The organism is Streptomyces sp. NBC_01275, from assembly GCF_026340655.1.
Lineage (GTDB): Bacteria > Actinomycetota > Actinomycetes > Streptomycetales > Streptomycetaceae > Streptomyces.
Genome location: NZ_JAPEOZ010000001.1, coordinates 4,011,437 through 4,469,499, shown reverse-complemented (window position 1 = coordinate 4,469,499; position 458,063 = coordinate 4,011,437). Strand labels below are relative to the sequence as shown.

396 protein-coding genes, 3 tRNA genes, 10 pseudogenes and 1 riboswitch (2 of these 410 running past the window's edge) are annotated in these 458,063 nt (G+C 71.4%); of the genes and pseudogenes, 217 read left to right on the top strand and 192 right to left on the bottom strand.

Going from position 1 to position 458,063, the window contains the following annotated elements:
- The 4 genes from OG562_RS19560 to OG562_RS19545 form a co-directional block, all read left to right on the top strand.
- On the top strand, positions 1–497 hold the 3' portion of the coding sequence (locus OG562_RS19560) for a hypothetical protein (protein ID WP_266399504.1). The gene continues 400 nt to the left of window position 1, outside the view; 497 of the gene's 897 nt are visible here — the last part of the coding sequence; its start codon lies beyond the left edge, outside the window; it ends in the stop codon at positions 495–497.
- Positions 498–702: 205 nt separating this feature from the next.
- A complete protein-coding gene (locus OG562_RS19555; RefSeq protein ID WP_266399502.1) occupies positions 703–1,278 on the top strand; it encodes an FABP family protein in 576 nt (191 codons plus the stop codon).
- 63 nt (positions 1,279–1,341) lie between these two features.
- On the top strand, positions 1,342–1,779 hold the full coding sequence (locus OG562_RS19550) for a Fur family transcriptional regulator (RefSeq protein WP_266399500.1): 438 nt from the start codon (positions 1,342–1,344) through the stop codon (positions 1,777–1,779).
- 10 nt (positions 1,780–1,789) lie between these two features.
- Positions 1,790–2,755, top strand: a complete 966-nt coding sequence (locus tag OG562_RS19545) for a folate-binding protein YgfZ (protein ID WP_266399497.1) — start codon at positions 1,790–1,792, stop codon at positions 2,753–2,755.
- 16 nt (positions 2,756–2,771) lie between these two features.
- Here the strand turns inward: OG562_RS19545 and dtd are convergent, their stop codons facing one another.
- Positions 2,772–3,197 carry a D-aminoacyl-tRNA deacylase gene (gene dtd / locus OG562_RS19540; RefSeq protein WP_266399495.1) on the bottom strand — a complete coding sequence of 142 codons (426 nt, stop codon included), beginning with the start codon at positions 3,195–3,197 and terminating at the stop codon, positions 2,772–2,774.
- Positions 3,198–3,356: 159 nt separating this feature from the next.
- Between dtd and OG562_RS19535 the strand changes: the two genes are divergently transcribed.
- The 3 genes from OG562_RS19535 (at position 3,357) to OG562_RS19525 (ending at position 6,479) form a co-directional block, all read left to right on the top strand.
- Positions 3,357–3,881, top strand: a complete 525-nt coding sequence (locus OG562_RS19535) for an aerial mycelium formation protein (protein ID WP_266399493.1) — start codon at positions 3,357–3,359, stop codon at positions 3,879–3,881.
- A 98-nt stretch (positions 3,882–3,979) separates the two neighbouring features.
- Positions 3,980–5,224, top strand: coding sequence for a GNAT family N-acetyltransferase (locus OG562_RS19530; protein ID WP_266399490.1), 1,245 nt, complete (start codon positions 3,980–3,982; stop codon positions 5,222–5,224).
- Positions 5,225–5,567: 343 nt separating this feature from the next.
- Positions 5,568–6,479, top strand: a complete 912-nt coding sequence (locus OG562_RS19525; RefSeq protein WP_266399488.1) for a winged helix-turn-helix domain-containing protein — start codon at positions 5,568–5,570, stop codon at positions 6,477–6,479.
- Here the strand turns inward: OG562_RS19525 and OG562_RS19520 are convergent.
- On the bottom strand, positions 6,469–6,663 hold the full coding sequence (locus OG562_RS19520) for a hypothetical protein (protein ID WP_266399486.1): 195 nt from the start codon (positions 6,661–6,663) through the stop codon (positions 6,469–6,471). The two genes, OG562_RS19525 and OG562_RS19520, sit on opposite strands and share 11 nt — an antisense overlap.
- Positions 6,664–6,912: 249 nt before the next feature.
- Here OG562_RS19520 and OG562_RS19515 point away from each other — a divergent pair, with 249 nt between their 5' ends.
- Positions 6,913–7,794, top strand: a complete 882-nt coding sequence (locus OG562_RS19515) for a winged helix-turn-helix domain-containing protein (RefSeq protein WP_266409397.1) — start codon at positions 6,913–6,915, stop codon at positions 7,792–7,794.
- Positions 7,794–8,528, top strand: a complete 735-nt coding sequence (locus tag OG562_RS19510) for an HAD family hydrolase (protein WP_266399484.1) — start codon at positions 7,794–7,796, stop codon at positions 8,526–8,528. The genes OG562_RS19515 and OG562_RS19510 overlap by 1 nt, the downstream gene beginning before the upstream one ends.
- Positions 8,529–8,535: 7 nt before the next feature.
- Here OG562_RS19510 and OG562_RS19505 read toward each other — a convergent pair whose 3' ends face one another.
- Positions 8,536–8,718, bottom strand: coding sequence for a hypothetical protein (locus tag OG562_RS19505; protein WP_266399481.1), 183 nt, complete (start codon positions 8,716–8,718; stop codon positions 8,536–8,538).
- Between the two features lie 174 nt (positions 8,719–8,892).
- On the opposite strand from OG562_RS19505, the gene OG562_RS19500 reads away from it, so the two are divergent.
- From OG562_RS19500 to rox, 6 genes are all read left to right on the top strand, one after another.
- Entirely contained in the window at positions 8,893–9,777 is an 885-nt protein-coding gene (locus OG562_RS19500) for a winged helix-turn-helix domain-containing protein (protein ID WP_266399479.1), read from the top strand.
- Positions 9,778–10,093: 316 nt separating this feature from the next.
- Entirely contained in the window at positions 10,094–12,253 is a 2,160-nt protein-coding gene (locus OG562_RS19495; RefSeq protein WP_266409395.1) for a phosphotransferase family protein, read from the top strand.
- A gap of 131 nt (positions 12,254–12,384) precedes the next feature.
- Positions 12,385–13,014 carry a TetR/AcrR family transcriptional regulator gene (locus OG562_RS19490; RefSeq protein WP_266399478.1) on the top strand — a complete coding sequence of 210 codons (630 nt, stop codon included), beginning with the start codon at positions 12,385–12,387 and terminating at the stop codon, positions 13,012–13,014.
- 103 nt (positions 13,015–13,117) lie between these two features.
- Positions 13,118–15,238 (top strand): AAA family ATPase, encoded by a 2,121-nt coding sequence (locus OG562_RS19485; protein ID WP_266399475.1) that lies wholly within the window; start codon positions 13,118–13,120, stop codon positions 15,236–15,238.
- A gap of 32 nt (positions 15,239–15,270) precedes the next feature.
- Positions 15,271–15,732: an HAD domain-containing protein gene (locus OG562_RS19480; RefSeq protein ID WP_266399473.1), complete on the top strand. Its 462-nt coding sequence runs from the start codon at positions 15,271–15,273 to the stop codon at positions 15,730–15,732.
- A gap of 462 nt (positions 15,733–16,194) precedes the next feature.
- Complete coding sequence (gene rox / locus OG562_RS19475; RefSeq protein WP_266399470.1) at positions 16,195–17,679, top strand: rifampin monooxygenase; 1,485 nt, start codon at positions 16,195–16,197, stop codon at positions 17,677–17,679.
- On the opposite strand, the gene OG562_RS19470 is transcribed toward rox, so the two are convergent.
- Complete coding sequence (locus tag OG562_RS19470; RefSeq protein ID WP_266399467.1) at positions 17,669–18,193, bottom strand: ATP-binding protein; 525 nt, start codon at positions 18,191–18,193, stop codon at positions 17,669–17,671. The genes rox and OG562_RS19470 overlap by 11 nt on opposite strands.
- A gap of 170 nt (positions 18,194–18,363) precedes the next feature.
- On the opposite strand from OG562_RS19470, the gene OG562_RS19465 reads away from it, so the two are divergent.
- From OG562_RS19465 to OG562_RS19455, 3 genes are all read left to right on the top strand, one after another.
- Entirely contained in the window at positions 18,364–18,780 is a 417-nt protein-coding gene (locus OG562_RS19465; protein ID WP_266399464.1) for a helix-turn-helix domain-containing protein, read from the top strand.
- 146 nt (positions 18,781–18,926) lie between these two features.
- Positions 18,927–19,607 carry a hypothetical protein gene (locus tag OG562_RS19460; protein ID WP_266399462.1) on the top strand — a complete coding sequence of 227 codons (681 nt, stop codon included), beginning with the start codon at positions 18,927–18,929 and terminating at the stop codon, positions 19,605–19,607.
- A 168-nt stretch (positions 19,608–19,775) separates the two neighbouring features.
- Complete coding sequence (locus tag OG562_RS19455; RefSeq protein WP_266409393.1) at positions 19,776–20,114, top strand: DUF2516 family protein; 339 nt, start codon at positions 19,776–19,778, stop codon at positions 20,112–20,114.
- A gap of 130 nt (positions 20,115–20,244) precedes the next feature.
- On the opposite strand, the gene OG562_RS19450 is transcribed toward OG562_RS19455, so the two are convergent.
- From OG562_RS19450 to OG562_RS19440, 3 genes are all read right to left on the bottom strand, one after another.
- Positions 20,245–21,714, bottom strand: coding sequence for a PP2C family protein-serine/threonine phosphatase (locus OG562_RS19450; RefSeq protein WP_266399459.1), 1,470 nt, complete (start codon positions 21,712–21,714; stop codon positions 20,245–20,247).
- Between the two features lie 284 nt (positions 21,715–21,998).
- A complete protein-coding gene (locus tag OG562_RS19445; protein WP_266399458.1) occupies positions 21,999–23,111 on the bottom strand; it encodes a C40 family peptidase in 1,113 nt (370 codons plus the stop codon).
- Between the two features lie 216 nt (positions 23,112–23,327).
- Positions 23,328–24,140 (bottom strand): class I SAM-dependent methyltransferase, encoded by an 813-nt coding sequence (locus OG562_RS19440; protein ID WP_266399455.1) that lies wholly within the window; start codon positions 24,138–24,140, stop codon positions 23,328–23,330.
- Between the two features lie 291 nt (positions 24,141–24,431).
- On the opposite strand from OG562_RS19440, the gene mshA reads away from it, so the two are divergent.
- Both mshA and OG562_RS19430 read left to right on the top strand, forming a co-directional pair.
- Positions 24,432–25,769, top strand: a complete 1,338-nt coding sequence (gene mshA / locus OG562_RS19435; protein ID WP_266399452.1) for a D-inositol-3-phosphate glycosyltransferase — start codon at positions 24,432–24,434, stop codon at positions 25,767–25,769.
- Complete coding sequence (locus OG562_RS19430; protein ID WP_266399450.1) at positions 25,762–26,268, top strand: YbjN domain-containing protein; 507 nt, start codon at positions 25,762–25,764, stop codon at positions 26,266–26,268. Before mshA ends, OG562_RS19430 begins: the two co-directional genes overlap by 8 nt.
- Here OG562_RS19430 and OG562_RS19425 read toward each other — a convergent pair.
- Entirely contained in the window at positions 26,255–26,758 is a 504-nt protein-coding gene (locus OG562_RS19425) for a hypothetical protein (protein ID WP_266399448.1), read from the bottom strand. The genes OG562_RS19430 and OG562_RS19425 overlap by 14 nt on opposite strands.
- Before the next feature lie 10 nt (positions 26,759–26,768).
- Positions 26,769–27,602 (bottom strand): AraC family transcriptional regulator, encoded by an 834-nt coding sequence (locus OG562_RS19420; protein ID WP_266399447.1) that lies wholly within the window; start codon positions 27,600–27,602, stop codon positions 26,769–26,771.
- 49 nt (positions 27,603–27,651) lie between these two features.
- On the opposite strand from OG562_RS19420, the gene OG562_RS19415 reads away from it, so the two are divergent.
- Positions 27,652–28,098, top strand: a complete 447-nt coding sequence (locus OG562_RS19415) for a DUF2000 domain-containing protein (RefSeq protein WP_266399445.1) — start codon at positions 27,652–27,654, stop codon at positions 28,096–28,098.
- Between the two features lie 18 nt (positions 28,099–28,116).
- Here OG562_RS19415 and OG562_RS19410 read toward each other — a convergent pair whose 3' ends face one another.
- Positions 28,117–29,388, bottom strand: coding sequence for an MFS transporter (locus tag OG562_RS19410; RefSeq protein ID WP_266399444.1), 1,272 nt, complete (start codon positions 29,386–29,388; stop codon positions 28,117–28,119).
- A 174-nt stretch (positions 29,389–29,562) separates the two neighbouring features.
- Here OG562_RS19410 and OG562_RS19405 point away from each other — a divergent pair, with 174 nt between their 5' ends.
- Complete coding sequence (locus tag OG562_RS19405) at positions 29,563–30,324, top strand: phosphoglyceromutase (RefSeq protein WP_266399442.1); 762 nt, start codon at positions 29,563–29,565, stop codon at positions 30,322–30,324.
- Between the two features lie 89 nt (positions 30,325–30,413).
- On the opposite strand, the gene OG562_RS19400 is transcribed toward OG562_RS19405, so the two are convergent.
- The gene (locus OG562_RS19400) at positions 30,414–30,908 is read right to left on the bottom strand and encodes a DUF5959 family protein (protein ID WP_266399441.1); all 495 of its coding nucleotides are present in this window, start codon (positions 30,906–30,908) and stop codon (positions 30,414–30,416) included.
- A 267-nt stretch (positions 30,909–31,175) separates the two neighbouring features.
- On the opposite strand from OG562_RS19400, the gene OG562_RS19395 reads away from it, so the two are divergent.
- Positions 31,176–31,418 (top strand): hypothetical protein, encoded by a 243-nt coding sequence (locus tag OG562_RS19395; protein WP_266399440.1) that lies wholly within the window; start codon positions 31,176–31,178, stop codon positions 31,416–31,418.
- A 55-nt stretch (positions 31,419–31,473) separates the two neighbouring features.
- Here OG562_RS19395 and OG562_RS19390 read toward each other — a convergent pair.
- Positions 31,474–31,662, bottom strand: a pseudogene (locus OG562_RS19390) (transcriptional regulator); the annotation flags it as partial.
- A 147-nt stretch (positions 31,663–31,809) separates the two neighbouring features.
- Between OG562_RS19390 and OG562_RS19385 the strand changes: the two are divergent.
- Complete coding sequence (locus OG562_RS19385) at positions 31,810–32,391, top strand: DUF4232 domain-containing protein (protein WP_266399439.1); 582 nt, start codon at positions 31,810–31,812, stop codon at positions 32,389–32,391.
- Between the two features lie 119 nt (positions 32,392–32,510).
- On the opposite strand, the gene OG562_RS19380 is transcribed toward OG562_RS19385, so the two are convergent.
- The 3 genes from OG562_RS19380 to phoU all read right to left on the bottom strand — a co-directional run bounded on the left by OG562_RS19380 (position 32,511) and on the right by phoU (position 33,977).
- Positions 32,511–32,759, bottom strand: coding sequence for an SCO4226 family nickel-binding protein (locus tag OG562_RS19380; protein WP_266399436.1), 249 nt, complete (start codon positions 32,757–32,759; stop codon positions 32,511–32,513).
- A 186-nt stretch (positions 32,760–32,945) separates the two neighbouring features.
- A complete protein-coding gene (locus tag OG562_RS19375) occupies positions 32,946–33,104 on the bottom strand; it encodes a hypothetical protein (RefSeq protein ID WP_266399434.1) in 159 nt (52 codons plus the stop codon).
- A 165-nt stretch (positions 33,105–33,269) separates the two neighbouring features.
- On the bottom strand, positions 33,270–33,977 hold the full coding sequence (gene phoU, locus OG562_RS19370; protein ID WP_266399432.1) for a phosphate signaling complex protein PhoU: 708 nt from the start codon (positions 33,975–33,977) through the stop codon (positions 33,270–33,272).
- Positions 33,978–34,289: 312 nt separating this feature from the next.
- Here phoU and OG562_RS19365 point away from each other — a divergent pair, with 312 nt between their 5' ends.
- Positions 34,290–35,657 carry a cell wall metabolism sensor histidine kinase WalK gene (locus tag OG562_RS19365; RefSeq protein ID WP_266399429.1) on the top strand — a complete coding sequence of 456 codons (1,368 nt, stop codon included), beginning with the start codon at positions 34,290–34,292 and terminating at the stop codon, positions 35,655–35,657.
- Complete coding sequence (locus OG562_RS19360) at positions 35,654–36,334, top strand: response regulator transcription factor (RefSeq protein WP_015659563.1); 681 nt, start codon at positions 35,654–35,656, stop codon at positions 36,332–36,334. Before OG562_RS19365 ends, OG562_RS19360 begins: the two co-directional genes overlap by 4 nt.
- 160 nt (positions 36,335–36,494) lie before the next feature.
- Here OG562_RS19360 and OG562_RS19355 read toward each other — a convergent pair whose 3' ends face one another.
- Positions 36,495–37,175: a DUF461 domain-containing protein gene (locus tag OG562_RS19355; RefSeq protein WP_266399428.1), complete on the bottom strand. Its 681-nt coding sequence runs from the start codon at positions 37,173–37,175 to the stop codon at positions 36,495–36,497.
- A 688-nt stretch (positions 37,176–37,863) separates the two neighbouring features.
- Between OG562_RS19355 and OG562_RS19350 the strand changes: the two genes are divergently transcribed.
- The 6 genes from OG562_RS19350 (at position 37,864) to OG562_RS19325 (ending at position 44,342) form a co-directional block, all read left to right on the top strand.
- A complete protein-coding gene (locus OG562_RS19350; protein ID WP_003953493.1) occupies positions 37,864–38,346 on the top strand; it encodes a CarD family transcriptional regulator in 483 nt (160 codons plus the stop codon).
- A gap of 311 nt (positions 38,347–38,657) precedes the next feature.
- A complete protein-coding gene (gene ispD, locus OG562_RS19345; RefSeq protein WP_266399426.1) occupies positions 38,658–39,422 on the top strand; it encodes a 2-C-methyl-D-erythritol 4-phosphate cytidylyltransferase in 765 nt (254 codons plus the stop codon).
- Positions 39,412–39,915: a 2-C-methyl-D-erythritol 2,4-cyclodiphosphate synthase gene (gene ispF, locus OG562_RS19340; RefSeq protein WP_266399423.1), complete on the top strand. Its 504-nt coding sequence runs from the start codon at positions 39,412–39,414 to the stop codon at positions 39,913–39,915. The genes ispD and ispF overlap by 11 nt, the downstream gene beginning before the upstream one ends.
- A 134-nt stretch (positions 39,916–40,049) precedes the next feature.
- On the top strand, positions 40,050–41,450 hold the full coding sequence (cysS, locus tag OG562_RS19335) for a cysteine--tRNA ligase (protein ID WP_266399422.1): 1,401 nt from the start codon (positions 40,050–40,052) through the stop codon (positions 41,448–41,450).
- A gap of 123 nt (positions 41,451–41,573) precedes the next feature.
- The gene (gene rlmB, locus OG562_RS19330) at positions 41,574–42,515 is read left to right on the top strand and encodes a 23S rRNA (guanosine(2251)-2'-O)-methyltransferase RlmB (protein ID WP_266399421.1); all 942 of its coding nucleotides are present in this window, start codon (positions 41,574–41,576) and stop codon (positions 42,513–42,515) included.
- 150 nt (positions 42,516–42,665) lie between these two features.
- The gene (locus OG562_RS19325) at positions 42,666–44,342 is read left to right on the top strand and encodes a DoxX family membrane protein (RefSeq protein ID WP_266399419.1); all 1,677 of its coding nucleotides are present in this window, start codon (positions 42,666–42,668) and stop codon (positions 44,340–44,342) included.
- Between the two features lie 124 nt (positions 44,343–44,466).
- On the opposite strand, the gene OG562_RS19320 is transcribed toward OG562_RS19325, so the two are convergent.
- The 3 genes from OG562_RS19320 to OG562_RS19310 all read right to left on the bottom strand — a co-directional run bounded on the left by OG562_RS19320 (position 44,467) and on the right by OG562_RS19310 (position 47,121).
- Positions 44,467–45,198 carry a nucleotidyltransferase family protein gene (locus tag OG562_RS19320; protein WP_266399417.1) on the bottom strand — a complete coding sequence of 244 codons (732 nt, stop codon included), beginning with the start codon at positions 45,196–45,198 and terminating at the stop codon, positions 44,467–44,469.
- Between the two features lie 131 nt (positions 45,199–45,329).
- On the bottom strand, positions 45,330–45,800 hold the full coding sequence (locus OG562_RS19315; RefSeq protein ID WP_266399414.1) for a hypothetical protein: 471 nt from the start codon (positions 45,798–45,800) through the stop codon (positions 45,330–45,332).
- Positions 45,801–46,035: 235 nt separating this feature from the next.
- Positions 46,036–47,121, bottom strand: coding sequence for an ABC transporter ATP-binding protein (locus OG562_RS19310; protein WP_266399412.1), 1,086 nt, complete (start codon positions 47,119–47,121; stop codon positions 46,036–46,038).
- A gap of 265 nt (positions 47,122–47,386) precedes the next feature.
- Here OG562_RS19310 and OG562_RS19305 point away from each other — a divergent pair.
- The 3 genes from OG562_RS19305 to OG562_RS19295 all read left to right on the top strand — a co-directional run bounded on the left by OG562_RS19305 (position 47,387) and on the right by OG562_RS19295 (position 49,747).
- A tRNA-Thr gene (locus OG562_RS19305) sits at positions 47,387–47,459 on the top strand.
- Between the two features lie 221 nt (positions 47,460–47,680).
- Positions 47,681–48,346, top strand: coding sequence for a rhomboid-like protein (locus OG562_RS19300; RefSeq protein WP_266399411.1), 666 nt, complete (start codon positions 47,681–47,683; stop codon positions 48,344–48,346).
- Between the two features lie 9 nt (positions 48,347–48,355).
- On the top strand, positions 48,356–49,747 hold the full coding sequence (locus tag OG562_RS19295; RefSeq protein WP_266399410.1) for an FAD-binding oxidoreductase: 1,392 nt from the start codon (positions 48,356–48,358) through the stop codon (positions 49,745–49,747).
- A 33-nt stretch (positions 49,748–49,780) separates the two neighbouring features.
- Here OG562_RS19295 and OG562_RS19290 read toward each other — a convergent pair whose 3' ends face one another.
- Both OG562_RS19290 and OG562_RS19285 read right to left on the bottom strand, forming a co-directional pair.
- On the bottom strand, positions 49,781–51,334 hold the full coding sequence (locus OG562_RS19290; RefSeq protein ID WP_266399409.1) for an MFS transporter: 1,554 nt from the start codon (positions 51,332–51,334) through the stop codon (positions 49,781–49,783).
- Between the two features lie 56 nt (positions 51,335–51,390).
- A complete protein-coding gene (locus tag OG562_RS19285) occupies positions 51,391–52,362 on the bottom strand; it encodes a zinc-binding dehydrogenase (RefSeq protein ID WP_266399407.1) in 972 nt (323 codons plus the stop codon).
- Positions 52,363–52,511: 149 nt separating this feature from the next.
- On the opposite strand from OG562_RS19285, the gene OG562_RS19280 reads away from it, so the two are divergent.
- Positions 52,512–53,231: a pentapeptide repeat-containing protein gene (locus tag OG562_RS19280; protein WP_266399405.1), complete on the top strand. Its 720-nt coding sequence runs from the start codon at positions 52,512–52,514 to the stop codon at positions 53,229–53,231.
- Between the two features lie 31 nt (positions 53,232–53,262).
- Here OG562_RS19280 and OG562_RS19275 read toward each other — a convergent pair whose 3' ends face one another.
- A complete protein-coding gene (locus OG562_RS19275) occupies positions 53,263–53,763 on the bottom strand; it encodes a hypothetical protein (RefSeq protein WP_266409390.1) in 501 nt (166 codons plus the stop codon).
- A gap of 58 nt (positions 53,764–53,821) precedes the next feature.
- Between OG562_RS19275 and OG562_RS19270 the strand changes: the two genes are divergently transcribed.
- Entirely contained in the window at positions 53,822–55,285 is a 1,464-nt protein-coding gene (locus OG562_RS19270) for a M1 family metallopeptidase (protein WP_266399403.1), read from the top strand.
- 76 nt (positions 55,286–55,361) lie between these two features.
- Here the strand turns inward: OG562_RS19270 and OG562_RS19265 are convergent, their stop codons facing one another.
- Positions 55,362–56,354: a bifunctional GNAT family N-acetyltransferase/NUDIX hydrolase gene (locus OG562_RS19265; RefSeq protein WP_266399401.1), complete on the bottom strand. Its 993-nt coding sequence runs from the start codon at positions 56,352–56,354 to the stop codon at positions 55,362–55,364.
- Positions 56,355–57,162: 808 nt separating this feature from the next.
- On the opposite strand from OG562_RS19265, the gene OG562_RS19260 reads away from it, so the two are divergent.
- On the top strand, positions 57,163–58,083 hold the full coding sequence (locus OG562_RS19260; RefSeq protein ID WP_266399400.1) for a helix-turn-helix transcriptional regulator: 921 nt from the start codon (positions 57,163–57,165) through the stop codon (positions 58,081–58,083).
- A gap of 101 nt (positions 58,084–58,184) precedes the next feature.
- Here the strand turns inward: OG562_RS19260 and OG562_RS19255 are convergent, their stop codons facing one another.
- Entirely contained in the window at positions 58,185–58,760 is a 576-nt protein-coding gene (locus tag OG562_RS19255) for a TerD family protein (protein ID WP_266399397.1), read from the bottom strand.
- Positions 58,761–58,977: 217 nt separating this feature from the next.
- Between OG562_RS19255 and arfB the strand changes: the two genes are divergently transcribed.
- Complete coding sequence (arfB, locus tag OG562_RS19250; RefSeq protein WP_266399395.1) at positions 58,978–59,415, top strand: alternative ribosome rescue aminoacyl-tRNA hydrolase ArfB; 438 nt, start codon at positions 58,978–58,980, stop codon at positions 59,413–59,415.
- Positions 59,416–59,469: 54 nt separating this feature from the next.
- Here arfB and OG562_RS19245 read toward each other — a convergent pair whose 3' ends face one another.
- Complete coding sequence (locus tag OG562_RS19245) at positions 59,470–59,985, bottom strand: GNAT family N-acetyltransferase (RefSeq protein WP_266399394.1); 516 nt, start codon at positions 59,983–59,985, stop codon at positions 59,470–59,472.
- Between the two features lie 62 nt (positions 59,986–60,047).
- Positions 60,048–60,539, bottom strand: coding sequence for a flavin reductase family protein (locus tag OG562_RS19240; protein ID WP_266409388.1), 492 nt, complete (start codon positions 60,537–60,539; stop codon positions 60,048–60,050).
- A gap of 514 nt (positions 60,540–61,053) precedes the next feature.
- Here OG562_RS19240 and cdgB point away from each other — a divergent pair.
- Positions 61,054–62,760, top strand: coding sequence for a diguanylate cyclase CdgB (gene cdgB / locus OG562_RS19235; protein ID WP_266399391.1), 1,707 nt, complete (start codon positions 61,054–61,056; stop codon positions 62,758–62,760).
- A 147-nt stretch (positions 62,761–62,907) separates the two neighbouring features.
- A complete protein-coding gene (locus OG562_RS19230) occupies positions 62,908–63,870 on the top strand; it encodes a carbohydrate-binding protein (RefSeq protein WP_266399390.1) in 963 nt (320 codons plus the stop codon).
- A 9-nt stretch (positions 63,871–63,879) separates the two neighbouring features.
- Here the strand turns inward: OG562_RS19230 and OG562_RS19225 are convergent, their stop codons facing one another.
- From OG562_RS19225 to OG562_RS19215, 3 genes are all read right to left on the bottom strand, one after another.
- Positions 63,880–64,809, bottom strand: coding sequence for a 1-phosphofructokinase family hexose kinase (locus tag OG562_RS19225; protein ID WP_266399389.1), 930 nt, complete (start codon positions 64,807–64,809; stop codon positions 63,880–63,882).
- 122 nt (positions 64,810–64,931) lie between these two features.
- Positions 64,932–66,143: an N-acetylglucosamine-6-phosphate deacetylase gene (gene nagA / locus OG562_RS19220; RefSeq protein ID WP_266399386.1), complete on the bottom strand. Its 1,212-nt coding sequence runs from the start codon at positions 66,141–66,143 to the stop codon at positions 64,932–64,934.
- Complete coding sequence (locus OG562_RS19215; RefSeq protein WP_266399383.1) at positions 66,143–67,084, bottom strand: ROK family protein; 942 nt, start codon at positions 67,082–67,084, stop codon at positions 66,143–66,145. The genes nagA and OG562_RS19215 overlap by 1 nt, the downstream gene beginning before the upstream one ends.
- Before the next feature lie 289 nt (positions 67,085–67,373).
- Here OG562_RS19215 and OG562_RS19210 point away from each other — a divergent pair, with 289 nt between their 5' ends.
- The 3 genes from OG562_RS19210 to otsB all read left to right on the top strand — a co-directional run bounded on the left by OG562_RS19210 (position 67,374) and on the right by otsB (position 69,941).
- Positions 67,374–68,624: an ABC transporter substrate-binding protein gene (locus tag OG562_RS19210; RefSeq protein WP_266399380.1), complete on the top strand. Its 1,251-nt coding sequence runs from the start codon at positions 67,374–67,376 to the stop codon at positions 68,622–68,624.
- Positions 68,625–68,658: 34 nt separating this feature from the next.
- Positions 68,659–68,895: a DUF3263 domain-containing protein gene (locus OG562_RS19205; protein ID WP_266399377.1), complete on the top strand. Its 237-nt coding sequence runs from the start codon at positions 68,659–68,661 to the stop codon at positions 68,893–68,895.
- 173 nt (positions 68,896–69,068) lie between these two features.
- Positions 69,069–69,941 carry a trehalose-phosphatase gene (otsB, locus tag OG562_RS19200; RefSeq protein ID WP_266399375.1) on the top strand — a complete coding sequence of 291 codons (873 nt, stop codon included), beginning with the start codon at positions 69,069–69,071 and terminating at the stop codon, positions 69,939–69,941.
- On the opposite strand, the gene OG562_RS19195 is transcribed toward otsB, so the two are convergent.
- Positions 69,929–71,428, bottom strand: a complete 1,500-nt coding sequence (locus tag OG562_RS19195; RefSeq protein ID WP_266399374.1) for a trehalose-6-phosphate synthase — start codon at positions 71,426–71,428, stop codon at positions 69,929–69,931. The two genes, otsB and OG562_RS19195, sit on opposite strands and share 13 nt — an antisense overlap.
- A gap of 125 nt (positions 71,429–71,553) precedes the next feature.
- Positions 71,554–72,498, bottom strand: coding sequence for a glucosyl-3-phosphoglycerate synthase (locus OG562_RS19190; RefSeq protein WP_266399373.1), 945 nt, complete (start codon positions 72,496–72,498; stop codon positions 71,554–71,556).
- 169 nt (positions 72,499–72,667) lie between these two features.
- A riboswitch (SAM riboswitch) is annotated at positions 72,668–72,816 on the top strand.
- A 17-nt stretch (positions 72,817–72,833) separates the two neighbouring features.
- Here OG562_RS19190 and thrC point away from each other — a divergent pair.
- The 6 genes from thrC (at position 72,834) to OG562_RS19160 (ending at position 79,531) form a co-directional block, all read left to right on the top strand.
- Entirely contained in the window at positions 72,834–74,135 is a 1,302-nt protein-coding gene (thrC, locus tag OG562_RS19185; protein ID WP_266399371.1) for a threonine synthase, read from the top strand.
- Positions 74,132–74,407 carry a ubiquitin-like small modifier protein 1 gene (locus OG562_RS19180; protein WP_266399370.1) on the top strand — a complete coding sequence of 92 codons (276 nt, stop codon included), beginning with the start codon at positions 74,132–74,134 and terminating at the stop codon, positions 74,405–74,407. Before thrC ends, OG562_RS19180 begins: the two co-directional genes overlap by 4 nt.
- A gap of 452 nt (positions 74,408–74,859) precedes the next feature.
- Positions 74,860–75,066 carry a cold-shock protein gene (locus OG562_RS19175; RefSeq protein ID WP_007493268.1) on the top strand — a complete coding sequence of 69 codons (207 nt, stop codon included), beginning with the start codon at positions 74,860–74,862 and terminating at the stop codon, positions 75,064–75,066.
- Positions 75,067–75,545: 479 nt separating this feature from the next.
- Positions 75,546–77,168 carry a chaperonin GroEL gene (gene groL / locus OG562_RS19170; protein WP_266399369.1) on the top strand — a complete coding sequence of 541 codons (1,623 nt, stop codon included), beginning with the start codon at positions 75,546–75,548 and terminating at the stop codon, positions 77,166–77,168.
- A 292-nt stretch (positions 77,169–77,460) separates the two neighbouring features.
- Positions 77,461–78,609, top strand: a complete 1,149-nt coding sequence (locus tag OG562_RS19165; protein WP_266399368.1) for an NADH:flavin oxidoreductase — start codon at positions 77,461–77,463, stop codon at positions 78,607–78,609.
- A gap of 43 nt (positions 78,610–78,652) precedes the next feature.
- On the top strand, positions 78,653–79,531 hold the full coding sequence (locus OG562_RS19160; RefSeq protein ID WP_266399367.1) for a metallophosphoesterase: 879 nt from the start codon (positions 78,653–78,655) through the stop codon (positions 79,529–79,531).
- 87 nt (positions 79,532–79,618) lie between these two features.
- Here OG562_RS19160 and OG562_RS19155 read toward each other — a convergent pair whose 3' ends face one another.
- Positions 79,619–80,188 (bottom strand): hypothetical protein, encoded by a 570-nt coding sequence (locus tag OG562_RS19155; RefSeq protein WP_266399365.1) that lies wholly within the window; start codon positions 80,186–80,188, stop codon positions 79,619–79,621.
- Positions 80,189–80,440: 252 nt separating this feature from the next.
- Here OG562_RS19155 and OG562_RS19150 point away from each other — a divergent pair, with 252 nt between their 5' ends.
- Positions 80,441–81,946: a subtype B tannase gene (locus tag OG562_RS19150; RefSeq protein WP_266409387.1), complete on the top strand. Its 1,506-nt coding sequence runs from the start codon at positions 80,441–80,443 to the stop codon at positions 81,944–81,946.
- Positions 81,947–81,983: 37 nt separating this feature from the next.
- On the opposite strand, the gene OG562_RS19145 is transcribed toward OG562_RS19150, so the two are convergent.
- The 3 genes from OG562_RS19145 to OG562_RS19135 form a co-directional block, all read right to left on the bottom strand.
- Positions 81,984–83,450: a PTS transporter subunit EIIC gene (locus OG562_RS19145; RefSeq protein WP_266399363.1), complete on the bottom strand. Its 1,467-nt coding sequence runs from the start codon at positions 83,448–83,450 to the stop codon at positions 81,984–81,986.
- 16 nt (positions 83,451–83,466) lie between these two features.
- A complete protein-coding gene (gene murQ, locus OG562_RS19140) occupies positions 83,467–84,402 on the bottom strand; it encodes an N-acetylmuramic acid 6-phosphate etherase (RefSeq protein WP_266399360.1) in 936 nt (311 codons plus the stop codon).
- Between the two features lie 138 nt (positions 84,403–84,540).
- Entirely contained in the window at positions 84,541–85,455 is a 915-nt protein-coding gene (locus OG562_RS19135) for a MurR/RpiR family transcriptional regulator (RefSeq protein ID WP_266399357.1), read from the bottom strand.
- Positions 85,456–85,510: 55 nt separating this feature from the next.
- Here OG562_RS19135 and OG562_RS19130 point away from each other — a divergent pair, with 55 nt between their 5' ends.
- Positions 85,511–85,897: a hypothetical protein gene (locus tag OG562_RS19130; protein WP_266399354.1), complete on the top strand. Its 387-nt coding sequence runs from the start codon at positions 85,511–85,513 to the stop codon at positions 85,895–85,897.
- Positions 85,894–86,166 carry a DUF4031 domain-containing protein gene (locus tag OG562_RS19125; RefSeq protein WP_266399352.1) on the top strand — a complete coding sequence of 91 codons (273 nt, stop codon included), beginning with the start codon at positions 85,894–85,896 and terminating at the stop codon, positions 86,164–86,166. The genes OG562_RS19130 and OG562_RS19125 overlap by 4 nt, the downstream gene beginning before the upstream one ends.
- On the opposite strand, the gene OG562_RS19120 is transcribed toward OG562_RS19125, so the two are convergent.
- The 3 genes and pseudogenes from OG562_RS19120 to OG562_RS19110 form a co-directional block, all read right to left on the bottom strand.
- Positions 86,156–87,028: a hypothetical protein gene (locus OG562_RS19120; RefSeq protein ID WP_266399349.1), complete on the bottom strand. Its 873-nt coding sequence runs from the start codon at positions 87,026–87,028 to the stop codon at positions 86,156–86,158. The genes OG562_RS19125 and OG562_RS19120 overlap by 11 nt on opposite strands.
- A 129-nt stretch (positions 87,029–87,157) precedes the next feature.
- Positions 87,158–87,640, bottom strand: a pseudogene (locus OG562_RS19115) (GNAT family N-acetyltransferase); the annotation flags it as partial.
- Positions 87,641–87,663: 23 nt separating this feature from the next.
- Positions 87,664–88,365 (bottom strand): hypothetical protein, encoded by a 702-nt coding sequence (locus OG562_RS19110; RefSeq protein ID WP_266399346.1) that lies wholly within the window; start codon positions 88,363–88,365, stop codon positions 87,664–87,666.
- A 101-nt stretch (positions 88,366–88,466) separates the two neighbouring features.
- On the opposite strand from OG562_RS19110, the gene OG562_RS19105 reads away from it, so the two are divergent.
- Complete coding sequence (locus OG562_RS19105) at positions 88,467–89,159, top strand: copper homeostasis protein CutC (protein WP_266399343.1); 693 nt, start codon at positions 88,467–88,469, stop codon at positions 89,157–89,159.
- Between the two features lie 86 nt (positions 89,160–89,245).
- Here the strand turns inward: OG562_RS19105 and OG562_RS19100 are convergent, their stop codons facing one another.
- Positions 89,246–91,321 (bottom strand): ATP-binding domain-containing protein, encoded by a 2,076-nt coding sequence (locus OG562_RS19100; protein WP_266399340.1) that lies wholly within the window; start codon positions 91,319–91,321, stop codon positions 89,246–89,248.
- A 291-nt stretch (positions 91,322–91,612) separates the two neighbouring features.
- On the opposite strand from OG562_RS19100, the gene OG562_RS19095 reads away from it, so the two are divergent.
- Entirely contained in the window at positions 91,613–91,792 is a 180-nt protein-coding gene (locus OG562_RS19095) for a hypothetical protein (protein ID WP_266399337.1), read from the top strand.
- Positions 91,793–91,856: 64 nt separating this feature from the next.
- Here OG562_RS19095 and OG562_RS19090 read toward each other — a convergent pair whose 3' ends face one another.
- Positions 91,857–93,500 (bottom strand): DNA repair helicase XPB, encoded by a 1,644-nt coding sequence (locus OG562_RS19090; protein WP_266399335.1) that lies wholly within the window; start codon positions 93,498–93,500, stop codon positions 91,857–91,859.
- A gap of 279 nt (positions 93,501–93,779) precedes the next feature.
- On the opposite strand from OG562_RS19090, the gene OG562_RS19085 reads away from it, so the two are divergent.
- A complete protein-coding gene (locus OG562_RS19085) occupies positions 93,780–94,328 on the top strand; it encodes a hypothetical protein (RefSeq protein WP_266399332.1) in 549 nt (182 codons plus the stop codon).
- 82 nt (positions 94,329–94,410) lie between these two features.
- On the opposite strand, the gene OG562_RS19080 is transcribed toward OG562_RS19085, so the two are convergent.
- Positions 94,411–97,011, bottom strand: a complete 2,601-nt coding sequence (locus OG562_RS19080) for a helicase-associated domain-containing protein (RefSeq protein ID WP_266399330.1) — start codon at positions 97,009–97,011, stop codon at positions 94,411–94,413.
- A 93-nt stretch (positions 97,012–97,104) separates the two neighbouring features.
- Here OG562_RS19080 and OG562_RS19075 point away from each other — a divergent pair, with 93 nt between their 5' ends.
- Both OG562_RS19075 and OG562_RS19070 read left to right on the top strand, forming a co-directional pair.
- The gene (locus OG562_RS19075) at positions 97,105–98,181 is read left to right on the top strand and encodes a hypothetical protein (protein ID WP_266399327.1); all 1,077 of its coding nucleotides are present in this window, start codon (positions 97,105–97,107) and stop codon (positions 98,179–98,181) included.
- A 188-nt stretch (positions 98,182–98,369) separates the two neighbouring features.
- Positions 98,370–99,008 (top strand): HAD family hydrolase, encoded by a 639-nt coding sequence (locus OG562_RS19070; RefSeq protein WP_266399324.1) that lies wholly within the window; start codon positions 98,370–98,372, stop codon positions 99,006–99,008.
- Here OG562_RS19070 and OG562_RS19065 read toward each other — a convergent pair.
- A complete protein-coding gene (locus OG562_RS19065) occupies positions 98,984–99,235 on the bottom strand; it encodes a hypothetical protein (RefSeq protein ID WP_266399322.1) in 252 nt (83 codons plus the stop codon). The genes OG562_RS19070 and OG562_RS19065 overlap by 25 nt on opposite strands.
- A gap of 186 nt (positions 99,236–99,421) precedes the next feature.
- Between OG562_RS19065 and OG562_RS46025 the strand changes: the two genes are divergently transcribed.
- The gene (locus OG562_RS46025; protein WP_323187532.1) at positions 99,422–99,805 is read left to right on the top strand and encodes a cold-shock protein; all 384 of its coding nucleotides are present in this window, start codon (positions 99,422–99,424) and stop codon (positions 99,803–99,805) included.
- A 171-nt stretch (positions 99,806–99,976) separates the two neighbouring features.
- On the opposite strand, the gene OG562_RS19055 is transcribed toward OG562_RS46025, so the two are convergent.
- The 4 genes from OG562_RS19055 to OG562_RS19040 all read right to left on the bottom strand — a co-directional run bounded on the left by OG562_RS19055 (position 99,977) and on the right by OG562_RS19040 (position 103,780).
- Positions 99,977–100,927 carry a 1,4-dihydroxy-6-naphthoate synthase gene (locus OG562_RS19055; protein ID WP_266399319.1) on the bottom strand — a complete coding sequence of 317 codons (951 nt, stop codon included), beginning with the start codon at positions 100,925–100,927 and terminating at the stop codon, positions 99,977–99,979.
- Positions 100,914–101,684: a futalosine hydrolase gene (locus tag OG562_RS19050; RefSeq protein ID WP_266409385.1), complete on the bottom strand. Its 771-nt coding sequence runs from the start codon at positions 101,682–101,684 to the stop codon at positions 100,914–100,916. Before OG562_RS19050 ends, OG562_RS19055 begins: the two co-directional genes overlap by 14 nt.
- A complete protein-coding gene (locus OG562_RS19045) occupies positions 101,684–102,196 on the bottom strand; it encodes a DUF2771 domain-containing protein (protein ID WP_266399316.1) in 513 nt (170 codons plus the stop codon). Before OG562_RS19045 ends, OG562_RS19050 begins: the two co-directional genes overlap by 1 nt.
- A 141-nt stretch (positions 102,197–102,337) precedes the next feature.
- Positions 102,338–103,780: an MFS transporter gene (locus OG562_RS19040; protein ID WP_266399314.1), complete on the bottom strand. Its 1,443-nt coding sequence runs from the start codon at positions 103,778–103,780 to the stop codon at positions 102,338–102,340.
- Positions 103,781–104,116: 336 nt separating this feature from the next.
- On the opposite strand from OG562_RS19040, the gene OG562_RS19035 reads away from it, so the two are divergent.
- From OG562_RS19035 to OG562_RS19020, 4 genes are all read left to right on the top strand, one after another.
- On the top strand, positions 104,117–105,085 hold the full coding sequence (locus OG562_RS19035) for a DUF3027 domain-containing protein (RefSeq protein WP_266399311.1): 969 nt from the start codon (positions 104,117–104,119) through the stop codon (positions 105,083–105,085).
- Positions 105,086–105,430: 345 nt separating this feature from the next.
- The gene (locus OG562_RS19030; RefSeq protein WP_266399309.1) at positions 105,431–108,610 is read left to right on the top strand and encodes a sacsin N-terminal ATP-binding-like domain-containing protein; all 3,180 of its coding nucleotides are present in this window, start codon (positions 105,431–105,433) and stop codon (positions 108,608–108,610) included.
- A 196-nt stretch (positions 108,611–108,806) separates the two neighbouring features.
- On the top strand, positions 108,807–109,736 hold the full coding sequence (locus tag OG562_RS19025; protein WP_266399307.1) for a hypothetical protein: 930 nt from the start codon (positions 108,807–108,809) through the stop codon (positions 109,734–109,736).
- Between the two features lie 167 nt (positions 109,737–109,903).
- Complete coding sequence (locus OG562_RS19020; protein ID WP_266399304.1) at positions 109,904–110,701, top strand: hypothetical protein; 798 nt, start codon at positions 109,904–109,906, stop codon at positions 110,699–110,701.
- 22 nt (positions 110,702–110,723) lie between these two features.
- Here the strand turns inward: OG562_RS19020 and OG562_RS19015 are convergent, their stop codons facing one another.
- Together OG562_RS19015 and OG562_RS19010 are read right to left on the bottom strand one after the other, a co-directional pair.
- Entirely contained in the window at positions 110,724–113,090 is a 2,367-nt protein-coding gene (locus tag OG562_RS19015) for a cation-translocating P-type ATPase (protein WP_266399302.1), read from the bottom strand.
- 113 nt (positions 113,091–113,203) lie between these two features.
- On the bottom strand, positions 113,204–113,503 hold the full coding sequence (locus OG562_RS19010; protein ID WP_266399300.1) for a DUF2530 domain-containing protein: 300 nt from the start codon (positions 113,501–113,503) through the stop codon (positions 113,204–113,206).
- Positions 113,504–113,614: 111 nt separating this feature from the next.
- Between OG562_RS19010 and OG562_RS19005 the strand changes: the two genes are divergently transcribed.
- Positions 113,615–115,066, top strand: a complete 1,452-nt coding sequence (locus tag OG562_RS19005; protein ID WP_266399297.1) for an NCS2 family permease — start codon at positions 113,615–113,617, stop codon at positions 115,064–115,066.
- Positions 115,067–115,091: 25 nt separating this feature from the next.
- Here the strand turns inward: OG562_RS19005 and OG562_RS19000 are convergent, their stop codons facing one another.
- Positions 115,092–115,274 carry a ribbon-helix-helix protein, CopG family gene (locus OG562_RS19000; protein ID WP_266399294.1) on the bottom strand — a complete coding sequence of 61 codons (183 nt, stop codon included), beginning with the start codon at positions 115,272–115,274 and terminating at the stop codon, positions 115,092–115,094.
- A gap of 151 nt (positions 115,275–115,425) precedes the next feature.
- Here OG562_RS19000 and OG562_RS18995 point away from each other — a divergent pair, with 151 nt between their 5' ends.
- Together OG562_RS18995 and OG562_RS18990 are read left to right on the top strand one after the other, a co-directional pair.
- Positions 115,426–115,863, top strand: coding sequence for a MarR family winged helix-turn-helix transcriptional regulator (locus tag OG562_RS18995; RefSeq protein WP_266399291.1), 438 nt, complete (start codon positions 115,426–115,428; stop codon positions 115,861–115,863).
- A 25-nt stretch (positions 115,864–115,888) separates the two neighbouring features.
- On the top strand, positions 115,889–117,343 hold the full coding sequence (locus OG562_RS18990; protein WP_266399288.1) for an MFS transporter: 1,455 nt from the start codon (positions 115,889–115,891) through the stop codon (positions 117,341–117,343).
- A 152-nt stretch (positions 117,344–117,495) separates the two neighbouring features.
- Here OG562_RS18990 and OG562_RS18985 read toward each other — a convergent pair whose 3' ends face one another.
- A complete protein-coding gene (locus tag OG562_RS18985) occupies positions 117,496–118,017 on the bottom strand; it encodes a GNAT family N-acetyltransferase (protein WP_266399286.1) in 522 nt (173 codons plus the stop codon).
- 51 nt (positions 118,018–118,068) lie between these two features.
- On the opposite strand from OG562_RS18985, the gene thpR reads away from it, so the two are divergent.
- Entirely contained in the window at positions 118,069–118,641 is a 573-nt protein-coding gene (gene thpR / locus OG562_RS18980; protein WP_266399284.1) for an RNA 2',3'-cyclic phosphodiesterase, read from the top strand.
- Positions 118,642–118,771: 130 nt separating this feature from the next.
- Here thpR and OG562_RS18975 read toward each other — a convergent pair whose 3' ends face one another.
- From OG562_RS18975 to OG562_RS18965, 3 genes are all read right to left on the bottom strand, one after another.
- The gene (locus OG562_RS18975) at positions 118,772–119,773 is read right to left on the bottom strand and encodes an aldo/keto reductase (RefSeq protein WP_266399282.1); all 1,002 of its coding nucleotides are present in this window, start codon (positions 119,771–119,773) and stop codon (positions 118,772–118,774) included.
- Between the two features lie 56 nt (positions 119,774–119,829).
- On the bottom strand, positions 119,830–120,417 hold the full coding sequence (locus OG562_RS18970; RefSeq protein ID WP_266399279.1) for a Uma2 family endonuclease: 588 nt from the start codon (positions 120,415–120,417) through the stop codon (positions 119,830–119,832).
- 102 nt (positions 120,418–120,519) lie between these two features.
- The gene (locus tag OG562_RS18965; RefSeq protein WP_266399276.1) at positions 120,520–121,203 is read right to left on the bottom strand and encodes an SGNH/GDSL hydrolase family protein; all 684 of its coding nucleotides are present in this window, start codon (positions 121,201–121,203) and stop codon (positions 120,520–120,522) included.
- Positions 121,204–121,314: 111 nt separating this feature from the next.
- On the opposite strand from OG562_RS18965, the gene OG562_RS18960 reads away from it, so the two are divergent.
- A complete protein-coding gene (locus tag OG562_RS18960; protein ID WP_266399273.1) occupies positions 121,315–122,373 on the top strand; it encodes a WD40 repeat domain-containing protein in 1,059 nt (352 codons plus the stop codon).
- 95 nt (positions 122,374–122,468) lie between these two features.
- Entirely contained in the window at positions 122,469–124,052 is a 1,584-nt protein-coding gene (locus OG562_RS18955) for a cellulase family glycosylhydrolase (protein ID WP_266399271.1), read from the top strand.
- A 543-nt stretch (positions 124,053–124,595) separates the two neighbouring features.
- Here OG562_RS18955 and OG562_RS18950 read toward each other — a convergent pair.
- Complete coding sequence (locus OG562_RS18950; protein ID WP_266399268.1) at positions 124,596–125,327, bottom strand: hypothetical protein; 732 nt, start codon at positions 125,325–125,327, stop codon at positions 124,596–124,598.
- Positions 125,328–125,684: 357 nt separating this feature from the next.
- Here OG562_RS18950 and OG562_RS18945 point away from each other — a divergent pair, with 357 nt between their 5' ends.
- Together OG562_RS18945 and OG562_RS18940 are read left to right on the top strand one after the other, a co-directional pair.
- A complete protein-coding gene (locus tag OG562_RS18945) occupies positions 125,685–126,233 on the top strand; it encodes a DUF1062 domain-containing protein (RefSeq protein WP_266399265.1) in 549 nt (182 codons plus the stop codon).
- Positions 126,234–126,340: 107 nt separating this feature from the next.
- Entirely contained in the window at positions 126,341–127,297 is a 957-nt protein-coding gene (locus OG562_RS18940) for a discoidin domain-containing protein (RefSeq protein ID WP_266399262.1), read from the top strand.
- Here the strand turns inward: OG562_RS18940 and serC are convergent.
- The gene (gene serC / locus OG562_RS18935; protein WP_266399259.1) at positions 127,276–128,394 is read right to left on the bottom strand and encodes a phosphoserine transaminase; all 1,119 of its coding nucleotides are present in this window, start codon (positions 128,392–128,394) and stop codon (positions 127,276–127,278) included. The two genes, OG562_RS18940 and serC, sit on opposite strands and share 22 nt — an antisense overlap.
- Before the next feature lie 170 nt (positions 128,395–128,564).
- Between serC and OG562_RS18930 the strand changes: the two genes are divergently transcribed.
- From OG562_RS18930 to OG562_RS18910, 5 genes are all read left to right on the top strand, one after another.
- Positions 128,565–131,663 carry an FAD-binding and (Fe-S)-binding domain-containing protein gene (locus OG562_RS18930; protein WP_266399256.1) on the top strand — a complete coding sequence of 1,033 codons (3,099 nt, stop codon included), beginning with the start codon at positions 128,565–128,567 and terminating at the stop codon, positions 131,661–131,663.
- Positions 131,664–131,684: 21 nt separating this feature from the next.
- Positions 131,685–132,809, top strand: a complete 1,125-nt coding sequence (locus OG562_RS18925; RefSeq protein WP_266399253.1) for a peptidoglycan bridge formation glycyltransferase FemA/FemB family protein — start codon at positions 131,685–131,687, stop codon at positions 132,807–132,809.
- A 177-nt stretch (positions 132,810–132,986) separates the two neighbouring features.
- Positions 132,987–133,109 carry a hypothetical protein gene (locus OG562_RS18920; RefSeq protein WP_266399250.1) on the top strand — a complete coding sequence of 41 codons (123 nt, stop codon included), beginning with the start codon at positions 132,987–132,989 and terminating at the stop codon, positions 133,107–133,109.
- A 142-nt stretch (positions 133,110–133,251) separates the two neighbouring features.
- Positions 133,252–135,390 carry an ABC transporter ATP-binding protein gene (locus OG562_RS18915; protein WP_266399247.1) on the top strand — a complete coding sequence of 713 codons (2,139 nt, stop codon included), beginning with the start codon at positions 133,252–133,254 and terminating at the stop codon, positions 135,388–135,390.
- 109 nt (positions 135,391–135,499) lie between these two features.
- Positions 135,500–136,435, top strand: coding sequence for a DMT family transporter (locus OG562_RS18910; protein ID WP_266399244.1), 936 nt, complete (start codon positions 135,500–135,502; stop codon positions 136,433–136,435).
- A gap of 18 nt (positions 136,436–136,453) precedes the next feature.
- Here OG562_RS18910 and OG562_RS18905 read toward each other — a convergent pair whose 3' ends face one another.
- Positions 136,454–137,164, bottom strand: coding sequence for a PH domain-containing protein (locus tag OG562_RS18905; protein WP_266399241.1), 711 nt, complete (start codon positions 137,162–137,164; stop codon positions 136,454–136,456).
- A gap of 59 nt (positions 137,165–137,223) precedes the next feature.
- On the opposite strand from OG562_RS18905, the gene OG562_RS18900 reads away from it, so the two are divergent.
- The 10 genes from OG562_RS18900 (at position 137,224) to OG562_RS18855 (ending at position 148,734) form a co-directional block, all read left to right on the top strand.
- Entirely contained in the window at positions 137,224–137,667 is a 444-nt protein-coding gene (locus OG562_RS18900) for a hypothetical protein (protein ID WP_266399238.1), read from the top strand.
- 143 nt (positions 137,668–137,810) lie between these two features.
- Positions 137,811–138,620 (top strand): TIGR03084 family metal-binding protein, encoded by an 810-nt coding sequence (locus OG562_RS18895; protein WP_266399235.1) that lies wholly within the window; start codon positions 137,811–137,813, stop codon positions 138,618–138,620.
- Positions 138,617–140,374, top strand: coding sequence for an acyclic terpene utilization AtuA family protein (locus OG562_RS18890; RefSeq protein WP_266399232.1), 1,758 nt, complete (start codon positions 138,617–138,619; stop codon positions 140,372–140,374). The genes OG562_RS18895 and OG562_RS18890 overlap by 4 nt, the downstream gene beginning before the upstream one ends.
- Positions 140,371–141,969 carry an acyl-CoA carboxylase subunit beta gene (locus tag OG562_RS18885; RefSeq protein ID WP_266399230.1) on the top strand — a complete coding sequence of 533 codons (1,599 nt, stop codon included), beginning with the start codon at positions 140,371–140,373 and terminating at the stop codon, positions 141,967–141,969. Before OG562_RS18890 ends, OG562_RS18885 begins: the two co-directional genes overlap by 4 nt.
- A gap of 5 nt (positions 141,970–141,974) precedes the next feature.
- On the top strand, positions 141,975–143,825 hold the full coding sequence (locus OG562_RS18880; RefSeq protein ID WP_266399227.1) for a biotin carboxylase N-terminal domain-containing protein: 1,851 nt from the start codon (positions 141,975–141,977) through the stop codon (positions 143,823–143,825).
- An 81-nt stretch (positions 143,826–143,906) separates the two neighbouring features.
- Entirely contained in the window at positions 143,907–145,061 is a 1,155-nt protein-coding gene (locus tag OG562_RS18875) for an acyl-CoA dehydrogenase family protein (protein ID WP_266399225.1), read from the top strand.
- Positions 145,062–145,081: 20 nt separating this feature from the next.
- A complete protein-coding gene (locus tag OG562_RS18870) occupies positions 145,082–146,662 on the top strand; it encodes a 4-coumarate--CoA ligase family protein (RefSeq protein ID WP_266399222.1) in 1,581 nt (526 codons plus the stop codon).
- Positions 146,659–147,423, top strand: coding sequence for an enoyl-CoA hydratase family protein (locus tag OG562_RS18865; RefSeq protein WP_266399219.1), 765 nt, complete (start codon positions 146,659–146,661; stop codon positions 147,421–147,423). The genes OG562_RS18870 and OG562_RS18865 overlap by 4 nt, the downstream gene beginning before the upstream one ends.
- Entirely contained in the window at positions 147,411–148,025 is a 615-nt protein-coding gene (locus OG562_RS18860; protein ID WP_266399216.1) for a TetR/AcrR family transcriptional regulator, read from the top strand. Before OG562_RS18865 ends, OG562_RS18860 begins: the two co-directional genes overlap by 13 nt.
- Before the next feature lie 148 nt (positions 148,026–148,173).
- A complete protein-coding gene (locus OG562_RS18855; protein WP_266399213.1) occupies positions 148,174–148,734 on the top strand; it encodes a hypothetical protein in 561 nt (186 codons plus the stop codon).
- 56 nt (positions 148,735–148,790) lie between these two features.
- On the opposite strand, the gene pdxH is transcribed toward OG562_RS18855, so the two are convergent.
- Positions 148,791–149,471 carry a pyridoxamine 5'-phosphate oxidase gene (pdxH, locus tag OG562_RS18850; RefSeq protein WP_266399210.1) on the bottom strand — a complete coding sequence of 227 codons (681 nt, stop codon included), beginning with the start codon at positions 149,469–149,471 and terminating at the stop codon, positions 148,791–148,793.
- 257 nt (positions 149,472–149,728) lie between these two features.
- Between pdxH and OG562_RS18845 the strand changes: the two genes are divergently transcribed.
- Positions 149,729–150,829, top strand: coding sequence for a citrate synthase 2 (locus OG562_RS18845; protein WP_266399207.1), 1,101 nt, complete (start codon positions 149,729–149,731; stop codon positions 150,827–150,829).
- A gap of 89 nt (positions 150,830–150,918) precedes the next feature.
- Here OG562_RS18845 and OG562_RS18840 read toward each other — a convergent pair whose 3' ends face one another.
- Entirely contained in the window at positions 150,919–151,941 is a 1,023-nt protein-coding gene (locus tag OG562_RS18840) for an isopenicillin N synthase family oxygenase (RefSeq protein WP_266399205.1), read from the bottom strand.
- A gap of 595 nt (positions 151,942–152,536) precedes the next feature.
- On the opposite strand from OG562_RS18840, the gene OG562_RS18835 reads away from it, so the two are divergent.
- Both OG562_RS18835 and OG562_RS18830 read left to right on the top strand, forming a co-directional pair.
- Entirely contained in the window at positions 152,537–152,998 is a 462-nt protein-coding gene (locus tag OG562_RS18835) for a GNAT family N-acetyltransferase (protein ID WP_266399203.1), read from the top strand.
- 103 nt (positions 152,999–153,101) lie between these two features.
- Positions 153,102–154,607: a PAS domain-containing protein gene (locus OG562_RS18830; protein ID WP_266399201.1), complete on the top strand. Its 1,506-nt coding sequence runs from the start codon at positions 153,102–153,104 to the stop codon at positions 154,605–154,607.
- 49 nt (positions 154,608–154,656) lie between these two features.
- On the opposite strand, the gene OG562_RS18825 is transcribed toward OG562_RS18830, so the two are convergent.
- Positions 154,657–155,412, bottom strand: a complete 756-nt coding sequence (locus OG562_RS18825; RefSeq protein WP_266399199.1) for an SIS domain-containing protein — start codon at positions 155,410–155,412, stop codon at positions 154,657–154,659.
- A gap of 421 nt (positions 155,413–155,833) precedes the next feature.
- Here OG562_RS18825 and OG562_RS18820 point away from each other — a divergent pair, with 421 nt between their 5' ends.
- Both OG562_RS18820 and OG562_RS18815 read left to right on the top strand, forming a co-directional pair.
- Positions 155,834–156,526 carry a metal-dependent transcriptional regulator gene (locus OG562_RS18820; protein ID WP_020130217.1) on the top strand — a complete coding sequence of 231 codons (693 nt, stop codon included), beginning with the start codon at positions 155,834–155,836 and terminating at the stop codon, positions 156,524–156,526.
- A 592-nt stretch (positions 156,527–157,118) separates the two neighbouring features.
- Entirely contained in the window at positions 157,119–158,087 is a 969-nt protein-coding gene (locus tag OG562_RS18815) for an alpha/beta fold hydrolase (RefSeq protein WP_266399192.1), read from the top strand.
- A 51-nt stretch (positions 158,088–158,138) separates the two neighbouring features.
- Here OG562_RS18815 and OG562_RS18810 read toward each other — a convergent pair.
- The 3 genes and pseudogenes from OG562_RS18810 to OG562_RS18800 form a co-directional block, all read right to left on the bottom strand.
- Positions 158,139–159,744: pseudogene (locus tag OG562_RS18810) on the bottom strand (transporter).
- Positions 159,741–160,508 carry an ABC transporter ATP-binding protein gene (locus OG562_RS18805; protein WP_266399189.1) on the bottom strand — a complete coding sequence of 256 codons (768 nt, stop codon included), beginning with the start codon at positions 160,506–160,508 and terminating at the stop codon, positions 159,741–159,743. Before OG562_RS18805 ends, OG562_RS18810 begins: the two are co-directional and overlap by 4 nt.
- A gap of 143 nt (positions 160,509–160,651) precedes the next feature.
- Positions 160,652–161,314: a bifunctional DNA primase/polymerase gene (locus tag OG562_RS18800; RefSeq protein ID WP_266399186.1), complete on the bottom strand. Its 663-nt coding sequence runs from the start codon at positions 161,312–161,314 to the stop codon at positions 160,652–160,654.
- Positions 161,315–161,645: 331 nt separating this feature from the next.
- On the opposite strand from OG562_RS18800, the gene OG562_RS18795 reads away from it, so the two are divergent.
- Together OG562_RS18795 and OG562_RS18790 are read left to right on the top strand one after the other, a co-directional pair.
- On the top strand, positions 161,646–163,031 hold the full coding sequence (locus tag OG562_RS18795) for a transcriptional regulator (RefSeq protein ID WP_266399184.1): 1,386 nt from the start codon (positions 161,646–161,648) through the stop codon (positions 163,029–163,031).
- Between the two features lie 234 nt (positions 163,032–163,265).
- Positions 163,266–164,957 (top strand): hypothetical protein, encoded by a 1,692-nt coding sequence (locus tag OG562_RS18790; RefSeq protein WP_266399182.1) that lies wholly within the window; start codon positions 163,266–163,268, stop codon positions 164,955–164,957.
- Between the two features lie 67 nt (positions 164,958–165,024).
- On the opposite strand, the gene OG562_RS18785 is transcribed toward OG562_RS18790, so the two are convergent.
- The gene (locus tag OG562_RS18785; protein WP_266399178.1) at positions 165,025–166,368 is read right to left on the bottom strand and encodes an ABC transporter substrate-binding protein; all 1,344 of its coding nucleotides are present in this window, start codon (positions 166,366–166,368) and stop codon (positions 165,025–165,027) included.
- Between the two features lie 118 nt (positions 166,369–166,486).
- Between OG562_RS18785 and OG562_RS18780 the strand changes: the two genes are divergently transcribed.
- Positions 166,487–166,987, top strand: a complete 501-nt coding sequence (locus tag OG562_RS18780; protein ID WP_266399176.1) for a hypothetical protein — start codon at positions 166,487–166,489, stop codon at positions 166,985–166,987.
- An 82-nt stretch (positions 166,988–167,069) separates the two neighbouring features.
- Positions 167,070–167,972, top strand: a complete 903-nt coding sequence (gene purU, locus OG562_RS18775; RefSeq protein WP_266399173.1) for a formyltetrahydrofolate deformylase — start codon at positions 167,070–167,072, stop codon at positions 167,970–167,972.
- Positions 167,973–168,000: 28 nt separating this feature from the next.
- On the opposite strand, the gene OG562_RS18770 is transcribed toward purU, so the two are convergent.
- Both OG562_RS18770 and OG562_RS18765 read right to left on the bottom strand, forming a co-directional pair.
- Positions 168,001–169,467 carry a zf-HC2 domain-containing protein gene (locus OG562_RS18770; protein WP_266399171.1) on the bottom strand — a complete coding sequence of 489 codons (1,467 nt, stop codon included), beginning with the start codon at positions 169,465–169,467 and terminating at the stop codon, positions 168,001–168,003.
- Positions 169,464–170,045, bottom strand: coding sequence for a sigma-70 family RNA polymerase sigma factor (locus tag OG562_RS18765; protein WP_266399168.1), 582 nt, complete (start codon positions 170,043–170,045; stop codon positions 169,464–169,466). Before OG562_RS18765 ends, OG562_RS18770 begins: the two co-directional genes overlap by 4 nt.
- A 352-nt stretch (positions 170,046–170,397) precedes the next feature.
- Between OG562_RS18765 and OG562_RS18760 the strand changes: the two genes are divergently transcribed.
- Both OG562_RS18760 and OG562_RS18755 read left to right on the top strand, forming a co-directional pair.
- On the top strand, positions 170,398–170,778 hold the full coding sequence (locus OG562_RS18760) for an STAS domain-containing protein (protein WP_266399166.1): 381 nt from the start codon (positions 170,398–170,400) through the stop codon (positions 170,776–170,778).
- A gap of 227 nt (positions 170,779–171,005) precedes the next feature.
- Positions 171,006–171,518: an EF-hand domain-containing protein gene (locus OG562_RS18755; protein ID WP_266399164.1), complete on the top strand. Its 513-nt coding sequence runs from the start codon at positions 171,006–171,008 to the stop codon at positions 171,516–171,518.
- 34 nt (positions 171,519–171,552) lie between these two features.
- Here OG562_RS18755 and OG562_RS18750 read toward each other — a convergent pair whose 3' ends face one another.
- The gene (locus OG562_RS18750; RefSeq protein ID WP_266399162.1) at positions 171,553–173,088 is read right to left on the bottom strand and encodes a class I adenylate-forming enzyme family protein; all 1,536 of its coding nucleotides are present in this window, start codon (positions 173,086–173,088) and stop codon (positions 171,553–171,555) included.
- A gap of 175 nt (positions 173,089–173,263) precedes the next feature.
- On the opposite strand from OG562_RS18750, the gene OG562_RS18745 reads away from it, so the two are divergent.
- The 4 genes from OG562_RS18745 (at position 173,264) to OG562_RS18730 (ending at position 177,792) form a co-directional block, all read left to right on the top strand.
- Entirely contained in the window at positions 173,264–174,466 is a 1,203-nt protein-coding gene (locus tag OG562_RS18745; RefSeq protein ID WP_266399160.1) for an amidohydrolase family protein, read from the top strand.
- A 16-nt stretch (positions 174,467–174,482) separates the two neighbouring features.
- On the top strand, positions 174,483–175,652 hold the full coding sequence (locus tag OG562_RS18740) for an acyl-CoA dehydrogenase family protein (protein ID WP_266399158.1): 1,170 nt from the start codon (positions 174,483–174,485) through the stop codon (positions 175,650–175,652).
- 9 nt (positions 175,653–175,661) lie between these two features.
- Complete coding sequence (locus OG562_RS18735) at positions 175,662–176,711, top strand: acyl-CoA dehydrogenase family protein (protein WP_266399156.1); 1,050 nt, start codon at positions 175,662–175,664, stop codon at positions 176,709–176,711.
- Between the two features lie 562 nt (positions 176,712–177,273).
- Positions 177,274–177,792 (top strand): ATP-binding protein, encoded by a 519-nt coding sequence (locus tag OG562_RS18730; RefSeq protein ID WP_266409384.1) that lies wholly within the window; start codon positions 177,274–177,276, stop codon positions 177,790–177,792.
- 485 nt (positions 177,793–178,277) lie between these two features.
- On the opposite strand, the gene OG562_RS18725 is transcribed toward OG562_RS18730, so the two are convergent.
- Positions 178,278–179,204 carry a cyclase family protein gene (locus OG562_RS18725; RefSeq protein ID WP_266399154.1) on the bottom strand — a complete coding sequence of 309 codons (927 nt, stop codon included), beginning with the start codon at positions 179,202–179,204 and terminating at the stop codon, positions 178,278–178,280.
- A gap of 86 nt (positions 179,205–179,290) precedes the next feature.
- On the opposite strand from OG562_RS18725, the gene OG562_RS18720 reads away from it, so the two are divergent.
- The 4 genes from OG562_RS18720 (at position 179,291) to OG562_RS18705 (ending at position 183,983) form a co-directional block, all read left to right on the top strand.
- Positions 179,291–180,205 (top strand): SDR family NAD(P)-dependent oxidoreductase, encoded by a 915-nt coding sequence (locus OG562_RS18720; RefSeq protein ID WP_266399152.1) that lies wholly within the window; start codon positions 179,291–179,293, stop codon positions 180,203–180,205.
- Positions 180,206–180,308: 103 nt separating this feature from the next.
- Positions 180,309–181,481: an acyl-CoA dehydrogenase family protein gene (locus OG562_RS18715; RefSeq protein WP_266399150.1), complete on the top strand. Its 1,173-nt coding sequence runs from the start codon at positions 180,309–180,311 to the stop codon at positions 181,479–181,481.
- Complete coding sequence (locus tag OG562_RS18710; protein ID WP_266399147.1) at positions 181,481–182,530, top strand: Zn-dependent alcohol dehydrogenase; 1,050 nt, start codon at positions 181,481–181,483, stop codon at positions 182,528–182,530. Before OG562_RS18715 ends, OG562_RS18710 begins: the two co-directional genes overlap by 1 nt.
- Before the next feature lie 175 nt (positions 182,531–182,705).
- Positions 182,706–183,983 carry an MFS transporter gene (locus tag OG562_RS18705; RefSeq protein WP_266399145.1) on the top strand — a complete coding sequence of 426 codons (1,278 nt, stop codon included), beginning with the start codon at positions 182,706–182,708 and terminating at the stop codon, positions 183,981–183,983.
- On the opposite strand, the gene OG562_RS18700 is transcribed toward OG562_RS18705, so the two are convergent.
- Positions 183,867–184,910, bottom strand: a complete 1,044-nt coding sequence (locus tag OG562_RS18700; RefSeq protein ID WP_266399144.1) for a GlxA family transcriptional regulator — start codon at positions 184,908–184,910, stop codon at positions 183,867–183,869. The two genes, OG562_RS18705 and OG562_RS18700, sit on opposite strands and share 117 nt — an antisense overlap.
- A 179-nt stretch (positions 184,911–185,089) precedes the next feature.
- On the opposite strand from OG562_RS18700, the gene OG562_RS18695 reads away from it, so the two are divergent.
- Entirely contained in the window at positions 185,090–186,379 is a 1,290-nt protein-coding gene (locus tag OG562_RS18695) for an MFS transporter (protein ID WP_266409382.1), read from the top strand.
- Positions 186,380–186,515: 136 nt separating this feature from the next.
- Here the strand turns inward: OG562_RS18695 and OG562_RS18690 are convergent, their stop codons facing one another.
- Both OG562_RS18690 and OG562_RS18685 read right to left on the bottom strand, forming a co-directional pair.
- The gene (locus tag OG562_RS18690; RefSeq protein ID WP_266399143.1) at positions 186,516–186,959 is read right to left on the bottom strand and encodes a hypothetical protein; all 444 of its coding nucleotides are present in this window, start codon (positions 186,957–186,959) and stop codon (positions 186,516–186,518) included.
- A 62-nt stretch (positions 186,960–187,021) separates the two neighbouring features.
- Positions 187,022–187,642 carry a flavin reductase family protein gene (locus tag OG562_RS18685; protein ID WP_266399141.1) on the bottom strand — a complete coding sequence of 207 codons (621 nt, stop codon included), beginning with the start codon at positions 187,640–187,642 and terminating at the stop codon, positions 187,022–187,024.
- Positions 187,643–187,746: 104 nt separating this feature from the next.
- On the opposite strand from OG562_RS18685, the gene OG562_RS18680 reads away from it, so the two are divergent.
- On the top strand, positions 187,747–188,691 hold the full coding sequence (locus tag OG562_RS18680; RefSeq protein WP_266399138.1) for a hypothetical protein: 945 nt from the start codon (positions 187,747–187,749) through the stop codon (positions 188,689–188,691).
- 3 nt (positions 188,692–188,694) lie between these two features.
- Here the strand turns inward: OG562_RS18680 and OG562_RS18675 are convergent, their stop codons facing one another.
- From OG562_RS18675 to OG562_RS18655, 5 genes are all read right to left on the bottom strand, one after another.
- Positions 188,695–189,528 (bottom strand): enoyl-CoA hydratase/isomerase family protein, encoded by an 834-nt coding sequence (locus OG562_RS18675; RefSeq protein WP_266399136.1) that lies wholly within the window; start codon positions 189,526–189,528, stop codon positions 188,695–188,697.
- 44 nt (positions 189,529–189,572) lie between these two features.
- The gene (locus OG562_RS18670; protein ID WP_266399134.1) at positions 189,573–191,798 is read right to left on the bottom strand and encodes an acetate--CoA ligase family protein; all 2,226 of its coding nucleotides are present in this window, start codon (positions 191,796–191,798) and stop codon (positions 189,573–189,575) included.
- A 148-nt stretch (positions 191,799–191,946) separates the two neighbouring features.
- Positions 191,947–193,452, bottom strand: coding sequence for an FAD-dependent oxidoreductase (locus tag OG562_RS18665; protein WP_266399131.1), 1,506 nt, complete (start codon positions 193,450–193,452; stop codon positions 191,947–191,949).
- A 253-nt stretch (positions 193,453–193,705) separates the two neighbouring features.
- Positions 193,706–194,947, bottom strand: coding sequence for an NAD(P)/FAD-dependent oxidoreductase (locus OG562_RS18660; RefSeq protein WP_266399130.1), 1,242 nt, complete (start codon positions 194,945–194,947; stop codon positions 193,706–193,708).
- A 262-nt stretch (positions 194,948–195,209) separates the two neighbouring features.
- Positions 195,210–196,871: a subtype B tannase gene (locus OG562_RS18655; protein ID WP_266399127.1), complete on the bottom strand. Its 1,662-nt coding sequence runs from the start codon at positions 196,869–196,871 to the stop codon at positions 195,210–195,212.
- Between the two features lie 250 nt (positions 196,872–197,121).
- Between OG562_RS18655 and OG562_RS18650 the strand changes: the two genes are divergently transcribed.
- Genes OG562_RS18650 through OG562_RS18635 form a run of 4 tightly spaced genes read left to right on the top strand, consistent with a single transcriptional unit; the run spans position 197,122 to position 199,491 of the window.
- The gene (locus OG562_RS18650; protein ID WP_266399125.1) at positions 197,122–197,571 is read left to right on the top strand and encodes a DoxX family membrane protein; all 450 of its coding nucleotides are present in this window, start codon (positions 197,122–197,124) and stop codon (positions 197,569–197,571) included.
- The gene (locus tag OG562_RS18645) at positions 197,568–197,969 is read left to right on the top strand and encodes a Zn-ribbon domain-containing OB-fold protein (RefSeq protein ID WP_266399123.1); all 402 of its coding nucleotides are present in this window, start codon (positions 197,568–197,570) and stop codon (positions 197,967–197,969) included. Before OG562_RS18650 ends, OG562_RS18645 begins: the two co-directional genes overlap by 4 nt.
- Before the next feature lie 49 nt (positions 197,970–198,018).
- On the top strand, positions 198,019–198,576 hold the full coding sequence (locus OG562_RS18640) for a GNAT family N-acetyltransferase (RefSeq protein ID WP_266399121.1): 558 nt from the start codon (positions 198,019–198,021) through the stop codon (positions 198,574–198,576).
- 51 nt (positions 198,577–198,627) lie between these two features.
- Positions 198,628–199,491, top strand: coding sequence for a GNAT family N-acetyltransferase (locus OG562_RS18635; protein WP_266399119.1), 864 nt, complete (start codon positions 198,628–198,630; stop codon positions 199,489–199,491).
- Positions 199,492–199,498: 7 nt separating this feature from the next.
- On the opposite strand, the gene OG562_RS18630 is transcribed toward OG562_RS18635, so the two are convergent.
- Entirely contained in the window at positions 199,499–199,693 is a 195-nt protein-coding gene (locus OG562_RS18630) for a hypothetical protein (RefSeq protein ID WP_266399117.1), read from the bottom strand.
- A gap of 10 nt (positions 199,694–199,703) precedes the next feature.
- Entirely contained in the window at positions 199,704–200,555 is an 852-nt protein-coding gene (locus OG562_RS18625) for a helix-turn-helix transcriptional regulator (RefSeq protein ID WP_266399116.1), read from the bottom strand.
- Positions 200,556–200,824: 269 nt separating this feature from the next.
- Between OG562_RS18625 and OG562_RS18620 the strand changes: the two genes are divergently transcribed.
- Positions 200,825–201,340 carry an ATP-binding protein gene (locus OG562_RS18620; protein ID WP_266399113.1) on the top strand — a complete coding sequence of 172 codons (516 nt, stop codon included), beginning with the start codon at positions 200,825–200,827 and terminating at the stop codon, positions 201,338–201,340.
- A 15-nt stretch (positions 201,341–201,355) separates the two neighbouring features.
- Here the strand turns inward: OG562_RS18620 and OG562_RS18615 are convergent, their stop codons facing one another.
- A complete protein-coding gene (locus OG562_RS18615) occupies positions 201,356–202,135 on the bottom strand; it encodes an aminoglycoside phosphotransferase family protein (protein WP_266399110.1) in 780 nt (259 codons plus the stop codon).
- Positions 202,136–202,184: 49 nt separating this feature from the next.
- Here OG562_RS18615 and OG562_RS18610 point away from each other — a divergent pair, with 49 nt between their 5' ends.
- Entirely contained in the window at positions 202,185–202,673 is a 489-nt protein-coding gene (locus OG562_RS18610) for a hypothetical protein (RefSeq protein ID WP_266399108.1), read from the top strand.
- Positions 202,674–202,675: 2 nt separating this feature from the next.
- Here the strand turns inward: OG562_RS18610 and OG562_RS18605 are convergent, their stop codons facing one another.
- Positions 202,676–203,611, bottom strand: coding sequence for an SDR family oxidoreductase (locus OG562_RS18605; protein WP_266399106.1), 936 nt, complete (start codon positions 203,609–203,611; stop codon positions 202,676–202,678).
- A 91-nt stretch (positions 203,612–203,702) separates the two neighbouring features.
- Here OG562_RS18605 and OG562_RS18600 point away from each other — a divergent pair, with 91 nt between their 5' ends.
- Positions 203,703–204,272, top strand: coding sequence for a TetR family transcriptional regulator (locus OG562_RS18600; protein WP_266399104.1), 570 nt, complete (start codon positions 203,703–203,705; stop codon positions 204,270–204,272).
- A gap of 6 nt (positions 204,273–204,278) precedes the next feature.
- On the opposite strand, the gene OG562_RS18595 is transcribed toward OG562_RS18600, so the two are convergent.
- From OG562_RS18595 to OG562_RS18585, 3 genes are all read right to left on the bottom strand, one after another.
- A complete protein-coding gene (locus OG562_RS18595) occupies positions 204,279–204,986 on the bottom strand; it encodes a pyridoxal 5'-phosphate synthase (RefSeq protein WP_266399102.1) in 708 nt (235 codons plus the stop codon).
- Between the two features lie 65 nt (positions 204,987–205,051).
- Positions 205,052–206,005, bottom strand: a complete 954-nt coding sequence (locus OG562_RS18590) for an expansin EXLX1 family cellulose-binding protein (protein WP_266399099.1) — start codon at positions 206,003–206,005, stop codon at positions 205,052–205,054.
- A gap of 234 nt (positions 206,006–206,239) precedes the next feature.
- Positions 206,240–207,424, bottom strand: coding sequence for an acetyl-CoA acetyltransferase (locus OG562_RS18585; protein ID WP_266399096.1), 1,185 nt, complete (start codon positions 207,422–207,424; stop codon positions 206,240–206,242).
- A gap of 228 nt (positions 207,425–207,652) precedes the next feature.
- On the opposite strand from OG562_RS18585, the gene OG562_RS18580 reads away from it, so the two are divergent.
- Genes OG562_RS18580 through OG562_RS18570 form a run of 3 tightly spaced genes read left to right on the top strand, consistent with a single transcriptional unit; the run spans position 207,653 to position 209,826 of the window.
- Complete coding sequence (locus OG562_RS18580; protein ID WP_266399093.1) at positions 207,653–208,855, top strand: acyl-CoA dehydrogenase family protein; 1,203 nt, start codon at positions 207,653–207,655, stop codon at positions 208,853–208,855.
- Positions 208,852–209,322, top strand: a complete 471-nt coding sequence (locus tag OG562_RS18575) for a nitroreductase/quinone reductase family protein (RefSeq protein WP_266399090.1) — start codon at positions 208,852–208,854, stop codon at positions 209,320–209,322. Before OG562_RS18580 ends, OG562_RS18575 begins: the two co-directional genes overlap by 4 nt.
- Positions 209,323–209,373: 51 nt before the next feature.
- Positions 209,374–209,826 carry an Lrp/AsnC family transcriptional regulator gene (locus OG562_RS18570; RefSeq protein WP_266399088.1) on the top strand — a complete coding sequence of 151 codons (453 nt, stop codon included), beginning with the start codon at positions 209,374–209,376 and terminating at the stop codon, positions 209,824–209,826.
- A 165-nt stretch (positions 209,827–209,991) separates the two neighbouring features.
- Here OG562_RS18570 and OG562_RS18565 read toward each other — a convergent pair whose 3' ends face one another.
- On the bottom strand, positions 209,992–210,627 hold the full coding sequence (locus OG562_RS18565) for a TetR family transcriptional regulator (protein WP_266409379.1): 636 nt from the start codon (positions 210,625–210,627) through the stop codon (positions 209,992–209,994).
- A 134-nt stretch (positions 210,628–210,761) separates the two neighbouring features.
- Here OG562_RS18565 and OG562_RS18560 point away from each other — a divergent pair, with 134 nt between their 5' ends.
- Entirely contained in the window at positions 210,762–211,508 is a 747-nt protein-coding gene (locus OG562_RS18560; RefSeq protein WP_266399085.1) for a VOC family protein, read from the top strand.
- A gap of 237 nt (positions 211,509–211,745) precedes the next feature.
- On the top strand, positions 211,746–214,130 hold the full coding sequence (locus OG562_RS18555; RefSeq protein ID WP_266399083.1) for a PQQ-binding-like beta-propeller repeat protein: 2,385 nt from the start codon (positions 211,746–211,748) through the stop codon (positions 214,128–214,130).
- A 290-nt stretch (positions 214,131–214,420) separates the two neighbouring features.
- Here the strand turns inward: OG562_RS18555 and OG562_RS18550 are convergent, their stop codons facing one another.
- Complete coding sequence (locus OG562_RS18550) at positions 214,421–214,642, bottom strand: hypothetical protein (protein ID WP_266399081.1); 222 nt, start codon at positions 214,640–214,642, stop codon at positions 214,421–214,423.
- Here OG562_RS18550 and OG562_RS18545 point away from each other — a divergent pair.
- Positions 214,620–214,865 carry a hypothetical protein gene (locus OG562_RS18545; RefSeq protein WP_266399079.1) on the top strand — a complete coding sequence of 82 codons (246 nt, stop codon included), beginning with the start codon at positions 214,620–214,622 and terminating at the stop codon, positions 214,863–214,865. The genes OG562_RS18550 and OG562_RS18545 overlap by 23 nt on opposite strands.
- Before the next feature lie 34 nt (positions 214,866–214,899).
- Here the strand turns inward: OG562_RS18545 and OG562_RS18540 are convergent, their stop codons facing one another.
- Genes OG562_RS18540 through OG562_RS18530 form a run of 3 tightly spaced genes read right to left on the bottom strand, consistent with a single transcriptional unit; the run spans position 214,900 to position 217,269 of the window.
- A complete protein-coding gene (locus tag OG562_RS18540; protein WP_266399076.1) occupies positions 214,900–215,670 on the bottom strand; it encodes an enoyl-CoA hydratase/isomerase family protein in 771 nt (256 codons plus the stop codon).
- Positions 215,667–216,083 carry a Zn-ribbon domain-containing OB-fold protein gene (locus tag OG562_RS18535; protein WP_266399073.1) on the bottom strand — a complete coding sequence of 139 codons (417 nt, stop codon included), beginning with the start codon at positions 216,081–216,083 and terminating at the stop codon, positions 215,667–215,669. Before OG562_RS18535 ends, OG562_RS18540 begins: the two co-directional genes overlap by 4 nt.
- Positions 216,084–216,087: 4 nt before the next feature.
- The gene (locus OG562_RS18530) at positions 216,088–217,269 is read right to left on the bottom strand and encodes a lipid-transfer protein (protein ID WP_266399071.1); all 1,182 of its coding nucleotides are present in this window, start codon (positions 217,267–217,269) and stop codon (positions 216,088–216,090) included.
- 146 nt (positions 217,270–217,415) lie between these two features.
- Here OG562_RS18530 and OG562_RS18525 point away from each other — a divergent pair, with 146 nt between their 5' ends.
- Entirely contained in the window at positions 217,416–219,095 is a 1,680-nt protein-coding gene (locus tag OG562_RS18525) for a FadD3 family acyl-CoA ligase (protein ID WP_323187658.1), read from the top strand.
- Positions 219,096–219,778: 683 nt separating this feature from the next.
- Here the strand turns inward: OG562_RS18525 and OG562_RS18520 are convergent.
- Positions 219,779–219,988, bottom strand: a complete 210-nt coding sequence (locus tag OG562_RS18520) for a hypothetical protein (RefSeq protein ID WP_266399070.1) — start codon at positions 219,986–219,988, stop codon at positions 219,779–219,781.
- A 204-nt stretch (positions 219,989–220,192) separates the two neighbouring features.
- Positions 220,193–223,177, bottom strand: coding sequence for a BTAD domain-containing putative transcriptional regulator (locus tag OG562_RS18515; protein WP_266399068.1), 2,985 nt, complete (start codon positions 223,175–223,177; stop codon positions 220,193–220,195).
- A gap of 354 nt (positions 223,178–223,531) precedes the next feature.
- Here OG562_RS18515 and OG562_RS18510 point away from each other — a divergent pair, with 354 nt between their 5' ends.
- The 3 genes from OG562_RS18510 (at position 223,532) to OG562_RS18500 (ending at position 226,511) form a co-directional block, all read left to right on the top strand.
- Entirely contained in the window at positions 223,532–224,779 is a 1,248-nt protein-coding gene (locus tag OG562_RS18510) for an amidohydrolase family protein (protein WP_266399065.1), read from the top strand.
- Positions 224,755–225,741: an LLM class F420-dependent oxidoreductase gene (locus tag OG562_RS18505; RefSeq protein ID WP_266399061.1), complete on the top strand. Its 987-nt coding sequence runs from the start codon at positions 224,755–224,757 to the stop codon at positions 225,739–225,741. Before OG562_RS18510 ends, OG562_RS18505 begins: the two co-directional genes overlap by 25 nt.
- Positions 225,742–225,842: 101 nt before the next feature.
- Positions 225,843–226,511: a response regulator transcription factor gene (locus tag OG562_RS18500; RefSeq protein WP_266399060.1), complete on the top strand. Its 669-nt coding sequence runs from the start codon at positions 225,843–225,845 to the stop codon at positions 226,509–226,511.
- Between the two features lie 31 nt (positions 226,512–226,542).
- Here the strand turns inward: OG562_RS18500 and OG562_RS18495 are convergent, their stop codons facing one another.
- Entirely contained in the window at positions 226,543–227,343 is an 801-nt protein-coding gene (locus OG562_RS18495; protein WP_266399057.1) for a hypothetical protein, read from the bottom strand.
- A 55-nt stretch (positions 227,344–227,398) separates the two neighbouring features.
- Entirely contained in the window at positions 227,399–228,133 is a 735-nt protein-coding gene (locus tag OG562_RS18490; RefSeq protein WP_266399054.1) for a hypothetical protein, read from the bottom strand.
- 197 nt (positions 228,134–228,330) lie between these two features.
- Between OG562_RS18490 and OG562_RS18485 the strand changes: the two genes are divergently transcribed.
- The 5 genes from OG562_RS18485 (at position 228,331) to OG562_RS18465 (ending at position 234,316) form a co-directional block, all read left to right on the top strand.
- A complete protein-coding gene (locus OG562_RS18485; protein WP_266399051.1) occupies positions 228,331–229,107 on the top strand; it encodes an SDR family NAD(P)-dependent oxidoreductase in 777 nt (258 codons plus the stop codon).
- Between the two features lie 107 nt (positions 229,108–229,214).
- Positions 229,215–230,333, top strand: coding sequence for an LLM class flavin-dependent oxidoreductase (locus OG562_RS18480; protein WP_323187531.1), 1,119 nt, complete (start codon positions 229,215–229,217; stop codon positions 230,331–230,333).
- A 5-nt stretch (positions 230,334–230,338) separates the two neighbouring features.
- Complete coding sequence (locus tag OG562_RS18475; RefSeq protein ID WP_266399045.1) at positions 230,339–232,069, top strand: amidohydrolase family protein; 1,731 nt, start codon at positions 230,339–230,341, stop codon at positions 232,067–232,069.
- Positions 232,066–233,568, top strand: coding sequence for an aldehyde dehydrogenase family protein (locus tag OG562_RS18470; RefSeq protein WP_266399044.1), 1,503 nt, complete (start codon positions 232,066–232,068; stop codon positions 233,566–233,568). The genes OG562_RS18475 and OG562_RS18470 overlap by 4 nt, the downstream gene beginning before the upstream one ends.
- Before the next feature lie 196 nt (positions 233,569–233,764).
- Positions 233,765–234,316: a DUF3455 domain-containing protein gene (locus OG562_RS18465; protein ID WP_266399042.1), complete on the top strand. Its 552-nt coding sequence runs from the start codon at positions 233,765–233,767 to the stop codon at positions 234,314–234,316.
- Positions 234,317–234,346: 30 nt separating this feature from the next.
- Here the strand turns inward: OG562_RS18465 and OG562_RS18460 are convergent, their stop codons facing one another.
- Positions 234,347–234,802, bottom strand: coding sequence for a nitroreductase/quinone reductase family protein (locus OG562_RS18460; RefSeq protein ID WP_266399039.1), 456 nt, complete (start codon positions 234,800–234,802; stop codon positions 234,347–234,349).
- 80 nt (positions 234,803–234,882) lie between these two features.
- On the opposite strand from OG562_RS18460, the gene OG562_RS18455 reads away from it, so the two are divergent.
- A complete protein-coding gene (locus OG562_RS18455) occupies positions 234,883–235,740 on the top strand; it encodes an endonuclease/exonuclease/phosphatase family protein (protein WP_266399036.1) in 858 nt (285 codons plus the stop codon).
- An 18-nt stretch (positions 235,741–235,758) separates the two neighbouring features.
- Here the strand turns inward: OG562_RS18455 and OG562_RS18450 are convergent, their stop codons facing one another.
- Together OG562_RS18450 and OG562_RS18445 are read right to left on the bottom strand one after the other, a co-directional pair.
- A complete protein-coding gene (locus tag OG562_RS18450) occupies positions 235,759–235,950 on the bottom strand; it encodes a DUF397 domain-containing protein (protein WP_266399034.1) in 192 nt (63 codons plus the stop codon).
- A gap of 28 nt (positions 235,951–235,978) precedes the next feature.
- On the bottom strand, positions 235,979–236,833 hold the full coding sequence (locus OG562_RS18445) for a helix-turn-helix transcriptional regulator (protein ID WP_266399033.1): 855 nt from the start codon (positions 236,831–236,833) through the stop codon (positions 235,979–235,981).
- Positions 236,834–237,025: 192 nt separating this feature from the next.
- Here OG562_RS18445 and OG562_RS18440 point away from each other — a divergent pair, with 192 nt between their 5' ends.
- The 5 genes from OG562_RS18440 to OG562_RS18420 all read left to right on the top strand — a co-directional run bounded on the left by OG562_RS18440 (position 237,026) and on the right by OG562_RS18420 (position 244,057).
- A complete protein-coding gene (locus tag OG562_RS18440) occupies positions 237,026–237,469 on the top strand; it encodes an ATP-binding protein (RefSeq protein WP_266399030.1) in 444 nt (147 codons plus the stop codon).
- Between the two features lie 571 nt (positions 237,470–238,040).
- Positions 238,041–238,502, top strand: coding sequence for a hypothetical protein (locus OG562_RS18435; protein ID WP_266399028.1), 462 nt, complete (start codon positions 238,041–238,043; stop codon positions 238,500–238,502).
- A 1,345-nt stretch (positions 238,503–239,847) separates the two neighbouring features.
- A complete protein-coding gene (locus OG562_RS18430) occupies positions 239,848–240,705 on the top strand; it encodes an LLM class F420-dependent oxidoreductase (RefSeq protein WP_266409375.1) in 858 nt (285 codons plus the stop codon).
- A gap of 101 nt (positions 240,706–240,806) precedes the next feature.
- On the top strand, positions 240,807–243,392 hold the full coding sequence (locus OG562_RS18425) for a bifunctional FO biosynthesis protein CofGH (protein WP_266399025.1): 2,586 nt from the start codon (positions 240,807–240,809) through the stop codon (positions 243,390–243,392).
- Between the two features lie 77 nt (positions 243,393–243,469).
- Positions 243,470–244,057, top strand: coding sequence for a L,D-transpeptidase (locus OG562_RS18420; protein ID WP_266399023.1), 588 nt, complete (start codon positions 243,470–243,472; stop codon positions 244,055–244,057).
- A gap of 78 nt (positions 244,058–244,135) precedes the next feature.
- Here OG562_RS18420 and OG562_RS18415 read toward each other — a convergent pair whose 3' ends face one another.
- Positions 244,136–244,657, bottom strand: a complete 522-nt coding sequence (locus OG562_RS18415) for a DUF2165 domain-containing protein (RefSeq protein ID WP_266399020.1) — start codon at positions 244,655–244,657, stop codon at positions 244,136–244,138.
- A gap of 108 nt (positions 244,658–244,765) precedes the next feature.
- Here OG562_RS18415 and OG562_RS18410 point away from each other — a divergent pair, with 108 nt between their 5' ends.
- Positions 244,766–245,890, top strand: a complete 1,125-nt coding sequence (locus OG562_RS18410) for an ADP-ribosylglycohydrolase family protein (protein ID WP_266409373.1) — start codon at positions 244,766–244,768, stop codon at positions 245,888–245,890.
- Here OG562_RS18410 and OG562_RS18405 read toward each other — a convergent pair.
- Positions 245,887–247,476, bottom strand: coding sequence for a sodium:solute symporter family protein (locus OG562_RS18405; protein WP_266399018.1), 1,590 nt, complete (start codon positions 247,474–247,476; stop codon positions 245,887–245,889). The two genes, OG562_RS18410 and OG562_RS18405, sit on opposite strands and share 4 nt — an antisense overlap.
- Before the next feature lie 139 nt (positions 247,477–247,615).
- Positions 247,616–248,404, bottom strand: a complete 789-nt coding sequence (locus tag OG562_RS18400) for an SDR family oxidoreductase (RefSeq protein ID WP_266399015.1) — start codon at positions 248,402–248,404, stop codon at positions 247,616–247,618.
- Positions 248,405–248,484: 80 nt separating this feature from the next.
- Here OG562_RS18400 and OG562_RS18395 point away from each other — a divergent pair, with 80 nt between their 5' ends.
- On the top strand, positions 248,485–249,327 hold the full coding sequence (locus OG562_RS18395) for a hypothetical protein (RefSeq protein WP_266399013.1): 843 nt from the start codon (positions 248,485–248,487) through the stop codon (positions 249,325–249,327).
- A gap of 27 nt (positions 249,328–249,354) precedes the next feature.
- On the opposite strand, the gene OG562_RS18390 is transcribed toward OG562_RS18395, so the two are convergent.
- Positions 249,355–251,268: an MFS transporter gene (locus tag OG562_RS18390; RefSeq protein ID WP_266399010.1), complete on the bottom strand. Its 1,914-nt coding sequence runs from the start codon at positions 251,266–251,268 to the stop codon at positions 249,355–249,357.
- Between the two features lie 185 nt (positions 251,269–251,453).
- Positions 251,454–253,925, bottom strand: coding sequence for a D-alanyl-D-alanine carboxypeptidase (locus tag OG562_RS18385; RefSeq protein ID WP_266399008.1), 2,472 nt, complete (start codon positions 253,923–253,925; stop codon positions 251,454–251,456).
- Positions 253,926–254,163: 238 nt separating this feature from the next.
- On the opposite strand from OG562_RS18385, the gene OG562_RS18380 reads away from it, so the two are divergent.
- The 4 genes from OG562_RS18380 (at position 254,164) to OG562_RS18365 (ending at position 257,165) form a co-directional block, all read left to right on the top strand.
- Positions 254,164–254,934, top strand: coding sequence for a GPP34 family phosphoprotein (locus OG562_RS18380; protein ID WP_266399006.1), 771 nt, complete (start codon positions 254,164–254,166; stop codon positions 254,932–254,934).
- Positions 254,935–255,291: 357 nt separating this feature from the next.
- Positions 255,292–256,149 carry a helix-turn-helix transcriptional regulator gene (locus OG562_RS18375; protein WP_266399004.1) on the top strand — a complete coding sequence of 286 codons (858 nt, stop codon included), beginning with the start codon at positions 255,292–255,294 and terminating at the stop codon, positions 256,147–256,149.
- A gap of 180 nt (positions 256,150–256,329) precedes the next feature.
- Positions 256,330–256,521 carry a DUF397 domain-containing protein gene (locus OG562_RS18370; protein WP_266409370.1) on the top strand — a complete coding sequence of 64 codons (192 nt, stop codon included), beginning with the start codon at positions 256,330–256,332 and terminating at the stop codon, positions 256,519–256,521.
- Positions 256,522–256,688: 167 nt separating this feature from the next.
- Positions 256,689–257,165, top strand: coding sequence for a carboxymuconolactone decarboxylase family protein (locus tag OG562_RS18365; protein ID WP_266399001.1), 477 nt, complete (start codon positions 256,689–256,691; stop codon positions 257,163–257,165).
- A gap of 44 nt (positions 257,166–257,209) precedes the next feature.
- On the opposite strand, the gene OG562_RS18360 is transcribed toward OG562_RS18365, so the two are convergent.
- The 3 genes from OG562_RS18360 to OG562_RS18350 all read right to left on the bottom strand — a co-directional run bounded on the left by OG562_RS18360 (position 257,210) and on the right by OG562_RS18350 (position 259,700).
- Positions 257,210–258,082, bottom strand: a complete 873-nt coding sequence (locus tag OG562_RS18360) for a MerR family transcriptional regulator (RefSeq protein WP_266398998.1) — start codon at positions 258,080–258,082, stop codon at positions 257,210–257,212.
- Between the two features lie 67 nt (positions 258,083–258,149).
- Positions 258,150–258,653: a glutathione peroxidase gene (locus OG562_RS18355; RefSeq protein ID WP_266398996.1), complete on the bottom strand. Its 504-nt coding sequence runs from the start codon at positions 258,651–258,653 to the stop codon at positions 258,150–258,152.
- A 9-nt stretch (positions 258,654–258,662) separates the two neighbouring features.
- A complete protein-coding gene (locus OG562_RS18350; protein WP_266398994.1) occupies positions 258,663–259,700 on the bottom strand; it encodes a helix-turn-helix transcriptional regulator in 1,038 nt (345 codons plus the stop codon).
- A gap of 94 nt (positions 259,701–259,794) precedes the next feature.
- On the opposite strand from OG562_RS18350, the gene OG562_RS18345 reads away from it, so the two are divergent.
- Entirely contained in the window at positions 259,795–261,054 is a 1,260-nt protein-coding gene (locus OG562_RS18345; RefSeq protein WP_266398992.1) for an MFS transporter, read from the top strand.
- On the opposite strand, the gene OG562_RS18340 is transcribed toward OG562_RS18345, so the two are convergent.
- Positions 260,975–261,880 (bottom strand): slipin family protein, encoded by a 906-nt coding sequence (locus OG562_RS18340; RefSeq protein WP_266398990.1) that lies wholly within the window; start codon positions 261,878–261,880, stop codon positions 260,975–260,977. The two genes, OG562_RS18345 and OG562_RS18340, sit on opposite strands and share 80 nt — an antisense overlap.
- Before the next feature lie 184 nt (positions 261,881–262,064).
- Between OG562_RS18340 and OG562_RS18335 the strand changes: the two genes are divergently transcribed.
- Positions 262,065–263,084: a hypothetical protein gene (locus OG562_RS18335; protein ID WP_266398988.1), complete on the top strand. Its 1,020-nt coding sequence runs from the start codon at positions 262,065–262,067 to the stop codon at positions 263,082–263,084.
- Between the two features lie 33 nt (positions 263,085–263,117).
- On the opposite strand, the gene OG562_RS18330 is transcribed toward OG562_RS18335, so the two are convergent.
- The 4 genes and pseudogenes from OG562_RS18330 to OG562_RS18315 form a co-directional block, all read right to left on the bottom strand.
- Positions 263,118–263,777: a polysaccharide deacetylase family protein gene (locus OG562_RS18330; RefSeq protein WP_266409369.1), complete on the bottom strand. Its 660-nt coding sequence runs from the start codon at positions 263,775–263,777 to the stop codon at positions 263,118–263,120.
- A pseudogene (locus OG562_RS18325) lies at positions 263,775–264,449 on the bottom strand (glycoside hydrolase family 11 protein); the annotation flags it as partial. The pseudogene OG562_RS18325 and the gene OG562_RS18330, both read right to left, overlap by 3 nt.
- 275 nt (positions 264,450–264,724) lie before the next feature.
- Positions 264,725–265,837 (bottom strand): CU044_5270 family protein, encoded by a 1,113-nt coding sequence (locus tag OG562_RS18320; protein ID WP_266398986.1) that lies wholly within the window; start codon positions 265,835–265,837, stop codon positions 264,725–264,727.
- Complete coding sequence (locus tag OG562_RS18315; protein ID WP_266398983.1) at positions 265,834–266,532, bottom strand: RNA polymerase sigma factor; 699 nt, start codon at positions 266,530–266,532, stop codon at positions 265,834–265,836. Before OG562_RS18315 ends, OG562_RS18320 begins: the two co-directional genes overlap by 4 nt.
- 272 nt (positions 266,533–266,804) lie before the next feature.
- Here OG562_RS18315 and OG562_RS18310 point away from each other — a divergent pair, with 272 nt between their 5' ends.
- The gene (locus tag OG562_RS18310; protein WP_266398980.1) at positions 266,805–268,280 is read left to right on the top strand and encodes an FAD-binding protein; all 1,476 of its coding nucleotides are present in this window, start codon (positions 266,805–266,807) and stop codon (positions 268,278–268,280) included.
- A gap of 106 nt (positions 268,281–268,386) precedes the next feature.
- Here the strand turns inward: OG562_RS18310 and OG562_RS18305 are convergent, their stop codons facing one another.
- A complete protein-coding gene (locus OG562_RS18305; RefSeq protein ID WP_266398977.1) occupies positions 268,387–269,859 on the bottom strand; it encodes an APC family permease in 1,473 nt (490 codons plus the stop codon).
- Positions 269,860–269,946: 87 nt separating this feature from the next.
- The gene (locus OG562_RS18300) at positions 269,947–270,627 is read right to left on the bottom strand and encodes a FadR/GntR family transcriptional regulator (protein WP_266398976.1); all 681 of its coding nucleotides are present in this window, start codon (positions 270,625–270,627) and stop codon (positions 269,947–269,949) included.
- A gap of 194 nt (positions 270,628–270,821) precedes the next feature.
- Here OG562_RS18300 and OG562_RS18295 point away from each other — a divergent pair, with 194 nt between their 5' ends.
- On the top strand, positions 270,822–272,294 hold the full coding sequence (locus OG562_RS18295; protein ID WP_266398974.1) for an amino acid permease: 1,473 nt from the start codon (positions 270,822–270,824) through the stop codon (positions 272,292–272,294).
- A gap of 59 nt (positions 272,295–272,353) precedes the next feature.
- On the opposite strand, the gene OG562_RS18290 is transcribed toward OG562_RS18295, so the two are convergent.
- Positions 272,354–272,491 carry a hypothetical protein gene (locus OG562_RS18290; RefSeq protein ID WP_266398971.1) on the bottom strand — a complete coding sequence of 46 codons (138 nt, stop codon included), beginning with the start codon at positions 272,489–272,491 and terminating at the stop codon, positions 272,354–272,356.
- Between the two features lie 60 nt (positions 272,492–272,551).
- Positions 272,552–273,244 (bottom strand): DUF4232 domain-containing protein, encoded by a 693-nt coding sequence (locus OG562_RS18285; protein ID WP_266398969.1) that lies wholly within the window; start codon positions 273,242–273,244, stop codon positions 272,552–272,554.
- 129 nt (positions 273,245–273,373) lie between these two features.
- On the opposite strand from OG562_RS18285, the gene OG562_RS18280 reads away from it, so the two are divergent.
- From OG562_RS18280 to OG562_RS18260, 5 genes are all read left to right on the top strand, one after another.
- Positions 273,374–275,230, top strand: a complete 1,857-nt coding sequence (locus OG562_RS18280) for an alkaline phosphatase (protein ID WP_266398966.1) — start codon at positions 273,374–273,376, stop codon at positions 275,228–275,230.
- Positions 275,231–275,246: 16 nt separating this feature from the next.
- Positions 275,247–276,902: a VCBS repeat-containing protein gene (locus tag OG562_RS18275; RefSeq protein WP_266398963.1), complete on the top strand. Its 1,656-nt coding sequence runs from the start codon at positions 275,247–275,249 to the stop codon at positions 276,900–276,902.
- A gap of 141 nt (positions 276,903–277,043) precedes the next feature.
- A complete protein-coding gene (locus tag OG562_RS18270; RefSeq protein ID WP_266398961.1) occupies positions 277,044–278,030 on the top strand; it encodes a helix-turn-helix transcriptional regulator in 987 nt (328 codons plus the stop codon).
- Between the two features lie 97 nt (positions 278,031–278,127).
- Positions 278,128–278,595, top strand: coding sequence for a hypothetical protein (locus OG562_RS18265; RefSeq protein WP_266398958.1), 468 nt, complete (start codon positions 278,128–278,130; stop codon positions 278,593–278,595).
- Positions 278,592–278,897: a transcriptional regulator gene (locus tag OG562_RS18260; protein ID WP_266398955.1), complete on the top strand. Its 306-nt coding sequence runs from the start codon at positions 278,592–278,594 to the stop codon at positions 278,895–278,897. The genes OG562_RS18265 and OG562_RS18260 overlap by 4 nt, the downstream gene beginning before the upstream one ends.
- Before the next feature lie 154 nt (positions 278,898–279,051).
- On the opposite strand, the gene OG562_RS18255 is transcribed toward OG562_RS18260, so the two are convergent.
- The 15 genes from OG562_RS18255 to OG562_RS18185 form a co-directional block, all read right to left on the bottom strand.
- Positions 279,052–281,763, bottom strand: a complete 2,712-nt coding sequence (locus tag OG562_RS18255) for a M16 family metallopeptidase (protein WP_266398952.1) — start codon at positions 281,761–281,763, stop codon at positions 279,052–279,054.
- A gap of 129 nt (positions 281,764–281,892) precedes the next feature.
- The gene (locus OG562_RS18250; protein ID WP_266398951.1) at positions 281,893–282,777 is read right to left on the bottom strand and encodes a hypothetical protein; all 885 of its coding nucleotides are present in this window, start codon (positions 282,775–282,777) and stop codon (positions 281,893–281,895) included.
- Positions 282,774–283,619 (bottom strand): flavoprotein, encoded by an 846-nt coding sequence (locus OG562_RS18245; RefSeq protein ID WP_266398949.1) that lies wholly within the window; start codon positions 283,617–283,619, stop codon positions 282,774–282,776. The genes OG562_RS18250 and OG562_RS18245 overlap by 4 nt, the downstream gene beginning before the upstream one ends.
- Complete coding sequence (locus tag OG562_RS18240) at positions 283,616–284,611, bottom strand: LLM class flavin-dependent oxidoreductase (RefSeq protein ID WP_266398945.1); 996 nt, start codon at positions 284,609–284,611, stop codon at positions 283,616–283,618. The genes OG562_RS18245 and OG562_RS18240 overlap by 4 nt, the downstream gene beginning before the upstream one ends.
- A gap of 80 nt (positions 284,612–284,691) precedes the next feature.
- The gene (locus tag OG562_RS18235; RefSeq protein WP_266398943.1) at positions 284,692–286,659 is read right to left on the bottom strand and encodes an ABC transporter ATP-binding protein; all 1,968 of its coding nucleotides are present in this window, start codon (positions 286,657–286,659) and stop codon (positions 284,692–284,694) included.
- A gap of 27 nt (positions 286,660–286,686) precedes the next feature.
- Positions 286,687–287,901 carry an ABC transporter permease gene (locus OG562_RS18230; protein WP_266398942.1) on the bottom strand — a complete coding sequence of 405 codons (1,215 nt, stop codon included), beginning with the start codon at positions 287,899–287,901 and terminating at the stop codon, positions 286,687–286,689.
- Positions 287,898–288,788 (bottom strand): ABC transporter ATP-binding protein, encoded by an 891-nt coding sequence (locus OG562_RS18225; RefSeq protein WP_266398941.1) that lies wholly within the window; start codon positions 288,786–288,788, stop codon positions 287,898–287,900. Before OG562_RS18225 ends, OG562_RS18230 begins: the two co-directional genes overlap by 4 nt.
- Positions 288,782–289,795 carry a methyltransferase gene (locus tag OG562_RS18220; RefSeq protein ID WP_266398938.1) on the bottom strand — a complete coding sequence of 338 codons (1,014 nt, stop codon included), beginning with the start codon at positions 289,793–289,795 and terminating at the stop codon, positions 288,782–288,784. Before OG562_RS18220 ends, OG562_RS18225 begins: the two co-directional genes overlap by 7 nt.
- Positions 289,796–289,994: 199 nt before the next feature.
- On the bottom strand, positions 289,995–290,177 hold the full coding sequence (locus tag OG562_RS18215) for an LxmA leader domain family RiPP (RefSeq protein ID WP_266398935.1): 183 nt from the start codon (positions 290,175–290,177) through the stop codon (positions 289,995–289,997).
- Between the two features lie 73 nt (positions 290,178–290,250).
- Positions 290,251–290,445, bottom strand: coding sequence for an LxmA leader domain family RiPP (locus OG562_RS18210; protein ID WP_266398932.1), 195 nt, complete (start codon positions 290,443–290,445; stop codon positions 290,251–290,253).
- Positions 290,446–290,542: 97 nt separating this feature from the next.
- Positions 290,543–290,725, bottom strand: coding sequence for an LxmA leader domain family RiPP (locus tag OG562_RS18205; RefSeq protein ID WP_239766125.1), 183 nt, complete (start codon positions 290,723–290,725; stop codon positions 290,543–290,545).
- Positions 290,726–290,786: 61 nt separating this feature from the next.
- Positions 290,787–290,981 carry an LxmA leader domain family RiPP gene (locus tag OG562_RS18200; protein WP_266398929.1) on the bottom strand — a complete coding sequence of 65 codons (195 nt, stop codon included), beginning with the start codon at positions 290,979–290,981 and terminating at the stop codon, positions 290,787–290,789.
- Positions 290,982–291,034: 53 nt separating this feature from the next.
- Positions 291,035–292,120, bottom strand: coding sequence for a T3SS effector HopA1 family protein (locus tag OG562_RS18195; protein ID WP_266398926.1), 1,086 nt, complete (start codon positions 292,118–292,120; stop codon positions 291,035–291,037).
- Positions 292,113–293,210 carry a class V lanthionine synthetase subunit LxmK gene (gene lxmK / locus OG562_RS18190; RefSeq protein ID WP_266398924.1) on the bottom strand — a complete coding sequence of 366 codons (1,098 nt, stop codon included), beginning with the start codon at positions 293,208–293,210 and terminating at the stop codon, positions 292,113–292,115. The genes OG562_RS18195 and lxmK overlap by 8 nt, the downstream gene beginning before the upstream one ends.
- Before the next feature lie 92 nt (positions 293,211–293,302).
- Positions 293,303–293,551 (bottom strand): hypothetical protein, encoded by a 249-nt coding sequence (locus tag OG562_RS18185; RefSeq protein ID WP_266398922.1) that lies wholly within the window; start codon positions 293,549–293,551, stop codon positions 293,303–293,305.
- Between the two features lie 859 nt (positions 293,552–294,410).
- On the opposite strand from OG562_RS18185, the gene OG562_RS18180 reads away from it, so the two are divergent.
- Together OG562_RS18180 and OG562_RS18175 are read left to right on the top strand one after the other, a co-directional pair.
- Entirely contained in the window at positions 294,411–294,581 is a 171-nt protein-coding gene (locus tag OG562_RS18180; RefSeq protein ID WP_266398920.1) for a hypothetical protein, read from the top strand.
- Between the two features lie 407 nt (positions 294,582–294,988).
- Positions 294,989–295,282, top strand: a complete 294-nt coding sequence (locus OG562_RS18175; protein WP_266398918.1) for a hypothetical protein — start codon at positions 294,989–294,991, stop codon at positions 295,280–295,282.
- 161 nt (positions 295,283–295,443) lie between these two features.
- Here OG562_RS18175 and OG562_RS18170 read toward each other — a convergent pair.
- The 4 genes and pseudogenes from OG562_RS18170 to OG562_RS18155 all read right to left on the bottom strand — a co-directional run bounded on the left by OG562_RS18170 (position 295,444) and on the right by OG562_RS18155 (position 301,551).
- A pseudogene (locus OG562_RS18170) lies at positions 295,444–297,804 on the bottom strand (arylsulfatase).
- Positions 297,805–298,033: 229 nt separating this feature from the next.
- Positions 298,034–299,470, bottom strand: a complete 1,437-nt coding sequence (locus OG562_RS18165) for a DUF2252 domain-containing protein (RefSeq protein ID WP_266398916.1) — start codon at positions 299,468–299,470, stop codon at positions 298,034–298,036.
- Positions 299,471–299,596: 126 nt separating this feature from the next.
- Positions 299,597–299,923 carry a carboxymuconolactone decarboxylase family protein gene (locus OG562_RS18160; RefSeq protein WP_266398914.1) on the bottom strand — a complete coding sequence of 109 codons (327 nt, stop codon included), beginning with the start codon at positions 299,921–299,923 and terminating at the stop codon, positions 299,597–299,599.
- Between the two features lie 209 nt (positions 299,924–300,132).
- Positions 300,133–301,551 carry a sodium:proton antiporter gene (locus OG562_RS18155; protein ID WP_266398913.1) on the bottom strand — a complete coding sequence of 473 codons (1,419 nt, stop codon included), beginning with the start codon at positions 301,549–301,551 and terminating at the stop codon, positions 300,133–300,135.
- A gap of 385 nt (positions 301,552–301,936) precedes the next feature.
- On the opposite strand from OG562_RS18155, the gene OG562_RS18150 reads away from it, so the two are divergent.
- The 5 genes from OG562_RS18150 to OG562_RS18130 all read left to right on the top strand — a co-directional run bounded on the left by OG562_RS18150 (position 301,937) and on the right by OG562_RS18130 (position 307,070).
- Positions 301,937–302,515: a hypothetical protein gene (locus OG562_RS18150; RefSeq protein WP_266398912.1), complete on the top strand. Its 579-nt coding sequence runs from the start codon at positions 301,937–301,939 to the stop codon at positions 302,513–302,515.
- Positions 302,512–303,093, top strand: a complete 582-nt coding sequence (locus OG562_RS18145) for a potassium channel family protein (RefSeq protein WP_266398911.1) — start codon at positions 302,512–302,514, stop codon at positions 303,091–303,093. The genes OG562_RS18150 and OG562_RS18145 overlap by 4 nt, the downstream gene beginning before the upstream one ends.
- A gap of 289 nt (positions 303,094–303,382) precedes the next feature.
- The gene (locus OG562_RS18140) at positions 303,383–304,720 is read left to right on the top strand and encodes a hypothetical protein (protein WP_266398908.1); all 1,338 of its coding nucleotides are present in this window, start codon (positions 303,383–303,385) and stop codon (positions 304,718–304,720) included.
- 116 nt (positions 304,721–304,836) lie between these two features.
- Complete coding sequence (locus tag OG562_RS18135) at positions 304,837–305,781, top strand: RNA polymerase sigma-70 factor (protein ID WP_266398905.1); 945 nt, start codon at positions 304,837–304,839, stop codon at positions 305,779–305,781.
- 92 nt (positions 305,782–305,873) lie between these two features.
- The gene (locus tag OG562_RS18130; RefSeq protein WP_266398902.1) at positions 305,874–307,070 is read left to right on the top strand and encodes an NAD(P)/FAD-dependent oxidoreductase; all 1,197 of its coding nucleotides are present in this window, start codon (positions 305,874–305,876) and stop codon (positions 307,068–307,070) included.
- A gap of 109 nt (positions 307,071–307,179) precedes the next feature.
- Here OG562_RS18130 and OG562_RS18125 read toward each other — a convergent pair whose 3' ends face one another.
- From OG562_RS18125 to OG562_RS18110, 4 genes are all read right to left on the bottom strand, one after another.
- Positions 307,180–308,214: a CU044_5270 family protein gene (locus tag OG562_RS18125; RefSeq protein ID WP_266398899.1), complete on the bottom strand. Its 1,035-nt coding sequence runs from the start codon at positions 308,212–308,214 to the stop codon at positions 307,180–307,182.
- Positions 308,211–308,816 (bottom strand): RNA polymerase sigma factor, encoded by a 606-nt coding sequence (locus OG562_RS18120; protein WP_266409366.1) that lies wholly within the window; start codon positions 308,814–308,816, stop codon positions 308,211–308,213. Before OG562_RS18120 ends, OG562_RS18125 begins: the two co-directional genes overlap by 4 nt.
- A 345-nt stretch (positions 308,817–309,161) precedes the next feature.
- Positions 309,162–309,539 carry a hypothetical protein gene (locus tag OG562_RS18115; protein ID WP_266398896.1) on the bottom strand — a complete coding sequence of 126 codons (378 nt, stop codon included), beginning with the start codon at positions 309,537–309,539 and terminating at the stop codon, positions 309,162–309,164.
- Between the two features lie 321 nt (positions 309,540–309,860).
- On the bottom strand, positions 309,861–310,472 hold the full coding sequence (locus tag OG562_RS18110; protein ID WP_266398893.1) for a DUF4232 domain-containing protein: 612 nt from the start codon (positions 310,470–310,472) through the stop codon (positions 309,861–309,863).
- 730 nt (positions 310,473–311,202) lie between these two features.
- Between OG562_RS18110 and OG562_RS18105 the strand changes: the two genes are divergently transcribed.
- The 5 genes and pseudogenes from OG562_RS18105 to OG562_RS18085 form a co-directional block, all read left to right on the top strand.
- Positions 311,203–312,627 (top strand): helix-turn-helix transcriptional regulator, encoded by a 1,425-nt coding sequence (locus tag OG562_RS18105; protein WP_266398890.1) that lies wholly within the window; start codon positions 311,203–311,205, stop codon positions 312,625–312,627.
- Between the two features lie 413 nt (positions 312,628–313,040).
- A complete protein-coding gene (locus tag OG562_RS18100; protein ID WP_266398887.1) occupies positions 313,041–313,439 on the top strand; it encodes a hypothetical protein in 399 nt (132 codons plus the stop codon).
- Entirely contained in the window at positions 313,436–315,259 is a 1,824-nt protein-coding gene (locus OG562_RS18095; RefSeq protein ID WP_266398883.1) for an FAD-dependent oxidoreductase, read from the top strand. The genes OG562_RS18100 and OG562_RS18095 overlap by 4 nt, the downstream gene beginning before the upstream one ends.
- 28 nt (positions 315,260–315,287) lie before the next feature.
- Positions 315,288–316,142 (top strand): hypothetical protein, encoded by an 855-nt coding sequence (locus OG562_RS18090; RefSeq protein WP_266398881.1) that lies wholly within the window; start codon positions 315,288–315,290, stop codon positions 316,140–316,142.
- A gap of 19 nt (positions 316,143–316,161) precedes the next feature.
- Positions 316,162–316,454, top strand: a pseudogene (locus tag OG562_RS18085) (IS5/IS1182 family transposase); the annotation flags it as partial.
- On the opposite strand, the gene OG562_RS18080 reads toward OG562_RS18085, so the two are convergent.
- From OG562_RS18080 to OG562_RS18065, 4 genes are all read right to left on the bottom strand, one after another.
- Positions 316,454–317,437 carry a CU044_5270 family protein gene (locus tag OG562_RS18080; RefSeq protein WP_266398878.1) on the bottom strand — a complete coding sequence of 328 codons (984 nt, stop codon included), beginning with the start codon at positions 317,435–317,437 and terminating at the stop codon, positions 316,454–316,456. The pseudogene OG562_RS18085 and the gene OG562_RS18080 sit on opposite strands and share 1 nt — an antisense overlap.
- On the bottom strand, positions 317,430–318,047 hold the full coding sequence (locus OG562_RS18075) for an RNA polymerase sigma factor (protein ID WP_266398875.1): 618 nt from the start codon (positions 318,045–318,047) through the stop codon (positions 317,430–317,432). Before OG562_RS18075 ends, OG562_RS18080 begins: the two co-directional genes overlap by 8 nt.
- Before the next feature lie 316 nt (positions 318,048–318,363).
- The gene (locus tag OG562_RS18070; RefSeq protein WP_266398873.1) at positions 318,364–318,810 is read right to left on the bottom strand and encodes a hypothetical protein; all 447 of its coding nucleotides are present in this window, start codon (positions 318,808–318,810) and stop codon (positions 318,364–318,366) included.
- Positions 318,807–319,031 (bottom strand): hypothetical protein, encoded by a 225-nt coding sequence (locus OG562_RS18065; protein ID WP_266398870.1) that lies wholly within the window; start codon positions 319,029–319,031, stop codon positions 318,807–318,809. Before OG562_RS18065 ends, OG562_RS18070 begins: the two co-directional genes overlap by 4 nt.
- A gap of 30 nt (positions 319,032–319,061) precedes the next feature.
- Between OG562_RS18065 and OG562_RS18060 the strand changes: the two genes are divergently transcribed.
- Entirely contained in the window at positions 319,062–319,754 is a 693-nt protein-coding gene (locus OG562_RS18060) for a hypothetical protein (RefSeq protein ID WP_266398867.1), read from the top strand.
- A gap of 407 nt (positions 319,755–320,161) precedes the next feature.
- Positions 320,162–320,695 (top strand): NUDIX hydrolase, encoded by a 534-nt coding sequence (locus tag OG562_RS18055; RefSeq protein ID WP_266398865.1) that lies wholly within the window; start codon positions 320,162–320,164, stop codon positions 320,693–320,695.
- Here OG562_RS18055 and OG562_RS18050 read toward each other — a convergent pair.
- Positions 320,673–322,013, bottom strand: a complete 1,341-nt coding sequence (locus OG562_RS18050) for a tetratricopeptide repeat protein (protein ID WP_266398862.1) — start codon at positions 322,011–322,013, stop codon at positions 320,673–320,675. The two genes, OG562_RS18055 and OG562_RS18050, sit on opposite strands and share 23 nt — an antisense overlap.
- A gap of 126 nt (positions 322,014–322,139) precedes the next feature.
- Between OG562_RS18050 and OG562_RS18045 the strand changes: the two genes are divergently transcribed.
- From OG562_RS18045 to OG562_RS18035, 3 genes and pseudogenes are all read left to right on the top strand, one after another.
- Entirely contained in the window at positions 322,140–322,370 is a 231-nt protein-coding gene (locus OG562_RS18045) for a hypothetical protein (RefSeq protein ID WP_266398860.1), read from the top strand.
- Positions 322,371–322,619: 249 nt separating this feature from the next.
- Positions 322,620–323,064 (top strand): annotated as a pseudogene (locus OG562_RS18040) (hypothetical protein).
- A 68-nt stretch (positions 323,065–323,132) separates the two neighbouring features.
- Positions 323,133–323,969, top strand: a complete 837-nt coding sequence (locus tag OG562_RS18035) for a protein kinase (RefSeq protein WP_266398858.1) — start codon at positions 323,133–323,135, stop codon at positions 323,967–323,969.
- Between the two features lie 741 nt (positions 323,970–324,710).
- Here OG562_RS18035 and OG562_RS18030 read toward each other — a convergent pair.
- The 3 genes and pseudogenes from OG562_RS18030 to OG562_RS18015 all read right to left on the bottom strand — a co-directional run bounded on the left by OG562_RS18030 (position 324,711) and on the right by OG562_RS18015 (position 326,117).
- Positions 324,711–324,786 (bottom strand) — tRNA-Arg (locus tag OG562_RS18030).
- 470 nt (positions 324,787–325,256) lie between these two features.
- Positions 325,257–325,855, bottom strand: a pseudogene (locus OG562_RS46020) (SDR family NAD(P)-dependent oxidoreductase).
- 58 nt (positions 325,856–325,913) lie between these two features.
- Positions 325,914–326,117: a hypothetical protein gene (locus OG562_RS18015; RefSeq protein ID WP_266398852.1), complete on the bottom strand. Its 204-nt coding sequence runs from the start codon at positions 326,115–326,117 to the stop codon at positions 325,914–325,916.
- Between the two features lie 117 nt (positions 326,118–326,234).
- Between OG562_RS18015 and OG562_RS18010 the strand changes: the two genes are divergently transcribed.
- Positions 326,235–327,164 carry a helix-turn-helix domain-containing protein gene (locus OG562_RS18010; RefSeq protein WP_266398850.1) on the top strand — a complete coding sequence of 310 codons (930 nt, stop codon included), beginning with the start codon at positions 326,235–326,237 and terminating at the stop codon, positions 327,162–327,164.
- Between the two features lie 327 nt (positions 327,165–327,491).
- Here OG562_RS18010 and OG562_RS18000 read toward each other — a convergent pair whose 3' ends face one another.
- The 13 genes from OG562_RS18000 to OG562_RS17940 form a co-directional block, all read right to left on the bottom strand.
- Complete coding sequence (locus OG562_RS18000) at positions 327,492–330,686, bottom strand: RICIN domain-containing protein (RefSeq protein ID WP_266398847.1); 3,195 nt, start codon at positions 330,684–330,686, stop codon at positions 327,492–327,494.
- A gap of 83 nt (positions 330,687–330,769) precedes the next feature.
- Entirely contained in the window at positions 330,770–332,536 is a 1,767-nt protein-coding gene (locus OG562_RS17995) for an amylo-alpha-1,6-glucosidase (protein ID WP_266398846.1), read from the bottom strand.
- 106 nt (positions 332,537–332,642) lie between these two features.
- Entirely contained in the window at positions 332,643–333,404 is a 762-nt protein-coding gene (locus OG562_RS17990; RefSeq protein ID WP_266409364.1) for a carbohydrate ABC transporter permease, read from the bottom strand.
- 80 nt (positions 333,405–333,484) lie between these two features.
- The gene (locus OG562_RS17985) at positions 333,485–334,468 is read right to left on the bottom strand and encodes a carbohydrate ABC transporter permease (protein WP_266398843.1); all 984 of its coding nucleotides are present in this window, start codon (positions 334,466–334,468) and stop codon (positions 333,485–333,487) included.
- Positions 334,469–334,487: 19 nt separating this feature from the next.
- Positions 334,488–335,732: an extracellular solute-binding protein gene (locus OG562_RS17980; protein ID WP_266398841.1), complete on the bottom strand. Its 1,245-nt coding sequence runs from the start codon at positions 335,730–335,732 to the stop codon at positions 334,488–334,490.
- A 312-nt stretch (positions 335,733–336,044) separates the two neighbouring features.
- Complete coding sequence (locus OG562_RS17975; RefSeq protein WP_266398839.1) at positions 336,045–337,100, bottom strand: LacI family DNA-binding transcriptional regulator; 1,056 nt, start codon at positions 337,098–337,100, stop codon at positions 336,045–336,047.
- Between the two features lie 563 nt (positions 337,101–337,663).
- Positions 337,664–338,491: a dimethylarginine dimethylaminohydrolase family protein gene (locus tag OG562_RS17970; RefSeq protein WP_266398836.1), complete on the bottom strand. Its 828-nt coding sequence runs from the start codon at positions 338,489–338,491 to the stop codon at positions 337,664–337,666.
- Positions 338,492–338,707: 216 nt separating this feature from the next.
- Positions 338,708–339,865, bottom strand: coding sequence for a cytochrome P450 (locus OG562_RS17965; protein ID WP_266398834.1), 1,158 nt, complete (start codon positions 339,863–339,865; stop codon positions 338,708–338,710).
- A gap of 688 nt (positions 339,866–340,553) precedes the next feature.
- Positions 340,554–340,799 carry an acyl carrier protein gene (locus tag OG562_RS17960; protein WP_266398833.1) on the bottom strand — a complete coding sequence of 82 codons (246 nt, stop codon included), beginning with the start codon at positions 340,797–340,799 and terminating at the stop codon, positions 340,554–340,556.
- Positions 340,796–341,497: a hypothetical protein gene (locus OG562_RS17955; RefSeq protein ID WP_266398831.1), complete on the bottom strand. Its 702-nt coding sequence runs from the start codon at positions 341,495–341,497 to the stop codon at positions 340,796–340,798. The genes OG562_RS17960 and OG562_RS17955 overlap by 4 nt, the downstream gene beginning before the upstream one ends.
- Before the next feature lie 161 nt (positions 341,498–341,658).
- Positions 341,659–342,012 carry a phosphopantetheine-binding protein gene (locus OG562_RS17950; RefSeq protein ID WP_266398828.1) on the bottom strand — a complete coding sequence of 118 codons (354 nt, stop codon included), beginning with the start codon at positions 342,010–342,012 and terminating at the stop codon, positions 341,659–341,661.
- The gene (locus OG562_RS17945) at positions 342,009–344,192 is read right to left on the bottom strand and encodes an AMP-binding protein (RefSeq protein ID WP_266398826.1); all 2,184 of its coding nucleotides are present in this window, start codon (positions 344,190–344,192) and stop codon (positions 342,009–342,011) included. The genes OG562_RS17950 and OG562_RS17945 overlap by 4 nt, the downstream gene beginning before the upstream one ends.
- A gap of 14 nt (positions 344,193–344,206) precedes the next feature.
- Positions 344,207–345,484, bottom strand: a complete 1,278-nt coding sequence (locus OG562_RS17940; protein WP_266398824.1) for a lysine N(6)-hydroxylase/L-ornithine N(5)-oxygenase family protein — start codon at positions 345,482–345,484, stop codon at positions 344,207–344,209.
- A 312-nt stretch (positions 345,485–345,796) separates the two neighbouring features.
- On the opposite strand from OG562_RS17940, the gene OG562_RS17935 reads away from it, so the two are divergent.
- Positions 345,797–346,795 (top strand): ketoacyl-ACP synthase III family protein, encoded by a 999-nt coding sequence (locus tag OG562_RS17935; protein WP_266398821.1) that lies wholly within the window; start codon positions 345,797–345,799, stop codon positions 346,793–346,795.
- 78 nt (positions 346,796–346,873) lie between these two features.
- Here OG562_RS17935 and OG562_RS17930 read toward each other — a convergent pair whose 3' ends face one another.
- The 4 genes from OG562_RS17930 to OG562_RS17915 form a co-directional block, all read right to left on the bottom strand.
- Complete coding sequence (locus tag OG562_RS17930) at positions 346,874–347,632, bottom strand: thioesterase II family protein (RefSeq protein WP_266398820.1); 759 nt, start codon at positions 347,630–347,632, stop codon at positions 346,874–346,876.
- An 18-nt stretch (positions 347,633–347,650) separates the two neighbouring features.
- On the bottom strand, positions 347,651–348,949 hold the full coding sequence (locus OG562_RS17925) for an MFS transporter (RefSeq protein ID WP_266398818.1): 1,299 nt from the start codon (positions 348,947–348,949) through the stop codon (positions 347,651–347,653).
- A 142-nt stretch (positions 348,950–349,091) separates the two neighbouring features.
- Positions 349,092–350,342: a diaminobutyrate--2-oxoglutarate transaminase gene (ectB, locus tag OG562_RS17920; RefSeq protein ID WP_266398815.1), complete on the bottom strand. Its 1,251-nt coding sequence runs from the start codon at positions 350,340–350,342 to the stop codon at positions 349,092–349,094.
- A gap of 50 nt (positions 350,343–350,392) precedes the next feature.
- Complete coding sequence (locus OG562_RS17915) at positions 350,393–351,292, bottom strand: cupin-like domain-containing protein (protein WP_266398813.1); 900 nt, start codon at positions 351,290–351,292, stop codon at positions 350,393–350,395.
- 520 nt (positions 351,293–351,812) lie between these two features.
- On the opposite strand from OG562_RS17915, the gene OG562_RS46015 reads away from it, so the two are divergent.
- From OG562_RS46015 to OG562_RS17870, 9 genes are all read left to right on the top strand, one after another.
- Entirely contained in the window at positions 351,813–352,190 is a 378-nt protein-coding gene (locus tag OG562_RS46015; RefSeq protein WP_323187529.1) for an MbtH family NRPS accessory protein, read from the top strand.
- Positions 352,191–352,278: 88 nt separating this feature from the next.
- A complete protein-coding gene (locus OG562_RS17905; protein ID WP_266398811.1) occupies positions 352,279–353,904 on the top strand; it encodes a DUF885 family protein in 1,626 nt (541 codons plus the stop codon).
- On the top strand, positions 353,901–354,746 hold the full coding sequence (locus tag OG562_RS17900) for an SUMF1/EgtB/PvdO family nonheme iron enzyme (RefSeq protein ID WP_266398808.1): 846 nt from the start codon (positions 353,901–353,903) through the stop codon (positions 354,744–354,746). Before OG562_RS17905 ends, OG562_RS17900 begins: the two co-directional genes overlap by 4 nt.
- A complete protein-coding gene (locus tag OG562_RS17895) occupies positions 354,730–355,731 on the top strand; it encodes a pyridoxal-phosphate dependent enzyme (RefSeq protein WP_266398806.1) in 1,002 nt (333 codons plus the stop codon). The genes OG562_RS17900 and OG562_RS17895 overlap by 17 nt, the downstream gene beginning before the upstream one ends.
- Positions 355,732–355,733: 2 nt before the next feature.
- Positions 355,734–356,918, top strand: a complete 1,185-nt coding sequence (locus tag OG562_RS17890; RefSeq protein WP_266398803.1) for a cytochrome P450 — start codon at positions 355,734–355,736, stop codon at positions 356,916–356,918.
- Positions 356,915–363,310 carry a non-ribosomal peptide synthetase gene (locus OG562_RS17885; RefSeq protein WP_266398800.1) on the top strand — a complete coding sequence of 2,132 codons (6,396 nt, stop codon included), beginning with the start codon at positions 356,915–356,917 and terminating at the stop codon, positions 363,308–363,310. The genes OG562_RS17890 and OG562_RS17885 overlap by 4 nt, the downstream gene beginning before the upstream one ends.
- Positions 363,310–366,681 (top strand): amino acid adenylation domain-containing protein, encoded by a 3,372-nt coding sequence (locus tag OG562_RS17880; protein WP_266398798.1) that lies wholly within the window; start codon positions 363,310–363,312, stop codon positions 366,679–366,681. Before OG562_RS17885 ends, OG562_RS17880 begins: the two co-directional genes overlap by 1 nt.
- On the top strand, positions 366,678–373,058 hold the full coding sequence (locus OG562_RS17875) for a non-ribosomal peptide synthetase (protein WP_266398796.1): 6,381 nt from the start codon (positions 366,678–366,680) through the stop codon (positions 373,056–373,058). Before OG562_RS17880 ends, OG562_RS17875 begins: the two co-directional genes overlap by 4 nt.
- Positions 373,055–375,364: a penicillin acylase family protein gene (locus tag OG562_RS17870; RefSeq protein ID WP_266398795.1), complete on the top strand. Its 2,310-nt coding sequence runs from the start codon at positions 373,055–373,057 to the stop codon at positions 375,362–375,364. Before OG562_RS17875 ends, OG562_RS17870 begins: the two co-directional genes overlap by 4 nt.
- A gap of 52 nt (positions 375,365–375,416) precedes the next feature.
- Here the strand turns inward: OG562_RS17870 and OG562_RS17865 are convergent, their stop codons facing one another.
- A complete protein-coding gene (locus OG562_RS17865) occupies positions 375,417–376,202 on the bottom strand; it encodes a thioesterase II family protein (RefSeq protein WP_266398793.1) in 786 nt (261 codons plus the stop codon).
- A gap of 202 nt (positions 376,203–376,404) precedes the next feature.
- On the opposite strand from OG562_RS17865, the gene OG562_RS17860 reads away from it, so the two are divergent.
- From OG562_RS17860 to OG562_RS17825, 8 genes are all read left to right on the top strand, one after another.
- Positions 376,405–377,427 (top strand): ornithine cyclodeaminase, encoded by a 1,023-nt coding sequence (locus tag OG562_RS17860; protein WP_266398790.1) that lies wholly within the window; start codon positions 376,405–376,407, stop codon positions 377,425–377,427.
- Positions 377,428–377,788: 361 nt separating this feature from the next.
- Positions 377,789–379,504, top strand: a complete 1,716-nt coding sequence (locus OG562_RS17855) for a DUF885 domain-containing protein (RefSeq protein ID WP_266398788.1) — start codon at positions 377,789–377,791, stop codon at positions 379,502–379,504.
- A gap of 190 nt (positions 379,505–379,694) precedes the next feature.
- Positions 379,695–380,993, top strand: coding sequence for a PLP-dependent aspartate aminotransferase family protein (locus OG562_RS17850; protein WP_266398785.1), 1,299 nt, complete (start codon positions 379,695–379,697; stop codon positions 380,991–380,993).
- Between the two features lie 76 nt (positions 380,994–381,069).
- Complete coding sequence (locus tag OG562_RS17845; RefSeq protein WP_266398782.1) at positions 381,070–381,930, top strand: hypothetical protein; 861 nt, start codon at positions 381,070–381,072, stop codon at positions 381,928–381,930.
- Positions 381,931–381,948: 18 nt separating this feature from the next.
- A complete protein-coding gene (locus tag OG562_RS17840; protein WP_266398781.1) occupies positions 381,949–383,262 on the top strand; it encodes a lysine N(6)-hydroxylase/L-ornithine N(5)-oxygenase family protein in 1,314 nt (437 codons plus the stop codon).
- Positions 383,259–383,420: a hypothetical protein gene (locus tag OG562_RS17835; protein WP_266398779.1), complete on the top strand. Its 162-nt coding sequence runs from the start codon at positions 383,259–383,261 to the stop codon at positions 383,418–383,420. The genes OG562_RS17840 and OG562_RS17835 overlap by 4 nt, the downstream gene beginning before the upstream one ends.
- The gene (locus OG562_RS17830; RefSeq protein ID WP_266398777.1) at positions 383,417–385,276 is read left to right on the top strand and encodes a non-ribosomal peptide synthetase; all 1,860 of its coding nucleotides are present in this window, start codon (positions 383,417–383,419) and stop codon (positions 385,274–385,276) included. Before OG562_RS17835 ends, OG562_RS17830 begins: the two co-directional genes overlap by 4 nt.
- Positions 385,269–385,883 carry a TOPRIM nucleotidyl transferase/hydrolase domain-containing protein gene (locus tag OG562_RS17825; protein ID WP_266398775.1) on the top strand — a complete coding sequence of 205 codons (615 nt, stop codon included), beginning with the start codon at positions 385,269–385,271 and terminating at the stop codon, positions 385,881–385,883. The genes OG562_RS17830 and OG562_RS17825 overlap by 8 nt, the downstream gene beginning before the upstream one ends.
- A gap of 184 nt (positions 385,884–386,067) precedes the next feature.
- Here the strand turns inward: OG562_RS17825 and OG562_RS17820 are convergent, their stop codons facing one another.
- From OG562_RS17820 to OG562_RS17780, 9 genes are all read right to left on the bottom strand, one after another.
- Positions 386,068–387,510, bottom strand: a complete 1,443-nt coding sequence (locus OG562_RS17820) for a sulfate adenylyltransferase subunit 1 (protein ID WP_266398772.1) — start codon at positions 387,508–387,510, stop codon at positions 386,068–386,070.
- A 2-nt stretch (positions 387,511–387,512) separates the two neighbouring features.
- The gene (gene cysD / locus OG562_RS17815) at positions 387,513–388,448 is read right to left on the bottom strand and encodes a sulfate adenylyltransferase subunit CysD (protein ID WP_266398768.1); all 936 of its coding nucleotides are present in this window, start codon (positions 388,446–388,448) and stop codon (positions 387,513–387,515) included.
- On the bottom strand, positions 388,445–389,074 hold the full coding sequence (gene cysC / locus OG562_RS17810; protein ID WP_266409361.1) for an adenylyl-sulfate kinase: 630 nt from the start codon (positions 389,072–389,074) through the stop codon (positions 388,445–388,447). Before cysC ends, cysD begins: the two co-directional genes overlap by 4 nt.
- 155 nt (positions 389,075–389,229) lie before the next feature.
- A complete protein-coding gene (gene dpgC / locus OG562_RS17805; RefSeq protein ID WP_266398766.1) occupies positions 389,230–390,513 on the bottom strand; it encodes a (3,5-dihydroxyphenyl)acetyl-CoA 1,2-dioxygenase DpgC in 1,284 nt (427 codons plus the stop codon).
- The gene (dpgB, locus tag OG562_RS17800; RefSeq protein WP_266398763.1) at positions 390,510–391,169 is read right to left on the bottom strand and encodes an enoyl-CoA-hydratase DpgB; all 660 of its coding nucleotides are present in this window, start codon (positions 391,167–391,169) and stop codon (positions 390,510–390,512) included. Before dpgB ends, dpgC begins: the two co-directional genes overlap by 4 nt.
- 14 nt (positions 391,170–391,183) lie before the next feature.
- Complete coding sequence (gene dpgA, locus OG562_RS17795) at positions 391,184–392,263, bottom strand: 3,5-dihydroxyphenylacetyl-CoA synthase DpgA (protein WP_266398760.1); 1,080 nt, start codon at positions 392,261–392,263, stop codon at positions 391,184–391,186.
- A 110-nt stretch (positions 392,264–392,373) separates the two neighbouring features.
- On the bottom strand, positions 392,374–393,657 hold the full coding sequence (locus tag OG562_RS17790; protein WP_266398757.1) for a PLP-dependent aminotransferase family protein: 1,284 nt from the start codon (positions 393,655–393,657) through the stop codon (positions 392,374–392,376).
- Between the two features lie 419 nt (positions 393,658–394,076).
- Positions 394,077–397,211, bottom strand: a complete 3,135-nt coding sequence (locus OG562_RS17785) for an amino acid adenylation domain-containing protein (RefSeq protein WP_266398754.1) — start codon at positions 397,209–397,211, stop codon at positions 394,077–394,079.
- A 429-nt stretch (positions 397,212–397,640) separates the two neighbouring features.
- A complete protein-coding gene (locus OG562_RS17780) occupies positions 397,641–398,621 on the bottom strand; it encodes a helix-turn-helix transcriptional regulator (protein WP_266398751.1) in 981 nt (326 codons plus the stop codon).
- A 699-nt stretch (positions 398,622–399,320) separates the two neighbouring features.
- On the opposite strand from OG562_RS17780, the gene OG562_RS17775 reads away from it, so the two are divergent.
- Both OG562_RS17775 and OG562_RS17770 read left to right on the top strand, forming a co-directional pair.
- The gene (locus OG562_RS17775) at positions 399,321–399,500 is read left to right on the top strand and encodes a hypothetical protein (RefSeq protein WP_266398749.1); all 180 of its coding nucleotides are present in this window, start codon (positions 399,321–399,323) and stop codon (positions 399,498–399,500) included.
- Positions 399,460–400,653 (top strand): ParB/RepB/Spo0J family partition protein, encoded by a 1,194-nt coding sequence (locus OG562_RS17770; protein ID WP_323187528.1) that lies wholly within the window; start codon positions 399,460–399,462, stop codon positions 400,651–400,653. The genes OG562_RS17775 and OG562_RS17770 overlap by 41 nt, the downstream gene beginning before the upstream one ends.
- Before the next feature lie 127 nt (positions 400,654–400,780).
- Here OG562_RS17770 and OG562_RS17765 read toward each other — a convergent pair whose 3' ends face one another.
- Together OG562_RS17765 and OG562_RS17760 are read right to left on the bottom strand one after the other, a co-directional pair.
- Positions 400,781–402,451 (bottom strand): helix-turn-helix domain-containing protein, encoded by a 1,671-nt coding sequence (locus OG562_RS17765; protein WP_266398746.1) that lies wholly within the window; start codon positions 402,449–402,451, stop codon positions 400,781–400,783.
- 31 nt (positions 402,452–402,482) lie between these two features.
- Positions 402,483–403,796, bottom strand: coding sequence for a M6 family metalloprotease domain-containing protein (locus OG562_RS17760; RefSeq protein ID WP_266398744.1), 1,314 nt, complete (start codon positions 403,794–403,796; stop codon positions 402,483–402,485).
- Between the two features lie 278 nt (positions 403,797–404,074).
- Between OG562_RS17760 and OG562_RS17755 the strand changes: the two genes are divergently transcribed.
- Both OG562_RS17755 and OG562_RS17750 read left to right on the top strand, forming a co-directional pair.
- Positions 404,075–404,719 carry a TetR/AcrR family transcriptional regulator gene (locus tag OG562_RS17755; RefSeq protein ID WP_266398741.1) on the top strand — a complete coding sequence of 215 codons (645 nt, stop codon included), beginning with the start codon at positions 404,075–404,077 and terminating at the stop codon, positions 404,717–404,719.
- Between the two features lie 162 nt (positions 404,720–404,881).
- Complete coding sequence (locus OG562_RS17750) at positions 404,882–406,450, top strand: MFS transporter (RefSeq protein ID WP_266398738.1); 1,569 nt, start codon at positions 404,882–404,884, stop codon at positions 406,448–406,450.
- 52 nt (positions 406,451–406,502) lie between these two features.
- On the opposite strand, the gene OG562_RS17745 is transcribed toward OG562_RS17750, so the two are convergent.
- Positions 406,503–407,012 carry a MarR family winged helix-turn-helix transcriptional regulator gene (locus OG562_RS17745; RefSeq protein ID WP_266398736.1) on the bottom strand — a complete coding sequence of 170 codons (510 nt, stop codon included), beginning with the start codon at positions 407,010–407,012 and terminating at the stop codon, positions 406,503–406,505.
- A gap of 156 nt (positions 407,013–407,168) precedes the next feature.
- On the opposite strand from OG562_RS17745, the gene OG562_RS17740 reads away from it, so the two are divergent.
- On the top strand, positions 407,169–407,978 hold the full coding sequence (locus tag OG562_RS17740) for a dioxygenase (RefSeq protein WP_266398734.1): 810 nt from the start codon (positions 407,169–407,171) through the stop codon (positions 407,976–407,978).
- Positions 407,979–408,076: 98 nt separating this feature from the next.
- On the opposite strand, the gene OG562_RS17735 is transcribed toward OG562_RS17740, so the two are convergent.
- A complete protein-coding gene (locus OG562_RS17735) occupies positions 408,077–408,595 on the bottom strand; it encodes a GNAT family N-acetyltransferase (protein WP_266398732.1) in 519 nt (172 codons plus the stop codon).
- A 171-nt stretch (positions 408,596–408,766) separates the two neighbouring features.
- Here OG562_RS17735 and OG562_RS17730 point away from each other — a divergent pair, with 171 nt between their 5' ends.
- Positions 408,767–409,765, top strand: coding sequence for an RNA polymerase sigma factor RpoD/SigA (locus OG562_RS17730; protein WP_266398730.1), 999 nt, complete (start codon positions 408,767–408,769; stop codon positions 409,763–409,765).
- Positions 409,766–410,403: 638 nt separating this feature from the next.
- Complete coding sequence (locus OG562_RS17725; RefSeq protein ID WP_266409356.1) at positions 410,404–411,105, top strand: TetR/AcrR family transcriptional regulator; 702 nt, start codon at positions 410,404–410,406, stop codon at positions 411,103–411,105.
- Positions 411,106–411,111: 6 nt separating this feature from the next.
- Here the strand turns inward: OG562_RS17725 and OG562_RS17720 are convergent, their stop codons facing one another.
- Complete coding sequence (locus OG562_RS17720) at positions 411,112–412,119, bottom strand: YafY family protein (protein WP_266409355.1); 1,008 nt, start codon at positions 412,117–412,119, stop codon at positions 411,112–411,114.
- 185 nt (positions 412,120–412,304) lie between these two features.
- On the opposite strand from OG562_RS17720, the gene OG562_RS17715 reads away from it, so the two are divergent.
- From OG562_RS17715 to OG562_RS17695, 5 genes are all read left to right on the top strand, one after another.
- Positions 412,305–413,753, top strand: a complete 1,449-nt coding sequence (locus OG562_RS17715; RefSeq protein WP_266409352.1) for an MFS transporter — start codon at positions 412,305–412,307, stop codon at positions 413,751–413,753.
- Positions 413,754–413,987: 234 nt separating this feature from the next.
- Entirely contained in the window at positions 413,988–414,749 is a 762-nt protein-coding gene (locus OG562_RS17710) for a DeoR/GlpR family DNA-binding transcription regulator (protein WP_266398729.1), read from the top strand.
- A gap of 44 nt (positions 414,750–414,793) precedes the next feature.
- Positions 414,794–415,741, top strand: coding sequence for a 1-phosphofructokinase (gene pfkB, locus OG562_RS17705; RefSeq protein WP_266409349.1), 948 nt, complete (start codon positions 414,794–414,796; stop codon positions 415,739–415,741).
- 121 nt (positions 415,742–415,862) lie between these two features.
- Positions 415,863–418,016 (top strand): fructose-specific PTS transporter subunit EIIC, encoded by a 2,154-nt coding sequence (locus OG562_RS17700; protein WP_266398727.1) that lies wholly within the window; start codon positions 415,863–415,865, stop codon positions 418,014–418,016.
- A gap of 90 nt (positions 418,017–418,106) precedes the next feature.
- Positions 418,107–418,340, top strand: a complete 234-nt coding sequence (locus tag OG562_RS17695) for a hypothetical protein (protein ID WP_266398725.1) — start codon at positions 418,107–418,109, stop codon at positions 418,338–418,340.
- A 75-nt stretch (positions 418,341–418,415) separates the two neighbouring features.
- On the opposite strand, the gene OG562_RS17690 is transcribed toward OG562_RS17695, so the two are convergent.
- The 5 genes and pseudogenes from OG562_RS17690 to OG562_RS17670 form a co-directional block, all read right to left on the bottom strand.
- Positions 418,416–419,162: a DUF6227 family protein gene (locus tag OG562_RS17690; protein WP_266398724.1), complete on the bottom strand. Its 747-nt coding sequence runs from the start codon at positions 419,160–419,162 to the stop codon at positions 418,416–418,418.
- Positions 419,163–419,405: 243 nt separating this feature from the next.
- Positions 419,406–420,626 carry an Ig-like domain-containing protein gene (locus OG562_RS17685; RefSeq protein ID WP_266398722.1) on the bottom strand — a complete coding sequence of 407 codons (1,221 nt, stop codon included), beginning with the start codon at positions 420,624–420,626 and terminating at the stop codon, positions 419,406–419,408.
- A 155-nt stretch (positions 420,627–420,781) separates the two neighbouring features.
- Positions 420,782–421,299 (bottom strand): annotated as a pseudogene (gene cpt / locus OG562_RS17680) (chloramphenicol phosphotransferase CPT).
- A 328-nt stretch (positions 421,300–421,627) separates the two neighbouring features.
- Positions 421,628–422,677, bottom strand: a complete 1,050-nt coding sequence (locus tag OG562_RS17675) for a P1 family peptidase (protein ID WP_266398720.1) — start codon at positions 422,675–422,677, stop codon at positions 421,628–421,630.
- 41 nt (positions 422,678–422,718) lie between these two features.
- The gene (locus OG562_RS17670; protein WP_266398718.1) at positions 422,719–423,927 is read right to left on the bottom strand and encodes a low temperature requirement protein A; all 1,209 of its coding nucleotides are present in this window, start codon (positions 423,925–423,927) and stop codon (positions 422,719–422,721) included.
- Positions 423,928–423,983: 56 nt separating this feature from the next.
- On the opposite strand from OG562_RS17670, the gene OG562_RS17665 reads away from it, so the two are divergent.
- Positions 423,984–424,196, top strand: a complete 213-nt coding sequence (locus OG562_RS17665) for a hypothetical protein (protein ID WP_266398716.1) — start codon at positions 423,984–423,986, stop codon at positions 424,194–424,196.
- A gap of 106 nt (positions 424,197–424,302) precedes the next feature.
- On the opposite strand, the gene mscL is transcribed toward OG562_RS17665, so the two are convergent.
- The 6 genes from mscL to OG562_RS17635 form a co-directional block, all read right to left on the bottom strand.
- Positions 424,303–424,782, bottom strand: a complete 480-nt coding sequence (gene mscL / locus OG562_RS17660) for a large conductance mechanosensitive channel protein MscL (RefSeq protein WP_266398713.1) — start codon at positions 424,780–424,782, stop codon at positions 424,303–424,305.
- Positions 424,783–424,920: 138 nt separating this feature from the next.
- Positions 424,921–425,487 carry a hypothetical protein gene (locus OG562_RS17655; protein ID WP_266409348.1) on the bottom strand — a complete coding sequence of 189 codons (567 nt, stop codon included), beginning with the start codon at positions 425,485–425,487 and terminating at the stop codon, positions 424,921–424,923.
- Between the two features lie 195 nt (positions 425,488–425,682).
- Complete coding sequence (locus OG562_RS17650; protein ID WP_266398710.1) at positions 425,683–426,516, bottom strand: S-methyl-5'-thioadenosine phosphorylase; 834 nt, start codon at positions 426,514–426,516, stop codon at positions 425,683–425,685.
- A gap of 119 nt (positions 426,517–426,635) precedes the next feature.
- Positions 426,636–426,965: an FmdB family zinc ribbon protein gene (locus tag OG562_RS17645; RefSeq protein ID WP_266398708.1), complete on the bottom strand. Its 330-nt coding sequence runs from the start codon at positions 426,963–426,965 to the stop codon at positions 426,636–426,638.
- A 68-nt stretch (positions 426,966–427,033) separates the two neighbouring features.
- A complete protein-coding gene (locus OG562_RS17640; RefSeq protein WP_266398707.1) occupies positions 427,034–428,290 on the bottom strand; it encodes an MFS transporter in 1,257 nt (418 codons plus the stop codon).
- A 275-nt stretch (positions 428,291–428,565) separates the two neighbouring features.
- Positions 428,566–430,119 carry a potassium/proton antiporter gene (locus OG562_RS17635; RefSeq protein ID WP_266398705.1) on the bottom strand — a complete coding sequence of 518 codons (1,554 nt, stop codon included), beginning with the start codon at positions 430,117–430,119 and terminating at the stop codon, positions 428,566–428,568.
- Positions 430,120–430,325: 206 nt separating this feature from the next.
- On the opposite strand from OG562_RS17635, the gene OG562_RS17630 reads away from it, so the two are divergent.
- The gene (locus OG562_RS17630) at positions 430,326–433,112 is read left to right on the top strand and encodes a penicillin acylase family protein (RefSeq protein ID WP_266398702.1); all 2,787 of its coding nucleotides are present in this window, start codon (positions 430,326–430,328) and stop codon (positions 433,110–433,112) included.
- Positions 433,113–433,229: 117 nt separating this feature from the next.
- On the opposite strand, the gene OG562_RS17625 is transcribed toward OG562_RS17630, so the two are convergent.
- A complete protein-coding gene (locus OG562_RS17625; RefSeq protein WP_266398700.1) occupies positions 433,230–433,805 on the bottom strand; it encodes a 5-formyltetrahydrofolate cyclo-ligase in 576 nt (191 codons plus the stop codon).
- A gap of 213 nt (positions 433,806–434,018) precedes the next feature.
- On the opposite strand from OG562_RS17625, the gene galU reads away from it, so the two are divergent.
- The 8 genes from galU to OG562_RS17585 all read left to right on the top strand — a co-directional run bounded on the left by galU (position 434,019) and on the right by OG562_RS17585 (position 441,111).
- Entirely contained in the window at positions 434,019–434,921 is a 903-nt protein-coding gene (gene galU, locus OG562_RS17620; protein WP_266398699.1) for a UTP--glucose-1-phosphate uridylyltransferase GalU, read from the top strand.
- 5 nt (positions 434,922–434,926) lie between these two features.
- The gene (glp, locus tag OG562_RS17615) at positions 434,927–436,249 is read left to right on the top strand and encodes a gephyrin-like molybdotransferase Glp (protein ID WP_266398697.1); all 1,323 of its coding nucleotides are present in this window, start codon (positions 434,927–434,929) and stop codon (positions 436,247–436,249) included.
- 131 nt (positions 436,250–436,380) lie between these two features.
- The gene (gene moaC / locus OG562_RS17610; RefSeq protein ID WP_266398695.1) at positions 436,381–436,878 is read left to right on the top strand and encodes a cyclic pyranopterin monophosphate synthase MoaC; all 498 of its coding nucleotides are present in this window, start codon (positions 436,381–436,383) and stop codon (positions 436,876–436,878) included.
- Positions 436,875–437,417 carry a molybdenum cofactor biosynthesis protein B gene (locus OG562_RS17605; RefSeq protein WP_266398693.1) on the top strand — a complete coding sequence of 181 codons (543 nt, stop codon included), beginning with the start codon at positions 436,875–436,877 and terminating at the stop codon, positions 437,415–437,417. Before moaC ends, OG562_RS17605 begins: the two co-directional genes overlap by 4 nt.
- Positions 437,418–437,443: 26 nt before the next feature.
- A complete protein-coding gene (locus OG562_RS17600) occupies positions 437,444–438,106 on the top strand; it encodes a GNAT family N-acetyltransferase (protein ID WP_266398690.1) in 663 nt (220 codons plus the stop codon).
- A 205-nt stretch (positions 438,107–438,311) separates the two neighbouring features.
- Positions 438,312–439,802, top strand: a complete 1,491-nt coding sequence (gene glpR / locus OG562_RS17595) for a gephyrin-like molybdotransferase receptor GlpR (protein ID WP_266398688.1) — start codon at positions 438,312–438,314, stop codon at positions 439,800–439,802.
- 94 nt (positions 439,803–439,896) lie between these two features.
- A tRNA-Ala gene (locus OG562_RS17590) sits at positions 439,897–439,970 on the top strand.
- Positions 439,971–440,643: 673 nt separating this feature from the next.
- Complete coding sequence (locus OG562_RS17585) at positions 440,644–441,111, top strand: DUF6083 domain-containing protein (protein WP_266398686.1); 468 nt, start codon at positions 440,644–440,646, stop codon at positions 441,109–441,111.
- 126 nt (positions 441,112–441,237) lie between these two features.
- Here OG562_RS17585 and OG562_RS17580 read toward each other — a convergent pair.
- The 3 genes and pseudogenes from OG562_RS17580 to OG562_RS17570 form a co-directional block, all read right to left on the bottom strand.
- A pseudogene (locus OG562_RS17580) lies at positions 441,238–441,777 on the bottom strand (helix-turn-helix transcriptional regulator); the annotation flags it as partial.
- A 164-nt stretch (positions 441,778–441,941) separates the two neighbouring features.
- The gene (locus OG562_RS17575) at positions 441,942–444,401 is read right to left on the bottom strand and encodes an ABC transporter permease (RefSeq protein ID WP_266398684.1); all 2,460 of its coding nucleotides are present in this window, start codon (positions 444,399–444,401) and stop codon (positions 441,942–441,944) included.
- Entirely contained in the window at positions 444,395–445,234 is an 840-nt protein-coding gene (locus OG562_RS17570; protein ID WP_266398682.1) for an ABC transporter ATP-binding protein, read from the bottom strand. Before OG562_RS17570 ends, OG562_RS17575 begins: the two co-directional genes overlap by 7 nt.
- 133 nt (positions 445,235–445,367) lie before the next feature.
- Between OG562_RS17570 and OG562_RS17565 the strand changes: the two genes are divergently transcribed.
- Complete coding sequence (locus tag OG562_RS17565; RefSeq protein WP_266398679.1) at positions 445,368–446,732, top strand: sensor histidine kinase; 1,365 nt, start codon at positions 445,368–445,370, stop codon at positions 446,730–446,732.
- A complete protein-coding gene (locus OG562_RS17560) occupies positions 446,723–447,370 on the top strand; it encodes a response regulator transcription factor (protein WP_323187657.1) in 648 nt (215 codons plus the stop codon). Before OG562_RS17565 ends, OG562_RS17560 begins: the two co-directional genes overlap by 10 nt.
- A 23-nt stretch (positions 447,371–447,393) precedes the next feature.
- On the opposite strand, the gene OG562_RS17555 is transcribed toward OG562_RS17560, so the two are convergent.
- A complete protein-coding gene (locus tag OG562_RS17555; RefSeq protein WP_266398675.1) occupies positions 447,394–447,888 on the bottom strand; it encodes a GNAT family N-acetyltransferase in 495 nt (164 codons plus the stop codon).
- 81 nt (positions 447,889–447,969) lie between these two features.
- Here OG562_RS17555 and OG562_RS17550 point away from each other — a divergent pair, with 81 nt between their 5' ends.
- The gene (locus OG562_RS17550) at positions 447,970–448,794 is read left to right on the top strand and encodes an exodeoxyribonuclease III (protein WP_266398672.1); all 825 of its coding nucleotides are present in this window, start codon (positions 447,970–447,972) and stop codon (positions 448,792–448,794) included.
- Between the two features lie 109 nt (positions 448,795–448,903).
- Here the strand turns inward: OG562_RS17550 and OG562_RS17545 are convergent, their stop codons facing one another.
- Complete coding sequence (locus tag OG562_RS17545; RefSeq protein WP_266398671.1) at positions 448,904–449,581, bottom strand: MerR family transcriptional regulator; 678 nt, start codon at positions 449,579–449,581, stop codon at positions 448,904–448,906.
- 129 nt (positions 449,582–449,710) lie between these two features.
- Between OG562_RS17545 and OG562_RS17540 the strand changes: the two genes are divergently transcribed.
- The 4 genes from OG562_RS17540 (at position 449,711) to OG562_RS17525 (ending at position 453,280) form a co-directional block, all read left to right on the top strand.
- Positions 449,711–451,237 (top strand): NAD(P)/FAD-dependent oxidoreductase, encoded by a 1,527-nt coding sequence (locus tag OG562_RS17540; protein WP_266398670.1) that lies wholly within the window; start codon positions 449,711–449,713, stop codon positions 451,235–451,237.
- Positions 451,234–452,115 (top strand): alpha/beta fold hydrolase, encoded by an 882-nt coding sequence (locus tag OG562_RS17535; protein ID WP_266398668.1) that lies wholly within the window; start codon positions 451,234–451,236, stop codon positions 452,113–452,115. The genes OG562_RS17540 and OG562_RS17535 overlap by 4 nt, the downstream gene beginning before the upstream one ends.
- On the top strand, positions 452,112–452,999 hold the full coding sequence (locus OG562_RS17530; RefSeq protein WP_266398666.1) for an SDR family oxidoreductase: 888 nt from the start codon (positions 452,112–452,114) through the stop codon (positions 452,997–452,999). Before OG562_RS17535 ends, OG562_RS17530 begins: the two co-directional genes overlap by 4 nt.
- Before the next feature lie 92 nt (positions 453,000–453,091).
- Positions 453,092–453,280, top strand: a complete 189-nt coding sequence (locus OG562_RS17525; RefSeq protein WP_266398664.1) for a hypothetical protein — start codon at positions 453,092–453,094, stop codon at positions 453,278–453,280.
- A 64-nt stretch (positions 453,281–453,344) separates the two neighbouring features.
- Here the strand turns inward: OG562_RS17525 and OG562_RS17520 are convergent, their stop codons facing one another.
- Positions 453,345–456,683 (bottom strand): S41 family peptidase, encoded by a 3,339-nt coding sequence (locus OG562_RS17520; RefSeq protein ID WP_266398662.1) that lies wholly within the window; start codon positions 456,681–456,683, stop codon positions 453,345–453,347.
- A 166-nt stretch (positions 456,684–456,849) separates the two neighbouring features.
- Here OG562_RS17520 and OG562_RS17515 point away from each other — a divergent pair, with 166 nt between their 5' ends.
- Complete coding sequence (locus OG562_RS17515) at positions 456,850–457,455, top strand: TetR/AcrR family transcriptional regulator (protein ID WP_266398660.1); 606 nt, start codon at positions 456,850–456,852, stop codon at positions 457,453–457,455.
- A 160-nt stretch (positions 457,456–457,615) separates the two neighbouring features.
- A protein-coding gene (locus OG562_RS17510) for an MMPL family transporter (protein ID WP_266398658.1) crosses the window boundary here: on the top strand, positions 457,616–458,063 show its beginning. Its footprint extends 1,832 nt past the window's final position; the window shows 448 of its 2,280 coding nt (coding positions 1–448); it begins with the start codon at positions 457,616–457,618; its stop codon lies off the right edge, out of view.

Below are 458,063 nucleotides of genomic sequence, written 5' to 3'. Positions count from 1 at the left end.
AGGGGGCGACGGACGACAAGGCGCTGCGGGGCACGGACGGCTGGCTGGCCACGAAGGACTTCCTCGCGGTGTTCGAGGCGGGCAAGGACCGGGACACGGCGGGGCAGTTGCTCACCGACTACGGCCTGCGGCATGTGGCCGCCCGTGGCTGGACCGCCGAGGACGGCACCCACACGGGCGTCTACCTGCTGCAGTTCGACACGGCGACGGTGACCGAGCGGCTCTTCGGGGAGTTCACCGGATACGCCTCGCCCGTGTTCGCCCTGCGCGGCGCCGCCGAGACGGAGTTCGACGCGACGTACCCGACCGCCGCCGACCCCGCCGGGATCACGCGCAACGCCTACGACGAGGTCAAGCCGTACGGCGCCGAGCAGGTCCGGCAGGCCTACCTGCGCGCCGGGGACGTCGTCGCCCTGATCGTGCAGTCCCGCAAGGGCACGGCAGCCGCCGTTCCCTTCCAGCAGACGGTGGCCCTGCAGAGCCAGCTCCTCGGCTGACCCGTAAGCTGGGGCCCGGCCCTGTCGTACGTGTGCCGAAGCCGTACGTGTACCGAACCACGCTCATCCGAGGAGCACCCCGTGGAGATCTTCTTCGAATCCCTGCTGGTCCTGGTCTGCGTCGGCGTTCTCGCCTTCGCCGGTCTGACCGTGAAGAAGCTGTACCAGGGCCAGCGCTGACCACCACGTCCAGGAACTGTCACTCATGATCGAGATCCCGTCCGACCTCCACAAGGACCTCGTCCCCCTCGCCTTTCTGCTGGGCACCTGGGCGGGCGCCGGCGTCCACGACTTCCCCGGCTCCGAGAAGTGCAACTTCGGGCAGGAGGTCACCTTCGCCCACGACGGCCGGGACTTCCTGGAGTACCGCTCCCACACCTGGGTCCTGGACGGCGACGGCAACAAGGTCCGTCCCCTGGAGACCGAGTCCGGCTTCTGGCGGATCGACGGCGCCCGCAAGGTCGAGGTGACGATGACGCGCGACGACGGCGTCATCGAGATCTGGTACGGCGAGCTGGCCGACAAGAAGCCGCAGATCGACCTGGTCACGGACGCGGTGGCCCGCACGGCCGCCTCCCGCCCCTACACCGGCGGCAAGCGTCTGTACGGCTACGTCAAGAGCGACCTCATGTGGGTCGGCGAGAAGCAGACCCCCGAGGTCGAGCTGCGCCCCTACATGTCGGCCCACCTGAAGAAGGTCGTCACCCCGGAGGACGTCCAGCGCTGGGCCAAGGCCCTGCCCGACGACATGCCGGACGACGGGATCGCTTTCTTCAAGTAAGACCCACATCGGATCACCCGGGACTACCGCCTGGGTAGCTGACGTAGTCCTAGACTCTTGGGTGTGGTGAGCACCGACTGGAAGAGCGACCTCAGGCAGCGCGGCTATCGACTGACGCCGCAGCGCCAGCTTGTCCTCGAAGCTGTGGACACCCTGGAGCACGCGACCCCCGACGACATCCTCGTGGAAGTGAGGAAGACGGCGTCGGGGGTCAACATTTCCACCGTCTACCGGACCCTGGAGCTCCTGGAGGAGCTCGAGCTGGTCAGCCATGCCCATCTGGGGCACGGTGCGCCGACGTACCATCTCGCCGACCGCCACCATCACATCCACCTCGTCTGCCGTGACTGCACGAACGTGATCGAGGCCGATGTCGAGGTGGCCGCCGAGTTCCGGGCCAAGCTGCGCGACACCTTCGGGTTCGAGACCGACATGAAGCACTTCGCGATCTTCGGTCGCTGCAAGGACTGCTCTCTCAAGTCTTCAACTACCGAGTCGTAGGCTTAGGCGTATGAAGAGCCCTCTGCTGTCCCTGCCCGGCGCCGTCCCCGCCGAGGGCGTGGACGAAGGCGTCGCCGCCCACTACGGCGACCTGTTCCGCGAACAGCGCGCCCTCGCCGACGGCACCGGTTTCGTCGACCTCTCGCACCGCGGGGTCGTCACCGTGACCGGCGAGGACCGGCTGAGCTGGCTGCACCTGCTGCTCACCCAGCACGTCAGCGACCTCCCCGCGGGCCAGGCCACCGAGGCGCTGATCCTCTCCGCCAACGGCCACATCGAACACGCGCTCTACCTCGTCGACGACGGCACGACGGTCTGGGCCCATGTCGAGCCCGACACCCAGGAGGCGCTGATCGCGTACCTGGAGTCGATGAAGTTCTTCTACCGGGTCGAGGTCGCCGACCGCACGGCCGACATCGCGCTCGTCCACCTGCCCGCCGGCTCGATCGCCGCGCCGCCGGCCGACGCGGTCGTGCGCGAGACGCCGTACGGCCGTGATCTCTTCCTCCCGCGCGCCGACCTGGAGTCGTTCGCCGAGCAGGCCGCCCCCGCGGCCGGTCTCCTCGCCTACGAGGCGCTGCGCGTCGAACACCACCTCCCGCGCGTCGGCTTCGAGACCGACCACCGCACGATCCCGCACGAGCTGGGCTGGATCGGCACCGCGGTCCACCTCCAGAAGGGCTGCTACCGCGGCCAGGAGACGGTCGCCCGGGTCCAGAACCTCGGCAAGCCCCCCCGCAGGCTCGTCTTCCTCCACCTGGACGGCAGCGAGGTACACCTGCCCCCCGCCGGCACCGAGCTCCGCGTCGCCGACGAGGCCCCCGACGGCCGTAAGATCGGCTTCATCACCACCTCCGTACGCCACCACGAACTCGGTCCCGTGGCCCTGGCGTTGGTGAAGCGGAACGTACCCCTGGACGCACCGCTGCTCGCCGACACGACGGCGGCGGCCCAGGAAGCGGTGGTAGAGCCCTAGCCAGTAGCCGCCGGGCTTACATCTCGATCAGCACGGTGAACGGGCCGTCGTTCGTCAGGGAGACGCGCATCTGCGCGCCGAAGCGGCCCGTCGCCACCGTCGCGCCCAAGGCGCGGAGCTGGGCGACGACCTCGTCGACGAGGGGCTCGGCGACGTCGCCGGGGGCGGCCGCGTTCCAGGTGGGGCGGCGGCCCTTGCGGGCGTCGCCGTAGAGCGTGAACTGGCTGACGACGAGGAGCGGGGCGTCGAGGTCGGAGCATGACTTCTCGTCGTGCAGCATGCGAACCGACCACAGTTTGCGGGCCAGTTGGGCGGCCTTCTCCTTGGTGTCCTCGTGGGTGACCCCGACCAGGACGCACAGGCCCTCGCCGGCGATCTCCCCGACCGTCTCCCCGTCCACGACGACGCTCGCGCCGTCCACTCTCTGCACCACTGCACGCATGCGGACCATGATGCCGGGCGCCGGCCACGGACTCGCCGGTGGCCCATTTTTGCTCCTTAACCCACCATCTGCGGCCGTTCGGGGGCACTCGGTCACATACGGGCCACTTAGGGTGGCACGATGCTTCCCACAGGCCGGTCGAGGGGACGGTAGACGCACATGAGCACACCGAGTACCGGGCGGGTCCTGCCCGTGGAACCGCCCGAGCCCGCCCTGGCCGGGCTGAGCCTGCCCGAGCTGCGCACCCTGCGCCAGGGCGCCCAGCGCGACGAGGCCGACCTCAGTTACGTACGACGGCTGCTCCAGGGCCGGATCGACATCCTGCGCGCGGAGCTCGCTCGGCGGGGCGTGACGGCCGGAGCGTCGGTCGTGGCCCGGCTCTCCGAGATCCTCACCGACGCCCCGGCCCGGCACCGCTCCTCCGCCCGCCACGTCACGCTGGGCACCCCGCACAGTGAGGAGTACCGCCGACTGGCCGCCGAGATGCTCGCCGAGGTCGAACTCTCCGACCTCGGCGCCCGCACCGACCCCGAACTCCATGAGGCGATGGCCCGCCTGATCCGCTACGAACAGCAGGTCTCCCGCCGCCGCCAAGGCCTCCAGCGCACCGCCGACGACTGCGGAGCGGAGATCACCCGGAGGTACCGGGAGGGGGAGGCACAGGTGGAGGACCTGCTCGTGTAGCTCCGGGCGGCGCAATTCGGCCCGTGGGGGAGGGAAGGGGCGGCGGGGACGGGAAAACCCCCGAGACACCCGCCCTCGCCCCGCCTACCGTGACCTCTATGTCCATAGACGTCCGCCGGATCACCGACACCGAGACCCCCGCCTGGATCCGCACCCTCGACACCGGGTTCCTCCGCGCCACCCCCCTCACGGAGGACACGCTCGCCGCCCGCCGTGCCCTCCTGGAAGGCGCCCGCGTCTCCGGCGCCTTCGAAGCCGGAAAGTGCGTGGCCACCTTCCGTTCCTTCCCCCAGCAGCTCACCGCGGTCGGCGGCGCGACCGTCCCCGCCGACGCGGTCTCGAGCGTGGCCGTGGCCCCCACCCACCGCCGCCGAGGCCTCCTCACCCGTCTGATGACCGAGGATCTGGCCGCAGCGAAGGACCGCGGGGACGTCGTCGCCACCCTCGTCGCCGCCGAGTACCGGATCTACGGCCGCTACGGCTTCGGCCCCGCCACCTGGACCACCGAGTGGACGATCGACGTCACGCGCGCGGGCCTGGACCCCCGCTGGTCCGGCCCCGAGGACGGCGGCCGCATCGACCTCGTGGACGCCGAGGAGGTCCGCAAGCTCGGCCCCGACCTGCACGAACGGCTGCGCCTTGCGCAACCCGGCGCGGTCAGCCGTACGGACCGCTGGTGGGAGGTGAACACCGGCGACCTGCGCCCGTACGGCGACTCCTGGACCGAGCCGTTCTACGCGGTGCACCGGTCGGCGGACGGCGAGGTCGAGGGGCTGGTCTCGTACGAGACGAACGACAACTGGACCGACGGCAAGCAGCCGCTGAACACCGCGTCGGTGAACTGGCTGATCTCCACGACCCCGGCCGCGGAGCGCGCCCTGTGGCGCTTCCTGTGCTCCATCGACTGGATCGCACGCGTGAAGACCGGCTACCGGGCCCCCGACGACCTGCTCCCGCTGCTTCTGCCGGACCCGCGGGCGGCGAGCGTCACCACCCAGGCGGACTGGCTGTGGCTGCGCGTCCTGGACGTCGTGGCGGCCCTGGAGGCGCGCACGTACGACGCGACGGGCGCCGTGGTCCTGGAGATCGTCGACCGGGCCGGCCTGGCCGGGGGCCGCTTCCTGCTGGACGCGGCGCCCGACGGCGCCTCCTGCACGCCGACGACCCGCGACGCCGACCTCACGCTGGACGTGGCAGATCTGGCGGCGCTGTGGCTGGGCGACGAGTCAGTGGCGCGGTTGGCGGCGCTGGGCCGGGTCCGGGAAGAACGAGCGGGCGCCGCCCGGGGGGCCGACGCCCTGCTGCGTACGTCCGGGCGGCCTTGGTGCCCGGACTTGTTCTGAGGCCCTGAAGCCCCGAGGTCTCCTTCCTGCTGCCGCTGTCGACGACGAGAGTGCCTTCGTTCATCCGTAGCTGTTCAGTGGTGCTTTTCGGTGGTGCTATTCAGTTGTCGGTGTGAAGTTGTGGCTGTGCGGGCGGTGTGAAGTTGTGACTGTGCCTCGGCGCCGACTGCTCGGGCTCCCGGCTCCCCTCCGGATGGGAACCCGACCGGCCAACCGTCTGAAAGTTTGACCATGTTGTTGAAGTTGGCAGCCAACTTCACTGTACTTATGTCCGCTTGGAAGCGTCCTATAACCATCTCTCTTTGAACTGCCCAAAGATGGCGGGAAGTTGTAGTGTTCGGTCGTGGAGCCGGAACATGCCTCCGTCAATGGGCGGAGGAGGGCGGAGCGGCCGCAGCGGTCGCATCGCGAGGTGGCCGACGAGCTGCGCACCCGGATCAGGACCGGAGTGCTGCGGCCCGGCCAGCGCATGCCCACCCAGGCCAAGCTGGCGGACGAGTTCGGCGTCGAGCGCGGCGCCGTACGCCAGGCCCTGCGGATCCTGCAGTCGGAGCACCTGCTCACCAACGTCTCCAAGGGAAGCCCCGCGACGGTCGCCGCGCACCCGGGCCCGGCCGGACCCCTGATGGGACCCGCGGCCACGCCCCAGCCCTCGATGGTGGGGCTCCCGCTGCGCATGACCGAGGCCTTCGCGGCGGAGCATGTCGAGGTCGACGCCCTGTGCCTGACCGCGGTCTCGCTGACGGCGGCGATCGGCGAGCCACTGCGCCAGATCCACGCGGGACAGCTGAAACCGGCCAAGATCGATGTGCGGGTGCTGCTGCCGTCCCGGAACATCGACCTGGCCTTCCCGACGCCGGTGGACGACTCGGCGGCCACCGGGCGGCTGCAACGCCACTGGCTGGCCCATCGCAACGCCCAGGGCCAGGTGCTGCGGCACAACCTGCTCACGCTGCGCTCCACGCACGGCATCGACGTGAACGTCACCTTCCGCGCGCTGCCCTTCACTCCGCCCGTCAAGCTGTATCTGCTCAACGGGACGGAGGCGCTGTTCGCCTACTACACCGTGTTGCGCAGCGAGCAGACGATCGACCAGGAGCATCTGGAGATGTACGACGCCGAGGGCACGCGGTCGGTGCTGTTCGCCTTCGAACAGGGCGCCGGGCCGCGTGACACGACGTTCGTGGAACAGTCCTGCGTGTGGTTCAACGCGCTCTGGGAGACGATCAGTTCGGAGCTGCTGCTCACGAGCTGACGGCGGGCCCGCTGACCAGGAGGGCGAGGATCACGGCACCGAGCGAGCTGATGGCCGGGTTTCTGGCTTTGATGCCGACGCTGAGCAGGAGCAGGCCGACGGCTCCGGCGGCGCCGTACTTCCACTGGATGGTCTGCTCGACGCCGACGACGATGACGGCGGAGAGGAGAGCGAGGACGGGCATGTTTCCCCCCTTCGGAGACGAACTTCAGAGATGCACTTCGGAGGCGGACTTGGGCGACGTACTGGGAGGCGGACTCGGGCGACGTACTGGGAGGCGGACTCGGGCGACGTACTGGGAGGCGGACGATTGGCCAACTTTCTACCAACTCGGATAAGTTGGTAACCAACCATGTCTATGTTGTCCCCACTTGGTGACAACCGCTAAACAACTTTCAAACAACTCCCGTTAGATGGATCGAAGTTGTAGCGTCTGGTCGTGACTCAGGAGAACGTGGCAGTGAACGGCAGCAGAAGGCTCTCGGCCCGGCAGATCGCCGATGTCCTGCGCGAACGCATCCGCGTGGGCGATCTGAAGGCGGGCGACCGGCTGCCCACACAGGCCGAGCTCGCCGACGAGTTCGGGGTGGAGCGCGGTGCCGTACGCCAGGCCCTGAGGGCGCTGCAGGACGACGGACTGCTCACCAACGTGTCCAAGGGCAGCCCGCCGAGGATCGCGGAACCGCCCGCGCCGGGTCACGGCGAGCCCCAGCCCACCATGGTGAGCCTGTCCCCCCGTCTGACCGCGGCCTTCTCCGCCACCCCCCACGTCCGCATCGACGCGGCCTGTCTCACCGCCGAGAGCCTGATCCCGGCCCTGGGCGAGCCCCTCCGCCTCATCCACGGGGGCAGCATCCGCCCCCAGAAGATCGACGTCCGCATCCTGCTGCCGTCCCGCGACATCGACCTCGCCTTCCCGGTCCCGGTCGACGGCCGCGGCGACGACGACCCGGTCCACCAGCGCTGGCTGGCCATGCGCAACGCCCAGGGCCACGTCCTGCGCCACAACCTCCAGACCCTGCGCTCCCACGGCATCGACGTCGACATCACCTTCCGCGCCCTGCCGTTCACCCCGCCGGTGAAGCTGTACCTCCTCAACGGCACGGAGGCCCTGATGGCGTACTACATGGTCACGCGCCGGGAGGAGGCGACCGACGCGGGGACGCTCGACATGTACGACGTGATGGGCACCGAGTCGCTCCTCTTCTCCTTCGAGAAAGCCACCGGCCAGCGCGACGCCGCGTTCGTGGAGGAATCCCAGAAGTGGTTCGACGCCCTCTGGGAAACCATCACGACGGACCTGACACTCTCCTAGTGACCTCTGATACGACGCAGACCGAACAGCAGACGGACCTACCGGATCTACAGGAGCTGATCACACGTGCGCGGGTCGTCCTCTGGGACTTCGACGGGCCGATCTGTCGGCTGTTCGCCGGGCACTCGGCGGAGAGCGTGGCCGACGGCCTGGTGGAGTGGCTCCAGGGGCGAGGCCTGCACGGCCTGTTGACGGAGTCCGAGCGCGAGTCCCTCGACCCGCACGTCGTGCTGCGCGCGGTGGACCGTCGGCACCCCGGCAGCGACCTGGTCGCGGAGCTGGAGGAACGTCTCACCCAGGAAGAGCTCAAGGCCACGTCCTCGGCGATGCCCACGGCCTACGCCGATCCCCTGATCCGCACCCTGACTGCGGTGGGCCTGCGCCTTGCGATCACCACGAACAACTCCCCCCGGGTGGTGACCCAGTATCTGGCGAGCCGAGGTCTCACCTCCTGCTTCACGCCCCACTTCTACGGCCGCACCCAGGACCTCCATCTCCTCAAGCCCGACCCGCACTGCCTCAACCGGGCCCTGCGCGCCATGGGCTCGGCCCCCGCCACCGCCCTGATGATCGGCGACACCCCCTCCGACTTCCTGGCCGCCCGCACCGCCGGCGTGCCGTTCCTGGGCTACGCGCGTAACGAGCACAAGGAGAAGCTGCTGAGGGGGGCGGGCGCCACGATGGTGGTGAACTCGCTGGAGCCGGTGCTGCGGGCGGTCAGACTCCAGGTCTGAGCTGCCCTCAGGCCTGTGTCATGAGGACCACCAGCGCGACGGCGGCGCCGACGGCCAGGCCGTTGTGCCGGGCTCGTACGCCCACCCCCAGCGTGAACAGCAGCATCAGACCCACCGCCCCGAGCCTGGTCTGCGCCGCCATCCCCGCGAAGAGCCCGAGGAACTCCCAGAGCGTCGATAACAGGAGCATGACCTTCCACCTCCCTACAGATATCAGTGAAGCTTGCAAATCCCGGTCCAATTGGACTGGTTGCCTTGAAGCTGGTGTGCCCTGTCTGTTTGATCCCTTAACCAACCGGGCATTGCGGCCTGCTACTTGACTGAAAGTGGTTTGCCCGCGACAGCGGAGCGGTACGGTCGGCGTGTGGGCGAACGGCAGAGCGGCGACGGCGGCGGCAGGGAATTCCAGCGAGTCGCCGACGAACTGCGCGCCCGGATGGCCGAAGGGGACTATCCCCTGCGCTCGTTCCTCCCGTCCCAGCGCGACCTCGCCGAGGAGCTCGGCGTCTCCCGGGACACCGTCCAGCGGGTGCTGCGCGAACTCGCCAACGAGGGGTGGATCGAGTCCCGTCAGGGCAGCGGATCCCGCGTGGTCAGGACGCCGCGGATCCCGACCCCGACGGCCGGGACCGGCCGCCCGCGCCGCTCGGTGACCCTCGGACCGCTGATCGGCGAGGCCTTCGAACGGCCCGAGGTCACCCTGGACGTCTACACGCTGACGTCCGAGTCCCTGGACGCGCACATGCGGCTCCAGGCCGAGCGCATCCACGCCGGCGTCGTCGCGCCCCAGCGCATCGCCCTGCGGCTGCTGCTGCCCCTCGAGGACCTGCCCATGCCCTATCCACGGGACAGGGACGACCAGTCCAATCCGCGTCCGGGAAACCGGCTGGGAGACCGCCTGCACGTCATCACGCGCCGGCACACGGCGTCGTTGCAAGCGCTGTTCAGGGACCTGCGGACCGAGGGGCTCGTCCCGTCCGCCGACCTCCAGATCCGGCACGCGCCGCTGGTCCCGGCCTTCAAGCTCTACCTCCTGAACGGCGCCGAGTCCCTGCTGGGCCCCTACGAGGTGGTCGAGCGGGACATCGAGCTGGAGTCCGGGGAGACGATCGCCGCCCTCGACGTGATGGGTCTCGGCGCGACCCTCACGCATCACGTCAGGGACGCCGACCCGAACTCGGTCGGCACCGTGTTCGTCGACAGCTGGCAGGCGTGGTTCGACTCGGTCTGGAATCGTCTCGCCCGATAAGGCGAGAGGCGTGCGCTAGCATCCCCAACCACGCGAGCAACCGCTCCCGTCCACACGTATGGGATGGCGAACAAGCCACCATCGAACGGCCAGACGCTGAACAGTGGCGAGCCACCCGTTGCGGCCACTCGGACGCCCCGCCGGCCGTGCGTCGCATCATCAGGCGTCTAGCGTGTCTGCCACTCATCAGGCGTCTAGCCTGCCTGCCATCTCGTCCAGCCATGTGAGTTCTTCGGAGCGGCAAGTGGTCGAACCCTTTGTTCCCCGTCACTGCCCTGGTGGGGAGCCGACCGCCGGCGATCAGCAGACCGCCGCGTTGCGGGCGTTCGTCAAAGAGGCGGAATCGGCGCAGCCGTCCAGCGGACACCACAACCGGAACTATGTGGTCCCCCTGACGGAGGACGTCGCGGCCGTGGTGAAGCGCGAGGCCGGCCCGGCGGGGGCCGTATCCCTGGAGGTCGGCACGCCGGTGACCGTACGCGTCCGGCGCGACGACGTCCTGTCCGTGGTGATCAGGACCTGGAGGGACGAGGCGGCGATCCTCAAGGCCGTCGGAGGCGTTCTGCCCGACGTACCCGTGTGTCTGGCCCGGCGGCCCGAATTCAGCGTCCTCAGCTTCGTGGAGGGCGTCACGCTCGCCAGCGTCTGCGGAAACGGTAAACCTGTCGACCCCCTGCTGGTGGAGGCGCTGGTCGGACTGCTGGCCCGGATGACTCAGGTGCGCCTGAGCGCGCTGCCCCCGCTGCCGGCCGGCTGGCCCGCCCACCGCACCGACAGCCAGGCCTTCCTCCGGAACCTGGCCCGGCTCGCCGACGAACAGATCCGAGAGCGCAACTGGACGGAGTTCGGCGGCCTGTTCAAGGCGCTGGGGATCCCCGAGGACGCCCTGCTCGCGCTGGCCGGGCGGGTCCCCGCGATGACCCGGCGGCCGTACAGCCTGCTCCACGGGGACCTGCACCGGGAGAACGTGATCATGACGTTCGGCGGAGAGCCGCCGCTGGTCTGCGTCGACTGGGAGCTGGCCACCTACGGGGATCCCCTGCACGACCTGGCGATCCATCTGGTGCGCATGCGGTACCCGTCCCACCAGGTTCCCGAGGTGGTCGACGCCTGGGTGGCGGCGATGCGGGAGGTGCGCCCCGCCGCGGTCACGGGCTACGGCAAGGACCTGCGCCACTACGTCGACTTCGAGCGCGCGCAGTCCGTGTACCCGGACGTCATACGGGCCGCTCGCTCGCTCGGGGAGTCGTTCACCCAGAAGCGCCTGGACGAGGCGACGGCGGAGGTGCGCAGGGCGCTGCTCGCGGCGGAGGAGCCCCTGCGGCTCAGGAACGTTCCGGCGGAGAAGGAGATCGGGCGGGCCCTCTTCCGCTGGTTGATGTCGCGCGGCGACATCAAAGGCCAGGACTGGATCGCGAAGGCCTGCGACTGGGAGCCGGACCTGCGGGTTCTCGAACAGCCCGGCTTCCCGGCGTCCTCCGTCCGGGACGCCCTGCTGGCGGAGGGAGGCGCGCCGGCGGACCGGGTGTTCAAGGGGACCGCGCACCTCAATACGGTGGTGTGGGTGCCGGGCGACCTCATGCCCGTGGTCGTACGGCGCATGCTGCCCAACGTGTGCCGCAGGGAGCCCAGTTACCTCAGCGAGCACGCCGTGCTGCGCGCGATCCAGGAGTCGGGGGCGAACGTGGCGGCCCCGCGGGTCCTCGCGCTGGGCCGCAGCTATCCGGACGACCCCTTCGCCATTCACACATACGTCGGGCCGCGTGTCGACGAGCCGCCCCGGCACCCGGTCGACGGGCTGCGCCCGCACGAGGCGGACGCACTCGTCGACCAGCTGTGCGAGCTGACGAAGGTGGACCACACCCTGGTCGACCCGAACGCCGGCGCCGTCGACTTCCACGAGTGGATGAAGGAGCAGCTCGTCGGGCTGGTGCAGAATCTGCCCAAGGAGCCGATGCAACTGGCCCGCACACTCGGGCTGCCCGACTCGCAGCGGCTGCGGGAGATCTTTTCGGAGCGCAAGGTGACCCGTCGTACCCCCGCGCTGCTGCACGGCGACCTCAACCCGTGGAACCTGGTGCGACGCGACGACGAGCTGGCGCTGACCATCATCGACTGGGAGATGGCCCAGGTCGGCGATCCCCTCTACGACCTGGTCCGGCACATGCATCTGACCCCGACCCGGCCGGAGATCAGGGAGCGCATGTTCCGCCGCTGGGAGCGCAGGCTGGCGCCGGCGTACACCAGCAACTGGTTCCTGGACTGGCACGTCTACCGGCGCCTGGAGATCGTCCGCTCCGCCTACGTCGACCTCGACCGCCTGGTGACCCGGGCGAGCCTCGACGCCCCCAACGTCCGCCGGGCCGTGGACTCCTACGGCAGCACCCTGTCGGCGGCCCTGGCCGCACTCGGCCTGCCCGCCCCGCGCACGGCGAACCCCTACCTGCCCCGGGCCCTGGCCCGGGAGAAGCCCTGAGGTCCGGGTAGCTCTGACGTCAGGGGAGTCCTGGGGTCCGGGGGGTCCTGAGGTCGGGTGGTTCTCACCTCGGGGGAGCGCTCGCCTCCTTCGGGAGGTCGGGGGCGGCCCGGGCTGCGTAGGCTCACGGCATGAGCGAGACGGGGTTGCGTGAGCGCAAGAGGCGGCGGATGTACCAGGACGTGTCGGACATCGCCGTACGGCTCTTCATCGAGCGGGGCTTCGACGCGGTGTCCGTCGCCGAGGTGGCCGCCGCGGCGGAGATCTCCAAGCCGACCCTGTTCCGGTACTTCCCGGCCAAGGAGGACCTCGTCCTGCACCGGCTCGCCGACCATGAGCGGGAGGCGGCGGAGGCGGTCGCCGCGGCGCGGGCCGAGGGAGTCGCGCCGCTCGCCGCCCTGCGCCGGAACTTCCTCGACGGCCTGGCCGCCTCCGACCCCGTCACCGGCGTCAACGACCACCCGGCTGTCCGCGCCTTCCACACCCTCGTCTACAGCACGCCCTCGCTGGTCGCCCGTCTCTTCGCCTACCTGGAACGCTCGGAGGCGGCGCTGGCGGACGCCCTCCTCGACAGCCTGCCGAACGCCCTGGAGGCCAGGCTGGCCGCAGGCCAGATCATCGCCGTCCGGCGGATCCTCGCCGAGGAGAACTGGCGGCGGATCGCGGAGGGGGAGCGGCTGGACGATGTACGGGAGGAGGCGGTGGCGGCGGCGGAGCGGGCGTTCGCGGCGCTGGGGGCGGGGCTTCCGGAGCTGGCCTAGGTCGGGAGCGGGGTGTTGTCCGGGTGACCGCGCGGTTGACGCCGTCGATGGTGTTACTTGGTTAAAGATGTGACTCGGTTACATTATTCGGTACCCTTGTCATATGACGGCACCCGACCTCACCCCCGAGGACGACCTCCACACCGTCCTCCGCCACGAACGCGCCCACCACGACACCTGCCGTGCCGCCCTCGCCGCCATGGTCGAGGGCGCCGACCTCCAGGTGGTCACCGGCGTGGACGTCTCCGCCTCCGGCGCCGGCGCCGAAGTCCTCGGGTACCGGCTGCGCAGCCAGGCCAAGGCTCTGCACGAACTGCCCGAGGGCCCCTTGTTCTTCGGCCGGCTGGACTTCGTCCGGGGAACGGGCGGCGCACACGACGGACTCGGCTACCACGTCGGCCGGCTCCGCATCAGCGAGCACCCCGCCGCGCCGCCCCTTGTCGTCGACTGGCGCGCCCCCGTCTCCCGCGCCTTCTACCAGGCGAGCGCCCGCGACCCCCAGGGCGTCGCCGTCCGCCGCCGCTTCGGCTGGGCACAGGGCAGCCGAGGGGACTCCGCCGACCTCACGGGCTTGGAGGACGAGCACCTGGACGGACTGGACGGACTGGACGGACTGGACGGACTGGACGGACTGGACGGGGGTGAGACTTCCGCTCCGGCGTCTGCGGTGACTGTTCCTCCCGGTGTCGGCGCCAGTGCCATCGTGACGCGAGAGATCGAACGCCCCAGAGTGGGCCCGATGCGGGACATCGCGGCGACGATCCAGCCCGAGCAGGACGACCTGGTCCGGGGCGAACTCGCCGAGTCGGTGTGCGTGCAGGGCGCGCCCGGCACCGGCAAGACCGCCGTGGGCCTGCACCGGGCCGCCTACCTCCTCTACACCCACCCCCGCCGCATCCAACGCGCCGGCCTGCTGATCCTCGGCCCCAACCGCACGTTCCTCTCCTACATCGCGGAGGTCCTGCCCGCCCTGGGCGAGACGGGCGTACGGCAGGCGACGCTGCACGACGAGATCGCCCGCCACCCGGTGACCGGAGCGGACCCCGACCGGACGGCCGCCGTCAAGCACGACGCCCGGATGGCGGAGGTGCTGCGCAGGGCGCTGTACGGACGGGTGCGGGTGACGCCCGACCGGGCCGAGGACCTCTGCCTCCCGGACGGTTCGTACCGCTGGCGGATCGCGGGCGATGCGCTGACCGAGCTGGTGCGCGGAGTGCTCGCCGAGGAGCCGCCGTACGAGATCGGGCGGGAGCGGGTGCGCAGCCGGATCGTCCGCCGGATCCAGCACCAGGCCGAACGGCGCAGCGGACCGCGCCCCGGTTCCTGGCTGCGCAGGATCGAACGGGCGCGGGCGGTGAGCGCGTGCGTGGAGGCGATGTGGCCGAGAACGACCCCGGAGGAGGTGCTGGCCGAACTCCTCACCGACGCGAAGTCGCTGACGCACGCGGCGGAAGGCCTGTTGAGCGCGGACGAACAACAGGCTCTGCACTGGCCGCGCCCGCCCCGCTCGCCGAAGTCCGCCCGCTGGTCGGCCGCCGACCTGGTCCTCCTCGACGAGATCGCCGGCCTCCTGGACCACCCCCAGGGGTACGGCCATGTCGTCGTCGACGAGGCGCAGGACCTCTCCCCGATGGAGTGCCGGGCCATCGCCCGCCGGGTCCCCTTCGGCTCGCTCACGGTCCTCGGCGACCTGGCCCAGGGGACCACTCCTTGGGCGGCGAGCTCCTGGCCGACGCTGATGACCCACCTGGGCAAGCCGGACGCGACGATCGTCTCCCTGACCACGGGCTTCCGCGTCCCGACCGAGATCCTCGCCCTCGCGGCCCGCGTCCTCGACCGCCTGGACGCCGACGTGCCCCGCCCCCGTTCCCTACGCCGGGACGGCTCCCTCCGGATCCGCCGAGCCGACGGCGACCTGCCGGCCGCGGTCGTCTCCGCCGTACGCGACGCACTCGTCCACGAGGGCTCGATCGGCGTCGTCGCGGCCGACGCCGACACCCCCCGCCTCCACCGGACCCTCACCGACTCCGGCCTCACCCCGTCCCCCCGGGTCACCGTCGTCCCCGCGACCCTGGCCAAGGGCCTGGAATACGACCACGTGGTCGCCGTAGAACCGACGGCCATCGCCGAATCCGACCCACGAGGCCTGAACCGCCTCTACGTCACCCTGACCCGCGCGGTCTCCCGACTGGAGGTGGTGCACGACCGGGAGTTGCCCTGGTGACCGCCGCCCGACCTGAGAGATCCTGTACGGCGATGCTGCTCTTCCTCGACATCGACGGCACGCTGATCCCGTTCGGAGGCACGGAGCCCTATCCGCTGCACGGAACGTCGCCCCACCCCCTGCTGCCCCGCCTCGACCCGGCCCTCGGCCCCCGCCTGCTCGCCCTGGGCTGCGAGCTGGTGTGGGCCACGACCTGGCTGGACGACGCGAACGCCCTCCTCGCGCCATGGCTCGGCCTGCCCCCGCTGCCGGTGGTGCACTGGCCGGACGAACCGGAGACCAGGGGCCTGCACTGGAAAACCCGCCCCCTCGTCACCTGGGCCGCCGCCCGCCCCTTCATCTGGCTCGACGACGAGATCACCCCGACCGACCACGCCTGGGTCGCCGCCCACCACCCCGCCCCGGCGCTCCTCCACCACGTCGACCCGCGTCGGGGCCTCACGGACGCGGATCTGGCGGCGGTGGCGGAGTGGATCGGGGACGGACAGCCGTAGATCCACGACCCTCAACAGATCCACGACCCTCAACAGATCCACGACCCTCAACAGATCCACGACCCTCAACAGATGCGCGACCTTCAAATTCGCGCCCATCGAGCGGTACATCCGGGCAGCGTCCGGGTGATCCGAAGGTCGGCGGTCACGGTCGCTCGCCTCGCGTGGAGATTCCGAATCTCGGTGGCGAATGCCTCCCGCGGCGAATGCCTCCCGCGACGGGGAAAGGAGGTTGCTCACTCCTTTCCACTCCCAACGTATAGCGCACAGGGGGGCTTGCGGCAAGGCCCGGGTGGGGGCGCAGAATCGTCGGTCGAGGCCAGAACCTGCGGGAATGGAAGGTTCGCGAAATACGCGTGGCGTTGTCGGTGTCGACGTATTGCGGGTGCGGCGCGGGCCGTCGGAAATGCGCGGAGCGACTGGCCGGAATCCAATCTCGATTCTCGTTGAATGGGTGTTTTGATGATTGACGTGATCGTGGTCGGCGGCGGACCGACCGGCCTGATGCTGGCCGGCGAGTTGCGGCTGCACGGCGTGCACGTGGTCGTGCTGGAGAAGTCGGCCGAGCCGACCGGGGAGTCCCGCGGGCAGGGTCTGCACGCGCGCAGCGTCGAGATCATGGACCAGCGCGGCCTGCTGGACCGGTTCCTCGCGGTCAGCGAGAAGTTCCAGGTCGGCGGTCTTTTCGGCGGCATCGTGAAGCCGTGGCCGGACGGGTTGGACACGGCTCACCCGTACGGCGTCGCCATCCCGCAGCCGGTCACCGAGCGGCTGCTCAACGAGCGTGTCCTCGAACTCGGCGCCGAGATCCGGCGCGGCTGCGAAGTGGTCGGGCTGAGCCAGTCCGACGACGGGGCCGACGACGGGGTGACCGTCGAGCTGGCGGACGGGACGCACCTGCGCTCGCGCTACCTCGTCGGGTGCGACGGCGGCCGCAGTACGGTGCGCAGGCTGCTCGGCGTCGGTTTCCCCGGCGAGCCCTCCAAGGTCGAGACGCTGCTGGGTGAGATGGAGGTGACCGAGGATCCGGCGACGATCGCAGCCGTAGTCGAGGAGGTCCGCAAGACCCAACTGCGGTTCGGAGTCGCTCCACCCGACGAGAGCGGAGTGTGCCGCGTCATCGTGCCCGCCGACGGCGTGGCCGAGGACCGTGCGACCGCGCCGACCCTGGAGGAGTTCAAGCAGCGGCTGCGGGCGGTCGCGGGCACCGACTTCGGCGTGCACTCGCCGCGCTGGCTGTCCCGGTTCGGCGACGCCACCCGGCAGGCCGAGCGCTACCGGGTCGGCCGGGTGCTGCTGGCCGGCGACGCGGCGCACATCCACCCGCCGGCCGGCGGGCAGGGCCTCAACCTCGGCGTGCAGGACGCGTTCAACCTCGGCTGGAAGCTGGCCGCCGCGGTCGACGGCTGGGCGCCGGAGGGGCTGCTGGACAGCTATCACGCCGAACGGCATCCGGTGGGCGCCCGCGTGCTGGTCAACACCCGTGCGGGGATCACGCTGCTGGGGACCGATCCGGGTGCGACCGCACTGCGGGAGCTGTTCTCGAAGCTGATGGACTTCGAGGAGGTGAACCGGTACGTCACCGGGATCATCACCGCGGTCGAGATCCGCTACGACTTCGGCGAGGGCCACGAACTGCTCGGCCGACGGCTGCGGGACGTGAAGCTGAAGCAGGGCCGCCTCTACGAGCTGATGCACGGCGGCCGCGGCCTGCTGCTCGACCAGACGGGCCGGCTTTCGGCGGCGGGCTGGGCGGACCGGGTCGACCACGTCGTCGACGTCGTCGACGCCGGGGAGGAACTCGACGCGCCCGCCGTGCTGCTGCGGCCGGACGGCCATGTGGCGTGGGTCGGCGAAGACCAGCAGGATCTGCTCGTCCACCTGCCCCAGTGGTTCGGCGCGGCCGTCGGCGAAGCCGACCGACGCGGGCAGAACCTCAACTCTTGACGGCCTCCGCGATCTGCAGGGCGGCCTGGGCGGGCGTGAGGTGTGTGGTGTCGACGACCTCGGCCTCGCCGTGCAGCCAGGTGCGGGCCGCCTCGGCGTAGGGCTCGAGGTATCGGAGACGGAACGGAGAGTCGGGGCCGAGAACAGTGTCCCCCGCGATGCGCCCGCGGAGGGTGTCCTGGTCGGCGTGGAGGACGAAGTGCCGTACCGGAATGGCGTGTTGGGCGAGGCCCGTGCTGATCTCGCGCCAGTACTCCTCGACCAGGACGGTCATGGGGATCACCAGAGTGCCGCCGGTGTAGTCGAGCACGCGGCGGGCGGTCTCGACTACGAGCGGCCGCCACGGCGGCCAGTGCTGGAAGTTGTCCGTCCGGGGCAGTCCCGGTGTGATGTCCATGAGCGTCTCGCCGACCTTCTCGGCGTCGAACACCCGTGAATCCGGGATCAGCTGCTGTACGAGCGGACTGGTCGTCGTCTTGCCCGCGCCGTGGGTGCCGTTGAGCCATACGATCATGGCACCTGACGCTAGCGCCGTGCGGGCCCCGGGGGCGGGCACAGCGGGAATCCGGTACGGCAGAGGACCGTGATCCGGTGCGGCCGGGGTTTCGCGGGCGGAAAGTGGCGCGACACACTTTTGCAAGCGGGTGCTTGCAATAGTTAGCAAGGGTGGTGCAAGGTGGAGGCATGGCATCGCTCAACGTCGGCAATCTCGGTGACTATCTGCGCGAGCAGCGGCGCAACGCCCAGCTCTCGTTGCGGCAGCTCGCCGATGCCGCCGGGGTGTCCAATCCGTATCTGAGTCAGATCGAGCGCGGGCTGCGCAAGCCGAGCGCGGAGGTGTTGCAGCAGGTCGCCAAGGCCCTGCGGATCTCCGCCGAGACGCTGTACGTGCGGGCCGGCATCCTCGACGCCGAGCGGGACCGGGACGAGGTCGAGACGCGCGCCGTCATCCTCGCCGATCCCACGCTGACCGAGCAGCAGAAGCAGGCGCTGCTCCAGATCTACGAGTCCTTCCGCAAGGAGAACGGATTCGACGGAGCGGACGCCCAAGCGGCGGACGCCCAGGTGAGCGGCGCCGATCCGCAGCAGACGGCCAGTTGACCGGACCAGGGGACCGGCCGCTCCGCTGCGGACCCGCACGACCCTCAGCCGAAGACGACGTACCTCACGACATGCACCAAGACATGCACCGAGACGTACAACACGACGACGTACACCACGTACGTGAATCCGGGAGGACCTACACCATGGCCATCACCGACGACCTGCGCAAGACCTTCAGCGACCCGACCCCGTTCTACTTCGCCGCAGGCACCGCCGACCTGGCCCTCCAGCAGGCGAAGAAGGTCCCGGGTCTGGTGGAGCAGCTGCGCACCGAGGCCCCGGCCCGTTTCGAGGCCGTCCGCAGCACCGACCCCAAGGCCGTGCAGGAGAAGGCCGCCGCCCGTGCCAAGGAGGCGAGCGCCAAGGCCAAGGAGGCTCAGGAGACCCTCCAGACCAAGGTCAGCGAGTTCATCGGCACCCTCGACGGGGACATCAAGAAGCTCGGCAGCACCCTCGACGCCGACCTGAAGAAGCTCGGCGAGTCCGCCCAGGACCTGGCGCTGCGCAGCGTCGGCGTCGCCGCCGAGTACGCCGTGAAGGCCCGCGAGACCTACGAGAAGGTCGCCGAGCACGGCGAGCAGGCCGTGAAGACCTGGCGCGGCGAGGCGGCCGAGGAGATCGAGGAGCTGGCCATCGCGGTCGAGCCCAAGACCGAGACGAAGGCCGAGCCCGCGGCCGAGCCGGTCGAGGTCAAGGACGAGCCGGCGCCCGCCGCGACCACGACCGACGCCTCGGCCGAGCCCGCTCCGGCCAAGAAGACCGCGGCCAAGAAGCCTCCGGTCCGCAAGGCCGCCGCGAAGAAGACGACGCCCCCGGCCAAGTGACAGACAGAGATATACATACGGTCACGGGCCGGGCACTCAGGCGGTGCCCGGCCCGTTGTACGGGTAGCGGAAGCGCGGTTGCGGGTACGGTGACCGCGTAGGAGTGACCGCGTAAGGACGAGCCGGTCGCGCCGAGTCGCGTCGAGTCGGGTGGTGGACGTAGTGCTGATGCAGGGGTTCTCGGGTTTCATGGCTTTGCTGAGCCTGGCCCTGATCGTTTTCAGCGGCTTCGCGCTGCTCGACGCCGCCGTGCGCCGCGAGGACGGCTATCGGGCGGCCGACAAGCAGACCAAGCCGTTCTGGATGATCGTCCTCGGGATCGCCTTCGTGGTGAACCTGATCTTCCCGATCCTGTCGTTCCTGCCGATCATCGGCCTGGTCGCGACCATCGTGTACATGGTCGACGTCCGACCGGCCCTGCGCTCCCTGCCGGGCGGCGGCCGCAGCCGCCGAGGCGGCGGCTCCAGCAGCGACGGCCCTTACGGCCCGTACAACGGCGGCCGGTAAGCCCCGTACGACCGTTACGGGATCTGTGGATCTACGGGATCCGTGAGATCTGCGGGATCTGCGGGATCCGTGAGATCTGCGGGATCTGCGGGATCTGCGGGATCTGCGGGATCTGCGGGATCTGCGGGATCTACGGGATCCGGTCCAGCAGGACCAGCGCCACGTCGTCCGCCAGCTCGCCCCCGTTGAGTGCGCGCACCTCGTTCACGGCGGCCCGCAGCAACTCCTCCCCGCTCAGCCCCTCGGAGAGCTGGCGGCGGATCATCTCCACCATGCCGTCCTGGCCCAGCCGTTCCCGGCCCTTGCCGATCCGGCCCTCGATGAGCCCGTCGGTGTACAGCATCAGGCTCCACTCCGCGCCCAGCTCGACCTGCATCCGCGGCCAGCGGGCGCCCGGCAGCAGGCCGAGGGCGGGGCCGTTGTTGTCGTACGGCAGCAGTCGCGCGGGCCGGTTGGGGCGGGCGATCAGCGGCGCCGGGTGGCCGGCCAGGCACAGGCCCGCGCGGCGGCCGTCGGGCGCGATGTCCACCGTGCACACCGTCGCGAAGATCTCGTCGTCGTCCCGCTCGTGCTCCAGCACCTGTTGGAGCGTGTTGAGCAGCTCATCCCCGCACAGCCCGGCCAGCGTCAGCGCCCGCCAGGCGATGCGCAGCTCCACGCCGAGCGCCGCCTCGTCCGGGCCGTGTCCGCAGACGTCGCCGATCATGGCGTGCACGGTGCCGTCGGGCGTGCGGACGGTGTCGTAGAAGTCGCCGCCGAGCAGCGCGCGCGAGCGGCCGGGGCGGTAGCGGGCGGCGAAGCGCAGCGGGGAGCCCTCCAGGAGGGGCGTGGGCAGCAGCCCGCGCTCCAGACGGGCGTTCTCCTGCACGCGCAGCTTGCCCTCGGCGAGCCGCCGCTCGGCCGTGTCGGAACGTTTCCTCTCCACCGCGTAGCGGATCGCCCGGCTCAGCAGCCGTCCGTCCAGCTCGTCCCGGAGGAGGTAGTCCTGGGCGCCCACCCGCACCGCCTCCGCCCCGCGTTCGGCGTCGCCGGACGCGGTGAGCGCGAGGACGGCGTGCCGGGGGGCGAGCTGGAGCACATGGCGCAGTACGGCCAGCTCGTCGTCGCCGGCGCGGCCGGGCGCGGGCAGCGCGAGGTCCAGCAGGATGCAGTGGACGTCGTCGGTGAGCAGCCGCTCGGCCTCGGTGAGGTTGCGGGCGGTGCGCACCCGGATCGGCTTGCCGTCCGAGTCCAGCAGGTCGGGGACGATCGGCGCGGCCGTGGGGTCGTCCTCGATCAGCAGCAGGGTGAGGGTGGTGTGGGTGGTGTGGGTCGTATGAGGGGCGGGGGTGGTGTGGGCGGTGCTCACGCCGGTGTGGACGCCGTCGGCGGGCGTGGCGTTGCTCGGGGCGGTCTGGACGGCCGGGGGCGTCGGGGCGGCCGGGGGCACCTGGGCGGCCGGCTCGACCGTCGCCTCGTCGCGAGCGGTCTCTTCCCTCAGGCGCTCGTCCTGCGTGCGCGGGGCTTCTTCCCTTGAGGGGCCGCCGACTGCGGGCGCGGCCTGCGCCTGACCACTTTCCGCGGCCGGGACCGGTCTCTGCCGCGGTATGGGTACGGGCATCGTCTTGGGTTCCTTCCCTCCCCCCGAGGGCACGGTGGGGCGAGGGACCTCGACCCACCGACCGGGACCATAGCGGCAGAAGGTCCCGCAACGGAATGGTGTGCGGCACGCCGCTTGATCTCTGGCCAGCGTCATATGCCGCGATCCGTACCGCAGTTGGGCAGTGCGGTACGGGTGCGGGGATGACGAACGTCACGTCCGCACGGGGTTTGGCGGCGGGGGGAGGTGCTCTGGGTCACATGGCGGGGGTCGCCCGCACCAACTCCAGCGGGCCGTACGGCCCCTCACGCGTCCGGCCGCACCACCCCGAGTATCGGCATCGTGCCCGCCCCCGCCAGCGTGACCGTCCGGCCGGGGCGCGGGGCGTGGATGATCGAGCCGTCGCCCACGTACAGCGCGACGTGGCTCGCGTCGTCGAAGTAGATGATCAGGTCGCCGGGGCGCATGTCCGCCACGGCGACGTGCGGGAGCTGCTTCCACTGCTCCTGGGAGGTGCGCGGCATCGCCTGGCCGGCGCTCTTCCAGGCCTCGGAGGTCAGACCGGAGCAGTCGAACGACCCCGGGCCCTCGGCGCCCCACTCGTACGGCTTGCCGATCTGCGCGGTGGCGTACTCGATGGCCTGCTTGCCCTGTACGGACGCCTTGCCCTTGATCTCGTCGAGGATGCCGGTGTCCAGCCAGGCGGTCTGCGCCTTCTGCGCGGCCTGCTCCTGGAGCTGGGCGAGGCGCTCCTTCTCCTTCTCCGCCAGCTGGGACTCGAGCTTCTCGGCCGCCGCGATCTGCTTCTCGATCTTCTTCTGCGCCGTCGCCTTCGCCTTGCGGTTGGTCTCCAGCTTCTGCCACTGGGCCGAGGCGTCCTGGGAGTACTGCTCCAAGTCCTCCTGGGTGCGGGTCAGCTCGCCGATCAGGCCCTTGGTCGCGCGGTGGCCCTGGAGCACCCGGCCCGCGCCGTCGAGGAACTCCGAGGGGTCGTCGCTCAGCATCAGCTGCGCCTCGTCCGGCAGGCCGCCCGTGCGGTACTGGGAGCGGGCCGCGGCGCCGGCGCGGTCCTTCAGCTCGTCCAGCTTCTGCTGGCCCTCGACGATCTTCTTCGCCAGTTCGACGAGCTCAGCGGACTGCTTCTTCGACGCCTCCTCGGCCGCGTTGTAGGCGTCGGTGGCGACCGCGGCGTCGTGATAGAGCGCGTCGAGCTTCTCGCGGACGGCTTCGAGGTCGGTGCTGGGCGCGGGGGTCAGATCGGGACTGGTCGTGGCCGACGAGGAGCTCGAGGAGGGTGAGGACGACGAGTTCGGTGTGGGGCCGGGGCTCGCGAACGCCGTGCCGGGCGCTCCCAACACGGTGACCGCGCAGACGACGGTCACCGCCGCCGCGATCAGGCTGCGCTTGCCCGAACCCATAACCCGCCCCCCAACTGATTTCCCGTCAGTAACTTACGGTGCCCGGGGGATCGTGCCACGTCACGGCCGAAAACGACAGAGGTCATGACAGAAGCACTGACACAGGCAGCCCTGCCCCCCGCCCCGCCCCGGCATGACGATCTCCCCGCCTGTGTGACGAACGACTCACAGAGATCGTTCCCGCCCACCGGGAGTGGACCAGCGCTCGACCGGCGTTCAGCCGCCGGGCGCCAACGCCCCCCACCGCACCGTCACTTCCCCCTGCCGCCACCGCACCGGCCCGTCCGTCACCGGCCAGTCGGCCGTGAGATCCCGTACCGACCGGATCCACCGCTGCCGCGCGCCGTACGACGCGTAGGGTGCGGCGGCCGCCCACGCGCGGTCGAAGTCGCGCAGGAAGGCGTGCACGGGTTCGCCCGGGACGTTGCGGTGGATGAGCGCCTTGGGCAGCCGTTCCGCCAGGTCGGACGGCCGTTCCAGGGATCCCAGCCGGGTTGCGAAGGTGACCGTGCGCGGCCCCTCCGGGCCGAGCGCGACCCACACGTGCCGTCGCCCGATCTCGTCGCAGGTCCCCTCGACGAGCAGTCCGCCCCGGGAGGCCCCGGTCGCCGGCGCGAGCCGCGCGCACAGCCGCTCCCAGACCGCGGCGACCTCGCCCTCGTCGTACTGCCGCAGCACGTTGGCGGCGCGGATGAGGTACGGCCGCTGGGGGAGCGGGATCTCGAAGCCGCCGTGCCGGAAGACGAGACCGTCGCGTTCGTACGGCTTCGCGGCGGCGACCCGGGCCGGTTCGATCTCGACGCCCACGACCCGCGCGCGTGGCGCGACGCGGCGCAGCCGCTGCAACAGCTCGACGGCCGTCCAGGGCGCGGCCCCGTACCCGAGGTCGACGGCCACGGGATCGACGGCGCGGCGCAGCTCGCCGCCGTGCACCGCGGCGATCCAGCGGTCCATGCGGCGCAGCCGGTTGGGGTTGGTCGTCCCGCGCGTGACCGTGCCCACGGGGCGGTTCGGGGCACGGGAGGTCATGCCTACGAGGGTAGGCGGTGCCGCGCATGTCCTACGGCGCGAGGCGCCGACGCCGCCGAACCTCCGGTGGCCGCGCATTTCCCGCCGACGGGACGTCTGTCGGGCCCATCGAGCCCCTGAACAACGCATCCCGGCCTCGAACGGTTGAGCGACCCCCGGTAACGCCTAGGCAAAAACCACTCCCCGCCGAAACCCGCCCGGAATGGGAATGCCGCCGTCCGGCGTTGCACCGGGACGGAGGGCGCCCCACACCCTCCGTCCGGCATGCCCGCAGGCAAGGAGGAAGGCCACGTGAGCCAGTACGTCAGCAGGCTCGGACGTCGCTCTTCGGCGGCGTCTCCGCGACTCAGGCTCCACCGTCGCCCCCGCCGCGTCGCGATGCTCTCCGTGCACACCTCACCGCTCCACCAGCCCGGCACCGGAGACGCCGGCGGCATGAACGTCTACATCGTGGAGCTCGCGCAGCGCCTCGCCGCGATCAACATCGAGGTCGAGATCTTCACGCGCGCGACCACGGCCGCCCTCCCCCCGACCGTCGAGCTCGCGCCCGGCGTCCTGGTCCGCCATGTCGACGCCGGCCCCTACGAGGGCCTCGCCAAGGAGGAGCTCCCGGCGCAGCTGTGCGCCTTCACGCACGGCGTGATGCAGGCCTGGGCCGGCCACCGCCCCGGCTACTACGACCTCGTGCACTCGCACTACTGGCTCTCCGGCCACGTCGGCTGGCTCGCCGCCCAGCGCTGGGGCGCGCCCCTCGTCCACGCCATGCACACCATGGCCAAGGTCAAGAACGCCAACCTGGCCGACGGAGACACCCCCGAACCCCCCGCCCGGGTCATCGGCGAGACCCAGATCGTCGTCGCCGCGGACCGCCTCATCGCCAACACGGCCGAGGAGGCCGAGGAACTCGTACGGCACTATCAGGCCGACCCCGGCAAGGTCGCCGTCGTCCACCCCGGCGTCAACCTCGACCGCTTCAGCCCGGCGGACGGCCGCGCCGCAGCCCGCGCCCGCCTCGACCTCCCGCAGGACGCACTGGTCCCCCTCTTCGCCGGCCGCATCCAGCCCCTGAAGGCGCCGGACGTCCTCCTGCGCGCCGTGGCCGTACTGCTCGACGAACGCCCCGAGCTGCGCTCCCGCATGGTGGTCCCGGTCGTCGGCGGCCCCAGCGGCAGCGGCCTCGCCAAGCCGGAGGGCCTGCAGAAGCTGGCCGCGCGGCTCGGCATCGCCGACGTCGTACGGTTCCGCCCGCCGGTCGGCCAGGACCAGCTCGCGGACTGGTTCCGCGCCGCGTCCGTCCTGGTCGTGCCCTCCTACAGCGAGTCCTTCGGCCTGGTCGCCATAGAGGCGCAGGCGGCGGGCACCCCGGTGCTCGCGGCCGCGGTCGGCGGCCTCCCGGTGGCCGTACGGGACGGCGAGACGGGCTTCCTGGTGCAGGGCCACGACCCGGCCGGCTACGCGCGCGTGCTCGCGGACTTCGCCGACCGCCCCGAACTCCCCGCCCGCATGGGCGCGGCCGCCGCCGCGCACGCCCAGTCCTTCGGCTGGGACACCGCGGCCGCCGCCACCGCCGACGTCTACACGGCCGCGGCCCAGTCCCACCGCCGTCACGTACGCTCGCAGCATGGGTGAGATCGAGCGGACCACGCAGGTCATGCAGGTCATCGAAGGCTTTCTGAACGACGCGCAGCCGGAGTGGGAGAGCCCCAGGCCCGGCTCCTACGTCGTCCAGCTCCCCGGCACCCGCAAGCTCAGGACGACGGTCTCCCTCCTCGTGGGCCGCCACTCCCTCTCCCTGAACGCCTTCGTCATCCGCCACCCCGACGAGAACGAACCCGGCGTCCACCGCTGGCTCCTGGAGCGCAACCTCAAGCTGTACGGCGTGAGTTACGCCGTGGACCCGCTCGGCGACGTCTACGTCACCGCCCGCCTCCCGCTGGCATCCGTCACCCCGGACGAGATCGACCGCCTCCTGGGCCAGGTCCTGGAGGCGGCCGACGGCGCTTTCAACACCCTTCTGGAACTGGGCTTCGCCTCCGCGATCCGCAAGGAGTACGCGTGGCGCGTCTCGCGCGGTGAGTCGACGCGCAACCTGGACGCGTTCGCCCACCTGACCCTCAGGAAGGAGTAGGGGCGGGCGCCGGGTCGAGCTGATCGGCGAAGGCCCGCAGGGCGTCGGCCAGTTCCTCCTTCGTGGGCAGCTTGTCCACCTTCGCGTCGAGCTCGTCGATACGTCGGCCGAGCTCGGCCAGGTCGGGCTGTGCGGTGGGCGTGGCGGTGGGCGTCTGGGTCGGGTCCGGGTCCTCGCCGCCGGTGGTGCCGCCGTCGACGGTGCTGCCCACGATGAGACCGCCACTGCTCCCGCCGTCGACGCTCCCGCCGTCACCCCCGGTGCTGCTCCCGCTGTCGCCTCCGGCGACGCCGCCGCTGTCGGCCGGCACCGGCGGGTCCGACTGGTCGGTGGTGGCCGCGATCGGCAGCGAGCGATCCTCGTCCGAACCGGCCGCGAGGGCGGCGCCCACGCTCAGGGCCACCAGGGTTGCCGCCCCCGCGACGGCAACCGAGAGCCGACGGACCCGCCCGACGCCGTGTGATCTGTGTGTTTCCTCTTTTTCCTCCATGGAGGGGACGCTAGCCGCCGCCGATCACCGGACGAAAACCTTCCGCCGATCTTCCTCTCCCTCCGTACCGCCCCGGCGTGACCCCCACCAACTTCCTGAAATGGCGCGTGAGATGGGACTGGTCGTAGAAGCCGGTCACCGCGGCCACCTCGCCGGGCGGCACCCCGTCGAGCAGCAGCCGTCGCGCCCGGTCGACCCGGCGGGACATCAGGTACTGGTGCGGTGCGATGCCGTACGCGCCGCTGAACGCCCGTACGAGATGCGCCGGATGGGCCTGCACGCGCGTGGCGGCCTCGGCGAGGGTGAGGCCCTCGACGACGTGCGCGTCGAGGAGTTCACGCAGCCGGCGCGCGAGGACGGGGTCGGGGCGCGGGACGGGTACGGGTGCGGTGCGCCGGAGATGGGTGCGCAGCCGCTCGCCGATGAACGTCAGCCTGCTCTCCGCCTCCAGCTCGTCCCCGGCCCGCGTGAGCGCGGTGTGCAGCCGGCCGACACGGTGGCGCAGCAGCGGGTCGCGCAGGTCGGGGCCGTCGACGGCGGGGCCGATGAGGTCGTGGGGCAGATGCGTGCCGTCCAGATACAGGACCCGCTTGCGGAAGCCGTCCGGGGTGGCGGGGGAGCCGTTGTGCGGGACGTGCGGCGGCAGCAGGGAGACCGTGTCGTGCGGGGTGCCGTGCTCATGCCGGTCGAGGTCGTACCGTACGGCCCCGGCGTCCACGATGAGCAGCGTCCACGCCTCGTGCACGTGCATCGGATAGGCGTACTCGGTGAAATGGGCGTGGAACACCTCGACCACGCCCGGGACCTGCGGGCGCCAGGCGGTGACTTCCTGCTCGGCGGCCATGCAAAGAACGTACAAGACGGTGTCGTACGACGGTCGGCAGTCTCGTCGTATGAACGCGAACGACGAAGCGAACGACGAACAGCCCCTCCGTTTCGACACGAAGATCGCCGTCCTGCTGCGCGAGGACCTGGAGACCTGGCAGCGCCTGAACGTCACCGCGTTCCTGGTCAGCGGCCTCGGCACGGTGGTCCCCGAGGTGGTCGGGGAGCCGTACGAGGACGCGGACGGCGTCCCCTACCTGCCCATGTTCCGCCAGCCGGTGCTGGTCTTCGAGGGCACGAAGGAGACGCTGATCGCCGCCCACGCGCGCGTGCTGTCCCGCGGCCTCCCGCGCGCGGTGTTCACCGGCGACCTCTTCGCCACCGGCAACGACCGCGACAACCGCGCGGCGGTCCGCGCCGTGCCGACCGCGGAGCTGGACCTGGTGGGGCTGGCGGTGCACGGCCCGCGCAACGCGGTCGACAAGGTGCTGAAGGGGGCGCGGATGCACCCGTAGCCACCACCGCGGCCGGTGTCAGGCGGCGCTGACCTCGGACTTCGCGGCGGTGGCGTCGGCCGTTCGGTCGGCGGGCGTGGGCTCCTCCGGCGGGATGCGCCGCATCAGCACCCCGTACCCGACGCCCGCCGCCGTCCCCACGACCGCGCACATGCCCCACAGCCACTCCGCGCCGAACCGGTCGATGACGAAGCCGGACATCAGCGGGGCGACGAGGGAGGCGACGGCCCACGACAGCGTGTACATGCCCTGGTAGCGGCCGCGCCCCTGGGCGGGGGAGAGGCGTACGACGAGCCCGGTCTGGGTCGGCGCGTTGACGATCTCGGCGAGCGTCCACACGCAGACGGTGAGCGCGAAGACGCCGACCGACCCGGCGAAGGCGGTGAGGCCGAAGCCGTACCCGGCGAGCACGGACGACACGACGAGCAGCCGCCGCGGATCCCGGTGTTCGATGAACCGCGTGACCGGGATCTGCAGCGCGACGATCAGCACGCCGTTGACGGCGATCGCCATGCCGTAGTCGGCCGGGGTGAACCCGGCCGCGCCCATCGCCACCGGCAGCGCCACGGACCCCTGCTGGAAGATGAGCGCGACGAGGAACGACAGTCCTACGACGCCCATGAACCGCCCGTCGCGCAGTACGGTCCCCAGCCCGACGGCGTCGCCGCCCTCGGCGTTCTTCTCCCCAGGGACCGGCCGGGACTCGGGCAGCTTGAGGAAGACCACGACCGCGCAGACGAGGGTCATGCCCGCCTCGATCAGGAACCCGGCGCGGTAGCTGACCTCGGCGATGAAGCCGGCGCCCATGGAGGAGACGGCGAAGCCGAGGTTGATGGCCCAGTAGTTGAGCGAGAAGGCGCGGACCCGGTCCTCGGGCCGCACGATGTCCGCCATCATCGCCTGCACGGCGGGCCGTGAGGCGTTGGAGGCCATGCCGACGAGGAAGGCGACGCCGGCGATGGCGACGGGGTCGGTCGTGAACCCCAGCAGCGCGACGGACAGAGCGGTGGAGGTCTGCGCGATCAGCAGCGTGGGCCGCCGCCCGAGCCGGTCCGCCATGACGCCCCCGCCGAGGGAGGAGACCACCCCGCCGAGCCCGTGGAGAGAGGCGACGAGACCGGCGTAGGAGGCGGAGTAGCCGCGGTCCAGGGTGAGGTAGAGGGCCATGAAGGTGGCGACGAAGGCCCCGAGCCGGTTGACGAGTGTGCTGGTCCACAGCCACCAGAACTCGCGGGGCAGCCCGGAGAGGGTCTCACGGGCGGCACGTCTCAGGACGGCGACGGACGACATGACGGATCCCCCGGGTTGAGCGGCGCAGGTAAGTGGCGCAGACGGTGATAGGAAGTTACGAGGGAGGTCGCCTCGGAGGCCACTCAATTAACAGATCCCGTCAACCGTCCGCTCGACAGTCCGCGGAGCGAGCGGGCGCACAACGGACCGGAGCGGTGGATTACGCTCATCCGCATGGCCGACGCACCGTACAAGCTGATCCTCCTCCGCCACGGCGAGAGCGAGTGGAACGCGAAGAACCTGTTCACCGGCTGGGTGGACGTCAACCTGAACGAGAAGGGCGAGAAGGAGGCAGTCCGCGGTGGCGAACTCCTGAAGGACGCCGACCTCCTCCCCGACGTGGTCCACACGTCCCTCCAGAAGCGCGCGATCCGCACGGCCCAACTGGCCCTCGAATCCGCCGACCGCCACTGGATTCCGGTCCACCGCTCCTGGCGCCTCAACGAGCGCCACTACGGCGCCCTCCAGGGCAAGGACAAGGCGCAGACCCTCGCGGAGTTCGGCGAGGAGCAGTTCATGCTCTGGCGCCGCTCCTACGACACGCCCCCGCCGGCCCTCGAGGACGGCACGGAGTTCTCCCAGTCGGACGACCCGCGCTACGCCTCCATCCCCCCGGAGCTGCGCCCCCGTACGGAGTGCCTGAAGGACGTCGTCGTCCGCATGCTCCCGTACTGGTACGACGGCATCGTCCCGGACCTCCTGTCCGGCCGCACGGTCCTGGTCGCCGCCCACGGCAACAGCCTCCGCGGCCTGGTCAAGCACCTGGACGGCATCTCCGACGAGGCGATCTCCGGCCTGAACATCCCGACGGGCATCCCCCTCGCCTACGAACTCGACGCCGACTTCAAGCCGCTGAACCCGGGCGGCACCTACCTCGACCCGGACGCGGCCGCGGCCGCCATCGAGGCGGTCAAGAACCAGGGCAAGAAGAAGTAACGCGACGCCAGCAAGCCCCCGACCTGCCGTTTCTTGACGGGGCGGGGGCTTTTTGGTGCGGCTGGGCCGCCAGGTGCTTGGCCGGGCCGTCAGGCGTCGCTATCCCGGCGCCACTCGTAGGCGCCGGGTGACGTCTCTACGACTTCGCGGGGGTAGACCTCGTGCACCCGGGCGAGCAGGTCGCGCTGCTTGCCGACCCAGTCCGTCGGAAGTGCGAACAGCGGGACGGTGACAGTGACTTCTGAGGCGGGTCCGTCGTGGGCCGACACCGACATCCGGTCGTGGCCGTCGGGCTTGAATTTCAACGACGGTGTCCGCCCCGAGGTGAGCCACATGGCGAATCGCCGGGTTTCCAGGGTCGCCAAGGTGTCCTCCCAGTCCTCCAGATCTTCGGGGAGGAGGGTCACCGAAAAGGCGGCGCTGAGGGACTCCGCCACGATGACGATCTCGCATTCGAGGAAGTCGTGGCCGAACAGGTTGCCGGGCTGTGAGCGCCCCAGAACGCGCACGGAGACGCTGTGCCCGCTGGTGCCCGGCCGGTCGGCCAGGTGGATCAAGTCGATGACGTCGTCCGTCGAGTCCATGGATTCTCTCCCCGATGACAAGGTGGACCCGTAGTGGTGACCGACCCCGCTCGTTACCTTGTCCCAGGTGTCGATCCCAGCCGCGAGCCCCTGCGTGGTTCACGGTCGTTCGGACGAGACCAGTAGCCGTTCGCCCGGCTCCGCGGCTGTATCCGCCGCAGGGTCAGGGCGAACTGCTCAGGTTCGCTCTCTGTCCGATGGGATCAGATGCGGGGCGCGGGCTCCGAGAATGCCGAGGACCTCCCTCGACGCCGGACCGTGGAGCTCTTGGAAGAAGGCCTCGTCGATCCGACCCTGCCGGGCCCAGATCCCGGCGAGCGACTCCGCGCAGAGCTGGGCGAGAACGGTTTCGAACCGTTCTCGCCGAAGGACCTTGAAGATTTCCTGTTCGACCCTGGCGCCCGAGTGGAACTCCAGATCCATGGCGGCGTCGAACTGGTCCGCTTCCGGAGCGTCGGGGTCGTTCAGGATGGCGATCAGCTGATCTGCGACGAGGGCGTCCGGCTGTGACGTCATCAACGAGGCTCACCCTTCCCAAGTGATTTCCGACTCCACGACGATGCTCTCATCCATGCTGCCGGTCCCGGCGTCCTGGTACCGCCCAGCCCTGAGGCCCCGGCATCGACAGCAGGTCGAGGCGTTCGGCGGCCTGGCCGCCCGGTTCTGCGGTGTAGATCATGATGCGCAGGTCGCTGCCCGCGACGCTGAGGACGTCGCAGTCGAGGGTGAGGGGGCCGACCTGGGGGCGGTCGATGGGCGTACCGCATTGTCACTGATCGGTCACAGTGCTTGTGGGAGGGAACCTCCTGCTCTGTCTGCTCTGTCTGTTTCGCCGAGTATCGAAGCGACCTTCAGGGCGACTTCGGAGCGACTTGAGAGCGACATCCAGGGGGACGGCAGCATGAAGTACGACATCGGGATCCGTGGTTCCGTGATGGCGATCGCCGCGGCTTCCGCCGCACTGGCGATGACCGGCTGCCAGCCGCCCGGCGCGAGCGGCGACACGGGGACGGGCCCCGGCGGGGCGTCCGGCAGCAGTACGGCGACCTGCCCGGCCGCCAGTCTGGACGTCTCCGCCCGGCAGGCCGCCAAGCGGCCCCCCGGTACCGGAACCGGCGCGGCCGTCGTCGAGTTCACCAACGTCTCCGGCACGGCGTGCGTCCTCAAGGGCCACCCGTCGGTCGCCGGGGCCGGCAACGGTTCCCCCGATCACAACTCGCCGCTGGTCGTGACGCCCACCGGGACGGCGTCGCCGGTGAAGGTGGCCCCGGGCGGCAAGGCATGGGTGAAGCTGACGTTCGTCCAGGTGCAGGGCGAGGCCGACGGGTACTGCGAATCCGGGGCGGATCCGGCGGTGTACCCCACGATGGTCGTAGGCCTGCCGGGGTCCGGAAAGCATCAAGTCGCCCTGGACGACGGAGTGTTCGCCGAGTGCGACAACAAGGTGACCGTCACGGCGGTGTCGGCGGTCAAGCCGGTCTGACCGGCTGCCCATGCCGATCCGACACCGGCGCCGACACCGCCGTCTCACACCGGCGTCTCACACCGGCACCGGCACCGGCGTCTCCCACCAGCGCCTCACACCGGCACCGAAACCGCTCCTCACACCGACAACGGCACCGGGTGGATCTCGGCCGCCTTGTGGCCGGTGCGTTCGTGGACGCGTTGGACCGCCTCGGCCGAGGGGCCCTCGGAGAGGCAGTAGACGGTGCCGGACTCCGGGTCCGCCCAGGCGCTCTCGAAGTGCACGCCCTCCTCGCCCTCGACCGCGAGGTCGGCCTGATGGGCCTGGTGGAGTTGTTCGGCGGTGATGCCCTGCATGTCGTGGTGGACGTCCATGAACCTGGCCACGGCAGCCCACCCCCTTCCCTGCTCGTCATTCGTGCCGGTGTGGGGTCGTTCCTCTTCCATGCTCAGCCCGCACGGCTCCCGCCGCTACCGGTCGCCCGACGATCACAAGAGGGCCCCGCTGCCGTACGACACCGGGGCCCACCCCGTCGTAACTCTTCGTAACGCTTCGTGACTCTTCGGCGTTCGTCAGCCGCACTGGCAGGGCGCGCCCGACTGACAGCCGCAGCCGCAGCCCGAGCCGCAGCCGCACGCGCCGATCAGCATCAGGTTCCTGATCTCGGCGGGCTGCTCGGTCGGGTGTTCCTGGGTCGGGTCGGAGGTGGGGACGCTGGGGGACTCGGCCATGGGTTCCTCCCGGAGGCGTAGGACCTGTGCCCATTGCATGCCCGCGCCGCTGGGCGCATCAACGGCGCACAGTGGCTTGCACGCGCCCCGGACGGGAGCCCGCGCGCGGTCGAGGCCCCCCGGCCCGGGCAGGCCCTCTCGGCCCGGGCAGGCCCCTTCGCCCGGTCAGGCCCCTTCGGCCCCGTTCGCCGGCGAGGGCTGGATGTCGGGCTGGATGTCCGGCTGCAGCTCGTCCGCGTGCTCGCCCGTCACCAGGAACACCACGCGCTTGGCGACCGCCACCGCGTGGTCGGCGAACCGCTCGTAGTAGCGGCCGAGGAGGGTGACGTCGACGGCCGTCTCGATGCCGTGCTTCCAGCGGTCGTCGATCAGGTGCTGGAAGAGCGTGCGGTGCAGGAGGTCCATCTCGTCGTCGTCCTGCTCCAGCTGGAGCGCCATGTCGACGTCCTTGGTGATGATGCACTCCGCCGCCTTCGCCATCAGGCGCTGCGCGAGCTGGCCCATCTCCAGGATCGTGGCGTGCAGGTCGTGCGGCACCGCGCGACCGGGGAACCGCAGTCGGGCCAGCTTCGCCACGTGCTGGGCGAGGTCGCCGGAGCGCTCCAGGTCGGCCGACATGCGCAGCGACGTGACGACGATCCGCAGGTCCGTCGCCACCGGCTGCTGGCGCGCCAGCAGCGCTATCGCCCTGGCCTCGAGGTCGTGCTGCAGCTCGTCGACCCGCTGGTCGGCCTCGATGACGCTCTCGGCCAGCTTCAGGTCGGAGTCGAGCATGGCGGTCGTGGCGCGTCCGATCGCCGACCCGACCAGCCGGGCCATCTCCACCAGGCTGTCGCCGATCGAGTCCAGTTCCTCGTGGTACGCGTCCCGCATCAGGATTCCCTCTCGTAACGTCGTACGTCTCGTTCGGCGTACGCATTCGTCGTGCGTCGTGCGTTATACGTCGTGTGTCGTGCTGTCGCTCTTCGCCTGTTCCGAGGGTCGGGAACCGGCCGCGGAACGGGTCAGAACCGGCCGTGAACCGGCGCTGCGAACCCCACGGTCCCACGGTCCGCCCCGTACGCGTCGATTTCCGTCACCCCAAATGAACCACCACTGGCTCCAAGGTGAACTCTGGGCGACGAGTGTTCGAGGTCGCACCTCGATGGCTGTAGCCAGGCCGGATCTCGTGCCTAACCTGGACGCATGGACGTGAACGCGGCGGTCGCCGCAGCGGCAGCGATCGCCGGTGTGCTCACCGGCGTCATCGCCATGCTGGCGTTCCGCTGGAGCGAACGCGACCAGAACCGACCCACCAGGACCTCCTTGCACACCGATCCCGTGCTCCCGCCCGGCGTGGACACCGTACTTTCCGTCCTCCGTTCCTCGGCCGTCGTCCTCGACGAAGCGGACGCCGTGGTCAAGGCCAGCTCCGCCGCGTACGCCCTCGGGCTGGTGCGCGGCGGCAAGCTCGCCGTCGAGCCGATGCTCCAGATGGCGCGGGACACCCGCCGTGACGGGGAGATACGCCAGGTCGAGCTCGACCTGCCCCGGCGCGGCACCGGCCGCGGCGAGGCGCTCGCCGTCTCCGCCAGAGTGGCCCCGCTGGGCTCCCGGCTGGTGCTCCTGCTCGTGGAGGACCTCACCGAGGCCCGCCGTATCGAGGCGGTACGGCGGGACTTCGTGGCGAACGTCAGCCATGAGCTGAAGACTCCGACCGGCGCGCTCTCCCTCCTCTCCGAGGCGGTCATGGGCGCGTCCGACGACCCGGAGGCGGTGGAACGCTTCGCCGGCCGGATGCAGATAGAGGCCACCCGGCTGACCAATCTCGTACAGGAGCTCATCGACCTGTCACGGGTCCAGAACGACGACCCGCTGGAGGACGCCGAACCGGTCGGCGTGGACGAGCTCGTCGCCGAGGCCGTCGACCGCTGTCGGCACCAGGCCGGCGCCAAGCAGATCACCATGGCCGCCGGCGGCACCGCCGACCTGCGCGTCTGGGGCAACCGCGGCCAGCTGGCCGCGGCCCTGGGCAACCTGGTCGAGAACGCGGTCAACTACTCGCCTGCCCGTACCCGCGTCGGCATCGCCGTCCACCGGGTGAACGCGCCGGGCGGGGATCTGATCGAGATCGCCGTGACCGACCAGGGCATCGGCATCTCGGACAAGGACAAGGAGCGCATCTTCGAGCGCTTCTACCGCGTCGACCCGGCCCGCTCCCGTGCCACCGGCGGCACGGGCCTCGGGCTGGCGATCGTCAAGCACGTGGCCGCCTCGCACGGCGGGGAGGTCACGGTGTGGAGCGCCGAGGGGCAGGGCTCCACGTTCACGCTGCGGCTGCCGGAGGCGGGCGCGGCCCGCGACCGCGACCGGGCGTACCAGCACCCCGATCTCGACGGTTACGACGACGATCCCGACGGTTACGACGACCCCGACGGCCTCGACGAAGAGGCCGTCGGGGCCGGCGGCGCCACCCACGCCGCGAACCGTGCCGCACACCATGCGGCACCGCACGCCTCATCCCCCGACCCGACCGCGTACCAGACGCTTTCCGCCCCGGAGGTCCTTCCGTGACCCGAGTGCTCGTCGTCGAGGACGAGGAGTCCTTCTCCGACGCCCTGTCGTACATGCTCCGCAAGGAGGGCTTCGAGGTCGCCGTGGCGACCACAGGGCCCGACGGGCTGGACGAGTTCGAGCGCAACGGCGCCGACCTCGTCCTCCTCGACCTGATGCTGCCGGGCCTGCCCGGCACGGAGGTGTGCCGCCAGCTGCGCGGCCGCTCCAACGTTCCCGTGATCATGGTGACCGCGAAGGACAGCGAGATCGACAAGGTCGTCGGCCTGGAGATAGGAGCCGACGACTACGTGACCAAGCCGTTCTCCTCGCGGGAGCTGGTGGCCCGCATCCGGGCCGTCCTGCGCCGCCGCGGGGAGCCGGAGGAGGTGACCCCGGCGGCCCTGGAGGCCGGCCCGGTCCGCATGGACGTGGACCGCCACGTCGTGACGGTCTCGGGCTCCAAGGTCGACCTCCCCCTCAAGGAGTTCGACCTCCTGGAGATGCTCCTGCGCAACGCGGGCCGCGTCCTGACCCGCATGCAGCTCATCGACCGGGTCTGGGGCGCCGACTACGTCGGCGACACCAAGACCCTCGACGTCCACGTCAAGCGCCTCCGCGCCAAGATCGAGCCGGACCCGGGGGCGCCGCGGTACCTGGTCACGGTGCGTGGCCTGGGGTACAAGTTCGAGCCGTAGAAAGCGGGCCTGGTGGCAGGTCGTCGGACGGAGTCCGGCGCAGCGCTCCGAAGCCCGCGCAGCGGTGCGAGGGGTGCGTCGAGAAGCCGGACGTATGCCGAAGGGCGGCACCCCCACGTGGGGGTGCCGCCCTTCGGCATACGTCCGGCGGACGAGTGCCTCACTGCCCGGCGGTCGCCGACTCCGACGCGCTCGCGGAGGCCGAGTCGGACGGGGAGGCCGATTCGCCCTCGCCGCCCGCCGCCGGGGACTCCGACGTGCCCGCGGACGGCGACTCGGAGGAGGCTCCCGAGGCGGACTCCGAGGCGGACTCCGAGGCGGTCGGGACGTCGCTCGGGCCCCACTTGGAGAAGTAGCTCTCGGCGGGGACGACGAAGGCGCGCAGGCTCACCGCGCCTGTGTCGCTGAAGGTGAAGGTGATCTTCTGGGCGTTGCCGTCCTGGACCGCCTCACGGCTGCTGGGCAGCATGGCGGCGGCGTTGTCCGCGCCGCCGATGACGACCGAGCCGCCGGCCGGGATGGTCAGCTTGCCCTTGCCCTTGGCGGGCTTGAGCTCGGCGGACTTGCCGGTGCCGTCGACGGTGATGGAGTCCAGCGTCTGGTCGGTGGTCCCGCTGTTGAAGACGGTCGCCGAGATCGCGGCGGGCCCGGTCGACTCCAGGTCGGGCTGGGTGATGACCACGACGTTCTGCAGCTTGATGTCGCCGACGCTGGTGGCGGCGTTGTCCGGCTTGATCTCCAGGGTCTGGGAGTCGTTGCCGGCGCCGCATGCGGCGAGCGAGGCGACCGAGATCGCGATGGCGGAGGCGGCGAGGGCGCCGCGTCGAAGGCTGCTGCTCACGGCGGCGGCTACTCCTTGAACGCACACGGACAGCTTTCCTTGTCGCAAAGCCGCCCTAAGGGTCTGTCAGCGGCCTTAGGTTACCGAGCCGTTCCCGCGCCACCGCACCCGACCCGCCTCTAGCGAGTTCCGGGCCTTCGCCGGGCCTTCGTCGAGCCTTCTCCGAGCCCTCGGCGGACCTTCGGCGACCTCTTCGTCGAGGCGCCGGACGCGCGGCCTCGGCACACCCGTCACGACGGCTGCGAGCGACCCGCGAGTCACATTAACTTCATTCTCTTAAGCGTCGGTGACGTAAGTGCTGGTGACGCCGGTCCGCGGATTTTCCGTGAAGGAATGCGCGGCCGTCCCGGAAATTGATCACGCCCCGACCGAACAGCCCGTGATCAATTCCGGAAACCGCTCGTATCCGGCCGCCGGCACCGAACGGAGTAGCGGAAGTCGCACGCTTGGAAGCGGACATATGGGGACGTTCGGCCACTCGGGCGAGGCTTCGGATGTGTGTAACGTACGCGTTTCACTCCCCTTGGACAGCCGCTCCGACCTGCGAATACCCGCCTCCGCGGGCCGCTCGAAGCACGTTCCTGTCGCTGTTGTCAAGCCCCGAGATATGCCCTGACCTGCGAAAACGCCATTCAGAACCCGCAGTTTCCGTGTTACCCTGGATAGCCACGGAAGGGGTACCTGTCACATGACGTTCAAGGTTGGCGACACCGTGGTCTATCCCCATCACGGGGCCGCGCTGATCGAGGCCATCGAAACTCGCCAGATCAAAGGCGTGGACAAGACCTACTTGGTGCTGAAGGTCGCCCAGGGTGACCTGACGGTACGTGTGCCAGCGGACAATGCGGAGTTCGTCGGCGTACGTGATGTGGTCGGTCAGGACGGGCTGGACCGGGTCTTCGAGGTGCTGCGCGCGCCGTACGCCGAGGAGCCCACGAACTGGTCGCGTCGTTACAAGGCAAATCTGGAGAAGCTCGCCTCCGGCGATGTCATCAAGGTCGCGGAAGTCGTGCGTGACCTGTGGCGTCGTGAGCGCGAGCGCGGACTCTCCGCCGGTGAGAAGCGCATGCTCGCCAAGGCCCGCCAGATTCTGGTGAGCGAGCTCGCGCTCGCGGAGAACACGAACGAGGACAAGGCCGAGGCTCTGCTCGACGAGGTTCTCGCGTCCTGACGCCGGCGAAAGCCAGCCTCAGCACATTGAAATGCCGCGGTGCCCGATGACGTATTTCCCGTCGCCGGGCGCTGCGGCATGTTCGCGCCCGGACACCTGTGCCGTCACATCTGCCGCCGGACACATCTGCCGCCGAAGGCCTGCTCCACCGCCGAAGGCCCGCCCGGTACCTGGCGTGCCCCGATACTTGACGTGCCGGGCCCGGGCTGCTGCCTCGACCGGTGTCACGGAAGGGTCCGGTCCTAGGCGTCGCGCCCGGCACGCTGTCTCCGTACCCACGTAGGCCGAGCACACAAACCTGACAGGAACCGATGTCTGACGATTCGCTTCCCGCGCCCGCTCCCTCGCCCGCGCCGGCCCGCACGGCCGCGGTGATCCCGGCCGCCGGCCGGGGCGTACGCCTCGGTCCGGGCGCCCCCAAGGCGCTACGCGCGCTGAGCGGCACGCCCATGCTCATCCACGCGGTGCGCGCCCTCGCCGCCTCCCGTGCCGTCTCCCTCGTGGTCGTCGTGGCCCCGCCGGACGGCGCCGCCGAGGTGAAGTCGCTGCTCGACGCGCACGCGCTGCCCGACCGCACCGACTTCCTGGTCGTCCCCGGCGGCGACTCCCGCCAGGAGTCCGTGAAGCTGGGCCTGGACGCGCTGCCGCCGGACTACGACATCGTGCTGGTGCACGACGCGGCCCGCCCGCTGGTCCCCGTGGACACGGTGGACGCGGTGATCGAGGCCGTACGCGACGGCGCCCCCGCCGTCGTCCCTGCCCTGCCGCTCGCCGACACCGTCAAGGAGGTCGAGCCCGCGGCCGTGCCCGGGGAGCCGGAGCCGGTCGTCGCCACGCCCGAGCGCGCTCGCCTGCGTGCCGTGCAGACCCCGCAGGGCTTCGACCGGGCGACCCTGCTCCGCGCCCACGAGACGGTCACGGAGAACGTCACCGACGACGCGAGCATGGTCGAGCAGCTCGGCCTGACGGTCGTGGTGGTCCCCGGCCACGAGGAGGCCTTCAAGGTCACCCGCCCGCTCGACCTGGTCCTCGCGGAGGCGGTCCTGGCCCGCAGGAGGCTCAACGATGGCTTCTGAGAGTTCCCCGGGGGCGCTCCTGCCCCAGGTCGGCATCGGCACCGACGTCCACGCCTTCGAGGAGGGCCGTGAGCTGTGGTGCGCGGGCCTGAAGTGGGAGGGCGAGGGCCCGGGTCTGGCCGGTCACTCCGACGCGGACGTCGTCGCCCACGCCGCCTGCAACGCGCTGTTCTCGGCGGCCGGCCTCGGCGACCTCGGTCAGCACTTCGGCACGGGCCGCCCCGAGTGGTCGGGCGCGTCCGGCGTCACGCTGCTGACCGAGGCGGCGCGGATCGTGCGCGAGGCCGGGTTCGTCATCGGCAACGTCGCCGTACAGGTCGTAGGACCCCGTCCGAAGATCGGCAAGCGCCGGGACGAGGCGCAGAAGCTTCTCTCGGAGGCGTGCGGAGCCCCCGTCTCGGTGTCGGGCGCGACGACGGACGGACTCGGCTTCCCGGGACGCGACGAGGGCCTGATGGCGGTGGCGACGGCGTTGGTCGTACGGACCGGCTGAGGCCGCGGGGCCCAGCCCTTCCCTTCACCGCCCTCACCATCGCCCTCACCCCGCCGAGTGCGAATGTCACGAATAAGCGCCCCTTGAGTTGGAAGGGTCGCGGGGCACTACCCCACGCCCACTACCCTGGAGTGGTGACCATTCGCCTGTACGACACCAACGCCCGGCAGATCCGTGACTTCGCCCCGCTCCAGCCGGGTTGTGTCTCGATCTACCTCTGTGGTGCCACCGTGCAGGCGGCCCCGCACATCGGGCACATCCGCTCGGGCCTGAACTTCGACATCATGCGCCGCTGGTTCGACCACCGCGGCTACGACGTCACGTTCATCCGCAACGTCACCGACATCGACGACAAGATCATCGCCAAGTCCCACGACCAGGGCCGCCCCTGGTGGTCCATCGGGTACGAGAACGAGCGCGCGTTCAACGACGGCTACCAGGCGCTCGGTTGCCTGCCGCCGACGTACGAGCCGCGGGCCACCGGGCATGTGCCCGAGATGATCGAGATGATGCGCGGGCTCATCGAGCGCGGTCACGCCTACGAGGCCGACGGCAACGTCTACTTCGACGTGCGCTCCTTCCCGGAGTACCTCCAGCTGTCCAACCAGGAGCTGGACAACCTGCTCCAGCCCTCGGGCGACGGCGAGACCGGCAAGCGCGACCAGCGCGACTTCGCCTTGTGGAAGTCCGTCAAGCCGGGCGAGCCGAGCTGGGAGACGCCGTGGGGACGCGGGCGTCCCGGCTGGCACCTGGAGTGCTCGGCCATGGCGCACAAGTACCTCGGCCCCGCCTTCGACATCCACGGCGGCGGCCTCGACCTGATCTTCCCGCACCATGAGAACGAGATCGCCCAGGCCAAGGCCTACGGCGACGAGTTCGCGCGGTACTGGGTGCACAACGCCTGGGTCACCATGAGCGGCGAGAAGATGTCCAAGTCGCTCGGCAACAGCGTCCTCGTCTCCGAGATGGTCAAGCAGTGGCGCCCCATCGTGCTGCGCTACTACCTCGGCACCCCGCACTACCGCTCGATGATCGAGTACAGCGAGGAGTCGCTGCGCGAGGCCGAGTCGGCGTTCGCGCGGATCGAGGGCTTCGTGCAGCGCGTGGTGGAGAAGGCCGGGGGAGTCGTCGAACCGGCCGCCGAGGTGCCGCCCGCCTTCGCCGAGGCGATGGACGACGACCTGGGCGTCCCGCAGGCGCTGGCCATCGTGCACACGACGGTACGCCAGGGGAACTCGGCCCTCGCCGCCGACGACAAGGAAGCCGCGGTGGCCCGCCTCGCCGAGGTCCGCGCCATGCTCGGCGTCCTGGGCCTGGACCCCCTCGACCCGCACTGGGCCGGGGAGAGCGACCGCGGCGAGGATCTGCACGGGGTCGTCGACAGTCTCGTACGCCTCGTCCTCGACCAGCGTGAGGCGGCGCGCGGCCGCAAGGACTGGGCCACCGCGGACGCCATCCGCGACCAGCTCAACCAGTCCGGTCTCGCCATCGAGGACGGCCCGCAGGGACCGCGCTGGAGCCTCGGTCCGCGCTGATCGGCTCCTGGTCGATCCCTTGATCGATTGTGCCGCCCGGCTCTCCGGGCGGCACACTGCATATACGTACGTTCCACAGCTCACGAAGAAGCTCACGAAAAAGCTCACGAAGACGGGTAGGTCATGGCAGCCAACAACCGCCGCATGTCCGGCAAGAAGGGCGCGCAGGTCGGCAGTGGCGGCCAGCGGCGCCGAGGCCTGGAGGGCAAGGGTCCGACCCCGCCCGCCGAGATGCGCAAGGGGCACAAGAAGAACCGCATCGCGGGCGCCAAGGCGAAGCAGGCCGTGCGCCGGCCCGCACCGCGCGGCCGGGGCGGCAAGGGCACGTCCGAGATGGTCGTCGGCCGCAACCCCGTCGTCGAGGCGCTGCGCGAGGGCGTGCCCGCGACGACGCTCTACGTCCAGCAGTTCATCGACAACGACGAGCGGGTGCGCGAGGCGCTCCAGCTGGTGGCCGAGCGCGGCGGGATCCACCTCATGGAGGCCCCCCGCCCCGAGCTGGACCGCATGACCAACGGCCTCAACCACCAGGGCCTGGTCCTCCAGGTCCCGCCGTACGAGTACGCGCACCCCGAGGACCTCGCGGCGGCCGCCTACGACGAGGGCCAGGACCCGCTGATCGTCGCCCTCGACGGCGTGACCGACCCGCGCAACCTGGGCGCCGTCGTCCGCTCCGTCTCCGCCTTCGGCGGCCACGGCGTCGTCGTCCCCGAGCGCCGCGCGGCCGGCATGACCGCCGGAGCCTGGAAGACCTCCGCCGGCACGGCCGCCCGCACCCCGGTGGCCCGCGCCACCAACCTCACCCGCGCTCTGGAGGCCTACAAGAAGGCCGGCATCGCGATCGTCGGCCTGGCCGCCGACGGCGAGGCCGAGGTCGGCACGCTGGCGGCGCTGGACGGCCCGGTCGTCATCGTCGTCGGCAGCGAGGGCAAGGGCCTGTCCCGCCTCGTCGGCGAGACCTGCGACCACCTGGTCCGCATCCCGATGCCCGGCGGCGCGGAATCTCTCAACGCCGGTGTGGCGGCGGGGATCGTGCTGTACGAGGCGGCGCGGCGGCGGGCCTGAGCGGGTGCCTCGGACGGGCGCCCGGGGGTTGGACGGGCGTCCGTAAGTTCACTCGAACGGGTTAATCCCGGCGGGTAGTGCAACCTTGACGGAGTCCGGACAGATCCCGGCGGGTCAAAGCAGTGTCCTAAACACACGTCACTCGGTTAGATGAGTGTGGACACCAGAACACCCCGCACACCCACGGGGGACCGCTCGTCGGGATTCGACGACGCTCCCGCGCTGAGCATGGTGAAGGTGCCGAGCGATCCGGCGCAGATCATCGTCACTCACGCGAGTTTCCGCGTGCAGCTGGGCGCATCGGCGCGGCGTAACCAATCCCTGCGGATCGCCCGGCATGTGAGCGCCATCGATGACACCGCGCGCATGCCCGTCGTCGGGGCGCCGGGCAGAGCGGGCGCCGGCGCCCGCCGTCGGCCCGTCGTCTGGAGCGGCAAGTCCGACCCCGACGACACCGGCGCACACCGCCTGCTGCAGGCCGTGCGGGCAGGCAGCGTCGGCCATGGCGAACCGCCCACGGCCGACGCCGGAGCCACCCAGGTCATCCCCCGCGTGGGCGACGGCGGCGGCAGCAACGGCGGGTACGGCAGCGGCTACGACGGCGGCTACGACGGGGACCTCGCCGCGCAGACCCTCGAGACCCCCGTCGTCGGCGCCCAGCGCGCACCCGCCGCCGGCGAGAACCGCCTCCTGCCGCACATGCGCACCGTCGGCAGCGCCTACGACGAACCGGGTTACGACGACGCCGAGTTCGAGGACTTCGAGGAGACCCGGCCGACGGACGGCGCCGGCCCGCGCGCCAGGCGGCACGCCGAAGACCCCGCCCGGCACGCCTACTTCCCCGGCCGCCGGATGAACCTCGGCGTCGTCCTGCTCCCGCTGCGCGTCTTCCTCGGCTTCATCTCCATCTACGCCGGCATGGGCAAGCTGTGCGACCCCGTCTACTTCGACGGCGGCAAGCGCGGCTCGATGGTGAAGTGGCTCAACACCCTGCACCCCTGGGAAGTCGCCGAGCCGCTGCGTCAGCTGGCCCTGCACCACCCCGTCGGCTCCGGGCTCGTCATCGCCTTCCTCCAGGTCGTCGTGGGCGTCCTCACGGTCCTGGGCTGCTGGCAGCGGGTCGCGGCCGTCGTCGGCGCGCTGCTGTCCGCCGCGCTCATCGTCACCGTCAGCTGGAAGACCGTCCCGGTCTACGAAACCCCCGACATCATCTACCTCGCCGCCTGGTCGCCGCTGATCATCGCCGGCGCCCCCGTCTACTCCGTCGACGGCCGGCTCGCCGCGGGCGCCTGGCGCCGGCTCGGCCCGCGCTCGGACCTCTGGGAGCTGCGCAGCTACGTCCTGCGCCGCGGCGCCCTGGTCACCGCGATCGTCGTCGGGCTCACCCTGCTGGTCGGCTCGCTGCTCGGCGGGGCCGTCCGCGACTCCGACCGCGTGGTCGTCCCCGGTCCCGGCGAGGCCCCGCGCAACGAGCTGCCCGGCTCGCCGCTTCCGCAGGCGTCCGGCAAGCACAAGGCCAGCCGCAAGCCCGCCGCGTCGACCTCGCCGACCCAGGACGCCACCTCGGCGGCGCCGACGGCCGGCACGGACAGCGCGCCGTCCGAGGCCCGGGACTCCGGCACCGCGACCACGGGCGCGCCCAGCCAGACCCAGGGCACCGGGGGCCAGGCCCCGCCCCAGCAGTCCACCCCGGTGGAGCAGGCGCCCAGCAGCACCGCGGGGCCCACGTCCGGTGGTTCGACCAGCTCCGGCGGCGGCACGGGCGGCTCGGACGGCGGCACGTCCTCCACGGGCGAGCCGGGGCTGGTGGGCGGGCTGCTGGGGTAACGCCCTGCGGCTGCCTGCTTCTACGGCGATGGGGTCCCGCTCGCTTGAGAGCGAGCGGGACCCCATCGCCGTAGGCCTTTGCCGTCAGTGGTTCTCAGCGGCTGTCAGCAGCTCTCAGCGGCTCTCAGCGCCCCAGCGCCGCCAGTTCCTTCGCCGCCTCCGTGAGGTCCTTCGCCGTGTCGATGGCCCGCCAGTACGCGCCCTGCGGGATCGGGAAGCCGGCCAGGCGGCGCTCGCGGGCGAGGTGCGGGAACGTCGTCCGCTCGTGGTCGCCGCGCGCGGGGAGCAGTCCGGCGAACGCCGGGGAGAAGACGTACACGCCCGCGTTGATCTCGTACGTCGTGGGCGGGGCCTCGATGAAGTCCGTGATGTGGCCGAAACCGTCCGTCTTCACCGCCCCCCACGGAATGCGCGGACGTGCCAGCGCGAGGGTGGCTATGGCGTCGCGCTCGGCGTGGAAGTCGGCCATCTCGCGCAGCGAGAAGCGGGTCCAGATGTCGCCGTTGGTGGCGTACCAGGGCCGGTCGGGGTGGGGGAGGCGGGCGGCGGCGTACTTCAGGCCGCCGCCGCGGCCCAGGGGCTCCGTCTCGACGACGGTGGTGACCTTCAGGGGCAGGTCGGCGGAGGCCAGCCAGTCCTGGAGGACCTCGGCGAGATGGCCGCAGGAGATCACGACGTCCGTCACGCCCTCCTCGGCGAGCCAGCCGAGCTGGTGGCCGATGATCGGCGTCCCCGTCCCGGGGATCTCGACCATCGGCTTGGGCCGGTCGTCGGTGTACGGGCGCAGCCGGGACCCCTGGCCACCGGCCAGGACGACGGCTTGCGTGGGGCGGGTCGCGGCGTGCGGATCGGTCATGCCCGCACTGTACGCGGCCGGTGTTTCGCCACGGTGCGGCTCCCCGGTGGAGCGTCTTCGATGGAACGTCCCCGGTGAAGACGGAGGCGAAGGGGACGGAGGCGAAGGAGACGGAGGAGCCGCACGGAGTCCTAGCTGTGCGCCGCCAGGACGCCCGAGGCGAAGGCGGTGTCGCAGACCGGGCGGGCGTAGGACTGGGCGCGCGAGGGGCCGTACGCGCGGACCGCGGCGCGGCCCAGGGCGCGGGCGATGGAGGCGCAGTGCTTCGCCAGCGACGGCTTGCCGTTCACCGCGGCCTGGAGGTGGGTCAGGGCGATGCCCGGATCCTTCTCCTGGAGCTCGGTGAGCAGCTGGTCGCGCAGGACGTCCTGCGGGGCCTTGGCGGCGGTGTGCGAGGACTGGTGCGCGGCGGAGACGTCGGAGGCGGTGAGCACCGAATCCGAGGGGTTCCCCGACCAGTTGACCCGGGTGACCGCGAGGGTCCCGGAGAGCACCATGACGACGGGCAGGACGAGGGCGAGCGAGCGGCCGATCCGGCGGGCTGGGCCGCCCTGGCCGCGGCGCGTGCGCTGGGTGGTGGAGTGGTTCGCGGAGTGCTTCACGCGTGAGAGGGTAGCGCGCGGTAATGAATTGGCGACATTTAGTCACCCGGACGGGGGATGAAGAGGTGCCGTTTTTTGGGTAGGGCGTTGACGGACGCCGAACGGACGCCGAACGGACGTCGAACGGATGTCGATTCGGCCGGAGCGAAATGCCTGATGCGTCTGGGTGTTTGAAGGCAACGAGAAGGGCCCCGCAGCGAGCTGCGGGGCCCTTCTCGTCAATCTGGGTGAATCGTCAGTCGGAGAGGCGCTCGCCCGTCGACGTCGAGAACACGTGGGTCTCGCCCGCGCGCGGGACGACGTTCAGCGTGCTGCCCTTCTCCGGGACGTCACGGCCGCCGACGCGGACCACGAGGTCCTTGGTCTCGCCGCCGACCTGGGCGGTGCCGTAGACGAAGGCGTCGGAGCCGAGCTCCTCGACCACGTTCACGACGACCGCGACGCCCTGGTCGGAGTCGGTGGCCACGTCGAAGTGCTCGGGGCGGACGCCGACCGTGACCGTCTTGTCGGTGGCGGCGGAGAGCGCGTCGCGCTGCACCGGCACCACCGAGTTGCCGAACTTCACGCCGCCGTCGGCGATCGGCACCTCGACGAGGTTCATCGCCGGGGAGCCGATGAAGCCGGCCACGAAGAGGTTGGCGGGGCGGTCGTACATGTTGCGCGGGGTGTCGACCTGCTGGAGCAGACCGTCCTTGAGGACCGCGACGCGGTCGCCCATGGTCAGGGCCTCGACCTGGTCGTGGGTGACGTACACGGTGGTGATGCCGAGGCGGCGCTGGAGCGAGGCGATCTGCGTACGCGTCGAGACGCGGAGCTTGGCGTCCAGGTTGGACAGCGGCTCGTCCATGAGGAAGACCTGCGGCTCGCGGACGATGGCGCGGCCCATCGCGACACGCTGGCGCTGACCGCCGGAGAGGGCCTTCGGCTTGCGGTCCAGGTACTCGGTGAGGTCGAGGATCTTCGCGGCCTCCTCGACCTTCTGCCGGATCTCCGCCTTGTTGACGCCGGCGATCTTGAGCGCGAAGCCCATGTTGTCGGCGACCGACATGTGCGGGTAGAGCGCGTAGTTCTGGAACACCATGGCGATGTCCCGGTCCTTGGGCGGCAGGTGGGTGACGTCGCGGTCGCCGATGCGGATCGCACCGCCGTTGACGTCCTCGAGCCCCGCGAGCATGCGGAGCGAGGTGGACTTGCCGCAGCCGGACGGGCCGACGAGGACGAGGAACTCGCCGTCCGCGATGTCGATCTCGAGTGCGTCGACGGCGGGCTTGGTGGAACCCGGGTAGATCCGGGTCGCCTTGTCGAACGTGACAGTGGCCATGATGAAGGGCCCCCTTCTACCGGCAGGAACGTGCCGGACGATCCGTTGTAGGAAGGTGGTGAGCCGTCCCGGGTCGCCCCGGGATGGTGTAGTCCACACAGGTGAACTGGCTCAGGACGCTACCTCGCGTCCATCCGATCTGTCAGTACCCGGAGGCATGTGAACTTCGAGGAAATTTTCGACAGGGACCCCGGGCGACCTGGGTACACTGCACGGGCACGTGCGCGAGCGGCAAGCGAGCAGCAGGCAAGAAGCACACGTGCACGCCTCCTTAGCTCAGCTGGTAGAGCACCGCTCTTGTAAAGCGAAGGTCGTCGGTTCGAATCCGACAGGGGGCTCCGCGATCTACCAGCCGAAACGCCCCCGCGATCTTGGACCGTGAGGGCGTTGACGGCAGTCCTTGACGGCAGTCCCGCATCGGCGAGGCCGTCGCCTCGTGTGCGGCGGCCCGGCGACGAAGGTCCGTCCCGTCGTGCCGTCGATCTTTACCTGTTCTGTCACCAGCTCGGCCGGAATGTCGATCACTTCCGGGACGATACTGGCGTGCGTGAATCGGCTCATGCGTCTTTCCGGGGCCCCGCGCGCGGTGTGGGCGTACATCCGCAGCGCCCCCGGCACGTACGTGTGGCTGGCGATCCTGTTCGTCACCACGGTCGCCCTGCATCACATGTCCCCGGAGTTCGAACAGGAGTTCCTGCGCCAGCGGTCCACCAACCTCCATGAGCTGTCCCGGCATCCGGTGCGGGTCCTGGTGTCGAGCGCGATGTGGATCGACGGCGGCCACTGGCTGCCGTACGCGGTGCTGTACTCCGTGTTCCACGCGCAGGCCGAGCGGTGGCTGGGGACCGTGCGGTGGCTGGCGGTGTGCGTGGCCGCGCATGTGCTGGCGACGCTGATCAGCGAGGGCGCGCTGCTGAAGGCGATCCGGGACGGCATCGCGCCGGGGTCGGCGGTCAACACCCTGGACGTGGGGGTGAGTTACGCGCTGGCGGGGGTCGTCGCGGTGCTGGTCTACCGGATCCCCTCGCCCTGGCGGTACGCGTGTCTCGCGGCCGTCCTCGTCGTGTACGTCGTCCCGCTGACCTCCGGGGCGACCTTCACCGACTTCGGTCACTTCGTCTCCGTGCTCATCGGGCTGGCGTGCTATCCGCTGGTCAGAGGGCGTACGGGAGGCCGTGCGGAACGACGGAATCCGAAGGAGACGGCGGCCGCCCCGCCGGGTTAACGTCCGTCCATGAACGGTTTCGTCAACGGCGGGGTCTCCTTCTGGTACGCGGACGACGGGCTGCCCGCCGTACGGGAGCCGCTCGCCGGGGACGCGTCCGCCGACGTGGTGATCGTCGGGGGCGGGTACACCGGGCTGTGGACGGCGTACTACCTGAAGCGGGCGTCGCCCGCGCTGCGGATCACCGTCCTGGAGCAGCGGTTCTGCGGCTACGGCGCGTCCGGGCGCAACGGCGGCTGGCTGTACAACGGCATCGCGGGCCGCGACCGGTACGCGAGACTCCACGGCCACGAGGCCGCCGTACGGCTCCAGCGGGCGATGAACGACACGGTCGGCGAGGTCGTGCGCGTGGCCGCGGAGGAGGGCTTCGACGCCGACGTCCAGGTCGGCGGGGTCCTCGAAGTCGCCCGCACGCCCGCCCAGCTGGCCAGGCTGAAGGACTTCCACGCGCACGAGCTGGCGTACGGGGAGGACGACCGCGAGCTGTACGGCGCCCGGGAGACCGCCGAGCGGGTGCGGGTGGCCGGGGCCGTGGGGTCGAGCTGGACCCCGCACGGGGCGCGCGTGCATCCGGTGAAGCTGGTGAAGGGGCTGGCGGCGGCCGTCGAGGCGCTGGGCGTGACGGTCCACGAGTCGACTCCGGTGACCGAGATCGGGGCGGGGCGCGCGGTGACGCCGTACGGGATCGTGCGCGCGCCGTACGTGCTGCGCTGCACCGAGGGCTTCACCGCGGCCTTGAAGGGCGAGAGGCGGACCTGGCTGCCCATGAACTCCTCGATGATCGCCACCGAGCCGCTCACCGAGGAGCAGTGGGCGGCGGTCGGCTGGGCGGGGCGGGAGGCGCTCGGCGACATGGCGCACGCCTACATGTACGCCCAGCGCACCGCCGACGGGCGGATCGCGCTCGGCGGGCGCGGAGTGCCGTACCGCTTCGGGTCGCGGACGGACAACGACGGGCGGACGCAGCCCGAGACGGTCCGGGCGCTGCGCGAGATCCTGGTCGGGTTCTTCCCGGCGCTGGCCGGGGTGCGGATCGAGCACGCCTGGTCCGGGGTGCTGGGCGTGCCGCGCGACTGGTGCGCGACGGTGACCCTGGACCGGGCCGCCGGCCTCGGCTGGGCGGGCGGCTACGTCGGCTCGGGCGTCGCCACCGCGAATCTCGCCGGCCGGACGCTGCGGGATCTCGTCCTGCTCGACTCCGGGGAGAGCGGGTCGACCGGACTCACCGAACTGCCGTGGGTCGGGCACAAGGTGCGCAGATGGGAGCCGGAGCCGCTGCGCTGGCTGGGCGTGCAGGGGATGTACGCCACCTACCGTGCCGCCGACCGGCGGGAGACCGGCTCGCACAGCGCCGGGTCCTCGCGGCTGGCGCGGATCGCGGATCGGGTGGCGGGGAGGTGAAGGACGTAGTCCTGGGGGTGTCGGGGACTGGTCCTAGGCGACCGGCTCCGGTGCGGTGGTTCGGGCCGGGGCTTCGCGGCGCGGGGGCTTCGCGGTCACCATCAGGCCCGCGACCAGGCCGGCCAGCAGCATGATGCCCGCGGCCCACCAGATGGCGACCGTGTAGCCGTGCACGATGCCCTCGCGGGTGATCAGTTCCTTCTGGGACGGGTTCGCGTGCGCGAGGTGGGCGGCGATGTAGGCGGTGCTGCTGGTGGTGGCGATCGTGTTGAGCAGCGCCGTGCCGATGGAACCGCCCACCTGCTGCGAGGTGTTGACGGTGGCCGAGGTGACGCCGGAGTCCTGCGGGGCGACCCCGGCGGTCGCCGTGGCGAACACCGGCATGAAGGTCAGGCCCATGCCGAGGCCCATGAGGAGCAGCGCGGGCAGGATCTCGGTGGCGTACGACGAGTCCACCGTCATCTGGGTCAGGATCACCATGCCGGTCGAGGCCAGGACCATGCCGGGGACCATCAGCATGCGCGGGGCGACGCGGTTCATCAGCCGGGCGGAGATCTGCGTGGAGCCGGTGATGATCGCGACGGTGAGCGGCAGGAAGGCGAGGCCCGTCTTCATGGGGGAGTAGCCGAGGACGACCTGCAGGTAGTAGGTCATGAACAGGAACAGGCCGAACATGCCGATGACGGCCAGGCCCATGGTCAGGAAGCAGCCCGCGCGGTTGCGGTCCTTGACGATGTGCAGCGGCAGGAGCGGGACCCGCGCCTTCGTCTGCCACCACACGAAGATCGTGAGCAGGACGACTCCGGTCGCGAGCAGGCCCAGCACCAGCGGGTCGGTCCAGCCGCGCGGCTGGGCCTCGCTGAAGCCGTAGACGATCGCGACCAGCCCGCTGCAGCCCAGCACCGCGCCGGGCACGTCGAGGCGGACGTCGGTGTGGCCGGGGCGGTCGTGCAGCAGGGCGAAGGCGCCGAAGACGGCGACGACGGCGATGGGCACGTTGACGTACAGGCACCAGCGCCAGTTCAGGTACTCGGTGAGCAGACCGCCGACGATGAAGCCGATCGCGGCGCCGCTGCCGGCCAGGGCGCCGTAGATGCCGAAGGCCTTGCCGCGTTCCTTGGGGTCGGTGAAGGTCGTCGTCAGCAGGGAGAGCGCGGAGGGCGCGAGCACGGCGGCGAACACGCCCTGGAGGGCGCGGGCGCCGAAGAGCATCCCCGAGTTGACGGCCGCGCCGCCCAGCGCGGAGGCGGCGGCGAAGCCGATCAGCCCGAAGACGAAGGTGCGTTTACGGCCCATCAGGTCGGCGATCCGGCCGCCCAGCAGGAGCAGTCCGCCGAAGGCGAGGCTGTAGGCGGTGATGACCCACTGGCGGTTGGCGTCGGACATGCCCAGGTCCTGCTGCGCGGAGGGCAGTGCGATGTTCACGATCGTCGCGTCCAGGACGACCATGAGCTGGGCGAGAGCGATGACCACCAGGCCCCACCAGCGGCGGGGGTCGGGTTCGGCGTCCGGCGGGTTCGATGAGTTCGAGGCGGCCGACGGTTCCGAGGGGTCCGGGGAGGGTTCACCTGTCCGGGTGACGCTCATTCAGCCAGAAGACCATGAATCGTGCTGAATCGCACCTTCAGGCGGCTTATTGCTGGTCAAGGCTCCAATACCACCTTTCCGGCGGTTTCGCGCGTCTGCAGTGCGCGGTGCGCGGCGGCCGCCTCGGCGAGCGGGAAGCGCTGTACGGCGGGGCTGAGCCGGCCGGCGGCGGCCTCGGCGAGGGCGCGCAGTTCGAGGGCGCGCAGGCCGCCGGCCTTCTCGATCATCGGGGGCCCGAGGACCGACTGCGAGACGCCCTCGACGAAGTGGCCCTTGCCGTCGCGGACGCCTTCCGCGGACCAGCCGAAGACGAGGTGCCGGCCGCCGGGGCCGAGAAGGGCGACGGCCTCGCGGGCCACGTCCCCGCCGACGCCGTCGAGGACGACGGTCGCGGTCCGGCCGCCCAGCCCCGTGCGGACCTGCTGCGGCCAGGAGGGGTTCCGGTAGTCCACAGCGAGGTCCGCGCCGTTCGCCCGTACCCGCGCTGTCTTGTGCGGGCCGCCGGCGAGACCGACGACGGTGGCGCCCGCGTTCCTGGCGTACTGCACGAGGAGGGTGCCGATGCCTCCGGCGGCCGCCGGGATCACGACGACGGAGTCCGGCCCGAGGTCGGTGAACTGCGCGATTCCCAGCGCCGTACGGCCCGTGCCGATCATCGCGACGGCCCTTGCGGGGTCCAGGTTCGCCGGGATCTCGTGCAGCCGGTCGGCGTCGGTGACGGCGAGCTCCGCGTAGCCGCCGGGGGCGAAGCCGAGGTGGGCGACGACGCGCTTGCCGAGCCAGGAGGCGGGGGTTCCCTCGCCGAGGGACTCCACGACCCCGGCGACCTCGCGGCCGGGGACGGTGGGCAGGGGCGTGGGTGCGGGCGCGGGGCCCCGCAGGCCCTCGCGCAGGGCGGTGTCGAGGAGATGGACACCGGCGGCCGCTACGGCGACGCGGACCTGGCCGGGGCCGGGGACGGGGTCCTCGACCTCCTCGTGGAGGAGGTTCTCGGCGGGGCCGTAGGCGTGGAGACGTATGGCGTGCATGGGGTCCACTCTTCAACCTCAAGCATTGTTGAGGTCAAGGGTGATTCGAGGGTGGCCCGGGGGATGGCCCGGGGGCGGTTCGAGAGCGGATCGAAGGCGGTTCGTGGGCGGCTCGGGGGATTGTCAGTGGCGGGGGGCAGGATGGGGGCATGGCGAGGACACGGGTTGGCGGGACGGGTGCGACGGGCAGGACCAGCGGGGCCGGCGGGGCGCGCGGAGCGGTCAAGGGGGCTCGGCGGCCCGAGGTGCGGCTGCCCGCCCTGGAGCCGTACGAGGGCGGGCAGCTGGAGCCCGACGGGGACTACGACGGGGTGGAGTTCCGCGAGACCGACCTCGCCGGGCAGGACGGCGGGGGCGCCCGCTTCATGGACTGCGCGCTGACGGGCTGCGCGCTGGACGGGACGCGACTGCACCACGCCCGCCTGCTCGACTCGCTCCTCACCGGCGTCCGAGGCGTCGGCACCGACCTCGCCGAGTCGACCCTGCGCGACGTCGAGCTGATCGACGCGCGCTTGGGCGGCACCCAGATGCACGGCTCCGTACTGGAGCGGGTGGTGATCCGCGGCGGCAAGATCGACTACCTCAACCTGCGCCAGGCACGGCTGCGGGACGTCGTCTTCGAGAGCTGCGTCCTGGTCGAACCGGACTTCGCGGGCGCCCGTCTGGAACGCGTCGAGTTCGTCGACTGCGCCCTGAAAGCCGCCGACTTCACCGCGTCGACCCTCACGGACGTGGACCTGCGCGGCGCGACGGAACTGGGCATCGCCTCCGGCCTGGACCGCCTGTCGGGCGCGGTGATCAGCACGGCCCAACTACTCGATCTGGCACCGGTGTTGGCGGGGGAGTTGGGGATCAGGGTGGAGGGGTGAGGGAGGGAGTCGTGGCAAGCGAGGGACTCCGTTACCCGACCCGGGGGAACCGGGCCTGGAGGGTCCAGATCGCCGGGTTCTCGCCCAGGTCCTCGTGGAGGTCGATGAGGTCGGCGAGGAGGTCGTGGAGGAAGTCGCGGGACTCGCGGCGCAGGTCGGCGTGGGAGAAGGTCAGCGGCGGCTCCTCGGCCGGCATCCAGTCGGCCTCGATGTCCACCCAGCCGAAGCGGCGCTCGAACAGCATGCGGTCGGTGGACTCGGTGAAGTCCAGTTCCGCGTACTGGGGGCGGGAGGCGCGGGAGCCCGCCGGGTCCTGGTCGATCCGCTCCACGATGTCGCACAGCGCCCACGCGAAGTCGAGCACCGGCACCCATCCCCAGGCTGTGGACAGCTCCCGGTCCGCCTTGGTGTCGGCGAGGTAGACGTCGCCGCAGAAGAGGTCGTGGCGCAGGGCGTGGATGTCCACGCGACGGTAGTCCGCGTGCGGCGGGTCCGGGAACCGGTTGGAGAGGGCGTAGCCGATGTCGAGCACGTAGGCGATGGTGTCACGCCCCCGTGGAACCCAGGCCTCCGACCATAGGATCACTGACATGTCCCGATCCGTGCGCCTTGTCCCGGCCGTCGCCGCCTCACTGCTCGCCCTCGGACTGACCGCGTGCGACAGCGGCGGCCACGACGAGTCCGGGGCCTCGGGCGCTTCGGGCGCTTCGGGCCTGGGCGACCCGTACTTCCCGAAGGCGGGCAACGGCGGGTACGACGTGACCCACTACGGCCTGACCCTCGCCTACGAGCCTGCCGACGACCCCGATGACACCTCCGACGGCGGCCGTCTCACCGGTACCGCCGTCCTCACCGCCCGGGCCACCCAGGCGCTGTCCTCCTTCGACCTGGACCTGAAGGGCATGGACGTCACGAAGGTCACCGTCGACGGCAGCGCGGCCTCCTTCGAGCGGGACGGTCAGGAGCTCACCGTCCGCCCGCGCGAGGGCCTGACCAAGGGGCGGACCTTCGAGGTGACCGTGCGCTACGCCGGCCGCCCGCAGACGATCACCGACCCCGACGGCTCCGAGGAGGGCTGGCTGCCGACCGCCGACGGAGCGCTGGCGCTCGGCGAGCCGACCGGCTCCATGGCCTGGTTCCCCGGCAACCACCACCCGTCCGACAAGGCGTCGTACGACATCGCCGTGACCGTGCCGAAGGGCCTGACGGCCGTCTCCAACGGCGAGTTGAGGAGCGAACGCACGACCGGCGACCGCACGACCTTCGCCTGGCGCACCGCCGAACCGATGGCGAGCTACCTCGCCACCCTCGCGATCGGCCGCTACGACGTCACCCGCACCACCACCGACGACGGCCTGCCGGTGTACGTGGCCGTGGACCCGCGGCAGACGGCCGCCAGCCGCAAGGTGCTCGCGAAGCTGCCCGAGGCCCTGGACTGGGCGGAGGACAACTTCGGCCCGTACCCCTTCTCCTCCACCGGCGCGATCGTCGACCGCCCCGAGGACGCCGAGTACGCCCTGGAGACCCAGAACCGCCCCGTCTACCCCGGCGCCCCCGACACCGAGACCTTCGTCCACGAACTCGCCCACCAGTGGTTCGGCGACTCCGTCACCCCGAAGACCTGGCAGGACATGTGGCTCAACGAGGGCTTCGCCACGTACGCGGAGTGGCTGTGGACGGAGGACCAGGGCGGCGACACGGCGGAGGAGACCTTCACCGAGTTGTACGACCACGGCGAGGAAGGCGAGGACGGCGAGGGCGGCTACGAGGACCTGTGGGCCTTCCCGCCCGCCAAGCCGACGAGCGCGGCCCACATCTCCGACGCCCCCGTCTACCAGCGCGGCGCGATGGTCGTCCACCGCATCCGCCAGATCGTCGGCGACGACGCCTTCTACGACATCGTCCAGGGCTGGGCGGCCGCCCACCGCCACGGCACCGCGGACACCGACGACTTCACGGCGTACGTCGAGCAGCAGGCCCCGGACGAGGACTTCACGGCCGTCTGGCGGGACTGGCTGTACGGAGCCGGAAAGCCGGACCTCCCGCCTGCGTGATGCGCTAGGCGAACCAATCCGCGTGGAGCAAGGGAGCATCGGAGTAACGGAGTGACCCCTACGGCACCGGCTGATCTCAGTCCCCGTGTCCCCCGTGTCCCGCTTCCCACTCCTCCAGCAGCCGGGCGAGCCCTGTCGGCCACACCGGCTCCGCCTCCTCGGCGAGCTCCGCCCGCGTCCACCAGCGCCAGGTGAGGATGCCGTCCGCCGCGTGGGCCGCCGCGAGGTGCGCGCCGCCGGGCTCCCGACGCGGACCCCGGGTGACGTACACATGTTCGTGCTGGCGGACGGGGACGTCGGAGTGGGTGAAGTCGTGCTCCCAGGTGCACAGCAGAGGCCCGGGCTCGAGGTCCTCCCACCCGGTCTCCTCGCGCAACTCGCGCAACGCCCCCTCGCGCGGAGCCTCGTCCCCCTCCAGCCCGCCCCCGGGCAGCGCCCAGTGGACGCCGACCTCGACGTTGTCGTACCGGAAGAGAAGGACCGACCCCGCCGGGTCAACGACGGCGACGCGGGCGGCGCGGCGGGGTGTGCGGGGTGTGACGGGCGTGTGGGACGGGTGGAGCGGCTTGCGCAGCACGGCGCAGGGGCGGCCGAGTTGGAGGTCGGGCCGGTGGCCGATGACCACGTACCCGAGGGCGGTCCAGAAGGCGAGGCCCTTGGGGTTGGCGTCGAGGACGGCGAGACGTACGGCGGTGTGGCCCGCCGCCTGGAACCGTTCCTCGACCCGCTCCGCGATCCGCCGCCCGTACCCCTGCCGGTGCACGCCCCTGTCCACCAGCAGCAGTCCGATCCACGGGTCCGGGTCGGCCGGGTCGGGGTGCCGTCCCAGGGTGACCGCGACTCCGACCAGCCGCCCAGCGCTCCGGGCGAGCAGCACTTCCACGTCCGGGTTCGCCAACTCGTCGGCGAGCGCCGCCGCCACCTGCTCCGGGCGGATGTCGTCCGGGTCGGGGAAGTCGCCGCTGAGGGCGTGGAACTCGTGGTTCGCCGCGTACAGGGCGGTGAGTTCGGTGAGGAGGGGGGCGGGGATGTCGTGGTCGGGGGTGAGGGGGAGAGGCTCGAGCAGCATGGGCGCAGGGTAGTGGTGCGGGCGTGACGGCGGGCATGACGGCGGTGCCCGTGCCGGGCGGGCGGGGGCGCACCGGGCACGGGCGGAGCGTGGTGGGCGCTCGCCCCGCCACCGGCCCGCCATGCCGGAGAGCACGGGTGGCCACGCGCTTGTCAGGTCCGCCCATTCCGAGGCCGGCCGTGAGCGCTACGGCCTGACTCCGCGCACCCGGGCCGACTTCGCCGCCTGTCTGCGCGAGGCGACCGACCCGGGGCTCGCGCTCGCGGCCCGCGCGTACCTCGACGTGGCGTTCTGCCCCCGTCGCGGGGCGCGGATCGTCTCCGAACCGGTCATGGAGAACGTTTGGTGGATTCGGGCCCGGCACGGCTGCGCTCGGCGGCTTTCGAGGTGGGCAGGAGTCCCCGTCGTAGGCCCAAATCCTCAGGTAAGGGCGCGCAATTCGGCCTCGATCAGTCTCGCGCTTCCTGGCCGCAAACCGCCGATTGTTCCGGCGTAGGTCTCGACCTCGACCAACTCGGCTTGCCCGTTGGAGGGAGGCGGCTGTGTCGGGCGTGGGCCTCGGTCAGCGCGCCGCCGGCCCGTATCCCTCGGACGGGCCGGGCGGCGCGTGGCTCCAGCCTTTCGAGTTGGCCGGTTCGGCGGGAGGGGTCCAGCGGGCCCCTGGCTCGCGTCGAACCGCCGTGCATCCGTTCTTATCGCGGCCGGTCGCGGCCGAGCGTGTCCGGCCGCCTCCGATCGGGCCGCGACCCGTGCCGCACAGGTGGCCTGTTTACGATTCCGGTGGAGCCGATTCCGGCCAGGGGGAGCCATGAACAGACGTACCGAACTCCGTGCCTTTCTCCGGTCCAGACGTGCCCGCTTGAGCCCGGCCGAGGTGGGGCTGCCGTCGTTCGGAGGGGTGCGGCGGGTGCCCGGGTTACGGCGGGAGGAGCTGGCGCAGCTGGCCGGGGTCGGGGTCGACTACTACGTCCGGCTGGAGCAGGGACGGAATCACAAGGTCTCCGCAGCCGTACTCGACGCGGTCGCCCGTGCGCTGCGGCTGGACGAGTTGGAGCGGGTCCATCTGCACAACCTCGCCCGTCCCGACCGTCCCGACCGGAGACAGCCCCGGCAACCCGTCGCGGACCGGGTCTCGGAGGGGTCGCAGTGGCTGCTGGACAACATGCCGGACACCGCGGCGTTCGTCCTGGGGCGTCGGACCCAGGTACTGGCGTGGAACCGGCCCGCCGCGAAGATCTTCCTCGATTTCGGGCCCGTCCCGGAGCGCAACCTGGCGCTCCTGGTGTACCGGCAGCCCGCCATCCGGCAACTGGTGCTCGACTGGCCGGTCATGGCACGGCACGTCGTCGCCTGGCTGCGGCTGGAGGTGGGCCGCCATCCCGAGGGCGAGGAGACGAACGCGTTCATCGCGGAACTGGCCGCGGCGGACCCCGACTTCCGGCGGCTGTGGAACGAGCAGAACGTCGTCGACCCCATGCACGGCTCCTACAGGCTCCAGCACCCGCTGCTCGGTGCCCTCACCTCCACCTTCCGCACGCTGCTCCTTCCCGAGGACCCGGACCAGATGCTGATCGTCTACGCCATCGAGCCGGATGTCTCCGGACCTGAACCCGGGGTGGCGGCGGACGTCTCCTGGAGTCCGCCGCCCGATCACGGGCCGGTCCTCCCGGGGTGCTGCCCCGACCACGACATCGCCGCCTTCATCGTGAAGGGGAGCGGTCTGACGTGACGTGAGGGGAGGGCACGGCGAAGCCCCCGGCCGGTGGGAACCGGTGGCCGGGGGCTTCGACAGGACGAGAACGAACCGTCAGGACGAGAACGGACCGTCCGTCAGACGCTCACGCCGAAGTCCTGGGCGATGCCGACCAGGCCCGACGCGTAGCCCTGGCCGACCGCGCGGAACTTCCACTCCGCGCCGTTGCGGTAGAGCTCGCCGAAGACCATGGCCGTCTCGGTCGCCGCGTCCTCGGAGAGGTCGTAGCGGGCGATCTCGGCGCCGCCGGCCTGGTTGACGATGCGGATGTAGGCGTTGCGGACCTGGCCGAAGTTCTGCGAGCGGTTCTCCGCGTCGTAGATCGAGACCGGGAAGACGATCTTCTCGACGTCGGCGGGGAGGCCCGCCAGGTTGACGTTGATCGCCTCGTCGTCGCCCGCGCCCTCGCCGGTGCGGTTGTCACCGGTGTGGACGATGGTCTGGTCCGGCGTCTGCTTGTTGTTGAAGAAGACGAAGTGGGCGTCCGAGTAGACCTTGCCCTGGGGGTTGACCGCGATCGCGGAGGCGTCGAGGTCGAAGTCCGTGCCGGTGGTGGTGCGGACGTCCCAGCCGAGGCCCACGGTGACGGCGGTCAGGCCCGGAGCCTCCTTGGTGAGCGAGACGTTGCCACCCTTGGACAGGCTTACAGCCATGGTTCGGGAGTCCCTTCCCTCGTTGCTTACGGCGTCGGCGTCGGCGTCGTAACGGGCTTCGTACGGCACGAAGCTACAGCTATCCCTATGAACGCAGCGAAGGGTGGTCAAGGTTCCCCGCGACTCCCGGTTTCTTTACTTTCTTTACCAAGCGGTCGGTGCTCGGGGGGACCCGCGCGGGATATTCGGGTGACTGGGGGACGGCGGGGGCGGGAACATGGTCGGCATGTCCGGTCCCTATCTCATCCGCGGCTCCGTCTCCCTCCCCGAGGCCGAGCTCGTCTGGCGTTTCTCGCGGTCTTCGGGGCCGGGCGGGCAGCACGTCAACACCAGCGACTCCCAGGTGGAGCTGCGCTTCGACCTCGCCCGCACCGAGGCCCTGCCCGAGGTGTGGAAGGCGCGGGCGCTGGAGCGGCTGGCCGGGAAGCTGATCGACGGCGTCATCGCCGTACGCGCCTCCGAGCACCGTTCCCAGTGGCGCAACCGCGAGACCGCCGCCGTACGGCTCGCCGCGCTGCTCGCCGAGGCCAGCGCCCCGCCGCCCAAGCCCCGTCGGCCCACCCGGATACCCCGCGGGATCAACGAGCGCCGGCTGCGGGAGAAGAAGCAGCGCTCCGACACCAAGCGAGGAAGAAACGGCCGCGACTGGTCGTGAACAGTCAGCTGGCGTGAACAGTCAGCCGGCGTGAGCAACCAGCCCTGGAGCTCCTCAGGGCCCCTCCTCGACGGGTCCCTCCGGCTCCTCCAGCGTCAGAACGCCCACCGCCTCCCCTTCGCTCCGCTCCGCGGTCTTGCGGAAGCCGAGGTTCAGGTAGAAGGCCTCCGGGCCGTTCTCGCCCTCGTGCCAGGTGACGTACATCTCCTTGGCGCCCCGGCGGCGCAGTTCCGCGGCGACGGACTCGACGGCGAAGCGGCCGTAGCCGCGGCCCTGTTCCTCGGCCGAGATGTTGAGCCGCCACAGCCCGGAGCGCAGGACGCTGCCGCCGTCGGCGCGCCAGTCGATGTCGAGAAAGGCCATAAGAAAACCGACGGGACGGTTTTCATCGACGATCAGTCGGGGCCAGGCGACGCCGTCGGGATGGACGTACGCCTCCGCGAGGGACTGCATCACGGGGGAGACCGCGAACTCCTGGTCGGGGCGTACGCGAATGGCGGTCGCGGCCTCGAAATTCCGCGGGGTCATTTCCTCGAGGCGGAGTCCCGGCCTCGTCGTGGGGGTCGTCATGTGCGCACCCTAGACACCCGAATCCCAGACCGGCCACGCTATTTCCGCGTCACCCCGACCGGTCATCCCAACTGCCGGTATCCGCCCCGGAAATACAGCAGTGGGCCGCCCTCGGCGCTCGGCACCCGCGCGCTCAGCACGCGCCCGATCACCAGCGTGTGGTCGCCCGCCGCCACCCGCTGTTCGGTACGGCACTCCACGGCGCCCAGCGCGCCGCCCACCAGGGGCGCGCCGGTCGCCTCGCCGCGGACGTACGGGATGTCCTCGAAGAGGAGGCGGTCGCTGAGGCGGCCCTTCATCGAGAAGCGGCCCGCGAGGTGCCGCTGGCTCTCGGCGAGCACCGACACCGCCCACAGCGGCTGCTCGTCGATCACGTCGTCCATCCGGGAGCCCGTGCGCAGGCTGACCAGCACCAGAGGCGGGTCCAGGGAGACCGACAGGAAGGCGGTGGCCGTCATGCCGGCGTACTCGCCGGCGGGCGCCCGCGGGTCGTCCGGGTCCAGCGACGGCTCCTGCGCGGTCACCAGGACCACGCCGCCGGCCAGCCGGGACATCACGGCGCGGAACTCGTCGTTGCTCACCCCCTCAGCATGCCCGGAGGCGGGGGAGGGGACGGGAACAGGGGTGTGGACAGGGCCGGGGGAAGCGCCGGGGGCGGGGGCGGTGTGGAGCACGTCTGGAGGCACGTCCGGAACGCTAGTGTCCGTCCCGGGCGCGCCGCATCGGACCTCCGCCCGAGAGCGGTCGTAGGACCCAAGACCGATGAAGGCGGATGAAAGCCGATGGAGACCGATGGAGACTGATGGAGACCGATGCCTATAGGGCGTGTATCGAGCCCTATACGCTCAGTAAACACACAGAGAAAACGCAGAAACCCCACGCAATTGTTCATGTTCATCTGTGACTTGAGTCACAAGGGGTATTAATTGTTGACCCTGTGTACCGAGTGGGCAGCGCGCTGTGATTCAGTGGCGGGGAAGCCGACAAGGATCAGCAAGGAACTGGCTAGGAACGTAACGCCGAAGACAACCCTTGATTCGCTGCGAAGTCTCGGGGGGAGGGCGAAGCATGGAGACCGAGTCGGAGCCGTACGTCCGTCTTGCGTCCCTGCGACAGCTGCACCAGGTCATGGCCGACATGAACACGGCCCGCAGCCTGGCCGACACACTGCAGACCGTCGCCGACGGCGTGGTCACGGCACTCGGGTACGAGCTGGCGTGCGTGAACCTCGTACGCAGCGACGGCGATCTCGTGGTCGCGGCCTTCTCCGGCAATCCCGCCGCCGAGGCCCTCATCACCGGCCGGGTCGGCTCGCGGGAGTCCTGGGAGCGGCGGCTGGGCATGGGCGAGACCTGGGGCGACCTGATCTTCATACCCCACACCGAGGGCTGGGTCCTCGACGACGACGACGTCCCGCAGTGGTACACCGACGGGCCCGCGCCGCGCTTCGAGGACGAGTGGCACCCCTCGGACCGGCTCTTCGCGCCCATGCTCACCCCGGCCGCGCCGGGCGGCGGCGGCTCGCCCGGCGAGCTGATAGGCGTCCTGTCCGTGGACCGGCCGCGCAACGGCCGGCGGCCCGGCGCCTGGGGCCGTGAAGCCCTCCAGATGTACGCCTTCCAGGCCGCGATCGCGATCAGCAACGCGCGTCTACGTGCCAACATGCAGCGCGCGCTGGTCCGGCTCGAACGCGAGCAGCAGGCCCTGCGGGCGAGCGAGGAAAGCTTCCGGCAGGCCTTCGAGTACGCCCCCTCCGGCATGGCGATAGCCGAGATGGGCGGCGACCAGCACGGGCGGATACTCAGGACCAACGACGCGCTGTGCCGCCTCCTGGGCCGCCCCGCCTCCGCGATGCGCCGCTACTCCTTCTCCGACCTCGTCCACCCCGAGGACATAGGCACCCTGCTCCGCACCTCCGCCGAAGGCGGACGGGCCGAACTCCGGCTCGGCCGGCGGGACGGCAGCTACGTCTGGGTCTCGCTGCGCAACTCCGTCGTCGCCGACGCCGCCGACGGACCCCGCTTCCTCCTCACCCACGTCGAGGACATCGAGGAACGCAAGCGCCGCGAGCTCCAGCTCGCCCACCGCGCCTCGCACGACTCCCTCACCGGACTGCCGAACTCCGCCGAACTGCGCTCGCGCCTGTCCGCCCGGCTCTGTCGGCGCCCGCAGTCCGCCCACCCCGCCGCCCTCGACTCCATGCACGCCACCAACGCCATGGACGCGATGGAGGCCGTGGACACGGCCTACGGTCACCCCGCCTTCGACGCCAACGGCCACGGCTTCGACTACCGGCCCCCCGGCACCGAGGCGTACGACGCCTACGACCACCATGTGCACACCGTCGCCCCCGAGGACGGCGCGCCCGACGACGGCGCCAAGGGACTCGCGGTCCTCTTCTGCGACCTCGACGGCTTCAAGTCGATCAACGACCGGTTCGGGCACAACGCGGGCGACGCGGTCCTCATCGAGGTCGCCCGGCGGCTGTCGCGGGCCGTCCGCGACGGCGACACGGTGGCCCGGCTCGGCGGCGACGAGTTCGTGATCCTCGCCGACGGACTCGGTCGCGCCGACGCCGCCGACCTCGCCGTACGCCTGCGCAACGAGATCATCCAGCCGATCCGCGCCGAGGGCCGGGCCGTCCGGGTGGGCGCCAGCTTCGGCATCGGCTGGGCGCACTGCGGGATGACCGCGGACGAAGTGCTGAAGTCCGCCGACGAGCGGATGTACGTCGAGAAACGATCTCGTCCCAAACAGCACAGACGTGCGGGATGAGCCGCAGTTCAGCGGACCCGTCGCCGACCTGATGCGATCCGAGTCACCCGTTTGGGGCACTGGGAGCGGGTAGGCTCGCCACTCTGAACCCTTGTATTGCATCCGCTGTATTGCATCCGCCCCGCACCTGTTGAGGAGTACGAAGGGATGACGCCCGGCAACAACGGCGCGAGCCCGCCCGAGGACGACGACCCGTTCGGTTACCTCTACGCCGACGGTCAGGCCAACGGAGCGCAGCCGCCCTCCGGCGGCGGCTACGGCTACCCGAACTCGGTGAGCCGGGTGCGCGCGGTCGGCGAGCGCCAGTACGGCCAGCCGCAGCAGCAGACCGCCCAGTACGGGCAGTACGGCCAGCCGCAGCAGCCGACGGTTCCGCAGCAGGGGGCGTACGGCCAGCCGAACGCGCCCTACGGCGCCCCCGAGAGCTTCCCCGGCGGACCCGGCACCGGCCGGCAGTCGGCGCAGGGCGGCGGCCGAGGCCGCGGCCCCAACACCAAGGGGCTGCTGATCGGCGCGGTCGCGGTGGTCGCCGCGGTCGTGGTCGGCATCGCGGTCGCGATGGCCAACGGCGACTCCGGCAACGACGACAACGCGGGCAGCGACCAGGTCTCCACCTCGCCCTCCGCCTCCACGAGCCCCTCGCCCAGCGAGTCCAGCACCAGCGACGCGAGCGCGGCGGAACTGCCGACGATCGACGCGAAGGCGCTGCGTCTGGACGGCGGTGCCGCTCTGGCCTCGGACGTCGAGGGCGCGCAGGCGGACGGCGGAATCTACGTCGGCAACCTGAACCAGACGGGCGCCTCGGTCACCTGGACCGTCAACGGCATCCCCTCGCAAGGCACGTACACCCTCTTCGCGCACTTCAGCGCGACCGGTGACGACCAGTCGATGACGCTCAGCATCAACGGCAAGACGTTCGGCAGCAAGTTCAACCTGGGCAACTTCGCCCATGCCGAGGACGGCGACTTCGCCAAGGGCTGGACCCAGACCTACTCCTGGCCCACGCTGACCAAGGGCACCAACACGATCTCGCTCTCCTGCCAGGACGGCGACAAGTGCAACGTGCTGCTCGACCAGCTGTGGCTGAAGGCGGGCCAGGTCAAGGAGTAGCGGTGTCCGTCAGGCCGCGGTGGCCTCACCGGTCACCGTGATCCGGGGCAGCAGGTCCTCGTAGGCCGTCCGGTCGAACTCCCCTGCCACAGGGGAGTGGACCGTCGCCGCGGAGAGGGCTGCCGCGCGGGTCAGGCGGGCGGGCCACGGGAGGTGTTCGGCCAGGGCCGAGAGGAGGCCGGCGGAGACCGAGTCGCCGGCGCCCGTCGGGTTGCCGTGGACGCGGGCGGGCAGGGTCGCGCGCCAGCGGCCCTCCGGGGTCGCCGCGACCAGGCCCTGCGCGCCGAGCGAGGCCACCACGGACTGCGCCCCGCGCCTACGGGCGTCCTGGGTGGCGCGCAACGGCTCGTGGGAGCCGGTGAGTTCGGCCAGTTCGTCGGCGTTCGGCTTGACGATGTCGGGGCGGGCGGCGACGGCCCGGCGCAGCGGCTCCCCGCCGGTGTCCAGCAGTACGGGTGTCCCCGCGGCCCGCGCGACGCGGATCAGCCCCGCATACGCGCCCACCGGCACCCCCGGCGGCAGGCTGCCGCACAGGGCCACCGCGTCGACGCCGACGAGGAGATCCTCGTACGCCTCCTGGAAGGCGGACCACTCGGCGGGGGCGATGATCGGGCCGGGTTCGTTGAGCTGGGTGGTGTCGCCGGTGCGGGCGTCGACGACGGCCACCGTGCGACGGGTGGCGCCGACGACCGGTACCAGGGCGTCCACCAGCCCTGATATTCCGGTGAGTTGTTCCTGCACGACGCGGCCGGTGGCGCCGCCCACGAAACCGGTCACCGTCACCTCGTGGCCGAGGGCCGCCAGCACCCGCGCCACGTTCAGCCCCTTGCCGCCGGGCCGCTCCCGCACGTCGGTCACCCGGTGCGAGGCGTGCGGGGTGAGGGCCGGGACGCGGTAGGTGACGTCGAGAGCGGTGTTCAGCGTGACCGTGAGGATCACCTGGGCCGACCTCCCTCTCTCGAACTCCTGTCTGCGGAGGCTCGATCATGCCAAAAGGACGGCGACCGGCCCAGTCCCCGGGTCGGTCGCCGTTCCTGTACGCGCCTGTACGAGCGCGCATTTCAGGCCAGTTGGGGATCCACCACCCAAACCCCCTGCCGCATCACGCCCTTGAGCGCGAAGTCCTCGTCGAGGAGGACCAGGTCGGCGTCCTTGCCGGGTTCCAGGGAGCCCACGCGGTCGGCCAGGCCCAGCAGGCGGGCCGGGTTGGCGGACAGGGCGGCCACCACGTCCTCGACCGGGAGGCGGTCGATCGTCACCGCCCGCTGGAAGGCCCGGTCCAGGGTGAGGGTGGAGCCCGCGATCGTGCCGCCCTCCACCAGCCGGGCCACGCCCTCGCTGACCTCGACCTCCAGCGGGCCGAGCAGATAGCGGCCGTCGCCGATGCCGGCCGCGTCCATCGCGTCGGTGATGAACGCCACGCGCCCCGCGCCCGCGTGACGGAACGCCAACTCCAGCGCGGCCGGGTGCAGATGGGTGCCGTCGTTGATGAGCTCGACCGTGACCCGCTCGTCCTCGAGAAGCGCGGCGATGGGACCGGGGGAGCGGTGACCCAGCTGCGGCATCGCGTTGAAGAGGTGGGTGGCGACCGTGGCGCCGGCGTCGATGGCCTGAACCGTCTGCTCGTACGTCGCGTCCGTGTGCCCGACGGCGGCGATCACCCCGTGTTCGACGAGCAGTCGTACGGAGTCCAGGCCGCCCGGCAGTTCCGTCGCCAGCGTGACCATCCTCGCCTGGCCGCGCGCCGCGTCGATCAGCTTGCGGACCTCCGCCGGGTCCGGGTCGCGCAGCAGCCCCTCGGAGTGCGCGCCCTTGCGGCACGGCGAGATGAAGGGGCCCTCGAAGTGGATCCCGGCCAGGTCGCCCTGCTCGGCCAGCTCGCTCAGCAGGCCGGCCTGGCGGACCAGGACGTCCATGTCGTCGGTGACGGTGGACGCGACGAGGGTGGTGGTGCCGTGCAGGCGGTGCGTGTGGATGGCTTTCTGTACGTCGTCCGCCGTGCCGGAGAAGGAGGCTCCGCCGCCGCCGTGGTTGTGCAGGTCGATGAAGCCGGGGACCAGCCAGTGGCCCCGTACGTCCACGACCTCGGCGTGTCCCTGCGGGGCGTTGGCCGTGATTCGGGCGCCGTCGATGGTCACGCGGCCGTCGGGCACCGTGCCCGTGGGTAGTACCACCCTCGCGCCGGTCAGTACCTGCGGGTGCGTTGTGGCTGGTCGCGCCCACGCGGCGGAGCCGCATGATGTGACGCCCCGCGCCCCTGAGGGGGTGGCCATTAGGTTGCTACCTCCATGCCGTCGGTCGTGTTGAGGAGATCCCAGGCCAGGAGGCCTGCGCCCAGGCAGCCGGCGGTGTCCCCCAGCGCCGCCGGGACGATCTCCGGGAGTTTTTGGAAGGTGACCCGTTGGCGGACCGCTTCCCGTAGGGGGGTGAAGAGGGTTTCGGCCGCCTCTGCCAGGCCGCCGCCGATGACGAGGGTGCGGGGGTCCAGCAGGGTGAGGGCGGTGACCAGGCCGTCGGCGAGCGCGTCCACGGCCTGCTGCCAGACCCGGACGGCGTTCGGGTCGCCGGACGCGACGGCCTTCGCGCAGTCCGCGGCGTCCGCCTCCGGGTCCCCGCAGGCCGCCGCCCACGCCTCGCTCACCGCCGCCGCCGACGCGAACCGCTCCAGACAGCCGCGCTGCCCGCACGGACACGGGGTCCCGCCGGGCCGTACGACGATGTGGCCGATCTCGCCCGCGAAGCCGTGCGCGCCCGCCTCCACCCGGCCGTCGACGCCGATCGCGCCCGCGATGCCGGTGCCCAGCGCCACGAACAGGAAGCGGTCCGCGCCCCGGCCCGCGCCGATCCGGCCCTCCGCGAGCCCGCCGGTGCGCACGTCATGGCCGAGCGCGACCGGAATCCAGAGCTCCGCGGAGAGCAGCCCGCGCAGGGGTACGTCCCGCCAGCCGAGGTTGGCCGCGTAGGCGGCGATGCCGGCGGTCTCGTCGACGATGCCGGGAACGGCCACGCCGGCCGCGACCGCGGGCTCGCCGAACCGCTCCACGCCGAGTGCGCGCAGCTCGGCGGCGAAGCCGAGGATCCCGGCGACGACCGCGTCGGGGCCGCGCTCACGGCCGGTGGCCCGGCGGGCTTGGTGCAGCAGAGCGCCGTCCGCCCCGATCAGGGCGGCCTTCATCCCGGTGCCGCCCACGTCGAGGGCGATGACATGTCTCACGGAAACAGTGTGGACCGAGACCCGCGAGAGGTCTAGTCCACTTACGCGTCTTGGGGGTACCGTGCGCCCTCGAGAGGCCTGTAGAGGTCTAGTCCACAGCCATGGTGTAGACCTTACTCCGGATAACGGATCCATTGGTATGAGCAATCAGTTGTGCAGTCAGTCGGACAATCGGCCGGGCGATCGGCCGGGCGATCGGCCGGGCGATCGGCCGGGCGATCGGTCCGGTGAACAGTCCAGTGATTCAGTGGGGAGCGGTTCGGTGCAGCGGCGGGCAGGGAAGTCAGGGATGGTCGCGGGGGTGTCCCTTCTCGGGATCGCCGCGGTTCTCGCCGGATGCGGGGTCACCTCAGGCGCCGAAGACGTCACCCTGAGACTCGTCGCCGCCGACTACGGCGACAGCGGCGCCAACAGCTCCGAGAAGTACTGGGACCAGCTCGTCGAGGCGTACGAGAAGGCCCACCCCGGCGTCACCGTCGACGTGAGCGTCTACTCCTGGAACGACGTCGACGCCAAGGTCAAGAAGATGGTCGACTCGGGCGACGCCCCCGACATGGCGCAGATCGGCGCGTACGCCGACTACGCGGCCGCCGACAAGCTGTACCAGGTCGGCGACGTGGTCTCCATCCCCGTCGAGGCCGACTTCGTCTCCCAGCTCGCCGACGCGGGCAAGGTACGAGGCGTGCAGTACGGCATGCCGTTCGCCTCCTCCACCCGGCTGCTGTTCTACAACAAGACCCTCTTCGCCAAGGCGGGCCTCACCCCGCCCACCACCTGGGCCGAACTCGCCGAGGACGCCCAGGCGCTCAAGGCACAGGGCGTGAAGTACCCGTACGCGCTGCCCCTCGGGCCCGAGGAGGCGCAGGCCGAGACCATGCAGTGGCTGCTCAGCGGCGGGGGCGGCTACGCCCAGACCGCCGGCGGCTACGACCTCGACTCCACCGAGAACGTCGACACCTTCGACTGGCTGAAGAACGACCTGGTCGGCAAGGGGCTGACCGGGCCGGTCGCGCCGGGCAAGCTCAACCGGGCCGACGCGTTCACCGCGTTCACCGCCGGTGACGTCGGCATGCTCAACGGCCACCCCTCGCTGATGAAGGCGGCCGAGAAGAAGGGCGTCAAGTTCGGCATGGTCCCGATGCCCGGCGTCAACGGGCCCGCCAAGGTCTCCATGGGCGTGGCCGACTGGATGACGGCCTTCAAGCAGAACGGCCACGCCGACGAGATCGGCGACTTCCTCGACTTCGTCTACAGCGAGGACAACGTCGTCGACTTCTCCCGCGAGTACGACCTGCTGCCCGTCACCAACTCCGCCTCCCAGGCGATGACCGGGACCAAGGAGGACGCCGACCTCCAGCCGTTCCTGGACCAGCTCACGCTCTCCCAGCTGCCCCCCGTCGGGCGTACCTCCTGGGCCGGGGTCAGCGCGGCGATCAAGAAGCGGATCGGTCAGGCCGTGACCGCGGACGGCAGCCCCGCCGAGGTCCTGGACCAGCTGCAGACGACGGCCACGGCGCTGGCGAACTCCTCCGGGGAGTGAGCCGCTGTCGGTGGGCGGGGATACCGTGCCGGGCATGGAGGAAGAGCTTGAGCTTGCGGCCAGGGAGCGGGGCATCCTGGCCTTGGAGCGGCGCGGGTTCCCCGGCCCCGGTGCGAAGGAACGGGCGATCCGGGAGGAGCTGGACCTGTCCCCGGTCCGCTACTACCAGCTCCTCAACGCCCTCCTGGACGATGCGCGTGCGCTGGCCCATGACCCGGTGACGGTGAACCGACTTCGTCGCGTACGGGACGCTCGGCGGGGTGAGCGCTGAGTCGTGCCGGTGGGCAGGGGGCGCCGTCCCTGGGGGCTGCCGCCCCCCAGACCCCCGCTTCGGCCCCGAAAGGGCCTCGTCCTCAAACTCCCCCAGAGGGGGCACCCCCACGGGCTGAGATGTCCGGACCGGCGTCCATAGGTGCCGCGGGCTGGATTGGCTATCGTCGCCGTATGGGCACCCAAGAGACACCCTCCACGGACCCCGTATCCCCCACCCTCCCCGTCCCCACCACCTCCGCCGGACGTGAAGCGCTCGCCGCCATCCTCGCCCGGCCCGGCCGCGCCCTCGTCGCCCTCGACTTCGACGGGACCCTCGCGCCGATCGTCGAGAACCCCGAGGACGCTCGCGCCCACCCCGGCGCCCGGCCCGCGCTCGCCGCGCTCGCGCCGAAGGTCGCCGCCGTGGCCGTCGTCACAGGCCGGCCGGCCGAGGTCGCCGTGCGCAACGGCGGGTTCGCCGGGGTCGCGGGGCTGGAGCGTCTCTCCGTTCTCGGCCACTACGGCGCCGAACGCTGGGACGCCCGCACCGGCGCCCTCACCGCCCCCGCCCCCCACCCCGGCGTCGCCGCCGTCCGCGCCGAGCTGCCGGCGGTCCTGGAGGCGGCCCAGGGAGGTCCGGGCGTCTGGGTCGAGGAGAAGGGCGGCCGGGCCGTCGCCGTCCACACCCGGCGCGCCGACGACCCCCAGGCCGCCTTCGACGCCCTGCGCGCCCCCCTCACCGACCTCGCCGCCCGGCACGGACTGATCGTCGAGCCGGGCCGCATGGTCCTGGAGCTGCGCCCGCCGGGCATCGACAAAGGCGTGGCCCTCCTCGACCACGTCCGCGAGGTCGGCGCCGAGTCCGTCCTCTACGCCGGCGACGACCTCGGGGACCTCCCCGCCTTCGCCGCCGTCGAGAAACTCCGCGCCGACGGCGTGCCCGGCCTGCTGGTGTGCAGCGGCAGCACGGAGGTCGGCGAGGTGGCCCAGCGGGCGGACCTGGTCGTCGACGGGCCGGCCGGGGTCGTGGAGCTGCTGCGGGCCCTCGCGGATCAGCTCGGCTGATCCGGCTGGATCGGCTCGATCTCCCGTAGCGCTGTCAGCTGGTTCAGGAACCACTGGGCCGGAGGCAGCGCGGTCGCGGCCGCCGCCAGCTTCTCGGTGCGCTCGGCCCGCTCCTCCGGCTTCATGGTGAGACCCTCGTGCAGGGCGCGGGCGGTCTCCATGACGTCGTACGGGTTGACCACGAGGGAGTCCTCCTTCAGCTCCCAGTACGCGCCCGCCTCCCGGGACAGCACCAGTGCGCAGCCCTCGTCGGAGACGACCGGGATCTCCTTGGCGACGAGGTTCATGCCGTCGCGGATGGGGTTGACCAGGGCCACGTCCGCCAGGCGGTAGGCGGCCAGGGAGCGGGCGAAGTCGTCCTTCAGGTGCAGGAGGACCGGGGTCCAGCCGGGGGTGCCGTAGCTCTCGTTGATCTCGTCGGCCACCCGCTGCACCTCCGCCATGTAGTCGCGGTAGACGGCCAGGTCCTGGCGGGACGGGTACGCGAACGCCACGTGGACGACGCGTTCGCGCCACTCCGGGTGGTCGTCGAGCAGCTGCCGGTAGGCCAGCAGGCCGCGCACGATGTTCTTGGACAGCTCGGTGCGGTCGACGCGGACGATGGTCTTGCGGCCCTCGCCGCCGATCTCCTCCCGGAGGGACGCCATCCGCTCCTCGACGTCCGGGCGGTGCGACCGTTCGCGCAGGAAGTCGGCGTCCGCGCCGAGACCGTGCACGCCGAGCCAGGTGCGATGGCCGGGCCCGTTCCAGTTCGGGACGTACTGGAACGACTCGGGCACTCCCGAGAGGGCCATCCGCGGAGACGCGTCCAGGTCCGTGGCCTCGACGCACGCGGAGAAGGCGCCCAGCCACCGATGGGTCAGGAACCCCAGCCGGTCCGCGCCCAGCATGCCCAGGATCAGCTGCTTGCGGATGTCCTCGGGCAGCAGGCCGAAGTAGTCCGGGGGCGCCCACGGCGTGTGCGAGAAGTGGCCGATGCGCAGGTCGGGGCGGAGTGCGCGGAGCATCCCGGGGACCAGACACAGGTGGTAGTCCTGCACCAGCACCGCCGCGCCCTGCCCCGCCTCCTCGGCCAGCGCCTCGGCGAACGCGCGGTTGTACGTCTCGTACGACGCCCACTGGCGGCGGAACTCCGCGTCGAAGACCGGCTCCAGCGGGGTCTGGTAGAGCAGATGGTGGACGAACCACAGGACCGAGTTCGCGATGCCGTTGTACGCGTCGGCGTGCACGTCGGCCGGGATGGGCAGCATCCGCACGCCCTCCTCGCCGACCCCGCGCCGGACCGCCTCCCGGTCGCCGTCGGACAGCGCCGCGCACACCCACAGGGCGCCCGCGTCCGGGCCGATCGCCGAGAGCCCGGAGACCAGCCCGCCGCCGCCGCGTTTGGCGCGCAGCGAGCCGTCCGGACTGTCCGGGTTCACCTCGTACGAGACCGGGCCGCGGTTGGACGCGACCAGGACCTGAGCACCACTGCCGGTGAAAGCCATACGCCTCAACCTAGCCAGGTACGGAAACGCTCAAACGTACGGTCGCCCTGCGTGAACGGGCCGTATCGGGCCGTATTCAGCCGTGAACGGCCCGCTCAGCAGCGTTGCGCAACCGCTGACGCGACTTACGCGACCTTGCGCGTGGCGTACTCCGCGATCTCCGCCATCGGCGGCCGCTCCTCCGTGTCCACCGAGTAGGTGCGCGGCTCGAAGCCGTCCGCGCTCCGCTCGAACTGGGTGAGGGACGGGCGGATCAGATGGCCGCGGGCCAGCCGGAGCTGGGCGGTGCGGTAGATGGCGGCCGCCATCCGGCCCAGGGCCTGGCCGTCCTGGTGACGGTGCTTGCGCACGCCGACGTCGACCTGGGCGAGGGCGTCCAGGCCCACCAGGTGCAGGGCGTCGACCAGCATGCCCAGCTCCACGCCGTACCCGACGGGGAAGGGCAGCTGCTCCAGCAGGCTGCGGCGGGCCGCGTACTCGCCGCCCAGCGGCTGCACGAACCCGGCCAGCTGCGGCCAGTGCATGTTGAGGAGGGGGCGGGCCATCAGCTCCGTGACCCGGCCGCCCTGGCCCGCGGCGCCGCCCAGGGGCCGGTCGTACATGCCCTTGACGAGGTCCACGCCCGGGTCGGTGAGCAGCGGGCCGACGATGCCCGAGACGAAGTCGGAGGAGAACTCCCTCAGGTCGGCGTCGATGAAGCAGACGACGTCCCCGGTCGTGACGAGCAGGGAGCGCCACAGGACCTCGCCCTTGCCGGGCACGGCCGGGATCCGCGGGAGGATCTCGTCGCGGTGGACGACACGTGCGCCGGCCGCGGCGGCGACCTGGGCCGTGCGGTCGGTGGAGCCCGAGTCGACGACGACGATCTCGTCGACGAGCGGGACCTGTTGCATGAGGTCGTGACGGATCACGGCGACGATGTCACCGACCGTCTCCTCCTCGTTCAGCGCGGGCAGGACGACGGACACCGACTGGCCCGTGGCACGCTTGGCGGCCATGATCCGGTGGAGCGGGCGGTCGGTCACGGACCAGGAGCGGGTGGCCAGCCAGCGCTCAGTTTCTTGCAGCACGATCAGCGGCTCCTCACTGTCGTGATCACACCGGGTGCACGGCAGGTGACCGTGTGATCCATCTCGCGGTTCGGACGACTATCTCAACTGTCCTGGCCTTCGGTTACAGTCTTGAACAACGCGGATGACCATCGCATGTCCGAGGTCGCTGTCGTTTACAACTTCATACCGCTCATCCAGAGGGGCAGAGGGATACGGCCCGATGAAGCCCCGGCAACCCTCCAGCCGGTCTTGCCGCATTTCATGCGCGCGAGGCTCCCGGCTCGGGAAGGTGCCAAATCCGTCTCACGGCGAGATGCGTCGTGAGGAAGATGAGGAGAAAGGGCCTCGCCTCCATGGCTGCGCAGACTGTTGCAAGCACCACCGAATCCCCCGCGACCCCCTCGGTCGACCTCGGCCCCGCCGCCGCCCTCTCCTGCCGCGAGTGCGGTCACCGCGTGCCCCTCGGCCCGGTCTTCGCCTGCGAGGAGTGTTTCGGCCCGCTTGAGATCGCCTACGACTTCTCCTCCTACGACACCGAGGAGCTCCGCAAGCGCATCGAGGCGGGCCCCGCGAACATCTGGCGCTACGCGCCCCTCCTGCCCGTCCCGGCAGACGTGGCGGACAAGCCGAACATCAACCCGGGCTGGACCAAGCTCGTCCAGGCCGACAACCTGGCCCGCGAGCTGGGCGTCGACGCCGGCAAGCTTTTCGTCAAGGACGACTCCGGCAACCCGACGCACTCCTTCAAGGACCGCGTCGTCGCCCAGGCCATCGAGGCCGCCCGCGCCTTCGGCTTCACCACCCTCTCCTGCTCCTCCACCGGCAACCTGGCCGGCGCCGTCGGCGCGGCCGCCGCCCGGGCCGGCTTCCGCTCCTGCGTGTTCATCCCGCACGACCTGGAGCAGGGCAAGATCGTCATGGCCGCGATCTACGGCGGCGAGCTCGTCGGCATCGAGGGCAACTACGACGACGTCAACCGCTTCTGCTCCGAGCTCATCGGCGACCCGGCGGGCGAGGGCTGGGGCTTCGTCAACGTCAACCTGCGGCCGTACTACGCGGAGGGCTCCAAGACCCTGGCGTACGAGATCTGCGAGCAGCTGGGGTGGCAGCTCCCCGACCAGCTCGTGGTGCCCATCGCCTCCGGCTCGCAGCTCACGAAGATCGACAAGGGGCTCCAGGAGCTGATCAAGCTCGGGCTCGTCGAGGACCGGCCGTACAAGATCTTCGGCGCGCAGGCGGAAGGCTGCTCGCCGGTGTCCGTCGCCTACAAGGCGGGCCATGACGTCGTACGTCCGCAGAAGCCGAACACCATCGCCAAGTCGCTGGCGATCGGCAATCCGGCGGACGGGCCGTACGTGCTCGACATCGCCCGGCGGACGGGCGGGGCGGTGGAGGACGTGAACGACGAGCAGGTCGTCGACGCGATTCGGCTGCTCGCCCGGACCGAGGGGATCTTCGCGGAGACCGCCGGCGGGGTGACCGTGGGTGTGACGCGCAAGCTGATCGAGAACGGTCTTCTCGACCCGACCAAGACGACCGTCGTCCTGAACACCGGCGACGGCCTGAAGACCCTGGACGCGGTGGCCGGCACCGGCCTGACCGCGACCATCCGCCCGAACCTCGACTCCTTCCGAGAGGCTGGCCTCGCGTCATGAGCGTCAACGTCCGCATCCCCACCATCCTGCGCACCTACACCGGCGGCAAGGCCGAGGTCACGGCCGAGGGCGCGACTCTCGGCGAGGTCATCGCCGACCTGGAGAAGAGTCACACCGGCATCGCCGCGCGCGTTCTCGACGACCAGGGCAAGCTGCGCCGGTTCGTCAACGTGTACGTCAACGACGACGACGTCCGCTTCGAGCAGGGCCTGGAGACGGCGACCCCGGACGGCGCGGGCGTCTCGATCATCCCGGCGGTCGCGGGCGGCTGACCTCCGGTCAGTACCCACGAGTAGTAACCGTCGGTAACAGTGATTACCGAGAGTTCACCGAATTGCCCCCTCCGTAAGAGAAGCGGAGGGGGCAATTCAGTGTGGTTGAGCGCGGTACAGTTGGGGAACCCGGTCCAGATCCCCGGAACCGGAGCCTTTGATTTCTGCCTTACGCCCGACAAGAAGTAGCCAAAGTGTGTGCCTCTTGCGTGGCATTTGTGGCTTTTGCGGGGCCTGACTTGCCCCGAATTCAGGCGAATTCTCGCCACATTCCGGACCCAGTGCGTCCAGAATTCTCGTCCGATTGACCTGTTGCAGAGGGCAGTTGGACAGATACATTCGGCCGCGGTCGACGCGTTCCGGCGCACGCCCCCAATCAGCTGGGGGGTGAGGTCTGACCCGGATCCGCGAAGTGTGGATCTGTGCAAGGGCCAGTAATAGGGGAGTTAGGCATGGCTCAGGGCACCGTCAAATGGTTCAACGCGGAGAAGGGGTACGGCTTCATCGCGGTCGACGGTGGTGCGGATGTTTTCGTCCACTACAGCGCGATCCAGATGGACGGATACCGCACCCTGGAAGAGGGTCAGCGGGTCGATTTTGAGATCTCGCAGGGCCAAAAGGGGCCGCAGGCGGACATGGTCCGTCTCGCGACCGGCTGAAGCACGCGCCGACTGCAGCGACGTTCTTCTGTACAACTTAGTACATCAGCACATCAGTACATATGCGAAAGCATAGCGAAGGGCTCGCGCCTCCTGGGGGGTGCGGGTCCTTCGGCATGTCCGGGGGCCTTCCGGGGGCTGTCGGGAGTCCTCCGAAGGGGCTGTCGGGAGCCCTCCGAGGGTCGCCGAGAGTCCTCCGGGCGCCGCCGCGAGTCCTCCCGAGACATGCCGGCGGCCCTCGGGAGACCTGCCCGGAGGCCCGTGTTCACCTGCGGATCAAGGTGAGGCGCTTGCACTCGGCATGGGCGAGTGCTAATCATTGGCGTTAGCACTCTGAAGGTGAGAGTGACAAAGAAGGACCGGGTCGGTGAGGCCCGCAGGCCAGGTGGGGCAAGGAACCACGGGGCAGGCGAGCCGTCCGTCGCGGGCGCGGGCGCGGTCCGAAGGAATCACCCCCAGTCCTGGAGGGACCACTTCACATGGCCAAGATCATCGCGTTCGACGAGGAGGCGCGGCGCGGCCTCGAGCGCGGCATGAACCAGCTCGCGGACGCCGTGAAGGTGACGCTCGGCCCCAAGGGCCGCAACGTCGTCCTCGAGAAGAAGTGGGGCGCCCCCACGATCACCAACGATGGTGTCTCCATCGCCAAGGAGATCGAACTCGAGGACCCGTACGAGAAGATCGGCGCCGAGCTGGTCAAGGAAGTCGCCAAGAAGACGGACGACGTCGCCGGCGACGGTACGACCACCGCGACCGTCCTGGCGCAGGCGCTGGTCCGCGAGGGCCTGCGCAACGTAGCCGCCGGCGCCAACCCGATGGCCCTCAAGCGCGGCATCGAGAAGGCCGTCGAGGCCGTCTCCGGCGCCCTGCTCGAGCAGGCCAAGGATGTCGAGACCAAGGAGCAGATCGCCTCCACGGCCTCCATCTCCGCCGCCGACACCCAGATCGGCGAGCTCATCGCCGAGGCGATGGACAAGGTCGGCAAGGAAGGCGTCATCACGGTCGAGGAGTCGCAGACCTTCGGTCTGGAGCTCGAGCTCACCGAGGGCATGCGCTTCGACAAGGGCTACATCTCGGCGTACTTCGCCACCGACATGGAGCGTATGGAGGCCGTCCTCGACGACCCGTACATCCTGATCGCGAACTCCAAGATCGCGAACGTCAAGGACCTGCTCCCGCTCCTGGAGAAGGTCATGCAGTCGGGCAAGCCGCTGCTGATCATCGCCGAGGACGTCGAGGGCGAGGCCCTGTCGACCCTGGTCGTCAACAAGATCCGCGGCACCTTCAAGTCCGTCGCGGTCAAGGCCCCGGGCTTCGGCGACCGCCGCAAGGCGATGCTGAACGACATCGCCATCCTCACCGGTGGCGAGGTCATCTCCGAGGAGGTCGGTCTCAAGCTCGAGAACACCTCCCTGGACCTGCTGGGCAAGGCCCGCAAGGTCGTCATCACCAAGGACGAGACGACCATCGTCGACGGCTCCGGCTCCTCGGACCAGGTCGCCGGCCGGGTCAACCAGATCCGCGCCGAGATCGAGAACAGCGACTCGGACTACGACCGCGAGAAGCTGCAGGAGCGCCTGGCGAAGCTCGCCGGCGGTGTCGCGGTCATCAAGGCCGGCGCCGCCACCGAGGTGGAGCTCAAGGAGCGCAAGCACCGCATCGAGGACGCCGTTCGCAACGCGAAGGCGGCCGTCGAGGAGGGCATCGTCGCCGGTGGCGGCGTGGCCCTGCTGCAGGCCTCCTCGGTCTTCGAGAAGCTGGAGCTGACGGGTGACGAGGCGACCGGCGCCAACGCCGTGAAGCTCGCCCTGGAGGCCCCGCTCAAGCAGATCGCCGTCAACGGCGGTCTCGAGGGCGGCGTCATCGTCGAGAAGGTGCGCAACCTGCCCGTCGGCCACGGCCTGAACGCCGCGACCGGCGAGTACGTCGACATGATCGCCGAAGGCATCATCGACCCGGCGAAGGTCACGCGCTCTGCCCTGCAGAACGCCGCGTCCATCGCCGCGCTGTTCCTCACCACCGAGGCCGTCATCGCCGACAAGCCGGAGAAGTCCGCGGCCCCGGCCGGCGGCGGCATGCCGGGCGGTGACATGGACTTCTGATCGACCTCTGGTTGATCTGCGTCCTTACCGAGGGCGGTACCTCCTGCTGCGGCAGGCGGTACCGCCCTCGGGTGTTTCAGTCGGCGTGGTTCTTGAGCGCCTCGGGGCGTGGGCGTGTCCCGGATCACAGGGGGTTGCGGTGGGGTGGCGGAATGTCGGTGGCAGGTGGAGTGGTTGGCCTTCAGGGGCGGTCGATGCGTGTGCACATACCGTGTGGAACGTGTGACCGTCCGCCGTTCGCCGCCCGAAGACTGCTCGACGTCTGACCGACCTCTCCGAGGAGCCCCCTGTCGTGACTGCCACCCCCTCCGCGGCCCCCTCCGCGTCTCCCGCCGCCTCCCGTGCCGCCGAGATCCTCTCCCGGCCGGTGTCGATCAACGGCCTGACCGTGCCGAACCGCATAGCGATGGCGCCCATGACGCGCATGTTCTCCCCGGGCGGCGTGCCCGGCGAGGACGTGGTGTCGTACTACGCCCGCCGTGCCGCCGCGGGCGTCGGTCTGATCGTGACCGAGGGGACGTACGTCGGGCACGACTCCGCCGGGCAGAGCGACCGCGTCCCGCGCTTCCACGGTGAGGAGCAGCTCGCGGGCTGGGCGAAGGTCGCCGACGCCGTGCACGCGGCGGGCGGCACGATCGTGCCGCAGCTGTGGCACATCGGCATGGTGCGGCAGCAGGGCGAGCCGCCGTTCGCGGACGCCCCCGCCGTCGGCCCCTCCGGTGTGCGCACCGACGGCACCGAGGGCGCAGGCAAGGCCATGACGCAGCGCGACCTGGACGACGTCATCGGCGCGTTCGCCGAGGCCGCGGCCGCCGCCGAGCGCATCGGCTTCGACGGCGTCGAGCTCCACGGCGCGCACGGCTACCTCATCGACCAGTTCCTGTGGGAGGGCACCAACCGCCGCACGGACGCCTACGGCGGCGACCTGGTCGCCCGGACGAAGTTCGCGGCGGAGGTCGTCGCCGCCGTCCGGGAGACCGTCTCCCCCGAGTTCCCCGTCATCTTCCGCTACTCCCAGTGGAAGCAGGACGCCTACCGCGCCCGCCTCGCCGAGACCCCGCAGGAGCTGGAGGCCATCCTCGCCCCGCTCGCCGCGGCCGGCGTCGACGCCTTCCACGCCTCCACCCGCCGCTACTGGGTCCCGGAGTTCGACGACTCCGACCTCAACCTGGCCGGCTGGACGAAGAAGCTGACCGGCAAGACCGCCCTCACCGTCGGCTCGGTCGGCCTCGACGGCGACTTCCTCAAGGGCTTCCAGGGCGAGGGCGCCCCGGTCAAGGGCATCGACGACCTCCTCGACCGGCTGGAGCGCGACGAGTTCGACCTCGTCGCCGTCGGCCGCGCCCTGCTCCAGGACCCGCAGTGGGCGGCGAAGGTCCTCGACGGCCGCCTCGACGAGCTGGCGCCCTACGACGCGGCGGCCCTCCAGACCCTCAGCTGAGAACGAGGGTTCAAAGCTCCAACTGCTGTGTAGTGTCCGGGAGATGAGGATTCTCCATCTCTCGGACACCCATATCGAGCGGGTCGACTCCCCGGGCTCCCGCGGCGCCGACGCGACCGGCTCCCTGCGTCTGATCCTCGCCGAACTCCGCCATCAGCGGGACGTGGACGCGGTCGTCGTCACCGGCGACCTCGCCGACGACGGCTCGGCGGAGGCGTACGCGACCGTACGGGAGCTGGTCGGCGACTTCGCGCGCGCGATGGACGCGCCGGTCTTCTACACCACCGGCAACCACGACGAGCGGTCCGCCTTCGCGAAGGTGCTGGGCAGCGGGCATCTGGGGGTCGACGGCACGGACCGGGCGCAGGCCCCCGACAGCGTGCGGGCCGCGGTGAGCACGGTCGGCGGATGGCGGTTCGTCACCCTGGACTCACTGGTGCCGGGGAAGGTGTACGGCCGCCTCGGCGCGGCCCAGCTGGACTGGCTGGGCCAGGTGTTGAGCACCCCGGCCGAGCACGGCGGCACCGTCCTCGCCTTCCACCACCCCCCGATCCACCTCGACCTCTCGACGACCCAGCCGGTCTTCGGGCTGCGCGACGCCGACGCCCTGGCGGAGGTGATCCGGGGCAGCGACGTCCGGGTCGTCCTGACCGGGCACTTCCACCTCCAGCTGTGCGGGTTCCTGGCCTCGACGCCGGTGTGGGTGACGCCCGGGGTCGTCAACCGCATCGACCTGACCACCGCGCCCGGGACCGAGCGGGCCGTGCGCGGGGCGTCGGCGTCGCTGGTGGAGCTGGGCGGCGCGACCGGCCCGATGTTCCACACCTTCCACGCACGCGACCCTCGGGCCCACGAGACGGTGTACGAACTGGACGAGGAGCGGACCCGGCAGGTCGTGGCCCGCCACGCCGATCTCGACTGAACATTTGTACGGGCGGTACGGGCGGTACGGGCGGTACGGGCACTCCGGGCTTGCTGGGCGGTCCGGGCGCTCCGGGACGCACGGGCTCTACAGGTTCCCCAGCGGCTCGATGTCGACCTTCACCGGGGTGCCCCAGATCCGCAGCACCTCGTAGTCGGTGAACTCGTGCACCAGCCGGTAGGCCATGGCGGGCCGGGAGCCGCGGCGCAGGGCGTTGATGTAGAGCTCGGTCTCGCGGCGGTCCCGCCTCGGGGTGCCGCACAGCTGCCACTCCTGCCCGTTCCACAGCTCGGGCAGCCAGCGCTGCTGGGGCTGCGGGCGTTCGGCGCGGGCGCCGTAGCGGGAGGGGGCGGGGGAGGTGTGCGCCGCCTGTGCGGCGGGGCCGTTGAACTCGTCGCGCCGGGCCGCGCGCCGCCGTGTCTCGCACAGCAGGCACAGGTCGGGAGCGCTCTCGTCGACGGGCCCGTTCGGATGCTCGGCGCACCGGGTGGTGGGGGCGGCGCCGGTCACTCCCTCGTCCACCAGCTCCAGGGCCCGCCGTAGGTCGGCCTTGACCTCGTGCAGCCGGGCGTCCGGGGTGTCGGAGGTGAGAGCCTCGCCGTGCTCGCCCAGGAGGCGGAGGGCGCGGCCCAGGGCGGTGAGCTGGGCGTGGTTCATGAGCCCCAAGGATAGAAGAACGGGTATCAGTTGCGGCCAACTTGCGCGTCGCCGAATGAGTTCATTGTTAACAATTTTGGTGACGATTCGCTCCGTTCGGTGGCGCAATGACGGGGTGGCCGCCCTGGCCGGTTCCCCTCCCGTCACTGGAGACACAAAGGAGACCTTCAGAAACGGTTGCTCCACTGGCGTCCGACCGAGCCGCCCAGAGGAGAGACGGAAGTGAAGCGAGTGAAGCGCAGAACTGTGGTCATGGGACTCACCGCGGCGGGAGCCGCCCCCGCCCTGGGGTTCGCCACGCAGGCCGCCGCCACCCCGCAGGCCGCCGCCGGGACGTCGCAGGCCGCCGCGAAAGCCGCCGCGGACTCCTCCCTGGTCTTCGACCCCGCCGCCTACACCGAGCAGACCGTCAGCGTCACGGACACCGCCGGCGCCGCCCACAGCGTGACCTACCGCTTCTACAAGGTCGCCAGCTATGTGGCCAACCCGGTGGACACGGCGTACCAGTCCCTGAACGTCAGCGTCCCGGTGTCCGTCGACGGCACGGCGGTCGACGCGACGAACGCACCCATCCTCTTCGCCAACCAGGTCGGCGGCTACATGCCGTCCTCCGTCGCGAACGCCACCGGCATCGGCGGCGCGATGGGCCCCGCCGGCACGCTCAGCCGCCAGCAGCTCGCCCTCGCCGCCGGGTACGTCGTCGTCGAGCCCGGCGCGCGCGGTCGTAGCCTCGTCGACGCGAGCGGTACCTACTACGGGGTCGCGCCCGCCGCCATCGTCGACCTCAAGGCGGCGGTGCGGTACCTGAAGTTCAACAAGGGCCGCGTCCCCGGCGACACCGAGCGGATCGTCACCTCCGGCGTCAGCGCCGGCGGCGCCCTCTCCGCACTGCTCGGCGCCTCCGGCGACAGCCCGCTGTACGACTCCTACCTCGCGGAGATCGGCGCGGCCGACGCCTCCGACGCGATCTTCGCCAGCGGCGACTGGTGCCCGATCACCGACCTGGAGCACGCCGACGCGGCCTACGAGTGGAACTGGGGCGCCAACGCACTCGCCTCCGGCGCGGCGGTCGACGCGACTGTCTCCGGCGAGCTGAAGGCCCAGTACACGGACTACATCGCGTCCCTCAAGCTGCGCGCCAGGGGCTACGGCGCCCTCAGCGTGCGCAACCTGGACACGTACATCCTGGAGACCTTCATCCAGCCGTCGGCCACCAAGTACCTGGCTGCCCTGTCGGACACCGCCCGCGCGACCTACCTCGCCGCGAACCCCTTCATCACCTGGTCCGCCGGCCAGGCCGCCTTCACCTGGGCCGACTTCCTCGCCCACGTCGGCGCCCGCAAGAAGAACGCCCCGTCCTTCGACGCGTTCGACCTGTCCACCGGCGAGAACAACCTCTACGGCGCCGGCGCCACCAAAGCCCGCCACTTCACGCTCTACGCCCTGCGCCACGAGGCCGGGGCCAGCGCGCGCCTGGACGCCGACATCCCGGCCAAGCTCCATCTGATGAACCCGATGTACCACCTCGTCGACAAGGTCAACCCGCACCGCGCGAAGCACTGGTGGATCCGCGTCGGCACCAAGGACAGCGACACCTCCCTCTCGGTCGTCGCCAACCTCGCCACCCGCCTGACCAACCTCGGCGACGACGTCGACACGTCGTACTACTGGGACGCCGGCCACGGCGCCGACCTCGACCCCGGCGACTTCATCACCTGGATCGGCAAGGTGACGGGCTACCAGAAGGCCCGCAAGTAGCTCAAGCAGCTCCATTTGTTCAAGTAACCCAAGCAGCTCAAGCAGCTTTCCTCACGCGGTCGGTGAAGCCGAAGACGTACGTCGCGGCGAAGCCGACCGCGTACCCCGTCAGCAGCCCGCCCCCGTAGATCGCCGCCGTCGCGCCCAGCCCCCGGTTGCCCGCGAGGAGCGGGAAGAGGGCCCAGCCCGACGGGCCGATCGCCGTCGCGCCCACCTTGTCGCCGAGCATCGCGAAGAACCCGACGAAGGCCCCACCCGCCGCGCCGCCCGCGCAGGCGGTGAGGAAGGGGCGGCCCAGGGGGAGGGAGACGCCGTAGATGAGCGGCTCGCCGACGCCCAGCAGGCCCGCCGGGAGGGCCGACCTGATCGTCGTACGCAGTGAGACGTCGTGGCGCAGCCGGACGTACACCGCGACCGCCGCGCCGACCTGGCCCGCGCCCGCCATCGCGAGGACCGGGAGCAGGACGGTGTAGCCCTGTTGCTCGATGAGGGTGGTGTGGAGGGGGATGAGGGCCTGGTGGAGGCCGAGCATCACCAGCGGGAGGAAGAGGCCGCCCAGGACCAGCCCGGCGAACGGGCCCGTCGTCGCCAGCAGCCAGTTCGCCGCCGTGCCGATGGCCGTGGAGACCGCGCCGGCCGCGTACATCAGGCCGTACAGGGTGCCGAGGCCGGCGACGAGGACGGTCAGGGTCGGGGTCAGCAGCATGTCCACCGTCTCCGGGACCCGGCCCCGGCACTGCCTCTCGACGTACGTCGCCAGCAGCGCCGCCGCCAGCGCCCCCAGGACCCCGCCCTGGCCGGGGGAGAGGTGCACCCCGAACGCCGTCACCTTCGCCACCCCCGGGTAGACGACGATCGCCGCGACCGCGCCGCCCAGCACCGGGGTGCCGCCGAACTCCTTCGCCGTGTTGTAGCCGACGAAGACCGCGATCAGCGCCATGAAGGCGGAGGCGACGGCCGCCAGGGCGGGAGTCAGGCCCGGCAGCCAGCCGGCGTTGAGGAGAAGCCCGTTGAGGCCGGCCAGGATCCCGCAGCCGACGAGGGCGGGGATGAGGGGGACGAAGACGGCGGCGAGGCGACGGAGGACGGACTTGAGGGGGGTGGCGTTGCGCCGGCGTCGCGACTCCCTCAACTCCGAGCCTCGCAGCGCCAGTTCATCGGCGGTCGACCGGCCTTGGCTCTGGTTCTGGTTCTCGCGCGGACTCGGGCTCGGACTCGGACTCGGACTCGGACTCGGGCTTCCGTCGAGGAGGGTCTCGAACTCGGCCGTCACCTTCGTCACCACGCCCGGTCCGAGCACCACCTGGTACGAGCCGCCGTCCACGACGAGCCCGAGCACCCCGGGCGCCGCCCGCAGCGCCTCCTCGTCCGCCCGGGACGGATCGGCGAGGCCCAGCCGCAGCCGGGTCATGCAGTGGGCGACGGAGGCGACGTTCGCGGGGCCGCCGACCAGGGGGAGGAGGGCGGCGGCGAGGGTGCGGTGAGAGGAGTCAGGGGTGTGCACTCCCCGAGCGTGCGGCTCAGGACCGTTCCGCGGCGAGCGCGGCGCGCAGATGGCCGCCGGACTCCTCCAGAAGGCGGGCGGCCGCCGCCCCGTCCACCCCGGCCAGCAGCACCAGGATCGCGTTCTTCACCTCGCCGTCGGCAGCCGTGAGCGCCGCCTCGACCTCGTCGTCCGCCGCCCCGGTCGCGAGCGCGACGATACGACGGGAGCGGGCGCGCAGCTTCTCGTTCGAGGCGCGTACGTCGACCATCAGGTTCCCGTACGTCTTGCCCAGGCGGATCATCGTGATCGTCGAGACCATGTTCAGCACCAGCTTCTGCGCCGTGCCCGCTTTCAGCCGGGTGGAGCCGGTGAGCAGCTCGGGCCCGACGACCACCTCGATCCCGTGCTCGGCGGCCGCGGCCAGCGCACTGCCCGGATTGCAGGCCAGCCCGACGGTCAGCGCACCCCGGGCACGGGCGTACTCCACCGCGCCGATCGCGTACGGGGTGCGCCCGGAGGCGGAGACCCCGACCACCGTGTCGTCGGCGGTGAGGGCGAGGGCGGCGAGGTCGGCCTCGGCCAGCTCCCGGGAGTCCTCGGCGCCCTCGACGGAGGCGACCATGGCCGCCGGGCCGCCCGCGATGACTCCGACGACCTGCCCGGGGGCGGTGTTGAAGGTGGGCGGGCACTCGGACGCGTCCAGAACGCCGAGGCGACCGGCGGTGCCCGCACCGGCGTAGACCAGCCGCCCGCCGCCCGCCATCCGTGCGGCGACGGCGTCGATCGCGGCGGCGATCTCCGGCAGCCGCTCGGCGACGGCGGCGGGCACGGCCGCGTCCTCGCCGTTCATCAGACGGGCGATGTCGAGGGTGGGAAGCCGATCGATCTCGGCACGGTCCGGCCGGAAGGCTTCGGTGGTGAGAGCGTCCAGTTGGGCGCGCAGATCAGGGGCGTCGGGGGTAGAGGGCATTCGTCTTCCGGTTCTCTTTCGACAGGGGCCGGTGAGGCCGACCAGGGGCGCGGGGCTGTGTATGGATGCGACTCCGCCGCGCGGGCGCGACCAGCCGCATCGGACCGGCAGATCCCCACGAACGAGCGCCCCTACGGTCTACCGGTGCCGATGGGCCAACGCCTCGTAAGACGCGGCCAAAGCAGGCGCAGCAGTCTCGTAGGTCCGCTGGACGACACCCAGGAACAGACAGTCCACGACCAGCAACTGACTGGTCCGGGAAGACATCGCCGCAGGCCGCAACTCGCTCTCCCGCGCAGTGGACGTGGTCAGCACATGGTCCGCGTACTGGGTGACGGGACTGTCCGGCCGCCCCGTGATGGCCACCGTCGTGGCGCCCTGCTCGAAGGCGACCCGCAGCGGTTCGATCACGTCGCCGGTCGACCCCGAGTGGGTGATCGCGACGGCGACGTCCCCCGCCTGCAGCTGCACGGCGTTCGTCACCGCGAGGTGCGGATCGCTGTGGGCGTGGGCGATGCGCCCGATCCGCAGCAGTTTCTGGGTGAGGTCCTGGGCGACGAGCCCGGACGCCCCGACGCCGTACACGTCGATGCGCCGCGCGGCCGCCGCCGCGGTGACCGCCGCGTCGAGCTGGCCGGTGTCGAGTCCGGCGGCCGTGTCGGCGAGGGTCTGCTGCTCGTCGTAGGCGAGTTTGGCGACGACGTGGGCCAGGGTGTCGTCGACCGCGATGTCGGTGGTGAGGGCCGGGGCGCGGCCGGACTGCTGGTGGGCGGCGAGTCCGGCGAGGGCGAGGCGCAGGTCGCGGTAGCCGGCGTAGCCGAGGAGGCGGGCGGTGCGCACGACGGTCGCCTCGCTGGTGCCGGTGCGTTCGGCGAGGCCGGTGACGGTGAGGGCGGCGCAGCCCGCCGGGTCGCCGGCGACGGCTTCGGCGACGCGCCGCATGGAGCGGGTCATGGAGGGGGACAGCGTGCGGACCTTGGCGGCGAGGGCTGCGGGAGCGGCGGGCACGGCGGGTGGCGCCGGGCTGAAAGTTTCCTTCGCATCCTGGGTCACTCTTGAAACATATTTTCGGTTCAGGACCCGGGTCAAGAGTGCGCACAATGGGTGCATGGATCCCTCGGTCAGCTCACTGGAACAGGCGTTGCACGCGGCGCGCGCCCTCGTGCTCTCCGATCTGGCCTCGGGCGAGGTCGCCGCGGCGGACGTGGTGTCCATGGTCGAGGACTCGGTCGTGCAGCGGCGTTGGTGGGTCGAGCAGTGGCCGGACGGGGTGGCGTACGTGGCCGGGCTGGTGGCCCAGGACGTGCAGGACGCGCTGCTGGAGCGGTACGGCCGCTGGCCGCTGTGCCCGGTCTGCGGCTCCGGCGATCCGCATGCCCTGGAGGTCGAGCCCGAGCTCGGCCCCGACCCGCACTGGGTCTGCCACAAGGCGAGCGTGAAGGTCGCCGCGGTGGGGGCGCTGGGGTCGGCGACGGGCGGGACCGCTTCCTCGTGACCGTCTACATCGACCCACCCGCCTGGCCGGGGCACGGCCGCCTGTGGTCCCACCTCGTCAGCGATGTCTCCTACGACGAACTGCACGCCTTCGCCGAGGGGCTGGGCGTGCCCCGGCGTGCCTTCGAGCGCGATCACTACGACATCCCGTCCCACCGTTACGCCGACGTGGTGGCGGCCGGCGCGGTCGAGGTCGGCAGCCGTGAGGTGGTGCGCCTGCTGACGGCGGCGGGCCTGCGCAGACGTAAGAACTCCGGGCTCAGTCGGTGAACACCGGTTCCATGGTGTGCCACCAGGCGGCGAGGATCCGCTGGTCGGGGCCGGTGATCTGGACGAGCGCCGGGCGGTCGTAGTAGCTGCAGAGGAAGACGTACTGTCCGCTCTGGGCCAGGAAGCAGACCACGTCCCCGGCGGAGACGCCGGTGTTGTTCTCGCGCCAGCTGCCGTAGACGTTGGTCTGCGACTCGCAGTCGCCCGGCTGCATCCGGCCGGCGTAGCTCTGGAAGACGGCGTCACGGTCGTACTTCGTCGGGTACGTCACGACGCTCGCCTTGCCGGTGCCGGTGACGCCGTACTGGTCCACCGTGGTCACCGTGCAGTACAGGGCGGCCTCCGCGCCCGCCCACACGGCGTGCGAGCAGCTCTCGTGCGACCACTGGTCGCTGTTGAGCGCGTCGCGCAGCTTGTGCTCGGCGGGGGTGAGGCCGTCGTCGCTCCCGGAGAGGCCTTCGTCGGAGGGGTCGTCGACGGGTTCGCCGGAGGTGGAGCCTGAGCTGGAGTCGGAGCCTGAGCTGGCGCCGGAGCTGGAACCGGAGTCCGTGGGGGTGGGACCGGGGGTGGCGGTGCCGCCGTTCGGGCCCGGGCCGACGCCGCCGTCCTCCGCGCCGCCCGTGTCGTCCCCGCCGTCCGTGCCGAGGGAACCGCTGCTGCTGGTCGTCGTACCGCCCGAGTCCCGGTCGCCGTCCTTGGGCGGCGAGGCCTGGAAGAACAGGCTCACCAGGCCGATCGCCGTGCTGGCCACCACGCCGATGATGGCCCAGCGCACGCTTCGCAGGGCCAGCAGATGGGTGGTGGGGTCCGGCGGCGGAGGGCCGGGCGGCCCAGGCGGCGTGGACGGGTCGGTCCGACTCATGGCGCTCCCCCGCTTCCCCCGGCGTACACGGCCCGTGCGCGGCGCGGCCGTGTCGGAATTATCGGAAACGCGCGGGGGCTGGTGGGAGGCGAAGGGGCGAAGATCGGCTCCGGCTACGTCAGGTCGAGGTCAGCGGCGCAGCTCATACGCGTACGCGTCCTCGCCTTCGCCGACCTTGACGAACCCGGCCCGTTCGAGCACGGCCCGCGAGGGGGCGTTGGCGTGTTCGACGGTGGCGAACAGACGTCGTACGTCGTCCCGGGCCAGCGCCCAGTCCGCCAGCGCGCGCAGCGCCTCGGTCGCGTAGCCGTGGCCGCGGGCGGCGGGAACGAGGTCGTAGCCGATCTCGCTACGGCCGTCCTCGTCGGGCGAGGCGTGGAAGCCCATGCTGCCGATCGCCCGGCCGTCCGCCCGCCGCACGAGGACGTAGAGCCCGAACTCCGGCCGGTGCACGCCGCGTTCGGACGCCCGCACGAGCATTCCGGCCGCGTCCCGCGTCCCCTGGAACGGCCCGCCGTCGAGCCAGCGGAACCCGCCGTCGCCGCCCGCCCGCAGATCGGCGGCGGCGACGGGAACGACGGGGACGAGGGTGAGCCGGGCGGAGGGGACGAGGGCGGCCGGGAGGCGCGGGGTGCTCATGAGGTCAGCAGCTCCAGCTCGCCCCGCAGGTTGTACCGGGCCGTCGCCTCCCACTGGGCCGCCCCGTACGGCGTCCTGAACAGTCTCGGCAGGTCGAGGAGTTGACGCAGGATCGCGGCGCGGCCGGTGCGGAAGGCGTCGCTGGGCACGAAGTGGTACTCCTCGCGGACGGCGGCGGTGTAGGCGGCGTACGCGGACGGCGGCGCGGCGAGGATCGCGAGGTCGGCGTCGCACAGGACCTGGCCGTCGCGGTCGTCGTCGGCCGGGTCGTGGGTGACGGTGAGGCGGACGAGCCGGGCGACCTCGGCGGTCTTGCCCGCCGGCGCCCCGGCCTCCGCCAGCGCCCGCTCCGCGAGCCGGGCGGACCGCTCCTCGTTCTCGGAGCGGTCGGGGAGGTAGACCGCGTCGTGGAACCAGGCGGCGAGGCGTACGACGTCCGGGTCGTCGGCGTGCGTCTCGAGTACGTCGATGTGGTCGAGGACCGCGGTGAGGTGCGTGAGCGTGTGATAGCGGCGCTGCGGCTCCTGCCAGCGGGCGAGGAGGGCGTCGGCGTAGGGCGTCGGGTCGGGGGCGTCGCCGGAGTCGCCACGGCTGGGGTCGGGGTCCTGGACTCGTTCCGGGGCTCGGACTTCTTCCGGGCCCCGGGCTCCTTCCAGGGCGCGGGCGAAGCGGGTGCGCAGGGCGTCTGGGTCGGCCATGACCTCATTCTCGCGCGCCGGGGCGTATTCTTGAATTGGACTAGACCTGTATGCCCGTAGCCGCCCGTCGAACGCCGACGGCCGTTGACGAATGGGGTCCCATGAGCAAGCGTGCAGTCCTGGAGGTGATCGCCCTCGACGTCGAGGACGCGGTCGCCGCCCAGGCCGGAGGCGCGGACCGCCTCGAACTGGTCACCGACATGGCCGCGGACGGGCTCACCCCGCCCGTCCCGGCCTTCGCCGCGATCCGCGCAGCCGTCGATCTCTCGCTGCGCGTGATGCTGCGGTCGGCGGACGGGTTCGCGGCGGGGGACGTCGAGCGTTTGGTACGCGTCGCGTACCAACTGCGGGAGGCCGGGGCCGAGGAGTTCGTACTCGGGTTCCTCGACGCGGAGGGGGCGGTGGACCTGCCCGCCGTGGAGCGGATCGCCGCCGAGCTGGACGGCTGCCGCTGGACGTTCCACCGGGCGCTCGACCACGCCGTCGACCGCGACGCCCTGCGCAAGCAGCTGGACGGCGTACCGGGACTGGACGCCTACCTCACGGCCGGCTCGGCGACGGGCGTCGACGAGGGCCTGCCCACCCTCCTCGCGGAGGCGGCGCAGACCGGCCGACAGGGGTACGGGCAGCAGCTCCTCGTGGGAGGAGGACTGCGCCTCGATCACCTGCCGGTCCTGACGGCGGCCGGGATCGACGCCTTCCACATCGGCGGAGCGGCCCGGCCCGACGGCTGGGCCGGACCGGTGTCGGCGGCGGCGGTGGGGGAGTGGCGGAAGGCGCTGGACGAGGGGTAGGTCCCCCGCCCCCGTAGACCCCGTAGGTCCCGTAGGTCCCGTAGCCCCCGTAGTCCCCCGTAGGGGGCCTGCCAGGGGGCTGGGGTTCAGTCGGCGAGCTGCTCCGGCAGCGCCGCCGCGTGGGTGACGATCAGCCCCGACACCGCACGGGTCAGCGCCACGTACAGCCGCCGCAGCCCCGTCCGCTCGTCCGGCTCGCCGTCGACGACGGCCCCGGGCTCGTCGAGCACCACGTAGTCGTACTCCAGGCCCTTGGCCAGGGAGGCCGGGACCAGGGTGAGCCGGGTGTCCTGGGTGGTCTCCTCGCCGGGGGCCAGGAATCCGATGCCCGCCCCGGTGAGCGCCTCGGCCAGCGCCGGGATCCGGGCGTCGGCGGCGATGAGACCGGTCGACCCTTCGTTGCGCAGCAACTCCTCGCAGGCGGCGACCACTTCGGCCGTGTCACCGATCGGACGGAGGTCGAAGAAGCCCGGATTCTCCCGCACCGACGCCACCGGCGTGAGGCCGGGCGCGATGTACGGCAGCAGCCGGGAGGCGTAGGTGATGACGTCCGTCGGCACCCGGAAGCCGGCCGTCAGCTCCTCGATGACCGCGTCGGACTTGCCGAGGTGGGTGAGAGCCTCCTCCCAACTCCGGGTCGCCCAGGGCGTGGTGCCCTGCGCCAGGTCGCCGAGGACGGTCGCCGAGCCGGTGGTGCAGCGCCGGCCGACCGCCCGGTACTGCATCGGGGACAGGTCCTGCGCCTCGTCCAGGACGACGTGCCCGAGGGAGTGCGTGCGCTCGACGAGGTCGGTCGTCTCGTCGATCAACACCGCGTCCGCGGGCGACCACTTGGCCGACTTCACGCTCCGCACGGCCCTCTTCCCGGACCCGGGCAGCGCCCACAGGATCGTCTTCTGCTCGTCCTCGTCGAGGATCCCCTCCGCGTGCACGGCGAGGAACTCCGCGTCGGTGAGCAGCCGCAGGACCAGTTTGGCGGGGTCGACCGGCGGCCAGATGGCCTTGACGGCCGCCTTCACCGCGGTGTTGCGGGCGACGGCGTCCTGCACGCGGTCGTCCGGGGCCTCGCCCGAGCGCTCCATCTGCACCAGCACGGCGTGCGCGATGCGCTGCGGGAGGGCCTCGCGGGCGGCCCCGTAGCGGATGTCCCGGTCGAGCAACTCGCCGACGATGACCTCCAGTTCGTACGCCGGGACCCGCCACCGGCGGGAGCCGCGCACCACGAGGACCTGCTCGGTCGGCATCGTCACATGCGAGTAGACGGCCCGTCGCAGCACCTCCGCCATTCTGGCGTCGCCCTTGACGACCGCGGCCGCCGAGTCGTCGACGCCCTGCACCTCCACATGGGCGACGAGATCGTCCACGGTCGCCTGGCGCACCGTCAACTCGCCCAGCGTGGGTAGGACCTGCTCGATGTAGTGCAGGAAGGACCGGTTCGGCCCGATGACCAGGGTCCCGGTGCGGGCGAGCCGCTCGCGGTGGGCGTAGAGGAGGTAGGCGACCCGGTGCAGGCCGACGGCGGTCTTCCCGGTGCCGGGACCGCCCTGCACACACACGGATCCGCCGAGCCCGCTGCGTACGATCTCGTCCTGCTCGGGCTGGATGGTCGCGACGATGTCGCGCATCGGGCCGACGCGTGGACGCTCGATCTCCTGCTGGAGCAGCTTGCTGGTGCGCGCGTGCTCCTGCGGGTCGGAGAGGTGCTCGTCCTCGTACGCGGTGAGGTCGCCGCCGGTGTAGCCGAAGCGGCGGCGCAGCCCGACGTCCATCGGGTCCTTCTTCGACGCCCGGTAGAACGGCTGCGAGACCGGCGCACGCCAGTCGATCACCATCGGATCGCCTTCGCCGTCGTGCACATGCCGACGCCCGATGTAGAACTGCTCGCCCTCGGCCCCCTCCGCCTGCTCCGCGCCGGGCGCGTGCAGGTAGTCGAGCCGCCCGAAGAACAGCGGGGTGTGGCTGAGGTCGGCGAGGGCCTTGATCCGCTCGCCGATCTGGCGCTCCAGGATCTGGGCGTTCACCCAGTTCGCGGCGACGTCGCGGATGTCGAGGTTCTGCACGTCCTCGCGCATCGCGCGCAGAGCGGCACGGGAGGAGGCCAGGTGGGCGCGCTCACGGGAGAGCGGATCGCCGGGGGTGTCGTCGACGACGGGCGTGGACAAGGGGGTGCCTCCGGGCCGGCTGATGGGGTGGCTGCGGGATGCCGCCCGGTTTCCGTCCGGTCGGCGGCGCTCCGTGAAGGGAGGCGGGCAAGAGCGGAGATTGTAGGCGGGCGGGGGAGGCGGACGCCAACGGGTTTTCCGCCGCCGGTTCCTCCGCCCCCTAGGGGACACAGACCTCCCAGGGCCTCCTCCCCGAGGGGAAGGGATCCCCCGTAAGGCGTACAGGCGCAGTGTGCAACGGGGCACCGGAGACCGATGCCCCCCTTATGCCCCGGAATCCATCATGGAGACATGAGCACAGCGACCATCACCCCGGCCCCCGGTCGCCCCTCCGGCGCGACCCCTCTCTCCGACACCCACCACCACCGCCTCGGCGACGCCCTGCGCGCCGTGAAGGTCTTCGCCGTCGCCGCCTTCGAAGTGATCGTCCTGGGCGAGTACGCGGAGGAGGCGGGCGTGCGCCGCAGGTGAGCCCTGCCGACGCGTCCGCGGATCACCCGTACCCGGGTGGCTCAGCCCTCCGCTGCTCGGCGGCTCAGCCCTCCGCCAGGAGTTCGTCCGCGTCCATGATGCGGTACGCGTAGCCCTGTTCGGCCAGGAAGCGTTGGCGGTGGGCGGCGAAGTCCTGGTCGATGGTGTCGCGGGCGACGACCGAGTAGAAGTGGGCCTGGTGGCCGTCCGACTTGGGGCGCAGGACGCGGCCCAGGCGCTGTGCCTCCTCCTGGCGGGAGCCGAAGGTGCCCGACACCTGGATGGCGACCGTCGCCTCCGGCAGGTCGATCGAGAAGTTCGCGACCTTGGACACCACGAGCACGCTGATCTCGCCCTCCCGGAAGGCGTCGAAGAGCTTCTCGCGCTGGGCGTTGGAGGTCTCGCCCTTGATCACGGGGGCGTTCAGATGCTCGCCCAGCTCGTCGAGCTGGTCGATGTACTGCCCGATGACGAGGATCTGCTGCCCGGCGAACCGCCGCACGATCGCCTCCGTCACCTTCCGCTTCGTCGCGGTCGTCGCACAGAAGCGGTACTTCTCCTCCGCCTCGGCGGTCGCGTACGCGAGCCGCTCGGAGTCGGTCAGATTGACCCGTACCTCCACGCAGTCGGCGGGCGCGATGTACCCCTGCGCCTCGATCTCCTTCCACGGCGCGTCGAACCGCTTGGGCCCGATGAGCGAGAAGACGTCCGACTCGCGCCCGTCCTCCCGCACGAGGGTCGCGGTCAGACCGAGCCGCCGCCGCGCCTGGAGGTCGGCGGTGAACTTGAAGACGGGGGCGGGGAGCAGGTGCACCTCGTCGTAGACGATGAGCCCCCAGTCCCGGGAGTCGAACAGCTCCAGGTGCGGGTAGACGCCCTTCCGCCGGGTCGTCAGCACCTGGTAGGTGGCGATGGTGACCGGTCGGATCTCCTTCTTCGTCCCGCTGTACTCGCCGATCTCCTCCTCGGTCAGCGAGGTCCGCTTCACCAGCTCGTGCTTCCACTGCCGGGCGGACACGGTGTTGGTGACGAGGATCAGCGTGGTCGACTTGGCCTGCGCCATGGACCCGGCCCCGACCAGGGTCTTCCCGGCGCCGCAGGGCAGGACCACGACCCCGCTCCCGCCGTGCCAGAAGTTCTCCACGGCCTGCTTCTGATACGGCCGCAGCGCCCACCCGTCCTCGGCCAGCTCGATCGGATGCGCCTCCCCGTCGACGTACCCCGCGAGGTCCTCGGCCGGCCAGCCCAGCCTCAGCAGCGTCTGCTTGATCTGCCCGCGCTCGGAGGGGTGCACGACGACGGTGTCCGGGTCGATCCGGGCCCCGACCAGCGGCGCGACCCGCTTCGAGCGCAGGATCTCCTCCAGCACCGGCCGGTCGGTGGTCGTCAGCACCAGCCCGTGCGCCGGATGCTTGCTCAGCGTCAGCCGCCCGTACCGGTCCATCGTCTCGGCGATGTCCACCAGCAGCGCGTGCGGCACCGGATACCGGCTGTACTGCACGAGCGCGTCCACGACCTGCTCGGCGTCATGCCCGGCCGCCCGCGCGTTCCACAGCCCCAGCGGCGTCAGCCGATACGTGTGGATGTGCTCCGGCGCCCGCTCCAGCTCCGCGAACGGCGCGATGGCCCGCCGACACTCGCCGGACTGCTCGTGGTCGACCTCCAGGAGCAGGGTCTTGTCGGACTGGACGATGAGTGGACCATTCACGTACGTAACATCCCTTCCGCACCGGACCGAGGCATCGGACCAAACCTCCAGTGTGCCTTACGGCGCGTCGGAACGGGGGTGCGCTCTTCCCGGGCCGCCCCGGGCTGCCCGCGCGCGATCACCAGGCCGCCCCCGCGCGATCACCAAGCCGCCCCCGCGCGATCACCAAGCCGCCCCCGCGCGATCACCAGGCCGGACACCCGGGCAACCATGCGCACCCTCCGGGTGTCTGAACGGGGGAGCAGCGCGGCTGCGTACGACGTGGTGAGGGGGCACGGTATGTCGGTCCTCAGATGGGCAACCGGCGTGGGAGCCGTGGTGGTGCTGGTGGGCACCGGCGGCTGGGTGATGTGGCCGGCGGCGGACGTCGACGCCCGGCTGTGGGGCGAGGTGCGGCCGGTGATCGAGGCCGGGCTCGTCGCCGAGGCGCGCGGCAGCGGATACGGCGAGACCGAGCCCGCCCTCGAGTCCCGCTGGTTCTGCCGGGCGGACGCGCTCGACCTGGCGGAGCACGAGGACGAGGTGCGGGCCGGCGTCAACACGCTGTGCGTCGAGTACGGCGTGCGCGGCGACTCCCTGGTGGAGTGCAGCGGCGCGCAGTTCCCGCAGGTGGTGCGGCTGAAGCGGGACGCGGACGCGGACGGCGGCTACCGGATCGTGTCCCGGGAGGAGGCCCCCGACGGCGAGGGGAACGCCGGATGGACCAAGGCCCACTTCGGCGTCCTCGCCGCATGGACGGTCCAGGACGAGATGTCGTCCCAGGGCCTGGAGACCGCGGCCCGCGCCCACTTCGGCCTCCCCGCGGACGCCTCCGTCGGCGACTGCTGAGCCCAGGCCGCCGAGCCCCAGTCGCCGAGCCCAGCCGCTGAGCCCCGGCCGCCGAGCTCTCGGCCGCTGGGCCTCGCCGCCGCTACTCCTCCGCCAGCTCCGCCACCCCCGTGATCCGGTGCAGCGGATACGTGCGTACCTCGTCCGCCGTGTGGTCGTACGCCGTCACGAAGCCGCCCTCGACGCGGACGGGGGCGATGACGCGCTGGCTGGCGGCGCCCTCGGCGTTGACGTAGCCGATCCACAGGGCCTCGCCGGTGAGGACGGCGGCCTGGACGGTGGCGAGGGTCTCTGCGGAGCTGGTGCGGGGGAGTTCGCCGGGGGCGAGGGCGGTCGCGTCGTCCGCCGGTTTGAGGGGGGTCGTGGCGGCGAGGTCGCCGGCCCGGATCGCGCGGATCGCCGCCGTGAGGAGCGTGCCGTCGGGAGCGGGCGGGCCGTCGGGCACCGGAGCGGGGGCCGTGCGGGGCGGGGTGCGATGGGCGAGGGCGCGGGTGATCAGGACGTCGCCCTCGGCGGACTCGGCGGCGGGCGCGAAGCCCATCGCGCGCAGGCCGTCGAGCAGCGTCGTCGGGTCGGCCTGCGTCGCGAGGACGGTCGGGGCCAGCCGGCGCAGCCGCAGACCGGCGGCGCGCTTGTCGGCGAGGATCTCGTTCAGGACGGAGTCGTCGTCGCAGCGGACGTACGCCGAGGCCGCGCCCACCCGCAGATGGCCGTGGCGACGGGCCACGTCGTCGATCAGGTACGCCAGCGGCTGCGGCACCGGCGTGCGGGAGTGCTCGGCGAGGAAGGCGTGCAGGTCGGCGGCGGCCCGGCCGGCGTCCAGGGCACGGCGTACGGAGGCGGGCGTGAAGCGGTAGACGGTCGCGCCGCCCTTGGACTCGACGTCGGCCAGGACGCCGAGCATGTCGGCCAGCGGGCGCCGCAGCGGGCCGGGGGCCACCGCGGTCAGGTCGGCCTGGAGCAGCACGTGGTCCAGGGGCTCGGGGAGGAGCGGGGCCAGGAGACGGGCGGCGGCCGCGGAGGCCACGGCCTTCTCGGTGGGGGAGAGCGCGGAAGCAAGGGCGGTGGGGGAGGGGTGTGCCGGTCCGGCGGCGGTCGCGGTCGGGACATGGCGCACAGGGAGTTTGTCGCCCGGGCTCGCCGCTCGGGTCGTCGTCCGTTCCTGATGTCCCGCCGGTGCGGGCTTCCCCTGCCGCCCGTCCGCCCTCGCCCCCAGCAACGCCCGTCCCTGCGCCGACAGCGCCCCCCGCCCGGTCATGCCGAGCATCTCCGCCTCCGTCAGGGTCCAGCGGGCCAGCCGGGTGCGCAGGTCGTCCTCGCCCTGCGGGGAGCGCGGCGGCCGTTCCCAGCGCAGCCGGGCCAGCACCGACTCAGCGTCGGGCGCGGCGCCCTCGGGGAGCGTGGCGAGCAGGGCCAGCACCCGGTGGCGCACCTCGGGCGCGGCGGAGCGGTCGAGGCCCGGGCCGAGCGCCGACAGCGTCCGTTCCTTCAGGTCCCGCCCGCCGACCAGCCCCGACGTCCGGGTCGCCGCCAGCCAGGTCTCCGCCAGCTGCGCCCAGCGCGCCGCGGCGGGCCGCTCCAGCCACTCGTCGTACGCCGGGGTCGCCGCGTACCGCTCGTCGGCCTCGCCGTCGGAGGCCAGCAGCCCGGCCCCGTACGCCAGCTCGACCCAGAACGCGGCCACCGGCTCGGACACGTCCAGGGCGACGGCCGTGCGCTTGAGGTCGCGCACGCTCAGCCCGCCGGCGCGCAGCACCGCGGGCCCGCCCTCGTCCCAGTCCTTCAGCAGCTCCTCGACGGTCGCCAGCGCCGTGTACGCCTGGCCGGCCGCGGTGGCGTCCACCACCTGGGGAGCGTGGACGGCGGCCGGCTCGACCGCCGGGGGCGCCGGCTCGGGCGTGCGGTGGGCGCGGCCCGCCCGCAGGTGCAGGGCGACCTCGCGGGGCAGGACCACCGTGCCGGGGGCCGTGGGCAGCAGCAGACCGCGGTCCAGCAGCCAGCGCAGCCGCGCGGCCGGATCATGCGTCACCTGCCCGTACGGCGGCCCCCACACCAGCCGGCGCAGCACCTCAAGGGACTCGGCCGGCGCGCCGTCGAGCAGCGCGGCCATCCTCGCGCGGTCGGTGAACAGGCCGCTCAGCGCGCCCACCGCCGACACGGAGTCGTGCGTGGACGCCAGCCCGGCCGCGGCCACGATCTCCTGGATCCGCCCCGGAGACATCCCGGCCGTCGCCTCCTGCACGCTCGGCCCGAGCCCCGTCGGGGACGGGTGCTGCGGCGACGGCGCGAGCAGCTCACGGGCGGTGCGCACCAGCCGGAGCCGGTCGTCGGAACCCCACACCAGCGCCTGCTCGCGCAAGCCCGCCACCGCACCGGGCAGCGCGGCGGCCACGTCCGGGTCGCGCCCGTCCCCGGCCGTCAGCCCCAGCAGCTCGTCGTACGTCGCCGGCTCCCCGGCGACGGCCAGCGCCTCCGCCGTCTGCAGCGCGAACCGGTCCAGCCGCTCCAGCGCGCGCACCACGGAGGCACGGGTGCCGGCCCGGGTGGCGAGCTGTGTGAGATCGGTCGGAACCGGGGTGATGAGATCGGGGCGGCTGCGCAGGAGGGCGGCCAGCGAAGCGTCGTCCCTGCCGCGGAGAGCTTCCGCGAGGGACCGGGGGGCCGGAAGGTCCTCGGTGCTCATCTTGCCCACGGTAGCGGGTGGGTACGACGCCGAGGCCCGAGTCCGTCGCCTGGGAGCCCCGTCCGGCCCCGCCGCGCGCGGTAGCGTCTCCCCGTGGGGATCGAGAGCGACCAGGTCGTCTACGAGTATCTGAGCCGTGTCGGCGACGTCGCCCAGCAGCGGCAGTTGTCGTCGGCGACGCGGATGCGGCTCGTCTCCGAGCTGCGCAACGAGATCGACCGGCGGCGCGCCAAGGCCCCCGTCGACTCGCCCGCCGCCGTCCGCCGCATCCTCGACCGGCTGGGCAGCCCGGACGACCTCGTCGCGGCGGCCGCCGACGGCGCCTCGGGCACGCCCGTCGCGCCGGGCGTGCCGTCGGCCTCCGTGCCCGTGCAGCGGGACGGCATGGAGAGGGGCGAGGAGAGGGACAAGGAGACGGCGAACCGGCCGAGGGGGCTGCGGCGGGTCGTGCCGCGGCCCCGCCCGAGCGCACCGCAGCCGTCCCCCGCCACCCCCTCCGACGCCGCGTCCCCGCCGCACCGGGCCCCCGCGCACGAGTTGGGCGACGGCACGCAGACGCCCGACTGGTGGCGGCGCGAGCCGGACCCCTTCGGTCCCGGCGAGGACGTGCCGGGGTTCGTCGGGGGCGTGGAGATCCCGGACATGCTGAGGCCGCCCAGGCCCAAGGCGGCCGAAGGCGACCCGGGAGAGCCCGGCGAGTCCGGGGACGGGGAGGGAGAGGGGGAGGAGCGGGAGCCCGCGGACGGCGATGCCGCGACCGCCCCCCGCCGCCGTCTCCTCGGACTCCTCCGCCCCGCCGGACGGACCGGACGCACCGAACGCACCGGGGGCGCCGGCTGGAGCAACCCCCTCCTCCTGATCGCCGCCTGCGCACTCGTCGCCGGTGCGGTGCTCGGCAACTGGCCCGCGCTGATCGTGGGTTGGCTCATCGCCTACGTCTCGCGCCGGCTGAGCGACCGGGAGACGAAGTGGGCGGTCATGGGACTGCCGGGGCTGGCGGCGGCGGCCGGACTCGTCTGGCTGTGGGGCCGTGGCGACGGCCGCTGGGGCGACCCCATCGCCGAGGGCCAGATGAACGACGCGATCGCCCAGACCTGGCCCTGGGTGGTGCGGGGCGCCGCCGTCGCCTCGGCGCTGTTCCTGGTCTGGCGGTCGCAGCGACGGCGCTAGCGCAAACAACGGAAACAGCCGCAGACGGCGGAGACGGCGGAATCAGCCGGAATCAGCGGAATCAGCCGGAGGCAACCGGAGACGGCGGAGACGGCCGGAGGCAGCTGGAGACAGCTTGAGACGGCGGAAACAGTCACGAACAAGGCCGGTAGAAAACCAATTCCGGCCGTTTCCGCCGACCGGACACAATGGCTCCCATGACCCTCGCTCCGCCGTTCACCGTCGGCTTCGACCTCGACATGACCCTCATCGACTCCCGGCCCGGCATCCGCTCCTGCTACGTGGAACTGGCCGAGCGGACGGGGACGTACATCGACGCCGATCTCGTGGTCACCCGGCTGGGGCCGCCGTTGGAGGAGGAGATGGCCCACTGGTTCCCGCCGGAGCGGATCGCGTCCGTGGCCGACCTCTACCGCGAGATCTACCCCGCGTACGCCGTCCCCGGCACCCATGCGATGCCCGGCGCCCGCGAAGCGGTCGAGGCCGTGCAGGAGGCCGGCGGGCGGGCGATCGTCGTCACCGCCAAGTGGGAGCCCAACGCCCGGCTGCACCTGGAGCACCTCGGCATCCCCGCCGACGCCCTCGTCGGCAACCTGTGGGCCGAGCGGAAGGCGGACGCCCTGCGTACGCACGGGGCGAGCGTGTACGTCGGCGACCACGTGGGCGACGTACGCGGCGCGCGCACCGCCGAGGCGCTGTCGGTCACCGTGCCGACGGGGCCGTGCGGCGCGGACGAGCTGCGGGCGGCCGGCGCGGACGTGGTCCTCGCCGACCTCACGGAATTCCCCGCCTGGCTCTCCGGCTACCTCGCGGCCTCGCGCGCCTGACGCCGTCCGGCGGCGACGGACCGGAGCACCCCCGCGCCCGCGATCAGGAACCCGACGCCCATGAGCATGCTCAATCCGAACATGTACGTCGGAAATGGCGTCGTGCCGAGGAACAACGGGGCGACGGTGACGAGTGTGGCCACCGCACCGGCGAAGAACACGATGGCACCGGCACGGATCAGTCGGTCACCGGGAGCGGCGGAATTCGTTTGGGTTTTGTCACGCACCGGACCAGGGTAGTTCCCAGCCCTGAGGAACAACCGGGGGACGTCTTGTCACCGGCCCGAAGACCATTAGCCTTGGTACCGGCGGGTCATGGTCGACCCGCCCAAGTGCTGTCCAGAGCCGTTCCACAACGGCTTTGGAGTTGTTTCCGAAGCAGTTTTCCGACGAGTACGAGGACGAGGACAGACGTGCCTACCGGCAAGGTCAAGTGGTTCAACACCGAGAAGGGCTTCGGCTTTCTCTCCCGCGACGACGGCGGTGACGTCTTCGTCCATTCCTCGGTCCTCCCCGCCGGAGTCGAGGCACTGAAGCCGGGCCAGCGAGTGGAGTTCGGCGTCGTCGCCGGACAGCGCGGCGACCAGGCGCTCTCCGTCGTCATTCTCGACCCGACCCCCTCGGTCGCGGCCGCCCAGCGCAAGAAGCCCGACGAACTCGCCTCCATCGTCCAGGACTTGACGACCCTCCTCGAGAACATCACCCCGATGCTCGAGAAGGGCCGCTACCCCGAGAAGAATTCCGGCAAGAAGATCGCCGGTCTACTGCGCGCGGTCGCGGACCAGTTGGACGTATAGCCCTTCAGGCAGCCCTTCAGACGAAGGCAAGTCGAGCGCACCACGGCCGAGGGGCGGCGCCAGCCCCTCGGCCGCCGCGCGTGTCCGCTCTTTTCCGCCGCCCTTGCACCGCTTCGCGGGCTGCGGGCGGCTGCGCCGAACTCCGTCCGGCGGCTCCGATGACCGACCGGCTCACGGAAACGACAGGGCCTCGGGCCCGAGCGCAGGCACCAGCCCCTCGGCCGCCGCGCGTGTCAGCAACCCCCGGACCGCCGCGTAGCCGTCCTCGCCGAGTTCGGCCGTGAACTCGTTGACGTACAGGCCGATGTGCTGGTCGGCGACGGTCGGGTCCATTTCCTGGGCGTGTTCCATGACGTACGGGCGGGAGACCTCGGGGGCGTCCCAGGCGGCCCGTACGGAGGTGCGGATCGAGTCGGCGAGCCGCGTCAGCGTGTCCGTGCCCAGGGAGCGCTTGGCGATGATCGCGCCGAGGGGGATGGGCAGGCCGGTGGTGGACTCCCAGTGCTCGCCCATGTCGGCCAGCTTGTGCAGGCCGTAGTTCTGGTACGTGAAGCGGGCCTCGTGGATGACGAGTCCCGCGTCGACCTTCCCGTCCCGTACGGCCGGCATGATCTCGTGGAACGGCATGACGACGACCTCGCCGACGCCTCCGGGGACGGTGTCCGCCGCCCAGAGCCGGAACAGCAGGTAGGCGGTCGACTTCTCGCTGGGCACCGCGACCGTTCGGCCGGTGAGGTCGACCCCCGCCTCCCGCGTGAGCACCAGCGGCCCGCAGCCCCGCCCCAGCGCGCCCCCGCAGGGCAGCAGCGCGTACGCGTCGAGGACGTACGGCAGCACGGCGTACGACACCTTCAGCACGTCGAACTCGCCGCGCTCGGCCATGCCGTTGGTGACGTCGATGTCCGCGAAGGTCACGTCGAGCGCGGGCGCGCCCGGCACCCGGCCGTGGGCGAGGGCGTCGAAGACGAACGTGTCGTTCGGGCAGGGGGAGTACGCGATCTGAAGCGGCTGCCGCGGCCCTTCCGGCTGCTCGGACCGCTCCGGTCGCTCGCCGGCGGTCAGGACGCCGGCGGTCAGGACGCCGGTGGTCTGGTCAGCGGTGGTCTGGTCACTGGTGGTCATACGGGTTCCAACGGTTGAGGACGGGCGCGAGCTTCCCGAAACCGGTTTCCAGGGCTTTCAGGGCGTCGGCGACGCGCCAGGCGGCGCGGTCGCGCGGACCCACCGGGTTGGAGACCGCGCGCAGCTCCAGGACGGGCGTGCCGTGCAGGGCGGCCGCCTCGGCGACCCCGAAGCCCTCCATGGCCTCGGCCAGGGCACGCGGATGGCGCGCGCGAAGGGCGGCGGCGCGGGCGGCGGTGCCGGTGACCGTGGAGACGGTCAGGACGGCGCCGGTGCGCGCTCCGGTGACGGCCGCCGCTTCCCGTACGAGGGACTCGGGGGGACGGTGGGTGACGGCGCCGAAGCCCAGCTCGGTGACCGGCAGGAAGCCGTCGGCGGTCTCGGCGCCCAGGTCGGCGGCGGTGATCTCGTCGGCGACGACGAGGGAGCCGACGGGCGCGTCCGGGGCGAAGCCGCCGGCGATGCCCGCGGACACCACGAGGGTGTACGGGGCGCCCTCGAGGGCGGCGGCGGTGAGCGCGGCGGAGACGGACGCCGCGGCGAGCGCGGGGCCCACCCCGGCGGCGAGGACGTCGAACGCCGGGTCGGGGCGGTGCAGCGTCACACCGGCGGGCAGGCCCGGCGGGCGCACCTCGTGGGCGGGGTCCGGGGCCGTGAACGCCCGTGCCACCGCGTCCCGTTCGGCGGGGACCGCGGTGGCCACGAGGATGCGCGTGACGTGCGTGGCATGCGTGTCGACGCGCGTGTCGGACGTGATCAGTCGTCCTTCTTCAGCTTGAACGACCACAGACCGGTCGCCGTCTGGCTGTCCTTCTTGCCGTCGCCCGCCTTGATGGTGACGAGGGTGGAGTTGCCCTGGGCGCCGTACTGGGCGTTGAAGAACACGCTGCCCGGGATCGTGCGGTAGGTCTTGTCGCTGTCCTCGGTGAGCGGCTGACCGTTCATCAGGATCGTCCAGCGCTTGTCCGCGACGTCGGGGTCGACGCCGAAACGGACGGTCTCGTCGGGGTCGACGCTGATGGACTTGATGTCCGTGTCCTTGAGGCACTTCGTCAGGGCCGCCGCGTTGAGGGCCGTGTCCTCGCCGCCGCAGGTGGCCTCCGAGCTGACCGACGAGCGGCCGACGGTGATCGTGGACAGCGGGGTGGGCTTGTCGCAGGCCGACAGGACGAGCAGTCCGGCGGAAACGGCGCCGGCGGCGGCGACGGCGCGGCGACGTCGCACAGCGCTGTGTACATCAGCGGCTCCGCCGCGAGGCATCGTGGTCATGGCGGAAGGCTATCGGGCACGTCCAGCCGTCTCCCTACGTGGGGTGCGGCGTGCCTGTGTGTTAGGCCACGCGGGCACGGAAACACCCCGAAACCCGCGGAAAGCGGAAGCGCGCGGGGTCACTGCGGGGTCACCGCGGGGTCACTTCACCCTCGCCTGGGACGAGCCCCCGTGCCGGGCCGAGGACAGCAGGCCGCGGGCGGTGGTCACCCAGCCGAGGGCGACGACCGCGGCCGCCACCGACAGGCCCAGCGTGCCGTTCAGCGGCATCACGATGCCGACCGCGCCCCCGAACACCCAGCACACCTGGAGCATCGTCTCCGAACGGGCGAACGCCGACGTGCGCACCAGTTCCGGCACGTCCCGCTGGATCAGCGCGTCCAGGGACAGCTTGGCGAGGGCCTGGGAGAACCCGGCGACCGCCGCCATGCACGCCACCAGGAACGCGCCGAAGAAGACGGCGGCGGTGAGCGTCGCGCCCAGCACGACCGCCATCACCGTCACGATGATCAGCTCCGGCGCCTTGGAGCGCAGCCAGGACCCCACCGCCGTGCCGAGCGCGTTGCCCACGCCCGCCGAGACGGCGACCATGCCCAGCGAGACGGCCGCGCTCTGCCCGGTCAGCGGATGCTCGCGCAGCAGGAACGCCAGGAAGAAGGTCAGAAACCCGGACAGCCAGCGCAGCGCCGCGTTGGCGCCCAGGGCGTGGGTGACGGCGATGCCGACCGTCCGCAGCCCGGGCCGCTTCACGGGATGCCGGTGCGGCCCGTGCAGGTGCTCCTCGTCCGCGGCGAGCAGCGCCACGGCCTCGCCCTTGGCGGAGTCGACCTTGCGGGGCAGCGTGAACGACAGGAACGTACCCGCGACGAAGATCACGAACGCGCCGTAGAGCGGCCAGCGCGGCCCGAGTGCCTGGAGGCCCGCCCCGACGGGCGCGGCGACGCCGGTGGCGAGCAGTCCGCCGAGGGTGACCCGGGAATTGGCTCTGACCAGGGAGAACCGGGGCGGCAGCAGGCGTGGCACGACGGCGCTTCTGACGACTCCGTACGCCTTCGAGGCGACGAGCACGCCGAGGGCGGCCGGGTACAGCTCGATGCCGCCGGTGACGACCGCGCCGGAGAGCACCAGGGCGAGCAGGGCCCGGGCGAGCATGGCGGCCGCCATCGCGGCGCGCCGGCCGTGCGGCAGCCGGTCCAGGAGCGGTCCGATGACGGGGGCCAGGACGGTGAAGGGCGCCATGGTGATGGCGAGGTAGAGGGCGACGCGCCCGCGGGCCTCGTCGGTCGGCACGGAGAAGAACACGGTGGAGGCGAGCGCGATGGTGATCATCACATCGCCGGCGCCGTTCACGGCGTGCAGCTCGATCAGTTTGCCGAGGCCGGACTCGCCGGCGCCGTGCGCGTGAGTGGCCTTGCGGATACCGCGGGCGGTGCCGGTGAACGGGAGGTGCAGGGCGCGGCCGACCGAGCGGAGGGCCCCGGCTGCCCGGCCCGAACCGCTTCCCGTCGTCCCCCTCTTGCTCCCTCTGCTCCCCTTGGCCCCACCGATCCCGGTGGCGCCCTGGGGTGTCTGCGCGGCTGCCACTCCGTCATAGTGCCCCGAGAATGATGTGTGTAGTGCGGTTACCGCGCGGATGGCGGTGTGGTTCCGGAGACCTCGGGGACGACTTGAAGCGGATCAGCGAGGGGAAACGGGCCGTCGGTGTAGGCCGAGCGTTCTCGAACAGGTAGCGTGCGTAGCGCGCCGTGGCGATCGTTCTCGGCCGCGCGCCTCCCGGCCATCCCGCAGAATGGATGACAGCAGGTGCGCCCGAGCGCGATCGGGCGCGGACGTCGACGCGGTCCCCAGGTCCGCTCCGTCCGCACCCGCCGCCTTCAGGCCGGCGCACCCGAGAGACGGCGTAGGAGAGAAGCGATACCTGTGAGCGCAGCGACCACGCGAAGCCGCACCCCCGACCGCCTGTGCGCCGAGGCCGTCGACCTCGCCCGTGCCGCAGCACAGGAGGCCGCCGCGCCCGGCGTGATCGGCGAGCACGTAGGCGTGCTGTCCGAGGGCGACCGCGTGGTCACGCACTACTTCGAGTGCAGGGAGCTGGGCTACCGCGGCTGGCGCTGGGCGGCGACCGTGGCCCGGGCCTCCCGCGCGAAGGTCGTCACGCTCGACGAGGTGGTCCTGCTGCCGGGCCCGGACGCGGTCCTGGCCCCCGAGTGGGTGCCGTGGAGCGAGCGCCTGCGCCCGGGCGACATGGGCCCCGGCGACCTGCTCCCCACCGACGCGGAGGACCTGCGTCTGGAGCCCGGCTACACCGGCGAGGACGATCCGCGCCTCCAGCCGGGCTACACCGACGCCGACGAGCCCACGCCGAACTCGCCCCTCTCCGAGGAGATGGCCGAGCTGGCGGACGTCGAGGACGCGGAGGTCACGGCGACCCCGCCGGCCGCCCTGTCCACCACCCCCCGCCGGGGCACGATCGCCGCGGTCGCCGAGGAGCTGGGCCTGCGCCGCGCCCGCGTCCTGTCCCGCTACGGACTGCACACCGCCGCCGACCGCTGGGAGGACTCCTTCGGCCCGAAGACCCCCATGGCCCAGGCGGCCCCCGCATCCTGTGTGAGCTGCGGTTTCCTGGCCCGTGTCGGCGGCTCCCTCGGCCAGGCCTTCGGCATCTGCGCCAACGAGTTCTCCCCGGCGGACGGCCGCGTGGTGTCGTTGGCGTACGGCTGTGGAGGCCACTCGGAGGCGGCGGTCATGCCGACACCGCCCCGCCCGGCGGAACCGGTCATCGACGAGACCCGGGTGGACCCGTTCCCCCTGCGGCCCGCCCCGGACTCGGGCTCGGTGCCCGCGGCGACGGCGGCGGACGAGGAATCGGCGGAGCTGGGGCACTCCTGATCCCGGAACCCTGGTTCCGGACGTCCAGATTCCGGACGTCCAGATTCCGGACCCCTGGCTCCGGACCTCCAGATTTCGGACCCTCTGATGCCGGGCCCCTCGATTTCGGACCCTCTGATTCCGGACCCCCGATTTCGGATCTCCTGATTCAGGGCCGCTGATCGAGGGCCGTCGGATTCCGGCTCTCCTGCTCCCAGGCCTCCGGATTCCGAGCCCTCCCAGGCATTGTTATCAGATCGTGACTCAGGGCTTCGGCTCAGCTCTCACGTCTCTCGCCCGTGCTGGGGGCGGACCGGCCTCCGGCGGGCGGTACCTTCGTCCTCACGCCGATGATGGAGAGTGAACGTGAGCAAGTTCGTGCGGCCGGCGCCCGAGGGCGCGGACCCCTTCGGCACGGCCCGCCTGCGTCGCGGAGTGCTGGACGCCTGGGCCACGAGTCCCGCCCGTTTCCGGGAGGACGCCAACGCCGAGGAGGACCTCGTCCTCGGCGGGTACCGGGACCGCCTCGTCGTCGAGCTCGCGCAGAACGCCGCCGACGCGGCCGCCCGGGCGGGGGTGGCGGGCCGGCTGCGGCTCACCCTGCGCGACGGCGTCCTCGTCGCCGCGAACACCGGCGCGCCGCTGGACGCGGCCGGCGTCGAGTCCCTCGCCACCCTCCGCGCCTCCGCCAAGCGCGAGCCCCAGCACGCGCCCCGGCAGGAGGCCGCCCACTCGGCCGTCGGGCGGTTCGGCGTCGGGTTCGCCGCCGTGCTCGCCGTCACCGACGAGCCCGCCGTCGTCGGCCGGCACGGCGGTGTCCGCTGGGACCTCGCCGAGGCCCGCGAGCTGGCCTCCGCCACCGCCCGGCACAGCCCCGGCCTCGGCGACGAGGTCCGCCGGCGCGACGGTCACGTGCCCCTGCTCCGGCTCCCGTTCGCCGCCCAGGGCACCGCCCCGGACCCCTACGACACGGCCGTCATCCTGCCCCTGCGCGACCCGGCCGCCGCCGACCTCGCGGAGCGGCTCCTCGGCGCCGTCGACGACGCCCTCCTGCTCGCCCTGCCCGGGCTGGAGGAGGTCGTCGTCGAGATCGGCGACCAGGAGCCCCGCACCCTGCGCCGGGCCGCCGACGGCGACCTCACCGTCGTCGCGGACTCCGACCGGGGGACGACCCGCTGGCGCACCGTCGCCGCACACGGGACGCTCGACGCCGAACTGCTGGCCGACCGGCCGGTCGAGGAGCGGCTGCGGCCGCACTGGTCGGTCACCTGGGCCGTGCCGGTCGACGCCGACGGCGGCCCCGTCCGGCCCCGCACCACCCCCGTCGTGCACGCCCCCACCCCCAGCGACGAGCCCTTGGGCGTCCCCGCCCTGCTCATCGCCTCCTTCCCCCTCGACACCACCCGCCGGCACGCCGCCCCCGGCCCGCTGACCGACCATCTGGTGCAGCGCGCGGCGGACGCGTACGCCCGACTGCTCGCCGACTGGCGGCCGGTGACCGCCGAGATCATCGACCTCGTGCCCGGACCGCTGGGCAAGGGCGAGCTGGACGGGGCGCTGCGCCAGGCCCTCCTCGAACGGCTGCCGCGCACCGCCTTCCTCCCGCCCGCCGTCGAGCCCAAGGGCCCCCAGGACGAGGACGAGGTCGAGCTTCCCGAGGCCCTGCGCCCCCGCGACGCCGAGGTCGTCGAGGGCGCCGGCGCCGACACCGTACGGGTGCTCGCCGAGGTGCTGCCGACCCTGCTGCCCGCCGGGCTGGAACGGCGCGTCGAGCTGCGCACCCTGGGCGTCGCCCGGGTCCCGCTCGCCGACGCGATCGACCGGCTGGCCGGTCTGGAGAAGGACCCGGACTGGTGGCGGCGGCTCTACGACAGCCTCGCCGGCGTCGACCCCGACCGGCTCTCCGGACTGCCCGTGCCACTGGCCGACGGCCGTACGACCATCGGGCCCCGCCAGGTGCTCCTGCCCCTGGGGGACCCGGCGGACACCGCGGACGCGACGAGCGTCGACGCCGACGTCCTCGCCCGCCTCGGCCTCAAGGTCGCCCACCCGGACGCCGCGCACCCCCTCCTGGAGAAGCTCGGCGCGCTGCCCGCCACGCCCCGCGCGGTGCTGACCACCCCGCAGGTGCGGGCCGCGGTCGCCGCGTCCCTGGACGACGACGGCGGGGCCTGGGACGACCAGGACACGCCCGACGCCGAGGAACTCGCCGACACCGTCCTCGCCCTCGTCCGCGACGCGGGCCTGGAGCCCGGCGACGAGCCCTGGCTCGGCGCGCTCGCGCTGCCCGACGAGGACGGCGAACTGGTCCCCGCCGGTGAACTCGTCCTCCCCGGCAGCCCGTTCGCCTCCGTCATCCGCGAGGACGAACTCGCGTTCGTGGACGCCGAGTTGGCGGACAAGTGGGGCGAAAAGCCGCTCGCCGCCTGTGGTGTGCTCGCGAGCTTCGCGCTCGTGCGCGCCACCGACGTCGTCCTCGACCCGGACGAACTGGAGCCCAGGGAAGGCGACTTCGCCGAGCCCGACGACGCGGGTCTGCTGGACGCCGTGGACGTGTGGTGCGAGGACATCCTCGACCGCTTCCCGGACAGCCCCGTCCCGCCGGTCGCCACCGAGCTGGTCGCCGTCCGCGACCTCGACCTCGTCGACGACGACCGCTGGCCGCAGGCCCTCGCCCTGCTCGCCCAGCCGCCCCTGCGCGACGCCCTCACCCAGCCCGTCCGCATCCTCCTGCCCGACGGCACCCACGAGGTCGTACGGCCCTACACCGCCTGGTGGCTGCGCGGGAACCCCGTCCTCGACGGCCGCCGCCCGGCCGGTCTGCTCGCGGCCGGCGGCGACCCCCTCCTGCACGGCCTCTACGACGAGGCCGACGCGACCGGCTTCGACGACGAACAGGTGCTGCGCGCCCTGGGCGTACGGACGTCCGTGTCCGCGCTCCTCGACGAGCCCGGCGGCGCGGCGGAGCTCCTGGACCGCCTGGCCGACCCGGACCGCCCCGTCTCCCCCGCCCAACTCCACGGCCTCTACAGCGCGTTGGCCGAACTGGACCCGGAGCAGGTCACCCTGCCGGACGAGGTGCGGGCCGTGGTCGACGGCCGGGTGGAGGTGGTGGACGCGGCCGACGCGGTCGTCGTCGACTCCCCCGACCTGCTGCCCTTCACGGAGGGCGTCCCGCTGCTCCCCGTACGGCCCGCGCGCGCGGCCGAGCTGGCCGAGCTGTTCCAGGTCCGGCGCCTCAGCGAGTCCGTCACCGGCTCGGTCGACTCCGAGGGCTCCGAACACGACGTACCGGAGCCGGTGCGGGTGCTGCTCGGCCCGCGGACTCCCACGTCGTACGTCGAGCACGACGAACTCGTCGTCGACGGCGTCGAGATCGACTGGCGGCTGACCGACGACGCCGTCCTGCACGCCTCGACCCTGGAGGGCGTCGCCGCCGGCCTGGCGTGGGCGGCCGGGCAGTGGCCCCGCCGCTTCGAGGTCGCGGCCCTGCTGGAGGATCCCTCGCGGACGGCGGAGCTGGCGCGGGACCGCTGGTTCGACTGAGATCGAGGAAAAACGAGCGCGACGAAAGAAAACGAGCCTGAACGAAAGAAAATGTTCTTCGCCTCGTACAACCATTCACACGCGTCACGGATCTGACTTCATGAGCCAACAGGCTCCACGATCACTTGGACCCTGTCCGATGACGAGCCGCAGGGCAACTCGGGCATTCGGGATCCTTTATTTACCGGGGGATTGCATGCGCATCCGTGCCACCGTGGCCGCCGTCACCGGCGCCCTGGCTCTCTCCGCCCTCGCCGTGCCGGCCGCACAGGCCGCCGACGCCGGATCGGTCAGCCCGACCGACGCCCGCGCCGCCGTGCAGGCCGCGCGTCAGGCCGCTTCCGGCAACACCACCTTCACCGGTACCACCACCGGCACCCCTTACCCGCTGGACGCCACCTTCTCCGCCGTGAAGGTCAACAACGGCAAGCCGATCGTCGTCGGCACCACCAACAAGGTCACCGTCCCGGTGACCTACAAGGTCACGCACGCCGCCGACATCGACCTCTCGGCGGAAGACGTCTGGATCGACGTCGAGCTCTACCGCGGCGACTACGCCTCCGAGGACGGCAACATCCTCTTCGGCGACGACTGGCCGGTCTGCACCGCCGCCTCGACGACGGTCGCCAACTGCAAGGGCACCATCGACATCTACCCGGGCGAGGAGCTGACCAACGCCGACGCCACCGGCTGGAAGGCGGCCGGGTACGTCATCGACTGGAACGACCAGGACCCGCTCGACGAGAACATCGACCTCAGCAAGGTCGGCTACGCCGAGCAGTACGCCCTGGCGGGCACCAAGCTCCAGCGCTACTCCAAGCTGACGGTCAACGCCGCCCCGGAGCCGGTGAAGAAGGGCAAGACCATCACCGTCACCGGCAAGCTGACCCGCGCCAACTGGGACGACGGCAAGTACCACGGCTACACCGTCCAGCCGGTGAAGCTCCAGTTCCGCAAGAAGGGCGCCACCGCCTACACCACGGTGAAGACCATCAAGACCAACTCCACCGGCGCCCTCAAGACCACGGTCAAGGCGTCGGCGGACGGCTACTTCCGCTACAGCTTCGCGGGCACCTCGACCACCCCGGCGGTCACCACCGCGGGTGACTACGTCGACGTGAAGTAGTAGTACGCCGGAAACGTCAGCGGCCGCCCAGGGAGCCACCCTGGGCGGCCGCTCGTTTCTCTTTCCAACCCCTTACCTCTCGCCGTACAACTCGCACCATCCGTCACGGATCTCACTCAACGAGTCAACAGACTCCGAGATCACCTCTCTCCATCTGGGGAACGCACATGCGCATAGCCGCCATCGTGGCCGCCGTCACCGGCGCCGTGGCACTTTCAGCCCTCGCCGTCCCGGCCGCGCAGGCCGCCCCGGCCGGCCCCGCCGTCACCTTCTCCAAGGTCAAGGTCAACGCGGGCAAGAACATCGTGGTCGGCACCACGGCCAAGGTCACCGTCAGCGCGACCTACACGGTGACCAAGCCCGCGAGCCTGAGCGCGAGCTCCTTCGCGAGCGGCCCGGTCTTCTACCGCGGCAGCACGATCGACCTGGACGGTGACTCCTTCGGCGGCGACAACCCCGGCACGTGCACGACGGTCTCCTCGACGGTCCTGAACTGCACGGCCAAGGTCGAGTTCCGCCCGGCCTCCTCCGACGACACCGAGGACCTGACCAACGCCTTCGCGGGCACATGGAAGCTGGGCGCCCTCGCCGTGGGCAGCAACGGCGGGATCACCACGCAGACCGGCTTCGGGACCAGCAAGGTCCAGCGCCTCGCCAAGCTCACCACCGACGCCGCCCCCGAGCCGGTGAAGAAGGGCAAGACCATCACCGTCGCGGGCAAGCTGACCCGCGCCAACTGGGACACCAACAAGTACGCCGGATACGCCGCCCAGCCGGTGAAGCTCCAGTTCAAGAAGAAGGGCGCCACCGCCTACACCACGGTGAAGACCATCAAGACCAACTCCACCGGCGCCCTCAAGACCACGGTCACGGCGTCCGCGGACGGCTCCTTCCGCTACGTCTTCGCCGGCACCACGACCACCCCGGCGGTCACCTCCGCGGCGGACTTCGTCGACGTGCAGTAACACGAAGCAAGCAGTACCCCCGCTAGTCGGGAAAGCGGCGGTCGACCCACTTCCAAAGCAGTTCCAGGGCGGCCGCCGCCACCACCGAGATGCCGACGGCGATCCACGGCATCGTCATCCCCACCAGCTTCAGCGCGAAGAACTCCTGCAGCGACGGCACCGCGAGGACCAGCAGGAACGCCACGCCCATCGAGGCCACCAGCACCACCCGCCACCAGGTGTACGGCCGGGCGACGATCGCCAGCACCCACATCGAGATCAGGAACAGCGTGAGCGTCGCCGCGCTGGTCTCGGCGTCCAACGAGCCCTCGCCCGTGTAGGAGTGACGGGCGATCAGATACGTCAGGAAGGTCGCGACGCCCGCGACGACCCCACCCGGGATCGAGTACCGCATCACCCGCCGCACGAAGTGGGGCCGGGCCCGTTCCGTGTTGGGGGCGAGGGCGAGGAAGAAGGCCGGGATGCCGATGGTGAGGGTGGACAGGAGCGTCAAGTGGCGCGGCAGGAAGGGGTATTCGACCTGCCAGCACACCACCAGCAGGGCCAGCAGCACCGAGTAGACCGTCTTCACCAGGAAGAGCGTCGCCACCCGCGTGATGTTGCCGATGACCCGCCGGCCCTCCGCGACCACCGACGGCAGGGTCGCGAAGCTGTTGTTCAGCAGCACGATCTGCGCGACCGCCCGGGTGGCTTCGGAACCCGACCCCATGGCCACGCCGATGTCCGCGTCCTTCAGAGCCAGCACGTCGTTGACGCCGTCGCCGGTCATCGCGACCGTGTGCCCCCGGGACTGCAGCGCGCCGACCATGTCCCGCTTCTGCTGCGGGGTGACCCGGCCGAACACCGTGCCGTCGTCGAGCGCCCGCGCCATCCCCTCTCGGTCGGCGGGCAGCCGGCGCGCGTCCACCGTACGGCCGTCCAGGCCGAGCTTGGCGGCCACCGCCCCCACCGACACCGCGTTGTCCCCGGAGATGACCTTGGCGCGGACGTCCTGCTCGGCGAAGTAGCGCAGGGTGTCGGCGGCGTCGGGCCGCAGCCGCTGCTCCAGGACGACGAGGGCGGTGGGCCGGGCGCCCCGGGAGACGTCGGCGCGGTCCAGGTCGCCGGCGGCCCGGGCCAGCAGCAGCACCCGCAGCCCCTGCTCGTTGAGCCGCCCGGTCTCGGCGAGGGCGGGGTCGCCGTCGCCCAGCAGCACGTCCGGCGCCCCCAGCAGCCACGTACTGCTCTCCCCGTTGCCCTCGCTGAAGCTGGCGCCGCTGTACTTGCGGGCGGAGGAGAAGGGCAGGGACTCGGTGCAGCGCCAGTCCTCGGCGTCGGGATAGGCGGCGATGATCGCCTGGAGGGAGTCGTTCGGCCGCGGATCGGACTCCCCGAGCGCCCCGAGCACCCGTCGTACGTACGTCTCGTCGCCGTCGTCGAGCAGGCGCAGTTCGGTGACGTCCATGCCGCCCTCGGTGAGGGTGCCGGTCTTGTCCAGGCAGACGGTGTCGACGCGGGCGAGGCCCTCGATGGCCGGCAGCTCCTGCACCAGGCACTGTTTCCGGCCGAGCCGGATCACGCCGATCGCGAAGGCCACCGAGGTGAGGAGGACGAGGCCCTCGGGGACCATGGGGACGATGCCGCCGACGGTGCGGGCGATCGAGTCCTTGACGTCGTTGTCCTTGACGACGAACTGGGTGATGACCAGGCCGATCGCGGCCGGGACCATCATCCACGTCACGTACTTCAGGATCGTGGAGATGCCGGAGCGCAGCTCGGAGTGGACGAGGGTGAAGCGGGAGGCCTCCTCGGCGAGCTGGACGGCGTAGGCCTCGCGGCCGACCTTGGTCGCCTCGAAGGCGCCGCCGCCGGCGACCACGAAGCTCCCGGACATGACCGGGTCGCCGGGCCGCTTGACGACGGGGTCGGCCTCGCCGGTGAGCAGCGACTCGTCGATCTCCAGCCCGTCCGCCTCCACGCAGGCGCCGTCCACGACGACCTTGTCGCCGGGCCCGATCTCGATCAGGTCGCCGAGCACCAGGTCGGAGGTGCCGACCTCCACGGCGACGCCGTCGCGGCGGACCGTGGGACGGGCCTCGCCGACCACCGCGAGGGAGTCCAGGGTCTGCTTGGCCCGCCACTCCTGGATGATGCCGATGCCGGTGTTGGCGAGGATCACGAAGCCGAAGAGGCTGTCCTGGATCGGCGCGACGAACAGCATGACCAGCCACAGGACGCCGATGATCGCGTTGAACCGGGTGAAGACGTTCGCCCGGACGATCTCGCCGACGGAACGGCTGCTGCGGACGGGCACGTCGTTCACCTGACCGCGCGCGACGCGGTCCGCGACCTCGGCGGCGCTGAGGCCGGTCGCCGCCGGTGCGGATGCGGGCGCGTCGGTATGGGTCATGGAATCGACGGTACGTGCGGTTTTGCGCGCACACCCGTCGGAAGCGGCGAAGATCCGACCAGGGGATGAGGGGAAGGAACGCCGGATCGTACGCCGGTTGTACCCGAGCCGCGCTATTCGGTCGCGTCCGTCTCCTGCGCCTGCGCCTGTGCCTGTGACTCGGCCGCCGCCCTCTTGAGCGCGGCGTCCCGCTTGCGGACGTACCAGATGCCGATCAGGCCGAGGCCCGCCCCGGCCAGGCAGGTCCACACCCACCAGGCCTGGCCGCGGTCGTCGAACCAGCCGTAGAAGGGGAGCTGGACGAGGAAGAGGACGAACCAGAGGATCGTGCCGCCGGTGATCGTGGCGACGACCGGGCCCTCCAGGGGCTCCGGCGCCTCGTGCTTGAGGGGTCCCGAGAAAAACGCGGCCATGGGGACAGCTTACGAGGCGGTCACATCTACGCGCGGAGATAGCGATCCTGGTTCTTATATGTTCATACTGAAACGGTTTGCGTCTGTCCACTTCTGCTCGTAGGAAAATCCATGTCCACCTCGGCCACCGCCAAGGTCCCCGCCCCCGAACAGCCGGGGAACGCGCCTGCTCAGGGCGCTCTCGACCGTTATTTCAAGATCTCCGAGCGCGGCAGCACGCTGCCCCGGGAGGTCCGCGGCGGTTTCGCCACCTTCTTCGCGATGGCGTACATCATCGTGCTGAACCCGATCATCCTCGGCAGCGCGAAGGACATGTACGGGCATCAGCTGGACAACGGTCAGCTGGTCACCGCCACCTGTGTGACGGCGGCCTTCACCACCCTGCTCATGGGTGTCATCGGCAACGTGCCGATCGCGCTGGCCGCCGGCCTCGGCGTGAACTCGGTGGTCGCGCTCCAGCTCGCCCCCAGGATGTCCTGGCCGGACGCCATGGGCATGGTGGTGCTGGCCGGTCTCGTGGTCATGCTGCTGGTCGCCACCGGTCTGCGCGAGCGCGTCATGAACGCGGTCCCCTTCGGCCTGCGCAAGGCGATCAGCATCGGCATCGGCCTGTTCATCATGCTGATCGGGCTCGTCGACTCCGGCTTCGTCAGCCGTATCCCGGACGCCGCGCACACCACCGTGCCGCTCCAGCTCGGCGGCGACGGTCACCTCACCGGCTGGCCGGTGCTCGTCTTCATCCTGGGCGCCCTGCTGACGCTGGCCCTCATCGTCCGCAAGGTGCCCGGCGCGATCCTGATCTCGATCGTCGCCATGACCTTCCTGGCGCTGATCGTCGACGCGGTCGCGACGATCCCCTCCTGGGGTCTCACCACCCCCGAATGGCCCGGCAACCCCGTCGCCACGCCCGACTTCGGCCTCATCGGCCAGGTCAGCCTGTTCGGCGGCTTCGGCAAGGTCGGCGTGCTGACCGGCGTGCTCTTCGTCTTCACCGTGCTGCTGTCGTGCTTCTTCGACGCGATGGGCACGATCATGGGCGTCAGCGACGAGGCCAAGCTGACCGACGCGCAGGGCCAGATGCCCGGCATCAACAAGGTCCTCTTCGTCGACGGCCTCGCCGTCGCCGCGGGCGGCGCCAGCTCCTCCTCGGCCACCACCGCCTTCGTGGAGTCCACGGCCGGCGTCGGCGAGGGCGCCCGCACCGGCTTCGCGAACCTGGTCACGGGCGGCCTCTTCACCGTGGCGCTGTTCCTCACGCCCGTCGCCACGATGGTTCCGTCCCAGGCGGCCACCCCGGCCCTGCTCGCGGTGGGCTTCCTGATCCTGGCCGGCTCGGTCAAGGAGATCGACTGGGCCGACCCCACCATCGCCGTACCGGCGTTCATCACCATGGTGATGATGCCGTTCACCTACTCGATCACCAACGGCATCGGCATGGGCTTCATCGTCTTCGTCGTGCTGCGGCTGGCGGCGGGCCGCGGCCGGGAGGTCCCCGTGCCGATGTACGTGGTCTCCGCCGTGTTCACGTTCTACTACCTGATGCCGGCCCTCGGCCTCACCTGAGCCGAGCGTCCCGTCATACCGCGGCTCAGGTGAGCCCGTAGAACTTCTCCGTCTCCTCGACGGCGGTCTGGAACCGCTCGTCGAAGTCGTCGCGGATGAGCGTCTGGACGACATAGTCCTGGACGCTCATCCCCCTTTTGGCCGCATGGTCCCGGAGCCGGTCGAGCAGCTCCCCGTCTATCCGCAGGCTGAGCACGCTGGTCCCCATGAGACGAGGGTCGCGGGCCTGTACCGCAGTGCGGTCACTTTCCGCTGCCGACTCACTCGTTCGAGTGATGATGGGGTTTCCGTGGCCGGACTCGCGGGAATCTCGGCGCGTCCCCGCTTGTTTAGCGAGAGTAATGAGTTACGCTAAAGAGATGTCGGACCTAACCCATGGCGACGATGCTGCCGCCGTGAACTCCCTGCGATCAGGCGTGATGCGGTTGTCCCGTCGACTCAAGCACCAACGGGTCGACGAGTCGCTGAGCCCCACCGAGATGTCGGTGCTCGGCACCCTGTCCCTGTGCGGCAGCGCCACCCCGGGCGAGCTCGCCCGCAAGGAACATGTGCAGCCGCCCTCGATGACCCGCATCGTGGCGCTGCTGGAGGCCAAGGGCCTGGTCCGGCTGGAGCCGCACCCCGAGGACCGGCGCCAGAAGGTCGTCACGAAGACCGAGCAGGCCGAGGCCATGCTCGCGGAGAGCCGCGCCAAGCGGAACGCCTTCCTGGCCACCCTGGTCGACGGCCTCGACGAGGACGAGTGGGCGAAACTGCGCGCCGCCGCCCCCGTGCTGGAGAAGCTCGCACACCTGTAGGCAGTTCACGAGGAGGCGAACCCTTTTGAGTACGGGACCCGGAGCAGACTCCGCCCCCGCACCGGCCACCCACGACACCTCCCCAGACTCTCCTGGGGACCCCGGCAAGTCCTCGAAGTCCTCGAAGTCCCCGAAGCCAGCGAAGTCCCCGAAGCTCTCGAAGCCTTCGAACCCCTCGAAGTCCTCGATGTTCAGCTCCTTGAAGGTCAGGAACTACCGCCTGTTCTTCCTCGGCCAGGTCGTCTCCAACATCGGCACCTGGATGCAGCGCATCGCCCAGGACTGGCTGGTCCTCAGCCTCACCGGCTCCGCGACCGCCGTCGGCGTCACGACGGCCCTGCAGTTCCTGCCGATGCTGCTCTTCGGCCTCTACGGCGGCGTCCTCGTCGACCGCCTGCCCAAGCGCCCCACGCTGCTCGTCACCCAGCTGTCGATGGCCCTCACCGGCATCGCGCTCGCCGCGCTCACCCTCTCCGGGCACGTCGAGATCTGGCACGTCTATGTCGCCGCCTTCGCCGTCGGTCTCGCGACCGTCGTCGACAACCCGGCCCGCCAGTCCTTCGTCTCCGAGATGGTCGGCCCGGACCAGCTCCAGAACGCGGTCAGCCTCAACTCCGCGAACTTCCAGTCCGCCCGCCTGGTCGGCCCCGCCGTCGCCGGCCTGATGATCACCGGCGTGGGCACCGGCTGGGCGTTCCTCTTCAACGGCCTGTCCTTCGTCGCCCCCATCGCCGGCCTGCTGCTGATGCGCGCCCGCGAGCTGTACGTCGTCGAGCGCGCCCCGCGCGGCAAGGGCCAGCTGCGGGAGGGGCTCCACTACGTCGCCGGCCGGCCGGATCTGATCTGGACGATCGTCCTCGTCGGGTTCATCGGCACCTTCGGCTTCAACTTCCCCGTCTATCTCTCCGCCTTCGCCGACGACGTCTTCCACGCGGGCGCCGGCTCCTACAGCCTCTTCAACACCCTGATGGCGGTCGGCTCGCTGGCCGGCGCGCTGCTCGCCGCCCGGCGCGGCACGGCCCGGATGCGGGTGATGATCGCGGCGGCGGCAGCCTTCGGCGCGGTGGAGATCGTCGCCGCGTCGGCCCCCTCCCTCTGGCTGTTCGCCCTGCTCATGGTTCCGATCGGCATGTTCGGCATGACGATCAACGTCACCGCCAACACCAGCATCCAGATGGGCACCGACCCGGCGATGCGCGGCCGCGTCATGGCCCTGTACATGATGGTCTTCCTGGGCGGCTCGCCGGTGGGCGCGCCGATCGCGGGCTGGATCACGGACGCGTACGGCGTCCGGGCCGGCCTCGCGGTGGGCGGCGCGATCGCCGCGGGCGCGGCCCTCACCGTCGGCTTGGTCCTGGCCCGCGTCGGCGACCTGCGCCTGTCGTTCGCCTGGAGCCACGGCCACCCCCGCGTGCGCTTCATCCCCCGCAAGCCCCGGGAGAACGAGCCCGGCGAGCACGAACTGGCCCCCGCGGCCTGACGCAGGCCGACCCGGGGGCCGCCCCCGGGTCGGCCGGGCGAGCCGTACGACGGCATCGCCCCCGGGGCCGGCCCTCGCCGTACCGTCCACACCCACCCGGGCAGCCGTCCACGCCCGCCGGGCAGCCGTCCCCACGCCCGCCGGGCAGCCGCCTACACCCGCCGGGCCAGCACCTGTCCCGGCCACTTGTTCTCGCCGAGGGTGTACCCCTCCGTCGGGACGAACCCGTTGGCCTCGTAGTAGGCGACCAGCTTGCCGTCGCCGCCCGCGTAGCAGTCCACCCGGAGGAGGGAGACGCCCGCCCGCCGGGTCTCCTCGGCGGCGTGCACGAGGAGGGCGCTGCCCACGCCGTGGCCCTTGAAGCGACGGTCGGAGGCGAGCCAGTGGATGTACCGCTCGGGTTCGCCGGGCGGCGCGAGGTGGGACAGATAGACGCCGGGCGAGCCGGTGATCGTGAGGGTCGCGGCCGGCACCCCGTCGACCTCGGCGACGAACACCTGGCCCTCCTCCATGTACCGGACGACCGACTCCACCGTCTTCGGGCTCTCCGACAGGGGCTTCGTCCCCCACTGACCGGTGCGCCCCTGTGAGACCAGCCACTCCACACTGCTGTCGAGCATGCCGAGTATCGCGGGGATGTCGTCGGGACCGGCGTCTCTGATGGTGATCTCCATGGGGCCCATAATGCCGGGCATCCGGCCGCGCGAGCCGGGAAAATCATCGGCATGAGACTCTTCGCCGCCGTGCTGCCCCCACAGGACGTCGCCCACGAACTCGCCGTCGAGGTGGAGCAGTTGCGCAGGCTGCCCGGGGCGGACGGGCTGCGCTGGACCGGCCGCCCCGGCTGGCATTTCACCCTCGCCTTCTACGGCGAGGTCGACGACGACGTCGTACCGGAGCTGTCGGCGCGGCTGGAGCGGGCCGCGCACCGGAGTGCGCCGTTCCGGCTGGCGGTGCGGGGCGGGGGACAGTTCGGGCACGGGCGGGCGCTGTGGGCGGGGGCGGCCGGGGAGGTGCCGGCCCTGCGACTGCTGGCCGGCCGGGCGGAGGCGGCGGCGCGCAAGGCGGGCCTGGAGACGGGCGAGCACCGCCGCTACAAGGCCCATCTGACGCTGGCCCGCAGCCGGGACGCGGTGGACGTGACGTCGTACCTCGAGGCGCTGGACGCCTTCGCGGGCCGGGAGTGGACGGTGGGAGAGCTGGTGCTGGTGCGCAGCAACCTGCCGACGTCCGGGGTGCCGGGGGAGCAGCCCCGCTACGAGCCGGTCGGCCGTTGGCCGCTCGGCCGGGCGGGTTAGGCTCGACGCGTGGACCCGAAGACCCGGAACCGGATCATGGCCGGTGCGCTAGTGCTGTTGTTCGTGGTGGTGGCGGTTGCGGCGGCGGTAGGAAAGTAGCCCACCGCCGCCGCACACCCGTGCCCGTGACCTACCAGGCGAAGGCCTCGGGGGACGGCCCCGGGCCCGGGAAGATCTCGTCGAGCCCGGACAGCAGCTCCTCGCTCAGCTCCAGCTCGACCGCGCGCAGGGCGGAGTCGAGCTGCTCGGCGGTGCGCGGGCCCACGATGGGTCCGGTGACGCCGGGCCGGGTCAGCAGCCAGGCCAGGGCCGCCTCGCCGGGTTCGATGCCGTGCTTGTCGAGCAGATCCTCGTACGACTGGATCTGTGCGCGGACGGCCGTGTCGGCGAGGGAGTCGGCCGCCCGGCCGGAGGCGCGCCGGCCGCCCTGGACCTGCTTCTTGATGACCCCGCCGAGCAGACCGCCGTGCAGCGGCGACCAGGGGATCACCCCGAGGCCGTACTCCTGCGCGGCCGGGATGACCTCCATCTCGGCGCGCCGCTCGGCGAGGTTGTAGAGGCACTGCTCGCTGACGAGCCCGATGGTGCCGCCGCGCCGGGCCGCGATCTCGTTGGCCTGGGCGATCTTGTAGCCGGGGAAGTTGCTGGATCCCGCGTAGAGGATCTTCCCCTGCTGCACCAGCACGTCGACGGCCTGCCAGATCTCCTCGAAGGGAGTCGAGCGGTCGATGTGATGGAACTGGTAGACGTCGATGTAGTCGGTCTGCAGCCGCTTGAGGCTGGCGTCGACGGCCCGCCGGATGTTGAGGGCGGAGAGCTTGTCGTGGTTGGGCCAGGCGGCGCCGCCGTCCCCGGTCGGGGCCATGTTGCCGTAGACCTTGGTGGCGAGGACCACCTTGTCGCGGTGGTCGGGGCTCTTGGCGAACCAGTTGCCGATGATGCTTTCGGTACGGCCCTTGTTCTCGCCCCAGCCGTAGACGTTGGCCGTGTCGAAGAAGTTGATGCCCGCGTCCAGTGCCGCGTCCATGATCGCGTGGGAGTCGGCTTCGTCGGTCTGCGGGCCGAAGTTCATGGTGCCGAGGACGAGTCGGCTGACCTTGAGTCCGGTGCGTCCGAGCTGCGTGTACTTCATGGAACCCAAGCCAATGTCCTGGAGTGGGCTCCAGGCAAGGGGGTTCCGGACAGGTCCTAGTCGCGGGGGAAGTCGTCGGTGGTGAGGGTGAGGCCGACCACGGTGTCCGTGAGGTCCACCTCGTCTCCGAAGGCGACCTTCGTCTCGGTCGCGTAGTCGTCGCCCTTGGGGTGGGTGTAGACGTGGCAGCGGCCCTGGTACGGGTCGGCGACGAGGTAGACGGGGACCTCGGCCTTGGCGTAGGCGGCCTTCTTCGGGCCGTAGTCGTTGGCGGCGGTGCCCTTGGAGATGACCTCGGCGACGAACTCGACGTCCTCGTGGCGCCAGCGCCCGTTCTCCGTCTTGGCGGCGCCCTCGGCCATCGCCGTGACGTCGGTCGCGAATCCGTTGAGGTGACCCGGGTAGTCGATACGGACGTCGGACTTCACGCGCTTCCGGGGGTACTTGGTCCGTAGCTGCTCGTAGATGTCCGCGATGATCTCCCAGTGGGTGTCCCGCTGTGGCGACATGAAGACGGTCCCCTCGACGATCTCGACCTTGTATCCCTCGGGGACGGGCATCGTCTCGAGCCGCTCGAACATCTCGTCCAGCGTGCTCGTGTTGTCGCTCTCGGCCATCGCGATCCTGTCTTCAAGGACGGTCATCGTGGCGCTCCTCCCCGGCTGCCCTCCGCACAAGTGCAGCCGCGCGGTACAACGATACGCACGGCGACCAGGTCACGGCGCGAAGCGCATATGTCGGTGGCCTCAGCCCTCGTACGCCTCGTAGACCTCCCCCACCCCCCACGCCTGATGCATCGCGTCCGCGAAGGCCGCCGCGATCTTGTGCTCGCCGGAGGCGTTGGGATGGGTGCCGTCATAGGTGTCGAAGGTGATGTCGTACGACGGCGGGGGCGAGGCGAAGAGGACGGGGGAGCGGGGTTCGTCCAGGTCGGCGACGGCCTTCGCGAGCAGTTCGTTGAAACGGGCGACCTGGGCGGCGAAGGGGGCGTCGGACTCGGCGCGGACGTTCGGGATCACCGGCAGCAGCACCATGCGGATACGCGGGTTGCCCGTGCGCGCGCCGGCCACGAAGCTCCGTACGTTGTCGGCGGTCTGCTCCGCGTCCGTGTAGAAGCCGAGGTCGATCAGGCCGAGGGAGACGAGGAGGACGTCGGCCCGGCACCGGCGTACCGCGTCGCCGATCAGCGGGGCCATGTGCTGCCACCCCTCGCCCCAGCCGGCCAGGTGGGCGCGGGGGAAGTCGGGGTCGGCGTACTCGTACGAGGTCGGCGCGTCCATCGCCTTGTCGTACAGCGTCTCGCGCGGGCCCACGAGGGTGAACGGACCGCCGAAGTTCTCGCGCAGGTGCTGCCACATCCGGTAACGCCATGTGTGTTCGCCGGCGCTTCCGATGGTCATGGAGTCGCCGACGGGCATGAACCTGAGCATCCGCTCATGATGGACGATCGGCCGGACGCGCGGGGTGTGAGGCCGGACACGCCCGCTGAACGGCGGTCAGGGATGGCGGGCTTGTGCGCAAGGGATGGCAGGCTTGTGAGCATGCGCCGACCACCCTTCGTCAGCCGTGCCGCAGTCAGCCGTGCCGCAGTCAGCCGTGCGGGAGCCCTCCTCGCCGGGGTCCTCCTCGTGGGCGCGTTCGCCGTGCCCGCCTCCGCAGCGGACGGGAACGCGGACGGCGACGGCGTCGGCGACAAGGGATTCACCATCGAGGACTCCCGCATCACCGAGTCCAGCGGCCTCGCCGCCTCCCGCCTGCACCCGGGCGTCTACTGGACCCACAACGACAGCGACGACGGCCCCTACCTCTACGCCGTCGACAGCGCGACCGGCAAGACCGTCGCCCGCCTCACCCTCACCGGCATCGGCTCGCCCCGCGACGTCGAGGCGATCTCCATCGGCCCCGACAACCAGATCTACGTCGGCGACATCGGCGACAACCTCGGCGGCAACTGGCCGTACGTGTGGATCTACCGGCTGCCCGAGCCGAAGACGCTGACCGACCAGACCGTGCGCGCCACCCAGTACATCGTGAAGTACTCCGACGGGGCCCGCGACGCCGAGTCGCTGGTCGTGCACCCCAGGACCGGGCGCGTCTACATCATCGACAAGAAGGAGGACGGCGGGCACCTCTACGAGGGCCCGGCCACCCTCTCCGCCTCCGGCGCCAACGTCTTCAAGCCCGTCGCCGCCGTCGACCTCTGGGCCACCGACGCCGCCTTCTCCCCGGACGGCGCCCGACTCGCCGTCCGCGGCTACTTCGGCGGCATCTACTACGACTTCAACGGCGGCGACCTCGAACGCAAGGGCCGGCTCGACGTGCCCCTCCAGCGCCAGGGCGAGTCCGTCAGCTACTCGGCGGATGGCGCCAAGCTCCTGTACGGCACCGAGGGCTCCGGCAGCTCCGTGGTCGCGGAGGACGCGCCCGGGGGCGGAACCGGAGGCGATTCCAAGTCGCCTTCCGGGGGCGGGGGTTCGGGCGCGGCGGCGGACGGGGGCAGCTCCTCGGCCACCGGCGGCGTCAAGCTGGGCGCGCTCGCCTTCGCGGTCCTGTGCGTCGCGGTCTTCGGCTTCGGCCGACTGCTGCGCCGCAAGTCTTGACGTGATGACGGTGGGTCAGTTTCCTGGAGGTGCGCGGGGCGTGGGAGCGCTCCCACCGGGTTCCGGCCCGCGCCCTCCCGAGAGGAAGCAGCGAGATGTTCCGCAGCTTGCGAAGAGCACTGTGCGCTGCCGTGGCGGCGCTGGTCCTGCCGCTGGGGGCGGGCGCGCAGTCGGCGTACGCGGCCGAAGCCACCGTCGATGCCACTGCCACTGCCACTACCACTGTCACTGCCGCTGCTCAGGCGGCTGCCGTTGCTGATGCCGGCGCCGGTTACTGGCACACCAGCGGTCGCCAGATCCTGGACGCGGCCGGGCAGCCGGTCCGCATCGCCGGGATCAACTGGTTCGGCTTCGAGACCGCCAACTACGTGGTCCACGGCCTGTGGTCCCGCGACTACAAGAGCATGATCGACCAGATGAAGTCGCTGGGCTACAACACGATCCGCATCCCCTACAGCGACGACATCTTCAAGAGCACCACCGTCCCCAACAGCATCGACTTCTCCAGCGGCAAGAACGCCGACCTCCAGGGCCTCAACTCCCTCCAGATCCTGGACAAGTTGGTGGCCTACGCCGGTCAGGACGGCCTGCGTGTCATCCTCGACCGGCATCGCCCGGACGCCGGCGGCCAGTCGGCGCTCTGGTACACGGCGGCGGTCCCCGAGTCGACCTGGATCGCCAACCTCAAGTCCCTGGCGGCCCGTTACCAGGGCCAGAGCGCCGTCGTAGGCATCGATCTGCACAACGAGCCCCACGATCCCGCCTGTTGGGGCTGTGGGGACACGGCGACGGACTGGCGGCTGGCCGCGCAGCGGGCGGGCAACGCCGTCCTGTCGGTCAACCCGGACCTGCTGATCTTCGTGGAGGGCGTGCAGAGCTTCAACGGCGTCTCGGGCTGGTGGGGCGGCAACCTGATGGGGGTCGCCCAGTACCCGGTCCAACTGAACGTCGCGAACCGGGTGGTGTACTCCGCCCACGACTACGCCACCAGCGTCGCCCAGCAGAGCTGGTTCAGCGACCCGACCTTCCCCGCCAACATGCCGGGGATCTGGGACAAGTACTGGGGCTACATCTTCAAGCAGAACATCGCGCCGGTGTGGGTGGGCGAGTTCGGCACGACGCTCGCCTCGACCGTCGACCAGAAGTGGCTGGCGGCCCTGGTGAGCTACCTCCGCCCGACCTCGACGTACGGCGCCGACTCCTTCCACTGGACCTTCTGGTCCTGGAACCCCAACTCCGGTGACACGGGCGGCATCCTGAAGGACGACTGGGCGAGCGTGGACACGGTGAAGGACGGCTACCTGACCAGTGTGAAGGCCCCGGGCTTCCCGAGCACGGGCGGCAGCGGAGGCGGGGGAGGCGGTGGCGGCGGGACCACGGCGTCCTGCGCCGCCGCCTACACCGTCAGCAGCGACTGGGGCAGCGGCTTCAACGCCGACGTGAAGGTCACCAACACCGGGACGACGGCCCTGGCCTCCTGGAAGGTCACCTGGACCTGGACCGGCTCGCAGCAGATCACGAACATGTGGAACGCGACGTACACACAGACCGGGTCGAGCGTGACGGCGGTGAACGCGGCGCACAACGGAGCGGTTCCGGCGGGCGGTTCGGCGAGCTTCGGCTTCGGGGGCGCGCCTGGGGGCGGGGGTGTGCCGAGTGTGAGTTGTACGGCGGCGTGAGGGGGTGGGGGGTGTGAGGGGCGCCCGGGGCTTGTCACCGGTCACCGGGTGCCCTTCCTGGCGGCCAGGTCGCCGTCTTCGCGGACAGGTCTTCGCCTTCGCGGACAGGCCTTCATGAATGGGGACGGCCCCGGGAGCGGTATCCGGCTCCCGAGGCCTGTTGTGCCACCCAATTGCGCACACCGGCGGCGTTTAAGAGCCGCGGATCATTCTGAGGTCGACGCGTTCTGCCTTTGAACTACCGTGCCACGGAAGGAAACGAAGAGGTGAAGAGGTGGAGATTAGGGAGAGGCACAGAGGGGACTTGAACCCCTATTCGTCGACGATCGTCCGCGCTCGGTCGATCCGGCGTTCGGTGGCGAATACTGAGACTGGAGCGAGAATCTGAGATTCATGGGGCCGCCTCTGCCATTTGGGCCACCCCGGCCTGTGTGCCGGGGGAGGGATTCGAACCCCCAACTGTCACCCCTGGTTCAGCTTCAACATCAGTTTCAGCTTGCGCTCTTCGCGCACCCCTCGCTCGCACGAGGGGCGATCAGGGGGCTACCGGAACAGGTAGCCGAACACCGCGTCACCCACTCTCTGTTCGGTGACCTCGATGCCGTTGGCCTCCTCGCGGGCGTACTTCACGGCCTGCTGCAGCTTCTCGACCCGGTCGATCAGCTCGTTGACCCTGCGGGCCGGCAGCGCGCCGGAGAACTTGACCGTGGTCCAGTAGCCCACGGGCACGTCCTCGTAGTACACCTCGACCTGGGCCGGGTGCTTCTCCGTGGCCTCGGCCTTCACATGGTTGCGGGGGACCTTCTTCGTACGGATGGTCCGCACCGCCTCCGTCTTCCACCCGTCCGTCGACGGGTCGAACGTCCACGACTCGGAGGCGTCCAGCACCGGCAGCTTGCGCACGAAGGTGTTCAGATCCGTGAGCTGCTTCTCCAGGAACAGGAGATACGGCACCGGGACGGCGGACAGCAGCACGGTGCCGTCGACGACCACGTCGGCGACCGCCGTACGGTTCGCCCAGTCCTTCGCCGCCGTCACGTCGAACAGCCGGGTGAGCGTCGCGGCCGCGGAACGCAGCACGTCCTCCGCCTTGACCTGGACCCGTGTGGACTCCGGCGGCAACTGCTCGCCCTCTTCGTCCTTCGCCTGGTACGTGCGAGAGATCCCGGCAAGCAACGCGGGCTTCTGCACATCGTGATGGGCCTGCGTGAGTTCTTGCAGGGACTTCGACTTGACGCCCTTTTCCACGGCGATGATCTGATTCAGCTTCGGCACGCGAGGAAGCTACCAAGGGGCGGGGCCGGGGGCATCCGTATTTTCACGTACGGCTGCGCCCCGCCGGATCGACCAGCGGGGCGGATGGTGAACGGGTCAGGAGTGCGGGCCCGTTGGGGGCCTTGCCGTGACGGACGGCGATGGCGTCTCCGTGGGCGGCGAACCCGGTGAGGCGCTCGAAAAGCAGTGGAGCGGTGCCGCTGTGCGCCATTACCGTGCTGCCGAACCAAGTCGTCTAGTCAAGGGCGTCCCGTTGTACACCGTGTGAGACCTCCCGAGTGCTGAATCGTCGCGCGTCGCGCCTGTGCGCCGCGCTCCTTTTTGCTGCGGACTTCTCACTGAAACCGGTGTATTTCTGTGCTCGAAAACTGGGTGGTCGCGCCCACCTGCCTGCCGCTCGTTCTCCGTCGTTGCCACGCGTGCGCGTCCGAGCGCTTCCGGGCAAACGGCAAGTTTCGCGTCAACGCACATCACAAGCTCATCGACGCCTGGCTCCTCGCGCTCTGCACCGCTTGCGGGGAAACCACGAAGCTCACGGTTCTGGAGCGGGTGAACGTGCGCTCCGTACGACCCGAGCTGCTGGACCGGCTGCATGACAACGACCCTGGCCTGGCAGCTGAGTTGCTCCAGGATCCGGTCGTGCGGCGTCGTAGTCGCATCGCCCTCGACTGGGACGACGCCTGGCGTCTCGACACCGGCGGATCGGATCATCCGGACCGCGAGGTGATCGACGCCTCGGTCCGCTTCAAAGCGCGGATCCCTGTCCGGCCGGTGCGACTGATCGCTGAAGGGTGCGGCCTCTCACGGGCCGAGGTCGAGAGACTGATCACGGAAGGGAGACTCGTTTCGGCAGTCCGGCTGAGCGGCAGGCTCTCCGGCGACTTCACCTTCACGCTCAAGCGCTGAGCCCTCCTCCCGACCAGGGGCCTGTCCGTCGACACCCGCCGGACAGGCCCTGCGGGTGGCTCCGCCACGCCCGTTCCCGCCCGCGGCACCTCTTCCGGTGTCAGTGGGTGCCGGTAGCTTCTTGGCATCCATGGACGGGAGTTGTCCGCGGATCGCCATCGCACGACGACTGCTCGATTACTGAGGGACGCTCATGGAACCGGTTCGGCACCACGGACGTCCCGCTGCACCGGTTCTCCACCGAGGAGGGACAGGACGGCGACTGGCGTCCCTCCGGTGAACTGCGCATCCTGCTCGACGACGGCCGGGGGACGCCCCTGGAGCGGGTGTCCTGGAGCGACCGGCGCGGGAACGCGGCCTCGGTCGTCCTGACGGCCGCCGTCGCGACGGCGGCCGTTCATGCCGCGCCCGGCGAACTGCGCGACATCACCGACACGGTCGTCGACGTCGAGGCGAGCGGCGAGTTCGCGGCCGGAGGCGAGGTCGCGCGCAATCTGCTCGACAGGTCCCCGAGCAAGTGGCTGGTGCACGAGGACACCGCCGAGCTGGACTTCACCCTTCAGCGCCCGGCTGCCGTGGCGTCGTACAGGCTGACCACCGCCAACGACGCCTCGGGCCACGATCCGCAGGACTGGCACCTCCAGGGCTCGCACGACGGCGGCACGTGGACGACGCTCGACACCCCTACCGGCGAACACTTCACGCGCCGCTTCGAGACGCGGGACTTCCCCTTCGCCAACACCACCTCGTACCGTCACTACCGGCTGCGGATCACCGACAACGCCGGCAGCGGCGAACTCCAGCTCAGCCAGGTCGAGTTCCTCGCCGGCGCCGGCAAGGCTCCCGCACCCGCCGCGTCCGACTTCATCGGCTACTACGGGCCCGGACCCCCGCATCGTAGGCGGAAGCACCCGAACTGGACGGACGGACAAAAAACGCGAAGACGCCCGCCGCGTTGTCGCGTCGGGCGTCCTCACGGTCGTACCGGATACGGAAACCGGATACGGAAACCGGATACGGAAGAACGGATTGCGGGAAGCGGTTACAGCTTCTCGATGACGTAGTCGATGCACTTGGTCAGTGCCTCGACGTCCGTCGGGTCGATCGCCGGGAACATGGCGACGCGGAGCTGGTTGCGGCCGAGCTTGCGGTAGGGCTCGGTGTCGACGATGCCGTTGGCGCGCAGCACCTTGGCGACGGCGGCGGCGTCCACCTCGTCGGTGAAGTCGATCGTGCCGATGACCTGGGAGCGCTTGGCCGGGTCGGTGACGAACGGGTTCGCGTACTTGACGTCCTCGGCCCAGCCGTAGAGCGTGCGCGCGGAGGTGGCCGTGCGGCGCACCGACCAGTCCAGGCCGCCCTGGCCGTTGATCCACTCCAGCTGCTCGTTGAGGAGGAAGAGGGTGGAGAGGGCCGGGGTGTTGTACGTCTGGTTCTTGCGGGAGTTGTCGATCGCCGTGGGCAGCGAGAAGAACTCCGGGATGTGGCGGCCGGACGCGTGGATGCGCTCGACGCGCTCGATCGCGGCCGGGGAGAAGACGCCGATCCACAGTCCGCCTTCGGAGGCGAAGGACTTCTGCGGGGCGAAGTAGTAGACGTCCGTCTCGGCGATGTCGACCGGGAGGCCGCCCGCGCCCGACGTGGCGTCCACCAGGACGAGCGCGCCCTCGTCGGCACCCTGCACGCGCGCGAGGGGAGCCGCGACACCGGTGGAGGTCTCGTTGTGGGTGAACGCGTACACGTCCACGCCCGCCTCGGCGGCCGGCTCGGGGTGCGTGCCCGGGTCGGAGGAGATCACGGTGGGCTCGGCCAGCCACGGGGCGAGCTTGGCGGCCTTCGCGAACTTCGAGCTGAACTCACCGAAGGTGAGGTGCTGCGACTTGTTCTCGATCAGGCCGTGGGTGGCGACGTCCCAGAAGGCGGTGGAGCCGCCGTTGCCGAGGATCACCTCGTACCCGTCGGGGAGCTGGAACAGCTCGGAGATGCCCTCGCGCACCTTGCCGACCAGGTTCTTGACCGGGGCCTGGCGGTGGGAGGTGCCGAGGAGGGAGGTTCCGGTGGCGGCCAGGGCGTCCAGCGCCTCCACCCGCACCTTGGAGGGGCCCGCGCCGAATCGACCGTCGGCGGGCTTGATGTCAGCAGGAATCTGGATCTCAGCCACGAAAGGAGGTTAGCCGGTGGGGGAAACCTGCGTGAAACCTGGTCCGTCGGGTGAGACGGCGTTTTGGTCGCCGTTCTGGTCGCCGTTCCCGGGGCTGCCGCCCCCAGACCCCGCTTCGGCCTTGGACGGGCCTCGTCCTCAAACGCCGGACGGGCTGATTTGCTGGACGCATGTCGGAATCGGAGCTGGAGCTGGCGGGCGAGCTGCGGCGTGCCGTCCGGGGTGACGTGGACTTCGGCGTCATGGCCCGCGCGCTCGTCACCATGGACGCGTCCAACTACCGCCGGGTCCCCCTGGGCGTCGTCGCGCCGCGGGACGCCGACGACGTGGCGGCCGTGCTGGAGGTGTGCCGGGCGCACGGAGTGCCGGTCGTGGCGCGCGGCGGCGGGACGTCGATCGCGGGGCAGGCGACGGGCACGGGCGTGGTGCTGGACTTCACCCGGCATCTGAACCGGCTGGTCGGCCTGGACCCCGAGGCGCGGACCGCCGTCGTCCAGCCCGGCCTCGTCCTCGACCGGCTCCAGGAGGCCGCCGCCCCGCACGGGCTGCGCTTCGGTCCCGACCCCGCCACCCACAGCCGCTGCACGCTCGGCGGGATGATCGGCAACAACTCGTGCGGCTCCCACTCGGTGGCGTGGGGGACGACCGCGGACAGCGTGCGCGAGCTGGCCGTCGTCACCGCGCGCGGGCAGCGGCTGCGGCTGGGCAGGGGGTGGGCGGGAGCCCCGGACGGGCTGCGCGCGCTGGTCGAGGGGGACCTGGCGCGGCTGCGCACCGGATTCCCCGAGCTGCCCCGCCGTATCTCCGGGTATGCGCTGGACGCCCTGCTGCCCGAGAAGGGCGTCGACGTGGCCCGTTCCTTCTGCGGCTCGGAGGGCACGCTGGCCGTGCTGACGGAGGCGGTCGTCGACCTCGTGGAGGCTCCACGCGCGCGTGCGCTCGCGGTCCTGGGGTACGCCGACGAGGCCGCCGCCGCCGAGGCAGCGGCCGGCCTGCTGCCGTACGGGCCGCTGACGGTGGAGGGGATGGCGGCCGATCTGGTGCCGTCGACGGCGGGGCTGCCGCGGGGCGGGGCCTGGCTGTTCGTGGAGACGGGCGGGGAGTCGACGGCGCAGGCACGCGCGCGTGCGGAGGCGATCGTGCGGGCGGCGGACGTCGTGGACGCGATCGTGGTCACGGAGGAGACCGCCCAACGGGCGCTGTGGCGCGTCCGTGAGGACGCGAGCGGTACGGCGACCCGGATGCCGGACGGCTCCGAGGCCTGGCCCGGCTGGGAGGACTGCGCGGTGCCGCCCGTCCGGCTCGGCGCGTATCTGCGGGACTTCCGGGGGCTGCTGTCCGCCCACGGCCTGCGCGGCACCCCTTACGGGCACTTCGGGGACGGCTGCATCCACGTCCGCATCGACTTCGACCTGCTGACGGCGGCGGGCGTCGGCCGTTTCCGCCGCTTCTCCGAGGAGCTCGCCGAGCTGGTCGTCGCCCACGGCGGCTCGCTCTCCGGGGAGCACGGCGACGGCCAGGCCCGCGCCGAACTGCTACCCAAGATGTACGGGGCCGACATGGTCGCCCTCTTCGAGCGGGCCAAGGGCGTCTGGGACCCGGACGACCTGCTCAACCCGGGGATGCTGGTCCGCCCCGCACCCCTCGACGCCGACCTCCGCTTCGCCGTCCTGCCCCGCGAACCCGTCGACGTGGCCTTCGGCTACCCCGGCGACGCCGGCGACTTCTCCGCGGCCGTCCGCCGCTGCGTCGGCGTCGCCAAGTGCCGTACGACGACGGTGACCGGGTCGGCCGTGATGTGCCCGTCGTTTCGCGCGACGGGTCGGGAGGAGCACTCCACGCGCGGGCGTGCCCGCCTGCTGCACGAGATGCTCGCCGGCGAGCTGGTCACCGACGGCTGGCGGTCGACGGAGGTCCGCGACGCCCTCGACCTGTGCCTGTCCTGCAAGGGCTGCCGCTCCGACTGCCCGGTCGAGGTCGACATGGCCACGTACAAGGCGGAGTTCCTCCACCACCACTACGAGGGGCGGCGGCGTCCGGCCGCCCACTACAGCATGGGCCGGCTGCCGGTGTGGCTGCGCTGGGCGAGCCGACTGCGGGCGGCGGCCGTGCTCAACGCGCTGGCCTCCGTCGGCCCGCTGGCCCGCGTCGCCAAGCGGCTGGGCGGCATCGCACCGGAGCGGGGGATTCCGCGGCTCGCGCGGGAGACGTTCAGCGGGTGGTGGCGCGCACGCCCGCCCGTGCACACGGGTGCAGGCAGCGGCAGCGGTGACGGCAGCGGCGACGGCACCAGTGACGGCAGCGGCACCGGTCTCGGCGATCTCGGCGGTCCGGGCGATCTCGGTGGTCCGGGGGATCTCGGTGGTCCGGGGGATCTAGGCGGTCCGGGCGGTCTCGGTGACCTCGTAGTCCTGTGGCCCGACACCTTCACCGAGCACCTCTCCCCGTCCGTCGGTCGGGCCGCCGTACGGGTGCTGGAGGCGGCCGGGCTGCGGGTGGCGCTGCCGCCGACCCTGCGGATGCGCGGGCGGCCGGTGGGGGACGGCCGGTCCCGGTTCCCGGGCGCGCTGCTGACCGCCCGGCGGGGGCGGGTCTGCTGCGGACTGACGTACGTCTCCACCGGTCAGCTCGATCACGCGCGCGCAGTGCTGCGCCGCACCCTCGACCTGATGGAACCGGTGCTGGAGACGGCCGCCCCGGTCGTCGTCCTGGAGCCGAGCTGCGCGGCCGCCCTGCGCACCGATCTGCCCGAGCTGCTGCACGACGACCCGCGTGCGGCCCGCCTCGCCGCCCGCGTCCTGACCTTCGCGGAGGCCCTGGAGCGACACGCCCCCGAATGGACCCCGCCCCGGGTGGACCGTCCGGCGGTCGGGCAGACCCACTGCCACCAGCACGCGGTCCTGGGCGACGGGGCCGAGCGGCGACTGCGCGAGGCCGCGGGGATCGGCGGTGAGTTGAGCGGGGGGTGCTGCGGCCTCGCCGGCAACTTCGGTTTCGAGGAAGGCCACTTCGAGGTGTCGGCGGCCTGCGCGGAGGAACAGTTGCTGCCGGCCGTACGGGACGCCCCGCAGGGGGCGGTGGTCCTGGCGGACGGCTTCTCCTGCCGGACACAGCTGGAGCAGCTGGCCGGGGTGCGGGGGAGCCATCTGGCGGAGGTGCTGGCAGAAGGGCTGGCAGAGGGGGAAGAGGAAGGACCGGGCGGCCGGGGGCGACCTCCTAGGCTGACCGGAACCGATCTTCGAACCCCACCACCCCCGAAACAGCCCTGAACTCCCGAAGGAGCCCCGCGCATGAGCCTGCGTGTCCAGCCGATCACCCGTGACGCGCACCTCGCGTTCGTCGCGGCCCGTCCCTCCGCCAGCCATATGCAGATCCCTTCGTGGGGCGAGGTGAAGCCGGACTGGCGGGCGGAGAGCCTGGGCTGGTTCGACGAGGAGGGGCTGCTGGTCGGCGTGGGGCTGGCGCTGCTGCGGCCGTTGCCGAAGCTGAAGAGGTACCTGGCGTATCTGCCCGAGGGGCCGGTCGTCGACTGGTCCGCGCCCGACCTGGTGGAGCGGTGGCTGGAGCCGATGCTCGCGCATCTGAAGGCGCGGGGCGCGTTCTCGGTGAAGATGGGCCCGCCCGTCGTCGTACGGCGCTGGAGTGCCGACGCCGTCAAGGCGGCCATCGCCGATCCGGACGCCCACCGGCTGCGGGACGCCGAGGCGACCTCGTACGAACCGAGTGCCTTCGAGGTCGCCGACCGGCTGCGGCGGGCCGGCTGGCAGCAGACCGAGCCGGGGGGAGAGGACGGCTTCGCCGCCGGACAACCCCGGTACGTGTTCCAAGTGCCCTTCGCCGGACGGTCGTTGGAGGAGGTGCACCGTAGCCTCAACCAGCAGTGGCGGCGCAACATCAAGAAGGCGGAGAAGGCGGGCGTCAAGGTCGTCCGGGGCGGCCACGAGGACCTGCCGGCGTTCTACACGCTCTACACCGAGACGGCCGAGCGCGACCGCTTCATCCCGCGCCCGCTCCCCTACTTCCAGCGCATGTGGACCGCGCTGAACGCCGAACACCCCGACCGTATGCGCCTCTACCTCGCCCACCACGACGGCGACGTCCTCGCCGCGGCCACCATGCTGACCGTCGGCGAACACGTCTGGTACTCCTACGGGGCCTCCACCGGTCACAAGCGCGAGGTCCAGCCCAACAACGCGATGCAGTGGCGCATGATGTGCGACGCCCACGAACTCGGGGCCGCCGTCTACGACCTGCGGGGCATCACCGACACCCTGGAGGACTCCAACCACCTGCTCGGTCTGCTCCGCTTCAAGGTGGGCACGGGCGGGCAGGCCGTGGAGTACCTCGGCGAGTGGGACTTCCCCCTCAACAAGGTTCTGCACAGGGCACTCGACCTTTACATGGCGCGCAGATAGCTCACCCATAGCTCCCTGGAGCAACTCCCAGGTTCTCCAAGGGTATTCACAGTGGAGCTTTGCTGATTTTGCCTTTTCCGAAGATGAGAAGCGTGTAAGTTTCTGGGTGTCGGGAGCCGGACGCGGAATCCCGAACGATGAACGACAGAACAGCGCAATCTCCCCTTAGGAGTCGCAATGAGCTTCAAGAAGCTTGCCCCGCTGCCCCCCAAGCCCAAGTCGAAGCAGCTCCCGCCGCCGCCGAAGCCCAAGCCGAAGAAGCGCCAGCCGCAGCCGCCGGTGCCCGGCAGGGACAACTGAGCCCAGGCTGAAAAGGGGCCGATGGTGGACACCGTCGGCCCCTTTCCTTTTCCGGGAAATTCTTGGAGTCGTTGGAGTCATTGGAGTTCTTGGAAGTACTTGGACGTGCCTGGAAGTACTTGACGGGAATGGGGTTTGTGCAGTGGGTGAGAAAGTCGAATATGACGACTCTGAATACGATGAGTCCGAGTACGGTGACTCCGAGTACGGCACCCCCACCATTCCCGCCCGCACCGCGTTCCGCAGATTCTGGCCGCTGACGAAGGGCCTGCGGAAGTGGCTGGTGATCGTCTGGGTGTGCACGATCCTCGCCGCGCTCGCCGAGACCGAGGCCATCCTGCTCTTCGGCGAACTCACCGACAACGCCCTGCAGCAGGGCTCGTTGAGCGCGTTCTGGTCGCCGGCGGCGCAGTGGCTGGGCGTCGCCGTAGTCGGCGCGCTCGTCGCCTACGCCGGCAACTCCCTGGCCGCCTGGGCCACCGAACGCTTCGTGATGAGACTGCGCGAGCATGTCTTCGACCACGTACAGCAGTTGCCGCCGCACTTCTTCCAACGCCACCGTCAGGGCGACCTGTTGTCCCGCCTGACCAGTGACGTCGAGGCGATCGAGACCCTGGTCGTGTCAGGGCTGGTCGGCGCGGCCTCGGCCGCCTTCTCCGCACTCTTCTACGCGGCCGCCGCCTTCTGGCTGCGCTGGGACCTGGCCGCCGCCACCTTCGTCCTGGCCCCCCTGTTCTGGCTGGCCGCCCGCCGCTTCTCCGGCTCCATCAAGGACGTCTCCCGCGAGGGCCGGGTCGCCGACGGCGCGATCACCTCGGTCGTGGAGGAGTCCCTCGGCAACATCGTCCTGACCCAGGCCTACGACCGCCGCGACGCCGAACGCCGACGGCTGCACGAGGAGGCGACCGCCTGGTTCCGGGCCTCCGTCCGCTCCACCCGTCTCAACGAGGCGTACGAGCAGCTGGTGCAGGTCATCGAGACGGTGTGCGTGCTCGCGGTGATCGGCATCGGCGCGTGGGAGATCTCCACCGGCCGGATGACCCTCGGCCAGCTCCTCGCCTTCGCCGCCTTCCTCGGCTACCTCTATCCGCCGATCCAGGGCCTGGCCCAGCTGGGCCTGACCGTCACGGCGGCCACGGCGGGCGCGGAACGGCTGATCGAGATCCTGGACGTCGAGCCCTCGGTCGCCGACCCCCGGCAGGTCTCCGAGCCCGGCCGCCCGGACGGCACGATCGAGGTCAGGGACGTCTCCTTCCGCTACCCGGGCGCGGACAAGGCGGCCCTGGAGAACCTGGCGTTCGCCGTGCACCCCGGCGAGCTGGTGATCGTCACCGGCCCGAGCGGCGCGGGCAAGTCCACCGTCTCCAAGCTGCTGCTGCGCTTCTACGATCCCGACGCGGGCGAAGTGCTCCTGGACGGCGTCCCGTTGCGCGACTTCCCGCTGGCCCGGCTGCGCGAGTACGTGACGCTGCTGCCGCAGGAGACCCTCGTCCTGCACGACACCGTCCGCGCGAACATCGCCTGCGGCCGGCCCGGCGCGAGCGAGCAGGCCATCGAGGACGCGGCCCGCGCGGCCGACGCGCACGACTTCATCCTGAGCCTGCCCGACGGCTACGACACGAAGGTCGACCCCAACTCCGCCCGGCTCTCCGGCGGTCAGCTCCAGCGCCTGGCGATCGCCCGCGCGATCCTGCGTGACGCCCCGGTCCTCGTCCTGGACGAGCCGACGACCGGCCTGGACGCGCTGGCCGCCCGCCGCGTCGTGAAACCCCTGCGCCGCCTGATGTCCGGCCGTACGACCATCATGATCACCCACGACCTCAACCTCGCCCCCGACGCCGACCGCATCCTCGTCGTCGACGGCGGCCGCATCGTCGAGACGGGCCGCCACGGGGAGCTCCTGGCCCGGGGCGGCGCGTACGCCCGTCTGCACCGCTCGCAGAACAACGCGACGATGGACACGGGCGAGCTGCGCCTGCCCCTGTTCGCGGACGTACCCGTCGCTCAGCAGGCGTACGGGCCCGAGTACGGGTCCGAGTACGGGACTGGCTACGGGTCCGAGTACCGGGCCGGCTACGGGTCCGACTACGGGTATCAGTACGGCCCCGAGTACGCCCACCAGGGATCGTCGGCACCCGCGTACGACCCGTACGACCCGTACACCCCCTACGCCCCCGCCTACGCCGCCGCCCCTGCCCCCGCCCCTTACGGGAACGTCCCGACGACTCTCCCTGATGGTCGCCCGCTCTTCCGCGACGAGGTGCCCTGGCCCGGAATCTGAACGTCTCACCGCGCGAGACAGAGGCATAAGCGGTTTACGCACCTGACGTAGTCCATTACCGTGGACTCGACAGTGCACCGCGATGAACATATGAACCTTTGGACCGCCCGTGACCGCCACCACCCCTGCCACCGCCTCCGCTCCCCTCGTCGCCCGCGCCGGCGGCCCGCGCCGCCGGGGTTCTCTCGGCCCCGTGGGGCTGGTGCTCGCGGGCGGCGTCTCGGTGCAGTTCGGCGGCGCGCTGGCGGTGACGCTGATGCCGAGGGCGGGCGCGCTGGGCGTGGTGGCGCTGCGGCTGCTGGTGGCGGCGGTCGTGCTGCTGGTCGTCTGCCGGCCGCGCCTGCGCGGTCACTCGCGCACCGACTGGGGCACGGTGGTCGTCTTCGGGATCACGATGGCCGCGATGAACGGCCTCTTCTATCAGTCGGTGGACCGCATCCCCCTGGGCGCGGCCGTCACCCTGGAGGTCCTCGGCCCCCTCGCCCTGTCGGTCGTCGCCTCGCGCCGCGCCCTCAACCTGGTCTGGGCCGGACTCGCCCTCGCCGGCGTCTTCCTGCTCAGCGGCGGCGGAGGGGGCGGCTTCGGCGGGCTCGACCTCGTGGGCGTGGCGTTCGCGCTGGGCGCGGGGGCGATGTGGGCGGCGTACATCGTCTTCAGTGCCCGTACGGGTCGCCGGTTCCCGCAGGCGGACGGGCTGGCGCTGGCGATGGCGGTGGGCGCGCTGCTGTTCCTGCCGCTGGGGATCGCCGAGGCGGGCACGAAGCTGCTCGACCCGGTGACGCTGGGCCTGGGCGCGGCGGTGGCCGTCCTCTCCTCGGTCCTCCCCTACACCCTCGAACTCCTCGCGCTGCGCCGCCTGCCCGCCTCCACCTTCGCGATCATGATGAGCCTGGAACCGGCGATCGCCGCGACGGCCGGCTTCTTCATCCTCGGCCAGGCCCTCTCCGTCCTGCAGGCGGCCGCCGTCGCACTCGTCATCGCGGCGAGCATGGGGGCGGTGCGGACCCAGGTGGGGCGGGGGAAGAGAGCGGTTCCGGAGGCCTGAGGGAGGCCTCCGGATCCGTCAGGGATGGGTCGGGGAACGCCGGGCGGCGAGGACCTCGCCGAGGCGGTCCAGGAGGAGGAAGAACACGGGCAGGCAGAGCAGCGGGACGCACGCGATCAGCAGGACCGACTGCGTAGGCCGGTCAGTGAAGATCATCCAGGTGTCGAGGACGAACATGGCGACCACGACGACCAGGGTGGCGACGGCCGCCCGGTTCACGGCGGTGCGCCGACGTGCCCCGCGCGTGATGCGCTCCTCCGTCTCGGGCCGGGTCTCGAGCGACATGAGCCCGGCCCCTGCGGCGGTGGCGCGCAGGTCGGCGACCTCGCCGATCGGGTCGTCCAGCTGATGCTCGTCGAGGTGGGGCAGGAGGACCCGGCGTCCGTCCGAGCCGTACAGATACGCCGGCCGGCGCAAGCTGCCCCGCTTGCTCCCCTCGACCCGGATGTCGTAGACGTCGGACCAGGCCCAGGTACGGGTGCGCAGCAGCCCTCGTACGGTGATCCCGGCGGCCGTGACGGACGTACGCGCCCGCCACTGCTCCAGCACCACCCGGCCGCCGATGCTCAGCCAGAGCGCCAGGATCAGCGCGTCCCAGGCCGTCGGCCCGGACAGCGTCGTCGTGCTCAGCACCTTCATGGCGATCACCACCGTCACGGCCGCCAGGGTGACGTACGCCGCCGGCACCGCCCGCCGTCTGCGGTACTCCCGCTCGATCCCGTCGTTCACCGGAACTCCCCCCGTCCTAGGACTCATTCATTGTCAGTGTGCGGTGTCAGCATGCGCCCATGGGAAATATTTACGACTACTTCAGCGCCCCCGACGACGAGGCGGCGCTGGCCGCACAGGAGCGGGGCGGCCCGGAAGAGGCGGGGCTCCCGACCCTCTCCGCCAAGGGGATAGACCCGTGCGTCGAACTCGGCAAGGGCCAGAGCCTGCTCACGGGCCTGGCCTACGACGACGTCGTGAAGCTGCCCCGCTTCGCCGACCTCCTCGGCGATCCGGAGGGGGCGAACGGCATCCTGGTGACCTTGGCCGACGAGCTCCGGGACGCCCTCGCGACGGCGACGCCCGAGCTGTTCCGGCAGGTCGCCGAACCGTGGTCCCGCATCGAGGAGTTCCCGCCCGGCATGTATCCGGAGGACCTCGTCGCGTTCCTGACGGAGCTGGCCGAGATGGCGGTCCGGGCCCGTTCCGAGGGGCACCGCCTGTACTGCGTGATCTTCGTGTGACGGCCGCTGTGGCAGCAGCGGGGACGGCCGCTGTGGCAGCAGCTGGGCCGCCAGCTGTGATGACAGTTGTGGCGGCAACGGCGACGGCAAATTAAATGCAAGCATGCTTGCTTGTTTCTTGAGCCCCTGCCATGCTCCACCCCATGGCCGACCCGACGCCCGTGATCGAAGACCTCTGTGCCGAAAGCGACGAACTCGACCTGATCGTCGCCGAGTTGGGGCCGGAGCAGTGGGCGCTCCCGACCCCCGCCCCCGGCTGGAGCATCGCCCACCAGATCGCGCACCTCGCCTGGACCGACCACTCCTCGCTGCTCGCGGTGACGGACGTGCCCGCCTTCTCCCGGCAGATCGAGAAGGCGCTGGCCGAGCCCGGGGACTTCGTGGACAACGGCGCGCAGGAGGGCGCGCGGAAGCCGTCCGCGCAACTCCTCGCGGACTGGCGGTCCGGTCGCGCGGCGCTGGCGGACGCCCTGCGCGCCGCACCCGACGGCGCGCGTTTCCCCTGGTACGGCCCGCCCATGTCGACCGCCTCCATGGCCACCGCCCGCCTCATGGAGACCTGGGCCCACGGCCTCGACGTCGCCGACGCGCTCGGAGTCGTCCGCACCCCCACCGACCGCCTCCGGCACATCGTCCGCCTCGGCGTCCGCACCCGCGACTTCGCCTTCGGCGTGCACGGACAGCCCGTGCCGTTCGAGGATTTCCGGATCGAACTCACCAGCCCGTCAGGTGAGGTGTGGGCGTACGGCCCCGAGGACGCCGACGACCGCGTCACCGGCCCCGCGCTCGACTTCTGCCTCCTCGTCACCCAGCGCGCCCACCGCGCCGACCTCGCCCTGACCACCGTGGGCCCGGACGCGGACCGCTGGCTCGACGTCGCCCAGGCCTTCGCGGGCCCGCCCGGCAAGGGCCGCGCGTCCAAGGGTGACGCGTCCAAGGGGGCGACCGGGTGACGGTCCTCCGCATCGGCAACGCCTCCGGTTTCTACGGCGACCGTTTCGACGCCGTGCGCGAGATGCTCACCGGCGGCGAACTGGACGTCCTCACCGGCGACTACCTTGCCGAGCTGACCATGCTCATCCTGGGCCGGGACCGGCTGAAGGACCCGTCCGCCGGCTACGCCCGCACCTTCCTGCGCCAGTTGGAGGATTGCCTGGGCCTCGCCCACGACCGCCGGGTCCGGATCGTCGCCAACGCGGGCGGTCTCAACCCGGCCGGGCTCGCCGACGCCGTACGGCAGTTGGCGGACCGGCTCGGCATCCCCGTACGGGTCGCGCACGTCGAGGGCGACGACCGCACCGCCGACCACCCGGGCAGCCTCACCGCCCACGCCTACCTCGGGGGCTTCGGCATCGCCGCCTGTCTGCGCGAGGGCGCGGACGTGGTGGTCACCGGGCGGGTCACGGACGCGGCCCTGGTCACCGGCCCCGCCGCCGCTCACTTCGGCTGGGGGCCGGGGGAGTACGACCGGCTCGCGGGCGCGGTCGTCGCCGGGCACGTCCTGGAGTGCGGGACGCAGGCCACGGGCGGCAACTACGCCTTCTTCCGGGAGACGAGTCTCAGGGGCGGGGGCCTCGGGGGCGAGGGTCTCAGGGACGGAGGTCTCAGGGACGGAGGCCTGAGGGAGGGCCGCCGTGACCTCCGCCGCCCCGGCTTCCCCCTTGCCGAGATCCACGCCGACGGCAGCAGCGTCATCACCAAGCACCCGGGGACGGGCGGCTTCGTCGACGTCGGCACGGTGACCGCCCAACTCCTGTACGAGACGGGCCCGGCCCGGTACGCGGGACCCGACGTCACCGCCCGTCTGGACGCCGTACGGCTCACCCAGGACGGCCCGGACCGGGTCCGGATCGACGGCGTGCGCGGCGAGGCCCCGCCCCCGACCCTCAAGGTCGGCCGCACCCGCCTGGGCGGCTTCCGCAACGAGGTCGTGTTCGTGCTCACCGGACTCGACATCGAGGCCAAGGCGGAGCTGGTGCGGGAGCAGATGACGGAGGCGCTCGCCACGTCACGCCCGGGGGAGGTCCGTTGGGATCTCGTCCGCACCGACCGGCCCGACGCCGACACCGAGGAGACCGCCTCCGCCCTGCTCCGGCTCGTCGTACGGGACCCGCAACAGGCGCTCGTGGGGCGGGCGTTGAGCGGTGCGGCGGTGGAGCTGGCGCTGGCGAGCTACCCCGGCTTCCATGTGCTCGCGCCGCCGGGCAAGGGCTCCCCCTACGGGATCTTCGAGGCCTCGTACGTCCCCCAGGACGCCGTCGCGCACGTCGCCGTCCTCGACGACGGACGCCGTGTCCCCGTGCCCCCGGCCGCCGACACCCTCGTACTCGAAGAAGTACCGGAACCACCCCTGCCGCAGCCCCCGCCGCCCGGGCCCGTGCGGTGCGCGCCGCTGGGGCTCGTCGCCGGGGCCCGCAGCGGGGACAAGGGCGGGAACGCCAACGTGGGGGTGTGGGTCAGGACCGACGACGCCTGGCGGTGGCTCGTGCACGAGCTGACCACCGACCGCTTCCGACAGCTCATACCCGAGAGCCACGGGTTGACGGTGACCCGGCACGCCCTGCCCGGCCTGCGCGCCCTGAACTTCGTCGTCGAGGGCCTCCTCGGGGACGGCGTCGCCGCCCAGCACCGCTTCGACCCGCAGGCCAAGGCCCTCGGCGAATGGCTGCGCTCCCGCCACCTGGACATCCCGGAGGCCCTCCTTTGACCGTCATCACATCCACCCTGGACCCCTACGACCCCGACTACCGGGCGTACCGCGAGGCCATGCTCGGCAAGCTCGCCGACCTCGACGCCGAGCACGCGAAGGCGCTGGCGGGCGGCGGGGAGAAGTACGTCGCCCGGCACCGCGCACGCGGCAAGCTCCTCGCCCGCGAACGCATCGAGCTGCTCCTGGACCCCGACACGCCCTTCCTGGAGCTGTCGCCGCTGGCCGCCTGGGGCAGCGACTACACCGTAGGGGCGTCCCTGATCACCGGCATCGGGGTCGTGGAGGGCGTGGAGTGCCTGATCACGGCCAACGACCCGACCGTGCGCGGGGGCGCGAGCAACCCCTGGTCCCTGAAGAAGGCCCTGCGCGCCAACGACATCGCCCTCGCCAACCGGCTGCCCTTCATCAGCCTGGTGGAGTCCGGCGGGGCCGACCTGCCCTCCCAGAAGGAGATCTTCATCCCGGGCGGGGCCGTCTTCCGCGACCTCACCCGGCTCTCCGCCGCCGGGATCCCGACCGTCGCCGTCGTCTTCGGGAACTCCACCGCCGGGGGCGCGTACATCCCCGGCATGTCCGACCACGTGATCATGGTCAAGGAGCGCGCGAAGGTGTTCCTCGGCGGGCCGCCGCTGGTGAAGATGGCCACCGGGGAGGAGAGCGACGACGAGTCGCTGGGCGGCGCGGAGATGCACGCGCGCGTGTCGGGCCTCGCCGACTACTTCGCCGTCGACGAGCGCGACGCCCTGCGCCAGGCGCGCCGCGTCCTCGCCCGCCTCAACCACCGCAAGGCGTACGACGATCCGGGACCGGCCGCACCGCCCGAGTACGACGAGGAGGAGCTGCTCGGCATCGTCCCCGGGGACCTGCGCACCCCCTTCGACCCGCGCGAGGTGATCGCCCGGATCGTCGACGCCTCCGACTTCGACGAGTTCAAGCCCCTGTACGGGACGAGCCTGGTGACGGGCTGGGCGACCCTGCACGGCTACCCGGTGGGCATCCTGGCCAACGCCCAAGGCGTCCTCTTCAGCGCCGAGTCCCAGAAGGCCGCCCAGTTCATCCAGCTCGCCAACCAGCGCGACATCCCCCTCCTCTTCCTGCACAACACCACCGGCTACATGGTCGGCAGGGAGTACGAGCAGGGCGGCATCATCAAACACGGCGCGATGATGATCAACGCCGTCAGCAACAGCCGGGTCCCCCACCTCTCCGTCCTCATGGGCGCGTCCTACGGCGCGGGCCACTACGGGATGTGCGGCCGCGCCTACGACCCGCGCTTCCTCTTCGCCTGGCCCAGCGCCAAGTCGGCGGTGATGGGCCCACAGCAGCTCGCGGGCGTCCTGTCCATCGTCGCCCGGCAGTCGGCGGCCGCCAAGGGACAGCCCTACGACGACGACGCGGACGCCGCCCTGCGCGCCATGGTGGAGCAGCAGATCGAGTCCGAGTCGCTGCCGATGTTCCTGTCCGGGCGGCTGTACGACGACGGCGTCATCGACCCGCGCGACACCCGCACCGTCCTCGGCCTGTGCCTGTCCGCCGTCCACACCGCCCCCTACGAGGGTGCGCGGGGCGGCTTCGGCGTCTTCCGGATGTGAGGCCCATGATTACGTCTGTTCTGGTGGCGAACCGCGGCGAGATCGCCTGCCGTGTCTTCCGCACGTGTGGTGAGTTGGGAATCCGGACGGTCGCCGTGCACTCGGACGCCGACGAGAACGCCCTCCACGCGCGCGTGGCCGACACGGCGGTACGGCTGCCGGGGTCGGCCCCCTCGGACACCTACCTGCGCGCCGACCTGATCGTGAAGGCCGCCGTCGCGGCCGGCGTGGACGCCGTGCACCCCGGCTACGGCTTCCTCTCCGAGAACGCCGACTTCGCCCGCGCCGTCCTGGACGCGGGGCTCGTCTGGATCGGCCCGCCGCCCGAGGCGATCGAGGCGATGGCGTCCAAGACGCGCGCGAAGCAGCTGATGGGTCTCGCGCCCCTGGACCTGGACGAGGTCGCCGAGAGCGATCTGCCGGTGCTGGTGAAGGCGGCCGCGGGCGGCGGCGGGCGCGGGATGCGTATCGTGCGCCGCCTGGCGGAGCTGAGCGCCGCCCTGGAGAGCGCACGCGCCGAGGCCGCGAGCGCCTTCGGCGACGGCGAGGTGTTCGTCGAGCCGTACGTCGAGAACGGCCGCCATGTGGAAGTGCAGATCCTCGCCGACGCCCACGGCACGGTCTGGGCCCTCGGCACCCGCGACTGCTCCCTCCAGCGACGCCACCAGAAGGTGATCGAGGAGGCCCCCGCCCCCGGCCTGCCGCCCGAACTGACCGACGCCCTCCACCAGATGGCCGTACGGGCCGCCCGCGCTGTCGCGTACGTCGGCGTCGGAACCGTTGAGTTCCTGGTCGCCGGCGGCCAGGCCCACTTCCTGGAGATGAACACCCGCCTCCAGGTCGAACACCCCGTCACGGAGGCCGTCTTCGGCCTCGACCTGGTGGCGGAGCAGATCCGCGTCGCGGAAGGGGCCGCGCTGGAAACCGACCCCCCACGCGCGCGTGGCCACGCCGTGGAGGCCCGCCTCTACGCAGAGGACCCCGCGACCGACTGGACCCCGCAGACCGGCCCCCTCCACCGCCTGACCGTCCCGGCCGGCGTCCGCCTGGACACCGGCTACGACGACGGCGACGAGATCGGCGTCCACTACGACCCCATGCTCGCCAAGGTCGTCGCCCACGCCCCCACGCGCGCGGAGGCGATCCGCAGACTGGCGGGCGCGCTGGAACGGGCGACGATCCACGGCCCGACCACCAACCGCGACCTCCTCATCCGCTCCCTGCGGCACGAGGAGTTCACGTCGGCCGCCATGGACACGGGCTTCTACGACCGCCACCTGCCCGAGCTGACCGTCCCGGCCGCCGACCCGCACGCCCCCCTGGCCGCCGCGCTGGCGCAGGCGCACGCCGGCTCCCGCTTCGGCGGCTGGCGCAACCTGCCGTCCCAGCCCCAGCTGAAGCGGTACGCGACGGGCGGCGAGGAGATCGAGGTCACGTACGCCTACGGGCGGTCCGGCCTGACGGCCGAGGGCGTTCAGGTCGTCCACGCCGACCCCGCCCTGGTGGTCCTGGAGATCGACGGCGTACGCCGCCGCTTCGAGGTCGCCCGCTACGGCGACCGCGTCCACGTCAACACCACCACCCTCACCGCCCTCCCCCGCTTCCCCGCCCCGGCCCCCCAGCACGCCCCCGGCTCCCTCCTGGCCCCGATGCCCGGCACGGTCGTCAAGGTCGCGGAGGGACTCATCACCGGATCGAGTGTCCAGGCGGGCGAACCGATCATCTGGCTCGAAGCGATGAAGATGCAGCACCGCATCTCCGCGCCCGTGACGGGGACGGTGACGGCCTTGCCGGTGACGGAAGGACAGCAAGTGGAGATGGGCACGCTCCTGGCCGTCGTGCAGGAGACCAGCTAGGGGCGCGGGGCTGCATCGATATGCGGCTCCGCCCCGTGAGCGCGACCGGCCACAACGAAACCGCACCCGAAGGAGCCACCATTGACCACCCTCATCGAATCCGAAGAGCACACGGCACTCCGTGCAGCGGTCTCGTCCTTCGCCAAGCACCACACCCGGACCCCGGACGCCCCCACCAAGACCCTCTGGCAGGAAGCAGCCAAGCTCGGCTACATCGGCGTCAACCTGCCGGAGGCATACGGCGGAGGAGGCGGCGGCATCACCGAACTCTCCCTCGTCCTCGAAGAGCTCGGCGCAGCCGGAAACCCCCTCCTGATGATGATCGTCAGCCCGGCGATCTGCGGCACGGTGATCGCCCGCTTCGGCACGGAAGCCCAGAAGCAGGAGTGGCTCCCCGCCCTGGCGGACGGCACCCGCCTCATGGCCTTCGGCATCACCGAACCCGACGCCGGCTCCAACAGCCACCGCATCACCACGACGGCACGAAAAGACGGCGCGGACTGGCTGCTCACCGGCCGCAAGGTCTTCGTCTCCGGCGTGGACATCGCGGACGCGACCCTCATCGTCGGCCGCACCGAGACCGGGTCCGGCAAGGAGGGCCGCCCCGGCAGCCTCAAGCCCTGCCTCTTCATCGTCCCGCGCGACGCGCCCGGCTTCTCCCGCCGACAGATCGACATGGAACTGCACGGCGCGGAGAAGCAGTTCGAGCTGGTCCTGGACGACGTACGGCTGCCCGCCGAAGCGCTCGTCGGCGACGAGGACGCAGGACTCCTCCAGCTGTTCGCCGGCCTGAACCCCGAGCGGATCATGACGGCCGCCTTCGCGATCGGCATGGGCCGCTACGCGCTCTCCCGCGCGATCGAGTACGCCCGCGACCGCACCGTCTGGAAGACCCCCATCGGGGCCCACCAGGCCATCGCCCACCCCCTCGCCCAGGCGCACATCGACCTCGAACTGGCCCGCCTGATGATGCAGAAGGCGGCCCATCTGTACGACGCGGGGGACGACGTGGGCGCGGGCGAGGCCGCCAACATGGCCAAGTACGCGGCGGGGGAGGCCTGTGTGAAGGCGGTCGACCAGGCGGTGCACACCCTCGGCGGCAACGGCCTCACGCGCGAGTTCGGGCTGGCCTCGCTGATAACGGCGTCCCGGGTGGCTCGTATCGCCCCGGTCAGCCGGGAGATGATTCTCAACTACGTCTCCCACCAGACCCTGGGCCTGCCCAAGTCGTACTAGGCAGCAGTCTTGGAGGAACCATGTTCCGCAGCGAGTACGCAGACGTCCCGCCCGTGGACCTGCCCATCCACGAGGCGGTGCTGGGCCGGGCCGCCGACCACGGTGACACGCCCGCGCTGATCGACGGCACGGACGGCACCACGCTCACGTACGAACAACTCGACCGCTTCCACCGGCGCGTCGCCGCCGCCCTCGCCGAGGCCGGGGTCCGCAAGGGCGACGTCCTCGCCCTGCACAGCCCCAACACCGTCGCCTTCCCGATCGCCTTCTACGCGGCCACGCGCGCGGGAGCCACCGTCACGACCGTGCACCCCCTCGCCACGGCCGAGGAGTTCGCCAAACAGCTCGGCGACTCGGCGGCCCGCTGGATCGTCACCGTCTCACCGCTGCTCCAGACGGCCCGCCGGGCCGCGGAACTCGCGGGCGGAGTCGAGGAGATCTTCGTCTGCGACAGCGCGGCCGGGCACCGCTCGCTGATCGACATGCTCGCCTCGGCGGCCCCGGAACCACGGGTGGACATCGACCCGGCAGCGGACGTGGCGGCCCTGCCGTACTCCTCCGGCACCACCGGCGCTCCCAAGGGCGTGATGCTCACCCACCGCCAGATCGCCACCAACCTCGCCCAGCTCGAACCGGCGGTCACCGCGGGCCCCGGCGACCGCATCCTCGCCGTCCTGCCCTTCTTCCACATCTACGGCCTGACCGCCCTGATGAACGCGCCCCTGCGGCTGGGGGCCACCGTCGTCGTGCTGCCCCGCTTCGACCTGGAGACGTTCCTCGCCGCCATCCAGCAGCACCGCATCACCGGCCTGTACGTGGCCCCGCCGATAGTCCTGGCCCTCGCCAAGCATCCGGCGGTCGCCCAGTACGACCTGTCGTCCCTGCGGTACGTCATCAGTGCGGCCGCACCCCTGGACGCCGACCTCGCCGCCGCCTGCTCCCGACGCCTGAACCTGCCGCCCGTCGGCCAGGCCTACGGCATGACGGAACTGTCGCCCGGCACCCACGTCGTCCCCCTGGCCGCCATGCGCGAGGCCCCGCCCGGCACGGTCGGCAGGCTCATCGCCGGCACCGAGATGCGGATCGTCTCCCTCGACGGCCCCGACGACGGCCCCGGCAAGGACCTCGGCGTCGGCGCGACCGGCGAGATCCTCATCCGGGGACCGCAGGTCATGAAGGGCTACCTGGGCCGCCCCGAGGCCACCGCCGACATGATCGACGGCGACGGCTGGCTGCACACCGGCGACGTCGGACGCGTCGACGAGGGCGGCTGGCTGTTCGTCGTCGACCGCGTCAAGGAACTCATCAAGTACAAGGGCTTCCAGGTGGCCCCCGCCGAACTGGAGGCCCTCCTGCTCACCCACCCCGGCATCGCCGACGCGGCCGTCATCGGCGAGTACAACGACGACGGCAACGAGATCCCGCACGCGCACGTGGTCCGCCAGTCCACCGCCCCCGATCTCTCCGAAGGTGAGATCGCGATGTACGTCGCCGAGCGCGTCGCCCCCTACAAGCGGATCCGCCGGGTCACCTTCATCGACGCCGTACCCCGCGCCGCCTCCGGCAAGATCCTGCGCCGCGAGCTGAGGGAGCGCCCATGACGCCCGTGACGCCCGTGACGCCCACGGGGCCACTGATCGGCCGCACCCGCGCGCGGGGCGTCGAGACCCTCAGCCTCGACTCGCCCGCCGCCCGCAACGCCCTCTCCGCCGCCCTCGTCGGACAGCTGGCCGGCGCGCTCGCCGACTGCGCCGAGGACACCGACGTCCGCGCCGTCGTCCTCACCCACACCGGCGGCACCTTCTGCGCGGGCGCGGACCTGCGCGACCCGCCCGCCCCGGACGCCTTCGTGGAGCTGCTGCGGCAGCTCGTGGCGCTGCCCAAGCCGGTCGTGGCCCGGGTCGCCGGACACGTCCGGGCCGGCGGTCTGGGCCTGCTGGCCGCCTGTGACGTCACGGCTGCGTCGACCGCGTCGACCTTCGCGTTCACGGAGGTGCGCATCGGGGTCGCCCCCGCCGTCATCTCGCTGCCCCTCCTGCCCCGCACCGACCCCCGCGCCCTGTCCCGCTACTACCTCACCGGCGAGCGCTTCGACGCCCCCGAGGCGGCGCGGATCGGCCTGCTGACGGCGGCGGGCGACGACGTCGACGCCGTACTCGCACCTGTCCTGGACGGGCTGCGCAGGTCCGCCCCGCAGGGCCTCGCCGAGACGAAACGCCTGCTCACGGCTAGGGTGCTGGAGGCCTTCGACCGGGACGCGGCCGACCTCACCGCGCTCTCGGCCCGACTGTTCTCCGCCCCGCAGGCCCGCGAGGGGATGACGGCCTTCCTCGAACGACGGGATCCCGCATGGGTGTTGTGACCACGGCCGACCGGACCCCGAACGACCGCGCCCCCAAGCAGGACCGCAGCCGGGCCACCCGGCAACGCCTCCTGGAAGCCGCCGTGTCCTGCCTCGCCGAACACGGCTGGGCCGGCTCCACGGTCACCGCCGTCGCCGAGCGCGCGGGCGTCTCCCGCGGGGCCGCCCAGCACCACTTCCCCACCCGCGAGGACCTGTTCACCGCGGCTGTGGAGTACGTCGCCGAGGAACGCTCGACCGCGTTGCGCGCCCTGTTCCCCGAAGGTCCCGCCGAGCGCCGCGCGGTCGTGGCCGCCCTCGTCGACCTCTACACCGGCCCCCTGTTCCGGGCCGCCCTGCACCTGTGGGTCGCCGCCTCCGACGAGGAACAACTACGCCCGCGCGTCACCGAGCTGGAGGCCCGCGTCGGCCGCGAGACCCACCGCATAGCCGTGGAACTGCTCGCCGCCGACGAGTCGGAGCCCGGCGTCCGCGAGACCGTCCAGGGCCTGCTCGACATGGCCCGTGGCCTGGGCCTGGCCAACCTCCTCACGGACGACGCGGTAAGACGCGAGCGCGTGGTGGCGCAGTGGGCGGGACTCCTGGACGAGTCGCTGGGCTGAGTCGCCGGGCTGAGTCGCTCGGCTGAGTCGCCGGGCTGAGCCCGCCTTCAGCGGCAGGGGCGTCAGCGGCCGGGTCGTCAGGGTCGGGGTCGTCAGGGTCGGGGTCGTCAGCGGCTGCGTTGTCAGTGGCGGGGCTTACGGTTCTGGCATGGGGGATACGTTCCAGACGATCGTCGACCGCGACGCGAGCCCGCAGGACGCGCCGCGCCTCGCCGAGCGCGTGGTGGACTGGCTCGTGGCCGAGGGCATCGTGCTCGCCGAGGCGGAGCCGGGCTGGGCCCTGAGCGAGCGGCCGGCCCATCCACCCGGCCCGAACTGGCACAAGGCGGTCGCCGACGCCCGCTGGGGCGCGCCGGAAGGCCTCGCCGTGTACAGCGAGCACCACATCTTCTACAGCCCGGACGCTCTCGGACCGGCCGCGGTGACGTGCGGCCGGTGCGCGGCGACCACCCTGCTGGAGGGCGACCTCGCGGCGATCTTCGAGACGGCCACCATCCGCTGGCACGAGACGGGCGTCGCCGACGCCGACTGCCCCGCCTGCGCCGAGACCGTCCCCCTGTCCGCCTGGAGATGGAACGACGACCAGCTGGCCTTCGCCCACCTCGGCTTCCAGTTCTGGAACTGGCCCGCGTTCAGCGAGGAGTTCCGTGCCCGCATAGGCGAGCTCCTGGGCGGCCACGGCACGGCGTTCCTCATGGGCAAGATCTGAGCCGAGCCTCACGGGCCGAGCGCCTCACGGACTGAGCGCCCTCACGGTCGGGGTTCTCACGGACTGAGCCGCTCCACCCGCCAGCTCCCGTCCGCCTCCGCCACGTACTGCAGCCGGTCGTGCAGCCGGTTCTCGCGGCCCTGCCAGAACTCCACCGACTCCGGGGCCACCCGGAAGCCGCCCCAGTGCGGCGGCACCGGCACCTGCTCGCCCTCCGGATAGCGGGCCGCCAGCTCGGCGTAGGACGCGTCGAGGTCGGCGCGGGCGGCGATCACCGACGACTGGGCGCTGGCCCACGCGCCGAGCTGGGAGCCGTGCGGCCGGGTGCGGAAGTACGCGGCGGTCTCGTCGCGCCCGGTACGCCGGGCCACGCCCCGCACGATGACCTGCCGGGCCACCGGATGCCAGGGGAAGAGCAGCGAGACGTACGGGTTCTCCGCGAGGTCGAGGGCCTTGCGGGAGTCGTAGTTCGTGTAGAAGACGAAGCCCTGCTCGTCGAACTGCTTCAGCAGCACCGTGCGGGAGCTGGGCCGGCCCTCGGCGTCCGCGGTGGAGACGATCATGGCGTTCGGCTCGAACAGCTGGGCCTCGGTCGCGGCCTGCCGGAACCAGCGCGTGAACTGCTCCACGGGGGTGGCCGCCAGGTCGGCCTCGGAGAGCCCCTCGGCCCGGTAATGCTTGCGCATGGCGGCGGGGTCGGGGACGGGGCCGGGGGAGACGGCGTCTTCGTCGGTCACGCCGTCATCTTGCCGTATGACGGATCACCGAAGACCGCCGCCCGGCAGGTGGCACTGAGTGCCGCGACCACTCCCCAAAGGTGGCACTCGGGGATATGGTGCAGAAGGCATCCCGGTTGGGTGACCGACAGCCGCACGGGGCATCACTGGGATGACCGCCCAGGACCGCGAGTCCTCACGCAGGACCGTGGATCCGCCGGCGCCGTCTGTCGCACAGCCGTCGCCTACCCGTCGTACACATCACGAGGAGCCGCCTGATGTCCGACTTCGTACCCGGGCTCGAGGGAGTCGTCGCGTTCGAGACGGAGATCGCCGAACCGGACAAGGAGGGCGGCGCCCTTCGCTACCGGGGCGTCGACATCGAGGACCTGGTCGGCCATGTCTCCTTCGGCAACGTCTGGGGGCTGCTCGTCGACGGCGCCTTCAATCCGGGCCTGCCGCCCGCCGAGCCGTTCCCGATCCCGGTCCACTCCGGCGACATCCGCGTCGACGTCCAGTCCGCGCTCGCCATGCTCGCGCCCGTCTGGGGCCTCAAGCCCCTCCTCGACATCGACGCCGAGCAGGCCCGCGACGACCTCGCCCGCGCCGCCGTCATGGCCCTCTCCTACGTCGCCCAGTCGGCGCGCGGCCAGGGCCGGCCCATGGTCCCCCAGAGCGAGATCGACAAGGCCCAGTCCGTCGTCGAGCGGTTCATGATCCGCTGGCGGGGCGAGCCGGACCCCAAGCACGTCGCCGCCGTGGACGCCTACTGGACGTCCGCCGCCGAGCACGGCATGAACGCCTCCACCTTCACCGCCCGCGTCATCGCCTCCACCGGCGCGGACGTCGCCGCCGCGCTCTCCGGCGCCGTAGGAGCCATGTCCGGCCCGCTGCACGGCGGCGCCCCCTCCCGCGTCCTCGGTATGATCGAGGAGATCGAGCGCACCGGGGACGCCGAGGCCTACGTCAGGCAGGCCCTCGACAAGGGCGAGCGCCTCATGGGCTTCGGCCACCGCGTCTACCGCGCCGAGGACCCCCGCGCGCGCGTGCTGCGCCGTACCGCCCGCGAACTGGGCGCGCCCCGCTTCGAGATCGCCGAGGCCCTGGAGAAGGCCGCCCTGGCGGAGCTCCACGCCCGCCGCCCCGACCGGGTCCTGGCGACGAACGTCGAGTTCTGGGCGGCCATCGTCCTGGACTTCGCGGAGGTCCCGGCGCACATGTTCACCTCGATGTTCAGCTGCGCCCGCACGGCCGGCTGGTCGGCGCACATCCTGGAGCAGAAGCGCACCGGCCGCCTGGTCCGCCCGTCCGCCCGCTACATCGGCCCCGGCTCACGCGACCCGCACGAGATCGAGGGGTACGGCGACATCGCGGACTGAGCGGCAGCTCGGCGTCGGCGTCGGCGTCGGCTCACGCAGGGCATCACGCACGGCGTCACGCAGGGCATCACGCACGGCGACGCACGGCGTCACGCGGGGCTGAGCAGCTCCGCGTGATGCCGCTCGGCCACCAGCGGATGGGCCCGCAGCTTGCCCTTCAGCTCGTTGAAGCCGTACTCCGCGAAGAGCGGGTTGGCCGGGTCGTCGGTGACGCCCGGGGCGGTGGAGGCGTGCGGGAAGGGCAGCGGCTCCACGCGCGCGTCCAGCCGCGGGTTGTAGAAGAACGGCACCGAGAACCGCTCGACGGCGCTCGGCGGCGACACGACCCGGTGGTTGGTGGCGACGAGGTACCCGTTCGTCGCCACCTCCAACAGCTCACCGAGGTTCACGACGAAGGCCCCCGGCAGCGGCGGGACGTCATGGAACAGCCCGTCCTCCCGCTGCACCTGAAGCCCGCCGACCTGGTCCTGGAGCAGCAGCGTCAGGAACCCGTAGTCCTTGTGGGCCCCCACCCCCTGACCGTCCCCGTCCCCCGCGCTCCCCGGATACCGCACCAGCTTCAGATGCGGATGCGCCCGCTCCCCGAAGGCCTGGTCGTAGAAGTCGACGGGCGCGCCGATCGAGGCCAGCAGCTCGTGCAGCAGCCGCTCGGCGACGGCACTGAGCCGCTCGATCCACGCGAGCGCGGCGACCCGCAGCTCGGGAAGCCCGTCGGGCCACTGGTTCGGCCCCTCCAGCCACCAGTAGGCGGGCTCGCCCGCCCCCGGTGTCCGTGCCGGCCGCTCCGCCCCGATGTCGAGCTGATCCCGCCAGTCCCGCCGCCCCCCGGTCCGCTCGTCACCGGTCCGCGTGTACCCCCGGAAGTGCGGCGAGTTCACATTGTCGATCGCGAGCCGCGCGGCCTCCGGCAGAGCGAAGAAGGCCCGCATGGCGGACAGCAGCTTCCCGGTCTCCTCGGCGCTCACTCCATGCCCCACCAACTGGAAGAACCCCACGTCATGCGCGGCACTGTGCAACTGCGCATGCAGCAGCGCCCGAGCCTGAGGCCCGCGATCGGCGGCGGAGAGATCGATGATCGGCAGTTGCTGGTAGGACGGGTTCGGGTTCGTCATGGTGCGTCCGTAGGGTGTACGGGGTCCGCGACCGCCGTCGGTGGGACGGCGCGCGGGTGCCAAGCGGGCGGGGAAGAGGGGAACGCAAGCGGCGGTGAACCGCGAAGGGGGCTGGACGGGCTCAGATGGAGCGTCGACAGCCCATGCTCGTGACGCGGACGTAGTCCACGTGGCGGCGTCGAACGAGCGAAAGCATGTTCCCCAGAGTACTGCCTGCCGAAAGATCCGTACGTGGCGCGGGTCACGCACCGCAGACTCTCCGACAACGCAGGCGACCCGCGAGTCTGGTCCCCCCTGAGGAGGGGCCGGCCGGACGTACCGGCGACTCGCGGGTCGGGTGACTGCGTTGGATTGGCCGGCTGCGTGCCTCACACACACGCTGGTCCGGCACCGCACTGAGTGGGCGACGGGCCACTAGCCCGCAGCCACCTCCGACGTCCGGTGTGCATACATGCTCCGAACCACCTCCTTTCCCTCGGTACGCACACCCTAAGAAGGCATCTCCGATCGCTCAAGCTCTTTTTCTGCGCCTGACGCGGCCCGGCTGTCCCGCAAACGCGTTGACGCGCGCGTGAGGGCGCGGTTCTCTGCTGGCGTGACTGATCTTCGTATCGAAGCCGTGGGGCCGGATGCAGACGAGGCCAGGCTCGAGCAGTGGCGGCACGTCCACAACACGATCGTGCCGCCCGCCGCGCTGGCCCTTGACGAGGTGCGGGAGCGGGCCGGGAGGTATCGGCTGGTGAACGCGTATGTCGGGGGTGTGCTCGTCGGGTGTTCGACCGTGCGGCCGCCGGAGGGGGAGGGGGCGGTGGCGACCGTCATCGCGCGCGTGCTGCCCGCATATCGGAGGCGCGGCCATGGGAGCGCCCTGTACGACGACGGGCTCGCTCACGCGCGCGTGCTCGGGGCGCGGGCGGTCGAGACGTGTGTGCTGGGCGTCAACGAGGAGGGGCTGCTGTTCGCGCGGGGGCGGGGGTTCGTCGAGGTCGAGCGGTATGTCCTGGATGGGCGGAGTGAGGAGTGGATCGATCTGCGGGTGGTACCCGGGTGGGAATAGGGGGTCGTACAACGATTCCCCTGCAATCTTGCGGGAACCATATGTGGGCTGCGTCACGTTCGAGTTGAATGAGGGCAAGTGAGCGAACCTGCAGGGGGTCCAGGTGAGTGCTTCCCGGCGTAGTGGGACCACCGACGAGCTGGGGCCGGACGAGCCCGAGCAGCCCGGTCGGTCGGGAGACGACGGCCTGGAGCCCCCGGCGGGACCGGGCGGCCCGGCCGGCTCCGACCTGCTCGCCGCGCTGCTCGACGGCATGGACGCGGCTCTGTGCGCCTTCGACGCCGACGGCGTCGTCACCCACTGGAACCGCGAGGCCGAGCGCATCCTCGGCTGGAGCGCCGCCGAGGCCGTCGGCCGGCACGGCTTCGCCGGCTGGGCCGTGCGCGAGGCGGACGCCGAGGAGGTCGAGAGCCGGCTGATGTCGGCCATGCACGCGGCCGGCCGCCAGGTCCACGAGTTCGCGCTGCTGACGAAGGACGGCGGCCGCGTCCTCGTGCGCACCCAGTCCGCCGCCGTCCCCGGCCCCGACGGCAAGCCCGCCGGGCTGTACTGCGCCTTCAGCGAGGTGCACGCCCAGATCGACCTGGAGCGTTCCATCGCGCTCAGCGAGGCCCTGTTCGACGACGCCTCCTGGGGCGTCGTCCTGGTCGACGCCGACCTGCGCCCCGCCGTCGTCAACGCGCACGCCGCCCGCGCGCTCGGCACGGGCCGTACGGCCGTGCTGGGCCGCCCGCTGGGCGATCTGCTCACCCGGGGCGTGGAGGAGCTGGAGAACGCGCTGACGCACGTCCTCGCCGAGGGCGCTCCGCCCGCCCCCGCCGAGCTGTGGGTCGGGGTGCGCACCCCGGAGGGCGAGCGGCGGCGCTGTTGGCGCAGCGGCTTCCTGAGGCTGGCCTCGCCGCTCGCGGAGGAGCCGGTGCCGCTCGGGGTCGGCTGGCTCTTCCAGGACGTCACCGAGGCCAAGCAGGGCGAGCAGGAGGCGTCCCTGCTGCGCTTCCGCACCAACCAGCTGCACCGGGCCGCCCGCGCCGCCGTCGAGTGCGAGGACCCGGCCGAGGCGGCCACCGTCCACCTCGACTTCGCGCTCGCCGGATTCGCCGACCACGCCCTCGTCGACCGCGTGGCGGGCGGCGCCACGACCGACGGCGAGACGCCGATGAGGGCGGCGACGACGACGGCGGCGGTGACGAACGGCCCGCTGCGGCTGGTCCGGGTCGCCGCCACGCCCTCGGGCGGGCCGGGCCCCAGCGAGCTCACCGGCCACGCCGGCGTCCCCCTCCGCTACGGCGAGGGGCATCCGGCGCTGCAGTGCGTGGCGCGGGCCGGTTCCGTGCGGGCCGCCGCCGGCACGGTGGAGGCCGACGTGGCACGGGAGTGGGCGCGGGCCCGCCTGTGGCCCGAGGACACCGTGCACGCGCTGTGCGCGGTGCTGCGCAGCCGCGGTCGCACCCTGGGCGTCGTGACGTTCCTGCGCGGCAGCGGCCGCAGCCCCTTCGAACGGTCCGACGCGATCTACGCCGAGGACGTCGCCGTCCGGATCGCGGCCGCCCTCGACCTGGCCGACCTGACCGGCCTGGTCGACCGGGCCGGCCGCGGCGACGGCGCCTGACGCGCGCGGAAGGGCATACGCGCGGCCGCAGCCGCTCGCCGGTGTCCCCTCAGCGGCGGTAGAAGATCCGCTCCCGGTACTCCTCCATGATCCGTCGGTTCCACTCGTGGCCGCCGTCGACGTTGCCGGAGCGCAGGAGCGGGGGCTCGATGCCCCGTTCGGCGAGGACGCCGGCCGCGGTGGCCATGACGGCCTGGAGCAGGGCCGAGGTGACGACGGTGGAGGCGGGGGCGAAGGGCGCCGGGACGGTGTCGAGGGTGAGCTCGGCGTCGCCGACCGCGATCTTCGAGTCCACGACGACGTCGCAGTGGTCCTTCAGGAAGGCGCCCGAGGCGTGCCGTGACGTCGTCTCCGAGGCGTACGCCACCGAGGTCACGCCGATGACCTTCAGGCCCAGGGCGCGGGCGTTCAGGGCCATCTCCACGGGCAGCGCGTTGCGGCCGGACAGCGAGACGATCACGAGGGCGTCGCCCGCGCGGACCGGCGAGGTGTCCAGGACGGCGCCCGCGAGGCCGTCGACGCGCTCCAGGGCGGAGCCGAGGGTGGCGGGCACGACGTCGACGCCGACCACGCCCGGCACCGCGAGGAGGTTCATCAGGGCGAGGCCGCCCGCGCGGTAGACGACGTCCTGGGCGGCGAGGGAGGAGTGGCCGGCCCCGAAGGCGAAGAGCCGTCCGCCGGCGGCCACGGTGTCGGCGAGCAGAGCGCCGGCGGCCTCCACGGCCTCGGACTCCTCGTCGCGGACCCGTTGCAGCAGGGTGATCGCGGCGTCGAAGAACTGGTCGCCGAGCTTGCGGTCGCTCATCCGAGGGGCCCCTTCGCCGTGTCCGGTGGTCGTGCCGGTGTGCGGTGTGCGGTCTGCGGTCTGCGGTCTGCGGTCTGCGGTCGGCGGTGTCCGGTGTTCGTCTCCGGTGTCCATGTCGCGGATCACCGTGCGGTCTGGACCAACGCCCTGTCAATACGGCCGACGCCCCACCGGCGCCCGTACCGACGGCCCACTGGGCCCGTACCGACGCCCGTACCCACACCCCACCGGCACCCGTACCCCCGCCCCGCCGACGCGGCACCCACACCCCACCCCGTTCCGGTGCCCCGACCCCTGATGTAACCGCCTCGTTTCAACGGCGCGGCACGCTTGGCAGTGGTATCCGGCAGAATTGAGTCCAGGGCCAGCGCACGCGCCGAAGCGCCGTCGAGTCTTCGGCAGAGCTAATCGAGGGGCATGAATGTCCGGACTGATCGACACCACGGAGATGTATCTCCGCACCATCCTCGAGCTGGAGGAGGAAGGTGTGGTCCCCATGCGCGCCCGGATCGCCGAGCGGCTCGACCAGAGCGGGCCGACGGTCAGCCAGACGGTGGCGCGCATGGAGCGCGACGGCCTGGTCTCCGTGGCCAGCGACCGGCACCTGGAGCTGACCGACGAGGGCCGTCGGCTGGCCACGCGCGTGATGCGCAAGCACCGGCTCGCCGAGTGCCTCCTGGTCGACGTGATCGGCCTGGAGTGGGAGCAGGTCCACGCCGAGGCGTGTCGCTGGGAGCACGTGATGAGCGAGGCGGTCGAGCGCCGCGTGCTCGAGCTGCTGCGCCACCCCACCGAGTCCCCCTACGGCAACCCGATCCCGGGCCTGGAGGAGCTGGGCGAGAAGGACGGCGCCGACCCGTTCCTGGACGAGGGCATGGTCTCGTTGGCCGACCTCGACCCGGGCCTGGAGGGCAAGACGGTCGTCGTACGCCGTATCGGCGAGCCGATCCAGACGGACGCGCAGCTGATGTACACGCTGCGCCGGGCGGGTGTGCAGCCCGGTTCGGTGGTGAGCGTGACGGAGTCGGCCGGCGGGGTGCTGGTCGGCAGCGGCGGCGAGGCGGCCGAGCTGGAGTCGGACGTCGCGTCCCACGTGTTCGTCGCGAAGCGCTAGGCGCTAGGCGCTGGGCGCTGGGCGCTGGGCGCTGGGCGCTGGGCGCTGGGCCGTGCGTCGAGTCGTGCGCCGGGCTGTGCGTCGGGCCGCGCGTCGAGCCGTGTGCCAAGGCTGAGCATTGTTCAACTCCTGGGGTTCATGGGGCAGTTGTGACGTCCGGTCGATCTCGTCGAATCGGAGATTCCCTGTGTCGAATCGCAGCGCTCCGACGCTTCCCGTGCCAGGCTGTCGCGTGAGGCATATGACCTGAGGGGGGCGGGGATGATGTGCCGCGGAGCAGTGAAGGGCCCCGGCGCCGTCTGGCGCCGGGGCCTGTCCTCCCCTGTTTCGACCCGGAGCCCCGAGCTCTCAGGGTCGTTCCCCTCGGACCGGTTTCCCCGAGCGGTCCGCCTCCCGTTGAAGATCTCCCCTCGGCAGCGGCGATCATTCCTTGAGCGAGGTCACTCGAACGAGGGGTGTTGTACGCGGAGAGTGCATTTCTCGAAAGGGCATTCGATAGCCTGCGAGTGATTCGGAAGCCTACGAGTGATCGAAGGCAGCACGACGACGGCGGCAGCACAGCGGTACGACGGGTAGGGGGGTGCCAGGGCCTATGGCGCGACGCATCGACGTGACCGGAGCGGGCGGCGTACGGCTGGCGGCCTGGGAGTTCGGGGACCCGCCCAAGGGCGACCCGGCGCACGGCGGGCCGGCGGCCGTGATCCCGGCGCAGTCCGCGCATCCGGCGCAGCTCGCGCGCCTCGTGGAGAGGCCGCTCCCGGACGCGGTCGCCGCCGACGCTGAGAACCGGCCGGGCGTCCTGTTACTGCACGGTCTGATGGGCCGGGCCTCGCACTGGGCGTCCACCGCCCGCTGGCTCTCCGAGCGGCACCGCGCGGTCGCCCTCGACCAGCGAGGCCACGGCCAGAGCGAGAAGCCCTCGGAAGGCGAGGCCGCCTTCACCCGCGAGGCCTACGTCGAGGACGCGGAGGCCGCCCTGGAACAGCTCGGCCTCGCCCCGACCGTCCTCATCGGCCACGCCATGGGCGCACTGACCGCCTGGCAGCTCGCCGCGAAACGCCCCGACCTGGTGCGCGGAGTGATCATCTGCGACATGCGGGCCTCCGCACTCGGTGCGGCCTCGCAGCGCGAGTGGGGCGACTGGTTCAAGTCCTGGCCCGTCCCCTTCGCCACCCTCGCCGACGTCCGCAAGTGGTTCGGCGAGGACGACCCCTGGGTGGAGCGCCCCAACCCGTCCCGGGGCGAGTTCTACGCCGAGGTGATGCACGAGTCCCCCGACGGCTGGCGGCCCGTCTTCGAGCCCGAGCAGATGCTGAAGTCCCGCGAGACCTGGGTGTACGACGCGCACTGGGAGGAGCTCACCCAGGTCCAGTGCCCCGCCCTGGTCGTCCGCGGGCTCGACGGCGAGCTCGGCCGCGCGGAGGCGCAGGAGATGGTCCGTGTGCTGCCTCTCGGCGAGTACGCGGAGGTGGCCGACGCCGGTCACCTCGTCCACTACGACCAGCCGGAGGCGTGGCGGGCGGCGATCGAGCCGTTCCTCGACGGGGTGCTCACGGTGTGAGCCGGGACCGGGCACCCGCCCGCGCCCGCTCATCCGCGTACCCCTCCGGGGTCAGCCCTTGCTCACCGCCGCCAGGATCTCCGGCAGGCGCTCCGCCGTCCTGGGCGCCGCCAGCCGCAGTCCCAGCAGGGTGATGCCCGCGCCGTACACCGCGCCCCCCCGGCAACAGCAGCCACGTCCACGCCTCACCGGCCGCGCTGACGTTCAGCCAGATCGTCACCGCGATGACGGGCGCGCACAGCAGGGCCGCCGAGACCATCCCGCCGAAGATCGCGATCCAGGCCAGCCCGGCCTGCCCGGGGGCGACGTTCTTGTAGCCCTCCTGCGGGATCGAGTACGGGAAGCGCGCCGACGTCCACGCACCGGTCGCCAGCATCGCGCCGAGCAGCGCCAGGGACAGCCCGAGCGCCTCGGGCAGCTTCGGCCAGTCGCCCAGCAGCGCGGTCGTCACCACGGTCACCAGCATCGCGTACGGCACGGTGATCACCAGCAGTGCCAGTGCACGCGCGCGCAGCTCGACGTAGGCGTCCCGGGGCGAGGAGATGGTCAGCGCGACCATCCAGAACGCGGAGGTGTCCTGCCCGAACTGGTTGTACATCTGGATGCCGAGCATCCCGGCGGCGAAGCAGGCGAAGTAGATCGTGCCGGTGCCCTGCAACGCGTTGAAGACCGGCACGATGAATCCGATGGCGAGGGACGTCACCCAGGCCGCCTTCGTCTTCGGGTCGCGCCAGACGTAGCGCAGGCTGCGTTCCATCACGGCGCCGGTGCGCCCGCCAGGCAGCAGCCGTCGTAGCCCGGCCGAGGTCCGCCGGTCCCGGGCGGCCGGCTCGGCGGCCTGGAGGGTGGAGCCGTCCGGCGAGATCATCAGCCGGGTCAGGCTGCGCGCCCACACCCCCACCAGCAGCACCAGTGCGCCCGCACTGATCAGCAGCTGCGCGACGGCGACGCCGTACGACCCCTCGCTCGCCGAGTCGACCGCGCCGATCGCGGAGGCGGGCGGCAGCCAGCGCACCACGTCGGCCACCGGATCGAGCTGCCCGAGGCCGGACGTCCCGAGCCGCTGCGCCCCGAAGTTGACGACCTGCACCCCGACGGCGATGACCAGCCCGCTGAGCACGGCGAGATCGCGGCCCTTGCGGCTGCTCAGCAGCCGGATGTTGGCGGCGGCGACGGCCCGCGCGAACGCCACGCAGACGAGCAGCGCGAGCACGACGCCGAGCACCGCCACGCCGTACGCGGCCGCCCCGTGCGCCACCGCGATCACCGAACCCACCAGCATCAGCACCGTGAACAGCGGCCCGATGCCCACCAGCGAGGCCGCCAGCAGCGCCCGCACCAGCGGCCGGGGCCGCAGCGGAAGCATCACCAGCCGGGTCGGGTCCAGGGTCTCGTCGCCGCTGGGGAAGAACAGCGGCATCACCCCCCACCCCAGCCCCAGCACCGCGACCAGCAGCACCACCAGCGACGCCGCGTGCTCATGCCCCCGCAGCGCGATCAGCCCGATCAGCTGCAGCGACGCGAACAGCAGCGTGACGACGGCGGAGACGATGTACGCCGCCTGCCGACCACCCGACTGCCGCAACCCGTTGCGCAACAACGACAACTTCAGCCGTACGACGACGGGGGTGATCGACGCGGTCGTGGCGCCGCTCATCGGGCCCCGCCGCCCAGCCAGTCCAGCTCGGCCCCGGTGTCCCGGCCCTGCGCCCCGACCAGCTCCAGGAAGGCCTGCTGCAGCGAGGGCGCGGACCCGCGCACCTCCTCCAGCGTCCCGTGGGCCCGGATGCGGCCCGCCGCCATCACGGCGACCCAGTCGCACAACGACTCGACGAGCTCCATGACATGGGACGAGAAGACGACCGTCGCCCCCGACGCCGTGTACCGCTCCAGCACCCCGCGGATGATCTGCGCGGACACCGGGTCGACCCCTTCGAAGGGTTCGTCGAGGAAGAGCACCTCGGGGTTGTGCAGCAGCGCGGCCGCGAGCCCGATCTTCTTGCGCATGCCGGTCGAGTAGTCGACGACGAGCTTGTGCTGGGCGCCGGCCAGATCGAGGACGTCGAGAAGCTGTGCGGCCCGTTTGTCGACCTCGGCTCCGGGCAGTCCGCGCAACCGCCCGCTGTATCCGAGCAGTTCACGCCCCGACAGCCGCTCGAACAGCCGGAGCCCCTCCGGCAGCACCCCGATCCGCGCCTTCACCTCGACGGGATCCCGCCACACGTCCCGCCCGACGACCTCCACACTCCCGTGATCGGGCCGCAGCAGCCCGGTCACCATCGAGAGAGTGGTGGTCTTCCCCGCCCCGTTCGGCCCCACGAGCCCGATGAACTTCCCCGAGGGCAGATCAAGATCGATCCCAGCAACGGCGACCTGCTGCCCGAACCGCTTCCACAGATCTCGCACACGCACGGACGTCATGGATGAACCCTACGGCGAGTGAGCGCGCCGCAAAGGGGCGCGCGGCTGTATCGATATGCGGCTCCGCCGCGTGAGCGCGAGCAACCACAAACAACCCGTACCCGCCGACGAACGACCAACCACGCAGACGAAAAGGCGCGCCGTTAACGATCCCTGCCGCACGCATAAGCCAACGGAGAGATCAACTCCTCGGCGTCCGGCAGCCACCGATTGGCCGCAGTAGGCCGACAGGCCCACTGCACGGCCCCCCGTGACCCGAACCGCGTAGGCGGCGCAGCCACATACGACCCCTCGCCCAAGGTCACGAGATCGAGCGCCCCCAGCGACCAGCCGAGCTTGCGCACCAGGTCCGGCACCTTCGCCGACGCCCCCGGCAGCACGAAGAACTGCATCCGCCGGTCCGGCGTCAACGTCACCGGACCGAGCGTCAACTCCATGCGTTCCATCCGGGCCAACGCCAGGAACCCGGCCGACTCCGGAACGGACACCGCGTCGAACGTACGCCCCGTCGGCAGCAGGATCGAAGCGGTCGGCTGCTTCTGCCACATCCGCCGGGCCACGGTCGCGCTCCCGGTGGCCTGCGTCGCCCAGTCGGGGCGGGCAGGGTGCGCGCCCGGCGCGTCGCACGCCGCGTCGCCGCACGAGCAGCGCTGCACTCCGTCGACGGTGTCCAGCCAGGTGCCGGGGAACACGTCCCAATGACGTTCCTCGGCGTAGCGAACAGCGGTCTCGAGCAGCGATTCCCCGCGCTGCTTCGGGATTTGAGTGGCGTCGGCGCCCGCGATGGTCTCTTCCACGATGAGCACAACTCTAGCGGTCACCAGGGGTTACGCCCGCCCATATGCGCGGGGGAGGAGCATCGATTCCGCGTCCGGGGCGCATAGGTGCACGGATGGGGGCGCGTGGGAGGAACGGGCGCGGGAGCGGGTAGTCACTCACGGGGGGCGACTTCCGCCTGTAACCCGGCAATCCTCGGCAATCCTCACATGCCTCGCATTTTCGTCATGCCTGCGGGGCATCGATCTTCTCGGCCGGATCTTTTCGGTGGAAGACACGTGGACGCACACGTGGAAGAGCACGTGACGACACGTCAACTCGGTGTGTGGGCAGGGACCGCAGCCACAGGGGGTAGTGCCAATGGCCGCAAGGCCTCTAGTCGCGCGGCAGCCGAACGAACGGCTGCAGGCGCTCATCCAGGAGGCGGGGTGCTCGAACGCCGGGCTCGCCCGCCGCGTCAACATGTGCGGCGCCGAGCACGGACTCGACCTGCGCTACGACAAGACGTCCGTGGCCCGTTGGCTGCGCGGACAGCAGCCGCGCGGACGGGCCCCGGCGATCATCGCGGAGGCGCTCGGCCGCAAACTCGGCCGTACGGTCACGATCGACGAGATCGGCATGGCCAACGGCAAGAACCTGGCCTCGGGCGTCGGTCTCCAGTTCTCGCCGACGGTACTGGGGGCCATCGAGCAGGTCTGCGAGCTGTGGCGCAGCGACGTGGGCCGACGCGACTTCCTCTCCGGTTCGTCCGTGGCCGCCTCGGCGCTGGTCGAGCCGAGCCGCGACTGGCTGATCTCGTCCGCCGACGCCCAGGTGGCGCGCTCGGCGGGACCCCGGGTGGGCCTGTCCGACGTGGCGGCCGTGAAGGCGATGACCCAGGCGCTGGTCGACCTGGACCACCAGTACGGCAGCGGGCATGTGCGCCCGGTCGTCGTGCACTACCTCAACAGCGTCGTCTCGGGGCTGCTGGCCGGCTCCTACCGGGAGGCGGTGGGGCGTGAACTCTTCGCCTCCGTGGCCCGGTTGACGGAGCTCGCCGGGTACATGGCCGTCGACACCGGGCAACCGGGCCTCGCCCAGCGCTACTACATCCAGGCGCTGCGCCTCGCCCAGGCGGCGGGCGACCGCGGCTACGGCGGCTATGTCCTCGCCGCCTCCATGAGCCACCTCGCCGCCCAGCTCGGAAACCCGCGCGAGATCGCCCAGTTGGCGCGTGCGGCACAGGAGGGCGCGCGCGGGCGGGTGACCCCGCGCGCGGAGGCGATGTTCCTCGCTGCGGAGGCGCGCGGCCACGCCCTGATGGGCGACGTCCGGTCGGCGCAGGCCGCGTCCGGGCGGGCGGTGTCGGCGCTGGAGGCCGCCGATCCCGCCGCCGGGGACGACCCCGCGTGGATCGCGCACTTCGACGAGGCCTATCTGGCCGACGAGTTGGCGCACTGCCACCGCGACCTGGGCCAGGCCGAGGCGGCGGCGCGCTGCGCGGAGCAGTCCCTGGCCGGGCACCCCGAGAGCCGTGCGCGCCGGCGCGCGATCGGGTACGTCCTGCTGGCCACCGCGCAGGTGCAGCAGCGCGAGGTCGAACAGGCCTGCAACACCGGTCTGAAGGCGGTCGAGTTGCTGGAGACGCTCCGTTCCAACCGGGGCGCGGAGTACCTGGAGGACCTCCAGCAGCGGCTGGAACCTTTCCGTGAGGAGGCGGTGGTGCGGGAGTTCGGAGCGCGGCTGGAGTTGCAGACCGCGGCGTGAACGGACGGGGCGCCGTCGCGTGAACGCGCGGAGAACGACGGGTTCCCGGGCGGGACGCGACGGACCCCGCGCACGGCGCTCCGGATCACCGCCGCGTCGGGTCCGCGTGTCTTTTGGATCTGTAACCGACGTCACTGGGAGGGAGATCACGGTCTGAGCTGCGTGGCACGGGGTTCCGGGGACCCGGTAGCGTGAGCCGACGATTCCGAAAGTCCCCCATTCGTAGGAGTCCCGGTGACGCAGAGTGGACAGGGCGAGGAGCCCTCGGCGCGGCCCGCGCACGAAGGCATCGTGCTGCCCTCCGACGGCGGGGAACCCCTGCTGCCGGGCATGACGACGAGCGGATCACGCCCCGGCCCCCAACCGGCGACCCCGCCGGGGCACTATTCCGGCCAGTACGGAACCCAGCAGGACTACGGCACCCAGCAGGAGTACGGGAACCAGCAGGAGTACGGAACCCAGCAGGAGTACGGGAACCAGCAGGAGTACGGGCAGCAGGCGCCGTCCGGCGGGCAGACCTGGGGACAGCCCTGGGGCCCCGACCAGCAGTCGCCCGCCCCGCAGCCGGGCCAGAGCTGGCCGCTCCCGGCCGACCAGCAGCAGTGGAACGCCCCCCAGCACGCCCCTCAGCAGGGCGCGGGCCCGCTCCCGCCGGAGAGCGCACCGGCGGCCGCCTACCAGCCGGGCGGGCAGGGACCGACGTACGGCCAGAGCGCCCCGGGGTCGGCTTACGGCCAGGGCGGGTCGGGATCGGCGTACGGGCAAGGTGCGGCCGGGATGCCGCTGCCGCCCGTCGACGAGGGCGCGACCCAGTACATACCGCCGATCCCGGCCGGCCCGGTCGACGACGGCCGCACCCAGTACCTGCCGCCGGTCCCCGCCGCGGCCCCCGCTCCCGCCTCCGTCGACGAGGGGGCGACGCAGTATCTGCCGCCGGTGGGACCCGGCGCGCTGCCGCCCGAGACGCCCGCCGAGTCGACGCACTTCCTGGGCCGCAGCCCGCAGCCGGGCCCTGGCCCCCTGCCTTCCTCCGGCCCCGACGCGGAGGCCACGCAGTACATCCCGCCCGTGACCGGGCAGCCGCCCGCCGAGTTCGACAACCTCTTCCGCAGTGGGCCCGGCAGCGAGAGCCCCGCCGGGTCCACACAGCAGCTGCCGCGCTTCTCCGAGCCCGAGCCGCCCGCGTACGCCGGTCACGGCGGCCCGCAGGGGTACGGCGCCGGGCCCGCCGCCCGTTCCCCCCAGCCCTCTCGGCGCGGGGCGCGGGACGGCGACGACGGAGGCCGAGGCGGCGGTCGTACGGGCTCGCGGGTGCCGTTGTTCGCGGGGATCGGGGTGGCCCTCGCGGTCGTCGGGGTCGGCGCGGGCGCGCTCCTCGGGGGCGGCGGCGACCAGGGCGACGACAACAAGACCGTCGCCGCGTCCGCGCCCGCGTCCGAGGGTTCGGCGTCGGCGTCCTCCGGTGCGGCCGAGCAGCAGGCGACCGCCCTGGACAAGCTGCTCGCGGACAGCGGCAGCAGCCGGGCCAGCGTGATCAGCGCGGTGGCCTCGGTGAAGGCGTGCGACAACCTCTCCCAGGCCGCCTCCGACCTGCGCAACGCGGCCACCCAGCGCACCGGCCTGGTCACCAAGCTGTCCGGGCTGGCCGTCGACCAGCTCCCGAACCACGCCGCGCTGACCACCGCCCTCACCAAGGCGTGGCAGGCGTCCGCGTCCGCCGACGACCACTACGCGGCCTGGGCCGACCAGGTCGCCGCCAACAAGAAGAAGAGCTGCCGGAAGGGCACCGCCCGCAGCACGGCCGAGACGCAGGCCGGCAACGCCGCGAGCGGCACCGCCAGCACCCAGAAGGCCGAGGCCGCCAAGCTCTGGAACGAGATCGCCAGGACGTACGGACTGACCGAGCGCCAGCCCACCCAGCTCTGAACCCAGCTCTGAACCCAGCTCTGAACCCAGCTCTGAACCCGGCTCTGAACCCGGCTCCGACCTGGGCTCAGTCCACGTCGGCCTTCTCCAGCGTCCCCGTCATGTCGACGAAGCCCTTCCTGGCGGCCACCAGCCGGCCCTGCCGTACGGACTGGAGGGTGACGTCGGCGTTGACCAGGCGCGGGAAGCCGATGGAGGCCAGCCGGCCGGTGAACTCCCAGCGCAGCGTCGGCGTGAGGTCGCCGGTGGTGACCTTCAGCCCGTCGTCCAGCGCGCCCCGCACGGTGTCGGCGCTCACCTTGCCGTCCCCCAGCGACTCCACGACCTGCCGGAACACGGTGTAGGCGATCCAGGTGGTCTGCACCCCGGTGTCCGTGGGGTCGATACGGGTGTCGGTGAAGGCCTGCTCGCTGATCACCTTCTTCATCGGGGCCCAGGCCGGATCGCTCGAGACCGGGTACCAGCCGGCGACGTACGCCCCCTCGAACGGTCCCGACGCGCCGCCGCTCGCGTCGACGATCGTCTGGTCCACGCTGCCCAGCACGGTGCCGGTGGACACCCCGGGATAGTCGTCGCGGGTGCGTCGGAAGGAGTCCATGAAGGTGCTGGTGCGGTCCCCGAGCGCGGCCACCACACACCCCTTCTTCCCCGTCCCCCCGGTCTGGGCCGTCTGCGTCGGGCCGGCGGTCGCCTTGTGCAGGGCCTCCTGGGCCTGCGCCGAGTACTCGGCGGCGTCCTCCGCGGCCAGCTGGTCGTCGGACGGGTCGTGCCCGCCCGTCTTCAGACCGGCGTCGAGCATGGGAGGCAGCGCGTCGCCCGCGATGGTGTCGGGGCGGACCAGCGAGACCGGCCCGCAGGTCGGCGCGAGCTCCTTGCCGAGACCGGCCAGCAGCGCGGGCTGACCGCCGTTGACGGGGTAGGACAGGGGGCTGGTGAACTCCTTGTTCGTGACGCCGTAGCCGCCTATGTAGGGGATGCCGGCGCCCTCCAGGTGAGGGAAGAACGCGTCGGAGTGCTGGCTGTAGGAGCCGACCACGGCGACCGCGCCCTCCTTGACCGCCCGCCGCGCGCACTTCGCCGCGCCCACCGTGTCGTTGTGGTCGTTGCAGGTCAGGACGGTGAGCTTACGGCCGTTGATACCGCCCTGGGCGTTGATCCAGCGGGCGTAGGCGCGGGCGAAGGCCGGCATGCCGGGCTTGTTGGTCGCGGCCGTGCCCTCGGGGGCCCAGGTCATGACGACGATGGAGTCGTCCCCGGAACCCCCCGTGGTACCGGGGACGACCCCGCAGCCGACGGCGAGCGACGCACAGGCGGCCAGCGCTCCCGCCGAGACGGCGGTGGCTCTGACGGACCCGGTGAAGCGGAGGGACCTGGGGAGGAAGGTGCTTCGCATGCGTCGCCTGCCGGTCATGGACACGCACGATTCCGTCACATAGCCAACCTGGGAGTGACTCGCGTTCAACGGCGAGTGACGGCAAGGTGAATTGCCGGGGCGAGTGCGGCCGCGGCAGCGGCGAAACGTACGATCGGTGACCGTGCAAGGTTCGGAGAACTCTTCCCGTCGCGGCGGTCGCTCGTTCACCATGGGCGGCATGCCACTCAACGACATGCCGTGGTGGCGCTGGCGCAGCAATGTGCGCTCCGCGCTGCACATGCTCTCCGACCCGGTGTTCCAGCAGAACGTCTGGCTGGCCGGCGTCGACGGCTACGGGGACGTCACCGACGCCGTGTACCGCCTGGTCGAGGACACCTGGCTGGACAACTGGTCCGCCGAGAAGTACGTCGGCACGATCTTCCGCGACTCGCAGGAGGCGGCGCTCGTCGACACCGCCGTGCTGCGCGTGCTGCGGATCATGCACCAGGTCGGCCCGGACGCGCCCGTCTCCGCGTACGTCGACCACCAGGGCTGGCCGGACGCCGTACGGGCGGCGCGCGACGCGCACGTGCGGATGGCGGCGGCCGACGGCGACGACCCGGACGCACCGCCCCGGACCCTCGAAGTCCTGCGGATCATGACCCGTTCCGCGTAGCGGACGCCTGACGTGGGCCGACCCGGTCCGCGTAGCGGACGGCGTTCCGCTCGGCCGGTGCGGACATGAGACCCTTTCCCGCATGAACGAGCAGTCCACCCGAGCCGCCGCGAGCCCCGCCGACCAGGGCGCGCAGGCCGACCAGTACGTCCTCACGCTCGCCTGCCCCGACAAGCAGGGCATCGTGCACGCCGTGTCGAGCTACCTCTTCATGACCGGCTGCAACATCGAGGACAGTCAGCAGTTCGGCGACCACGACACGGGTCTGTTCTTCATGCGCGTCCACTTCTCGGCGGAGTCGCCGGTGACCGTGGACAAGCTGCGGGCGAGCTTCGCGGCGATCGGCGACTCCTTCCACATGGACTGGCAGCTCAACCGGGCCGACGAGAAGATGCGCATCGTCCTGATGGTCAGCAAGTTCGGCCACTGCCTGAACGACCTGCTGTTCCGGGCCAGCATCGGCGCGCTGCCGGTGGAGATCGCGGCCGTGGTGTCCAACCACACCGACTTCGCCGAGCTGGTGGGCTCGTACGACATCCCCTTCCACCACATTCCGGTGACGAGGGACACGAAGGCGCAGGCCGAGGCGCGGCTGCTGGAGCTGGTCCGCGAGAAGGACGTCGAACTGGTCGTCCTGGCCCGCTACATGCAGGTCCTCTCCGACGACCTGTGCAAGCAGCTCAGCGGCCGGATCATCAACATCCACCACTCCTTCCTGCCGAGCTTCAAGGGCGCGAAGCCGTACCACCAGGCGCACGCCCGAGGCGTGAAGCTGATCGGCGCGACGGCGCACTATGTGACGGCCGACCTCGACGAGGGTCCGATCATCGAGCAGGAGGTCGAACGAGTCGGCCACGGCGTCACCCCCGACCAGCTGGTCGCCATCGGCCGCGACGTGGAATGCCAGGCCCTGGCCCGCGCCGTGAAGTGGCACGCGGAACGCAGGATCCTGCTGAACGGCCGACGGACGGTCGTCTTCGCCTAGATTCCCAGGGCTGCCCCCGCGCCTTCCTTTACATCCGGCTCAGCGACGCAGCCGCGAACAGGACGTCCCTGATGGCCTCCCGGTCGCCCAGTTGGCCCGCCGCCGCCTCCTCCGGGGGGATGTGGCCGGCGGCGAGGCGGCAGAACTCCACGTCGTCCAGGGCCACATGGGCCACCTCGTGGTCGGCGGAGCCCATCGCGCCCGGTGAGTCGAGGGGGATCAGCCACTCGCCGCCGCCGTCGCCCTCGATCTCCAGCCGGAGGCTGCGGCCGGGGCGGCCGGCGGTCACCAGGTGGCGGGCGCGGGTCGGGGACGCGAGGCCCGCGCGTCGGCGGGCGGCGAGCGCGTCCGGGAGCATGCGCGCGGCCAGGTCGATCATGCCGTGGAGATGGCGCGGCGCGGGCGGGGTGTAGGGGTAGTCGACCGCCTCCGCGATGTCCTCGGCGTGCACCCAGCACTCGAAGGCCCGGTCCAGCATCGCGTCGCGCAGGGGCAGTTCGAAGTCGCCGTACGAGATCGGCGTGGTGCCCGGGCTTCCCCCGCCGGTGAAGGAGACCGTGCGCACGAGGGCGTGGGTCTGCTCGCGCCAAGGGGTGCGCACGGAGCGGGTGTGCGGGAAGTGGGAGGCCTCCCAGAACGCCTCCGTGCGGCCGGCGGGGGCGAGGACGGCCGACTTCTTCTCGCCGCCCTGTCTGCCCTCGCCTCCGCCCGAGCCCGAGCCCGAGCCCGCGGCCAGGGGGTCCTCCAGGCCCAGTGCCAAGGCCACCAGTCCGTCCACGGCCAGCAGGTGCGCGATGACTCCGGCGACGGTGGTACGACGGGTCGTCTCGCCCTCCTCGTGGAACCAGCGCAACCGCACGGGCGCGTGCCACTCCGCGTCCCCGAAGTCCTGGAGCAGGGCGTCCAGCCGCGCGGTCTCGGCGTCGTACGACGCCGCCCAGGCGGGCACCGGGATGCGGGGCGGGCGTCGGTCCAGGCAGCTTTCCAGGACGCGGGTGCGCAGGCCGGGGTCGAGGTCGAGGCTCTCCGGACGCTGGAGCAGACCTACGGCCTCGCGCAGCCGCCGTGCCTCGTCCGCGCAGGACCCGCAGTCGCCGAGGTGCTCCTCCACGGCCGCCGTCTCCTCCGCCGAGCAGGCCGCCAGCGCCCACGCGCCCAGCAGCGACTTCAGCACCGGGTGCTCGAGCCGCAGCGGTTCGGGGCCGACGAGCCCCTCCAGCGCGGGCAACGGCAGCCCGGTGTCCTCGACGGAGGCGCGGGGGAGGGGGATGCGGGGCGGGCGGGGGGAGGCGGGCTCAGGGGGCGAGGACGGATCCGGCGAAAGGGACGGGGACGGAGGTGTGCCCTCGTGGCTTTCGTCGCTCTTCTCGTCGCTCTCCCTGTCGAAGTCCCTGTCGCTCTCCCTGTCGTAGTCCTTGTCGAACTCCTTGTCGTGGTCGCCGTTGGCGTCGTCCTCGCCGTCGTCGTACGGCTTGAAGTCGTCCGCGTCGCTCATGCCGCACCCCCGTAACCGGGCGGTGCTCCTGGTGCCGTGGCGTCGTGGGCTGTGGAGAGCAGTTGCAGGCCGAGGCGGAGTCGGCGGCGGGCCTCGTCCTCGGTGACGCCGAGGTCGGCGGCGGTCTGGCGGTAGTCGCGGCGCTGGAAGTAGGCCAGCTCCAGGGCGGCGCGCAGCGGGGCCGGCATGGCCTGGACGATGTAGTCGGCGCGGGCGGCCACCGAGGCGTGCCGGACCCTGCGCTCCAGCTCCTCGGTGGAGCCCTGGCCGGCCTCGGCCAGCGCGGCGGTCTCGGTGGCGCGCAGTCGCTGCACGGCGAGGCGGTTGGTCAAGGCGGCGACCCAGGTGCGCAGCGGGCCCTGCTGGGGGTCGTAGGCGTCGGGGTGTTCCCAGAGGTGGGCGAAGACCTCGCGGGTGACGCCGTCGGCGGCCCGCTCGTCTCCGAGCACGCGGTGGGCGAGTCCGTGCACGAGCGAAGCGAACCGGTCATAGAGCTCGCCGAGGGCGGCCGCCTCACCGCGCGCGAGTCGCTGCTGCATCTTGCGGTCCCAGCGGGGCGGTGCGTCCTTCGTCGTCATGCGGCCCCCTCACCCGTGTTCGTGCTGCTGCCCGTGCCTGCGTCCAGCGTGCGTCCACCGTCACCTCGAATGTAGTCGGCACGTCCGACACCGCACGCCCCTTTGTTCCAATGTGCGCCCCTCGCTCGGGGCGGGGTGGTAATGGCCTGCGCGTACCCGACCGCCTCACGGTCAAGCCTGATCATGTCCGATCTTTTTCCTTCCAATAGAGATCGAACAGGACTGGATGTGGCGAGAACAAGCCTCTTTCGCCCGGTTTCTGTTTTCCGCTCGGTGTTTCGGGGCACGGCCGCTGGGCAGCCGCGCTGCAAGGAAGCGAAGGGACAGCTTCCGATTACAGCGAGCGAAAGGCGTGGTCGTGGCCTTCAAAGTGACCGGCGGCGAGCGGGGCGGATGGGCCGTGCTCCAGGTGTCGGGCGAGCTGGACCTGGTGACGTCGCCGGTGCTGCGTCAGCGGGTGCACGACGCGGTGGCCGAGGGCCGCCACAGTCTCGTGCTGGACCTCTCCGAGGTGTATTTCTGCGACTCCAGCGGCGTCGGCGTCCTCATCGCCTCCCGCCGTCTCATGCGCTCCTGCCGGGGCCGGCTGCGGCTGATCCTGCCCGCGCGGGGAGCCGCCGAGGGCTCCCACGTCAACCGGGTCCTGGGCGCGCTGGGAGTCCGCCGGCTCTTCGACGTCTACGGCGAGCTCGCGGACGCGGTGGAGGACGGGACGGAACCGCTCTCGGCGTAGGGCTGGGCGTGGGGCCGGGCGTGGGGCCGGGCCGGTTCGGCGGCAGAGCGGAGCGTGCCGTTGCCGTTTCCTGCGCCGTTTCCCGCCGTTGCCGTTTCACGCCGTTGTCCCGAAATTCCCCCAGTCATGGCACAGCCGTCGCTTTCCCGCCGCCGGAGGGTCCCCGGCGTCGTACGCTCCGAGTCGGAGACACCCCCACGTGACGACGTAAGGCGGCCCGAGAAGACATGGTCAGCAGCGAGTACGAGCGCAGGATCGCCGGCCGTTTCGCCCTCTTCGACCAGGACGGCAACGGTTACATCGACCGGGCGGACTTCGACGCGGCGGCCAAGGCGCTGCTCGCCGAGTTCGGCACGGCGGCCAGGTCCGACAAGGGACAGGCCCTGTACGCGGGCGCGGAGGCCTTCTGGCAGGGCATGGCGGGCATCGCGGACCGGGACGGCGACCAGCGCATCAGCCGGGACGAGTTCGTGGGCGGCGCGGTCAAGCGCCTGCACGACAGCCCCGAGCGCTTCGCCGAGATCGCCCGCCCCTTCCTGCACGCGGCCCTCGCCGTCGCGGACGCCGACGGGGACGGCCGGGCCACGGTCGAGGACGCCGCGCGCGTGCTGAAGGCCCTGGGCGTCCCGGAGGACATCGCCCGCGCGAGCGCCGCCGCCCTCGACGCCGACGCGGACGGCAAGGTCGGCGAGGCGGAGACCGTTCCCGCCTTCGCCCGCTACTTCACGGTCCCCGAGTAGTAGCCGCCGCCCGCGTCGCGGTGACCCCTCCCGGTCACCCGCCCGCCCCCGAGAACCGCTCCCGCAGCTTGTACTTGAGCACTTTCCGCAGCGTCTCGTTGCGGGGGAGGGCGTCCACCACCTCCAGCTGTTCCGGGAGCTTGTGCACCGAAAGGCCCTGCGCGCGCAGGTACGAGGTCAGCGCCGCCAGGGTCAACTCGGCGGTCTCCGCTCCCGGGGTCCGCTCTATCACCGCGCAGACCCGTTCCCCGCGCTCGGCGTCGGGCAGGCCGATCACCGCCACGTCTCCGACGACCGGGTGGGCGGCCAGCAGGTCCTCGATCTCCTTCGCGGAGACGTTCTCGCCCTTGCGGATGATCACGTCCTTCAGCCGCCCGGTGAGCACCAGATGCCCGCTGCCCGTCAGCAGCCCCAGATCGCCGGTGCGCAGGAACCCCTCCTCGTCGAAGGCCGCCGCGGTCTGGGCGGGGTCGAGATAGCCCCGGCACACCGCCTCCCCGCGCAGCCGCACCTCGCCGTCCACCACTCGTATCTCCATGCCCTCGGGCGGCCGTCCCTCCGTCGTCGCGAGGTTCTCCACGGTGTCGTCCGGCGAGCCCATGGTGATCATCGGCACCTCGGTCATCCCGTACCCGTGGGTGAGCTGCACGCCCATCTCGCGGACGACGGCGTGGTACACCTCGGGCGGTTTCGGCGCGCCGCCGCCGGCCAGCAGCCGTAGCGAGGGGATCACCGGGACGCCCGGCTGTTTCCGTTGTTCCACGAGGAACATCGAGTAGAACGCCGTGGACCCGCCCGCCACCGTCACCCCGTGCCGCCGGTATCCCTCCAGCGCGTCCGGCAGCGCGAACTGCTCGAACATCACCGCGGGAAAGCCGTACAGCAACAGCATCACCGTGTAGTCGGGGCCGGCGATATGGGCGTAGGGGAAGGCCATCGAGCCCACGTCGTGCTCCGAGAGGTGCAGCGCGTGGGCGAGGCAGGAGCCGCCCGCGATCAGGGAGCGGTCGGTGTGCAGGACGCCCTTGGGGTCGGAGGTCGTGCCCGAGGTCCAGTAGATCCAGCGGACCGACTCGCCCTCGGCGGGCGGGGCGGGCAGTACCGCCGGATCGCCGTCGGGCAGATCGTCGTACGCCTCGAAGACGCCCTTCGCGCCCAGTCGGCGGGCCATGTCGCCGTAGTCGAAGCCGCGCCACACGCCGGGTACCGCGAAGAACTCCGCCTTGGACTCGCGCAGGGCGAAGCCGACCTCGCGGTCCCGGTAGAAGGGGATGACGGGCGACTGCACCGCGCCCAGGCGGGTCAGGGCGAAGGACAGGACGGCTGTCTCCAGGCGGGTGGGGAGCTGCCAGGCGACGACCGTGCCGGGGCGTACGCCGAGGTCGTGCAGCCCGGCCGCGACCCGTTCGGCGCGGTCGTGGAGTTCCCCGAAGGTCAGGGAGCGGTCGTCCTGGAGGAGGACCGGGCGGTCGGGGGAGAGGGCGGCGCGACGGGCGAGCAGATCCCAGAGGGTGCGGGCGGAGTCCAGGGCGTGTGCGGAGCCCGGAGCGGCGTGTGCGGTGTCGTTCACGGCGGCCCCCTGCCGGTAGCTGACTGAAACTGACGGATAGTCAGATCGTGGGCAGAGCGTAGGGCCGGTCGCCTTGTCGGTCCAGGGGTCGCGGACTAGCCTGCTGGGGAGACTGAATCTGACGGTCCATCAGATAAATCGTCGGAACGGCGTACGCGCCAGGCGGAGGGGACCCATGACGGACACGAGCGACCTGCCCCGCATCATCAGCGTCGACGACCATGTGATCGAGCCCGCGCACCTCTTCTCGACCTGGCTGCCGCAGAAGTACCGGGACCGGGGTCCGCAGGCCCTCACCGCCGGGATCGGCGAGCTCGCCTACGTCGCCGGCAAGTACCAGATCACGATGGACCCGGACGGCCAGCCCACCGACTGGTGGATCTACGAGGACCTGAAGTTCCCGTACAAGCGCAACATCGCCGCCGTCGGCTTCGACCGCGACGAGATGACGCTGGAGGGGATCACCCGGGAGGAGATGCGGCGCGGCTGCTGGGACCCCGTGGCACGGCTCGCGGACATGGACCTCAACCACGTCGAGGCGTCCCTCTGCTTCCCGTCGTTTCCGCGGTTCTGCGGGCAGACCTTCGCCGAGGCGCACGACAAGGAGGTCGCGCTGGCCTGTGTGCGCGCCTACAACGACTGGATGGTCGAGGAGTGGTGCGGGGACAGCGGGGGACGGCTGATCCCGCTGTGCCTGATCCCGCTGTGGGACATCGGACTGGCGGTCGCGGAGATCCGGCGCAACGCGGCCCGCGGGGTGCGCGCGGTGACCTTCTCCGAGATCCCCACCCACCTCGGGCTGCCGTCCATCCACTCCGGGTACTGGGACCCGTTCTTCGCGGCGTGCGAGGAGACCGGGACGGTCGTCAACATGCACATCGGCAGCAGCTCGCAGATGCCGGCCGCGTCGCCGGACGCGCCGCCCGCCGTCCAGGCGTCGCTCTCGTTCAACAATGCGATGGCCTCGATGATGGACTTCCTCTTCAGCGGCATCCTGGTCAGGTTCCCGCGCCTCAAACTCGCCTACTCCGAAGGGCAGATGGGCTGGATCCCGTACGCCCTGGAGCGCGCCGACGACGTCTGGGAGGAGCACCGCGCGTGGGGCGGGGTCCGCGACCTGATCCCCGAGCCGCCGTCGACGTACTACTACCGGCAGATGTTCTGCTGCTTCTTCCGCGACAAGCACGGGGTCGCCTCGTTGGACGTGGTCGGTCGCGACAACGCCACGTTCGAAACCGACTACCCGCACGTCGACTCGACCTTCCCGCACACCAAGGAGGTCGCCCTCGACCACGTCAAGGGCCTCGACGACGAGACGGTCTACAAGCTGATGCGGGGCAACGCGATCCGCATGCTGGACCTGGACTTCGACAAGTAGGGGACGTCGACCGGCCATGGACCTCCAGGACACCCCCGAGGACGCGGAGTTCCGCGCGCGGCTGCGGGACTGGCTCGACAAGGCGCTGCCCACGCTCCCGCCGAAGCCGCCCCCGGACGACTGGCCCGCCCGCCGCGCCTACGACCTCGGCTGGCAGCGCACGCTGTACGACGCCGGGTACGCCGGGCTGCACTGGCCCCTCGACGCGGGCGGACGCGGCGCGGCCCCCACCCGGCATCTGATCTTCCTGGAGGAGACCGAACGAGCGGGCGCGCCCTATGTGGGGGCCAACTTCGTCGGACTGCTGCACGCCGGGCCGACGATCGCCGCGGAGGGGACGGCCGCGCAGCGGGCGCGCTGGCTGCCGCCGATCCTGCGCGGCGAGGAGGTCTGGTGCCAGGGCTTCAGCGAGCCCGACGCCGGATCCGACCTCGCGTCGCTGCGCACGCGCGCGTGGCGCGACGGCGACGACTATGTGGTGAGCGGGTCCAAGATCTGGACCTCGCACGCCGAAGTCGCCGACTGGTGCGAGCTGTTGGTCCGCACGGACGCGGACGCGCCCAAGCACCGGGGCATCACCTGGCTGGCCATGCCCATGGACGCTCCGGGCATCACCGTACGGCCGTTGCGCACCCTCGCCGGGTCCGCCGAGTTCGCCGAGGTGTTCCTCGACGAGGTGCGGGTGCCGGCCGCGCACCGGGTGGGGGACGAGAACGACGGGTGGCGGGTGACGATGGTGACGCTGTCGTTCGAGCGCGGCACGGCGTTCGTGGGCGAGGTCGTCGCCTGCCGGCGCGTGCTGGGCGAACTCGCCCGCGAGGCACGGAGCAACGGCCGCTGGGACGATCCGGCGCTGAGACGGCGGCTGGGCCGCCTGAACGCCGAGTTCCGGGCGCTGTGGCGGCTGACGCAGTGGAACGTGAGCGAGGCGGAGGCCTCGGCCGGCGGGGGAGGGGGCGGGGTGCCGGGCGTGGGCGGTTCGGTTTTCAAACTGAGGTACTCACACGCGCGTCAGGAGCTGTACGACACCGCCGCCGACGTCCTGGGAGATCAGGCCCTCGACCTCGACCGGCCCTGGGTGCTCGACCGGCTCTCCTCGCTGTCGTACACCATCGCGGCCGGGACCTCGCAGATTCAGCGGAACATCGTGGCGGAACGGATCCTGGGGCTGCCGAAGGGGCGGTGAGGTCTTCCCGTGCGTTTCCAACTGACGGACGACCAAAGGGCGTTGAAGCAGGGCGTACGAGAGCTGCTGGCCCGGCGCTTCGACCGCGAGGCGCTGCGGGCGGCCGTGCGGCGGCCGGGGCTCGACCGGGGGCTGTGGCGGGAGCTGGGCGCGGCCGGGTTCTTCGCGCTGCGGCTGCCGGAGGCGCAGGGCGGGGTCGGACTCGGGCTGCCCGAAGCGGTGTTGGCCTTCGAGGAGGCGGGCCGCGCGTTGCTGCCCGGCCCGCTGACAGCCACCTTCCTCGCCGCGGGACGCGTGCCCGGCGCGGCGGAGGGGGAGACGGTCGTCGCGGCCGTGGACAGGGGTGCAGGCGCGGGCGGGGGCGGGGGCGGCCTGGTGGAGTGGCTGGCGGAGGCGGACGTGGTGTGCGGGGACGCCTCGGGGGCCGTACCGCTGCGGTCGCTGGACCCGCTGACACCGCTGCACCGGGTTCCGGTGCGGGTGGCTACGGGGGCGGCGGGGGGTGCCGGGACCGGCGATCGTGGTGCTGGTGCTGGTGCTGGTGCTGGTGCTGGTGCTGGTGCTGGTGCTGGTGCTGGTGTCGGCCTGGGCTCTGGCGGCGGTTTTGGCTCGGGCTCGGAACCCGTTTCCGAGCCCGAGCCCGTCGCCGTGCTCCTCACCGCTGCCGAGCAGCTGGGCACGGCCGGGCGGGTGGGGGAGTTGGCTGTGCAACATGCGCGGACGCGGGTGCAGTTCGGGCAGCCGGTCGGGGGGTTCCAGGCCGTCAAGCATCTGTGCGCGGAGGCGCTGGTGCGGGTCGAGACGGCCCGTGCGGCCGTCTATGCGGCCGCCGTCACCGCCGACCCCGCCGACATCGCCGCCGCCCGACTCCTCGCCGACGAGGCCGCCGTAGGCGGTTCCCGGGACTGTCTCCAGGTGTACGGGGGGATGGGGTTCACCTGGGAGGCGGACGTGCATCTGTTCCTGAAACGGGCCTGGGTGCGCACGCGACGTGCGAGCGGCGGCACGGAGAGTGAGGAGCTGCTCGCGGCGGATCTGCTGTCCGGGGCGGGTCGTTAGGGGCTCCGGCCTGCGGTGACAGCGGTGAACCGGGTGGGCCGTCGGGCGGACCGTCGAGCGGTTGTCGCGGATCGTGGCATACCGGAATCACGGAGCGTTGATACCGGGTTGTGTCCGATGCGTGACCCGTCACGGCCCGGAGTCGGCAGGGGGCTCCGGTACCTTCTGTGGGATGCGAGTGGTTCCGAGCATGAGCCATGTCGGCGGTGCCCCTGGGGCGGTGCCGGATCCAGCGGTGCGCGACGCTGCTCGCAGGGCGGACGGGTATCCGACCTCCGCCTGTTCGACTCCCTCTGACGAGCGTCGCACAGTATCCCGTACGAGTACTCCTTCGCGCTGGAATATGCCCGAAGCGCTTGTTGAGGTGACTGTACGTCAACCAAGCTGTCTCGTAAGGGATTCACGTTCCGTCACCCTGCCTCTGGCTGTTGTTCTGGCCATGCAGAAAATGGCTACGATCGTGGCTCTCGTCGTCATGGTGCTCACGCGGTTCGCGTGGCTCGCGTGGCGTACGGCCATGTGTCCGCCGGTTCGGATGGTGTGAGCGGTGCAGGTGCTTCAAGTGCAGCTGGAGATCCGGCCCGACCCCGCTGAAGTGGGTCGCGCCCGGAGGTGGGCCCGTTCGCGCCTCGCCGGGTCCGGGATAGGGGTGGACGAACCACTCGCCGAGACGCTGATCCTGCTCGTCTCCGAACTGGTCACCAACGCCGTGGTGCACACCGGCCGTCCGGCCGTGCTGCGGCTGTCCCTGCCGGGCGGCGGCACGGCGGAGGCGGCCACCGTCCGTCTGGAGGTGGCCGACGCCAGCGACCGGGCCCCCGTGCCCCGGTGTGCCGGCGACGACGCGACGGGCGGCCGCGGACTCGCCCTCGTCGACGGCCTCGCCGACCGCTGGGGCTGGAGCGCCGAGGGCCGGGGCAAGCGCATCTGGTGCGAACTGGACCGCTGTGCCCAGCCCGCCGAGGGCGGCGACAGCGGCGACGCGGCGGCCGATCGGACGAGCGCGACCTGCGCGGAACCGACGGCGTATCAGGAAGCGGCGTACGAGGGGTTCGCGTACGGGGCGTACGAGGCTGTTTGACGCCGCCGTGCGGCCGGCGGGCGGGGTGCGGGGCCGCATGAGGCCGTGTGGGCCGTGCGGAGGCGGCGTAGTGGCCGCGTGGCGGCCGTACAGGCGCGGAGGCGTGGGGCTCACGGTCGCAGAAAGCGCTGTCGGCCGTGCCGGGCGGGCGTCGGTGCGCCGCCCTCCGGTCCTCGGTGCGCCCGGTCGTGCTTCCGTGCGCGCCCATCGCAAATAGGGCGTAAGTAATAAATCCCCGATCGGGTGTTGACGCGGCGTGTCCGTTTGATCACGCTTGTGGTCAGCGATTCGCCGCGAGGGGACGACGAGGGCTTCGGTGACGGGAGCCCTCGGCGAGTGTGGATCGTTGATTCGGCGTCGACTTCCTCAGGGCCTGGGGAAGGGAAGTCGGGGCGGGTACGCCGGAGTCGGATGGCGGTGCGCGGTGCCGTGCTCGGGGCGGGCAGCCGCGCGCCGCCAGCCGACGTATGCGGTGGCTCCGGTTTCTACAGAACGGCCACCGGGGCCACCGGGGTTCCCGTTCCGCCGACGAACGGCTCGGGCATGGCGGACAGCAGAAACGCGTAGCGTCCCGTTTCTCCACAGGCTGTGGACAACTTTTCGAGATTCCAGTTCTGGCCCTGGAGCATCCCCATCTCCACGAGGTCGAGCGCGTGCACGGGCAGCCACAGATCCTCGATCTCCGGCGGGAAGATCTCGAACGTGAGGGTGTCGTTGGCCACCGCGGCCACATCGCGCGCGTGGAACCACTCCGGAGTGCGCACCGAGAGCCCCGGCGAGGGATAGCCGTACGCCTCCCGGTCGCCCGCCAGATAGACCTGGATCTGCCCGGTGCGCACGAGCACGATGTCGCCGCCGCGCACGCGTGTGCCCGCCAGCTCCTCCGCCGCCTCCAGGTCCTCCGGGGTGACCGCGTGTCCGCCGGCCAGCCGGTCGACGCCACGCGCGCGTGCCACGTCGAGCAGGACCCCGCGCGAGACGATGTGCCGCGCCTTGTCGATGCCGCTGAACTCCGCGCCGCCGTGCGCGGTGACGGTGGCGGCCGGGCGGCCGTTGTAGAGCTTCCCCGAGTGCGACACGTGGGTCAGCGCGTCCCAGTGGGTGCCCGCCTGCAGGCCCATCGTCACGGCGTCGTCGCTGCACGCCACCGTGCCGGGACCGAAGATCTCCTGGTTGATCTGCACCATGGCGTGCAGGGGGTTGACCCGGCCCGGGATCATCCCGGTCTGCACGCCGTCGTGCCGCAGGGGCAGCGCGAGCGGGACGCGACGGCCGGTGCGGATCTCCGCGGCCGCCCCGCGCACCACCTCGTCGGTGATCAGGTTGAGCGTGCCGATCTCGTCGTCGGCCCCCCAGCGGCCCCAGTTGTTGACGCGCTTGGCGATGTCATGGAACTCGACCGGCAGTGTCATTCCGTGCCTCCCCGGGGCTTGTCCCCGACTCCCTGACGGGACATAAAATCTAACGGTCCGTCAGAAACTGCGGGAAGGGGCCGGACGTGGGGAACTTCTTGGCCGGCAAGGTCGTCGCCGTCACGGGTGCGGGGCGGGGCATCGGGCGGGCGGTCGCGCTCGCGGCGGCGGCCGAGGGCGCGCGGGTCGTCGTCAACGACTACGGGGTCGCCGTGGACGGGGCCGCGCCCGCCAGCGAGGTCGCCGAGGCCGTCGTCAAGGAGATCGTGGCGGCCGGCGGGGAGGCCGTGGCCGTCGCCGACGACATCTCCACCATGGCGGGCGGTCAGCGTCTCGTCGACGTGGCGGTGACGTCGTACGGCAGGCTCGACGGGGTCGTGTGCGTGGCGGGGATCCTGCGCGAGCGGATGCTGTTCAACATGTCCGAGCAGGAGTGGGACCCGGTCGTCGCCACCCATCTCAAGGGCACGTTCACCGTTTTCCGCGCCGCTTCCGCGGTCATGCGGGGACAGCGTTCCGGCACACTGATCGGCTTCACCAGCGGCAACCACCAGGGATCCGTCTCCCAGGCCAACTACAGCGCGGCCAAGGGCGGGATCATCTCGCTGGTGCGCAGCGCCGCGCTGGGGCTGCACAAGTACGGGGTGACCGCGAATGCGGTGGCCCCTGTGGCCCGTACGCGGATGTCGGCGGGCGTGCCGATGGAGCTGGCGGAGATCGGCGAACCGGAGGATGTGGCCGCGTTCGTGGTCTATCTGCTGTCGGACAGCGCCCGGGAGCAGGGCGTCACCGGGCAGGTGTACACCGTCGCCGGGCCGAAGATCGCGGTGTGGGCGCAGCCACGTGAACTGCGTTCGGCCTACGCGGAGGGGGGTTCCTGGACGCCCGAGCGGATCGCGGAGGTGTTGCCGGGGTCGGTGGGGGTGGATCCGATGCCGATGCTGGAACGGTTGGAGGAGATGCGGCGGGCCGCGGGGGAAGGGGCTCGGCCCAATCAGTGAACGTGCGTCCTGTGGACTTCCGGGTGCGGGTGCGTCGTGGCTGGTCGCGCAGTTCCCCGCGCCCCTTGGGTGGGTCAGCTTGCCCCCGACTTGAGGCGGTGCCGTGGATTTCGGATACGCGCGCGAGGACGACGACTTTCGCACCGAAGCTCGGGAATGGTTGGCCGCGCACGCTCCGTACGGCGGTGACCGTCGTGCCTGGGAACGTGCGCTCGGCGAAGCCGGATGGATCGGGATCGGGTGGGGGGAAGGCGGCTACGGGAACCGGGCCGCCTCGCTCACCCAGCAGGTCGCCTGGGCCGAGGAGTACGCCCGGTCGGGGGCCCCGGCGCGGTCCGGGCACATCGGGGAGAATCTGCTCGCGCCGACGCTGCTCGCGCACGGGACGGCGGAGCAGAAGGCCCGTTTTCTGCCTCCGATCGCGGCCGGGGCCGAGCTCTGGTGTCAGGGCTACAGCGAGCCGGGGGCCGGATCGGACCTCGCGGGAGTGCGTACGAAGGCCGAACTCGCCCCGGACGGCGCGGGGTACGTGCTCACCGGGCAGAAGATCTGGACGTCCCTCGCCCATGAGGCCGACTGGTGTTTCGTGCTGGCCCGTACCGACCCGGAGTCGACGCGCCACCACGGGCTGAGTTTCCTGCTCGTGCCGATGGACCAGCCGGGCCGGATCGAGGTGCGGCCGATCCGGCAGCTGACCGGCACCAGCGACTTCAACGAGGTCTTCTTCGACGGGGCGTACGCGCGCGTGGAGCATGTCGTCGGCGCGCCGGGCGACGGCTGGCGGGTCGCGATGAGCCTCCTCGGCTTCGAGCGCGGGGTGTCGACGCTCGCTCAACAGATCGGGTTCGCCCAGGAGTTGGGGCGTGTGATCCGTACGGCCGTCGAGACCGGCGCGGCCGCTGACCCCGTCGTAAGGGAGCGGCTGGTGCGGTTGTGGGCCGAGTTGCGGACCATGCGGTGGAACGCGCTGCGGACGCTGGGCAGGTCGTCCGGCGACCGGGGAGCGCCGAGCGTGGCCAAGCTGCTGTGGGCGGGCTGGCATCAGCGGCTGGGGGAGGCGGCGGTTCAGGTGCGCGGGGCTGCGGCGAGCGTCGGCCCTGCGGACTGGTCGCCCTCCACGCCGTACGAACTCGACGACGCGCAGCAGCTGTTCCTGTTCTCGCGGGCCGACACGATCTACGGCGGTTCGGACCAGGTGCAGCGCACGATCATCGCCGAGCGGGTGCTCGGTCTGCCCAGACAGCCCAGGGGATCAGGGGATAGGGGAGCGGCGTGATGCGAGGCGTGGTGTTCGACGGGAAGCGGGCCGAGGTCGTCGACGATCTTGTCGTACGCGATCCGGGGCCCGGCGAGGTGCTCGTGGCGATCTCGGCGGCCGGGCTGTGCCACAGCGACCTGTCGGTCGTCGACGGGACGATCCCCTTCCCCGCGCCGGTGGTGCTCGGGCACGAGGGCGCGGGCGTGGTGGAGGCGGTCGGGGCCGGAGTCACGCATGTGACGCCCGGGGACCATGTGGCGCTGTCCACGCTCGCCAGCTGCGGGACGTGCCCGGAGTGCGACCGGGGGCGGCCGACGATGTGCCGGCAGGCGATCGGACGGCCGCAGAAGCCGTTCACGCGAGCGGGGCGGCCGGTGTACCAGTTCGCGGCCAACTCCGCGTTCGCCGAGCGGACGGTGGTGAAGGCCGTGCAGGCGGTCCGGATCCCGAAGGACGTCCCGCTGACGTCGGCCGCGCTGATCGGGTGCGGGGTGCTGACCGGGGTGGGCGCGGTGCTCAACCGCGCGCGCGTGGGGTACGGCGAGAGCGTCGTCGTCATCGGGACGGGCGGGATCGGGCTCAACGTGCTCCAGGGCGCACGGATCGCGGGTGCGCTGCGGATCGTCGCGGTGGACGCCAACCCGGCGAAGGAGGCGGTGGCACGGCAGTTCGGGGCCACGCACTTCCTGTCGTCGACGGACGGGGTGCGGGACCTGCTGCCGACGGGCGCGGACCATGTCTTCGAGTGCGTGGGGAGGGTCGAGCTGATCCGCACGGCGATCGACCTGCTGGACCGGCACGGGCAGGCGGTCCTGCTCGGCGTGCCGCCGGCGACGGCGGAAGCGTCGTTCCTCGTCTCCTCCCTTTTCCTCGACAAGTCCATCCTGGGCTGCCGCTACGGCGCGTCCCGCCCCCAGCACGACATCGCCCTGTACGCCGACCTGTACCTCGCCGGCCGCCTGCTCCTCGACGAACTCGTCACCCGGACCTACCCCGTCGAGGACTTCGAGAAGGCGGCGGCGGACGCGGAGGCGGGGCGGGTGGCGCGGGCGGTGCTGACTTTCTGAGCGGGGCGACGGGTTCGGCCTCTCCGGATGCGGCGACGGGTTCGGCGTGGGCGTGGCGTGGCGTGGGGCATGGCGTGGGGCATGGCGTGGCGTATGGCGTGGGCATGGCGGGAGTTGTCCACAGGTGCCGGAAATTGCCTGGGGCGTTGTCGGTGCGAGCCCTTAGCGTCGTCCCATGAGCTACCGCGACGTCGCCTCGAAACAGGTCCTGATCTGGGCCTGCACCACCGTCGGCGCCCGCATGCCGGTGGCCATGGCCCCGCTGGCCCTGGTCTTCCTGGTGCGCGAGCGCCCCGGCGGCTACTCATTGGGGGCGATGATCGCGGCGGCCTATGTGATCGGCGAGATCGTGGGCGCGCCGGTGCTGGGGATGAGGTTGCGCCCCGAGCGCGCCCGCGTGCACCTGGTCGTCGGACTCATGGCCGGAGCCGCCGGATTCGCGGGACTGGGAGCCTTCCCCCACGCACACCCGGCCGTCCTCGCCGCGTTCGCGGCCGTCTCCGGCGCCGCCCCGGCCGCCGCCACCGGCGGCCTGCGCACCCTGCTCACCACCCTGGTGCCGGAGCGCGCGGCGGCGCAGGCGCTGTCCGTCGAGTCGATGCTGACAGCCGGGGTGTGGGCCGTCTCCCCGGCCGCGGTCGCCGGCCTGGCCCTCGGCGTCGCCCCGCGCGTCCCGCTGGCCCTCGCCGCCCTCCTGATGGCCTCGTCCGTCGTCGGCCTGTGGCGGCTCCCGGCCGCCTGGGGCGCGGACGACGCGACCGGTGACCGGGGGGCGTCCCGGCTGCGGGTCCTGGCCGGCGCCTGGCCGGTGTACGTCACCGGAGCCGCCAGCCTGACCCTGCTCGGACTGTCCGAACTCGTCCTGCCGGCCCTGCTCGAACAGCGCGGCATCGGCGTCGGCTGGTCCGGCCCGCTGCTGACCGGCATGGCGGTGGGCGGCGGGCTGGGCGCGTTCGCCTACGGCCTGCGGAGCTGGCCGGGACGGCTGCGCACCCGCAGCGTGGTGCTGATGGCCGGTACGTCGGTCTGCGTGACGCTCGCCGCTCTGATACCGGACACGGCCGGGATCGCGCTCGCGCTGGTGCTGGGCGGCACACTCCAGTCGGGCGCGATGCTCACCCGCAACCTCTCCCTGCGCGAGGCCCTCCCGCCGAGCGCGCTGGCCGCCGGTTACTCGGTCATGTACGCGGCCGCGGGCGCGGGGTACGCGGCGACCGGCTCCCTGGCCGGTGTGCTGCTCCAGGTGGTCGCGCCGTCCACGGCCGTCCTGGCCGGAGTGGCCGTGACCCTGGCGCTCACCGGGGTCGGCTGGTGGGGCGAGGCGCGCCGCGGGAGCTCAACGCAGGGCGCGCACACCGCCGTAGCTCTCGGACCTGCCGGATCCGGCTCCGGCGGTGTCGGTGCGGAAAGTACGGCGATAGGCGGTCGGGGTGACGCCGAGCGACGCCTGTAGGTGCTGTCGCATCGACTGGGCGGTGCCGAAACCGGCGTCCCGGGCGACCTGGTCGACGGACAGGTCGCTGGACTCCAGGAGCTGGCGGGCCCGCTCGACCCGCTGCCGGGTGAGCCACTGCCCCGGGCTCACGCCGACCTCCTCGCGGAAGCGGCGCGTGAACGTCCGTACCGACATGGCCTCCTGCGCGGCCATGTCCCGCAGCTGGATCGGCTCGTGCAGGCGGCCCAGCGCCCACGCGCGCGCGGAGGTCGTGGTCGCCTGCTGCGGGTCGGGCACCGGGCGCTCGATGTACTGCGCCTGCCCGCCGTCGCGATGCGGCGGTACGACCGTGCGGCGGGCGACCTCGTTGGCCACGGCGGTGCCGTGGTCGCGGCGGACGATGTGCAGGCACAGGTCGATCCCGGCGGCGACGCCGGCCGAGGTGAGGACGTCGCCGTCGTCGATGAACAGCACGTCCGGGTCGACCCTGATCCTCGGGAAGAGCTGTTGCAGACGGTCGGCGTCGGCCCAGTGCGTGGTCGCCGGGCGGTCGTCGAGGAAGCCGGCGGCGGCCAGGACGTACACGCCGGTGCAGATGGAGGCGAGCCGGACGCCGGGGCGGAGGTGGGCGAGGGCGGCGGCGAGCTCGTCGGTCAGGACGCCCTCCTCGAAGACCGGGCCCAGCTCGTAGGAGGCCGGGACGATCACGGTGTCGGCGGTGGCCAGGGCCTCCGGGCCGTGCTCGACCAGGACGGCGAAGTCGGCGTCCGTCCACACCGGGCCCGGCGGCCGGATCGAGCAGGTCACGACCTCGTAGAGAGGACGGCCCAGGGCGTCCTTGGGGCGGCCGAAGATGCGGTGCGGGATGCCCAGCTCGAAGGGGAGCAGGCCGTCCAGGGCGAGGACGACCACACGGTGCGGGCGGAACTCCGGCTCACGGCTCATGGCCCGATTCTAGCGAATGCTGTCCTTCGGGCCACTCGTTCCCGGCTGCTCCGGGGCGGAAGCTTTGTGTCGTGACCGAGACAAACGAGGCGGCGACTGCCGCAGAGAAGACCCCGTCAGCACAGTCAGTCCCGTCAGTCCCGTCCGTCCCGTCAGTCGGGAAGCTCCGCAGGCCCGGCATCCACCGCGCCTGGTTGGTCGCCGCCGTCACCTTCGTGACGATCATCGGCGCGGCGGCCTTCCGCTCGCTCCCCGGCCTGCTCATCGACCCCCTGCACCAGGAGTTCGGCTGGTCGCGCGGCACGATCTCCGCCGCGGTCTCGATCAACCTCGCGCTCTACGGGCTGACCGCGCCCTTCGCGGCGGCGCTGATGGACCGTTTCGGCATCCGCCGGGTCGTCGCGGTCGCCCTGACCGTGATCGCGATCGGCTCGGGCCTGACCGTGTGGATGACGGCGGCCTGGCAACTGCTGCTGTGCTGGGGCCTGCTGGTGGGTCTGGGCTCCGGCTCGATGGCGCTGGCCTTCGCCGCGACGGTCACCAACCGCTGGTTCACCACCCGACGAGGCCTGGTCACCGGCATCCTCACCGCCGCCTCGGCCTCCGGCCAGCTGATCTTCCTGCCGCTGCTGTCCTGGCTGGTGGAGGAGCACGACTGGCGTCCGGCGGCCGTGACCGTGGCGCTGGCCGCCCTCGCCGTCGTGCCCTTCGTCTGGCTGCTGCTGCGCGACCACCCGGCCGACGTGGGCCAGAAGCCGTACGGCGCCGAGGAGTTCGTACCGAAACCGCCTCCGGTGACGGGCGCCGCGCGCCGCACCGTACGGGTCCTCGTCTCGGCGGCCCGCACCGGCCCCTTCTGGCTGCTGGCCGGCACCTTCGCGATCTGCGGCGCCTCCACCAACGGCCTGGTCCAGACCCACTTCGTGCCCGCCGCCCACGACCATGGCATGCCCGTCACGGCGGCGGCCTCGCTGCTCGCGGTGATCGGCGTGTTCGACGTGGTCGGCACGGTGGCCTCCGGCTGGTTCACCGACCGCTTCGAGCCCCGCCGGCTGCTGGCGGTGTACTACGCGCTGCGGGGCATCTCCCTGCTCTTCCTCCCGATGCTGCTCGCGCCGAGCGTCCGCCCGCCGATGCTCTTCTTCATCGTCTTCTACGGCCTCGACTGGGTCGCCACCGTCCCGCCCACCGTCGCCCTGTGCCGCGAGCAGTACGGCGAGGACAGCGCGATCGTCTTCGGCTGGGTCCTCGCCTCCCACCAGGTCGGCGCGGCCCTGGTCGCCTTCCTGGGCGGAGTCGCGCGGGACACGTTCGGCTCGTACGACGTCGTCTGGTACGCGTCGGGGGCGCTGTGCGCGGTGGCGGCGCTGATGGCGTTGGTGATCCGGCGGCGGGGGGCCTCGGGGGGCGGGACACCGGGAGTGGTCGGGGTGGCGGGGGCGCCGAGGGTGGCGGGGGCGGCCGGCTAGGACCTGTCCGGCCGTCAAGTCGCAGGAAACGGGCGGGGCCTTGGGCGGGGGTGAGTGGAGTCCGGACCCTTAGGGCAGACCCTTATGGCCGCCGGGGACGCCTCCCCTGGGGAACGCCTCCTCTGCGGGGGCGTTGTCAGTACGCCTTGACCGTGCCCGGTTCGCCTGTGATCTCGCCGTGCAGCAAGGGGATGAAGGCGTCGGCGAACTTCAGCAGGACGACCGTGTCCAGGTCTCCGCCGAAGGTCGTGCCTTCGCCGCCGGTTCCGAACCCGTTGACGACGTCTCTGGGAATCGCCGGGGCCCACCGCAGCAGCCGTGCGCGGACCCGTTCGGACAGGGCGACGACGACGGCGACTCTGTCCGGGTCGGCTCGGAGGTGTTCGTCCAGACATGCGGAGACGCAGCCCATGAAGCCCACTGTCGCCTGGAGGCGCCAGTCGTTGCGTGCCGCGTCGAGCCAGGCCGGACGCCCGGTGACGGAGGCGGCTTCCTCGGACAGGAGGTGGAGCCACACCTCGGCCTGGAAATCGCGAGCCCAGAAGCCGCGCTCGCGGTACTCCATGTATGAGCTGCCCATGGGGGCGAGTAGAGCATCTCGTCGCGTCGGGCCGCAGCCTGTTTCCGCCCGGTCGCCGGACCTCAGAGAAAGCGCCCCCGGTGGAACAGCAGCGGCGGCTCGTCCGCGTCGTCCCCCGCCCCCAGGGCGTTCACCCGTCCTACGACGATGAGGTGGTCGCCGCCCGTGTGGACCGCGTGGATCGTGCAGTCGATCCAGGCCAGCGCGCCGGTGAGGCGCGGGGCGCCGGATGCCGGGGCCGCGTCGTAGGGGACGCCCGCGAACTTGTCCGCGCCGCTCACCGCGAAGGAACGGCACAGGCCGGACTGGCCCGCGCCGAGGACGTTGACGCAGAACACGCCCGCGCGGGCGATGCGCGGCCATGTCGTGGACGTGCGGCCGACCATGAAGGCGACGAGGGGCGGGTCGAGGGAGAGGGAGGAGAAGGACTGACAGGCGAAGCCGGCAGGGCCGAGGGGACTGCCGTCGCCGTCGGTCACGGCGGGTGCCGTGACAACGGTCACGCCGGAGGCGAAGTTCCCCAGCACGCGCCGGAACTCGCCCTGATCGACCGGCGCCCGCTCGTCCTCGCGGACGCAGCGCAGGTCGGGTCGGGGCAGCGGCTCCACCTCGATCCCGGCGGAGAGGCTGCCCGCGGACCTGAGGTAACGGACGGCTGCGGCTGCCATTCCTGCGTGTCCCATCACGCCTTCCATTGAAGCTGACGGGGCGTCAGGTGGGAAGGGGTGCGGGGGGCCGAAGGGCGTGGTCGCACGCGCGCGTAGGCTGCCGTCGGGGGTGGCGTGACATGCGCACGAAGGCGGGGATGAGCGGGGCGGCGGCCGACCGGACCACGGCCGTGGCGGCGGGTGCGGCGCAACTGCCGGCGGTCTTCCTGCTCTGGTGGGTCCTCACCTCGACCGCCGACCCCTACGGCCGCGACTACGGCGGTGCGTTGGGTCTGCTCTGCGTTTTCGTCCTCGCACCCCTCTATCTGCCGGTGCTGGGCCTGCTGCACGCGTGCGTGCAGACCCTGCCGGCCGCCGTCCTCGCCGACCGCGCGCTGCGCCGCGTCCCGTGGCCGTGGTGGGCCCGGCATCTGCTGGGCGCGGTCCTGGTCGGCGGGGCGTGGGCCGCGGTGTGCGCCCTGGCGTGGGGGCGGCCGTTCGCCGCGACCCTCCTGGCATTCGCGGCGCTGGGCGTCGTGCCCGTCCTCGCGGTGTCGTACGTGCGGCGGCTGCGGCGCCTCCAGACCGGCCCCGGGTGGGGGTGGGATCTGTGGAGTGTCTGGTGGCGTGCGGGAGTCGCCTCCGTCGGCCTGTTCGTACTGGCCTTCGCCGGCGCGCTGGCGGCCACGGCCATGGGACTCGTCGAGGAGTACGAACCACCGGAACTGTCCGCCGCCCAGGTCGCCGGCGTCTGGCGCGGGCAGGACGGGGCCGAGCTGCGGCTGCTGCCGGGCGGGCGGGCCGAGTTGAGCAGGATGCCGGCGGAGGCCGAGTTCGCGTCGGGCGAGGATCTGGCCGTGTGCGACGGCACCGGCACCTGGACCTTCGGCGGGCCGGACGAGTCCACCGGCCGGGACCATGTCGCCGTACGCCTCGGCAGCGGCACGGGGAGCGGTTGCGGGGAGGAGACCTCCTGGGCCGTCGCCGGGACCGCGGACGCGCCCGAGCTGTTCGTGATCTTCGGGGATCCGGACGCGGGGGAACTGCGGGTCCTGAAGCAGGCGGTGGAGCAGGAGGCCGGCTGAGCGTCAGCGGCCCCGGAAACGGGGGTCGCGCCGCTCCACGAAGCTCGCCACGCCCTCCCGCGCGTCGGCCGTCGTCATGTTGATCTCCTGGGCGGCGGCCTCGGCGGTGAAAGCGGTGGCGCGGTCGTGGTCGAGGGAGGCGTTGACGAGTTGCTTGGTCAGGGCGAGGGCGCGGGTGGGACCGGCGGCGAGGCGGGCCGCCCACTCGCGGGCCGTCTTGTCCAACTCCCCGTCGGGGACGACCCGGTTGACCAGGCCGAGGCGTTCTGCGTCCGCCGCGGTGAGCGCGTCGCCGAAGAACATCAGCTCCTTGGCGCGGTGGGGGCCGATCAGCCGGGGGAGGAGATAGGCGCCGCCGCCGTCGGGGACCAGACCGCGTCGTACGAACACCTCGATGAAACGGGCCGACTCGGCGGCCAGGACGAGGTCGCAGGCGAGGGCGAGATGCGCGCCCAGGCCGGCCGCCGTGCCGTTGACCGCCGCGATCACCGGTTTCTCGCAGTCGAGGACGGCCGCGATCAGGCGCTGGGCGCCGAGGCGAAGAGTGCGGGCCACGTCCCCGGCGATCCGTTCGCCGGCGTCCCCGTCCCCGGAGGTCCGGTTGCCGGTGTCCCGCTTTCCGTTCCCCGAGCCTCGTAGATCAGCGCCCGCGCAGAACCCGCGGCCCGTTCCGGTCAGGACGACCGCCCGTACGTCCGGGTCGGCGGAGGCGTCGGCGAGGAGCCGGATGAGGTGGTCGCGCTGGGCGGGGGTGAGGGCGTTGAGGGCCTCGGGGCGGTCGAGGGTGAGGTGGGTGACGTGGGCGTCGGTCCGGTGGCGTATCCACGGCTCGGGCATGGTCGTGCTCCGTTCTGAGTCGGGCCGGCCGGGTGAAGCGCTCGTCACCGGCACACCGCCAACGCGTCCAGGGCCACCGCCCCCTGTCCCTGCTCCAGCACCACCAGCGGGTTGATGTCCAGCTCCGCGAGGTCGTCGCCGAGCTCCAGGGCCATGCGCTGGACGCGCAGGATCACCTCGACGAGGCCGTCCAGGTCGGCCGGGGGGCGGCCGCGGACGCCGTCCAGCAGGGCGCGGCCGCGCAGTTCGGCGAGCATGGCGCGGGCCTGGTCCTCGCCGAAGGGGGGCACGCGTACGGCGACGTCCCGCAGCACCTCCACCAGCACCCCGCCGAGACCCACCGTCACCGTCGGCCCGAACAGGTCGTCGTGGGTGACGCCGACGACCATCTCCACGCCCCGCTCGACCATCTGGCACACCAGGACGCCGTCCAGCGCGACGCCCTCGTAACGGGCGATGTCCGTCAACTCGCGGTAGGCGTCCCGGACCTGGCTGGCCGAGGTCAGGCCGATCTTCACCAGGCCCAGCTCGGTCTTGTGGGCGATCTGCGCGCCGGACGCCTTCATCACCACCGGGTAGCCCACCAGCCCCGCCGCCCGCACGGACGCCGCCGCGCTGGTCACCAGCTGCTCACGCGGGACCCGGATGCCGTACGCCCGCAGCAGCTGTTTCCCGGCGTGTTCGCTCAGTTGCTGTCCGGGGCGCATCAGCATCCGCGCCTTGCGGTAGGAGGGGGAGAGGGTGCGGGGGGCCTCGTCGAAAGGGGAGCGGTAGCCGCGTACGAAACGGTGGTGGTCGAGGTGGGCGCGGACGGCCGTCAGACAGCCCGAGACCGTGCGGAAGGTCGCCACCCGGGAGGAGCCGAGGAGGACCTCGCGGTAGGCGGGCTCGGTGCCCACCGGTGAGCCCCACACCACGCACACCAGCTTGTCCGTCCGCTCGGCCGCGTCCACCAGGTCCCGCACGAGGCGGTCGCTCAACGGCGGGAAGGGGCCGGTGATCGGGCAGATCAGGACGCCCACCTCGGGGTCGTCCAGGATCGCGTCGATGATCTTCCGGCCGCGCCAGTCGCCGACCGGGTGCCCGCCGTTGTCGACCGGGTTGGCCACGTTCAGGTACTCGGGGATCCACTGGTGCAGCTCGGCCTGCCGGGCGGCGGACAGGGTCGGCAGGCTGAGGCCCGCCGCCGTCGCCAGGTCGGCGACGTGCGCGCCGGTGCCGCCCGAGATGGAGTAGACGACGACCCCGTCGGCCTGCGGCGGGCGGGCGCGGGCCAACAGGGCCGCGGTGTCCTGGAGTTCGTCGAGACCGTCGACGCGGATCACGCCGTACTGGCGCATCGCCGCGTCGACGACCTCGTCCGAACCGGTCAGCTTGCCGGTGTGGGAGGCGGCGGTGCGGGCGCCGGTCTCGGTGCGGCCCACCTTGACCGCGACGACGGGCACCCCGCGCCGGGCCGCCCGGTCGGCGGCGAGCAGGAAGGACCGGCCGTCCTTCAGGCCCTCCACGTAGCAGGCGATCGCGCCGACCTCCGGGCGCTCGGCGAAGTAGGAGAGGAAGTCGGCGGTCTCCAGGTCGGCCTCGTTGCCGGTCGGCGCCCAGTGCGAGAGGCGGATGCCGAGCTCCTGGAGGGCGAAGACGGGGCGGCCCTGGTGGCCGGACTGGGTGATCAGGGCGATCGACGGCCCCTCGAGGTCGTCGCGGAAGTGCTCGAAGGCGTTGAGGTTGGTGTTGGGGCCGAGCAGGCGCAGCCCCGAGCGTTCGACGGCCGTCGCGAGGCGGGCCTGGGCCGCCGCGCCCGCCTCGCCGGTCTCCGCGAAGCCGGAGGCGAAGGCGACCGCGAACTTCACCTTCGTCTCGGCGAGTTGCTCGATCACGGGCAGCGGGTCGGCGACCAACAGCACGGCCAGATCGACCTGTTCGGGCAGCTCCGCGACGGACGGCGAGCAGGGGATGCCGAAGACGGAGTCGCGGGTGGGGTGCACGGGATGCAGCCGCGCCCCCACCCGCTGGGCCCAGCCCACCAGTTGACGGGTGACACCGGTGTTCGGGCGTCCTTCGGCGTCCGAGGCGCCGACGACCGCGACCGACTCGGGCCGGAAGAACCGGTCCAGGTCGGGGACGGCCGAATACAGTGGGCGGCCGCTGACGTCCAGGTCGTCCGCCTCGGCCGGCCGGCCGTGGACGGCGGGCCCGGGCTGCTCGCCGCAGGCGATGACCCGGGCCCGGCGGGCGTCGGTGGTGAGGGTGCCGTGGGTTGATCCAAGCATCGGTCCGCCCGCTCCTGAGTGACTGCCGAGGTGACTGCCAATGTGACGGCCAAGTAACTGACGTACTGTCAGATTACAGAACTGACGGGATGTCAGGAATGGGCGTGCACACAGAAAGGAGCGGACCACGCGAACCGGCTCGCGGGCCCTACAGCGCCGCCAGCACCTCCTTCGCCACCCGCTCGCCCGACCGCACCGCTCCGTCCATGAACCCCATCCAGTGGACGGAGGTCTCCGTGCCCGCCCAGTGGATGCCGCCCACCGGCTTGCGCAGGGCCGCCCCGTACTGGGTCAGGACGCCGGGCGCGGCGATGGAGACGGGGCCGCCGCGGGTGTAGGCCTCGTTGTTCCAGCGTTGCAGGACGAACGCGGAAGGGGAGGCGGCTTTCTCGCCGAAGTAGGTCACGTAGTCCTTCAGTACGGCCGCCTTGACCTCCGCCTCGCTCGCCGCGTCCAGCGCCCGCATCTCGTCGGCCTCGATGAAGCCCATCAGCGCGCCGTAGGCGGTGTCGGGCGGGGAGTTGTCGAAGGTGGAGCTGACCACGCCGGTGTCGCTGACGACCTGGCCGTTGAGGCCGTCGGCACGCCAGAAGGGGGTGTCGTAGACGGCGATCGCCTTGCCGACCGAGGCCATCGGCAGACGCTGGGTGAGCTGGTCGCGGCCGGCCGGCAGCAGGGGGTCGTACGAGATGCGGGCGGCGAGGGGCGGGGGTACGGCGACGACGACCTTCTTGGCCGTGACGGTGATGCCGTCGGCCGTCACGACGTACTTGCCGCCGGACTGGGTGATCGTGCGCACCGGGGCGCTCAGCACCACCCGGTCGCCGAGGGTGGCGGCCAGCTTGATCGGCACCTGCTGGGAGCCGCCGACGAAACGGGACTCCTGGGCGCCGTTCGCCGTCTCGGTGAGGCGTTCCAGGGTGCCGACGGTGGACTCGTTGCCGGCGGCGGCGATGTAGAAGAGGACGAACAGGAGGGAGAGCTCGCGGGGTTCGGCCGAGAAGATCGACGTACAGGCCACGTCCAGGAGGAACTTCGCCGACGGGACCACCGCGTTGGCGTTCAGCCAGCTCTCGAAGGTCTGCTTGTCCCATTCGGCGGCCTTGGCCGCGGTCCAGGGCGCGTCGACCGGCACCTGCTTGGCCATGTCGTCCAGCGAGGACTGCACGATCGCCGCGTTGGCGAGGCCCGCCACGTCGATCGGCGGGACGGAGCCGAGCAGTCCGTCGGTGGCGTACGGGGTCTTCTTGCCGTCCTTGTAGAGGAGGTTCTTGCCGGTGTTGTAGGTGGCGAAGGTCGCCACGCCGAGGGAGTCGGCGAGCGCCTTGATGCGGTCCTGGGTGGGGCCGATGAACTCGCCGCCGCCCTCGGTGACTCCGCCGCCGGGCAGGGACAGGTTGACGACCCGGCCGCCGACGCGGTCCCGGGCCTCCAGGACGACAACCGTTTTCCCGGCGGCGACCAGATCGCGGGCCGCGGTGAGTCCGGCGAGGCCGCCGCCGACGATCGCGACGTCCACCTCGCGGGCGGTGGCCGCGGAGGCGGTGGCGGCGGCGGTCGCGGTGAGGGCGGTCGCGCCGGCGGCCACGGCGGCCGTGCGGCCGAGCAGGGAACGGCGGGAAAGGGCGGGAGACAGCTGTCTTTCACTTGCCACGTGCGTCCTCCGTAGAGCGGGGGCGGAGCTGGAAAGGTGAACAGGGCTCACATTCTGGCTCCGTGCGGGGCACGGGACAACGCTCTTGTCGCATCTGGCGCAGGAGTAACAGGAGGGAAGCGTGGGGGAGTTGGGCGTGTCCGCTGTCGCTCGGGGGCGGTTTCGCGGGTGGCCGTCCAGGTGGCCGTCCAGGATTACCGCTGAGGACCGCTGAGGACCGCTGAGTCGGCGGCTTCGCGGCAGAACCGGTTGCCTACACCTTCTTGCGGACGGCCTTCGCGATCTTCTCCGCGTCGATCCCCAGCTCGCGGAGCGTGCCGCTGATGGGGGTCGTGAAGCCGGTGAAGTACAGGCCGGGCGCGTTCTTCGGGGTGCGGGCGCCGTGGGCCACGGGTCTGCCTCGTTCGTCGAGCACGCCGAGGTGGCCGACCAGGCCCTCCAGGGCGCGGACGTATCCGGTGGCGGCGACGATCGAGTCCGGCGAGATCCGGCTGCCGTCGGCGAGCACGACCTTGCTTCCGGTCTTGCCGTCGGCCTTGTCGCCGTCCCCGCTTGCGGCCTTGTCGCCGTCCGCGGCGCTGCCGTCGCCGCTGTCCTCGTCGGCCGCCTCGAAGCTCTCCACGGCGGCCACGACCTCCACCCGCCCCTTGCGCACGGCGTCGATCAGACCGACGTCCTGCACCGGAATGGCGCCTTCCTTGACGCGGGAGTAGAGACCGGTCTCGGGGCGCGGCAGCCCGTGCGCCGACAGGTCCGGCACGCTCAGCTTCGCCATCGGCCGCGCGAGCCGGTCGACGAGGGGGACGGGCAGCCGTCGTATGAGGACGGCCGTGTACTGGGCGGCCCAGCCCGCGGTCGAGCGGCGCACGATGTGCGGGGCGGTGCGCACGGCCAGTCGCACCCGGGACGCCCCGTTCTCCACCAGGTCCACGGCTATCTCCGCGCCGGTGTTGCCGGCGCCGACGACGAGGACGTCCCGGCCGGCGTAGGGCTCGCCGTTGCGGTAGACGCTGGCGTGCGCCAGCTCACCGGTGAACGTGTCGCGGCCGGGCCAGTCCGGCAGGAGCGGGGTGTGGTTGTAGCCGGTGGCGACGACGACCGCCGAGCCGGTCAGCTCACGGCCGCCGCTGGCGTGCAGCAGCCAGCCGGTGCCGTCCGGGGTGCGGTCGATGCGGGAGACCTCGACGCCGGTGACGATCTCCAGCTCGTGGACCTCGGCGTACTTCTCCAGGTACCGCACCACGTCGGCCCGCGCCGCCCATCGCCCGAACCGACGCGGCATCGGCAGCCCGGGCAGGGCCGAGAGCCGCCGGGTGGTGTGCAGGTGCAGCCGGTCGTAGTGCCGCCGCCAGGACGCACCGACCTCGTCGGCCTTCTCCACGACGACGGCGCGAATGCCCTGGGCCCGCAGCGCGTACGCGGCGGCGAGGCCGCCGGGGCCGCCGCCGATGACGTACACGGGGCGGTCGGCGAGGTTCGGCGAGGAGTCTTCCATGAGCGCGAGCGTAATCACGCCAGAGAGCGATGGGTCTCAGTCAAGAGGGGAATTGGTTGCGGATCGATCACGCACGCAGCGCCACGCACGCAGCGCCGTGTAGGCAGCGCCACGCACGCAGCGCCGTGTACGCAGTGCGACGCCTGGCTCCGGTGCGCTGGGGCCAGGCGTCGCGTGCGGACGGCGTGCGTAGCTATGACGGGAAACGTACGCCGCCGCGTTTCAGGGTCCCCGACAGGGGAGGGGCACTTCTCGGTCTTGGCTACTTCTTGGTCCGCGCGCCCGACTTGGCGCCGGTGACCTTGGCGATCCACTTGATGAAGTCGCCCGGGTCGTTGTTCGCGCCGTGGCCGGCGTCCCAGTAGTAGAGGTGGTCGACGTCGTCGCCCAGGTCGTGCGCGGCGGCGGCGATGTTGGCGGAGACGGTCAGCGACGTGTCGGAGTCCTTCGTGCCGAGGCGGATCCACCAGTGCTTGGTGCGGCTTTCGTTGGGCTTGTCGGTCAGGAAGTGCATCGGGTTCATCAGCCGCAGCATCTCGGGGATGTCGCTGTCGAGGCGCTTGGCGGTGAGCCCGGTGGTGTCATTCTTCAGGCTGTACGCCGTGAAGTGGCGGGAGAGGGTCGTTCCCTTGCCGAATTCATTGTTCTCGCCGGCCGACAGGTCGAAGGCGTCGAAGGCCGGAGTGGTCTTCTTGCGGGCGCCGACATGGGCGAGGAAGTCCGCCCAGGTGAAGGTGGCCTTGCCGTTCTTCCAGGTGAGGAAGGTGTTGGCGGCGAGGTAGGTGGTGCGGTCGGCGTCCGAGAGGTCGGCCAGGTAGGCGGTGGCCGACGGTTCCAGGTACTGCTTGACCAGGTACTCGTCGTAGTTGCGGGCGTTCAGGGGGCCGAAGCCGCCGAGGCCCTTGAGCTTCAGACCGGCCTGGTACTCGGCGAACTGCGACTGCAGCGCCTTCGAGACGGTCTGGTCGACGGCCTTGCCGGTGGACTGGGTGACGTTGGAGCCCCAGTTCCACTCGTAGGCGCCGTCGGCGTGCTCCAGGTCGGTGATCGGGCACCAGGCGCCGGTCGCGAAGATCGCGTCGGAGGCGTCGGCCGCGCCGAGCTCCTCGAGGTACTCGTCGTAGATCGGGCTGCCGCCGGACGCGCCGAGCAGCGACGACAGCGCGCCGCCGGCGCTGGTGCCCGCGGACACGATCCGCTCGGTGTTCCCCGGGATACGGCCCTTGTTGAACCGCACGTACCGCACGGCCGCCTTGAGGTCGACGATCGCGGCGGGCGCCACGCCGTAGTACTCGCCGTCGGAGTTCTTGAGCGTACGGCCGCGGGCGCCGGGCTCGACGACGACGTACCCGGCGGCCAGGGCCAGCAGCTGGTTGGTGTTCAGCGCGCCGCCGGTGCCGTTGGTGTTGCCGTTGGCGCCGGGGGCGGTGGCGCCGGTCGAGGCGGAGGCGTCGGCGCTGGCCGAGGGTGCTCCGCTGGGTGCGCCGCCGCCCATCCCGCCGGCCCCGCTGGAGCCGCCGATGCCGGTGGCGTCCGCGACGGAGGACGGCATGTACCCGCCGACGGAGTTGGCGAACAGGATCGGCGCGTGCGTCGCGTCGACAGCGGTTCCGTCGATCTCGACCGGCACGCTGACGTTCAGGGACTGGTACGCCTCGTCGACCGGCTTGGCGACGTAGGTGATCGCCTTCCAGAAGTGATACGTGACGTCGTGGTCGGCGCCGTCGGCGTCCGTGATCGTGGTCGTCAGCTTGGTGTACGCGTCCGGGTCGAAGGCCAGGGAGCCCGAGGCGGACGCGGAGGACGAGGACGACGAGCTGTCGGCCGCCTGCGCGCTGAGGGCGATGCCGCCGACTGCCGCGGCGCCGGCGGTGGCGCCGATGCCTATGACGACCGACCTGCGCTTGACTGCCTTGTGCTTCACGTTGCTGCCTCTCCATGAACCGCGTGCTGTCTGCGTACTCGCTGCGTACGTGCCGGGTGCTCGCTGCGTGCCTGCTGCGTGCTGTCTGGCTTGCGGTGGCGAACGTAATTCTTGGCCGACAAAATCGTCAACAATCTGCGGGACATTCACGGGCGACGCATAGCTTCATAGGCGGCGCACAGATTTCTCCGGTTCTCGCGGGCTTCCCGTGGGCTTCCCGTACGCAGTTACCTGACGTACCGTCAGATTCATGGATGCGATCTGGCTCGGCGGTGCGGAATGGCTGGCGGTGCTGCGGATCGGGCTCGGGCTGTGGTGGCTGGAGAGCTGGCGGCACAAGGAGAAGAAGAGCTGGTTCGAGGGCTCCGGCATCAAGTGGGCGGCGGACGTGGCGGCCAAGCACCGCTGGAACGCCGTACGCTCCGGTTTCGCGGTGGTCGTCGAGCCGCGCCCGCGCGTGATGGCGTATGTCGTCGTCTATGCGGAGCTGGCCCTGGGGCTCGGGCTGATCGTGGGCTTCCTGACCCCGATCGCCCTGGTCGGCGGCCTGCTCCTCAACCTGACCTACCTCGTCCTCATGATCCACGACTGGGCCGAGCAGGGGCAGAACGGGATGATGGCGCTCATCTCGGTCGTCGGCCTGGGCGGGATGGCGTGGCAGACGTGGTCGGTGGACAACGCACTGGGGCTCTTCCAGTGAGTGCGCGCCACGACCTTCCCGAGATCGACGCCTTCACCCGCACGTACTGGGACGCGGCGGCGGAGGGCCGACTGCTGATCCGGCGCTGCGGGGCGTGCGGGCGGGCCCACCACTACCCCCGGGAGTTCTGCCCGCACTGCTGGAGCGAGGACGTGACCTGGGAGGACGCCAGTGGCCGGGCGACCCTCTACACCTGGTCCGTCGTCCACCGCAACGATCTGCCGCCCTTCGGGGAGCGGACACCGTACGTCGCCGCCGTGGTCGACCTCGCGGAGGGGCCGCGGATGTCCACGGAGGTGGTGGGGGAGGCTGTCGCGGCGGACGGGGAGCTGCGGGCGGGGGTGGAGCTGGCGGTCGCGTTCCGGGATGGGGTTCCGGTGTTTCGGGTGGTGGACTGAGGGCCGGAGGCCGCCCGATTCTGAAAGGCCGAGGGTGTTCAATGACCGGATGACCGACATCCTCCTACGCCCCTGGGACCCCCGGTCCGCCGACGACGTGGACGCGTGGCTGCGCGGGCACGTCGATCCTGAGTTCCGGCGCTGGAACACCCCGATCAGGGTGATCACGGACACCGCGAGCGCACGGGAGTCGCTGGCCGCCAAGACGGCGGACGGGGCGACCGGACGCTCCATGGCCTTCTGCGTCACGGACGCCGCCGACGGGACGATCCTCGGGCAGGTCTCCGTCAACGCGATCGACCGGATCCTCAGCAACGCCGTCGTCGGCTACTGGGTGCTGCCCGAGGCCCGCGGCCGGGGCGTCGCCACCGGCTCCCTGCTGCTCGCCGCACGCTGGGCGTTCGCCGAAGCGGGCCTGCACCGCCTCGAGTTGGGCCACGCCCTCGGCCACGAGGGATCCTGCCGGGTCGCCGAACGCTGCGGTTTCCTCTACGAGGGGACCGTGCGCGGCGCGATGTGGGAGGCGGAACGCAGGGACGCCTTCCGCGACGTCCACCGGCACGGACGCCTGGCGACGGACCCGGAGCCGGAGCCGAAGGCGCCCTGACCGCCGAAATTCGGGGGCGGCGGGAGTCGGTTCTGCCCGAGCATGAGGGGCATGCGCCCTGACGACTGGCATCTCACCCACGATCTCGACGCCTTCCTCCACCGCGCCGGCGACTTCCTCGCCTCCCGCCCCGCGCTGCACACGGTCCCGCTGACCGTGACGGACGCCCTGCGCCGCAGGGGGCTGGACGCCTACGGCGAGGAGGCCCCCGTATTCGGTGCGTTGGAGACGGGCGGCGAGATCCGCGCGGCGTTCCTGTGGACCCCGCCCTACAAGCTCTATCTCACCCCGCTCGACCCGGAACAGGCCGACGCCCTCGCCGCCCGGCTGGCCTCCGCCGGACACCGGCTCCCCGGCGTCACCGGTCAGACCGACACCGCCGCGGCCTTCGCCGAGGCCTGGCAGCGGCGCACGGGCGCGGTGTCTCGTCTTCGGGAACGCCAGCGCCTCTACCGTCTCGGCGAGTTGACGATCCCCGAGCCCGTTCCCGACGGCGCGGCCCGTATCGCCACCGCGGCCGACCGCGCCCGACTGGCCCGCTGGCACGACGAGTTCGCGAAGGAGGTCGGCGATTCCGCGAACCGTCGCAGCAGCGAGGCCTGGGCCGACGCCCGCATCGCCCACGGCGGCGCGACCTTCTGGGAGACCCCCGACGGCACCCCCGTCGCCCTGGCCGGCGTCACCCCGGAGGTGGCGGGCCAGATACGGGTCGCGCCCGTCTACACCCCCGCTGAACTGCGCGGACGCGGATACGCGGGCGCGGCCACCGCCGAGGTGAGCCGCGCCGCGCTGGCCTCCGGCGCGGCGGAGGTCCTCCTCTTCACGGACCTGGCGAACCCGACCAGCAACGGGCTGTATCAGCGGATCGGGTATCGGGCGGTGGCGGACTTCGCGGTGTACGAGTTCGCGGGCTAGCGGGCGGCTACAGCAGGTGGTCGGCCTTGCCCGCCTTGATCTCCAGGATGAGTGCGCGGAGGGCTTCGTGGGTGTCGGTGAGGGGGGTGTCCTCCTGACCGGCGACGGCGATGTAGGCGTTGCCGGTGGGGTCGGTGCCTATGCGGAAGCAGTTGTTTCCTTCGCCGCAGAAGGGTTCTTCCCAGGTGATCTCGTTCGTCATGGCGGGTTCCTCAGAGTTCGCGGGCGATGGTGAGCATGAAGTCGCGTGAGGCGGCCGGGGACAGCGATACGTCGTCCATCCAGTCCAGATGGGCACGGTACTTGGTGAGTTGGGCCTCCGCGTCAGTGAATGTCGGCCCATGTGCGGAGTCCAGCTGCACGGTGTCGAGTGAGGCGACGGGGCCGTTCGCGTACAGCATCGCGTGCCCTGCGCCTGGGAAGCCGCTGACGGTCACCGGAATGACGCGTACGTCGACGCCGTCCTGCTCGGAGCGCTCTGCCAGGTGCTTCAGCTGATCCCGGGTCGCCTTGTCGCTGCCGAACCGCATGCGCAGCGCTGCCTCATGAACGTATGCGAGGTAGGGCAGCGGGTTGGGGCGTTCCAGGACCTGCTGGCGAGCCATGCGGTGGGCCACCCGCAGTTCGACCTCCAGTCGACTGACGGCCGGTAGAACGGCGGTGAAGATGCCGCGGGCGTACTCCTCGGTCTGGAGCAGTCCCGGTGCGTGCATGAACTGCACGGTCCGAACCCGCGCTGCGTGCCACTCCAACTCGGCTACGTCCAGCAGCCCGGCGGGCAAGGTGCCCCGATACTGCTCCCACCAGCCCTGTTCCTTGCTCTCTGCCATGGCGGCAAGGGCGTCGACATAACCGGTGTCCGCGCAGGCGTAGTTGCTGGCGAGGGTGCGGACCCGCTCGGACGAGAACGGCCGGATTCCCGACTCCATGTTGGACAGCCGCGTTCGGTCGATGCCGAGGAGTCCGGCGGCGTACTCCGTGGCGACCCCTGCCGCGAGCCGCGACTTCCGCAGCTCCGCTCCCAGGCGCTTCTGACGCTGGGTCGGCGTGCTTCTTGTGCCCATGGTGCCCCTCCGTGCGCTGTCGTCGCTCCAAGTCTGCCGACAAGACACCCGCAGGTCCAACAACGTAAGGGGTAATTATCTCCAGTTCGATGGACACTGTGACTCTGGCGTCTCTACAGTCAGTCATGGCTCGACCACAGAGCCGTCACAACCGTCCCGGAAGCGCATCACGCGTGCCCGCCCGCCATCTCCTCCCCCGGAGGGGCGCGCTCGCGTCGGGGAGACAGGCCACCGGGAGAGTTCCCTCCGCACACGACAAGGGAGTTGCCGTGCACCTCGACACCGGGTCCTGCCAGTCGCCGACCCTCGCCCCCGCCGATGCCCCCTTCGCCCTCGCCCGGCCGGAGGCCCTCGCGTTCAGTTTCACGCTGCCCGCGGTTCCGCGAAGTCCCGGCATCGCCCGGGCGGCGACCCGTACGGCACTGCACGCGCACGGTCTCGCCGCAGCGACGGACGCGACCGTGCAGGTGGTGAGCGAACTGACCGCCTGCGCCTGCCGTTTCTCCGCCACGGCCGACGTGTACGTGTCGCTGCGCTACCGCGACGACGCGCTGCGCGTCACCCTTTACGACGGCCATCCACACCATGCCCACGCCCGTCTGGGCGCGATCTGCGTCCTGCATCGCCGGGTGTCGCTGCGCGTGCTGGACCGGGTGGTGCGGGCCTGCCGTGGGGAGTGGGGCATCGGTGCGGGTGAGGAGACGGCCGGGGGCACCCGTATGTGGGCGGTGCTGCCGTGGGTGGGGGCGTGCGGCTATCTCCTCGGCGGACGTTCGTACGGGTGACGGTTTTCGGGGGCGCTACTCGAATAGATGCCGGTGGGTCCTGCTCCAGGCGATCCGGTCGGCGAGTTGGGGCAGGAGTCCCTCGGCGGCCCAGGTGGCCTGGGGTTCGTGGCCCTGGTCGGCCAGTCGGCGTACGAGGTCGGCGTTGTCCTGCTGTCGGGCGATGACGGCGTCCACGACACCCGCGGTCGAGTCGAGGCCGTAGGCGCGGCAGAAGGTCTTCAGCCGCAGTCGGCGGTCGGGCGGGGCCGGGTAGCGCAGCCAGCGCAGGCACTCGGCATCGTCGCGGAACGGGGCGACGTACTCCAGCGCGTAGGCCACGTCGTGCAGGGGCGGTGCCGGGTGGGCGAAGTCCCAGTCGATGATTCCCACGGGCCGGATGCCCTGCCAGACGACGTTCCAGGGGCCGAAGTCCCCATGGCATACGACCTGATGGTCGCCTGCGTCCCGGGACCAGGTCGCGTCCGGCGGAGGGGTGAAGCTCGCGCAGGCGTCGTGGTAGTCCCGCAGCAGCCGGGCGAAGTTTTGCAGGCCCTGGTCGTCCACGACCTTGGCCCAGCCCGACGGTCCGGAGTCGCCCTCGAAGTAGGTGAGGACCTCACGACCCTCGTCGTCGACTCCCAACGGCCTTGGCGCATAGGCGAAACCGACGTCCGCGAGGTGTCGCAGCAAGGCATGGACGGTTGGCGTCCACGGCTGGACGGGCCTGCGGACGGTGTCGCCGATCCGCACCACCCGACGATGGACGCCGTCCTGCATCACTTCCTCTGTCGCTTCCGCTTCCTCACCCGGCATGCGGCCATCTTCCCGTAGTCGCGCGAACCGGTGTTGAGAGACTCAGGTCATGGGATCTTGGGGGAGTCTGGGGCCGGCGTTGCTGTCGCTGGCAGGGGTCGCGCTCGGTGCGGGCGGGTCGTTGTTCGGGCAGTACCTGGTGTCGCGGGTGAGCGCCCGGCAGTTGGAGATCGAGGAGTCGGCCGCGCATCGCGCGGAGCTCAAGAACGCCGTCCTGAAGTTACTTGGTGTCGCAAACCAGTTGGAGAAGGAGGCGCTCACGCGCCCGCGTGGTGCGAGCGGTGCGGCTGACCCTGCGCTCGAACGACTCGTCGACGACCTGTGGCTCGCGCAGGCGGAGATCGATCTGTCGGCCAGAAGCGAGGAGCTGCGGGGCGCCGCCTACCGCTATGCGAGTCGCCTTGCCGAAGCGGCCCGCGGCGAGGTGGCCGACGCGTCCGCGCTGCGCGGGCCGCAGGTGCGGTTCTTCGACGCCGCGTACGACGACATGTGGCCCGGGCGGCGACGGACGGCCGGGGGTTCCGTCACCTCTCGGTGAGGTCAGGCGGACGTGGCCGCGAAGTAGTGGCCCTTGTCCAGGTCGTCGAGGAGGCCGGGCTGGGTGGGCTGCCAGTTCAGGAGTTCGCGGGTGTGCGCGCTGGAGACGGGGCTGTCCATGCCGAGGTAGGCGGCCAGCCAGGTGAAGTGGGCGGGCGCGTCCTCGGGGGAGATCGAGGCCACGGGCAGGTCGAGGTGCCGTCCGATCACCTCGGCGACGGCACGGATGGGGACGCCCTCGTCCCCGGTCGCGTGCAGGGTGGAGCCGGCCGGAGCGCCCTCCAACGCCAGGCGGAAGAGGTGCGCCGCGTCGTGACGGTGCACGGCGGGCCAGCGGTTCGCGCCGTCGCCGACAAAGCCGGAAACGCCTTTCTCGCGGGCGACGGCGACCACCGTGGCCAGGAAACCGTGGTCTCCGTCGCCGTACACGGTCGGCGGCAGCCGTACGACCGATGAGCGGACGCCGCGTTCGGCGAAGGCGGCCGTCGCGTGGGCGTTGGCCAGCCGCTTGGCCGGGCCGGCCGACCAGTGGGCGTCGAGCGGGGCGGACGGCTGACCGTCCTGCTCGGTCGCGACCCGGCCAGGCGCCAGCCCGAGCGTCCCGGACGCGATGAGGAACGGCCGGTCGGAGCCGGCGAGCGCCTCGCCGAACGTGTCGATGGCCCGCCGGTCCGCGTCGGCGGCGTCCTCGAAGCCGCCGCTGAACGCGATGTCGTGCTTGAACGCGAGGTGGATCACCCCGTCGGACTCGGCCGCCGCGTCGCGCAGGGTGTCGAGGTCGTCGATCGTGCCGCGGCGCACCTCCGCGCCGGCCTGGGCGAGAGCGTCGGCCGAGGCGTTCGAGCGGGCGAGCCCGACGACCTGGTGGCCGGCCCCGATGAGCTCCGGAACAACGGCTGAACCGATCCAGCCGGACGCGCCGGTGATGAACACACGCATGAGGAGTCACTCCTGCCTAAGTCATGTCAGTGACTGACATCGCCAAACGTAGCACCGATGTCAGTCACTGTCATCGCGTAGGATCTGCCGCATGGGTCGATGGAAGCCGAACGCGCGTGACCGGCTCGGACAGGCAGCGCTGGACCTCTACAGCGAGCGCGGGTTCGAGCAGACCACCGCCGCGCAGATCGCCGAACGCGCCGGGCTCACCGAGCGGACGTTCTACCGGCACTACGCCGACAAGCGCGAAGTGCTGTTCGGCGGCGCGCAGGCGCTGCAGGACGCGTTCGTGGTCACGCTTGCCGAGACCCCGGACACGGCCGCGCCGATCGACGCGATGGCGTCGACGCTGGAGACCGTCGCCGGCTTCTTCGCCGGCCGGCACGAGTTCGCCCGGCAGCGCCACGCCGTCATCGCGGCCAACGCGGAACTGCGCGAGCGCGAGCTGATCAAGCTCGCCACGCTCTCCGCGGCGCTCGCCGCCACGCTGCGCCGACGCGGCGTCGAGGACCCGGCCGCGACCCTCACCGCGGAGGCGGGCGTCGCCGTCTTCAAGGTCGGGTTCGAACGCTGGGTCGAAACGGACGGAAAACACCCGCTCGCGGACTTCCTGCGGGAGTCCCTCGACGAACTCAAAGCGGTGGCCGCGGGCGGCCCCTGATCCGGCTCACGGCCAGAGCAGCACCCGCTCCCAGCCGGAGCCGGAGCCGGAGCCGGAATTGGAACCAGAGCCGGAACCAGAAGTCATACGCCGATACGCCAGCCGTACGTGCCTCCGCCGCCCGTCTCCCTGGAAGAACTCCACCTCCGCCGCACGCAGCCGGTACAGCGTCCAGGTCGGGGACTCGGCGCCCGGGTTGCGGTCGGCCTCCTCCCAGGCCGCGCCCGACGCCGTCGCCAACTCCTCCACCGAGCCGAGGACTTCACTCTGCCGTCCGGTCAGCGCGGCCGCCAGCGCACCCGTCGAGCGGGCGTGCAGGTCGGCCTGCGCCTCGGCGGACGGGGCGACGGAAACCGGTCCTCGGACGCGGATCTGGCGGCCCAGGGCGGGCCAGTAGAAGGTGAGGGCCGCGTAGGGGCGGGCGGCGAGCTGGCGGCCCTTGGCGCTCGTCACATGCGTGGCGAAGGACCAGCCGGCCGCGTCGGCGCCGTGCAGCATCACGATCCGGGCGTCCGGCAGCCCCTCGTCGTCCACGGTCGCCAGCGTCATCGTGTGCGGCTCGCGCTCGCCCGCCGCCACCGCCTGCGCGAACCACTCCGTGAAGAGGGGCAACGGCTCGGCGGGGGCCGCCCCCGGGTCGAAGGACGGCAGGTCGGTCACCTCCGGGTCCCACACCCGCAGCGACCTGAGCAGCTCATGAAGATCGGTAGCCATGGCTCCGAGTATGCGGTCGCCGCCGAGTACGCGGTGACGACCGCCACTGCCGCAGACGCCCGGCGTCAGTGCCGCGCGAACTGCACCTTGGTCGTCTGCACCACGTCCGGCCGTACGGCGATCCCGTCGACGGTCAGCTGTTCGCCGTAGACGTCGGTGATCCTGATCGCGCTGCCGCACCCGGAGCCCTGCTCGGAGAGGAAGTAGTTGTACTCGGTACGGGGGAGCGCGCGCCAGCCGCCGCTGGTGCGGACCTCCAGCCGGGCCAGCGGGTTCCGGTGGCCGAGGGCCTGGACGCCGCACCAGTACTGGCTGGACCCGGTCTTGTACCGGATCGAGATCGTGTTCGAGACGCTGGGGCTCACCAGGCTCCACGTGATCGGGATCCGGCCGGCCGAGAGCGCCGCGAGCCTGGCGAACGCCTGGGTGCTGAGGTCGAGTTGGCCGGGTGCGCAGGGCGCCGGGCACTCGTTGGTGATCCGGACCGTGACGGACGCGCCGCCCGCCGCACGGACCAGCACGTACGCGCCGCACGCCTTGGACGTCTCGTAGTCGGCGGTGTTCATCGCCGCCGTCATGACGTCGGTCGTCGGGCCGAAGGAACAGGCCCCGTCGCCGTTTCCGACGTCGTAGGAGGTGGCGACCCCCTGGTAGTCGACCCCGGGCCGGATCCGCCCCGCCAGCGGCGCCGACCCGGACGCCGTCCGGGCGGCGCTCCCGCCCGAGGACCCCGCCGGCGCGCTGCTCGCGGAGGGCGAGGAGGCGGCCGTAGCGGCTGCCGAGCCCGTTGCGGCGCCGGTCGCGGTGCTCGTGGCGGTCGGGGACGCCGTGGACGGCTTCGGGGACGCGGAGGCCGCGGTCCCCGTCGTCGCCGTCGGCGACTCGCTGACCTGGGCGCCGGCGACGGGCTTGGCCGCGTCCTTCCCGTCGCCGCCGGTCCCGCCGTCGGGGCGGAAGGCCACGACCAGGGACACGACGAGCGCGACGGCCGCGACGGCCGTCAGGGCGATCGCGGGCACACGGACCGGGCGCCGGTCGGAGCCACGCTCAGAGCGATGCCCGGAGCGACGTTCAAAGCCGCGTTCGGACCCTCGTTCGGGGCGGGATCGGCGGTGCGAAGAGGATGCCACGGATGAATCCTTACGCGGTTCGGCGGAGCAGGACCTGGAAAGCCCGGGAAAGCCCGGGAAACCTTCCGACTTCCCCAGTCGCCGCCGCACCCGAAAAGGTTGCCGCCCCCGGTGGCTCCCGTCTCACTCCCGCCCCAGCACCACCGTCCCCGAAGAGCAGAACCACCCCCCGGTCCCGGAGGCGACGCCCAGCCTCGGCAGCTCCCCGTCCCGTCCCCGCACCTGCCGCGCCCCCGCCTCTCCACGCAGTTGACGTACCGCCTCCACCAGCAGGAACAGCCCCCGCATGCCCGGGTGCTGGGCCGACAGCCCGCCCCCGTCCGTGTTGACCGGCAGCTCCCCGCCCGCCGCCCTCAACCGCCCCTTCTCCACGAACGCCCCGCCTTCTCCCTTCCCACAGAAACCCAGGTCCTCGAGTGTGACGAGGGTCATGTAGGTGAAGGCGTCGTAGATCTGGGCGAAGTCCATCTCCTCCGGCCGCACGCCCGCCCGGGCGAACGCCAGCCGCCCGCTCACCGCCGCCGGGGACACCGTGAAGTCGTCCCACTCGGACATCGAGGCATGCGAGACGTGCTCCCCCGTCCCGAGGATCCACACCGGGGACGTACGGCAGTCCCGTACGTACTCCTCGGCCGCCAGCAGCACCGCAGCGCCGCCGTCGGAGCGTAGACAGCAGTGCAGCCTGGTGAAGGGGTCGGCGATCATCGGGCCGGAGAGGACGTCGTCCACCGTCACCGGGTCGCGGAACATCGCCTCCGGGTTCAGGCCCGCGTTCGCCCTCGCCTGGACCGCGACTTCCGCCAACTGCTCGACGGTCGTGCCGTATTGGAGCATGTGGCGGCGGGCGGCCATCGCGTACTTGGCGATGAGGGTGTGGCCGTAGGGGACCTCGAACTGGAGGGGGCCGCGCGCGCCGAAGGAGAGGGTGCCGGTGCGGCGGCCCGCCCGGACGTCGGCGCGGGCCGTGGAGCCGTAGACCAGCAGGACGGCGTTCGCGTGGCCGGCGGCTATCGCGTCCGCCGCGTGCGCCGCCATGACCTCCCAGGTCGAGCCGCCCACGGACGTGGAGTCGACCCAGGTGGGGCGCAGGCCGAGGTAGTCGGCGACCTCGACGGGGGCGAGCATGCCCAGGCCGGCGGAGGCGAAGCCGTCCACCAGATCCCGGCCGAGCCCGGCGTCCGCCAGCGCGCGGCGGGCCGCCTGGGCGTGCAGGGCGTACGGCGTCGCGTCGTCCACCCGGCCGCAGTCGGAGAGGGCCGCACCGACCACGGCCACATTTCGGTTCCCAGAAACACTTCCAGAAGCCATGAATCTGACGGTACATCAGATCCGGGCTCCGGCGGCAGACGCCGTCGCCTCCCGCGGCCTCCCGTCGCCCCCCGCGACCTCCCGCCGCTCCTCGTCCCTGCTCGCCGTCCCCCGCCGCCCCTTGCGGCACCTCGTCGTCTCTCTGGGCATTCCCGCCCCCCCGCCCTAACATGACGGACCGTCAGATGCGGACGGAAGGGCCGCCGAGGTGCCAGGGAAGGGTCAGTCATGGACGCCAGCCTCACCGCCGAGCAGGACGAGATCCGCCGTACGCTGCGCGAGCTGCTCCACAAGCGGTGCGGCTCCGAGGAGTTGAGGGCCGCCCTCGCCACTCCCGCCGGACACGACCCCGCCCTGTGGACCGTCCTCGCCGACCAGTTGGGCCTGCCCGGACTCGCGCTTCCGGAGGCCTACGGCGGCGTCGGGTGCCCGGTCACCGATCTCGCCCTCGCCGCCGAGGAGACCGGCCGGGCCCTCGCCCCCTCCCCGCTCGTCGCGACCGCCGTCCTCGCCGCACCGCTGATCCTCGCCCTCGGCACCGACGCCCAGCGCGCCCACCTGCTCCCCCGCATCGCCTCCGGCGCCCTGACCGCCGCCCTCGCCGTTCCCGGAACCGCTCTCGCCACCGCTCTCGCCCTGACCGGGGTCAACGGCGGCGACTGGGCCGGCGGCGGACGGGCCGGGGGAGTGCAGGCCCGGTGCGTCCAGGGCGCGTGGCGGCTGTACGGGGAGGCCGCGCAGGTCCTCGACGGGCACAGCGCCGGGCTGCTGGTCGTCGCCGCCCACACCGGGGGGTTCGTACGGTCCCGGCCGCTGCTGTTCCTGGTCCGGGCCGACGCCGCCGGTCTCGTCCGCGCACGGCAGACCGCCCTCGACGCGACCCGACCGCAGGCCCGCGTCCAACTCCGCAATGTGGAGGCCGAGTTGCTGGGCGGCGAAGGGGATGCGGGGGGCGCGGAGGCGGACGTGCCCAAGGCCCTTGCCCAGACGGGCGACCGTGCCGCCGCCGTCCTCGCCTGCGAGGCGGTCGGGGCCGCAGACCGAGCGCTGGAGCGGACCGTCGAATACGTTGGACAGCGCGAGCAGTTCGGGCGGGCGATCGGCTCCTTCCAGGCTGTGCAGCACCGGCTGGCCGACGTCTACGTCCAGGTCCAGGCGGCCCGCTCCGCCGCCTACTACGCCGCCTGGGCCACCGCCCATGGCGAGCGGGTCGGCGGGCTCGCCCTCGCCCAGGCCCTGGAGGCGCTGCGCAGTGCCGCCGGGGAGGCCGTCCAGCTGCACGGCGGCGTCGGCTTCACCTGGGAGCACGACGCCCACCTGTACTTCAAGCGGGCCGCCGGAGACGAACTGCTGTTCGGACCCGTGCACCGGCTGCGCGCCCACGCGGCCGACGAGGCCGGACTCTTCGACCGTACGGAGGTATCGGTGTGATCGGCGTTCGGCTCGTCCAGAGGGTGTCCTCGACCCGGTCCTTCGCGAAGGTCGCCCCGCATGTCATCCCCGCGCTCGACCGGGCCGTCCATCGGCTTACCCGGGGAAAGGTGCTGCTCAGCGCCCAGATGCTGCCGGGGGTGATCCTCACGGCGACCGGGGCGAGGAGCGGTCGGCCGCGCCGTACGCCGCTGGCCTGCATGCCGGAGGCGGACGGCGCCGGCTGGATCCTGGTCGGCTCCAACTTCGGCCGCACCGGGCACCCCGCCTGGACCGCCAACCTCCTCGCCCACCCCGACGCCGAGGTCAGCTGGCAGGGCGCCGACATCCCGGTGACGGCGCGGCTGCTGGCGGGAGAGGAGCGGGCGGCGGTCTGGAAGACGCTGCTGACGTTCTGGCCGCCGTACGCCACCTACCAGGCGCGGGTGGAGCGGGAGATACGGCTGTTCCGGATCGTTCCTCGGTAAGCGGTTTCCGATGTTTCCCGGAATCGGACTGTTTCGGGGAAGATCTACCCCATGGACGACGTGGACCGGAAAATCCTTGCCGAGTTGCAGCAGGACGGGCGGCTGACCGTGACCGAGCTGGCCGCGCGGGTGCGGCTGAGCGTCTCGCCGTGCCACCGTCGGCTGCGGGAGCTGGAGCGGTCCGGGGCGATCAGCGGCTATCGCGCGGTCGTGGAGCCGACCGCCGTCGGGCTGGCCTTCGAGGCGCTGGTCTTCGTCTCGATGCGGCAGGAGGACCGGGACACGGTCGCCGACTTCGAACGGGCGGTGGCCGAGGTGGAACACGTGCTGGACGCGCAGCGGCTGTTCGGGGAGCCGGACTATCTGCTGCGGGTGGCCACCGCCGACCTCGCGGCCTTCCAACGGCTGTACGACGAAAGGCTGACGACGCTGCCGGGCGTGCAGCGGCTGACGTCGACGCTGGTGATGAAGCACGTGGTGCGGGACCGGCCGCTGCCCGCGTGAACAGCCCGCGTGAGCGTGAACAGCCGCGGCGACAACGCGCGTGAACAGCCCGGGAGCAGAGCGAAAGGCCTTCCACAGCGCGGCAGGCGGCGGCCACCCCGTGGGTGGGCCGCCGCCTGCCAGACAGGACTTGGAGCCGGGAAAAGGCGATGCCGGTGCGGTCGGCTATTTCGTCGGCTTCTTGCCGGTGATGCCCAGGTGCACCAACAGGGCCAGGTTCGGCTTGAGTTCAGCCTGCTTGACGCCCCACGTCGTGAAGCCCTTCTGGTGCGAGGCGACCGCCGCGAGCATCGCGACCAGCGAACCGGCGACCGCCGCCGGGTTCACGTCCTTGTCGACCTTGCCCTTGGACTGCAACTCGGCGACCGCGTCCGCCAGGGAGTTGTTGACCGAGTTGAGGATCTTCATCCGGAGTTTGTAGAAACGCTTGTCGCCCTCGGCCGCGCCGAGATCGACGACCCGCAGGATCGCGTCGTTCCTCCGCCAGAACTCCAGGAACCCGTCGACGAGTTCCTGCGCCGTCTGCCAGCCCGCCTTGCCGACCCACGACCGGCCTTCGAGCAGCGCGGTCAACTCCGCGCCCTCGGCGGCCATTTGCTCGGCGATCTCCAGTACCGCGCCCTCGACGTCCGGGAAGTACTGGTAGAAGGTCGCGGGCGAAGTGCCCGCCTTCCGGGCGACGTCGATGACCTTGACGTCCCGGTAGGGAGAGGAGCTGAGCATCTCGCTGAGGCAGTCGAGCAGCTTCTGCCGCGTCGCCTGCCCGCGTCGACCGGCCACGCGGCCGTCGACGGTACGCACTTGTCCTGTCATGCCGTCAGCTTACCGAGGGGTGATCGGAGCGCGATTCGGCCGACTGCAAATGGGGTGCGCGGGCGTGCGGAGACGGGTGTGCCTGGTCTGCGGGCTGCGTGAACCGCCGTTAGTTTGGCTGCATGGCCGAAAACAGGGCATCGGTGAACACAGAGGGTGACGCCGGAGGCGTCGAGGAGGGCGTCCCCTGCTGGGTGGACGCCCAGCTCCCGGACGTCGACGCGGGCAGGCGTTTCTACGGCGAGCTCTTCGGGTGGACCTTCGAGGCCGCCCATGGCTCCTCGGTGTGGGGGCTGCTGGACGGAGCGCCCGTCGCCGCGCTCGCCCACAAGACGGACGGCCGGATGCCCACCGTGTGGACGGTGTACTTCGCGACCCCGGACGTCACGGCGACCGCCCGGCGGATCCAGGCGGCCGGCGGGCAGGTGGTGATGGCCCCGCTGCCGGTCGACGGGCAGGGCGTCGCCGCGCTCGCCGCCGACCCCGAGGGCGCCGTCTTCGGCCTGTGGCAGCCCGGCAGCCACCCCGGTTTCGGCGTCCGGCACGCCCCCGGCGCCTTCGCCTGGGCGCAGCTGTACGCCCGGGACACCGACGCCGCCAACACCTTCTACGGCCATCTCTTCCACGCGGCCCTCTTCGGCCCCGGCGCGCATCCCGACTTCGGCCGGGCCCCGGTCGCCGACGTCTTCCCGGAGATGATGCCGCCGCATGTCCTCGTCCATTTCGGCGTGGAGGACTGCGAGGCGGCCCTGGGCACGGTGAGCAGGCTCGGCGGGCGCCTCCAGGCGGGCCCGTTCACGGCGTCGTACGGCACGGTGGCCGTCGTCACGGACAATCAGGGGGCGTCGTTCGCGCTCCTCCAGCGCTGAGCCGCGTACGGAAACGCAGACGGTAACGCGTACCGAAACAGGGGGCGGGACACGTACCGAAGACCCGTCTTTGCCCTCATATGAAATGAGACACCCCGATTGCCCCCGGGTTCGCCACCAGCCGCCCGGCCAGGAAGAATCGGGGTGCGTGCCGCCACGGCGGTGCGGTGGTGAGACGCTGCACGGGGCCGTGTACACAAGTGGGTGACGCGGTTCGTACGGGGAGGTGGCAGGCAAGTGGTGGATCAGCTGACGCAGCACGACCCGCGGCGGATCGGGCCGTTCGAGGTGCTGGGACGGCTGGGTGCCGGCGGCATGGGGCTGGTCTATCTGGCACGCTCGGCGTCCGGCCGGCGCGTGGCGATCAAGACGGTCCGCACCGAGCTCGCCGAGGACCAGCTCTTCCGCGTGCGCTTCACGCGCGAGGTGGAGGCGGCCCGGGCGGTCTCCGGCTTCTATACGGCCGCCGTGGTCGACGCCGACCCGCGTGCCGCCGTGCCCTGGCTGGCCACCGCGTACGTCCCCGCGCCCTCCCTCGAGGAGATAGTGAACGACTGCGGGCCGATGCCGGCCCAGGCGGTGCGCTGGCTGGCGGCGGGCGTCGCGGAGGCGCTGCAGTCCATCCACGGCGCGGGGCTCGTCCACCGCGACCTGAAGCCGTCGAACGTGCTGGTCGTCGAGGACGGCCCCCGGGTGATCGACTTCGGCATCGCGTCCGGCGTCTCGAACACACGTTTGACGATGACGAACGTCGCCGTCGGCACCCCCGCCTACATGTCCCCCGAACAGGCGAAGGACTCGCGCAGCGTGACCGGCGCGAGCGACGTCTTCTCGCTCGGCTCGATGCTGGTGTTCGCCGCGACCGGACACCCGCCCTTCCACGGCGCCAATCCGGTCGAAACCGTTTTCATGCTGCTGCGCGAGGGCCCGGACCTGGAGGGCCTCCCGGACGAGCTGCGTCCGCTCATCGAATCCTGTATGCAGATGGAGGCCACGGCCCGCCCCAACCCGGCCGACCTCCAGGCCCAGCTGGCCCCCCACCTCTTCGGCTCCGGCTCCGACGACAGCGGTACGGCGTCGGCGTGGCTGCCCGAGAAGGCGGTCACCATGATCGAGACGCGGCGCGGCGGCCGCCCGGCGAAACCGGCCCCCGTGGCCGGCCCCCGCAGCGGAGGCGGGGGAGGCGTGGGCCTGGCCCGGCCCGCCATGCCTGCCCTGCCGCCCCCGCCGTCCCATGACCCGGTCGTGCCCGCCCGCACCGCCCCCGCGCCCGTCGCCGTCGGCGCCCCCGACATCGGCCCCATCCGGCTGGCCGGCGCGGCCGTGCCGATCGGCCCCGGCCCCCGCATCGCCGACGTCCGCGCCACGGCCGCCATGAAGGCGCCGGTGCCCGAGGCCGGCCTGGTCGCCAACTGGTCCCGGCTGCACCCCGGCGTCAACGGCGCCGACACCGCCGTACCCGCGCCGCCGAGCGCGCCCGCGGAGACTCCCGCGGGCTGGCGGCCGTGGCGTTTCCGCATGTCGAACGATGTGTGGGGCACGCCGTCGGTCGCCGGGGACCTCGTCTACGTCACCTCCTTCGAGGTGCACGCCCTGGACGTGGCCACCGGCCGGCGCCGCTTCAAGACACGGGACGTGGCCTGGTCGACGGCGGTCGCGGACGGCCGCGTCCACGCCTCCGACGGCCCCACCCTGTTCGCCCTGGACGCCCGCGAGGGCGCCGACCTGTGGCGGCTGTCGACGGACGCCTGGGTGTACGCGCTCAAGGCCGACCGGGGCACGGTCGTCACCGGCACCCGCGGCGGCGGAGTCCAGGCCTGGGAGGCCTCCACCGGCCAGAAGCTGTGGGAGATCTCCGGCTGCCAGACCGACTTCGAGTCCCCGGAGGCGGGCCCCGCGCTGCACGACGGCACGGTCTACGTCTGGCAGGACGCCCGGCTCAGAGCCCTGGACGCCCGCACCGGCGACGAGCGCTGGTCGTACCCGATCGGCGACACGGCGTCCTGCGGCGGCGTCCCGGTCCGCGTCACGCCCGCCCCCGACGGCTACGTCTACCTCTCCGCCGGCACCCGCGTCCTCGCCGTCGACGTGGCGAGCGGCAGGGTGCGCTGGCACTTCGAGGCCCCCGCCGTGTTCCTGTCCCCGCCGTCCTTCGTGCCGGGCCCCGCGGTGACCGGCGGCGGGGTGTACCTCGCCGACTACCTCGGCACCGTCTACGCCCTCGACGCCACCGACGGCCGCGACCGCTGGCGCATCGCCACCGAGGCCCGGGCGTCCGTCGAACCGGTGCTGGTGGCCGCGGGCCATGTCCACGTCGGCAGCGGCAAGGGCCTCTACACCCTGGACGCGGTGACCGGAACGCCGAAGTGGCGTTTCCAGGCGGGCGGCGACATCGTCGGCGCGCCCGCGGTGGCCGAGGGCCGCATCCACTTCGGCTCGACCGACCATCTGCTGTACACCCTGAAGGCCGACGACGGCCGACTGCGCTGGAAGCTGGCGACCGGCGGCGAGATCACCGGCTCCCCGGTGGTCCGGGACGGCGTGGTGTACGCGTGCAGCAAGGACCGCTGCGTGTACGCGCTGGACGCGGAGAAGGGGACCGGGACGGCGAGAACGGCGTAAGCGGCCTCTGGGAATCTCCCGTCCGGGACGGCCGTCGTGCCGGGTGCACGGAAGGGGATCCAGACGGCGGCCGTCGCTGCGGGGAGCGGTCCGGCTCGGTCTGCCTCCGCTCTCATCCCAGACGCTACGCCGGGGACGGGGCGGTCGCCACGCGGTGACATGGCCGTGACAGGGGTTGCTTATGGTGTCCTTATGGAACGACGGGGGCACACACAGAGGCACAGGTTCAGGTTCGCGGCGGTGTCGGCACTGGTCGTACTGGCGCTGACCGGGTTCTCCACCAGCAAGAGTCACGGGCACCGCAGCAGCAGTGACGGCAGCGGCGGGGGCGGCGGATGCAGCAGCTCCAGCCAGGACCACGACAGCTCGTCGTCGACGTCGGGTTCCACGTCAGGTTCCACATCGGGTTCCGCGTCCGGCTCGTCGTCGAGCGGCTCGTCCGGGACCTCCAGCACCTCCACCGCGCTCCTGGACGCCGAGGTGAAGCTGGTGAGCTGCGCGACGAAGGACAAGCCGTACGCCACGATCGAGGTCACCAACATCGACGACCGGGCCGGCTCCTTCTACGCCGACGTCACCTTCCTGGACGCGAACGGCGACACCGTCGACGCACGCGGAGTGGCGGTCCGGGTCGACGCGCGCAGCGTGGCGACGGCGAAGGTGCAGCTGACCGACGAGGCCACGGCGGCCGAGGTGGACCACTGCGAGGCGTCACCGCTGGCGTCGGCGGAGTAGCCGACTCCCCTGCCGGGTGCGGTGGCCGACTCCTTCACCGGGTGCGGTGGTCGGAGCCGCGCCGTCCGGCGAACAGCTCCGCCTGCCGCTCGGTCGGCAGATTCCCCAGCGAGATGAGATGCGGCGCCTGCGCGAACCCCATCGCGCGCGCCGCCTCCTTCGCCGACCACAACGCCCGCACGGTCCCCTGGACCCCGGCGGCCGGATACCCGGCGATCACCCCGGCACAGGCGACGGCGGCGGCCAACGCCCCGCCCGCGTCCGTGAGTTCGGAAACGAACCCGACCTCATGCGCCCGCCGCGCCGAGATCCGCTCGGCGGTCCCCATCAGCATCATCCGCGCTGCCTCCCCGTACGGCATCCGCTGCGCCAGCAGCACCGACTCGTACGCGCTGACCATCCCGTACGTGGTGTGCGGGTCGAAGAACTCGGCGCCGTCCCCGGCGACGACGAACTCGCACTCCCCGAGCAGATAGAAGGCGCCCCCGCAGGCCATCCCCTCCACGGCGGCGATCACCGGCTTCCACAGGTCGTTCGCCTTGGGGCCTACGGTGAGCAGCGGATCGTCCTGCATATAGGGGGAGTCGGGCTGCGGCACGACGGCGTCCCGGTCCAGCCCGGTGCAGAACGCCCGCCCCGCGCCGGTGAGGACCACCGCCCGCACGGAGTCGTCGAAGCGCAACTCCCGCCAGATCCGCTGCAGTTCGCCCACGGTGTCGAGGTCGAGGGCGTTGAGCTTCGCGGGCCGGTCGAGGGTGACGACGGCGACGCCGGCGTCCTTGTCGACGTTCAGCAGCACGCTCACGGCCGCTCCAGAACCCATTGCGGAAACCCGTTTCCGTCGAACACCACCTGCACCCGGGCGCCGATGCGGACGCGGTCGGGGGAGAGGGAGTCGAGCGCCGCCCCCGCCTGCGTCACCAGGTTGCCCACCAGCCGTATCCGGGGCGCGTCGGCCAGCTCGACGACGATCACGTTGTAGGGGGCCTGGGCTGCGTAGGCGGGGAGCAGCGGCGGGTGGGGGACGACGTAGGACCAGATCCGGCCGCGGCCGGAGGTGGGGCGCCACTCGCTCGCGAAGGACTGGCAGTGCGGGCAGCAGGGGCGGGGCGGGAAACGGGGCTCGGCGCAGTCGGCGCAGGTCTGGACGCGGAGTTCGCCTTGGGCGGCGTACTGCCAGAAGGGGGCGCCGTCGGGGTCGGTGACCGGGGTCAGCATGGATTCAGCTCCTGTTGGTGAGCAGCAGGGCGGACGTCGGGACTCCCTCGCCGGCGGTGACCAGGCAGGATGCGGCTCCGGGGACCTGGGCGGTGCTGGTGCCGCGCAGCTGCTTCACGCCCTCGTTGATGAGGTTGAACCCATGGACGTAGGCCTCGCTGAGCCCGCCTCCGCCGGTGTTGAGGGGCAGCAGCCCGCCGCTCTCCAGGGCGCCTCCCTCGGTGAACGCGCCTCCCTCGCCCCGGCCGCAGAAGCCGTAGCCCTCCAGGGAGAGCGGGACCAGGGGCGTGAACGCGTCGTAGATCTGGGCGACGTCGACGTCCTGCGGGGTGAGGTCGGCGTGCTTCCACAGATGGCGGGCTGCGGCCCAGGCGGGGCCGGTGAGGGGGTCGTCGTTCCAGTAGTTGACCATCCCGTGGTGCTGGGCGGGCAGCCCCTGGGCGGCGGAGTGGACGTAGACCGGCTTGCGGCGGCAGTCGCGGGCACGCTCGCTGCTGACGACCACACAGGCCAACGCCCCGTCCGTCTCCAGGCAGTTGTCATAGAGGCAGAGCGGCTCGCTGATCCAGCGGGACGTCATGTACATCTCGCGGGTCAGGGGGCGCTCGTACATCACGGCGGCGGGGTTCTGGTTGGCGCGGTTGCGGCAGGCGAGGGCGACGTTGAAGAGGTGGTCGCGGGTGGCGCCGTACTCGTGCATATAGCGGCGCGCGAGCATGGCGATCTCGTCGGCGGGGCGCAGCAGCCCGAAGGGCCTGGTCCACTGGGCGGGCGTGGGGAGTTGAACGGCGGTGTTGGTCCACGGCCGCGGACCGCTGCCTCGCTTCCTCGACCGCCAGGCGACCCCGACCGTCGCCTGCCCCGAGGCGACGGCGGCGGCGAGATGGGCGACGGTCGCGCAGGAGCCCCCGCCCCCGTAGGGGATGCGGCTGAAGAAGGTCAGGTCGCCGAACCCGACGGCCTTCGCCAGCTCGACCTCGTCGGTCTCCTCCATGGTGTAGGAGGCGAGGGCGTCGACCTCGGCCGGGGCGATCCCGGCGTCGTCGAGGGCGGCGAGGACGGCACGACAGGCAAGCGTCTTCTCGTCCTCGGGGAGGCTTTTGGCGAACGGGGTCTGCCCGATGCCGACGATGGCGGTGGCGTCCTTGAGCCCTGAGCCTCCGGTTCCGCCGGGTCTTCCGGTCACGGTGCGCACCTCCGCAGACGGACGGCAAGCTGACAGGTCGTCAGGCTACAGCTAATCTGACGGGTAGTCAGCTCCCGGTTCCGCCGGGGACTTTCGGGGTCTTCCAGGGCCCCTTCTGGCTGGGGAGGCGTGCTGTGGGCGAAGACGTGGCGCGGGGCGAGCAGCGGGACGAAGGGCGGCGCGAAGGGCGGGACGGGTGGCGGGGCGAGTGGAAAAGCGTTCCGGAACTGGTCCGTTGGGCGGCCGTGCGGTACGCGGACGCCGAGGCGGTCGTGGAGGGCCGGACGAGGATCTCGTACGCCGAACTGGGCGCGCGGGTGGAGCGCGCGGCGGCGGCCTGCATCGCGAACGGCGTGGAACCGGGCGACCGCGTCGGGATCTGGGCGCCCAACTCCCTCGACTGGCTGGTCGCCGCACTGGGCGCGGTGTCGGCCGGGGCGGTGCTGGTCCCGCTGAACACACGGTTCAAGGGCACGGAGGCGGCGTACGTGCTGCGCCGCAGCGGGGTGCGGCTGCTGTTCGTGACCGGCACGTTCCTGGGGACGTCGTACGTGGCCTCGCTGCGGCGGGCGGCGGGGGAGGGGGAGGGGGTCGGTGAGGGGTTGGGGGGAGTGCGCGGGCCGCTGCCGGGGCTGCCGGCGCTGGAGCGGGTGGTGGTCCTGTCCGACGACGCCCCGCCGGACTTCGGCACCTGGAAGGACTTCCTGGCCGGCGGGGAGGGCGTGGGGGCGACAGAGGTGCGGGCGCGGGCGGACGCGGTGGACGGTTCCTGGCCCTCGGACCTCGTCTTCACCTCGGGCACCACGGGCCGCCCCAAGGGCGCGGTGATCACCCACGCGCAGACGCTACGGGCGTACGCCATCTGGACCGACCTGGCCGACCTGCGCCCCGGCGACCGCTACCTCATCGTGAACCCCTTCTTCCACACCTTCGGCTACAAGGCGGGCGCGATCGCCTGTCTGATGCGGGGCGCGACGATGATCCCCCAGCCGGTGTTCAACGTCGACACGGTCCTGGCGAACGTCGCCTCGGAACGCGTGTCGGTGCTGCCCGGCCCCCCGACCCTCCTCCAGTCGCTGCTGGACCACCCCTCCCGCGACAAGTACGACCTCTCCGCGCTGCGCCTGGTGGTGACGGGCGCGGCCGTGGTCCCGCTGCGGCTGGTGGAGCGGCTACGGGGTGAGCTGGGCGTCGAGACGGTCCTGACGGCGTACGGACTCTCCGAGGCGAGCGGCATCGTCACGATGTGCCGCCGCGGCGACGAACCGCAGGTCATCGCGTCGACCTCGGGCCGGGCGATCCCCGGAACGGAGGTGAGACTCGTGGACGAGCAGGGCAGGGCGCCGGCCCCGGGCGCACCCGGCGAAATCCTGGTCCGCGGCTTCAACGTCATGCGCGGCTACTACGAGGACGAGTCGGCGACAGCTGAAGTGCTGACGCCGGACGGCTGGCTGCGCACCGGCGACGTCGGCGTCCTGGACCCCTCCGGCAACCTCCGCATCACCGACCGGGTCAAGGACATGTTCATCGTCGGCGGCTTCAACGCGTACCCGGCGGAAATAGAACAACTCCTGGGCCTTCATCCCGACGTCGCCGACATCGCGGTCATCGGCATCCCGGACCCCCGACTCGGCGAGGTCGGCAAGGCATACGTGGTCCGGCGACCGGGAGCGGTGTCGACAGGCGACGACCTGATCGCATGGGCCCGCCGAGAAATGGCGAACTACAAGGTGCCGAGGTCGGTGGAGTTCGTCCGCGAACTCCCACGGAACGCGAGCGGGAAGGTGCTCAAGGGGGAGTTGCGGGTGAGGGGGGTGCTGGAGTGAGCCCCCGTCGGAGACGTGAACGTCGGGCCGCTCGCTTCTGAAGGGCGCTCCCCGTGGGCCGGTGGGGGTGGGGGGAGTCGTTGGTGGGGGGTTGGGGCCAGGGGCGGGGGGAGGAGGGTGGCGGCTGGTGTGCGGGAGAAGACGGCCGCCGAACGGTGACTCGCGACCAGCCGGGGGTTGAGGAGCTGCACTGCCCGAAGCCGCGTGAGGAGGTCGGGGCACCGACCGGGTTCGGCCCAGGCGCCCCTTCTCAGGAGGGTCCAGCCGTCCGCGCGGAGCGCCCGCGTCAGGCTTCGCCCGGGCCATCCCGCGTCAAGGGCACGCGACGTGAGGAGGACTCCCTCCTCTGCCAGCTCCCCCAGCGCCCTTCGCTTCACCCACCCAAGATCGCAGTTCGGCCCGATCTCCGCTCGGCCTGTGGATAACCGCCCTTGGGCGTGGGGTGCGAGCGGGGCGCTTCGAGTCGCTGACCGGGGCGACACCAGGTCGGCCGTGGCCGTGGCCGTGGCCTCGCGACGGCGGGGGATGACATGCCGAAGGGGCCGGACTTGAGTCCGGCCCCTTCATCGAGCTGCCGAGTTACCCCGCGTGGTTCTCGGCGGACGTCGGGCTGTTCGCACGCACCTCGGCCGCGGCGGCCCCCCTCCGCGCCGCCGCGGCCGATCTCCCGTCGTGGTCTGGCCTTATGCCTCTTCGGAACCGGCGTGGTTCTCGAGGGTCTTGAGGACGCTGGCCTCCACGCTGCCGGCGTGGTTCTCCAGAGGCTTGATGGTCTCAGTCTCGGCGACGCTGCCGGCGTGGTTCTCGAGCGGCTCGACCGTCGATCCGTCGTCCGGGCTGCCGGCGTGGTTCTCCAGCGTGGTGATGTCCTGCTTCTTCGTGGCACCGCTCATCGTCGGCAACTCCCTGTCGAACGTGCTGAATCGAAGCCCGCCCGGTGACTCCCCCACGGATTGCCGGGCAGGCAGTTCAAGGCCTTTCACCCTATTGGTGCGGCCAGGTGCCGAGCCGTCGGCCCCCTCGACGCGACGGGACGACACCCATGAGCATGGCGAGCGCGGATAAACGAATGATGAACGTCGGATCCGGCTGGTCGATCAAGCGGCGGCGGCCGGCCGGAGCAGAGCCTTCACCTGCTCGACTTCGGGGGCACCGGATGCCTCGTGGATGTTGAGCGCTTCGCTCCAGCATGCCCTGGCCCGGTCTGTCTGGCCGATCTGCTCGAGAGCCTGCCCCAACGTGGTCAGCACGTTCGCCCGCATCCACTCCCCTCCGATCACTCGGAGAGCGAGGGCTCGTTCCGCGTGCTGTGCTGCCAGCGCCGGACGGCCGCTCGCCAGATAGGCCTCGGAGATACGGAAGTTCGCGGAACCCTCCCAGAGCCGCTGCCGGTTCTCTTGGAAGAGCCGGAGAGCTTCGCTGAGATGCTCGAGTGCCTCGCCGTACCGGTCGGCGGCGCTGAGGGCGATCCCGAGCGCAAGCCGACCGTTGGCGAGGCGCACCGTCAGCCCGAGCTGGTCGTATATGGCGACTCCGCGTCGGGCGAGCTCGACCGCACTGCCTGTGCGGCCCAGCTTGACCTGAATGCGCGAGAGGTTGCACAGGGCGCTGGCCTCGCCCGGCAGATTCCCGTCGGCGCGGTAGTTGGCGATCGCCTCCTGAAGGTGCCTTTCTCCGTCGTCGTTGCGGCCTTGGTAGAAGGCGATGATCCCGCGGTCGTTCGGAACCCAGCAGCATGGGGCGAGATCCGCCGCCTCCCGGGCGAGGAGAATGGCGATTCGCGCCTCTTCGTCGGCCTGCGTGAACCGGTCGGAAACCATGAGGGCGTTGGTCAGCGCGGTGCGTGCACGTGCTTCGGACCGGCCGTCCCCCGTCTCATGGGCCAGGTCGCGCAGCGCCACTGCGGTCGTCTCGTACTGGTAGGAGTTGGCGCCGGACTCCGCCAGGTCCTTCGCGACCCAGAGCAGATCGACGGCCCGCCTGAGCATTCCGCCTCCCGCGCTTTGGCGTACGCAGGCCAGGAGGCAGTCGGCTTCGGCGAACAGCCAGTCGACCGCACCCGCGGAGTTGGTGAAGCTCAGCCCCGGATACTCGGTCCTCTCCAGATGGTTCACCAGCCGATCCCCTGGCCGCTCGATCGCGTAAACCCCCGCCGCGGTGGCCAGATAGAAGTCCAGCAACCGAGACATGGCCGCCTGCCGCTCACTGGGCGGCCACTCGTCTCTCTCCGCACAGGCACGCGCGTAGAGCCGCACCAGATCGTGGAACCGGTACCGCTCAGGAGCCGCAGAGTCCAGCAAGGACGTGTCCACCAGGGACTCCAGTACGTCCTCGGTGTCGTCCTGGGGCAGGTCCAGGACCGCTGCCGCCGCGGCCAGGGAGATGTCCGGGCCGTCGGCCAGGCCCAGGAGGCGGAAGGCGCGGGCCTGGGCGGGCTCGAGTTGGCCGTAGCCGAGTTCGAAGGTCGCCTTCACGGCCAGGTCGCCGGCCTGGAGTTCGTCCAGTCGTCGGCGCTCGTCGGCGAGCTTCGCCGCGAGGACGGAGACCGTCCAGGTGCGGCGGGCGGCCAGGCGGGAGGCCGCGATGCGGATCGCCAGGGGGAGGAAGCCGCAGGCCGCGACGACGTCGAGCGCCGACTCCCGTTCCGACGCCACCCGTTCCTCGCCCACGATCCTGGTGAACAGGGCCAGTGCCTCGTCGGGGGACATCACGTCCAGGTCGACGAGGTGCGCGCCCGCCAGGTCCACCATCCGCACCCGGCTCGTGACGAGCGCGGCGCATCCTTCGGTGCCGGGCAGCAGGGGGCGTACCTGGGCCGCGTCCTTCGCGTTGTCCAGCAGGACGAGGACCCGTCGGCCGTCCAGCACCGAGCGGTACAGCGCAGCCCGTTCCTCCAGGGAGTCCGGGATCGCCGAGTCCGCGGTGCCCAACGCCCGTAGGAACGAGCCCAGTACGGTCTCCGGTTCCGCCGCCCTCGCCCCGGCTCCCTGGAGATCGACGTACAACTGCCCGTCGGGGAAGGTGGACCGGGCCTGGTGGGCCACGTGCACGGCGAGGGTGGTCTTGCCTACGCCGCCGATGCCCGCCAGCGCCGACACGGCCATGACCCGGCCCGTCCCGCCGCCGCCCTCGGGGCCGGACGCCCCGGCCAGCACCTCGCTGAGATCCTTCACGAAGGACGACCGGCCGGTGAAGTCCGGTACGGTCGCCGGGAGTTGCGCGGGCCGTACCGGGACGACCGCCGGTTCGGCGGCGGCCGCCGACGGCTCCGCCAACTCCGGGTCGGCCTGCAGGATCCGCCGCTGCAACTCCCGTAGTCCCGGCCGCGGATCCACCCCCAGCTCCTCGGCCAGCAGCCGCCGGGTGTCCGCGTACACCGCCAGCGCCTCCGCCTGTCGGCCGCTGCGGTACAGCGCCAGCATCAGCAGTTCCCGGAAACGCTCGCGCAACGGGTACGCGGCGGTCAGCGCGGTCAGTTCGGAGACGGCCTCCGCGTGGCAGCCCTGCTCCAGGTCCATGTCCAGGCGGGAGGCGAGCAGGCCCAGCCGCCACTCCTCGAGCCGGACGCGCTGCGCCTCGGCGTACGGGCCGGGCACGCCGGCCAGCGTCTCGCCGTTCCACAGGCCGAGCGCCCGGTTCAGCGACTCCCGTGCCAGGGACAGGTCTCCGGCCGAGCGGGCCTTGTCCGACTCGGTCGCCCACTCCTGCGCCACCGTCAGATCCAGGGCGCCCTCGCCCAGCCCCCGTACGGCGTACCCGCCCGACTCGCTCACCAGGACGCCGGGGTCCAGCACCTTCCGCAGCCGTGACGCGTACGTCCGCACCGCCGCCAGCGCCTGCGGAGGAGACTCCTCGCCCCACAGTGCGTCGATCAGCTCGGCGGCCGTGGCCGTACGGCCCTCGCGCAGCAACAGGGCTGCCAGCAGGGCGCGTTGCTGAGGGGACCCGGTGGCCAGCCGCTCCTCGCCGCGCTGTGCGCGCACCGGGCCGAGCACGCCGAAGCGCAGGTCGGGCTCCCCAGGGGAGCCGGGACGTCTCTGTTCCGGCACACGCGGCCCGCCGTGTTCTGCACGGTCGTCCATCAGGGCTCCCCTTAGGCATCCGAATAACCAGGCCAGTTTGCCCTGTCCGTGCCGGAACCGTCAGCCGTGCGAGACGCCGATCACAAGGCGCCACACGGGCTGCACGGAGCGGACACGCGGACCGCACGCCGACTGCGTGCGGACCGCACCCGGACCGCACGCCCTCCGCGCATCCCATCCACCTCCCGACCAACCTCCCATCCGCATCCCGACCAAGCTCCCGACCAACGTCTCAAGCAACGTCTCAACCAACCCCCTTGACCGATCACCCCGCCCCCGGCGCCCCCGCAGTCCCTCCGCAGTACCCCGCGCACGCTAGCTGACGCACCGTCAGATACGCGCTACCGTGCCCCCATGGAGACCTCACAGCCCGCCACGCCCCTGCCCCGGATCATTTCCGTCGACGATCACACCGTCGAGCCCGCCACCGTCTGGCAGGACCGGCTCCCGAAGAAGTACCTCGACATCGGCCCCCGCACGGTCCGTGCCCCGCTGAAGGAGATGTCGTTCCTCGGCGGCCGCTTCAATCCCGTCATGGGCGAGCCCGGCGACGACGGCCCCGTCGGCGACTGGTGGGTCTACGAGGATCTCCGCCGGCCTCTCACCCGCCTCGACACCGCCGTCGGCTACAGCAGGGACGAGATCAAGCTGGAGGTCATCACCTACGAGCAGATGCGGCCGGGGTCCTACGACGTCGCCGAGCGCCTCGCCGACATGGACGTCAACCACGTCCAGTCCGCCGTCTGCTTCCCCACCTTCCCCCGTTTCTGCGGCCAGACCTTCACCGAGGCCGCCGACCACGAGCTGGGCCTGCTGTGCGTGCGGGCCTACAACGACTGGACGGTGGAGGAGTGGTGCGGCCCCGAGGCGCACGGCCGGCTCATCCCGCTCACCCTGATCCCGCTGTGGGACGCGGAGTTGGCCGCCGCGGAGGTCCGCCGCAACGCCGCCCGGGGCGTGCGCGCCGTCGCCTTCTCCGAGATACCCCCGCACCTCGGACTGCCCTCCATCCACACCGACTACTGGGACCCCTTCCTCGCCGCCTGCGACGAGACGGGCACGGTGGTCGCCATGCACATCGGCTCCTCCAGCCGTATGCCGTCCACCTCCGCCGACGCCCCGCCGGCCGTCGGCTCCACCATCACCTTCGCCAACTCCTGCTTCTCGACGGTCGACTGGCTGATGAGCGGCAAGTTCGACCGCTTCCCGAACCTCAAGGTGATGTACGCGGAGTCCCAGATCGGCTGGATCCCCTACATCCTGGAGCGCGCCGACGTCGTCTGGGAGGAGAACCGCGGCTGGGGCGGCGTCGCCGACAAGGTCCTGCGGCCCCCGTCCGAGCTGTTCGCGGAACACGTCTACTGCTGCTTCTTCGACGACGCCTTCGGCCTGCGCAGCCTGGACTCCATCGGCGTCGCCAACGTCCTGTACGAGACCGACTACCCGCACTCCGACTCCACCTGGCCGAAGTCCCGCGAGGTCGGCGAGGCCCAGATGGGCCATCTGGCCCCGGACGTGGTCGAACGCATCGTCCGCGGCAACGCCATCGACCTGCTGGGGCTGACTCCGGAGGGGCTGTGGGCGGGCGGCGGCAGGCCGTGACCCTCGCCTACGGCATCCAGCTCCCCGTCCAGTCCCAGTCCACGCTCTACGCCGAATCCTGGGAGGCCGCCGCCGGTCCCGAGGAGCTCGTCGAGCTGGCCCGCGCCGCCGACCGCGCCGGCTTCGCCTACGTCGCCGTCTGCGACCACGTGGCGATCCCCCGTCGGCTGGCCGACGCCATGAGCACGGTCTGGTACGACCCCGTGGCCACCCTCGGCTATCTGGCGGGCGTGACCGAACGCGTCCGGCTGCTCAGCCATGTGGCGGTGGTCGGCCTGCGGCACCCGCTGATCACCGCCAAGCAGTACGCCACCCTGGACCATCTCTCGGGCGGTCGCCTGATCCTCGGGGTGGGCGCCGGGCACGTACGGGAGGAGTTCGAGGCGCTGGGGGCGGACTTCGAACGGCGCGGGGCCGTGCTGGACGAGTGCGTCGACGCCCTGCGCGCCGCGCTCGGGCCCGAGGAGTTCCCCGAACACCACGGCAAGTTCCACGACTTCGAGGGGCTCGGCCAGCGGCCGCGGCCCGCTCAGCCCCTGGTCCCCCTCTGGGTCGGCGGCTCCTCGCCGGCCGCCGTGCGCCGGGCCGCGCTGAAGGGGGACGGCTGGCTGCCGCAGGGGGACCCGCGGGACCGGCTGCCCGCGCAGATCGCCCGGATCACCCGGCTGCGCGCCGAGGCGGGCCTCGACGGGCCCTTCGTCGTCGGCGCCATCACCGAGCCCCTGTACGTCGGCCGGCCCGCCTGGGACGTGGGCCGGCGCACCCTCAGCGGGCCCCCGGCCGCGCTCGCCGAGTCCCTGAGCGCGTACGGAGCGATGGGCGTGCACCAGATCCAGGTGCGCTTCCGCAGCCGGAGCCCGGCCGAAGCCGTCGACCAGATCGCGGCGTTCGGCACGGAGGTCGCGCCGCTGCTTCACGACCTTCACGACCTTCACGACCTGTCCGAACAACCCTCTGGCTGAACCTGTCTGACAGCACTTCTTGAATCTTTGAACATGTCCACGCCGACTCACGTACGTACGGACGTACGGACGTGAAGGTTCCGGCGGAAGGACACCTAGTGGTGCGATCCTCCCAGCGATTCTCCGTCGCCCTGGCCTGTGCCGAGGGCGAGTGGCCGCACGACGACTGGCCGGCCCCGGACGACCCCTACGTGCGCCGGGTGCTGCGGACGTCCCCGCCCTACCAGGCGCTCCGCCGCGGCGGGGCGGCGGACGTGGACGTCGTCCTGCTGCGCTGCGCCGAGCCGTCGGCGGCCTTCCCGGAGCTGCTCACCGCGCTGGACGCGCCGGGCGTCCCGGTGATCGTGGTCAGCCCCCGCCGGGACACCGACACGGTGATCGAGGTGTTCGAGCGTGGGGCGGGCTATCTGGTCGAGGGCGACTACTGCACCCACATGCTGTCCTCGGCCGCCCTGGGCGCCACCGTCGGACACACCTACCTCTCGCCGTCCGCGTGCGCCGCCCTGCGCGAGGGGGCCCGCCGGATGCGCACGGCCGGGGACGCGATCGAGCGGCTGCGGGCCCTGCTCTCGCCGCGCGAACGGCAGGTCATGGAACTGCTGTCGACCGGCCTGGGCGCACAGGAGATCGGGCTGAGACTGCGGTTAAGCGAGAAGACCGTCCGCAACAACCTCAGCAACATCTACGCCAAGCTCGACGCCCGGGGCAGCACGGACGCGGTCCTGCGGTGGCTGGGAGCCACCCCCGCCACGCCCGTGCTTCGCAACTGAGAACAATCGAGAACCGAGTGTCGAATACCGGCTACTGTGCCGGAACCTCCGCGAGCGGGATTTCCACGTCGGTGACGTTGCCGCCGCCCTCGCCGAATCCTGGCTCCGCCCTGAGGCTGTTGCCAGAATTCTGGATTCCGTTGGCCTCGGGAGTTCCGCACTTCACGTTCCGCAGCCAGAGCCGGCCGTCGGGAGTTCCGTTTTTCAGGATCTGCGGATAGAAGACGTGCACGGTCGCACCGCCCTCGCTGGGGGAGAAGAACACCTTCTGGCCGTCCTGCGCCTCCTTGTACGTGGCCCGCAGGAATCCGCTCACGTCGGTGCGCTTCGCCGACCACATGAAGAAGCCGATGCTGTCCGCCTGGACGGTGTCCGTCCGGCTGAACGCCATGCCGGTCGCCTTGTCGTCACGCGTGATGTTGATTTCCGTGGTGTTGAACTTCGCGCCGATCTCGAAGAACGAGTTGCCCAGCTTCGAGTCGGCCGCGGCGGTGAATCCGTCCTCCAGCTGAATGGTCCGGGTCACCGAGGTGCTCACGTTGAAGGTCTTCGAGGCGGTGCCCGTCGAACCGCAGTTGTCGGTCACCGCCGAGACGCGCTCGTTGGGGCCGAGGCTGTTCGCCTTGAACTGGACGTCGACGAACTCGCAGTCGTCCAGTTTGTTGGAGTCCGACGCGCAGTCGGCGCTCACCTCGGAGGGGGTGGCGGCGCCGGCCTGGTTCATCAGCGGGATCGCCACGGCGAGGGCCGCCACTGGGGCCAGGGCGAGGGTGATGCGCTTCTTCTTGCTCCGGTGACTTCTCTTGCCGGCAGTGCGGGCGGTGCGGGGCATGGGTCTCTCCTGTGGGGGATGTGGGGTCTGAGCTGTGACTTCGGTGAGCGGAGGGTCAGCAGTCCTCCAGGACCGCCTTGGACGTGCCGTCCACCACGCCGGGTCCGCCCGCGGCGCCCGGCAGCACGACGGGGCCCGTGACGACCTCCGGGGCCACGAAGTTCTGCTCGGGGGAGGGGTTCACGGCGAAGCTCCCGGGATCGGCGTCGATCCGCACCCGCCATTCGCCGGTCATACGCTGGATCTTGGGCGTGAACTCCATGTGGAGCACCTTGCCGACCGGCACCTCCCGCTGTTCCGTGTCGCTCGCCGTCGCCGACTTCACGGTCATGTCCAGGGTGCCCTTGTGCTTGAGCCAGGACCCGCTGAGGAATCCGAAGAGGCCGCCGCCCGCGCCCTGTTGGGTGGCGGTGTACTTGCCCTGTCCCTGGGCCGCCGTCGCCGACCAGGAAATGGACACCTTGGCCGGTTCGGTGGCGTTCGGCTCACAGTTGGGGAAATCGATGGACGACTTCTCGGTGGGGCCGTCGAAGGTCTCGAAATTCGTCTCGACATAGTCGCAGTTGTCGGCCTGGAAACCGTCCGCGAAGGCCCCGCCGAAGTCCGACACCGATCGCTGTTTCCCGCTGACCACCGCGGACCTCTCGCACATGGTCATGATCTGCTCAGGCGTCTTCGCGTCGGCCGCGTTCGCCGACGGCAGCAGGGCGACGATCGCCCCGCCGGTGGCGAGTGCCGCGCCGACGGCGACGAACCGGATCTTCTTGTTCTTGAGTCTCCTCTTTGCCATGCCGAGGATTATGGGAGCCCAGCAGTCGGTAATGACAGGGTCAAATATCCCTACTCGCCGGTCACTTGATGTGTGCTTGTGCAATGCTCCGACGTTTGCCCCGACTCGGGTCCCGGAGCGCACCCTCCCGCGACATCTGACGCTACGTCAGATCCGGCGCTACGATGCTGGACTCCATCGATGCGAAGGGGTGCCGCATGGGCAAGCTGGACGGACGCGTCGTGATCGTCACCGGCGCGGCGCGCGGGCAGGGGGAGCAGGAGGCGCGGCTCTTCGCGGCGGAGGGCGCCGAGGTCGTCGTGGCCGATGTGCTCGATGAGCAAGGGGCCGCGCTCGCCAAGGAGTTGGGGGCGCTCTATGTCCATCTCGATGTGGGCCGGGAGGCCGACTGGCGGTCCGCGGTCGCCGTCGCCGAGGAGGCGTACGGCCGGGTGGACGGCCTCGTGAACAACGCGGGCATCCTGCGCTTCAACGCCCTCGTGGACACTCCCCTCGACGAGTTCCTGCAGGTCGTGCAGGTCAACCAGGTCGGCTGCTTCCTCGGCGTCAAGACGGTCGCGCCGCTGATCGCGGCGGCCGGCGGGGGCACGATCGTCAACACGGCGTCGTACACCGGGGTGACCGGGATGGCGGCCGTGGGGGCGTACGCGGCGACCAAGCACGCCGTCCTCGGTCTCACCCGGGTCGCGGCCCTGGAGCTGGCGAGTCAGGGCATCCGGGTCAACGCCGTGTGTCCGGGGGCCGTCGACACCGCGATGTCCAACCCGTCCCTGCTGGACCCGGAGGCGGACGTCGAGGAGACCTCGCGGGCGCTGGACTCGCTGTATCGCAAGCTCGTGCCGCTGGGCCGGATCGGGCGCCCGGAGGAGGTGGCGCGGCTCGCGCTGTTCCTGACCTCCGAGGACTCGTCGTACATCACCGGGCAACCGTTCGTGATCGACGGGGGCTGGCTGGCCGGAGTGTCCCTGATCTGACGCGGTATCAGCTATTGACGGTGCATGCGCCCGGTGTCAGAGTCGCGGCAGACATCAAATCTGACGGTACGTCAGAAACATATGTGGACTCGGGACGGTGAACCTCCTTGGAATTCGGGCTCTTTGTACAGGGATACGTGGGCAAGCGCGCCGAGACCGACCCCCTCGCCGAGCACAAGGCGCTGATGGAGGAGACCGAGTACGTCATCCAGGCGGACAAGTCCGGCTTCAAGTACGCCTGGGCGTCCGAGCACCACTTCCTGGAGGAGTACTCGCACCTCTCCGCCAACGACGTCTTCCTCGGCTACCTGGCGCACGCGACCGACCGGATCCACCTCGGCTCCGGCATCTTCAACCCCCTCGCCCAGGTCAACCATCCGGTGAAGGTCGCCGAGAAGGTCGCCATGCTCGACCATCTCACCGAGAACCGCTTCGAGTTCGGCAGCGGGCGCGGCGCGGGCAGCCACGAGATCCTCGGCTTCCTCCCCGGCATCACCGACATGAACTACACGAAGGAGATCTGGGAGGAGACCATCGCGGAGTTCCCCAAGATGTGGCTCCAGGACGAGTACGTGGGCTTCCAGGGCAAGCACTGGCAGCTCCCGCCGCGCAAGATCCTGCCGAAGCCGCATGGGAAGTCGCACCCCGCGATGTGGTACGCGGCCGGGTCGCCGCCGTCGTACGCGATGGCCGCCCGCAAGGGCCTCGGGGTGCTGGGCTTCAGCATCCAGAAGGTGTCCGACATGGAGTGGGTGCTCGAGCAGTACAAGACGGCGGTGGTGAACGCCGAGCCCATCGGGGACTTCGTCAACGACAACGTGATGGTGACGACGACCGCGATCTGCGCGCCCACCCATGACGAGGCGATCCGGATCGCGGTCGAGGGCGGCCTGCACTACCTGCCGTCGCTGGTGTTCCGCTACCACGACACCTTCCCGCGGCCCGAGGGCTTCCCGGTCTGGCCGGAGACGCTCCCCGAGTACAACGCCGACTTCGTCGAACTCCTCGTCGAGGAGGAGCTGTTGATCTGCGGCGACCCGGACGAGGTGCTGCGCCAGTGCAAGCGGTGGGAGCAGGCGGGCGCGGACCAGCTGAGCTTCGGACTGCCGGTAGGGGTGCCGAAGGAGGAGACGCTCCAGACGATCCGGTTGATCGGGGAGCATGTGATCCCGAAGATCGACACGGACCCTGTGCATCGGACCACGCGGTTCCGGCAGGCGGTGTAGTCGGCATGCTGGACCATGTCATCAAGGGCGCGACCGTCGTCGACGGGACGGGCGCGCCGGCCCGGGTCGCCGACGTCGGGATCCGGGACGGCCGTATCGCCGTCGTAGGGACGGTCGCCGAGGAGGCCCGGACCAGCGAGGACGCGTCCGGGCTCGTGCTCGCGCCCGGGTTCGTCGACCCGCACACCCACTACGACGCCCAGCTGTTCTGGGACCCGTACGCGACGCCGTCGCTCAACCACGGCGTCACGACCGTCGCGGCCGGCAACTGCGGTTTCACCCTCGCGCCGCTGAACCCGGCCCGCCCCGAGGACGCCGACTACACCCGCCGGATGATGTCCAAGGTGGAGGGCATGTCCCTGGTCGCCCTGGAGGAGGGCGCGCCCTGGAGCTGGCACGGCTTCGGCGAGTACCTGGACGCGCTGGAGGGCCGGATCGCGGTCAACGCGGGCTTCATGGTGGGCCATTGCGCGCTGCGTCGGTACGTGATGGGGCCGGACGCGATCGGCGGCCGGCCCACCGAGAGGCAACTGGCCGAGATCGTGCGGCTGTTGCACGAGGCCATGGACGCGGGCGCGTGGGGCTTCTCCACCACCCAGTCGAGCACCCACTCCGACGGCGACGGACAGCCGGTCGCCTCCCGCCACGCGAGCCCGGACGAACTCCTCGCGCTGGCGCGGGCGGTGGGCGAGCACGAGGGCACGCAGATCGAGGCGATCGTCGCGGGCTGTCTGGACCAGTTCAGCGACGCCGAGATCGATCTGTTCGTGGAGATGAGCGCGACCGCCGGACGCCCCCTGAACTGGAACGTCCTCACCGTCGACGCGGCCGTCCCCGAGCGCGTGCCCCGGCAGCTGTCGGCGAGCGAACGGGCCCGGAAGGCGGGCGGTCGGGTCGTCGCCCTCACCATGCCGATCCTCACGCCGATGAACATGTCCCTGGGCACGTTCTGCGCGCTGAACCTGATCCCCGGCTGGGGCCCGATCCTCGCCCTGCCCGTCCCCCAGCGAATCGAACAGCTGAGCGACCCTGATGTCCGGGCCGAGATGCTCCGCCGGGCGCAGTCCAAGGAGGCGGGCGTCTTCCGACGCCTGGCGAACTTCGGCCGATACGTCATCGGCGACACCTACAGCCCCCGCAACGAGGGCCTGACCGGCCGGGTCGTCCGGGACATCGCCGCAGAACGCGGTCTCGACCCCTTCTCCTGCCTGGTCGAGATCTGCGCCGCCGACGACCTGCGTACGGTCCTGTGGCCCATGCCGAGCGACAACGACCCCGCGTCCTGGGCCCTGCGCGCGGAGACCTGGCAGCACGAGGACGTCCTGCTCGGCGGCTCCGACGCCGGCGCGCACCTGGACCGCATGTGCGGAGCGCCGTACACCACACGCTTCCTCGGGGACTGTCTGCGGGGGCGGAAGCTGGTGGGGCTCGAGCAGGCGGTGAAGATGCTCACGGACGACCCGGCGCGGCTGTTCGGGCTGCGCGAGCGGGGCAGGGTGGCTGAGGGCTTCCACGCGGACCTCGTCCTGTTCGACCCGGAGCGGATCGACGCCGGCAAGGCCACCCTGCTGCACGACCTGCCGGGCGACAGCCCGCGCCTGGACTCCAAGGCGATCGGCGTACGGGCCGTCTGGGTCAACGGAGTCGCGGCCATCCGCGACGACGTGGTGACCGGCGCGGTGCCGGGGCGGGTGCTGCGCTCGGGCCGGGACACCAGGACGGTGAGCACGACGTGAGCCGACGGGGGGAGGCGGAACGGCAGGAGCGGGCTGCCGGGCGTCAAGTCGGCGACGGGCAACGGCTGTTCGTCGGCGGGGACTGGGTCGAGCCGGAAGGCGGTTGCTACGCCGTCACCGACCCGGCGACCGAGGAGACCGTCGGCTGGGCCCCGGAGGCCTCGCGGGCCCAGGTGCACGCGGCCTGCGCCGCTGCCCGCGAGGCCTTCGGACCCTGGTCGCGCACGGCCCCGCAGGAACGGGCGGCGATGCTGGCCCGCGCCGCCGACGTCATCCAGGCGCACAGCACGCCGTACACGGAGCTGGCCCGGGCCGAGACCGGCGCGACGACCGGCACCGCGAGGGCGATGCAGGTGGGCGTGGCCGCGGCCCGCTTCCGCCGCTACGCGCGCGTGGAGCCCTCCGAGTGGCCGATCGACCCCCAGATCAACGAAGCAGGCCCGATGGGGAAGGCGGCGGTGATGGGCGCGCTGGCCATCCGCCAGCCGGTCGGCGTCGTCACCTGCATCACGTCGTACAACAACCCGTGGGCGAACCCGGCCGGCAAGATCGCCCCCGCCCTCGCCATGGGCAACACGGTCGTGGTGAAACCCGCCCCGCAGGACCCCCTCTCCGTGTACCGGATGGCGGAGGCGCTGGAGGCGGCGGGCGTCCCGCGCGGGGTGGTGAACGTCGTCTCCGGGCGCGCGGTGGAGGTCGGCGAGGCCTCCGTTTCGTCCCCCGACGTCGACATGGTGAGCTTCACGGGCTCCACGGCGGTCGGCCGGCGCATCGCCGAGGTGTGCGGCCGGGACATGAAACGCCAGCTGATGGAGCTGGGCGGCAAGGGCGCGGCCATCGTCTTCGACGACGCGGACCTCGCCTCCGCCGTCTCCGGCATCGGCACCACCTTCTCCTTCTACAGCGGCCAGATCTGCACCGCGCCGACCCGCGTCCTGGCCCAACGAGGCGTGTACGACCGCCTGTTGGAGGGTCTGAGGACGTACGCCACCCGGCTGCGCGTGGGCGACCCCCGGGACCGGCAGACGGTGGTCGGCCCGGTCATCTCGGCGGAGCACCGCGACCGCGTGGAGTCCTACGTCGAACTGGGCCGCAAAGAGGGCGCGACCGTCCTGACCGGCGGCGAACGCCCCGCGCTCGAAACGGGTTTCTACATCAACCCCACCCTCCTCGCGGACTGCACCAACGACATGCGCGTGGCCCGGGAGGAGATCTTCGGCCCGGTCGTCGTCGTCATCCCCTTCGACGAGGAGGACGAGGCCGTCCACCTCGCCAACGACTCCGACTACGGCCTGATCGACTACGTCTGGTCCGGGGACGTGGCCAGAGCCTTCCGGATCGCCCGACGCCTACGCGCCGGCGGGGTCGGCGTCAACACGGTCGGCCGCAACATGGAGGCCCCCTTCGGCGGCTTCAAACAGAGCGGAGTGGGCCGGGACGTGGGGTCGTACGCCCTGCACGCGTACAGCGAGGTGCAGGCGGTCGTCTGGCCGGGGTGAGCGCCCGGCCGGGGTGAGAAAGCGACGTGTCCTGTCCAATTGCCCTTTGAGTACCGGTCGTCGGGCTCGGCGTGCAGAAGATCGGGGAACCGGTTTCGGAAACCTGGACGGCCCCGTAGGGTCCCGCCGCAGGGGCGTGGACGGTGTCCGTCCCGCCCCTCCGTGACTTGTTCGGAAATCGTTCGGAGAACACCCGATGAAGCTCGCCAAACGTCTTGCCCTGACCACCACAGCACTCGCCGTCGCGACCGCCGGCACCCTGCTGAGCACGACCGTCGGCCATGCCGCGCCCGCACAGTCCGCGCCCACCCACGTCGACGCGCCCGCCGCGCTCAAGGTGCCCGACGGCAACCGGCTGACCGGCGTCTTCGCCGCCCAGGGCGTCCAGACCTACACCTGCACCGACGGCGTCTGGAAGCTGCTGGAGCCCGCCGCGACCCTGTCGGCCAAGAGAGACCGCGCCCACCGCACCGTCGCCCTCCACTCCCGTGGCCCCGTCTGGGTGTCCACGGTGGACGGCAGCGCCGTCAACGCCGCCGCCGCCGTCACCTCCCCCAAGGCCGGCACCATCCCCGAGCTCCTCCTGAAGTCCACCGCCACCCGCGGCGCAGGGGTCTTCGCCGACGTCTCCTACATCCAGCGCCTCGACACGTCCGGCGGCGTCGCCCCCGCCGCCGCCTGCACCGGCGCCGACCAGCTCAGCGTCCCCTACTCCGCCACGTACGCCTTCTACAAGCCGACCAAGTGACGCGAGCGGTGCGGCAGTTCGACCTGACGGTCAGTCGGCCAGATCCACCCGCACCGTCAGCAACTGCATTCCCAAGGCCCTGACCGCGGTGCTGTTGAGCCGCGGCAGGGACCGCAGTCGTACGACCGGGTCGTCGTCCGGCAGCAGAGACGCCGTTCCCTCGTGCCAGCGCCCCCGGATCCGCACCCGCACCCGTGCGTCGGCCTGGATGTTGCGGACGTACTGGGAGCGCTCGCCGAACTCCGAGACCAGCCAGAAGGAGTCGCCGACGCGGCGGCCGCCCACCGGGGTCCGGCGGGGCAGGCCGGAGACGCGGCCGGTGGTCTCCAGGACCGTCTGAAGGGGCAACCGGCGCAGCAACGGGTTGGCGACGTGGCGCTGCACAGCGGTGGTCGCGCGGAAACGGAGCGCGGAGAGACGGGACTGGGAGGGGCGGGGCTCGGCGGGGCCGGATTCGCCCGGGCGGGACTCGGAGGGGCGGGACATGGTCCGTGGGACTCCTTCGCGGGAAGCGCTGTTGCTTCAATGGTCCCCGATGCCGGCGTGACGAGAGCGGGTGGCTGCGCGTGCGAGTGGTGACCTGGAACCTGTGGTGGCGCTTCGGCCCCTGGCGGGAACGCCAGAAAGCGATCCGGTCGGTGTTGCGCGACCTGCGCCCGGACGTGGTCGGCCTGCAGGAGGTGTGGGCGGCGGGCGGCGAGAACCAGGCGCAGTGGCTCGCCGACGAACTGGGCCTGCACTGCGCATGGGCCCCCTCCCCGTCCCCCGAACGCTGGCGGAAACGGATTGCCGACCACGACGCAGACACCGTCGACATCGGCAACGCGGTGCTCAGCCGCTGGCCGATTCTCGACCAGGAGACGCTGCTGCTCCCGGCGCCTCCCGACTTCGCCGACGGCCGCCTCGCCCTTTACGCCCGCCTGGCCGCCCCCTCCTACGACGTCGCCTTCTTCACCACCCACCTCAACTCGGGCCCGCACGCCTCGGCGGTGCGCTGCGCCCAGGTGACCGCGCTGGCCCACCTGGTCGCCCGGCACCGCGCCGGCACGCCCTTCCCGCCCGTCGTCACCGGCGACTTCAACGCCTGGCCGGACTCCGACGAGATCCGCCTCTTCGGTGGTTACAAAACCGCCCCGATCGTCCCCGGCCATTACCTCTACGACGCCTGGGAGTACGCCGACCCCTCCGCCCCCGCCGCCACCTGGACCCCCGCCAACCCGTACACGGCCCGCATCCTGGAGCCCCCCGCCCGCATCGACTACATCCACGTCGGCCCGGCCGGCCCGGTCGGCGAGGGCCATGTGCGGCACGTACGGCGGGCGGGGCACCGACCGGTGGACGGGGTGTGGCCGTCGGACCATGCGGCGGTGGCGGCGGACCTGGCGGACTGGACGGACGAAGCGGGCCCCGGCCCGAGCCCGTGACGGTGACGCGATGAACACCTACACGGAAGCAGCGGACTTCACGGCACTGAGCAGCGCGCCGAAGGCGTGGGGGGTGGCGGTGAGGGTGGTTCGGGCGGGGTCGGCGGATTCGGTGAGGTGGATGGCGGGAGGGGTGGAGGCGGAGGATATGTGGACGCAGGCTTCGCCTTCCTGGCAGTAAGACGACTTCTGCGAGGCGGAGGTGGGCATGTCGGCTCCTTCGATTCCGTCGATTCGTTCAAAGGCTCTGGGCGATGGTGTGGATCAGGTCCCGGGACTTCTCGGGGCTGAGGGCGGTGGCTTCCACGACGTCCAAGAGGTGCCGGTACTTCTGCAGATGGGCCTCGGCATCCAGCAGTACGGGGCCGTGGAACTGGTCGAGCTGCACGGTGTCCAACTCCGGAACGGGGCCGCACAGATAGTTGATGGACTGGCCCGAGCCCGGGAACGCCCCGACATCGAAGGGGAGTACGCGCAGGGTGATGTGCTCCCGTTCGCTCATGTCGATGAGGTGCTGGAGCTGCTCCCGCGCCACCCTCCGGCCGCCGACCCGCATATGCAGGGCCGCTTCATGGATGACGGTGCTGTACGGATTCGGGTTCGCCTGGAACACGACGTCCTGTCGCTTGATGCGGTGCGAGACGCGATGCTCGACCTCCGGCGGAGTAGGCGCTGGGATCGCGTGACTGAAGATCTCGCGGGCGTGCTCGGTGATCTGGAGCATGCCGGGAACGTGCGCGGTGAAGGCGGTACGGATGGCCGTGGCGTGGTGTTCCAGCTCGGCCAGGGTGAGCATTCCTGACGGGAGCACCTCGCGGTACGCGTCCCACCACTGTCCGCGCACCTTCTCGGCGGCCATGTCGGCAAGGGCGTCGACGTAGGGCTGGTTCGTGCAGGAGTAGATGTTGGCCATCGCCCGCACGCGCTCCGGACTCACCCCGAACCGGGCCGACTCGACGTTGCTGAGTTGACCCGAACTGCTGCTGAGCAGTTGGGCCGCCTCGGTCGAGGTCAGACCGGCCCGCTCGCGGAGTTTGCGCAGTTCCGTCGCGAGTCGGGCACGTCGGGCCGTAGGTGCGGGCCTGGATGTCATGAGGCGTCCTTGCAGGGGGAGTTCGTCACCCACACGAGGGAGAAAAGGTCGAGATCCTTCGAAATCGCGCAAAGGAACTTTGCGCGCCCTCTATCGTCATTCCCGGGCCCCCTGCCCGGAAGCGCACCGTGGGACGCCACGGCAGAGACACCAGGCACTCGTCCAACTCCCCTCAGTGATCGGAGACTTCCGATGGCCACCGTATCGCCGTCCTGGAACTACACCCTGCACCTTCCACGCGATCCACGCGCACCGGGTGTCGCGAGGGGCGCGCTCAGACTGATCCTGGCCGCCCACGAGATGCCCGAGCTGGCTCCCACCGCGGAACTGATGGCGGCGGAGCTGCTGACGAACTCGCACCTCCACACCAAGGGCCCCTACTCACTCCGCGTCCTGTCGCCCCGGCCCGGCCGCCTCCGCGTGGCCGTCTGGGACACGGACCCGAGGATCCCACCCGGCTTCTCGTACGGCGGCACCCCCGCACCCCCGTCACCGCCCGACGCCGAACACGGCCGCGGCCTACACCTCGTGCGGGCCTGCGCCGACGAGTGGGGCGTCTCGGTACTTCAGGAACCGGGTGCTTCGAGGAGCGGCAAGCTGCTGTGGGCGGACTGCGGGGAAGGAAACGCGGGGTGAGTAGAACAGTGGCCGTGGGGCCGCCCGCTTCTTTGCCAGTGTCGTGCTTCCGCGGCCCGTGTAAAGGGCGCTCCCTGCGGTCGCGTCGCCTGCGGCGATTCCGCTCCGCTCCACCCTTGACACGGGCCGCTCCAGCACGGGGGAGAAGCGTGCGGGCGGCCCGGAGGGATGGGTGGCCAGGTGGGAGTTCCCTGGGGTGGGTTGCGGGGCGGGCCGGGGTGGGGGGTGCGCGGCCGCGCCTCGCCGGCACGCCGGGTGGGCTCAGCGGCTTGCGGGTTGATGGGGGTGGGGGTTCGGGCGGCGCTGCGGCGGGGTGGGGGCACGCCGGCTGGGCTCAGCGGGCTGCGGGCCGGTGGGGGGTGGGGGTTCAAGCGGCGCTCCAGCCGGGTGGGGCACCGAGTGGGGTCGGCGGCTCGCGGCCGGTGGTCGTCCGGCGAGGGAAAGGGTGAGGGGGCTGACGGGCAGGCGGGAGCGGCGGCCCGACTAGGGGGTGTCTCTTTGATCAGTTGGTTCTCGGGTTGATCGGCTTCCCTCTGAACGATGACGGCGGCGCACATGGAAACCTGTCGGCATGGATACGTTCACGGCCCGGCCGGAGGGCGCATGGGAGTGGTGGTCCGCCGCCATCGAGGAAGCGCAGGAAGGGCGCTGGGTCCGTGATGCCGTGGAACGGCAGGTGATAGCGGACATCAGGGCTGCTACCAACGCCCTGCAGGGCAGCCGACTGGTGCCGTTCACCGAGGACTCGTGGCACGTACGTATCGGGCGGGTCGCCAACTGGGCCGGGGTGCTCCGGCTGGCCGCTCGGGCAGGCGAGTGGGAACTCCAACCCGTCGTCGGGCACAGCCCGACGCACCCTGCGGGCATGGCCGAACTGCTGTCCGGAATCTATGCGATCGGCGAGCAGGGCGAGCTATGGATGACACAGCTCCGAGAGCGCAGATTGCCACCAAGGAATGAGATTGCCCAGGCAGAGAGTTTTTTGACCGGGCCAGGCTCCATCGAGGATCTTGAGCTGTTCTTCGACGACTGATGGCCGCCTCTCCTCGGGTCGCTCTAGGGCCGACGGGCCGACTGGGACTGACGGGGTGACAGGCCAAGGGGGCTGCGGAGGCAAGGGGCCGACTTGGGACTGACGTGCCGGGCGGGGCCGGCGGGAGCCTCGTCTGTAACGGGGGCCTCACCAGACAAGGGACGAAGGCTGTTTGGAGGACTCGGGCCACCCCGCACACCAGCCACCACCCTCCTCCACCCAACCCTGGCCGCAAACCCCCACCAACGGCTTCCCCCGCAACAGACGAGACCCCTGCGACTGGCGAGACAGCCCAACTCCCCCCCTTCATCCCACTCCGCAGCACCCCACCCCACCCCACCCACCGGCCCGCAAGCCGCCAAGCCGACCCGACGCATCCCACCCCGCCGCAGCGCCGCCCGAACCCTCACCCCCCACCGGCCCGCAGCTGCTGAGCCCACCCGGCGTGCTGGCGAGGCGCGGCCGCGCCCCCCCACCCCGGCCCGCCCCGTAACCCACCCCAGGGAATTCCCACCTGGCCCCCTGCTCCTCCCCCGGCCGCTCGCTCGCTTCTCGCCCGTGCTGGAGCGGCCCGTGTCAAGGGTGGGCCGCAGGCCGATCGCCGCAGGCGACGCGACCGTAGGGAGCGCCCTTTACACGGGGCGCGGAAGCACGACACTGGCAAAGAAGCGAGTGGCCCGACGTTCAGTTGGCTGTTGGGGGTGGGGAGACGCCCTCAATCTCAATCTCGGCCTAGCCAGGGCCTGTCTGGCAAATGATCAGCAACTCGTAGGCGGCCATGAGCCTGGGGTAATCGTCTTGCCGGGGTGTCGCCAAGCCGACGATGCTGTGGTGGTGCCAGGTCAGAGGAAGAGAAGGCGACAGCAGCAGGCGGCGAGTCGGCGGATTGCTGATCTCACCGCTCCTGGCACGGGCTACTGGAAAACCGTCTTCGAAACTCAGGACGAGTCGGAGTGGCGTGCGCATCTGCGCGGTCTGCGTTCCGCGGAGGAGCAGATCGACTGGGCGACGACCCGGGTCGACACACTCTGTGGGCGACTGGTGCAGCCGACCACCTATCGGCTGAGCCTGTTTGTGCCGGGCCCGCAGGGGCGTCCGAACCGGGACCGGCCCTGATCTGACCCCGGTCACTGATCTTGTGGTGAGTCGGGGCGAGTTGACGGATGTGTTGTGGGCCTCCCCAGGGTGATCTCCCTGGAGTGACCTCCCTGGAGTGACCTCCCCTCCATGATGCCGACCGGTCGGTATGGACAGGCGGCCCTCCTCCCGGTACAGATGTGAGGAGATCGCCAGCCCCGCCAGAGCCGACAACCGCGTCGAAAGGCCTGTCGCCATGCCCCTGCCCCTGCGCATCGCCGTAACGATCTTCCTCACCGACGAGACGATCACCCCGACCCGTCTCGCCCGTGAGCTGGAGCAGCGTGGGTTCGCCGGGCTCTACCTTCCCGAGCACACGCACATCCCCGTCGAGCGCGTCACCCCCTACCCCGCCGGCGGCGAACTGCCCCGCGAGTACGGCCGCACGCTCGACCCCTTCGTCGCCCTCGGGCAGGCCGCCGCCGTCACCGAGGGGCTCGGGCTCGGGACCGGGATCACGCTCGTCGCCCAGCACGACCCGATCGACCTGGCCAAGCAGATCGCGACCGTCGATCACCTCTCGGGCGGGCGGTTGACCCTCGGCCTCGGTTACGGCTGGAACGTCGAGGAGGCCGCCGATCACGGCGTCGAGTGGCGCACCCGGCGTGAGCTGGTCCGGGACCGGGTGCGGCTGATGCAGAGCCTGTGGGCGCAGGAGCCGACGGCGTACGAGGGGGAGTACGGGAGTGTGCGCGCCAGCAGCGCGTACCCCAAGCCCGTGCAGAAGCCGCGCGGCCCGGTCACCGGTCCCCGCACCCTCGTCGGCGGGGCGGCGGGCCCGAAGCTGTTCGCGCACATCTGCGAGTACGCGGACGGGTGGCTGCCGATCGGCGGGCGCGGCCTGTCCGAGTCGCTGCCGGCGCTGCGGGCGGCCTGGGCCGAGGCGGGCCGTGACCCGGGGGCCCTCCAGGTCGTCCCGTACGCGGTCCACCCGTCCCCCGGCAAGCTCGCGTACTACGCGGAGCTGGGCATCGAGGAGGTCGTGGTGCAACTGCCTCCGGCGGGGGAGGCGGAGGTGCTGGGCCTGCTGGACGAGTACGCGCGTTTCCTCCCCGTGAACGGGTGACGTCGCCCACCGGGATCGAGTGACACCGTGTAACGACCTTCGGTCCGGGCGGAAACGGACGTACCCCTCTGCCCTGATCAGCGCGAACGTATGCTCAAAGGATGACCACTTCCGTGACCTCCGGAACCGGCCCCACCGAGAACTCCCTGCGTCGTGCCCTCAAACGTGCCCGGGACGGCGTCGCGCTCGACGTCGCCGAGGCCGCGGTCCTGCTCCAGGCTCGTGGTGCTCACCTGGAGGACCTCGCCGGGTCCGCCGCCCGGGTGCGGGACGCGGGGCTGGAAGCGGCGGGTCGGCCCGGCGTCATCACGTACTCGAAGAGCGTCTTCATCCCCCTCACCCGGTTGTGCCGGGACAAGTGCCACTACTGCACCTTCGTCACCGTCCCGGGCAAGCTGCGGCGCGCCGGGCACGGGATGTTCATGTCCCCGGACGAGGTGCTGGACGTCGCCCGCAAGGGCGCGGCCCTCGGCTGCAAGGAAGCGCTGATCACCCTCGGCGACAAGCCGGAGGAGCGGTGGCCGGAGGCGCGCGAGTGGCTCGACGCGCACGGCTACGACGACACGATCGCCTATGTCCGCGCCATCTCCATCCGCATCCTGGAGGAGACCGGGCTGCTGCCGCACCTCAACCCGGGCGTGATGTCCTGGACCGACTTCCAGCGTCTCAAGCCGGTCGCGCCCAGCATGGGCATGATGCTGGAGACGACGGCGACCCGGCTGTGGTCCGAGCCTGGCGGGCCGCACCACGGGTCCCCGGACAAGGAGCCCGCCGTACGGCTGCGCGTTCTGGAGGACGCCGGGCGGTCGTCCGTCCCCTTCACCTCCGGCATTCTGATCGGGATCGGCGAGACCTACGAGGAGCGCGCCGACTCCCTCTTCGCGCTGCGGAAGATCTCGCGCGCCTATCACGGCGTCCAGGAGCTGATCATCCAGAACTTCCGCGCCAAGCCGGACACGGCGATGCGCGGGATGCCGGACGCGGAACTCGACGAGCTGGTCGCCACGGTGGCCGTCGCGCGTCTTCTCCTCGGTCCGTCCGCCTGTCTCCAGGCTCCGCCCAACCTGGTCGACAGCGAGTACGAGCGGCTGATCGGGGCGGGCATCGACGACTGGGGCGGGGTCTCCCCGCTCACCATCGACCACGTCAACCCCGAGCGCCCCTGGCCGCAGATCGAGGACCTCGCCGCGAAGTCCGCGGCGGCCGGCTTCGAGCTGAGGGAACGTCTCTGCGTGTACCCGGAGTTCGTCGGCCGCGGCGAGCCCTGGCTGGATCCGCGTCTCCTCCCGCACGTCCGCGCGCTGGCCGACCCGGAGACCGGTCTCGCCCGCCCCGAGGCCCTGCCGCGGGGGCTGCCCTGGCAGGAGCCGGAGGAGGTCTTCGAGGCGTCCGGCCGCACCGACCTGCACCGCACCATCGACACCGACGGCCGTACGTCCGACCGCCGCGACGACTTCGACGAGGTGTACGGCGACTGGGCCGCCCTGCGTGAGGCCGCCGCCCCCGGCATGGTCCCGGAGCGCATCGACACCGACGTACGCCAGGCGCTCGCGACGGCCGCCGACGACCCGACGAAGCTCACCGACGACGAGGCGCTCGCGCTGCTGCACGCGGACGGGCCGGCGCTGGACGCGCTCACGCGGATCGCGGACGATCTGCGCAGGTCGGTGGTGGGCGACGACGTCACCTACATCGTCACGCGGAACATCAACTTCACCAACGTCTGCTACACCGGCTGCCGTTTCTGCGCGTTCGCGCAGCGCCGTACCGACGCCGACGCCTACACGCTGTCGCTGGACCAGGTCGCGGACCGCGCCCAGCAGGCGTGGGAGGTGGGCGCGGTGGAGGTCTGCATGCAGGGCGGGATCCACCCGGACCTGCCCGGCACGGCGTACTTCGACATCGCGAAGGCGGTGAAGGAGCGGGTGCCCGGCATGCATGTGCACGCCTTCTCGCCGATGGAGGTCGTCAACGGCGCGACCAGGACGGGCCTCTCGATCCGCGAGTGGCTCACGGCCGCGAAGGAGGCGGGCCTGGACACCATCCCCGGCACCGCCGCCGAGATCCTCGACGACGAGGTCCGCTGGGTCCTGACCAAGGGCAAGCTCCCGACGGCGACCTGGATCGAGGTCGTCACGACGGCCCACGAGGTCGGGATCCGGTCGTCCTCGACGATGATGTACGGCCATGTCGACCAGCCCCGGCACTGGCTCGGCCATCTGCGCACCCTCGCCGGGATCCAGCAGCGCACCGGCGGTTTCACGGAGTTCGTCACCCTTCCCTTCATCCACACCAACGCGCCGGTGTACCTGGCGGGCATCGCCCGGCCCGGCCCGACCATGCGGGACAACCGCGCGGTGACGGCCATGGCCCGGCTTCTGCTCCACCCGCACATCCCCAACATCCAGACCAGCTGGGTCAAGCTGGGCACGGAGGGCGCGGCGGAGATGCTCCGCTCGGGGGCGAACGACCTGGGCGGCACGCTGATGGAGGAGACGATCTCCCGGATGGCGGGCTCGTCGTACGGCTCGTACAAGTCCGTCAAGGATCTGATCGCGGTCGCGGAGGCGGCGGGCCGCCCGGCACGCGCGCGTACGACGCTGTACGGCGAGGTGTCCGAGGAGCGGCAGCGCGCCGCGTCGGCCTCGGACGGGCATCTGCCGGAGCTTCTGCCGGTGCTGGAGTGAGTACGATGATCCGACCTCCGGTAGGGGGGTCTTCGGAGGTCTTCCGTAGCTGAGTGGCTGAGTAGCTGAGGAGTTGCGTGCCCGTGCCTGCCCGACGGCTTCCCTCGTGGGTCTGGGTCAGCGGTCTGACGACGGGCGCTGTCGCCGCGGTCGTCGTCCTGACGGTGAAGGCCGAGCAGGGCCCGCACCCGACGGCGGCGACCCGCCCGACCGCGTCGGCGTCCGCGAACGCGGACGCGAAGCCCTCCGCCTCGCCGAAGGCGTCCCCGGCCCCGTCGAAGACCGGGGTGCCGGACGCCTCCGGCACGGGTCGGCGGGTGGTCTACGACCTCTCCGACCACCGGGTCTGGCTGGTCGACGCGGACGACACCGCCCGCCGTACCTTCGTCGTCTGGCCGGGCACGATCGGCCCGGTGCCCGGCACCTACACGGTCTCCGTCCGCAAGGACGCGACAACCGGCTCGGACGGCGTGGAGATCGAGCACATCATCTACTTCTCCGTCGTCTCGGGCGTCAACATCGCCTTCTCGAACGCGGTCGACGGCTCTTCCCCGCCCCCGGCCGCCTCCGGCGCGCAGACCGGCGGCATCCGTATGGCCAAGGCGGACGGCGCGGCCCTGTGGGCGTTCGGCGACACGGGGACGAAGGTACGGGTCGTGGAGTAGCAGGAGATCAAGCAGCGGAAAGCGAAATGCGAAAGCCGATGAGCGAAAGGCGATAAGCGAAAAGGGGCAGCGGGCGGGTCAGGCGGTCTGTTCGTCCGTCGGGAACGGCAGATGGTCGACGATCAGCACGATCCCGCTGAACAGGAACGCCCGTGTCGCCGCGTCCAGCCCGTTCCAGGTGTCCGACTGCCACATCGCGAACCACTCGCCGCCGATCGCGATGAACCCGGCCCCGAAGAGCAGCATCAGCATCAGCAGCCCGTACGTCGACAGGGCCCGGGCGCGTACGAAGTCCCGGCGCGCCCAGAACCAGGTCCCGGCGACCAGGACGAGCCCGGCGACGGTCTCCCACGCGATGATCGCGACGTAGGCCGCGTCCTGCAGGCCCTTGCTCGTCACCGCCCGCCACATCAGGTCGTCGTCCTTGAACGTCGTGTCCATCGCCAGCACATGGCGGACGAACTGCTGGTTGGTGCCGAAGTCCGTGATGTTCCCTAAGGCGACGAGGACCGTGTAGAGCGCGACCGTCCCGGTGAGGAGAGTGGCGGCGAGGGGGAGAACACGTGAGGCCTGTGAGGCACGTGAGGTGGGCGTGGTCATGACGAACTCCTTACCCCACCAGATCTCCATCACCCGCCCCACCGGCGTTCGATTACAGTGACGGACGTCGTACGTACGGACGGTGCCCGGGAGAGCTGGGGGGACTTGGTGGGGGCGACGGCCGGTCCGGTCTGGGGCCGCACCGAACAACAGGACTTCCGTAGCCGGGTGCGCGGCACGCTGCTGTGCGCGGCCGTCGGGGACGCGCTCGGGGCCCCTGTCGACGGGCTCGGGATCGAGGCCATCCGGCAGGGGTACGGCCAGGAGGGCGTCGTCGACCTGGCCCCGGCCTACGGCCGCCGCGGCGCGGTCACGCATCTCACCCAGCTGACCCTGTTCACCGTGGACGGCCTGATCCGCGCCCAGGTCCGCCGGGACACCGGAGCCTGGTATCCGCCGACCGATCTGCACCGGGCGTATCTGCGCTGGGCGGCCACCCAGCGCGACTGGGGCCCCGACCTGCGCCGCAAGGACGACGGCTGGCTCGCCCACGAGGAGTGGCTGTACGCCCGCCGGGATCCGACCCGCGCCCTGCTGCTCGGGCTCGGCGACGACCGTATGGGCACCCTCGACTCGCCCAAGAACCCCGGCGAGGCCGGCGCCGGCTGGGAGGCGGTCGCCCGCTCGGCGCCCTTCGGGCTGCTCGTCGGCTGGGAGCCGCAGTTGGTCGCCCAGCTCGCCGTCGAGTGTGCGGCCCAGACCCACGGGCACCCGGTGGGATACCTCGCGGCGGGCGCGTACGCGGTGATCGTGCACGCGCTGGCCCGCGGCGAGAGCCTGGACGCGGCGGTGCAGCAGACGCGCGCCCTGCTCGCCGCCCGGCCGGGGCACGAGCCGGTGTCGGAGGCGCTGCAGCGCGCGCTGGGAGCCGTACGGCAGGGACTGCCGGGCCCGGCACGGGTGGCGGAGCTCACGGGGGTGGGGGCGGGGGCGGGTGTGCTGTCCGGGGCGGTCTACTGCGCGCTCGTCGCGGAGGACGTCCGGCACGGTCTGCGGCTCGCGGTGAACCAGGACGGCCCCTCGGCCGCGACCGCCGCCCTGGCGGGCGGGCTGCTCGGGGCGATGTACGGCGAGACGGCCCTCCCGCCGGCCTGGCTGGCCGAGCTGGAGGGCCGCCCCACGATCCTGGAACTGGCCGACGACTTCGCCATGGAGATGACCCAGGGGCCGGCCCTGCACAACCCCTCCGGGGCGTCTCCGGGCTGGCTGGCCAGGTATCCCAGGGGAAGTTAGAGATCCTTGGCCGGCACCGCGCCCCGCACGGCGGCGTCGTCCCGCGGCTCGGGTACGGCCGCCGCCGCGCCGCCCGAAGAGCTGTCGTCCCCGTCCGTGTTGATCCGCTCGATGATCGCGAGCCGCTCGGGGGTGTCCTCCGGCTTGAGGAAGCCGATCAGGATGTACAGGACCAGGGACACGGCCAGCGGGATCGAGACCTGGTACTGCAACGGCACCCCGCCGTCGACGTTCCAGTTGATCGGGTAGTTGACCAGCCAGAAGGCCAGCAGACCCATCGACCAGCTGGTCAGCGCGGCCGTCGGGCCGGAGCGGCGGAAGGGGCGCAGCAGGCCCAGCATCATCGGGATGGCCATCGGGCCCATCAGACCGGCCACCCACTTGATGACGACCGTGATGATGTCCTTGAAGGCGGGGGAGTTGACCTGGGTGGCCGCCGCCATGGACAGGCCGAGGAAGACCACGGTCGTGATCCGGGCGACGCGCAGCCCCTGGCCCTCGCTCCACGTCCGCGCCCTGCGCCACACCACCGGCGCGCAGTCCCGGGTGAAGACGGCGGCGATGGCGTTGGCGTCGGAGGAGCACATGGCCATGGTGTGCGAGAAGAAGCCGACGATGACGAGCCCCAACAGGCCGTGCGGGAGCAGCTGTTCGGTCATCAGGCCGTAGGAGTCGGAGCCGTCGGGCTTCTGCGACTGCACCAGGAGCGGTGACATCCACATGGGGAAGAACAGCACCACGGGCCATACCAGCCACAGGGCGGCGGACAGTCGCGCCGACCGCTCGGCCTCGCGCGCGTTGGCCGTGGCCATGTAGCGCTGGGCCTGGTTGAGCATGCCGCCGTTGTACTCGAAGAGCTTGATGAAGAGGAAGGCGAGCAGGAAGACCGTGCCGTACGGCCCCACCAGCGGCTCCCCGTGGCCCTTGAGCTCGGGCTCGTCCCAGGCTCCGAAGAAGCCGATGCCCTTGTCGTCGAGCTTGAGCACGACGGCGACGAACATCGCGACGCCGGCCAGGAGTTGGATGACGAACTGGCCGAGTTCGGTCAGCGCGTCCGCCCACAGGCCGCCGATCGTGCAGTAGACGGCGGTGATCGCGCCGGTGATGAGGATGCCCTGGTTCAGGGAGATGCCCGTGAAGACGGACAACAGGGTGGCGATCGCGGCCCACTTCGCGCCCACGTCCACGATCTTCAGCAGCATCCCGGACCAGGCGAGCGCCTGTTGGGTCTTGAGGTCGTAGCGGTTCTTCAGGTACTCCAGCGGCGAGGCCACGTGCAGCCGCGACCGCAGCCGGTTGATGCGCGGCGCGAACAGCTTGGAGCCGATGGCGACGCCGAGGGCGATGGGGAAGGACCAGGTGACGAAGGAGGTCACGCCGTAGGTGTAGGCGATGCCCGCGTACCCGGTGAACATCACCGCGCTGTAGCCGGACATGTGGTGCGAGATGCCGGACAGCCACCAGGGCATCTTGCCGCCGGCGGTGAAGAAGTCGCTGACGTCGTCCACCCGTTTGTGCGACCAGACGCCGATGGCGACCATCACGCCGAAGTAGCCGATGAGCACGGCCCAGTCGAGCCCGTTCATGTGCGCCCTCCCATGGTTCGCTCGGCGCTCATCGTGGGCGCTGTTGCGTGAACACGACAAGTAACCGTAAGGTCAAAGGGAGGTAAAGGTATTCGGTATCATGGTCTGCGTTCATCCACATGAACAGAGTCCTGATGGGTCATCGCATCAACTCACCTGCGTTGACCAGCAAGGACTGCCCCGTGATCGCCCGCGCCCGGTCCGAGGCGAGAAACGCCGCCGCGTCCGCCACGTCCGCGTCCGTGGCCAGATCCGGCAGGGCCATCCGCTCGGTGAGCCGGCCCAGCACCTCCGCCTCCGGCACCCCCTCCGTCTGCGCCGTGAACTGCACGTACGCCTGCACCGGCGGCCCCCACATCCACCCCGGCAGCACGGTGTTGACCCGGATCCGGTCCGGACCCAACTCCCGCGCCAGGGAGTACATCGCGCTGGTCAGCGCCCCCTTCGACGCCGCGTACGCCGCCTGCCGCACCTGGGAGGGGGCCGCCACCGCCGACTGCGTGCCGATGAAGACGACCGACCCGCCCCCGCGCGCCCTCAGTCCCGCCAGGCACGCCCGGGTCATCCGCAGCGTCCCCAGCAGGTTCACGTCCAGGACCGACTGCCAGGTCGTGAAGTCGGCGTCCGCCAGCCCGCCGAAGTAGGAGTCCCAGGCGGCCACGTGGACCACCGCGTCGATCCCGCCGAACCGCTCCCGCGCCAGCGCCGCGAGCGCCTCGCACTGGCCCTCGTCCCTGATGTCGGTCGCCCGCCATGCGGTGTGCGACCCGTCCGGATCGATCTCGGCCGCGCTCTTGGCGAGGTTCGCCTCGGTCCGCGCCCCCAGCACGGCGCTCCCGCCGTCCCGAACGACGGCGGCGGCGACCTGGTGTCCGAGCCCGGCCCCGACTCCCGAGACGACGACGGTCTTGCCCGCGAGCAGTGACATCGGTGGCCTCCCGGCTCTGGCACCTTTTCTGACGGAGCGTCAGAGTAGGGGTGAGCGCAGGAGGACGGAAGGGGAGCAACGTGAGCGAGGAGACCCGCAGCGAGACGTACGCCGAACTGGCCGCCGTGGGCCCGTACGGAGTCCGTCCCGGCCATGCCCTGATCACCATGGTCGAGCCGCACCCGGGGCACGAGTACGCCTACAACCGCTGGTACGAGGACGACCACTACTACGCCGGCGCGATGGCCATGCCCTGGATGTACGCGGGACGGCGATGGGTGGCGACCCGGGATCTGCAACTGCTCCGCTATCCCGAGAAGTCGGCGATCGCCCAGCCCGTCACCGCCGGCTGCTACCTCTCCACGTACTGGGTCACGGACGGCCGCTACGACGACCACATGAAGTGGACCGTCGCCGTCAACAAGCGCCTCAACCGGGACGCCCGCGTCTACCAGGACCGCACCCACGTGTTCACGGCCTTCCAGGACCACGAGGCGACGGTGTACCGGGACGGGGCGGCGGGCCCGAGGGACTTCCACGCCCTGGACCATCCGTACGCCGGGCTGGTCGTCGAGGTCGTCGACGCCGAGACCCCCGAGCAGCGCGCCGACCTCCTGGAGTGGCTCCGCGCCCGCCACCTTCCCAAGCGCCTCGCCGGCTCCCCGGCCGCCATGGTCACCGTCTTCCGCCCGACCCCCCTCCCCGGCGACCGCATGACGTACGTCAAGCAGGTCGAGGGCGTCGACACCCGCCTGACCCTCCTGTGGTTCCTGCAGACCGACCCGAGGGAGTGCTGGGAGCAGCACTTCAGGGGGTTGGACGAGGCGGTGACGGACGCGGGGGTCGGGGGGAGGGTGGAGCTGGTGGCACCGTTCGTGCCTACGGTGCCGGGGACGGACGCCTATGTGGCCCAGCTGAGGTAGTCACGGGCGGTCATCCTCGACGCGGGGTCACTTCAGCTCGTCCGGGCACGGGGTGCCCCGGGGCAGCTGATAGGGCGCGGCCAGCCGATACGTGCCCGCCTTCGGTGCGAGCAGCATCGTCCACTTGTCGCCCTCCGCGTCCTCCTCCGTCTCGTACAGACACCCGTTGACGTTGGAGTACGACTTCGCCTCGCCCTCGGCCCGGTGCTTCGACGCCTCCGTCTCCTGGGGAGCCTTCAGGCTCTTGCCCTCCGCGTCGACGACGCTGAGCCACGGCGAGTACGGGATCCGGATCAGGATCCGCCCCGCCTTCTTCACGTCGATCGTCATCTCGCCCTGCTCGGCGCGCTGCACGACCGCGTTCGGCTCGGCGAGTGACGCGGGGTCGGTGACCCGGAACAGCTGCCAGTTCGCGTCGCCCCACACCTGCGACAGGTACGGCAGCCCGCGCTGCACCAGTTCCCGCTCGCGCTCGCCGCCGTCCCCGTCCAGTTCGTCCTTGGGGACGACGACGAAGTGCACGGCCCACCGCTGGAGCCACTCGTGGTAGTTCGCCGAGTTGAGGGTGTCGTCGTAGAAGAGGGGGTTGCGCTCCATGTCGGCCTGCCGGTTCCAGCCGCGGGCCAGGTTGACGTAGGGCGCGAGGGCGGAGGCCTCGCGGTGCGAGCGGGCCGGCACGACCTCGACACGGCCCTTCTCCGCGCCGGTGTCCTGGAGTTCGTTGACGAGAGGGGCCAGCTCACGCGCCCAGGAGGCGGCAGGGGTCGTACGGTAGACGTCGTCGACCGACTTGAAGCCGATCCAGCCGACGAACCCGGCGAACGCCAGGACGGTCACGTACCACTTGCGGCTGCGCGGCACCGTGAACGGCAGGGCGGCCATCAGCACCACGCCCGTGAACAGCATCGCGAGCCGGGTGATGTTGGACCCGATCTGCGAGCTGATCAGCCAGACCAGCAGTACCCCGAGCCCGTACACGGCGGCCGTGATCCGTACGGTCTTCCAGTCGCGCGGGACGACGTAGTAGACGGCGGCGGCGGACATCAGGGGCAGGGACGCCGAGGCGAAGGACATCGGCTGGGTGCCGGAGAAGGGGAACAGCCAGGCGGAGACCGCGACGACCGCCGCCGGGGCCAGGCCCAGCGCCCACGCGCCCGGCCGCCGCTTCTGCAGGAACAGCGCGACCGCCACCAGGCCCACGAACAGTCCCGCGACCGGCGACCCCATGGTGGCGAGGGCGGCGAGCGGGGCCGCGCACAGGGCCTTCGCCCAGCGTTTGTAGCGCCAGCGGTGCGGCCAGCAGAACACGACGGCGACCGCGGCCAGCGCGAACATGTTGCCCAGGCCGAAGGTCACCCGGCCGGAGGCGGCGTTGCACAGCAGGGCGAAGACGCCCGCCAGCGCCGGCCACACCGGGTTCTTCACCGGCCGGCAGCGCAGCAGGATCAGGGTCAGCAGCCCCGCCGAGAGCGTCCCGGCGATCATCATCGTCGTACGGACGCCGAGCACCGACATCAGATACGGCGACACCACGCTGTACGACACCGGGTGCATCCCGCCGTACCAGGCGAGGTTGTACGCGGAGTCGGGATGGCGGCCGACGAACTCGGCCCACGCGTCCTGCGCCGCGAGGTCGCCGCCGCTGTTCGCGAACGCGAAGAACCAGACGAGGTGGAGGACGCCGGAGAGGCCGGTGACGGAGAGGACGAGATGCCGGCGGAGCCAGCCGCGCAGGCGGTCGTAGGCGGCGCTCATGCGGGAGGGGGCGGGGTCGTCGTGATCATGGGCGTGAGGGTGGTCGTGATCGTCGTCGTGGTCGTCGTGCGCACGCTTGTCATGATCACCCGACGCGGGCGCGGGCACCCGGGTGCGCGCACCGGTGTCCGGGTCCGGACCGGTGTCGGTGTCGTCCTCGGCGCGTGTCGGCTCCGCAGTGGCCACCTGAAGGCACTCCCCGTGTCCCGTCTTCTGTTCTCGGCCGCGTACCGTTCGCGTCCGCTTCACGGCAGCTTCCTCGCGACCGGCGACCTGTCCCGTTTCGTGACGCTAGCACGCACCCCGCCGGGCGGCTGCCCGACGGGGTGACGGAAGAAGCGTGCGTCCACGGGACGACGGCCGGTCGCCGGTCAGCCGACGCGCTTCAGCTTGTCCGAGAAGCCCGGCTCGACCAGGTCCGCCTGAAGGGCGACCGGCACCTTCACGGCACTGCTGGAGCCGTCCCCGACGGTGAGCGTGCCCACCTGGGTGCCCGCCTTCGCCGTGTGCGGCACCTCGTCGGCGGTGAAGGACAGCTTCACCGTCATGCCCGCCCAGCCGACGGCGGGGACGTCCTTGGTGATGACGACGGGCGTGTGCCCGCCCAGCTTGTCGTCCACGTACCCGACGACGTCGCCCTTCTTCAGGATCTTCGCCGAGGTGAGCGCGTCCTGGGCGGCGAGCAGCGCCGTCTTGCTGACCGCGTTGACCGTCTCGAGGATCTTCGGCTTGTGCTGGCCGAGGACCGCGCCGACGAGGGTCACCGTCCGCCCGTTGACCTTCTTGCGGGAGGCGAAGAGCAGGTTGCCGCCGGCCGCGGTGGTGCTGCCGGTCTTGATGCCGATCGCGCCGATGTAGTACGGCAGAGTGTTGTAGTTCGTCCAGTACTTGCCGGACGGGTCGGTCCAGCTGGCCGCGCTGGAGATGGCGACCAGGGCCGGGACCTTAACGAACGCGCGGCCGAGCTTCACCTGGTCCTCGGCCGTGGAGACGGTGGTCTCCTTCAGGCCCGACGGGTCGGTGTACGTCGTGTTCGTCATCCCCAGTTCCTTGGCGGTGGCGTTCATCTTCTTCACGAACGCCGCCTCCGAGCCCGCGTCCCAGCGCGCGAGCAGCCGCGCGATGTTGTTGGCGGAGGGGATCAGAACGGCCGACAGGGCCTGCTTCTCGGTGAGTTGGTCGCCGGCCTTGACGGTGTTGAGCGTCGACTCGTCGCCGGAGAGGTCGTAGCCGCCCTCCTTCTCCGCCGTCGCGTCGACCTCGATCTCCGGACCTTCCTCCCCGGCCTTCATCGGGTGGTCCTTGAGGATGATGTACGCCGTCATGGTCTTGGCGACCGAGCCGATGGCCACGGGCGTCTGCTTGCCGAAACTGCCCATCGTGCCGACGCCGTCGGCGTCCATCCAGCCCTGCCCCTCACTCGGCCAGGGCAGCTGCGTCTTGCCGCCCTCGAAGGTGTACGAGTCCTTCGCGGTGAGGGTCAACGCGGTCGCCGGCAGCGGGCGCACGGCCTGCACGATCGCAAACACGACGATCAGCAGGATGACCAGCGGCGTCCAGATCTTCAGCCGCCGCCCGACCGTCCGCAGCGGGGTCGGCGGAGGCGGCGGGGTGTTCGTCAGCTCGGCCAGCAGATCCAGCGGCGGCTTCGGCGGCAGCGGCTGCTGCGTGGTGCGCTCGGGACCGATCTGGGGGACGAGAGCGGTGACGTCGGCGGCGGCGCCGGTCGGCGCGGCGGGCTTCGGCGTGCGCGGCTCGTCGAGCGGCTTGAGCGCGACGAACCTGCTGGTCCGCTCGACCTCCGGCGCGGGCTTGGCCTCGGGCTCCGCCTTCGGCTCGGGCTTGGTCTCCGGCCCGGCCTTCCTGACGGCGTCGCTCAGCTTCAGCGTGGTGGTCGGCTGGTCGACGGCGGGCTTGGCGGGCCGGGGGGCCTTGAAGACGGCGGTGGGCTGGTCTACGGGGGAGTCGTCGGGCTCGTCGTCGGAGACGTCGGCCGCGGGCTCGCCGCCCTCGGCTTCCTTGTCGCCTTCGTCGTCCTTCTTGTCCGCCTTCTCCTTGCTTTCCTTCTTGTCCGTGTCGTCCGCGTCGTCCTTGTCAGAGGCGTCGGCCGCCCACTTCGGCGCGGCCTTGGCGGCGGACTTGGCCGCGGCCTCCGGCCGGGGCTCCGGCTCGTCGTCGTCGCGCTCGTCGTCGTCGCGCTCGTCGTCGGCCTCGGAACGTTCCTTCTCGTCCGCGGAGGTCACCCACTGGGCCACGACCGCCCGCAGCCGCTCGTCGCCGCCCCCAGGGGCGTCAGGGGCGTCCTCGGGGGTCTCCGAGTCGCTCTTGGGGCTCTCGGCGTCCCCGGGGCCGTCAGAACCGCCCTGGGCGGCCTTCTCGGCGTCCTCGGTCGGCTCGGCGGTCTCGTCCTCGGGCTCGTCGGCGTCCACGGCGAGTTCGGAGGCTTCCCCGGTGGGCTCTACGGCGGATTCGTCGGCGTCAGCCTCCGCCGCGTCCTCGGGCTCCGCCGCGTCCTCGGGCTCCTCGGCCTTCGAAGCCTTCGCGGGCTCGTCGGCCTCAGCGGGCTCGTCGGCCTCAGCGGGCTCCTCGGCCTTCGCGGGCTCGTCGGCCTCCGCCGGCTTCTCGGCCTCGTCGGTCTTCAGGTCCCGTACGGAGAACACCCGGGTCGCCGTGTCCACCCCGCCCCCCGACGCGGACGTCGAGGCCGTCGACTCGCTCTCCCGCGTCACCGCGATCCGCGGATCGCGGGGCTCGCGTGCTTCGGGAACCGTGCCCGCGCTCCCCGACGTCGGTTCTGCCGACGACTCGCGCTGCTTCGACCTGTCGGGGGACTCGCCCGCCACCGATGCCTCCTCCATGTGCCGCACGCCGTCCGCGCGCCTGCCGAACCGTGAACCGCCCGCCCAAGACCCGCCTCGCGGCGGTGTCCGAACCATGTACCAGTGTCCTGTGTCGAGGGCTTGGCTCCTGCGGTAGACGAGAACGACATACCTACTGGTTCCACTACAAACAGGTCACGCACCCTCGACAGACCAATGTGAGAGGGGTCACCCTGTCATTCATCCACGCGGGGAGGCATGGATGGGCAGGAGCCGCAGAACTCTTCCGGAAGAGCTTCTGTTGCTGGCGTTGGACCCGACCACGGGTACCACCGCACAGCCGCAGTCGCTCGACCTTGGTCTGGCCGGAGCGCAGCTAGTGGAGCTCGCGCTGGCCGGACGGATAGCCCCTGACGGGGATCGTATCGCCGTGGTGGCACCACGGCCGACTGGAGATCCGACTTTGGACTGCGCGTTGGAGTTGCTGCGAAGGCGTGGCGCTCCGGTACGGGCTGTCCACTGGATCGGCGGGCCGCGCCTTGGGCTTCGCCAGACGTACCTCTCGCATCTGGAACGGTGCGGCATGGTTGCCGCCGTAGCGGGACAGATGTGTGGAGTGCTGCCGACGACTCGCTATCAGGCGACCGACAACGAGATCAGCCGGGAGATCAAGGCCCGGCTGGACTCCGCGATCCGCACCGGCGTACCGCCGGACCCGCGGACCGCGGCGCTCGCCGCACTGGCGCACGCGGTCGGCCTCGGCAAGCACCTGTATCCGGGGAACGAGGGACGCTCGTCCCGCTCCCGGCTGCGGGACCTGATCAGGCACGACCCGATGGGCGGTCTCGTGGCGCACGCCGTGATGGACGTCCAGAACGGTGCTGGGGCACAGCCACGCCGCAGCGCCACCGCACAACCCGCCGGCCGTCAGGCCGGACCGGTCGGACCAGGCGTCAGGTCCGCCCCGGAACCCGCCCGTGGAGTTCCGGTGCAGCCGCGCCGCGGATCGATGGCGCGTGTCGTGGCCCACTGAGCCGCAGTCCCACGACACGCACAGGAATCCGCAACCGCAAGACCGCAAGACCGCAAGACCGTTGGGCACAAGACCCGTTCGGGAGCCGCCGCGGCCCGCGCGGGGCGATGGGGCAGTACGCCCCGCCGCCCCGCGCGGACGCATGTCGGGACAGCTGACGGGATGCAAGGCAGAACACCTGGCGGGACGCCTGGCAGCACACCTGGCGGCGCACCTGTCGGGGCACATGCCGGACGCATGTCGGGACAACCGCATATCCGCCGTTTTCCAGCGGTAGAAAGCACCTTGGTGGCAATCTGCTGAACAGCAGATACGCAAAGTGTTGGTTACAGGCACGCAGCCGGAGGTGCACGTCCCGTGACGTCCAATGTCAATCCCACCGTCAGGCGACGCCGGTTGGGCCAGGAACTGCGCAAACTCCGCGAGGACAAGGGTATGACGGCCGAACAGGTCGCCGAACGCCTTCTTGTCTCCCAGTCGAAGATCAGCCGCCTGGAGAACGGCCGCCGCAGCATCAGCCAGCGCGACGTGCGCGACCTGTGCGGGGTCTACGAGGTCGAGGACCAGCGGATGGTCGACTCGCTGATGGAGATGGCCAAGGACTCCCGCCAGCAGGGCTGGTGGCATGCCTTCGGGGACATCCCGTACAGCGTGTACATCGGCTTGGAGACCGATGCGGAGTCGCTGCGCGTGTATGAGCCCCAGGTGGTGACGGGGTTGTTGCAGACGCGGGCGTATGCCGAGGCCATCATCCAGGGGGCGCTGCCCGAGACGTCGGTCGACGAGATCGAGAAGCGCGTCCAGGTGCGTATGAAGCGGCAGGAACGCATCACCGCCGAGAACGGTCCGCTGCGGCTGTGGGTGGTGCTGGACGAGGCGTCGCTGCGTCGCGTGGTCGGCAGTCGGCTGGTGATGCGCGAGCAGTTGGAGCACCTCACCGAGGTGACGCGTCTTCCGCAGGTCACCGTTCAGGTGCTGCCGTTCGACGTCGGGGCGCACCCCGGCCTCAACGGTCAGTACACGATCCTGGAGTTCACCGACGCGGCCGACTCGAGCGTGGTGTACATCGAGGGCGTGACCAGCGACCTCTATCTGGAGAAGGCGCACGACGTCCAGCAGTACTCGGTGATGTACGAGCACCTTCGGGCACAGGCGTTGAGCGTGGAGCAGTCGCGTCAGACCATCGAGGAAGTGGCGAAGGAATACGCGCGCTGAGCATGAGCGGCGGGACTGTACACCTTGAGCACTCCCGGATGGAAGACCCACCTGGAATATGCCATCCGGTCGAGTGAATCACTGATCCGCTTGGGGGAGCTGACGAGTAGCGTCGATCACGCCAAGAAGCACGATCTTGGCGTGATCAGCGCTACTCGACAACTTTCACCGGAGCGAACCGTGGCAATTCTTCAGGGCGGCACGAAAACGTGGACGACGTCTACGTACACCAATGGGGGCGGTGCGTGTGTACAGGTGAAGTCCCCCACCGAGTCGACGTTGGCCGTACGGGACTCCAAAGTCCCTGACGGGCCCCGCCTGGCGTTCCCGCCCGACGCGTGGAACGCCTTCGTTGCCTCCGTCAAGGCCTGAGACAGAGCCCTCTCGACGAGATCGCCGTCCTTGCCGAGGGGGCTCGGCTCTTGCTCGGGCCAGGTCGCTGAAGCCAGGTCACTCAGGCCGTGTCACAACTCGCCGTGCTGTCTCGTCTCGGAGGTGTACCCGCCGACAACGGCGACGACAACGGCAAGGAGTGCACCATGGAAGCCCGCTTGAACCTCATGGAAAGCCCGCACGCGGCCAAGGCGTTGAAGCACATCGTCTCCGCGGGCAAGGCGCTCGTCTCGGACTCGGCGCTGCCGCCCGTGACCCGGGAACTCGTGATGCTCCGGGCGAGTCAGATCAACGGCTGCGGTTTCTGCGTCGACATGCACACCAAGGACGCCGCACACGCCGGGGAGACCCCGACCCGCCTCCACCTGGTCGCGGCCTGGCGGGAGGCCAGGGTCTTCACCGACGCCGAGCGCGCCGCCCTGGAGCTGACGGAGCAGGGCACCCGTATCGCCGACGCGGCCGGCGGCGTCACGGACGAGGTCTGGGCGAACGCCGCCAAGCACTACGACGAGGACCAGCTCGCCACCCTGGTGACGGTCATCGCCTTCATGAACACGGCCAACCGCCTGAACGTCATCATCCGGCAGCCCGGCGGCGACTACCAGCCCGGCCAGTTCGGCTAGCCCCTCCGGGCCCTGGAGCGTCAGCCCCGCCGGGCACTGGAGCGCTAGGCCCGCTGCACCGGGAACGCCACGTCGCACACCGGGTCGTCCGGGCCCGCCGTGTCCCAGTCCGCGAAGTACACCTCGCGGCACGGGCCGGCGTACCGGAGCCCGTGGGCGGCGACCCACTGCTCCACCGCCTCGAAGGCGGCCATGATCTGCGGGTGGGCCACCTGGGCCTTGGTGATGCGGGTGTAGACGAGTCGCCGGGCCGGTTCCACGCGGACCTTCGTCTGCCAGGTCCGGCCCTGCTTCTCGGCCCACGCCCGGGCAGCCGCCTCGTCCGCGACCGGCACACAGGACTCGGCGGGGCCGTCGCTCTCCATCGACACCTCGGCGTGGTAGGCGACGAACGGCGCGGCGGTCACGCCCCCGCACTCCTTCGCCGCCGCCTCCAGACGCCCCAGCGAGGCCCCGATCCACGCCGGCAGCTCGTCCGCCAGCGTGTGCCGTGTCTCGGTGATCAGCACCTGCTCCGGCACCTCGACCGTCTCGACCACGAACCTTCCGTACATCTCGGAGCTCCTCCCCGACAGTCGTCCACGGAGGTACTCGGCGAGCGTGCGCTGTCCGGCGACCCGGGTCTCGACGTCCGTCCAGTACGCGGCGAGCAGTGCGGCCGCGTCCGTGCCGTCCGCCTCGACCAGCTCGGCGATCCGGGCGAGCGGCATGTCGAGCTGTCGTAGCAGGGCCACGAGGCGGGCTCGCTCGGCCTGGTCGGCGCGGTAGTAGCGGTAGCCGCTGACCTCGTCGACGTGGGCCGGCGACAGCAGTCCCAGGCGGTCGTACAGCCGTAGGGCTTTGGCCGACAGCCGGGCCCGGGCCGCGAACGCGCCGATGGTGAGCAGTTCGTCGTCCACCACAGCATCCTCCGTCACCGGGCGGGTCCTTTCCGCCCGGTGAGGAGACGTTCCGCCTTGCCCCAGGGGCAAGGTCAACACCTGCCTAGGCGACGGCCTTCTCCAGCGCCGCCACGAGCTCCGCCGACTCCGGCTCGGTCTGCGGCGAGAAGCGGGCCACGACCGTGCCGTCCCGGCCGATCAGGAACTTCTCGAAGTTCCAACGGATGTCGCCGCTGTGGCCCTCCGCGTCCGCGAAGTCGACCAGACGGTCGTACAGCGCGTGCCGGGCGTCGCCGTTCACCTCGACCTTCTCGGTCAGCGGGAAGGTCACGCCGTACGTCGCCGAGCAGAACTCCGCGATCTCCTCGGCGCTGCCCGGCTCCTGTCCGAGGAACTGGTTGCAGGGCACCCCGAGCACGGTGAAGCCCTGCGCCGCGTACCGCTCCTGGAGTCGCTCCAGGCCCGTGTACTGCGGGGTCAGACCGCACTTGGAGGCCACGTTCACGATGAGCACGGCCTGTCCCGCGTACTGCGACAGCTCCGCGGAACCGCCCTTGAGAGAACCGATCTCGACATTGAGGGGGGAGGAAACGGCATCTGTAGTCATGCTCGGATGCTAGCTCCGCCCGGTGACGGGACGGCTTCCGGGGGCTCCCTCCGTTTTCCGGGACTGTCCGGTTTCCCGCGCCTGCGCCCGCACCAGCACCTCGCCCGCCCCCGTCCGCGAATAGAGCACCGCCCGCCCCGCCCGCCGCCGCTCCACCAGACCCGCGTCGAGGAGTACCCGCAGATGGCGGCCCACGGAGCCGAGGCCCTGCCCGGTGAGGGCGGTCAGCTGGGTGGTGGTCAGGGGGCTCTCGCCGAGCAGGATCAGCACCGCGGCCCGCGCCGGGCCCAGCAGGGCTCCCAGCGTGGCCGGCACCGCCCGCGCCCGCTCCCGGTGGTCCTCCGCCAGCACTCCGACGCACGGGTAGACCACGGCGTACCGCTCCCGTGCCTCCCACGACACCCACCCGGTCCGTGGGGTGACCGGCACGAAGACCAGCTCGGCCCCGGAGATCTCGCGGGGCGGATACTCGTGCAGATTGACCTGGAACCGGCTCTCCCCGAGCCACCGTGTCCCCGGGCGCAACGAGTCCAGGACGGCCGCCCAGCCGCCCCGGCTCACCTGCGCGGTCCGCGCGACGACATCGGCCTCCAGGACCCGCCGACGCCGGTCCCAGGACGGCCGTACGGTCTCCTGCCAGACGTACTCCAGGAGCGCCGCCGCGCGCTCGGGCAGATCGTCGCGCTCCAGTTCGGCGGGCAGCGGCCCGGCGAGCGAGACCAACAGATGCGCCCGCGCCTCCTCGGGCCGGGTCGCCCGCACCCGCGCGACCGCCTCCTCGAACGTCTCCCCGTCCCTCGGCGTCGGCGACAGGAAGTCCGCGATCCACGCCCGGCCGAGTCCCGACCGCACCAGCAGCGCGGTGACCGGATCGGCCGCGAGCCGCCGCCGGTACCCCGGCGACTGCTCCCGCAGCCACGCCCGCTCGCCGGGATGAGTGGCCACCCCCGCGTGCAGCAGCTTCAGCGCGGCGAAGGTCTCCGCGTACGGCGACAGCACGAACCGACTCCGCGCGAGCGTGTCGGCGTTGACCTGCCACCAGCCCATGGCACTGCCCGCCTTCCGTGCGAGGTTCCTGAAGGACCTTTCGCTTCTGCGCGAAACAATACGACCGTCGCCGGGACCGTCCCAGACTCCGCTCATGCGTACCGACCCACGCCCCCAGGGCTACCGACAGCTCTTCCGCACCCCGGAGTTCACCCCGCTCTTCCTGACCTCGGCCGCCCAGGGCGCGGCCCAGACCGTGGGCGGTCTGGCCCTCGCCACCCTGGTGTACCGGGCGACGGACTCACCGCTGCTGTCCGCGGTCAGCATGTTCGGCCCGTCCCTGGCCCAGGTGCTGGGCGCGACCACCCTCCTCTCGGCGGCCGACCGGCTGCCGCCCCGGGCGACGATGGCGGGCGTCGCGCTCGCCTTCGCGGCCGGTACGGCGTTGATGTCGCTGCCCGGCCTGCCGATCTGGGCGCTCTTCACCGTCGTACTCGTCCTCGGTCTGATCGCGTCGCTCGGCGGGGGAGTCCGCTGGGGTCTGCTGAACGAGATCCTGTCGACGGGCGTCGAGGGCGGCCGGGACGGCAAGGCCGGCTATCTGCTGGGGCGTTCGGTGTTCAACATGATGAGCGGGCTCACGCAGGTCGTCGGGTTCGCGACGGGCGGGGTGCTGCTGACCGCGCTGTCGCCGCGCGTGGCGCTGCTGCTGGCGGCCGGGCTGTATCTGGCCGCGTCGGTCGGCCTGCGTCTGGGCCTGTCCGGCCGGCCGCCGCGGGCGTCGGGCCGCCCGTCCGTCGCGGCGACCTGGCGCACCAACGCCCTCCTGTGGTCCTCCCGCCCACGCCGCCTCACCTACCTGGGCCTGTGGATCCCCAACGGCCTGGTGGTCGGCTGCGAATCCCTCTACGTGTCCTACGCCCCCGACAGCGCGGGGACGCTGTTCGCCTGCGGGGCGCTGGGGATGCTGGCGGGAGACGTCACGGTGGGGCGTCTCGTGCCGCCTGCCGTACGCCGCCGACTGGCCACGCCCCTCCTGCTGTTGCTGGCCCTGCCGTACGGGTTCTTCGTCCTGCACCCGGCGGTTCCCGTGGCCGCGGTCCTCGCCGCCGTGTCCTCCGTCGGCTTCGGCGCGAGTCTGGTCCAGCAGGAGCGGCTGATGTCCCTCACCCCGGACGAACTCAGCGGCCACGCCCTGGGGTTGCACTCCTCCGGAATGCTCACGATGCAGGGCGTGGCCGCGGCGCTGGCGGGCTCGGCGGCTCAACTCGCCTCGCCCGGGGCGGCGATGACGGTGATGGCGCTGACCTCCGCCGGGGTGACGCTGGTGCTGGCTACGCTTGCTCGACAGCAGCGGCGGGCGCGGCCGGGGAGTCCGGAGCGGCAGGAGTCTCCGGCGACGCAACCGGCGTAGGGACCACGGGTGTGGCGGCAACGGGCGTGGGCGCGACGGGAGTCGGGGCGTTCTGGTCGCCGCCGAAGTGCTTGGCCGCCTTGTCGAAGTAGCGCAGCAGCTCCACCGGGAACGGCATCACGAGCGTCGAGTTCTTCTCGGCCGCGACCTCGACCACGGTCTGCAGCAGCCGCAGCTGCATCGCCTCGGGCGTGTCGGACATGATCCGCGAGGCGTTGGCGAGCTGCTGCGCCGCCTGGAACTCGCCGTCCGCCGTGATGACCCGGGCCCGCCGCTCCCGCTCGGCCTCCGCCTGCCGGGACATGGACCGCTTCAACGACTCCGGCAGCTGTACGTCCTTGATCTCGACGCGGTCGATGTGGACGCCCCAGCCGGCGGCCGGGCTGTCGATCATCAGCGCGAGCCCCTCGTGCAGCCGTTCCCGGTCCGACAGCAGGTCGTCCAGGTCGCTCTTGCCGATGATGGAACGGAGGGAGGACTGGGCGACCTGCCCGACGGCGAAGACGTAGTCCTGCACCTCGATCGCGGCCTGAAGGGGGTCGGTCACCCGGAAGTAGACGACCGCGTCGACCTTCACCGACACGTTGTCCCTGGTGATGCCCTCCTGCGTGGGCACGGGCATGGTCACGATCTGCACGTTCACCTTGCGCATGCGGTCGGCGAACGGGATCAGGAAGGTGATGCCCGGCTGCCGGTACGACGGCAGCGCCTTGCCCAGGCGGAACACGACCCCGCGCTCGACCTGGTTGACCACCCGCATCCCACTGCGCAGCACGAGCAGCCCCAGCACGACCAGGGCCACGACTGCGACGACGGTGCCTTCCATGGCACTTCCCATCTCCGAAGTGATCAGACACGGAAGAGGACACCGGACGGGGCCGGGTGGATGCGGTGGGACGCGTCAGGAGTGCGTAAAGACTGCGCAGGAGTGCGTACTGTTGCGGGGCCCGCGGGCCCGCGTTCCAATGGAAGGGGACGGGGGGCCTCTCGGAAGAGGGCGGGTGGCTCCCATGGTCGATCGCGACGGAGATGTCGCCGACATCTCGGCCCCTGCCTGGTGCCAGCGGCTGACGGCCCATATCGCGGATCTGCAGAGCCAGATCAACCGCATCGAGAAGCGCCTCGCGAAGGACGGCGTCGTCGACGCACCGGACCTGGAGCTGATCGCCAAAGCGAAAGAGCACCTTCAGGCCGCCAGGGAAGCCCTCATCGACAGCGGGCGGTTGTCCCGCTTCACCGGCACGTCGACGGATCGGGCACAGGCGAACATCCACGAGGCCGAAGTCGGCATTCTGCGCCTGGTCCCGGCAGACGAGCTGCTGTGGAAGGGCCTTCCTGTCCTGGTGCAGGCGCGGCTGCATCTGCATCCCGACGACCTGAGGCTGCAACAGCTCGAAAAGGGCTCCCGTCTTTTGACGGAGCAGAACCGGGAACTCGCCGTCGGTGTGCTGCACGCCGCCTACCTCGCGGAAGAGGCCGAGCGGGCGCGGGTGCGCAGCTTCACCCACATCGTGTGCGCGGCCACGGCGGCGATGGCGGTCATCGCCGCCGGGTTCGCCCTGTTCGCGTTTTTGGACCCGGACGTCGGCGCACGTTTCTGTTTTCAGCAGAACCCGGACGACGTCCACTCGAAGCTGAACGTCTGCCCCCTGGGAGACAGCCCGAGTTGGCAGGGCGTCTGGTTCGTCGAGTTCGTCGGCCTGCTCGCGGCCGCCGTGGCCGGCGCGGTCTCGCTGCGCAAGGTCCGGGGGACGTCGGGGCCCTATCACGTCACCATGAGCCTGCTCCTTCTGAGACTCCCGGTCGGCGCGCTCACCGCCGTGATCGGCCTGGTGCTGATCAGCGGCCGGTTCTTCCCCGGCCTGACGGCGCTGGACACCTCGTCGCAGATCGTCGCGTGGGCCGTCGCCTTCGGCATCCTGCAGGAGGCCGTGACGCGCTCGGTCGACGAGCAGGGTCAGCTCCTGCTGGACAACGTCAGAACTCCCGGCAGAGGCTCGGAAACGCCCGAAGGGAAGAAGAAGCGGTGATCACCCTTCGGGCGTTCCCGTTGTGCCTGGCGGTCAGGGGGCGACGGCGCGGCCGGTCTGCGGGGAGATCGCCCCGGCGCACAGGCCGCGGCCGGCCAGGCCCTGGGCGATGCGCGGGATCGCCGCGACCGTGTTGGCGGGCCAGTCGTGCATGAGGATGACCTGGCCGTCGGTGAGCCGGCCGGCGGCGGCGACGATCGCGTCGACGCTCGCGCCGTTCCAGTCCTGGGAGTCGACGTTCCAGATGATCTCGGTCAGGCCGTACTTGGCCTCGACCGCCTTCACCGTCGCGTTCGTCTCGCCGTAGGGCGGCCGGAACAGCTTCGGCGTGCCGCCGCCCGCCGCCGCGATCGCCTGTTGGGTCCGGGAGATCTCGGAGTCGATCTGCGCCTGGCTCTGCTGGGTCAGATGCGGGTGGGTGTAGCTGTGGTTGCCGACCCACATCCCGGCGGCGACCTGGGCTCGTACCTGCGCCGGGTTGGCGGCGGCGTACCGGCCCTCGTTGAACATGGTGGCCCGCAGCCCGTTCTGTTTCAGCGCGTTGAGCAGGTTCGGGGTGGTGGCGGACGGTCCGTCGTCGAAGGTGAGGCCGACGTACCCGGTGCAGGCCGCCGCCTGCGCCGCCTGCGCCGAGGGGACCTCCTGCGCCGAGGCGGCCGAGGGTGCCGAGACGGCTGAGACGGCGTTGTTCACCGTGATGTTGGAGCTTCCGCTGCTCTGGTAGCCCTCGGTCGCGAGGATCATGTAGTAGCTGAAGCTGCCCAGGGGCATTCCGGCGCGGGCCCAGGCGTCGAAGTGGTTGCCGGCGGTGATGGTGCCGCCCGTCCGCTTCGACTGCCGGACGCTCCAGTACTGGTCGAAGGTGCGCGTGCCCTCGACGGACGGGGCGTTGTACCGCGTCGTCTTGTAGATGTCGTACGTGCCGCCGTCGCTGGTGACGGTGCCCTTGTACGTTCCCGTGGGCCGGTAGGTGCCCCAGTTGTCGACGATGTAGTACTCCACGAGCGGGTTCGCCGTCCATCCGTAGAGAGCCAGGTAGGCGTTTCCGGACGGGTTGAAGGTGCCCGAGTAGGTCACGTTCCTGCGTGCGCCGGTGCTCCAGCCCTTGCCGGCGACGAAGTTCCCGGTGTTCCTCCAGGTGGTGCTGTAGTTGCCGCCGGAGCCCAGGTTCATGGAGACCGTGCCCGGTGCGTCGGTCCAGAACGAGTAGTAGTAACCGTTGTTGGTGCCGGTCTGGTTCGTGGTGACGACCGTGTCGGCGTGCGCGGTGCCGGGCAGCGCCATCGCGGCCACGGCGACCAGCAGCAGGGTGCAGACACTGCTGAGGAACAGCCTGAAACGGCCGTGTGCGGGTGCGTCGTTCATGTGCTTGCTTCCTCCTCGTCCTTCTCGTCCTTCTCGTGCGGGTGAAGGAGTGGGTGCCAGTGGCGGACAGTTTTGGTTTGACCCTGTCAACTGTCAATAGTTTCGGCAGGCAATGCGAAACGTTCGCTCTGGCGAGGAATTCGGAGGAAGCATATTCGGCCTGGTGGGAGGCTCTAAGGGAGCGGCCTCATGGTGGTCGACAAGAGGCAGCTCCCTTTCGTAGATCAAATTACGAATGTTTTCGCTTCGAATGTTTCGAAGTTTTTCCGATGTGCTCAGCCGGACTGCGACGGGGTCTGCTTGATCCCGTCCACGATGGCTCGCTTGAGGATGGCGCTGGTGTAGTTCACCGTGCCGGGCTTGATCAGGGCGTCGTCGCCGCTGAGCTGCCGCACCTGGACACTGCGCTCGCCCAGGAAGACATGGGTCTTCTTGTCGAAGATCCATTCCTCGCGCTCACCGCTGGTCTTGTCCAGCCGGGCCACCGCGACGCCGTGCCGCCCGACCGCGTCCACCGCGTCGTCGACGACCACGACCCCGGGGATCTTCGCGGCGGCCTTGAACAGCGCCGAGTAGAGCTCGGCGGGCGGGTAGCTCTCGCTGAGCAGGTCGCCGATGGTGGCGAAGGCCTGCTGGTCAGGGGTGTTTCCCTGGCCCTTGGTCTCCTTGTAGATCTTGGTCAGCAGGGCGTCGGGATCGGTGGGCAGCTTGGTCAGGTAGTCGTACGACGGAGCGCCCAGATGCGCCTTGGGGGTGTTGCCCTGCTCGTCCGGCAGGGTCAGGGTCTCGCCCTCGGGGCTGTCGTTGACGGCGGGGTCGATCAGCCAGCCCTTGACGCCGTCCGCGGACTCCCAGATCTGACGCTTGTGCAGCGTGGTGCTGGCCAGGAAGCTCTTGTCGTTGACCGTCTTGATGAAGGTGTCGGCCGTCTTGGACTCGATGTAGACGTACTGGCCGGGCTTGACGGTCGGGTGAGCGCCGGCGGAGGCCGCCGCCAGCGAGATCTGGTCGAGGAGCTGGGGCAGGCCGTCGGTGGTCGCGGCCCCGATCTTCGTGGTCAGGGCGGGCCCGGTGGCGACGCCGCCGTCCCTGACCCCGCTGCTGTTCGTCATCGTCGTACCGGCGACGACCGCCGCCGCCACGGCCGCCACCAGTGCGGGCAGCGCGATCGCCGGACGCGGCAGCCGCAGCCGTCGTACCTTCGCGGGGGCGGCGGAAGCGGCCGTGGTCGCGCGGGAGTCCTGCTGCTGCATGTCGTGGATCTGGGCCATCAGACGCTCCTTGTGGAACTGGTGACGGCCCGTCGGCAGGTCCCGCGCTGTCCGGGACAGGAGCTCTGCGCTCTCATCCCACTCGGCCGGGTTCTGCCGGGACGTGTTCGCGTTCATCGGTTTCCTTCCTGTGCGGGCCGGATCGCGTGTGCGTGATCGCCTCTTATCTGTCGGGCGGGGAGAGCGACTTCCCGTTTTCCGCGCACTTTCTTGCGGGCGGTCTCCGCCGCGGGGCGCGAGAGTTCGGTCGCCGGGCGGAGGGTCTGGGCCAGAGGCCGGGCGAGTTCGGCCTCGGCCAGGGCGCGCAGCTTCTTGCGGGCCCGGGACAGCCGGGAGGCGACCGTGCCGACCGGGATGCCGAGCGCCTCCGCGGCGGCCTCGTAGTCCAGGCCCTCGCCCAGGCAGAGCGCGATGACCTCCCGCTCCGGTCGGCGCAGCGCGGCGAGCGAGGTGAGGACCGTGGCGAGCCGCCGGCGGTCGTCGACCCGGTCGGCCACCTCGTCGGCGTGGTCGGGCATCGACAGCTCCGCCGCCGCGGCGGCGTTGGCCGCGGCCCGGTACCGGCGGTTGGTCCGGTACTGGTTGCGCGCGGTGTTGGTGGCGATGCCCAGCAGCCAGGGCCGCAGGGAGCCGCCCTCGGGGTCGACCCTGTCCCGCAGCCGCCATGCCTCCATGAAGGTCGCGGCCATCACGTCCTCGGCCGTCGACCAGTCGGCGGTCAGTCGGAAGGCATGGTTGTAGACCGCGCGGGCGTAGCTGTCGAAGAGCTCAGCGAACGCGCTCGGTTCCCCGGTTCGTATCCGGGTACGCATATGAGTGCTCACCCCAATGAGCTGTCCGGCACCGCACACCGACTTCCCGTGACCTGCGTCACATCCGGCCCGGGGTCGCCGCCTCGGTCGCCGCCTCGGTCGCCGCCTCGGTCACCGTCTCGGACGCCGGCCCGGCCGACGTCTTCCCGGCGACGCCCTCCCTGGCGTCCGGGCCGTCGCCCCAGGGTCGAAATCACCTGCTGCACCACTTCAACTCCCTTACGCTGGCGATGATTTGACAATCTCAGATCGCTTTCTAGGGGGAGTTTCGAATGTTCGGCACACCGTCAAGACGCACCGTTCTCCGCGGACTCACGGTCACCGCCGGGGCAGCGGTCATCGGCTTCGACACCGCGGCCAGGGGGTGGGCCACGACCGGGTCCGCGTCCGACGCGGAGCTGGCCGGGATCCCGCGGCTGGACGGGACGCTCGTCGTGGACGCGCCGTCGCTCGCGGCCGCCGCCGACGACTACGGCCATATCGTGCACCACCGTCCCCTGGCCGTCCTGCGCCCGGGCTCGGTCGCCGACGTCGTCGCCATGATCCGGTTCTGCAACGACCACTGTCTGCCGGTCGCACCACGCGGTCAGGGACACGCCCCGTTCGGCCAGGCACAGGTCGAGGACGGACTGGTCATCGAGACCGCGACGCTCGCGGGCATCGGCGCGCTGGGGCCGGACAGCACCACGGTCATCGTCGGCGCGGGGGCCAAGTGGAGCGACGTGGCCCGGGCGACGCTCGCCCACGGCCTCACCCCGCCCGTCTTCACCGACTACCTCGAACTCTCCGTCGGCGGGACCCTGTCCGTCGGCGGGCTGGGCGGCCAGGCGCACCGGCACGGTGCCCAGGTCGACAACGTCACCGCACTCCGGGTCGTCACCGGCGCGGGCGAGCTGGTCCGCTGCTCCCCGTCCCGCCGCTCCGACCTCTTCCACGCCGTCCTGGCCGGCCTCGGCCAGTGCGCCGTCATCGTCGAGGCCACCCTGCGCCTGGTGCCCGCGCCCGAGACGGTACGGCAGTACCTGCTGACCTACGACGACCTGGAGACCTACCTCGAGGACCAGCGCACCCTCGTCGAGGACAGGCGTTTCGACTACGTCGAGGGCCAGGTCTTCGCGAACGCCCAGGGAGCCTTCCGCACCTACGTCCTGGAGGCGGCGGCCTACGGACCGCCGGTCGGCCCCGCACCGGACGACACGGTCCTCCTGCGGGGCCTGCGCCACCTCGCCGACGGCGTCCAGGTCGTCGACCTCCCCTACTGGGAGTTCCTCGACCGGCTGGCCCCGGTCATCGCCGCCCTGAAGGAGGCCGGGGTCTGGACGTACGCCCATCCCTGGCTCAACCTCGTGCTCCCCGGCGAGTCCGCCGCCGACCTCAGCGCACAGGTCCTGGACGACCTCACCCCGGCCGACCTGGGCCCTGGCGTGATCCTCCTCTACCCGCTGTGGAGCGACCGGTCGGCCGTCCCGATGTTCCGCACCCCGGACGACCCGGTGCCGTACCTCTTCGACGTCCTCGGGGCGACCCCGCCCGACGACACCGCCGCCGTCGACCGCCGTCTGGCGGCCAACCGCTCCGCCTACGAGGCCGTCGCCGCGGCCGGCGGCACCCAGTACCCCGTCGGCAGCATCCCCTTCACCCGGGCCGACTGGCAGACCCACTTCGGCCCGTCCTGGTCCCGGCTGACAGCGGCCAAGCAGACCTACGACCCCCAGGGCATCCTCGTCCCGGGGCAGGGCGTCTTCTGAGATCGCCGGACGGCGGGGCCGGGACCGTGCGACTGTCCCGGCCCCGCCGGTGGCGTGCTCGGCGCTCGGCCTCGGCCGGGCAAGGGACGCTCCGGGGGATCGGCGCTCACTCCGCGTCGGCGACGACGGACCCGACCCGTTCGGCCAGTCCCGGGTCGCGGCGGACCAGGAGGGCCGCGTAGGCGACGGCGACGAGCAGGGTGGCCAGGGCCGCGTACGGGAACCAGTTGTACGGCGCGGGCTGGCCGGGCTTGGCCAGGTAGTAGAGCGGCACCAGGATGGCGAGCGCGCCGATCGCGGGCAGCACCAGGTGACGGATCGTCCGGAACTCCTGGGGACGGTATCTGCGGTAGTAGAACGGCAGGGCGATGTTGGACGCGAGATAGACCAGCAGGATCAGGATCGCGCCCAGGCTGGACGACTCGGTGAAGAAGACCACCGGGTTCATCGAACCGCCGTCGGACCCCAGCAGATGGCCCAGACCCCAGCCGCCGATGATCAGCAGAGCGGTGGCCGTGAAGGTGACGATCGCGTTGGTCGGCGTACGGCGGGTGGGGTGGACGTAGCCGAAGAAGGACGGGAGCAGGCCCTCGCGTCCGGCGTTGAACACCAGGCGGGCCTGGGAGTTGATGCCCGAGATCAGTACCCCGAGGGTGGAGGTCAGACCCCCGACGTAGGCGACGAACGCCAGCGCTCCGAGCGTGTCGTGGGCGACGTCGAGGAAGGGGATGCGGGCCTCGCCGAGCGCCGTCACGTCGTAGTCGAAGCCGGTCACCGTGGCGTAGGAGAAGAGGATGTAGCTCACCGTCATGATCGCGACGGAGGAGAACACGGCGCGGCCTACGTTGCGCCGGGGGTTCTGCGTCTCCTCGGCCAGCGCCGCCGAGTTCTCCCAGCCGATGAACAGGTACACGGCGAGGGGGAAGCCCGCCGCCAGGCCGCTGAGGCCGTGGCTGATGTGGCCGGGCAGGAACGGGTCGGCGGACAGGTGGCCGCGGTGTTCGACGATCGCCGCGACCGAGACCACGACCAGCACCAGCATCTCCACGACGAAGAAGTAGCCGGCCCACTTGGTGGAGACCACCACCCCGCGCAGCATCAGCACCACCGCGAGGCCGGTCAGCACCAGCGTCCAGATGATCCACGGGAGGTCGACGCCGGTGTAGTGGTGCAGCGTGATCTGGACGAACCCGCCCGAGATCGCGATGACCGAGGCCATGGCGATGATGTAGCCGAGTCCGGCCAGCAGGGCCGTGGTCACCGCGCTGACCGGCCCGAAGGTCTTGCCGACGAAGGTGATGAAGCTGCCCGCCGAGGGGTGCGCCCGGGAGAACTGGGCGAGCGTGTTGCCGAGGAGCGCGACCGCGACGCCGGCGGCGGCGATGGTCAGCGGGGAGGCGATGCCCGCGGTGGTGCCCAGGAAGGCGAAGCCGAAGAAGAAGCTCATGGCCGGGCCGACGTTGGCCATGGTGGCGGCGGCGATGTCCGCCATGCCGAGGACGCCGCCGCGCAGGCGCTGGGGCGCGCCGTCGACGGGGCCCGACGTCGACGACGGGCCGACGGCTGCGGGGTCAGGCATGGCGAGCTCCTTCCGCGGGGGACACAGGGAGGACGAGGAGGGGCGGGAGAGGGAGGGGCGGGAGGGGGGAGACAGGGGAGACAGGTGTCAGTCGGGGTCGGTGAGGCGGTGTGCCTTCACCGCGCGTACCGCCGGGTCCATCGCGCCCCGGCCGAGTTCGGTCAGCAGGTCGGCGTGGCAGCGGTTCCGTTTCCGTACGACCGTGGGGGCCGGGGCGGGCAGCAGCAGGCACAGCCGGCCGAGCAGGTCGGCGGCGAACTCGCGGATTCCGGGGCCGCCGAGGGCCTCCGCGAGGTCGAGATGGAAGCGGGTCTCGAGTTCGAGCAGGTGGGTCGGGTCGTCGGAGAGGTCCATCTCGTCGACCAGCGTCTGAAGCGCTTCGAGCCGCTCGGGCGGGACCTCGCCCGCGCTGTGCGCCACCAGGCCGCATTCGAGCAGCAGGTGGAAGGCGTCCAGCGAGGCCGCCTCGTCGGCGTCGTGCATCAGCGCGACGACCGTGTCCCAGTCCGCCGCGACGAAGGTTCCGCCCGCACGGCCTCGCCGGCGGTCGAGCAAGCCGTCCTGGCACATCCCCTCCAGCGCGCGGCGCACGGTGATCTCACTGATCCCCAGTTCCTCGGCGAGGACCCCGGCGTCGGGCAGTCGGTCTCCCGGCGACACGGACTTCAGGCGCACCCGCAGGGCTATCCGCGACCGGACGAGCTCCGCCCCCGGTCGTGCCGGCCCCGGCTGGTTGTAGGGGCCGAATTTGCCCGCTGGATTCACCACGACGCCACCCTAGCGGCGCTGCACGAAAAATAGAGCAAGGTGAACAGTTAAACAAGTCTTGTTCTTTTCGATCGTAGTGAACTAATTTCCCGGTCACGACGTTCGTCCCCCAGCGCCGTCCCCTGCGCCGTCCCCGCGCCGTCTCTCGGCGCCGTCCCCCTGCTCCGTCCCTCCACTCCCTCATGGATGTCGAGATGACCACACGTCCCCCGCTTCCCACCGCAGACACCGCCGCTCCCGTCACCCCCGCCCCCGACACCTCCGCAGACCCGGCGGGCTCCGGTCTTCAGGCCGGGCTGAAGAACCGCCATCTGTCGATGATCGCCATCGGCGGTGTCATCGGCGCCGGCCTGTTCGTCGGCTCCGGCTCGGGCATCGCCGCCGCCGGACCCGGCATCCTCGTCTCCTACGCGCTCGTCGGCGTCCTCGTCGTCCTCGTCATGCGCATGCTCGGCGAAATGGCCGCGGCCAACCCCACGTCCGGCTCGTTCTCCGCCTACGCGGACCGCGCGCTGGGCCGCTGGGCCGGCTTCACGATCGGCTGGCTGTACTGGTTCTTCTGGGTCGTGGTGCTGGCGGTCGAGGCGACCGCCGGAGCCAAGATCCTGGCCGGCTGGATCCCGGCGGTCCCGCAATGGGGCTGGGCCCTGATCGTCATGGTCGTCCTCACCGCCACCAACCTGGTCTCGGTCAGCTCCTACGGCGAGTTCGAGTTCTGGTTCGCCGGCATCAAGGTCGTCGCGATCGCCGCGTTCATCGTCGTCGGCGGCCTGGCGATCTTCGGCCTGCTGCCCGGCTCGGACCACCCGGCGTCCGGCTTCTCCAACCTGACCGCGCACGGCGGATTCCTGCCGCACGGGCCCGGGGCCATCCTCACCGGCGTCCTGATGGTGGTCTTCTCCTTCATGGGCAGCGAGATCGTCACCCTGGCGGCCGGCGAGACCGCCGACCCGCGCGCGGCGGTCACCAAGGCCACCAACAGCGTGATCTGGCGGATCGCGGTGTTCTACCTGGGCTCGATCCTGATCGTGGTGTCGCTGCTGCGCTGGGACGACCCGGCGATCCTCAAGGACGGCTCGTACGTCGCCGCCCTCAGCTCCATCGGCATCCCGCACGCCGCCCAGATCATGAACGCCATCGTGCTGACCTCCGTGCTGTCCTGTCTCAACTCCGGCCTGTACACCGCCTCCCGGATGGCGTTCTCCCTCGGCCGGCGCAGCGACGCCCCGGCCGCCTTCGGCCGCACCACGGGCCGCGGGGTGCCGCAGTCGGCCATCCTGGCCTCGGTCGTCTTCGGCTTCGTCGCGGTCGCCTTCAACTACCTGTGGCCGGACACGGTCTTCCAGTTCCTGCTCAACGCCTCCGGCGCGATCGCCCTGTTCGTCTGGCTGGTGATCTGCTTCTCCCAGCTGAAGATGCGTCGGATCATCGAGCGGGAGTCGCCGCAGAAGCTGGTCGTCAGGATGTGGCTCTACCCGTACCTGACCTGGGCCACCATCGCCCTGATCACGTTCGTGCTCGGCTACATGCTGACCGACACCGCCGACGGCGGCGGCCGCGACCAGGTCGTCCTGTCCACCGTGGTGGCCGCCGGCGTGGTCGCCGTCGCGCTGATCCGCGAACGGCTGCGCAGGAACAGGACGCAGGACGCGGTCGCCTCGTCGTAGGCCCTGCCCCCGAGGGTGCGTCGCCCGTCGGCGGACCGATGCTGCTCGGACGTCCCTGTTCAGGCGTCCCCGAGTCGCAGCATCGGTCCGCCGACGAGCAGCGCGCCCGCCGTCAGGACCGAGCCGGACCAGGTCGACCGGCCGCTGACCGCCGCAGGCACACCGGCCGACCGCGTGGGCGGCCTGAGCCTGGGCACCGACGACTGCCCCTACGGTCGGCTACCCCCACGGTCGGCTACCGGGTCACGGCCCCGACCTCACCGCGAGGCTGAGAACGCCTTCACCCGTACCCCGGTGTCGCAGATGCGCACCGCCTTCTTCTTCCCGTCGGCGGCGGTGAAGACGGGGGTGAGGGGCCGGGACTCGCCGGGCGGGACGACGTCGAGGCCGGTGACCGCCTCGCACTCGTCGAGGTCGGTGAAGGTGAGGGCGGCGGAGGCGGAGTCGCCGGGAGCGAGGGTGACCTTCGTGGCGTCGGCGGCGGATCCGGCCCAGTCCACCGGCAGCTCGGTCCGTCCGGTCTCGCCGAGGAAGAGGAGGGAAGGGAAGCCGCGCACCGTGCAGGAGCCGTCTCCCCGGTTGGTGACCACGACCGAGGCGCTGCCCTGACCGGTGCTACGCGCCACGGCCGTCAGGTTCTTCGTACGGCAGCGATCGGCGGCCGGGCTGGGGAGGGAGTCGGCTCCGAAGAGCACCCCGGCGGGCGGGGAGGACGCGCTGCCGCTTCCACCGCTTCCACCGCTTCCACCGCTTCCGCCGCTCTGGGCGTTCTGGTCGCTCTGGCCGGCGGCCTCGTTCCCGTCGGCGCTCGGCGAGGCCGTGTCCGACGAGGCCGTGTCCGACGAGGCCGGACCGGAGCCGCTTCCCGAGTCGTCCCCGGAGTCGGACGAGCAGCCTGCGGCGCCGACGAGGAGCAGGACCGTGACTGCGGAGATCAGTGGTCGACGCATGGCTCCTGCTGGTTTCTCGAACAAAATGACGGTCCGGTCCGTAGGAGGTGAGGGTATTGCATAGAATCCTCGCCGATCATGTTCACCGGCGCTGCGCAGCGCACCGCCTTTGGGGGGAAAGGCCCGCGTGTGCATCCGAGCGGCGACGACAGAACCACTGACACCGATGACAACAGGGACAACGGCACAGGCAGCGGCACACGCGGCAGCCGAATACGGCGTAGGCGCTTCCTGGGCGCAGCGGGCGCGGTAGCCGCCGGGCAGCTGCTGACGGGCAACGCCACGGCCTCCGTGGGCGGGGCGACGGCGACGGCCGGCGCCGGTACGGCGGTGAGCGGCACGGTCTTCAAGCTGGGCGTCGCCTCCGGCGACCCGCTGCCCACCGCGATCGTGCTGTGGACCAGGGTGGTGCCCGCCAACCAGGGCGGCTCCGGCATCCTGGCCCCCACCGTCGCGGTGACCTGGGAGCTCGCCTCGGACAGCGGCTTCACCACGCTCGTCAAGAGCGGTACGGCGACGGCGAGCAGCGCCCTCGGCTACAGCGTCCACGTGGACGTCACGGGTCTGGCCCCGGCCACCGACTACTGGTACCGGTTCAAGGCGCTGGGCCGCACCTCGATCACCGGCCGGACCCGCACCGCCCCCGCCGCCGGCAGCACCCCCGAGAACCTGCGGATCGCGCTCGCCTCCTGCCAGAACTGGCAGCACGGCTACTTCGCCGCCTACAAGGACATGCGCGAACAGCAGCCGGACCTCGTGCTGTTCGTCGGCGACTACATCTACGAGAGCTCCGCCTACTCCTACCGCGTACGCCGTCACGAAGGCACGGGCCAGCCCGTCACGCTCGCCCAGTACCGCGCCCGCCACGAGCAGTACAACACCGACCCGGACCTGCAGGCGATGCGCGCCGCCGCTCCCTTCGTGGTCGTCTTCGACGACCACGAGGTGGAGCAGGACTGGGCCGGCGACGTGGCGAACGACCCCGTCGCCTGGCCCGCCGCGAAGTTCCGGGCCCGCCGGGCGGCCGCCTTCCAGGCCTTCTACGAGCACATGCCGATCCGTGTCGCGCAGAAGCCCAGCGGCCCGGACGTCCTGATCTACCGTTCGCTCGACTTCGGCACGCTGGCCCGGCTGCACGTCCTGGACACCCGCCAGTACCGCGACGACCAGGCGACCACCGCCGACGGGGCCCTGGAGACCGGCCGCGTCATCATGGGCGACACCCAGCGCGACTGGCTGGTGAACAGCATGCGCACCTCCGGCGCGCAGTGGAACCTGGTCGCCTCGCAGGTCATGATGGCCGAGACCGACTTCCTCGCCGGGGTGGGCAAGGAGTGGTCGTACGACGCCTGGGACGGCTACCAGAAGGAACGCGCCGCCCTGCTCGCCGAGTTCCAGGACGTCCGCAACCCCGTGGTGCTGTCCGGGGACCGGCACCGCACCATCGTCAGCGACCTCAAGCTGGACTTCGAGGACGCGGACTCGGCCGTGGTCGGCGCGGAGTTCGTCGGGACCTCCATCTCCAGCAACGGCGACGAGGATCTGACGGCCTTCGCCGCCGAGTGGGCGCCCAAGCTGGCGGACAACCCGCACTGGAAGCTCATCGACGCCCGCCGCGGCTATCTGCTGTTCGACATCACCGCGGACGGCGTCGACGCCCGACTGCGGGCGATCTCCACGGTGCTGACCAGGGACGGGACCACCACCACGGCCGCCACCTTCCGGGTGGAGGACGGCGTACCCGGCGTGTACCAGGTGGGGGTCCAGACGACCGCGTCCTCGTCGGAGAGCGGGAGCGCGCAGGAGTCGCAGGCGTCGACGGACACCGCTGCTCCGACGGACCCGGCAGCGACGACCGACTCGGCGGACCCGACGTCGACCGAGTCCGTATCGCCCACCACGGCCGAGTCCACGGCGGAGTCCACGGCGGAGTCCGCAGTGGAGTCCGCGAGTGAAGCCTCCGCCGACGCCTCCATCACCCCCTGACCTCCCGGGAGAGAACGTGTTCACCACTCGACTCCGGCGGCGCGACGGGAACAGCGGACATCGGCGCCCCTATGCCATGAAGGCGTCCGTGCTGGCCTGCGCGGTGGCGGTGGCCTCGGCGGGCGTCTTCGTGCTGCTGCCCTCCGACGCGGACGCGACCGCCCCCGCGCGCGGCGACTTCGACGGGGACGGCACGTCCGACCTGGTCTACCGCAATGTCGCGGGCCAGTTGTACGTCAACACCGGCTCGGCCGAGACCATGGCCCTCGACACGGACGTCGCCAAGGTCAAGGACGTGCTCACCCCGGGCGACCTCGACTCGGACGGCGTCCAGGACGTGCTGACGCTCAGTGCTAGCGGCGTGCTGTACTTCCATACCGGTATCTACGCGCGCACGCCCGGCGGCCTGGGTTCGTACCGCACCGTGGCGTCCGGCTGGCAGATCTACAACAAGGTCGCCGCCCCCGGGGACATGAACGGCGACGGCAAGGCCGACCTGCTGGCCCGCACCCCGGCCGGCACGCTCTACTACTACCCGGGCCAGGGCACCGGCGCCTTCGGCAGCCGGGTGCAGGTCGGCACCGGCTGGCAGCAGTACGACGAGCTGATCGGCGCCGGCGACCTCAACGGCGACGGCGTCGGCGACCTGCTGGCCCGCACCCCCGCCGGCGCCCTCTACCGCTACCTGGGCAAGAAGGGCGGCGCCTTCAACGCCCCGGTCAAGGACACGAAGACCGACTGGGCGTCGTACAACCAGATCATCGGCGGCGGCGACTGGGACGGCAACGGCAAGACCGACCTGCTGGCCAGGGACTTCTCCGGCAACCTGTGGTTCTACCCGGGCAACGGCAAGGGAGCCTTCGGCACCCGGTCCGCCCGCAGCAAGGGCTGGGGCAAGGTCACGCAGTTCGCGGGCGCCGGCAACAACCCGCACTTCGGCAAGTTCGGGACCATGGCCCGTACGTCGGCCGGAAGCGTCTACAGCTACGAGGTCACCGGCACCGGCACGCTGACCGGAAAGCTGCTGGTCGGCGGGGCCTGGCCGTCCGCCACCACCCGCCTCGCCTACGCCTCCTCGCTCCGCCAGAACGGCCTCGCCGACCTCGTCGTCCAGTCCGTCGGCACCGGCCAGTTGACCAACCCGGCGTACTACGCCCTCTCGGACCCCAAGCTCGCCACCGGCTCCACCGCCTACAACCGGATCGTCGGCCCCGGTGACGTGACCGGCGACGGCAAGGGCGACCTGCTGGCGGTGGCCGCCGACGGCACGCTCTATCTCTACCCGGGCGACAACTCCGGCACCTCCGTCGGCTCCCGCGTCAAGATCAGCACCGGCTGGCAGCGCTACGACGCCGTCGTCGGCGCGGGCGACTACACCGGCGACGGCCGCCCCGACCTGCTGGCCCGGGACACCTCGGGCGTCCTGTGGCGCTACCCGGGCACGGGCAGCGCGTCCGCCCCGTTCGGGGCCCGGGTGAAGGTCGGCAGCGGCTGGCAGCAGTACAAGAAGCTGTTCTCCCCCGGCGACGCGAACGGCGACGGCAAGGCCGACCTCATGGCCACCACCTCCGCCGGCGCCCTGTACTTCTACGCCGGCACCGGCACCGGCGGCTTCAAGTCCCGCGCGGCAAAGGCCACCACCGGCTGGAACACCTGGACCGACCTGCTGTGACCCGTCTCGTTCCCTTCCGGAGCTTTGCATTTCCTTTACGTTGTGCGAATAATTTCATATGATCGTTACGTCCATCGTGGCGGTCACCGCCCTCTGACCAAGGGTGCAGGACCGCCGAGGAGTAAGGCACGGGGGTGCTGAATGACTGCTGGCGCAGTGTCCGTACTTGGGCTTTCAGAGCTGGAAGAACGGCTCTACCGCCACTTCTTGAGAAACCCGGGCGCCACGGCGGGCGACGTGCATCTGCTGCTGGACGCTCCGCTCCAGCGGATCGAGCGAGCGTTAGAGAGGCTCCTCTCGCTGGCCGTCGTGGTGGAGGGAGCGGAGGGCGGGTATCTGCCCGCGACGCCCGAACTGGTCGTGGACAGCCTGACCGACATGCGGCTGAAGCAGCTGCACGAGGAGATGCGGGCGGTCACGCAGGCGCGGCACCTGGTCGCGTCGCTCCGCGCCGAACAGGAGCTCGCGCCGACCGAGGCGCCCGTGGTGGAGAAGATCGAGAACCTCGACACGATCCGCAGCAGGATCGACGCCCTCGCCTTCTTCGCCCGCGAGGAGATCCTGTCCGCCGAGCCGTACACCGCGCTGACCCACGAGAACATCCAGCACGCCAGACCACTGGACCTGCGATGCATCAGGCGGGGCGTTCGCATCCGGAACGTCGTCGTGAGCAAGGCGCTCGGGGATCCGGTCACGCTCGGCTACCTGCGTGAACTGACCTCACTGGGCGCGGAGATACGCGTGGTGGACGAGATCGCGGCGCGCATCCTCGTCTACGACCGCAACACGGCGCTGACGCCGGTGGACCCGGCCGACGGTTCGCGCGGCGCGCTGGTGTCGCAGGAGGCGGGGCTGGTCGCCAACATCGTGGCGCTCTTCGAGAAGATCTGGGCCGGAGCGACGGAGTTGACGTCCTTCTGCGGGGAGAGCGCCGAGGACCGGCTGCCCGAGGTGGAGCAGCGGGTCCTGGAGGCCATGTGCCGTGGCACGAACGACGAGATCGGGGCCCGGGATCTGGGCGTCTCGGTGCGCACCTACCGCCGTTACGTGGCCAGCATCCTGAACAGCCTGGATGCGGCGAGCCGCCCCCACGCCGTCTTCCTCGCCCGTGAACGGGGCTGGATCTGAGCCGACCCGCGTCCGCTCGAGGGCCGTCGTTCCCGGCGCGCGCTCCAGGTCCCGACGGGGACTTGCCATGTTGGAAAGTCGAGCTAGACTTTCCAACATGGAAAACAGCGTTCCCGAAGACCCCGCCCAGGCTCGCGCGGCCCTCGACAGCGCGAACGCGGCGCGTGCCGCCCTCGCGGACCGAGCCGCCGCCCCGTGGTGGTACCACACAGGACTCGGCCTCGGCGTGGGCCTCGTCTTCGCCTCGATCGACGTCGGCGGAAGCCTGGTGCCCTCGGGCGTCATCGTCGGCGGGATCGTCCTCCCGGCCGCCCTCACCGTGAGCGTCGCCCGCTCCCGGGGAGTGTCCGTCAACCGCTCCCTGACCGTCCCGAGCACCCGTCAGCTCAACGGCCTGTACCTGATCGTCCTCATCGTCCTCGGCGGACTCGGCCTGACCCTGAAGCTGGCCGCGGACCTGCCGGGCGCCATGTCGGCGGCCGGCGTCCTGGCACTGGCCCTCACCGTCTACGTCAGCAGGCGCAACGACGCGGCGCTGCGCCACGACCTCCTGCGCCGGACATGACCGCCGCCCGCCTCGACGAGGTGATCCATCCGGCGCACCGGCTGCAGATCTGCGCCATGCTCGCGGCGGTCGAGTCGATGGAGTTCTCCGTGGTCCGCGACGCACTCGGGGTGAGCGACTCCGTCCTGAGTAAACAGGTGAAGGTGCTCCAGACCGCCGGCTACGCGACCGTCAAGAAGGCGCCCATGAACTCCCGTACCCATACCTGGCTCGCCCTCACCGACGCCGGCCGCGAGGCCCTGGCCGGACACCTGGCGGAGCTGCGCCGCATCGCCGCGCTGGCCGACCCCGCGGGACCGTAGAGGCCGGTACAGGCCGGTACCGGCCGGTGCGGGGCTGCGCTGGTCTGTACGTGTCCGTGTCGGCCCGCGCAGGTCTGCAACGGCCTGTGCGGTTCCGGCGTACTCCTCGGCGGTACGCCGGTCCCGACCGGTCCCGACCGGTCTCAAGGGGGCGTCACTCGGGCCGGGCCGAGGCCGCGGCGAGTTCGGCCGCCCGGTCCGGGTCGACGTCGCCGAGCAGCACGGTGTCCATCGAGACGGCGGCGAACAGCTCCCGGCCGGCGCGGGCCACCTCGTGGGCGGAGACCTCGCGCAGCAGCCGCGGGAGACACGGCAGCCGGCGGGGGTCCCGGCCCGCGGCGGTCAGCTGGCGCAGCAGGTCGGCCTGGGTCGCCGGGGAGTCGAAGGCGCCGAGCGCCTGCGCGGCGCAGAACGCACGGGCGGCCTCGACCTCCGCACCGGCGAACGGCTCCTCGCCCGCCCGCCGCAGCTCCGCACGGATCCCGGCGAGCGTCGCCTCGGCCAGATGCGGCGCCACCCGCGCTCGTACGAACACCCGGGGGACGTCCAGCACGACGTCCCGTCCGCAGTACACCTCGTACCCCGCGCCGGTCACCTCGCGCAGGCGGGCGGCCAGCCGGGAGCCGAAGTATCCGCCGAACACCGCTGTGGCCAGGTAGCGGGCCGCCTCCGTCGTCTCCGTCGTCTCGGTCGCCCCGGTCGCCCCGGTCGCCCCGGTCGCCCCGGTCGTCTCGGCCGAGTCGCCTGACGCGTTCGACGCGTCCGACGCGTTCGGCTCCGGTGCGCAGAGCGTCAGATGCAGCTCGGGCTCCGCCGGGGAGCGCAGCACCAGCAGGCGTCCCCCCGCGGTCGACCGACGGTCGGGGCCCACTGGGCGCGGGCCGGCGGACGGCCAGGCGGACAGCGCCTTCTCCGCCGCCGCGGCCGCGCACTCCGGGTCGACGTCTCCGAGCAGGACGAGTGCGCCGCCCCAAGGGTCCCCCATCGGCAGCCGGGCATCGGAAGGCGAACGGTCCGGGGCGTCCGGCGCCGACCAGTGCCGGCGTACGGCGTCGTCCATGAGGCGCTGCGCCGTCGGGCGCACGGACCGGAGGCCGGCCGGTGGTACGGCGAACGTCCCGTCGGCGGAGGCGAGTTCGTCCAGCAGGCCCAGCCAGGCCGGCAGCTCCTTCGGCGGCACGTACCCCGTGACGTCCAGCCACTGCCCGTCCACGGACGCCCCTATGCCGCCGCCCAGGTCCGCCGCACGTTCCGCCGCACGCGTCTGCGCCAGCCGCCGGCGCAGCAGGGCCTCGGCCTCGACGGGCTCCCGCCATCCGAACGGCCCCAGCGGCAGCCGCAGCCGCGCCTCCACGGACGGAACCCGGCGGTCGGCGACCGCGACCACGCGCAGCCCGTTGCACAGGGTCGTCTCGTGCAGGGTCGTCTCGTGCAGGGTCGTCTCGTGCAGCGGGGCCGGGTCGGCGGCGGAGGGGGATCCGTACGGCGGAAGCGGACGGGCCGAGGCCCGCGTCCCGGCGGCGAGTTCGCCGCCGCGCGCCGTTGCCCGTGCGTCGGCCGGGGCTTCGGCGCGGGGGGCGGCCGGGGACGGCGGGCGCGGGCGTGTGCGGGCGGCGCCCGGACGCATCACCAGGACCGTCGCCGGGAGGTCGGCCAACCGGCGTGCCGCCGCGGCGACTTCGCCGGGGCCCACGGCCTCGAGATGGTCCGGGATCCGGTCGAGGAGGCCGGCCTCGCCGAAGAGGATCTCCAGTCGGCCCAGGGCGCGGCACCGGTTCTCCAGGTCCCCGTGCCGCCGGTGGTGCTCCCCCTGCATCAGCCGTACCGTCCGCCGGACGGCCTCCGTCGGCGGGCGGTCCGCCCAGGCGGTCCACCGCCGGGAGACCGCCGCCACCGCTTCCCTCGGGTCGGCGTCCGGCGGCAGCAGCGCGGTGACCACCAGCGCGTCGGGGTCCCGCGCGTCCAGCGGTCCGAAGAAGCCGCAGCTCGTGCTGACCGCGGGCAGGCCGGCTCCCGGCGGTCCCTGCTCGCCGGTGAGCCTGGCCAGCACGGCGTGCGCCAGATAGCCCTGCAGGTCCGCCTGCGGGTCGGGCAGCCGGTGCCCGGTCGCCAGCGCGGTCGCCGTGATCCCCGGCTCGACGCACTCCACCCACCGCTCCTCGCCAGGGAGGGGTTCGCGCAGGGCGGGGGCCGGGGTGACCGGGCGGGCCGGTATCCCCCCGAAGTGCCGCTCCACCAGGGCGCGGACGCCCTCGGGGTCGGCCGCGCCCACGACGGTCAGCACGGCGTTGCCGGGCGCGTAGTGAGCCGTGAAGAACTCCGCGCAGTCCGCCACCGTCGTGGTGCGCAGCCGGTCGGCCTCGCCGTAGCCGTCGTGCGCGTTGGCGAAGGTCTCGAAGAGCGCCCCGGGCAACAGGGGCCAGGGAAAGCCGCCGTACGGTCTGCCGTGCACCGCCTGATGGATCTCCCGCTCCACACCGCGCAGTTGCTCGGCCAGCGCGGTCTCGGTGAACAGCGGGGCCCGCATCCGGTCCGCCTCGGCGAACAGGGCCCGCTCCAGAGCCTGGGCCGGCGCCACCTGGTAGTAGTCGGTGTAGTCCTGGTGCGTGGTTCCGTTCGCCCGGCCGCCGAAGCGGTGCACATGGTCGTAGAAACGCCCGTCGGGAAGGCTCGCGCTGCCGCGGAACATCAGGTGCTCGAAGAGGTGCGCGAACCCCTCGCGGCCCGGCGGCTCGGACCGGAACCCGGTGCCGTAGTGCACGGCGACCGCTGCCCGCGGCTGGGGGAACCGGCAGTCGAGCACCACCCGCAGCCCGTTCGGCAGGGTGAACCTGTGCAGCCGCCGCTGTGGACGGTGGGTGCTCATGACGTGCGTCTCCTGTTGCTGGTCACGGAGTCGGGGCGACGGGGGCGGAGATCGGCGAGGACGGGGCGGAGATCGGCGCGGTCACATGGCCGCGGGGTCACAGATCGGCGCGGTCACAGGACGGCGCGGTCACAGATCGACGAGGAACGTCAGGAACGTCGCGTAGTGGTCGAACCCGGCCGTGTGCCAGCCGACGTACGCGGCGATGTCGTGGACGTGCAGCAGGATGCGCAGTGCCGCCAGGCGGTTCCACTGCGCGCCGACGTCCCTGCCGTATCCCTCGAAGAGCGCCTCCAGGAGCAGCTGCCAGCCCTGCTGGTCGCCGCCCAACTGCCATTTCAGCTCGACCAGTTCGCCGAGGACCCAGCCCAGGTCGAAGTACCAGGGAGCCACGGCGAGGTCCTCGCCCGTCAGCAGAGCGGCCGGACCGCCGTCGCCCCCGGCGACCAGCGAGCCGAGTCCCGGCGCACCGTGCGCCAGCGTCACGTCGGCGTCCTCGGCGACCTCACGGCACCAGGCGGTGACACGGGACCAGCGCTCGGGCCCCAGACGGTGGCGCAGCTGGTCGCCGACGTACGCGGCGCGGGCGACCGGCGCCCGGCCCGCCAGCCACGTGTCGAGCCGGACCAGACCCCGGGGTGGGCCGAGCCGCTCCGTCGGGGGCGGCGGACCCTCGGCGTGCAGCCGGTGCAGCGCGAGTCCGAGCCCGCGCATCGGCTCCCGCAGCTGCGGCAGCGGGCCTTGGGACAGCAGCCGATTGGCGACCGACTCCCCGCCCGGGACCGTGTAGACGCGGCCCCGGCCCTCGGCGCGGCCCACCGCCAGACGCGCGGCGCCGTCCCGGCCGACCGCCGTCAGACGATCCCCGAGGCCGGTGACGGGCTGGAAGGCGGCGGGGGCCAACGGGCCGACGGTCCTGGTCCATTGATGGCCGTCGGGCAGGGCGCGGACGGCGGTGTGCAGCAGACCGGTGCCGTATTCGGTCACGTCCGGGACCGCTTGCGGGCCGCTCACGGACGGGCCAGATCTGCGACGAAGTCGGCCCGGGCCGTGGGCGCTTCCCGGTCCGCGGAGCCGGTCTCCAGCTCGGCGCGGCGTTGTTCCAGCATGCCGACGACCTCCGGCAACAGGGGCGGCACCCATGCGTCGGCGCGACCGGTGGTCAGGCTGACGCCGGGGTGGGGCGGGGCGAGGACGATGTTGGGGCGGGCGGCCAGCGTGGCCCAGTGGGTCTGGAAGGCGGCGCTCTCCAGACCGCCGGGCGGCAGGGCCGGGGCCACCGCCACGGGGGCCCGGGTGCAGTGGCAGGCGAGCAGTGCGGGCGAGTCGGCCAGACCCAGCGCCAGCCGGGCGACGAAGTGGAACGTCGCGGGATACACCACGACCGCCTGGGCCCACTCCGCCAGGTCGACGTGCCGGGCCGTTCCCTCGTGCTCGGGCCACTCGTCGACCAGCACCTCGCCGACCCGGTGCAGCCGCCCGGCCAGCGCCTGACGGGTGACGAAGCGCTGCGCACTGCGGGTGAGCACGATCTTGAGGGCCAGCTCCGGGTAGGACAGCCGCAGCCAGTCGGTCCAGTACGGCAGCCCGGTCGCGAAGGCGGAACCGGCGGCGACCACCAGCAGCCGCTCGACGTTCAGGGCGGGCGGCTCCGCATCGGCCGCCGCCGAAGTCGCCGGGAGCGGCGGGGCATACGGGGCTTGCGGGGTCTGCGAGGTCTGCGGGGCCTGCGGATTCTGCGGGGTCGACAGGGTCTGCGGGGTCGACGGGGCCTGCGGGGTCGACAGGGTCTGCGGGGTCGACGGGGCCTGCGGGACGCCGCCGCCCGTCATGACGCCGTCGTCGCCGCCGGTCATGACGTCACCTCCGCGAGGATCGTCTCCAGCTCGCGCAGTGCGGCCTGGCCGCCGTATGTGCCGTGCACACCGGTCACGTTCAGGACGATCTCGTCGACCCCCGCCTCCTGGAAGGCCGCGAACTCCTCGGCGAGGATCTTCGGCTCTCCGTACAGGAAGGCCCGCCCCTCGACGAGCGCGGCGGCGCCCGCGGCCGGGTCGGAGGGGTCGGTGCTGATGCCGGAGCGGCGCAGCATGTCGACGTAGTGCGGCAGCCGGAGATGGCCGATGTTGCTCGCCAGCGCCAGGGCGGCCCGGTCGCGGTCCGGTCCGGCCAGGGCGACGGGCACGATGGACACCAGCCGCGGAACGGGCCGCCCCGCGGCCTCGGCGCCCTCCCGCAGGGCCGGGACGACGACGTCGCGCAGATAGCGGGCGGGCGTGAGCCAGGTGATGGCCGTGTCCGCCACCTCGCCCGCCAGCCGGGCCATTCCCGGGCGCAGCACCCCGAGCCCCACCTCGATGGGGGGCCGCGGCACCGGCAGCAGCCTGCCGTGGCAGGTGAAGTACGTGCCGTCCTGCTCGACCGACTCGCCGTCGAGGAGGCCGCGCACGGCCGTGAGGTACTCGCGCGACGCGGTCAGCGGGCTGCGGTAGGGGGCGTCGCGCATGCTGCGCTGCAGCACCGCCGCCCCCGGTCCGAAGCCGGCCACCACGGGGTGCCCGGTCGCCGCCGCCACCGACTGGGCCTGGAGCGCGGCCTCGTAGGGATGGGTGAACGGCATGAGCGTCACCCCGAGTCCCACCGGGACCCGGAAGCCGGACGCGGCGGCGTAGGCGAAGGCCTGGTGCGGCTGGTTGAGCATGGCCTGGCCCTGCCACAGCCGGTGCGCGCCGCTCCACTGGGTGAGCGCGGCGTACGGCAGGATCTGCTCGGGCCGCGGCGGGGCGAACGGCATGAGGATCGAGTACGTCGCGCGCGTGGTCGTCGAGTGCGTCGAGTGCGTGGTCATGGAACGGTCCTTCATGGGGGCGGCTCCCGGCCGATGTCGTGGGTCGGCTCCCGCCGATGGCGTGGGGCTCGCGGCCGGCGTCATGCCCGGTTCCCTACGGGGCGGGCCGGCTCGCGGGACGAGGTGCTGAGGATCTGCCCGCTCACCAGGTCGGCGTAGTCGGGGCAGCGGTCCAGGAGGCCGAGGTGGGTGCCCTGGTCCACCACCCGGCCGGCGTCGAGCACGATCACGTGATCGGCGTGCTGGATGGTGGAGATGCGGTGGGCGACGACCAGGACGGCGCGGTCGGCGGCCAGGTCGTCCACCACGTCCCGCAGTTTCTGCTCGTTGACGGAGTCCAGATGCGAGGACGGCTCGTCGAGAAGCACCAACCGGGCGTCGGCCAGCACCGCCCGGGCCAGTGCCAGGCGCTGACGCTGCCCTCCGGACAGGTCGGCCGCACCGCCCAGGACCGTGTCCAGTCCCTGCGGCAGCCGGCGGATCTCCTCCGCCAGGCCGACCCGGTCGAGGGCGGCCATCAGGGCCGGGTCGTCGGGCGCGGCCTCGTGCCCGAGCAGCAGGTTCTCCCGGACGGTGTCCTGCACCAGGGTGCACGACTGGTCCACGTACGCGATCCGGGAACGCAGCTCGGCAAGCGGCCAGTGGGGCAGGGCCCGGCCCAGCACCTCTATCCGGCCGGAGTCCGGCTCCATGAAGCCCTCGATCAGGCCCAGCGCCGTGGTCTTGCCCGATCCGGAGAGCCCGACCATCGCGGTCAGCCCGCGCGCGGGGACGGTCAGCCCGACGTCCCGCAGTACCGGGCGGTCGCCGTATCCGTAGCCGACGCTCTCGAAGCGCACGGCCGCGGGCGCGGCCTTCTCGGGGTGTACGGCCATGGAGGCGTCCCTCTCGGGACGTTCGGCCATGGGGGCGTCGCCCGGGTCGGTCGGTCCGGCGGCACGGGCGGAGGTCTCCGTCGGCAGCGCGAACAGTTCGTCGAACCGTTTGCGGGCCACCAGCCCCATCTGCAGTCCGCTCACGCCCGACGCCGCCATGATCAGGGGCGCGGTGAGCTGGAGCAGATACAGCAGGAAGGCGACGAAGTCGGCCAGCGTGAGATGGCCGTCGAGCATCCGGCTGCCGCCGCCGATCACCACGCTCACCAGCGCGATCTGCTGGCCGAGATTGATGATCGGGACCATCAGGGACTCCATCCGGGCCGCCCCGGTCTCCAGCTGGGCCACCTTCGTGGCGCGGTCGGCCAGCCGGTCGCCCACGATCCTCTCGGCGCGGTAGGCCTTGATGACGGTCAGTGCGTCGAGCGCGGCGACGAACTGCTGCGCGAGGGCGCCGACCTCGCCCTGGACCGCCGTGTACTGACGGCGCAGACCCTTGACGACCAGGGTGATGAGTCCGACGGCGACGAGGAAGGCCAGCACCGTGACAAGCAGCAGGACCCAGTCCAGCAGGCCCATGATCACCAGGGTGCCCAGCACGGTGATCCCGGCCATCGGCAGTTGGATCGGGCCGATGTCGATGAGGTTCTTGACCATGGCCGCGTCGGCGGTCAGACGGGCCACCAGGTTGCCGGAGCCCTCGCTGCGGGCGTCGTGCAGCCGCAGCTCCAGGGAGTGCCGCATGGTGCGGACGCGCAGCCCGCGGATCAGTTGCCGGCCCAGGCGGCCCAGCAGATAGGTGGCCAGCGCCCCGGCGGCGGCCGAGCCGAAGCCGGCCCCGACCATCACCAGCACCCACCAGGTGGGACTCTCACCGCGCTGGATGACGGCCAGCAGTCTGCCCACCGTCATCGGCAGCGCCAGCGTCGCCCCGGTGGAGACCAACGCCAGCAGTCCGATCACGCCCACCTGGAGACCCTTGCCCCGGGTCAGCTCCCGCAGGACGCGTATCGGCGGCGGTCCCTCGGCGTTCGCGACCGCGACTGTGGCCGCGGTGGCCGCGGTGGCCATGGTGGCCGTGGTGTTCGCGGTGGCCCTGGCGTCCGTGGTGCCTGTGGCGTCTGCGGCGGTTGTGGTGTCCACGGCGTCCACGGCGTCCTTCACGTTCCTCATGCCCAACTCCCCCTTCCGGCCCCGGCCTCAGTGCGCCGCACCGTGCAGGGCTTCCCTGACCTTGACGATTCCGCCGTACCTGAGCAGGCCGCCGCGGTAGACGCGGCCGCCGACGCGGACGAGGACGGCGATCGCCAGCACCATCAGCGCGAACGCCACGACCGCCTGCCACCACGGCACGTCCGCGACCGCCATGCGCATCGGCATCGCGGCCCACGACAGGCCGGGCACGATCGAGACGATCGTCAGCAGCGAGTCGTCGGGGCCGCCCCGCACCGCCAGGGCCGGTCCGGCCAGGCTCAGCATCTGGAGCATGTTCACCGGTCCGATCACGTGGTTGACGTCCTCCTGGCGGGAGACCAGCGCACCGGCCACCGCGTAGAGGGTCACGAACAGGACGTAGCCCGGCACGAACCACAGCAGCAGGTTGGCGGCGGTGCCGACGGCGCTCAGCGGCGCCCGGAGCACGCCGAAGGAGATCGCCGCGGTCAGGGCGACGGTCATCATCAGCAGGATCTGCACCAGGGCCGCCGCCCCCAGACCCACGATCTTGCCCGCGAGCAGATGCCAGGCCCGGACCTTCGCCAGCAGCACCTCGACGATGCGGCTGGACTTCTCCTCCACGACTCCCTGGGCGATGCCCAGACCGGAGATCAGCATCAGGATGAACAGCAGGAACACGCCGAGGCCCGCGGTCATCGTCCGCTCCTGCGCCTCGGCCGCGTCCGGGAGGAGGGCGCTGACGCGCAGCCCCGGCGGCGCGAGCGCTGCCTCGGCCTCGCCGGGCGCCGCGCCGAGCGCGTTCAACTGCTCGACGTGGCGGGCGGTCTGCTCGGCCTGTCGGATCGTGCGTCCCAGATCCTCCGGCAGGTTCCGCAGGACCAGCACCTCGCCGTCCGGCAGCACCACGGCGTCGACCGCCTTGTCCCGTACGGCCGTCCTGGCGCTGCCCGCGTCGCCGTACTCCTTGACCGTGACCTGGGGCCGCAGCGCCGCGGCGACCGTGCTCCGTTCGCCGATCACCCCCACCGTCGGGGGCGCCTCGTCCTTCAGGACGCCGGTCAGCGCGAACGACAGGCACAGCATCGCGGTGGTCACGATCACCGAGGCCCAGAAGGCCTTGTTGCGCAGCTGCCGGGTGATCTCGCGGCCTGCGACGATCCCGACCAACGCCAGGTCCGCGCGCCGGCCGCTCGTCGGCCGCGGTGCGGTCGGGGTGTCCGTACGCCCGTCCCGGCTCATGCGGCCACCGCCTCCCGGAAGATGTCGGCCAGCCCGGCTTCCTGCCGGCCGAAGTACTCCACCCGTCCCACGGCCTGCGCGGCGGCCAGGGCTTCCCGGGCCGCCCCGTCGGACTCCAGCTCCAGGGTGGTGACACCGCCCTCCTCGACCAGCACCCGCGCACCGGGCACGCCGTGCCCCCACTTCGGCGGTACGTCCGTCACCGACAGGCGCAGCCGGCCGGGACCGGCGTCGCGGCGCAGCTCGTGCACGGCGCCCTCGGCCACCAGGCGGCCGCCGCGCAGGATCCCCACCCGGTCGCAGAGCCGTTCCACCAGCTCCAGCTGGTGACTGGAGAAGACGACCGGCGCACCCTCGCGGGCGCACTCGAGGAGCACCTCGGCCATGGCGTCCACGGCCACCGGGTCGAGCCCCGAGAAGGGCTCGTCGAGGACGAGCACGGCCGGGTCGTGCAGGAGCGCCGCGATCAACTGGACCTTCTGCTGGTTGCCGAGGGACAGCTTCTCCAGGGGGTCCTTGGGTCCCGCGACCACGCCGAGCCGCTCGATCCACTCGGCGGCGCGGCGCCGTGCGTCGCGGGCCCGGACGCCGCTCAGCCGCCCGAAGTAGACCAGCTGGTCGAGGGGCGTCATCTTGGCGTACAGGCCCCGCTCCTCCGGCATGTATCCGAAGCGCCGCCTGGAGTGCGCGTCCACGTCGACGCCGTTCCAGCGCACCGTGCCCGAGTCCGCCTCGGCGACGCCGAGCGCGATCCGCATCGCGGTGGTCTTGCCGGCGCCGTTGGCCCCGCAGAACCCGAAGAGTTCGCCGGGCCGCACGTCGAAGGTCAGCCCGTCCAGGACCCGGCGGTCGCCGAAGCTCTTGCCGACGGCGTCGAAGCTCAGCACGGCGAGAACTCCAGGATCGAGCGCACGGCGGTGTGCGGGCCCTCCCACGTCACCTGGAGACCGGCCGCGGCGCCCAGGGCCCTCAGCTGCTCGACCGTGCGCACGGGAGCGGGCATCGTGGCCCGCAGCCACAGCTCCAGGGCCGCCGACTCCGGTGCCTCCCGCGGGACCTGGAGGTTCACCTCGGCGAGCAGGACCTTTCCCCGGGGGCCCGCCGCCTCGGCGCAGCGGCGCAGGATCGTCGTCGCCTGCTCGTCGGACCAGTCGGCGAGGATCGCCGACAGCAGGTAGACGTCGCCGCCCGTGGGCAGCGGCTCGAAGAAGCTGCCCACCACCGCCTCGGCCCGGTCCGCCAGACCCGCGGCCGCGAATCTCCGTCCGGCGACCTCGGCCACGTTCCGCAGATCGACCAACGTGCCGTGCAGAGCGGGCTGTCGTCGCAGCAGCTCCATCAGGACGGCGCCGCTGTGACCGCCCACGTCGACGACCCGTCCGACCCGACTCCAGTCGTAGCCGTCGAAGATCAGCTCGGCGCCCCAGCCGAACTGCGGCTCGCTGTCGCTCTGTTCCAGCGCCGCCACGAAGGCGGGGTCCTCGTTGACGCTCTCCCAGTAGCCGCGCCCGAAGACGGTGGCGTGCGCCGGCTCGCCGGTGCGCACCGTGTGCAGGATGTTCACCAGGGCCAGGTCGGCCCTGCCGTAGAGGCCGTCCATCGCCAGATGACCGCGCAGGCTCGCCGGATGGCTCTCCCGCAGCTGGTCACCGAGCTCGGTGACGGCGTACGTTCCGTCGTCGTCCCGCGTCAGCACGCCCTTCGCCGTGAGATGGCGCAGGAGCAGTTCCAGCAGGTCCGGGCGGGCGCCGGTGAGTTCCGCGAGTTTCTCCACCGCGCCGACCCCGGCGCCGAGATGGTCCGCGATGCGAAGGGTGGCCGCGGCACGAATCGTGGCGGGTGTGAGGAGATCCGCCATCGCGAGCAGATCTCCGCGGTCCGATTGATGCGCCATCGGTCGTTGTCCCATCTCATGCGCAGGTGAACGAGGTTGATCGGATCGGGGGTCGGGGGTGGGGGTGGGGGTGGGGGAGGGAGTCGAGCGGAAGGGGGGAAGGGGAGGGAGAGGAAGGAGAGGAAGGGGAGGAAGACCGCCGGGCGGCCGGACGCGGCTACGGGGGATGGCGCGCGACCGGCCGACCGGCGAGCCGTGATCAGCAGCCGCCGGCGATCGTCCTGGCCGAGAACTGGCTGGCGACGAAGCTGGCGGTGGCGCTGGCGAGGCAGGCGGGCGAGGTGGCGGGCGCCTCGGCGGCGGCCGTCACATTCAGCTCACGAGCGTCGCTGTAGGCCTCGTATCCGGCCATCAGCTCCATGATCGCGGTGGTCTTCTCCATGGGATCTACCTCTCCTCGTACTCTCCTCGCGGAGCGCTGCCGACATACGTCGGCAGGTTCAAGGTGCGGTCGGTCAGCAGGTCAGCTCGTAGGTGGCGCCGCTGACCGCGCTCGCCGAGGCGGCGCACCAGCTGGAGCTGGCGACGCTCACCGCACAGACGGGGGTCGACGCCGGGGCGTCGGCCGCCGCCGTCATGTTCAGCTCGTCGACGTCCGCGTAGGCGTCGTAATGCGAGACGAGCTCCATAATGGCCAGGGACTTGTCCATCGAATTCCTCTTTCCTTTTCCTTCGGCTTATCCGGCTTATCCGGTGTTCTCGCGTGGGCGAGTGCCGGCGATGCGAAAAAACAGAGAGTTCCTGGGTTCAGCAGCCGCCTGCGATCGTCTTCGCCGAGAACTGGCTGGCGACGAAGCTGGCGGTGGCGCTGGCGAGGCAGGCGGGCGAGGTGGCGGGCGCCTCGGCGGCGGCCGTCACATTCAGCTCACGAGCGTCGCTGTAGGCCTCGTATCCGGCCATCAGCTCCATGATCGCGGTGGTCTTCTCCATGGGACTCCCTCTCCTTGCGGTTACTGCCGGCGACTGCCGGCAGGCTTGAGGGGGCGACCGGTCAGCAGGTCAGCTCGTAGGTGGCGCCGCTGACCGCGCTCGCCGAGGCGGCGCACCAGCTGGAGCTGGCGACGCTCACCGCACAGACGGGGGTCGACGTCGGGGCGTCCGCCGCCGCCGTCATGTTCAGCTCGTCGACGTCCGCGTAGGCGTCGTAATGCGAGACGAGCTCCATGATCGCCAGGGACTTGTCCATTGAATTCTCCTTGTGTCGATATCGATATCGGATTCCCGTGCCGTGCCGTCGCCTCAGACAGACACGAGGTTCGATTCCTGCGGGCTTTCGGGCGCCGCCGGAAATTCGGGGGAGGCGCTGTTGTGCGCCGGACGGGCGGGGTCGATGCCCGCCTCGGTGAACCGGGCCACGACCGTCTGCTCGACGGGCGTTCCGTCCGCCGCGCTGTCGAGCAGGGCATGGGCCAGGGCGGTGGCCCGGTGCTGTCCGAAGCTGAGGCCGGACATGCCGGGGCGGTCGTCCTCGGGTTCCCGGGCGACGGCGACCCCGGGGGCCACCGGCTCGGCGAAGACGGAGGTCTCCTGCCCGACGCCGGGCGCCTCGCGCAGCGCCTCGGCCAGCCCGGGCACCCGCTGCCACGACTCCTGCCCCAGGTAGACCACCAGGGCGTCTCGTCGGGGGTACAGCGCCTTGGCCGAGAGGATCTTCGAACGGTACGCGACCCCCTGCTCCTCAAGATGACCGAGCGCCCTCGCCCAGACGGGGGCCGCGTCCTCCCAGCGCGTGACGTGGACGTAGACGCGCAGGAGTTCACGGTGCGGGCTGCGCGGCAGCGAGCCGTCCACGACGAAGAAACCGGGCGACAGAGCGGGCCGACGGGCGGGCACGTCGAGCGTCACCACCTGGCCCGCGGAGAGCGGCGCCGCCTCGCGGACGCTCCCGGCCGGCACCCACACCCGTACCCCGTCCCGCTCGACCAGGGCGCGCGCCGCCGTACCGTCGCTCTCGGCCGGAGGGATGTGCACCCGGGCGCGGGCGGTGCTCCGCTCATGCGGCACCGCGGCGCCGAGGACGCGTTCGAAGGCCTCGTCGCGCAGCCGGAAGGAGAGCGCCCCCTTCTCCACGAACTGCCCCGCGTGCAGGATGTCGTAGAGGGCTTCGGCCAGCAGTCGGCGCATCTCCCGGGGGCTGTCGGCCTCGACCTCGCGGTCGTCGACCCTCGCGCGGGAGCGGTCGGGGGCGACGGTCACCCGGTCGAGGGCCTCCCGCAGCCGGGCCGACAGCAGAGGGGCCGACGGCGGATGCGGCGGCAGCGGATGGGCCGCCTCCGGACGGGTCGGCTCCGGATGGGGCGGGTTTCCCACAGGGCTCTCACTCATGCGGTTTCCTCACGTTGTCCGGTGCCTCGCCCGCGGCTCGCTCGCGTTCCTCGAATCCGAGCGTGGCCACGAACTTCTCCGGGCTGATCAGCGCCGCCCGGCCGATGCCGGCGGCCGCCCGCTCGATGCCCGAGAGTCGGGACGTCCGCGACGCGCCGGCCATCAGCCGGTCCAGCAGATGCCAGCCGGCGTAGGCGGTGGCCCGGGTGGCGAGCGTGGCGTCCAGCCGAGGCCGCACCTGCCGGTATCCGTGCCAGAAGCCGCGCACCAGCGGAAGCAGCCGCTGCATCTTCTGCACCCCGCGGCTGAGCACCGCCTCGTGCGTCAACTCGACGTCCAGGAACTCCGAGTCGCCGCGGGTGGTGACGATGTCGAGGATCGACCGGTGCAGCCATTCCCCGGCGAACGCGCCGACGTCACGCGCCGGATCCGCGAGCCGGAACTCCTCCCAGTCCGTGACCAGGAAGTCCTCGCCCGTCACCAGGAACTGGTCCACGCGCAGATCGCAGTGGGACGGCACCCGAGGTGCGTCCCGCTCCCGGTCCCGCAGCTCCCCGATGGCCTTGACCAGGGCCTCGTCGGTCTGCATCAGCCGCCACCCCTGGAGCTCCGCGAAGCTCAGCGACTCGAACACCGGGAGGGGAAGTCCCTGCAGAAAGCTCAGCGGAGGATGCGGCGGCGGGGACTGGTCGAACTTCGGGGAACCGGTGAGCCGCGCCTCGTGGAGCAGCCCGATGGCCCGGCCGACGTTCTCGGCGAGCTCGGGGCCGAAGGTCTCCTCGATCATCAACTCCGCGCCGCTGCTGGCGCCCTCGACGTAGTCGTACGCCACCAGGCTCGCCGCCTCGTCGGCGCCGAGGAACGCCGGGCCCCGCAACGCCGCCGTCGGCAGTCCCTCGGCGAAGCGCTCGAAGGACAGCAGCCGACGCATCCGGGCCCTGACATCCGCTTCGGGCCCGATCAGGTGCTTGACGAAGACCTTCCGCCCGCTGGTGGTGGCGCCCACCCAGGAGTCGTTCCGCCCGACCGGCGCCGTCAGCGTGTCCCGGACGAAAGGTCCGGTCCCCAGCTCGGCGAGGAGCGCGTCCACCGACGGAACCTCGTCCAGATCTCGCGGCTTGAACGTCGCCGCACTACTTTTCCCCACAAGCCCTCACAGAATTCAGAGAGTCGAATGACCGTCTACTGCCAGCCGTTGACCAGGCCGGCGAGCCGGAGAATGTTCGCCTGAATCTCGGTGGGCAGATGGGTGACAACGTCGGAAAGGCGCACACCGGGAGCCTCGCTGGAATACGTCCCGGACTCGCTCTGCACTTCCGCCGAAGCAGATATGGACATCATCGGCGACACGCCGATCAACAGCGCCGCTCCGGCCCCGACGACAACACGGACGACGGACCTGGAAACAGCCTGATGGAAATTCCTCTTCATGCTTCCCCCTAATTTTCCCGCTGCCCAAAACCTTGTCAGGGTCCGGCCGGGCACTCCACAGAAACCGCTGTCATGTTGGTGCAGTCGACGGTCAACTTGATGCCGTCGGCACCGGGGCGGGGAAAAGTGACGATGCTGTGGATCAGGGAGATAGGAGATATTTGGGAGCCGTTCGGGATGTTCTGCTCCCGAGGTCGTGGAGCGCAACCCCACGCAGACCGGGTTCGTGCCGATCCCCGGGCGGTGGATCGTGGAGCGCGCCCACGGGATCTTGATGCTGCACCGCCGGCTGGTGCGCGACCACGGGCGCCTGGGCACCTGCCCCGCACCTCCGAGTCGCGGGTGTGCTGGGCGATGCGGGAACGGGCGACCGCCTTCATCGCGCGGTCCACTCCGTTGGGTAGTTGGGGCGGACCTCCGCGGCGGGGCGGCTCGGGGGTCGAGGGCCGTTCCGCCGCAGAGGGAGCCGGTGAGTACGGCGGTGACGAGTGCGGTGCGGAAGCGTTTTGCGGTGCGGGCGAAGACGACTTCAGGTCCTCACGGACAGATCAAGGCAGGGCCCTGTTGCTCATTTATTGTCAGGCGTTGCGCTGAACCCCGAACTCAAGGTGAACTGCACTTTCTCACCTGCAGGTATGCACATCTGGGCACACATATCAGCACCAAAGAATCACAACCAGCCATTTCCCCCCTCCGGGGAAAGTTGGTGTTGTGCAGCCTCCAGCGGAATTGTTACGCTCCTCAAGCCACTTCGGCGCGGCATTGTGCGGTAGCCGAAAGTCGGCGCGACCTGCGGGAATCGCATCCGAATCGAGATTCGATTTCCTGCATATGTTCCCGATATGAAGAGAGTTATTGAATGGCGACCGTCAAGAGTTCCACCCTTTTCCTGATCCTGGCCGCAGTCATCGGCGTGCTGGCGCTGTCCTACCCTGTCGCGAACAAGCTCAATCACGACGACTCGGCGGGCCGTAGCGGCTACAACTCCGTACAGGCTGGCCGTAGCGGCTACAACTCCGTACAGCCGTAGCGGCTGCAATCGAACAGCCTTCTTTGCCCCGCCGGACGTCTGTGCATGGCGGGGTAAAGAGGTGAGTCCTACCGCTCGTGCGGCGATTGGAAGCGGTGGGCAACAGCCGACCATATTCACCCATAACCGCGCACAGCCGCTGGCAGTTCCGGCGCGAGCTCGTCCATGGCCATGTCCTTCCGTCATGCGGCACCACCGGAGCGTCGCCGGGCAGCGGCTGATGCAGGCCGCCTGCGACGCCTGACCCGCCGAGCAGAAGGTCCTGACGTCCTGGCCCGGCCCAGGCGTCCCGCTGAACACCCACGCCTGGACGTGCCCCGACGTGCCCTTTACGATCTGCGCAATATGTGACGATATTGCGGAGGGCTTTTCCGATGGTGCGGCCGGCTTCCTTGAGTGATGCGCGCGTGCGCGCAGTGAGCGAGGCGCTGACACCGTACGCGTGGCGGGCGCTCACCCCCGAAATGGTCAGCCGTCTCGCGCTCGCCGCGATCAACGGACACGGAGCGGCCGACGCGGCACCGGTGACCCGCCATGACGTGCGGATCGGAGTACTCGTCGATTTCCTCGCCGGCTGCCCGTGGCGCTCGCTGACGGCCGGCGCCGTGAGCCGCCAGTTGGTGACCGCTCTGGACACGTGGCGCCAGGAGAGCCAATGGCTCGAGATCGAGTTGCGATGGCTGCTGGACGGAGACGGCTGAGCCACGCCGCAGTCCCGTGCCGCGGCGCGACTCAGGGACGCTGCCGCACGTCTCGGGCTTGCCCAGGGGATCGAGCCTGAGGCCGACGGCGATCGCGACGACCCTGCCCAGCAGTTCCACTCAGGTGCTTCAGGGCAGGGCACCCCACGAGTGGGAGACGGCTACTGGCGGGCCATGTGCATGCGCATCTCGCTCGGGGCGTCGACGATCAGGTCGCCTGACAGGTCGACGGTGACGGTGTGCAGGGTGCCGGTGAACCGGAACGGTGCCCGGTAGTCGGGGGTGACGGCCGATCCCGGGTTTGCGCCGCAGGCCATACCGCCTGGGTTGAAGGCGATGGGGGTGGTCAAGGGCATGTCGGTCTCGCCGACCAGGCGGCCGTCGACGTACAGCTGTGCCCGGCCCGGTGCGCCCTTGCCGTGGGTGATGTCCGGCGCGCCGGTGGGCTCGAACTCGAAGCGCAGCGTGTGCCGTCCCTCGGGCACGGTTTCGCTCGAACCCACGTGGTACAGGGCCCGCTGGACGTAGTTGTGGGCGTAGTGCAGGTGGCCGTCCTTGACATAGAGCGACCAGCCGCCGGCGTTGGTGCCCTGGCAGAGCAGGACGCCCTCCGCTCCGCCGGGCGGGATCTCGACGTCGGCGGTGACGCTGTGCGGGCGATTGAGGACCCGGGGGGCCACCGCGGCCGGCAGGACCTGGGTGCCGGGGCGGAGGGTGTAGCTGGTCCGGTCCTCGGTGATCTGCGGGCGCTCGATCATCACGCGCTCGAACGCGCTGCCGTCGATCGGCAGCACGTTGTACCTGCCGGCCTCCACATACCACAGGGCGATCATCTCGATCAGTTTGCTGCGGTGCTCTTCGGCCAGGTTCCTGGTCTCGGCGACGTCCTGATCGACGTGGTAGAGCTCCCAGTGGCGGGCGTCGAGGTCGTCCAGGTCCGCCATGGTGATCGGCGCGCCGAACGGCCGCTCGGCCTCGGCGAAGGAGGGTCCGGGCCAGGGGCAGACCGCCCGCCATCCGCCGTGGTCGATCGCCCGGTGCCCGAACATCTCGTAGTACTGAGTGCGGTGGCGACTCGCCACGGAGGCATCGTCGAAGGTGTGGGCGAAGCTGACCCCGTGCAGGGGCGACTGGGTCACGCCCCGGATGGTTGCGGGCGGATCGACACCGAGCACCTCGAGGACGGTGGGCACCATGTCGATGACGTGCGCGAACTGGTCGCGGACCTCACCGCGGGCCCGGATGCCGTCGGGCCAGTGGACGAGGAAGGGGTCGCTGACGCCGCCGCGGTAGGTCTCCCGCTTCCAGCGCCGGAAGGGGGTGTTGCCCGCCCAAGTCCAGCCCCAGGGGTAGTGGTTGAACGTCTTGGGGCCGCCCAGTTCGTCGATCCTGGCCAGGCTCTCCTCCAGCGACTCGGGGGCGTTGTTGAAGAACTGCAGCTCGTTGGTGGTACCGGTCACCCCGCCCTCGGCACTCGCCCCGTTGTCGGAGACCACCATGATCAGCGTGTTGTCGAACTCGCCGGTCTCCTTCAGGAAGTCCAGCAGCCGCCCGATGTGGTGATCCGTGTGGCTGAGGAACCCGGCATAGACCTCCATCATCCGCGCGGCCAGGCGCCGCGCGTCCGCGGACAGCGACTCCCACGCGGGCACGTCCGGGTCGTGCGGCGACAACTGCGCGTCCGCCGGCACCACGCCGAGCTCCTTCTGCCGGTCGAAGGTGTGCTCGCGGTAGGCGTCCCAGCCGTCGTCGAACCGCCCCCGGTAACGGTCCGCCCACTCCTTCGGCACATGGTGCGGGGCATGTGCCGCACCGGTACAGAAGTGCAGGTAGAACGGTTTGTCCGGGGCGACCTGCTTGGCGTCGGCGATGAACGACATCGCCCGCTCGGCCAGGTCCTCCGTCAGGTGGTAGCCCTCCTGCGGCGTCGCCGGCGGCTCGACCTGATGGTTGTCGTACACCAGGTCCGGATACCACTGGCTCGTGTCCCCGCCCAGGAACCCGTAGAACCGCTCGAAGCCCCGCCCCAGCGGCCACCGGTCGTAAGGCCCCGCGGCGGACTCCTGTTCCGAGGGCATCAGGTGCCACTTGCCGACCATGTACGTGTTGTAGCCGTGCTGTAGCAACATCTCCGACAGGAACCCGTTCTCGGGCGGGATCTGCCCGTTGTAGCCCGGATAGCCAGTGGCCAGTTCCGTGATCGCCGCCATCCCGTTCGCGTGGTGGTTGCGGCCCGTCACGATGCACTAACGCGACGGCGAGCACAGCGCGGTGGTGTGCATGTTGCTGTACAGCAGCCCGCCCGCGGCCAACGTATCCAGATTCGGCGTCTCGATCGGGCTCCCATAGCAGCCGAACTGCCCGTACCCGACGTCGTCCAACACGATCACCAGCACGTTCGGTGCACCCGGCACCGCCCGCACCGGCTGCGGCCACGCCGGGCTCGACTCATCCGTCGTCCGCCCCACCACCCCTGGAAACCCCTGCCCCGGCCTGTACTCACTCCATGACTTCTGCGACATTCCGGCCTCCGTCCCACCAGCCGGCGCGAGCACCGGTGATGTCCGTGCATGCGACTGTCACAACAGAGCCTTGTCGCCGACGCGGGATCCCGATCGGATGGCCGGACAGGAGGCCCTGTCGCCGGCCGTCGGCTGGGGTGAGCCCCGGCACTTCCACGCTAGGCCGCCACCGTCACCGCGGCGACCGGGGTCGCGGTGTCCCGTCCTCGCTCTGTGAGCGAGGACCGGGTCAGGCCGTCGGCGGTTCCTCCGCGGGGAGACGGCCTGCGCGTACCGCGTCGACCAGGGCCTGGTGGTCGCGCTCGTTCTGGTCGGCGTATGCCTCGGCGAAGGTGGCGAGTGCTCGGTCGAACGAGTCGCCGCCGCCCAGGTAGGAGGCGATCGCGATGCGGTCGCCGGACCGGGCGTGCGCACGGGCCAGGGTGACCCCGCACAGTTCGCCGAACGCCTGCATGTCCTTGGGCCGCATCCTCTCGGGCACGGCGATGCCCTTCCAGTCGCGCAGCTGGCGGACGTAGAAGTCGCGCTTCTTGCCGTCGATCCCGTCCACTCGTTCCCAGCCGAGGAAGATGTCGCTCGCGGCCTGCATCAGGCGCTGGCCCGAGACCACCCGCTCGCCCTGGTTGCGGTACCGGCTCGCGCCGACGTGTGCGGCGAGCACGGAGGTGTCGGCCTCCTTGGCCTGGAGGAAGAGCGGGTCCTGGCCGTCCCGGCCGAGGAGAAGGAAGATCCAGCATCGGGTGCCGACGCTGCCGACGCCGACCACCTTGCGGGCGACGTCCGCCAGTCGGTAGTCCTCCAGGAGCGTGCGCCGGTCGGAGGCGAGAGTGCGGCCGTACCGCTCGATGAGACCGCGGAACTGGCGCTCCAGGGCGCTGCGTTCGACGTCCGGCAGCAGGTCGGCGGCCGGGACGAGCAGCGGGTGGTCCGCCGCGATCCTGGGTCGGCCGTCGACCGTCTCGGTGAGCTTGTCGAAGGCCTGCAGGCTGTCGCGGGTACGGGCCTTCGCCATGGCGCTGGCCAGGTTCTTCTGACCGCGCTTCGTTCCGTGGAGTCGGCCGCTGACCATGGACTCGAGGAGGTCCGCGTCGATCTTCGCGTACCAGACGTCGAGGTTGCCCGCGCCGGCGAACCGGATCATCGCCTCGCGGTAGGAGCGGACCGTGGAGGTCACGATGCGGGCGCGCTCGGCGTCGTCGAAGCCGTTCGCCCGGCCCGCGATGACGAAACTCGCCGAGAGCCGCTTGACGTCCCACTCCCAGGGGCCCGGCAGCGTCTCGTCGAAGTCGTTGATGTCGAACATCAACTGCCTCTCCGGCGAGGCGAGCAGACGGAAGTTCAGCATGTGCGCGTCCCCGCACAGCTGGGCCGTGAGCCCGGAGACCGGGGTGCCGGCCAGGTCGGACGCCATGATCGCGGCGGCGCCCCGGTAGAAGCGGAACGGGGCCTCCATCATCCGGCCGTAGCGGATCGGGACGAGTTCCTGCACCCGTGCCGCGGACTGTGTCTCCAGGATCGCCAGCGGGTCCGGCCGGTCGGGAGACGGCTCGTACACGGCATGGCCCGACCGCGGCGAGCGCCGCCGCGCCTCCTTGCCGCGAGCCGCGCGTTCCTCGGGCGTGGTGTGGGGCGCCGCGCGCATGGCCGTGGTCGCGTTCTGGGACATCGAAAGCCCTCCTGCCTGGTCCTGCGGCCATGGGACGCCCGGCACAGGGCACCTCGGACAGAAGGGCTTCGTGGCCTTCTCGGATGTCGGCCGCGGGGATCAACGATGCCGGGTGGGTGTCTGCTCTCAGCCCTGGTCCTCGATCTCGGCATCGGCGACGGCGATGGCGATGCCCAGTGCCTTGGCGATGTTGCCCGCTGCCGTCATGACGCGGGCGGTGCCCACGATGGGCGCGATGGCGACCAGGACGTCCTGTAGTTGGTCGGCGGTCAGGCCGGTCTTGAGCGCGGGGTCGATATGCGCCACGTAGGAGATGGGCGGGGCGTCCGAGGCGGCGAGTGCCGCGATACGCATGAGCAGGAGCATGTCCGGGGCCATGCCGCATCGCTCGATCGAGTCGACCGTCATGGCGGCGAGGGTGTCCAGGACAGGGGTGTCAGATGCAGTGGACATGTCGCATGCCCTCCTGGTCTGTTTCGGGGCCGGAGTGGGGGAGGCAGGCGGAAGGAACGGATTTCCGCGACCCCTGGATCTCCCTCAACCCTAGAACTCATTCGGGCCTGGCGCCCGAGGGCGGGCAGGCCGGTGATCGTCCGGCCGGACGATCGGACCCCGGCCACCCGGGTTGACGGCGGCGGACCGCGCCGACAGATCCCGCCCGGTCAGCGCAGGCGTCGTGAGCCGCCGTGTTGTCTGCCGAAGCCTTCCGACGCGTCCTGGGCCTCGTGCAGGTCGGGGGCGGCGGCCTGCGCGGCGTCGTACCAGTTCCCGTAGCGGTCGGCGAAGTACGGAGCCGACATGCCGTGCAGCAGGATGCTGAGGCCGATGGTGACCGCGATGACCTGGCCCAGCAGTTCGATTCCGGGCACGTGGTCCTCCACCACGAGGAGTCCGAAGACCACGGAGGCCAGGCCGCGGGGTCCGAACCAGCCGACGTAGGCCACGGTGGGCAGCCGCATGCCGGTGCCGGCCAACGCGAGGGCCACCGGAAGCATTCTGACGACGGTCAGGCTGAGCACGGCGTAGGTGATGATGCGCCAGTTCAGGTGCTCCAGTGCCGGGCCGAGCAGGACCGCGCCGAACACCAGGAAGCTCAGGGTCCCCAGCAGCCCGCCCACGTACTCGGCCAGGTCGGCGGGCCGCCGTTCCTTGGCAGGCTCCTCGCCCGCCGACTCCTCGCCCGCAGGCTCCACGCCCGCAGGCTCCTCGCCCGCCGACTCCTCGCCCGCAGGCTCCACGCCCGCAGGCTCCACGCCCGCCGACTCCTCGCCCGCAGGCTCGCCCTGGCGCAGTGCGACGCCGAACGCGAACCCGCCCATCCAGGTGGCGATGAAGCCGCTCCCGTCCAAGGCCGTCGCCACGCTGTACGCACAGAACGCCACCGCCAGCACCACCACCTGCTGCCATTCGCCCGTCACCCAGCCCCGGGACCGCGAGAGAGTCGACAACCACCCTCCGACCCAGCCGAAGGCCAGCCCCACCGCGGTGCTGACCACCAGGGCCCGCCAGAACACTCCGTGCACGCCCTCCTCGGAGGCGATCGTGCCGGGGATCGCGGCGAGGAACATGAGGAAGAACGGCAGCGCCAGGCCGTCGTTCAGACCGCTCTCGACGTTGAGCCCGTGCCGCACGAGAGCCGGGACACGCGGGCTGGAACTGGCGGTCTTGCCCAGCGCCGCGTCGGTGGGGGCGAGAACCGCGCCGAGCAGCGCGAACTCCCAGAGGGTCAGGCCCGGAAACAAGGGCCACGCCAGCAGCCACCCCGCTCCGATGCTCAACGGCAGGCCGATGGCCAGCAGACGCAGGGGCAGGAAGCCGCCCGTGCGCAGGTCGCGTCGGCGCACCGTCATCGAGTCGGTGAACAGCAGGAGGGCCAGGGCGGCCTCGACCAACGTCAGCACCGGGCCCACGTCGTGGCCCAGATCGAGAACGTCCAGCCCGATGGGCCCGATGAGCACGCCGAAGCCGGTGAACACCATCGGAGCCGACACCGGCGTCGAGGCCAGGCGGCGCGAGAACAGCGCATAGCCGGCGGTGACGGCCGCGACCGCGGCTCCGGTCCAGGCGCTCCCACCACTCATGACGCCCACGCTTCCTGTCGTAACGCACAGCAGTGACCGCGGAGCAGGGAGAGTGCGCTGCGCGGACCCGCTCACCCCGCACCTGCCTCTGGCGCGGGGGCATCGGAGCCTCGGGCCCCGCGACGGCCCATCGGGATCAGTGTCGCGGGGCCGGATCCCGAGTGCGGCACCGACACGCGTCGCGGGCCCGCCGGCGTCACCGCCCGACGCGGCTGGTGCGCATGCGGATGATCCATGAGGTGCGCAACATGGCCATATGCACCATGATCGATAGAGCGGCGGGCTTCTGAACAGCTAAAATGGGACAGCAAGCCCATCGAGCAAGCGTGGCTGTGCCCTCAGCCAGGTCTTGATCTCGGTCCCTCGGCTGCGAAGGACGCTCCCCATGACATCGGAGACCGCCTCGGTCGCGCACTCCGGGCAGGAATCGGTGGTCATCGCCAGCTTCGACAACCGCCAGCGCGCCGAACGCATGCTGGCGTCGCTCGGGCGAGGCTTCCGAAGGAAGGCCCGCGAGGGCGGCACGACTGCTGTCGTGATCAGAGGAAACGCCGACGGCTCGCTGAGGGTGACCGAGTCTCGTGTGCTGACGGCCAACGGTTTTGTGAACGCCCTGTTCCGCATATCCCTCTCATGGATGGTCGGATTCATGGGCCTGTTCGCCACACTGAAAGGGGCAAGGGTCGGGGCCCACGCCGCTGGAGTGCGCAAAGGTCACGTCGGATCCGACGCGCAGCAAGCCCACAGGATCCTCGCGGAAGCCGGCCCCGATGCCGCCGTCACGCTGGTTCGCTGCAAGGACACGGACACGCGGCAGAGGGTCGCCGCTGCGGCGGCGACACGTGCGAAAGAGAGCTGGGATGGCCCTCTCACAGAGTTTCTCGCCGCCCTCGACCCCGGTAGTGCTCACGATTGGGTGCGCGCCGCTGTCGGTGAGCCCTCCCGCGCACACCGCGGCCAGTGACTGACAGCGCCGGCCCCGGGCCGGACACCCGGCGTGAGTCCAGACTCCCGCGCCGCACGATCGTGCGGGCTGTTCTGCGGATCGCGGGATCCGCCGCCGCGCTGGTGACCTTGTACTTTCTGCTGCCCCTGGACCACTCCTCGGCCTGGTTCGCCGTCACGACGCTGGTGATCGGGTTGGCGGCGTTCATCGGGTTGATCGCGTTTCAGGTGCGCTCGATCCTCCGGTCACCGTTCCCGGGACTGCGGGCCGTCGAGGCCCTGACCACCAGCGTTCCGTTGTTCCTGCTGCTGTTCGCCGGCACGTATGTCGTCATGGCCGCGATGTCGGACAGCAACTTCGGCGGGCCGCTGACGCACACCGACGGGCTGTACTTCGCCGTCACCGTCTTCGTGACGGTCGGGTTCGGTGACGTTACGGCCAAGGGCGAGGCGGCTCGGCTCGTGGTCACCGGGCAGATGATCGCTGATCTCGTCATCCTCGGGCTCGCGATCAAGATCATCATGGGCGCTGTCGGTCGGCGCCGACAACCCGGAGGCGTCTCCGGCGCACAGCCCCCCGAGGAGACCCACCGCTAGGAGCACGGGCCAGCGACGAGCAAGCGGTCCCGCCGGTCGCGAGGGGCGAATCGGTCGCGGCCGCCCCGCCGGCACTTGTCGGGCTCCGCCGGTCGGGGGCACGGCCGACGCGGCTGTACGTGGCACCGCGTCCGGCGGAGATCCCAACCGTTGTCCTGGCGGAGCGGGCCGGCGCCACCACTCCGGCGGTTGACCCCGTCTCGCCCGTACGGCCCACCTGGGCGGGCCGTATCGCCGTAAAGCGGCGGAAATGGAGGCAGGTCGATCCTCCAGGAGCCCGGGAGCCCCCATGACCAGCCCGCACGAGCCGTCCGAGCCCGATGCCGTCCCAGAGGGGAGCGCGGGTGATGCGGCGGGAAGCGCTCCCAAGCACCGCTCGGCGGCCGTACGGGTCACGCGGAACACCGCCTCGGCGGTGCTCATCGTGCTCACCTGCATCCTGGTGCCGGTCGCGCTGCTCACGGTGTGGGTGCACGACATCGCGCTGGACACCGACCGGTACGTGGAAACGGTCTCGCCGCTGGCCTCGGATCCGGCGATCGAGGACGCGGCGGTCAAGCGCATCACCCACGCCGCCGACGCACGGGTGAACGGCAGCCAGGCCGCCGCGGACATCGCGGCCTGGCTGCAGTCGCAGGGGCTGCCGCCCCGCGCCGCGCAGGCCGTGAAGGGGCTGGGCCCGCAGCTCGACTCCGCGGTCAACGACACGGTCGAGAAGGTGGCCACCCGCTTCGTGCAGAGCGACCGCTTCGAGCGGATCTGGACGAACGCCAACCGGAGAGCCCACGCCGCGGTCGTGCACGCGCTCACCGGCCAGGGCCGTGGCGCCGTGGGCGTGGAAGGCGGGACGGTCACCCTCGACGTCGGCGAAGCCGTCGACCAGGTCAAAGAGGCGCTCGTGAACGCCGGGCTGTCCCCGGCCGCCAAGATTCCCGACGTCGACAAGCAGATGGTGCTCTTCCAGTCCGACCAACTGAAGAAGATCCGCAAGGGCGCCCACCTGCTGGACGTGATCGGGAACTGGTTTCCCGTGCTCGTCGTGGTGATCGGCGCGGGAGGAGTGCTGCTGGCCCACCGTCGCCGCCGGGCCCTGGCCCGTACGGCCCTCGGCGCGGCCTTCGCCTGCCTGGTCGTGGCCGTCGTCCTGGTCATCGCCCGCCGCTACTACCTGGACCACCTCCCGCCCCAGGTCCAGTCGGAAGCCGCCGCGGCAGCCGTCTTCGACACCCTGGTGCACTTCCTCAGGGTCAGCCTGCGCACGGCGATCGTGCTCGGTGTGGTCATCGCGCTCGGCGCCTACCTGATCGGCCCCGGACGGCTGCCGCGCGCCATCCGGGGCACATCCGAGCGCGCCGCGGACTCCACGGCACAGTGGGCGTACGGCCACCAGGTCCGCACCGGCCGGGTGGGCACCTGGACCCAGAACCACCGCCGGTGGATCGCCCTGGCCGCCCTGCTGATCGTGGCCCTCGTCTTCGCCCTCTGGAACCACCCGACGGCTCTGACCATCCTGCTGCTGGTCATCATCCTGCTGGCCGTGCTCGCCCTGCTCGCCCTCCTCGCCGCCACCGGCCGCGCCACCCTCGACGCCGAGCTGGTGGCAAAGCGGCCGGAGGGCGGCGAGTGAACGGTTCGCCGAGTGAACGGTTCGCCGAGTCCCCTTGACTCCTGCACAGAGGGACTTACGCCGGAGGGGCCGCAACCCGACTGCCGTCGCGCGCCGCGAGAGCTAGGATCCGGGCCATGGCCCTGACCATGAACGACGTGGACCGGTTCGAGGCGTCCAGGCCCCGCCTGGAGGCCATCGCCTACCGCCTCCTCGGCTCCGCGAGCGAGGCCGAGGACGCCGTACAGGAGACGTTCCTGCGCTGGCAGGCCACCGACGTCGACCGTATCGAGGTCCCCGAGGCCTGGCTGACGAAGGCCCTCACCAACCTGTGCCTCAACCAGCTCACCTCGGCCCGCGCGCGGCGCGAGACCTATGTGGGCCAATGGCTCCCCGAGCCGCTGCTCGCCGGGGACTCGATGCTCGGCCCGGCCGACACCGCCGAGCAGCGCGAATCGGTCTCGTACGCGGTCCTCACCCTCATGGAGCGCCTCTCCCCCAACGAGCGGGCGGTGTACGTGCTGAGGGAGGCCTTCGACTACCCGCACCGGGAGATCGCCGAGATCCTCGACATCACCGAGGCCGCCAGCCAGCAGATCTTCCACCGTGCCAAGAAGCACGTCGCGGACGGCAGGGCCCGCACCGAGATCGACGAGGCCGCCGCCCGGCGGATCGTCGAGGAGTTCCTCACGGCCGCCACCAGCGGCCGGACCGAGCCGCTCGTGCGGCTGCTCACCGAAGACGCCATCGCGATCGGCGACGGCGGCGGAAAGGTCCCAGCCCGCGCCAAGGCGTTCGAGGGCGCCCTCGCGGTCGCGAAGTTCATGCGGGGCCTGTTCAAACCCAGCGAGGCCAAGCGCGCCTTGGTCGGCGGCTCGCCCGAGGTCTACGCCGCGACCGCCAACGGCGCCCCCGCCCTTGTGGTGGTCGTCGAAGGCCGGGTCGTCGGCGTCATGTGCCTGCAGGTCACCGCCGAGGGCATCGCGGCGTTCCGCAACCAGGTCAACCCCGACAAGCTCGAACGCGCGACCGAGCGGTGGGCGGCCGCCGACCACGGGGAACCCCTGCTCACCGCCTTCTGACCCGATGTGAGGTGCTTCACATCGCGTTCCTGTCAGGAAACGGCGGGCCGCCCGGTTCAGGTGGCGAACCCGCGCGAGACAGGAGCAGCGAAATGCAGCACCGCATCATCGTCCTCGGAGCCGGATACACCGGAGCCATCGCCGCTGGGCGCCTCGCCAAGCGGCTGTGCCGCGACGACGTCGCCATCACCCTCGTCAACGCCGAGCCCGACTTCGTCGAGCGCGTCCGGATGCACCAGCTGGCGGTCGGCCAGGATCTCAGGCCCCGGCCCTTCAGCGAGATGTTCGCGGGCACCGGCGTCGAACTGAAGCTCGCGAGGGTCACCAGCGTCGACGTCGACCGCAAGACCGTCGCCGTCATCGCCGCGACCGGCGCCGAGGAGCTGGAGTACGACAGCCTCGTGTACGCCCTCGGCAGCGGCTGGAACACCCACGGCGTCCCCGGCGCCGCCGAGCACGCCCACGAGATCGCCGGCCGTCCCGGAGCGCTCCGGCTGCGCGAGCGCCTGGCCCGCCTGGACGCCGGACAGCCCGTGGTCGTCGTCGGCGGCGGCCTCACCGGCCTGGAGGCCGCGACCGAGATCGCCGAGGCCCGCCCGGACCTCGACGTCGCCCTCGCCGCCCGCGGTGGGCTCGGCGACTGGCTCTCGCCCAAGGGCCGCCGCCACCTGCGGAAGGTCCTCGACAAGCTCGGCGTCACCGTGCACGAGCACACCGCCGTCACCGGCGTCGAGGCCGACCGCGTCGCCACCGCCGACGACAGGTCCATCCCGGCCGCGGTCACCGTGTGGACCACCGGCTTCGCGGTCCACCCGATCGCGAAGGCCACCACCCTGGACGTCACCGGCACAGGCCAGATCGTGGTCGACGGGACCATGCGCTCGGTCTCACACCCCGACGTGTACGCCATCGGCGACGCGGCCATGGTGATGGGGCCCGGCGGCAAGCCGCTGCGGATGTCGTGCGCCTCGGGCACCCCCACCGCGTGGCAGGCCGCCGACGCCATCGCGGCGCGCCTGACCGGCGGGAAGCTCTCCACCGCGCCGCTCCGCTACTTCAACCAGTGCATCTCGCTGGGCCGCAGGGAAGGCCTGATCCAGTACGTCACCGCCGACGACCGGGCCGTCCGGGCGGCGCTGACGGGACGGCTCGCCGCCGTCTACAAGGAGCTGATCTGCAAAGGCGCGGCCTGGAGCGTCGCCAACCCGACGCTCGGGATGCCGACCCGGCGCCGCCGCGTCGTGCAGGAGCGGGCCCAGGCGAGCTCAGCCGTCAAGGCGCCGGCCTGACTCCCCAGGCGTTGACGTCGTCTGTTGACGTCCAAGGCCCCGCCGGACGAACCGGCGGGGCCTTCAACCTGTGTGCACTCGGCCTGTGTGCACTCGGCAGGATGCGAACCTACCCAGCGGCAGGCGACTCGCCGGCCTTGTCGACCACGGCATGGTCCAACTCGGCGCTGCTGGACAGCAGTGTGCCGGACTCTCCGTAGGACCCGTCCTTGGTCAGGTAGCTGCGGGAGCCGAGGAAGGCGTAGTCCTTCTTGTCGAAGACCCACTCGGTCCTGATGCCGTAACGGGTGTCGTCACGGGCGATGCCGAGGCCCTGGCGGCCGATGGCGTCGCGCGCCTTCGGGGCCGGGGTGACACCGGGGATCTTCGCCGCGGCCCGGTAGAGGGCGGCTGCGGTGCGGGGCGGCATCACCCCGCCGAGCAGCGAGCCGATCTGCTCGAACACCGCCTGGTCGCGCTCGCGGCCCTTGGCGTGCGGGGTCTTCGTGTACAGGTAGGTCAGCAGCTTGTCAGGGTCGGTGGGCAGGGAGCTGAGCCAGTGGTAGGTGGGCCGGTTGATGCCGGCCGCCGTGCCGTGGGTGTCGCCGAGTTCTGCGTTGATGGCGAAGGTCTCACCGTCTTCCCGGATCAGACCGAGCTTGAGCAGACGCCCCGGCTCCTGGGCGTACCACACCTCACGGTCCATCAGCGGGCCGAGTACGGCCTTCCCGGTGGTCAGGTCGGCGCCGCGGGTCTTCTCCCTGGTGTAGACGAACTGATCGTCCCGCACGGTGGGGGCAGTGTGTTCCCCGGCGGCGGCGGAGATCCGGTCGAGGAGGGCCGCGGCAGGCTGCATGTCCGTGGCCGCGCCGTGCGACGCGGTGCCGGAGGACCCCTTGTCGCTGTCGGTCAGGGCGATTCCCGCGGTCAGTGCGCAGGCCAGGGTCCGCGCGGTCGCCGGCGCCAGGAGCGCGGGCCGCAGCAGCCGACGGGCCGGCCGGGTACGTACGGCCTGGTCGCGGTCGATGGTGTGCATCAGTAGATCCTTGTGACGAAGGTGCTGCTCGCGCGGAACGTCCCAGTCGGCCGGGGGCGGTAGCAGGCGGGCGATCTCCTCGCGGTCGCCGCGCCACTCCCGGGAAGTGGAGGTGGTCCTGTCCTTCATATGAGCTCCTCCCGCACGGGCAGGGCCGCGACTGCGGCCGCACTTGTCATCTCTCCGCGGGCAGAGCCCGGTTCCAGGTCTTCTTCCGCGAGACGGGCGAGCTTCTTGCGGGCGCGCGAGAGTCGGGAACGTACGGTCCCGACCGCGATGCCCAGCGCCTCGGCCGTCTGCTGGTAGTCCAGGCCGGACCACACGCACAGGGCCAGCACCTCCCGCTCCTGGCGTCTCAGCCGGTCCAGGGCGACCTGAACGGCACGCAGGCGGCGCGCGTCATCGATGCGTCCGGCCAGCTGGGGCGCGAAGTCCTCCACACTCGGCGGCCGGGGCTGACGTGCGAGGAACAGCTGGCGTCGGCGCAGGCTCCGCCGGGCGTTGTCCGCCTTGTGGGTGGCGATGCCCAGCAGCCAGGGCAGCAGGGAACCGCCGTCCTCCCGTACACGCGTGCGCGTGCGCCACGCGGCCAGGAACGTCTCGGACATGATCTCTTCGGCTGTCGACCAGTCGCCGGTCAGGCGCAACCCGTGGTTGTACACGGCGCGGGCGAACTCCTCGTACAGCTGGGCGAACGCCGCGCGGTCCCCCTCGCGCACGCGGCGGCGCACCTCGTTCTCTGAGTCCTTCACACCCTCTTCTCTCCACGAAGCGGGTGGAGTTCCTGTGGTCTGCGTCACCTGCCGGCGCGACTGCTCAAGGGGACCGTGTCAGGCGGGCATCCCGCGCTCGGCGCGGGTGACTGTCGAGGGCAGGACACCTTCAACGCCCAACTCACTTCCAGCGTGCCGACCTTCGGCCTCTCCATCCCCCTGGCCTTCGTCGGCGCGGAAGCAGCCATGCGGTCCTGACTCACGCTCATCCCGGCCCACTGCCTCCGGCCACCACCTCCACCGACTCGCCCGTCGCCCGGCGGCGGGCGCGATCGCGCGCGCCTGCCGGCCGTTCCAGCGGATTCAGCACGTGGATCTGCTGGAGATCTTTATTCCGGTGACGACGAAGGCGTTGGCGAACACGGTTTGGTTGTTCGGCGGAAGGCAGATCGAGCCCCCGCTCTGGAGTCGCAGATACACCACGTCGTCGTTCCGAGTGTTCAGGACCCCGTAGTGCGGCCGGGGCGTGACCGCCTGATAGGCAGTGGTGACGTCCTTGTACTTCGAGATCGGCGTGCCCGCGATCAAGGCGTTGTCGTCCACATAGAAGCAGACATAGGGGTACGGGCAGCCCTGGGTGGGGGACTCCGCGTGAGCTGCGGATGCGCCGGTCACGGACATGGCCGCGACGGCCACGCTCACCCCCGCGAAGCTTGCAGTCTTCCGGATGACGGACTTCATCAAAACCTCCACAGATTCGATAATTTGTTCGAGTGTGTCCGCGAGCGCGAGCGCGACGGGACATGACAAGCTGGGAGCATAACCGGGGCGGACATGTGCTGCTGTCGTGAACTCCCTGAGCTCCAAAGGCGCTTGAGGATGTTCACGCCCGGGCTCGGCCGGCGGGTGAGGCGGCCGGCAACGCGACCGTGGGACACCCTCGTTGACCGCGGCCGACCGCTGCATCTGGCACGGTTGTGGCACGAACCTCAGCCGACGACAGCCGGCCACGACGGCGGGCGCGCCGACCGATCAGGCACGCGCGGTTCCGATCGAGGTCGGTCACTTCGACATGATGAAGTCCAGGGCGTAGCCGGGAGCAGTCGTCCAGTAGGTGACACGCTGAAAGTCGTTGGCGTACAACGTGTCGACGGGCATGGGGACATCGATCGGCTTGCCCGCACGGCTGCCGGGCTTACGACCCTGGAGGCTGAGGGTGATGCTCTTCGCCTCGTACTCATCCATGGGGCCGTTGACGAGCAGAGCGGCATAGGCCTCCTTGCCCGGAGAGAGGGTGACGGGCACGCCCGGGGTCGGGTTGCTCTCCTTGATCACGGGGGCCGTGGTCCGACCGTCGCCAAGCCGCACGAGAGGGTAGCGGTAGAGGTTGCACTTCTTGTCGCCGGCGTTCTGGACGGTGAGAAGGAGGTGCCTGGCGTCCTTGCTGTCTGCGGGCTCCGTCACGGCGGACACCCCGAGGACCTTCTGGGAGCAGGCGGCGATGGCGCCCTTGGCGCCGCTGCCGCCCAAGCGGTGCGTCACCGCGTCACCGGCCTTCCCGCTGATCGTCCGCGGCCCGGCGGTGGAGGCCTGTGCCGACACACCACACCCAAGAGCCAGGACGAGACCCGCGGCTACGGCCACACGGTGGGCCGCAAGGGACTTCACGTTCATATGCGTGTTCCTTTTCTGATCGGTACGAGGTCGAGTGCTGGGCTGTCGCCGCCACACCACCCGCCTCCTTCTCGCACCGCGGTGGCGGGGGCGAAGGCGGTCGGGCGCCCCCTCGAGCGTCCGCGCCCTGCACCCGGGTGCCCAGAGAGACGGGTGTCTCCGTGGACGGGTGAGTCGGGGTGTCGTGGCGCTGCTGTGCGGTCGGCCGCTTCAGCCGGTGTGACAGCCATAGCGTCGGATGCCGTGTGGGGCTGGGACAACGGCTGCCCCCAACCTGCAACGGTGGGACGATCCCACCCCCGACGACCTGCAGAGACAGGGAAGCCTGGGATGCCTGTCTGGGATGGGAAACCCTCTGAGGCCGGCGTCCGGACACTCGGGGGACTCGATCCGTCGCCCGCCGCCTCGGCCGGCGACGGTGCAAACGGCCCTGCCCGCTGCCAAGTCGTGTGCGTCGACGTCCCCGACCATCCCCGACCCACTCCTCCAGGCCGCGCAGCTCACCGGCGGGAATCGGTGATCCGATGCGGTGTGCGGGCCCGGTCGGCGGCGGTGCGGAAGGCGGCGCCCAGGGCCGCGGGTGAGGGGGGTCTCAAGGAGAGGAATGGCGCAACCCTGCAACCATCCCGGCCTTATCGACGTGCAGGTATGGGGAGTGCCGGGGATGCCGTCCCGGATCAGGACATGACGGGACGGCACAGGCCGACGGATGGATGCGAGTACGGACCACATGGATGCAATCCACGACGACGTAGCGGAGTTCGCTCTCCTGCTGACGCGTCTGAAGGACCGCACAGACCGCAGCTACGCGGCGCTGGCCCGCCGACTGGACATGAATGCCTCCACGCTGCACCGCTACTGCGCCGGTGAGGCGGTTCCCATGGACTTCACCAGGATCGAGCGGTTCGCCGCACTCTGCGGAGCCTCCCCCGAGGAACGCGTGGAGTTGCACCGCCGGTGGATCCTGGCAGTCGCGGCACGGCAACGGCCACGCCCATCCGATGCCCGGCGGGCGCCGATGCCCCACGACACCACGAGCACCGTGGCATCGGCCGCATCCGCGAGCCACAGCAGCCCGGCGGACAAGGCGCCCGAGTCGGCCTCATCGGCCGACCCACGCCCGGGACCGACCTCATCGGCCGACCCACGCCCGGGACCGACCTCACCGGCCGACCGACGGCCCCAGGCCGGGCGCCCCCGACGACGGCCCGTGCGGTCGATAGCGCTGGCGGCCTCGCTCGCCCTTGCGCTCGCCGGCCTCACCACCTCCGCTGCCGGGCCCCCCTCCGGCGGCGGTGGGTCGTCGGCCTCCGCCCGCACCACACCGGACCCTTCAGCGTCGGCCGCGCACAACGACGGCGGCCCGCAATCCGCTGCCGGGGCCCCCTCCGGTGGCGGTGGGTCGTCGGCCTCCGCCCGCACCACACCGGACCCCTCGGCGTCGGCCACGCCCAGCGACGGCAGCCCGCAGAAGAACCGGGCGAGCGCCGGCGCGGTCCCGCCGCAGGCCCCGCTCACCTGGACGTCCAACTCCCAGCTCTGGCAGCTCGAATGCGACCACGACTACGTCATCGCCAAGCCACCGCAGGAGGTCCCGCCGCCGCCGGCCCCGGCGGACGCCGCGGTGTGGGCCGCGTCCCAGGGGGCGGTGCACGGGCGCACCACCAATCTGCGGATCACGGTGCAGGGACGCGGCTCCGCCGCCGTCGTCCTGGAGGCACTGCATGTGCGCGTGGTCAACCACACCACCCCCGCCTCCCGCCGGGGCATCGCCTACTCCACGTACGAAGGCTGCGGCGCCGTCCTCGTCCCCCGCTACTTCTCCGTGAACCTCGACGCGAACCGACCCCTGGCCCGTTCGATGCCCGGCAACGACCCGGACAGACCGGCCCCCGCGATCGACTTCCCCTACCAGGTGTCCCTGCGGGAGCCGGAGGTCCTGCTGCTCGCCGCGAGCACCGAGTCCTGCACCTGCGACTGGTACCTCGAACTCGACTGGTCCTCACAGGGGCGAACCGGCACGGTGCGCATCGACGACCACGGCCGCCCGTTCCGCACCACCAGCATCACGGGTCTACCGCACTACTGGTACCGCAACCCCCGTGGCTGGGTCCCCATGACCGCCGCCAACGACAAGTCGGAAACCGGCGACTGACGAAGCAACAGGCCGCACAGCCCGTCCGACAGCAGTCCCGGCGGGGGCAGGGGCCCGGCCGTCCCCGCCGTAGGGGGGATCCGGGACGGAGCAACTCCCGCGACGATTGGTTCAAGGCTAGGAAAGGCCTCAACAAGTCCTGTCGTTGCAGGTCAGGAGTGCTTTCCGCGTTTCTGATCAAGCCTTGAGCAGCCCACTTCCGCGTGGCCTGAGCGTGGCAACGGCCCCCGACCTGGCCGGGCTGGGTCCGGTCGTGCGGTCCGCTTCGATGTCCTGCCCTGATCGTCCGACAGCCCTGGAGATCCGCTCGTCCGAGCCGCGCGCCAGGCGTCAGCGCTCACACTCGCGTACGTTTCCGGCCATACGAGGGCGGCACAGCATGGTCGACGAGCCGCAGGGGCACCGATGCCCTCGTGCAGACAACAGACGAGACGGCCGACTTCACGGCACTGTCGCAGGAGTTGACCGGATTCGACGCGGCGACGCTGCGGGGCACGGGACTCGCCGAGACCTACCTGGCAGTGGCCGCCGAGCGGCTGGGCCGGGACCGACTGGGGCGGCTGCTGGGGGCGGGCGGAGACCCGCTCGGCGAGCTGGACGACGACCTGCTCAGTGCCGCCCGCGCCCTCACCCACCTGTGGTACACGGGCAGTTGGCCGGAACCGTCACCCTTCGTGGTGTCGGCGCGGGCCTATGCCGAGGGGCTGGTCTGGAAGGCGGCAGGGCTCGCCGCTCCCGCCACAGCACCCGGCGGCTACGGGAGTTGGGCCGCCTCCTCGTCATCCTCCCCCTCCCGGGCGGGCTCCCGGTGAGCGACTACGACGTGATCGTCGTGGGCGCCGGGGTCGCGGGCTCGCTCGTGGCGAAGGAACTGAGCCGCCGGGGTCGCCGTGTCCTGGTCCTGGAGGCCGGGGAGCGCGCCACCGACCCCGCGCGAGGCCACCGTGAGGCCCTCGACCGGTACGCCACGGCATCCGCGAAGGTGCCGGGCTCCGCCCACCGGTCCCACCCCGCCGCCGACTGGCCCGAGGTCACCGACCTGACGGGCGCGGACGGCGACCCGGGATTCCGCGCGGCCGGCCATTTGTTGCAGGACGGCCCGCTCCCGTACGCCAGCGGCTACGTCAGGGCCAACGGCGGCACCGGCAACGTCTGGACCGGCCTCGCCCCGCGCATGCTGCCGGAGGACTTTGACACCGAAGCCTTCGGGTACGGGCGCCGCTGGCCGCTCACCTATGACGACCTGGAGCCCCATTACCGGGCGGCGGAAGGGGAGTTGGGGGTGGCCGCCGACACCTACGAGCAGCGCGCGCACGTAGGGCTCGGTTTCCCCGACGGCTACACCTTCCCCATGCGGGCCCTGCCCGCCAGCCGCCTGGACCGCCTCCTCGCGGCGAGCCTTGACGGACGGCACATCAAGGACCCGGTGGCCCTGGGCGAGGTCGAACTGCGGTTGGTCGGCACCCCGCAGGCCCGTAACAGCGTGCCGGACCCGGGCTATGACGGCGGGCGCGGCTATGTTCCGCGCGGCGCCCAGGGGCGGCCCGACCCAGCCAACCGGTGCGTGGGCAACGCGACGTGCATCCCGCACTGCCCCTCGTACGCGAAGTACACCCCGCTCAAGACGCAAGGACAATGGGGGAGTTCGGTCACGCTCGTGGACCGGGCCGTGGTCAGCCGTGTGCTCGTCGACGGGAACGGGCGCGCCACGGGCGTGGAGTACCTCTCGTACGACGGTCAGGCCACGAGGGTGCACGCCGCCGTCGTCGTGCTCGCCGCGCACGCCATCGAGAACGCCCGACTGCTGCTCCTGTCCCGGCTCGCCACCCGCAGCGGTCAGGTCGGCCGCAACCTGATGGATCACCCGGTGCTGCTCACCTGGGGCCTCATGCCGGAAGCGGTCGACCCCTATCGCGGGCCCGGGTCCACCTCGGGCTTCGAGGGTTTCCGTGCCGGGCCTGAACGGCGCACGCGGGCGCCCTTTCGCATCGAGGTCGGCAACTGGGGGTGGGCGTGGGCCAAGGGCTCGGTGGACGGCGATGTAGCCCAACTCCTCCACGAAGAGGGCCTGTTCGGAGCCGATCTGCGGCGCGCCGTCGGGGACCGGGTACGCCGCCAGTTCGCCCTGCAGTTCGAGATGGAGCAGGGCGCCGATCCCGCCAACCGCGTCACCCTCCACCCGCACGCACGCGACCAGCTCGGCCTGCCCCGCCCCCAGGTCACCTACGATCTGTCGGACCACGTCAAGGACGGCATGGCCGCCGCCAAGCGCGTGTCCGACCAGATCTTCGCCCTGCTCGGCGCCGAGGACCACACCGACTACGAGCCCGCGGCGGCGTGGCCCGGCCGCTTCGAGCGCAAGGGCCGCCTCTACGGCTATCGCGGCGCCGGCCACGCCGCCGGCACTCACATCATGGGCGACTCCCCGGGAGTCTCGGTGGTCGACTCATGGCAGCGGTGCTGGGACCACCCCGGCCTGTACGCCGTGGGCTGCGGCAGCATGCCCTCCGTCGCCACGTCCAACCCGACTCTGACCATGGCCGCCCTCGCCCTGCGCAGCGCCCAGCGCATCGAGGCCGACCTCGCCGAACGGGACCGCCCCGCCGCCCTCACCCCAGACGTTCCCGCATGAGTGCCCCACGTACCCCAGGAGTGCCCGCATGAGCCCGCTGCCCCTGCCGCCCGTCGCCGAGCCCTTCCAACTCCCCTTCCACTACGGTGCGTTGCACAACGTCGGCATCGACTGGCTCACCGAGGCGGGACCGGTCCGGGACCTGCTCGCCAAGCATCACCCCGCCCTGACCGCCGCCACTTTCGACGGCCGGGCCCTGGTCTCGCTCAACTACCAGCTCTACTTCGCGCAGTACGCGTTCGGCGGGGGCGTCACCCAGGAGATCGAGTACAACGTCGTCGCCTTCCCCACCGCCCAGGCGGACCGCATCCCCGAGCTGACCTACGCGCAGTACGCGCAGGGCTGGGACCAGACGAAGCTCCTCGGCATCGCCCGCATCCACGTCGTGTGCGACAACCCGTACGCCATCACGGCCGGACGCGAGCTGTACGCCGAGCCGAAGTACCCGGGCTGGTTCGAGGTCGACCTGCCGTCCCTGAACGGTCCGGCGGGCGAGACCTGGACCGTGCACTGCAAGGCGGCCGAGGTGGCGCGGGACGACACCCTGCTGCGTGAGGACACACAACTAATCTCCCTCACAGCCGAGTTGGACGGCCTGGCGGCCACTCCCGCCAACAACACCCCCATCACCGGCTACGGCACCGACACCGACGGCCGGGCCCTCGCGGGACCCATGAACGTCTACCAGCCCTATCGCTGGTACGACCTGAGCGCCCCGCACCACACCGACCGCGTACGCCTGACTGTCCATGCCCACGACAACGACCTCGGTCGCGACCTCCACCAGCTGCTCGGTGACACCCGCGCCGTCGGCGCCTGGACCTACCAGTCACCCCCGGTGGCCGCCCACAACCGGCCCTACTACCTGGGCTCCCAGGGCTGATGGACTCCTCGGCACGGGCAGGCAGCAAGGCGGCGGGGTCGCAAACATTGATGACGAGGCGGTCTTCGCCGCGATCATCTACTTGTTGGTCAAGGGGCGACCGCATCAGAGGGTTCTCCAGCTCCTGGACGAACGGGGACTGGTCGACCTCTCCCGCGCGGTCCTCGACCCCGCACACATCCGCGCTGAAAAAGGGGCGAACTTGCAGGCCCGAGCCCCGTGGACCGAGGTAGGCCCGGTTCCGGGATGCACGTCCTGTCCGACGCGAACGGACTGCCCCTACGCGTCGGAGTCTCCGCGGCCAACACCCACTAGGGGAGCTGCTTCAGTCGGTCGACGATCGCCCAGTCCACCACGTGCGATACCTGGATGTACGTCTTGTCGCCGGACGCCGAAGTCCGCTCGTCCCGGAAGCCCAGGAACTCGTAGGATTCCGGGTCGAAGATGAGGTACTTGCCCTTGGCGAACGGACTCTCGGGGTAGGAGATCCCCACGCCCGTGCGCCCGGCGGAGTCCTTCACCCCCGGAACCGCCTTGACCCCTGGCACCAGGGCCAGCGCCTTGTACGCGGCGGGGCGCAGTCCCTGGGGCAGCACCGGCCACTTCAGGAGCTCACCGAGCATGAAGTAGGCGTTGAACCATTCTTGTGCGGTGAAGTCGCTGATCGGCATGCTGGAGGTTCCGAGGCCGATGCGCGGGATGAGCTGTCGCGGGTCGGTGGGCAGCTTCTTCAGCTCGCTCCATTCCCGAGGCGGCCACACACTCTCGCCCTTCTTCATGGGCTCTTCCCAGATCACCCGGCCGAGTTCCATGGTCAGGGAGCGCTTGGAGCCGTCCACCGAGTCCCAGTTCACGTCCTCGTAGGTCTTGACCGCACCGGTCCTGCGCTCGGTCTCCTTGATGATTCGCTTCGAGTAGATGAACTGGTCGTCGCGCGGAGCCACGGTCTTCTCGTGCCTGCCCGTGTACACCGCCGCCCCGTTCAGTACTGTCACGGCGCTGACGTTGCTCATCCGCGGGGTCGCCGTGCCCGATACGCGGTCGGCGCGGTCGGCGCGATCGCCCTCGTCGGCGCCGCCCTCAGTGATCAGAACCGCCGTTCCCGTCACCGCCACAGCAACCGCCCCGGCTGCCGCAAAGCGCAGTACGTGGCGGCGGCCGGGGGCAGCGTCGGGGTGCCGCTGCGCGCGCGCCATCGTGTTGAGCAGTCGGTGGCGGGCCCTCGCTCGGGCCGATTCGGTGAGCGGGGCCGCGTCCGCGTCCCAGTCTCGCAGGAGTTCTAGTTCGTCAGTCATGGCCGGGTACCTCTCGCAGTGTCGTCGGATCGGATCCGCCCAACGCTTCACGCAGCTTGCCGCGGGCCCTGTACAGCCGTGATCTCACCGTGCCGATGGGGACACCGAGGGCCTGGGCCACCTCCTCGTAGCCGAGACCGCCCCACGCCACCAGCAGCAGCACGTCCCGGTGCCGCGCGGACAGTGCAGCCAGTGCCGCTGCCAGCTCGCGGCCCACGGCTTGCGCCCCCACCCGGGCCGCAGCACGGTCGGCCAGCGGCTCCTCGTGATCGGCTGGCGTCGGGATGCGGGCCAGAGCTTTGAAGCGGCGGGCCTCGGCCCGCCGGTGCCGGCCGACCAGGTTGGTCGCTATGCCGAACAGCCAGGGCCGGGCGCCCTCACCCGTGGCCCGCAAAGGGTCGTACCGGTGCCGCTGCTGGAAGGCGGTGGTGAAGGTCTCTGCCACGAGGTCTTCGGCCGGCTCGCCACCGAGCCTGCGGGCCAGATAGCGGTGCACCGCATCCGCGTACCGGTCGAAGAGCACGGCGAATGCCTCGGGCTCATCCCGGGACCGCGCAATCACCGAGGCATCACTCTCCGCCCCCGCGCGGACGCCTGGCTCGGCGGTCATCGGGGCTCCTCTCGTTCAAGGGAACAAGCTTCGAAGTCTGGGCTTTCACCCCTCCTTCGCCGCTCGCCCCCCGCGAGTTCCCTCAAGACGCCTCATGGCCGAACTCGGCGCTCGTTACCTACCTTGGGCATGGGCATGGGCATGGGCATGCCGCTGCCGAACCTGCAGATCGAGACATAACACGCGTTCACACGCGATCACACGCGGCTCCGGCGGTCGGCTTGATCACCCGTGACGGAAGGCGCCCGTCGGTGTACGGCCAGCGGGCAGTCGGGGAGCCGACGAGTCGCCGGAGTCAGGTGCGGGCGGCGTCTCGTCAGACCTTCTCGACTCGCACGGAGTGTCCCGCGAGGAGTTGATTCATGTCGTCGGTGTCGGAGGTGAAGACGGTTGCCTCAGCTCCTTGCTCGGCTTCCCGCCCGGCCACAGCCGCCAGAATCGCGTCGATGGCGTACTTGTGCCCATGCAGGCCGGCTGTCTTCAGGATGTCGCGCGCCATGGTGATCACCTGGTCGTCCGTGTGCACGACTCGGATCCGGGACAACGTCCAGTTCCACAGTGCCTGCCTCGACGTTTCGCGAGGGTCCCATGCGACCAAGGTCGTGAGCGCTGAGGTGATGATCGGGATGTCGAGCCGCGGAGCTGTCTTGATCAGCGCAGTCATTTCCCGATCACCCTGAACTGCCTTGGAGAGGGCCTCGGAGTCGAATACGAAGACGCGCTGTCGCGGGCGGTGCAGCTTCGCCTGGGCGGCGCGGCTCACGCGGCCTCGTCCGAATGCGATCGATGCTCGTCATGCCAGCCGTCAATGGCGGCGATGCGGTCCAGCGCTGCCTGCTGCTCGTCGTCCGTCACGGCGCCGTGCTCTTCCTCGAGTCGTCCGGCCAGCTCGCGCAGTCGGTCCATGGCGTCCTGATGAGCGGCAGCGGCCGCGATGTAGCCGGACACCCCGCGTGCGTCGACGCGCTCCTTGATCGACTCCACCAGCTCAAGATTGGGCTCGATGTAAGAGGTGTGGCAGACCTTGATGCTTGCTTTGCCCCGGAAGTAAAGCGGGCAATGGATGCAATTCCCGCAGTGGTCGAAGGGTATCGGACAGTTCTCGCTTTGGACCCTCCTAACACGTCCACAGCACTTCATCCTCTAGTTACTGCCATGGGCTCTGCGGGTGTGAAAAACGACGAAAAAAGCAGGGGAACGTGGCTAGCCTCACAGGTACCCTCAGGAACAGGAAATGAGGTACGAAAGGAAAAGCTTCTCTCCATCTGGCGCGATGCTGGTCTCTGGCTTCACCCGCAGGGTACGCTGGAGCAGGTCTTGTCATTGAATACCAAAGGTGCCGGACAGGCAGCTAAAGCAGCTCAAGAATCGGGTCCTATTGATGCGGTGAGCGGCTGGTGCGCCTATCGCTTGGACCTAATGGGCGACGTTTTTGCGCTTCTTGAAGCAGCTGTTGAGAAGATCGCCCATTCTCTGATGGAGGCTCAACGTTTGGATTCTCTGGCTGAGCTGCGGTCGCCAGTAGGTCCCACCGCGAAGAATGATGCCCGTATCGTTCGAGTTGATCCTGTATCCCCTGGGAGGCATCGACTCACCGTAGTCGCGCCACAAGAGTTTTCCGGACATTGGCTAGAGTTCTCCCGAGATACTCCTTCTTCAGCTCTTATCCTGAATCCACCAGAAGCGCAGGATGTGGATACCAAGTAAAAATTCACCGGAGATCGCAACGTTGCATATTGCGTTGCGCCTACGGACATCGTCACTGGGGCGAGGGGCGAACGACGGCGGGCGCACCGAGTGCTCATGGCGGCAGCCGCACCACAGATGTCATGTTGGCCCGGAACTACGTCTCCGCCGGGCCAACATGAGTGTCGCGGCCCATTGTCGCGGCTCAGAGCCGCACTCCCCAAGAGGCACCCCGCCGAGGCTGCTTCGGGACGAAGCGGTCGTACGGCAACCCACAGAGCTGGATTCCTGCTCCTGGCGTTGGCCACTCCGACCGAAACGTGGCCGCTTGCAGGACATCTCGTCAAGGTGACGCGAAAAGAGCCGAACTTGCGCCCTCCTCCGGATCGGTCTGAGATCCTGGAGACCGATCGAGAGGGGCCGCAGGTATGGAGTGGAAGACCCACGGTGAGCGACAGATCTACACGAACAAGTGGGTGAACCTGTGCTTGGTGGACGTCCAACAGCCTGACGGGCGCAGGTGGGAGTACCACGTCGTTCGGCTCCGGCATCTGGCCGTGGCCGCTGTGGTCAACGACCGGCAAGAGGTCCTGATGATGTGGAGGCACCGCTTCATCACCGACTCGTGGGCCTGGGAGCTGCCCATGGGCCTTGTCGAAGAGGGCGAGTCGCCTGAGCAAGCAGCAGCCCGCGAAGTGCTGGAGGAGACAGGCTGGCGTCCCGGCCCCATCAAGCCCCTTATCTACGCCGAGCCGGCCAACGGCATCACCGACTCTCAACACCACGTCTTCCGCGCGGACGGCGCGACCTACGTCGGACCGCCCACGGAGAAGAACGAGTCGGACCGCATCGAGTGGATCCCCCTCAGCGAGGTGCGCGGGATGATCGATCGCCGTGAGATCGTCAGCAGCGGGTCTCTCGTTGGTCTCCTCTACCTGCTCATGGATGAAGCGATCCGCTGACCGGCGGCAGGACTGCCCGTAGCCGTGCCTCGAAGGCCAGAGCTACGGGCTCCTGCCTGTGTGGGGCCAACTGGCCGTAGAACTCCCTGAGATGGCCTGAGACTCGCTCCGAGGCCACTGCGGAAGCCGACTCCAGAGCTTGTGTGGCGGTGCTGCACGCCTGGTCCAGCTTGCCCTGGTCGAGCTGCGTTCGGGCCAGCCAGAAGGCGTGAAACGCTCGGCCGCGCTGATTGGTGCGGGCCTCCCGACGCAACGCATCCGCGATTAAGGGTTCAGCTGTCGCTGCCTCGCCCAGTCGGCCGTGGGCAATGCCTGTGTCCACTATCAGCTTCAGCTCGTCGAAGTAGGCCACCCACGACGGGTCCGGGTCGCTCGCCTGGATCTGCTCGAACTGGCGGTGTGCTTCGGTGATGGCCCGGTGAGTGGACGTCTGGCTGCCGAGCGTGGCATGGGCGAACGCCTCGCGCATGGACAGCATCGACAGGACACGTGGCGTGGTGCCGACGGCCGAGCGAGCCTGGTCCTGAGCGGCGGTCACGAGTGCCAGGGAATCCGCGGGCTTGTCCTGGTAAGTGTCTTGCAAGCTCATGCAGGCCAGGACGTTGGCCATGAACTGGTGGTCGTCGATGGCCTTGGCCAGTTGCAGGGCCTCGGTGAAGTACGCGCGGGCCTGGTTGTACTGGCGGGCGTCGAAGTAGATCCAACCGGTGAGACGTGCCAACTCGGCGGCGATTCCGTACAGGCCGTTCTGGATCGACGGAGGTCGGCTCTCTTTCAGCAGTCCCACCACGTAGCGGAGCTGGCCCACGACGGCCGGCCTCAGAGCTTCCCCACCATGCTGGTCGTCTCGTCGCCAGTAGTCCTCGATAGAGGACCGGAAGGCTTCAAGTGTGGCTGCGCTGAGGTTGGTTCGCGTGGTCAGCGCAAGGATGCTGTCCACATCGGGCCCAGGCAGAGACGCGGGTGCCTGCTGTTCAGGCTCCGGCACTTGAGGTGCCTCGCGCTCGGAAACGGCAAGAGCCTGAGGCGTCTCCCAAGACCGACGGGCAAGACCGAGCATGCCTCCTGGGATGCGCAAGCCGTCTGAGATGCGCTCGATGACATCCATGTGAAGCAACTGGCGGCGTCCTGCGATCACTTCGCCGACTCGACTCGGAGTCAGGTCGCATCGCCGCGCGATCATCGACGGGTAGATGCCCGCCCTGGTCTTCACCAGCCGGAAGACTCTGGAGAAATCCCGCACCCGGCACGCATTGATCATCTCGGGATCGGTGAGCAGCCGGGCAGGCAGTTCCTGCGGCCGGTCGGCGTCGGGCATTGGGCAAGCTCCCACACTGCGAGGGCTACGCAACGTCGCGGATTCTCTACTTGCCGCGATGTTAACCAAGTTGGGTAATCAGCCTGACCTTTTGGCAGGGGTCCCCTGGTTGCGATGCTCGTGTGCATGGCGAGCAATCAGCAGACCAGACCAGGCATCGGTGAGCTGGCGCAGGACAGTGCCAGCGGACGTGTCGGCGTCGTCATGGGCGAGGTCGGAGGCCGTGTGCAGCTGCGGCCGGTCCGTGGCGGCAGGGAGTGGGATGCCATGCCGGGCAACGTGGTCAGACTCAGCGCACGGGAAGAACTGAGCGCGCGTCTGGCTGCGAGGAACGGCAACAGTCGGGTCGGGCTGTGATGCGAGCCATCAGCCGGTACGTCGGGGCCTCGTTCATCACCTGCGTCAGCAGTTCGTGCGGCTTGGTGATCGGCATGGCTCTCGGCGACTGCCTGTAGACCGGCCGCCCCGAACGGGTGCCGATCGCCCGGCTCCCCGTCCCCGTTCGGGGCCGGCCTCCAACCTCGCTTCCCGATCGTCTACGAGCCGAACTCGGCGATCAGGGCGAGTAGTACGTGCCGCGCACCATCTCACCCCAGGAGATTGCACATGACGGCAACGGCGAACGATCAGAAGACCGGCCGCACGGTGGCTGGTGAAGAGCTGTTCGAGAGCCTGGCCCGCTTCGTGGTCGTCCACAACGGGGCAGTCCCCCGAGCGCGCCGAGCGGATCGCGGACCAGGCGGTCGCGTTCCTGGTCACTGCGGCCACTGCCACCGTCCCCATGGTTCCGTCCGACGACGTGGACTTCGGCCTGCACGCGCTCATCCTGCACACGAAGGAGTACGCGGAGCTGTGCGAGCGGTACGCGGGCCGCTTCCTGCACCACAACCCGAAGCCCGGCGGAGGAACCCGCGACCTGGAGAAGGTCGCCTCCTCGGCACGCGCCATGAAGGCGGCCGGGTTCACGGTCTTCGACGACCTGTGGACTGTGGACGGCATGAACCTCGCCAACTGCGACTCGGACTGCGGCCGACCGTACGGTCAGGCGTAGCACACGACACCAGCGACGCGGCCGGCCCCGACTCGGGGTCGGCCGCTCGCCCGGAAGGAGAAGAGACGTTGCCCGGCTCAACCCCTGAACTGCCGATCGTGGTGCTCGACGCGCTCTTGCCCACGACACAGCGCGTGGTCGTCAACCGCCGGGGCTCCACGGTCTGGGAGGTGGAGAGTCACCGGGGTCGCTACGCCGTGAAGCTCGGCCACCCGATCGAGGCCACGGCGGAGTGGTCTGCCCAGCCCTGGACCGCGCTCGCGCCCGCGCGCGAGGGCGCCGTGTTGCATCGCCTCGGCGTCGACGACATCGCGTACGGCGAGTGGGAGCACGGCACATGGAACATCCAGCCGTGGCACCAAGGGCCCGACCTGCACAAGCTGTGGGAGCCATGCCGTAAGCAGAAGGCGTCGATCAAACCGGACGCCGACGTAACGCTGGGGTGCGTCCAAGCGTTGGCCGATCTCCACGTGCGGGGCTGGGCTCACGGCGATGTGCAGCCCGCCCACTTCATCATCGGGCCGGAACGAACGCACCTCATCGACCTCGCCCTGGCCCGGGGCGGCCCCGTACCCGAGGCGTACGACTTCCCGTTCCGCGGCTGCCTCGTCCACTACGAAGCGCTGGAGATCGCGCGCAGTGTCCTCGACACCGGAGAAGCCGAGCCCACGCAGGAAGCCGACGTCTACGCGCTCGGGGCCTCCTTGCTCATCTCCGCCACAGGCTGGCGAGCCGTCGAATACCCCGACGACGCTCCGCGCCCCGTACAGCGAGAAGCCGTGGCCAACGGCCGACGACGACCCGTGAAGGCACCCGGCAAGCTGGGCGAACTCATCGACGCCATGCTCAGCCACGCACCAGAGGATCGACCCACCATCTATGAAGTGGGTAAAGCCCTGATCTGACCCCGACTTCCCGACAACTCCCCTCGCGTCGCTCGTGTGAGGGGTCACAACAGAAAAGACCGGACCACCCCTCAGCCTCGACGGCATTCCGGGGTGGTCTGGTCATGGAAGCCCTGATCAGGACCCCGATACCGATGCTACCGGGGCGGTCGGCGTGCTCGAATTCGGGTGCCGCGAAAACCTCGGTTCGCAGTAGTCGAGTTAAGGAGAAGGGCTGTTGCAGCTCGGTTGATGGAAACCCAGTTCTGACCTCAGCCGTCGAAAGTCAGCCACGACGGCGAGTGCGCCGAACGATCACCCGTCATGTATGTCTCCAGCAACCCCGGCCCGGCCACAGCCACGTTTTCCGATTGTGGAACGGCAGCCAGCCGGACGGCGCGGTCACGCTTGGTCGGGCTCGGCCTGGTCCTGGTCGTCGTCCTGGTGCTCGGGCTGGTCGAGTCGCTCCCTGGCCCGGCTGTCTGCCTTGGCGGTGTTGCGCGCTGAGTGGCCGGGGGCCGGCGCAGCGGTGGCGGAGACAGGGAGCGGCGGCGGCCCGTGGCCGCCAGCGCGCGCGGACGGCCGCAGGCGGGCCGCCTTGATCCTGCCCTGGGGCCTCTAGTGCGAAGCACGAGCCCATGAGCCACATGGATCGGCTCCTGCAGAGATGCCCAGGCCGTGAGTGACCGTCCCCGTTGATGTCAGATCTGGATGTCAGAAGGGGTCCACCTCCGAAATTTCGGAGGTGGACCCCTTCTGAACTGGTGCCCCCGGCAGGATTCGAACCTGCGACACCCGCTTTAGGAGAGCGGTGCTCTATCCCCTGAGCTACGAAGGCGGGGGCTTGCGGAAGGCCTTGTCGAAAATCCAGGAAGTGGATCTTCGGCGAGGATCGCAAGCCCGCTGGTCAGGCATGGTGCGACGTTCTCCGCAGTGTCACCCGAGCAGACAACGCGACGCACCGACGACCGACCAGGGACAGCGTAGCGGATGTGTGCCGACGAGCGTCGTCGGCATAAGGGCCAGACGACGAGGATGGCCGGCGAGAGCGTCTCTGACCTGCTGCTTCTGTGCTCTTCGCCGATTGCTTGATGGGCGCTGAGAGGCCAGGGGCCGGGACCGCGCAGTCGGGTGACGGCTGTGTCGGTGACGCGTGTGCGGACGTTCACGGGATGCACGACGATGCCGCGGCCGGGGTCGCCGTCCCAGAAGCGCGGGACCGCGATCCGCCGTTGTCGCGGATCGCGGGCGTACTCGCCTTAGCCGCCGTGACGGGCGTGGCGGCGGGCGTCGAGAAGCCCGTGCGTTTCAGGCGCCGGTGTCGTCGTAGGCCAGGTCGCCGCCCAGTTCGCGGGAGGCCTCGGCCTGGGCGAGGAGTTCCCGGGCCTTGGCCTCGACGCCTTCGATGGCGTCGGCGCCGGCGACGAAGCGCGCCAGCGGCTTGTCCTGGCCGGCGATGGTCAGCAGGGCGCGGGCGAGCTTGGCGGGGTCGCCGGTCTGCTGTCCGTTCATGCTCTTCCAGGCCGCGACGGTGGCCGTGGTGCGCTCGGCGTAGTCGTCGATGGTCGGCTCGGGCCAGGTGGTGGAGGCGTCCACGAGGAGCTCGGTGCGGAAGAAGCCGGGCTCCACGACGGTGGTGTGGATGCCGTAGGGCTCGACGTCGTAGCGCAGGGATTCCATCCAGCCCTCGACGCCGAACTTGGAGGCGGCGTACGCGACGCAGAACTCCTGGAGGTGACCAGCAGGTTGTCCTGCGGCCCGCCGAGAACCTCCTCGACCTGTTCGGGGCGGGGGACGGTGGCGACGACCTGGTGGCCGGCGGCGAGGGCCTCGCGGGCGATGTCCGTGCCGAGACCGCGTCCGGCGCCGGTGACGAGAATGACCTTGCTGGTGGGGACCGTGCTCATGAGGGGGTCCTTTCAGAGGAGGGTGCGAAGGGGAAGAGAGGGGAGGAGGGGAGGGGGATCAGGCCTGGTCGGTGGGCATGATCCACAGTTCGCCGACGGAGGCGTGGCGGGGGCGGGTGACCACGTAGGCGACGCCGTCGGGGGCAAGGGCCTCGGTCTGCTCGTAGAAGGCGCCGATCGCCTCGCGGACCTCGGGCTTGTGGTCGTTGTGGGAGCCGAGCTCGGCCGTGGGCGGTGCACCACCAACAGAACCGTCTGTCACGCGAGTGGGGGAGTCCCTGATGAGGGGGTCACTGACAGGGACCCCCAGCCAGCGGGAAGCGCTCGTAGAGTGGAGCACATGCCAGGCAGAAACGACCCTTATGACACCAATGGCGATATGCGTGGTGATTTCCGTGCGGAGATCCGGGAATTCCTGGGCACGCGACGGGCCAGGGTCACTCCTGAGCAGGCCGGACTGCCCACGTACGGCGGAGACCGCCGGAGGGTCACCGGGCTGCGCCGGGAGGAGGTGGCCCTGCTCGCGGGCATCTCCAGCGAGTACTACACCCGGCTGGAGCGCGGCAACGCCACCGGAGTCTCCGAGAGCGTCATCGACGGCATCGCGCAAGCGCTGCGGCTCGACGAGGCCGAGCGAATCCACCTGCTCGACCTCCTGCGCGGCGCCGGCACGACCCGCCCGCCGCGCCGCAAGCCCGCCCAGCAGCGCGTACGCCCCGCGGTGCAGCGCGTCCTCGACTCGATGACCGGCACACCCGCGTTCGTACTCAGCGGACGCCTGGACATCCTGGCCGCCAACTCCCTGGGGCGGGCGCTGTTCTCCCCGGTCTACGCCGACCCGGCGCGGCCGCCGAACAACGCCCGGTTCGTCTTCCTCGACCCGCACGCACCCGAGTTCTTCCGCGACTGGGACGAGGTCGCGAACGACGTGGTCGCCATGTTGCGCGCCGAGGCCGGCCGTGACGCCTACGACCGGCGGCTGACGGACATGATCGGGGAACTGTCCACCCGCAGTGAGGACTTCCGTCGCCGTTGGGCGGCCCACAACGTCCGGATCCACACCACGGGCGCGAAGCGCCTCCACCACCCGGTCGTCGGCGACCTCGACCTGCCGTTCGAGACCTTCCCGCTCGGGGCGGACCCCAGCCAGTTCCTCCTCACCTACACCGCCGAGCCCGCGTCGCGTTCGCAGGACGCCCTGAACCTGCTGGCCAGCTGGGCCGCCACCGCTGACGCCATCGACGAGTCCGCGCCGGTCGACGACTCCGAGCGGGCTGAGTCGGCTGGGTCGGCAGAGACCCCCGACTGACCGACAAGCCCGCAGCGCCCGCCGCCGGTGACGGCGGCGGGAGGGTCCAGACACAGCGCTGCAACGCGTCGAGGAGAACACCGCCGCCGACGGCATCGAGCTGAGCGCCGAGCAGATCGCCAGGCTCGACGACCTCACCCCCGCCGCCGGCGACAGCCACGACGAGGCGGGCATGCGGCTCCTGGAGCGCTGACCCGGCTTGCCCGCCCACACGGAGAGGGCCACGACCGGGTGTCGTGGCCCTCTCACGGGGTCGTGCACGGAAGTACGGAAGTCGAGCCAGGTTCCGCCGGCGTGGCCGGGGAACTCAGCGGGATCCGCTGCCGGTCAGCTCTTGCCGAGCAGGCGCCAGATCTGGTTCTTCTTGGTGCTCAGCGCACTCGCGGGGTCGCAGGTCCACTGGTGGATCTTCGCGCCGGCGGTCGTCGACACGTTGCTGACGTCGACGCACTTGCCGCTGTTGACGGCGACCAGCTGGTAGTCGTGGCTGTTGCCGAGCGCGGTGACGGGGTTGAGGGTGAACCGCTGGTTGGTTCCGCCGTGGCAGGTCCACTGCTGGACGGCGGCCCCGTTGGCCGTGGAGTAGGCGGAGATGTCCAGGCACTTGCCGCTGGAGTGGTTGACGACGGTGTAGGCGCCGGTCGCGCCGGTGACGGGGTGGAAGTCGAAGCGCTGTTCCTGGCCGGTGCCGCAGGTGTTCTGCTGGTACTGGGCGCCGTCGGCGGTGGACTGGGCGGGGTCCTCGAGGCAGAGCGCGCTGTGCTGGGCGACGGCCGTGGAGGAGAAGCCGGTCGAGGCGCCGATGTGCAGGCTCTGCGGTGCGAAGGAGATCTGGTCCAGGTGGGGTGCGGAGCTGGAGCGCATGGGCTGTCCGATGTCGGTGCCGCCGCCGGAGTAGACCAGGCCGATGGTGGTGCCGTCGTGGTCGTAGAGCTGTGAGGCGGTGAACTTGACCGAGTTCGTGCCCGCGGCGAGGGTGACGGGGACGGTGTAGTCGTTGAACTGGTTCCAGTGCAGGGTGCTGGCGAAGTTGACGCGGGTGGGGGTGCCGCCGTTGACGCTGACGTCGGCGTGCTCGGCGTACAGGTCGGGGTTGTAGTGGTTGGAGGGCAGTTCCTCGGCGTTGGCGTAGCGCATGGTCATGGCGTACGTGCCGGCTGCGGGGGCGTTGACGCTGAGGGTGAGGGAGTTGGCGGTTCCGTTGCCGATGCCGGTGACGACGCCGCCGTTGGCCTGGGTGTAGGTGGTGTCGGCGGTCGCGGTGCCGGTGAGGGCGCCGTTCTCGGCCTGGTAGGTGACGACGTTGCCGGTGGTGACGGCGTCGGTGGCGCTGAACGGGGTGACGGCCAGGTCGTCCAGGGCGAGGGTGCCGCCGGCGCCGGTCACCTTGACCTTGTTGATGCCGGAGTCCAGGTGGACGCGGTGGGTGGCGGTGGACCAGGCGTCGGGGGTCGCGCCCGCGAGGGTCTGGTCGTCGGCGGTCGCTCCGTTGACGGTGAGGGTGGCCCGGCCGGTGTTGCGGTAGCGGGTCTTCAGGTCCGCGTATCCGTCGTGGGCGGAGTAGACCCAGAAGGTGGCGGACTTGCCGGTGGTGAGGTTCGCCGCGCCGGCTCCGGACTGGCCCTGGGAGGTGTAGGAGGCGGTGGCGCTGTCGGACAGGGCGGCCTGTTCGGCCTCGTAGAGCGTGGCGCCCAGGACGGCGGTGTCCTGGTACCGGAGGTCGATCTTGTCGATGATGGCGTCGCCGACGGTGGCCGCGCTGTTGTCGCCGGTGGTGGCCAGGGTGATGGTGTGGCTGCCGGAGGTGAGGTGCACGGTGGTGTCGCTGTGGCCCCACACCACCCACTGGAAGCCCACGGGGATGTCGACCTCGGTCGAGGCGCCGCCGTCGACGCGCAGGTACACGTTCGTCGGGCCCTTGACGTCGGCGTCCTTGGCGTAGCTGTTGCCGAACACCGACAGGTTGTAGTCGCCGGTGGCGGGGACGGTGACGGGGAAGGAGACGACGGTGGTGGAGCCGGTGCGCAGGCCGCCGACGTCCTTGGTGCCCGAGGTGGCGAACTTGCTGACGTTGCCGGTGGCGCCCTCGGTGTTGATGTTGTAGCCGCTGCCGCTGAGCGTGGCGTTCTCGGCCTCGTAGCCGGCCGACCAGGTGCTGTCGGAGGCGGTGGCGCTGCCGGTGCCGCCGGGGGAGACGATGACCTCGTAGGCGGACATGGCGTCGAGGGTGAGGGGGAGCGTGATCGAGCCGTCGGAGGCGACGGCGACGTCGGCGTCGGAGAGCCGGGTCGGGGTGGCCGCCGCGCCGATGTAGCCGCTGTAGCGGTCCTGGAGGACGCTGACGTGCACGGTGCTGCCGAAGACGGCGGGGTCGATGTTCTTGATGACCGTGTTGGAGGCGCCGCTGGTGCCGCCCCCGGCGAGGATGACGCGGGCCTGCCTCTTGGCCGTGTCCAGGCTGGCGAGGCCCTGGAGGGTGTAGGCGGCGTCGGAGGCCGCCCCGGTGACCTTGACGGTGTTGCCGCTCATGGCGGTGTACCAGTTGTAGAGCCACCACTGGGCGTTGGGGGTGTTCTGGGCGGCGGCGGAGTCGCCGAGGTTGCCGTTGATGTTCCAGTAGGGCAGGTTCCCGTCGACCTTCTCGGCCTCCATCGCCGCGATCCACTGGACCATCTGGCCGGGGTCGGTCAGGTGGTAGCGGTAGGCGTACTCGTTGAGGTCGATCGGCAGGTGCGAGGTGAGCCCCACCGAGGTCTCCGCCGCGCGGTAGTCGTCGACGGTGGTGCGCACGTCGGCCGGGCTGCCCAGGGTGTGCCAGGTCACGACGTCGGGCAGGCAGTCGTTGGCCTTGCAGTAGGTGAGGAAGCCCTTGTAGGCGAACTCGGTGTAGCTGGAGAGGTTGGGGCCTGCCAGACGCGCGGCGGGCCAGATGCCCTTGATGAAGTGGTAGGTCTGCAGCCACTCGGCGTTGAAGGCGGCCAGCGGCGACGACTGGGTGCGCATGCCCTGGTACCACATGCCGTCGGGCTCGTTGTAGGGGACGAAGACGATGTGGCTCGCGTAGGGGCTCGCCATCGCCTGCTCGACCTGGGTCCTCATGGCTGCCTGGTAGGCGGCGTAGTCGGCCCGTTCGTAGCTGAACGTGCGGTACACGTCCGTCATGTAGATCATGACGTCCTTGCCGCCGCTGTCCACGAAGGGCTTGGCGACCTCCAGCGCGTCCGAGCCGGGGTGCTGCTGTCCGTCCTGGGCCTTCGTGTTGGTGGTCTGGAGGCCCATCCCCTCGATGAGGTTGTTCGTCGGCACGTCCGGGCCGTACAGACCGTACAGCGCGCCGGAGGCGCCGCCGCGGAAGGCTCCGGTGGTGGTGCCCAGGTCGACGGTGAGGGTGGGGGTGGCGGCGGAGGCCGGCGTCGCCGTCCCGGTGGTGACACCGGCTACGACGGTCAGCGAGAGCAACGCCTTGGTGACGCCGTGGAGAAGACGCCTGGTTCTCGAGCGTCTTTGCCCGATTCTTGGCATGTGCTTGGTCCCTTCAGGGATACGGCTGGTCGATGCTGCGCCGGCCCCCGTGCCGGACGTGTGGGCGGGTTGTCGCTCGCGCGTCAGGCGACGGTGGTGACGGTGGTGTCGGCCCCGGCGTCCGCGCGGCGGCGGTGGTCGCGGGCGAGCAGCAGATAGCTGCTGGCGGTCCAGGTGTAGGCGCGGTCGCGCAGTCCCTGGCCGGTCAGGGCGTCGAAGTTCTCGGCGAAGCCGGAGGTTTCGCACAGGGCGCGGAAGCGGGCGCTGATCTCGTCCGCGAGGCGTTCGTGCCCGGCGCGGCGCAGGCCGTCCTCGATGAGGACGGTGGCGGGGGCCCAGATCGGGCCGCGCCAGTAGCCGTCGGGCTCGTAGTGCGGGGAGCCGGGGTGTTCGGTCGCCAGGCCGAACGCGGTGAGGTGGGCCTCGATCCGTTCGGCCAGCCGGTCGCGGACTGCGGTGGGCAGACGGTCGCCGAGCACGATCGGCATCAGGTCGAGCAGGCTGGCGCTCTGGGCGGGGGCTCCGCCGTCGGCCGGGCGGCTCAGGAACCGTGTTCCGTCCCACAGCTCGTCCAGCAGGGCCGCCTGGAGGGCGTCGGCCGTCCCGGTACGGCGCCGGGCGTCGTCCGGGAAGCCCAGTTCGCCTGCCAGCAGGGCCAGTTCGTCGAGCTGGAGGACGAGCGTCGCGGTGAGGTCGGCGGTGACGGCCACGCGGCCGGGGTCGAAGGTGCTGGCGTTGTCCCAGCCGCTGTCGTTGCCGTGCTGGTAGTGGGGGAGGGCGGCGCCCGGTGCGCGCCGCGCGGTGAGCCAGAAGTCCGTCCAGCGGGTCAGTCTGTCGTACGCCTCGGTCAGTTGCGCCGGGGTGAGCGGCTCGGGGAGCCGTCGGCGCAGGTGGCCGAAGGCCCAGCCGTGGATGGGCGGTTTGACGAAGTTGTAGAGGACCTCGGAGTGGGTGACGGAGTCGGGCAGTGCGCCGCCGGCGTCCTGGTGGTCGAAGGGCAGCGCGAACTGGTCCCAGGCGAGGCCGGGGGATCCGGGGGCCAGGGCGAGGGCGTTGAAGCAGTGGTCCCAGCTCCACACCTTGTCCATCCAGTGCTTGGACATCAGCACCGCGGGCCGGGTGACCAGACCCGCCGGGCGCACCGTCGCCGACCACACCACGTAGGCGGCGAGTTCGGCGGCCGGGGTGGCGGCCGAGCGCCATGGGGCGACCGTGTCGACGAACTCGGCGAACGACTGCCGCGCGGCCGCCATGACCTCGCCGAACGTCGACGACGGGCGATACGGCGGTCGCGCGCTGTCGAGTTCCTCGATCGCGACCTCCCACGAGCCGTCCGCCCCGGCGGTGACCGTGAGACCGCGGTCACCGGCGCCCAGGACCTGGGAACCGTGCACGTCGGCGACCGTGCCGGACAGCACGGTGATCCGGTAGCGGCGTCCGGTCTCGTAGGAGGTGAACGTGTGGGCGCCGTCCACGGGGTCGCGATAGAAGTAGGTCCCGCTGAAGGGGGTCAGGGCGGGCGCCGCCGCGCTGACGTCGAACCCGAGACCGGTGCCGTGTACGCGTACGGTGTCCGGCGACTCGTAGGCGAGGTCGATGCGTCCGTCCGCACCGGTCCAGGTGAGCAGGCCCGGCGTCGCCTGGACGGCGGTCTCGGCGCGGTCGCCCGTCGCGGCGTCGAGGGGGACGAGGCGCAGGACGGCGTGCATGCCGTTCTGGTGCGAGACGAGGTGGAGGTCCTCGGCGTACGTCTTCTCCGCCAGCACGGGAGAGATGCCGAACCAGGATCCGTGCGCGCTGAAGGGGATGTCGTGAACGGAGAAGGCCGGGCCGGACGGTGCGGCGGTCATGAAGGCGGCACTCATTTCTTGAGCGGGGGTGGTCGGCGGTCTGCCGGGCGGGGCGACGGTGCTCGCACGGCGGCTCGTGGAGAGCGCGGCTCATGCGCCGGGCGCGTCAGTCCTTGACGGCGCCGGCGGTCACCCCGGCGGCGACGTAGCGCTGGGCGAGGACCAGGATCACCGTGGCGGGCAGCGAGGCCACGACGGCGGTGGCCATGATGGCGTTCCACTCCTGGTTGTTGTTGCCGATGTAGTGGTAGATGCCGAGCGTGATCGGCTCGTGCGCCCCGCCGCCTGCGAGGGTGCTGGCGAAGACGAAGTCGGACCAGGACCACAGGAAGGCGAACAGGGACACCGTGACCACGGCGTTGCGGCTCATGGGCAGGACGATGGACCAGAACGTGCGCAGGGCCCGTGCTCCGTCCATCTGCGCGGCCTGAATCAGCTCGCCGGGGATGCCGGACATGAACGCGGTGAAGATCAGGACCGCGAAGGGGACGGCCAGGGTGGAGTCCGCGACGATCAGTCCGGGGACGGACTGGAGCAGGCCGAGGCTGAGGTAGACGGCGTAGAAGCCCATCGCCATGATGATGCCGGGGACCATCTGGGCGACCAGGAGAAGGAAGCTGAGCACGCCCCCGCCGCGTGGGCGGAGTTTCGCCAGCGCGTAGCCGGCGGGCGCGGCCAGTGCCACGGTCAGCACGACGGTGCCCAGGCCGATGACGAGGCTCGTGCCGAGGTAGGGCAGCTGCTGGTCGAGGACGGCGCGGTAGCCCTCCAGCGTGCCGTGGGCGGGGAACAGGTCCGGCGGGGACTTGCGCATGTCCTGGTCGCGGGTGAAGGACACGTTGAGCATCCAGTAGACCGGGAAGAGCATGACCGCGGTGAGGAGGACGCCGACGGTCGTCTTGGCCCACGTACGGTTGCGGCGCTTCAGGGTGTCGACGGCGGTTCCGGTCACGACGACGCCTGCTTTCGCTGGACCTTCAGGTAGACCAGTCCGAAGACCAGGGCGGCGACGACGAGCAGGTTGCCGACGGCCGCTCCGGGGCCGAAGGCGGGCAGCAGGTTGCCGAAGCCGAGCTGGTAGGACCAGGTGGCGAAGGTGGTGGACGAGTCGGCCGGGCCGCCCTTGGTCATGATCCAGATGATGTCGAAGACCTTGAGCGTGTAGACCAGGCCCAGCAGGAGGGTGATGGCGGACACCGGGCGCAGGAGCGGGAAGGCGATGCTCCAGAACCGCCGCCAGGGGCCTGCCCCGTCGAGGGCGGCGGCCTCGTACAGGCTGGTGGGGATCGACTGCAGTCCGCTGTAGAGGACGACCAGGTTGAAGGGGACGCCGATCCAGATGTTGGCGATGATCACCGAGGCCAGCGACCACGACGGTGAGGTCAGCCAGTTCACCGGCCCGATTCCGACGGCGTGCAGCACGGCGTTGACGACGCCCGAGTCGCTGTTGAGCATCCACGACCAGGTCGAGGCCGACACGATCAGCGGGAGCAGCCACGGCACCAGGAACAGGGCGCGCAGGGTGGCGGAGAGCCGGAAGTGCTGGTTGAAGAAGACCGCGAGGGCCAGACCGATCGCGTACTGGAAGACCAGGCACACGGCGGTGAACACCACGGTGTGCAGCAGTGCCGGGGCGAAGGTCGGGTCGTCGAAGACGGTCCGGTAGTTGGCCAGGCCTGTGAACGGCGCGTCGCCCTGGACGAAGGAGCGGACCGTGTAGTTGCGCAGGCTCAGGTCGAGGTTGCGGTAGAGCGGATAGGCGTAGAAGAGGCCGAGGTAGAGGGTGACCGGGGCGAGGAACGCCCAGGCGGCCCACTGCGGGGAGCGAGGGCGGCGCCGGGTCGTGGTGCGGGCCGGGGGCGGGGCGGCGGTGGCCGCCCCGGTCCGGTCGAGCACCGGCCGACGGTCCGCCGACTGTGTCGTGTGCTTCATCAGTTGGCCGGAGTCCTGGCTACTTGACGGCGGACTGGGCTGCGGTCAGCGCGTTCTTCGGCGACGCCGACCCGCTGAGGACGGACTGGACCGCCTTCCACAACTGCTCCGAGATCTTCGGGTACTCGGTGCCCAGGTCGTCACTGGTGCGGCCCTTGGCGGCCTTGACCGCGTCGACCCAGGGCTTGAGCTCGGGGTTGGCCGCGACCTGCTTGTCCTGGACCTCGGCGGTGGGGGCCACGTAGGACAGCGTCGTGTCGGTGTCGAGCAGGTTCTGGCTGTTGCTCAGGCAGGACACGAGCTTCTGCGTGGTGGCGTAGCGGCCGGTGTCGTCCTGCACCGGGACGGTGACGAACTCGCCGCCCGTCGGCGCCGCGGCGTCGCCGCCCGTGGCGGAGGGGACGGGGACGACGCCGTAGTCGAAACCGGCCTTCTCGGCATTGGCGAGCTGCCAGGTGCCGTTCTCCGCGAACGCGTAGTCGCCGCTCGCGAACTCCTGCCAGCTGGTCGTCTGGGTGTTGTTGATCACCGAGTTGGGGGCGTAGCCCTTGTCCAGCCAGTTCTTCCACAGCGACAGCGCGGAGACGGCCTGCTCGGAGTCGAGCGCGGTCAGCTGGGCTCCGGAGCCCCAGTACCAGGGCAGGAACTGGAAGCTGCCCTCCTCCGTGCCGATCGCGGAGAACGTGATGCCCTTCTTGCCCGCCCCCTTGACCTTCGCGAGCGCCGCCGTCAGCGACTTCCAGTCCTTGACCGAGGCGATGTCCACCCCGGCGTCCTTCAGCACCGCCTTGTTGTAGTACAGGGCGAGGGTGTTCGCTCCGATCGGCGTGCCGTACGTCTTCCCGCCCGACTGGCCGGCCGCGAGCAGGTTGCGATCGACCTTCGAGACGTCCAGCTTGTTGTCATCGGTCGAGGTCAGCACACCCGCCTCCGCCAGGGTCGACACCACCGGGTTGTCGACGATGAGGACGTCCGCGGAGTTGCCCTGCTGCGCCGCCAGCAGCGCCTTGTTCGTCAGGTCGCTGGTGTCGAACGCGGTCCGCTTGATCTTCACCCCGGCCTCGGTGCCGCAGCCGTCCAGCAGCTTCGCCCACGCCGAGCTCTTGTCGAACTGCGGGTAGGGGTCCCAGATCGTGTACGTGCCGCCGTCCGCGGCCTTCGTGGAGGTGCCGCCCGCTCCGGAGGAGCACGCGGTGGCACCGGTGGTGACGGCGGCGACGGTCAGGACTGCGGCGGTGAGACGCCGTCTGGCAGATCTGTTCATGGCGTGTTCCTCATGGCTCTCGGCACGGGTGTGCCCTGGGATCGGCACACGGGGGTGGGCGCTGGGATCGGCACACGGGGGTGGGCGCTGGGATCGGCACACGGGGGTGGGCGCTGGGATCGGCACACGGGGGTGTGCCCTGGCGTCGGCAGAGCTGTGCCCTGGCATCGGCACGGGCGTGCCCTGGCATCGGCACGGGTGTGCCCGGGGAAGGGTGATCGGGGGCTGACTGGTTCGCTGAACCCGGGCGTTGGGCCGCTCAGCCGACCGTTGCGGGATGCGCGAGGTGAAGGGGGCGGTGCGGGGTGACGGTCAGGGGTGGGTGGGGGCGCCGAAGTCCGCGGCGGGGTCGGCGGGCCGGGCGCCGGCGGGCGCGGTGCTCGCCCGCAACGAGATCGGCGGCGCGAGCAGATGATGCCGGGCCGGTGTGTCGGGGTGGTCGAGTCGCTCCACGAGCAGGTCGACGGCGAGGCGGCCCATCTGCTCCGCCGGCACGTCCGCCGCGGTGAGCTGCGGGGTCACCGTCTCCGCCCACCGACTGGCCACCACTCCGGTGACGGAGAAGTCGCGTGGCACATGGCGGCCGGCCTGGGCCAGCCCCCGGTAGAGGCCGCCGAGCGCGGCCTCGTTCAGCGTGACCAGGGCCGTGGTGGCGGGGTCGTCGTGCAGGATCCGCTCCAGACAGGCGAGGCCCGAGGCGGCGTCGTCCCCGCAGCAGTACGTCCGGACGGTGAGCCCGCGTTCCGCCGCGGCCTTGGTGAAACCGTCCAGCCCACGCTGGGCCGACTCGTACCCGGCCCGTAGCAGTTGCTCGGGCCGGTTGACGAAGGCGACCCGGCGGTGGCCCAGGTCCGCGAGGTGGTGCACACAGGCCGCCGCCAGTGCCGTGTGATCCAGGCCCACCCACCAACTGCCCTGCGGGTGGGCGCTGCGGCCGATGGCGACGGAGGGGAAGTCCAGCGCGGTGAGGTGGTCGAGCCGGTCGTCCTGCAGCCGGATCTCCATCAGGATCGCGCCGTCGACCCGCCGCTCGCCCAGCAGCCGCTGGAACGAGCGGTCGCTGTCCATGCCGCTCGGAGAGAGCAGCACGTCGTAGTCGTGGGCCGCGGCGGCCTCGGTGACGCTTCCGATGAAGTCCAGCTGCATGCCGGTGTAGTGGTTCCCGGCGGGCGGGAAGACCAGACCGATGGTGTTGGTCCGGCCGTTGGCCAGGGCCCGCGCACTCGCGTTGGGTTGGTAGCCCAGCTCGTCGATGACCCGCTGGATCTTCTGGCGGGTGTCGTCGGACACGGGGCGCTTGCCGCTCAGGGCGTAGGACACGGTGCTCCGCGAGACACCGGCACGCTTGGCGATCTCACCGATGTTCACGGGACTCCTTGCTGAGCGCGGTCGAATCGGTTCGATGATTCCAGAGAACAGGGTCGGACGGCTATCGATCGTCGAACCGGTTCGCGTGAAGTGAAGGTAGGAGCAACCCGGACGGGTGTCAACGCCTCGTGCAGAAATTGCCGTAACGGCCCGGAAACGGCAGTCGTGCGGAGGTGCGGTGCCTGGCCTGCCCGGGATGCCACCCGCTCAGCAGCAGGTCAGATGCCGGATGTGGACGGGCGGGGACGCCCTGACCTCGTCAGGACGGCCGGCCGTGCGCGGCCGAAGGGATCCGTGTCGGGGGTATTGCTGGCCGGTTTCCTCGGTGCTAGCTTCATCGAACCGGTTCGATGAACCGTCGAAGGATCCTGACCGCTGTCGAGATGTCGGACCCTTCGGCTTCGTCGGCGGCCTGCGGAGTGCCGGGCTCCCGCAGCGCATGGCGCGTTCCGGCACGCCGCTGTCGTGGCATGGCGCGTTCCGGCACGCCGCTGTCGTGGCATGGCACGTCCCGGAACCTGCTGTCCGTGCCAAGGCACGTCCCGGAACGCTGCTGTGCGGCTCTACCGGTGCGGTCTGTCGTCGGAGCGCTGTTTCGGCGGCGGGTTGTCCAGCGTCAGGGCGGTGCAGCGGATGCCGCCGCCGCCCTTCGCGAGTTCGGTCGTGTGGAGTTCGACCACCTTCAGGCCGCGGTCGCGCAGGGTGGCGGCCAGGCGCGGCGCGTCCTGGGCCATGGTCACGGTGGTTCCGTCGCTGACGAGGTTCAGCGCGAACCGCGCCGCCTCCTCGACGGACACCTCGATCAGCTCGACCCCGAGCCCGCGCAGGGTCCGCAGACTGAGCGTGTCGAGGGCCTGCGGGCAGTACGCCAGCGCGTCCGGGGAGATGACGCCGACGGCCAGGTCGAGGTCGTACCAGCGGGGGCTCACCGTGCGCAGCGGCACCACCTCGTAGTGCAGCTCGCGGGCGAGCACCCCGAGCATCCGCTCGTCGGTGCGCTGGCCGTACCCCGTCAGCAGCAGGTCGCCGCAGGCCAGTGCGTCGCCCTGGCCGCTGAACGCGTAGGGCGCCTCGATGACCTCGAACCCCCGGTCGGCCAGCCACTCCTGGAAGTAGGGGATCTCGGCCTTCCGCTGGGGCGGCGGGGAGCCGAGGACGGCGCGGTCGCCGCGGACCAGGGCGGCGTTGGCGGTGAACACCATGTCCGGGCACTCCGGTGCGGACGGCAGGTACTCGACCGTGCGGCCGGCCGCGAGGTGCGCGGCCACGATCGCCCGGTGCTCGGCCAGCGCCGCCACGGGGTCGGGCTGGACCGCGGTGTCCATGTAGGGGTTGATCTCGTAGTCGACCCGGAACCGGCTCGCGTCGGAGACAAGGAGTTCGCTGTTCACGGTGCCTTCCCTGGGGTGGTCGGATCGTGCTCGCGGAACAGGGGCTGTACGGTGCGCAGCCGCGTCGGCCCGAGCATCGCCGGGAGCCGGCTGATCGCGGGCCTGGAACGGCAGACCCGTCAAGTCCGCTGTGGGGTACGGCTGTTCCCCGCCGGGGGCGGGGGCCGGAGCCGGTCGGGCGGGGACGGTCGGGCGGGGACGGTCGGGCGGGGACGGTCAGGCGGGGACGACCGTCACCGGCAGGGAGCGCAGGCCGTTGGCCACCCAGGTGGACTGCCGGGCGGGCGGCTTCGCGAGCGCCAGGGACATGTCGGCCCCGATCAGCTCCTCCAGCAGCGCCCGCAGCAGCACACGGACCAGGGCGGAGCCGAGGCAGAAGTGCATACCGGCGCCGAGGGTCAGGTGCGGGTTGGGACGGCGGTCCAGGACCAGTTTCTCCGGGTCGGCGAAGACGGCGCCGTCGCGGTTGGCGGAGGCGATCCACACCGCCACCGCGTCACCGGCCCGGATCGTGGCGCCGGCGAGTTCGGTGTCGCACACCGCGGTGCGCATCACGTGCGTGGCCGGCGCGGTCCAGCGCAGCAGTTCCTCGATGGCGGAGTCGACTCCCACCCGCCCCTCGCGCAGCGCCTGCCACGCCGCCGGGTGCTCCAGCAGGGCCAGCAGGCTGCCGCTGGCCGCGTGCCGGGCCGTCTGGCTCGCGGCCACCACGATGTTGTCGCAGGTCAGGACGATCTCCTCGTCCGACAACGGCAGGCCGCGCGCGCGAGCCTCCAGCAGCACGCCGATCAGGTCCCGGCCGGCTTCTCCCCGCCGGGCGTCGAGCGCCTTCAGGTAGTACGTCATCACGTCGTGGTGGCCGGAGGCCCCGTGCTCCGTCTCGTCCACGGAGCGGCCCGTGGCATCCAGGATCAGCGGGATGTCCCCGGGAGGGATGCCCAGGATCCCGGCCTGGACCGCGAGGGGGAACTTCGCGGCCACATCGGTGACGAAGTCGCCGCCGCCCCGCTCGCGCAGATCGGCCAGGAGCGAGCCCGCCACCTCGTGGGCGAGCCCGCTCAGCCTCTCCACGGCCCGCGGCGTGAACAACGGGGCGACAGCCCTGCGCAGGTCGGTGTGGCGCGGCGGATCGGTGAGGACCGGCATCTTCCCGGCCCCGGGGTACGGAGCGGAGTTGTCGTCCTCGCGCAGCGTCGTGCCGCGGGTGGAGGTGAAGACCTTCCAGTCGGTCAGCACCCGTTTGCCGGCCTCGTGCCCGACCACGGCCCAGAACACCGAGCCGGTCTTCGCCACCTGGTGGTGCACGGGGCCGGCCTCCCGCATGGCCCGCCACACCTCGTACGGGTTGCCGTCCGCGTACGGCGCCGAATCCAACAAGTCGACCGTCAACGACACAGACAAGGACGCCCCCCGAATCTCGATGGCCCGGAAGTCCTCATCGCAACAGGCGGCACTCCGAATGTCCAGCTCAGACAGGACGTTGACCAGGCGATACGACGTGCACCAGAACGTCGACGTGGGCGTGTCCGGGCACGGCACACCCTTCCGGGCGGCGGTGCGCGCAGGACGTCCCGCTGCCGCCGGACGGGTCGACGACCGGCCGGGTGGCGGCGGCCCGAGCGGCCGGGTGGCGCGGCCCGAGCGGTCAGGTGACGGCCCGCGCCGTCGGCGTCGGCGAGGATGCGGTGGACCGGCGGTCGGCAGAGCGGTGCGACGACACTGCCGGGAGCCGGCCGAGCAGGCGCGGCGATGCGCACACGCTGTATGTCGCGACCGGCTGTTGGGACCGGCCGTCGTGACCGGCCGTTGCGACCGCAGGCGGTCGGCGTGCGATGCATGCCGCCGGTTCGAGGGCGGGACGCCGGAGTTCCTCGGTCGGATCGACCGGCAGATCGAGGTCCGTGGTCCCCACGGGCACGGGTGAGCCGCCGCACCTGGACGAACTGGTGCGGCGGCGGGTGTGCGAGGTGCTGACCGCGTACGTGGTTCACGGAGCCGTGCGACGGGTGGGCCGCCTGCCGGGTCGGCCGCCTGCCGGGCGGCCCGCTTGCGGCCGGCCCCGTCAGCTGTGCGGGCTGAGCTCGGGCTCCTTGTCCAGGACCGCGACGAAGTCGGCGAACCGGGGGCTGTCGAACAGCACCTTCACCGGCGTCGGGGTCCCGTGCCGGTCGTTGAGCGTCGCGACGATGCGCAGCGCGGCGAACGAGGTGCCGCCCGCGTCGAAGAAGTCGGTGTCGTCGTCCACGTCGGCCCCGAGCACCTCCCGCCAGATCGTCCGAACGGCGGTCCGCAGTTCTTCGCCCGTCATGCTTGTTGCCTCCTCGTTGTCGCGGACAGGAACGACACGACGCCGGTCCTGGTCGACTCGTGGGCCGTGAGCCCGGCCCGGTCGCTGTCGATGCGTAGGGTGGTCAGCTCCCCCTCGGGGAGCCAGTCCCGGTGGTCGGGGTGGTCGCGGGAGAGAACCTGGAGCATCGGCCCGATGGGCTCCTTGGGCAGCGCGCCCCGCGCCGCCAGCAGGTAGGCGAGATAGGACAGGTGCTGCCGGGCGAAGTGCGCGACCGGCTCGGCGATCACGTCGTCGCCCAGCCCCTGCGCCCGCAGGGCCGTCTCCGCGCGCAGTGTCAGGTCCTCGCGGACGGCCTTCAGGAACGGCTCCGGTTCGGCGGGCAGCTCCTCGATCGGTACCGGCGGCTCGCCGCCCCCCGGCACCTGGGCGATCGCGTCGGCGTAGGCGCGGGCGACGTCGTCGTCGGTGGTCGGCATCGGATCGAAGAGGACCAGGGGGCGCGGGCGCCCGGACCGGCGGGCGAGGTGGACCGCGATCGCCGACGCGGCGCAGTACGCCAGGATCGGATCGGGGCCGTCGTCGAGTCGGGCCGCGTACGCGGGGCCGGTGCCCTCGACCGGCAGCGGGTCGGTGAGCAGCGTGACCATGCCGTCGAGCCCCAGCGCGGTGACCGGGGCCTCCGGCCGGCGCCCCGGGTAGTCCACGATCGTCAACATGTTCTGTGTCTCCCTCGTCTCCCTCGTCTCCCTCACGCACCGGTCGATTCCGCCACCGCCACCGTCATAGCCACTGCCACTGCCACTGCCACCGCCACCGTCTCCGCGGCGGCCGGACCCGCGCCGGGTCCGGGCGGCCCCGGCATGAGCGACGCGCTCTGTCATCTCTCGTCCACGAACCGTGCCACCCGATCCGCGAAGTCCCCCAGCACCGGGTGATCGATGAGGAGTTGAACGGTGATCTCCAGCCCCCACTCGCGGCGCACCGTCGCGGTCGCGAGCGCGGCCTGGAAGGAGTCGCCGCCGTCTTCGAAGAAGTGGTGGTCGGCCGTGGCGACCGGGACGCCGAGCGCGGCCGACCAGATCTCGGCGATCCGCCGCCGGTACGGCCCGGCGGCCTCGCCCGTAGTCGGCTCGCCCCTGGTCGGCTCGCCTGTACTCGGCTCGCCCGTCGTGGTCTCGTCCGTCGTGGTCTCGACTGTCGTCGGTTCGGTCGTGGTCGGTTCGGTCGTCATCGGTCGCCCTTGGTCGCGAGGGACTCGGCGACCGAGTCGCGGTCGATCTTGCCGCTCGGGGTCCGCGGCAGCCCGGGCAGGATGGTCACCGACGCGGGCACGGACGCCTCGGGCAGCAGCTCGGCCAGCGCCGCGCGAAGGTCGCCGGGCTCGGTCACGTCCGGGTGCAGGGTGACGGCGGCGCGGAGCTGACGCGAGCCGGGGACCGGCTCCAGGGCCACGCAGACCGCGGTGGCGACGCCGGGCTGCTGCATCAGGCAGGCCTCGATCTCCAGCAGGTTGACCCGGATGCCGCGGATCTTGACGTCATGGTCCAGCCGACTGAGGAAGTACACGAGGTCGTCCTCGACGCGCACCAGGTCGCCGGTGCGGAAGGCCTTGGTGTGTCCCTGCGGGGTTGGGTCGACGGTGATGAAGCGTTCGGCGTTCAGCTCCGGCCGGCCGAGGTAGCCCAGGGAGACCGGGGCGCCGGCGACGAGCAGTTCGCCGGTGGTCGGATCCTCCGGGTCGGTGGGGTTCACCAGCAGCTCACAGCCCGGCAGCGGCCGGCCGATGGGCGGCAGCAACGGCCAGGCGGCGGGGTCGGCGGGCAGTACGTACGAGCTGACCATCGCGGACTCGCTCTGTCCGTAGTGGTTGCCGAGCCGGGCCTGGGGCAGGGCCTCGAACAGGGCCCGGATCGGCGGCGTGCACAGCAGCTGCTCGCCCGCCGTGTTCACCTCGCGCAGGGACAGGCCCAGGTCGCCGTCCTGCGCCGATGCCGCCACCGCCAGCATGTGGAGGGCGACGTAGGGCAGGAACAGGCGCTCGATGCGGTGGTCGGCCAGCCAGGTCAGGAAGGCGAACGGGTCGCGCCGCAGCGTCTCGGGCACGATGACGAGGGTGCCGCCGCCGCACAGGGTGCCCAGGATCTCCTGGAAGCACACGTCGAAGTTCAGGGGCGCGAACTGCGCGGTCCGCAGGTCGGGCCGGACGGAGTCGGTGCGCTGCCAGGCCGCCATGTTGTCGAGGCAGCTGTGCTGGATCGTCACGCCCTTGGGCAGACCGGTCGATCCGGAGGTGTAGATGACGTACACCGGGAGGTCCGGGCGGCAGGCGACCGGCCGGAAGTCGCCGGCCCCGGCCCCGGAGGGGTCCTCGATGGCGAGGGTCGCCACCTCGTCGGCGATCGTCGGCCGGGGGCCGTCGTGCAACAGGAGGCTCGCGCCGCTGTCGTGCAGCATGAACGTGAGCCGGTTCACCGGATACGACGCGTCCAGCGGCACATAGGTGGCGCCGACCGCGACGGCGGCGAGCAGGGCCGCGACGGTGCGCGCGCTGCGTCCGCCGGTCACCGCGACCCGGCTGCCGGGTTCGATCCCGTGGCGGGTGAGGGTCGCGGCGAGTTCGGCGACCCAGGCCCACAGCTCCGCGTAGGTCAGCCGGGTCGCCCCGTCGACCAGGGCGAGCTCGTCGGGCCGCTCGGCCACGGTGCGGGCCAGCCCGTCCAGCAGACACTCCGGCTCCGCGGACCCGCCCCACAGGGTGGGTCGTGACGTCGTCTCCGTCCGTCCCATTCGGCACATGTGGACTCCCAGCGCGCGACGGGTTCCGTCGCCGTCGTCGAGCATGCTCTTGGCGACCCGGTCGCGGATCGCGGGATTCTTCTCCTGGCTGAGCTTGAACATCGCCTGCCCGGACGTCACGTCGAACCGGAAGGCTCCGACCCCGCTCACGATGGAGCGGAAGTAGTCGACCGACCCGCCGGCCTCCCAGCCCTGGCCGAACCGCCGCTCGAACAGCTCGGCCGTGCGCCGGACGACCTCCAGGGTCTCCTCGCCCTCGGACAGCGGCACCACGTCACCGGTCAGCTCGGCGGTGGCGAAGTTCCAGGTGGGCGCGGCCACCGGAGTGTCGTACAGGGCCGGGGTGACATAGCTGTTCGGGCCGGTGAAGACGAGGCTCGCGGGGGCGCCGCCGGCCAGCGCCCGCCAGTGCGGGTTGGCCCGGTTGAGGTGGCCCAGGAGCGAGAACCCGGCGAACGCCTCGGGCTCCTCGGCGCCGGGGAGGTGGATGATCGGCAGGAGGGTCGTGTACGGGGTGGTGGGCCCGTTGCCCACCAGCATGGCCATCGGGTGTTGCCGGATGATCTGGTGAAGCTGACCGGGATCCGTGACCCGGTAGATCGGTGGAACGAACACGGTGTCTCTCCCGATCAGGTCTGACGGAGTATCGATGTCGCGATCTCGCCCGCGCGGACGGCGGTGTTGGACAACAGCCCCGCGCTCAGGCCGTGGCTGCCCTCGGTGCCGGCGCCGTGCAGATAGATGCCGCAGCGCAGCGCGTCCGAGGTGCGGACCCGGTAGTCGCGGTCCACGTACAGGCCGCCGCTCTCGTCCTTCTTGCACTCGTCGGCCAGGTCGCCGAGCAGCGGCAGGTGGTCGACGGGCCGGTAGCCGGTGGCGTAGACGACGCCGTCCACCACGAGCCGCGTCACCTCACCGGTGACCAGCGACTCCACCTCCACCTCGACGCCGTCGGCGGTCTCGGTGCAGGAACGCACCCGTGAGACGCGGTGGACGTGCAGCCGCGGGCGGCCCTGTACCTCCTCGAGGTAGACCCGCCGGTACAGCTCCTGGCTCAGGTCCAGGTCGACCACCGCGTAGTTGGTGTTGCCGTGGTACGCGAGCAGCGCGTCCTTGGTCTGTTCCGGCGCCTGGTAGAAGTCGTCGACGGCAGCCGGGTCGAAGATGCCGTTGGCGAAGGGGCTGTCGTCGGCGACGCTGTAGCCGTAGCGCGAGTGGACGGTGTGCACCGCCGCGTCGCCGTGGGTGCGGTGGAGGTAGTCGGCGCACTCGGCGGCGCTCTGCCCGGCCCCCACGACCAGGTACCGCCCGTGGCGCGGTGTGGCGAGGTCGCCGGCGAGCAGCTGCGAGCTGTGCCGGATCCGCGCCGAAGGGGTGACGTCCGGCGGCAGGTTGGGCGCCGTCCCCGTGCCGAGCACGACGTTGCGTGCCCGCTGGACGTGCCGGCTGCCGTCCGCGCCCTGCGTGGTGATCTCGAGGAGGTCGACGTGACCCTCCGTGCCCTGGACAGGGCGGACGCCCACGACCGTGGAGTCGTAGGCGACGTGCGTGTCGAACTGCGCCGCGGACCAGCCGAGGTAGTCGTGGAACTCGATCCGGTACGGGTACAGCATCTTGCTGTTGATGAACGCCGGCATCCTGCCGTGGGCGTGCAGATAGGCGAGGAACGTGTAGCGGCTGCCGGGGTTGCGCATCGTCGCGAGGTCTTTGAGGAAGGAGACCTGCATGGTGGCGCCCTCGATCAGCATGCCGGTGTGCCAGCCGAAGCTCGCCTGCCGCTCGTGGAAGGCCATGGTGATCGGTTCGTCGGACTCCTGGAGGGCGATCGCCAGGGCGAGGTTGGCGGGCCCGAACCCGACCCCCGCGATGTCCACGGTGGGTACGTTCGGCAGCGCGGCGGCTGTCACGGTGGTGCTCCTCTCCGGCCCAGTGCTTCGGACGCCAACGGGACGGAGTGTGATCGATTCTGTCCCGTCCAGCCCGGTTTCGTCGCGGGATCGTATCCCCGGCGTCGCCGCTCAGTGAAGGTACGCAGGACGAGCGTGAACACCCGAAGGACGAGGGCGACAAGCCGGCCGGCACCGCTGTGACCAGGCGCGTCGATCCGTCTTCGGCCGCACGGCCGGCCCGCGGGCATGAGCGTTGCCGGAGCTGAGCGGACATCGTTACGGTCGGACTCGTTCACGCTCAGCAGCGTTACTACGTCGGGAGGTTGCTTCGTGCAGTGGGGCGATGTGTACGTCCGGTCCTGTGCAGTGGCGCTGGGGGACCGGGAGCCGGTGGAGGCCCCGGTGGCGGCCGGCCGGTACGACCCGGCCATCCGTGAAGCGCACGGTTACGAGTCGATCGCGGTCGCCGGCTCCGGCTGCGCCGCCGACATGGCCGTCGACGCGGCGCGGGTCGCGATCGCCCGGTCCGCCGTCGCCCCGGCCGACATCGGGGTGTTCGTCCACGCCTACGTCGACGAGCAGGGCCCGGCGGGCGTCACCGAGCCGGCCTCCTACGTCCAGGGCATGGCCCACGACGGCCGGGCTCGGGCTCTCGGGCTGCGGCAGGGCTGCAACGGCGCGATCGCGTCGCTGGAGCTCGGCGCGATGTACGTCTCCGCGGGCAGTGCGGCCGTGCTGACCTCGGCGGACAAGTACGCGCGCGAGGGCGACCGCTACCACGACGACCAGGGCGGCGTGCCCGCCGACGGCGCCACCGCCATGGTGCTGGACCGAGGGGAGGGCGTCGCGCGGCTCCTCGCCACCGAGATCGTCGGTGACGGCAGGTTCAGCGGACTGACCGCACTCGACCCCGCTCAGTTCGACGACCGCAAGGAGTACCGCCAGGCGCAGCGCAAGCGCGTCATGTCGATGATGCGGACGATGACCGAAGCCAAACGCGACTGCGTGCGGGCGGTGCTCGCCGACGCCGGGGTCGGGGCCGGCGACATCAGGCACTGGCTCCTGCCGTACACCGGGCGGTTCCTGGTCGACCGCGACTTCTGCGCCGAGTTCGAGATCGACGACGCGTGCACGACGTGGGACCTGGGACGCACGGTCGGCCATCTCACCAGTGGCGGCGACTCGTTCGTCGGGCTCACCCACCTGCTGGAGACGGGGGCCGCGGAGGTAGGGGACCGGGTCGTCATGCTGGGCGACTCCACCGGGTTCGCCTTCGGCTGCGCCGTCCTGGAGATCCTCGCGAAGCCCGCGTGGCAGGTCGACCGCTGAGGTGGGCCGGCCGACCGCCGAGGTCGGCCGGCCGGCATATCGACGACAGACGCGCGGACGGGCTGACGACAGGTGTCGTCAGCCCGTCCGCGTCGGGAGGTGCGTCCCGAGCCGGGTCGTGAGCACCTCGCCCACGTCGGCCCAGTGGTCGTCGAGGTAGAAGTGCCCGCCGGGAAAGACGTGCAGGTCGGACCGGCCGACGGTGTGGCTCGCCCACGCGGCCGCGTCGTCGATCGACACGACGGGGTCGTCGTCGCCGGTCAGGGACACGACCGGGCACGCCACCGTGGGGCCGTCGCATCGGTAGGAGTCCAGCATCCGGTAGTCCGCGCGCAGCGCGGACAGCACCAGCACGCGCATGTCCTCGTTGTCCAGCAGCCGTTCGTCGGTGCCGTCCAGTGCGACGAGCTCCGCGATCAGCTCCTCGTCGGTCGCCGTGTGGGCGTGCCGGGGGAGCGGCCGGCCCGGCGGCCGCGCCCCCGACGCGAACAGCGCCAGCGGCTCGACCCCGTCGGCCTCCAGACGCTTGGCCACCTCGAACGCCAGCAGCGCGCCCATGCTGTGCCCGAACAGCGCCACCGGCCTGTCCAGTTCGCGACGCACCGCGGCGAGCGTGCGCTCGGTCAGCTCCGCGAAGTCGTCGACGCACGGTTCGTTGACGCGGTCCATCCTTCCGGGATACTGCACCGCCAGCACCTCGACCGTGGGGAACAGCGCCCTCGCCATCGGCCGGAAGTAGCTCGCGGACCCGCCGGCGTGCGGGAGGCACACCACCTGTACCGCCGCCTCGGGCGCGGCCCGGTAACGGCGGATCCACTCACCCTGTCCGTCGGTCATGGCTCCTCGTTCGTCGTCTCACACGTGGGCGGGCTGCTGGGGGGTCGGGGTGGGGGTCGGGCCGGTGATGCGGCCGTCGGGAGCGCGCCGGACCGCGCGGATGCCGGGCACCAGCGGGGTGAGACTGCACGGGATGACGATCATCGCGGCGGCGATCAGCAGGGTCTGGGCCTGCCCGGTCTGGGAGGCCAGCGGGCCCACCAGGGCGAGGCCGAGGGGTGCGGCGATCGTGGAGATCAGCCAGTCGTAGGACTCGACCCGCGACATCACCTCCGCGGGGATCAGCTGCTGCATCGACGCCTGCCACAGGGCGTCGAGGAACAGGGTCGCCGCGCCGCTGAGGAACGCCGCGCCCACCACGGCCCACAGGGGCAACGGCACCGCGAAGGCCAGCAGCGGCAGCGCGGTCAGGGCCAGCGCGAGGTTGCCGACGATCAGCGGCCTGCCCGGCTCCAGCTTCAGCGCGATGAACCCGCCCGCGATGGCGCCGGCCGCGAAGCCCGCGACGATGACGCCCCAGGCGGACGGTCCGCCGAGCGACTCGTCCGCGATCGCCGGGCCGAGCACGTAGTACGCCGCGACCGCGAGGTTCTGCAGCATGTGCACCATCAGGTTGAGCCACAGCCACCGTCGTACGGCGAACTCGCGCCAGCCGGTGCCCAGGTCGCGCCAGAACGACTCGGGCGCGGGGATGGTGCGCGGGGGCAGCCGCAGCATCGCCAGCGACACGGCGCTCACGACGAACGTGACAGCGTCCACGGCCAGCACCAGCCCCGGCCCCCACCACACGATCACCAGGCCGGCCAGCACCGGGCTCAGCACCGTGGAGGCGCTGGTGCTGAAGGTCATCAGCGCGTTGGCGCGCTGGAGCTGTTCCGGTGGCGTGATCTCCGCCATCAGGCCTCTGGACGCCGGGCCGAAGAACGCCTGGGCGGCGCCGAAGATCGAGGCGCCGGCGGCCAGATGCCACACCTGGGCGTCGCCGGACAGGAGGAGAACGGCCAGCACCAGTTGTGCGGCCGCGCGGATCAGGTCGGATGCCAGCATCAGGAACTGGCGGCGCAGCCGGTCCGCCCACACCCCGCCGGCCAGTGTGAAGAGGATCTGCGTCAGGACCTGCGCGGTCATCACGAGCCCGATGTCGGTGACCGTGCCGTCCACCGCCAGCACGGCGAAGATCAGCGCAACCTTGGTCATCCCGCCGCCGGCGGCCGACACGGCCTGCCCGGTCCACAGGATGCGGAACTCCCGTATCGAGAGCGGCGCCAGCGCTTCAGCCAGGGCGCGCCGCTTGCCGCTGCCCTTTCCCTCCGCCATCAGCGTGCTCCCCGTAGCGTCGGGGTGTGCGGCAGGCCGCGCACTTGGTCGATGTTCTGCGAGGTCATCGGCAGATTCCTGTCTCGGTTCACTAGCGGACTGACGGACGGACGGACTGACGGATGGACGGTCGTGTTCGGGCTCATGCGGCCCGTTCGATCACCGCGTGCACGGACGTCTCGAGGATCGCGAGCCCCTCGGCCAGCTCCGCGTCGGAGGCCGTCAGCGGCGGCAGCAGCTTGACGACCTCGTCCCGCGGACCGGCGGTCTCCACCAGCAGGCCCCGCGCGAACGCCTGATCGGCGACCGCGTCGGCCAGCCCCGCGCCGACCACCAGACCGTGGATGAGGCCGCGGCCGCGGGCGGACAGGCCCGCGCCGGGGTGGGTGTTGACGATGTCCTGGAGCGCGTTCCCGATCCACTCGCCCCTGGAGCGCGTCGACTTCTCCAGCGCGTCGTCCCGCCAGTAGGTGTGCAGCGCCGCCGTCGCGGTGACGAACGCCGGGTTCACGCCGCGGAAGGTGCCGCTGTGGGCGCCCGGCTGCCACACGTCCAGCTCCGGCCGGACCAGGGTGAGCGCGAGCGGCAGCCCGTATCCGCCGATCGACTTCGACAGGCAGACGAGGTCCGGGACGATGCCCGCGTCCTCGAAGCTGAAGAAGGGGCCGGTCCGTCCGCAGCCCGCCTGGATGTCGTCGACGATCAGCAGGATCTCGTGCTGCCGGCACAGATCCGCGAGCGCGCGCAGCCACTCGGCGCTCGCCACGTTCACCCCGCCCTCGGCCTGCACGGTCTCCACGATCACCGCGGCCGGCCGGTCCAGCCCGCTGCCGGGGTTGGCCAGGAGCCGCGCCAGGTGCTCCGGGTGGGTGAGCCCGTCCTCGCCGTCGAACGGCACCGGGGTCGCGCCGGTGAGCGGCACGCCGGCGGAGCGGCGGTGCGAGGGATTGCCCGTGACCGCGAGCGCGCCGAGCGTCGCGCCGTGGAAGGAGTTGGTGAAGTGCACGACCTCGCTGCGGCCGGTGACCGTGCGGGCCAGCTTCAGGGCCGCCTCGACGGCGTTGGCGCCGCCCGGCCCCGGAAAGATCACCTTGTGGTCCAGGCCCCGCGGCTGCAGCACCACCTCGACGAGCGTCTCGAGCAGGTCGTGCCGCGCGGTGGTGAACATGTCGAGCGCGTGGGTGACGCCGTCGTTGGCGACGTAGTCCAGCAGCGCCCGCTTGAGCACCGGGTTGTTGTGCCCGTAGTTCAGTGAGCCGGCCCCGGCGAAGAAGTCGAGCCAGCTTCGGCCTTCCTCGGAGTGCAGGTGGCTGCCGGTCGCCCGGGAGAAGACGACCGGCCAGCGCCTGCTGTAGGACCGCACGTTCGACTCGTGCTGGTCGAAGATGCTCATGGAAGCCCCTTCCCTATGAGAGGAGTAGCGCGACCGTAGGCCGGCCTTCACTAAGAGATGTAGGAGTAGTACGAGCGCAGTCCCGGCAGCAGCAGGCCACGCGGCAGGCCGGCGACGACCCCGAGCGCGAACAGCAGGTTGTAGCGGAGGTTCTTCAGCGGCATGCCCTCGCGTACCGCGGCGACGCCGCGCAGCGCGCTGGCGCGGTCGTGCCAGTCGATGTTGAACGAGATCGACGCGCCGGGGGAGGTGACTTTGTGCAGCGTCCCGGGCGGCATGTAGAAGACGTCGCCCGCCTGGACGTCGGCCGTCAGGACCGTCGCGTCACGGAAGAGCGGGTACCGGTCGAGGTCCGGGGCGTCCGGGTCGACCGCGGCCCACCGCCAGTTGTAGGTGTAGCACCTGTCCCGTTCGGCGTCGGCCACCATGACGAACTGCTTGGACCCGTGCACCTGGAAGAACAGGTTGTGGGTGAGCAGGGTGTCGAAGTGCAGCGGGGTCACCGCACGCGAGGGTCCGACGAAGAACTGCGTAAACTTCCACCACTGGTCGCGGAAGAACGGCGGGAAGTAGTCGGCGGGGAACGGCTCGAGGTCGCGGCGCAGCTCCGGGATCATCGACAGCAGCGGCACGTCGTGCAGATAGCCGGGCGGATCGCCGGGGTCGTCTCCCCTGGCGACCTCGGCTTCCCACTCCGCGAGTTCGCGGGCGTAGTCGGCGAGGCGGACGACAGCGGTGCGACCCGCGGAGACGGTGCCGACCTTGACGCGTACCTGCTGGTCGGGGGCCGCCTTGGCGAGATGGGCGGCCGACCAGGTGGACACCGCGGGCAGGTGGGCGGCCGCGCCGCGCATCACCACCGGCCGGCGCCCCAGGTACACGGCGCGGAACTCCTCGGGGCTCAGCTCGGTCCGCACGTCCACAGGGACCGTTTGGGCCGTCGTTGTCACTGACATCTCCTATCGTCTTCCGCGTCGGCTGCTGTCCAAGTGGAGCGCGGCGTCGGTCGAACAGTGTGCGGTGACCACTTCGAGAACAGCTCATGTTCGGGCGGCGCCGCTTGGACGGTTTCTGCCCGGCTCGTAATCTTCCGGATTGTGCGGGCGCAGTGAGTTCAACGGCTGCGATCGCTCCGGCCTTTTGTTCCTTCGGCTTACGAAGCGCCTCTATCGGGGTCCGAGGATTCCCAGGTCCGGCCCTATGGTCAAGGGCGACCGCGTGCGGCCTGCGTTGACCACCCGTCTCGCCCGCCGACAACGAACGTTGCTGTTCCGTTCATTGGGTGTGCAGGCAATCACGGTTTCTTGACACTCGTAATCGGCCTGACCTAGCTTGAATCCCGTCGAACTGCTGAGAATGAATTTCCGGACCGCCTGGATGGGTGGCAGTTGAATATCCAGCAGTGACTCCTGCCGATAGTGCATCCCGCCTCTCCCCAATCGGGAACGACTGTATGGGACCTCTAATCTGATGTTCGACGACGAGAACGCCCAATACCTAGTGGTGGTAAACGGCGAGGAGCAGTACTCGATTTGGCCGGCGGTCCGCGATCTGCCGGGCGGCTGGACGGCGGTGGGCGACCCCCGCCCCCGCAAGGAATGCCTCGACCACATCGAAAGCGTATGGACCGACATGCGCCCGAAGAGCGTGCGCGAGGCCCTCGACAATGCCGGATCTCTCATCACACAGGGAAGTCGAATGGTACTCTCACAGCTGGTGGACGCCGACGAACTGAAGGCCATGTCCCCGGAGGAGCTTCGCAATATGCTGGCCAGCCTCGACGACGAATTGGTCTACGGCGAGGACGGCGAAGTCATCGAGCCGAGCCCGGGCGCTGAAACGGCCTAGCCGGACGAATCCGTCTCGCATTCCATGAACGGGTACTTCACGTCCATTCCTGCGCGCCGTTGGCTCGCTGCTCTCTGAGAAAAGTGAAATGACGTCTGCTGCCCAGAATTCCGTTTCCGCTGTCGTCGACTATGTTTTCGAGCGATATCCGCAGGTGGGCAGGCGGGCGGGCTGTCACGCATTCGACGCCCGGCTGCCTGACGTCGTGCCCGACGCTCCGTCCGATGTGGACGGTCTGCTGACCGCGGTCCGCGCGCAGCTCGACGCCCTGCCGGGGGACGCGGACGCGGAGGTGCGAGCGGACCTCGGCACGGCGATGCGGGTCCTCACCGACGAGCGGTTCCGCATCGCCGAGCTCGGCCGGGCCCACCGCGGGCCCGACCTCTGGCTCGCCGAGGCCGACGTGCACGTCTACCTGCGGGGCGAGTACGCACCGCTGGACGAGCGCGTCGCGGCGCTGTCGCGTCACCTCGCGCAGCTGCCGGACTTCCTCGGCGCCGCGGCGAAGACGCTCGGCGGCACTCTGCCGGCGGGCGAGCGCATCAGCGGCATCGAGAACGCCAGAGCCCGCGCGGCGTCCGTCGCGAACACCGTCGCCCAGCTCGTCGCACGGCGGCCGGAAGCGGCCGACAGCTCTCTCCTGGAGCTGGCCGGCTCGGCGAGCGCCGCGTTCACCGGCTTCGCGGCCGAGGTCGCGGCCACCGAGCCGGTCCGTGCGATCTTCGGCCCCGACCTGCTCGCCGCCTACCTCGAGGCGGCCGAAGGGGTCGACACGCCGGTGGACGAGCTGCTCGCGGAGGTCGAGGCCGAGGTGCAGCAGCTGGTCGCCCGCCTCGACGCGCTCGCCGCACGGCTGGGCGTGCGCGGCCGGCAGGAGGCGTACGCACTGCTGAGCGCACAGCTCCCGGCCGGATCGGTGGTCACCGCGCTGTCGGGGATCATCGAGCGGCTGCGGGAGTTCTGGGCCGAGCAGGACGTCGTCACCCTCACCAGCCGGTACGGTCTCGACATCCGGCCCGCCCGCGACGCGTCGACCTCCGCGGCGGTCGTGTTCGACCACGCCGGACCGCTCGAGACGGTGCCGCAGCCGCACGTGCTGCACGTCCCCGAGCCGCGCGACCCCGCCGCACTGCGCGACTACCTCAACGAGCCGATGCTCGAGATGATCGCCGTGCACGAGGTCGTCCCCGGCCACTACCTGCACCACGAGGCCGCTCCCGAGCACGCCGGCGTGATCCGCAGGTGCGTGCCGTGGTTCCCCGGGACCACCGAGGGATGGGCCCACTACACCGAGGAACTGGCGATCGAGCGCGGCCTCGCCGAGGGCCGCCCGCTCGTCGAGGTCGCCGCCCTGCGCTTCGCGCTGGAGGCCGCCGCCCGCCTGCTGATGTTCCTCTCCGTCCACTCCGGACGGAAGAAGTTCGGCGCTGCCGCCGCCGAGGCCGCCACGCTGTGCGCGTGGTCGCCCGAGCGCGCCGGCCGCGAGGTGCTGGCCGTGGTCGCCAACCCGGCCGGAGCCATGTACACGCTCGGCAAACTGCACATCCGACGGTGGCGCGAGCTGGCCGGCGTCCGCGACTCGGCCGCCGACCTGAAGGCCTTCCACGACCGGCTGCTGCGCTGCGGCGGCGCTCCGCTGTCCACCGTATGGCGCTACTACCTCGACGGCCGGCCCGTTCCGGCCGCATCCACAACGACGAAGGAGAATCCGTGACCGAGGTGACGGCAGAACTGATCCCCGCCGAGACGTTCCCCGCGGACTACTGGGTCACCGTCCCCGGCGGCCCCTTCACCATGGGCTCCGACGAGCTGCGGCACGACGGCAAGCGACGGGCGGCCTCGCCCGAGCACCAGGTCGACGTGGCCGAGTTCCGCATGGCCAGGTACCCGGTCACCGTCGCCGACTTCCGCCGCTTCGTCGAGGCGACCGGCCATGTGACCGACGCGGAGAAGAAGGGCAAGAGCTGGGTCTGGATCGGCGACCCCGCCGTCGTCGTCCCCGACCAGGACTACCTGTGGAAGGAGGTCGACGGCGTCACCTGGCGCACCCCCCGCGGTGCGGGCTCCACCGTGGAGGGCAAGGACGACCACCCGGTCACCCACGTCAGCTCCTACGACTGCCTCGCCTACTGCGAGTGGTCCGGCACCCGGCTGCCCACCGAGGCCGAGTGGGAGAAGGCCGCGCGCGGCACCGACGCCCGCGCCTACCCGTGGGGCAACGAGGAGCCCACCGCCGAGCACTGCAACCACACCATGAACGTCGCCGACACCACCCCCGTCGACGCCTACCCGAAGGCGGCCGGCCCGTACGGCAACGCGGACCTCACCGGCAACGTCTGGGAGATCACCTCCAGCGCCTTCCACCACTACCCGTACGACGAGAACAAGCCGGGGCGGGTCATCAAGACGAAGGCGGGCTCGATCTCGCTCGGCGTGATCCGCGGCGGCTCCTTCTACAACAACTGCAACCCCCGCGGCTGCCTGGCCTGGGTGCGGATCTACAACCTGCCCGACTACAGCTGCTACGACATGGGCTTCCGTGTCTGCGCACGGTGACCAAGGACCCGTAGACCGGCAGTTGCTCGACCGGGTGGACGCGCTCCTGGGCGACCTGCCCAGGACCCCGGTCGTGCGGCTGCCTCACCCGGGCATCCGGCTCTACGCCAAGATGGAGTCGGAGAACCGGACGGGGAGCGCGAAGGACCGAGCCGCGATCTGGATCCTCCGGGAGGCGGTACGGCGCGGCGAGATCACCTCGACCACCACGGTGGTCGAATCGTCCTCCGGGAACTTCGCGCTCGCCCTCGCATCGTTTCTGAACGAGCTGGACGTGCCGTTCGTGCCGGTGCTGGACCCCCACGTGAACGCGGCCACCGAGCGGACGCTGCGGCGGCTGTGCGCACGGGTGGAGAAGGTCACCGAGCCGGACGGCGCCGGCGGCTACCTGCTGAGCCGGCTCGCCCGGGTCGCCGAGCTGCGCACGGAGCTGTCGGACGTGTACTGGCCGGACCAGTACTCCAATCCGGACGGCGCGCGCGGCCACTACGAGCTGACCGCGCGGGAACTGCTCGAGGACGTCGGCCGGATCGACTACCTCTTCGTCGGGGTCGGCACCGGCGCGACGGTCAACGGGCTCTCCCGCCGGCTCGGCGAGGAACACCCGGAGGCCGCCGTGGTCGCCGTCGACGTCGAGGGCTCGGCGATCTTCGGCGCCCCGCCGGCCCGCCGACGCATCCCGGGCATCGGCTCCAGCATCCGTCCGCCGCTCATCGACGACGCCTGGATCAGAAAGGTGGTCGTGCTCTCCGAGCGGGACGAGGTGGCCGGCTGCCGGGCCCTGCTGCGCGACCACGGCATCTACGCGGGCGGCTCCACCGGCTGCGTCTACGCCGCGATCACCCGTCACTTCGACGGGCACACCGGACCGGAGCCGGTGGTGGCGTTCCTGTGCGCCGACAGCGGCGAACCGTACGCCGACACCGTCTACACGGACGCGTGGGTCGCCGAACACCTCACACCGGTCGCAACCGAGGGAGCATGAGCGTGACGACGAGCGTGTGGACGCCGCCGCCGGCCGACGAGGCCGAACTGACCGACTGGCTGCGCGCCCGCGACCCGGTCACCCGGGCCCCGGGCAACGGAGGCTGGCACGTCTTCGGCTACCCGGAGGTCAAGGAGGTGCTCGCCCAGCACGGCGCCTTCTCCAACGCCGTGGTGCGGCCCATGTCAGACGACTCGCCGATGCGCCTCTACCGCACGGGCAACCTCACCTGGATGGACCCGCCCCGCCACCGCAACCTGCGGGGACTGGTGAGCCAGGCCTTCACCCCCCGCTGGGTCGCCGGGCTCGAACCGATGGTCCGCGAGACCGTCGAGACCCTCCTCGCCGGCCTGCGGGGCCGGCCCGAGGCGGCCTATGTGCGGGAGTTCGCCTCACCGGTCGTCGCCACGGTCATCGCCCGGATGCTCGGCATTCCCGACAAGGGGCAGCAGCTGTTCCAGCAGTGGTCGAGGAGTCTCCTGGCGCTCGCCGACCCGAGCGCCGAGGGCAACGGCCTGCAGAAGGTCCTCACCCTGACCCAGGTCGCCGAGGCGTATCTGCACCGGTTCGTCGCCCAGCGGCGCGCCGCCCCCACCGACGACCTGACCAGCAAGCTCATCGCGGCCGAGATCGACGGCGAGCGCCTCGGCGACGACGAGATAGCCGGGCTGGTCGCGCTGCTGATGTCCACCGGGCAGGCCGCGACCATCACCCTCGTGAACGCGATGATCGTCCTCGGACGGCACCCGGAGGCCGTCGCCGCGCTGCGGGCCCGGCCCGAACTCCTGGACTCGGCCATCGACGAGGTCATGCGGTACCGCTCGGAGACCACCCGGGTGGAACGCAGGACCGTCCGGGACGTCGTGATCGGCGGGCACGAGATCCCCGCCGGGCAGTCGGTGTCGGTGTGGATCGCGGCCGCCAACCGCGACCCGCGGGTCTTCGAGAACCCGCATGTGTTCGACATCGAGCGCTCGCACAACCCACACATCGCCTTCGGCCACGGCATCCACTACTGCCTGGGCGCGCCGCTGGCGCGCCTGGAGATCCGCATCGCCTTGCGTGAACTGCTCGACTCCACCCTGGACTTCGCGATCGACCCGGCCGGCACCCGCCTGCTCGACCCGCGGCTCATGTTCGGCGCGAGCGAGGCGACCGTCCGGTTCACATGGAAGGAAAAGCAATGACCGGGTTCGTCCCGGGCGGGCTGATCGCACGGCTCGCCGAACATGCGCAGGACTCGACCGAGAAGCCGGCGCTGTCGATCGCGCCGGTCGGCGGCGGCCCGCGCGTCGACCTGACCTACGGGCAGCTGTGGGGCCGGTCGCTGGCCGTGGCCCGCGCCCTCGCCGAGAGGGTGCCGCCCGGCGCGCGCGTGCTGCTGCTGTTCCCGACCGCGCCGGAGTTCGCGCCCGCCTTCCTCGGCTGCCTCGCCGCGGGCGTGATCGCCGTGCCCGTGCCGCTGCCGATCGACGAGGGCTCCCGGCGACGGGTGCTGAACGTGGCCCGGGACTGCGACGTGTCGCTCGTGGTGTCCCTGTCGTTCGTCCGGGACCTGGCCGCCGCCGGCGACGACCCGGAGCTGCGCGCGTTCGCCGCGGCCCACGACTGGCTGCTCGCCGACCTGATCGAGCCCGTCACCGGCGACGACGGCACGGACCTGCCGCTCGCGGCCGCCGCCGACGTCGCCTTCCTCCAGTACACCTCCGGCTCCACCAGCACGCCCCGCGGCGTCGTCGTGACCCACGGCGCGCTGATGCACAACGAGGCCGCCATCCAGCGGTCGTTCGGCGTCACGGCGGACTCCACGATCGTCAGCTGGCTGCCCCTCCACCACGACATGGGCCTCATCGGCGCGATGCTCCAGCCCCTGTACACCGGCGCCAAGGGCGTCGTCCTCGACCCGCTGTCGTTCATCCGGCGCCCGGCGAGCTGGCTGGAGACCGTCAGCGCGGAGGGCGCCGACATCAGCGGCGGCCCCAACTTCGCCTACGACCTGTGCGTGCGCAAGGTGACCGAGGAGGAGAAGGCCGGGCTCGACCTGTCCGGCTGGCGCGTCGCGTTCAACGGCGCGGCCCAGGTCTACCCCCGCACCCTGCGCGCCTTCACCGAGGCCTTCCGCGACACCGGCTTCCGGCCCCAGGCGCATCTGCCCTGCTACGGCCTCGCCGAGGCGACCCTGCTCGTCACCACCGGCGCGCCCACCGCCTCCCGTACCTTCGACGACGGCCGGGAGCTGACCGCCTACCGGCTGCCCGACCACGCCGACGTGCGGGTGCTCGACCGCGACGGCGACACCGAACGCGCCGCCGGACAGGTCGGCGAGATCGCCGTCGCCGGCGACAGCAACGGCGCCGGCTACTGGGGCGGGCAGACCTTCGGGACCTTCCTGCGCACCGGAGACCTCGGCTTCCGCGACGGCGACGAGCTGTTCGTGGTGGGCCGTGCCAAGGACCTCGTCGTCCAGCGCGGACGCAACGTCTACCCCGAGGACCTGGAGGCCGACGCCGGCGTCTGCCACCCGGACGTCCGGCCCGGCCGGTGCGCCGTCTTCGGCGTCGAGCACGACGGCGACGAAGCGGTCGTGGTGTGCCAGGAGGTGGGCGCGCACACCCCGCCCGAGCGGTACCCCGAGATCGCCGCGCGGGTGCGGGCCACGCTGTCGCGGGTCCACGGCGTCACCGCCCGCACCGTCCTGATCGTGCCGCCCGGCACCATCACCAAGACCTCCAGCGGCAAGGTCCAGCGCTACGCCGCCCGGCGCCGGCACCTCGACGGCGACCTGCCCGTCCTGCTCGACGACACGCTCAGCGGACGCACCTCCTCGCTCACGGACCTGCTGACGGGCCACTCCCTGACGGACGCGCTGCGCCTTCACATCGGGGCCCTGCTCGGCCTGCCCGAGCCGCCGTCGGCCGACGCCCGCCTCGCCGACCTCGGCGCCGACTCGCTGACCGCGGTGCGGCTGCGCCACCACCTGGAGGAGGCGCTCGAGGTCGAGCTGGCGCCCACCGCGGCCCTGCGGGCGGAATCGATCGCCGAGCTCGCCGCCGCGGCGAGCTCCGCCGACGCCACCGCGCCGGCCGCTCCCGTCGCCGCGACCGGCGGCCATGTGCTCAACCCCGCCCAGCGCGCCCTGTGGTTCCTGCACCGGGCCGGGCCGGACGGCGGCGACTACAACGTGACGCGTGCGTTCCGTGTCACCGGGACCGTCGACCCCGACGCCTTCCACGCCGCGCTGCGCGCCGTGGCCGCCCGCCACCCGAGCCTGCGCCTGGCGATCACCACGCGCGACGGCGCCCCGCACGCCGAGGTGCGCGACACGACCGCCCCCGACGTCGAGGTCGCCGACGCACGCGCCTGGCCCGCCGAGCGGGTGGCCGCCTGGTACCGCGACCTCGCGACCCGCCCGTTCGACCTCGGCTCCGGTACCCCGCTGCGGGCCGCGCTGCTGCGCCGCGAGGGCGACTGGCTGTTCGCGTTGTCCCTGCACCACATCGTGTGCGACGTGTCGTCCTTCGCGATCGTCGTGGCCGACCTGGCCGCCGAACTGCGCGGCGAACAGGCGGCCCCCCGCCCGGCGCCCGCCCCGGCCGCGCCCCGCGACCACAGTGACTTCTGGCGGGCCGAACTCGACGGCGAACTCCCCACCCTCACCCTGCCCACCCTCACCCCGCCCACCCTCACCTCGCCCGGCCCCGGCCTGCCCGAGGCCGGCGCGCCCCGCGAGTCCCTCGCCTTCCAGGTGCCCGGCGCCACGCTGGCCGGATACGCCCGCGAGCACGGGCTGACCCTGCACAACCTGCTGCTCGCCGCCTACCAGGTGCTGCTGCACCGGCTGTCGGGCCAGCCCGATCTGATCGTCGGCGTGCCCACCGCGGGCCGCACCGACCGGACCCTGGCCGAGTGGGTCGGCTACCTCGTCAACGTGGCGCCGGTGCGCTCCGCGTACCGCCCCGAGACGCCGTTCGCCGAGTTCGCCGCCGCCACCCACCGCCGCGTCCTCGACGTGCTGGACCACGCGGACACGCCGTTGTCCGACATCGTGCGGCTGGTCAACCCCGACCGCGACACCGCGAAGGCCACGATCTTCCAGGCCATGTTCACCTGCTACACGGCGTCCCTGCCCGGCGCGGCCGGCATCGTCACCGGGGACGAGCGGGCTGAGCTGCCGGCGGGCGCCGTCACCCTGCACGGTCACTCGGTCCCCGACCACACCACGCAGTCCGACCTCGGCCTGAACGTGGCGATCCGCGACGACGTGCTGGACTTCCAGCTCCAGTACGACCGCGCCAAGGTCTCCCGCGACCAGGCCGAGCTGGTGGCCCGGACCCTGCCCGTGCTGCTCGCCGGGATCGGCGCCGGGACGACCGGCCCGCTGCCGCTGCTGGCCGAGGACGAAGCCGCCGCGCTGATCGCCCGGGGGATCGGCCCCGACGTGCCGCGCCCGGAGAACTACCTCGACTCCTTCGAACGCTGGGCCGACCGTACCCCCGACAGCGTCGCCGTCGACGACGGCCGGGTCCGGCTGACCTACGCCGAACTGGACGCCCGCGCCAACCACGTGGCGAAGCGGCTGCGGGCCGCCGGCGTGGCCACGGACCGCACCGTCGTGCTGAGCGCGGACCGGTCCGCCGACTACCTGGTGGCGTTGGTGGGCCTGCACAAGGCCGACGGCGCCTACGTGCCCGTCAGCCCCCGCGAGGCGCCCCGGCGCGCCGAGGCGATGGTCGACGCGGTCGAGCCGGCCGCGATCATCGCCGGCCCCTCGGGCCGCCACCTGTTCGGCGACCGCGAGGTGTTCGACCTCGCCGAGCTGGTCTCCGGCGCCGTCGAAGCCCGGCCGCCGCGGCTCTGCCACGACCACGCCACCTCGACGATCATCCACACCTCCGGCTCCACCGGTGTTCCCAAGGCCGCCGTCTCCACCAACTACGGCGTCACCAACCACATGTGGCAGATGGTCGAGCACTTCGGGCTCACCGAGCACGACTGCGTGGCCCAGACCGCCCCGGTCTCCTTCGACATCTCCGTGTGGCAGCTGCTGACCCCGCTGATGATCGGCGCCCGGGTGCGGATCGTGCCCGAGCCGGACTCGCAGTCGCCCGCGAGTCTGCTGAAGGCCGTCGTCGACGGCGGCGTGACCAAGCTGGAGCTGGTGCCGTCCAACATCGTGGCCCTGCTCGACGCCGGCCTCGCCGCGACCCCCGGCGCACTGCGGGTGATGCTGTCGACGGGCGAGTCCCTCACCCACGACGTGCTGCGGCGCTGGGTACGGGAGCTGCCCGGCATCCCCCTGCACAACGCCTACGGTCCGGCCGAGTGCACCGACGACGTCACCGCGGGGCTGTGCGCGACCGGCCCCGACGCGCCGATGACCAACGCGGTCGGCCGGCCGCTCGCCAACACCGCCGTGCACGTCCTCGACGAGCACCTGCAGCCGGCGCCGCCCGGAGTGGTCGGCCTGCTGCACGTCGGCGGCGGCGCGGTCGGCCGCGGCTACCGGGGCAACCCGAGGCGGACCGCCGAGATGTTCGTGCCGGACCCGTACGCGGTCGCCCCCGGCGGGCGGCTCTACCGCACCGGCGATCTCGGCCGCGTCGACGCCGACGGCGCCCTGGAGTTCCTGGGGCGCGCCGACACCCAGATCAAGATCCGCGGCCAGCGGATCGAGGTCGGCGAGGTCGAGGCCGCGCTGCGCCGGTGCCCCGGCGTCGTCGAGGCCGCGGTGAAGGTCCACCACGGGCCGGCGGGCGCCTCGCTCGTCGGGTACGTGTCCCGCCCCGGCGGGCCGAAGGGCCCGGCGGCGGTGCTCGACCTCGACGAGGACGAGCGGTTCCGCGCCGTCCTCGCCGACCTGCTGCCCCGGCACATGATCCCGACGATCATCGCCGAGCTCGGCCTGCTGCCCCGGTCCAAGAACGGGAAGGTGGACTACCGGTCGCTGTCGTTCACGGCGCCGGCGGCCACCCGGGCCACGGCCGAGTTGGACGACCCGCTCGCCGCGACCGTCCGGACCCTGTGGACGGACCTGCTGGAGCTCGACACGATCGGCTGGGACGACAGCTTCTTCCAGCTCGGCGGCCACTCCCTGCTCGCGCTCGCCATGATCGACCGGGTCAACGCGCTGCTCGACGTGCGACTGGTGGTCGACGTCGTGTTCGCCCACCCGCGGCTGCGCGACTTCGTCGGCGCCGTGCGCGCGGCCGACCCCGCGACCGCCGACCGGGCGCCGGACCGGACCCCCGCCGACCCGGCCCGGCCGGTCCCCGCCAGCGCCGCACAGCAGCGCTTCTGGTTCCTGCGCGAGATCGACCCCGACTCCCCGACGTACAACATGCCCGGGGTGCTGCGGCTGCGCGGCGACCTGGACGAGGAGGCGCTGGAGGCGGCGCTGCGCGAGACCCTGGCCGCGCACCCCGTGCTGCTGGCCCGGTTCGCTGCCGACGGCGGCGAACTCACCTGGACCGCCCGCCCGGTCGAGGAGTTCGACCTCGCCCGCCTGGACCTGCGCGGCCCGGTGGCCCAGCTGGGCGACGCGGTCTTCGACCGGCTGGTCGAGGACGAGGCCGCGGTCGTCACCGACCTGCGCGAGGAGTTGCCGTTCCGCGCGCTGCTCGCACAGCTCGGGGAACGGGACTGGGGCCTGTTCATCAACATCGACCACATCGTGTGCGACGGCTGGTCCGTCACCGTGTTCCTGCGCGACCTGGCCGACCGCTACAACCGGCGGACGCCCCCGGCGGCCGACTACGGGTTCGCGGACTACTGCCACGACGAACGGGCCTGGCGGGACCGGCGCGACCGCAGCGAGACGGCCGCCCTGTGGCGGGACGTGGCGGGCCGCCCGGCCCGGCGGTCCCCGCTGCCGGACCGGGCCGTGCCGGGCGCGCCGGGCGAGGAGACGTCGGCCAAGCACACCGACGCCTACGACGCCGGCCTGGCCGGGGCGGTGCGCGACCTCGCCGGCCGCACCGGCGCCACCCCCTACATGGTGTTCGCGACCGCGCTGGCCGCGCTCACCCACAGCGGGGCGTCCGAGCGCGAGCAGATCATGTTCGGCACGCTGATCGCCCAGCGTGACCGGCCCGAGTGGCGGCGGGTCGTCGGCCCGCTGCTGAACGTCTCGGTGCTGGCCGTGGACCTGTCCCCGGCCGACTCGTCGGCCGAGGCGCTGGCCGCCGTACGAGCCGGTGCCCTGCGGGCCTACCGGTCCGCGAACGTGCCCTTCCAGGAGCTGGCGCCGCTGCTCACCCCGGCCGCAGGCGGGGACGGTTCGCCGTTCGACGTGATGCTCGTGATGCAGCCGCCCTCCCGGCCCGTCGAACTGACGGGACTCGACGTGGAGACGACCGACCTGGACACCGCTGCCGCCCCCTACCCGCTGCTGGTCGACATCGAGGAGCAGGACGGCGGCTACCAGGTGGCCTACCGCTACCGGACCGGCCGCTTCGACGCGGCGGGCGTGGAGGAGCTGGCCCACCGGATGCGCGAAACGGTGCGCGCGCTGGTCGGTGCCGACGCGGCGACCCTGGCCGAGCTGGTTCCCGTGAGCGACGTGGTGGAGAGGACCCGATGATGCCCGAACCGATCGTGAGCCCCGTCCTTGCCCGGTTCTCCTCGTTCCTACGGGAGCACCCCGACGCGCCCGCCGTGGTCGCCGACGGCGTCACCCACGGGTACGCGGAACTGGACGCGCTGGCCCGCCGGCACGCTGCAGCGCTGCGGGCGGCCGGCGCCGGCCGGGAGACCGTGGTGGCGCTGGTCGCCGACCGCGGCCCCGGCTACGTCGCCATGGTGCTCGGAGTCCTGCTCGCCGGCGCGGCCTTCGTGCCGGTGGAGCCGGGCGTGCCGGAGCGGCGCGCCCGCCGGATGTGTGCCGACGCCGATGTGCGGGCCCTGCTCGTCGAACCGGGGCACGAGGAGTTCGCCGCCCGGGTCGTGGCCGGTCTCGACCGCGAGCCGAGCGTGCTCGTCGCCGCCGCGGAGCCCGGGAACGAGCCCGCGAAGCCGGGGCCGCGGCCGGACTCCGGCGCGGTGCCGGACCGGCCGCGCGACGGCCTCGCATACGTGATCTTCACGTCCGGGTCCACCGGCACGCCCAAGGGCGCGATGGTCGCCGACGGCGGCATGGACAACCACATGGCGGCCAAGATCGCGGACCTGGGGCTCGGACCGGCCGACGTCATCGGTCTCACCGCGCCGCTGTCCTTCGACATCTCGGTGTGGCAGACCCTCACCGCGCTCACCATCGGCGCCCGGACCGCGGTGGCCTCGCCCCGCAACATCTCCGAGCCCGCCGAACTGGTGGCGTGGGTCCGCCGGCACGGGGTGACCGTCCTCGAGATCGTCCCGTCGTTCCTCGCCGTGCTCACCGCGCAGCTCGACGACGACCTGCGGGCCGGGCTGTCCTCGCTGCGGTACCTCGTCGCCACCGGGGAGGCGCTGCCCGGGGCGATCGCCCAGCGCTGGTACGAGCACTGCCCCGACGTCCCGATCGTCAACGCCTACGGCCCCACCGAGTGCTCCGACGACGTCACCCACCATGTGGTGACCGCGGCCGAGAGCGCCGCCCGGCCCTGGCCGTCGATCGGCCGGGAGGTACTCAACACCCGTCTGTACGTGGTGGATGCGCAGGGCCGCGAGGCGCCGGCCGGCACCGAGGGCGAACTGCTGGTCGGCGGCGCCGGCGTCGGCCGCGGCTATATCGGCGACCCGGTGCGCACCGCGCTCACCTTCGTCCCCGACGGCCTGTCCGGCACGCCCGGCGCCCGGCTGTACCGCACCGCCGACCGGGTGAGCCGCGCCGCCGACGGCACCATCGACTTCCACGGCCGCCGCGACCGCCAGGTCAAGATCCGGGGCCACCGGGTCGAGTTGGGCGACGTGGAGGCCGAGCTGCTGCGGGTGTCCGGCGTACGCTCCGCCGCTTGCGTGTTCACCCGCGGCCGGCTGCGGGCGTTCGTGACCCTCGACGCGCCGACGGACGTGGCCGCCGCCGTGCGCGCCGGCGCCCCGCACTACCTCGTCCCGCACGACGTGACCGTGCTCGACCGGCTGCCGGTCAACACCTCGGGAAAGACCGACCACCGGGCCCTGGAGGGCCGGTGCGCCGAGGACACCTCCGAGGACACGTCCGCGGACCCCGCTCCGGCCACCGGTGCCCGGTCCACCGACCTGGACGCGGTGCGCGACCTGGTCGCCGAGACCCTCGGCGTGGCCGCGATCGGCCCGGACGACGACTTCTTCGCCGCGGGCGGCGACTCGCTGCTTGCGATGACCCTGGTCATCGGCGCCCGCGCCCGGTTCGTCGCGGAGGGCACGTCCCTGCCGGCGTTCCTGTCCCGCCCGACTCCACGGGGCCTCCTCGCCGCGATCAAGGCCGCGGAACCCGTGGTCGCCCCCGCGGAACCGCGCGCGGTGGGCGCCCTCTCGTCCGGGCAGGAGGGGCTGTGGTTCTCCGAGCAGCTGCACCGCCGGAAGGCGCCCAACCTGCTGATCCTCTCGCTCGACCTGCACGGGCCGCTCGACGAGGACGCGCTGCGGCACGCGCTGAAGGCGGTCGTCGCCCGGCACGAGCCGCTGCGCACCGTCTTCACCCAGGAGCGCGGCGTCCCGAAGGCCGTCGTATGGCCCGAGGCCGAGATCGCCCTGGAGACGGGCGCCTCGGGCGAGTTCGAGATCTCCGCCCGCACCCTTGAACCGCCGCTCACCAAGGTCCGGTTGGAGCGGGTCGCCGACGACCACCACGTCCTCACCGTCGCCCTGCACCACCTGGTCGCCGACGGCTGGTCCCTGGAGGTGCTCAAGCGCGACATCGCCGAGCACTACGAGCGGGCGCTGGCCGGCGACACCGAGGTGACGCTGCCCCGCGCCTCGTACGGCCAGTACGTGGCCGCCGAACGCGAGTGGCTGGCGGGCCCGGACGCCGAGGAGTGCACGCGCTACTGGACCGGACAGCTGGCGGGCATGCCGGAGGCGATCGACCTCCCGCTCGACCGCCCCCGGCCGGCCAAGCCGACCTTCGTGACCGACCACGTGGTCACCCGCCTCACGGCGGAGGAGACCAAGGCCCTCGCCGAAGCCGCCCGGACCCGCGGCGCGACGCCGTTCATGGCGGTCATGGCCGCCGCGTACGTCGTGCTGCGGGAGGCGACCGCGACGACCGACCTGGTGCTCGGCATCGACTCGGTGAACCGCTCGTGGCCCGGCAGCGAGGAGCTGATGGGCACGTTCGTCAACCAGCTGCCGGTCCGGCTCGCGCCCGGTGGAGCGCTGCCGGCCTTCGGCGACCTGCTCGACCTGGCCAGGCGGCAGGTGCTCGGCGCGCAGGAACACGACCGGCTCCCGTTCCACAAGCTGGTCGCGGCGGTGAACCCGCCCCGCCAGGCGGGCCGCTTCCCGCTGTTCCAGGTGAAGGTCACCCACCAGAGCGCGTGGCGCACCGGGATGCGGCTCGGAGACCTTCAGGTCGTGCCGCGCGAGCTGGCAGATCCCGTCATGGACCTGGACTTGACGATCGACGTCTCCGGCGAGGCCGACGAGCTGCGGCTGGAGGTCCTGTTCTGGCCGGAGACGCTCGACTCCGCGACCGTCGCGACCTGGGCGGAGGCGATGGCCGACGTGCTGCGCGCGAGCGCGGCCGACCCCGACGCGGTACTGAACTCTCGGCGAAAGGTGATGAAGGTGTCGACACAGGATCAGGTCGCCGAGGTCTGGCGTGAGCTGCTGGAGCTCGACACGGTGGCCGTCGACCAGGACTTCTTCGCCGTGGGCGGCGACTCGCTCACCGCGATGCAGGTGGTCTACCGGCTCACCGAGGAGACCGGCGTCGAGCTGGCGCTCGAGGACTTCTTCGACCTGAGCACGGTCGAGGACGTCGCCGCCGAGCTGGACCGCCTGCGGGCCGAGCGCCCGGCCGCCGAGCCGGTGTTCGAGGGAGAGCTGTGAGCGCGCTGGAGGTGCTGCGTCGCCTGGACGACCGCGGCGTGGCCCTGACCCTCGCCGACGGCCGGCTCCGCTACCTCAGCCCGGGCGAGGAACTGCCGTCCGAGCTGCTGGCGGAGATGAAGCGGCACCGTGAGGACCTCGTCGGCCTGATCGGCCGGCGCGAGGGGCTGACATGGCCCCCGGCGCCCGGAGGGGACACCGGGCCGTTGACCGCCGCACAGCGCTCGCTGTGGGCCACCTCGTACTTCGCCGAGGACGGCACCTACAACCTGTGCGGGGCGCTCCGACTGCGCGGCCCGCTCGACCGGGACGCGTTCGTCACGGCGCTGCGGGACCTGCACGAGCGGCACCCCTCGCTGCGCACCGTCTTCCCGGTGACGGACGGCGAGCCGCAGCAGCGGATCCTGTCGTCGGTGGAGCCCCCGCTGACGGTGGCCGACGCCGCCGGCATGGACGCGTGCCTTGCCGAGTGCGCGCGCCTCGCCGACCTGCCGCTGGCCCTGGACACGGCCCCGCCGGTGCTGATGCGCCTGTTCCGGCTCGCGCCGCAGGACCACGTCTTCTTCTTCGTGCTGCACCACGTGATCGCCGACGGTTCGTCGTTCGGCCCGCTCCTGGACGACCTGGCGCGCTGCTACGGCAGCCGGGTCGCTGGGCAGGAGCCGCCGCCCTCCGGCGACGCCGTCGCCGTGGCCGACTTCGCCCGCTGGGAGGCCGACCGGGTCGCCCACGCCGATGTCGCCGCCTCCCGCCGGTACTGGCGGGAGCAGTTCGACGACGCGTCGCTGGGCGCACTCCCGCTGCCCCCGCCGCTCGACGGTGCCGAAGGCGAGCGTGGCCACGCCCACCGCGTGGTCGTGCCCGCCGACACCACCGCCGCCGTGCGGCGGATCGCCGAACAGGCTCGCTCCGGCGTCTTCACCGTGGTCTCCACCGCCGTCGCGGTCGCGCTGTCCCGCTACACCGGGCGCGAGGACCTGGTCGTCGGCATGCCGGTCTCCCGCCGCGACCGCACCGGCCTGGAACGGGTCGTCGGTCTGCTGCTCGACATGGTGCCGGTCCGGCTCGACGCCGGCCCCGCCCCCTTCTCCGAGCTGGTGCGCCGCACCCGGTCGGCGGTCCTGGGCGCCGTCCGCCACGCGCCCGTGCCCGAGGACGTCGCGGCCTCCCGCTCGGCGTTCAACGTCATCGTCACCGACCTCGGCACCACGCTGTCCGCACCCGAGTTCCCGGGCCTTGCGATCGAGCACGTCGAGGTGGCGCAGGTCGGTGCCAAGTACGGCCTGAACTTCCTGGTCCGCGACGAGGGCGACACGCTCGCCCTGTACGTCGAGGCGGACCGCCGGGCCGTGGCCGACGCGGACGTCGAGGCCATCGCCGGCACCGTCCTCACCGTGCTCACGGCGGCCGGCGCCGACCCGGCCGCCCCGGTCACGACGCTCGCCGCGGAACCGTTCGGGGCGGCCGCCCCGGGCGCCGTCGCCGCGCCCGCTCGGTCGCCGCGCGCCGACGAGTCGCTGACCGGTCGACTGGCGGTGACGGCCCGCACACGCGGGGACGCGATCGCCGTCACCGCGCCCGAGGGCGTCCTGTCCTACGCCGACCTGTGGGCGCGGATCGAGGCGACCGCGGGGGCCCTGCGCGCTCGCGGCATCGGGGCCGGGGACGTCGTGGCCATCTCGCTGCCGCGCGGTCTCGACCTCGTCGTCGCCATCATCGGAGTGATGGCCTCGGGCGGGGCATGCCTCGTGCTGCACGAGTCCTGGCCGACGGCACGCGTCACCGACATCCTCAGCGACTCGGGCGCCCGGCTCACCGTCACCGACGACGACGCCGTGCCGGGGGAACGGGCCGGCCTCGCCGAACTCGTGGGCGCCCCGGCGAAGGCGCCGCTCGCCCACGTGCCCGCGCACACCGCCGCGTACGTGATCTACACGTCCGGTTCCACCGGCCGGCCCAAGGGCGTGCGGGTCACCCACCGCAACGTGCTGAGCCTGCTCGACGCGACCGCCGACGGCTACGGCCTCGGCCCCGACGACGTGTGGACCCTCTTCCACGCCTGCTCGTTCGACGTGTCGATGTACGAGATGTTCGGCTGCCTGGTGCACGGCGGCCGGCTCGTCGTGGTGCCGCGGCTGACCACGTGGGAGCCGGAGGAGTTCGCCGAGCTGTGCGCCCGCGAGCAGGTGACTGTGCTCAGCCAGACCCCGTCCGCGCTGACCGTGATGCTGCCCGCACTCGCCGCCCGGCCCGACGCCACCGAGCACATCCGGTACGTGCTGTTCGCGGGCGAGGCCCTGGACCGGACGCTCGTCGAGCGCTGGTACGAGGAGGTCGGGCACCGGACCCAGCTCGTCAACATGTACGGGATCACCGAGACGACGGTGCACGCCTCATGGCGCCGGCTGCGGCCCGAGGACACCCGGACCGCGGAGTCCGACATCGGCACGCCGCTGCCCGGCACCGCGCTGCACGTGCTGCGCGACGACGGCGCACCGGTCGCCGACCGCTGCGTCGGCGAGATCTACGTCGGCGGCCCGCAGGTCAGCGACGGCTACCTCGGCCGCCCGCGGGAGACCGCCCTGCGGTTCCTGCCGGACCCCTTCAGCGAGGTGCCGGGCGCCCGCATGTACCGCTCCGGCGACCTCGCCCGGCGCAACGGCACCACCCTGGCCTACCTCGGCCGCCGCGACCAGCAGGTGCAGGTCAACGGCTTCCGGGTGGAGCTCGCCGAGATCGAGGCGGCGCTCTCCGCCCGGCCCGGGGTCACCGCGGCCGGCGCGGCGGTCACGACGGACAGCAGCGGCGCGCACCTCGTGGCCGTCGTCGTCCCCGAGGGCGGCGCCACGCCCGACCCGGCGGAGCTGCTGGCGGCGGTGCGCTCGACGCTGCCCCGCTACATGGTGCCGCGCACCGTCGTGGTGGTCGACGACCTTCCGCTGACCAACAACGGAAAGCTCGACCGCGCGGCCGTCGTCGCCGCCGCGGCCGCGGCCGGGGCCACGACGTCGGAGCCGACGCCGACCGGGCGGGGGGCCGTCCCGTCCGGCGGACGCGAGGCCCTGCTGCTGGAGGTGTTCCGCGAGGTGCTCGCCGACCCCGCCGCCGACACCGGCACCGACTTCTTCGACGCCGGCGGGGACTCCATGCGCGCGATCCGCGTGGTGGGTCTCGCCAAGGACCGGGGCCTGGGCCTGACCGTGCGGGACGTGTACGCCGCGCCCACGGTCGCCGCTCTCGCGCCGCGAGCCGCCGAGGCCGACGCCGAACGCGCCGTCCGCGAGCCGTTCGCGGAGCTGCCGGCCGGCGTCGCCTTCCCGCCGGACGTCGTCGACGCCTACCCGATGACCGCACTGCAGTCCGGGATGATGTACCACCAGGAGATGGCGCCCGACGCCCGCGTCTACCACATCATGCTGAGCTACCGGGTGCGCGGCGTACTGGACCCGGCCGCCTTCCGCGCGGCCGCGCAGGCCGTCACCGACGCCCATCCGGTGCTGCGCACCAGCTTCGACCTCGCAAGCGAGCTGGGCCCGGTGCAGCGGGTGCACACCGGTGTCGCCGTGCCGTTCACGTTCGAGGAGCTGACCGGGCTCGACGCCGACGCCCAGGAGGAGCGGATCCGGCAGGTCGTGGCGCGCGAGATCGCCGAGGACTTCGACCTGTCCCGGCCGGCCCCGTTCCGGCTCGTGGCGCTCACCACGTCCGGGGACGACTACCAGCTGATCTTCACCCACCACCACGCCGTCCTCGACGGCTGGTCGGTGAACGTCTTCTTCGAGGACCTGCACGCCCGGTACCGCGAGCTGCTCGACACGGGCACGGCGGCCCCGCAGCCGCGCCCGCGCACCACGTTCGGCGACTACGTGGCGCTGGAACGGGCGGCGCTCGCCGACGAGGAGCAGCGGAAGTTCTGGACCGAGCGCACCGCCGGACCGGCCCGGCTGATCGCGCCGGAGCGGTCGGGCGCGCCGGTGATGCGGCAGTTCCACGTGGACCTCACGGGCCGGCTCGGCGACCTGCGGGCCGTCGCCGCCCGGCTGGGCGTGCCGGTGAAGGCGCTGCTGTGCGCCGCGCACCTGCGGGTCGTGTCCTGGCTGACCGGCTCCGACGACGCGGCCACCAGCATGGTGTTCGCGTGCCGGCCCGAGGACTCCGACGCCGACCGCGTGCTCGGCCTCTTCCTCAACCAGCTTCCCCTGCGGATCGCGCCGGGCGCCCGGTCGTGGGCGGAACTGGCGGTGCGCGTGCACGAGGAGGAACAGGAGATGATGCGGCACCGCTGGTACCCGAACGCGGCGATCCAGGCCGGGTACGGCGCGGCGCCGCTGTTCGACTCCGGCTTCAACTTCACGGACTACCACAACACCCGCCGTATGGTCGGCGCCGGCGGCCTGGAGCTGCTGGACGTGCAGGAGCTGGAGTCCACGCACTACGCCTACAGCTCGGCCTTCACCGTCGACGTCCGCACCCACGAGCTGCGGCTGTTGATGGAGTACGACGCGTCGGCGCTGCCGCACAGCACGATGGCGTTGGGGGCGGAGGTGCACCGCAGGGCGCTCGCCGCGATCGTCGAGGACGCCGAGCGGCCCTTCAGTGACACCCCGCTGCCCGGCATCGCCGACCTGGCCCGGCTGCTGGCGTCCGACCGGTCCGCCGACGCGGCCGACGCGGCCCCGGCCCTGGCGGCGGCCGCCGCGACCACCGTGCGATCGGCCGCCTCGGCACCGGCACCGGCACGGCCGCCGGGACCGCTGCCGGGACCGGGATCGAGGCCGGCCGGCGCGGCCCTGGAGGCGAGCATCCGCGAGGTCTGGACCGAGGTGCTGGGCATCGCGGACATCGACGCGGCGACGCCGTTCTTCGACGCGGGCGGCGACTCGCTCACCGCCATGCAGGTGGTCAGCCGGCTCCGGGCCCGCCACGGCGCCCTGTCGATGCGCGCCTTCATGTCGGCGCCCACGATCGCCGGCCTGGCGCACGCTCTCGCCGACGCCACCGCGCCGGCGTCGGCGCCGCCGGCCGTGCTGCCCACCGTCTCCGAGACGGCGGCCCGCTACCCGCTCTCCCCCGCACAACGCCAGATGTGGGAGATCGCCGACCGACTGCCCGGCGTCGGACTGTTCGGAATGGCGGGCGCGTTGCGCGCCGACGGCCCGCTCGACATCACCCTCCTGCACCGGACCTTCGCCGAACTGGCGACCCGGCACGAGGCGCTGCGCACCCGGATCGAGGCCACCGGCGACGGCCCCGTCCAGGTGGTCGAACCGCACGTCACGATCACCGTCGACGTCGAGGACCTCACGGCCCACGAGCACCCGGCCCGGCACTGCGAGAAGCTCATGGCCGCCGCCGCGCGGGAGGCGCTGCCGCTCGACCGGGCGCCGCTCCTGCGCGTCGTCGTGTACCGGCTCGCCGCCGACCGGCACGTCGTCTTCCTGAACATCCACCACATCGTGTGCGACGGCTGGTCGCTCACGCTGCTGCTGTCCGACGCCGCCCGGATCTACCGGGAGATCGCCGCCGACGGCGCACCCGCGCTCCGGCCGGTCCCACGCGGCAGCGGCTGGCTCGCCGAGGACCGGGCCGCATGGCTCGCCACCGGCGAGGCGGCACGGCAGCGGGAGTACTGGCTCGACCGGCTCACCCCGCCGTGGCCCGCGCTCGCCGGCGCCCCGGGCAGCCGCTTCGCCGAGCTGGGCACGGCGTCGTTCGTGCAGCGCCTGCGGTCGGCGTCGACCAGGGCGACGCTCTCGGCCGACGACGTGGCCGCGGTCCGAGCCGCGGCGCGCAAGCACGCCATGACCGACTTCATGCTGGTGCTCGGCGCGTACGCGGCGACCCTGCGGGCGTGGAGCGGCCAGGACGACGTCCGCGTCGCCACCATGCTCGCCAACCGCGTCGAGCCGGGCCTGGAGGAGGTCGTGGGGCTCGTCGCCAACACGGTCGTGCTGCGCATGCGGCTCGGCGACGCCGATCCGGTCGCGATCAGCCGGCAGGCCCGCGAGGTCTGCGTCGCCGCGTTCGAGAACCAGGAGCTGCCGTTCGAGGACGTGCTCTCCGAGATCCGCGACCGGCACCCGGACGCGGGCCCCGTGTTCGAGGCGATGCTCGTCGCGCAGGAGGAGACGGCCACCGTCGCACCCGACGACGGCCTCGTGTTCGCGCCGTACCGGTCCGCACGCGACGTGCTCGGCGCCCAGGTCGTGGCCACCGCGTCCGACTTCGTCCTCGGCGTCGCGCCCACCGGCGGAGAACTGCTGTTCGAGCTGCGCTATAAGCCCGCGACCACGCCGAAGGAACTGGCCGCCGAACTGCTCGCCGCGATCACGACCGCCGTACGGACCACCGCCGCAGCCCTCCTGGAGGCCCCGTGACCACGTGCCAGGCTCGCCGTCCGCGCCTGCGCCGCCTGTGGCTGCTGCCCACAGCCCGGGTGGTGGGCGCCGCGGGCGCGGCCACCGTGCTGCTCGCGGGCGCCGTGCTCGCCTGGCCGTGGGCGTCGGCGGCCGTGCTCGCCGCGGGCGCGGTCGGGATCGCCGGCCATGTGCACCGCAACTGTGGCCGGGTCGCAGTTGAGCGACGGATGCTGCGCGCCCTCAGGGACTCCGCGCCCCGCTGCCCCGGCGACGTCGAGGTGCCCACGCTGACCGCACCGGTGCGGGCCGAGTGCGGCGACGACGGCGTCACCCGGATCACCGCGCAGACCTACCACGACGCGGTCCGCGCGCTCGGCTACACGATGGGGCGCGACCGCGGCTTCCAGCTGGACCTCGTACGCCGTACCGGAAGCGGCCGGCTCGCGGAGGTGTGGGGCCGCACCGCCCTGCCGTTGGACACCGTGTACCGCCGCCTCGGGCTCGCCGCCGCGGCCCACGCCGCGACCGAGGAGCTCGCCGGGCCGGAGCGGGAGCTGCTGACCGCGTTCGCCGACGGCGTCAACGCCGCCTTCGCGCACGAGACCCCGTTCGAGTGCCGGTTCCTGTCCTACCGGCCGCAGCCGTGGCAGGTGGAGGACAGCGTGCTCACCTCGCTCGTGCTGTCCCACTCGCTGTCCTGGAACGAGGACGCCAAGCGGGCGGAGGCGGTCATGCGCCGCGCGCTGCCCGCACCCGTCGCCGACTTCTTCCTGCCCGGCGGCGGGACTGCGGCCCTGCCCGCCGGTCTGGCGGGCCATCGCGGAGCGGCGGGAGCCCCCGACCTCGTCGCCCTCGACGGCGCCGTCCCCGGCTCCAACTGCTGGATCGCCACGGGAGACGAGCCGCTGCTCGCCTGCGACCTGCACCTGGCGTTCGGCGTGCCCAACGTCCTCTACGAGGTCGACCTCGCCTGGCCCGGCACCCGGCTGCGCGGCCTGGCGAGCCCCGGCCTGCCGGTCGTCCTCACCGGCACCAACGGGCGGATCGCCTGGGGCGTCACGAACCTCACCGCCGACGTGCTCGACCTCGTCCCCGCCGGTCAGGACGACCTGCACACCAGGACGGAGCACGTCCGCATCCGTGGCCGCCGACCGGTCGCCGTGGACGTCACCACCGACGGCACGATGCCGGTCTCGCCCATCCCGCTGTGCGGCGAGACGATCGCCGTCCGCTGGACGGGGCACGACCCCCGCGCCGCCGACCTGCGGTTCCACCGGCTCGCCCACGCCGGCGACGTCGACGAGGCCGTCGCGGTCCTCGACGACGCACACGGCGTCGCCCTCAACGTCCTGGTCACCGACCGGGAGCGGATGGCGCACGTGGCGACGGGTCTGCTGCCCCGCCGCCCGGCCGGGACCCCGCGCACCGAACCCGCCGACGGCCACCTCACCGGACCGGAACGCCCCCGGGCGCTGGATCCCGCCGACGGCGTCCTCGTCTCGGCCAACGACGCCGCCCTGCCCGAGGACGAGTTCCGGATCGGCCTCGACCTCGACCCCGGCCATCGGGCTCGCCGCATCCGCGAGGTCCTCGGCGCGGCCGAACGGCACGACGCGGCGGGCATGCACGCCCTGCAGCACGACATCGCCGCTGATCTGTACCTGCCCTACCGTGACCTCGCGGTCGCCGCGCTCCAGCCCACCGACCCCGTCCGGTCCCTGCTCGAGGAGTGGGACGGCACCGCCGCGACCGAATCCCGCGCCTTCGGCGTCCTCGTGCGACTGCGCAACGTCCTCGCCGGGCGCGTCCTGGCGCCGTATCTCGCCGTCTGCCGCGAGCACGAACCCGCGTTCCGCTTCCCGTTCCGCGACCTCGACCGACCGCTGCTCGCGATCCTCGGCGCCCGCGACTGCGCGCTGCTGCCCGCCGGGACCACCGACGTCGACGGCTTCGTCGCCGACTGCGTGGCGGCGGCTGTGCGCGAACGCCCGCAGAAATGGGGCCGCCTGAACCGGGTCGGCCTCAGACATCCGCTCGCCGCTCTCGCGCCGTGGGCGGATGCCCTGCTCGGCATCCGCCCCCGTCCGCAAGCCGGGATGCTGCACAGCGTCCGCACCGCCGTCCCGGGGTTCGGCGCGGCCGGCCGGGTCGTGGTCACGGTGGACGACCTCGTCACCGTCGAGCTGCCCGCCGGCCAGTCCGGGCACCCGCTGAGCCCGCACTACGCGGACCGGCACGCCCGCTGGGCGAGCCTGCCCCCGCTGCGGCCGCGAGCACGCCGTGCGGGCCGCGGCCATGTGCTCCGCCCCCCGGCAGACCGCTGACGTGTCCGGTGGCGAACGAGACGACGGCGGCGCGGGCAGCGGGCCGCCCGGCTCATCCGGCCGCCTGCTCCTGCCCCGCCGGGCCTTTCGCCGCCTCGCCGAAGTCCCGGCGGATCTCGGCGAGCAGCGCCTCCGGCGCGGAGAGGAACGCGAAGTGGTCGCCCTTCAGCTCGACGAGCCGGCTGTCGGCCGAGGTGTCCTGCCAGCCGCCCATGAGCTTCGTGGGGATCTCGACGTCCTCGGACCAGCCGATCGCGGTGATGCCCGAGGGAAGGGCGACACGGCCGGGGGAGTACCGCTTGTTCGCCTCGAGGTCGTTGACGAGGACCTGGAGGCCCATCTCGATGAGCGGTCCGCTCGGCTCGCCGCCGAGGTTGGCGATGATGTGTCCGAGTTCGGCGCGCAGCCCGTTCCGGTCCAGTTCGAGCAGCCGCCCGTACGGCCCGTCGTGCGGCGCCACCTGCGCCGAGACGAAGACCCTCTCGGGTAACGGGAGCCCGGCCGCGGCGAGTTGCCGGGTCACCTCGACGCCGGGGAGCGCTCCGCCGCAGTGCCCGAAGAACGCGAAGGGCCGGTCCAGGTGCGGCCGCAGGTACTCGACGAGGTCCCGCGCCATGTTCTCGTAGGTCCCGTAGTGCGGTTCGGCGATCCGGTTCTGCCGGGCGGGCGGCTGGATCAGGCAGACGTCGACCGCACCGATGCGGCGCGGCCACGCCTGGTACATCGAGGCGCCGCACCCCGAGTAGGGGAAAAGGAAGAGGCGGGCCGGTGCGTCGGGATCCGGGCGGCGCAGGAGCCAGCGCGGCGGCTTCTTGGGACGAGATTCCGGAGAGTTCATGCGGGCGACCGTAGAGGAGGCCGTCTGAGCGCTTCAAGGTCGCCATTCCTTTGTCAGACGTCCCTTGTTCCGAGTTCCGAGTTCCGACGTCCCTTGTTCCGATTTCGGAGTTCGGAGTTCGGAGTTCGGAGTTCCGAGTTCCGAGTTCGGACTGTCCGGATGTCCCTATCTCCCTTGTTCCGTAACGAGAAAGGAAGCAGCAATGCAAGCCTCCTCCAGGCCGCTGCGGTACCTCGACGGTGCGACCGTCGCGTCGTTGTGCGCGCGGATCGACCCGCTCGAGGCGGTCACCGAGGCCTTCCTCGCCGTTCGTGCGAACCTCTCCGGAGTGGCGACCGAGGCGGCGTTGCGCTGGACCGCCCCGGACGGAGCCGCGGCCCGCAGCCTCGTCCTGCCCGCCTGGCACGAGGGCGCGTACGGATGCAAGATCATCAACGCCAGTCTGGGCAACCCGGATCGCGGCCTGCCCCGTGCCGCCGGCCTGATCCTCCTGTACGACAGGGAGACGGCCGAGCCGGTCTGCATCATGGAGGGCGCGTACATCAGCGCCCTGCGCACCGCGGCCGTCTCCGTGGCGGCGTTGCGCGCGGTCCGCCCTCTGCCCACGGTGGACCGGGTGGCCCTGCTGGGGTGCGGTGTCCAGGCGCGTACGCACCTGGGGTTGCTGGCGGCCCAGGGCGCGGTGAAGTCGGTGATCGCCTACGACCTGTCGCCGTCCCGGCGCCAGGCCTTCGCCGACGAGCTGCGCGCATCGCTGCCGGAGATCGACGTCGAGATCGCCGCCGACCCCGAATCAGCGGTCCGCTCGGCCCCGGTCTCCTTGGCCACCACGACGACCACGACCTCGTACGTGCCCCTGGCCTGGCTGCCGGAGGGTTCCGTCTTCCTCAACGTGTCCCTGGACGACGCCGCCGAGGACGTGCTCCTGGGCGTCGAGCACCTGTTCGTCGACGACTGGCGCCTGGTCAGCGAGGACGACACCCGGCTCCTGGGCCGCCTGGCCCGGTCCGGCCGCGCCACCGGCCCGGGCGTCGAGGCCCCGGGAGCCCGCCAGGTGGACGCGGACCTCGCCACGCTCCTGTCCGGGGCCTACGCGCGCCCGATCACCCTCGCCGACCGGACGGTGATCAACCCGTTCGGCATGGGCGTCCACGACGTGGCCCTCGCGACCCGCGTCCACTCCCTCGCCCGCGACGAGGACGCCGGAGTGCTCCTGGCCCGCTGACGGCTCCACGTTCCCGTTCCCTCCCGTTCCCGTTCCCTCCCGTTCCCGGTCGGCGCCGGCGCCTGCGGTCGACGCTTCGGCTGAAGGCGTCCGGCGCCGTCGCCGCGTCGCCGAACCGGCGTGGCCGTACCGCCGCGTTCTGCCCGATCGGCGTTCAATCGGCCTTGATTGACCGGCCCATCGCGTCGCGCCATGATCTGTTCCTCGGCGGTGCGGTGCACCGCGTTCCAGAGTCCGCTGCGTGGTCCATGGCGTAACGCCGTGCCCCCGGACAGAGCCAGTGACTGACTGACTGACTGACTGTTTCTGATTACTGACTGACTGACTAACTGACTGACGACACAAGATGAGGTGGAGACAGGTGGGCGACGACATATCTGCCGACTCCCGCGCGGTGCGGGATGTGGCTGACGCCTATGTCACAGGGCTCGCCCGGGTGGACCCGGGCATCGCCACCTACCTGGGTGTGCCGGTGGGGCAGGACGAGATGCCCGACCTGTCGCCGGAAGGCCGCGCCCGGCTGGACGACCTGTCCCGCGCCACCCTCCTCGACCTGGACAGGGCCGAGCAGGCCGCGGCGGGCCCCCTGACCGCCGAGGAGCGACGGTGCGGGCGGCTGCTGCGCGAGCGCCTTCAGGCCGACCTGGCCGTCAGCGCCGACGACGAGTACCTGCGTGAGGTCGTCAACGTCTACGGCCTGCAGCAACGCGTCCAGGACATCTTCCAGTTGATGCCGACGGGCGACGCGGACGACTGGGCAGCGGCCGCGCGGCGGATGAGCCGTGTGTCGCGGACGGTCGACGGCTTCCGGGACTCCCTGACCGGAGCGCTGGAGAAGGACCGCTTCGCCGCGGCGCCGAGACAGGTCCGCGTCGTCGCCGACCAGCTCGACGCGTGGATCCGCGACGGCGACGGCCGGGGCTGGCACGCCGGCTTCTGCGCGGACGCCGACGTGCCGCCGTCGCTGCGGTCCGAACTGGACGCGTCGGCGGGCCTGGCCGTCGCGGCGCTGGCCGAGCTGCGGGACTGGTTGCGCGCCGACTATCTCCCCAGGGTCGAGGGCCGGCCCGACGGCGTGGGCGCCGACCGGTACCGCACCTGGGCCCGGTTCTGGACGGGCGCCGAACTCGACCTGCAGGAGACCCATGCGTGGGCCTGGGAGGAGTACCGCAGGATCCGGGCCGAGATGCGCGCCGAGGCGGAGTCCGTGCTGCCCGGAGCCACGGCACGCCAGGCGATGCACCACCTCGACCGGCACGGCGAGGCGGTGGACGGAGTGGAAGAGGTCCGGCTGCGGCTGCAGGGCTGGATGGACGAAGCGCTCGACGACCTCGACGGCACGTACTTCGAACTCGCGCCGCCGGTGCGGGTGGTGGAATCCGCGATCGCGCCGGCGGGCAGTGGCTCGGCGGCGTACTACACCCCGCCGAGCGTGGACTTCTCGCGCCCCGGCCGGACCTGGCTGCCGACCCAGGGACGCACCCGGTTCCCCCTGTGGAGCCTGCGCAGCGTCTGGTATCACGAGGGCGTGCCGGGCCACCATCTGCAACTCGCCCAGTGGAGGCACCTCAGCGACCGGCTGTCGACGTACCAGGCCACTCTCGGCGGCATCGACGCCTGCACCGAGGGCTGGGCGATGTACGCGGAGCGGCTGATGGACGAGCTCGGCTACCTGCGCACCCCCGGCGAGCGCCTCGGCTTCCTCGACTGGCAGATGCTGCGCGCCGTGCGGGTCCTGATCGACACCGGAGTGCACCTGGCCCTCGACATCCCGCGCGACGCCCCGGTCGGCGCGGGGCGGACCTGGACTCCCGAGCTCGCGAAGGAGTTCCTCGCCTTCCACAGCGGGCAGTCGGCCGAGTTCGTGGACAGTGAGATAGGACGGTATCTCGGCCTGCCCGGTCAGGCGATCTCCTACAAGCTGGGGGAGCGGGCCTGGCTGGACGGCCGGGCCGCGGCCGGGGCGGCGCACGCCGCCCGCGGCGAGCGGCTGGACCTGAAGTCCTGGCACACGGCCGCGTTGTCGCTCGGCCCACTCGGTCTCGACGACCTCCAGGACGAACTGGCCCGGCTCTAGCCGTCCGGCCCGCCGGCCGCGGCGCGTTCGGCGGCCGAAGACACCCCGGCACGAAGCGGCCCATGGTGAAGGGCGAACCCGCCCTCGTGCCGTCCGCCGCCCCGCAGACCATCAGTCCACGGCATCGCCGGGACGGAAAGGAAGCAGTCGTGAGCAACGGGCCGACGGAGGCGGAAGGCAGGTCGCTGCGGTGACGGACGCCCGATTCACGACCCTGGCCGTCAGCGGGTCCTACGACCATGCGGAGTCGGCCCGTCACCTCGGTTCGCTGAGCGAGCCCGCCCATCTGGCGACAGCGCAGAGCTTCCCGTCGATGGACGCCATGCTCGCCGCCACCGCGGAGGACGGCGACGGCTGGGTGTACTCGCGTCGGGGCAACCCGACGGTCCGCCTCCTGGAGCAGACCGTGGCCGCGCTGGAGGGATACCAGGTCGACGCGGAGGTGAGCGCCGCCCTCACCGCGACCGGGATGGGCGCGATCACCCTGGCCACGACGCCGCTGCTGTCCGCCGCCGCCGGGCCCAAGCCCAACATCGTGGCGTCGCCGCAGTGTTACGGCTCCACCACGATGGTCTTCGACAAGCGGTACGGGGAGGAACGGGACGTCGACGTGCGCTGGGTCGGCGACCCGCTGTCGGTCGAGGACTGGGCCCGCCTGGTCGACGGCGAGACCCGGTTCCTCTACGCGGAGGTCCCGTCGAACCCGACGGTGCAGCTCGTGGACATCCCGGCGCTGGCGGCGCTGGCCCGGCAGGCGCGCATCCCGCTCATCGTCGACGCGACCCTCGCGACGCCCGCGCTGCTGCGCCCGCTGGCCCTCGGCGCGGACGTGGTGGTGCACTCGCTCACCAAGGCGGCCGGCGCCAGCGGCCGGAGCATGGGCGGAGCGGTGATCGCCCGACACGACCTGGGGCTGCGCGGGCAGCCTGCGCAGCTGTCGGCCGACTACGCCGGCTGGCTGCGCCGTGGTCCGCTGCGGGACATGGGCGCGGTCATCAGCCCGTTCAACGCGTGGACGATCCTTGCGGACATCCGGGAACTGCGCGGCCGGGTGGACGCCATGTCCCGCACCGCGCACGGGGTGGCCCGGTACCTCGCGGAGCACGCCGGCGTCGTCGAGGTCTTCTATCCGGGACTGGAGAGCCACCGGTCCCACCGCATCGCCGCGCGGGACATGCGGCTGGTCGACAGCGAACGGGACGGGGGAGAGGCGGAGAACCGGTTCGGTTTCCTTCTCTGCTTCCGCCCGGCCGGCGGTGTCCGGGCCGCGCACGAGGTGATGGACCGCCTCAGGCTCGTCTGGCGGGCGAACAACCTCGGCCAGGTCAAGAGCACGGCCACGATTCCCGGGGCCACCACGCACAAGCAGGCCGCGGACGCCGATCCCGACCGGGTTCCGGTGCCGGCGGACATGATCAGGCTGAGCATCGGAATCGAGCATCTGGACGATGTCATCGAGGATCTCGACCAGGCGCTGCAGGCGCGGTGAGAGTCCTGTGAAACCTCCGATGAAATCCATGGCTTCGGCCGTTGCCGAGCTGAGTCAGCAGGAGGAGACAGTGGAATTGGAAACTGTGTTGACCCAGGTGTACGAGAACCGGTTGGCGCTGATATCGCCACCACGTACCGGGTCGACCGCCGTGGCGCGACTGTTGTGGCAGCACCCGTCGGTGACGCACCACTGCCACGAGCCTTTCGAGGCGTGCTACTGGGGTGACCAGGGCCCGGAAGTCGTCGAAGGCATTCTGTCCAACCCCATGGAGGTCGCGTCGGGCAAGCGGGTCGCGCTGGCCGACGTGGAGCGGGGCGGCGGCCTGCTGATGAAGGAGATGAGCTTCCAGCTCAGCGAGACCCAGTTCGCGCAGCTCGTCGGGCTCGCCACTGCTCCGCCGATCTTCGTGATCTGCGACCCCCGGCTGTCGACCACCTCCCGGCTGCGCATCGTGCGGGAGCTCAACGGCGCGCAGACCTTCCCGCCCTTCGAGAGCGGATGGCAGTCGCTGCGCGAGCAGGTGGAGCTGTGCCGGGCGCGGGACATCCCGTACGTGCTGGTCGACTCCGACGACCTGCGGGCCGACCCGGCCGGTGTCACGGCCGCCCTGACGGCGGCGGTCGGACTGCCGTCGGTCGGGGGACTGGAGAACTGGTCCCCTCGTCCGGGCCTGCAACTGGTCTCGCCCGAGGTGGGTGCGCTGATGAGCGACGTCCGCAAGGAGGACGACCCGTTCTACCGCAAGGTCCTGGGCAGCAGCGGCATCCAGCCCCGGGGCGAGGTCAGCTGGGAGCGGGAGGAGACGGCGATCGCCGCCGCGGGCCTCGCCGACGACGTGGCGAAGTGGCGGCACTGGTACGAGGAGATGCGGGCGGACCCGGCACTGATCGCCGGCCGGCGCGCGGAACGGAGGAACCATGCTGACGCGGGATGACGAAGGCCGAGGTGCCGCATGACCGATCGACCCGACGCCCAGGCGACCGCGCCGGCCTCCGAACCCGTAGACGTGCTCGGCATCGGATTCGGACCCGCGAACCTGTCGCTGGCCATCGCGCTGCAGGAGGACCTGCCGCGGGCAGGCGCCTTCTTCCTGGAGGCCGCGCACCACCCGGTGTGGCAGGGGGGACTGCTGCTGGACGGCTCCAACATGCAGAACCACCCCAACCGCGACCTCGTCACCCTGCGCAACCCGCGCAGCCGCTACAGCTTCCTCAACTACCTCTTCGAAGAGGGCAGGCTCATCGAGCACCTGAACCTGCCCCTGGAGTTCCCGCTGCGCAAGGAGTACGCGCAGTACATCGACTGGGCCACCCGCCAGTTCCGGCCGCAGGTCGCGTTCGGGGCGCGGGCGACGGACATCGCCGTGGCCGAGGTCGACGGCACTCCTGAATACGTGGTGACCTGCGCGGACGGTTCGCGACAGCGGGCCCGTTCGCTGGTGGTGGGCACCGGGCGTACGCCGTTCGTCCCCGGACCGTTCGCCGGACTGGACACCCCCCGGGTGTGCCACCTCACCCGGTACCTGCACACCGTGCGGGAGCTGACCGAGACGCCCCCGCGGTCGATCGCCGTCATCGGCGGCAGCCAGAGTTCCGTCGAGATCGTCCTCGACCTCGCGCACCGCTTTCCGCAGGCGAGAATCGTCAATTACGTGCGGAAATTCGGGCTGCGGCTCAAGGACACCAGTCCGTTCAGCGAGGAGGGCTTCTTCCCCGCGTTCACGGACTACTACTACCGGGCGAATCGGGCGAGCAAGAACGAGCTCGACGCGTACATGCGCCCCACCAATTACTCGTCGACCGACGCCGACGTCCTGCACCACCTGTACGCGCTGATATACGAGCAGCGCCTGGACGGCGATCAGCGGGTGTTCGTCCGCGGCAACAGCGAGGTCAAGGCCGCGGAACCGGACGACACGGGCGTGCGCCTGGAGGTGGAGGAGGTCCACACCAAGGACATGTCGACGGACCACGTGGACCTGGTGATTCTCGCGACCGGATTCCGCGACCTCGGACCCGGGCACCACCAGGAAGCGTATCCGGCGCTGCTGGCCGGCGTGATCGACCGATTCCAGTTCGACGACGACGGCCATCTGGTCGTCGAACCCGACTACCGGCTGCGGCCCCACACCGACGGCACGCCGCCGCTGTTCCTCAACGGGCTGTGCGAGTCGAGCCATGGCATCGGCGACGCGGGATCGTTCAGCCTGCTGTCGCTGCGTGCCGCGACGATTCTGGACAGCCTGCGTAAAGAGGGGATCGCGTGACCACCGCGAGCCGGTCGTGTCCGGCACTGAAATTGGCGGGTTCGATGACTCCGGCGCGGCGTGCTGACGCGGACAGGATGGAAACCGAGGTCTTCGACCTCGCCGGCTCCCCGAAGCGGGAGTTCGAAACGGCGTTCGACAAGGCGGGCATCTCATGACCATGGACGACTGGCGGAACGCGACCATCACCGATCTGTTCGACGAACAGGTGCGGCTACGCCCCGAGGCGACCGCCCTGCGCTTCGACGGCGTCGACATGAGCTACGCGGAGCTCGACCGGCGGGCCGATCTGCTGGCCCGGCACCTGCGTGCGCTCGGGGTCGGCACGGAGAGTGTCGTCGGCCTGTTCGTCGAGCGCTCGTTCGAGATGATCGTCGCGCTCGTCGGCATCCTGAAAGCGGGCGGCGCCTATCTGCCCGTACACCAGAACGAACCCCCCGAGCGGTTCCGCTACATGCTGGAACAGGCGCAGGCCCGCGTCCTGCTGACCCACGACCGGCTGAGCGACCGGGTGCCCGAGATCGACGGCACCGTGGTCAACCTCGATCGCGCCTGGGAGACGGCACCCGTCGCCGGGCCGATCGAGCCCGGCACCGGCCCCGACAACCTGGCCTACGTCTGCTACACCTCCGGCTCGACCGGCATGCCCAAGGGCGTGGGCGTGCGGCACCGCGGCGTGGTCCGCCTGGTGCCGGACGGCGACTACGCCTCGCTCACCGCCGACGAGACCTTCCTGCAGTTCTGCTCGCTGCGCTTCGACCCCTCCGCCTTCGAGATCTGGGGATCGCTGCTCAACGGGGCCAAGCTGGTCGTCTATCCGCCGGGCACGGTGGCCATGCACGAACTGGCCGCGTTCCTGGAGAAGGAACGGATCACCACGCTGTGGCTGACCACCGGCCTGTTCCACCGCCTGGTCGACGACCATCTCGACAGCATGGCCGGGCTGCGCCAGATGCTCGCCGGCGGAGAGCCGCTGTCCCCCCTGCACATCAACACGCTGCGCCGGGCCTACCCGGACCTGCTGGTGGTCAACGGCTACGGGCCCACCGAGGACACCTGCTTCACCTCCTGCCACGTGGTGACCGACCTGATCGGCGACAGCGTCCCGATCGGACGCGCGGTCACCGACACCCGGCTGTACGTCCTGGACGAGAAGCTGGAGCCCGTCCCCGACGGCGAGTGGGGTCTGCTCTACACCAGCGGCAGCGGCGTGGCCCGCGGCTATGTGGGACGCCCGGCGCTCACCGCCGAGCGGTTCGTCCCCGACCCGTTCGTCCCCGGCGAGCGGATGTACAGCATCGGCGACGTGGTCCGGCTCAACGCCGACGGCGCCCTGGACTTCCGCGGCCGGGCCGACGACCAGGTCAAGGTCGACGGCTACCGGATCGAGCCCGGTGAGATCGCGGCGGCCCTGTCCGGCCTGCCGGATCTGAAGGAGGCCGTCGTGCTGGCCCGCGACGACGTCATGCCCGGACGGAAGGTCCTGGTGGCGTACGTCGTGCCGAACGGCCCCGCCGAAGGACTGGTGCCGAGGCTGCGCCTGGCCCTGCACCACAAGCTGCCCCGGTACATGCACCCGTCCGTCATCGTCGTCATGGACGAGTTCCCGCTGACGCTGGGCTCCAAGACGGACCGGCGCGCCCTGCCGTCCCCCACGCACCTGCCGCGGACCGCGGACACACCCTACGTTGCCCCGCGCACCCCCGTCGAGGAACTGCTGGCGGACCTGCTGGCCGACGAGCTCGCCCTCCAGGAGGTCGGCGTCGACGACGAGTTCTTCGAGATCGGCGGCAACTCGCTGCTGGGCATGGACCTCCTCGCCCGCATCCGGACCGTGCTGCACGTGGATCTGTCGGCGGCCGAGTTCTTCGAGGGCGCCACCGTGGCCGAACTGGCGGAGCTGGTCGAGCGTCACGCCCCCGACCTGGCAGCCCTCGGCGAGGCGGGCGCCCCGTCGTCCCCGGCAGCGACCCGGCGGTCGCTGCCCGCGCAGGCGGGCGCGTCCCTTGGCTGACATGAGGTCCTTCCGCAACGCGGTCATCGCCTGGGCGGCGGGCGGCTCCGGCGACCCGGCGTACGAGCTGGCCGCGCTGCTGCCCGTCCGGGGAGCCGTCCTGCTCGAAGGACCGAGCGACGTCGCCGCGGTCGAGGCGCTGGCGGAGGGCCACGGCCGGGACCTGGTCGAGGAGGGGGTCTGCGTCCTGGCGATGGGCGGCGCGATGAACGTGGCCCGCTTCATCGACTGCCTCGGGCCGGACGGTCTGGACCTGCATCTGACGGGTCTGTGCGACGAGAGGGAACGCGGCTACTACGCCCGCGGCTGGGCACGGGCCGGGCTGCCGCCGGACTTCTTCGTGTGCGATGCGGACCTGGAGGACGAGCTCATCCGCGCTCTGGGCGTGGAACGGGTGACGGAGCTCATCCGGCAGGAGGGCGAACTCCGTCCCCTGCAGACCTTCCTGTCCCAGCCCGGGCAGCGGGGACGCAGCCCGCAGCAGCAGCTGCGGCGGTTCCTCGGCACCAAGGGGGGACGCAAGATCCACTACGGCCGGGTGCTCATCGAGGCGCTCCCGCACGACCGTGTGCCCGCGCCGCTGGAGGACCTGCTCGACATCGTCTGACCTCGCGCCGACGGAGGGCGGCCGCTCCCTGGGAGCGGCCGCCCTCCGGGGCGTCTGCCGGCGCGAGGGCCGGGCTGCGGGCGCGACGGCCGGGCTGCGCGCCCTTGTCGACCTTCGCGCCCTTGGCGACCTTCGCGTGCACAGGCGGACCGTGCCCAAGGCCGCCTGTGCGCCGTCCTCGGAATCAGAAGTCCCACCCCTCGGCGTCCTCCGCCTTCGCCGGCTCCTCGGCGGCCTGCCCGGCGAAGGCGTGGCCGGCCATCCCGGCGGTCAGCGTGGCGCCGTCGGCCGGGTCGATGAGCAGGAAGGAACCGGTGCGGCGGGAGTCGGCGTAGCCGTCGACGGGCAGCGGCTCCGCGGTGCGGATCACCACCTGCCCGATGTCGTTGGCGGCCAGCGAGCCGGGCGCCGGACACGGGGACAGGTCGTCCAGCGCGACCCGGGACACGATGTCCTTGACGATCGCCCTGACCGTGCGGGTGGCGTGCTTGACCAGTACGCGGGCGCCCGGGGTGAGCGGCCGGTCCGCGACATGGCAGACGGTGGCCTCGATGTCCTGGGTGACGGCCGGCGCGGAGGCGGTCGGGGCGATCAGATCGCCGCGGGAGACGTCCAGCTGGTCGGCCAGGCGCAGCGTCACCGACTGCGGGGAGCGGGCGACGTCGACGCTCTCGCCGAGCAGGTCGATGCCGGTGACGGCGGTCGTCCGGCCCGACGGCAGGACGGTGACCTCCTGGCCGACGCGGAAGGAGCCGGCGGCGATCTGGCCGGCGTAGCCGCGGTAGTCGGGGTGCTCGGGGGTCTGCAGGCGGATGACGTACTGCACCGGGAACCGTGCCGGACAGCCGGCCGTCTCGTGGCCGACCGGGACGGTCTCCAGATGCTCCAGCACGGTGGGGCCGCCGTACCAGTCCATGTGCGAGCTGGGCTCCACGACGTTGTCGCCCCTGAGCGCCGAGATCGGGATCGCGGCGACCTCCGGCACGCCCAGCTTCGTGGCGTAGGCGGTGAACTCGTCGGCGATGGCGGCGAAGGTCTCCTCCGCGTAGCCCACGAGGTCCATCTTGTTCACCGCCAGCACGACGAGCGGCACCCGCAGCAGCGCGGCGACCGCCGCGTGGCGGCGGGTCTGCTCGACGACGCCGTTGCGGGCGTCGACCAGGACGACGGTCAGCTCGGCGGTCGAGGCGCCGGTGACCATGTTGCGCGTGTACTGCACGTGCCCGGGGGTGTCCGCGAGGATGAAACGGCGGCGGGCCGTGGCGAAGTAGCGGTAGGCGACGTCGATCGTGATGCCCTGCTCCCGCTCCGCCCGCAGCCCGTCGGTGAGCAGCGCCAGGTCAGGGGCGTCCTGGCCCCTGCTTCGGGACGCGTGCTCGACGGCCTCCAGCTGGTCGGCCGGCACCGACTTGGAGTCGTGCAGCAGCCGGCCCACCAGCGTCGACTTGCCGTCGTCGACGGATCCCGCGGTGGCGAAGCGCAGCAGCGTGGCCGCCGCCGGCTGTTCCGCTGCGGCGGTCGGCTGTTCCGCTGTGCCGGTCGGCTGGTCCCCTGTGCCGGTCGGCTGTTCCGTGTCGGCGGTCCGCTGCTCTGTGGTGCCGGTCGTCTGTTCCGTGGTGCTGGTCATCGTCAGAAGTACCCTTCGCGTTTGCGGTCTTCCATCGAGGTCTCGGACAGCCTGTCGTCGGCCCGTGTCGCCCCCCGCTCGGTGAGCCGGGAGGCGGATATCTCGGCGATCACGGCGTCGAGATCGACGGCGTCGGAGTCCACCGCGCCGGTGCAGGACATGTCGCCCACGGTGCGGTAGCGCACCCGGCGCTTCTGCACCGGCTCGTCGTCCTTCGGACCGCCCCATGCGCCGGCGGTCAGCCACATGCCGCCCCGCAGGAACACCTCGCGCTCGTGCGCGAAGTAGATCTCCGGCAGCCCGATGCCCTCGCGGGCGATGTACTGCCACACGTCCAGCTCGGTCCAGTTGGACAGCGGGAAGACCCGTACGTGCTCACCGGGGGCGTGCCGGCCGTTGTAGAGGTTCCACAGCTCGGGGCGCTGGCGGCGCGGGTCCCACTGCGAGAACTCGTCCCGCAGACTGAACACCCGCTCCTTGGCCCGGGCCTTCTCCTCGTCCCGCCGCCCGCCGCCGAACACGGCGTCGAACCGCTGCTCGCGGATGGCGTGGGTCAGCGGCGCCGTCTGCAGCGGGTTGCGGGTGCCGTCGGGACGCTCGCGCAGCTCGCCGCGGTCGATGTAGTCCTGGACGGACGCCACCTGCAGCCGCAAGGAGTGCTCGGCCACCACCCGGTCGCGGTGGGCGAGCACCTCGGGGAAGTTGTGCCCGGTGTCCACGTGCAGCAGCCCGAACGGCGCCGGCGCCGGCGCGAACGCCTTCAACGCCAGATGCAGCATCACGATCGAGTCCTTGCCGCCGGAGAAAAGGATCACCGGCCGCTCGAACTCGCCCGCCACCTCACGGAAGATGTGCACCGCCTCGGACTCCAGGGCGTCGAGGTGGGTGAGGACGCACGGCCTGCCCACCTCCTCGGCCACGGCGGTCGATGACGTCATGCGATGCCCTTTCTCTTCAGCAGATCCAGCAGCGCCTGCGCCGACTCGTCCACGCTCTGCAGGTGAGCCGCGATCCGCAGCTCCGGATCGGTCGGCGGCTCGTAGGGGTCGTCCACCCCGGTCAGCCCGGTCAGCTCACCGGCGGCCTGCCTGGCGTACAGGCCCTTCACATCGCGACCGGAGCACACGTCCACCGGCGTGGCCACGTGCACCTCCAGATACGGCGTGCCGGACGCCTCGTGACGCCGGCGCACCGCCTCCCGGCTCTCCGCGTACGGTGCGACGACCGGAGCGAGGGCGAGCGCGCCGTGCGAGGCCAGCAGCTCGGCGACGAAGCCGATGCGGGTCACGTTGGCGTGGCGGTCCGCACGGGAGAAGCCGAGCCCGGCGGAGAGGAACTCACGCATCTCGTCCCCGTCCAGCACCTCCACCCGGCGCCCGGCCGCGCGCAGCCGCCCGGCGGCCGCGGTCGCGATGGTCGTCTTGCCCGCGCTCGGCAGGCCGGTCAGCCAGACGGTGGCACCGCGCTCCCACGGACCGGAGCGAACCGTCGGACCGGAGCGAACCGTCGGACCGGAGCGAACCGTCGGACCGGAGCGAACCGTCGGACCGGAGCGAACCATGATCGGGTCAACCTCTTTCCCACTCGGATTTCCCACCCGGATTTCCCACTCGGAGAGTTCGGCCGGAGAGTTCGGCCAGAGGGTTCGGTCGGAGAGTTCGGCCGGCCAGGCGCAGGCGTGCGGCCGGTCGCGCCAGGCGCACTCGACCGGCCGCACCGCTACCTCGCCCGGGCCTTCTCCGCGAACCGGCCCACCTTTTCGACGACGTCCTCGCCGTACAGGCGCAAGGCCTGCTGCAGCGCGAACTCGGCCATGTAGCGGCGGAATTCGTCCACCGGCTCCTCGGCCAGGTTCAGCATCCGCCGGTTGGGCACGACCGCCGGGCCGCGCAGCCGGTCGACGGCGCGGGCCACGGCCGCGTCGATCTCCTCCGGCTCCACCACCTCGTCGATCAGCAGCCGGGCGTCCGGCTCGGCAGCGCGCAGCCGGCGACCCTGCAGAATGACCTGCCGGGCGATCCGGGGTCCGGTGTGCCGGCCGAGCCGGAAGTTGGCGGCCCCGGGCACGATGCCCTCTCGGGCGGCGGGCAGGCTGAGATAGGCGTCCGACGCGGCCAGCACGTGGTCGAAGACCAGCAGCAGCTGGGCGCCGCCGCCGATGGCGAACGTCTCGACGGCCGCCACCCACGGCTTCTCGACCGTGCGGGCGTGCCAGGGCGCGTCCTCGGTCCGTATCCCGCGCACGAGTTTGTGGAGATAGCCGAGCTCGCGCCGCAGCAGGAACCCGACCAGCGAAATGTCGCCGGCGTGCAGGCTCTTGAGGTTGATGCCCGCGCTGAACACCCGCCGGCCCCGGTAGCGCGGATGGGTCATCGTGCCGCCGCGCAGCACACCCACCCTCACCCCCGGGTCCAGGAGCGCCAGGTCGACGGCGGTCTCCATGTCGTCGACCTGCTGGTCGTCCTCGGCGTTCAGGCAGTCGTCCCGGCACATCGTGAGATACGCCGTGCCGTCCCGCCGTTCCACTCGGACGGACGCCGTCTCGAGGACGCCCGTGCGGATGAACTCCGGCAGCAGCCGCAGCGCCCGGGCAGTGGGCCGGAGCATCGTGTCGAGCAGATGCGCACCGGCCCGGGGCGAATCCAGCACGGCCCGCAGGAAGATGCCCTGGTCGATCTCGTACCCCTCCTTGTCCGCCTGCCGTCGGCCGCGGTCGGCCGCGAGCTGCCCGGCCGTCGGCGCCAGCGCGGGGAACTCGGCCGCGGCGGCCGCGACGAGCTCCGCGATCCGCAGCCCCTCGGCGCCGCCGGCCGTGAGGCGGTCGTACACCGCGTCGACATGCGTCTGCAGGAAGCGCGTCCGCAGCGCCCGCGCCGCGTCCTTCGCCGCGGTGAGCTCCGCCCGCTCCTCAGGCAGCCGCGAGCCGGGCTCCGGCAGCGCGGACACCAGTTCATCGACGCGGTCGGCCGCCTCCTGCAGGGCCGGCCAGACCCGAACGCTCACGACGCCTCCGCCACGGGCTTGCGCAACACCCGGTCGCACGCCGCCAGATGCGGGCCGAGAGCGTCCTCGAAGCTGGTCGTCACGGCGTCGAAGAGCAGCTGCCGACGGATCGCGATCTCTTTGCCGGCCAGCCCGCCGACCAGCTCGGCGGCAGCCGCGAGCGCACCCGCCGGGTCGTCGGCCACCTCGTGGGCGAGGCCCAGCTGCAACGCCTCGGGGGCCTCGATGGGCAGCCCGAACAGCAGCGCGCGGCGGACCCGGGCGGCCCCGGCCAGCTGGACGAGCCGGTATCCGGCCATCCCGGGCCAGGTCGCCGTGCCGTCGCCGGGCACCAGCAGCCGGGCGCCGGGCGTGACCACCCGGATGTCGCAGGTGAGGAAGGCGTCCAGGGCCGCGCCGCCGCAGTCGCCCGACGCCACCGCCACGGTGGCGCGCGGAAGCCGCTCCAGCCGGCGCAGCGCCCGCTCCCACTTGCTGACCTTCATCACGTCGAGGCCGCTGGTCCACCCCTCGGCCGGGGCGCCGCTGACCTGCACGGCGACGACACCGAAACCGGCCCGGTCCTCGGCCGCGTCGCAGACCGTCTGCACGGCCCTCACCGTCACCGCCGACGGCGGCTCGGCGCCGTCGATCACCACGGTCAGCACGTCTTCCATGACTTCCTCCGCGTTCACCACTGAACCAGCGCCGTTTCGATCGTCGAGCCGGGCCCCATGGTCATCAGCACGCCGTACTCGCCGGGCCGGGCGACTCCCTCGTCCAGGAGCCGTTCGTACGAGAACAGGAACGAGCCGCTCGACACGTTGCCGTAGTCGCGCAGCACGCCGACGGTGTGCCGGACGTCGTGCCGGGTCAGCCCGAGGTTGACCACGACGGCGTCGATGACCTTCTTGCCGCCGGAGTGCACCAGCCAGTGGGCGATGTCGCTGCGGCGCAGTCCGGTGTCCGCCAGCAGCCGGTCCACGACCAGCTCGGCGTGGGCGCCGACCACATAGGGGACCTGCGGGTCCAGGAAGAAGCTGAAGCGGCTCTGCTCCCGGTCCCAGTCGTAGCGCATGGCGTCGACGGCGTCCGGGATGATGCAGCTGGCGAACTTCAGGATGTGCGGGCCCTCGGGCACGGCCGCCTCGTCCGGTGCGGCGCCCGAACGGATCGCGATCGCGGCGGCGCCGTCGCCGAAGAGGCTGTTGACCACGGCGGTGCGCATCGTGGAGTCCATGGCGTAGGCGGCGGAGCAGGCCTCGGTGCAGAGCACGACGGCGAGTTCGCCGGGGTGGGCGGCGGCCCAGCCGGAGACCACGCCCAGGGCGTTGAGGCCGGCGTTGCAGCCCATGCCCACGATGTCGGAGCGGCTGCAGTGCCGGTCGATGCCGAGTTCCTTGATGAGCAGGGCGCTCAGTCCCGGGGTGAGAAGTCCGGTGGACGTCACGCAGCACAGATGGCGCAGATCGGAGAGTTCGGCCCCGGCGCGCTTGAGGCAGGCGCGCAGCGCCTCGGCGCCCATCTCGACGGCCTTGGCCTTGTGCTTGTCGAGGAGGTCGCCCTGCGGCTCGTGGACGCGGCCGCCCGCGCCGTCCTGCGCCGGGAGCGTCAGATGGCGGCGCTCGATGGCGCTGTTGAGGAACACCGAACGGATCTTGGCGTCGGTGATCCCGAAGGCGTCGAGCACCTCCTGCTGGGTGTACGAGGTGGGCGTCACCGCCGTGCCCACGCCCAGAGCGCGGGGCCGCAGCTCGGCTGCCAGGGTCATCGGAACGTCCACCCCCACGTACGCGGCTTGCTCCGCGGTCGTCGATTCCGACTCGGTCCGGACATGTGCACGTCCTCTCTCGCTGGGAGTTGCGCTGTCTGCGCCGCTGGTCAGAGCGCCGCGCTCTGCGCCTCGACGAAGCGCGCAAGCCTCGCGGCGCCCTCCTCGATCTCGGCAGGCGTCAGATAGCTGGTCGACAGCCGGATGCCGTGGAGGCCTCCGGCGCCGGGATAGAAGTGCGTCATCGGCGTCCAGATCACGCCGAAGTCCTGTGCGGACAGGGCCAGTAGGGCGTTGTCCACCCGGAACGGGACCCGCATGGTGAGGAAGAAGCCGCCGGTCGGCTCGTTCCAGCGCACGCCGAGGGCCTCGCGGCGGTCGGCGGGCAGCCGGGCGTCGAGCTGCCGCAGCATCTCCCGCATCGCGTCGCCGTAGTAGGCGGCCGCCTCCGCGTTGAGCCGCGACAGCCGGCCCTGGGCGCCGAGCAGCGCGCCGGCCACGGCCGCCTGACTCAGCGACGAGGTGTTGACCGTCACCATGCTCTTGATCTTGGCGAGCTCGTCGGCCAGCAGATGCTCGCCGCCCCCGGCGTCACGCACGCGCTGGTCGGCGACGACGAAGCCGACCCGGGCGCCGGGAAAGACCGTCTTGGAGTACGAGCCCAGATGCACCACCCGGCGCGCGCGGTCCCGGGACTTCAGGGTCGGCAGCGGCGTGCCGGGGCTCACCTGCCGGTACGGGCTGTCCTCCAGCACCAGGAAGTCGTGGCGCTCGGCGAGCTTCAGCAGCTCCTCGCGGGCCTCGGGCCCCATGGTGTTGCCGGACGGGTTGGAGTGGTCGGGCACCACGTAGAACGCCCGGGGGCGGCGGCCGTTCGCCCGCTCCGCCAGCACCGCGGCCTCCAGATCGGCGGCGCTGAACCCGTCCTCGCGCTCTTCCACCGGGCGTACGGTCACGTCGAGCAGCCGGGCGGCGCCGGTGATCCCGACATAGCAGGGGCTGGAGACCAGCAGCACGTCGTCGGGGCCGGCGATGAGCGCGCGCAGCACCAGCAGCATGGCCTCCTGGGCGCCGACGGTCACCACGATGGACTCGGCCGGAACGTCGGTGTCCTCGTCGGCCCGCAGCGAGTCGGCGATGATGCCGCGGATCAGCCCCGCGGTCGGCCCGTACTGGTACAGCGCGGTGCGGATGTCGGCCGTCGAGCCGCCCTGCTCCGCCAAGTGGTCCAGATAGCGGCGGATACAGGCGAAGACCTGCTCGGTCTCGAAGAATCCGTCGTACGGCCGCCCCGGTGCGAACGAAATCGCGTCCGGATAGCGATGGGTCACCTCGTTGAGGAAGTTCATGGTGTCCAGCACCGGCTCGGAAACACTGCCGTGCAGCTCTGCCATTTCCAGCCAATCCCGCGAACGGGTGTCGGCGGCAACGGTGATTCCTGGCATGAAATTCCCCCAGGCGCCAATGAATTGAGGCTGTTTTGGAGGCCTCAGCATCACACGATCACTCGTGGTTCGCCAATGCCGTGCAATGCGCCGAACCGCGTGCTTGAGTCGCATTGCCGTGCGTTGTCTTCATTGCCGTGCGCTTTCTTCCCGGCACCGATTCAGCCGGTATGACGTCCCCTTCGCCGGCGCGGGGCGAGGTGGCCGGAGTCGCCCGGGTCCGCCGGGCTCCGCCGCGCCAGGCCGCAGGGGCGGGCGCCGGCCTCGAGGATCGCCGAGAAGGAGACGAGGAGTTCGGCGGCGCGCGGCAGCGCGGCAGCGGCATGCGGCCCGGGCGGCGATCCGGGCGGCGATCCGCTCGGCTGCGGTCAGCTCACCGGGGTGAGGAGAAAGGGCGCGGAGACCCGCTGCCCCGGGTCGGCCACGACCTTCGTGAGCAGCGTGGCGAAGCGGTCACGGATCCCCTCGACCGTCGACGCGTCGAACAGGGCGGTGTCGTACTCGACGTAGCCGGTGACGCCGACGGGGCGACGCTGTTCGTCGTACTGCTCGGTGATGCTGAAGAGCAGGTCGAATTTCGAGGTCGACGTGGCCTCCTCGACGACCGAGACGTCGAGGCCGGGCATCGCGAACTCGTAGCCGGTGACGTTCTGCAGGACGAGCATGACCTGGAAGAGCGGGTGCCGGGACAGCGAACGGGCCGGGTTGACGGCCCCTACGACCTGCTCGAAGGGCACGTCCTGGTGGGAGTACGCGCCCAGGGCGGTCTCCCGCACCCGGGCGAGCAGCTCGGTGAAGGAGGGGTCTCCTGACAGGTCGGTGCGCAGGACGACGGTGTTCACGAAGAAGCCGACCAGGTCGTCGAGCGCCGTGTCGCCGCGCCCGGCCACCACGCTGCCCAGGGGGATGTCCGCTCCCGCGCCGAGCTGGTGCAGCAGCATCGCGAGTCCGGCCTGCAGCACCATGAAGGGCGTGGCGTCCTGCTGTCGCGCCAACTCGACTACGGAGGCGAGCAGTTCGGCGTCGAGCCGCAGCGGGAGGGCCTCGCCCCGGTGGGCGCTGTCCGCGGGGCGCGGCCGGTCGAAGGGCAGGGCCAGCTCGTCCGGTGCACCGTCCAGGGCGTCCTTCCAGTACGCGAGCTGACGCCCGGCGAGGCTGTCGGGGGAGCCGGGGTCGCCGAGGAGCGTGTGCTGCCACAGCGTGTAGTCCGCGTACTGCACGGGAAGCTCGGACCACGCCGGGGCCCGGCCGGCCCGCCGGGCCGTGTAGGCGGTGGCCAGATCACGGCTGAGCGGCGCCTTGGACCATCCGTCCGAGGCGATGTGGTGCAGCGTCAGCACCAGCACGTGCTCGTGCTCGCGCTCGTTCAGGACGAACAACTCTGCACGCAGGGGCGGGTCGGCCTTCAGACGGAACGGCCGGCCGCCGGCCTCCCGTACCGCGGCGTCGAGCTCCGCCTCGTCCAGGGCTTTGACGGGCAGGACGAGGTGCAGGTCGGCCGGGTCGAGCACCACCTGGTACGGCTCGCCGGCCGCCTCCCCCACCACGGTGCGCAGGCTCTCGTGCCGGACGATCACGTCCCGGACCGCCTCCTGGAGCGCGTCCCGGTCCAGGTCGCCGCTCAGCCGCAGGACGACGGGCAGGTTGTACAGGGGGGAAGGGCCGTCCCACTGTTCCAGGAACCACATCCGGTGCTGGGCGGCGGACAGCGGGACGCGGGCGGGGCGCCCGCTCCGGGCGAGCACCGGGCGGCGGGCCTTCGGATCCTGCGCCCGGAGCAGCGGAAGCAGCGCGGCGACCGTCGGGGCGCCGAACAGCAGCCGGATGGACACGTCCGCGTCGAAGGCGGTCCGCAGCTCGCCGATCAGCTGGGTGGCGAGGAGGGAGTGGCCGCCGAGGTCGAAGAAGTCGTCGTCCATGCCGACCCGCTCGACGCCGAGGACCTGCGCGAAGAGAGCACAGAGCGTCTCCTCGTCCGGGGTGCGCGGGGCGCGGTAGGCGGCGGTCGCGGTGAACTCCGGTGCGGGCAGGGCCCGGTAGTCGACCTTCCCGTTCGGGGTGAGGGGGAAGGCGTCCAGGGTCACGAAAGCGGCAGGGAGCATGTACTCGGGCAGGGCGGCCGCGGCGTGCTCGCGCAGCGCGCCGACGTCGACGGCCCTGTCGCCGACGACGTAGGCCACCAGGCGCTTGTCGCCGTCTGCCTCCCGGGCCGTGACCACGACCTGGGCGAGCCCCGGGAACGTCGACAGGACGGCTTCGATCTCGCCCGGCTCGACGCGGAAGCCGCGGATCTTGACCTGGTCGTCGGCGCGGCCGAGGAACTCGAGCATGCCGTCCGGGTTCCGGCACGCGATGTCGCCGGTGCGGTACATGCGGCTGCCGGCCGGCCCGTGGGGGTCGGCGACGAAGCGTTCGGCGGTGAGACCCGGGCGGTGCAGATAGCCGCGGCTCAGGCCGGCCCCGGCGATGTACAGCTCGCCCGGGCCGCCGACGGGGACCGGGGCCAGCTGCCCGTCCAGGACGTAGGCGCGCATGTCGTCCAGCGGACGGCCCATGGGGACCCGGTCGGCGACCTGGGCGGCGTCGGTGTAGGCGTGCTGGGTGGCGAACAGCGTGGTCTCGGTGGGCCCGTACGTGGCGCGCACCACCGTGCCGGGGCAGGCCTGGAGGATCCGCCGCACCGCGACCGGGGAGATGACGTCGCCGCCGGTGGACACTTCGCGCAGCCCGTGGAAGGTCTCCGGAGCGCCCTCGGCGATGGTCCGCAGCAGACCGGCGGTCATCTCCACACTGGTGATCTCCTCCGTGTCGAACAGCTCTCGCAGCCGGGGCGCGGACACGTCGTCAGCGGCGGCGATGACCGAGGTGGCGCCGCGCAGCAGAGGCATCCACAGGCCGTGCAGCGAAGCGTCGAACGCATACGGGGCGATCATCAGGACCCGGTCGTGATGCCCGGTGTCGAACAGTGAGTCGTCGACCAGATCCAGCACGTTGCGGTGGCTGACGGCGACGCCCTTGGGCTCCCCGGTGGAGCCGGAGGTGAACATCACATACGCCAACCGGTCCGGCGCGCACACCACTCCGGCCGGCCCGGGCGCTGCGCCGGCGCGTACCGGCTCGTCCACCCGCACCACGGTGAAATCGCCCTCGGGAAGCCCCTGGGCGGCCGACACCGCATCGGTCAGCAGGACCTGTGCGCCCGTCTGACGGATGATCCGTTCCATCCGCTCGGCCGGGAACCCGGTGTGCAGGGGCACGTAGCAGCCGCCGGCCTTGAGGACGCCCAGGAACGCCGTCGTGACGTCCACACTGCGGTCGGTCAGCACCGCGACCGGCGCCTCCGGGCCCACCCCCAGGCCGATGAGGACACCCGCCAGCGCATCGGACCGCCGGTCCAGCGCCCGATAGGTCAGCTCACGCCCCGCGGAACGCACCGCCACCGCATCCGGAGTACGCCCGACCTGCTCATGAAACCGCCCGTGAAGGGAAAGCGAATCACGCATCTGGTTCGACTCCACACGATACTCAAGGCGGCGGTCCGCAAGCGTCGGAGAAGAGGGAAGTCCCCACTCCTGCTTCGGCGGAGAAAGAGCAGGCGTCGCGGCGAACAACCAACCCTGAGGCGGCGCCGAATCTGCTCCATCGCCTAATTCGGAAAGGTCTTCTACGGAGATCTCGGTGATGTGCGCCACGAGACCATGAGCGACCGGGAGTGTCAACGTGCCTGCCGGCAGGGATGGTTGCACATCGACCCCGCTGTTCAAGCGAATTCCGGAACCACTTGGACAGCAGGCGGCAGCGTGCTGTCCCCGGACCTGGCGGTCAGGCGGCAGCGTGCTCCGGCCGGACCCGGCGGGAAGAGGCGCTACGCCGTCTTCTCGGGCGTCCCTCGGGGAGTCTCCCGGGGAGTCACTCGGGCTTCCCTCGGGGCGTCACTCGGAGAGAGAAGGGAGGAATCCCTGCTGTATGGCGAGCACGCCTGCCTGGAAACGGCTGCGCGCGCCGAGGTGGGTCATGAGGCTGGACGTGATGCGGCGGGCGGTGCGCGGTGACACTGCCAGGCGCGTGGCGATGGCCTCGTCGGTGTGACCGAGCGCCAGAAGCCGGAGCGCCTCGGCCTGTTGAGCGGTCAGCTCTCCCGGGGCCGGCTGCACCGGCGCCTCGAGCTGTTCCGCGGACTGCCACACGCTCTCGAACAGACTGTGCAGCGCCGTGACGGTACCCGGTGAGCTCACCTGGACGGCTCCGGCGGCGGTGTCCGCGGCGTTGGAGGCGATCATCGCGAGTTTACGGTCGTAGATGATCATTCGGTTCGGCAGTGACGGGACGGTGCGGACCTCGCATCCCTGTGCGGTCAGCCAGCGTGCGTGTTCCATGGTCGGCCGGTCGGTGCGAATGCTGTTCAGGTAGACCGTGCGCATCCGTACGCCACGTCTGAGCAGTTGCTGGTTGAGCGGCCGGGACGCCTGCATGTTCTCCCGCTTCTGCGGGCCGCCGGGCGCGAAGGTGAGGAGTTCTTCGGCCACTTGGTCGTTGAGGACTCTCAGATGGTCCCGGATCGCGTCCAGCCCTACGAGGTATTTGCCCTCGGCCCCGTCGGCGCCGGGAGGCTGACGTCCGTCGTAGTCCAGGATGAACTTGGCCGCTGCGGCCTGCGCCGCTTCCAGCCTCTGCTGGTGTCTGGCGAGTTCGGAGCGCTGTTGGGCGATCAGGAACTCCATGCCCACGTGCGGGCTGACCGCGTGCAGACGATGCGGGGATCCGACCGACGCGCGCACGAGGGCCAACTCGCTGAGGCGGTCGAGGGCGTTGCGGACGACGTGTTCCGGCAGGTCCAGGCGGCGGCAGATGTCGGCTACGCCCTGCGTCCTGTCCAGCAACGCGATGTAGACGGACTCGATGACCGGCTCCAAGCCGAGTGAGCCCAGGGAACCCGGATGTATTGCCTCTGTGTCAACCATGCCGCCCCCGCTGTGCATGTATTCAAGACATTCCCTTGAGTTTATGTGATCAAGCTGCAACAAAGCAAGGGGTTGCCGGAGTTGAACAGAGTTGCTTCATATGTGCCCAGTTGGCCCACCCTGTGTACTCTCAGGACACGCAGACGGTGGTCGGGACCAGCTCGGCGGCTGCGGAATGACATCGTCCGAACACCAGGCATTCGGATGGCAAGGACATCTATGTTTCTCGTCCACGTATCTCTCCGGCCGCGTTGGCCCGATGCGGTAGTACCTTCCTCGGTCGCGAAGTCCATTGCCCGGTCCTGCGCCGGCCGGCACGGCTTCGAACATGTGAGCGTGCACCCGGATATGGCGCCCCACCCCATCATCGGCTTTTATGTGCATGCCGAATCATTGAAGGAGGCCGAGACGGCGGCCCTCTCTCTGTGGGGGCATGCCAGCTCCGCCGTGGCGGAGCTGCAGGCCTGGGAGCTGGTCCGTGCCGAGATCCCCTTGTTCAGGCCTGACCTCGAGGCAGGTCCGTCCCCAGGGCTGGGGTGGACAGAGTAGGTCATGGCCGGTTTACCTCCCGCCTGCCTACTTTTCTTCTCCCTGCGCTGACGGCAATCTCATTCCTGTCAGCGAGATCCAGCAAAGGAGAAGGGGTATCCGATGTCCTACCTGATTCCGCGCAATGTCTTTCGCGGCGTGATCCTGGCCGGTGTTCTTGTGACGGCGACCGGATTTGCCGTGCAGGTCGAGCACGCCGACTCCCGGGCGCAGGAAGTCCAGCTGCTGGCCGCCGACTCGGATGCATTCTCGATCACTGAGAACGACCATGGATGGCAGTGAAGTCACCCCTTGTGAATCGGATTGGCTTCGTGCGATGGGAATGGCCGTGGACCGAGCAGATTCAGATTACTTGATAAAGCTGCAATCCATCCTCAAAGAACTGCCTGTCGAGCGGGTCCCGGTGGAACGCCTCCGGACCGGTTTCTCCCCACGGGTACACGGTGAGGACGCCGACCACATTCGGGTCCTGGCCGAGACCGCAGACGAGCTCCCGCCGATTCTTGTGCACCGCGCGAGCATGACCGTCATCGACGGCGCCCACCGGTTGCGCGTGGTCGAGCTCCTGGGGGAGGACCGCATCGCGGCGCGGTTCTTCGACGGCGATCAGGAGGACGCCCGGCTCCTTGCGGTGGCAGCCAACATCGCCCACGGGCGGACACTGTCCACGACCGACCGGGCGGCCGCCGCGATGCGGATCTTCACCTCGCATCCGCAGTGGTCCGACCGGGCCGTCGCGGCGGTCGCCGGCCTCTCCCCGAAGAAGGTCGCACGGCTGCGCAAGGAGATGGCGCTGCCGCAGTCCGACCGCAGAGTCGGACGGGACGGCCGGGTCCGGCCCATCGACTCCGCCCGCAGACGGGAACAGGCCGGTGAGCTGATCCGGAGCAATCCCGGCTTCTCCCTGCGGCAGATCGCGGCGGAGGTGGGTCTGGCCCCGGCGACCGTCGCGGACGTGCGCAACCGGATCCAGCGCGGCGAGAGCCCGGTGCCGAGCGGCGTACGGGGTCGCGCGGCTCAGGCCACGGAGGCCGTGAGCCGCACATCGGCGGTGGAAGCGGTTCCGGTCCGGGCGCCCGCGACCGGGGCCACGATCACCCGGCTGCCGGCCGCACGGCGGCGTGCTCTGGCCGATGAGAAGACGCCGGTCATGGCGCTGGAGGACGTCATGAAGATCACCGGCATGCTGACCCGCGATCCTTCGCTGCGTCACAACGCCTCGGGGCGCTCCCTCCTGCGCCTGCTCGACGTCTGCGCACTGATCACCCGGGACCGGCGGAAGGTCGCCGAGGCGGTGCCCGCGCACTGCAAGGAGTCCGTGGCGCGGCTCGCTCAGGGATACGCCGGGATGTGGCGATGGCTTGCCGAAGATCTGGTGCAGCAGGTCGAGGAGATGCACGACCTGGGCGAGGACGACGGATCGCTCAGCGCGTGAATTCCGCGCAGGGTTCTTCCCCCTTCCGGCCTTTCCTGTTCCGGCTTTTCCTTCCTTCCTTCCTTCCTTCCTTCCTGTCTGCCTGTCTGCCTGACTTCCTGTCTGCCTGCCTCGTCCGGACCGGGAATCAGCTCAACGGGACCCGGGTGAAGCGCGCGGCCACGTGGAGATCGGACTCGATGTGGGCCGCGGTGGTGAGGAGCTCGGGAAGGATGTCCTGTTCGCACTCCTCCCGGGTGCGCCGGGCGACGTGGGTCGCCGCGTCGAGGGCGGCGACCACCCGGCCCGTGCGGTCGCGGACGGGGACCGCGATCGACCGCAGCCCCTGCTCCAGCTCCTCGTCGACCAGGGCGTGACCATGGCCGGAAGAAGCACGGGCGGAAGCACCGCCGGAAGAGGCGCCGGAAGACGCACCGGCCAGCAGGACCTGGCCCAGGGCCGTCGGGCCGGCCGGTCGGCGTGTGCCCACGGTGATGTCCACGCTCATGACGTGCGGGGCGGTCGCCCGGGCCGTGTACTGGATCTCGTCCCCCCGTTCGGTGAGGACGGCCAGCGAGGTCGACTCGTGGACGCGTTCCGCCAGCGCCGTCAGGTGGGGGGCCGCGATGCGGGGGAGGGACGTACGGGAGAGGGGCGGGAAGCCCAGGGAGAGGACCTGGGGGGTGAGGGCGAACCTTCGGTCGGGGGTCTGGGTCACGAGGCCCAGGTGCTCGTAGGTGATCAGAGCGCGGCGGGCCGTCGCCCGGGCCAGGCCCGTCGTTTTGGCCGTCTCCGCCAGGGTCAGCGCGGCCCGTCCCTCGCCGAACGCCGTCAGGACCGTCAGTCCGCGCGCGAGGGACTCGATGAACTCGCGGCCCAGTTCCTGCTTCGACGCGCCCGTCCACAGGGCGAGGCCCGCGGGAGGCGGGCCGGGCTGCGCGGGCGGGGCCTGGCGCAGGTCCGCCTCCATCGTCGCGACCGCCGTCCGCAGGCGGGGCAGGAGGGCGTCGTGCAACTGCGGCGCGGTGTGCCGGCTCGTGTGGCTCACGATGTTCACGACGCAGGCGATCCGTCCGGCGCGCGGATCCCGTACGGGTGCCGAGAGCGCCACCAGGCCCGGCTCGATCAGCTGGTCGTCCAGGGCCCAGCCGTCCGCCCCCGCCCGCCCGGCCCGCCGCACGAAGTCCTCGTCCGGGTCCTTGCCCGGGTCCTCGTCCGGTGAAATGCGAGAGGCGGGGGGTACGGCGGTGAAGGCCCGGTTCTGGGGGTCCGTCGCCCGGCGATCGTGCCAGCGCGACCAGTCCGCGTCCGTCCACTCGGTCGCGAACAGCGGGCCCGGCGCGGTGCGTTCGGCCGGCAGGAGGTCGCCGATGCGGAAGCTCAGGGACATCGCGCGACGCCGGGTCGCCTGGTGGATGAAGCGGACGGCGTCGCCGTCGGCGACCGCGAGGGAGACCGACTCGTCCAGTTCGTCGGCGAGGGCGTCCGCCCGCGAGTCCAGCAGGGCGGGCAGCCGCAGGGCGGCCAGGTAGGCGTTGCCCAGTTCCATCACCCGGGGGGTGAGGATCGCGTCCCGGCCGTCGAGACGGACGTACCCCATGCGGACGAGGGTGCCGACGACCCGGTCGACGGTCGAGCGGGCCAGGCCGGTGGCGCGTTCCAGGGCGCTGAGGCTGAGCACGCCGTTCGCCTCGGTGAGCCGGCGCAGCACGGCGACGCCGCGCACCAGCGGGGCGACGGCCTCGGGCGGCGGCACGGCGGCGGCGCCGACCGGGGAAGCGGCGGGGGGAGCGGCGGGGGAGTGGGGAGGTGTGGACATCTCGGGGACACCGTATCCCCGTGGACCGGGGCTAACGCCGTGTCACCCGCACCAGGTAGTCGCCCTTCAGGTTCGCTCCCGTCACCGCTATGCGGATGCCGTGCCGGGGGTCCTTGAAGGTCTCGCCGGGGGAGAACGGCGCGTCGGAGAGCTCCGCGTGGACGTTCGGGCTGCGGGTGCAGCCCCCGCTGTCCCGGTGGGAGTCGTACACCGTCACCGGGCCCATGCCGGTGTCGACGTCCGCGTCGACCTTGTAGACGAGGACTCCGGGACGGCACACCGTCTCGTCGTTGCCGCCGCGGGTGCGCAGCTCGACCGCGTACCCGGTGCGGCCGCCGAGGGGTACGAAGACCAGTTTCGGGCCGCCCGCGCGCGCGAGCGGGGTGAGGGTGTACTCGGTCGTGCCGGGGCGCGCCGCGCAGGCGATCTGCGACGCGTCCAGCCAGCCCAGCTTCCACTTGTGCCAGCCCAGCAGGTCGTTGTTGGCCCCCCAGTCCTCGCTCATGATGTCCCAGTGGCCGACCGCGCCCCCGCCCTCCTGGGTGTAGAGGTCGGGCAGGCCGAAGACGTGCCCGTTCTCGTGGGGCAGGACGCGGTAGCCGGTGCGGTCGTAGGAGCCGGAGCCGTCGTCCTGCCGGGAGTAGACGAAGGACGCGTTCGCCACGGTCACCCCGTCGGCGACCGGGGCCTCGGTGTTCCCGGCGAACGTCACCGACAGGACCGTGTCCAGCGCGGAAGGCCCGGCGTTCGGCGTCACCAGCACGTTCAGGAGGTCGTACGAGCGGAAGTCCACCCTCGGGTCGGCGGCGGCCACGATGTCCTGGACGAGATCGCGGTAGCCGGGGTCGAAGGGGGCGCCGCGCTCTATGCCGTAGTCCCGGAACGCCTTGGGCATGCGCAGCCAGCGGCGGATCGGGGTCTCGGCGCGGTAGTCGAGACGGCCGTAGGAGGCGGTGCGGAACCACTCCCGGGTCTGCGGGAAGAACTCCCGGTAGCGCTCCAGCGCGCTGCCCCGGCCCGGCGCGTCCGGGAAGTCGACCATCAGGGTGAGGGCGCGGACGGCGCCGGTGGAGCGGGAGTAGCCGCCGGACGTCGGCACGCCCTCGGACATCTGGACCGCCGTATCGCCGTTGATCATGCAGGGGGCGAGGGCGGAGGAACGGGCCAGGGAGATCGGTCCCGCCCCGGCCGCCGTCGGGCCGGAGGCGGGGACCAGGCGTCCCGATCCGGCCGAGGTGCTGACCGCGAACGTCAGGGCGGTGACGGAGACGAGAACGGCGGCGCGGCGCGGGCGTATCCGACGGCGGAGGGGTTCCGGGGCGGTGCGCACGGGCTGCGGCTGCATGCAGGGCCTTTCGCTCCGGGCAGCCACCGGTCACCGACTGCACCCTTGCGATCACCCTGTGCCGGGGTGCACGCGGGCGCGCGCTGGAGGAGACCGATCGTGGGACGCCCCTTCCCGCAGGTCTCCGCATGCGTGACCCAGGTCACATCGAAAAACTTTCGCGACCGGGAAATAACCGGGGATGCCTTCCCCGTTTAGCCAGGTGTCCGAGTGAAACGGGGAGACCTTCCCCGGATCGCACACCCGAGAGTCATCCGTCCCGCCCCAAGGAGTACGCCGTGCAGACCGCGATCCCCGCAGCGCGCAAGGTGACCCGGCCCCGCGCCGACGCTCTGCGCAACCGGGAGCGGATCGTCACCGCCGCCCGCGAGATGTTCGTAGAGCTCGGCGCCGACGTGCCGCTCGACGACATCGCCCGCCGGGCCGGCGTCGGCAACGCCACGGTGTACCGCCACTTCCCCGACCGCGAGGCGCTGGTCCGCGAGGTCGTCTGCTCGGTGCTGGACCGTACGGTCGTCGCCGGTCAGCTCGCCCTCGCCGAGACCGGCGACGCGTTCGGGGCGCTGGAGCGCTTCGTGCACGCCTCCGCCGACGAGCGGCTGAGCGCGCTGTGCCCGATGATCTCCAGCACCTTCGACCAGTACCACCCCGACCTGGAGGCCGCACGCGAACGCGTGGAGCAGATCATCGGAGAGGTCATGGACCGCGCCAAGGCGGCCGGGCAGCTCCGGACCGACGTGGGCGTGGGCGACCTGATGATCGCGGTCGCTCAGCTCAGCCGGCCCCCGGCGGGCACGGCGTGCCTGAGCGGCGACCGCTTCGTCCACCGCCACCTGCAATTGTTCCTGGACGGACTGCGGGCCCCGGCCCCCTCCGTCCTGCCGGGCAGGGCCGTCACCTTGGAGGACCTCCGCAAGGCCTGACCTCCACGCACTAGTTCGTTACACGTACCAGTTCGTCACACGTACCAGTTCGCCACGCGGACCAGTCCGTCACGCGTACCAGTTCTTCACGGCCGTCATCGGCGACGAGCCGTCTCTTACCTCACGTTTTTTCCGTCACGAAGTCCCGAAGCGGGTATCTCCATGTCTGAAACAGCCTCCAAGGCTTCCAAGGCTCCAGGAAAGGCCGGTCCGTCCGGTCTGGCCGGCGCACCGGACGCCAACCGCTGGAAAGCGCTCACCTTCATCGCTCTCGCCCAGCTGATGGTCGTCCTCGACGCGACCATCGTGAACATCGCCCTGCCCTCCGCCCAGCAGGACCTGGGTATATCGGACGGCAACCGGCAGTGGGTCATCACGGCCTACGCGCTGGCCTTCGGCGGCCTGCTGCTCTTCGGCGGCCGTATCGCCGACATCTGGGGCCGCAAGCGCACCTTCGTCGCCGGTCTGATCGGCTTCGCCGCGGCGTCCGCCCTCGGCGGCGCCGCCACGAACGAGGCGATGATGCTCGGCGCCCGCGCCCTCCAGGGTGCGTTCGGCGCGCTGCTCGCGCCCGCCGCGCTCTCGCTGCTCGCCGTCATGTTCACGGAGGCCAAGGAGCGCGCCAAGGCGTTCGGCATCTACGGCGCCATCGCCGGTGGTGGCGGCGCGGTGGGCTTCATCCTCGGCGGCGTGCTCACCGAGTACCTCGACTGGCGCTGGACGTTCTTCGTCAACATCCCGTTCGCGATCATCGCGGCCGCCGGTGCGTACTTCGTCATCCGTGAGCCGGAGGGCGGCCGCAACCGCTCGCCGCTCGACGTGCCCGGCGTCATTCTCTCCGTCCTCGGTCTGGTCACGCTCGTCTACGCCTTCACCCGCGCCGAGTCCGACGGCTGGGGCGACTCCGTGACGGTCGGCCTGTTCGTGGCCTCGGCCGTGCTGCTCGCCGCGTTCGTCATCACCGAGTCCAAGGTCAAGGCCCCGCTGCTGCCCCTGCGCGTCATCACCGAGCGCAACCGCGGCGGCGTCTACCTCTCCCTCGGCCTCGCGATCATCGCGATGTTCGGCCTGTTCCTCTTCCTGACCTACTACCTGCAGATCGTGAAGGGCTACTCGCCGGTCAAGACCGGTTTCGCCTTCCTGCCGATGATCGGCGGCATGATGGTGGGTTCCACGCAGATCGGCACCCGCCTGATGACCCGGGTCGCGCCGCGCCTGCTGATGGGCCCCGGCTTCCTGGTCGCCGGGCTCGGCATGCTGCTGCTGACCCAGCTGGAGATCGGTTCCTCGTACGCCTCCGTGATCCTGCCCGCGATGGTGCTGCTCGGCCTCGGCATGGGCACGGCGTTCATGCCGGCCATGTCCCTGGCCACCCAGGGCGTCGAACCGCGGGACGCCGGCGTCGCCTCCGCGATGGTCAACACCTCGCAGCAGGTGGGCGGCGCGATCGGCACCGCCCTGCTGAACACGATCGCCGCGTCCGCGACGACGTCGTACATCAAGGACCACATCGGCGCCGCCGCCTCCAAGCCCCAGCAGCAGCTGGTGCAGCTGGAGGGCATGGTCCACGGGTACACCAGCGCCATCTGGTTCGCCGTCGGCATCCTCGTCGCCGCCGCCACGATCGCCCTGACCTTCGTCAACGCCGGCCGCCCGGACATGGGTCCGGTCGCCGGGTCGGGGGCGCTGGACGCCGAGGACGCGATCCCGGTGCCGGTGGTCGCCCACTGACGCACGCGGCTGGGGCGGTCGCCCGCTGAGGCGGCCGCCCGGCCGGGACCGGTCAGCGCAACCAGGGCAGGTCCGCACCCGCTTCGTTCGGCTGGAGTCCCTCGGCGACGATCTGCATGATCTCGCCGAGGGACTTCTGCTGTTCCGGGCTGAGCCGGTCGAACACCGCGTTGCGTACGGCCTTCACATGGCCCGGCGCGGCGCGCTTGAGCACGTCCAGGCCCTCGTCGGTCAGCACCGCGAACTGGCCCCGCTTGTCGGAGGCGCAGTCCTCGCGCCGTACCCAGCCGTTCTTCTCCAGGCGGGCGACGGCGTGGGAGAGCCGGGAACGGGTGATCTTCGCGTACATGGCGAGCTGGGTCATCCGCAGCCGGCGCTGGGGGGCGTCGGCGAGTTTCACCAGCAGGCCGTAGTAGATGTGGGGCATGCCCGCGTCCCGCTGGAGCTGGCGGTCCAGGTGGTCCTCGAGGAGGGTCGTGGCCTGCAGGTAGGAGCGCCAGATGAGCTGCTCCTCGGAGGTGAGCCACTGGGGTTCGTCAGCGGGGGTGGATGCCTTCGTCATGTACTCCACTGTAAAGGTCCTGTCTTTGAAATTTAAACCAATAGCGCATAGGGTGGAGTGGAGCAAAAGTTTTAGACTTCAATCAACTTCGATCAACTTCAACTGACTTCGATCAACGGCCCGCCAGGGGCCGATGGCCCGGAGGGAGTCGCCGCCATGTCCGCCGCCACTCAGGAGCGCGCCGTCCCGCAGGAGCGCATGCCCGCCCTGTACCTCAGTCATGGCGCCCCTCCCCTCGCCGACGACCCGGTCTGGCCCGGCGAACTGGCCGCCTGGTCCGCCGGCCTCCCCCGCCCCAAGGCGATCCTCATGGTCTCCGCCCACTGGGAGGAGGCCCCCCTGGCCCTCGGCGCCGTCGACCCGATCCCCCTCGTCTACGACTTCTGGGGCTTCCCCGAGCACTACTACCAGGTGACGTACGACGCCCCCGGCGCACCGCAGCTCGCCGAGAGCGTGCGCAAGCTGCTGCGCGCCCCCGGCATGCCCGTGCAGGACATCCCCGACCGCGGCCTCGACCACGGCGCCTACGTCCCGCTCGTCGAGATGTTCCCGGCCGCCGACATCCCCGTGCTGCAGATCTCCATGCCGACCCTCGACCCCGTGAAGCTCATGGAGGTCGGCCGCAGGCTCGCACCCCTGCGGGACGAGGGCGTCCTCATCGTCGGCTCCGGCTTCTTCACCCACAACCTCGCCGCCCTGCGCCACACCGGCGGGGGAGTGCCCACCTGGTCGGCCGAGTTCGACGACTGGGGCCGGCGCGCCCTGGAGACCCGCGACTGGGACGGCCTGCTGGACTTCCTCCACAAGGCCCCGGCCGGCCGCTACGCCCACCCGCGCACCGAGCACTTCGCCCCGCTCTTCGTCACCATGGGCGCGGCGGAGGCGTCCGGCGAGCTGGACGCGCAGAAGTCCGTGATCGACGGGTTCTGGCTGGGACTGGCGAAGCGGTCGGTGCAGTTCGGCTGAACGGTGACGTACGGCTGAACGGTGACGTACGGCTGGGCGGTGACGTACGGCTGGGCGGTGACGTACGGCTGGGCGGTGACGTAGGGCTGAGCCCAGGCTCAAAGGTCCTTCTCGTACCAGGCCACGTCCCAGTAGCGGCCGAACTTGCGGCCCACCTCTCGGTACGTCCCGACGTACCGGAAACCGAAGCGCTCGTGCAGCCGGACCGACGCCTCGTTCGGCTGCGCGACGCCCGCGTACGCGCGATGCACGTCCTCGCCCGCCAGCGCCTCGAAGAGCGCCTTGTACAGGAGCGTGCCGATGCCGCGCCCGCCGGCGCCCGGAGCGACGTAGAGCGTCGTCTCCACCGAGGTCGAGTAGGCGGCCTTCGGCCGGTAAGGGCTGGATGTGGCGTACCCCAGAATCTCCTGTGAGTCCGCGCCGGTGGCAACCTTCAGCCGGTACGGGCCGTCTTCAGGGTGGGAGAGCAGCCAAGGACGGCGCTCCTCCGAAGTGAAGACCGCGGTATCGAATGTGATGGACGTCTCACGTACGTAGTGGTTGTAGAGGCTGGTGAGGGCGTTGAGATCCCCCTCGACTCCCGGCCTGACCTGCACCTCTGTATGTTCCGACGGCATCGCGCCTCCCCATGTGGCCGGGCAGGGTACTGCAAGATCAGAAAAATCGGGGTGCGGGTTGGGAATTCTGTCCTGATTCCAGTCGTTGTTTCCATCGGATGCAGGGCACACGAGAAGAGTGCCGAGTGTCTGAAGGACCACCCGCCAGCCCACCATCGCAAGGGAGCACGCATGGCAACCCGTGCCGTCGCCCGTCGTCAGTCCGCCTCCGGCGAGACGGCCGACGCGGCCCGCAGTGTTCGCGTTCGCGGCGGCGAGATCGCCGACCGCGATCTGGTCGGCATGTACCTCGACGAGATCGCGCGCACACCGCTGCTCGACGCAGCCAAGGAAGTCGAGCTGTCGCAGATCATCGAGGCGGGTGTGTTCGCGCGACAGGTCCTCGACGGAGACGAGGACTCCACGGCGGACGCCTCCCGCGAGGAGCTCCAGGCCCTGATCGACGAGGGCGAGCGCGCCAAGGACGTCTTCATCCGCTCCAACCTCCGCCTGGTCGTCGCGGTCGCCCGCCGGTATCCCCGCAGCGGTCTGCCCCTGCTCGACCTGGTCCAGGAGGGCAACGCCGGCCTGGTCCGCGCGGTCGAGAAGTTCGACTACCGCAAGGGCTTCAAGTTCTCGACGTACGCGACCTGGTGGATCCGTCAGGCGATCACCCGGTCGATAGCGGACCAGTCGCGCACCATCCGGCTGCCCGTGCACCTCGTGGAGGAGCTGGGCCGCATCCGCCGCGTCCAGCGTGAGTTCAACCGGGAGAACGGCCGGGACCCCGAGCCCGCCGAGATCGCCGCCGAGCTCGCCTCCACCCCGGAGCGCGTCATCGACGTCCTGGACTGGGCCCGCGACCCGGTCTCCCTGAACATGGCGGTCGACGACGCCGGCGACACCCAGTTCGGCGACCTCCTCGAGGACACCTCCGCGGTCTCCCCCGAGCAGTCCGTCCTCACCCTCCTGCGCAGCGAGGAACTGGACGACCTCATCGGCCGCCTCGACCCCCGCACGGCCTCGATCATCAAGATGCGGTACGGCATCGAGGACGGCCGGGAGCGCACGCTGACCGAGGTCGGCAAGGAGCACGGGCTCACCCGGGAGCGGATCCGCCAGATCGAGAAGCACGCCCTGCTGGAGCTGAAGAAGCTGGCACGGGACACGGGCTTCGAGGCGGCGGCGTAACACGGGCGGCGGAGCGACGTCGGGGCGCCCGGGCGGGCGCACTCCGAGCGGAGTGGTCCCGCCCGCGTGCGCGGGGTGGCCGAAGCCCGCGCAAACATGGCGGTACAACGCCGCTTCAAGTGGCCGGACGGGGGAACAAGACTTGTTGGCACGGGAGTTCGGGCCCACCGCGCCCCGCAGCCTTCCCTTCGAGACCGGATAGCCCCTCCGCAGAGCTCCGTCCCACTCCGAGCCGGATCCACGCCGGACCCGATTCGGATCCACGCCGGATCCGATGTCAGATCCACGCCGGATCCAGGCCGGACCCAAGCCAAGTCCCGACGCACATTCCCCCCGGCGCCGGGACTCTCCCCGAGCCGGGCTTCGGCGCCCTCCCCCCCTGGGCGCCGGGGCCCGGCTCGTTTTTCAAGGACGAGGACGGCGGCGGGGCCGCCGGGGTTGCGGGCGCACATCGCACAAAAGGCGTGTACGGACACGCCGGGCACGCTGAGATGGGCGGGGCACCCCGTACCTGAACCACGGGGTGGCCCGCCCGGATGGCAGATTGTGCCACATGGGCATAGCCTGCCGATGTGATCAGCTCCACCTCCACCCACTCCTCGACTTCGCTGACCGAGCGGCGCAAAGCGGCGACCCGGATGGAGATCGCGAGAGCGGCGGCGGGCCTCTTCGTGAGCCGTGGCCTCAAGGCCACCCGCGCCGAGGACATCGCCCACGCCGCGGGCATCGCCCCCCGCACCTTCTACCGGTACTTCGCCACCAAGGAGGAGGCCGTCGCCCCGCTCTACGCCGCGGGCGCCCAGCGCTGGGCGGAGGCGGTCCGCGAGGCCCCGGCCGAACTGCCCCTGCCGGACGCCCTGGAACACGCGCTACGGCACACCCTCACGCCCGGCCTCGGAGTGTCGGCCGCGTCCTGGGAATGGGTCCGCACCCTGATCCGCCTGGCCCAGACCAGCCCGGCCCTGGGCAAGGTCTGGGCGGAGGTCTGCCATACGTCGGAGCACACGCTCACGGAGGTGCTGGCGGAACGGGCGGGGCGGGTAGGGCGGGAGGGGGCGTCCTCGGAGACCTCGGCGGAGACTCCGGCCCCCGACAACGTTGCCGCGCCGGCTGTCCCCACCATCCCCCCTGACCCCGACCGGCGCTTCACCGCGGCGGTCGCCAGCGCCGTCGTCCGGGTCGCCGTGGAGAGCTGGGCCTCGACCGACCTCCCGCCCACCGGTCCGAACGGCCCGGCCGAACTGGCACTGCGCAACCTCGGTGCGCTGCGGGGGATTTCCTGGGGCGAGGGCGAGGGCGAGGGCGAGAAGGCGGAGGGGGCGGAGGGGGCAGCGGGGTGACTCACCTCACCCACCTCCCGCCCGACTCAACCTCCCGCCCAACTCCCGTACGCACTGCACCAGTTCACCGGGCCCCCGGACCGAGAACTCGCACCCCAGCATCGCCAGCCGTACCGCCACCCACTCCACCGGATGGGTGATCGACGCCCGCAGGCTGGACCGGGCCCCGCCGTCGCTCGCCGGGTCGCCCCCCGGATCGCCCCCCGGGTCGTCCGCCGGCTGCCCGAGCCAAGCGGGCAGCCGCGCCCCGACGAACTCCGCCGACGCCTCGAAGACGACGTCGAGCTCGTACTCGTATGCCTCCGGCTGTCGGCGGATCGACCGGCGCAGGTATTCCGCCGCGCTCCCCGTCGGCAGCTCCCGCGGAGCGAACCGCGCGCCGGTCGCGAACGGGTCCGCCACCCGGTCGACGCGGAACGTCCGCCAGTCGGCGCGGTCGAGGTCGTACGCCACGAGGTACCACCGCTGGCCCGTCGACACGAGCTGGTGCGGCTCGGTCAGCCGGCGCGACTCCGTGCCGTCCTTCGCCCGGTAGGCGAACCGCAACCGTTCCTGTCCGGCCACCGCCGAGGCGATGGCGGTCAGCGTCTCGGGTGCGATGCTCGCTCCGTCTCCGCTGGTCAGCGGGGTGGTCGCGGCCTGGAGCGTGGAGACGCGGTGGCGCAGTCGGGCCGGCAGCACCTGCTCCAGCTTGGCCAGCGCCCGCACCGACGCCTCGTCCACGCCCTCCAGCGCATGCCCGGCCCCCGCGCGCAGGCCGACCGCGATCGCCACCGCCTCCTCGTCGTCGAGCACGAGCGGCGGCATCGCCTTGCCCGCGACCAGCCGGTACCCGCCGTCCGAGCCCTTGGTCGCCTGGACGGGATACCCCAGCTCCCGCAGCCGGTCGATGTCCCGGCGGACCGTACGGCGGGACACGCCGAGCCGCTCGGAGAGCTCGCCGCCGGGCCATTCGCGGGGCGTCTGGAGGAGGGAGAGGAGCTGCAGCAGCCGTGCCGGAGTGTCCGTCGTCATGGACCCGAGGATGCCGTAGAAGTAGGACATGATCTGACCTATTGCGGTCCTACTGTCCTCTCATGACCTCCAACGAGACCACGCCCGTCCCCGAGGCGACGCCCACCGCCCATGGGAAGGCCCGTCCCGACGCGGCGCCGGGCGACCTGGGTGACCGCCGTCGCTGGTTCGCGCTCGCGATCGTGATGACCGCGGCCTTCATGGACCTCGTCGACGTCACGATCGTCAACATCGCCATCCCCTCCATCCAGCAGGACGCGGGCGCCTCCGTCGGCCAGATCCAGTGGATCACCGCCGGCTACGCGCTGGCCTTCGCCGCCGGGCTCATCACCGGCGGCCGGCTCGGCGACATCCACGGCCGCAAGCGGCTCTTCCTCGTCGGCATCGGCGGCTTCACCCTCGCCTCCGCGCTGTGCGGCTTCGCCGCGAACCCGGAGATGCTGGTCGCCTCCCGCATCCTGCAGGGCGGCATGGCGGCGATGATGGTCCCGCAGGTGCTGTCGATCGTGCACGCCACCTTCCCGGCGCACGAGCGGGGCAAGGTGTTCGGGCTGTTCGGCGCGATCGTCGGGCTCGGCGCGGTCTCCGGCCCGCTGCTGGGCGCCCTGCTCACCGAGTGGGACCTCTTCGGCCTCGCCTGGCGGCCGATCTTCCTGATCAACCTGCCGGTCGGCGTCGTCGGCCTGATCCTCGGCGCCCGCTTCATCACCGAGTCGAAGGCCCCGCGCGCCCTGAGGCTGGACCTCGTCGGCGTCGCCCTGGTCACCCTCGGCCTGTTCATGCTGCTCTACCCGCTCACCCGCGGCCGTGAGCTGGGCTGGCCGCTGTGGGGGTACGCGTCCATGGTCGGCGCGCTCGGCGTCTTCGGGGCGCTGGTGGTGTACGAGCGGCGCAAGGGCGCACGGGACGGCTCGCCGCTGATCGAGCTCTCCCTCTTCCGGGTGAAGAGCTTCGCGGCCGGCATCGCCGTGCAGACCGTCTTCGGCGTCGGCCTCGGCGTGTTCTTCCTGGTCTGGACGCTGTACATGCAGATCGGCCTGGGCTGGAGCCCGCTGCACGCCGGTCTGACCGGGGTCCCCTTCTCCCTCGCCGTCTCCACGGCCGCCGGGCTCTCCGTCCAGAAGCTGGTCCCGCGCTTCGGGCGCAAGGTGCTCCAGGCGGGCGCGCTGCTGATGGGGCTCGGCGTCCTGCTCTACATCGGGGAGTCCGAGCGCTACGGCCTCGGCATCGCCTCCTGGCAGATGGCGCTTCCGCTGGTCGTGATGGGCGTCGGCATGGGCCTGATCGTGGCCCCGCTGACGGACGCGGTGCTGTCGGAGGTCCCGCGTGAGCACGCCGGTTCGGCGTCCGGGCTGATCAACACCGTGCAGCAGATGGGCAACGCGCTGGGCCTCGGCCTGGTGTCCGTGGTCTTCTTCGGCGTGATCGGCGACCGGCTGCGGTCCGCCGAGGTGGGGCCGGCCTTCGTGAACGCCTTCCAGCACGCCCTGGTCTGGGTGGCGCTGCTGATGGCCGCCATCTTCCTGCTGATGTTCGCCCTGCCGAAGCGACCGGCCCAGCATGTGGAGGGCGCGGGCGAGGGGCTCGACGAAGGGCGACTGACGGAGAAGAAGGCACCGGAACTCGTTTCCTGAGTGCTGTGAGTGCTGTGAGTGCTGTGAGTGCTGTGAGTGCTGTGAGCGCCGTGAGTGCCCTGAGTGCCCTGAGCCCGTCTCCCCGTCCCGGCGCGCGTCCGTCTCCACGAGGGCGCGCGCCCGTTTGTGCCCACATCGCGTCCGAACCTGTTTACTTTCCGGAAATCCGGGCGTAGCCTCCGACTGAAACCAGCAGAAACAACAGGTTCGGGCATCAGTCGGAGGCGAACGGACATGTATGCACCGGAGCGGCAGCAGGAGATCCTCCGGCTCGCCCGTGACGGCGGCCGGGTAGACGTGCTGTCCCTCGCCGAGGAGTTCCAGGTCACCGCGGAGACCATCCGCCGCGACCTGAAGGCCCTGGACCGCGCGGGCCTTCTGCGGCGGGTGCACGGCGGCGCCATCCCGGCCGGCCGCCTCGACTTCGAGCCGGACCTCGCCGAACGCGAGGGCGCCTCCGCCGACGAGAAGGACCGCATCGCCAAGGCGGCGCTCACCGAACTGCCGTCCGAGGGCACGCTGATCCTCGACGCCGGCACGACGGTCGCCCGCCTCGCCGCCGCCATCCCGCTGGAGGCGACGCTCACCGTCGTCACCCACAGCCTGCCCATCGCGGCCCGCCTCGCGGACCACCCCGGCATCCAGCTCCACCTCGTCGGGGGGCGCGTACGGCACCGTACGCGCGCCGCCGTCGACGCCTGGGCGCTGCGCGCGTACGGCGAGATCCGCGCCGACGTCCTGTTCGTCGCCGCCAACGGCTTCTCCGCCGAACACGGGCTGACCACCCCGGACCTCGCCGAGGCCGCGGTGAAGCGGGCGGCGATGGCGGCCGCCCGCCGGGTGGTGCTGCTCGCCGACTCCTCCAAGCACGGCCAGGAGCACTTCGCCCGCTTCGGAGACCTGGGCGACGTGGACCTGCTGATCACCGACAACGGGCTGAGCCCCGACGACGCGGCCGCCATCGAGCAGGGCGGCCCGGAAGTAGTGCGCGCATGAACAGCAGGACGAGCACGAGCAGGGCCGGCACGAGCAGGGCGAGCATGATCCTCACCGTCACCCCCAACCCCTCCCTGGACCGTACCTACGAGGTCCCCTCGCTCGACCGCGGCGAGGTCATCCGGGCCACCGGCGAGCGCATGGACCCGGGCGGCAAGGGCGTGAACGTCTCGCGTGCCGTGGCGGCCGCCGGCCGGCGCACGGTCGCCGTCCTGCCGCTGGGCGGTGCGCCGGGAGCGCTGGTCGCCGACCTGCTCGACGCGCAGGGCATCGAGGTCGCGCCGGTCCCGGTCGCCGGAGCCACCCGCTCGAACATCGCGCTCGCGGAGTCCGACGGAGTCCTCACGAAGATCAACGCACCAGGCCCCGAACTCTCCGCCGCCGAGCAGGAACTGCTCCTGGAGACGGTGCGCGAGCAGTCCCGCGACGCCGACTGGATCGCCTGCTGCGGCAGCCTGCCCCGGGGCCTCGCGCCGTCCTGGTACGCCGAGGTCGTCGCCCGGGCGCACGCCGGGGGCGCACGCATCGCCCTCGACACCTCCGGGCGCGCCCTGCTCGAAGCGCTGCGCGAGCGGCCCGACGTGGTGAAGCCCAACGCCGAGGAACTCGCCGAAGCCGTCGGACGCCCCCTGGCGACGGTGGGCGACGCGGTGAAGGCCGCCGAGGAACTGCGCGGGATGGGCGCCCGCGCCGTGCTCGCCAGCCTGGGCGCCGACGGGCAGCTGCTCGTGGAGGACACGGGCATCTGGTTCGCGAGCGCGCGCGTCGACGTCGTACGCAGCAATGTGGGAGCGGGCGACTCCTCGCTCGCCGGCTTCCTCATCGCCGGCGGCAGCGGTCCGGCGGCACTCGCCTCGGCCGTCGCCCACGGCGCGGCAGCCGTCCAGCTGCCCGGCAGTGTGATGCCGACCCCGGCCGACCTGGACCCGGCGGCGGTGACGGTCACGGCGGAGGTGCCGGTGGACCGCGAACTGAAGGAGCCGGTGTCATGACATCCCTTCTGTTACCGGGAGCCCTCGTCTCTCCCCGCCCCACCCTCACCCCCACTCCCGTCCCCACCCTCACCCTCGCCCACCTCGAACCCCGGGCGATACGCGTGCGAAGGAGCCCGCGATGAGCGACATGATCACCGCGGACCTGGTCGATCTCGACCTGTCCGCCCCAACGAAGGAAGCGGCGGCGCGATCCCTCGCCGAGCGCATGGCGGCCCTGGGCCGGGTGACCGACCTGGAGGGCTTCCTCGCCGACGTGGCCGCCCGCGAGGCCCAGATGCCGACCGGCCTCGACGGCGGCATCGGCATCCCGCACTGCCGCAGCGCCCACGTCACCGAGCCGACGCTCGCCTTCGGGCGCAGCGCCGAGGGCATCGACTTCGGCGCTGCGGACGGCCCCGCCGACCTGATCTTCCTGATCGCCGCTCCGGCCGGCGCCGACGACGCCCATCTGACGATCCTGTCGTCGCTGGCCCGCCAGCTGATGAACGCCGAGTTCACCGACGCACTGCGGTCGGCCGGCGACGCGGCGGCAGCGGCCGCGCTGATCCGCGGCGACGAGGCGCCGGCGGCAGCGCCAGCGGGTGCTTCCGGGGGAGCCTCCGAAGACTCCGTGGCGGTGTCGGCGGCGGCCTCCGCCGACACCGCCACGGCAACCGCCCCGGGTCCGGGTCCGGGTATGGGTCCGGGTATGGGTGCGGGTGCGGGTGCGGGTACGACCGACACGTCCGCCGCATCTGGCAAGGCCGCGTCCGCCGAGGCCGAGCGCCCGTTCCGGATCGTCGCCGTCACCTCCTGCCCCACCGGCATCGCCCACACCTACATGGCGGCCGAGTCCCTGGAGAACGCCGGCCGCGAGGCGGGCGTCGAACTGACCGTCGAGACGCAGGGCTCGGCCGGCTTCACCCGGCTCGACCCGGCCGTCGTCGCCGCCGCGGACGGCGTGATCTTCGCCCACGACGTCCCCGTGCGCGACAAGGACCGCTTCGCCGGCAAGCCCACCGTCGACGTCGGCGTGAAGGCGGGCATCAACCGTCCCGCCGAGCTGATCACCGAGGTGCGCGGGAAGGCCGCGCGCGGCGAGGTGAGCGCCGGAGCGCGCGCAGGCGCGGGCACCCCGGTGGAACGCGCCGGCGACTCCACCGAGGGCTACGGCAGCAAGCTCCGTACGTGGCTGATGTCCGGCGTCAGCTACATGGTCCCGTTCGTTGCCGCGGGCGGTCTGCTCATCGCCCTCGGCTTCGCCATCGGCGGCTACAAGATCAACAAGGCGCCGTCGGTCATGGACCACTTCGTGTGGACCCAGACCGACAGCTGGGCCGCCCTGCTCTTCCAGATCGGCGTCGTCTCCTTCGGCTTCCTGGTCCCGGTCCTGGCCGGCTACATCGCCTACGGCATGGCGGACCGCCCCGGTCTCGTCCCGGGCTTCGTCGGCGGCGCGATCTCCGTCACCATCAACGCGGGCTTCCTCGGCGGCCTGGCCGCCGGTCTGATCGCCGGTGGCGTGGTGCTGTCGATCCAGCGGGTGAAGATCCCGGCGTCGGTGCGCGGCATCATGCCGGTGGTGGTGATCCCGCTGATCTCCTCGGCGATCGTCGGATTCCTGATGTTCGTCGTCATCGGCAAGCCCATCGCCTCCGCGCAGAAGGGCCTGACCGACTGGCTCAACGGCCTCACCGGCTCCAACGCCGTCCTCCTCGGCGCCCTGCTCGGCCTGATGATGTGCTTCGACCTCGGCGGCCCGGTCAACAAGGTCGCGTACACCTTCGCCACCGCCGGCATCGCGGTCGCCAGCCCCAGCGACTCCGCGATGAAGATCATGGCCGCGGTGATGGCGGCCGGCATGGTCCCGCCGCTGGCGATGGCCCTGGCCACCACCGTGCGCGGCAAGCTCTTCACCGAGACCGAGCGCGAGAACGGCAAGGCCGCCTGGGTCCTGGGCGCGTCCTTCATCTCCGAGGGCGCGATCCCGTTCGCCGCGGCCGACCCGCTGCGCGTGATCCCCTCCTCGATGGTGGGCGGCGCGATCACCGGCGCCCTGTCGATGGCCTTCGGCGCCACCCTGCGCGCCCCGCACGGCGGCATCTTCGTGGTCCCGCTGATCGGCAACCCGTTCCTCTACCTGGTCGCCATCGCGGCGGGCGTGTGCGTCACGACGGCCCTGGTCGTCGTCCTCAAGGGCCTGCGCAAGCCGGCTCCCGGGACGGCGGTCTCCGGAGCGCCGGAGGGCATGGCCACGGCGACGGCGGAGGCCAAGCAGCCCGTCGCGGCCTGAGGTCTGTCAGAGCCACGACCTGAGGGATGTCAGATATGTCACGGTCCGGGACTTCCGTCCCGGACCGTGCTGTCGTGTCTACTGGAACGCATGCCTGAGCTCTTCACGATTCCTCAGCTGACGGTCCTGACCGTCCTCGGCACGGCGTCCGTCGGCTGGCTGCTGTGGATGACCCGCATCCTGCGCCGCAACCGCTCCGCCGCCGCCCGCACCGCCCTCCCGTACCGACGTCGGACAGGCCCCCACCAGGAGGCCGTCGAGCTGACCCCCGCGGAACAGGACGCCTTCACCGGCCTCGTACGCCGCCTCGACGACGTCACCTGAACACCCCCGGGCGGGCCTACGCCCCCTGCGCTGCCCCCGCGGCCCGCGACCCCCACGCCTTACGACAGCTGCGGCCTACGACACCTGCGCCGCCCGCCGCTCCATCGCCTCCCGTGCCTCCGCCTCCGACGGATACACCTCGCACATGTGCCGTCCGTCGGGCGTCGCCGTGTGCTCGACCTCCCACAGGGAGATCTCCTGGCCGTCGCCCAGCAGGAACGCGTGCTCGTAGAGCGAGAAGCCCAGACCGATCCGCCCCGCGCGGCACGGCCGCCCGAAGGCCTGGGTGATCTGGTGCGCGAACGCCGTCGCCAGCAGCGCCGCCGTGTCCGGGTCCGGCCCGTCGGAGTTCTCCGCGCGGCGCAGGAGCCGACGCGCATGGTCCGCCGAGTCGTCCGGAACGTACACATGCCGCGGTGCGCGGACCGGGGACAGCTGCACCATCACCGGCAGCTCGAAGTCCGGCGTGTCCGGCGGCAGCGGCAGCCGGGCCGTGGCGGCGCGCAGCTCCTCCTCGTCGACGTACACCTCGTGCTGCGGCTCGCTGCCCGGCGTGGCGTTGTGCACGAGCTCCCACAGGGTGAGCGCACAGCCGTCGGCGAGCAGCCAGGTGTGTCGGTACGTCTCCCGGTGCAGGCCCGCGCTGTGGTGCGCGGAGTGCAGGGAACTGTCATGCGCCAGCGCGCAGTCGAGCCGCCGTACGGTGTCGTCGGGCAGCTCGAACGAGTTCAGGGCACGACCGAGGAGTCGCGCGAGGTGCTCCTCCGGAGACTCGGGCGACTCGGCTGGTTCGTACGCTGCCGTCTCGTACGGAACGCTCAAGGTTTCTCCCGGCGTTGCTGCATGTCACCTTGTGGGTGCATACCGTAGCCCCTCGGTCGGACATCATGTCCGGGAACCGAGAAAACGTACGCCGGGAAAACGCGCGGACCGCACGGAAAGTTCCCGCACGGCCCGACGATCTGTCAGAAACCGCCGGTCAGCGGCCGGTTCCATCGAAACACCTGCTTCTGTCAAGCAGGTCGGGCGACCTCTGGGGGAGGCCCTGGGCGGCGCTACCCGACGCTACCCGGCGCTCCCGGCGGTCCACTCCGCCCACGGCAGGTTCCACCCGTTGAGTCCGTTGTCCGGGGACACCGTCTTGTCGGGGGAGTTCTTGACGATCACCACGTCGCCGATCAGCGAGTGGTCGTAGAACCACTTGGCGGGCGTGTCGCCCTGCGCGCCCTGCACGTCCGCGAGCCCGACGCAACCGTGGCTGGTGCCCTCGCGACCGAACGGCGGATTGCCCTTGTTGTACCAGTAGTTGCCGTGGATGAAGGTGCCGGACTGCGTCAACCGCATCGCGTGCGGCACATCCGGGATGTCGTACTCCCCGCCCAGACCGACCGTCTGGCTGTTCATCCGGGTCTGCGTGAACTTCTCGGAGATCACCATCTGCCCGTTGTACGTGGTGTGCTGCGCGCTGCCCGACGAGATCGGCACCGTCTTCAGGGTCTGCCCGTCCCGCACCACCGTCATGGTCTGCGTGTTCACGTCGACCGTGGAGACCTGCGACCGCCCGATGGTGAAGCTGACGGTCTTCTCCTGGACGCCGAAGACGCCGTTCGCGCCCTCCACACCGTCCAGGTCGATCTTCATCGTGACCTTGGAGCCGGCCTTCCAGTACTCCTCGGGCCGGAAGTCGAGCCGCTGCGCCCCGAACCAGTGCCCGACCACCTGCTGACCGCTGCTGGAGGTGACCGAGATGTGCGACTGCACGGCCTTCTTGTCGCCGATCACCTTGTCGAAGGTGAACGACACCGGCATCCCCACACCCACCGTCGTACCGTTGTCCGGGGTGTACGTCCCGATGAAGCTGTTGGCCGAAGAGACCGTGGTGAAGATGGAGTTGGCGGCGGCGGTCTTGCCGCTCGCATCCTTCGCGGTCGCCGATATCTGGTACTTCGTCCCGCGCTCCAGCTGCTCCTTCGGCTTCCAGACGCTGCCGTTCGCGGATATCGCGCCCGGCACGGCCTGCCCCGACCCGGCGACCGTCATCTTCACGTCGGTCAGCGTGCCGTCGCTGACCTTCACGCCGGTCGCGTTGATCGACGCGCCCGTCGAGCCGTCCTTCGCCGAGATGACGATCTTCGCGGAGGACGTCTTGGCGGTGCTCTTGCCGCCCTTGGCGTCGTCGCTCTTGGCGTTGGCGCTCCCGCCGCAAGCGGTCAGGGTCAGGGCGCCGACCGCCAGAACGGCACAGGCTCCCAGTGCGCGGCGCGCTGCTTTGTCCGGCGTTGTCACGGGCTGCTCCAGCTTCATGTGATGGGCGTGGTTCGCTGCAGTACGTGGAGAAGGAGGGCCCCGACACCCGCCGAGGTTCCCCGCAGCCCCCGCGAACGCCATGACGTGACAGAACCGGGACAATCACCCACGCCCTGGCGTCACTTCCGCCTCGATCACGTGACTCGGGCGGCGACGGTCCGCGCACAGTCCAGGGACCCGTGCGCGAGGTGTCCACCTCCAGGTCGTAGCCCCCCCGGTGGACCGTCTCCGCCTGCGAGGCGGCCATTCCCAGGATCCGATCCCCGCGGGCGACCTCGCGGCCCGCGGCGACCGCGCCCTCGCACCTGACGCCGACCCACAACACGTCCAGCCCACCGAGAACCTGCCGCCACCCCTCCTGAGACCTCGCTCCGCCGAGGAAGACGTCGTCGACGACGACCCGGGCGCCCGCACGGGCCATCGCGGCGACCCCTTCCATCCACGCCGCCTGAAGCTCCCGGAACTCCGATCCGATGTTCACGCCGCCGTCCGCGGCGAACTCGATCCCCGCGTCCGACGGCCGCAGGGAAGCCGGCAGCGCCTCCACCAGCGAGTCGATCGCGGCGGCAAGCCACGGATCCGGCAGCACCGCCTGCAGACACCGGACGATCCCGGACTTGCCCGAGCTGGACCCGCCGTTCAACACGATCACCTGAGCCGTCACCAGGTCACGGTAGAAGCGACCGCCACGGCGCTCGAAACGGTTTTCGCGGCCCGGCCCGACGCGACCCGACTGCGGGGGACGCCGTGGCTTACAGAGACGCCGTGACATACGGGGACGCCGTGGAACCCCTGTTGCTCGGCGCTCCTGCGCCCGCACACTTGTCCGTGTGACTGACCGGCTCCTGTTCGTGGGGTACGTGGCTGTGGTCGTCGGGGCGGCGTGTGGAGTGGTGGAGTGGCGGTCCTCCGGCGCCGACGCCCAGGAGAGCCGGGCGAGGTCTTCTGGGTGGTCGGCCCGGGGGAATGACGCTGGGGCGTCAACCATGCACCCGCCCCTCTCCACCGCCCCCGTACAACTCCGAGTAGGACGGCCACGCCCCGCCCGGTCCGTCCACCGGCTCCGCGGCGCGTACGGCTCGTACGATCGCGCGGGTCACCATGTCCGCGCCCGCGGCGAGGATGTCGTTCAGGGCGAGCGGGTGCTCACGGTCGAGCGGGCGCTCACCCGTGGCCAGGGCGAACACGGTGTCCCCGTCGTTGAGCAGGTGCACCGGCCGTACGGCACGCGCGATGCCGTCGTGCGCCGTGCCCGCCAGCTTCTGAGCCTGCGCCTTCGACAGGTCCGCGTCGGTGGCGACCACCGCCAGGGTCGTGTTCAGCGGGGGAAGCGGGTTCTTCGCGGCGGCCTCGGCGATGCGCCGGCGCGCGGCCTCGTGCACCCGCGCCTCCGGGTACTCGACGCGCCCCTGGAACAACTCCCCGTAGAGCACGCCCGTCTCGGGATCCGTCACCGACCCCGCCGCGTTGGCCACCACCAGCGCGGCCACCGTTACCCCCGAGTCCAAGACGACGGAGGCGCTGCCCACCCCGCCCTTCATCGCCCCGGCCACCGTGCCCGTCCCGGCGCCCACGCACCCCTGCCGCACCCGCGCACCGAACTCGGTCGCCGCGGCCGCCTCGACCGCGGCCCGGCCGGTGGCCGCGTCCGGGCGGGCCCGGAAGTCGCCGCCCCGCCCCAGGTCGAATACGCAGGCAGCGGGCACCACCGGCACGACGTGCGCCGGATCGGGCCCGACCCGCACCCCGCGCCGCTGCTCCTCCAGCCAGGCCATCACACCGGACGCCGCGTCGAGCCCGTAGGCGCTGCCGCCGGTCAGCACGATCGCCTCGACCCGCTGCACCACGTTGCGCGGATCCAGGGCGTCGGTCTCCTTCGTGCCGGGGCCGCCGCCGCGCACGTCCACCGCAGCCACCGCCCCACCCTCGGGGGCGAGCACGACCGTGGTGCCGGTGAGCCAACCGTCGCCGGTGCGGGTGGCGTGTCCCACCCGGAGGCCGGCGACGTCCGTCAGAGCGTCAACTGTCATGCCGGCCAGTCTCGCCCAGTCCGCACCGCGCACGGTGGGTGTCACACCGCCGCGCTCGAAGTCCGCGCCGCGCCCTCCCGTGCGGCGGCGCGCGCCGTCAGCGTCACCCCGGTCGCCACCGCCAGCGCCGACACCAGGCCGGCCGCGAGGACCGCCCAGCCGCCCAGGAAGGTGCAGCAGACCACCAGCAGCGCGGTGACCGGCAGCACCGCCTGCTGGGCAGGGCCCACCTTGTAGTGGCGGGCGTGCAGCGCCCAGACGGCGATCAGGTACAGCGCCGTCGGCAGGGTCACGGCGGCCGACGCGGCGAGCGTCGAGATCGAGGCCTGACCCACCGCCTGCTCGACCGCCACCTCCAGACCCGCCCCGATCGCCGCCGCCGAGGCGAAGACGACGTAGTGGCCGTAGCCCCACAGGAACGCCTGCCTGCTGGAGCGCAGATGACCGTGGATGGGCACCACGAAGTAGATCCACCAGGCCGCGAAGATGGTCAACAGGCCGCCCGCAGCGATCGGCAGCACCTTGCCCAACTCGTCGTTCTCGTCGAAGCCCGACTTCACGGCGACCGTGGCCGCGGCGATCGTCTCGCCCAGCACGATGATGGTGAACAGCCCGTAGCGCTCCGAGATGTGATGCGGATGCCAGGAGGTCGGATGATCCTTCTCCGCGTACAGCGGCACGCACATCTCCAACAGCGCCATCACCAAGAACAGCCACAGCCTGCCGTCCTCGGGCAGGAGCAGCAGCCCCAGCCAGCCGACCTGGCATATCAGCACCCCGCCCACGTACCGCAGCGCCATCGTCCGCTCCGCGCCCTCGGCCGACCACGCGACCCGCAGCCACTGCGAGCTCAACGCGAACCTCATGATCGCGTAGCCCAACCAGACGGCCACGAACTCGTGGTCCTCGAACGCCCGGGAGACCCCCGCCGCGAGGATCAGGACGCCGGCGATCTGCAGCAGCGTGACGAGCCGGTACAGGATGTCGTCGTTGTCGTACGCCGAGGCGAACCAGGTGAAGTTCATCCAGGCCCACCAGATGGCGAAGAAGACCATCGCGTAGTTGAGGATTCCCTCGCCCGCGTGGGACTCGGCCACGGCGTGCACCAGTTGGACGCCCGCCTGGGCGATGGCCACGACGAAGCACAGGTCGAAGAAGAGCTCGAGCGGCGAGGCGACCCGATGCGCCTCGCCCGGCCCGCGCGCGGTGAGCCTGCGCAGCGGTGCGGTGGAGTCGTGGCTGGACGTCATGGGCCCCAGCACAACAGATAACCGCCGGAAAATCGCGCTGACCGTACCCTGGAGGCATGAGCACCCCTGCCGCCGCCCCCGACCCGCGTGACCCGAACGAGCCACGTGAGCCGCGTGGGCCGAAAGCCGCGCTGATCTTCGACGACCCGCTGGACCAGCAGTCCTCGGACGACACGGACCGCGGGTGGGGCGAGCGACCGGGCGCGTCCGCCGACAGCGCGGCCGACCTCAAGCGCTTCCTCGACGAGAAGCCGCCCCACCACCTCTGAACCCCGCGGGCCCCACCCAGCCGAACCCCGCGGGCCCCGCGCAGCACCGCCCGCAGGGCCGCTCCGAGCAGCGCCTTCGCCGCGCGCCGGGCACCGGGCAGTCCCGCTAGCGCCCGTCGTGCCCGGAGCCGCGCTGGGCGATCAGCGCGTCGCGGATCTCCTTCAGGACCTCCAGCTCGGTCACCTCGATGACCTCCTGCGTGCCCTCCTTCGCCTTCCTGCGTGCCTCCTGCTTCGCCAGGTACTTCGACATGGGCAGCACCATCAGGAAGTAGACGACCGCCGCGGTGATCACGAAGGTGAGGGTGGCGCTGAGGACGGAGCCCCACAGAATCGGCACGCCGCTCGTCACCGTGCCGTCCGCCGCGACCTTGCACGGGTCCTTCAGACACGAGCTGTAGTTGTCGAGGTTCTTGGTGCCGAACGCCCCGACCAGCGGGTTGATCAGTCCCTTCACCACCGAGTTGACGATGTTCGTGAAGGCCGCGCCGATCACCACCGCGACTGCCAGATCGACGACGTTCCCGCGCATCAGGAAGGCCTTGAAGCCCTGCCAGAGGCTCGGATCCTTCTTCTTCTCGCTCACCTCGGGGACACTCCTCATTTTTACGGGTTGTGGAACGAACAGCTCCGCAACCTACGTCAAGATGAGGCCAGCGTGTCCAATTCCGTAGCTCGAACGAGGGGCTTGACAGCAATCCGCGCAGCACGCGGACGATGAGATTCACCACAGGGTCACCGTCAGCCGGGCCGTTGCGCTCGCGCCCGCCAGACGGGCCGCGGTGGACGGGGGCACCGACAGCACGACCAGCGCGCCGCCGTCACCCCCACCGACTGCCGACAGCGGCTCCGGCACCTTCGACACGCGAGCCCCGTGCGCCACGACACGGGCTTCTCCGTCCCCCACCGCCGGCTGCTCGGCGGCGATGACGTCGACCCGGTCGCCGGGCCGTAGGAGTCGTACGGTCTCCGCGTCCGCGATCCGTACCGGGGCCGCCACCGTCCGGGCGGCGGGGCGCCCGGGGGCGGGGGCGTTCGCCGCATGCTGTGCGCAGGTGTGCGCGCCGCTGTCCGGATGCCCGCGCGCGGGACCGCTGTTCCCCGGTCCCCCCGCCACGAGCGCGGCGGCGGTGACAGCGAGGCCCAGCGCGAGGGCCCGCCGACGGTTGCGTACCAGCCGGTGCAGCCCGTACCACCCGCCTCGGACCCGCACGGGGGCGAACTGCGGCACCTCGCACCGCGGAGGGACGGGGAGAGCGGAGGGAGGACGAAGGGACAACGGGATCACCACCTGCGACGAGGGACCGGCCTGCGAAGCCGCGATGATCCACGATGAGCCTTTCCGCCGCCGCCCGCCGGAGCTGGTGGACAGACCCGCGGCTGTGGACAACTCGCTCACCCGAACGATGAGTTCCACCCCGCCGAGGCACTGCCCATGCCTAGCCGACGCCTCGCCGACGCCTCGCCGACGCCCCGTCGCGCCGCGCTACGGCAGCTCGAACCCCGGGTTCAGCCCGCCCAGCGCGTTCGTGCACAGGCAGTCCCGCTCTCCGGTCGAGGGCAGCGCGGCCACCGCGTCGAACAGCACGTCCCGCAGCCGGTCCACGTTGGACGCGAACACCCGCAGCACCTCCTCGTGCGACACGCCCTCCCCGGACTCCGCGCCCGCGTCGAGGTCGGTGACCAGGGTCAACGACGTGTAGCAGAGCTCGAGTTCACGGGCGAGCGCCGCCTCCGGATGGCCCGTCATGCCCACCACCGACCAGCCCTGCGCCTGATGCCACAACGATTCGGCACGGGTGGAGAACCGCGGCCCCTCGATCACGACCAGCGTCCCGCCGTCCACCGGCTCCCACTCCCGGCCGCGCGCCGCCTTCAGAGCCGCCGCGCGCCCGGTGGGGCAGTAGGGGTCGGCCAGGGACACGTGCACCACGTTGGGCACCGTGCCGTCGGGCAGGGGCAGCCCGTCGAAGTACGTCCCCACCCGCGACTTCGTACGGTCGACCAGCTGGTCCGGCACCAGCAGCGTGCCCGGCCCGTACTCGGGGCGCAGGCCTCCCACGGCGCACGGGCCCAGGACCTGGCGCACTCCGACCGAGCGCAGGGCCCACAGGTTGGCCCGGTAGTTGATCCGGTGGGGCGGCAGATGGTGTCCACGTCCGTGCCGGGGCAGGAAGGCCACCCGTCGGCCGGCGATCTCGCCGAGGAAGAGGGAGTCGCTGGGCGACCCGTACGGGGTGTCCACCTGGATCTCGGTCACGTTGTCGAGGAACGAGTAGAAGCCCGAGCCGCCGATTACGCCGATCTCTGCGTTCGCCATGCCCCGCACAGTAGCTGGCACCGAAAACACGCGGGACCGTCCCCGGAGAGGCAGGAAAGAGCCGGACACGCCGAAGACCCCTCCGCCGTACGACAGAGGGGTCCCTTAAGCAATAAGGGTTACGCGGCGGAGCTGCTGCTGGACGAGGAGCCCGTGCTCGACGACTTCGACTTCGAGTCCGAGGACGACGTCGACGAGGTGGAGGGCTTCGAGTCCGAGGACTTCGACTCCGAGGACGACTTCGACGTGGCCGGCGAGCTGCTCGACGAGGAGCCGCGGCTGTCGTTGCGGTAGAAACCGGAGCCCTTGAAGACGATGCCGACCGCGGAGAACACCTTCTTGAGGCGGCCACCGCAGTTGGGGCACTCGGTCAGGGCGTCGTCGGTGAACTTCTGCACCGCCTCGAGGCCCTCGCCGCACTCGGTGCACTGGTACTGGTAGGTCGGCACTTGTCTTCCTCCTGGCACTCTCACTCAATGAGTGCTAACGACGGTCCATACTGACGCATTCCCCGGGATCAGTCCACTGTCACCGGCACGCGGTGACCGACGCCACGTGCGACAGTACGGCCGCGGGGGCGCGCCGCGAGCTGTGAACGCAGCGCCAACAGGGTGCCCAGGGCCAACAGGGTGCCGCCCATCGGCACCAGGAACCCGGCGCCGCCCCAGAAGCGGTCCTCCAGCTGCCCGGCTACCGTCACGGCCACCGCCTGCCCTAGCGCCACCGCGCCGGTCAGCCAGGTGAACGCCTCGGTGCGCGCCCCGGCCGGGACCAGCCCCTCGACCAGTGTGTAGCCGGTGATCAGGGCGGGCGCGATGCACATGCCGACCAGGAGGCCGAGGCCGGCCAGCACGAGCACCGAGTGCGCGGCCCACAGGCCGGAGGCGGTCAGCGCCAGTGCGGCGTACCCGACGACCAGGCGCTGCTGCGGGGCGGCCTTCCAGGCGACGGCGCCGCAGACCAGGCCGGAGAGCATGTTGCCGGCGGCGAATGTGCCGTACAGGACGCCGTTCAGGCCGGGCTCGCCGATCGACTCGGTGAACGCGGCCAGCGACACCTGCATGCCGCCGAAGACGGAACCGATGCCCAGGAAGGTCACGATCAGCACGCGCACGCCGGGGACGCTCAATGCCGAGGCGTGCTCCACGCGCGCGTGCCCGGCGAGGTGGACCTGGGGCTGGGTGCTCTTCTGCGCGGCGAACAGCAGACCGCCCACCAGGGTGAGCGCGGCCTCCGTCACCAGGCCGGCGGCCGGGTTCACGGCAGTGCACAGGGCGGTCGCCAGCAGGGGGCCGAAGACGAAGGTGAGCTCGTCGGTGACGGACTCGAAGGCGGCCGCGGTGGTCAGCAGAGGCGAGTCCTTCAGCGTCACACCCCAGCGGGCGCGCACCATGGGCCCGATCTGCGGGACCGAGGCGCCCGTGGGCGCGGCGGCCGCGAACAGCGCCCACAGGGGAGCGTGGGACAGCGCGAGCGCGGTCAGGGTGAGGCCCGACAGGGTGTGCACGAGAACGCCCGGGATCAGCACCGCGCGCTGCCCGTAGCGGTCGGCGAGACGGCCGCTGTAGGGCGCGCACAGCGCCATGGAGACGCCGGTGACCGCCGCGGCGGCGCCCGCCGCCCCGTACGAGCCGGTGGTGTGCTGGACGAGCAGCACGATGGAGATGGTGAGCATCGCGAACGGCTGGCGTGCCGCGAAGCCGGGCAGCAGGAACGTCCATGCGCCGCGGGTGCGCAGCAGCTGTCCGTATCCGATGGAGACCGTGGATGCCACGGCCCGTGCCTTTCTGCCGCCTGGTAGCGCGACCCCACTGTGCGGGCGAGGGGCGCCGAGAGCTGTCCTCTTGCGCTACTGCGGTAGATACCGGCGTCACTGAGGAAGCGTTCCGGCCGCCATACGGTCGCGCCAGCTCTGCGTCAGGCAGAGTTGGTTCGATCAAGGTGCGCCTTCATCGTACAGGGGTCGATGTCCGCCGTACCTGTGAAAATGAGCACCACGGAGCTGATGGCCTCCGATTGGCTGGGGTGTGAACGGTGCGAAACGCGCACTTAACGTGCGCCCCGTCCGCCCGTGCCCAGCCAGCCGGCCAGCTTGCCGCCGTGGCCCACGGCCCGCAGGCGCTGTTCGGCCGCGTCGCGGACGGGGTCGGTGGCGACGACGAGGAGTTCGTCGCCGTGCCGCAGCACCGTCGTCGGCAGCGGAACGAACGATTTTCCTTCCCGTACGACGAGGGTGACGGCGGCCCCGGCCGGCAGGCGCAGCTCGTTGACCTCGACGCCGTGCATCTTGGAGCCCTCGGGGATCGCGACGGACAGCAGATGCCCGCGCAGTCTCTCCAGCGGCGCCGACTCGACTCCGAGGTCGGCGGCCTCGGAGTCCTCGCCCAGGCGCAGCTTGCGGGCGAGCCAGGGCAGCGTCGGGCCCTGGATCAGCGTGTAGACGACGACCAGGACGAAGACGATGTTGAAGATGCGGCGGCTGCCGACCACGCCGCTCACCATGGGGATCGTCGCCAGGATGATGGGCACGGCGCCGCGCAGCCCGGCCCAGGACATCAGCGTCTGCTCCTGCCAGGGCACCCGGAACGGCGTCAGGCACAGCACCACGCTCAGCGGACGGGCCACCATGGTCAGCACCAGGCCGATGACCAGCGCGGGCCACACGTCGTCGCCCAGCTCGTGCGGGGTGACCAACAGGCCGAGCAGGACGAACATGCCGATCTGGGCGATCCAGCCGAGCCCGTCGGCGAACCCGCGTGTGGCGGGCCAGTGCGGCAGCTTCGCGTTGCCCATGACCATCGAGGCGAGGTAGACGCCCAGGAAGCCGCTGCCGTGCGCCAGCGCGCCCGCCGCGTACGCCGTGAGCGCGATCGCCATGACGGCGATCGGGTAGAGGCCGGAGGCGGGCAGGGCGACGTGCCGCAGCCCCCAGGAGCCCAGCCAGCCCACCGCGAGGCCGATGGCCGCGCCGATGGCCAGCTCCAGCGCTATCTCGCCCAGCAGCACGTACCAGTGCTCCACGGGGCCCGCCGTGGAGAAGGCGACCACCAGGATGACCACCGGGGCGTCGTTGAAGCCCGACTCGGCCTCCAGCGTGCCCGTCACGCGCGTGGGGAGGGGGATCTTGCGCAGGACGGAGAAGACCGCCGCCGCGTCCGTCGAGGACACCACCGCGCCGATGATCAGCGCCTGCCGCCACTCCAGTCCCGTCACGTAATGCGCGCCCGCGGCCGTGACGCCGACGCTCACCGCGACCCCGGCCAGCGCCAGCACGGAGGCGGACGGCAGGACCGGCTGGATCTCCTTCCACTTCGTGCCGAGGCCGCCCTCGGCGAGGATCACGACCAGGGCGGCGTAGCCGATGACCTGGGTCATCTCGGCATTGTCGAAGTGGATGTCGCCGATGCCGTCCTGGCCCATGAGGACGCCGATGCCCAGGTACACGAGCAGGCTGGGGAGCCCGCTGCGCGAGGAGATCCGGACCGCTGCGACGGCGACGAGCAGGACGAGCGAGCAGACGAGCAGAAGCTGGTTGAGGTGGTGGACGGTCAGGGGCTGTTCCCTTCCACGGCGCGCGTCACGCGCGCGGGCGCACAGGTACATCGGACACGAAGCGGGGCGCTTCTGTACCCAACTACTTCGTTACCTTACCTAACTCTTGACGATTTCTTGACGCATGGCGAGGCAAGATCGAACATCCTTCCGTGCCGGTACCCGACTCCGCGTCAAGTGGCGCGAGGCCCTGCGCCTATGGTTGCTCCAGCACTCCAGGACCGCCTGCCGCTCGCGTTAGGACAGCAAGGACAGCGATGCCCCCCAACACCACCGCCACATCGGGTGACAAGCCCGGCAAGTCCGGCAGGAAGAAGGGGCGCAAAGCCCGTCTGATCGTGCTCGTACTGGTGCTGGCCATCATCGGCGGCATCGCCTACGGCGCGTACTGGTCCATCAGCACCGTCCGGGCCTCCTTCCCGCAGACCAAGGGTTCGATAACGCTCGAAGGCCTCTCCGGGCCCGTCGACGTCAAGCGGGACGGCTACGGCATCCCGCAGATCTACGCCTCCTCCGACACGGACCTGTTCATGGCGCAGGGCTACGTCCAGGCGCAGGATCGGTTCTACGAGATGGACGTACGCCGTCACATGACGTCCGGGCGCCTGTCCGAGATGTTCGGCAAGAGCCAGGTCAAGAACGACGAGTTCCTGCGCACCCTGGGCTGGGACCGCGTGGCGAAGAAGGAGTACGACGAGGAACTGTCGGACTCCACGAAGCAGTACCTCCAGGCGTACGCCAAGGGAGTCAACGCCTACCTCAAGGGCAAGGACGGCGCGGACATCTCCCTGGAGTACGCGGCCCTGGGCTTCACCAACGACTACAAGCCCGCCGAGTGGACCCCGGTCGACTCGGTGTCCTGGCTGAAGGCGATGGCCTGGGACCTGCGCGGCAACATGCAGGACGAGATCGACCGCGCCCTGATGACCAGCCGTCTCGGCCCGCAGCAGATCGCCGACCTGTACCCGCAGTACCCGTACACGGTCGGCGAGGACGACGAGCCGAACACGATCGTCCAGGAGGGCCAGTACGACGAGCTCTCCGAGACGTTCAAGCAGGACAGCGCCTCGAGCGGCACCAGCGGCTCCACGAGCGGCACGTCGGGGACCTCGGGGACGTCCGGGTCGAGTTCGTCCTCCTCGGGCCTCACGAGCCAGCTCTCGGGCCTCTACGACGTCCTGGACGACCTCCCCGCGGCCGTCGGCGTGAACGGCAGCGGCATCGGCTCCAACTCCTGGGTCGTCGCCGGCAAGCACACCATCACCGGCAAGCCGCTGCTCGCCAACGATCCGCACCTGTCGGCCTCGCTGCCCTCCGTCTGGTACCAGATGGGCCTGCACTGCCGCACGGTCTCCAGCAAGTGCCAGTACGACGTCACGGGCTACACCTTCGCGGGCATGCCCGGCGTGGTCATAGGCCACAACCAGGACATCGCCTGGGGCATGACCAACTCCGGCGTCGACGTCACCGACCTCTACCTGGAGAAGCTCTCCGGCGACGGCTACCTGTACGACGGCAAGGTCAGGCCCTTCACCACGCGCGAGGAGACCATCAAGGTCGCCGGCGGCGCGTCCAAGAAGATCGTCGTCCGGCAGACCGAGGACGAGATGCCCTTGCTGTCCGACCGCGACGACGAGCTCGTGAAGGTCGGCAAGAAGGCCACCGTCGACAATGCGGCGCCCGACCGCGGCGACGGCTACGCCGTGGCGCTGAAGTGGACCGCGCTGAAGGCCGGCACCACCATGGACGCCGTCTTCGCCATGGACCGGGCGACCGACTGGAACGACTTCCGCGATGCGGCGAAGCTGTTCGACGTGCCCTCGCAGAACCTGGTCTACGCGGACACCAAGAACCACATCGGCTACCAGCTGCCCGGAAAGATCCCCACGCGCGCGAAGGGCGACGACGGCTCGATCCCGGTGCCGGGCTGGGAATCCAAGTACGCGTGGACCGGCTTCATCAAGTTCGACGAGCTGCCCTACGAGTACGACCCGGAGCGCGGCTACATCGTCACCGCCAATCAGGCCGTGGTCGGCAAGGACTACCCCTACACGCTCACCACGGACTGGGGCTACGGCGCCCGCAGCCAGCGCATCACCGACCTGATCGAGGGGAAGATCAAGGGCGGCGGCAAGATCTCCACCGACGACATGCGGCAGATGCAGCTTGACAACAGCAGCGAGATCGCCCAGCTGCTCGTGCCCATCCTGCTGAAGCTCAACCCCGACGACCCGGACGTTCGTGAGGCGCAGAAGCTGCTCCAGGGCTGGGGCTACACCCAGGACGCCGACTCGGCCGCGGCCGCCTACTTCAACGCGGTCTGGCGCAACATCCTCAAGCTGGCCTTCGGCAACAAGCTGCCCAAGGAGCTGCGGGTCGAGGGGCAGTGCCTGTGGGTCGACCCGGTCAACAGCACCGGCCCGGTCGACGACACCGACAAGGTCCGCGAGTGCGGCCAGCGTGACGCCGACCAGGCGCAGCCGGACGGCGGCGACCGCTGGTTCCAGGTCGTGCGCAACCTGCTGGACAAGAAGGACAGCGACTGGTGGACGACGCCCGCGTCGGGCACCCGTCCCAAGGCCGTCCACGACCGCGACAAGCTGTTCGAGCGCGCCATGATCGACGCCCGTTGGGAGCTGACCGCCAAGCTCGGCAAGGACATCGACACCTGGAGCTGGGGCCGGCTGCACCGCCTGTTCCTGAAGAACCAGACCCTGGGCACCAGCGGCCCCGGCGCCCTCCAGTACATCCTCAACCGCGGCCCGTGGAAGCTCAGCGGCGGCGAGGGCACGGTCAACGCGACCGGCTGGAACGCGGCCGGCGGCTACGGCGTCGTCTGGGTGCCGTCGATGCGCATGGTGGTCAACCTCGACGATCCCGACAAGTCGAAGTGGATCAACCTGACGGGCGCCTCCGGGCACGCCTTCAGCGCGCACTACACCGACCAGACGGGCAAGTGGGCCAAGGGCGAACTCCTCGACTGGTCCTTCTCCGAGAAGGCCGTCGACGCCAGTACCAGTGACACTCTCGTGCTCAAACCCTGAGCCGGACGTCGGACCAAGGGGCCCTCCACGCGCGCGTGGAGGGCCCCTTCGCGTGTCCGGGCACGTGTCCGTGCGTCCGTGCGTTCTGTGTTCATGGAGTTCACGGGGTTCATGGGTTCAGGTGAAGCGGCGCACCCCCGACGGCGTCACCACCGCCTGCACCGGCCGGTCGTGCGCCTCCTCGGGGACGCGCTCGACGACCTCCGCGTCGTACAGGAGCACCACCAACGAGGGGTGCGCGCCGGCCTGCTCCAGTCGCGCCAGCACCCGGTCGTAGGAGCCTCCGCCGCGCCCCAGGCGCCTGCCCCGCGCGTCGACCGCGATCCCGGGCAGCAGCACCACGTCGGCGCCCGTCACGGCGTCCGGGCCGAGGCGCTCGCCGACGGGCTCCAGAAGGGCCATCTTCCCGCCGTGGCGCACGCGCGCGAGCGAACCCTTGCCTTCGTACGCGCCCCAGTCGAGGTCGTTGTCGGGCAGCAGCGCGGGCAGCAGGACGCGTACGCCCCGGGCGCGCAGCGCGTCCAGCAGCGCCAGGGTGCCGGGCTCGGCTCCCACCGAGACGTACGCCGCCACCACGCGCGCGTGCGCCAACTCGTGCAGTTCCAGGGCATGTGCGGCCAGTGCGTCGCCCGCCGCCCGCACGTCATCCGCCGTCAACCTGTTCCTCACGGCGAGGAACTCTCGCCGCAACATATGTTTGTCAGACTCCGCTCGGTCCGGACTGCTCTGGCTGCTCTGGCTGCTCTGGCTGCTCTGGCTGCTCTGGCTGCTCTGGCTGTCGTGACTGTCCTGGCTGTCGTGGCTGTGTTTCATGTGTCGCACCTGCACCGTTCCAATACGCTCATATGAACACCTATTAACCGGAGCTACAGATTCCTCTCAAAGCCACCGGATAAGGTTGCGGCCATGACTCAGTCCCCCCTCAGGATCAGCAAGGCTGTCATCCCCGCAGCCGGCCTCGGCACCCGGTTCCTGCCGGCCACCAAGGCCACTCCCAAGGAGATGCTGCCGGTCGTCGACAAGCCCGCGATCCAGTACGTGGTCGAAGAAGCCGTCTCCGCGGGTCTCGACGACGTCCTCATGGTCACCGGCCGCAACAAGCGCCCCCTTGAGGACCACTTCGACCGCAACTACGAACTCGAGTCGGCGCTGCAGAAGAAGGGCGACGCCGACCGGCTCGCCAAGGTCCAGCAGTCCAGCGACCTCGCGACCATGCACTACGTGCGACAGGGCGACCCCAAGGGCCTTGGACACGCGGTCCTGTGCGCCGCTCCGCACGTCGGACACGAGCCGTTCGCCGTCCTGCTCGGCGACGACCTGATCGACCCCCGCGACCCGCTGCTCCAGCGGATGATCGAGGTCCAGGAGCAGCACGGCGGCAGCGTCGTCGCGCTCATGGAGGTCGCCCCCGAGCAGATCCACCTCTACGGCTGCGCGGCCGTGGAGACCACCGCGGACGGCGACGTGGTCAAGGTCACCGGCCTGGTGGAGAAGCCGGACCCGGCCGACGCCCCGTCGAACTACGCCATCATCGGCCGCTACGTCCTCGACCCGGGCGTCTTCGACATACTGCGCAAGACCGAGCCGGGCCGCGGCGGCGAGATCCAGCTCACTGACGCCCTCCAGCAGCTCGCCCAGGACGAGAAGGCCGGCGGCCCGGTGCACGGCGTCGTCTTCGAGGGCCGCCGCTATGACACCGGCGACCGCGGCGACTACCTGCGTGCCATTGTCAGACTCGCGTGCGAACGTGAAGATCTGGGTCCGGACTTCCGGACCTGGCTTCGCAGTTACGTCACCGAGGAGATGTAGCCACTTTGAGCACCGCCGCGCCCCGTACCACCGGCCAGGACCGCCTCTGGTCGGTGGACGAGCACCTGGAGGACATCCTCGCCACCGTCCGCCCTCTCGAGCCCATCGAGCTGCAACTGCCCGACGCCCAGGGCTGCGTCCTGGTCGACGACGTCACGGTGCCGGTCTCCCTGCCGCCGTTCGACAACAGCTCCATGGACGGGTACGCGGTGCGGGTCGCGGATGTCGCAGGCGCGAGCGAGGAGTTCCCGGCGGTGCTGGAGGTCGTCGGAGACGTCGCGGCGGGCCATGCCGATCTGCTCCACGTGGGGCCGGGACAGGCCGCCCGGATCATGACCGGCGCCCCGCTGCCGCCCGGCGCCGAGGCCGTCGTCCCCGTGGAGTGGACGGACGGGGGACTCGGCGAGGGCCCGGTCAGCTCGATGCGCGCCCGCAGCCTCGCCCCCGAGCAGGCCTCGGGGCACGTGCGCGTGCACCGGCCCGCTGCCCTTCGCGCGCACGTCCGCGCGAAGGGCAGCGACGTCAAGGCCGGCGACCGCGCCCTCGACGCCGGAACCGTCCTCGGACCGCCCCAGATCGCCCTGCTCGCCGCGATCGGCCGCGCCTCGGTACGCGTGCGCCCGCGCCCGCGCGTGGTCGTGATGTCCACCGGCAGCGAACTCGTCCAGCCCGGCGAGGAGCTGGGCAGCGGCCAGATCTACGACTCCAACAGCTTCGCCCTCACCGCGGCCGCCCGGGACGCCGGCGCCATCGCCTACCGGGTGGGCGCGGTCGCCGACGACGCCGAGACCCTCCGTTCCACCATCGACGACCAGCTCGTCCGCGCCGACCTCCTCGTCACCACCGGCGGCGTGAGCGTCGGGGCCTACGACGTCGTCAAGGAGGCGCTGTCGTCCGTCGGGGACGAGGACGAGGCGGGCAGCGGCATCGAGTTCCGCACGCTCGCCATGCAGCCCGGCAAGCCCCAGGGCTTCGGTTCCATCGGCCCCGACCACATCCCCCTGCTGGCCCTGCCCGGCAACCCGGTGTCGTCGTACGTCTCCTTCGAGCTGTTCGTGCGGCCCGCCATCCGCACCCTGATGGGGCTCGAGGACGTCCACCGGCCCACCACGCGCGCGAAGCTCACCGCGGACAAGGCGCTGACCTCCCCGAAGGGCCGCAGACAGTTCCTGCGCGCCGTGCACGCCGACGGCGCCGTCCGCCCGGTCGGCGGCGCGGGCTCCCACCTCGTCGCGGCCCTGGCGCACGCGGACGCGCTGATCGTCGTACCCGAGGACGTGGAGTCCGTCGAGCCCGGCGCCGAGGTCGAGGTCGTCCTGCTGGGCTGAGCACCCGCGCGCGGAGTCGTCCGCAGGACGATCCCGTGCCGCTGAGCGCCCCGACATGGGGGTACCGTGTCGCGCACAACAGGCCCGTGCGCCGTACCGCGACGGACCCGGACCGGGAGCCCACAGAACACATGAGCACGCAGGACGCGCAGGACGCGCAGGACCGACTCACGCACATCGACGAGGCGGGCGCCGCCCGCATGGTCGACGTGTCCGGCAAGGACGTGACCGCGCGCACGGCGCGCGCCGGCGGTCGCGTCCTGGTCTCGCCCCGCGTGATCGAGCTGCTGCGCGGCGAGGGCGTTCCCAAGGGCGACGCGCTGGCCACCGCGCGGATCGCGGGCATCATGGGCGCCAAACGCACCCCGGACCTCATCCCGCTGTGCCACCCCTTGGCGCTGTCCGGTGTGAAACTGGACCTGTCGGTCGCGGACGACGCCGTGGAGATCACCGCCACGGTGAGGACGACGGACCGCACGGGAGTCGAGATGGAGGCCCTCACTGCGGTCTCCGTCGCCGCGCTCACCGTGATCGACATGGTCAAGGCGGTCGACAAGGGAGCGGTCATCACGGACGTGCGCGTGGAGGAGAAGACGGGCGGCAAGTCGGGCGACTGGAGCCGGGCATGACACTCGATGCGTCGATCGGCGGCGCGCTGCTCGCGCCGTACGCCGCGCTGGTCGTGACCGCCTCCAACCGGGCCGCCGCCGGGGTCTACGAGGACCGGGGCGGGCCCCTGATCGCCGAAGGCCTCAAGGGCTTCGGTTTCGCTGTCGACGGGCCGCAGGTAGTGCCGGACGGGGACCCCGTGGAGGCGGTGCTGCGGGCGGGGGCCGAGGCGGGATACGACGTGATCGTCACCACCGGCGGCACCGGGATCTCCCCCACCGACCGCACGCCCGAAGCGACCCGCGCGGTGATCGACCACGAGGTGCCGGGCATCGCGGAGGCCATCCGGGCGTACGGCCGGGAGAAGGTGCCGACCGCGGCGCTCTCCCGGGGCCTGGCCGGAGTGGCGGGCGGCACGTTGATCGTCAACCTCCCGGGTTCCACCGGCGGGGTGAAGGACGGGCTGGCCGTTCTGGAGCCCCTGCTGACGCACGCCGTCGACCAGATCCGCGGCGGCGACCACCCCAGACCCGGGGCCGGCACGGGGGGTGCGAGCTGAACAGCCCATCGTGGCCTGTCGAGCTGGTGGACGGCGACATCGTCCTGCGGCCCATAAAGGTGCGCGACCAGCGGGCCTGGCGTGAGGTCAACCGGCGCAACCGGGACTGGCTGCGCCCCTGGGAGGCGACCATCCCGCCGCCCGCGCCCAGCGGGCCGATCGCGCACCGGCCCACGTACCGCCAGATGGTGAGGCATCTGCGGTCCGAGGCGAACGCGGGGCGGATGCTGCCGTTCGTCATCGAGTACCAGGGGCGGCTCGTCGGGCAGTTGACGGTCGCCGGCATCACCTGGGGCTCCATGTGCTCCGGGCACGTCGGCTACTGGGTGGACGAGTCGGTGGCCGGCCGCGGGGTGATGCCGACGGCCGTGGCGCTCGTCGTGGACCACTGTTTCCGCAGGGTCGGGCTGCACCGCATCGAGGTCTGCATCCGGCCCGAGAACGGGCCCAGCCGCCGGGTCGTGGAGAAACTCGGCTTCCGCGAGGAGGGGCTGCGGCCGCGCTATCTCCACATCGACGGCGCCTGGCGCGACCACCTCGTCTTCGCACTCACCGCGGAGGAGGTGCCGGAGGGTCTGCTGAGCCGCTGGCGGCGCACGCGCTCCCGGAGTGAGCCCCGCGACCCCCAGAACAACCCCCGCAACGCCTCCCAGAACACTCCCGGGAATCACGGCGGCCCCAGAAATTGAATAAGTGTTCGAAAGTGATCGAGTGGTGACCGTCTAGGGGCGTTCTGGAGGCGTTCTAGTAGCGGTCTCGGAGCGCTGAATTCACTCCCTCGGCGGCCCGTTGATCGCATCGGTCACAAAAAAAGCTCGAAATATCAGCCAGATCGTGCGACACACCGGCCCAATTGGCGGATGGCCTCACGCAAACCCCTCTACCGTGTGAGGCGTGAGCAGCAGCGGCCTCATCTACGCAGTCATCGTCGGGGCCTGGGCCGCCTACTTGGTGCCGATGTGGCTCCGTAGGCAGGACGAGCTGAACGAAGCCCGTCCGACGGAACGCTTCAGCACCGCCATCCGGCTGCTGTCCGGACGGGCGGGCATGGAGCGCCGGTACGCCAAGGACCTGCGGGCGCGCTCCACCGAGGAGGGCGAGCCCGACTCCGACGTGCCGCCGGACGGCGTCACCGCATCGGTGGACGTCCGGGCCTTCGCCATGCCTCCGACCCGCCCGCAGGTGAAAGCGACGGTTCAGGAGCGTCCGCAGGAGCGCGGACCGGCACGTGGGCAGGAGCGCGGGCAGGAACGCCCGGAGCCGACGCGTGAACCGGCGCGCGGCCAGGAGCGCGAACAGGCGTCCCGGCCCACCCGTGAGCAGGCGTCCAAGCCCGCGCGCGAACAGGCGGCGAAGCCGGCGCGCGAGCACGCGGTCAAGTCCCCGCACGAGCAGGCCTCCGCGCCCGAATCGGCTCCCGCGTCCGCATCGGGGCACGGGTATGAAGCGAGCGCCGCGTCGGCGCACCAGCGTGGGGCGGAGCGCATGCCGGAACGTGCGCCGGCACGGGTCCCCGTCGCGAGACGCACGACGCCCTCCGCACAGGCGGCCGCCGCGCGCGCCCAGCGCTCGAAGGCGCTCGCACGCCGTCGGCGCACCACCGTCCTGCTCTTCCTCGCCTTCACGCTCGGCGCGGTCGTCGCGGCCGTCGGCGGACTCACGTTCCTCTGGGCGCCCGCCGTGCCCGCCGTCCTGCTCAGCGCCTACATCGCGTACCTGCGCTCCCAGGAGCACCGGCGCTTCGCCTACCAGATGGACCGCAGGCGGGCCGAGGTCGCCGCGCAGCGGCTGCGGGAGCGCCAGCCGCGCAGGCGGGCCTCGGCGTCCGCGAACGCCTCGGCCGACACCGGCCCGGACGCCGGCGCAGAGGAGCCGCACGAGGACCCCGAACCGGAGACCGACCCCGGGCTGCTGGCGCTGGCCGCGGACCGCAGGGCGCTCGTCGAGCAGACCGACCACGCGGAGTGGGTCGATCAGCAGCGTGAGCGGCAGCGCCGGCCCGGCCACGGCGAGAGCTGGGACCCGGTACCGGTACCGCTGCCGACCTACGTGACCGCGCCGGTCGCGCCCCGGGCCACCTCAGACGTGGACCTCGGAGCGCCGGACGCCTGGAGCTCGGCCCGCTCCAGCTCGGTCGCGCCGGACCAGGACACGGCGGACGGGGCCCACGAGCACACCGCCGACGACCGGAACCGGGACGCCGAGAGCGGCGCCGGAGCGGACGGCGAGTCGGACGAGGCCTCCGACGGCGAGCCCAGGCCGGAGGGCGACGAACGCAGCGACGCCCGCCGGGCCGCCTCGGCCCGCCGCTCCCGGGAACGCGGCCGCACCCCCCTGTTCGACCAGTACGACGACGACGGCCGCCCCCGAGCCGCCAACGAGTGACCGGGGCTCGTGACCTGCGGTCGGCCCGCGTCCGCCCGCGGGGAACGGATTTCCAAGCACCCCGATGGGGGTGCTAGAGTTTCACTCGTTGCAAGGGCCTGTGGCGCAGTCTGGTAGCGCACCTCGTTCGCATCGAGGGGGTCTGGGGTTCAAATCCCCACAGGTCCACCGCAGCTCAGAGCCCCAGTCGGAGAGATCCGGCTGGGGCTCTTTGGCGTGGCACGGTTGAGCAGCTCCGTCGGCATGCCCGTGATCCTCGTCTGCCGCGCTGCATGCGCGGACGGGCCGCCCTGGGGAGATTGACGACATGACGCTGGGTGCGGCCTGCCAAGTCCTGGAGTACGACGTCGACGACTGGGTTCTGCGCGGCTAGTGCCAGGTTCGAGGGTCACGGGCGACCGCGTAGATCTGCGCGACTTGATCTGAGGTGAGGACCGGAGTCAAGCCGGACAAGACCCTGTTGAGTCGCTCGGCCTCCGCGACTAGCAGGGGAGGAGCGGTCGTCTTCGCCGTGAGCTTGGCTGTAGGCCGTCACGGAGGCGTGACCAGCGCCAGAGCGCCTGTCGGCCAGGGAGCTGCTACCGGTTTTCCACCTCATCGAGCCCTGCCCGCACTCCGCCCGGCCGGGCGTGCTTCCGGCTCCGCTCCGCACTGCGCTCGTGCCTTCGGCCCGCTGCTCCGCGGTGTGTGCCGACGCCGGACGGGAGGGGAGCTGGGTTGAGTGGTGGTTCAAGGCGGTAGTGGCGCCTGCGCGCCGATCGGGCGACTGAAGTGCGAGTTTGCCGAACAAGGCCGAAATGCGCCCTGTTTGAATGATGTACCGGGCACTCACACTCAAAAAATGGCGGTTCTCCACAGTGTCAGCCAGCCTGAGTGCCTGTTGTGCTCCTCGAACGGGCCTGACGTTCGTGAGCGGGGACGGATCGTTCCCCTGTCGGTCGAACTCTGCGACAGGTGCTGGAACAAGGTCGCCAACGAGCTTGCCCTGTGCGAAGGCGCCACAGCGGCACCGGACCCCGAATTCGACCCGGATGACGTGGAATGGGTCGAGCCCCGCACATGCCGGCAGTGTCATGCGCCGGTGCGTTGCTACCTGACCAACTATGACCGTTGGGTCGAACTGGCCACGTTCGAGCTGCCGGCGAAGAAGGTCCCTCCGCGCCACCGTTGGCGTTTGATGCGCCCGAGGGCGGCGAACACACCGATCGTTGTGGCGACCGTGGCTTTCAGGATCGGCGCCATCGATCCCACCCCCGGAGAACCCGTCATTCCCGCTCATGAGTTCATGTGTCTGAGGCATGAGGCATGACGCGTGACCGTGCGCCCGACTTGGCTCGGGGGCAGTTGACGAGATCCGAGCATCGTCCACTGCTGCTGCATGCCCCGACGCATCCCCTGTCAGGCCGGACATGGCATGCGCCGGCGTGCGTCTCGGCTACTCCCGTACGGCCAGTGCCTGGAGCCGGTACTCCGTGGGCGGTACTCCGTAGGCGGTGCGGAAGGCGCGGCTGAAGTCGGCGGGGCGGGGGAGGCCCCAGCGGGCGGCGATGGTGTGGATCGGGGTGGCGCGCAGGGTGGGGTTCGTCAGGTCGCGGCGGGCGCCTTCCAGCCGTTGGCCGCGGATCCAGGCCGCGACCGTCTCGCCCTGTGCCTGCTGTTGGAAGAGACGGTGCAGGTAGCTGAGGGAGATGTGGTGGGCGGCGGCGATCACGGGCGGGGTCAGCTCCGGGTCGTGGAGGTGCTGCCGGATGAACGTCCGGATGCGCTCGGTCATGGCCGAGTGCCGGGTCTCCGGTTGCAGGGCGGCCTCGGCGTCGAGGAGCTGGGCGAACCAGGCCAGCAGCAGGTCGAGCAGGATCGTGCCCAGGCGCGGTGCGTCGGACGGCTGGAGGGAGTCGAACTGCTGGTCGAGGCCGGTGAGGAACCCGGTCAGCAGGGCGCCCGTTCCCGCCCGCCCCGACAGCCGTCTGCCCAGCCCCGGTCATGCCCGGTCATGCCGGTTCGGGGTGGGGGAGGGGTTCGGGCGGGACCGGCTGGTGGGCGATGCGGTGGAGTTGGTGGGCACGCTCGATGTACCTGCCGGACCAGGGAACCGAGCCCGCCCTGCTGGACCCACGGCCACCGCGCCAGGCGACCCCCTCACCCGCGCCCTGACCCCACCGTCGCCGCCAGGGAAACAACGACCCCCACCACCCCGCAAGCTCCCGCCACCCAGCCCATCGCCTCCCAAGGCACGACGACCGTCGCCGGAGCCGAGACCAGATGGAGCGCGCCGGCCAGGCCGGCGAGGTTCGCGGCGGTGACCGCGAGGCCCAGGACCGCCCCCAGTCCTACGACGGTGAGGGCCTCCACGCCGGTCAGGCACAGGAGTTGGCCGTTGGTGGCTCCGGCCAGGCGGAGGATGCTCGACTCCCGTCGGCGGTCGGCCGCGGCCATGAGGAGGGTGTTGGCGAGCGAGATGCCGGTGTAGAGGAGCGCGACGCCCAGGACGAGCAGGAGTCCGAGGCGGGTGGTGCGGTTGGTCTGCGGGTAACTCGCCCGCACCCACTGTGCCGTGGTCAGCACCCGCACTCCGTCGACCGCCCGCAGCCGCGCCGCGACCGCCGCCGGATCGGCCCCCGCCCGCACCCGTACGTCGATCCGGTCGACGCCCGCGCCGCCCGCGTTGGCCGGGGTGACGTAGACGCCGTTGTCGCCGGTGCCGACAGCCAGTACGGCGGCGATGCGCAACGTCTTCGGGGTGCCGTCGCCGAGCCATATCCGCACCCGCTGCCCCACCCGGTGCTCCGCCCATTCCTCCGTCACGACGATCGAAGCGTCGTCCAGGTCGGCGAGCCGGCCCGCCGTCACCGGCGGTCGTAGCGCGGAACCCAGGAGGCCCGGATCGGCAGCCCGTGCCTCGGACTTCACCAGTGCGACCCCGTCCTCCAGGGTGTACACGGCCGTCGCCGCGCCGGCGGAGACGATCGTGTCCGGGATCCGCCGGAGCTGCTCCACCGTGCTCGCCGGCACAGTCGCACCGCCGTCGCCGCTGCCGCCGTCGCCGGGCGTCAGCACGAAGTCCGCGGCCGTCTGCTGCCGCACCTCCGCCGCCCTGGCCTCGTTCAACGTGGCCGTCGCGCCCAGCAGGGAGCCGGCGAGGGCCACGGTGACCAGGACGGGCGCGGCCGCGGCGGCGGTACGGCGGGCTCCGGCGAGCGCGTTCTCGCGCACCAGCAGGCTGACGGGGCCGGGCAGCCGGGGGAGCAGCCGGGCCAGGGGGCGCACCAGCGCGGGCGAGAGCAGCGCCGTCGCCGTGATGAGCAGCATCGGACGGCTGATGTACGTCTTGCGGTGCAGCAGGTCGCCCGGATCGGTCGCCAGTGCGTACGCCAGGGTCGCGGCGGCCGTGAGCAGCAGCGCCGTACCGCACACCCGGCGTCCCGACGTCAGCGCGCGCCCGTCGACCGCGGCCTCGCGCAGCGCCTGCGTCGGCGCGGTCCGCCCGGCCCGCCAGGACGCGGCCGCCGCACCGGCCAGGGCGACCGACAGGCCCGTCCAGAAGGCGAGTACGTACGGCCAGACGTGGCCGCCGATCGCGTACCAGCCCGGTGCGAGACCGCCGTCGACCACCAGCTCGGCCAGGTGCGGGGCGCCGTACGCGCCGAGTGCGCAGCCGGTCGCCGAGGCGAGCGTGCCGACGAGCAGCGCCTCCGCCAGGACCGTCCGCCGGATCTGGCCCGGGGTGGCCCCCGCGGTGCGCAGCAGCCCGAACTCGCGCCGCCGCCGGTCGACCGCGAAGGCGAAGGTGGAGGCGACGACGAAGACGGAGACGAAGGCGGTCACCCCGCCGGCCGTGCCGAACAGGGCGTTCAGCGCGGTCAGGGCCTCGGCGTCGCGGTCGGGGTCGGGGTCGGCGTCGGCGAGACGGCGGGCGTCGCCCGTGAGGACGCTCGCCGTCTCGCCCACCGCCGCGCGTACGGCCGTCGCATCCGCCTCGACCACCAACTGGGTCGACGTCGGGGCTAGTCGGGCGGCCCGTGCGTCCGCGTAGAAGATCGCGTTCTCGGAGCCCGACGCCTGCGCCGCGCCCGACGCCTGCGCCGCGCCTGCCGCCCGCACGGTGCCGACCACCCGCACTCGTCCGTCCCCGGTGCGTAGGCGGTCGCCCACGGTCGCCCAGGTTCCGGTGGTCACGACCTCGTCGGCGGTCTCCGGCGCACGGCCGGCGGTCAGTTCGTACGACGCGAAGCGCGCCGTCGGCCAGGGGTGGCCGACCAGATCGGCGGGTGCGCCGGGCGCCCGGACCGGGAAGGAGCGGTCCTGGGTGACCGGGCCGAGTGCGCGGAGCGCGGTGATCGTGGCGGCCGGCACCGGACGCGGCGTCGCCAACTTCGCCGTCCGTTCGCCGATCGGGGTCGGCACCCGCAGGGTGTCCTGCCCCTTGACCACCACCGGGGCCGCCGCGAACCGTTCCGGGGCGTGCTCCGGCGCCTCCAGCGAGGCGGCCAGGGCCTGGCCCATCACGGCGAGCAGTCCGACGCCCAGCGCGAGGGCGACGAAGCTGCCGACGAACGCGGTCCAGCGGGCGCGCAGGGTGCGCAGTGCGACGCTCAGCATGACGTGCCCACCGCCTGCTCACCGCTCCTGTGCCCGTTGCTCTCCAGCCCGGCCGTCCGGGCGGCGATCGTCTCCGCGTCCGCGCCGGTCAGTTCGCCGTGGACGCGGCCGTCGACCAGGAAGACCACACGGTCCGCGTAGGAGGCGGCCAGTGGATCGTGGGTGACCATCACGACCGTCTGGCCCTCCGTGTCGACCATGGCGCGCAGCAGCGTCAGCACCTCGCGGCCGGCCGTCGAGTCCAGGGCCCCGGTGGGCTCGTCGGCGAAGAGGACCTCGGGGCGGGTGATCAGGGCGCGGGCCAGCGCGACGCGTTGCTGCTGGCCGCCGGAGAGCTGGGCGGGGCGGTGTCCGGCGCGCTCGGCGAGCCCGACCTGGCGCAGGGCCTCGCGCACCCGGGCCTTCGACGGGCGGCGGCCGGCCAGGCGCAGGGGGAGGGCCACGTTCTGCTCGGCGGTCAGGGCGGGCAGCAGGTTGAAGGCCTGGAAGACGAAGCCGATCCGCTCGCGCCGCAGGAGCGTCAGCCGGCGCTCGCTCAGGGCGGTCAGCTCGGTCCCGCCGACCCGCACCGAGCCCGCGGTGGGCCGGTCGAGCCCGGCGGCGCACTGCAACAGCGTCGACTTGCCCGAGCCGGAGGGCCCCATGACGGCGGTGAAGGAGCCGCGGGGCAGGGCGAGCGTGACGTCGTCGAGCGCGGTCACCCCGGTGCCCGTCGATCTCGTCGATCCGTATCGCCTTTGCACGGCGGTCAGTTGCACGGCGGCAGGTTGGACGGCGGTCGACTGGACGGCGGCCGGTTGGACGGCGGCCGGTTGTACGGCGTCTGTGGTCATGGCCTTACGAAACCGTGTGCCCCCGGGGCGGGTCTGTCGGGCAGGAGCGAGAGTCGGGGTAGGGCCAGGCATACCCTCGGTGCTCCGTCCAGCAGGGTGGTTCCGGCCGGGCCCGGCTTCTACGGTGATCCGCATGCATCCCCGAAACGTGTGGCAGGCGTTGTCCCGGCCGGGCTATCTGCTCTCGCCGTGGCCCTGGCGCGCCGTCGCCTATCTGCTGACGGGGTCCCTCGGCGGGGCTGCTGTTCTGGTGGGGCTGGTGGTGTGGGTAGCCGTCGGCGGGGTCCTCGCGGTCGTGCTCGTGGGCCTGCCCCTGCTCGCGGTCACCGTCCTCGCCGGGCTGCCGGTGGCCGCGCTGGAGCGGCGCAGGCTGAGATGGGTCGATCCGGCCCCTGCGCCCGGCGCGCACGCCGAACTCCGTGAGCCCGGCGTGCGCGCCTGGCTCACCACCCGGCTGCGCGACCGCGCCACCTGGCGCGAGCTGGGACACACCCTCCTGGCCGCCTGCCTCCTGTGGCCCGCCGAGGCACTCCTGCTGACCGTCGCCCTGTTCCTGCCGCTGGCGATGGCCGCGACCCCGCTGCTGCTGGCCGCCGTCGGCGGCGGGCGGGAGATCAAGGTGGCCAAGCTGTGGACGGTCACCACACTGCCGGAGGCGCTCGGCTTCGCCGTGCTCGGCGCGCTGCTGCTGGCCGCCGGCGCCTACGTCCTCGGCGTCGCGGCCGGCGCCCGGGCCGCGCTGACCCGGCGGCTGGTCGCCCCGCGCGAGGGCGACCCGCAGGCCAGGGTCGTCGAACTGACCCGCTCCCGCGCCCGGTTGGTCGACGCCTTCGAGGCGGAGCGCCGCCGTGTCGAACGCGACCTGCACGACGGCGCCCAGCAACGCCTCGTCGCCCTCACCATGACCCTGGGTCTGGCCCGCCTCGACGCCCCGCCCGGCGGGCCCCTCGCCCAGCAGCTCGCCCGCGCCCACGAGGAGGCGGGCGCCGCCCTCGCCGCACTGCGCGAGCTGATCCACGGCATCCACCCCAAGGTGCTCGCCGACTACGGCCTGGCGGCCGCCGTCGCCGACGCGGCCGACCGCTCGCCGGTCCCCGTGGACGTCGAGTTCGCGCCGGAGACGCCCCGGCTGCCGCAGGCCGTGGAGGCCGCCGCCTACTTCGTGGTCTGCGAGGCGCTGGCCAACGTGGCCCGGCACAGCGGGGCGAGCCGCGCCCGGGTCACGGGGGAGCACCGCGACGGCCGGCTGGCGCTGGAGCTGCGGGACGACGGCCGAGGCGGCGCCGACCCCGGCCGGGGCACCGGGCTCACCGGTCTCGCGGACCGGGTGTCGGTGCTCGATGGAAGACTGTCGCTGACCAGCCCGCCGGGCGGACCGACCCTGCTGCGTGTGGAGATCCCTTGCGAGCCGAGCCAGCCGAGTCAGTCGAGTCGGTCGAGCCAATCGAGTCAGCCGAGCCGGCTGCCGGAAACGGACACGGACACGGCCTGCGCGTAGTCCTCGCCGAGGACAGCGTGCTGTTGCGCGACGGTCTGACGACCCTGCTCACCCGCTTCGGCCACGAGGTCGTCGCGGCGGTGGGCGACGCGCGGGGCCTGCTGGCGGCGGTCGCCGACCACGCCCCCGACGTCGACGTCGTCGTCACCGACGTCCGTATGCCGCCCGCCTTCCAGGACGAGGGCCTGCACGCGGCGGTCCGGCTGCGCACCGAGCGCCCCGGCCTGCCGGTCCTCGTCCTCAGCCAGTACGTCCAGCGCGCCTACGCCGCCGAGCTCCTCGACTCCGGCGACGGCGCCGGGGTCGGCTATCTGCTCAAGGACCGGGTCGGCCAGGTGGAGGAGTTCGTGGACGCCCTGCGCGAGGTCGCGGCCGGCGGCACGGTCATCGACCCGGAAGTCGTACGGCAGTTGCTGCGCCGCCGCCGCGATCCGCTGACCCGGCTGACCCCGCGCGAACGGGAGGTGCTGGGGCTGGTGGCCGAGGGGAAGTCCAACGGGGCGATAGCCAGGTCGCTCGTGGTCTCGGAGGCGGCCGTCGGCAAGCACATCGGCAGCATCCTCACGAAGCTGGACCTGCCCCCGGCCGACGACACCCACCGACGCGTGCTCGCGGTCCTGGCCTACCTCAGAAGCTGAACGCCCGTACCCGGTGAGCGCCCCTAATCGCGGAGGGACTCGTTGAGGGGCTTGGCGAAGCAGCGGCTCGACTCGTACTCCCGGTAGTAGCCGAACTTCCCGCACGGCTCGTACCCGCTGGACGTGTACAGGGCGATGGCCTCCGGCTGCTCGGTGCCGGTCTCCAGCACCATCCGCGTGCGCCCGGCCGCCCGCGCGTCGTCCTCCAGGGCGGTGAGCATCCGCCGCGCCAGCCCCCGGCCGCGCATGTCCCGGATGACGAACATCCGCTTCAGCTCGGCGTCGCCGTCCTCGTTGCCCTCGCCGTTCTCGTCCTGGCTGCGCCAGCCGCCGGTGGCCACGGGCCGGTCCAGCTCGTCGTAGGCGATGAGGTACACCCCGCGCGGCGGGGCGAAGTCGGACGGCGCCAGGACCGTGGCGTCGCCGCCGTCGCCGTAGCGCTCGTGGTACTCCGCCTGGACCTCGGCGTCGAGCTTGACGGCGTCGGGGTGATCGAAGGGTACAGGGCGTATATTCATGCTGCCCACAGTACATCTATGCGGAATCGAGCTCGGGGAATTCCGGGAGGCCGGCGCCGGTCGACAGTCGGACCCCCACCAGTGTGCCGGTATCGTGCCCGGGTGCTGACTGTGACCTCCGTGAATGTGAACGGTCTGCGCGCCGCCGCGAAGAAGGGCTTCGTGGAGTGGCTCGCGGACACCTCCGCCGACGTGCTCTGCCTCCAGGAGGTGCGCGCCGAGGCCGAGCAGCTGCCCGAGGCGGTCCGCGCCCCCGAGGGCTGGCACGTCACGCACGCCCCCGCCGCCGCCAAGGGCCGCGCGGGCGTCTCCCTCTACACCCGCCGTGAGCCGGACGCCGTCCGCGTCGGCTTCGGCTCGGCCGAGTTCGACGGCAGCGGCCGCTATGTCGAGGCGGACCTGCCCGGTGTGACGGTCGCCTCCCTCTACCTCCCCTCCGGCGAGGTCGGCACCGACCGCCAGGACGAGAAGGTCCGCTTCATGGACGAGTTCCTCGCCCACCTCAAGGACCTGCGCGAACGAGCCGCCGCCGACGGCCGCGAGGTCCTGGTCTGCGGCGACTGGAACATCGCCCACCAGCAGGCCGACCTCAAGAACTGGCGCGCCAACCAGAAGAGCTCCGGCTTCCTGCCGGAGGAACGGGAGTGGCTGGGCCGGGTGCTCGACCAGGCGGACGGGGGGTACGTCGACGTCGTGCGGACCCTGCACCCGGACGTCGACGGGCCGTACACCTGGTGGTCGTACCGGGGGCGGGCCTTCGACAACGACTCGGGATGGCGGATCGATCTGGCCGTGGCGACGCCCGGGCTGGCGGCGCGGGCCGTCAAGGCGGTCGTGGAGCGGGCGGCCAGTCATGGGGAGCGCTGGTCGGACCATGCTCCGGTGACGGTGACTTTCGAGAGGTGACCGACCTCGATCAGGCGGCGGGCCGACGGTCGACCGGTAGCCCGCGCATGCCAACTCGCGTTGATCTCCACAGCAGCCGCCGTACGTACTCCGACAGCCGTAGCGCCGACTACACGTTGTTCTTCACCGAGGTCTGAGGTGCGGCCGGCGGCTCGCGCAGCCGCCGGTCCAGCGCCAGCGACAGTTCCGCCTCCACCACGCTGCGGGCCAGGGGGCGTAGCCGGGGCAGGTCGGCCTCGGTGGCGTGGCGCAGGACCAGGTCGGTGAAGAGGCCGGCGAGGGCGTCGGCGTGTTCGCGGACCCGGGCGCCGACGGAGAGGACCTCGGCGAGGGGGATGCCCTCGCGGACCAGCGCGGCGGAGACGTCCAGCAGACGTCGGCTGATGTGGACGATCTCGTCGCCGTCGGTGCCCAGATAGCCCAGGTCGAGGGCGGCGGCGAGGTTCTCCGGGGTGACCTGGCCCTCGAAGCGGGCGGCGAGCTCCTCGGGGGTGAGGCGGACCGGCTCCTCCTCGGTGGGGCCGCCGAGGCCGATCAGCTCGGCGACGTCGTGCCCGTGGTCGAGGGCGTCCGCCAGCTCGGCGATGCCGGTGAGGGTGTGGCCGCGCTCCAGCAGCGCCGCGATCGTGCGCAGCCGGGCCAGATGGCCGTCGTCGTACCAGGCGATACGGCCCTGGCGGCGGGGCGGCCGCAGCAGCTTGCGCTCGCGGTAGAAGCGCAGGGTGCGCACCGTGATGCCGGCCTTCTCGGCCAGCTCCTCCATGCGGTATTCACGCTTGTCTGCCACGCCCGCACCCTATGTCGTACCCCGGGTAACTTTCCCCGTCCGGCCCCTACCGCTCGGTACGGAGCTGCCCTACAGTCCGACTGCGCCAGTGTTCACTGGCGGGGTCGTGGGACAGTGGGAGGTGTCGGGATGACCGAGCATGTGCGGGTGGCGGTGATCGGGTCCGGGTTCGGCGGACTGGGGGCCGCCGTGCGGCTGCGCCGCGAGGGGATCACCGACTTCGTCGTCCTGGAGCGCGCCGACAGCGTGGGCGGCACCTGGCGGGACAACAGCTACCCGGGGTGCGCCTGTGACGTGCCCTCCCACCTGTACTCGTTCTCCTTCGCGCCCAACCCCGAGTGGCCGCGCACCTTCTCCGGGCAGGAGCACATCCGGGCCTATCTGGAGCACGTCACGGACGTCTTCGGGCTCCGGCCCCACCTCCGCTTCGGGGCCGAGGTGCAGCGGATGACCTGGAACGCGGCGGAGCTGCGCTGGGACATCGAGACGGCCGCCGGCGCGCTCAGCGCCGACGTCGTCGTCTCCGCCACCGGCCCGCTGTCCGAGCCGAAGACCCCGGACATCCCCGGCCTGGACTCCTTTCCCGGCAAGGTCTTCCACTCCGCCCGCTGGGACCACGACGCCGACCTCGCCGGGAAGCGGGTCGCCATGGTCGGCACGGGCGCGTCCGCCATCCAGATCGTGCCCGCCCTGCAGCCCCTCGTCTCGCGGATGACGCTCTTCCAGCGCACCCCGCCGTGGGTGATGCCCCGGGTGGACCGTGCCATCAGCGGCGCGGAGCGCGCCCTGCACCGGACGCTGCCCTTCACCGCCCGACTTCGCCGGGGGCTGCTCTGGGGCATCCGCGAACTCCAGGTCCAGGCCTTCACCAAGCACCCCAACGAGCTGGGCTTCGTCGAACAGCTCGCCAAGCGGAACATGGCCCGCGCGATCAAGGACCCGGCCCTGCGCGCCAAGCTCACCCCCGACTACCGCATCGGCTGCAAGCGGATCCTGCTGTCCAGCGCCTACTATCCGGCCCTCGCGCAGCCCAACGTGGACCTGGTGGCCAGCGGGCTCGCCGAGATCCGCGGGTCCACGCTCGTCGCCGCCGACGGCAGCGAGGCCGAGGTCGACGCGATCGTCCTCGGCACGGGCTTCCACGTCACCGACATGCCGATCGCCGACCGGGTCGTCGGCGCCGCCGGGCATACTCTCGCGGAGTCCTGGAAGGACGGCATGGAGGCCCTGCGCGGCGCGTCCGCCGCCGGCTTCCCCAACTGGATGACGATCATCGGGCCCAACACCGGCCTCGGGAACTCCTCCATGATCCTGATGATCGAGTCCCAGCTGAACTACATGGCCGACTACCTGCGGCAACTGAACGTCCTCGGCGGCCGCGCCGCCCTCGACGCCCGCCCGAGCGCCGTGCACGCCTGGAACCGGCGCGTGCAGGACCGTATGCAGCGCACGGTGTGGAACACGGGCGGCTGCACCAGCTGGTATCTGGACGCAGGCGGGCGCAACACCACCGTCTGGCCGGGGACGACCGGAGAGTTCCGGCGCGCGACCCGACGGGTGGACCTCGCCGAGTACGAGGTCCTGCGCGCGCCCGCCCACCAGAGCCCCGAGACCGCCCAGAGCGCCGCGACCGCCGACAGCGAGGTGACCGCGTGACCCCGGCCGCCGTCCGCGCACTCACCGTCGTCTCCGCCGACGGCTCCCGGCTGCACGTCGAGGTCCACGGCCCCGACGACGCGCCCGCCGTCGTCCTCGCCCACGGCTGGACCTGCTCCACGGCCTTCTGGGCCGCCCAGATCCAGGGCCTCGCCGCCGACCACCGCGTCATCGCCTACGACCAGCGCGGCCACGGACGCAGTCCGGTGAGCGCGGTGTGCAGCACGGACGCGCTCGCCGACGACCTCGAAGCCGTACTGGAAGCGACCCTCGCGACCGGCGAGAAGGCGGTGATCGCCGGGCACTCCATGGGCGGCATGACCGTCCTGGCGGCGGCCGCGCGCCCCAAGCTGAGGGAACACGCCGCCGCCGTCCTGCTGTGCAGCACCGGTTCCTCGCGGCTGGTCGCCGAGTCCACCGTCGTACCGATCCGCCCCGGCCGGTTGCGGACCTGGCTGACCCGGCACATCCTCGGGGCGAGGGCGCCCCTCGGACCGGTCACACCGGTCGCGAAGAAGATCCTCAGGTACGCCACGATGGGCGCCGGATCCGCCCCGCACCTGGTGGAGTCGTGCGCCCGGATCGTGCACGCCTGCCCGCGCCGGGTGCGGCACTCCTGGTCGCAGGTCCTCGACCGGCTCGATCTCGACCACGGCGTACGGGAGTTGACCGTCCCGACGGCGGTGGTCGTCGGGACCGGCGACCGGCTGACCCCGCCCGTCCACGCCCACCGGATCGCCGCAGCGCTCCCGCACAGCCTCGGCGTCACCGAACTGCCCGGCCTCGGCCATATGACACCGGTCGAGGCGCCCGACCTGGTCACCGGCCGGATCCGCGAACTCGTCACCACGTACACGCAGTTGAAGGAGGGCGCATGAGCCACAAGGTCAGCCTCGAAGGGCAGGTCGCCGTCGTCACCGGCGCCGCCCGGGGCGTCGGCGAGCTGCTCGCCCGCAAGCTCTCCGCGCGCGGAGCGACGATCGCGCTGGTCGGCCTGGAGCCGGACGCGCTCAAGCAGGTCGCCGAGCGGCTGCACGGCGACAGCGCCCACTGGTATGCCGACGTCACCGACCAGGAGGCCATGTCCCGGGTCGCTGCGGAGGTGAAGGAACGCTTCGGCAAGGTGGACGTCGTCGTCGCCAACGCGGGCGTCGCGTCCGGCGGACCCTTCGTCGACTCCGACCCGGAGGCCTGGCGCCGGGTCATAGAGGTCAACCTCGTCGGCTCGGCGGTCACCGCGCGCGCGTTCCTGCCGGTGCTGCGGGAGAGCCGGGGCTATCTGCTCCAGATCGCCTCCCTCGCCGCGATCACCCCGGCGCCGATGATGACCGCCTACTGCGCGTCCAAGGCGGGCGTGGAGGCGTACGCGCACTGTCTGCGCGCCGAGGTCGGCCACCAGGGCGTGCGCGTCGGCGTGGGCTACCTGTCCTGGACCGACACCGACATGGTGCGCGGGGCCGACCAGGACGAGGTGATGCGGGAGCTGCGCGGGCGGCTGCCGTGGCCGGCGAACAAGACGTACCCGCTGGGCCCGGCGGTGGACCGGTTGGTCGCCGGCATAGAGCGGCGGTCGAGCCATGTGTACGGACAGGGGTGGCTACGCGGGATGCAGGGCGTACGCGGCTGGCTCCCGGCGCTCATCGGGACCGTCGGACAGCGCGAGATGAAGCGGTTCGAGCCCAGGCTGCGGGGCATGCGGACGGGGCTGGTGGGAGCGGGCGGAGCGGCCGACGAAGAGGCGCGCGCTACGCACCGTAGTTGATCGAAATGCGCGGCCTGTCGTCCCGTGTGAGTCTGGTCGAGGCCCCACCACGGGGCCCCAACCCCCCTCATCTCCCACAGGAGTGAACCCACATGGGTATGAAGGACAAGTTCCAGGACCAGTCCCAGAAGCTGCAGGAGCAGGCCAAGGAGAAGGCTGCGCACACGAAGGAGCAGATGCAGCAGCGGGGCAAGCAGGGCGGCCAGCAGGGTCGCGACGAGGCGTCCGAGCGGATGCGGCGCGAGGCGGACGAGCGGCGCGACCGGGATCACGACATGTAGCGTGCGCTGCTGAAACGAAACGTGGGTGCCCTCCCGGTCTCTGGGGAGGGCACCCACGTTCGTGTCACTGAAGGCCCTGCCGCCTCGGCAGCTTCGGACGTGAGCGGTTCGGTACCGCGCTGAGGTCCGGGGGGTTCGCCGGGGGGTTGAGGGCCAGCAGGTCCAGGGCCAGGCGGATCGCGTCGTCGAGTTGGGCGTGGCGGCCCTCTGCCCAGTCCAGGGGGGTGCGCAGGACCTCCAGGTCGGGGATGACGCCGTGGTTCTCGACGGACCAGCCGTAGGCGTCGAACCAGGCCGCGTTCATCGGAACGGTGATGACCGTGCCGTCGCCGAGCTGGTGGCGGCCGGTCATGCCGACCACTCCGCCCCAGGTGCGCTGGCCGACCACCGGGCCCAGCTTGAGCAGCTTGAAGGCCGCCGTGATCATGTCGCCGTCGGAGGAGGTCGCCTCGTCCGCCAGGGCCACCACCGGCCCGCGCGGGGCGTTGGAGGCGTACGACACCGGCTGGGCGTCGCGGGTGAGGTCCCAGCCGAGGATCCTGCGCGTCAGCTTCTCCACGACCAGTTCGCTGATGTGGCCGCCCGCGTTGCCGCGCACGTCCACCAGCAGCGCGGGCCGGGACACCTCCATCCGCAGGTCGCGGTTGAACTGGGCCCAGCCCGAGCCGCCCATGTCGGGGATGTGCAGATAGCCGCACCGGCCGCCGCTCAACTCCCGTACGACCGCACGCCGTTTGGCGACCCAGTGCTGGTAGCGCAGGGGGCGTTCGTCGACGAGGGGGACCACGGCGACCCGGCGCGCGTGGCCTGCGTCGCCCTCCACAGGGGTGAACGTCAGCTCCACCGTCGTGCCGCCCGCGCCCGCCAGCAGCGGATACGGGCCGGTCAGCGGGTCCACCGGGCGTCCGTCGACATGGGTGAGGACCGCGCCCTCCCGGATCCCGGTGCCGGCCAGCGGCGAACGAGCCTTGGAGTCGGAGGACTCGCCGGGCAGGATCCGCCGGACCGTCCACCCTCCCTCCCGGTGCACGAAGTCGGCCCCCAGCAGCCCCTGTCGGCGCTGGTAGTGCGGCGGCCCCTCGTTGCGGCGGGCGGGGGTGACGTAGGCGTGGGAGGTGCCCAGTTCGCCCAGGACCTCGCGCAGCAGGTCCGCGAACTCGTCCGGGGACGCGACCCGTTCGACCAGCGGCCGGTACTGCTCGAGGACCGCGTCCCAGTCGATCCCGCACATCCCGGGGTCCCAGAAGTAGGCGCGGATCAGCCGGCCCGCCTCCGCGTACGCCTGCCGCCACTCGGCGCCGGGATCCACCTCGTGCAGGATGCGGCGCAGGTCGATCCAGACCGTCGAGTCGAGGTCCCCGGACTCGGTGGAGGGCGTGGCGCGCAGCTCGCCCTCGTCGACCACGACCAGCCGGGTGCCGTCCCCGCTGAGCGCGAACCAGTCCAGGTGGTCGACGAGTTCGGACTTCTTCGCCTTGGAGATGTTGAAGAACTCGAGGGTCGGACGTCCGCTGGTGTCGTCCGGGTTGGCGAACGTCTCGCCCAGCGCCCCCGAGATCGGCCAGCGCAGCCACACCAGCCCGCCGCCCGCCACCGGGTGCATCGCCGAGTACTTGGACGCCGTGACGGGGAAGGGGGTGACCCGGCTCTCCAGGCCCTCGACCTCGACGGTCACCGCCCCGTCGCCGCCCTCCTCGTCCTCCACCGGGTCCAGGCCCCCGGCGGCCGGGCGGCCCTCCGGGGTCAGCGCGAACGGGGACGGGGTCGCCGACGACAACGGCACCAGGTAGGGCCGGCAGCCCAGCGGGAAGGACAGGTCCCCGGTGTGGACGTCGTACACCGGGTCGAAGCCGCGCCAGGACAGGAAGGCCAGATAGCGGCCGTCCCGGGTGAACACCGGGTTCTCGTCCTCGAAGCGGCCGTTGGTGACGTCGACGATCAGCCGCTCGCCCTCTCCGTGGCCGATCCCGGAGATCCGCGCCATCTTGATCTGGCGCAGGGAGCGGCCGATCCCGGGATGCGACCAGGTCAGCCACGCCCCGTCCGGGGAGAAGGCGAGGTCGCGGACGGGCCCGTTGACCGACGAGATCAGCTCGGTGACCACCCCTCCCCCGGGGTCCGTCCGGGAGGCGTCCCCGGCGTCCCCGGCGCCCTCGGCGCCCGCGGCGGCAGCCGCATCTTCGGACACGGTGATGAGCAGCAGCCGGCCGTCGTGCGCGGCGATGGCGAGGCGTTCGCCGTCCGGGTCGGAGACCATCTCCAGCACCCGGCCCAGCTCTCCGGACGCCAGTCGGCGCGGCGCGCGGTCGCCGCTGGCGCGCGGCAGATAGGCGATCTCGACGGCGTCCTCGCCGTCTGCGTCCGTCACATAGGCGACCTGTCCGCCGGAGCCGAGCATCTCCGGCAGCCGCACCCGCACCCCGGGCGTGTCGGTGATCGTCCGCGCGGGGCCGTCGCGGTGCGTCAGCCAGTACAGACTCCCGCGCACCACGACCGCGCTCGCCCGCCCGGTCTCGTCCACCGAGATCCCGTCCACATGCTGGGCGGCCGGGATCTGGTACGGCCGCCGCCCCGCCCGGGGTCCGCTCAGCCGTACGTCGATCCGGCGCGGCTCGGAGCCGGCCGCGAGCTCGTCGACGATCCACAGGTCTCCGGCGCACTGGTACACCACCCGGGTGCCGTCGCTGGAGGCGTGCCGGGCGTAGAAGGCGTCGTGGTCGGTGTGCCGGCGCAGGTCGGAGCCGTCGTGGGCGCAGGAGTAGAGGTTGCCGACGCCCTCGTGGTCGGAGAGGAAGGCGATCCGGCCGCCGACGACCATCGGGGAGTGGAGGTGCCCTTCGAGGCCTTCGAGGAGCCGCTGTCCGTGCAGCCACAGACGGCCCATGGCCCCGCCCCGGTAGCGCTTCCAGGCGGCGGGCTCGTGCGGGGGAGTGCCGGTGAGCAGGAGGGTCTTCCGTTCCCCCGCGATGTCGGCGACCTGGAGGTCGGAGACCGGGCCCCAGGGGAGTTTGCGGCCGGGGGCGCCGTCGGTGGGGACCTTGTAGGCCCAGGTGAAGTAGGAGAAGGGCTCGCCGTGGGAGGCGACGGCCAGGATGTCCGTGGCGCCGTCCTGGTCCGGGGGCGTCCAGCCGCAGACCTGGGTGTCCAGGCTGCCCCAGTAGGTCAGCCGCCGTCCCGGCCCGCCGTCCACCGGCACCAGATGGATCTCGGGGACGAGACTTCGCCAGCTGGTGTACGCGATCTCGCGGCCGTCGGGGGAGAAGCGCGGGTGTCCGGCCTTGGCGCGGTCGACGGTGAGCCGCCAGGCGCGGCCCGGTTCGTCCAGGGGGGCCAGCCAGAGGTCGTCCTCGGCCACGAAGCACAACAGGTCACCGTTGAGATGGGGCAGACGCAGATAGCTCACCTCCCCATGCTTTTCCGGGGGATGGACCGGAGCAACTTATGACATTCGAGATCTTTCTGGATCTGCAAGGGGCGAGGTGAGCCACGACACGTACGAAACTGTTTCGTTTCGCAGGCGGGTGCGCTACATTCGTCACAGTGGACGACTGAGCGGAAGGGTGAGTGGCATGACTGAGGTCGCAACGGCGCGTCGCAGTCGGATCACGCCCGAGCGCGAGGCCGAGCTGTACGAGGCCGTGCTCGACCTGCTCCGGGAGGTCGGCTACGACGCCCTCACCATGGACGCCGTGGCCACCCGTACGCGGTCCAGCAAGGCGACGCTCTACCGCCAGTGGGGCGGCAAGGCCGAGCTGGTGGCGAAGGCGGTGCGGCACAACAAGCCGGTCCACTCCCTCGGGGAGATCGACACGGGCTCGCTCCGGGGCGACCTGTACGCCCTCACACAGCAGTCGGACGACTGCCAGATGGAGCAGAACTCCGCGCTGATGCGGGGTCTGGCCATGGCGGTCCACGGCAACCCGGACCTCCTGAAGGCGTTCAAGGAGCATCTCATCGAGCCGGAGATGGCGGAGTTCCGCCGGGTGCTGGCGCGGGCGGTCGCCCGGGGCGAGGTCCGTGCGGACAACCCGGCGGCCGACTTCATGATGCACATGATGATCGGGGCGTTCGCCGCCCGCACGCTGCTCGACGAGCAGCCGCCGACCCAGGAGTTCCTCCTTTCGTACATCGACGCAGTGGTCCTCCCCGCCCTCTGCGCGCCCCCCACCTCCTGATCGTCCTCTGATCGCCCTCCTGATCACCCTCTGACCGTCCCCACGGTCCGCCCATCCTGACGTCACCGCTCACGTCGTCGGGCCGATCACCCCTGCTCTCCCCGCCGGGTTGGTCACCCCTGCCCTGAACACCCCACGACCTGACCGGGAGTACGCCTCCGTGGCCACGTTCCTCTACAACCTCGGCCGGTTCGCCTTTCGGCGACGGCACTTCGTCGCCCTGATATGGGTCGCGCTGCTGACCCTCGCGGGAGTCGGCGCGGCCTCCGCGCCCGCCGCGGGCTCCACCTCCTTCTCCATTCCGGGCGTCGAGGCGCAGAAGGCCTTCGACCTGCTGGAACAGCGTTTCCCCGGCTCCAGCGCCGACGGCGCGACCGGGCGCATCGTCTTCAAGGCGCCCGAGGGCGAGAAGATGACGGACGCCGACAACAAGGCGATCGTCGACAAGACCGTCAAGGCGCTGAGCGACGGCTCCGAGGTCGTCTCCGTCGCCGACCCGTTCACGACCAACGCCGTCAGCAAGGACGGCACGGTCGCCTACACGTCGGTCAAGTACGAGCTGCCCGGCATGGAGCTGAAGGACGCGACCAGGGACGCCCTCGAGACGG

What these genes read in the sequence shown, in the direction of transcription:
- OG562_RS19375 (WP_266399434.1), bottom strand. Translation starts at nt 33,104, where the DNA reads ATGGCCGAGTCCCCCAGCGTCCCCACCTCCGACCCGACCCAGGAACAC.
- phoU (WP_266399432.1), bottom strand. Translation starts at nt 33,977, where the DNA reads ATGCGGGACGCGTACCACGAGGAACTGGACTCGATCGGCGACAGCCTG.
- OG562_RS18635 (WP_266399119.1), top strand. Translation starts at nt 198,628, where the DNA reads ATGCGCCCTGACGACTGGCATCTCACCCACGATCTCGACGCCTTCCTC.
- OG562_RS17635 (WP_266398705.1), bottom strand. Translation starts at nt 430,119, where the DNA reads ATGTACCTGTGCGCCCGCGCGCGTGACGCGCGCCGTGGAAGGGAACAG.
- cysD (WP_266398768.1), bottom strand. Translation starts at nt 388,448, where the DNA reads ATGACGTCATCGACCGCCGTGGCCGAGGAGGTGGGCAGGCCGTGCGTC.
- OG562_RS19295 (WP_266399410.1), top strand. Translation starts at nt 48,356, where the DNA reads ATGAACGGTTTCGTCAACGGCGGGGTCTCCTTCTGGTACGCGGACGAC.
- OG562_RS19130 (WP_266399354.1), top strand. Translation starts at nt 85,511, where the DNA reads ATGGATCCCTCGGTCAGCTCACTGGAACAGGCGTTGCACGCGGCGCGC.
- OG562_RS19460 (WP_266399462.1), top strand. Translation starts at nt 18,927, where the DNA reads ATGGCCATCACCGACGACCTGCGCAAGACCTTCAGCGACCCGACCCCG.
- OG562_RS17760 (WP_266398744.1), bottom strand. Translation starts at nt 403,796, where the DNA reads ATGCAGCCGCAGCCCGTGCGCACCGCCCCGGAACCCCTCCGCCGTCGG.
- OG562_RS18315 (WP_266398983.1), bottom strand. Translation starts at nt 266,532, where the DNA reads ATGCGTACCCGGATACGAACCGGGGAACCGAGCGCGTTCGCTGAGCTC.
- OG562_RS18130 (WP_266398902.1), top strand. Translation starts at nt 305,874, where the DNA reads ATGCAGCACCGCATCATCGTCCTCGGAGCCGGATACACCGGAGCCATC.
- OG562_RS18445 (WP_266399033.1), bottom strand. Translation starts at nt 236,833, where the DNA reads ATGACATCCAGGCCCGCACCTACGGCCCGACGTGCCCGACTCGCGACG.
- OG562_RS17585 (WP_266398686.1), top strand. Translation starts at nt 440,644, where the DNA reads ATGGCGGTTCTCCACAGTGTCAGCCAGCCTGAGTGCCTGTTGTGCTCC.
- OG562_RS17700 (WP_266398727.1), top strand. Translation starts at nt 415,863, where the DNA reads ATGAGCGACATGATCACCGCGGACCTGGTCGATCTCGACCTGTCCGCC.
- OG562_RS19175 (WP_007493268.1), top strand. Translation starts at nt 74,860, where the DNA reads ATGGCTCAGGGCACCGTCAAATGGTTCAACGCGGAGAAGGGGTACGGC.
- OG562_RS18955 (WP_266399271.1), top strand. Translation starts at nt 122,469, where the DNA reads ATGTTCCGCAGCTTGCGAAGAGCACTGTGCGCTGCCGTGGCGGCGCTG.
- OG562_RS19015 (WP_266399302.1), bottom strand. Translation starts at nt 113,090, where the DNA reads ATGACCCATACCGACGCGCCCGCATCCGCACCGGCGGCGACCGGCCTC.
- OG562_RS19160 (WP_266399367.1), top strand. Translation starts at nt 78,653, where the DNA reads ATGAGGATTCTCCATCTCTCGGACACCCATATCGAGCGGGTCGACTCC.
- OG562_RS18930 (WP_266399256.1), top strand. Translation starts at nt 128,565, where the DNA reads ATGTCGGAATCGGAGCTGGAGCTGGCGGGCGAGCTGCGGCGTGCCGTC.
- OG562_RS18200 (WP_266398929.1), bottom strand. Translation starts at nt 290,981, where the DNA reads ATGGACAAGTCCCTGGCGATCATGGAGCTCGTCTCGCATTACGACGCC.
- purU (WP_266399173.1), top strand. Translation starts at nt 167,070, where the DNA reads ATGAACGAGCAGTCCACCCGAGCCGCCGCGAGCCCCGCCGACCAGGGC.
- OG562_RS17995 (WP_266398846.1), bottom strand. Translation starts at nt 332,536, where the DNA reads ATGACCGCCGCACCGTCCGGCCCGGCCTTCTCCGTTCACGACATCCCC.
- OG562_RS18535 (WP_266399073.1), bottom strand. Translation starts at nt 216,083, where the DNA reads ATGCTGACCCCGGTCACCGACCCCGACGGCGCCCCCTTCTGGCAGTAC.
- murQ (WP_266399360.1), bottom strand. Translation starts at nt 84,402, where the DNA reads ATGCCCTCTACCCCCGACGCCCCTGATCTGCGCGCCCAACTGGACGCT.
- OG562_RS18700 (WP_266399144.1), bottom strand. Translation starts at nt 184,910, where the DNA reads ATGAGCCGTGAGCCGGAGTTCCGCCCGCACCGTGTGGTCGTCCTCGCC.
- OG562_RS18595 (WP_266399102.1), bottom strand. Translation starts at nt 204,986, where the DNA reads ATGGCTACCGATCTTCATGAGCTGCTCAGGTCGCTGCGGGTGTGGGAC.
- OG562_RS19545 (WP_266399497.1), top strand. Translation starts at nt 1,790, where the DNA reads ATGAAGAGCCCTCTGCTGTCCCTGCCCGGCGCCGTCCCCGCCGAGGGC.
- OG562_RS18920 (WP_266399250.1), top strand. Translation starts at nt 132,987, where the DNA reads ATGAGCTTCAAGAAGCTTGCCCCGCTGCCCCCCAAGCCCAAGTCGAAG.
- OG562_RS18660 (WP_266399130.1), bottom strand. Translation starts at nt 194,947, where the DNA reads ATGGAAGACTCCTCGCCGAACCTCGCCGACCGCCCCGTGTACGTCATC.
- OG562_RS19530 (WP_266399490.1), top strand. Translation starts at nt 3,980, where the DNA reads ATGTCCATAGACGTCCGCCGGATCACCGACACCGAGACCCCCGCCTGG.
- OG562_RS17980 (WP_266398841.1), bottom strand. Translation starts at nt 335,732, where the DNA reads ATGAACAGATCTGCCAGACGGCGTCTCACCGCCGCAGTCCTGACCGTC.
- OG562_RS17880 (WP_266398798.1), top strand. Translation starts at nt 363,310, where the DNA reads ATGCCCGAACCGATCGTGAGCCCCGTCCTTGCCCGGTTCTCCTCGTTC.
- dpgA (WP_266398760.1), bottom strand. Translation starts at nt 392,263, where the DNA reads ATGACCCTGGCAGCCGAGCTGCGGCCCCGCGCTCTGGGCGTGGGCACG.
- OG562_RS18510 (WP_266399065.1), top strand. Translation starts at nt 223,532, where the DNA reads ATGGAGACCTCACAGCCCGCCACGCCCCTGCCCCGGATCATTTCCGTC.
- OG562_RS19325 (WP_266399419.1), top strand. Translation starts at nt 42,666, where the DNA reads ATGAGTGTGGACACCAGAACACCCCGCACACCCACGGGGGACCGCTCG.
- OG562_RS19485 (WP_266399475.1), top strand. Translation starts at nt 13,118, where the DNA reads ATGACGGCACCCGACCTCACCCCCGAGGACGACCTCCACACCGTCCTC.
- OG562_RS17570 (WP_266398682.1), bottom strand. Translation starts at nt 445,234, where the DNA reads ATGACCACAGACGCCGTACAACCGGCCGCCGTCCAACCGGCCGCCGTC.
- OG562_RS17885 (WP_266398800.1), top strand. Translation starts at nt 356,915, where the DNA reads ATGACCGGGTTCGTCCCGGGCGGGCTGATCGCACGGCTCGCCGAACAT.
- OG562_RS19365 (WP_266399429.1), top strand. Translation starts at nt 34,290, where the DNA reads ATGGACGTGAACGCGGCGGTCGCCGCAGCGGCAGCGATCGCCGGTGTG.
- OG562_RS18485 (WP_266399051.1), top strand. Translation starts at nt 228,331, where the DNA reads ATGGGCAAGCTGGACGGACGCGTCGTGATCGTCACCGGCGCGGCGCGC.
- OG562_RS17525 (WP_266398664.1), top strand. Translation starts at nt 453,092, where the DNA reads ATGGGTATGAAGGACAAGTTCCAGGACCAGTCCCAGAAGCTGCAGGAG.
- OG562_RS18205 (WP_239766125.1), bottom strand. Translation starts at nt 290,725, where the DNA reads ATGGAGAAGACCACCGCGATCATGGAGCTGATGGCCGGATACGAGGCC.
- OG562_RS18050 (WP_266398862.1), bottom strand. Translation starts at nt 322,013, where the DNA reads ATGCCCGACGCCGACCGGCCGCAGGAACTGCCTGCCCGGCTGCTCACC.
- OG562_RS17665 (WP_266398716.1), top strand. Translation starts at nt 423,984, where the DNA reads ATGAGCACCCCTGCCGCCGCCCCCGACCCGCGTGACCCGAACGAGCCA.
- OG562_RS18515 (WP_266399068.1), bottom strand. Translation starts at nt 223,177, where the DNA reads ATGGACGACCGTGCAGAACACGGCGGGCCGCGTGTGCCGGAACAGAGA.
- OG562_RS18220 (WP_266398938.1), bottom strand. Translation starts at nt 289,795, where the DNA reads ATGGCGCATCAATCGGACCGCGGAGATCTGCTCGCGATGGCGGATCTC.
- OG562_RS17710 (WP_266398729.1), top strand. Translation starts at nt 413,988, where the DNA reads ATGTATGCACCGGAGCGGCAGCAGGAGATCCTCCGGCTCGCCCGTGAC.
- OG562_RS17775 (WP_266398749.1), top strand. Translation starts at nt 399,321, where the DNA reads ATGTCCTACCTGATTCCGCGCAATGTCTTTCGCGGCGTGATCCTGGCC.
- OG562_RS19260 (WP_266399400.1), top strand. Translation starts at nt 57,163, where the DNA reads ATGAACAGACGTACCGAACTCCGTGCCTTTCTCCGGTCCAGACGTGCC.
- OG562_RS19410 (WP_266399444.1), bottom strand. Translation starts at nt 29,388, where the DNA reads ATGTCGTCCGTCGCCGTCCTGAGACGTGCCGCCCGTGAGACCCTCTCC.
- dpgB (WP_266398763.1), bottom strand. Translation starts at nt 391,169, where the DNA reads ATGGAAGACGTGCTGACCGTGGTGATCGACGGCGCCGAGCCGCCGTCG.
- OG562_RS18895 (WP_266399235.1), top strand. Translation starts at nt 137,811, where the DNA reads ATGGCCGACCCGACGCCCGTGATCGAAGACCTCTGTGCCGAAAGCGAC.
- OG562_RS18045 (WP_266398860.1), top strand. Translation starts at nt 322,140, where the DNA reads ATGGCGAGCAATCAGCAGACCAGACCAGGCATCGGTGAGCTGGCGCAG.
- OG562_RS19020 (WP_266399304.1), top strand. Translation starts at nt 109,904, where the DNA reads ATGCGCATAGCCGCCATCGTGGCCGCCGTCACCGGCGCCGTGGCACTT.
- OG562_RS17925 (WP_266398818.1), bottom strand. Translation starts at nt 348,949, where the DNA reads ATGGCGGAGGGAAAGGGCAGCGGCAAGCGGCGCGCCCTGGCTGAAGCG.
- OG562_RS19385 (WP_266399439.1), top strand. Translation starts at nt 31,810, where the DNA reads ATGAAGTACGACATCGGGATCCGTGGTTCCGTGATGGCGATCGCCGCG.
- ispD (WP_266399426.1), top strand. Translation starts at nt 38,658, where the DNA reads ATGTCTGACGATTCGCTTCCCGCGCCCGCTCCCTCGCCCGCGCCGGCC.
- OG562_RS17730 (WP_266398730.1), top strand. Translation starts at nt 408,767, where the DNA reads ATGGCAACCCGTGCCGTCGCCCGTCGTCAGTCCGCCTCCGGCGAGACG.
- OG562_RS19470 (WP_266399467.1), bottom strand. Translation starts at nt 18,193, where the DNA reads ATGATCGTATGGCTCAACGGCACCCACGGCGCGGGCAAGACGACGACC.
- OG562_RS19450 (WP_266399459.1), bottom strand. Translation starts at nt 21,714, where the DNA reads ATGCCCGTACCCATACCGCGGCAGAGACCGGTCCCGGCCGCGGAAAGT.
- OG562_RS18180 (WP_266398920.1), top strand. Translation starts at nt 294,411, where the DNA reads ATGGCGACCGTCAAGAGTTCCACCCTTTTCCTGATCCTGGCCGCAGTC.
- OG562_RS18195 (WP_266398926.1), bottom strand. Translation starts at nt 292,120, where the DNA reads ATGAGTGAGAGCCCTGTGGGAAACCCGCCCCATCCGGAGCCGACCCGT.
- OG562_RS17530 (WP_266398666.1), top strand. Translation starts at nt 452,112, where the DNA reads ATGAGCCACAAGGTCAGCCTCGAAGGGCAGGTCGCCGTCGTCACCGGC.
- OG562_RS19000 (WP_266399294.1), bottom strand. Translation starts at nt 115,274, where the DNA reads ATGGGGACCAGCGTGCTCAGCCTGCGGATAGACGGGGAGCTGCTCGAC.
- OG562_RS18310 (WP_266398980.1), top strand. Translation starts at nt 266,805, where the DNA reads ATGTTCGGCACACCGTCAAGACGCACCGTTCTCCGCGGACTCACGGTC.
- OG562_RS17905 (WP_266398811.1), top strand. Translation starts at nt 352,279, where the DNA reads ATGACGTCTGCTGCCCAGAATTCCGTTTCCGCTGTCGTCGACTATGTT.
- OG562_RS17765 (WP_266398746.1), bottom strand. Translation starts at nt 402,451, where the DNA reads ATGTCCACACCTCCCCACTCCCCCGCCGCTCCCCCCGCCGCTTCCCCG.
- OG562_RS18340 (WP_266398990.1), bottom strand. Translation starts at nt 261,880, where the DNA reads ATGGAAGGCACCGTCGTCGCAGTCGTGGCCCTGGTCGTGCTGGGGCTG.
- OG562_RS18110 (WP_266398893.1), bottom strand. Translation starts at nt 310,472, where the DNA reads ATGAACGTGAAGTCCCTTGCGGCCCACCGTGTGGCCGTAGCCGCGGGT.
- OG562_RS17785 (WP_266398754.1), bottom strand. Translation starts at nt 397,211, where the DNA reads ATGCGTGATTCGCTTTCCCTTCACGGGCGGTTTCATGAGCAGGTCGGG.
- OG562_RS17565 (WP_266398679.1), top strand. Translation starts at nt 445,368, where the DNA reads ATGCATCCCCGAAACGTGTGGCAGGCGTTGTCCCGGCCGGGCTATCTG.
- OG562_RS19265 (WP_266399401.1), bottom strand. Translation starts at nt 56,354, where the DNA reads ATGCTGCTCGAGCCTCTCCCCCTCACCCCCGACCACGACATCCCCGCC.
- OG562_RS18805 (WP_266399189.1), bottom strand. Translation starts at nt 160,508, where the DNA reads ATGACGTCCGTGCGTGTGCGAGATCTGTGGAAGCGGTTCGGGCAGCAG.
- OG562_RS19255 (WP_266399397.1), bottom strand. Translation starts at nt 58,760, where the DNA reads ATGGCTGTAAGCCTGTCCAAGGGTGGCAACGTCTCGCTCACCAAGGAG.
- OG562_RS17955 (WP_266398831.1), bottom strand. Translation starts at nt 341,497, where the DNA reads ATGTTGACGATCGTGGACTACCCGGGGCGCCGGCCGGAGGCCCCGGTC.
- OG562_RS17985 (WP_266398843.1), bottom strand. Translation starts at nt 334,468, where the DNA reads ATGAAGCACACGACACAGTCGGCGGACCGTCGGCCGGTGCTCGACCGG.
- OG562_RS17770 (WP_323187528.1), top strand. Translation starts at nt 399,460, where the DNA reads ATGCATTCTCGATCACTGAGAACGACCATGGATGGCAGTGAAGTCACC.
- ispF (WP_266399423.1), top strand. Translation starts at nt 39,412, where the DNA reads ATGGCTTCTGAGAGTTCCCCGGGGGCGCTCCTGCCCCAGGTCGGCATC.
- OG562_RS18335 (WP_266398988.1), top strand. Translation starts at nt 262,065, where the DNA reads ATGGTCGATCGCGACGGAGATGTCGCCGACATCTCGGCCCCTGCCTGG.
- OG562_RS19285 (WP_266399407.1), bottom strand. Translation starts at nt 52,362, where the DNA reads ATGCACGCCATACGTCTCCACGCCTACGGCCCCGCCGAGAACCTCCTC.
- OG562_RS19415 (WP_266399445.1), top strand. Translation starts at nt 27,652, where the DNA reads ATGAACGCGAACGACGAAGCGAACGACGAACAGCCCCTCCGTTTCGAC.
- thpR (WP_266399284.1), top strand. Translation starts at nt 118,069, where the DNA reads ATGAGACTCTTCGCCGCCGTGCTGCCCCCACAGGACGTCGCCCACGAA.
- OG562_RS19425 (WP_266399448.1), bottom strand. Translation starts at nt 26,758, where the DNA reads ATGGAGGAAAAAGAGGAAACACACAGATCACACGGCGTCGGGCGGGTC.
- OG562_RS18255 (WP_266398952.1), bottom strand. Translation starts at nt 281,763, where the DNA reads ATGAGCACCCACCGTCCACAGCGGCGGCTGCACAGGTTCACCCTGCCG.
- OG562_RS18880 (WP_266399227.1), top strand. Translation starts at nt 141,975, where the DNA reads ATGATTACGTCTGTTCTGGTGGCGAACCGCGGCGAGATCGCCTGCCGT.
- cdgB (WP_266399391.1), top strand. Translation starts at nt 61,054, where the DNA reads ATGGAGACCGAGTCGGAGCCGTACGTCCGTCTTGCGTCCCTGCGACAG.
- OG562_RS18520 (WP_266399070.1), bottom strand. Translation starts at nt 219,988, where the DNA reads ATGAGCGGTGCCACGAAGAAGCAGGACATCACCACGCTGGAGAACCAC.
- OG562_RS18345 (WP_266398992.1), top strand. Translation starts at nt 259,795, where the DNA reads ATGCGTACCGACCCACGCCCCCAGGGCTACCGACAGCTCTTCCGCACC.
- rlmB (WP_266399421.1), top strand. Translation starts at nt 41,574, where the DNA reads ATGGCAGCCAACAACCGCCGCATGTCCGGCAAGAAGGGCGCGCAGGTC.
- OG562_RS17860 (WP_266398790.1), top strand. Translation starts at nt 376,405, where the DNA reads ATGCAAGCCTCCTCCAGGCCGCTGCGGTACCTCGACGGTGCGACCGTC.
- OG562_RS19320 (WP_266399417.1), bottom strand. Translation starts at nt 45,198, where the DNA reads ATGACCGATCCGCACGCCGCGACCCGCCCCACGCAAGCCGTCGTCCTG.
- OG562_RS17720 (WP_266409355.1), bottom strand. Translation starts at nt 412,119, where the DNA reads ATGACGACGGACACTCCGGCACGGCTGCTGCAGCTCCTCTCCCTCCTC.
- ectB (WP_266398815.1), bottom strand. Translation starts at nt 350,342, where the DNA reads ATGAGCATCTTCGACCAGCACGAGTCGAACGTGCGGTCCTACAGCAGG.
- OG562_RS18270 (WP_266398961.1), top strand. Translation starts at nt 277,044, where the DNA reads ATGACTGCTGGCGCAGTGTCCGTACTTGGGCTTTCAGAGCTGGAAGAA.
- OG562_RS17630 (WP_266398702.1), top strand. Translation starts at nt 430,326, where the DNA reads ATGCCCCCCAACACCACCGCCACATCGGGTGACAAGCCCGGCAAGTCC.
- OG562_RS19240 (WP_266409388.1), bottom strand. Translation starts at nt 60,539, where the DNA reads ATGTCCCGGCTGGCCGGCGGCGTGGTCCTGGTGACCGCGCAGGAGCCG.
- OG562_RS18610 (WP_266399108.1), top strand. Translation starts at nt 202,185, where the DNA reads ATGGGATCTTGGGGGAGTCTGGGGCCGGCGTTGCTGTCGCTGGCAGGG.
- OG562_RS18135 (WP_266398905.1), top strand. Translation starts at nt 304,837, where the DNA reads ATGGCCCTGACCATGAACGACGTGGACCGGTTCGAGGCGTCCAGGCCC.
- OG562_RS19405 (WP_266399442.1), top strand. Translation starts at nt 29,563, where the DNA reads ATGGCCGACGCACCGTACAAGCTGATCCTCCTCCGCCACGGCGAGAGC.
- rox (WP_266399470.1), top strand. Translation starts at nt 16,195, where the DNA reads ATGATTGACGTGATCGTGGTCGGCGGCGGACCGACCGGCCTGATGCTG.
- OG562_RS18860 (WP_266399216.1), top strand. Translation starts at nt 147,411, where the DNA reads ATGGGTGTTGTGACCACGGCCGACCGGACCCCGAACGACCGCGCCCCC.
- OG562_RS18400 (WP_266399015.1), bottom strand. Translation starts at nt 248,404, where the DNA reads ATGTCACTGCTCGCGGGCAAGACCGTCGTCGTCTCGGGAGTCGGGGCC.
- OG562_RS46015 (WP_323187529.1), top strand. Translation starts at nt 351,813, where the DNA reads ATGTTCGACGACGAGAACGCCCAATACCTAGTGGTGGTAAACGGCGAG.
- OG562_RS18630 (WP_266399117.1), bottom strand. Translation starts at nt 199,693, where the DNA reads ATGACGAACGAGATCACCTGGGAAGAACCCTTCTGCGGCGAAGGAAAC.
- OG562_RS18840 (WP_266399205.1), bottom strand. Translation starts at nt 151,941, where the DNA reads ATGACGAACCCGAACCCGTCCTACCAGCAACTGCCGATCATCGATCTC.
- OG562_RS18380 (WP_266399006.1), top strand. Translation starts at nt 254,164, where the DNA reads ATGGGCAGGAGCCGCAGAACTCTTCCGGAAGAGCTTCTGTTGCTGGCG.
- OG562_RS18740 (WP_266399158.1), top strand. Translation starts at nt 174,483, where the DNA reads ATGGACCTCCAGGACACCCCCGAGGACGCGGAGTTCCGCGCGCGGCTG.
- OG562_RS17575 (WP_266398684.1), bottom strand. Translation starts at nt 444,401, where the DNA reads ATGCTGAGCGTCGCACTGCGCACCCTGCGCGCCCGCTGGACCGCGTTC.
- OG562_RS18450 (WP_266399034.1), bottom strand. Translation starts at nt 235,950, where the DNA reads ATGCCCACCTCCGCCTCGCAGAAGTCGTCTTACTGCCAGGAAGGCGAA.
- OG562_RS18960 (WP_266399273.1), top strand. Translation starts at nt 121,315, where the DNA reads ATGCGCCGACCACCCTTCGTCAGCCGTGCCGCAGTCAGCCGTGCCGCA.
- OG562_RS17990 (WP_266409364.1), bottom strand. Translation starts at nt 333,404, where the DNA reads ATGCTCTTCCCGGTCTACTGGATGCTCAACGTGTCCTTCACCCGCGAC.
- OG562_RS18405 (WP_266399018.1), bottom strand. Translation starts at nt 247,476, where the DNA reads ATGAACGGGCTCGACTGGGCCGTGCTCATCGGCTACTTCGGCGTGATG.
- OG562_RS19520 (WP_266399486.1), bottom strand. Translation starts at nt 6,663, where the DNA reads ATGCCCGTCCTCGCTCTCCTCTCCGCCGTCATCGTCGTCGGCGTCGAG.
- OG562_RS18230 (WP_266398942.1), bottom strand. Translation starts at nt 287,901, where the DNA reads ATGAGCCGGGACGGGCGTACGGACACCCCGACCGCACCGCGGCCGACG.
- OG562_RS18685 (WP_266399141.1), bottom strand. Translation starts at nt 187,642, where the DNA reads ATGGGACACGCAGGAATGGCAGCCGCAGCCGTCCGTTACCTCAGGTCC.
- OG562_RS18865 (WP_266399219.1), top strand. Translation starts at nt 146,659, where the DNA reads ATGACGCCCGTGACGCCCGTGACGCCCACGGGGCCACTGATCGGCCGC.
- OG562_RS19080 (WP_266399330.1), bottom strand. Translation starts at nt 97,011, where the DNA reads ATGAGCACCGAGGACCTTCCGGCCCCCCGGTCCCTCGCGGAAGCTCTC.
- OG562_RS18285 (WP_266398969.1), bottom strand. Translation starts at nt 273,244, where the DNA reads ATGCGTCGACCACTGATCTCCGCAGTCACGGTCCTGCTCCTCGTCGGC.
- OG562_RS18055 (WP_266398865.1), top strand. Translation starts at nt 320,162, where the DNA reads ATGGAGTGGAAGACCCACGGTGAGCGACAGATCTACACGAACAAGTGG.
- OG562_RS19535 (WP_266399493.1), top strand. Translation starts at nt 3,357, where the DNA reads ATGAGCACACCGAGTACCGGGCGGGTCCTGCCCGTGGAACCGCCCGAG.
- dtd (WP_266399495.1), bottom strand. Translation starts at nt 3,197, where the DNA reads ATGCGTGCAGTGGTGCAGAGAGTGGACGGCGCGAGCGTCGTCGTGGAC.
- OG562_RS18245 (WP_266398949.1), bottom strand. Translation starts at nt 283,619, where the DNA reads ATGACCGGCGGCGACGACGGCGTCATGACGGGCGGCGGCGTCCCGCAG.
- OG562_RS19025 (WP_266399307.1), top strand. Translation starts at nt 108,807, where the DNA reads ATGCGCATCCGTGCCACCGTGGCCGCCGTCACCGGCGCCCTGGCTCTC.
- OG562_RS18090 (WP_266398881.1), top strand. Translation starts at nt 315,288, where the DNA reads ATGAGCCCGCTGCCCCTGCCGCCCGTCGCCGAGCCCTTCCAACTCCCC.
- OG562_RS18785 (WP_266399178.1), bottom strand. Translation starts at nt 166,368, where the DNA reads ATGACCGGCAGGCGACGCATGCGAAGCACCTTCCTCCCCAGGTCCCTC.
- OG562_RS18305 (WP_266398977.1), bottom strand. Translation starts at nt 269,859, where the DNA reads ATGCCTGACCCCGCAGCCGTCGGCCCGTCGTCGACGTCGGGCCCCGTC.
- OG562_RS17675 (WP_266398720.1), bottom strand. Translation starts at nt 422,677, where the DNA reads ATGACAGTTGACGCTCTGACGGACGTCGCCGGCCTCCGGGTGGGACAC.
- OG562_RS18165 (WP_266398916.1), bottom strand. Translation starts at nt 299,470, where the DNA reads ATGTCCCAGAACGCGACCACGGCCATGCGCGCGGCGCCCCACACCACG.
- OG562_RS18460 (WP_266399039.1), bottom strand. Translation starts at nt 234,802, where the DNA reads ATGTCCCGCCCCTCCGAGTCCCGCCCGGGCGAATCCGGCCCCGCCGAG.
- OG562_RS18765 (WP_266399168.1), bottom strand. Translation starts at nt 170,045, where the DNA reads ATGACGACGAAGGACGCACCGCCCCGCTGGGACCGCAAGATGCAGCAG.
- OG562_RS18105 (WP_266398890.1), top strand. Translation starts at nt 311,203, where the DNA reads ATGGATGCAATCCACGACGACGTAGCGGAGTTCGCTCTCCTGCTGACG.
- OG562_RS18855 (WP_266399213.1), top strand. Translation starts at nt 148,174, where the DNA reads ATGGGGGATACGTTCCAGACGATCGTCGACCGCGACGCGAGCCCGCAG.
- OG562_RS18585 (WP_266399096.1), bottom strand. Translation starts at nt 207,424, where the DNA reads ATGGCTTCTGGAAGTGTTTCTGGGAACCGAAATGTGGCCGTGGTCGGT.
- OG562_RS19045 (WP_266399316.1), bottom strand. Translation starts at nt 102,196, where the DNA reads ATGACCACGATGCCTCGCGGCGGAGCCGCTGATGTACACAGCGCTGTG.
- OG562_RS18115 (WP_266398896.1), bottom strand. Translation starts at nt 309,539, where the DNA reads ATGAAGTCCGTCATCCGGAAGACTGCAAGCTTCGCGGGGGTGAGCGTG.
- OG562_RS18755 (WP_266399164.1), top strand. Translation starts at nt 171,006, where the DNA reads ATGGTCAGCAGCGAGTACGAGCGCAGGATCGCCGGCCGTTTCGCCCTC.
- OG562_RS18475 (WP_266399045.1), top strand. Translation starts at nt 230,339, where the DNA reads ATGCTGGACCATGTCATCAAGGGCGCGACCGTCGTCGACGGGACGGGC.
- OG562_RS18770 (WP_266399171.1), bottom strand. Translation starts at nt 169,467, where the DNA reads ATGAGCGACGCGGACGACTTCAAGCCGTACGACGACGGCGAGGACGAC.
- OG562_RS18900 (WP_266399238.1), top strand. Translation starts at nt 137,224, where the DNA reads ATGGGAAATATTTACGACTACTTCAGCGCCCCCGACGACGAGGCGGCG.
- OG562_RS18625 (WP_266399116.1), bottom strand. Translation starts at nt 200,555, where the DNA reads ATGGGCACAAGAAGCACGCCGACCCAGCGTCAGAAGCGCCTGGGAGCG.
- pfkB (WP_266409349.1), top strand. Translation starts at nt 414,794, where the DNA reads ATGATCCTCACCGTCACCCCCAACCCCTCCCTGGACCGTACCTACGAG.
- OG562_RS18415 (WP_266399020.1), bottom strand. Translation starts at nt 244,657, where the DNA reads ATGACCACGCCCACCTCACGTGCCTCACAGGCCTCACGTGTTCTCCCC.
- OG562_RS19455 (WP_266409393.1), top strand. Translation starts at nt 19,776, where the DNA reads ATGCAGGGGTTCTCGGGTTTCATGGCTTTGCTGAGCCTGGCCCTGATC.
- OG562_RS18745 (WP_266399160.1), top strand. Translation starts at nt 173,264, where the DNA reads ATGACGGACACGAGCGACCTGCCCCGCATCATCAGCGTCGACGACCAT.
- OG562_RS18795 (WP_266399184.1), top strand. Translation starts at nt 161,646, where the DNA reads ATGGCCGCAAGGCCTCTAGTCGCGCGGCAGCCGAACGAACGGCTGCAG.
- OG562_RS17540 (WP_266398670.1), top strand. Translation starts at nt 449,711, where the DNA reads ATGACCGAGCATGTGCGGGTGGCGGTGATCGGGTCCGGGTTCGGCGGA.
- OG562_RS19465 (WP_266399464.1), top strand. Translation starts at nt 18,364, where the DNA reads ATGGCATCGCTCAACGTCGGCAATCTCGGTGACTATCTGCGCGAGCAG.
- OG562_RS17605 (WP_266398693.1), top strand. Translation starts at nt 436,875, where the DNA reads ATGACACTCGATGCGTCGATCGGCGGCGCGCTGCTCGCGCCGTACGCC.
- OG562_RS19105 (WP_266399343.1), top strand. Translation starts at nt 88,467, where the DNA reads ATGAGCAAGCGTGCAGTCCTGGAGGTGATCGCCCTCGACGTCGAGGAC.
- OG562_RS18975 (WP_266399282.1), bottom strand. Translation starts at nt 119,773, where the DNA reads ATGAAGTACACGCAGCTCGGACGCACCGGACTCAAGGTCAGCCGACTC.
- OG562_RS18080 (WP_266398878.1), bottom strand. Translation starts at nt 317,437, where the DNA reads ATGACTGACGAACTAGAACTCCTGCGAGACTGGGACGCGGACGCGGCC.
- OG562_RS18605 (WP_266399106.1), bottom strand. Translation starts at nt 203,611, where the DNA reads ATGCGTGTGTTCATCACCGGCGCGTCCGGCTGGATCGGTTCAGCCGTT.
- OG562_RS19400 (WP_266399441.1), bottom strand. Translation starts at nt 30,908, where the DNA reads ATGGACTCGACGGACGACGTCATCGACTTGATCCACCTGGCCGACCGG.
- OG562_RS18825 (WP_266399199.1), bottom strand. Translation starts at nt 155,412, where the DNA reads ATGAGCGACCGCAAGCTCGGCGACCAGTTCTTCGACGCCGCGATCACC.
- OG562_RS19430 (WP_266399450.1), top strand. Translation starts at nt 25,762, where the DNA reads ATGGGTGAGATCGAGCGGACCACGCAGGTCATGCAGGTCATCGAAGGC.
- OG562_RS19010 (WP_266399300.1), bottom strand. Translation starts at nt 113,503, where the DNA reads ATGGCCGCGTTTTTCTCGGGACCCCTCAAGCACGAGGCGCCGGAGCCC.
- OG562_RS19005 (WP_266399297.1), top strand. Translation starts at nt 113,615, where the DNA reads ATGTCCACCTCGGCCACCGCCAAGGTCCCCGCCCCCGAACAGCCGGGG.
- OG562_RS18435 (WP_266399028.1), top strand. Translation starts at nt 238,041, where the DNA reads ATGGATACGTTCACGGCCCGGCCGGAGGGCGCATGGGAGTGGTGGTCC.
- arfB (WP_266399395.1), top strand. Translation starts at nt 58,978, where the DNA reads ATGGTCGGCATGTCCGGTCCCTATCTCATCCGCGGCTCCGTCTCCCTC.
- OG562_RS18440 (WP_266399030.1), top strand. Translation starts at nt 237,026, where the DNA reads ATGGCCACCGTATCGCCGTCCTGGAACTACACCCTGCACCTTCCACGC.
- OG562_RS17555 (WP_266398675.1), bottom strand. Translation starts at nt 447,888, where the DNA reads ATGAATATACGCCCTGTACCCTTCGATCACCCCGACGCCGTCAAGCTC.
- OG562_RS18815 (WP_266399192.1), top strand. Translation starts at nt 157,119, where the DNA reads ATGGCGCGACGCATCGACGTGACCGGAGCGGGCGGCGTACGGCTGGCG.
- OG562_RS18075 (WP_266398875.1), bottom strand. Translation starts at nt 318,047, where the DNA reads ATGACCGCCGAGCCAGGCGTCCGCGCGGGGGCGGAGAGTGATGCCTCG.
- OG562_RS18580 (WP_266399093.1), top strand. Translation starts at nt 207,653, where the DNA reads ATGGACGCCAGCCTCACCGCCGAGCAGGACGAGATCCGCCGTACGCTG.
- OG562_RS17790 (WP_266398757.1), bottom strand. Translation starts at nt 393,657, where the DNA reads ATGGCAGAGCTGCACGGCAGTGTTTCCGAGCCGGTGCTGGACACCATG.
- OG562_RS18320 (WP_266398986.1), bottom strand. Translation starts at nt 265,837, where the DNA reads ATGAACGCGAACACGTCCCGGCAGAACCCGGCCGAGTGGGATGAGAGC.
- OG562_RS18985 (WP_266399286.1), bottom strand. Translation starts at nt 118,017, where the DNA reads ATGGAGATCACCATCAGAGACGCCGGTCCCGACGACATCCCCGCGATA.
- OG562_RS18725 (WP_266399154.1), bottom strand. Translation starts at nt 179,204, where the DNA reads ATGACACTGCCGGTCGAGTTCCATGACATCGCCAAGCGCGTCAACAAC.
- OG562_RS17715 (WP_266409352.1), top strand. Translation starts at nt 412,305, where the DNA reads ATGACCGCGGCCTTCATGGACCTCGTCGACGTCACGATCGTCAACATC.
- OG562_RS18355 (WP_266398996.1), bottom strand. Translation starts at nt 258,653, where the DNA reads ATGACTACAGATGCCGTTTCCTCCCCCCTCAATGTCGAGATCGGTTCT.
- OG562_RS18150 (WP_266398912.1), top strand. Translation starts at nt 301,937, where the DNA reads ATGACATCGGAGACCGCCTCGGTCGCGCACTCCGGGCAGGAATCGGTG.
- OG562_RS18640 (WP_266399121.1), top strand. Translation starts at nt 198,019, where the DNA reads ATGACCGACATCCTCCTACGCCCCTGGGACCCCCGGTCCGCCGACGAC.
- otsB (WP_266399375.1), top strand. Translation starts at nt 69,069, where the DNA reads ATGGGCACCCAAGAGACACCCTCCACGGACCCCGTATCCCCCACCCTC.
- OG562_RS18965 (WP_266399276.1), bottom strand. Translation starts at nt 121,203, where the DNA reads ATGCTCAGGTTCATGCCCGTCGGCGACTCCATGACCATCGGAAGCGCC.
- OG562_RS18570 (WP_266399088.1), top strand. Translation starts at nt 209,374, where the DNA reads ATGGACGACGTGGACCGGAAAATCCTTGCCGAGTTGCAGCAGGACGGG.
- OG562_RS17820 (WP_266398772.1), bottom strand. Translation starts at nt 387,510, where the DNA reads ATGACCAGCACCACGGAACAGACGACCGGCACCACAGAGCAGCGGACC.
- OG562_RS18970 (WP_266399279.1), bottom strand. Translation starts at nt 120,417, where the DNA reads ATGACCGTCCTTGAAGACAGGATCGCGATGGCCGAGAGCGACAACACG.
- OG562_RS18350 (WP_266398994.1), bottom strand. Translation starts at nt 259,700, where the DNA reads ATGGGCTGGTGGCAGGTCAACGCCGACACGCTCGCGCGGAGTCGGTTC.
- OG562_RS19440 (WP_266399455.1), bottom strand. Translation starts at nt 24,140, where the DNA reads ATGACCTCCCGTGCCCCGAACCGCCCCGTGGGCACGGTCACGCGCGGG.
- OG562_RS19195 (WP_266399374.1), bottom strand. Translation starts at nt 71,428, where the DNA reads ATGGCTTTCACCGGCAGTGGTGCTCAGGTCCTGGTCGCGTCCAACCGC.
- OG562_RS17865 (WP_266398793.1), bottom strand. Translation starts at nt 376,202, where the DNA reads ATGAACTCTCCGGAATCTCGTCCCAAGAAGCCGCCGCGCTGGCTCCTG.
- OG562_RS18155 (WP_266398913.1), bottom strand. Translation starts at nt 301,551, where the DNA reads ATGAGTGGTGGGAGCGCCTGGACCGGAGCCGCGGTCGCGGCCGTCACC.
- OG562_RS19505 (WP_266399481.1), bottom strand. Translation starts at nt 8,718, where the DNA reads ATGCTCCTGTTATCGACGCTCTGGGAGTTCCTCGGGCTCTTCGCGGGG.
- OG562_RS18265 (WP_266398958.1), top strand. Translation starts at nt 278,128, where the DNA reads ATGGAAAACAGCGTTCCCGAAGACCCCGCCCAGGCTCGCGCGGCCCTC.
- OG562_RS17830 (WP_266398777.1), top strand. Translation starts at nt 383,417, where the DNA reads ATGACCATGGACGACTGGCGGAACGCGACCATCACCGATCTGTTCGAC.
- OG562_RS18295 (WP_266398974.1), top strand. Translation starts at nt 270,822, where the DNA reads ATGACCACACGTCCCCCGCTTCCCACCGCAGACACCGCCGCTCCCGTC.
- OG562_RS17625 (WP_266398700.1), bottom strand. Translation starts at nt 433,805, where the DNA reads ATGTTGCGGCGAGAGTTCCTCGCCGTGAGGAACAGGTTGACGGCGGAT.
- OG562_RS18845 (WP_266399207.1), top strand. Translation starts at nt 149,729, where the DNA reads ATGTCCGACTTCGTACCCGGGCTCGAGGGAGTCGTCGCGTTCGAGACG.
- OG562_RS18000 (WP_266398847.1), bottom strand. Translation starts at nt 330,686, where the DNA reads ATGCCAAGAATCGGGCAAAGACGCTCGAGAACCAGGCGTCTTCTCCAC.
- OG562_RS19210 (WP_266399380.1), top strand. Translation starts at nt 67,374, where the DNA reads ATGGTCGCGGGGGTGTCCCTTCTCGGGATCGCCGCGGTTCTCGCCGGA.
- OG562_RS18215 (WP_266398935.1), bottom strand. Translation starts at nt 290,177, where the DNA reads ATGGAGAAGACCACCGCGATCATGGAGCTGATGGCCGGATACGAGGCC.
- OG562_RS19150 (WP_266409387.1), top strand. Translation starts at nt 80,441, where the DNA reads ATGGGACTCACCGCGGCGGGAGCCGCCCCCGCCCTGGGGTTCGCCACG.
- OG562_RS18235 (WP_266398943.1), bottom strand. Translation starts at nt 286,659, where the DNA reads ATGAGGAACGTGAAGGACGCCGTGGACGCCGTGGACACCACAACCGCC.
- OG562_RS19290 (WP_266399409.1), bottom strand. Translation starts at nt 51,334, where the DNA reads ATGAGCGTCACCCGGACAGGTGAACCCTCCCCGGACCCCTCGGAACCG.
- OG562_RS18365 (WP_266399001.1), top strand. Translation starts at nt 256,689, where the DNA reads ATGGAAGCCCGCTTGAACCTCATGGAAAGCCCGCACGCGGCCAAGGCG.
- OG562_RS18995 (WP_266399291.1), top strand. Translation starts at nt 115,426, where the DNA reads ATGTCGGACCTAACCCATGGCGACGATGCTGCCGCCGTGAACTCCCTG.
- OG562_RS17950 (WP_266398828.1), bottom strand. Translation starts at nt 342,012, where the DNA reads ATGACGACCGAACCGACCACGACCGAACCGACGACAGTCGAGACCACG.
- OG562_RS18140 (WP_266398908.1), top strand. Translation starts at nt 303,383, where the DNA reads ATGACCAGCCCGCACGAGCCGTCCGAGCCCGATGCCGTCCCAGAGGGG.
- OG562_RS18925 (WP_266399253.1), top strand. Translation starts at nt 131,685, where the DNA reads ATGAGCCTGCGTGTCCAGCCGATCACCCGTGACGCGCACCTCGCGTTC.
- groL (WP_266399369.1), top strand. Translation starts at nt 75,546, where the DNA reads ATGGCCAAGATCATCGCGTTCGACGAGGAGGCGCGGCGCGGCCTCGAG.
- OG562_RS18260 (WP_266398955.1), top strand. Translation starts at nt 278,592, where the DNA reads ATGACCGCCGCCCGCCTCGACGAGGTGATCCATCCGGCGCACCGGCTG.
- OG562_RS18670 (WP_266399134.1), bottom strand. Translation starts at nt 191,798, where the DNA reads ATGCTTGGATCAACCCACGGCACCCTCACCACCGACGCCCGCCGGGCC.
- OG562_RS19350 (WP_003953493.1), top strand. Translation starts at nt 37,864, where the DNA reads ATGACGTTCAAGGTTGGCGACACCGTGGTCTATCCCCATCACGGGGCC.
- OG562_RS19490 (WP_266399478.1), top strand. Translation starts at nt 12,385, where the DNA reads ATGAGCGAGACGGGGTTGCGTGAGCGCAAGAGGCGGCGGATGTACCAG.
- galU (WP_266398699.1), top strand. Translation starts at nt 434,019, where the DNA reads ATGACTCAGTCCCCCCTCAGGATCAGCAAGGCTGTCATCCCCGCAGCC.
- OG562_RS19555 (WP_266399502.1), top strand. Translation starts at nt 703, where the DNA reads ATGATCGAGATCCCGTCCGACCTCCACAAGGACCTCGTCCCCCTCGCC.
- OG562_RS19300 (WP_266399411.1), top strand. Translation starts at nt 47,681, where the DNA reads ATGCGTCTTTCCGGGGCCCCGCGCGCGGTGTGGGCGTACATCCGCAGC.
- OG562_RS19480 (WP_266399473.1), top strand. Translation starts at nt 15,271, where the DNA reads ATGCTGCTCTTCCTCGACATCGACGGCACGCTGATCCCGTTCGGAGGC.
- OG562_RS17725 (WP_266409356.1), top strand. Translation starts at nt 410,404, where the DNA reads ATGGAGATCGCGAGAGCGGCGGCGGGCCTCTTCGTGAGCCGTGGCCTC.
- OG562_RS17670 (WP_266398718.1), bottom strand. Translation starts at nt 423,927, where the DNA reads ATGACGTCCAGCCACGACTCCACCGCACCGCTGCGCAGGCTCACCGCG.
- OG562_RS19420 (WP_266399447.1), bottom strand. Translation starts at nt 27,602, where the DNA reads ATGGCCGCCGAGCAGGAAGTCACCGCCTGGCGCCCGCAGGTCCCGGGC.
- OG562_RS18675 (WP_266399136.1), bottom strand. Translation starts at nt 189,528, where the DNA reads ATGCCCGAGCCGTGGATACGCCACCGGACCGACGCCCACGTCACCCAC.
- OG562_RS18160 (WP_266398914.1), bottom strand. Translation starts at nt 299,923, where the DNA reads ATGTCCACTGCATCTGACACCCCTGTCCTGGACACCCTCGCCGCCATG.
- OG562_RS19120 (WP_266399349.1), bottom strand. Translation starts at nt 87,028, where the DNA reads ATGAGTCGGACCGACCCGTCCACGCCGCCTGGGCCGCCCGGCCCTCCG.
- OG562_RS18495 (WP_266399057.1), bottom strand. Translation starts at nt 227,343, where the DNA reads ATGCCCCGCACCGCCCGCACTGCCGGCAAGAGAAGTCACCGGAGCAAG.
- OG562_RS19110 (WP_266399346.1), bottom strand. Translation starts at nt 88,365, where the DNA reads ATGGCCGACCCAGACGCCCTGCGCACCCGCTTCGCCCGCGCCCTGGAA.
- OG562_RS19070 (WP_266399324.1), top strand. Translation starts at nt 98,370, where the DNA reads ATGGCTCCCATGACCCTCGCTCCGCCGTTCACCGTCGGCTTCGACCTC.
- OG562_RS19230 (WP_266399390.1), top strand. Translation starts at nt 62,908, where the DNA reads ATGACGCCCGGCAACAACGGCGCGAGCCCGCCCGAGGACGACGACCCG.
- OG562_RS17750 (WP_266398738.1), top strand. Translation starts at nt 404,882, where the DNA reads ATGTCTGAAACAGCCTCCAAGGCTTCCAAGGCTCCAGGAAAGGCCGGT.
- OG562_RS19270 (WP_266399403.1), top strand. Translation starts at nt 53,822, where the DNA reads ATGTCCCGATCCGTGCGCCTTGTCCCGGCCGTCGCCGCCTCACTGCTC.
- moaC (WP_266398695.1), top strand. Translation starts at nt 436,381, where the DNA reads ATGAGCACGCAGGACGCGCAGGACGCGCAGGACCGACTCACGCACATC.
- OG562_RS18600 (WP_266399104.1), top strand. Translation starts at nt 203,703, where the DNA reads ATGGGTCGATGGAAGCCGAACGCGCGTGACCGGCTCGGACAGGCAGCG.
- OG562_RS18465 (WP_266399042.1), top strand. Translation starts at nt 233,765, where the DNA reads ATGAAGCTCGCCAAACGTCTTGCCCTGACCACCACAGCACTCGCCGTC.
- OG562_RS18690 (WP_266399143.1), bottom strand. Translation starts at nt 186,959, where the DNA reads ATGGGCAGCTCATACATGGAGTACCGCGAGCGCGGCTTCTGGGCTCGC.
- OG562_RS18680 (WP_266399138.1), top strand. Translation starts at nt 187,747, where the DNA reads ATGCGCACGAAGGCGGGGATGAGCGGGGCGGCGGCCGACCGGACCACG.
- OG562_RS17650 (WP_266398710.1), bottom strand. Translation starts at nt 426,516, where the DNA reads ATGGCGAACGCAGAGATCGGCGTAATCGGCGGCTCGGGCTTCTACTCG.
- OG562_RS19280 (WP_266399405.1), top strand. Translation starts at nt 52,512, where the DNA reads ATGGCGAGGACACGGGTTGGCGGGACGGGTGCGACGGGCAGGACCAGC.
- OG562_RS18870 (WP_266399222.1), top strand. Translation starts at nt 145,082, where the DNA reads ATGTTCCGCAGCGAGTACGCAGACGTCCCGCCCGTGGACCTGCCCATC.
- OG562_RS17745 (WP_266398736.1), bottom strand. Translation starts at nt 407,012, where the DNA reads ATGACGAAGGCATCCACCCCCGCTGACGAACCCCAGTGGCTCACCTCC.
- OG562_RS19245 (WP_266399394.1), bottom strand. Translation starts at nt 59,985, where the DNA reads ATGACGACCCCCACGACGAGGCCGGGACTCCGCCTCGAGGAAATGACC.
- OG562_RS18705 (WP_266399145.1), top strand. Translation starts at nt 182,706, where the DNA reads ATGAGCTACCGCGACGTCGCCTCGAAACAGGTCCTGATCTGGGCCTGC.
- OG562_RS18240 (WP_266398945.1), bottom strand. Translation starts at nt 284,611, where the DNA reads ATGACCACGCACTCGACGCACTCGACGACCACGCGCGCGACGTACTCG.
- OG562_RS17515 (WP_266398660.1), top strand. Translation starts at nt 456,850, where the DNA reads ATGACTGAGGTCGCAACGGCGCGTCGCAGTCGGATCACGCCCGAGCGC.
- OG562_RS19445 (WP_266399458.1), bottom strand. Translation starts at nt 23,111, where the DNA reads ATGGGTTCGGGCAAGCGCAGCCTGATCGCGGCGGCGGTGACCGTCGTC.
- OG562_RS18650 (WP_266399125.1), top strand. Translation starts at nt 197,122, where the DNA reads ATGGATGCGATCTGGCTCGGCGGTGCGGAATGGCTGGCGGTGCTGCGG.
- OG562_RS18490 (WP_266399054.1), bottom strand. Translation starts at nt 228,133, where the DNA reads ATGGCAAAGAGGAGACTCAAGAACAAGAAGATCCGGTTCGTCGCCGTC.
- OG562_RS17695 (WP_266398725.1), top strand. Translation starts at nt 418,107, where the DNA reads ATGCCTGAGCTCTTCACGATTCCTCAGCTGACGGTCCTGACCGTCCTC.
- OG562_RS18125 (WP_266398899.1), bottom strand. Translation starts at nt 308,214, where the DNA reads ATGAAGGACAGGACCACCTCCACTTCCCGGGAGTGGCGCGGCGACCGC.
- OG562_RS19055 (WP_266399319.1), bottom strand. Translation starts at nt 100,927, where the DNA reads ATGACCACCAGTGACCAGACCACCGCTGACCAGACCACCGGCGTCCTG.
- OG562_RS17740 (WP_266398734.1), top strand. Translation starts at nt 407,169, where the DNA reads ATGTCCGCCGCCACTCAGGAGCGCGCCGTCCCGCAGGAGCGCATGCCC.
- OG562_RS18010 (WP_266398850.1), top strand. Translation starts at nt 326,235, where the DNA reads ATGCGTGGTGATTTCCGTGCGGAGATCCGGGAATTCCTGGGCACGCGA.
- OG562_RS19205 (WP_266399377.1), top strand. Translation starts at nt 68,659, where the DNA reads ATGGAGGAAGAGCTTGAGCTTGCGGCCAGGGAGCGGGGCATCCTGGCC.
- nagA (WP_266399386.1), bottom strand. Translation starts at nt 66,143, where the DNA reads ATGGCCACCCCCTCAGGGGCGCGGGGCGTCACATCATGCGGCTCCGCC.
- OG562_RS18820 (WP_020130217.1), top strand. Translation starts at nt 155,834, where the DNA reads ATGTCCGGACTGATCGACACCACGGAGATGTATCTCCGCACCATCCTC.
- OG562_RS18425 (WP_266399025.1), top strand. Translation starts at nt 240,807, where the DNA reads ATGACCACTTCCGTGACCTCCGGAACCGGCCCCACCGAGAACTCCCTG.
- OG562_RS17840 (WP_266398781.1), top strand. Translation starts at nt 381,949, where the DNA reads ATGACCGATCGACCCGACGCCCAGGCGACCGCGCCGGCCTCCGAACCC.
- OG562_RS18615 (WP_266399110.1), bottom strand. Translation starts at nt 202,135, where the DNA reads ATGCCGGGTGAGGAAGCGGAAGCGACAGAGGAAGTGATGCAGGACGGC.
- OG562_RS17960 (WP_266398833.1), bottom strand. Translation starts at nt 340,799, where the DNA reads ATGACGGGCGAAGAACTGCGGACCGCCGTTCGGACGATCTGGCGGGAG.
- thrC (WP_266399371.1), top strand. Translation starts at nt 72,834, where the DNA reads ATGGCTGCGCAGACTGTTGCAAGCACCACCGAATCCCCCGCGACCCCC.
- OG562_RS19155 (WP_266399365.1), bottom strand. Translation starts at nt 80,188, where the DNA reads ATGAACCACGCCCAGCTCACCGCCCTGGGCCGCGCCCTCCGCCTCCTG.
- OG562_RS18185 (WP_266398922.1), bottom strand. Translation starts at nt 293,551, where the DNA reads ATGAAGAGGAATTTCCATCAGGCTGTTTCCAGGTCCGTCGTCCGTGTT.
- OG562_RS18210 (WP_266398932.1), bottom strand. Translation starts at nt 290,445, where the DNA reads ATGGACAAGTCCCTGGCCATTATGGAGCTCGTCTCGCATTACGACGCC.
- OG562_RS18710 (WP_266399147.1), top strand. Translation starts at nt 181,481, where the DNA reads ATGCGAGGCGTGGTGTTCGACGGGAAGCGGGCCGAGGTCGTCGACGAT.
- OG562_RS18560 (WP_266399085.1), top strand. Translation starts at nt 210,762, where the DNA reads ATGGCCGAAAACAGGGCATCGGTGAACACAGAGGGTGACGCCGGAGGC.
- OG562_RS19310 (WP_266399412.1), bottom strand. Translation starts at nt 47,121, where the DNA reads ATGGCCACTGTCACGTTCGACAAGGCGACCCGGATCTACCCGGGTTCC.
- OG562_RS17735 (WP_266398732.1), bottom strand. Translation starts at nt 408,595, where the DNA reads ATGCCGTCGGAACATACAGAGGTGCAGGTCAGGCCGGGAGTCGAGGGG.
- OG562_RS17930 (WP_266398820.1), bottom strand. Translation starts at nt 347,632, where the DNA reads ATGACCGACGGACAGGGTGAGTGGATCCGCCGTTACCGGGCCGCGCCC.
- OG562_RS19085 (WP_266399332.1), top strand. Translation starts at nt 93,780, where the DNA reads ATGTCGGTCCTCAGATGGGCAACCGGCGTGGGAGCCGTGGTGGTGCTG.
- OG562_RS19180 (WP_266399370.1), top strand. Translation starts at nt 74,132, where the DNA reads ATGAGCGTCAACGTCCGCATCCCCACCATCCTGCGCACCTACACCGGC.
- OG562_RS19095 (WP_266399337.1), top strand. Translation starts at nt 91,613, where the DNA reads ATGAGCACAGCGACCATCACCCCGGCCCCCGGTCGCCCCTCCGGCGCG.